The 461373-nt window shown below is 71.0% G+C and carries 322 protein-coding genes, 3 pseudogenes and 1 riboswitch (2 of these 326 only partly in view); of the genes and pseudogenes, 162 read left to right on the forward strand and 163 right to left on the reverse strand.

The window, feature by feature from the left end; translation table 11 throughout:
• The 4 genes from WMF46_RS03715 to WMF46_RS03730 form a co-directional block, all read left to right on the forward strand.
• Positions 1 to 568, forward strand: the 3' end of a protein-coding gene (locus tag WMF46_RS03715) for a dipeptidase (RefSeq protein ID WP_437984327.1). Its footprint begins 992 nt before the window's first position; the window shows 568 of its 1560 coding nt (coding positions 993-1560); its start codon lies off the left edge, out of view; its stop codon occupies positions 566 to 568.
• Between the two features lie 281 nt (positions 569 to 849).
• The gene (locus WMF46_RS03720; RefSeq protein WP_437984328.1) at positions 850 to 1908 is read left to right on the forward strand and encodes a 3-keto-5-aminohexanoate cleavage protein; all 1059 of its coding nucleotides are present in this window, start codon (positions 850 to 852) and stop codon (positions 1906 to 1908) included.
• Between the two features lie 27 nt (positions 1909 to 1935).
• A complete protein-coding gene (locus tag WMF46_RS03725) occupies positions 1936 to 2916 on the forward strand; it encodes a quinone oxidoreductase family protein (RefSeq protein WP_437984329.1) in 981 nt (326 codons plus the stop codon).
• A 56-nt stretch (positions 2917 to 2972) separates the two neighbouring features.
• A complete protein-coding gene (locus WMF46_RS03730) occupies positions 2973 to 3878 on the forward strand; it encodes a TauD/TfdA dioxygenase family protein (protein ID WP_437984330.1) in 906 nt (301 codons plus the stop codon).
• A 97-nt stretch (positions 3879 to 3975) separates the two neighbouring features.
• Here WMF46_RS03730 and WMF46_RS03735 read toward each other — a convergent pair whose 3' ends face one another.
• Complete coding sequence (locus WMF46_RS03735; RefSeq protein WP_437987846.1) at positions 3976 to 5307, reverse strand: MFS transporter; 1332 nt, start codon at positions 5305 to 5307, stop codon at positions 3976 to 3978.
• 255 nt (positions 5308 to 5562) lie between these two features.
• Here WMF46_RS03735 and WMF46_RS03740 point away from each other — a divergent pair, with 255 nt between their 5' ends.
• From WMF46_RS03740 to WMF46_RS03750, 3 genes are all read left to right on the forward strand, one after another.
• Entirely contained in the window at positions 5563 to 7830 is a 2268-nt protein-coding gene (locus WMF46_RS03740; protein WP_437984331.1) for a hypothetical protein, read from the forward strand.
• Positions 7831 to 8157: 327 nt separating this feature from the next.
• Positions 8158 to 8997: an inositol oxygenase family protein gene (locus WMF46_RS03745; protein WP_437984332.1), complete on the forward strand. Its 840-nt coding sequence runs from the start codon at positions 8158 to 8160 to the stop codon at positions 8995 to 8997.
• 403 nt (positions 8998 to 9400) lie between these two features.
• Positions 9401 to 10033 carry a MarC family protein gene (locus WMF46_RS03750; RefSeq protein ID WP_437987847.1) on the forward strand — a complete coding sequence of 211 codons (633 nt, stop codon included), beginning with the start codon at positions 9401 to 9403 and terminating at the stop codon, positions 10031 to 10033.
• 36 nt (positions 10034 to 10069) lie between these two features.
• Here WMF46_RS03750 and WMF46_RS03755 read toward each other — a convergent pair whose 3' ends face one another.
• The 4 genes from WMF46_RS03755 to WMF46_RS03770 all read right to left on the reverse strand — a co-directional run bounded on the left by WMF46_RS03755 (position 10070) and on the right by WMF46_RS03770 (position 12509).
• Positions 10070 to 10762, reverse strand: a complete 693-nt coding sequence (locus WMF46_RS03755; RefSeq protein WP_437984333.1) for an STAS domain-containing protein — start codon at positions 10760 to 10762, stop codon at positions 10070 to 10072.
• A complete protein-coding gene (locus WMF46_RS03760) occupies positions 10716 to 10892 on the reverse strand; it encodes a hypothetical protein (RefSeq protein ID WP_437984334.1) in 177 nt (58 codons plus the stop codon). The genes WMF46_RS03755 and WMF46_RS03760 overlap by 47 nt, the downstream gene beginning before the upstream one ends.
• A gap of 256 nt (positions 10893 to 11148) precedes the next feature.
• Positions 11149 to 12057: an NmrA family NAD(P)-binding protein gene (locus WMF46_RS03765; protein ID WP_437984335.1), complete on the reverse strand. Its 909-nt coding sequence runs from the start codon at positions 12055 to 12057 to the stop codon at positions 11149 to 11151.
• Entirely contained in the window at positions 12054 to 12509 is a 456-nt protein-coding gene (locus tag WMF46_RS03770) for a nuclear transport factor 2 family protein (protein WP_437984336.1), read from the reverse strand. Before WMF46_RS03770 ends, WMF46_RS03765 begins: the two co-directional genes overlap by 4 nt.
• Before the next feature lie 170 nt (positions 12510 to 12679).
• On the opposite strand from WMF46_RS03770, the gene WMF46_RS03775 reads away from it, so the two are divergent.
• From WMF46_RS03775 to WMF46_RS03810, 8 genes are all read left to right on the forward strand, one after another.
• Positions 12680 to 13621: a helix-turn-helix domain-containing protein gene (locus WMF46_RS03775; protein WP_437984337.1), complete on the forward strand. Its 942-nt coding sequence runs from the start codon at positions 12680 to 12682 to the stop codon at positions 13619 to 13621.
• Positions 13622 to 13752: 131 nt separating this feature from the next.
• A complete protein-coding gene (locus WMF46_RS03780; RefSeq protein WP_437984338.1) occupies positions 13753 to 15423 on the forward strand; it encodes a right-handed parallel beta-helix repeat-containing protein in 1671 nt (556 codons plus the stop codon).
• 94 nt (positions 15424 to 15517) lie between these two features.
• A complete protein-coding gene (locus WMF46_RS03785; RefSeq protein ID WP_437984339.1) occupies positions 15518 to 16120 on the forward strand; it encodes a glutathione S-transferase N-terminal domain-containing protein in 603 nt (200 codons plus the stop codon).
• Between the two features lie 216 nt (positions 16121 to 16336).
• Positions 16337 to 17377 carry a metalloregulator ArsR/SmtB family transcription factor gene (locus WMF46_RS03790; RefSeq protein WP_437984340.1) on the forward strand — a complete coding sequence of 347 codons (1041 nt, stop codon included), beginning with the start codon at positions 16337 to 16339 and terminating at the stop codon, positions 17375 to 17377.
• 152 nt (positions 17378 to 17529) lie between these two features.
• Entirely contained in the window at positions 17530 to 21450 is a 3921-nt protein-coding gene (locus tag WMF46_RS03795; protein WP_437984341.1) for an ATP-binding protein, read from the forward strand.
• Positions 21451 to 21593: 143 nt separating this feature from the next.
• Positions 21594 to 22334 carry a hypothetical protein gene (locus WMF46_RS03800; RefSeq protein ID WP_437984342.1) on the forward strand — a complete coding sequence of 247 codons (741 nt, stop codon included), beginning with the start codon at positions 21594 to 21596 and terminating at the stop codon, positions 22332 to 22334.
• A 220-nt stretch (positions 22335 to 22554) separates the two neighbouring features.
• A complete protein-coding gene (locus WMF46_RS03805) occupies positions 22555 to 23592 on the forward strand; it encodes an NADP(H)-dependent aldo-keto reductase (RefSeq protein ID WP_437984343.1) in 1038 nt (345 codons plus the stop codon).
• A gap of 137 nt (positions 23593 to 23729) precedes the next feature.
• Positions 23730 to 25037 carry an aminotransferase class V-fold PLP-dependent enzyme gene (locus WMF46_RS03810; RefSeq protein ID WP_437984344.1) on the forward strand — a complete coding sequence of 436 codons (1308 nt, stop codon included), beginning with the start codon at positions 23730 to 23732 and terminating at the stop codon, positions 25035 to 25037.
• Between the two features lie 54 nt (positions 25038 to 25091).
• Here WMF46_RS03810 and WMF46_RS03815 read toward each other — a convergent pair whose 3' ends face one another.
• On the reverse strand, positions 25092 to 25568 hold the full coding sequence (locus tag WMF46_RS03815) for a VOC family protein (protein ID WP_437984345.1): 477 nt from the start codon (positions 25566 to 25568) through the stop codon (positions 25092 to 25094).
• Between the two features lie 297 nt (positions 25569 to 25865).
• On the opposite strand from WMF46_RS03815, the gene WMF46_RS03820 reads away from it, so the two are divergent.
• Entirely contained in the window at positions 25866 to 26312 is a 447-nt protein-coding gene (locus WMF46_RS03820) for a hypothetical protein (protein ID WP_437984346.1), read from the forward strand.
• A gap of 125 nt (positions 26313 to 26437) precedes the next feature.
• On the opposite strand, the gene WMF46_RS03825 is transcribed toward WMF46_RS03820, so the two are convergent.
• Entirely contained in the window at positions 26438 to 28018 is a 1581-nt protein-coding gene (locus WMF46_RS03825; protein WP_437984347.1) for a hypothetical protein, read from the reverse strand.
• A 61-nt stretch (positions 28019 to 28079) separates the two neighbouring features.
• On the opposite strand from WMF46_RS03825, the gene WMF46_RS03830 reads away from it, so the two are divergent.
• Positions 28080 to 28361, forward strand: coding sequence for an FG-GAP repeat protein (locus tag WMF46_RS03830; protein WP_437984348.1), 282 nt, complete (start codon positions 28080 to 28082; stop codon positions 28359 to 28361).
• A 425-nt stretch (positions 28362 to 28786) separates the two neighbouring features.
• Positions 28787 to 29923 carry a trypsin-like serine peptidase gene (locus WMF46_RS03835; protein WP_437984349.1) on the forward strand — a complete coding sequence of 379 codons (1137 nt, stop codon included), beginning with the start codon at positions 28787 to 28789 and terminating at the stop codon, positions 29921 to 29923.
• A 314-nt stretch (positions 29924 to 30237) separates the two neighbouring features.
• On the opposite strand, the gene WMF46_RS03840 is transcribed toward WMF46_RS03835, so the two are convergent.
• Together WMF46_RS03840 and WMF46_RS03845 are read right to left on the reverse strand one after the other, a co-directional pair.
• Entirely contained in the window at positions 30238 to 30822 is a 585-nt protein-coding gene (locus WMF46_RS03840; protein WP_437984350.1) for a protoglobin domain-containing protein, read from the reverse strand.
• 250 nt (positions 30823 to 31072) lie between these two features.
• On the reverse strand, positions 31073 to 31732 hold the full coding sequence (locus WMF46_RS03845; RefSeq protein ID WP_437984351.1) for a MarR family winged helix-turn-helix transcriptional regulator: 660 nt from the start codon (positions 31730 to 31732) through the stop codon (positions 31073 to 31075).
• A 283-nt stretch (positions 31733 to 32015) separates the two neighbouring features.
• On the opposite strand from WMF46_RS03845, the gene WMF46_RS03850 reads away from it, so the two are divergent.
• The 7 genes from WMF46_RS03850 (at position 32016) to WMF46_RS03880 (ending at position 41101) form a co-directional block, all read left to right on the forward strand.
• Positions 32016 to 32237 (forward strand): hypothetical protein, encoded by a 222-nt coding sequence (locus WMF46_RS03850; RefSeq protein WP_437984352.1) that lies wholly within the window; start codon positions 32016 to 32018, stop codon positions 32235 to 32237.
• Between the two features lie 34 nt (positions 32238 to 32271).
• A complete protein-coding gene (locus tag WMF46_RS03855; protein WP_437984353.1) occupies positions 32272 to 34044 on the forward strand; it encodes a hypothetical protein in 1773 nt (590 codons plus the stop codon).
• A gap of 248 nt (positions 34045 to 34292) precedes the next feature.
• Positions 34293 to 35339 (forward strand): hypothetical protein, encoded by a 1047-nt coding sequence (locus WMF46_RS03860; protein ID WP_437984354.1) that lies wholly within the window; start codon positions 34293 to 34295, stop codon positions 35337 to 35339.
• Positions 35340 to 35443: 104 nt separating this feature from the next.
• On the forward strand, positions 35444 to 36823 hold the full coding sequence (locus WMF46_RS03865; RefSeq protein ID WP_437984355.1) for a hypothetical protein: 1380 nt from the start codon (positions 35444 to 35446) through the stop codon (positions 36821 to 36823).
• On the forward strand, positions 36820 to 38208 hold the full coding sequence (locus WMF46_RS03870) for a hypothetical protein (protein WP_437984356.1): 1389 nt from the start codon (positions 36820 to 36822) through the stop codon (positions 38206 to 38208). The genes WMF46_RS03865 and WMF46_RS03870 overlap by 4 nt, the downstream gene beginning before the upstream one ends.
• A complete protein-coding gene (locus WMF46_RS03875) occupies positions 38205 to 39929 on the forward strand; it encodes a CHAT domain-containing protein (RefSeq protein WP_437984357.1) in 1725 nt (574 codons plus the stop codon). The genes WMF46_RS03870 and WMF46_RS03875 overlap by 4 nt, the downstream gene beginning before the upstream one ends.
• Before the next feature lie 371 nt (positions 39930 to 40300).
• A complete protein-coding gene (locus tag WMF46_RS03880; RefSeq protein WP_437984358.1) occupies positions 40301 to 41101 on the forward strand; it encodes a matrixin family metalloprotease in 801 nt (266 codons plus the stop codon).
• A 126-nt stretch (positions 41102 to 41227) separates the two neighbouring features.
• Here WMF46_RS03880 and WMF46_RS03885 read toward each other — a convergent pair whose 3' ends face one another.
• From WMF46_RS03885 to WMF46_RS03920, 8 genes and pseudogenes are all read right to left on the reverse strand, one after another.
• Positions 41228 to 47023, reverse strand: a complete 5796-nt coding sequence (locus tag WMF46_RS03885) for an nSTAND1 domain-containing NTPase (protein WP_437984359.1) — start codon at positions 47021 to 47023, stop codon at positions 41228 to 41230.
• Positions 47024 to 47477: 454 nt separating this feature from the next.
• Positions 47478 to 52037 (reverse strand): nSTAND1 domain-containing NTPase, encoded by a 4560-nt coding sequence (locus WMF46_RS03890; protein WP_437987848.1) that lies wholly within the window; start codon positions 52035 to 52037, stop codon positions 47478 to 47480.
• A 468-nt stretch (positions 52038 to 52505) separates the two neighbouring features.
• Positions 52506 to 53267, reverse strand: a pseudogene (locus WMF46_RS03895) (protein kinase domain-containing protein); the annotation flags it as partial.
• Between the two features lie 452 nt (positions 53268 to 53719).
• On the reverse strand, positions 53720 to 59425 hold the full coding sequence (locus tag WMF46_RS03900; protein ID WP_437987849.1) for an nSTAND1 domain-containing NTPase: 5706 nt from the start codon (positions 59423 to 59425) through the stop codon (positions 53720 to 53722).
• 897 nt (positions 59426 to 60322) lie between these two features.
• Positions 60323 to 65920 (reverse strand): nSTAND1 domain-containing NTPase, encoded by a 5598-nt coding sequence (locus WMF46_RS03905; protein WP_437984360.1) that lies wholly within the window; start codon positions 65918 to 65920, stop codon positions 60323 to 60325.
• 140 nt (positions 65921 to 66060) lie between these two features.
• Positions 66061 to 67029 carry a lipase family protein gene (locus WMF46_RS03910; RefSeq protein WP_437984361.1) on the reverse strand — a complete coding sequence of 323 codons (969 nt, stop codon included), beginning with the start codon at positions 67027 to 67029 and terminating at the stop codon, positions 66061 to 66063.
• Positions 67030 to 67511: 482 nt separating this feature from the next.
• Positions 67512 to 67751 carry a ComEA family DNA-binding protein gene (locus WMF46_RS03915; RefSeq protein WP_437984362.1) on the reverse strand — a complete coding sequence of 80 codons (240 nt, stop codon included), beginning with the start codon at positions 67749 to 67751 and terminating at the stop codon, positions 67512 to 67514.
• A gap of 410 nt (positions 67752 to 68161) precedes the next feature.
• The gene (locus WMF46_RS03920; protein ID WP_437984363.1) at positions 68162 to 69370 is read right to left on the reverse strand and encodes an aminoglycoside phosphotransferase family protein; all 1209 of its coding nucleotides are present in this window, start codon (positions 69368 to 69370) and stop codon (positions 68162 to 68164) included.
• A 533-nt stretch (positions 69371 to 69903) separates the two neighbouring features.
• Here WMF46_RS03920 and WMF46_RS03925 point away from each other — a divergent pair.
• Genes WMF46_RS03925 through WMF46_RS03935 form a run of 3 tightly spaced genes read left to right on the forward strand, consistent with a single transcriptional unit; the run spans position 69904 to position 72849 of the window.
• Positions 69904 to 71262 carry an iron-containing redox enzyme family protein gene (locus WMF46_RS03925; RefSeq protein WP_437984364.1) on the forward strand — a complete coding sequence of 453 codons (1359 nt, stop codon included), beginning with the start codon at positions 69904 to 69906 and terminating at the stop codon, positions 71260 to 71262.
• Positions 71250 to 71582, forward strand: a complete 333-nt coding sequence (locus WMF46_RS03930; RefSeq protein WP_437984365.1) for a Rieske (2Fe-2S) protein — start codon at positions 71250 to 71252, stop codon at positions 71580 to 71582. The genes WMF46_RS03925 and WMF46_RS03930 overlap by 13 nt, the downstream gene beginning before the upstream one ends.
• On the forward strand, positions 71569 to 72849 hold the full coding sequence (locus WMF46_RS03935) for an APC family permease (RefSeq protein WP_437984366.1): 1281 nt from the start codon (positions 71569 to 71571) through the stop codon (positions 72847 to 72849). Before WMF46_RS03930 ends, WMF46_RS03935 begins: the two co-directional genes overlap by 14 nt.
• 22 nt (positions 72850 to 72871) lie before the next feature.
• Here WMF46_RS03935 and WMF46_RS03940 read toward each other — a convergent pair whose 3' ends face one another.
• Complete coding sequence (locus WMF46_RS03940; RefSeq protein WP_437984367.1) at positions 72872 to 73795, reverse strand: RNA ligase family protein; 924 nt, start codon at positions 73793 to 73795, stop codon at positions 72872 to 72874.
• A 322-nt stretch (positions 73796 to 74117) separates the two neighbouring features.
• Between WMF46_RS03940 and WMF46_RS03945 the strand changes: the two genes are divergently transcribed.
• Positions 74118 to 76031 (forward strand): response regulator, encoded by a 1914-nt coding sequence (locus tag WMF46_RS03945; protein ID WP_437984368.1) that lies wholly within the window; start codon positions 74118 to 74120, stop codon positions 76029 to 76031.
• Between the two features lie 117 nt (positions 76032 to 76148).
• Here the strand turns inward: WMF46_RS03945 and WMF46_RS03950 are convergent, their stop codons facing one another.
• Entirely contained in the window at positions 76149 to 76517 is a 369-nt protein-coding gene (locus WMF46_RS03950) for a hypothetical protein (RefSeq protein WP_437984369.1), read from the reverse strand.
• 28 nt (positions 76518 to 76545) lie between these two features.
• On the opposite strand from WMF46_RS03950, the gene WMF46_RS03955 reads away from it, so the two are divergent.
• Both WMF46_RS03955 and WMF46_RS03960 read left to right on the forward strand, forming a co-directional pair.
• Entirely contained in the window at positions 76546 to 76893 is a 348-nt protein-coding gene (locus tag WMF46_RS03955; RefSeq protein WP_437984370.1) for a hypothetical protein, read from the forward strand.
• A gap of 244 nt (positions 76894 to 77137) precedes the next feature.
• Positions 77138 to 77644, forward strand: a complete 507-nt coding sequence (locus WMF46_RS03960) for a DUF1993 domain-containing protein (protein WP_437984371.1) — start codon at positions 77138 to 77140, stop codon at positions 77642 to 77644.
• Positions 77645 to 77783: 139 nt separating this feature from the next.
• Here the strand turns inward: WMF46_RS03960 and WMF46_RS03965 are convergent, their stop codons facing one another.
• From WMF46_RS03965 to WMF46_RS03980, 4 genes are all read right to left on the reverse strand, one after another.
• A complete protein-coding gene (locus WMF46_RS03965; protein WP_437984372.1) occupies positions 77784 to 78275 on the reverse strand; it encodes a UPF0262 family protein in 492 nt (163 codons plus the stop codon).
• Positions 78276 to 78562: 287 nt separating this feature from the next.
• Positions 78563 to 78850: a hypothetical protein gene (locus WMF46_RS03970; protein WP_437984373.1), complete on the reverse strand. Its 288-nt coding sequence runs from the start codon at positions 78848 to 78850 to the stop codon at positions 78563 to 78565.
• Positions 78834 to 79148, reverse strand: a complete 315-nt coding sequence (locus WMF46_RS03975; RefSeq protein WP_437984374.1) for a hypothetical protein — start codon at positions 79146 to 79148, stop codon at positions 78834 to 78836. The genes WMF46_RS03970 and WMF46_RS03975 overlap by 17 nt, the downstream gene beginning before the upstream one ends.
• Positions 79149 to 79224: 76 nt before the next feature.
• A complete protein-coding gene (locus WMF46_RS03980; protein ID WP_437984375.1) occupies positions 79225 to 79626 on the reverse strand; it encodes a hypothetical protein in 402 nt (133 codons plus the stop codon).
• Between the two features lie 467 nt (positions 79627 to 80093).
• Between WMF46_RS03980 and WMF46_RS03985 the strand changes: the two genes are divergently transcribed.
• From WMF46_RS03985 to WMF46_RS04015, 7 genes are all read left to right on the forward strand, one after another.
• Positions 80094 to 80900 carry a hypothetical protein gene (locus tag WMF46_RS03985; RefSeq protein WP_437984376.1) on the forward strand — a complete coding sequence of 269 codons (807 nt, stop codon included), beginning with the start codon at positions 80094 to 80096 and terminating at the stop codon, positions 80898 to 80900.
• A 476-nt stretch (positions 80901 to 81376) separates the two neighbouring features.
• Complete coding sequence (locus tag WMF46_RS03990) at positions 81377 to 83047, forward strand: DUF1592 domain-containing protein (RefSeq protein ID WP_437984377.1); 1671 nt, start codon at positions 81377 to 81379, stop codon at positions 83045 to 83047.
• Positions 83048 to 83169: 122 nt separating this feature from the next.
• Complete coding sequence (locus WMF46_RS03995; RefSeq protein WP_437987850.1) at positions 83170 to 84408, forward strand: DUF1552 domain-containing protein; 1239 nt, start codon at positions 83170 to 83172, stop codon at positions 84406 to 84408.
• Positions 84409 to 84526: 118 nt separating this feature from the next.
• Entirely contained in the window at positions 84527 to 85021 is a 495-nt protein-coding gene (locus WMF46_RS04000) for a cupin domain-containing protein (RefSeq protein ID WP_437539753.1), read from the forward strand.
• Positions 85022 to 85235: 214 nt separating this feature from the next.
• The gene (locus WMF46_RS04005) at positions 85236 to 86303 is read left to right on the forward strand and encodes a hypothetical protein (RefSeq protein WP_437984378.1); all 1068 of its coding nucleotides are present in this window, start codon (positions 85236 to 85238) and stop codon (positions 86301 to 86303) included.
• 208 nt (positions 86304 to 86511) lie between these two features.
• Entirely contained in the window at positions 86512 to 87537 is a 1026-nt protein-coding gene (locus tag WMF46_RS04010; protein ID WP_437984379.1) for a hypothetical protein, read from the forward strand.
• A 207-nt stretch (positions 87538 to 87744) separates the two neighbouring features.
• Positions 87745 to 91650, forward strand: coding sequence for a serine/threonine-protein kinase (locus WMF46_RS04015; protein ID WP_437984380.1), 3906 nt, complete (start codon positions 87745 to 87747; stop codon positions 91648 to 91650).
• A 132-nt stretch (positions 91651 to 91782) separates the two neighbouring features.
• On the opposite strand, the gene WMF46_RS04020 is transcribed toward WMF46_RS04015, so the two are convergent.
• Complete coding sequence (locus WMF46_RS04020; RefSeq protein ID WP_437984381.1) at positions 91783 to 92487, reverse strand: hypothetical protein; 705 nt, start codon at positions 92485 to 92487, stop codon at positions 91783 to 91785.
• On the opposite strand from WMF46_RS04020, the gene WMF46_RS04025 reads away from it, so the two are divergent.
• The 3 genes from WMF46_RS04025 (at position 92468) to WMF46_RS04035 (ending at position 96523) form a co-directional block, all read left to right on the forward strand.
• Positions 92468 to 92815, forward strand: coding sequence for a hypothetical protein (locus WMF46_RS04025; protein WP_437984382.1), 348 nt, complete (start codon positions 92468 to 92470; stop codon positions 92813 to 92815). The two genes, WMF46_RS04020 and WMF46_RS04025, sit on opposite strands and share 20 nt — an antisense overlap.
• A gap of 561 nt (positions 92816 to 93376) precedes the next feature.
• A complete protein-coding gene (locus WMF46_RS04030; protein WP_437984383.1) occupies positions 93377 to 94699 on the forward strand; it encodes a hypothetical protein in 1323 nt (440 codons plus the stop codon).
• 138 nt (positions 94700 to 94837) lie between these two features.
• A complete protein-coding gene (locus WMF46_RS04035) occupies positions 94838 to 96523 on the forward strand; it encodes a hypothetical protein (RefSeq protein WP_437984384.1) in 1686 nt (561 codons plus the stop codon).
• Between the two features lie 63 nt (positions 96524 to 96586).
• Here the strand turns inward: WMF46_RS04035 and WMF46_RS04040 are convergent, their stop codons facing one another.
• Positions 96587 to 97801 (reverse strand): hypothetical protein, encoded by a 1215-nt coding sequence (locus WMF46_RS04040; protein ID WP_437984385.1) that lies wholly within the window; start codon positions 97799 to 97801, stop codon positions 96587 to 96589.
• Between the two features lie 1432 nt (positions 97802 to 99233).
• Between WMF46_RS04040 and WMF46_RS04045 the strand changes: the two genes are divergently transcribed.
• Together WMF46_RS04045 and WMF46_RS04050 are read left to right on the forward strand one after the other, a co-directional pair.
• Positions 99234 to 100757 carry an RICIN domain-containing protein gene (locus tag WMF46_RS04045; RefSeq protein WP_437984386.1) on the forward strand — a complete coding sequence of 508 codons (1524 nt, stop codon included), beginning with the start codon at positions 99234 to 99236 and terminating at the stop codon, positions 100755 to 100757.
• Between the two features lie 398 nt (positions 100758 to 101155).
• Positions 101156 to 102610, forward strand: coding sequence for an RICIN domain-containing protein (locus WMF46_RS04050; protein ID WP_437984387.1), 1455 nt, complete (start codon positions 101156 to 101158; stop codon positions 102608 to 102610).
• A 101-nt stretch (positions 102611 to 102711) separates the two neighbouring features.
• Here the strand turns inward: WMF46_RS04050 and WMF46_RS04055 are convergent, their stop codons facing one another.
• Positions 102712 to 103491 (reverse strand): NAD(P)H-dependent oxidoreductase, encoded by a 780-nt coding sequence (locus WMF46_RS04055; protein WP_437984388.1) that lies wholly within the window; start codon positions 103489 to 103491, stop codon positions 102712 to 102714.
• Positions 103492 to 103636: 145 nt separating this feature from the next.
• Here WMF46_RS04055 and WMF46_RS04060 point away from each other — a divergent pair, with 145 nt between their 5' ends.
• A complete protein-coding gene (locus tag WMF46_RS04060; RefSeq protein WP_437984389.1) occupies positions 103637 to 104542 on the forward strand; it encodes a LysR family transcriptional regulator in 906 nt (301 codons plus the stop codon).
• Positions 104543 to 104880: 338 nt separating this feature from the next.
• Positions 104881 to 105789, forward strand: coding sequence for an alpha/beta fold hydrolase (locus WMF46_RS04065; protein WP_437984390.1), 909 nt, complete (start codon positions 104881 to 104883; stop codon positions 105787 to 105789).
• Positions 105790 to 105905: 116 nt separating this feature from the next.
• Here WMF46_RS04065 and WMF46_RS04070 read toward each other — a convergent pair whose 3' ends face one another.
• The gene (locus tag WMF46_RS04070; protein ID WP_437984391.1) at positions 105906 to 106187 is read right to left on the reverse strand and encodes a sensor histidine kinase; all 282 of its coding nucleotides are present in this window, start codon (positions 106185 to 106187) and stop codon (positions 105906 to 105908) included.
• 114 nt (positions 106188 to 106301) lie between these two features.
• Here WMF46_RS04070 and WMF46_RS04075 point away from each other — a divergent pair, with 114 nt between their 5' ends.
• Together WMF46_RS04075 and WMF46_RS04080 are read left to right on the forward strand one after the other, a co-directional pair.
• On the forward strand, positions 106302 to 107009 hold the full coding sequence (locus tag WMF46_RS04075; protein ID WP_437984392.1) for a FadR/GntR family transcriptional regulator: 708 nt from the start codon (positions 106302 to 106304) through the stop codon (positions 107007 to 107009).
• Entirely contained in the window at positions 107006 to 108364 is a 1359-nt protein-coding gene (locus tag WMF46_RS04080; RefSeq protein ID WP_437984393.1) for an FAD-binding oxidoreductase, read from the forward strand. The genes WMF46_RS04075 and WMF46_RS04080 overlap by 4 nt, the downstream gene beginning before the upstream one ends.
• Positions 108365 to 108421: 57 nt before the next feature.
• Here WMF46_RS04080 and WMF46_RS04085 read toward each other — a convergent pair whose 3' ends face one another.
• Positions 108422 to 109015 carry a hypothetical protein gene (locus tag WMF46_RS04085; protein WP_044963911.1) on the reverse strand — a complete coding sequence of 198 codons (594 nt, stop codon included), beginning with the start codon at positions 109013 to 109015 and terminating at the stop codon, positions 108422 to 108424.
• Positions 109016 to 109665: 650 nt separating this feature from the next.
• Here WMF46_RS04085 and WMF46_RS04090 point away from each other — a divergent pair.
• From WMF46_RS04090 to WMF46_RS04100, 3 genes are all read left to right on the forward strand, one after another.
• Positions 109666 to 110598: an ABC transporter ATP-binding protein gene (locus WMF46_RS04090; RefSeq protein WP_437984394.1), complete on the forward strand. Its 933-nt coding sequence runs from the start codon at positions 109666 to 109668 to the stop codon at positions 110596 to 110598.
• Positions 110595 to 111434, forward strand: a complete 840-nt coding sequence (locus WMF46_RS04095) for a hypothetical protein (protein ID WP_437984395.1) — start codon at positions 110595 to 110597, stop codon at positions 111432 to 111434. Before WMF46_RS04090 ends, WMF46_RS04095 begins: the two co-directional genes overlap by 4 nt.
• A gap of 89 nt (positions 111435 to 111523) precedes the next feature.
• Positions 111524 to 112657 (forward strand): hypothetical protein, encoded by a 1134-nt coding sequence (locus tag WMF46_RS04100; RefSeq protein ID WP_437984396.1) that lies wholly within the window; start codon positions 111524 to 111526, stop codon positions 112655 to 112657.
• Here the strand turns inward: WMF46_RS04100 and WMF46_RS04105 are convergent.
• The 3 genes from WMF46_RS04105 to WMF46_RS04115 all read right to left on the reverse strand — a co-directional run bounded on the left by WMF46_RS04105 (position 112617) and on the right by WMF46_RS04115 (position 114948).
• Positions 112617 to 112856, reverse strand: coding sequence for a helix-turn-helix transcriptional regulator (locus WMF46_RS04105; RefSeq protein WP_437984397.1), 240 nt, complete (start codon positions 112854 to 112856; stop codon positions 112617 to 112619). The two genes, WMF46_RS04100 and WMF46_RS04105, sit on opposite strands and share 41 nt — an antisense overlap.
• Positions 112857 to 112889: 33 nt before the next feature.
• Positions 112890 to 114407 (reverse strand): M20/M25/M40 family metallo-hydrolase, encoded by a 1518-nt coding sequence (locus tag WMF46_RS04110; protein WP_437984398.1) that lies wholly within the window; start codon positions 114405 to 114407, stop codon positions 112890 to 112892.
• A gap of 274 nt (positions 114408 to 114681) precedes the next feature.
• Positions 114682 to 114948 carry a hypothetical protein gene (locus WMF46_RS04115; RefSeq protein WP_437984399.1) on the reverse strand — a complete coding sequence of 89 codons (267 nt, stop codon included), beginning with the start codon at positions 114946 to 114948 and terminating at the stop codon, positions 114682 to 114684.
• Positions 114949 to 115339: 391 nt separating this feature from the next.
• Here WMF46_RS04115 and WMF46_RS04120 point away from each other — a divergent pair, with 391 nt between their 5' ends.
• From WMF46_RS04120 to WMF46_RS04135, 4 genes are all read left to right on the forward strand, one after another.
• Positions 115340 to 117592: a prolyl oligopeptidase family serine peptidase gene (locus WMF46_RS04120; protein ID WP_437984400.1), complete on the forward strand. Its 2253-nt coding sequence runs from the start codon at positions 115340 to 115342 to the stop codon at positions 117590 to 117592.
• A 211-nt stretch (positions 117593 to 117803) separates the two neighbouring features.
• Positions 117804 to 119162 (forward strand): ABC transporter substrate-binding protein, encoded by a 1359-nt coding sequence (locus tag WMF46_RS04125; RefSeq protein ID WP_437984401.1) that lies wholly within the window; start codon positions 117804 to 117806, stop codon positions 119160 to 119162.
• Positions 119162 to 120166 (forward strand): carbohydrate ABC transporter permease, encoded by a 1005-nt coding sequence (locus tag WMF46_RS04130; protein WP_437984402.1) that lies wholly within the window; start codon positions 119162 to 119164, stop codon positions 120164 to 120166. The genes WMF46_RS04125 and WMF46_RS04130 overlap by 1 nt, the downstream gene beginning before the upstream one ends.
• A complete protein-coding gene (locus WMF46_RS04135; protein ID WP_437549617.1) occupies positions 120159 to 121001 on the forward strand; it encodes a carbohydrate ABC transporter permease in 843 nt (280 codons plus the stop codon). Before WMF46_RS04130 ends, WMF46_RS04135 begins: the two co-directional genes overlap by 8 nt.
• A 150-nt stretch (positions 121002 to 121151) precedes the next feature.
• On the opposite strand, the gene WMF46_RS04140 is transcribed toward WMF46_RS04135, so the two are convergent.
• From WMF46_RS04140 to WMF46_RS04165, 6 genes are all read right to left on the reverse strand, one after another.
• Positions 121152 to 122237, reverse strand: a complete 1086-nt coding sequence (locus WMF46_RS04140) for an STAS domain-containing protein (RefSeq protein WP_437984403.1) — start codon at positions 122235 to 122237, stop codon at positions 121152 to 121154.
• Between the two features lie 288 nt (positions 122238 to 122525).
• A complete protein-coding gene (arsN2, locus tag WMF46_RS04145; protein ID WP_437984404.1) occupies positions 122526 to 122966 on the reverse strand; it encodes an arsenic resistance N-acetyltransferase ArsN2 in 441 nt (146 codons plus the stop codon).
• Complete coding sequence (locus WMF46_RS04150; RefSeq protein WP_437984405.1) at positions 122963 to 123373, reverse strand: low molecular weight phosphatase family protein; 411 nt, start codon at positions 123371 to 123373, stop codon at positions 122963 to 122965. Before WMF46_RS04150 ends, arsN2 begins: the two co-directional genes overlap by 4 nt.
• Positions 123370 to 124086, reverse strand: coding sequence for an aquaporin (locus WMF46_RS04155; protein WP_437984406.1), 717 nt, complete (start codon positions 124084 to 124086; stop codon positions 123370 to 123372). Before WMF46_RS04155 ends, WMF46_RS04150 begins: the two co-directional genes overlap by 4 nt.
• Entirely contained in the window at positions 124073 to 124549 is a 477-nt protein-coding gene (locus tag WMF46_RS04160) for an ArsI/CadI family heavy metal resistance metalloenzyme (RefSeq protein ID WP_437984407.1), read from the reverse strand. The genes WMF46_RS04155 and WMF46_RS04160 overlap by 14 nt, the downstream gene beginning before the upstream one ends.
• Positions 124550 to 124593: 44 nt before the next feature.
• Positions 124594 to 124899 (reverse strand): ArsR/SmtB family transcription factor, encoded by a 306-nt coding sequence (locus tag WMF46_RS04165; RefSeq protein WP_437297850.1) that lies wholly within the window; start codon positions 124897 to 124899, stop codon positions 124594 to 124596.
• 335 nt (positions 124900 to 125234) lie between these two features.
• On the opposite strand from WMF46_RS04165, the gene WMF46_RS04170 reads away from it, so the two are divergent.
• A complete protein-coding gene (locus WMF46_RS04170) occupies positions 125235 to 126122 on the forward strand; it encodes a transglutaminase-like domain-containing protein (RefSeq protein WP_437984408.1) in 888 nt (295 codons plus the stop codon).
• A 54-nt stretch (positions 126123 to 126176) separates the two neighbouring features.
• Here WMF46_RS04170 and WMF46_RS04175 read toward each other — a convergent pair whose 3' ends face one another.
• A complete protein-coding gene (locus tag WMF46_RS04175; protein ID WP_437984409.1) occupies positions 126177 to 127547 on the reverse strand; it encodes a glycoside hydrolase family 15 protein in 1371 nt (456 codons plus the stop codon).
• 413 nt (positions 127548 to 127960) lie between these two features.
• On the opposite strand from WMF46_RS04175, the gene WMF46_RS04180 reads away from it, so the two are divergent.
• Both WMF46_RS04180 and WMF46_RS04185 read left to right on the forward strand, forming a co-directional pair.
• On the forward strand, positions 127961 to 128863 hold the full coding sequence (locus tag WMF46_RS04180; RefSeq protein WP_437984410.1) for a LysR family transcriptional regulator: 903 nt from the start codon (positions 127961 to 127963) through the stop codon (positions 128861 to 128863).
• A 97-nt stretch (positions 128864 to 128960) separates the two neighbouring features.
• Positions 128961 to 129383 (forward strand): DoxX family protein, encoded by a 423-nt coding sequence (locus WMF46_RS04185; RefSeq protein WP_437984411.1) that lies wholly within the window; start codon positions 128961 to 128963, stop codon positions 129381 to 129383.
• Positions 129384 to 129442: 59 nt separating this feature from the next.
• On the opposite strand, the gene WMF46_RS04190 is transcribed toward WMF46_RS04185, so the two are convergent.
• Positions 129443 to 131188, reverse strand: a complete 1746-nt coding sequence (locus WMF46_RS04190; RefSeq protein ID WP_437984412.1) for a CotH kinase family protein — start codon at positions 131186 to 131188, stop codon at positions 129443 to 129445.
• Positions 131189 to 131756: 568 nt separating this feature from the next.
• Between WMF46_RS04190 and hcp the strand changes: the two genes are divergently transcribed.
• Complete coding sequence (hcp, locus tag WMF46_RS04195) at positions 131757 to 133058, forward strand: hydroxylamine reductase (RefSeq protein WP_437987851.1); 1302 nt, start codon at positions 131757 to 131759, stop codon at positions 133056 to 133058.
• A gap of 76 nt (positions 133059 to 133134) precedes the next feature.
• Positions 133135 to 134829 (forward strand): delta-60 repeat domain-containing protein, encoded by a 1695-nt coding sequence (locus WMF46_RS04200; RefSeq protein ID WP_437984413.1) that lies wholly within the window; start codon positions 133135 to 133137, stop codon positions 134827 to 134829.
• A gap of 45 nt (positions 134830 to 134874) precedes the next feature.
• On the opposite strand, the gene WMF46_RS04205 is transcribed toward WMF46_RS04200, so the two are convergent.
• Both WMF46_RS04205 and WMF46_RS04210 read right to left on the reverse strand, forming a co-directional pair.
• Positions 134875 to 136341 carry a glucose/sorbosone family PQQ-dependent dehydrogenase gene (locus tag WMF46_RS04205; RefSeq protein WP_437984414.1) on the reverse strand — a complete coding sequence of 489 codons (1467 nt, stop codon included), beginning with the start codon at positions 136339 to 136341 and terminating at the stop codon, positions 134875 to 134877.
• Positions 136342 to 136955: 614 nt separating this feature from the next.
• Positions 136956 to 137756, reverse strand: coding sequence for a DUF4339 domain-containing protein (locus tag WMF46_RS04210; protein ID WP_437984415.1), 801 nt, complete (start codon positions 137754 to 137756; stop codon positions 136956 to 136958).
• 203 nt (positions 137757 to 137959) lie between these two features.
• On the opposite strand from WMF46_RS04210, the gene WMF46_RS04215 reads away from it, so the two are divergent.
• A complete protein-coding gene (locus WMF46_RS04215; protein WP_437984416.1) occupies positions 137960 to 138751 on the forward strand; it encodes a hypothetical protein in 792 nt (263 codons plus the stop codon).
• A gap of 30 nt (positions 138752 to 138781) precedes the next feature.
• Here WMF46_RS04215 and WMF46_RS04220 read toward each other — a convergent pair whose 3' ends face one another.
• The 7 genes from WMF46_RS04220 to WMF46_RS04250 form a co-directional block, all read right to left on the reverse strand.
• The gene (locus WMF46_RS04220) at positions 138782 to 140959 is read right to left on the reverse strand and encodes a hybrid sensor histidine kinase/response regulator (protein WP_437984417.1); all 2178 of its coding nucleotides are present in this window, start codon (positions 140957 to 140959) and stop codon (positions 138782 to 138784) included.
• On the reverse strand, positions 140943 to 142508 hold the full coding sequence (locus WMF46_RS04225; RefSeq protein WP_437984418.1) for a methyl-accepting chemotaxis protein: 1566 nt from the start codon (positions 142506 to 142508) through the stop codon (positions 140943 to 140945). The genes WMF46_RS04220 and WMF46_RS04225 overlap by 17 nt, the downstream gene beginning before the upstream one ends.
• Positions 142509 to 142652: 144 nt before the next feature.
• Positions 142653 to 143234 carry a YfiR family protein gene (locus tag WMF46_RS04230; protein ID WP_437984419.1) on the reverse strand — a complete coding sequence of 194 codons (582 nt, stop codon included), beginning with the start codon at positions 143232 to 143234 and terminating at the stop codon, positions 142653 to 142655.
• Between the two features lie 75 nt (positions 143235 to 143309).
• Positions 143310 to 143663 carry a response regulator gene (locus tag WMF46_RS04235; protein WP_437907124.1) on the reverse strand — a complete coding sequence of 118 codons (354 nt, stop codon included), beginning with the start codon at positions 143661 to 143663 and terminating at the stop codon, positions 143310 to 143312.
• A 155-nt stretch (positions 143664 to 143818) separates the two neighbouring features.
• Positions 143819 to 144307: a chemotaxis protein CheW gene (locus WMF46_RS04240; RefSeq protein ID WP_437907125.1), complete on the reverse strand. Its 489-nt coding sequence runs from the start codon at positions 144305 to 144307 to the stop codon at positions 143819 to 143821.
• 163 nt (positions 144308 to 144470) lie between these two features.
• A complete protein-coding gene (locus tag WMF46_RS04245) occupies positions 144471 to 146810 on the reverse strand; it encodes a TonB-dependent receptor (protein ID WP_437984420.1) in 2340 nt (779 codons plus the stop codon).
• Positions 146811 to 147207: 397 nt separating this feature from the next.
• Positions 147208 to 149442 carry a hypothetical protein gene (locus WMF46_RS04250; RefSeq protein WP_437984421.1) on the reverse strand — a complete coding sequence of 745 codons (2235 nt, stop codon included), beginning with the start codon at positions 149440 to 149442 and terminating at the stop codon, positions 147208 to 147210.
• 111 nt (positions 149443 to 149553) lie between these two features.
• Between WMF46_RS04250 and trmB the strand changes: the two genes are divergently transcribed.
• The 6 genes and pseudogenes from trmB (at position 149554) to WMF46_RS04280 (ending at position 160105) form a co-directional block, all read left to right on the forward strand.
• Entirely contained in the window at positions 149554 to 150234 is a 681-nt protein-coding gene (gene trmB / locus WMF46_RS04255) for a tRNA (guanine(46)-N(7))-methyltransferase TrmB (protein ID WP_437976526.1), read from the forward strand.
• A 57-nt stretch (positions 150235 to 150291) separates the two neighbouring features.
• Positions 150292 to 150528, forward strand: coding sequence for a hypothetical protein (locus tag WMF46_RS04260; protein WP_437984422.1), 237 nt, complete (start codon positions 150292 to 150294; stop codon positions 150526 to 150528).
• A 107-nt stretch (positions 150529 to 150635) separates the two neighbouring features.
• A pseudogene (locus WMF46_RS04265) lies at positions 150636 to 150767 on the forward strand (dihydrofolate reductase family protein); the annotation flags it as partial.
• 784 nt (positions 150768 to 151551) lie between these two features.
• Positions 151552 to 152301 (forward strand): SDR family NAD(P)-dependent oxidoreductase, encoded by a 750-nt coding sequence (locus tag WMF46_RS04270; RefSeq protein WP_437984423.1) that lies wholly within the window; start codon positions 151552 to 151554, stop codon positions 152299 to 152301.
• Positions 152302 to 153793: 1492 nt separating this feature from the next.
• The gene (locus WMF46_RS04275; protein WP_437984424.1) at positions 153794 to 156817 is read left to right on the forward strand and encodes a DNRLRE domain-containing protein; all 3024 of its coding nucleotides are present in this window, start codon (positions 153794 to 153796) and stop codon (positions 156815 to 156817) included.
• Positions 156818 to 157123: 306 nt separating this feature from the next.
• Positions 157124 to 160105 carry a penicillin acylase family protein gene (locus WMF46_RS04280; RefSeq protein WP_437984425.1) on the forward strand — a complete coding sequence of 994 codons (2982 nt, stop codon included), beginning with the start codon at positions 157124 to 157126 and terminating at the stop codon, positions 160103 to 160105.
• 687 nt (positions 160106 to 160792) lie between these two features.
• Here WMF46_RS04280 and WMF46_RS04285 read toward each other — a convergent pair.
• Positions 160793 to 162274 carry an aryl-sulfate sulfotransferase gene (locus WMF46_RS04285; protein WP_437984426.1) on the reverse strand — a complete coding sequence of 494 codons (1482 nt, stop codon included), beginning with the start codon at positions 162272 to 162274 and terminating at the stop codon, positions 160793 to 160795.
• A gap of 343 nt (positions 162275 to 162617) precedes the next feature.
• On the opposite strand from WMF46_RS04285, the gene WMF46_RS04290 reads away from it, so the two are divergent.
• The 3 genes from WMF46_RS04290 to WMF46_RS04300 all read left to right on the forward strand — a co-directional run bounded on the left by WMF46_RS04290 (position 162618) and on the right by WMF46_RS04300 (position 165800).
• Entirely contained in the window at positions 162618 to 164294 is a 1677-nt protein-coding gene (locus WMF46_RS04290; protein WP_437984427.1) for a GMC oxidoreductase, read from the forward strand.
• A gap of 52 nt (positions 164295 to 164346) precedes the next feature.
• The gene (locus WMF46_RS04295) at positions 164347 to 164757 is read left to right on the forward strand and encodes a protein kinase domain-containing protein (protein ID WP_437984428.1); all 411 of its coding nucleotides are present in this window, start codon (positions 164347 to 164349) and stop codon (positions 164755 to 164757) included.
• Positions 164758 to 164999: 242 nt separating this feature from the next.
• Positions 165000 to 165800, forward strand: coding sequence for a GNAT family N-acetyltransferase (locus WMF46_RS04300; protein ID WP_437984429.1), 801 nt, complete (start codon positions 165000 to 165002; stop codon positions 165798 to 165800).
• Here WMF46_RS04300 and WMF46_RS04305 read toward each other — a convergent pair.
• On the reverse strand, positions 165772 to 167100 hold the full coding sequence (locus WMF46_RS04305) for a TfuA-like protein (RefSeq protein ID WP_437984430.1): 1329 nt from the start codon (positions 167098 to 167100) through the stop codon (positions 165772 to 165774). The two genes, WMF46_RS04300 and WMF46_RS04305, sit on opposite strands and share 29 nt — an antisense overlap.
• A 74-nt stretch (positions 167101 to 167174) precedes the next feature.
• Positions 167175 to 168728: a YcaO-like family protein gene (locus WMF46_RS04310; protein WP_437984431.1), complete on the reverse strand. Its 1554-nt coding sequence runs from the start codon at positions 168726 to 168728 to the stop codon at positions 167175 to 167177.
• A 91-nt stretch (positions 168729 to 168819) separates the two neighbouring features.
• Between WMF46_RS04310 and WMF46_RS04315 the strand changes: the two genes are divergently transcribed.
• Positions 168820 to 169497, forward strand: coding sequence for an iron-containing redox enzyme family protein (locus WMF46_RS04315; RefSeq protein WP_437549659.1), 678 nt, complete (start codon positions 168820 to 168822; stop codon positions 169495 to 169497).
• 32 nt (positions 169498 to 169529) lie between these two features.
• On the opposite strand, the gene WMF46_RS04320 is transcribed toward WMF46_RS04315, so the two are convergent.
• From WMF46_RS04320 to WMF46_RS04335, 4 genes are all read right to left on the reverse strand, one after another.
• A complete protein-coding gene (locus WMF46_RS04320; protein ID WP_437984432.1) occupies positions 169530 to 171260 on the reverse strand; it encodes an ATP-binding protein in 1731 nt (576 codons plus the stop codon).
• 8 nt (positions 171261 to 171268) lie between these two features.
• Complete coding sequence (locus WMF46_RS04325; RefSeq protein ID WP_437984433.1) at positions 171269 to 173224, reverse strand: protein kinase domain-containing protein; 1956 nt, start codon at positions 173222 to 173224, stop codon at positions 171269 to 171271.
• Between the two features lie 595 nt (positions 173225 to 173819).
• Positions 173820 to 175292: a DUF1552 domain-containing protein gene (locus tag WMF46_RS04330; RefSeq protein WP_437984434.1), complete on the reverse strand. Its 1473-nt coding sequence runs from the start codon at positions 175290 to 175292 to the stop codon at positions 173820 to 173822.
• A 4-nt stretch (positions 175293 to 175296) separates the two neighbouring features.
• Positions 175297 to 177045, reverse strand: a complete 1749-nt coding sequence (locus WMF46_RS04335) for a DUF1592 domain-containing protein (RefSeq protein ID WP_437984435.1) — start codon at positions 177043 to 177045, stop codon at positions 175297 to 175299.
• A gap of 648 nt (positions 177046 to 177693) precedes the next feature.
• Here WMF46_RS04335 and WMF46_RS04340 point away from each other — a divergent pair.
• Both WMF46_RS04340 and WMF46_RS04345 read left to right on the forward strand, forming a co-directional pair.
• Entirely contained in the window at positions 177694 to 179223 is a 1530-nt protein-coding gene (locus tag WMF46_RS04340; protein WP_437984436.1) for a right-handed parallel beta-helix repeat-containing protein, read from the forward strand.
• Between the two features lie 159 nt (positions 179224 to 179382).
• Positions 179383 to 180807: a multicopper oxidase family protein gene (locus WMF46_RS04345; protein WP_437984437.1), complete on the forward strand. Its 1425-nt coding sequence runs from the start codon at positions 179383 to 179385 to the stop codon at positions 180805 to 180807.
• 238 nt (positions 180808 to 181045) lie between these two features.
• Here the strand turns inward: WMF46_RS04345 and WMF46_RS04350 are convergent, their stop codons facing one another.
• A complete protein-coding gene (locus tag WMF46_RS04350; protein WP_437984438.1) occupies positions 181046 to 183214 on the reverse strand; it encodes an alkaline phosphatase D family protein in 2169 nt (722 codons plus the stop codon).
• Positions 183215 to 183710: 496 nt separating this feature from the next.
• On the opposite strand from WMF46_RS04350, the gene WMF46_RS04355 reads away from it, so the two are divergent.
• The gene (locus WMF46_RS04355) at positions 183711 to 184220 is read left to right on the forward strand and encodes a chemotaxis protein CheX (RefSeq protein ID WP_437744293.1); all 510 of its coding nucleotides are present in this window, start codon (positions 183711 to 183713) and stop codon (positions 184218 to 184220) included.
• A gap of 31 nt (positions 184221 to 184251) precedes the next feature.
• On the opposite strand, the gene WMF46_RS04360 is transcribed toward WMF46_RS04355, so the two are convergent.
• The 3 genes from WMF46_RS04360 to WMF46_RS04370 are packed head-to-tail and all read right to left on the reverse strand — an operon-like array spanning position 184252 to position 186640.
• Positions 184252 to 184623, reverse strand: a complete 372-nt coding sequence (locus tag WMF46_RS04360; protein ID WP_437984439.1) for a hypothetical protein — start codon at positions 184621 to 184623, stop codon at positions 184252 to 184254.
• A gap of 23 nt (positions 184624 to 184646) precedes the next feature.
• Positions 184647 to 185102 (reverse strand): hypothetical protein, encoded by a 456-nt coding sequence (locus WMF46_RS04365; protein ID WP_437984440.1) that lies wholly within the window; start codon positions 185100 to 185102, stop codon positions 184647 to 184649.
• 17 nt (positions 185103 to 185119) lie between these two features.
• Entirely contained in the window at positions 185120 to 186640 is a 1521-nt protein-coding gene (locus WMF46_RS04370; protein ID WP_437984441.1) for a hypothetical protein, read from the reverse strand.
• Between the two features lie 488 nt (positions 186641 to 187128).
• On the opposite strand from WMF46_RS04370, the gene WMF46_RS04375 reads away from it, so the two are divergent.
• The 7 genes from WMF46_RS04375 to WMF46_RS04405 all read left to right on the forward strand — a co-directional run bounded on the left by WMF46_RS04375 (position 187129) and on the right by WMF46_RS04405 (position 193522).
• A complete protein-coding gene (locus WMF46_RS04375; protein WP_437984442.1) occupies positions 187129 to 189918 on the forward strand; it encodes a nitrate- and nitrite sensing domain-containing protein in 2790 nt (929 codons plus the stop codon).
• Positions 189919 to 189966: 48 nt separating this feature from the next.
• A complete protein-coding gene (locus tag WMF46_RS04380) occupies positions 189967 to 190503 on the forward strand; it encodes a chemotaxis protein CheX (protein WP_437984443.1) in 537 nt (178 codons plus the stop codon).
• Positions 190504 to 190538: 35 nt separating this feature from the next.
• Positions 190539 to 190916, forward strand: coding sequence for a response regulator (locus WMF46_RS04385; RefSeq protein WP_437549671.1), 378 nt, complete (start codon positions 190539 to 190541; stop codon positions 190914 to 190916).
• A gap of 272 nt (positions 190917 to 191188) precedes the next feature.
• Positions 191189 to 191533 (forward strand): hypothetical protein, encoded by a 345-nt coding sequence (locus WMF46_RS04390; RefSeq protein WP_437984444.1) that lies wholly within the window; start codon positions 191189 to 191191, stop codon positions 191531 to 191533.
• Between the two features lie 34 nt (positions 191534 to 191567).
• Positions 191568 to 192008: a hypothetical protein gene (locus WMF46_RS04395; RefSeq protein ID WP_437984445.1), complete on the forward strand. Its 441-nt coding sequence runs from the start codon at positions 191568 to 191570 to the stop codon at positions 192006 to 192008.
• A gap of 283 nt (positions 192009 to 192291) precedes the next feature.
• On the forward strand, positions 192292 to 193122 hold the full coding sequence (locus WMF46_RS04400; RefSeq protein WP_437984446.1) for an SDR family NAD(P)-dependent oxidoreductase: 831 nt from the start codon (positions 192292 to 192294) through the stop codon (positions 193120 to 193122).
• 10 nt (positions 193123 to 193132) lie between these two features.
• The gene (locus WMF46_RS04405) at positions 193133 to 193522 is read left to right on the forward strand and encodes a nuclear transport factor 2 family protein (RefSeq protein WP_437984447.1); all 390 of its coding nucleotides are present in this window, start codon (positions 193133 to 193135) and stop codon (positions 193520 to 193522) included.
• A gap of 174 nt (positions 193523 to 193696) precedes the next feature.
• Here WMF46_RS04405 and WMF46_RS04410 read toward each other — a convergent pair whose 3' ends face one another.
• From WMF46_RS04410 to WMF46_RS04420, 3 genes are all read right to left on the reverse strand, one after another.
• On the reverse strand, positions 193697 to 195190 hold the full coding sequence (locus WMF46_RS04410; RefSeq protein ID WP_437984448.1) for a carotenoid oxygenase family protein: 1494 nt from the start codon (positions 195188 to 195190) through the stop codon (positions 193697 to 193699).
• A 110-nt stretch (positions 195191 to 195300) separates the two neighbouring features.
• A complete protein-coding gene (locus WMF46_RS04415) occupies positions 195301 to 196035 on the reverse strand; it encodes a hypothetical protein (protein WP_437984449.1) in 735 nt (244 codons plus the stop codon).
• A 253-nt stretch (positions 196036 to 196288) separates the two neighbouring features.
• Entirely contained in the window at positions 196289 to 198226 is a 1938-nt protein-coding gene (locus WMF46_RS04420) for a glycosyl hydrolase (RefSeq protein WP_437984450.1), read from the reverse strand.
• A gap of 789 nt (positions 198227 to 199015) precedes the next feature.
• On the opposite strand from WMF46_RS04420, the gene WMF46_RS04425 reads away from it, so the two are divergent.
• Complete coding sequence (locus WMF46_RS04425) at positions 199016 to 199825, forward strand: transglutaminase-like domain-containing protein (protein ID WP_437984451.1); 810 nt, start codon at positions 199016 to 199018, stop codon at positions 199823 to 199825.
• A gap of 293 nt (positions 199826 to 200118) precedes the next feature.
• Positions 200119 to 201468, forward strand: coding sequence for an MBL fold metallo-hydrolase (locus tag WMF46_RS04430; protein ID WP_437984452.1), 1350 nt, complete (start codon positions 200119 to 200121; stop codon positions 201466 to 201468).
• An 83-nt stretch (positions 201469 to 201551) separates the two neighbouring features.
• Here WMF46_RS04430 and WMF46_RS04435 read toward each other — a convergent pair whose 3' ends face one another.
• A complete protein-coding gene (locus tag WMF46_RS04435; protein WP_437984453.1) occupies positions 201552 to 202730 on the reverse strand; it encodes a hypothetical protein in 1179 nt (392 codons plus the stop codon).
• A gap of 347 nt (positions 202731 to 203077) precedes the next feature.
• On the opposite strand from WMF46_RS04435, the gene WMF46_RS04440 reads away from it, so the two are divergent.
• Positions 203078 to 203827 carry a hypothetical protein gene (locus tag WMF46_RS04440; protein WP_437984454.1) on the forward strand — a complete coding sequence of 250 codons (750 nt, stop codon included), beginning with the start codon at positions 203078 to 203080 and terminating at the stop codon, positions 203825 to 203827.
• Positions 203828 to 203868: 41 nt separating this feature from the next.
• Here the strand turns inward: WMF46_RS04440 and WMF46_RS04445 are convergent, their stop codons facing one another.
• A complete protein-coding gene (locus WMF46_RS04445) occupies positions 203869 to 206448 on the reverse strand; it encodes an ATP-binding protein (RefSeq protein WP_437984455.1) in 2580 nt (859 codons plus the stop codon).
• Between the two features lie 303 nt (positions 206449 to 206751).
• Between WMF46_RS04445 and WMF46_RS04450 the strand changes: the two genes are divergently transcribed.
• The 4 genes from WMF46_RS04450 to WMF46_RS04465 all read left to right on the forward strand — a co-directional run bounded on the left by WMF46_RS04450 (position 206752) and on the right by WMF46_RS04465 (position 224947).
• Positions 206752 to 207522, forward strand: coding sequence for an SDR family NAD(P)-dependent oxidoreductase (locus tag WMF46_RS04450; protein WP_437984456.1), 771 nt, complete (start codon positions 206752 to 206754; stop codon positions 207520 to 207522).
• Positions 207523 to 207756: 234 nt separating this feature from the next.
• Positions 207757 to 209406, forward strand: a complete 1650-nt coding sequence (locus WMF46_RS04455; RefSeq protein ID WP_437984457.1) for a PfaD family polyunsaturated fatty acid/polyketide biosynthesis protein — start codon at positions 207757 to 207759, stop codon at positions 209404 to 209406.
• Between the two features lie 26 nt (positions 209407 to 209432).
• Positions 209433 to 217142 carry an SDR family NAD(P)-dependent oxidoreductase gene (locus tag WMF46_RS04460; RefSeq protein ID WP_437984458.1) on the forward strand — a complete coding sequence of 2570 codons (7710 nt, stop codon included), beginning with the start codon at positions 209433 to 209435 and terminating at the stop codon, positions 217140 to 217142.
• Positions 217143 to 217153: 11 nt separating this feature from the next.
• On the forward strand, positions 217154 to 224947 hold the full coding sequence (locus tag WMF46_RS04465; RefSeq protein WP_437984459.1) for a beta-ketoacyl synthase N-terminal-like domain-containing protein: 7794 nt from the start codon (positions 217154 to 217156) through the stop codon (positions 224945 to 224947).
• Positions 224948 to 225046: 99 nt separating this feature from the next.
• Here the strand turns inward: WMF46_RS04465 and WMF46_RS04470 are convergent, their stop codons facing one another.
• The 5 genes and pseudogenes from WMF46_RS04470 to WMF46_RS04490 form a co-directional block, all read right to left on the reverse strand.
• Entirely contained in the window at positions 225047 to 225697 is a 651-nt protein-coding gene (locus WMF46_RS04470) for a hypothetical protein (protein WP_437984460.1), read from the reverse strand.
• The gene (locus tag WMF46_RS04475) at positions 225694 to 226596 is read right to left on the reverse strand and encodes an AAA family ATPase (RefSeq protein ID WP_437987852.1); all 903 of its coding nucleotides are present in this window, start codon (positions 226594 to 226596) and stop codon (positions 225694 to 225696) included. Before WMF46_RS04475 ends, WMF46_RS04470 begins: the two co-directional genes overlap by 4 nt.
• A 135-nt stretch (positions 226597 to 226731) precedes the next feature.
• Positions 226732 to 227064 (reverse strand): annotated as a pseudogene (locus WMF46_RS04480) (AAA family ATPase); the annotation flags it as partial.
• A gap of 132 nt (positions 227065 to 227196) precedes the next feature.
• Positions 227197 to 228222 carry a PEGA domain-containing protein gene (locus WMF46_RS04485; RefSeq protein WP_437984461.1) on the reverse strand — a complete coding sequence of 342 codons (1026 nt, stop codon included), beginning with the start codon at positions 228220 to 228222 and terminating at the stop codon, positions 227197 to 227199.
• 23 nt (positions 228223 to 228245) lie between these two features.
• The gene (locus WMF46_RS04490; RefSeq protein WP_437984462.1) at positions 228246 to 229202 is read right to left on the reverse strand and encodes a hypothetical protein; all 957 of its coding nucleotides are present in this window, start codon (positions 229200 to 229202) and stop codon (positions 228246 to 228248) included.
• A 175-nt stretch (positions 229203 to 229377) separates the two neighbouring features.
• Between WMF46_RS04490 and WMF46_RS04495 the strand changes: the two genes are divergently transcribed.
• From WMF46_RS04495 to WMF46_RS04515, 5 genes are all read left to right on the forward strand, one after another.
• Positions 229378 to 230844 (forward strand): formylglycine-generating enzyme family protein, encoded by a 1467-nt coding sequence (locus WMF46_RS04495; protein ID WP_437984463.1) that lies wholly within the window; start codon positions 229378 to 229380, stop codon positions 230842 to 230844.
• Positions 230841 to 232235, forward strand: a complete 1395-nt coding sequence (locus WMF46_RS04500; RefSeq protein WP_437984464.1) for a formylglycine-generating enzyme family protein — start codon at positions 230841 to 230843, stop codon at positions 232233 to 232235. Before WMF46_RS04495 ends, WMF46_RS04500 begins: the two co-directional genes overlap by 4 nt.
• Before the next feature lie 84 nt (positions 232236 to 232319).
• Positions 232320 to 233696: a serine/threonine protein kinase gene (locus WMF46_RS04505; protein ID WP_437984465.1), complete on the forward strand. Its 1377-nt coding sequence runs from the start codon at positions 232320 to 232322 to the stop codon at positions 233694 to 233696.
• A gap of 36 nt (positions 233697 to 233732) precedes the next feature.
• Positions 233733 to 234908 (forward strand): serine/threonine-protein kinase, encoded by a 1176-nt coding sequence (locus WMF46_RS04510; protein ID WP_437984466.1) that lies wholly within the window; start codon positions 233733 to 233735, stop codon positions 234906 to 234908.
• Between the two features lie 128 nt (positions 234909 to 235036).
• Positions 235037 to 235546 (forward strand): hypothetical protein, encoded by a 510-nt coding sequence (locus tag WMF46_RS04515; RefSeq protein WP_437984467.1) that lies wholly within the window; start codon positions 235037 to 235039, stop codon positions 235544 to 235546.
• A 267-nt stretch (positions 235547 to 235813) separates the two neighbouring features.
• On the opposite strand, the gene WMF46_RS04520 is transcribed toward WMF46_RS04515, so the two are convergent.
• Positions 235814 to 236035, reverse strand: a complete 222-nt coding sequence (locus WMF46_RS04520) for a DUF465 domain-containing protein (protein WP_437549698.1) — start codon at positions 236033 to 236035, stop codon at positions 235814 to 235816.
• A gap of 339 nt (positions 236036 to 236374) precedes the next feature.
• Here WMF46_RS04520 and WMF46_RS04525 point away from each other — a divergent pair, with 339 nt between their 5' ends.
• Positions 236375 to 237547 carry a tetratricopeptide repeat protein gene (locus tag WMF46_RS04525; RefSeq protein WP_437984468.1) on the forward strand — a complete coding sequence of 391 codons (1173 nt, stop codon included), beginning with the start codon at positions 236375 to 236377 and terminating at the stop codon, positions 237545 to 237547.
• 36 nt (positions 237548 to 237583) lie between these two features.
• Here WMF46_RS04525 and WMF46_RS04530 read toward each other — a convergent pair whose 3' ends face one another.
• Positions 237584 to 238720, reverse strand: coding sequence for a vWA domain-containing protein (locus tag WMF46_RS04530; protein ID WP_437984469.1), 1137 nt, complete (start codon positions 238718 to 238720; stop codon positions 237584 to 237586).
• A gap of 633 nt (positions 238721 to 239353) precedes the next feature.
• Here WMF46_RS04530 and WMF46_RS04535 point away from each other — a divergent pair.
• Positions 239354 to 240706, forward strand: coding sequence for a hypothetical protein (locus WMF46_RS04535; RefSeq protein WP_437984470.1), 1353 nt, complete (start codon positions 239354 to 239356; stop codon positions 240704 to 240706).
• A gap of 82 nt (positions 240707 to 240788) precedes the next feature.
• On the opposite strand, the gene tmk is transcribed toward WMF46_RS04535, so the two are convergent.
• On the reverse strand, positions 240789 to 241487 hold the full coding sequence (gene tmk, locus WMF46_RS04540; protein WP_437549702.1) for a dTMP kinase: 699 nt from the start codon (positions 241485 to 241487) through the stop codon (positions 240789 to 240791).
• Entirely contained in the window at positions 241488 to 242378 is an 891-nt protein-coding gene (gene panC / locus WMF46_RS04545; protein WP_437984471.1) for a pantoate--beta-alanine ligase, read from the reverse strand. It lies immediately after the preceding gene.
• Positions 242379 to 242571: 193 nt separating this feature from the next.
• Between panC and ppk1 the strand changes: the two genes are divergently transcribed.
• Positions 242572 to 244785 carry a polyphosphate kinase 1 gene (ppk1, locus tag WMF46_RS04550; protein ID WP_437914890.1) on the forward strand — a complete coding sequence of 738 codons (2214 nt, stop codon included), beginning with the start codon at positions 242572 to 242574 and terminating at the stop codon, positions 244783 to 244785.
• A 78-nt stretch (positions 244786 to 244863) separates the two neighbouring features.
• On the opposite strand, the gene WMF46_RS04555 is transcribed toward ppk1, so the two are convergent.
• Positions 244864 to 245646, reverse strand: a complete 783-nt coding sequence (locus WMF46_RS04555) for a hypothetical protein (protein WP_437984472.1) — start codon at positions 245644 to 245646, stop codon at positions 244864 to 244866.
• A 1401-nt stretch (positions 245647 to 247047) separates the two neighbouring features.
• Here WMF46_RS04555 and rpsL point away from each other — a divergent pair.
• From rpsL to rpsS, 9 genes are all read left to right on the forward strand, one after another.
• Positions 247048 to 247446, forward strand: a complete 399-nt coding sequence (gene rpsL, locus WMF46_RS04560) for a 30S ribosomal protein S12 (protein WP_012233473.1) — start codon at positions 247048 to 247050, stop codon at positions 247444 to 247446.
• 36 nt (positions 247447 to 247482) lie between these two features.
• The gene (gene rpsG, locus WMF46_RS04565) at positions 247483 to 247953 is read left to right on the forward strand and encodes a 30S ribosomal protein S7 (protein WP_012233474.1); all 471 of its coding nucleotides are present in this window, start codon (positions 247483 to 247485) and stop codon (positions 247951 to 247953) included.
• A 304-nt stretch (positions 247954 to 248257) separates the two neighbouring features.
• Positions 248258 to 250372, forward strand: a complete 2115-nt coding sequence (gene fusA / locus WMF46_RS04570) for an elongation factor G (protein ID WP_437984473.1) — start codon at positions 248258 to 248260, stop codon at positions 250370 to 250372.
• 9 nt (positions 250373 to 250381) lie between these two features.
• On the forward strand, positions 250382 to 251572 hold the full coding sequence (gene tuf / locus WMF46_RS04575) for an elongation factor Tu (protein WP_437984474.1): 1191 nt from the start codon (positions 250382 to 250384) through the stop codon (positions 251570 to 251572).
• 10 nt (positions 251573 to 251582) lie between these two features.
• Positions 251583 to 251894, forward strand: coding sequence for a 30S ribosomal protein S10 (gene rpsJ, locus WMF46_RS04580; RefSeq protein WP_272100105.1), 312 nt, complete (start codon positions 251583 to 251585; stop codon positions 251892 to 251894).
• 13 nt (positions 251895 to 251907) lie between these two features.
• Positions 251908 to 252531 (forward strand): 50S ribosomal protein L4, encoded by a 624-nt coding sequence (rplD, locus tag WMF46_RS04585; RefSeq protein WP_012233477.1) that lies wholly within the window; start codon positions 251908 to 251910, stop codon positions 252529 to 252531.
• A 15-nt stretch (positions 252532 to 252546) separates the two neighbouring features.
• Positions 252547 to 252843 (forward strand): 50S ribosomal protein L23, encoded by a 297-nt coding sequence (locus tag WMF46_RS04590; RefSeq protein WP_012233478.1) that lies wholly within the window; start codon positions 252547 to 252549, stop codon positions 252841 to 252843.
• Positions 252844 to 252845: 2 nt separating this feature from the next.
• Positions 252846 to 253676: a 50S ribosomal protein L2 gene (rplB, locus tag WMF46_RS04595; RefSeq protein WP_437279857.1), complete on the forward strand. Its 831-nt coding sequence runs from the start codon at positions 252846 to 252848 to the stop codon at positions 253674 to 253676.
• Positions 253677 to 253678: 2 nt separating this feature from the next.
• Positions 253679 to 253975, forward strand: coding sequence for a 30S ribosomal protein S19 (rpsS, locus tag WMF46_RS04600; protein ID WP_437744334.1), 297 nt, complete (start codon positions 253679 to 253681; stop codon positions 253973 to 253975).
• Between the two features lie 129 nt (positions 253976 to 254104).
• On the opposite strand, the gene WMF46_RS04605 is transcribed toward rpsS, so the two are convergent.
• From WMF46_RS04605 to WMF46_RS04630, 6 genes are all read right to left on the reverse strand, one after another.
• Positions 254105 to 255151, reverse strand: a complete 1047-nt coding sequence (locus tag WMF46_RS04605) for a tetratricopeptide repeat protein (RefSeq protein WP_437984475.1) — start codon at positions 255149 to 255151, stop codon at positions 254105 to 254107.
• Positions 255152 to 255156: 5 nt separating this feature from the next.
• The gene (locus WMF46_RS04610; protein ID WP_437984476.1) at positions 255157 to 259383 is read right to left on the reverse strand and encodes a protein kinase domain-containing protein; all 4227 of its coding nucleotides are present in this window, start codon (positions 259381 to 259383) and stop codon (positions 255157 to 255159) included.
• 372 nt (positions 259384 to 259755) lie between these two features.
• Entirely contained in the window at positions 259756 to 260403 is a 648-nt protein-coding gene (locus WMF46_RS04615) for a tetratricopeptide repeat protein (protein WP_437984477.1), read from the reverse strand.
• Positions 260403 to 261833 carry a serine/threonine-protein kinase gene (locus WMF46_RS04620; protein WP_437984478.1) on the reverse strand — a complete coding sequence of 477 codons (1431 nt, stop codon included), beginning with the start codon at positions 261831 to 261833 and terminating at the stop codon, positions 260403 to 260405. The genes WMF46_RS04615 and WMF46_RS04620 overlap by 1 nt, the downstream gene beginning before the upstream one ends.
• Positions 261834 to 261965: 132 nt before the next feature.
• Positions 261966 to 263390 carry a GDSL-type esterase/lipase family protein gene (locus tag WMF46_RS04625; protein WP_437984479.1) on the reverse strand — a complete coding sequence of 475 codons (1425 nt, stop codon included), beginning with the start codon at positions 263388 to 263390 and terminating at the stop codon, positions 261966 to 261968.
• Positions 263387 to 264529: an SDR family oxidoreductase gene (locus WMF46_RS04630; protein WP_437984480.1), complete on the reverse strand. Its 1143-nt coding sequence runs from the start codon at positions 264527 to 264529 to the stop codon at positions 263387 to 263389. Before WMF46_RS04630 ends, WMF46_RS04625 begins: the two co-directional genes overlap by 4 nt.
• A gap of 155 nt (positions 264530 to 264684) precedes the next feature.
• Between WMF46_RS04630 and WMF46_RS04635 the strand changes: the two genes are divergently transcribed.
• From WMF46_RS04635 to WMF46_RS04645, 3 genes are all read left to right on the forward strand, one after another.
• Positions 264685 to 266472 (forward strand): hypothetical protein, encoded by a 1788-nt coding sequence (locus WMF46_RS04635; RefSeq protein WP_437984481.1) that lies wholly within the window; start codon positions 264685 to 264687, stop codon positions 266470 to 266472.
• A complete protein-coding gene (locus WMF46_RS04640; protein WP_437984482.1) occupies positions 266469 to 267407 on the forward strand; it encodes a 3D domain-containing protein in 939 nt (312 codons plus the stop codon). The genes WMF46_RS04635 and WMF46_RS04640 overlap by 4 nt, the downstream gene beginning before the upstream one ends.
• 371 nt (positions 267408 to 267778) lie before the next feature.
• The gene (locus WMF46_RS04645; protein ID WP_437984483.1) at positions 267779 to 268786 is read left to right on the forward strand and encodes a double zinc ribbon domain-containing protein; all 1008 of its coding nucleotides are present in this window, start codon (positions 267779 to 267781) and stop codon (positions 268784 to 268786) included.
• A 20-nt stretch (positions 268787 to 268806) separates the two neighbouring features.
• On the opposite strand, the gene WMF46_RS04650 is transcribed toward WMF46_RS04645, so the two are convergent.
• The 6 genes from WMF46_RS04650 to WMF46_RS04675 all read right to left on the reverse strand — a co-directional run bounded on the left by WMF46_RS04650 (position 268807) and on the right by WMF46_RS04675 (position 277350).
• Positions 268807 to 269202, reverse strand: coding sequence for a DUF4150 domain-containing protein (locus WMF46_RS04650; protein WP_437555306.1), 396 nt, complete (start codon positions 269200 to 269202; stop codon positions 268807 to 268809).
• 29 nt (positions 269203 to 269231) lie between these two features.
• Entirely contained in the window at positions 269232 to 269939 is a 708-nt protein-coding gene (locus WMF46_RS04655) for a DUF3540 domain-containing protein (protein ID WP_437984484.1), read from the reverse strand.
• Between the two features lie 14 nt (positions 269940 to 269953).
• A complete protein-coding gene (locus tag WMF46_RS04660; RefSeq protein WP_437984485.1) occupies positions 269954 to 271015 on the reverse strand; it encodes a pentapeptide repeat-containing protein in 1062 nt (353 codons plus the stop codon).
• On the reverse strand, positions 271012 to 273651 hold the full coding sequence (locus tag WMF46_RS04665) for a DUF2169 family type VI secretion system accessory protein (protein WP_437984486.1): 2640 nt from the start codon (positions 273649 to 273651) through the stop codon (positions 271012 to 271014). Before WMF46_RS04665 ends, WMF46_RS04660 begins: the two co-directional genes overlap by 4 nt.
• A 7-nt stretch (positions 273652 to 273658) precedes the next feature.
• Positions 273659 to 276097, reverse strand: a complete 2439-nt coding sequence (locus WMF46_RS04670; RefSeq protein ID WP_437984487.1) for a type VI secretion system Vgr family protein — start codon at positions 276095 to 276097, stop codon at positions 273659 to 273661.
• Between the two features lie 122 nt (positions 276098 to 276219).
• The gene (locus WMF46_RS04675) at positions 276220 to 277350 is read right to left on the reverse strand and encodes a hypothetical protein (RefSeq protein ID WP_437984488.1); all 1131 of its coding nucleotides are present in this window, start codon (positions 277348 to 277350) and stop codon (positions 276220 to 276222) included.
• A gap of 209 nt (positions 277351 to 277559) precedes the next feature.
• On the opposite strand from WMF46_RS04675, the gene WMF46_RS04680 reads away from it, so the two are divergent.
• The 3 genes from WMF46_RS04680 (at position 277560) to WMF46_RS04690 (ending at position 285689) form a co-directional block, all read left to right on the forward strand.
• Positions 277560 to 278375, forward strand: coding sequence for an N-formylglutamate amidohydrolase (locus WMF46_RS04680; RefSeq protein ID WP_437984489.1), 816 nt, complete (start codon positions 277560 to 277562; stop codon positions 278373 to 278375).
• Positions 278376 to 278658: 283 nt separating this feature from the next.
• The gene (locus WMF46_RS04685) at positions 278659 to 281487 is read left to right on the forward strand and encodes a protein kinase domain-containing protein (protein WP_437984490.1); all 2829 of its coding nucleotides are present in this window, start codon (positions 278659 to 278661) and stop codon (positions 281485 to 281487) included.
• A complete protein-coding gene (locus WMF46_RS04690; RefSeq protein ID WP_437984491.1) occupies positions 281487 to 285689 on the forward strand; it encodes a DnaJ domain-containing protein in 4203 nt (1400 codons plus the stop codon). Before WMF46_RS04685 ends, WMF46_RS04690 begins: the two co-directional genes overlap by 1 nt.
• Before the next feature lie 6 nt (positions 285690 to 285695).
• On the opposite strand, the gene WMF46_RS04695 is transcribed toward WMF46_RS04690, so the two are convergent.
• Positions 285696 to 287579: a S41 family peptidase gene (locus tag WMF46_RS04695; RefSeq protein ID WP_437984492.1), complete on the reverse strand. Its 1884-nt coding sequence runs from the start codon at positions 287577 to 287579 to the stop codon at positions 285696 to 285698.
• Positions 287580 to 287959: 380 nt separating this feature from the next.
• Between WMF46_RS04695 and WMF46_RS04700 the strand changes: the two genes are divergently transcribed.
• The gene (locus WMF46_RS04700) at positions 287960 to 288787 is read left to right on the forward strand and encodes a sigma-70 family RNA polymerase sigma factor (RefSeq protein ID WP_437984493.1); all 828 of its coding nucleotides are present in this window, start codon (positions 287960 to 287962) and stop codon (positions 288785 to 288787) included.
• A gap of 89 nt (positions 288788 to 288876) precedes the next feature.
• Here WMF46_RS04700 and WMF46_RS04705 read toward each other — a convergent pair whose 3' ends face one another.
• Positions 288877 to 289698: an MBL fold metallo-hydrolase gene (locus WMF46_RS04705; protein ID WP_236644465.1), complete on the reverse strand. Its 822-nt coding sequence runs from the start codon at positions 289696 to 289698 to the stop codon at positions 288877 to 288879.
• A 420-nt stretch (positions 289699 to 290118) separates the two neighbouring features.
• On the opposite strand from WMF46_RS04705, the gene WMF46_RS04710 reads away from it, so the two are divergent.
• The 3 genes from WMF46_RS04710 (at position 290119) to WMF46_RS04720 (ending at position 294440) form a co-directional block, all read left to right on the forward strand.
• On the forward strand, positions 290119 to 290664 hold the full coding sequence (locus WMF46_RS04710) for a YdcF family protein (protein WP_437984494.1): 546 nt from the start codon (positions 290119 to 290121) through the stop codon (positions 290662 to 290664).
• Between the two features lie 2 nt (positions 290665 to 290666).
• Entirely contained in the window at positions 290667 to 293036 is a 2370-nt protein-coding gene (locus tag WMF46_RS04715; RefSeq protein WP_437984495.1) for a peptidylprolyl isomerase, read from the forward strand.
• Positions 293037 to 293315: 279 nt separating this feature from the next.
• Complete coding sequence (locus WMF46_RS04720; RefSeq protein WP_437984496.1) at positions 293316 to 294440, forward strand: glycosyltransferase family 2 protein; 1125 nt, start codon at positions 293316 to 293318, stop codon at positions 294438 to 294440.
• A 17-nt stretch (positions 294441 to 294457) separates the two neighbouring features.
• Here WMF46_RS04720 and WMF46_RS04725 read toward each other — a convergent pair whose 3' ends face one another.
• The 3 genes from WMF46_RS04725 to WMF46_RS04735 form a co-directional block, all read right to left on the reverse strand.
• Positions 294458 to 295219, reverse strand: coding sequence for a YdcF family protein (locus tag WMF46_RS04725; protein WP_437976589.1), 762 nt, complete (start codon positions 295217 to 295219; stop codon positions 294458 to 294460).
• A gap of 168 nt (positions 295220 to 295387) precedes the next feature.
• Entirely contained in the window at positions 295388 to 296584 is a 1197-nt protein-coding gene (locus WMF46_RS04730) for an MYXO-CTERM sorting domain-containing protein (RefSeq protein WP_437987853.1), read from the reverse strand.
• Between the two features lie 773 nt (positions 296585 to 297357).
• A complete protein-coding gene (locus tag WMF46_RS04735; protein ID WP_437984497.1) occupies positions 297358 to 298815 on the reverse strand; it encodes a PQQ-dependent sugar dehydrogenase in 1458 nt (485 codons plus the stop codon).
• Positions 298816 to 298919: 104 nt separating this feature from the next.
• Between WMF46_RS04735 and WMF46_RS04740 the strand changes: the two genes are divergently transcribed.
• Genes WMF46_RS04740 through WMF46_RS04750 form a run of 3 tightly spaced genes read left to right on the forward strand, consistent with a single transcriptional unit; the run spans position 298920 to position 301972 of the window.
• Positions 298920 to 299678: an EboA domain-containing protein gene (locus tag WMF46_RS04740; RefSeq protein ID WP_437984498.1), complete on the forward strand. Its 759-nt coding sequence runs from the start codon at positions 298920 to 298922 to the stop codon at positions 299676 to 299678.
• A gap of 50 nt (positions 299679 to 299728) precedes the next feature.
• Positions 299729 to 300586 carry a TatD family hydrolase gene (locus tag WMF46_RS04745; RefSeq protein ID WP_437987854.1) on the forward strand — a complete coding sequence of 286 codons (858 nt, stop codon included), beginning with the start codon at positions 299729 to 299731 and terminating at the stop codon, positions 300584 to 300586.
• A 12-nt stretch (positions 300587 to 300598) separates the two neighbouring features.
• A complete protein-coding gene (locus WMF46_RS04750; protein ID WP_437984499.1) occupies positions 300599 to 301972 on the forward strand; it encodes an alkaline phosphatase family protein in 1374 nt (457 codons plus the stop codon).
• A gap of 59 nt (positions 301973 to 302031) precedes the next feature.
• On the opposite strand, the gene WMF46_RS04755 is transcribed toward WMF46_RS04750, so the two are convergent.
• From WMF46_RS04755 to WMF46_RS04770, 4 genes are all read right to left on the reverse strand, one after another.
• Positions 302032 to 303411 (reverse strand): hypothetical protein, encoded by a 1380-nt coding sequence (locus tag WMF46_RS04755; RefSeq protein WP_437984500.1) that lies wholly within the window; start codon positions 303409 to 303411, stop codon positions 302032 to 302034.
• A gap of 374 nt (positions 303412 to 303785) precedes the next feature.
• Entirely contained in the window at positions 303786 to 304667 is an 882-nt protein-coding gene (locus WMF46_RS04760) for a UbiA family prenyltransferase (protein ID WP_437984501.1), read from the reverse strand.
• The gene (gene eboE, locus WMF46_RS04765) at positions 304664 to 306181 is read right to left on the reverse strand and encodes a metabolite traffic protein EboE (RefSeq protein WP_437984502.1); all 1518 of its coding nucleotides are present in this window, start codon (positions 306179 to 306181) and stop codon (positions 304664 to 304666) included. Before eboE ends, WMF46_RS04760 begins: the two co-directional genes overlap by 4 nt.
• The gene (locus tag WMF46_RS04770) at positions 306178 to 307512 is read right to left on the reverse strand and encodes a 3-dehydroquinate synthase (protein WP_437984503.1); all 1335 of its coding nucleotides are present in this window, start codon (positions 307510 to 307512) and stop codon (positions 306178 to 306180) included. Before WMF46_RS04770 ends, eboE begins: the two co-directional genes overlap by 4 nt.
• A gap of 283 nt (positions 307513 to 307795) precedes the next feature.
• Here WMF46_RS04770 and WMF46_RS04775 point away from each other — a divergent pair, with 283 nt between their 5' ends.
• From WMF46_RS04775 to WMF46_RS04790, 4 genes are all read left to right on the forward strand, one after another.
• Positions 307796 to 308407, forward strand: coding sequence for a polysaccharide biosynthesis/export family protein (locus WMF46_RS04775; RefSeq protein WP_012233507.1), 612 nt, complete (start codon positions 307796 to 307798; stop codon positions 308405 to 308407).
• Between the two features lie 2 nt (positions 308408 to 308409).
• Complete coding sequence (locus tag WMF46_RS04780) at positions 308410 to 309891, forward strand: oligosaccharide flippase family protein (RefSeq protein WP_437984504.1); 1482 nt, start codon at positions 308410 to 308412, stop codon at positions 309889 to 309891.
• A gap of 277 nt (positions 309892 to 310168) precedes the next feature.
• Positions 310169 to 311503 carry a nucleotide sugar dehydrogenase gene (locus WMF46_RS04785; RefSeq protein ID WP_437984505.1) on the forward strand — a complete coding sequence of 445 codons (1335 nt, stop codon included), beginning with the start codon at positions 310169 to 310171 and terminating at the stop codon, positions 311501 to 311503.
• Positions 311504 to 311971: 468 nt separating this feature from the next.
• Positions 311972 to 313666: a SpoIIE family protein phosphatase gene (locus WMF46_RS04790; RefSeq protein ID WP_437984506.1), complete on the forward strand. Its 1695-nt coding sequence runs from the start codon at positions 311972 to 311974 to the stop codon at positions 313664 to 313666.
• A 121-nt stretch (positions 313667 to 313787) separates the two neighbouring features.
• On the opposite strand, the gene WMF46_RS04795 is transcribed toward WMF46_RS04790, so the two are convergent.
• From WMF46_RS04795 to WMF46_RS04815, 5 genes are all read right to left on the reverse strand, one after another.
• Complete coding sequence (locus WMF46_RS04795) at positions 313788 to 315227, reverse strand: hypothetical protein (RefSeq protein WP_437984507.1); 1440 nt, start codon at positions 315225 to 315227, stop codon at positions 313788 to 313790.
• 88 nt (positions 315228 to 315315) lie between these two features.
• On the reverse strand, positions 315316 to 317178 hold the full coding sequence (locus tag WMF46_RS04800; RefSeq protein ID WP_437984508.1) for a hypothetical protein: 1863 nt from the start codon (positions 317176 to 317178) through the stop codon (positions 315316 to 315318).
• Positions 317171 to 318727, reverse strand: coding sequence for a GumC family protein (locus WMF46_RS04805; protein ID WP_437984509.1), 1557 nt, complete (start codon positions 318725 to 318727; stop codon positions 317171 to 317173). The genes WMF46_RS04800 and WMF46_RS04805 overlap by 8 nt, the downstream gene beginning before the upstream one ends.
• Positions 318728 to 319070: 343 nt before the next feature.
• Entirely contained in the window at positions 319071 to 319370 is a 300-nt protein-coding gene (locus WMF46_RS04810; protein WP_012233514.1) for an STAS domain-containing protein, read from the reverse strand.
• A complete protein-coding gene (locus WMF46_RS04815) occupies positions 319367 to 319954 on the reverse strand; it encodes an ATP-binding protein (protein ID WP_437327675.1) in 588 nt (195 codons plus the stop codon). The genes WMF46_RS04810 and WMF46_RS04815 overlap by 4 nt, the downstream gene beginning before the upstream one ends.
• A 65-nt stretch (positions 319955 to 320019) precedes the next feature.
• On the opposite strand from WMF46_RS04815, the gene WMF46_RS04820 reads away from it, so the two are divergent.
• Positions 320020 to 320751, forward strand: coding sequence for a sugar transferase (locus WMF46_RS04820; protein WP_437984510.1), 732 nt, complete (start codon positions 320020 to 320022; stop codon positions 320749 to 320751).
• A gap of 214 nt (positions 320752 to 320965) precedes the next feature.
• On the opposite strand, the gene WMF46_RS04825 is transcribed toward WMF46_RS04820, so the two are convergent.
• The 5 genes from WMF46_RS04825 to WMF46_RS04845 form a co-directional block, all read right to left on the reverse strand.
• Positions 320966 to 322348, reverse strand: a complete 1383-nt coding sequence (locus WMF46_RS04825; protein WP_437984511.1) for an O-antigen ligase family protein — start codon at positions 322346 to 322348, stop codon at positions 320966 to 320968.
• A 116-nt stretch (positions 322349 to 322464) separates the two neighbouring features.
• Positions 322465 to 323430 (reverse strand): hypothetical protein, encoded by a 966-nt coding sequence (locus WMF46_RS04830; RefSeq protein WP_437984512.1) that lies wholly within the window; start codon positions 323428 to 323430, stop codon positions 322465 to 322467.
• 147 nt (positions 323431 to 323577) lie between these two features.
• Positions 323578 to 326043 (reverse strand): hypothetical protein, encoded by a 2466-nt coding sequence (locus tag WMF46_RS04835; RefSeq protein ID WP_437984513.1) that lies wholly within the window; start codon positions 326041 to 326043, stop codon positions 323578 to 323580.
• On the reverse strand, positions 326040 to 327050 hold the full coding sequence (locus WMF46_RS04840; protein WP_437984514.1) for an NAD-dependent epimerase/dehydratase family protein: 1011 nt from the start codon (positions 327048 to 327050) through the stop codon (positions 326040 to 326042). Before WMF46_RS04840 ends, WMF46_RS04835 begins: the two co-directional genes overlap by 4 nt.
• The gene (locus WMF46_RS04845) at positions 327047 to 328135 is read right to left on the reverse strand and encodes a Gfo/Idh/MocA family protein (RefSeq protein WP_437984515.1); all 1089 of its coding nucleotides are present in this window, start codon (positions 328133 to 328135) and stop codon (positions 327047 to 327049) included. The genes WMF46_RS04840 and WMF46_RS04845 overlap by 4 nt, the downstream gene beginning before the upstream one ends.
• A gap of 179 nt (positions 328136 to 328314) precedes the next feature.
• On the opposite strand from WMF46_RS04845, the gene WMF46_RS04850 reads away from it, so the two are divergent.
• A complete protein-coding gene (locus tag WMF46_RS04850) occupies positions 328315 to 329556 on the forward strand; it encodes a glycosyltransferase (RefSeq protein ID WP_437984516.1) in 1242 nt (413 codons plus the stop codon).
• Positions 329557 to 329709: 153 nt separating this feature from the next.
• The gene (locus tag WMF46_RS04855; RefSeq protein ID WP_437984517.1) at positions 329710 to 330087 is read left to right on the forward strand and encodes an STAS/SEC14 domain-containing protein; all 378 of its coding nucleotides are present in this window, start codon (positions 329710 to 329712) and stop codon (positions 330085 to 330087) included.
• A 159-nt stretch (positions 330088 to 330246) separates the two neighbouring features.
• Here the strand turns inward: WMF46_RS04855 and WMF46_RS04860 are convergent, their stop codons facing one another.
• On the reverse strand, positions 330247 to 331437 hold the full coding sequence (locus WMF46_RS04860; protein ID WP_437984518.1) for a P1 family peptidase: 1191 nt from the start codon (positions 331435 to 331437) through the stop codon (positions 330247 to 330249).
• A gap of 8 nt (positions 331438 to 331445) precedes the next feature.
• Positions 331446 to 333740: a D-alanine--D-alanine ligase family protein gene (locus WMF46_RS04865; RefSeq protein WP_437984519.1), complete on the reverse strand. Its 2295-nt coding sequence runs from the start codon at positions 333738 to 333740 to the stop codon at positions 331446 to 331448.
• 180 nt (positions 333741 to 333920) lie between these two features.
• Here WMF46_RS04865 and WMF46_RS04870 point away from each other — a divergent pair, with 180 nt between their 5' ends.
• On the forward strand, positions 333921 to 336371 hold the full coding sequence (locus WMF46_RS04870; protein WP_437984520.1) for an ATP-dependent helicase: 2451 nt from the start codon (positions 333921 to 333923) through the stop codon (positions 336369 to 336371).
• Between the two features lie 180 nt (positions 336372 to 336551).
• Here WMF46_RS04870 and WMF46_RS04875 read toward each other — a convergent pair whose 3' ends face one another.
• Entirely contained in the window at positions 336552 to 337412 is an 861-nt protein-coding gene (locus tag WMF46_RS04875; protein WP_437984521.1) for an MBL fold metallo-hydrolase, read from the reverse strand.
• 137 nt (positions 337413 to 337549) lie between these two features.
• Here WMF46_RS04875 and WMF46_RS04880 point away from each other — a divergent pair, with 137 nt between their 5' ends.
• The 3 genes from WMF46_RS04880 to WMF46_RS04890 all read left to right on the forward strand — a co-directional run bounded on the left by WMF46_RS04880 (position 337550) and on the right by WMF46_RS04890 (position 341759).
• A complete protein-coding gene (locus tag WMF46_RS04880; protein WP_437984522.1) occupies positions 337550 to 338806 on the forward strand; it encodes an MFS transporter in 1257 nt (418 codons plus the stop codon).
• A 616-nt stretch (positions 338807 to 339422) separates the two neighbouring features.
• Positions 339423 to 340673 (forward strand): DNRLRE domain-containing protein, encoded by a 1251-nt coding sequence (locus WMF46_RS04885; RefSeq protein WP_437984523.1) that lies wholly within the window; start codon positions 339423 to 339425, stop codon positions 340671 to 340673.
• Between the two features lie 162 nt (positions 340674 to 340835).
• Positions 340836 to 341759 (forward strand): N-acetylmuramoyl-L-alanine amidase family protein, encoded by a 924-nt coding sequence (locus tag WMF46_RS04890; protein ID WP_437984524.1) that lies wholly within the window; start codon positions 340836 to 340838, stop codon positions 341757 to 341759.
• Between the two features lie 6 nt (positions 341760 to 341765).
• Here the strand turns inward: WMF46_RS04890 and lon are convergent, their stop codons facing one another.
• Positions 341766 to 344177, reverse strand: coding sequence for an endopeptidase La (lon, locus tag WMF46_RS04895; RefSeq protein ID WP_437984525.1), 2412 nt, complete (start codon positions 344175 to 344177; stop codon positions 341766 to 341768).
• Positions 344178 to 344294: 117 nt separating this feature from the next.
• Here lon and WMF46_RS04900 point away from each other — a divergent pair, with 117 nt between their 5' ends.
• Positions 344295 to 345278: a lysophospholipase gene (locus WMF46_RS04900; RefSeq protein WP_437984526.1), complete on the forward strand. Its 984-nt coding sequence runs from the start codon at positions 344295 to 344297 to the stop codon at positions 345276 to 345278.
• A gap of 14 nt (positions 345279 to 345292) precedes the next feature.
• On the forward strand, positions 345293 to 345679 hold the full coding sequence (locus tag WMF46_RS04905; protein ID WP_437984527.1) for an NFACT RNA binding domain-containing protein: 387 nt from the start codon (positions 345293 to 345295) through the stop codon (positions 345677 to 345679).
• 91 nt (positions 345680 to 345770) lie between these two features.
• Here WMF46_RS04905 and WMF46_RS04910 read toward each other — a convergent pair whose 3' ends face one another.
• The 4 genes from WMF46_RS04910 to WMF46_RS04925 form a co-directional block, all read right to left on the reverse strand.
• Positions 345771 to 346229 (reverse strand): hypothetical protein, encoded by a 459-nt coding sequence (locus WMF46_RS04910; RefSeq protein ID WP_437984528.1) that lies wholly within the window; start codon positions 346227 to 346229, stop codon positions 345771 to 345773.
• Positions 346230 to 346527: 298 nt separating this feature from the next.
• Positions 346528 to 348261, reverse strand: a complete 1734-nt coding sequence (locus WMF46_RS04915; RefSeq protein ID WP_437984529.1) for a S8 family serine peptidase — start codon at positions 348259 to 348261, stop codon at positions 346528 to 346530.
• 43 nt (positions 348262 to 348304) lie between these two features.
• A complete protein-coding gene (locus WMF46_RS04920) occupies positions 348305 to 349123 on the reverse strand; it encodes a hypothetical protein (protein ID WP_437984530.1) in 819 nt (272 codons plus the stop codon).
• A gap of 83 nt (positions 349124 to 349206) precedes the next feature.
• Complete coding sequence (locus tag WMF46_RS04925) at positions 349207 to 350046, reverse strand: RNA polymerase sigma factor (RefSeq protein ID WP_437984531.1); 840 nt, start codon at positions 350044 to 350046, stop codon at positions 349207 to 349209.
• Between the two features lie 503 nt (positions 350047 to 350549).
• On the opposite strand from WMF46_RS04925, the gene WMF46_RS04930 reads away from it, so the two are divergent.
• Both WMF46_RS04930 and WMF46_RS04935 read left to right on the forward strand, forming a co-directional pair.
• Entirely contained in the window at positions 350550 to 351854 is a 1305-nt protein-coding gene (locus WMF46_RS04930; RefSeq protein ID WP_437984532.1) for a glycoside hydrolase family 5 protein, read from the forward strand.
• A gap of 165 nt (positions 351855 to 352019) precedes the next feature.
• Positions 352020 to 353876, forward strand: coding sequence for a hypothetical protein (locus tag WMF46_RS04935; RefSeq protein ID WP_437984533.1), 1857 nt, complete (start codon positions 352020 to 352022; stop codon positions 353874 to 353876).
• 72 nt (positions 353877 to 353948) lie between these two features.
• Here WMF46_RS04935 and WMF46_RS04940 read toward each other — a convergent pair whose 3' ends face one another.
• Entirely contained in the window at positions 353949 to 355748 is a 1800-nt protein-coding gene (locus WMF46_RS04940; protein ID WP_437984534.1) for a sigma 54-interacting transcriptional regulator, read from the reverse strand.
• Positions 355749 to 355893: 145 nt separating this feature from the next.
• Here WMF46_RS04940 and WMF46_RS04945 point away from each other — a divergent pair, with 145 nt between their 5' ends.
• Positions 355894 to 359751 carry a serine/threonine-protein kinase gene (locus WMF46_RS04945; RefSeq protein WP_437984535.1) on the forward strand — a complete coding sequence of 1286 codons (3858 nt, stop codon included), beginning with the start codon at positions 355894 to 355896 and terminating at the stop codon, positions 359749 to 359751.
• Here the strand turns inward: WMF46_RS04945 and WMF46_RS04950 are convergent.
• Positions 359702 to 361435: a protein kinase domain-containing protein gene (locus WMF46_RS04950; protein WP_437984536.1), complete on the reverse strand. Its 1734-nt coding sequence runs from the start codon at positions 361433 to 361435 to the stop codon at positions 359702 to 359704. The genes WMF46_RS04945 and WMF46_RS04950 overlap by 50 nt on opposite strands.
• 248 nt (positions 361436 to 361683) lie before the next feature.
• On the opposite strand from WMF46_RS04950, the gene WMF46_RS04955 reads away from it, so the two are divergent.
• The gene (locus tag WMF46_RS04955; RefSeq protein WP_437984537.1) at positions 361684 to 363480 is read left to right on the forward strand and encodes an AMP-dependent synthetase/ligase; all 1797 of its coding nucleotides are present in this window, start codon (positions 361684 to 361686) and stop codon (positions 363478 to 363480) included.
• Positions 363481 to 363665: 185 nt separating this feature from the next.
• Positions 363666 to 365156, forward strand: coding sequence for a hypothetical protein (locus tag WMF46_RS04960; protein WP_437984538.1), 1491 nt, complete (start codon positions 363666 to 363668; stop codon positions 365154 to 365156).
• 39 nt (positions 365157 to 365195) lie between these two features.
• On the opposite strand, the gene WMF46_RS04965 is transcribed toward WMF46_RS04960, so the two are convergent.
• From WMF46_RS04965 to WMF46_RS05005, 9 genes are all read right to left on the reverse strand, one after another.
• Complete coding sequence (locus tag WMF46_RS04965; RefSeq protein WP_437984539.1) at positions 365196 to 365918, reverse strand: glutathione peroxidase; 723 nt, start codon at positions 365916 to 365918, stop codon at positions 365196 to 365198.
• A 305-nt stretch (positions 365919 to 366223) separates the two neighbouring features.
• Positions 366224 to 367411 (reverse strand): methylated-DNA--[protein]-cysteine S-methyltransferase, encoded by a 1188-nt coding sequence (locus WMF46_RS04970; RefSeq protein WP_437984540.1) that lies wholly within the window; start codon positions 367409 to 367411, stop codon positions 366224 to 366226.
• Between the two features lie 44 nt (positions 367412 to 367455).
• The gene (locus WMF46_RS04975; RefSeq protein ID WP_437984541.1) at positions 367456 to 368298 is read right to left on the reverse strand and encodes a helix-turn-helix transcriptional regulator; all 843 of its coding nucleotides are present in this window, start codon (positions 368296 to 368298) and stop codon (positions 367456 to 367458) included.
• 98 nt (positions 368299 to 368396) lie between these two features.
• The gene (locus tag WMF46_RS04980; RefSeq protein ID WP_437984542.1) at positions 368397 to 369446 is read right to left on the reverse strand and encodes a DUF2169 family type VI secretion system accessory protein; all 1050 of its coding nucleotides are present in this window, start codon (positions 369444 to 369446) and stop codon (positions 368397 to 368399) included.
• A 279-nt stretch (positions 369447 to 369725) separates the two neighbouring features.
• Positions 369726 to 370571: a nucleotide-binding enzyme gene (locus WMF46_RS04985; RefSeq protein WP_437984543.1), complete on the reverse strand. Its 846-nt coding sequence runs from the start codon at positions 370569 to 370571 to the stop codon at positions 369726 to 369728.
• Positions 370568 to 370981 carry an RNA polymerase sigma factor gene (locus WMF46_RS04990; RefSeq protein ID WP_437984544.1) on the reverse strand — a complete coding sequence of 138 codons (414 nt, stop codon included), beginning with the start codon at positions 370979 to 370981 and terminating at the stop codon, positions 370568 to 370570. The genes WMF46_RS04985 and WMF46_RS04990 overlap by 4 nt, the downstream gene beginning before the upstream one ends.
• Positions 370953 to 371450 carry an HD domain-containing protein gene (locus tag WMF46_RS04995; RefSeq protein ID WP_437761427.1) on the reverse strand — a complete coding sequence of 166 codons (498 nt, stop codon included), beginning with the start codon at positions 371448 to 371450 and terminating at the stop codon, positions 370953 to 370955. Before WMF46_RS04995 ends, WMF46_RS04990 begins: the two co-directional genes overlap by 29 nt.
• 137 nt (positions 371451 to 371587) lie before the next feature.
• Positions 371588 to 372778: a caspase, EACC1-associated type gene (locus WMF46_RS05000; RefSeq protein ID WP_437984545.1), complete on the reverse strand. Its 1191-nt coding sequence runs from the start codon at positions 372776 to 372778 to the stop codon at positions 371588 to 371590.
• Positions 372775 to 373134: a hypothetical protein gene (locus tag WMF46_RS05005; protein WP_437549783.1), complete on the reverse strand. Its 360-nt coding sequence runs from the start codon at positions 373132 to 373134 to the stop codon at positions 372775 to 372777. The genes WMF46_RS05000 and WMF46_RS05005 overlap by 4 nt, the downstream gene beginning before the upstream one ends.
• Positions 373135 to 373430: 296 nt before the next feature.
• On the opposite strand from WMF46_RS05005, the gene WMF46_RS05010 reads away from it, so the two are divergent.
• The gene (locus tag WMF46_RS05010) at positions 373431 to 374030 is read left to right on the forward strand and encodes a DUF1990 family protein (RefSeq protein ID WP_437984546.1); all 600 of its coding nucleotides are present in this window, start codon (positions 373431 to 373433) and stop codon (positions 374028 to 374030) included.
• Between the two features lie 55 nt (positions 374031 to 374085).
• Here the strand turns inward: WMF46_RS05010 and WMF46_RS05015 are convergent, their stop codons facing one another.
• Complete coding sequence (locus tag WMF46_RS05015) at positions 374086 to 374895, reverse strand: haloacid dehalogenase type II (RefSeq protein WP_437984547.1); 810 nt, start codon at positions 374893 to 374895, stop codon at positions 374086 to 374088.
• Positions 374896 to 375111: 216 nt separating this feature from the next.
• Between WMF46_RS05015 and WMF46_RS05020 the strand changes: the two genes are divergently transcribed.
• On the forward strand, positions 375112 to 376050 hold the full coding sequence (locus tag WMF46_RS05020; RefSeq protein ID WP_437984548.1) for a LysR family transcriptional regulator: 939 nt from the start codon (positions 375112 to 375114) through the stop codon (positions 376048 to 376050).
• Here WMF46_RS05020 and WMF46_RS05025 read toward each other — a convergent pair.
• Together WMF46_RS05025 and typA are read right to left on the reverse strand one after the other, a co-directional pair.
• Positions 376038 to 376532 carry a hypothetical protein gene (locus WMF46_RS05025; RefSeq protein WP_437984549.1) on the reverse strand — a complete coding sequence of 165 codons (495 nt, stop codon included), beginning with the start codon at positions 376530 to 376532 and terminating at the stop codon, positions 376038 to 376040. The genes WMF46_RS05020 and WMF46_RS05025 overlap by 13 nt on opposite strands.
• A gap of 87 nt (positions 376533 to 376619) precedes the next feature.
• Complete coding sequence (gene typA / locus WMF46_RS05030; protein ID WP_437984550.1) at positions 376620 to 378506, reverse strand: translational GTPase TypA; 1887 nt, start codon at positions 378504 to 378506, stop codon at positions 376620 to 376622.
• A 91-nt stretch (positions 378507 to 378597) separates the two neighbouring features.
• A riboswitch (cobalamin riboswitch) is annotated at positions 378598 to 378805 on the forward strand.
• A gap of 240 nt (positions 378806 to 379045) precedes the next feature.
• Here typA and WMF46_RS05035 point away from each other — a divergent pair.
• Positions 379046 to 381247, forward strand: coding sequence for a TonB-dependent receptor (locus WMF46_RS05035; protein WP_437984551.1), 2202 nt, complete (start codon positions 379046 to 379048; stop codon positions 381245 to 381247).
• Between the two features lie 13 nt (positions 381248 to 381260).
• Here the strand turns inward: WMF46_RS05035 and WMF46_RS05040 are convergent, their stop codons facing one another.
• Positions 381261 to 381755, reverse strand: coding sequence for a hypothetical protein (locus WMF46_RS05040; RefSeq protein ID WP_437984552.1), 495 nt, complete (start codon positions 381753 to 381755; stop codon positions 381261 to 381263).
• 235 nt (positions 381756 to 381990) lie between these two features.
• Between WMF46_RS05040 and WMF46_RS05045 the strand changes: the two genes are divergently transcribed.
• The 9 genes from WMF46_RS05045 to WMF46_RS05085 all read left to right on the forward strand — a co-directional run bounded on the left by WMF46_RS05045 (position 381991) and on the right by WMF46_RS05085 (position 398078).
• Entirely contained in the window at positions 381991 to 383895 is a 1905-nt protein-coding gene (locus WMF46_RS05045; RefSeq protein ID WP_437987855.1) for a hybrid sensor histidine kinase/response regulator, read from the forward strand.
• A 169-nt stretch (positions 383896 to 384064) separates the two neighbouring features.
• On the forward strand, positions 384065 to 384760 hold the full coding sequence (locus WMF46_RS05050; protein ID WP_437984553.1) for a DNA-directed RNA polymerase: 696 nt from the start codon (positions 384065 to 384067) through the stop codon (positions 384758 to 384760).
• 62 nt (positions 384761 to 384822) lie between these two features.
• Positions 384823 to 387465, forward strand: a complete 2643-nt coding sequence (locus WMF46_RS05055; RefSeq protein ID WP_437984554.1) for an ATP-binding protein — start codon at positions 384823 to 384825, stop codon at positions 387463 to 387465.
• Between the two features lie 118 nt (positions 387466 to 387583).
• Positions 387584 to 389335, forward strand: coding sequence for a protein kinase domain-containing protein (locus WMF46_RS05060; protein ID WP_437907274.1), 1752 nt, complete (start codon positions 387584 to 387586; stop codon positions 389333 to 389335).
• 472 nt (positions 389336 to 389807) lie between these two features.
• Positions 389808 to 392258: a sodium-translocating pyrophosphatase gene (locus WMF46_RS05065; protein ID WP_437984555.1), complete on the forward strand. Its 2451-nt coding sequence runs from the start codon at positions 389808 to 389810 to the stop codon at positions 392256 to 392258.
• Between the two features lie 153 nt (positions 392259 to 392411).
• Entirely contained in the window at positions 392412 to 392615 is a 204-nt protein-coding gene (locus tag WMF46_RS05070; protein WP_437984556.1) for a hypothetical protein, read from the forward strand.
• A gap of 240 nt (positions 392616 to 392855) precedes the next feature.
• On the forward strand, positions 392856 to 395288 hold the full coding sequence (locus WMF46_RS05075) for an alkaline phosphatase PhoX (RefSeq protein WP_437984557.1): 2433 nt from the start codon (positions 392856 to 392858) through the stop codon (positions 395286 to 395288).
• Positions 395289 to 395296: 8 nt separating this feature from the next.
• Positions 395297 to 396949, forward strand: coding sequence for a hypothetical protein (locus tag WMF46_RS05080; protein WP_437984558.1), 1653 nt, complete (start codon positions 395297 to 395299; stop codon positions 396947 to 396949).
• 382 nt (positions 396950 to 397331) lie between these two features.
• Entirely contained in the window at positions 397332 to 398078 is a 747-nt protein-coding gene (locus tag WMF46_RS05085; protein WP_437984559.1) for an MATE family efflux transporter, read from the forward strand.
• 7 nt (positions 398079 to 398085) lie between these two features.
• Here WMF46_RS05085 and WMF46_RS05090 read toward each other — a convergent pair whose 3' ends face one another.
• The gene (locus WMF46_RS05090; protein WP_437979672.1) at positions 398086 to 399570 is read right to left on the reverse strand and encodes an IS4 family transposase; all 1485 of its coding nucleotides are present in this window, start codon (positions 399568 to 399570) and stop codon (positions 398086 to 398088) included.
• A gap of 59 nt (positions 399571 to 399629) precedes the next feature.
• Here WMF46_RS05090 and WMF46_RS05095 point away from each other — a divergent pair, with 59 nt between their 5' ends.
• On the forward strand, positions 399630 to 400280 hold the full coding sequence (locus WMF46_RS05095; RefSeq protein WP_437984560.1) for an MATE family efflux transporter: 651 nt from the start codon (positions 399630 to 399632) through the stop codon (positions 400278 to 400280).
• Between the two features lie 71 nt (positions 400281 to 400351).
• Here the strand turns inward: WMF46_RS05095 and panD are convergent, their stop codons facing one another.
• From panD to WMF46_RS05155, 12 genes are all read right to left on the reverse strand, one after another.
• A complete protein-coding gene (gene panD / locus WMF46_RS05100) occupies positions 400352 to 400741 on the reverse strand; it encodes an aspartate 1-decarboxylase (protein ID WP_437297999.1) in 390 nt (129 codons plus the stop codon).
• Between the two features lie 133 nt (positions 400742 to 400874).
• Positions 400875 to 402020, reverse strand: a complete 1146-nt coding sequence (locus tag WMF46_RS05105) for a hypothetical protein (protein WP_437984561.1) — start codon at positions 402018 to 402020, stop codon at positions 400875 to 400877.
• Entirely contained in the window at positions 402020 to 402196 is a 177-nt protein-coding gene (locus WMF46_RS05110) for a hypothetical protein (RefSeq protein ID WP_437984562.1), read from the reverse strand. Before WMF46_RS05110 ends, WMF46_RS05105 begins: the two co-directional genes overlap by 1 nt.
• Positions 402197 to 402404: 208 nt before the next feature.
• Positions 402405 to 403502 carry a metallophosphoesterase gene (locus WMF46_RS05115; RefSeq protein WP_437984563.1) on the reverse strand — a complete coding sequence of 366 codons (1098 nt, stop codon included), beginning with the start codon at positions 403500 to 403502 and terminating at the stop codon, positions 402405 to 402407.
• A gap of 82 nt (positions 403503 to 403584) precedes the next feature.
• Positions 403585 to 404130, reverse strand: a complete 546-nt coding sequence (locus WMF46_RS05120; protein WP_437715874.1) for a DUF1232 domain-containing protein — start codon at positions 404128 to 404130, stop codon at positions 403585 to 403587.
• Between the two features lie 453 nt (positions 404131 to 404583).
• The gene (locus tag WMF46_RS05125) at positions 404584 to 405663 is read right to left on the reverse strand and encodes a dipeptidase (RefSeq protein ID WP_437984564.1); all 1080 of its coding nucleotides are present in this window, start codon (positions 405661 to 405663) and stop codon (positions 404584 to 404586) included.
• Between the two features lie 4 nt (positions 405664 to 405667).
• Positions 405668 to 407005: a protein kinase domain-containing protein gene (locus WMF46_RS05130; RefSeq protein WP_437984565.1), complete on the reverse strand. Its 1338-nt coding sequence runs from the start codon at positions 407003 to 407005 to the stop codon at positions 405668 to 405670.
• Positions 407006 to 407111: 106 nt separating this feature from the next.
• Complete coding sequence (locus WMF46_RS05135) at positions 407112 to 409748, reverse strand: transglycosylase SLT domain-containing protein (RefSeq protein WP_437984566.1); 2637 nt, start codon at positions 409746 to 409748, stop codon at positions 407112 to 407114.
• A 137-nt stretch (positions 409749 to 409885) separates the two neighbouring features.
• Positions 409886 to 410287 (reverse strand): c-type cytochrome, encoded by a 402-nt coding sequence (locus tag WMF46_RS05140; protein WP_437984567.1) that lies wholly within the window; start codon positions 410285 to 410287, stop codon positions 409886 to 409888.
• A gap of 453 nt (positions 410288 to 410740) precedes the next feature.
• Positions 410741 to 412147, reverse strand: coding sequence for a sensor histidine kinase (locus WMF46_RS05145; RefSeq protein WP_437984568.1), 1407 nt, complete (start codon positions 412145 to 412147; stop codon positions 410741 to 410743).
• Positions 412148 to 412591: 444 nt separating this feature from the next.
• A complete protein-coding gene (locus WMF46_RS05150; protein ID WP_437907293.1) occupies positions 412592 to 413056 on the reverse strand; it encodes an SRPBCC family protein in 465 nt (154 codons plus the stop codon).
• Between the two features lie 182 nt (positions 413057 to 413238).
• Positions 413239 to 414522 (reverse strand): SprT-like domain-containing protein, encoded by a 1284-nt coding sequence (locus tag WMF46_RS05155; RefSeq protein WP_437984569.1) that lies wholly within the window; start codon positions 414520 to 414522, stop codon positions 413239 to 413241.
• Positions 414523 to 414676: 154 nt separating this feature from the next.
• On the opposite strand from WMF46_RS05155, the gene WMF46_RS05160 reads away from it, so the two are divergent.
• The 4 genes from WMF46_RS05160 to WMF46_RS05175 all read left to right on the forward strand — a co-directional run bounded on the left by WMF46_RS05160 (position 414677) and on the right by WMF46_RS05175 (position 421429).
• The gene (locus tag WMF46_RS05160; RefSeq protein ID WP_437984570.1) at positions 414677 to 416725 is read left to right on the forward strand and encodes a sulfatase-like hydrolase/transferase; all 2049 of its coding nucleotides are present in this window, start codon (positions 414677 to 414679) and stop codon (positions 416723 to 416725) included.
• 5 nt (positions 416726 to 416730) lie between these two features.
• A complete protein-coding gene (locus WMF46_RS05165) occupies positions 416731 to 418749 on the forward strand; it encodes a sulfatase-like hydrolase/transferase (protein ID WP_437984571.1) in 2019 nt (672 codons plus the stop codon).
• Between the two features lie 370 nt (positions 418750 to 419119).
• Positions 419120 to 421018 carry an FG-GAP repeat protein gene (locus WMF46_RS05170; RefSeq protein ID WP_437984572.1) on the forward strand — a complete coding sequence of 633 codons (1899 nt, stop codon included), beginning with the start codon at positions 419120 to 419122 and terminating at the stop codon, positions 421016 to 421018.
• 276 nt (positions 421019 to 421294) lie between these two features.
• Positions 421295 to 421429 (forward strand): hypothetical protein, encoded by a 135-nt coding sequence (locus tag WMF46_RS05175; RefSeq protein ID WP_437984573.1) that lies wholly within the window; start codon positions 421295 to 421297, stop codon positions 421427 to 421429.
• A 40-nt stretch (positions 421430 to 421469) separates the two neighbouring features.
• On the opposite strand, the gene WMF46_RS05180 is transcribed toward WMF46_RS05175, so the two are convergent.
• Together WMF46_RS05180 and WMF46_RS05185 are read right to left on the reverse strand one after the other, a co-directional pair.
• A complete protein-coding gene (locus tag WMF46_RS05180; protein ID WP_437984574.1) occupies positions 421470 to 421982 on the reverse strand; it encodes a DUF1993 domain-containing protein in 513 nt (170 codons plus the stop codon).
• Positions 421983 to 422209: 227 nt separating this feature from the next.
• Positions 422210 to 425293, reverse strand: coding sequence for a PEP/pyruvate-binding domain-containing protein (locus WMF46_RS05185; RefSeq protein ID WP_437984575.1), 3084 nt, complete (start codon positions 425291 to 425293; stop codon positions 422210 to 422212).
• Between the two features lie 158 nt (positions 425294 to 425451).
• Between WMF46_RS05185 and WMF46_RS05190 the strand changes: the two genes are divergently transcribed.
• The 4 genes from WMF46_RS05190 to WMF46_RS05205 all read left to right on the forward strand — a co-directional run bounded on the left by WMF46_RS05190 (position 425452) and on the right by WMF46_RS05205 (position 430859).
• The gene (locus tag WMF46_RS05190; RefSeq protein ID WP_437987856.1) at positions 425452 to 426474 is read left to right on the forward strand and encodes a YegS/Rv2252/BmrU family lipid kinase; all 1023 of its coding nucleotides are present in this window, start codon (positions 425452 to 425454) and stop codon (positions 426472 to 426474) included.
• Positions 426475 to 426786: 312 nt separating this feature from the next.
• On the forward strand, positions 426787 to 427425 hold the full coding sequence (locus WMF46_RS05195) for a hypothetical protein (protein ID WP_437984576.1): 639 nt from the start codon (positions 426787 to 426789) through the stop codon (positions 427423 to 427425).
• Between the two features lie 168 nt (positions 427426 to 427593).
• Positions 427594 to 428757 (forward strand): formimidoylglutamate deiminase, encoded by a 1164-nt coding sequence (locus WMF46_RS05200; RefSeq protein WP_437984577.1) that lies wholly within the window; start codon positions 427594 to 427596, stop codon positions 428755 to 428757.
• A 143-nt stretch (positions 428758 to 428900) separates the two neighbouring features.
• Positions 428901 to 430859: a sensor histidine kinase gene (locus WMF46_RS05205; protein ID WP_437984578.1), complete on the forward strand. Its 1959-nt coding sequence runs from the start codon at positions 428901 to 428903 to the stop codon at positions 430857 to 430859.
• A 24-nt stretch (positions 430860 to 430883) separates the two neighbouring features.
• Here the strand turns inward: WMF46_RS05205 and WMF46_RS05210 are convergent, their stop codons facing one another.
• The 4 genes from WMF46_RS05210 to WMF46_RS05225 form a co-directional block, all read right to left on the reverse strand.
• A complete protein-coding gene (locus tag WMF46_RS05210; protein WP_437984579.1) occupies positions 430884 to 431714 on the reverse strand; it encodes a hypothetical protein in 831 nt (276 codons plus the stop codon).
• The gene (locus tag WMF46_RS05215) at positions 431711 to 433264 is read right to left on the reverse strand and encodes a DUF5924 family protein (protein ID WP_437984580.1); all 1554 of its coding nucleotides are present in this window, start codon (positions 433262 to 433264) and stop codon (positions 431711 to 431713) included. Before WMF46_RS05215 ends, WMF46_RS05210 begins: the two co-directional genes overlap by 4 nt.
• Positions 433236 to 433412 (reverse strand): hypothetical protein, encoded by a 177-nt coding sequence (locus tag WMF46_RS05220; RefSeq protein WP_437984581.1) that lies wholly within the window; start codon positions 433410 to 433412, stop codon positions 433236 to 433238. The genes WMF46_RS05215 and WMF46_RS05220 overlap by 29 nt, the downstream gene beginning before the upstream one ends.
• Positions 433413 to 433592: 180 nt before the next feature.
• The gene (locus WMF46_RS05225; RefSeq protein WP_437984582.1) at positions 433593 to 434465 is read right to left on the reverse strand and encodes a glycoside hydrolase family 11 protein; all 873 of its coding nucleotides are present in this window, start codon (positions 434463 to 434465) and stop codon (positions 433593 to 433595) included.
• An 891-nt stretch (positions 434466 to 435356) separates the two neighbouring features.
• Between WMF46_RS05225 and WMF46_RS05230 the strand changes: the two genes are divergently transcribed.
• Positions 435357 to 436703, forward strand: a complete 1347-nt coding sequence (locus tag WMF46_RS05230) for a glycoside hydrolase family 30 protein (RefSeq protein WP_437984583.1) — start codon at positions 435357 to 435359, stop codon at positions 436701 to 436703.
• A gap of 116 nt (positions 436704 to 436819) precedes the next feature.
• Here WMF46_RS05230 and WMF46_RS05235 read toward each other — a convergent pair whose 3' ends face one another.
• Both WMF46_RS05235 and WMF46_RS05240 read right to left on the reverse strand, forming a co-directional pair.
• On the reverse strand, positions 436820 to 438028 hold the full coding sequence (locus WMF46_RS05235; protein WP_437984584.1) for an alpha/beta hydrolase: 1209 nt from the start codon (positions 438026 to 438028) through the stop codon (positions 436820 to 436822).
• A gap of 155 nt (positions 438029 to 438183) precedes the next feature.
• Positions 438184 to 439437 (reverse strand): aldose epimerase family protein, encoded by a 1254-nt coding sequence (locus WMF46_RS05240; protein ID WP_437984585.1) that lies wholly within the window; start codon positions 439435 to 439437, stop codon positions 438184 to 438186.
• A 782-nt stretch (positions 439438 to 440219) separates the two neighbouring features.
• On the opposite strand from WMF46_RS05240, the gene WMF46_RS05245 reads away from it, so the two are divergent.
• Complete coding sequence (locus WMF46_RS05245; protein ID WP_437984586.1) at positions 440220 to 441689, forward strand: right-handed parallel beta-helix repeat-containing protein; 1470 nt, start codon at positions 440220 to 440222, stop codon at positions 441687 to 441689.
• Here the strand turns inward: WMF46_RS05245 and WMF46_RS05250 are convergent.
• The 9 genes from WMF46_RS05250 to WMF46_RS05290 all read right to left on the reverse strand — a co-directional run bounded on the left by WMF46_RS05250 (position 441670) and on the right by WMF46_RS05290 (position 450708).
• Positions 441670 to 443373, reverse strand: a complete 1704-nt coding sequence (locus tag WMF46_RS05250) for a DNRLRE domain-containing protein (protein ID WP_437984587.1) — start codon at positions 443371 to 443373, stop codon at positions 441670 to 441672. The two genes, WMF46_RS05245 and WMF46_RS05250, sit on opposite strands and share 20 nt — an antisense overlap.
• Before the next feature lie 74 nt (positions 443374 to 443447).
• A complete protein-coding gene (locus WMF46_RS05255) occupies positions 443448 to 444080 on the reverse strand; it encodes a hypothetical protein (protein WP_437984588.1) in 633 nt (210 codons plus the stop codon).
• Positions 444081 to 444260: 180 nt separating this feature from the next.
• Positions 444261 to 444428 (reverse strand): hypothetical protein, encoded by a 168-nt coding sequence (locus WMF46_RS05260; protein ID WP_437984589.1) that lies wholly within the window; start codon positions 444426 to 444428, stop codon positions 444261 to 444263.
• Entirely contained in the window at positions 444428 to 445183 is a 756-nt protein-coding gene (locus WMF46_RS05265) for a sterol desaturase family protein (RefSeq protein ID WP_437984590.1), read from the reverse strand. Before WMF46_RS05265 ends, WMF46_RS05260 begins: the two co-directional genes overlap by 1 nt.
• A complete protein-coding gene (locus tag WMF46_RS05270; RefSeq protein WP_437984591.1) occupies positions 445180 to 445746 on the reverse strand; it encodes a sterol desaturase family protein in 567 nt (188 codons plus the stop codon). The genes WMF46_RS05265 and WMF46_RS05270 overlap by 4 nt, the downstream gene beginning before the upstream one ends.
• 12 nt (positions 445747 to 445758) lie before the next feature.
• Positions 445759 to 446355: a hypothetical protein gene (locus WMF46_RS05275; protein WP_437984592.1), complete on the reverse strand. Its 597-nt coding sequence runs from the start codon at positions 446353 to 446355 to the stop codon at positions 445759 to 445761.
• A gap of 159 nt (positions 446356 to 446514) precedes the next feature.
• Positions 446515 to 448044, reverse strand: coding sequence for a hypothetical protein (locus WMF46_RS05280; RefSeq protein WP_437984593.1), 1530 nt, complete (start codon positions 448042 to 448044; stop codon positions 446515 to 446517).
• A gap of 37 nt (positions 448045 to 448081) precedes the next feature.
• On the reverse strand, positions 448082 to 449701 hold the full coding sequence (locus WMF46_RS05285) for a hypothetical protein (protein ID WP_437984594.1): 1620 nt from the start codon (positions 449699 to 449701) through the stop codon (positions 448082 to 448084).
• Positions 449702 to 449715: 14 nt separating this feature from the next.
• A complete protein-coding gene (locus WMF46_RS05290; RefSeq protein WP_437984595.1) occupies positions 449716 to 450708 on the reverse strand; it encodes a PEGA domain-containing protein in 993 nt (330 codons plus the stop codon).
• 347 nt (positions 450709 to 451055) lie between these two features.
• On the opposite strand from WMF46_RS05290, the gene WMF46_RS05295 reads away from it, so the two are divergent.
• The 3 genes from WMF46_RS05295 to WMF46_RS05305 all read left to right on the forward strand — a co-directional run bounded on the left by WMF46_RS05295 (position 451056) and on the right by WMF46_RS05305 (position 453794).
• Complete coding sequence (locus tag WMF46_RS05295; protein WP_437984596.1) at positions 451056 to 452144, forward strand: RNA polymerase sigma factor; 1089 nt, start codon at positions 451056 to 451058, stop codon at positions 452142 to 452144.
• Positions 452145 to 452272: 128 nt separating this feature from the next.
• Positions 452273 to 453169 (forward strand): helix-turn-helix transcriptional regulator, encoded by an 897-nt coding sequence (locus WMF46_RS05300; RefSeq protein WP_437987857.1) that lies wholly within the window; start codon positions 452273 to 452275, stop codon positions 453167 to 453169.
• The gene (locus WMF46_RS05305; protein ID WP_437984597.1) at positions 453162 to 453794 is read left to right on the forward strand and encodes an RNA polymerase sigma factor; all 633 of its coding nucleotides are present in this window, start codon (positions 453162 to 453164) and stop codon (positions 453792 to 453794) included. Before WMF46_RS05300 ends, WMF46_RS05305 begins: the two co-directional genes overlap by 8 nt.
• A gap of 36 nt (positions 453795 to 453830) precedes the next feature.
• Here WMF46_RS05305 and WMF46_RS05310 read toward each other — a convergent pair whose 3' ends face one another.
• Both WMF46_RS05310 and WMF46_RS05315 read right to left on the reverse strand, forming a co-directional pair.
• Entirely contained in the window at positions 453831 to 454745 is a 915-nt protein-coding gene (locus WMF46_RS05310; protein ID WP_437984598.1) for a hypothetical protein, read from the reverse strand.
• Positions 454718 to 455692, reverse strand: coding sequence for a ferritin-like domain-containing protein (locus WMF46_RS05315; RefSeq protein ID WP_437984599.1), 975 nt, complete (start codon positions 455690 to 455692; stop codon positions 454718 to 454720). The genes WMF46_RS05310 and WMF46_RS05315 overlap by 28 nt, the downstream gene beginning before the upstream one ends.
• Positions 455693 to 456203: 511 nt before the next feature.
• On the opposite strand from WMF46_RS05315, the gene WMF46_RS05320 reads away from it, so the two are divergent.
• The gene (locus WMF46_RS05320) at positions 456204 to 456563 is read left to right on the forward strand and encodes a DUF2325 domain-containing protein (RefSeq protein ID WP_437715914.1); all 360 of its coding nucleotides are present in this window, start codon (positions 456204 to 456206) and stop codon (positions 456561 to 456563) included.
• A gap of 62 nt (positions 456564 to 456625) precedes the next feature.
• Here WMF46_RS05320 and WMF46_RS05325 read toward each other — a convergent pair whose 3' ends face one another.
• From WMF46_RS05325 to WMF46_RS05335, 3 genes are all read right to left on the reverse strand, one after another.
• Positions 456626 to 458794, reverse strand: a complete 2169-nt coding sequence (locus tag WMF46_RS05325) for a caspase family protein (protein ID WP_437984600.1) — start codon at positions 458792 to 458794, stop codon at positions 456626 to 456628.
• A 59-nt stretch (positions 458795 to 458853) separates the two neighbouring features.
• Complete coding sequence (locus tag WMF46_RS05330) at positions 458854 to 459636, reverse strand: M12 family metallopeptidase (protein WP_437984601.1); 783 nt, start codon at positions 459634 to 459636, stop codon at positions 458854 to 458856.
• 178 nt (positions 459637 to 459814) lie between these two features.
• A protein-coding gene (locus WMF46_RS05335; protein ID WP_437984602.1) for a caspase family protein crosses the window boundary here: on the reverse strand, positions 459815 to 461373 show its 3' end. Its footprint extends 1957 nt past the window's final position; only the last 1559 of its 3516 coding nucleotides appear in the window; its start codon lies off the right edge, out of view — the gene reads right to left on this strand; its stop codon occupies positions 459815 to 459817.

Raw genomic sequence — 461373 nt, forward strand, 5'->3', positions numbered from 1 at the left:
GCTCGGCGAGAGGCTCCCGGGCGACACGAAGGCGCTCCGCGAGGAGATCGAGAAGCTCAGGACCCAGGAGGGGCAGAAGACGCCGCCGCTGTGGCGGATCATCGACCATATCGATCACGTGGTGAAGGTCGCGGGGATCGAGCATGTCGCCCTCGGCTCCGTCTTCGAGGGGAGCGAGGCGCTCAAGGAGGGGCTCGCAGGCAGCGCCGGGGCCCCGAACCTCACGCTGGAGCTCATCCGTCGCGGCTACTCGGATGCGGACATCCTCCGCCTGCTGGGCGGGAACTTCGTGCGGGTCCTCGAGCAAGCCGAGGCCTATGCGGCCGCGACGGAGACAACGCTGTCCGGGGATGGCAGCACGCAGCAGCTCAGCGCGGCCGAGCTGGGCGATCTGCCGGGGCAGCCCCTGCTGCCGGCGCCCCCGCCGCCGGCGCCCCCATCGTCGCGGGGGCCGATGTCGTGGGGGGTTGTCCCGCCGTCCTCGCCGTCGCCGCAGCGACCGGTCGCGCAGCCCTCGAAGGCCGGAGCGCCGGAGTCTCCGTCCTCGGAGCTCCTGATGGCGCGGTAGCCTCTCTCGGCCTGGTCCGGAGGGCGGCTCCCGGTTCGCGGTCGAGCTACGGGCGTCCTCGTCGAAGAAGCAAGGAGCAGCGCTCTGCGGCCCTGGCTCGCCCGCGCCGAGACGACCGCGCCGAGAGGACGAGCCGGCGCGGTCGGGTGGCCCCACCACGCCGTACCCTTGCGTTCGGCGCGGCCGGGGACCACGGAGGATGGCGCTGGCGTGCTCCAGCGCGCCGACGTGCAGGACCTCCACTCCGCCTGGTCGACGGTGACCTGAAGCAGAGAATCCACATGAATTTTCTGGATGACTCCCTGTTCCCAGAGAATCAAGAGAAGCTCGTCATCACGGTCGCGCCGTACGGGCCGGAATGGGAGCCGGCCGATTTTCCGGAGGACATCGCGGTGACGATGGCCGAACAGGTCCAGAAGGCCGTGGATTGCTGCAACGCGGGCGCCACGGTGCTGCACGTGCACGCGCGCGAGGCGGACGGCAAGGGCTCCAAGCGGCTGTCCGTGTTCAACGAGCTCCTGGCGCGCCTGCGCGACGCGGTGCCGGACATGATCCTGCAGGTCGGCGGCTCGATCTCCTTCGCCCCGGAGGACGCAGGGGCGCAGGCCAAATGGCTGAGCGATGACACGCGCCACAGGCTGGCCGAGCTCTCGCCGAAGCCCGACCAGGTCACGATCGCGATCAACACCACCCAGATGAACGTCGTCGAGCTGATGTCCGAGGACGACTATGCCGGCAGCTCGTTTGCGCGGCCGGACGTCCACGAGGCCTACCGCGAGATGACCGTGCCGGCCGGCCCGGCCTGGGTCGAGGAGCACCTGAGGCGGCTCTCGGCGGCGGGCATCCAGGCACACTTCCAGCTCGCCAACATCCCCCAGCTCGAGACCGTGGAGCGCCTGATCCGCCGCGGCGTCTACACCGGGCCGCTCAACGTCACCTGGGTGGCCATCGGCGGCGGGTTCGACGGACCGAACCCCTACAACATGATGGAGTTCATCCGCCGCGTGCCCGACGGCGCCTGTCTGACGCTGGAGACCCTCATGCGCAACGTGTTGCCGATCAATACGATGGCGATCGCGATGGGGCTGCACGCCCGCTGCGGTATCGAGGACTCGTTGTGGGGACGCAAGGGGCAGCACATGACCTCCGTGCAGCAGATCGAGCAGACCGTCCGCATCGCGCGCGAGCTCGGCCGCGAGCTCGCGGACGGCAAGGAGGCCCGCCGCATCTACAAGATCGGCGAGAACTACCGGAGCGCCGACGAGACGCTGGCGAAGCTCGGCTATGCGCCCAACCGCAAGGTGGGCGAGCGCGGGGTGCCGCTGCGCGCGGCGGCCTAGCGCGGGGACGGGATCCGGAGGAGTTCGATGGAACATGCAGTCCGTTTTCACCAGACCGGCGGGCCGGAGGTCCTGCGCTGGGAGGACGCCGCCGTCGGCATCCCGGGTCCCGGCCAGGTCCGGGTCCGGCACGTCGCCGTCGGGCTCAACTTCGCCGACGTCTACTTTCGCAGCGGGCTCTATTCCGTACCGCTCCCCAGCGGCATCGGGGTGGAGGCCGCCGGTGTGGTGAAGGCGGTCGGCGAAGGCATCACGAACGTCGCGCCGGGCGACCGGGTGACATACACCGGCTTCCTCGACACGCTCGGGGCGTACTGCACCGAGCGGATCCTCCCTGCGGCGCCGCTGATCCGGCTGCCGGACGGCATCAGCTGCGAGACAGCCGCGGCGATGACCATGCGGGGCCTCACGTCGGCCTACCTGATGCGCCGCATCTGGCCCCTCAAGGCCGGCGACGTCATCCTGCTGCATGCGGCAGCGGGCGGCGTGGGCCTGATCGTCTCGCAATGGGCGAAGCTCCTCGACCTCGTGGTGATCGGCACGGTGTCGACCGACGCCAAGGGGGAAATCGCGCGCGCCCACGGCTGCGACCACATCATCCATTCCGGCCGCGAGGACGTGGCGAGGCGCGCGCGCGAGCTGACGGGCGGGGCCGGAGTATCGGTCGTCTACGATGGCATCGGCAAGGACACGTTCGCCGGCTCGCTCGCCTCGCTGAGGCGGCGCGGTCTGCTCGTGTGTCTGGGCATGGCCTCGGGCCCGGTTCCACCGCTCGACGTGGCGCAGCTCGCGGCCAAGGGATCCGTGTTCGTCACGCGCCCGGCGCTCGCCGACTACATCGCTGATCCCGAGGAGAAGGGCGAGCTCGCGGGCGAGCTGTTCGGCCACGTCGCCGCGGGGCGGATCCGGATAGAGATCAACCAGCGCTACAGGCTGGAGGACGCGGCGCGCGCGCACCGTGATCTCGAGTCGCGGAGGACGACCGGGGCTTCGATCTTGGTCGTTTAGCGCGTGAGATCGGCCGTCGATCGCCGCGCCCACGCCAGGGAACGAGGAGGACCAGAATGACCATCTCAGCATCCGCCGGATCGGCCGCCGCCCGCGCGCCGGCGCGCGGATCCATCCAGGTCGCGCCGCTCACCTGCGCCATCGGCGCCGAGCTCGGCGGCGTGAGCCTGGCCGACGCCGCGCGCGACGACGCGCTGTTTGCAGAGATCAGGGCGCTTCTGTTGAAGCACCGGGTCCTGTTCCTGCGCGACCAGGAGATCACACGCGCCGACCACGTCGCGTTCGCGAGGCGCTTCGGCGATCTCGAAGACCACCCGGTGGCCGGCAGCGATCCCGATCATCCGGGTCTGGTCCGCATCTACAAGGACCGGAACAGCCCGCCGGAGCACTACGAGAACGCATACCACTGCGACGGGACCTGGCGCGAAGCGCCGCCGATGGGGTGCGTCCTGCGCTGCATCGAGACGCCGGAGGTCGGCGGTGACACCATCTGGGTCAACATGGTCGAGGCGCACCGCCTCCTGCCCGAGCACGTCAAGCAGCGGATCGCCGGGCTGCGCGCCATGCACAGCATCGAGGCCACGTTCGGCGCCGTCATGCCGGTGTCGAAGCGCCGCGCGCTCAAGGCCAGCTATCCCGACGCGGAGCACCCGGTGGTGCGCACCCACCCGGAGACCTGCGAGAAGGTCCTGTTCGTCGACGGTTTCACCACGCATTTCGTCAATTTCCACACGCCGGACAACGTGCGCGTCGGCCAGGACTTCGCGCCCGGGGCGAGCCAGCTGCTGAGCTACCTGATCAGCCAGGCGGCGATCCCCGAGGTTCAGGTCCGCTTTCGCTGGAGGAAGAACAGCGTCGCGATCTGGGACAACCGCTGCACCCAGCACTACGCCGTCCAGGATTACTGGCCAGCAGCGCGCAAGATGGAGCGCACCGGGATCGTCGGCGATCGGCCTTGCTGACCGCGGCTCGCACGCTCCTCCCGGCTCCCGACCAGCGGGGGAGGTCTTGCCGAGCCGCCCTCCCCGGGGGCCTGTCGTTACAGGATGTTCATTGCGCTCAGGCATCGGTCCGTCGCTGCTCCGCGCGAGCGCGAGGAGCACCCTGCCCAGGGGCCCGCGTGGAGTGCCGCTCGCCCAGGGCAAAGACCAGCGCGGCCGCGAGCGCGACGAACGGGATGACCTGCAGGGCGCCGAGGAGGCCGATGCGGTCAGCGAGGACGCCGAGCACCACTGGCCCGGGGGCCAGGCCGAGCAGGTTGTTGGCCAGCGCCAGCGTCGCGAACGCCGTCGCATGAATCGACGCCGGGATCAGGCCGGCGACCATGGCGCCGGCCGGGCCGGCCGTGCCCCCCATGAACAACGCGCCGGCCCCCATGAGCACCATTTGCAGGCGGCCCGCTGGAAGCCGGAGAGCCACACCCAGCAACGCACAACACGTCAGGCTGTACGCGATCGCCATCCGCCACGTGCAGGCCGGTCGATGGCGGCTCAGCCGATCGGTCAACACACCGCAGACCGTCATGCCGACGCCGCCGATCAGGACGAAGACGGCCGCGGTGACTCCCGCCGAAACGATCGCCATGCCGTAGTAACGGTTCAGGTAGCTGGGCATCCAGGCCACCACGGCGCCCATGATGAACAGCTGCAGACCGCTGCCGACACAGACACAGACGAACGAGGGCGTGGAAAACAGTGCCTTCAGAACGAAGCGGAACGTCAGCGTCCGGCGCGCAGGGGGCTGCGCGACAGCGGCGCGCTGGACATCCTGCGCTGGTCGCAGCCGTCGTTCGGTCACGGTAGTGCGGTAAATCACGACCAGGATGAGGCCGAACAGGGCTATCGCGCCGAACGACCAGCGCCAGCCCACCCTTGCGGCGATGTAGCCGCCCAGCGCCATGCCCAGCACGGCGCCGAAGGCGCCGCCGGCCATCAAGGCGCCGCTCAGGCTGGCCCGCTGATGGCGCGGAAACAGCGCCAGTACCACGGCGGTGCCGACGCTGCCATACGCGGCCTCCCCGACGCCGACCACGAGACGAGCGGCGAACATCTCACCGAAGTTGGCCGACAGCGCACAACCCAGCGTCGCCACGCTCCACACCGTCGCCATGAGGGTCATGCTCCGGACGCGACCCCAGCGATCGGCCAGCAGCGACAACGGGATGGTCAGCAGACCGACCATCAGCGCCACGATGCCGCTCAGGGCCCCCATCTGCGTATCGGACAGGCCCCACTCCATCTTCAGCGACGGGAAGACCGCGCTCAGGACCTGCCGCGACATGTGGTCGGACAGCAGCAGGCCAAAGCTCAAGGCAAAGACCAGCCAGGCGTAGGCGCGCGACACCGCGGGCGTTTCGGGGAGCCTATCCGCCTCGGCCTCGGGGGAATGCATCGCCAAGATGGTCTCCTTGCCTGTCGAGGAAATCTCCGCCCCGCGCCGCTGCTCGCGCCTCTCCCACCCATCCCCGCGTGGCGAACGAGCCGCGGCGATCGGGCAGCAGCTTCATGCGGCACGCAGCGGCACGTCGCAATCGCCCCGCCGGCGGTTCGGCGCCATGCCGAGCTCGGCCGGCACCTCGCTGGCGCCGGGCAATCGCTACCTCGTCGACAGGTGGCCGAGCCGGGTTTACCGTGACGATCCTCCGGGATGCGAACGGCGGCGCGAACCCTGACCCGGCCACGAACATCCACGCTTCCGGCGGCGCTCGCCGCCTGCGTGCTCGGCGGCGCATGCTCGGAGGCGCCGCCGGGCGGCCACGGCGGCGGCGGCCAGAGCGCGGGCGCGCACCCGGTAACGACGACCACGTACGTGAGCGTGGCCACGGGCTTTGGAGGCGCCCTGGAGGAGCTGCCGCGCGTGTTCACGGTGACCGGCGTCGTCACCGACGGCGCGGCGCCGCTCGAGGGCGCCATCGTGATGCAGGCCGGCGGGGAGCCCGCCCTCGTGACCGGCCCGGACGGCGCGTTCTCCATCGAGATCACGCGGGACATCCCGGGCCAGCCGACGGTGGTTGCGGCGAAGATCGGATACAGGACGGACGGTATCGAATTCGAGGTCGTCCCCGACGGGCCGGTGGAGATCGCACTTCGCCGCGCGTCGCCGCCGGACAACGCGCTCGGCTACACCTACGGCGATCCGGGCGACGGCGACCCGCACAACTCGACGCGGTTCTGCGATCACTGCCACACGACGCTCGTGGCCCAGTTCCTCGAGTCGGGGCACGCGCGGTCGGCCAGGAATCCGCTCCTCCAGGCCATCTACGCCGGGGTCTCGATGGCTCACACGGACGAGGCCTCGTGCGGCGCCGCGGGCGGGCGCTGGAAGGCCGGACGCGTCCCGGGGAGCGAGGGCGGCGCCGCGATGCGGTGTTATCTAGGGAGCGGCGTGCTGCCGGATCTCAACCCGTCCTGCGGCGGGGGAGCGCAGCCCTCGTGCGACGATCCTGCGCTGCCCGAGGCCGTGCGCCCGGCGGCGTTCGGCGCGTGCGCCGACTGCCACGCTGCGGGGATCGACGGCCCCGCGGGCGGGCGAGACCTCCTCGAGGCCACAGGCATCGCGTTCGAGAAGGGCGACCACTGCGACGCTTGCCACAAGATCCGCGACGTCGATCTGAGCAAGCCGCCCGGGGTCGCCGGCGCCCTGATCGTCCAGCGCCCGCAGGAGAGGAGCTCCCCCGATCCCTCGTCGAGGCTCCTGGAGGTGATGTTCGGCCCGCGGCCCGACGTGCCGAACAGGTTCATGGGCGGCAGCTACCAGCCGAAGTTCTCGGCCTCGGAGTTCTGCGGCGGCTGCCACGAGCAGAAGCAGGCGGCGCTCCTGCCGGGCGCGGCGCTCGATCCGGTCCGCTGGCCAGACGGGCTCCCGATCCATCAGACGTTCTCTGAGTGGGCCGCGAGCTCCTGGAACCGCCCGGCCACGCAATGCCAGGCCTGCCACATGCCAGGGGTCCTCTCGCTGAAGAGCAGCCTCGACGTGACGAACGAGGCGAACGCGAGCGTCTCGCTCGGCTTCGTCCGCCCGGCGGGGACGGTCCGCTCCCATATTTTCCGAGGCCCGCTGGAAGGGTCCCCTCGGCTCATCCGGGGCGCGGTCGAGGTCCGCATCGACGCATCAACGGCGCCGGGCGAGCTCGCGGTCACGGTTTCCCTGGCCGGAGGCGCGGCGGGCCACGCCGTTCCGACCGGGGAGCCGATGCGCGCGCTCGTGCTGCTCGTCGCGGTGGAGGCATGCGGCGCGCCCCTTTCGCCGTCGAGCGGCATGACGGTGAACGACACCGGCGGCGCGCTCGCGGAGGCGCGCGTGGGCCAGGGCGCGGCCCTGACGGGCGCCCAGCTCGCCTGGGACGAGGGCGCGGCGCGCGCGAGAGCGGGCGACGTGGTGCGGATCGTCCGCCCGACCGGAGTCTACGACGATTACACCGGCATCGGCCGCTTCGCGGACCCGTCGCTCGACGCCGCGGACAAGGGCCTCGAGGTCCGCGCGCCGGTCGGCGAGGCGCGGGTGGTCGCGGCGGGCGGCGGCGCGATCACCCTGAGCGGCGCGATCGCCGCGCAGGACGGGGATCTCGTCTACCTCGGCGCGCCCCTCGCCGCGGGGCACGCGGACGGCCAGCCCGCGGCCGCGTTCGCCGGCGCCGCGGGGTATACCTTCGCCAAGGTGCTCGTCGATCCGGCGGGCGTGCGGCACGCGCCGCAGCACCGCGCCGTCGATATCGCCAGCGACAACCGCATCGCGCCGGGGAGCGTCGCGGTGACGTCGCACGGCTTCGCGATCCCCGCGGGCTGCTCGGCGACCGCGAACGTCACCGCCATGCTGCTCTACCGGCCTGTCCCGCTCGCCCTCGCGAAGGAGCGTGGGGTCGACGCACGCGATTACCTGGTCGCCTCGGCCTCCTCGCCGGTGCCGCTCGACTGAGCGATCCAGGCCAGCGCGCCATTGCCCCAACCCGTCCCGCCGCATTCTCCTACATTCGAACGTTTACGTTTACGTGGTCGTAGTCGTTTACGTGGTCGTAGTCGTTTACGTGGTCGTGGTCGTTCACGGCCTATCGTTGACGACCACGTAAACGACCACGACCACGTAAACGACTACGACCACGACCACGACCACGTAAACGACCACGTAAACGTTGGTGACCCGCAGCACCGCGAGCCGAGCGCGCGGATCGTACTTGCCGTTCCGATATCGTCCTGGTCTCAGGCGCTGGCGCTGGACAGGGGGGGTACGCTATGGGCCTGAGCGATGAACGAGAAGCGTGTGCAGACGTCGGGTGTGGAGGGGAGCGCCGCGCGCGCAGCCGCGGAAAACAGGGAGATTTCCTCATTTCGCGATTACCGCGAGGACGCGCGGCCGAGCGTGAAGGAGCTCTACCGCCTGAACCACGAGGGGCAGACGCTCGCCTTCGTGCAGGAGAAAGAGCGGCAGTACCTCGGCCTCGACCGGCGCCGGATGGGCATGTGGGAGGCGCTCGAGCTGCTCGATCGGGTGGTCGACGACAGCGATCCAGACACGGAGCTGTCGCAGATCGCACATGCGCTCCAGTCCGCGGAGGCGGCGCGGCGGGACGGGCAGCCGCGGTGGTTCGTGCTGACTGCGCTGATCCACGACGCCGGGAAGATCCTGTGCACGTGGGGCGAGCCGCAGTGGTCCGTGGTGGGCGACACCTTCCCGGTGGGCTGTGCAACCTCGGACCGGATCGTCTTCGCCGAGCTCTTCGCGTGTAACCCGGACATGGCGAACCCGGAGTACCAGACGCCATGCGGGATTTACGAGGAGGGCGCGGGGCTCTCCCGGATACACATGTCGTGGGGGCACGACGAGTACCTCTATCATGTGGTGAAGGACCACCTGCCGCTCGAGGCGCTCGCCATGATCCGATATCACTCGTTCTACGCGGCGCACCGCGAGGGCGCGTACGGGCACCTGATGAACGAGCAAGATCGGCGGATGATGGAATGGGTGCGGCGCTTCAACCCGTACGATCTGTACTCGAAGGCCGATGACCCGCCGGACGTTGAGCGGCTGAAGCCGTTTTACAAGGACCTGATCGCGGAGTTCCTGCCGGACGAGCTCCGCTGGTGAGGGGCTGTGACGGATGAAGCGAGCGGACGGGCATGCGTGAGCCCATGGAGATCCTGCTCGTCCCATCCTGCTCGTCTCCGGGGGCCTACGAGGCACACCGCGGAGCTACCGCGCCTCATCCAGGACGATAGACCAACGCTGGAGGGGGTATCCGGGAATGGGCCCGACCGCCGCCCCAAGCTTGCTCACCCCTCCGGTGCTGTCGCCAGATCGAGCCGCCGCCCGATCGCGTCGTGCCGAGGGGATGCGATCCGTCGTCACGTCCCACCGAAGTCCCGTGGGATCCGACGGATCACGCCGGTTCGCTACCGCACCATCGTCCCTCGCGACGCTGTTCTGGCGTGGCCGCCCGGGATGTGGGAGATGGGCCTGGCCCGCGGGGGCCGCGACGCATCCGATGAGCATGGCCCATTACGTCTCGGTCTTCCTCGTGTCGCTGTCGGCGATCTTCTTCGTCGTGGATCCGCTCGGCATCGTGCCGCTGTTCCTGACGATGACCGCGGGCGATCCGCCGGAGAAGGTGCGGCGCACGGCGCGGCGGGCGTGCGCCGTCGCCGGCGGGCTCATGCTGTTCTTCGCCCTCTTCGGCGGCGTCGTCTTCAAGGTCTTCGGCGTCTCGCTGGCCGCGTTCCGCGTCGCGGGCGGGCTGCTCTTGCTCGTCACAGCGCTCGACATGCTGCGCGCCCGCTCCTCGGCGACGCGCACCACCCCGTCCGAGGAGCAGGAGGGCATCGCGAAGGAGGACGTGGCGCTCGTGCCACTGGCCATGCCGCTCCTCGCCGGGCCGGGCGCCCTCGCCACGGTGATGGTGCTGATGGCGCGCGAGGGCAACGACCCCGTGGCCATGGGGCTGGTGCTCGCCGGCGTGGGCATCACCTTCGTGGCCTCCTACTTCGTGCTGCGCGGCGCGGGGCTCGTGCAGCGGGCGCTCAAGGCGTCCGGCATGGCCGTGCTCGAGCGCGTCATGGGCCTCATCCTGGCCGCCATCGCCGTGCAGTTCATGGCCGACGGGGTGAAGGAGCTCTGGCACGGGTGACGTGCGTCCGGCGTCGCCCGGGCGTCGCCCGGCGCGTCAGTTGAGCTGGCCCGCGCGCCGCGGCGCCTGCTTCATGCAGAGGACGAGCGCGTCGCGGAGCCGCGCGAAGGTGGAGACCCGCGACATGTCCACGCCGTCCACGAGGAGGCCGCGCGCCACGTCGGGCCGGATGCCCACGATGATCCCTTTCGCCCCGAGGAGCTCCACCGCGCCGACCAGCGACAGAAGGGTGTTCCCGAGCGAGGCGTCGATGGCGTCGACGCCTGTCAGATCGATGATCACCACCCTGCAATGGGTGTTCGACACCGCGCCGAGGAGCCCCTGCATCATCTGGTCCGCCCGGTAGAGATCGACCGCTCCGAGCACCGGCATCATCAGCACGCCCTCCCAGACCTGGATGATCGGCGCCGACAGCGCGCGGATCGTCGCCTGCTGTTCCGCGTTGACGGCCCTCGTGCGCGAGAGCTCCTGCGCGAGGTCGTCGAGCCGCCTCAGGTTGCTCGCCGCGACCGCCTGGGCGATCTGCACGAGCTCCTCCCGCTCCCTCAGCGCATCCCCGAGCTCCCCCAGCGCCGCCGCGATCGCGCCGAGATCGTCGCCGGGGTCCGAGCCCTCGGCGAGCGCTGCGTCCGCGTCTCCCTCCTTGAGCTGCTCGATGTAGCGTAGGATCGCCCGCGCCCGCTCACCCGGCACGACGCCCCCGGAGCATCTCGCTCTTGAGCTGCTCATAGACCGTCTCCGAGATAGAGCTCGTGAAGCAGCGCGTGTGGACGAACTGGCCGTCCCGCTTGAAGACGTTGGAGTTGATCAGCACGTGCTCCAGCGAAGCGTTGTCCAGGACGTCATGCCAGTCTTCCACGCGGTCCTTCGTCCCCATCGCCACTCTCCCCGGGTCGTGCTTCGACCTTGACTTGTCCCGCCCGACGAGCGCCTGAGGTGCGGTGTCCGCGAAGGCGCTGCCTGCCCGCAGCTGCTCAGGTTACAGGAGAATGGGGAGCTCGACGAGGGGTGTGGTCGCCGCAGTGGGGTCGGGCACAACTCAGGAGAGCGTGAAGGCGGTTTGTCGTGGAGCTCGCTTGTCGGCTGGGTGCGGCGGGCTCGGCGGTTCGACGTCGCTACGCGGCCGGGCCGCCGCGGCGCGCGCTGGGCTCCCCACGGAAGACGTGCGCGTGGGCGAGCGCGAGGTCGCCGAAGGCGCGGGGCGCGCGGCCTGTCACGCGCTGAACGACGTCGGTGACGCGGTCCTCGGCCCCGTCGCGGATGGCGAGGTCGAGGCTCACAAGGAACGCGGCGTAGGGCGATGGGATACCCGCCCTGACGAGGTACGCGCGAGCGTCCTCCTCGCCGGCGCGGACGTGGCGTATCGCGCGGCCGGCGATGCGGGACACGATGGCCGCCACGTCATCGTAGCTGAGCGCCTCCGGGCCGGTGATGATGTGAGATGTGTTGTGCGGCGCGCCGTCGAGGAGCGCCCGCGCGGCGACCTCCGCGATATCGTCGGCGTCGATGAAGCCGACGCGGCCTCCGCCCGTCGCGGTCGTGAGCTCGCCTCGCCCGGCGATCGCCGCCGCGTGCGGGTGGCGCGGGTCGATGAAGTTCTGCATGAACCACGACGGTCGGAGGACGGTCCACTCTGGAGCGCGCTCTCGGAGCGCGCGGTGGACGAGGCCGAGCCCGGGGCTCCCCTCCGCCACGGGCGACGCGCTGAGCAGGACGAGGCGGCGAGCCCCGCTCGCAAGCGCGCGCTCGACGAAGGGCAGCATGAGCGCCGAGGGATCCTCGACCATCGCGGGCGCCACGAGGTACACGCGATCGGCGCCGCGGAGCGCCTCGTCGTGCGTCGCGGCGTCGGCCCAGTCGAAGCGGGCGTGCTCCACGCCGTCGCGAGCGGCGGGCGCCGTCCGGCTCGCGGTGCGGACGCGCGCGCCGGCGGCCGCGAGCCGCACGGCGACGGCTCGCCCGGTGGTGCCCGTCCCGCCGGTGATCAGGACGAGCGGCCCGTCGCCCCCTGCGCGCGCCCTCATGACGCCCCCTCGCGATGCGCGTCGAGCTCGCCGCCGAAGGCCTCGAGGACGGGCGCTGGGTTCCAGTACTCGCGGTAGCGCACGACTCGGCCGTTCCTCGTCGCGACGATCATCACATAGTCCTGCTCGTAGCGTTTGCGCGCGGGCCCGATGGTCGCCGAGCCGTGCACCTCGGCGAGCGCGACGTCGGGATCGGTCGTCGGATACCGCCGCACGTCGCGGAGCTCGAGCCCGTGGAAGCTCTGGAGGATGCCCTCGAAATGGCGCCGGATGGCCGCCTTGCCCTCGAGGCGCGCCGGCGCGCCGAGCGCCGGGGCATACGGGAACTCGACGGTCGCGTCGTCGGCGAAGAGGTCGAGCCAGCGATCCATGTCACGACCGATGAGATCGAGGAGCGCGTCGAGCGCCTGCGCGGCGTCGAGCGGCCCGGAATGCGGCGGGGGGTGCGTCATGGGATGTCCTTTCCTTTCGTGTCGACGAGGCCAGCGTAGGGGCGCCGCGATTGCCGCGCGTCCAGCTCCCCGATCCGCGCGTCCACGGTCCACGGCCGGCGCCGCCTGCGCGGCGGGTCGCGCGCGCCGGCGTGGCGCGGCCCGCCGCGTGATGTAGAGTCGATCGCGCCATGTCCGCCGCGTTCGACGAGCTGGCCCGGAGCGTCGTGCTCCGCGAGGCCGAGGTGAGGCGCTTCGCGCTCGGCGATCGCTGGGGCAAGCGGCAGCCGGCGCAGCGCGCCGCCGCCCGGGTGTACGCGGCGCTCGGCGGCGGCGGGTGGATCGACGTCGCGCGCCGGCGGCTCGCGCTCGGCGCGGGGGAGCTCGTGTTCCTGCCGCGCGCCGAGGAGCACGCCATCCGCGATCGGCCGACGACCTCGCTCGCGCACCCGGAGGCCCTCTGCCGCGGGATGCGCGCCGTGGCCGACGACGCCCTGGCCACGGAGGCCCCGCCGGAGACGCGCCTCGTGGTCGTCGACCTGCACGTCGACGCGGCGGGCGCCCCGTGGGTCGCCCTGCTGCCGCCGGCGGTGCACGTCGCGGGCGCGACGCCGGGGCTCGCGCGCTGGCTCAACGACACGCTCGCGCTGCTCGCCGGCCCGCAGGCCCTGTCGGCGGCGCTGCGCCGCTCCGTCGGCGAGGCGTGGGCGCACGCGCTCTTCGCGAGCGCGCTGCGCGACCCCGCGGCGTCGCTGCCGCGGCGGGACGCGCTCCGGGACGAGCCGATCGCGGCCGCGCTCGCGCAGGTGCGCGCATCACCCGAGCGCGCGTGGGAGCTCGGGGACCTCGCGCGGACGGCCGGGCTCTCGCGATCCGCGTTCGCGGCGCGCGCCACGGCGCTCCTCGGCGAGCCGCTCGGCCATCACGTGCGCCGGCTGCGCCTCGAGCGCGCCGCGGTCCTGCTCGGCGAGACGACGCTCCCGGTGAAGCTCGTCGCCGCCCGCGTCGGCTACGACAGCGAGCCCGCGTTCGGGCGCGCCTTCGCGCGCGCCCACGGCGTGAGCCCCCTCGGCTACCGGCAGGCGAGGCGGCGAGAGCACGACGGTGCGCACACCGTCGGACGCGTAGGCTGACGAGAGGGAAGCGCTGCTGAGCGGCGCAGCTGGTATCATCTCCACGCGGATCCGAACACCAGCTCCCACGCGCCGGTGCGGTGCGCGGCTTTCGGCGCGGTGTGCCCAGCTGATGGCGTATCCTTCTGCGGATGAGGCAAGGCGCGAGGATAGGTGTCCTGCTCGTCGCGATGGCGGCGTGCGGCGGCGATGGCGATGAGGGGGAGTCCACCGCTGGCGCCGGAGGCGCCACGCCGGGCGCGGGCGCCGCCGGAGGCTCCACGTCTGGCGCGGGGGGCTCCACGCCGGGCGTCCCGGCCTATGGTCGTTTCGGCCAGCCAGCGACCACCTTCACGCTGCCGGAGCCGGCCCCGAGGGAGGGTGAGCTCCCCGAGATCGCCTATCCCGATCTCGCCGGGTCGTTCCCGGAGGTCGACTGGAGCGCGCTCGATCGGCTCTACATTCCGGCTGGCCACTACCGGAGCATCCTGCTCGGCGGCTTGCCCGAGCGGAGCGCGGAGCGCCCGCTCGTGATCACGAACCTCGGCGGACAGGTCGAGGTCGGGGGCGACGCCGCCAACTACGTGTTCGTGATCAAGGGCGGAAAGGGCTGGATCCTGACGGGCCGCCACGACCCTGTCTCGAAGACCGGAGACGAGGGGTTCCGGGGGCACGCCGAGGGCGCGTTCGCCCATGGCCAGGGGACGTACGGCATCTTCATCGACGACGCGTTCAGCAAAGAGGGCCTCTCGGGGCTGGCCATCGGCGGAGGAGCGTCGGATTTCGAGCTGGATACCCTCGAGGTCACGCGCGCCGAGTTCGCCGGCATCGTCGCCAAGACCGACGACGACGGGCAGGCCACGATGCGCAACGTGAAGATCCACGACCTCTACGTGCACGACGTCGGCTCGGAGGGGATCTACTTCGGCAGCACCCAGGCGCAGCCGCAGCACGCGTTCGAGCGCCTCGAGGTGTACGATAACCGGTTCCTGCGCACCGGCACCGAGGCGCTGCAGGTCGGGCAGCTCGGCTCGGACTGCGAGATCCACCACAATGTCATCGGACCGGGCGCGGTCCGGTGGCGGTCGGCGTTCGACCTTTACCAGGATGGCAATGTGCAGTTCGGCCAGCGGTACGGCAGCTCGAGCTTCCACCACAACCTCGTGATCGGGACGGGCGACCTCTTCGTCGAGCTGTTCCCGACGCGCGTGGACGGCGATCCGCGCTCGCCGTCGGACACGGTCTCGTTCACGGACAACTACTTCGCCGACACGTCGCTGAGCGGGGTGTACACGCACGCGGTGGACACCGGCGCCACGATACGCTTCGAGCGCAACGTCTTCCTCGGGTTCCACTTCAACTATGGCGAGGTGTACCCCGACGCGGACGAGCCTGTGCAGGTCTTCGCGGTGGGCAGCAACGCGCCGAACCCGCACATCCTGAAGGGCAACCGGGTGGACGGGCCCTATCCGTTCATCAAGTGGCTCTTCGACAGCGTGCAGGCCGAGGACAATCCGACGGTCGCGGTGGAGCGGGTCCGCTTCCGAGACTTCATGGGAAGCGGCCTCGACGAGGACTATCGGCGCCTGGAGTGGTGGACCGACCGCGCGACGCTCAGCCCGGACGAGCGCGCCGTGACGTACCCCAAGGGCGCGTACGTCCTCCACCAGGGGGCGCTCTACGAGGCGCTCGCGGACAACCAGGGCAAGCAGCCCGATCAGCACACCGACGTGTGGCGCGCGCTGCCGGCCCCTGCGGACGACGTCCGTTTGAGCGCCGACTCGCCCCACCAGGGGCTCGGCGTCCGCTGGCCGCCGCCTTAGAATCCCAACAATCTCCTTGTCTCCCCGTCTCCCTGTTCAATTCCTCTTTGCTGAGATACCAACAAATGAGTGGATTTGTCAGGAGCTGTTCTCCATGAAGCTCTTCTACGCTTCCACATCCCCCTTTGCCCGCAAGGTGCGGGTCGCCGCGCATGAGCTGCAGCTGGGAGACCGGATCGAGCTTGTGCTGGTCAATCCCTGGTCGGACGCGGCGCTGCGGTCGCTGAACCCGCTGGCCAAGGTCCCGACGCTGGTCCTGGGGGACGGGCAGGTGCTCTTCGAGTCGGCGCTCCTCTGCGAGTACCTGGATCACCTCGCGGCCGGCGGGCTGTATCCAGCGCCGGGAGAGGCGCGGTGGAGCGCCTTGCTCTGGCAGGGCATCGCGGACGGTATCAGCGCTGCTGCCGGGCGCCTCTTCGCCGACGAGCATCGCCCATCCGACGAGCGATCGAGCAGCGTCATGCAGCGTCAGGCGGCTGCCATCGAGGCCGGCCTCGACAGGCTGGAGCGCGACGCCGGTACGCTGTCGGGAGCGCTCGCGGACATCGGCGCGATCTCGGTCGCCTGCGCGCTCGGCTACCTCGACTTCCGCTGGCCGGATCGGGCGTGGCGAAGCGGCCGGAGCGGCCTTTCGCGCTGGTTCGACGTCGTCGGCCAGCGCCCGTCCATGACCGCCACGCAGCACCGCTCGCCGTGATCTCCTGACGTGGCGTCCCCAGGCGGCGCTCGCCGCCCCTGCGGGGTCGATGCTCGCCATCTCCCGCCCGCATCCCGCCCGCGCCCGGCTCGCGCCCGAGCCCGGCTGCGCGCTCGACGGTGACGCTTGAACGAGCGGCGGCCGCCCCGCGAGGTTCCGGTTCGATGACCGTCGAAACAGATTGACGGCGCCTCCGCGCCGCCTAGATTCACTTTGATGACCATCGAAGCAGATCCCCCGGCGCGCGAGCTGGGCGTCGAGGCGCGCATCGGCGTGCTCAAGGCGCTCGCCGACGCGTCGCGGCTCCAGGTGGTGAACGCCCTGATCGAGCGGCCGCACTGCGCCGAGGAGCTGGCCGAGCGGCTGGGGCGCGCGCCTTCCACGGTCTCCTTCCACCTCCGGAAGCTCGACGAGGCCGGGCTGGTGACCAAGCGCAAGACCCAGTACTATCTGGTCTATGCGCTGCGCGACGATCTGCTCCGCCTCACGCTGAAGGAGCTCGTCTCGCTGCCCTCCGCCGCCGACGGCGCCGCGCGGCGGCGCGCGGAGCGAGCCCGGAGCCAGGTGATGCGCGCCTTCTTCCGCGGGGGCGTGCTGGTCCAGATGCCGAAGCAATGGCGCAAGCGGCGCATCGTGCTCGAGCAGTTCCTGGGCAAGTTCCAGGCGGGCCGGCGCTACCGCGAGCAGGAGGTGAACGAGATCATCCAGACCCTGTATCCCGACCACTGCACGATCCGGCGCATGCTCGTCGACGAGGGATACATGACGCGCGACGGCCTGCACTACGAGCTGATCGCGGAACAGACCAGGACACCCGAGGCGAAGGACACGACACCCGGGGCGGAGAACACGACGCCCGCGTCAGGGACGAAGAAGACGGGAGCGAGCACGATGGAAACGCGCAAGGAGCTGAAGCGGAAGTACCTCGAGACCCCGAAGCAGGCGGGCATCTTCCAGGTCAAGAACACGGTGAACGGCAAGGTCCTGCTCGGCAGCAGCACGAACCTCCACGGGCCGCTCAACAAGCACCGTTTCGCGCTGTCCATCGGCGCGCACCAGAACCAGGCTCTCCAGCGGGACTGGCAGCAGCACGGCGCCGACGCCTTCACGTTCGAGGTGCTCGAGGTCGTGCAGCAGAAGGACGAGCCGGGGTTCTCCTTGGCGGACGAGCTCACGCTGCTCGAGCAGATCTGGCTGGAGAGGCTCTCGCCCCTCGCGCCGCGCGGCTACAACACGGATACGCGGCTACGCGAGTGAGACGCAGTCGCTGCGCGAGAGGGCGGCGTCCCCGGCGGTCGCCGCGCTCGCCCGTCTCCTGGCCGCCGGGGCGGCTCGAGGCCGGCGGCGCCTGAGCCGTGCGCCCGTGTCCCGGTGGCAAGAGCCGTGGATCTCATCCACGATGGCGCTGCATGCGGCCAGCCGGCATACGGAAGAAGTCTCCAGATGTCGTCGAGCCCTCGCCCGATGGCCGCGCCCTCGACGCGAGCGCCGAGGGCTGCCTCGCCGGGGGCGGCGAGATGGGCGCCCTGCTGCGCTCGATCGACTGGGCGAAGACGAAGCTCGGCCCCGTCGCGACATGGCCGATCAGCCTGAAGACCGTGGTCGGCCTCGTGCTCGGCAATCGGTTTCCCATGATCATGTTGGTCGGGCCGGAGATGCTGCAGATCTACAACGATGCCTATCGGCCTATCCTGGGCATGAAGCACCCTGCGTCGGTGCTCGCCCCGGCGCGCGAGGTCTGGGCCGAGGTCTGGGACGTCGTCGGCCCGATGACGCAGACCGTGCTCGACGGGGGGCCCGCGACGTGGAGCGAGCACCTCCTGCTCCCGCTTCAACGGCGAGGCTTCGTCGAGGAGACGTACTTCACGCTCTCCTTCAGCCCGATACCCGGCAACGACCAGCGGGTCGCCGGCGTCATCATCACGGTGCAGGAGACCACGGAGCAAGTGCTCGACGCGCGCCAGCTCCGCATGCTGCGCGATCTCGCGACGCGCTCCGCCCATGCGAAGTCTGCCGAGGAGGCGTGCTCCACAGCGGCGGAGATCTTCGCGGCGAACGTCGCCGATCTTCCGTTCTCGCTGCTTTACCTCCTGGACGGCGATACGGGCCATGCGCGCCTCGCTGGCGAGAGCGGGCTCGACGGCTACGAGGGGGCGGCGAAGCCGGCGCGCATCTCCCTCCACGACCGAGGCGGCGAGGCCGCGATCTGGCCGCTCGCGGAGGCGGAGCGCGCCTCTGGCGAGCTCCTCGTTTGCGATCTCGCGGCCCGCTTCGGCGCCTTGCCCCTCGGCCGCCGGGGCAGCGCGATCGAGCGGGCGATCGTCCTGCCCCTCTCGCGGCCGGGGCAGCCTCGTCCGTATGGCTTCCTCATCGGCGGCGTGAGCCCGCATCGCCTGCTCGACGAGCCGTATCGCGGGCTGTTCCGGCTGATCACCGATCAGGTGGTGACCGCCATCGGGAACGCGCGCGCTTACGAGGAGGAGCGCAGGCGCGCCGAGGAGCTCGCCGCGATCGACAGCGCGAAGACGCTGTTCTTCAGCAACGTCAGCCACGAGTTCCGGACGCCGCTGACGCTGATGCTCGGCCCCCTGGAGGACGCGCTCGCGTCGCCGGAGCGCGCGCTCTGCGGCGAGCACCTTCTGCTCGTCTACCGCAACGCGCTACGCTTGCTCAAGCTGGTCAACGCGCTGCTCGACTTCTCCCGCCTCGAGATGAACCGTGCGCAGGCGTCCTACGAGCCGACGGACCTCGCGGGCTTCACCGCCGATCTCGCGAGCGCGTTCCGCTCCGCGATAGAGCGAGCAGGGGTCGCGTTCAAGGTGGACTGCCCGGAGCTCCCGGAGCCGGTCTTCGTCGACCGGGACATGTGGGAGAAGATCGTGCTGAACCTGCTGTCCAACGCCCTGAAGTTCACGTTCGAGGGCGAAATCGTCATGTCGCTGCGCCTTTGCGGGGACCACGTCGAGCTCGTGGTGCGCGACACGGGCACCGGTGTACCCGAGCACGAGCTGCCGCACCTCTTCGAGCGCTTCCATCGCGTCCAGGGAGCGCGCACGCGCACGCACGAGGGTTCCGGGATCGGGCTCGCGCTGGTGCACGAGCTGGTGCGCCTGCACGGCGGAAGCGTCCAGGCGGAGAGCCGCGTGGGCGAGGGGACGGCGTTCACGGTCGCGATCCCGCGCGGGTCCGCGCACCTCCCGCCGGAGCGTATCCGCGCCGAGAAGATGCTCTCGTCGACGGCGACCGGCGCCGCGCCCTACGTCGAGGAGGCGCTGCGGTGGCAGCTCGTCGACGAGGCGCCCGCCCTGGCGCTCGCCTCGACCGATCCCGCCGGGCCCGGCCACGTCTCGGCGCCGTTCGACCCGAGCGCGCGCGTTCTCCTCGCCGACGACAACGCCGATATGCGCATGTACGTGCGGCGCATCCTCGAGGAGCGGTGGACCGTCGAGGCCGTGAGCGACGGCGCCGCCGCGCTCGAGATCGCCCGGCGGTCGCCGCCGGATCTCGTCATCGCCGACGTGATGATGCCGGGCCTCGACGGCTTCGGCCTGCTCCGGGCGCTGCGCGCCGATCCGGCGACGCGGGGCGTGCCAGTCATCATGCTCTCGGCGCGCGCGGGCGAGGAGTCTCGCGTCGAGGGGCTGGCGGCTGGCGCCGACGATTACCTCGTGAAGCCGTTCTCGGCGCGCGAGCTCGTCGCGCGCGTCGCGACCCACCTCCAGCTCGCAGCGCACCGGCGCGCCGCGGAGCGGGAGCGCGAGCAGCTGTTCGCGCTGTTCGAGCAGGCGCCCGTCGGGATCGCCGTCTACCGTGGCCCCGAGCACATCATCGAGGTAGCGAACCCCCACTTTGTGGCCATGGTGGGCCGTGACGTGCTCGGACGCTCGTTGCAGGAGGCCTTCCCTGAGGTCGTCGGCTCGTCGTTCCTCGAGGTCTTCTACCGGGCCTATGCGACGGGCGAGCCGTTCGTCACCCACGACTACCGGTTCGACCTCGATCGCGGGCGCGGCGTGCTGGAAGAGTCGTACTGGAGCTTCAACCTGCTCCCCATGCGTGACCCGGGCGCTGCCGTCGCCCGGATCCTGGTCGTCGCGCTCGACGTCACCGAGTACGTGCGGGCGCGAAAGAAGCTCGAGGCGGCGGCGCGGGAGCGCGAGGAGCTGCTGCGCCGCGCGGAGGACGCGCGGCGGGACGCGGAGCGGGCGAACCTCGCGAAGGACGAGTTCCTTGCGATGCTCGGCCACGAGCTGCGGAACCCGCTCGCCCCGATCGTCACGGCGCTCCATCTGATGCGCCTCCGCGCCGGGGGGCACGCCGAGCGCGAGCGGCTCGTCATCGAGCGCCAGATCAGGCACCTGACGGCGCTCGTCGACGACCTTCTCGACGTCTCCCGGATCGCGCGGGGCAAGGTCGAGCTGAAGAAGCAGCGGATCGAGCTCGCGGAGGTCGTGGCCAAGGCGGTCGAGCTGGCGAGCCCGCTGCTCGAGCAGCGCCGGCACCACCTCACGGTCGCGGTCCCCTCGAGCGGCCTCGCCGTGGACGGGGACGTCATGAGGCTCGCCCAGGTGATCTCGAACCTGCTCACGAACGCCGCGAAGTACACCGAGAGCGGCGGCGAGATCGCCGTCCGTGCCGAGCGCACGGAGGGCGAGGTCGTCCTCTCGGTGAGCGACAATGGCATCGGCATCGCCCCCGAGATGCTGGCGAGCGTCTTCGAGCGCTTCGTGCAGGAGCGCCAGGCGCTCGACCGATCCCAGGGCGGGCTGGGCCTGGGCCTCTCGATCGTCCACAACCTGATCGCGATGCATGGCGGCCGCGTGAGCGCGTACAGCGAGGGCCGTGGGCGAGGAAGCGAGTTCACCATCCGGCTGCCGGCCGCGGCGAACGCGCGCTCGCCCGAGACCGCGCCGGCGCGCCCGCCGGCCAGGATGCAGGAGACTCCATCTCCCGCGGACCGGCGCCGCATCTTGCTCGTGGACGACAACCTCGACGCGGTCGAGCTCCTGGCCGAGTCGCTCGGCGCCTCGGGGTACACGACGCGCGTCGCCTCCGACGGCCCATCCGCGCTCCGGATCGCGGAGGAGTTCGCGCCCGACGTCGCGCTGCTCGACATCGGGCTGCCGGTGATGGACGGCTACGAGCTCGCGCGGCGCCTCCGTGAGCAGCCGGCGGGTGAGCGGGTTCGCCTGATCGCGATCACCGGTTACGGACAGGAGTCGGATTTCCGGCGGTCGGAGGGGGCAGGTTTCGAGACGCACCTCGTCAAGCCCATCCAGATCGATCGATTGACGGCGCTCATCGACGAGCCGCCGGCCCGCAGGGCCGAGTGAGCCACGTCAGGCTCGTCCCGCTGGAGTCCGGCGAGGGCTCACGCACGACACGATGGGACCGCGCCCGGAGCGCTGTGGCGACGCGCGCCGCGGCCAGACCGAGGCAGCTTCTGATGGGAGAAGGAACAATGAATACGCAACGCATGCGAATTGCGACGATGGGTGTTCTGGTCGCAGGATTCGCCGCGAGCGCGGGATGCACGCTGGTCTCGGGGGTAGGAACGCTCGAGTTCAACGGTGACGCCGCTGGGGGAGCTGGTGGAAGCGGTGACGCCGGCGGTGGCGGCGCCGACGCGGGCGGCGGCGCCGACGCGGGAGGCGGCGCGGCGGGCGGCGCCGGCGGCGGCGGAGGCGAAGCGGGAGGCGGCGAGGCGGGCGGCGCCGGCGGCGGCACGGGCGGCGGCGCGATGGGCGGCGAGGTGATGGTCCAGGAGTGCGTGCCCGGCAAGGGGGTTACCGTGGGCGCCCGCGTCTGGGGTGACGCGTGGCTCAACGGGTTCGTCCTTCATTGCGCCGACTTTCAGAGCGACGGTCACACGGGGGACGGGTACGACGCCGGCCCCGTGACTGGCAGCATGACGGGCTCGCACGTCTCCAAGTTCTGCGACTACCCCAGGAATGTCGTGGCGTTCAGGTACACGTACGACGCGGAGCATGTGTACCAGGTCCAGCTCGGTTGTTCGACGCCCGAGGTATGGAAATCGTCGACGCCCAGCGTCGAACAATGGCTCGATCCCATCGGCGGGACGACGGCTGGTCCGCAAGCGTACGGAGCGCAATGTGAGGAGGGTTCTGCCTATAGCTACTTCACGCTCAACGTCAGCGAGGATGGTCAATCCATACGAAGCTTCGAAGGGCCTCGCTACTGCCTGGGAATGCCCTGATCCCTCGCAAGGCTGCCTCCGGAGACGCCGCTCCTCGGCGAGAGGATCCTCCTCTCCGAGGCGGCGGCGACCGGGGACCCCCGCCGCCGGAGGCGAGCTCCAGGTCTCCGGGCGCGGTCGAGCGCGGAGAGGTGTTGGTCCGTTATAAAAGAAATTACGTCCGTTATGGTGGACGTCGGCGCTGCCCCGTGGTACTGGGCATCCAACGGACGGGACAGCCATGCACTACCGACAGCTGGGTGACAGCGAGCTCCGGGTCTCGGAGCTCTGCCTTGGGACGATGACGTTCGGCGAGCAGAACACGCTCGAGGACGCCAGAGCGCAGCTCGACTACGCGTTCGACGCGGGCATCAACTTCATCGACGCGGCCGAGATGTATCCGGTGCCGACCCGCGCCGAGACGCAGGGGCGCACGGAGAGCTACGTGGGCGAGTGGCTGAGCCAGCGGCCGCGGGACAAGGTGATCGTCGCGACGAAGATCGCGGGGCCGGGCCGCCCGATCCCGTGGGTCCGCGGCGGCTCCCTCGCGATCAACCGCGCCAACGTCCGGCGCGCGGTCGAGGACAGCCTGCGGCGCCTCAGGACCGATTATATCGATCTCTACCAGATCCACTGGCCCGATCGGTACGTGCCCCAGTTCGGCGCGAGCGCCTACGATCCGGCGAACGAGCGCTCGAGCACGCCGATCGCCGAGCAGCTCGCGGCGCTCGCGGAGGTGATCCGCGACGGCAAGGTCCGGTATTTCGGGCTCAGCAACGAGACCGCCTGGGGGGTGGCGCAGTGGAGCCGCGTCGCGGCGCAGCTCGGGCTCCCCAGGCCGGTGTCGATCCAGAACGCCTACAGCCTCGTCAACCGCACGTTCGACTCCGCGCTCGCGGAGGCCTCGCGCCGGGAGGACGTGCCGCTGCTCGCCTATAGCCCGCTCGCGTTCGGCCTGCTCACGGGCAAGCACCTGGGCGGGCCGCCGCCGGGCTCGCGCTTCGCCCGGTTCGAGACCTTCGGCCAGCGCTACAGGAAGCCCAACGTGGACGAGGCGGTGCAGGCCTACGTCAAGCTCGCGCGCGCCCACGGCCTGAGCCCGGCGTCGCTCGCGCTCGCCTTCGTGCGCAGCCGATGGTTCGTGGCGAGCACCATCCTCGGGGCGACAACGCTCGAGCAGCTCGAGGAGAACGTGAAGAGCGCGAACGTGGTGCTCGCCGCGGAGGTTCTCGGAGAGATCGAGCAGATCCACGCCCGGTACCCGAACCCGGCGCCCTGATCTCGCCGGCCCCGGCGGCGCCGCTCGCCCGGGGCGGCGCGGTCCGACCTCTCTGTTCGCGGGAGCGCGGCGCTCCCCGGCGAGCGATGCTGCGGCGCCGGCGGGCAGCCGCCGCGCCGGCACGGAGGGGGGATCAGATGACGACGAAGCTACCCAGGCGGAGCCTGCTCGCAGGCCTGCTGGTGATGGGCGCCGCGGGCTGCGCGGGCTCGGGGGCGATGACGACCGCGAGCGCTCGCCGGAAGGCGCCGTCCGATCCGTGGCAGGGCGTTCGGGACGAGTTCGATCTGTCGCCGGCGTGGATCCACATGACGGCCTTCCTGCTCGCCTCGCACCCGCGGCCCGTCCGCGAGGCGATCGAGCGGCTGCGGAGGGAGCTCGACGAGGACCCGGTGGCCGCGCTCCACGCGCACGAGGATCCAGCGCCGGTGCGGGAGGCGGCCGCGGCGTACATGGGCGCCGCGGCCGAGGAGATCGCGCTCACGGACAGCACCACGATGGGGCTCGCGTCGCTGTACCTCGGCCTGCCGCTCGAGGCCGGCGACGAGGTGCTCACGACGGAGCACGATCACTATTCCACGCACGAGTCGCTCCGGCTCGCCGCGGAGCGGACCGGCGCGGTGGTGCGGAAGATCGCGCTCTATGGGAGGAGCAGCGCCGCGACGGCGACGGCGACGGCGATGGCGGGGGCGATCGAGAAAGCGCTCACCCCGGCCACGCGGGTCGTGGCGATCACGTGGGTGCACTCGAGCTCGGGCGTGAAGACGCCGGTGCGCGCCATCGCCGAGGTCGTCGCCCGGGCGAACCAGGGCCGGGCGCCGGGGGAGCGCGTCGTCTGCTGTGTGGACGGCGTGCACGGCTTCGGGGTCGAGGACGCCACGATGGCCGATCTCGGCTGCGACTTCTTCGCCGCGGGCTGTCACAAATGGATGTTCGGGCCGCGGGGCACCGGCGTGCTCTGGGGCAGGCGGGAGCTCTGGCCGATGCTGCGCCCGAGCATCCCGTCCTTCGGAAGGGCTGCATACGAAGCCTGGCTCCGGCAGCAGCCGCCGCCGCCCACGACCGCGGACATGATGTCTCCCGGAGGGTTCCACTCCTTCGAGCACCGGTGGGCGCTGCCCGCGGCGTTCGCGTTCCACCGGGGCATCGGCAAGGCCAGGGTCGCGGCGCGGATCCACGCCTTGAACCGGCAGTGCAAGGAAGGGCTCAAGGGGATGGGCCACGTCACCCTGCACACGCCGCTCGACGACGCGCTCTCCGCGGGGATCGTGTGCTTCGAGGTGGCGGGGATGACGCCCGAGGCCGTCGTGGCGAGGCTCCGCGAGAGGAAGATCATCGCGTCGACGTCGCCGTATGCGACCTCGTATGTCCGCGTCGCGCCGAGCCTGCTCAACTCCGAGGCGGACGTCGAGGCGGTGCTGCGCGCGATCCGCGCGCTTTCGTGAGGGGCGCGGTCCGGCGAGCCCTCGCCGGACCTCGGGCGGGCGGGACGAGGGTGCCTATCGGGCGGCCTCCTCGATTCGAGCGATGTCGATCTTCTTCATCTGCATCATCGCCTGCATGACCCGACCCGCCTTGGCCGGATCCGGGTGCTGGATGAGCCGGATCAAGGCGGACGGGACGATCTGCCAGGACACTCCGAACCTGTCCTTGAGCCACCCGCACTGGCTCTCGGCGCCGCCGTCGGCCGTGAGCTTGCTCCAGAGCTCGTCGACCTCCTCCTGCGTCTCGCAGGTGACGACGAGCGAGAACGTCTCGTTGAACTTCTGGTGGGCGCCGTTCAGGACCATGAGCCGCTGGCCGTGCAGTTCGAACTCGGCCATCACGAGCGAGCCCTTGGGCCCCGGACCCGCGTCTCCCGAGCGGAGCTCCGAGAGGATCCGTGAGCCCTTGAAGATGGACAGGTAGTACTTCACCGCCTCCTCGGCGTTGTTGCTGAACCAGAGGCACGTCTTGAGCTTCTGCGGGGTGGTCATGATGGGGGCTCCTGGCCGGGGTCGGGTCCGGCGGTGAGGTGAGGGCGGCGCGGTCACCGCGACCGCGCTTTGCCTTGATGTCGGAGCACGGTGCGCCGGCTCGACATGGGGCCGACGATTTTTTTTCGACCCGCCGGGGCGGCGGGCTCCGGGTCGCCGGGGCGGCCGAGGGGGGCGGGGCGGCAGCCCGCCGGGCGGCCGCCGTGGTCCGCCGGCCGCCGCGCCGGGGCGGCGCCGGGCGAGGATGAGCTCGCGGGCAGGGTGGAACGTCGTGGCGATCCGTGAGAGAGCACGCGCATGAGACACATCCTCGATGGGTCGATGGGGGTCATCCTGGCCGCGGGGCTCTGCGGCGCCGGGTGCAGGGCGTCCGCGCACGATCCTCCCGGCATGAACGAGCCTCCCGGTACGAACGCGCCTCCCGGTACGAACGCGCCTCCCGGCACGAACGAACCTCCCGGCACGAACGAGCCTCCGGCGGAAGAGCCCGCCGCGCCGCCGGCGGCCGCTCCGATGGGCGAGCGGATCGTCGTGGGCAGCGATCCGTGCAAGAGCGACGCGGACTGTGTGCCCGTGTGCGCGTGTCACGCGGCCGCGTGCATCGCGAAGGCCACCGCGCCGATGTGTGATCGAGGCCTGATGTGCACGCAGGAGTGTCGGCCCGGAACGATGGATTGCGGCGGCGGCTGCCTCTGCCAGGGCGGCCGGTGCGCCGCCCGCCTGATCAACGTGCCCCCGCCCTGAGCTCCTCTCCACGTGGGCCGGCCTGCAGATGAGCGCGTGAAAGCTCTTGGAGCCCGGCTGAAGCCCCACCAGGACCGTGGACGCCTGGACTCAGATATTTGTAAAGCGGGCGCCCGGCGCGGTCCTCAGTATTTGTAAACATCGGCGAAGATCGAGCGACGCAGGACCTCGTTCGTCGTCGCCTCGCGCACCCACGCGGCGATTCCGGTCCCGTTCGGGCCGAAGCCCACCGTCGGCTCCCAGTGTTCGGCGGCGTTGTCGTCCTCCAGCGCGTGGGCCTCCGTCCATCCCTGCGCGGGCGAGAGCTCGCTGGCAAAGATCGACCGGAGGGCCGCGGCTTTCTGGGTCCACACCGCGAGCCCTCGCCCGGCCCCATCCACGGCGATCTCGGGACCGCTCACGCTATCTTCGTCGGCCGAGAGCTTGTCGGCCGGCTGGAACGTCGTCCCCGAGAAGCGCCGCGCCCAGATCGCGCACCCGGCACCGCACTGACGGAACACCACGCCCCCGTCACCCTCCGCGTTCATCGCGACGGCGTAGTCAGACGCTTTTTGCCCCGCGGTATCCACGCCGGTGGCTCCGGCCCACACGCCCCCTGAATAGGAATTGGCGATCACGTGTGACACCGAGGAGGTCGAGTCGCGCTGGAGGAAGACGACCATCGCGTTCCCGTTGCCGTCCATCACGACGCGCGGGCTCAAGTGGTCGAGCGTGTCGTCCGCTTCCAGCGGCTTCGGGCCCGCCGCGCTGCCCTTGTGCGTCGTCAGATCGTAGGTAACCACGTTGCCCAGCACGTTGAGACGCCCGCCGTCCGACTGGTACCACGCGGTCACCGCGCGCAGCGTCGTGCCCACGGTCGAGACGCCGACAGCCGTGCCGTTGCAGCTTGTCGTGCTCCCCGACACCTTCACCGGTGTTTGCCAGCCCTGCCCGCCCTCGTAAATGGCCAGGTATCCCTCACGCGCCGAGGTGTCGGAGGTGTTCACGTCGATCCCCACGGCGATGTGGCCGGCGGGGGTCATCGCGACCGTCGTCGAATGTTTCGAGACCCCCGAGGTGCCCTCGGCGATCGTCTCGACCGTGCCCCACCCGGCGGGCCATCCGAGCGATGCCGTGAACCGCTTGCCGAACACGGCGCCGCCCACCGAGGACGAATACCAGACGACCACCCCGTTGCCCTCGGCGTCGATGGCGACCCTGGCGTTCACGCCTCTCGTGGCCGCGTCGTTGACCTGCAGCAGCGGGTCCCAGCTGTCGCTCTTCTTGACATAGCGGCGCGCCCATACGGTGGACTGATCATAGAACACGAGCAGCGCGTCGCCGTTGGCCGAGACCGCGACCTGCGGAAGGAAATTCGAGATCTGATTGGCGAGATCGTCATGACCGACGCGCTCGAACGTATCCCAGTGAGGCGGGGGGGCTTCGCCCCCGGTCCCGTCGCCCCCGGTCCCGTCGCCTCCGGTCCCGTCGCCTCCGGTCCCGTCGCCTCTGGTCCCGTCACCGCCTGCTCCGTCACCGCCTGTCGCGCCGCTGCCGCCGCTGCCCGCACGACCGCCGCCGCCGCTGACCACGTCGCTGGAGCTCGACGACGACTCGAATGTTCGCACCTTCTGTCCGCAGGCCGCGACGAGGAGGAGCCCCAGAATGAGACCCAGCTCGCGCCTGGCGCCCGACCGTCCGCCGTGCCCGAATTTTTCGCGCATCATGCGAAGATGAGATCCGAACGCCTCAGAGATGTCAATCCCCAACTGCGCGACCTGTCCTGGCTTGAAAGAACACATTCACACTCTCCACCACCGCGGCAGGAGAGGGTGGCAGCGCGCCCCGTCGGCCGCGGCCGCAAACCTGAACGGCGACGGTCATGCCGACCTCGCCGTCACGAGCTGGTTCACAGGCGTGGGCGTGCGGCTCAGCGCCTGCTTGCCCTCATCTCGACTTATCCGCCACCCTGAGCCGCTCAGCCTGCTGCGCCACGTGGCTGGCCCGGACCGGCGCGACCCGATCGAGGCGCGCGACATGTTGCGGATGCTCGCAGAGCTCCGCCTGTGATTCGCTTCGGCGCCGGAGCTCCAAAGAGCCTTCTTCAACAGGCTCGTTGAAAGAAAAATGTGCTCATTCTGTGATGGTTTCATTCGAGCGGTGTCTTTCCTGGCTCAGCGCCGCTGATTGCGCTCGGCAGTCGCACGTGAGCGCGCGAAAGCCTTACGTTCGTGAGAGGGAATGGTGTAGCGTCGCCATCGATTTGCCGCTTCCGCTTGGGAGGACTGGCTAGGAGGACGGGTAAGATGCAGAGGCCAGAGGCTCGCGCACGAACGGTGCATTCGAGGGTTTCATTTGCGGTATTGACGGCGGCGACGCTGGCTGCTTGCTCCGAAGGAGCACAGCCGCCGGGACCGGAGGAGTCACAGCCTTGGCCGTCCTCGCAGGGCGCGGCGTATGACTCACCGCTCGACACCGGCAGAAGGCAGGTCTTCTTGCGAAAGATCCCGACGGCGCCGGCGTCGGTTCCACTGGAGCCACCGCAGGGCAAGGCCGCCATGGCGCCCGAGTACCCGTATGACCACTCTGGAGATGCAGACAAGGTAGCAGCGCACGAAGCCCACAAACGGCTCCTCCAGCCGGTCAAGGACGATGAGTTCTCCGTCATCGTTGGCAACGGGGAAACAGGCGAAGAATATCAGGTCATCCAGACCCTCGAAGGCCTCAAGGTGGCTGCCGAGTATGCGAGAAAGCTCGGGCACGACGGCCGCGCGGAGAGGCCTACGGGCGATATCGCGCCGGTCGCGGCCGAAGAAGAGCTGAGGCCGCCCAGGTTGGGGACGCAGTCGATCGTCGGTCCGGGAGACAATCGACTCGATTTCAGGATCAGCGCCTTTTATCAGGCGACCGCCTGGCCTCAAACCACGATGGTGCGTGTGACGAACAACCATGGCGCTGGCTCCGGGACGATGATCGGGGCCAGGATCGCCATCACCAACGCGCACGGGACCGTCGATTCGGCTGGAGGTATCGACTGGCCTCGCATTGTCCCAAGGCAAGACACGACGAGCCCTGCTCCGCCATACGGCGTGGTCGGAGCTCAAACCTACGCCTACCCGACGGCGTGGGTGACCCGGAACTGTCCGGTCAATCCCACGTGGGAATGCAATGCGCATGATTGGGTCATTCTGATACTTTGGCCCTCGCCCTTCGGCGGAAGTCATCCCGGCTACCTCGGCTACGCAGCGCACTCGAACGACGCGGTCGTCCAGTCCTGGGCTCATCATCTCTGGGGGTTTCCCGGCTGTGGAATGGCGCAGAGCCCGCCGGGCTGCACGGACGGCGTGCTCTTCGGGGGCGCCGGAGAGGGCCAGAACCCGGGCCCAATCGTCTCCGAGCCGCTCGCCGACTGGCCGTTTCTCAATGCGAAATCTCGGCTCAGCCACAGGGTCGACAATTCGGAGGGCGTGAGCGGCGCCGGCGTCTTCAGCTACGCTCCGGCTGCCGGCGGCCCCTACGTGATCTCCACGTCGATATCGAACGGTGTGATCGCCAACACGGGCGGGCTGGGCCCGCGTATCACGGACACGCTCGTCAGTTACTTCAACTCGGTCCGCGCGCAGTTCCCGTAGTGCCCTGCTCCTTGATGTCCCAGGCGACATCGAGGGACACGGGGCCTCGGAACATGGTGAGAAGCGCGCCATGAGATCTGCCCGACCTCCGCCTCGAACGAGGCCACCAGCTCGTTCGCCAGCGTGGAGATGGCGCCCTCCAGGGAGGCGATTCCCTGAGCGAGGAGATCCAGCCCCTGTCTACCACACAAGCGAGCGGGCGATGGGGTGCTGGTCCACAGACCCCATCCGTACGGCGCCCGACGCGCAGAGGGGTTCCGGGCGCCTCGAGGTGCGGCGCAGAGCACGCGCAGCGGCGCAGGGCGGTCAGCGCGTCAGAAGTCGCCCTCCTTCACGTAGGGGTAGCTCCACAGCGTCACCTGCAGCAGGCAGGATTTGACCCACGCCGCGTGCATCCCCTCGACCTCCTCGGCGGAGTGGCCCTTCTTTGCGAGGAACGGCTTCAGGGTGAGCGTCACCGGGAAGATGAGCGCGAAGAGGTTGCGAAACGGCACCAGGTCGGTCGACGGCGCCCCGTCCGTCTTGTTCTTCTTGACGCGGTGGTGGCGGAGGCCGATCTCGTGCTGGTAGTCGAGCCACTTCTGGTCGTACTCCGCGCGCGCCGTGTCGAGGATCCACTGGCCGAAGCGCTTGCGGACCCCACCGAGGTAGTCGCCGAGCGGCTTGCCGTCGGCCTTGCCGGTGAAGGACGCGAGGAGGTGCGGGTTCGCGCCGACGAAGCCGTACCAGACATCGAGGATCTGCTCGACCTGATCCTTCACGACGTCGTGCGAGAGGCGCAGGTACTTCACGTCTTCTTCCCCGAAGAGGGCGCTCTTCTTCATGTCCTCGAAGTCGGCCGGCAGGACCGGGGACTTCGCGACGGCGCCTGTACCATACGTGTATCCATGGATGGTCATGATCGTCCACTCTTTCTGCGGGCAATACCCCGCGCTCACCTCGAGCGACGTGCTCGGGGCATCGAACCGGTCGTCGCGACGGCGACTGGCCGGTAGGTTGTTCCTCCGAAGCTCGGCCTCGATTCCTCACGACAGCGCCGGCGCGCGTGCCGGCCGCGCTCCGAGGTCGCGGGAGCGCAGCCCCGGAGCGAGGAGCCAGTGACAGGCCTCGGGAGAGCTATCCCCTCATCTCGCGGGGATGAGCAACGCTCTAGTCAGGCTGGACGAAGCGCCGCCACGCGTCTTCGCGCTGCTGCTCTTCAGCCTGCTCGTGTTCGCCGCAATCGATCCTCAGGTGTCGGCCCGCCATCGGCGCGTCGACGAAAGCACAGTGGTGGGGCATCGCCCCTTCATGCGCGTTCGGCCGGAAGTACTTGCACGTGACGCACATGCGGCTCACCGGGATATGCCCGCTGAGCTGCAAGGACCGGATGATCTTCACGACCCCGGCCAGGAACGCCTCTTGCTCCAGCGCCGAGAGCGCGCCCACCGCGGACACGATGGCGTCGGGCAACGTCGTTACTTTCTGCGCGAGCGCGCGCCCGTGCGGCGTGAGCTCGATCAGGCTCGCCCGCGGGTGGCGCGGGTCCGGGCGCTTGACGACAGCTCCCTTGTCCACGAGCGTTCGGACCGAATCGCTGATGGTCGCCAGCGTGACGCCCAGGCGATGCGAGAGCTCGCTCCCGCTGAGCGGCCCCTCGAGCGAGAGGGTCGCGAGGATCTGCCCCTGCGTGGGCGACAGGCCCTCGTGGTTCGCCTGCTCCCACGCCTGCAGCTTCATCGCGAGCCCCAGCTTTCGAAGCCCGACCGCGATGCGCCGATCGATCGGCTCGGAGTTCTCCTCGAAGAAGAGCGGGAGCGAGCGACCCATGACCATCATTTAACTTAGGAGTCCTAAGTTGTCAAGGGAGGCCTGCGGCGTTCCGCGCCGGTGGCCGGGGAAGCGGCGAACGCTCGTCCAGCAGGAGTCGAAGGCCGCGGCCGTCAAGCTGGACCCGTATCTATTTCGCTTCTGGTGCCTCCTATGGGTCCAGATCGGCGCTATCTCCACGGCACCGCAAGTGGTATCCGGGGAATCCGTGTGCCGGTCGTGGAGGTGCACCCTGGCGACACGTTTGCCGGGTCGATCCGCGCCCGGGTGAAAGGACATTCTCTTGAGCTCGAGAGCACTGACGAACATCCGCCGCGCCCTGCCCGCCGTGCTGGCGCTTCTCTGCGGCGCTTGCAGCAGGGAGCTGGGCGACGGGCCCTGGGCGGGCGCGGCGGGCGGTCCGACCCACCCCACGGGCTCGACGCGCGCCGGCGCGGCCCTCCAACCTCGTTCCGCGGAGCCGGCCGCGGTGCAGCGGGTTCAGCAGCTCTCGCGCTTGCAGTAGCGAGCTCAGACGCGTCGCGCCGGCCTCCATTCGGATGAACACCACCCTCCAGGAACGTGCCAGGGCAGCCGGGCCCGCCCCGAGCCGCCGCCATTTCATCGCCTGGTGCCTCGCGGTCCTCGCCGGCGCCGCGGTGCTCTTCTCCCTGATCCATCGGTACGCCGCCGACTACCCCCTCGCCCTCGACATCACGAAGGGCGCGATCGCGTCCTCCGCCGTGCTGGGCCTCCTCTACGAGGCGCGCCGCGGACGGCAGGGCCGGCCGATCGCCGAGCGGTGGAAGAAGCGCGCCGCCTTCGGGGTCTCGGCCCTGGCGGTCGTCGCCTACTTCGAAGGCTTTCACTTCGCCTACCCCTCCTTCTACCACCGCTGGGAGCACTATCATTACTACGTCGGGGCCAAGTACTTCCCCGAGATGGCCTACGACGACCTCTACAAGTGCACGGTCATCGCGCAGGACGAGCTCGGGGTCGTCACGTATGCGGACGAGCGCACCGGTCTTCCCGTCACGATCGACATGAGCGCGGAGGTGCGCGAGCCGGACAAGAAGATCCGGAACCTCGGCGTGGACAACCTGTTGATCCCCGTGGGCGGGCTCCTGGAGCACCCCGAGGCCTGCAAGGAGCGCTTCTCTTCGGAGCGCTGGGGGGCCTTCAAGGCGGACGTGCGGTTCTTCCGGACAGCCTCGGAAAAGGGCTACTGGGAGGACATGGCGAAGGACCACGGCTACAACCCGCCGCCGGTCTGGACGATCATGGGGCGCGTCCTGGCCGAGCTTCATCCGGCCACGACAGGTTATCTCCAGCTCCTCGCCAGCTTCGATATCGCCTACCTGCTCGGAGTGTTCGCCGCCCTCTACTGGGCCTTCGGGTGGCGCGTCTGCGCCGTGGCGGTGATCTTCTGGGGGTGTCAGTCGCCGGCGCCGTTCTTCTGGACGGGCGGCGGCTTCCTCCGGAATGACTGGCTCTTCTTCCTCGTCCTCTCGGCCTGCCTGGTGCGCAAGAGGTGCTTCAAGCTCGCCGGCGCGAGCATGGTCTACGCAGGCCTGCTCCGCGTCTTCCCGGGCATCGCCGTCCTCGGGTGGCTCGTCGTCGCAGGGAGCTACCTCTTCCGGCACAAGCGCATGGCGCCGTCCCACGTGCAGGTGTTGATCGGCGGCGTCCTGGCCGCGGCCGTGCTGATCCCGGTGAGCCTCACGGTCGCTGGCAAGGACTCGTATCAGCAGTTTTACGAGCACACGCTCAAGGTGCACGACCAGACCCCGGTGACGAACCACATGGGCCTGCGGGTCCTCGTGGCCCACAGGTTCGGATCAGGGGTCGAGTCCGGCAGGATGAAGTACACGAAGGACGTCACCCTCACCGATCCCTTCGAGGTGTGGAAGCGAATGCGCAGCGAGCGTTATGCGAGGTACCGAGGCGTCGCCTACGCCATCGTCGTCGCGAGCTTCGCGATCTTCGTTCACGTGGCTCGGCGGGTGCGCTCGCTCTGGGTGGGGGGGTGTCTGGCGCAGATCTTCATCATCCTGCTGTCGCAGATCACCTGTTATTACTATGTGTTCATGATCTTGAGCGCCCCGCTCACCCGGTTGAGGCGGCATCTCGAGGTCCCCCTCCTCGGCCTGGCGGCGCTCAGCCAAGGCATCTGGAGGTGGAGCTCATGGAACGATGACAGGTACACGGTGCTCACCGTGGCGATGCTCGCGTTCTGCTATTTCCTGCTGTACACGCTCGCGAGGGAGGCGCGCCGCGGGGAGGGCGCGCGTCATCGACCGTCCGGGAGCTCGGTGGCAGCGGTGCTCAACTAGCTAGTGCCGCACGTCAGAAATTGGGCTATGGCTGGCGGGGTCCCGTCGGGGGGATGCATGCTCGATCCCACGCCGCGGGCGAACCGCTCGCACCCCGGGTCTCCCCTGTGGACCCGATCGACCGCTGGAAGCGAGCATGGAGGAGCGGTGCGCTCCTGCTGCAGCCTGGCGAGGTCATCCAGCGTGATCGTCGGAGATCGGAGGCGGGGCGCGGCACGCCGCCCGACGTGCGCTCATCCAACGAGCTCATGGCGGGACCGGAGCCAGCGAAGCCGTTCAGGGGAGCCATCCGGACCTCGGTGTCGACATCGACGGACGGGCTGGTTGCAGGACAGGAGTTCTCCCTCTTCGTCACGGTGCAGAACCCGTTCGAGGCGCCGCTCTCGCTGTGCCGCGTGAGCACGAGCCTGCCCGCCGAGCTCATCGATGTCGACCGGCAGTGGACAGAGCAGCGGATCGAGAGGCTCGAGGACCGACTCGCCGGGATCGAGGGCGCCGCGCGGGCGCTCGCGCCGGGCGGCGACTCCCTCGGCTCGCGGCTGCGCCGCTCCGTCCGGCGGCTGCTGCGGCGCCGCCCGCCCGGGCGCGGCGCGGCGCCGAGAGCGCCCGCGATCGCGCGTGATCTCCGCGGAGCAGGCGGCGAGGCCGGGCTCGCGGCGCTCCACCCGCCGCTCCGGCACAGCACGGGCCTCCGGGGCCGGGGACCCACGGCGGGCGCCTGGAACGAGGACGGCGAGGAGGGGGGCACCGCGCCCGAGGGGCTCCTCGGCGACGACGCAGGCGCGGTCCGGGGCGCCATCCTGTCGTCGTGGGCCCCGGATCCTCCGACGGTGCTCCAGGCCGGGAACTCGACGGCGCGGAGCTTCACCGTGCGATCGCGGCGCACGCTGTGGTTCCGCACCGCGTCGTACCGGCTGCTCATCGAGGTCGAGTACGAGATCGACGGCGCGAGCAACGTCGACACCATCGAGCACGTCCTCGAGGTGAGCTCGTCGCTGGCGAGCATGATCTGCGGCGCCGTGCTCGGGGGCGTCGGGGGCTGGTTCGCCGCGCGGGGCGGCGCCGCGCCGTTCGACGTGGAGGCCGGCTTGAGCCTCGCCGTGTCGCTCGTCCTGGTCACGATGGCGGTCGTCCTGCTCGCGCGCAAGAGGGACGTGCAGCCCATCCTCGCGATCGAGGATTTCTGGGGCGGTGTCGCCGTCGGGTTCTTGATCGCCTATTCAGGACCGAGGCTCTTCGCAGGGCTCTTCGGTCTGCCCGCGCCGGCGCCGCCCGCGTCGAGCGCCCTCATCTGACAGCGATGCTGCCGAGCTCGTGCAACGTCGGGAGAGTTGGGAGAACGGAAGCGCAGCTTTACATCCTGCCCTGCGCCGTTAAGCAGACCGGGAGAGGAGGAGCCGTGTCCACTCTGCGTGCCAGGGCGACCGCCGAGCTCCAGCGCCGGATCGACGTGCTCCCGCGCGACGTCGCGCGGTTCGAGTCGTCCGCCGCGGCGAACACGCGAGGTTTCGGGATCCACACGAGCCAGGTGCTGGCGCTGAAGATCCTCATGAACGAGCTGATCCAGCGCCAGAGAGGCATCCTGGAGCGGCTCGGAGCGGACCTGTCCGACGCCGACTTCGCGGATGGCTTCGGCAAGCTCCTCGTCGAGATCGCGGGCGCGCACGGGGTGTGGAACATCTTTTCTCAGACGCTCGCGCAGCGGGAGCAGCCGGCGCTCGCCCCCCCGCTCGACGCGGCCGACCTCGTGGCCGCCGAGTGTTACCAGGTGTGCATGAACAAGGCGCGCAACTGGGGCCTCGTCCCCCGCGAGGGGATGCGCGAGCCGCCGCTGGTCTGCCTGGAGGCGCACTACGGGCCGGTCGCCGTGAGCCGCCAGAACCCGCTCCGCGCCCTCCGCAGCTCGCTCCGGAGCTACCGCGACCTCCGGCTGCCGATACCGATCGTGCTCCTGCCGGCCGATCAGACCGAGTGCGCCTGGCTCCTGGTCATGCTCTGCCACGAGGTCGGCCACAACGTCGATCAGGATCTGGCGCTCTCGAGCGAGCTGACCAGGGCGCTGCTCCTCGGCACCGACGGGGAGATCCCGTCCGACCGGCAGGAGATCTGGTTCGGCTGGACCCGGGAGATCCTCGCCGACGCGATCGGTGTCCTCCTCGGCAACGCCGGCTTCGCGCTGGCGCTCGCGTCGCTGCAACTCGTGCTCGCGCCCGGCAGCCAGCAAGGCGAGCTTGACCGGCACGATCCTCACCCGCACCCGATGATCCGCGTCCCGCTGCTCGGCACGCTGCTGCGGCGGCTCGGGGTCGCGGCGCTCGCCGGCGCGGCCGACCAGATGGAGCAGGACTGGCGGGCGCTGCCCGCGCCGGCCTGGGTCGCGCCGTTCCTCGGCGACCTCGGCGCGATCACGGGCACGTTCCTGGAGAGGAAGCTGGACGCGCTCGGCGGTCGCGCGCTCAGGGAGCTCCACCCGGACGTCGCGGCCGACGTGAAGCGGGCAGACGCGCTCGCGCGCTTTCTCAGGAGCGGTGAGCTCCGCCCGGCGCCGGACAAACCCTCGCATTTCCCCTACCGCCTCGTGCCGGTCGCGGCGCAGCTCGTGGTCGCCTCGGCGCCGTCGCCGGTCGAGCTCGGCGCCGTCCAGCGGCGATCGATGGAGTTCTTCGCGGCGATCCCGCGGCCGCCGATGCTGGCGGGCGCGGCGTCACTGTCCCCGCAGCGCGCCGCGTCCTATGCGCGGATCGCGCGGTCGGTCGACTTCGCTGGAGATGGCGGATGACCACGAGACCGAGCGCGCAGATCTCTCGATATCCAGAGATCCTCGTCCGCATCGCCCCGCTCTGCCTCGCGGAGCCGGTCACGCCGCGCACGACCGGCCGCCGCGTGTGCCGGCGCTACCACGCGTGGATCTACACGAAGCTCGATATCTCCTCCCTGCTGCTCGGGGACCCCGGCGCGGTCGAGCCGGGCGGCGCGCCGCCGCCGCCCGAGATGGAGGGGCTGCCGCTCATCGGCCATGAAGAGATCTGCGTCACCTGGCTCAGCTACGCCGAGTATCTGAGCATCTTTTACGGGGGCGAGGAGGCCCTGCTCGAGCTGCGGCGCCGCCTCGTCGGGTCGATCTCCCGCGGGCTCGGGGCGATCCTGCGGCTCCGGCCGCGCGCGCCCCGGCGGCTGCGCATCTGGTGGTCGACCGAATCGCCCGAGCTCGAGGAGCTTCCCTGGGAGATCCTCTTCCTCGGCGTGCACCGCCCGCCGTGCCTCTCGATCGTGCGGGGGATCCCGGGGCGGGTCGTGCCGCCGCTCTCCCTGCGGGAGGGACAGCCGCTGCGCGTCGCCGTGGTCGACCCGACCGGCGGCGCGCCCGCCTCGCTCTCCGAGGCGCTGGAGGGCCTGGGCTCCAGCATCGAGGTCGCCTGGATCGAGGAGGACGATGCGCGCAACGCGCTCTCCGCGGCGATCCAAGCGGGATTCGAGGTGATCCACGTGGTGGCCGACGGCATGGTGCCGCTCGGCCTGGAGGGCCTCCTCGAGTTCTCGGGGGACGAGGACGACACGCTCTCGCCCCTGGAGCTCACCTCCATGCTGCGCGGGTCGAGCGCCACGATCCTCTCGCTCACCCCGCCGGAGGTTCCCCGCGTGGGCCACGGCGGCATGCCCACCGTGTACCACGCGTTCGCGCACTTCGGCCACCAAAGCGGCGATGGCCCCACGATCGCCGCCCAGCTCGGTCCCATGCATCCCCGCGTGTACCGCGAGTTCTGGCGCGCGTTCTACGAGCGGCTCGCGGTGTCGCTCGACGTGGAGGACGCGATGATGGCGGCGTCGCAGCGCCCCCTCCTGACGCCCGTCGTCCTGTTCCTCCGGCACCGCTTCGGCCGGCAGTTCACCCGGCAGGGCGACGAGGCGCGGCGCTCTCCCACGTGGCCGACGTTCGGCGCGGGGCAGACCCCGGAGGGCGACGTGCCGCTCACGCCGGCGCAGGTGACCGCCGATCTCTCGTGCTCCCGCGACCTGCTCGACGCGGCGAAGATGCTGGAGGCCCGCTACGCGTCGCTCGGGCTCGAGTTCCCGGGCAAGGGCCTCATCGAGCGCGAGGGCCAGCGGCAGGCCGCCCTCGATGAGGCGCTCGAGCAATCCCTGTCCGAGGACACGGAGCCATGAGAGCCCCCGAGTTCGTTGTCGACATCGAGCCTGGCGGGGGCTCGCGCCTGCGGCTGTGCGTCCACGCCAGCCACCTCGCGGCCATCGATGACGAGCTCGAACGGCCCTTTCCGAGCCTCCCGCCCGCGGAGCTCGACGAGCTGCGGAGCGGCTACGGGTCGGAGCAGATGACCGAGATCCTGGCCGAGCAGGTCACCGGCTGGCTGCTCCAGAGCGATCTCCGCGGCCACCTGGGCACCGCAGTGAACGCGGCGACTCAGCCGTTCCGGATCGTCTTCCGGCCGCACCCGGCGGTGCTTCCGTACCTGCACGACGTCCCCTTCGAGCTGCTCAAGCTCGACGCCGACCGGCTCGCGCTGCACCCCTTGGTACGGGGGATCGTCCACTCGTACAAGCGCCACCGCGGGGTGGCCGCGCCGCCGGCGCTGCGCTGGAGCTGGCCTTTCCGCGTGCTCTTCGTCCGCACGAACCCGAAGGACCTCGGCGGGGACGTGCCGCCCGTGCTGCCCATCCGCGATCGCGTCGTCGCGATCGCGCGCGGGTGCGGGCTCGCCGACGTCGTGGAGGTCGCGGTGCTGAGCAGCGAGGCGGGCGCAGGCGGGCCCGTCACCTACGACGCCTTCCGCGCCGAGCTGCGCAACGTGCGCTACGATCTCCTCGTTTACCTGGGGCACGGCGACCTCCAGGAGGTCGGGTTCGATGGGTTCCCCCCGATCGGCGTCCTCCTGTTCGAGCTCGACGGCAGCGACTTCGCCAACCCGATCCGCGCCGATCAGCTCCGGAGCGAGCTCCTGAACCGGCCCGTGCCGGTCGTGGTGCTCGCGGGCTGCATGACCGCGGCGGGCGAGGTGCTGCGTGAGCGGCTGCCGCAGTGGATGCGCGGCAACCAGAACGTGGCGCACTCGCTGATCCACGGCGAGTCCGGCGTCCAGTGCGCGATCGGGATGCGTCACCGGCTGGAGGCGGCGGACGCCGAGCGCTTCCTCCAGGCGTTCGTCCTCAGCCTGCTCAAGGAGAGCCCGGGCGACGTCGAACGGGCCGTGCGGGCGGGACGCGAGGAGATGTTCGCGCAGAAGCCGTACCCGCCCAGCTGGTCGGCGCCCGTCCTCTTCCGCGCGGCGAACGTGGAGCCGCTGTTCGACTTCCTGTGCACCGCGCCGACCGCGTTCGACCCGCTCGACGAGCACGACCAGGCGCTGCGAGAGAAGGCCTGGAAGAAGCGGAGCGAGCTGCCTGCCACGCTGCCCCCGGAGACTCGACATTTCTCGAGCTTCCTGCTCGATACGGTGGAATTGGCGTTCCTCGACCGCAGGCAGCAGGGGGGGGCCACCCTGGTGTGGCCCGCGCGGAACGAGGCGAGGCCCGGCGATACCGTGAAGGTGTCTGTCCAGCTCATGGAGTCGGTCTCCGTGTCGCGCCTGGAAGGACGGCTGTCCTTCGCCGAGGCGATTACGGTGCGGGCAGCCCGGCCGGCGTCGGCGCTCAAGGCCGCGGGGCTGCGCGCGTTCTTCGCCCTGGATCAACCGGGCGAGGTGCGGTTCGTCGCGTCCAGCCCTTCCGGAGAGCCGGTGACGCTCGGCGCTGGTCCGCTGTTCGAGGTCGACCTGACGCTGCCCGGCGTGTTCCCCGCCGTGTACGAGTTGCGGGTTGACGCGCTCGCATCCGAACCGAGGTTGTTCCTGTGCGGCTGGAACAATGCGATCGTGGTGCCGCTGCCATGAGGCCGCGCCGGGGTCGATATGAAAACGATCACGCCGGAGGAGCCGCCGCAACCCTCGTTGCTGGAGGCTCACCCCGAGCTGCGGGCGCTCCTCGACCGGTCCGAGCGCTTCCGCCGTACCGAGGAGCGCTATCGCATCGAGATCGAAGGTCAAACGCTCTACCTCGTGCGGGGGGACACGCTCGGCTCGCGCGAGGAGCTGCTCATCGACGCGCTCGTCCGCGGCTCCGCGCCCGAGAGCGCCGACCCGCTCAGCCGCGCGCTCTTCCTTGAGTTGCCCGGACACCTTCAGGAGGTGATCCGCGGTCTCACGCGATCGGAACCAGAACCATCACCCAAGAGCCCGGGTGCTCCGGGCCAAGGAGAATCGCCATGGCCATCACCGATCCGGCCATCTCGCAGAAGGTAGGGGAGCTCAAGACGAGGCTCCCCACGTTCGAGCTCGATGGGAAGCTGATGTATGTCGCGGAGGGCGACCTCCTGCTGGAAGAGGAGCAGCTCGCCGACTACGTGCCTCACGCCGCCAACGTGGAGCCGCCGAACCTGGACGCCGGCCCCGGAGGGGAGGGGCTGGTCGGCATCCTGCAGAACGGCAGGCCGGTGCGCTGGCGTCCGGGGTTCGTGATCACGTACTGCGTGCTCAGGGCGACCTTCCGGGACGAGAGCCAGTACGCGACGGTGCGCGCCAACATGCTGACGGCCACGCGCGACTGGGAGGAGACCTGCGGCGTGTCGTTCCGCCACGTAGCCGAGCTCGACGGGAGCACGAGCCGCCCCGCAGAGGTCGTGTTCCCGGTGCGGCTCAACCTCTCCGGCGGGGATTTCATCGCCGCGGCCTTCTTCCCGAACGACCCGGTCGGGAGAAGGCAGATCCTGATCAATCCATCCTACTTCTCGCCCTCGCTCGGGTTCAACCCCGTCGGCGTGCTCCGGCACGAGCTGGGTCACGTCCTCGGCTTCCGGCACGAGCACATCCGGAGCGGCGCTCCGCCCGAATGCTACCGGGAGGATACGTCGCAGACCATCAACCTCACGGCCTACGATCCCAGGTCGGTGATGCACTATTTCTGCGGCGGCGTGGGGAACCCCGAGCTCGAGATCACCGAAGTCGACGTGCAGGGGTCGCAGCGGGTGTACGGCATGCCGCTCTCCAGGTTCCGCCTGGTGGCCTGAAGGCCGGGGCGCGCACCGGCGTGGCGCCGACATCGCTTCTGAGCGCCTGAGCGGCGCCATCGCGCGGGGCGACCCGACCCAGGCTGGGCATCACCGGTCGGCTGAGTCGCTCGGACGGACAGCCGGTTATGGTCGGGTCTCCGGGGTAGCGGCGCGGGCCTCCTCGACACGACGCAGGCAGGCGTCTCGGTTCTCTCGGGCCATGGGCTCGGGCACGCGAAGGAGCTCTATCCTCCGCTCGACGGGCATGCAGTAGGTGGTCGCGGTCCACAGCTTCGGGTCGTCGACGCCGCGGAGCGGCTCGAGGTCGGTCCACACCCGCACGAGCTTGTCGTCGCATCCGGCGACGATGCGCTTGCCATCCGGGCTGAAGGCCACGCTGTTGGCCGGGGAATCGAAAACGCGAAGGACCAGCGGCTCGCCCGTCCCGTCGGCACGCCACACGCGCACGGTTTTGTCCTGCGACCCAGTGACGATGCGCCCTCCGTCGGGGCTGAACGCCGCCCCCAGGACCCAATGCTCGTGGCCGCGCAGGACCAGGGGCTCGCCCGTGCCGTCGGCATTCCATACCCGTGCGGTCTTGTCATAGGACGCGGAGACAATGCGCATGCCGTCAGGGCTGAACGCCGCGGAGTAGACCCCATCCTCGTGGCCGCGAAGGACCAAGGGCTCGCCCGTGCCATCGGCGTTCCACACCCGCACTGTCTTGTCCCAGGACGCGGTGACGATGCGCTTGCCGTCGGGGCTGAACGCCGCGGAGTAGACCCCATCCTCGTGGCCGCGCAGGACCAGGGGTTCGCCCGTGCCATCGGCGTTCCACACGCGCACGGTCTTGTCCCTCGACGCCGTGACGATGCGCTTGCCATCGGGGCTGAACGCCGCCGTCATGCCCCGGTCCTGGTGACCGCGCAGGACCAGGGGCTCGCCCGTCCCATCGGCGTTCCACACCCGCGCGGTCTTGTCATACGAGGCGGAGACAATGCGCCTGCCGTCCGGGCTGAATGCCGCCGACATGCCCCGGTCCTGGTGACCGCGCAGGACCAGGGGCTCGCCCGTCCCATCGGCGTTCCACACCCGCGCGGTCTTGTCATACGAGGCGGAGACAATGCGCCTGCCGTCCGGGCTGAATGCCGCCCCCATCACTCCACTCTCGTGGCCACGGAGGCGCAGGGGCTCGCTCGTGACGTCGGCGTTCCACGCCCGCGCGGTCTTGTCATAGGACGCGGTGACGATGCGCTTGCCGTCGGGGCTGAACGCCGCCGACACGACCGCTTCTTCGTGACCACGAAGGAGCAGCGGCTCGCCCGTCCCATGGGCGTTCCATACCCGCGCGGTCTTGTCATAGGACGCGGTGACAATGCGCTTGCCATCGGGGCTGAACGCCGCCCAGTAAACTGCAAGCTCGTGGCCGCGAAGGACGAGGGGCTCGCCCGTGCCGTCGGCGTTCCATACCCGCGCGGTCTTGTCATAGGACGCGGTGACGATGCGCTTGCCGTCGGGGCTGAACGCCGCCGACGCGACCGCTTCTTCGTGACCACGAAGGACGAGGGGCTCGCCCGTGCCGTCGGCGTTCCACACCCGCACGGTCTTGTCCCATGACGCGGTGACAATGCGCTTGCCATCGGGGCTGAACGCCGCGGAGTAGACCCCACCCTCGTGGCCGCGGAGGACGAGGGGCTCGCCTGTACCGTCAGCGTTCCACACCCGCGCGGTCCTGTCCAATGCCGCAGTGACGATGCGCTTGCCGTCAGGGCTGAACGCCGCCGAGGAGGCTCGACCTTCGTGCCCGCGAAGGACGAGGGGCTCGCCCGTGCCGTCGACGTTCCACACCCGCACGGTCCTGTCCCATGATGCGGTGACGATGTGCCTGCCGTCGGTGCTGAACGCGGCCGAATTTACCACATCGTCGTGACCACGAAGGACGAGGGGCTCGCCCGTGCCATCGGCGTTCCACACCCGCACGGTCTTGTCCCATGACGCGGTGACGATGCGCTTGCTGTCGGAGCTATAGCGCGCATGCATGACCGCCTCTGGATGGCTGAGCACCGCGCGAGCGAGCCCGCTGTGCAGCGCCCCGTGCGCGAGATCGGCCCACCCTCGCGGCACAACGGGCGGCTCGACCTCGCGCAGGATCGCGAGCACGGTCGTGGGATCGGCTTGCAGCTCGCGGGCCGTGGCCATGCGGGTCGCGTTGCGCGCCTCCCGGGCTTCGACCTGCGCGCGAGCCGCCTCCTGGTCAGCGCGCATGGCCTGCTGATTGGCGCGCGTGGCCTGCTGACTGGCACGGATCGCCAGGAACGACACGATGACCGCGATCGCGCTCAGCGAGACGGCCGTGCCGACGGCGAGCCGCCGGCGCAGACGCCGCGCGTGCTCGACCAGGCCCACGACGGCCAGCAGGTATCGCTCCTCGCGCTTGCCGAGCCCGACGTGCCAATCGGCTCCCCGGTCGGCGCGACGGCGCTCGTGCCACGCCCTCGCGTCCTCCGCCGCGCGGTCGCGCCAGAGCAGCCCCTCGGCCTCACCGCTCGCCTTCCACTGCTGGGCCGCGGCGCGCAGCCGGGCCAGGAACTGCGCGTCTTGCTCGCTCTCGGCGAGCCACTGGCCGAGCTTCGGCCACCTGTCGATCAAGGATTCGTGGACCAGCTCCACCGTCGTGCGGTCGCGCGCTCCTCCGGCCTCGTCGCTACCAGCCTCGATGTGCAGGAGCCGCGCGCCCGCCAGGCGCTGGACCACCTGCGCGACCGCGTCGTCGGCGGCGCCCTCGCCGTCCTGCGCTGCCTCGCGGAGCTCGTCCAGGCTCACCACCGCGCGCGTGCGCTCGGGCGTGACCAGGCGCAGGAGCACCGCCCGGGCCAGCCGCTGCTCGCGCGACGGCAGCGACGAGAGCACCGCGTCCGCGTGGGCGGACAGCGCGCCGGCGACGCCGCCGAGGCGTTCATAGCTGTCCCGCGTGAGCAGCCGGCGCTCGCGATCTCGCGTCTCCCACAGCTTCGCGGCCGTGAACTGCAAGAGCGGGAGCGGGCTCCGCGTGCTCTCGAGCGTGCCCAGCATGTGCTCGATCATCTCGGCGGTCTCGAAGCGAACCCCGGCCGCCTCGAGCGGCCGCGTCAGGGCCTCGCGCAGGCCATCGCGCCCCATGGGCCGCAGGAACCAGAGCCCGTGGGTCACGTCGGTCATGAAATTGCGGTCCTCGGCCACGCGCTCGAGGAAGTCCGAGCGGACGGCGAGCAGGACGCGCAGGGGCGACGACGCGTCGTCGGCCGCGCCCTCCAGACAGGCGACGAACGCCGCCCGCTCCTCGGAGGGGGCGCCGAGCGTATAGAGCTCCTCGAGCTGGTCGACGAAGAGCACGATACGGCGCCTCCTCCCTTCATGCCGACAGCGCGCGCGCAGCCGGGCGCCCAGGACACCTGGCTGGGTGCGCAAGGTGGCGACCAGCGCGTCATGATCGGGCAGCTCGGGAGCGCCCGTCGCTGCCCCGCTCCCCGCCGTCGCCAAAGGCGTGGACTCCGCCTCGGCGACCTGCACGAGCACATCGGCGAGCGCGGACAGCGGACGGCGCCCCGGCCGCAGGATGAACGCCTCCCAGTGGCCTTCGGCTCCCTTCAAGGCGGGGATCACGCCCGCGCGCACGAACGACGACTTGCCCGCCCCGGAGGGTCCGGCGATGACGACGAGCTGCTGGCTCCGCACCCGCTTCGTCATGGCGGCGATGTCCCGATCGCGGCCGAAGAAGCGCGCGGCGTCCGCCTCCTGGAAGGCGGACAGGCCGGCGAACGGGCTCTCGTCCTCGCCCAGCTGGAGCGCCCTCCGGCCGGGCAGGAGCGCCTCGAGCTCGGCGAGGAGCTCCCTGGCCGAGCCGATGCGCTCGGCCTGGCGCTTCTTCAGGCAGCGGTCGACGAGGGCGCCGAGCGCGCCCACGTCCGGGCGCCTCTCGCTCAGGCTGGGCATGGGGACATCGACGTCGACGATGGCCGAGAGCCGCGCGTACGAGAACGGGTGCAGCGGGTGCTCCCCCGTGAGCAGCTCGTAGAGCAGGATGCCCACGGCCCAGAGGTCGGTGCGACAATCCACGTCGCTGCCCAGCAATTGCTCGGGCGACATGTACCCCGGCGTGCCGACGATCGCGCTCTTCCGGTGCCGGCCGGCGTCTCCTGCGAGCGCCGCCCGCGCGCTCCTGACCGAGGCGACCACGCTCGCGTCGATCCGCTTGGCGAGGCCGAAGTCGAGCACCTTGATGCACCCGGCGTCGTCCATGCGGATGTTCTCCGGCTTGAGATCGCGGTGCACGATCCCGAGGTCGTGCGCGCAGACCAGCGCGCGAACGACAGGCACCATGACGTCGATCACGGTGCTGGCCGCCCTCGGGCCAGGCGGCAACTGGGCGGCCGGCGACCCGGGCGCGCTGGGTTGCTCGCGCTGGGCCATCCATTCGCGCAGCGTGCGCCCCTTGATGTACTCGAGCACGAGGTAGGGACATCCAAGGATCTCGTCGACCTCGTGGATGACGACGATGTTCTCGTGCCTGCAGCGCGCCGTGGCCCGCGCCTCGTCCAGGAAGCGCTCGACCCTCTGCCCGGTGTAACGGAGGAGGAGCTTGATCGCGACCAGGCGGCCGAGCGTCGTGTCGCGGGCCAGGTACACGACCCCCATGCCGCCCCGGCCCAGCTTGCGAATGATCTCGTAGTGCTTGAGGACGTCGCCGGCCTTCAGGTGCATGCGGCCGGCGATGGGCTCCGCCGGCGCCCCCGCATCAGCGGTCCGGAGAGGCACGGCGTCGCGCGCTTGCCCGCTGGATGTCGGGCTGGCCGGGACCTCGGCGAGCGTGCACGCGGGCTCCTCGCCGGAGGTCCCGGGCGCGCCCAGGTCGTCAGGGTGGATCGCCGCCTCCCGTCCCGAGGCGGTCAGGGCGCGACCGGCGGCCTCCTCTCGCCTCGCCCCGGCGCCGCTCGGCGCGGCGTCCAGGATCAGGTCCTCCCGGCGGAGCCCGGCCACCTCGCAGGCGTCGAGCTCGCACAGCAGACCGTCCGCCGTGCCGGCCCGCGCCGCGACATCCTCGATCGTCGCCCGTCGCAAGATGGCCCCGAGCGGGTGATCGAGGAGCGCGCGCGGGATCCGGCCGGGCTCGCCGCTTTCCGGCGTGAGAGCGTCTCCGTCCGGAGACATTCCGCAGGCTGCCCGCCTGCCCGTGAGGCACTCGAGGAACACGAGCCCCCACGCGTACAGGTCCGAGCGCGCTATCGGCGCGAACCCCCGGCGCTGCTCGGGCGCCGCGTAGGCCTGCGCGCCGACGAGCTCGGTGCCGGAGGCGTGCGCTCCGTCCGCTCCGCCGCGCGCTCCGGCGGCGACCGCGGCGAAGCCGAAGCCGAACAGCAGCGCGCTCCGCTCTGCCCCCGAGGGCACGACCATCACGTGGGCCGGCCTGACGTCCCCGTGGACCATGCCCTGCCGGTGCGCGCAGGCCAGCGCGTCGAGGACCTGCCTCATCAGGCGTCGCGCCTCCTGCGGCTCGAGCGCGCCGTGGACCGACAGCAGCTCGGCCAGGCTCTGCCCTGGCGCGCGCTCGAACACGGTATAGAGCTGCCCCTCGTCCGTCTGTCCCGCGTCGATGAGCTGGACGATGTTGGGATGGTGGAGCCGCGCGCAGCGGCCCATCTCCCGCAGGAAGCGCGCGCGGCGGCGTCGCGCGATGCCCCCGGAGACCCCCTCCGGGAGGACGCGTACGACCTCGAGGACGACGGGCTGCCCACCCGCGATCTGCCGCCCGTGGTAGATCGCGGCGTGGGGGGTCTCCCAGGGCGAGGAGAGGATCTCGTAGCGGCCCTGGAACAACGTCCTTGGAGCGAGGGTCACCTGGTTCATCATGGTCCCTCCCGTCGCGGCCGCCTCGCGTGGCAGCTGCGGGCGAAACGCCCTCATCCGGATCGATGTCGCCGACACAGCGAGCCCGGCGGTCGAGCTTGCCCCGCGCCCGCGGAGAGAGCTCGATGAGGTGGCCGGCCCGACTCTGGGGCAGCCAGCCTCGATGCCCCCCATCGCATCTTTCTATAAAGCGATCCCCTCTCCTCGTCCGGCGTCGGCGCACCTCAGCGCGCCGCGTGGAGCGCTGTGCCGGACGAGCATGGCGGCAGGGCCAGCCTGACGAGCGCGTGGGGGCAGAGGGCGCCTCGGACAGAGCCGAGCGCGCATGGCGAAGCGGGGCTCCGGCCTGGTCTTGTGGCGTCGTCGGACTCGGTGGATGGGGGCGTCCGGCGCGCGGGGCCACATGACCCGGCGTCATCCATCTCCATGTCCATGCGCTCGCCAAGGATGATGCGAAGCCCCTTGCTCCCCGCCGGAAGACCCCTCCTCTGGACCTCTCCTGTCCTTCAGCTCACCGCTGCTCCCTGGCAGCCGCGCGGGCCTCCTCCACGCGGCGCAGGCAGGCTTCCCGGTCGGCTCGGGCCATGGCTTCGGGCACGCGAAGGAGCTCTATCCTCCGCTCGACGGGCATGCAGTAGGTGGTCGCGGTCCACAGCCTCGGATCATCGACGCCGCGGAGCGAATCGAGGTCGGTCCATACCCGCGCGATCTTGTCGTCGGACGCCGTGACGATGCGCTTGCCATCGGGGCTGAACGCCGCGTTGTTGACCGCGGCGTCGGAGGCACGGAGGACCACGGGCTTGCCCGTGCCGTCGGCGTTCCACACCCGCGTCGTCTTGTCCTGTGATGCGGTGACGATGCGCTCGCCGTCAGGGCTGAACATCGCCGATTGCACCCAGTGCTCGTGACCGCGAAGGACCAGGGGCTCACCCGTGCCGTCGGCGTTCCACACCCGCGCGGTCCTGTCATAGGACGCGGTGACGATGCGCTTGCCGTCGGGGCTGAACACCGCCGAACGGCCCCGATCCTCGTGACCGCGAAGGACCAGGGGCTTGCCCGTGCCATCGGCGTTCCAGACCCGCGCGGTCTTGTCATAGGACGCGGTGACGATGCGCTTGCCGTCCGGACTGAACGCCGCCGAACGGACCCGATCCTCGTGACCGCGAAGGACCAGGGGCTTGCCCGTGCCATCGGCGTTCCAGACCCGCGCGGTCTTGTCATAGGACGCGGTGACGATGCGCTTGCCGTCGGGGCTGAACGCCGCGGAAAAGACTCTCTCCTTGTGACCGCGAAGGACCAGGGGCTCGCCCGTGCCGTCGGCGTTCCAGACCCGCGCGGTCTTGTCCCACGACGCGGTGACGATGCGCTTGCCGTCGGGGCTGAATACCGCCGAACGGACCCGATCCTCGTGACCGCGAAGGACCATGGGCCCGCCTGTACCGTCGATGTTCCAGACCCGCGCGGTCTTGTCATAGGACGCGGTGACGATGCGCTTGCCGTCGGGGCTGAATGCCGCCGAATAGACCCGATCCTCATGACCGCGAAGGATTCTGGGCTCGTTCGTGCGATCGACGTTCCAGACCTGCGCGGTCCTGTCAAAGGACGCGGTGACGATGCGCTTGCCATCGGGGCTGAACGCCGCCCAGCGGACCCCATCTTCGTGGCCACCAAGGACCATGGGCTCGCCCGTGCCGTCGGTGTTCCAGACCCGCACGGTCCTGTCATAGGACGCGGTGGCAATATGCTTGCCATCGGGGCTGAACGCCGCCGAATAGAGCACCCCCTCGTGACCACGGAGGACCACGGGCTCGCCGGTGCCATCGGCGTTCCAGACCCGCGCGGTCTTGTCATAGGACGCGGTGACGATGCGCTTGCCGTCAGGGCTGAAGGCTGCTGTAGAGACTAGAGCCCCGTGACCGCGAAGGGCCATGGGCTCGCCCGTGCCGTCCGCGTTCCAGACCCGCACGGTCCTGTCATCGGATGCGGTGACGATGCGCTTGCCGTCAGGGCTGAACGCCGCTGAATAGCTCACAACCGCATACCCGCCAAGGACCATGGGCTCGCCCGTGCCGTCGGCGTTCCAGACCCGCACGGTCCTGTCATAGGACGCGGTGACGATGCGCTTGCCGTCAGGGCTGAACGCCGCCGAAGTGACCCCATCCGTGTGACCACGAAGCACCACCGGCTCGCCCGTGCCGTCGGCGTTCCAGATCCGCACGGTCGTGTCATCGGACGCGGTGGCAATACGCTTGCCGTCAGGGCTGAAGGCCGCTCTGGTGACTCGAGCCCCGTGACCGCGAAGGACTATGGGCTCGCCCGTGCCGTCGGCGTTCCAGACCCGCACGGTCCTGTCCGAGCAGGCGGTGACGATGCGCCTGCCGTCAGGGCTATAGCCCGCATACACGACGAGATCTGGATGGCTGAGCACCGCGCGAGCGACCCGGCTGTGCAGCGCCCATCGCGCGAGGACGGCCCACCCTCGCGGCACGTCGGGCCGCTCGATCTCGCGCAAGATCGCCAGCACGGTCGTGGGGGCGGCCTGGAGCTCACGCGCCGTGGCCATGCGGGTCGCGTTGCGCGCCTCCCGGGCTTCGGCCTGCGCACGAGCCGCTTCCTGATCGGCGCGCGCAGCTTGCTGGCTGGCGTCTATCGCCAGGCGCGACACGACGAGCGCGACCGCGCCGAGCGTGACGAGCACGCCCATCAGGAACCGCTGGCGCCGGCGCAGGCGCCGCGCGCGCTCGGACAGGGCCACGACGGCGAGCAGATAGCGCTCCTCGCGCTTGCTGAGCCCGACGCGAAAGGCGTCTCCCTGCTCGGCGCGACGGCGCTCGTACCAGGCCCTGGCGTCCTCTGCCGCGCGGTCTCGCCAGAGCAGCCCCTCGGCCTCACCGCTCGCCTTCCACTGCTGGGCTGCGACGCGCAGCCGGGCCAGGAGCTGCGCGTCTTGCTCGCTCTCGGCGAGCCACTGACCGAGCTTCGGCCACCTGTCGATCAAGGACTCGTGGACCAGCTCCACGGTCGTGCCCTCGCCATCTCCGCCGGTCTCTCCACCCACCCCGATGAGCAAGAGCCGCGCGCCGGCCAGGTGCTGGACCACCTGCGCGATCGCCTCGGCGCCGTCCCCCGCGCCCCCCAGCGCGAGCTCCTGGAGCTCGTCCATGCCGACGACCGCGCGCGTGCGTTCAGGGGTGACCAGGCGGAGCAGCACCGCCCGGACCAGGCGCTGCTCGCGCAGCGGCAGCGCCGCGAGCACCGCGTCCGCATGGGCGGACAGGGCGCCGGCGACACCGCCGAGCCGTTCGTAGCTGTCCCGTGTGAGGAGCCGGCGCTCGCGATCCCGCGTCTCCCACAGCTTGCCGGCCGTGAACTGCAGGAGCGGCAGCGGGCTCCGCGTGCTCTCCAGCGTGCCCAGCATGTGCTCGACCATCTCCGCGGTCTCGAAGCGAACCCCGGCCGCCTCGAGCGGCCGCGTCAAGGCCTCGCGCAGGCCGTCGCGCCCGAGGGGCGGCAGGAACGACAGCCCGCGGGTCACGCCGGCCATGAAGTCGCGCTGATCGGCCAGGCGATCGAGGAAATCCGAGCGGATGGCGAGCAGGACGCGCAGGGGCGACGAGGCGTCGTCGGCGACGCCCTCCAGACACGCGACGAACACCGCCCGCTCCTCGGGGGTGGCGCCGAGCGTGTAGAGCTCCTCGAACTGATCGACGAAGAGCAGGACGCGGTGCCTGGGTCCGTCACGGCGACAGCGCGCGCGCAGCCGAGCGCCCAGATAGCCCGGCTGGGCGCGCAACGTGGCGACGAGCCCGTCGTGATCGGGCAGCTCGGGCGAGCTCGCCGTTGCGCCCGTCCCGGACGCCAGCTCGGCGATCTGTACGAGCACATCGGCGAGCGCGGACAGCGGGCGGCGCCCCGGGCGCAGGATGAACGCCTCCCAGCGAGCCTCGGAGCGCTTCAAGGCCGGGATGACCCCCGCGCGAACGAACGACGATTTGCCCGCCCCGGCGGGCCCGGCGACGGCCAGGAGCTGCTGAGTGCGCAGCCTCGCCGCCATGGCGGCGGTATCGTGATCGCGGCCGAAGAAGCGCGCGGCGTCCGCCTCCTGGAAGGTGAACAGGCCGGCGAACGGGTTCTCGCCCTCGCTCAGGTCGAGCGCCTTCCGACATGGCAGGACCGCCTCGAGCTCGGCGAGGAGCTCCCTGGCCGAGCCGATGCGCTCGGCCCTGTGCTTCTTCAGGCAGCGGTCGACGAGGGCGCCGAGCGCGCCCATGTCGGGGCGCCTCTCGCTCACGCTTGGCATCGGGACATCGAAATCCACGATGTCCGAGAGCCGTGCGCGCGAGAACGGGTGCAGCGGGTGCGCCCCCGTGAGCAGCTCGTACAGGATGATGCCCATGGCCCAGAGGTCGGTGCGACAATCCACGTCGCTGCCCAGCAATTGCTCGGGCGACATGTAGTGAGGCGTGCCGACGACCGCGCTCTTCCGGTGCTGGACGGCGTCTCCGGTGAGCGCCGCCCGCGCGCCCGTGATCGTCGGGGCCGCGCCCGCGTCGATCTGCTTGGCGATGCCGAAATCGAGCACCTTGATGCACCCGGCGTCGTCCAGGCAGATGTTCTCCGGCTTGAGATCGCGGTGCACGATCCCGTGCTCGTGCGCGCAGAGCAGCGCGCGAACCACCGGGACCACGAGCTCGACCACCTGGCGGGGCGACATCGACCCGGGCGGCGCGGAGGCGGGGGGCGACCCGGGCGTGCTGGGGCGCTCGCGCTGGGCCATCCATTCGCGCAGCGAGCGGCCCTTGATGTACTCGAACACGAGGTAGGGACATCCAAGGATCTCGTCGACCTCGTGGATGACGACGATGTTCTCGTGCCTGCAGCGCGCCGTGGCCCGCGCCTCGTCCAGGAAGCGCTCGACCGTCTGCCCGGTGTAACGGAGGAGGAGCTTGATCGCGACCAGGCGGCCGAGCGTCGTGTCGCGGGCCAGGTACACGACCCCCATGCCGCCCTGGCCCAGCTTGCGAATGATCTCGTAGTGCTGCTTGAGGACGTCGCCGGCCTTCAGGTGCATGCGGCCGGCGATGGGCTCCGCCGGCGCCCCCGCATCAGCGGTCCGGAGAGGCACGGCGTCGCGCGCTTGCCCGCTGGATGTCGGGCTGGCCGGGGCCTCGGCGAGCGTGCACGCGGGCTCCTCGCCGGAGGTCCCGGGCGCGCCCAGGTCGTCAGGGTGGATCGCCGCCTCCCGTCCCGAGGCGGTCAGGGCGCAGCCGGCGGCCTCCTCTCGCCTCGCCCCGGCGCCGCTCGGCGCGGCGTCCAGGGTCAGGTCCTCCCGGCGGAGCCCGGCCACCTCGCAGGCGTCGAGCTCGCACAGCAGACCGTCCGCCGTGCCGGCCCGCGCCGCGACATCCTCGATCGTCGCCCGTCGCAAGATGGCCCCGAGCGGGTGATCGAGGAGCGCGCGCGGGATCCGGCCGGGCTCGCCGCCTTCCGGCGTGAGAGGGTCTCCGTCCGGAGACATTCCGCAGGCTGCCCGCCTGCCCGTGAGGCACTCGAGGAACACGAGCCCCCACGCGTACAGGTCCGAGCGCGCTATCGGCGCGAACCCCCGGCGCTGCTCGGGCGCCGCGTAGGCCTGCGCGCCGACGAGCTCGGTGCTGGAGGCGTGCGCTCCGTCCGCTCCGCCGCGCGCTCCGTCCGCTCCGTCCGCTCCGCCGCGCGCTCCGGCGGCGACCGCGGCGAAGCCGAAGCCGAACAGCAGCGCGCTCCGCTCTGCCCCCGAGGGCACGACCATCACGTGGGCCGGCCTGACGTCCCCGTGGACCATGCCCTGCCGGTGCGCGCAGGCCAGCGCGTCGAGGACCTGCCTCATCAGGCGTCGCGCCTCCTGCGGCTCGAGCGCGCCGTGGACCGACAGCAGCTCGGCCAGGCTCTGCCCTGGCGCGCGCTCGAACACGGTATAGAGCTGCCCCTCGTCCGTCTGTCCCGCGTCGATGAGCTGGACGATGTTGGGATGGCGGAGCCGCGCGCAGCGGCCCATCTCCCGCAGGAAGCGCGCGCGGCGGCGTCGCGCGATGCCCCCGGAGACCCCCTCCGGGAGGATGCGTACGACCTCGAGGACGACGGGCTGCCCACCCGCGATCTGCCGCCCGTGGTAGATCGCGGCGTGGGGGGTCTCCCAGGGCGAGGAGAGGATCTCGTAGCGGCCCTGGAACAACGTCCTTGGAGCGAGGGTCACCTGGTTCATCATGGTCCCTCCGGTCGCGGCCGCCTCGCGTGGCAGCTGCGGGCGAAACGTCCTCATCCGGATCGATGTCGCCGACACAGCGAGCCCGGCGGTCGAGCTTGCCCCGCGCCTGCCGGGAGAGCTCGATGAGGTGGCCGGCCCGACTCTGGGGCAGCCAGCCTCGATGCCCTATCGCTTCTTCTTCGGGCAGCCAACCTCGCTGCCCATCGCTGTTTCTATAGAGTCGTCTCCGCCCCTCGTCCGGCACAAGCGTGTAGCCAGCGCACCTCACGGCGCCCGCCCTGTACGAGCGGCCGTGCGTCGCCGAGCCCCGGGCAGGCTCGGGGAAAGATCGCTGGGGGCGAACCCGGACGTGCTGGGATCCGCGGGAGACGACGGAGAGGCGCGGAAAGATCGCGACGTGCCTCAGCATCAGCTACCGGGACGCACCCGCTCGCCTTGGCCGAGGACGATGCGGAGCTCCTTGCCCCCTGAACTACCCATCCTCCCGTCCTCTCTCTTCTTTCTGCTCAAGGCTGCTCCCGGGCCGCCCCGCGGGCCTCTTCGACGCGGCGCAGGCAGGCTTCCCGGTCGGCCCGGGCCATGGCTTCGGGTACGCGAAAAAGCCCTGTCCTCCGATCGACGGGCATGCAGTAAGCGGTCGCGGTCCACAGCCGCGGATCACCGATGCCGCGGAGCGGCTCCAGATCGGTCCACACCCGCACGACCTTGTCGTCGGATGCGGTGACGATGCGCTTGCCATCGGGGCTGAAGCTCGCGTCATTGATCGCGGCCTCAGAGCCACGAAGGACCAGGGGTTCGCCTGTGCCGTCGGCGTTCCACACCCGCGCTGTCGTGTCCTGTGATGCGGTGACGATGCGCTCGCCGTCAGGGCTGAACATCGCCGATTGCACCCAGTGCTCGTGATCGCGAAAGACGATGGGCGCGCCGGTGCCGTCGGCGTTCCACACGCGAGCGGTCTTGTCGAAGGATGCGGTGACGATGCGCTTGCCGTCGGGGCTGAACGCCGCCCGACGGACGCGATCTCCGTGACCCCGAAGGACGATGGCCGCGCCGGTGCCGTCGGCGTTCCACACGCGCGCCGTCGTGTCCCAGGACCCGGTGACGATGCGCTTGCCGTCAGGGCTGAACGCCGCCGAAGCGACCTGCTCCTCGTGACCCCGAAGAACGATGGGCTCGCCCCTGCCGTCAGCGTTCCACACGCGCGCGGTCCCGTCCCAGGACGCGGTGACGATGCGCGCGCCGTCAGGGCTGAACGCCGCGGAAGAGACCACATCCTGGTGGCCGCGCAGGACCACGGGCTTGCCGGAGCCGTCGGTGTTCCACACTCGGGCGGTCTTGTCGTAGGACGCGGTGACGACGCGCCTGCCGTCGGGGCTGAACGCCGCGGAGCAGAGCCGACTCTCGTGGCCGCGCAGGACCACGGGCTTGCCGGAGCCGTCAGCGCTCCACACGCGCGCGGTCCTGTCCCAGGAAGCGGTGACGATGCGCTCGCCGTCAGGGCTGAACGCCGATGTATAGACCTGATCCTCGTGGCCACGAAGGGGGATGGGCTCGTTCGCGTCCTCGGCGCTCCACACGCGAGCGGTCTTGTCTATGGACGCGGTGACGATGCGCTCGCCACCGGGGCTGAACGCCGCGGAATAGACTCCATCGTCGTGACCACGGAGGGCCACGGACTGGCCCTTGCCGTCAGCGTTCCACACGCGAGCGGTCTTGTCGTGGGACGCGGTGACGATGCGCTTGCCGTCAGGGCTGAACGCCGCCGAAAAGACCCGTTCCTCATGGCCGCGAAGGACCACGGGCTCGCCGGACCCGTCGGCGTTCCACACCCGGGCGGTCCTGTCCCAGGAGCCGGTGGCGATGCGCTTGCCGTCAGGGCTGAAGGTGGCCGAGACGACCCGATCCTGGTGGCCGCGCAGGAGTATGGGCTTGCCGGAGCCGTCGGCGTTCCACACCCGAGCGATCCCATCCCAGGAGCCGGTGGCGATGCGCTTGCCGTCGGGGCTGAACGTCGCAGAATCGATCCGATCCTCATGACCGCGAAGGACCACGGGCTCGCTGGAGCCGTCGGCGCTCCACACCCGGGCGGTCCTGTCCCAGGAGCCGGTGACGATGCGCTTGCCGTCGGGACTGAACGTGGCTGAAGTTACCGCACCCTGGTGACCGCGCAGGACCATGGGCGCGCCGGAGCCGTCGGCGTTCCACACGCGAGCGGTCTTGTCGTAGGACGCGGTGACGATGCGCTTGCCGTCGGGGCTGAACGCCGCCGAAGAGACCCGATCCTTGTGGCCTCGAAGGACCACGAGCGTGCCTGTGCCGTCGGCGTTCCACACCCGCACGGTCCCGTCGGCGCAGGCTGTGACGATGCGCTCGGCGTCGCGGCGATAGGCTGCGTGCATGACCGAGTCCGGGTGGCTGAGCACCGCGCGCGCGAGCCGTCTGTGCAGCGCCCAGCGCGCGAGGACGGCCCACCCTCGCGGTACGTCGGGCGGCTCGATCTCGCGCAAGATCGCCAGCACGGTCGTGGGATCGGCCTGCAGCTCACGCGCCGTCGCCATGCGGGTCGCGTTGCGCGCTTCCCGCGCTTCGGCCTGCCGGCGGGCCGCCTCCTGGTCGGCGCGCGCGGCTTCCTGGTGAGCGTCTATCGCCAGGCACGACACGATGAACGCGACCATGACGAGCGTGGCGATCACGCCCATGACGAGCCACCGGCGCAGGCGCCGCGCGCGCTCGAGGAGGGCCACGACGGCCAGCAGGTAGCGCTCCTCGCGCTCGCTGAGCGCCACGCGAAGGTCGGCTCCCTGGGCGGCGCGACGGCGCTCGTACCACGCCCTGGCGTCCTCCGCCGCGCGATCTCGCCACAGCAGCCCCTCGGCTTCACCGCTTGCCTCCCACTGCTGGGCCGCGGCGTGCAGCTGGGCCAGGAGCCGCGCGTCTTGCTCGCTCTCGGCGAGCCACAGCGCGAGCTTTGGCCACCTTTCAATCAAGGACTCGTGGACCAGCTCCACGGTCGTGCCCCCGCTATCTCCGCCTGCCTCTGCGCCCGCCGCGATGAGCAAAAGCCGCGCGCCGGCCAGGTGCTGGATCACCTGCGCGACGGACCCGGCGCCGTCTCCGGCGCCGCCCCGCGCGAGCTCGTGAAGCTCGTCCATTCCCACCACCGCGCGCGTGCGCTCCGGCGTGACCAGGCGCAATAGCACCGCGCGAGCCAGCCGCTGCTCGCGCAGCGGCAGCGCCGAGAGCACCGCGTCGGCGTGGGCCGACAGGGCGCCGGCGACGCCGCCGAGCCGCTCATAGCTGGCCTGCGTGAGGAGCCGGCGCCCGCGATCCCGCGCCTCCCAGAGCTTGTCGGCCGTGAACTGCAGGAGCGGCAAGGGGCTCCGCGTGCCCTCCAGCGTGCCCAGCATGTGCTCGACGATCTCCGCGGTCTCGAAGCGATACCCGGCCGCCTCGAGCGGCCGCGTCAAGGCCTCGCGCAGGCCGTCGCGCCCGAGGGACGGCAGGAACGAGAGCCCGCGGGTCACGTCGAGCATGAAGTCGCGGTGCTCGGCCAGGCTGTCGAGGAAATCCGAGCGGATGGCGAGCAGGACGCGCAGGGGCGACGAGGCGTCGTCGGCCACGCCCTCCAGACACGCGACGAACGCCGCCCGCTCCTCGGGGGCGGCGCCGAGCGTGTAGAGCTCCTCGAACTGATCGATGAAGAGCAGGACGCGGTGCCCGGGCCCGTCACGGCGGCAGCGCGCGCGCAGCCGGGCGCCCAGAGAACCCGGCTCGTCGCGCAGGAGGGCGACGAGCCCGTCGTGGTTGGGGAGATCGAGCTCGGGCGAGCCCGCCGTCGCGCTCGTCCTGCGCTCCGCCTCGGCGACCTGCACGAGCACATCGGCGAGCGCGTACAGCGGTCGGCGCCCCGGGCGGAGGATGAACGACTCGCCGCGGATCCCGGCCGCCTTCAGGGCCGGGATCACGCCCGCGCGCACGAACGACGACTTGCCCGCCCCGGAGGGCCCGGCGACGGCCAGGAGCTGCTGGGTGCGCAGCCTCGCCGCCATGGCGGCGATCTCGTGGTCGCGGCCGAAGAAGCGCGCGGCGTCGGCCTCCTGGAACGCGGACAGGCCGGCGAACGGGCTCTCGCCCTCGCCCAGGTCGAGCGACTTTCGACCTGGCAGGAGCGCCGCGAGCTCGGCGAGGAGCTCCATGGCCGAGCCGATGCGCTCGGCCCTGTGCTTCTTCAGGCAGCGGTCGATGAGGGCGCCGAGCGCGCCCATCTCCGGGTGCCGCTCGCTCAGGCTGGGCATCGGGACGTCGAGATCCGCGATGGCCGGGAGCCGCGCGAACGAGAACGGGTGCAGCGGATGCTTGCCCGTGAGCAGCTCGTAGAGGATGACGCCCACCGCCCAGAGGTCGGCGCGACCATCGATGTCCATGCCCAGCAATTGCTCGGGCGCCATGTAGCCAGGTGTGCCGACGATCGCGCTCTGCTGGTGCTGGCCAGCACCTCCGGCGAGCGCCCTCGGCGCGCTCGCGAGCGAGGGGACCACGCTCGCGTCGATCCGCTTGGCGAGGCCGAAATCGAGCACCTTGATGCAGCCCGCGTCGTCAACGCGGATGTTCTCCGGCTTGAGATCGCGGTGCACGATCCCGAGCTCGTGCGCGCAGACCAGCGCGCGAATCACCGGAATCATGAGCTCGACCACTTGGCCGGGCGATATCGGGCCGGGCGGCGTAGGAGCGAAGGGCGATCCCCGCGTGGCGGGGCGTTCGCGCTGGGCCATCCATTCGCGCAGCGAGCGACCCTTGATGTACTCGAGCACGAGGTAGGGGTATCCGCGGATCTCGTCGACCTCGTGGATGACCACGATGTTCTCGTGCCTGCAGCGCGCCGTGGCCCGCGCCTCGTCGAGGAAGAGCTCGATTCCCTGCCCGGTGTATCTGAGGAGGAGCTTGACCGCGACGAGGCGGCCGAGCTTCGTGTCGCGGGCCAGGTAAACGATCGCCATGCCGCCCCGGCCCAGCCTGCGGATGATCTCGTAGTGCTTGAGGACGTCGCCGGCCTTCAGGTACACGCGGTCCGCGACGGGCTCCACCGGCGTCCCCGCATCACTGGTCCGGGGGGGCGCGGTGCCGCGCGCGCGCTCGCTGGATATCGGGCTGGCCGGGGCTTCGGCGAGCGTGTGTGTGCGCGCGGGCTCCGCGCCGGAGGTCCAGGGCGTGCCCAGGCCGTCATGCTGAGTCGCGCCGTCTCGTTCCGACGCGGTCAGGGCGCGGCCGGCAGCCTCCTCCCTCTTCAGCTCCTCGCCGCTCGGCGTGTCGTCCAAAGTTAGGTCCTCCCTGCGGAGCCCGGCCACCTCGCAGGCGTCGAGCTCGGACAGGAGGCCGTCGGCCGTGGCGGCCCGCGCGGCGACGTCCTCGATCGTCGCGCATCGCAAGAGGGACCCGAGCGGGTGATCGAGGAGGGCGCGAGGGATCCGGCCGGGCTCACCGCGCTCTGGCCGGGGAGCGTCCCCGTCCGGCGACAGGCTGCGACCCAGCCGCCTGCCCGTGAGGCACTCGAGGAACACGAGCCCCCACGCGTACAGGTCCGAGCGCGCGATCGGCGGGAATCCTCGGCGCTGCTCGGGCGCCGCGTAGGCCTGCGAGCCGACGAGCTCGGTGCCCGAGGCGTGCCCTCCGTCCTCCTCGTCCCGTGTACCGGCGGCGAGCGCGCCGAAGCCGAAGCCGAACAGCAGCGCGCGCCGCTCTGCCCCGGAGGATGCGATCATCACGTGGGCCGGCCTGACGTCCCCGTGGACCATCCCCTGCCAGTGCGCGCAGGCCAGCGCGTCGAGGACCTGCCTCATCAGGCGCCGCGCCTCCTCTGGATCGAGGGCGCCGCGGGCTGACAGCAGCTCGGCCAGGCTCTGCCCGGGTGCGCGCTCGAAGACGGCATAGAGCTGCCCCTCGTCTGTCTGCCCCGCGTCGATGGGCCGGGCGATGTTGGGATGGTGGAGCCGCGCGCAGCGGCGCATCTCCAGCAGAAAGCGCGCGCGGCGGCGGCGCGCGACGTCGTCGGAGGCCCCCTCCGGGAGGAGGCGTATGACCTCGATGACGACCGGCTGCCCATTCGCGATCTGCCGCCCGTAGTAGATCGCGGCGTGGGGGGTCTCCCAGGGCGAGGAGAGGATCTCGTAGCGGTCCTGGAACAACGTCCTTGGAGCGAGGGTCACCTGGTTCATCATGGTCCCTCCGGTCGCGGCCGCCTCGCGTGGCAGCTGCGGGCGAAACGCCCTCATCCGGATCGATGTCGCCGACGCAGCGAGCCCGGCGGTCGAGCTTGCCCCGCGCCCGCGGAGAGAGCTCGATGAGGTGGCCGGCCCGACGCTCGGCAGCCAGCCTCGCTGCTCTGTCGCTTCTTCTTCGGGCAGCGAACCTCGCTGCCCATCGCTGTTTCTATAGAGTCGTCTCCGCCCCTCGTCCGGCACAAGCGTGTACCCAGCGCACCTCACGGCGCGTGCCGCCAGCCGCCCTGCCGGACGAGCATGGCATCAAGCCAGCTGGCGAGGGGAGCGGATGCAGAGGGCGCTTTGGAGCAGAGGGCGCCGGGACAGAATGCGCGCGGCGCAGCGCAGCGGGCGCTCCGGCCTGGCCTTGTGGCGTCAGCCGCCGCAGGACCAGGCCGCTCGGCGTGCCCTGCCCGGTCCCGCTTCGCTCTCGCCTCGTGCGCTGCCGGCCTCGCCTCGCCGCCGCGCGTGCGACGGCGGGGCTCTTCTTCGTCGCCGGCCTGACCCTCGGCGCGCAGGGCCGCGCCGAGGCCCCGAGGCTCGAGCGAGGCGGTCGCCGGCGCCGGAGGGCAGGGGGCGAACCCGGACGTGCTGGGCTCCTGCGGAGACGACGGGGAGGAAGGGGAGTCGCTGAGGTTTCCGCCGTGAGGGCGTAGGGCGGCGCGAGAGGGGAGGCGGAACGGGGAGGTCGCGATGGGGTGGGGCGGCCTCGCGAGGGGGCCGGGTTAGGCCGGGACCGAAACGGGAGGCCTCGGAGGGGGCGCGAGGAGGTCGCGACGTGGCAGCGTGCCATGGCGAGGGGGGCGGCGGATCCGAGACCGGAATGGATGGCCACCGAAGGGCGGAAACAGCTCACCGCTGCTCCCGGGCCGCCGCGCGAGCCTCCTCGACGCGGCGCAGGCAGGCGTCTCGGTTCGCTCGGGCCATGGGCTCGGGCACGCGAAGGAGCTCTATCCTCCGCTCGACGGGCATGCAGTAGGTGGTCGCGGTCCACAGCTTCGGGTCGTCGACGCCGCGGAGCGGCTCGAGGTCGGTCCACACCCGCACGAGCCTGTCGTCGGACGCGGTGACGATTCGCTTGCCATCCGGGCTGAAGGCCGCGGCGTTGACCGGAGAGTCGGAGCCGCGGAGGACCAGGGGCTCGCCCGTCCCATCGGCGTTCCACACCCGCGTCGTCTTGTCCTGGGAAGTAGTGACGATGCGCTTGCCATCGGGGCTGAACACCGCCGAATGCACCGTGTGCACGTGACCCCGGAGGACCAAGGGCTCGCCGGAGCCGTCGGCGTTCCACACCCGCGCTGTCCTGTCCTGGGACGCGGTGACGATTCGCTTGCCGTCGGGGCTGAACGCCGCGGAGCACACCGTGTGCCCGTGACCCCGGAGGACCAGGGGCTCGCCGGAGCCATCGGCGTTCCAGACCCGCGTCGTCTGGTCCAAGGACGCGGTGACGATACGCTTGCCGTCGGGGCTGAACACCGCCGATTCGATGCCATCCTCGTGACCGCGAAGCACCAGGGGCTCGCCCGTGCCATCCGCGTTCCACACCCGTGCGGTGTTATCTTCCGACCCGGTGACGACGCGTTTGCCATCGGGGCTGAACGCCGCCGAATAGACCGGATCCTCGTGACCGCGAAGGACCAAGGGCTCGCCCGTGCCATCCGCGTTCCACACCCGTACGGTCTTGTCAAACGACGCGGTGACGATGCGCTTGCCATCGGGGCTGAACGCCGCCGTACTGACCACCTTCTCGTGACCGCGAAGGACCAGGGGCTCACCCGTACCATCCGCGTTCCACACCCGTGCAGTCTTGTCCTCGGACGCAGAAACAATGCGCCTCGCGTCGGGACTGAACTCCGCCGACCAGACCTCGTCCTCGTGACCGCGAAGAACCAAGGACTCGCCCGTGCCATCCACGTTCCACACCCGTGCGGTCTTGTCAGTCGACGCCGTGACGATGCGCTTGCCGGCAGGGCTGAACGCTGCACGAATCTCATCGTCGTGACCGTGAAGAACCAGAGGCTCGCCCCTGCCGTCAGCGTTCCACACCCGTGCGGTCTTGTCGAGCGACCCGGTGACGATGCGCTCGCCATCGGGGCTGAACGTCGCCGAATAGACTTCCTCCGCGTGACCACGAAGGACCAGGGGCTTGCCCGTGCCGTCGGCGTTCCACACCCGCGCGGTACTATCGAACGACGCCGTGACGATGCGCTTGCCATCGGGGCTGAACTCCGCCGATCCGATTCCATCTTCGTGACCGCGAAGAACCAGGGGCTCGCCCGTGCCGTCGGCGTTCCACACCCGTGCGGTCTTATCGTACGACCCGGTGACAATGCGCTTGCCGTCAGGACTGAACGTCGCCGAACAAATCCCATCCTTGTGACCGCGAAGAACCAGGGGCTCGCCCGTGCCGTCGGCGTTCCACACCCGTGCGGTCTTGTCGAGCGACCCGGTGACGACGCGCTCGCCATCGGGGCTGAACGCCGCCGAATGGACTCCATCCTCGTGACCGCGAAGGACCAGGGGCTCGCCCGTGCCGTCGGCGTTCCACACCCGTGCGGTGTTATCTTCCGACCCGGTGACGACGCGTTTGCCATCGGGGCTGAACGCCGCCGAATAGACCCGATCCTCGTGACCGCGAAGGACCAGGGGCTCGCCCGTGCCGTCGGCGTTCCACACCCGTGCGATCTTATCGTACGACCCGGTGACAATGCGCAGGCCGTCGGGGCTATAGCCCGCGAACAGGACCGCATCCGGATGGCTGAGGACCGTGTGAGCGACCTGGCTGTGCAGCGCCCATCGTGCGAGGGCCGCCCACCCTCGCGGCACGTCGGGCGGCTCGATTTCGCGCAAGATCGCGAGCACGCTCGTGGGATCGGCCTGCTGCTCATGCGCCGTGACCATGCGGGTAGCGTTGCGCGCCTGCAGGGCCTCGACCTGCGCATGAACCGCTTCCTCATCGGCGCGAACCGCCAGGTACGACACCATGACTGCGATCGCCGCAAGCGCGACGATCGCGCCGGTGGCGAGCCGCCAGCGCAAGCGGCGCGCGCGCTCGGTGTGGTCCACGACGGCCAAAAGATAGCGCTCTTCGCGCCTGCTGAGCCCGACGCGCCCATCGGCTCCGCGGGCAGCGCGATGGCGCTCGTGCCACGCCCTGGCGTCCTGCGCCGTGCGATCGCGCCAGAGCAGCCCCTCGGCCTGGTCGCTCGCCTCCCACTGCTGAGCGGCGGAGCGCAGCCGCGCCAGGAACTGCGCATCTTGCTCGCTCTCGGCGAGCCACTGCCTGAGCTTCGGCCACCTCTCGATCAAGGACTCGTGGACCAGCTCCACCGTCGCGCGATCGCGCGCGCCGCCGGTCTCCTCGCCAGTTTCGATGAGCAGGAGCCGCGCGCCGGCGAGGCGCTGGACCACCTGCACGACCGCGTCGCCGGCATCGCCTTCGCCGTCCTGGGCCAGCTCGCGGAGCTCATCCAGGCTGACCACCGCGCGCGTGCGCTCGGGCGTGACCAGGCGCAAGAGCACCGCCCGGGCCAGCCGCTGCTCGCGAGATGGGAGCGCCGAGAGCACCGCGTCCGCGTGGGTGGACAGGGCGCCGGCGACGCCGCCGAGCTGGTCATAGCTGTCCCGCGTCAAGACCCGGCGCGCGCGATCCCGCGCCTCCCAGAGCTGAGCGGCCGTGAACTGCAAGAGCGGCAAGGGGCCCCGCGTGCTCTCGAGCGTGCTCAGCATGTGCTCGACCATCTCCGCCGTCTCGAAGCGATGAGCGGCCGCCTCGATCGGCCTCGTCAAGGCTTCGCGCAGGCCGTCGCGCCCCATCGGCGGAAGGAACCAGAGCCCGCGGGTCACGTCGTTCATGAAATGATGATCCTCGGCCATCCGATCGAGGAAGTCCGAGCGGACGGCGAGCAGGACGCGCAGGGGCGACGAGGCGTCGTCGGCCGCAGCTTCCAGGCAGGCGACGAACGCCGCCCGCTCCTCGGGCGCGGCGCCGAGCGTGTAGAGCTCTTCAAACTGATCGACGAAGACCAGGATACGGTGCACGGATCCCGCACGGCGACAGCGCGCGCGCAGCCGAACACCCAGATAGCCCGGCTGGGAGCGCAGGGTGGCGAGCAGCTCGTCGTGATCGGGGAGCTCGGGCGGACCCGTCGCTGCGCTGCTCGTGGACTCCGCCCCGGCGACCTGCGCGAGCACATCGATGAGCGAGGACAGGGGACGGCGCCCTGGGCGCAGAACAAACGCTTCCCAGCGCTCCTCGGATCCCTTCAAGGCCGGGATCACCCCCGCGCGCACGAACGACGACTTGCCTGCCCCGGAGGGCCCGGCGACGGCCAGGAGCGGCTGGTTGCGCAGCCGCGCCGTCGTGGCGGCGATCTCACGATCGCGGCCGAAGAACCGCGCCGCGTCCGCCTCCTGGAAGGCGGACAGGCCGGCAAACGGGCTCTCCTCCTCGCCGAGGTCGAGCGCCTTGCGACCGGGCAAGAGCGCCTCGAGCTCGGCAAGGAGCTCCAAGGCCGAGCCGACGCGCTCGGCCTTGCTCTTCTTCAAGCAACGGTCGACCAGGGCGCCAAGCGCACCCACATCCGGGCGCTTCTCGCCGAGGCGGGGCATCGGAACATCGAAGCTCGCGATGTCCGAGAGCCGCGCGCGCGAGAACGGCTCCAGCGGGTGCTCCCCCGTGAGCAGCTCGTACAGCATGATGCCCACGGCCCACAGGTCAGCGCGATGATCGACGTCCCCGCCCAGCAGTTGCTCGGGGGACATGTACCGTGGCGTGCCGACAGCCGCGCTTCTCCGGCGCTGGCCAGCGTCTCCGGCGAGCGCCGCCCGGGCGCTCGTCATCGTCGAGACCACCTTGGCCTCGATCTGCTTGGCGATACCGAAATCGACCACCTTGATGCATCCGGCGTCATCCAGGAGGATGTTCTCCGGCTTGAGATCGCGGTGCACGATCCCGTGCTCGTGCGCGCACACCAGCGCGCGAACCACCGGAGTCATGAGCTCGATCACGACGTTGGGCGCCCTCGGGCCGGGCGGCGTGTGGGCCCCGGGCGACCCGGAAGCGCCGGGGTGCTCTCGCTGGGCCATCCACTCGCGCAGCGTGCGACCCTTGATGTATTCGAGCACGAGGTAGGGATATTTACGAATCTCATCGACCTCGTAGATGACCACGATGTTGTCGTGCCTGCAGCGCGCCGTGGCCCGCGCCTCGGCCAGGAAGCGCTCGATCCTGTGCCCGCTGTACCTGAGCAGGAGCTTGAGCGCGACAAGTCGGCCGAGCTTCATGTCGCGGGCCAGGTACACGACGCTCATGCCGCCCTGGCCCAGCTTGCGGATGATCTCGTAATGCTTGATGCGGTCGCCGGCCTCCAGACGCATGACGCCCCTTGCGGGCCCAGCGGACGGTGGCGCAGCCGCCTCCTCCTGGGAGGGCTCAGCGTTGCCTGTTCGCTCCTCCGGCATCCGCGCCGCTGCCAATGCCGATGGAAGCGCGGCGCTGCTCGCTCGCTCCTCTGTCCTTCTCGCTGCTCCGATCGCCAGCTCGTCGTGCTTCACCAGGTCTTCCCGGCGGAGCCCGCCCACATCGCAGGCGTCGACCTCGCGCAGCAGGCCGTCGGCCGTGACGTTCCGCGCCGCGATCTCCTCGACCGTCGCCCGTCGCAAGAGGGTGCCGAGCGGGTGCTCGAGGAGCGCTCGAGGCATCCTCACTGGCTCACGGCCATCTCGCTGGAGAGCCGCTCCTTCCGGCGGCCCGCCGCGGCCTGCACGCCTGCCCGTGAGGCACTCGAGGAATACGAGCCCCCAGGCATACAGGTCCGAGCGCGCCGTCGGCGGGAACCCCCGGCGCTGCTCGGGCGCCAGGTAAGCCTGCGAGCCCACGAGCTCGCGGCCGGACACGGGCGCTTCCTCCTGGTCCGCTCGCGCGACAGCGGCGACCGCGCTGAAGCCAAAGCCGAGCACCAGGGCGCTCCGCTGTGCTTCCGAGGGCACGACCATCACGTGGGCCGGCCTGAGATCCCCGTGGACGACGCCCTGCCGGTGCGCGCAGCCCAGCGCGTCGAGGACCTGCCTCATCAGGTGCCGCGCCTCCGGGGGATCGAGCGGGCCTTGGGCCGACAGCAGCTCGGCCAGGCTCTGGCCGGGCACGCGCTCGAAGACAGCATAGAGCTGACCCTCGTCGGCCTGCCCCGCGTCGATGGGCCGGACGATGCCGGGATGGTGGAGCCGCGCGCAGCGGCTCATCTCCCGCAGAAATCGCGAGCGGCGACGGCGCGCCAGATCCGCGGGGCCGTGGTCCCGGGGGAGGCGCATGATCTTGAGGACGACCGGCTGCCCGCTCGCTATCTGCCGCCCCTCGTAGACGACGGCGAGCCTGCTCTCCCGGAGCAGGGAGAGGATCTCGTAGCAGCCCTGGAACACCGTCCTTGGAGCGAGGGTCTCCTGGTTCATCACAGCCCCTCCGGTCGCTGCCGCCTCGCGCGGTAGCCTCGGGCGAGCGGTCACGCACCGTCAGATCGACGCGTCACGTGGCGCGCGGAGCCGGACGCCCACGGCGGCCCGGCGCCGAGGGGCGGGGGCGCGGTGCCCGCCTACTCAAGCCTGAATCGGAAGATGGCTGGCTGGGCCGTGCCTAGCTGCGACGCCTCCACGTAGTTGGCCGGCGAGTGATCGCCCCACGAGAACGGCACCGGCACCCATCGGATGATGGGCAGCTGCTCCTTCACCCAGGCGAAGATGCCGACCGCCGCGCTCACGAGGAACGTGCGCGTCTGGCCCGCGATCTTGCCCTCGTACGTCCACCCCTGCCCCCTCGAGCGGTGCGCCCTCCCGAAGTGCACGAAGTACCCCGTCGAGAGCGGCGGCAGGCGCGGCACGATGTCGTTGTCATAAACGAATCGAAACAGCCTGTCCCCGAAGAGCTCTCCGGCCCTGGCAGCGAAGCCCGCGTCGCCGATCATGGGCTGCCCGAAGGTGTAGACCCCGCGGAGCCGCTGCCGGATCTCCCCGTACTTGCTGTCCGTGAACAGGCGCGCGGCGATGAGGGCCGCCATCGCTCCACCCAGGCTGTGACCGGTGATGAAAAGCGCCTCCAGCTTGCCCTGCGCCTCGGGCGCATGCCCGGCGGCAGGCGTCGACGCGACGTCGGGGCGCGGGGATATCTCGGTGCCCGGGAGGACATCACGGATGTGCTCGCCGCGCAGCGCTGCGGCGAGATGCTTGTCGATGATCGACCACATCACATCGACGTTGCGGGCGAAGCCGCCGTGGACGTGCCCGAGCGAACAGAATCGCTGCGACGCGACGCTCGCGTCCGTGAGCCAGTTGAAGAGGTTCCCCGGCTCGGTGCCCTTGACGCACAGGATGAGAAGCCGCCTGCACCTGCTCTGGATGAAGCACACGTCGCTCGCCACGAAGAGCGCATCGTTCCGCACGCTGATCCTCGCGAGGTCCCAGTCGCCGTAGACCGACATCGCCTTCTCCAGCGTGTCCAGATCCGAGTACATCCACGCCGATGCCAGGGACAGGATGAGCGTCGCCTCGGCGTCGGGCTCGCGCATCGCCGGATCCACCCGCAACATCCGCTGGATCGTGCCTTGTTCGGCGGATGGTTCGGCCGCGGCATCCGATCCGGGGACCGCTGACAGCCCCGTTATCTCCAGACACGGCGTTGCAACGATGGAATCGGTCATGAGCCCTCCCGTCATCAAGCTGCCTGGCTTCCCAGGACGCCGCTTCGTGCGAGTCGGACAGGCAAGCACCTTGCCACGGATCCTGTGTGCGCGCTCGACGAGCCTACCGCTGGCAGGTCCTCGATGCCAACCTGTGCGCCTGCGCCTGCGCGCGTCAAGCGACCAGGGCGAACGGGGCGGCATGGACGAAGCCGCTTCGCGACCATGTCGAACGGAGCCGCTCCGCGGCGGCGAACAACAGCCCTGCCGCGCTCTCTCCCCGGCGGGGCCGACCCATGCCGCTCAAGGCCTCGTAGGGTGTCTCGACGCGCCCAGCCTCAAGAGCAGCCTCAGGCTGTTCGTTCGCTGCCTCACCGAGGCTGTGTACGGCGCGCCGACGTGCTCGCGTGCGTCACGTAAAAGCCCGCGTCCTTCAGGCTCTCTACCATCATCGTGCTGATGCCGGTCTCCTGTTGCATTTGCTCCCAGCTGCTGAACCCCCCGAGCTGCTCGCGCTTCTGAACGATGATCTGCGCGCCTTGCTCGCTCACCTGGCTCACCCGTTGAAACTCATCCGCGCTCGCCTTGTTGATGTCGGTCGTGTCAGCCATTCGCGCCCCCGGGCAAGTTCTATGACTGCGGTCGTTTGGCCCTTACCCACCCCGAGCATGGTGCACCATGCTCGGGGTGGGGAGGGGCCCGCGGCGTCGAACAGCAAGATTGGACCGAGCAGCCGCTCGGCGCGGGGGCTGCAAGGCGCCGGCGGCGACTCCAGGCGAGCGGCGCGTCGCCCCTTGGTCCGAGCTTGCTCGCACGTTCGACGCTGGCGACAGGCCGAGCGGTCGACCGAACGCCTCGTGAACGCCACGAAGTTCACGGTCCCGCGCCGAAGGTATTCGAATTCCTGGTGCTCGACGTCGCCGGGGCGCATCGGGCGCAGTGGTACCCGTGCAGGTCTTGGCGGTAGAGCGAGTGAGTTCGCGTCTTGACCGTGTTGACCTTCACTGTGCCCACGTCGAGACTAGGAGGATCGAGAGCGCACCACCGCGGCTGTCCTCGCGAGCCACTCCACGGGATCTCTCGCGTGGTAGGGGTGCTCCGACGGCTCGATGTTGTCGAGGAACTTGCGGTAGATGGTCGCCTGGCGGGCCGCTGCGACGGGCGCGAGCAGCTCGGCGGCGCGCTCGGGGTCGGAGCCCGGGATCGCGGCGCGCCACGCGCGGCTCCAGGAGCTCCGGAGCGGCTCGACCGCGCCGGGCGGGGCCCCGTCGAGGAACGCTGGCTGATCGAGCAGCGGATGCCCGACGCCGCTGTCGCCCCAGTCCAGCAGGACGGCCGACGTCGCGCCGCCGCGGGCATTGCCGACGTGGAAGTCGCCGTGAACCAGCGTGTCGGGCAGCCCGGCCTCGGCCAGGCGAGCGAAGCGCTCGGGCAGGCCATCGACGAACCTGTCGAGGGTCGTCCGATCGCCGGCGGACAGCTCGGGCGTCCCCTCCACCACGTCCGCGATGAGCCGGGTCAGGGCCGGCGCGCGCCAGTCCGGCAGCCCCAGCGAAAGCAGGTCGTCGACCTGCCGGCTCGCGTCGCGCTGCAGCCCGACAAGCAGCGAGACCAACCGCTCCCGGACCGGCAGATCGGCCTCGTAGAGATCCTCGCCCGGGATCTCGGGCATCAGGATCCGCCGGCCGTCGTGGCCGAGGAGGGCCGGCACGGGCCCGCCCGCGAGCCGCGCGAGCACGGCCCCCTCGTGCCCGAAGAACGGAGGGACGTGCTTCAGCCAGAGCGTCTGGTCGCCGGCCCGGAGCCGCCACAGGCTCGACAGGTTCCACGACCGCATCTGCTCGGCGGGCGCCGTCCGCGAGAGGCCCCGATCGCGCAGGACGGCGTCCGCCCAGGCGAGGTCGTCCGCAGGCCCGCCCGGCCGAGCCCACGGCTGCCGGAGCGGGTGGTCGTCGAGCGCCCCGCGCCAGGGCTCGACGTCAGGCGGCGGCGCGTCGATCGCGGCCTCCGCGAGGTAGGTGACCGCTCCGCCGTGTGGAACCGGGAGCTCGGCGGCGAGCATCCGGAGGACCGTCACCTGGAGGCCGAAGCGCTCGAGGGCACCCCGGACGACCGATCGGACGTCCTGCCACCACGGCGTCGCGACAGGGTAGGGCGGCAGCGCGCCCACGAGCTCGCCCGTCGCGGTGAGGAGGACGAGTCGAACGAGGCGCGGCGGGTGGGTCGGCACCGGGCGATGATAGCGAATGGCCGGCGTCGCTCCAGTTCCGCCCGCCACAACGCGAGCGGCCGAGTTATACGCTCGGCGCAGGTTTCGGCGCTGGGGGACATTTGCGGTAAGGAGATTTCTTTGCTCTCGACTCGGGACATCCCCTTACACGATGCGACCGAGCGGCACCTGCCGCGCTCCGAGCTTCGGCTCCGTGGTGTCGTGTTGCTCAATCACGCAACGCCACGGAGGACTCAACCCTGGTAGCCGCCTCACCTTGCGCCCCTTGCGTCCCGGCTGGTGGAGCGAGCCATGGTACGACGATTGCTCCTCACTCCGCGCAGAGGAACACGGCGACTTCAGCGGCGCGCGCGGCGCGCGGGGCCGACGGAAGACGCGGAATCCAACGGAGCAAAATCATGGAATTGTCTCACTTGGCCCCTGTCCTTCGGCTCGACGGCTCGCGGCGCGCTCTCGAGCCGACGGAGGGAGGTGCAGGTCCCCAGCGGGAACCTGTCGCTGTCCGGCAATCCGCAGAAGACAGCCGCGAGCAGTTGCGCGCTTATGCATGTGCTCCGCTCTTCGGTCAGCCCAGCGGCTTTCGCATCGACGGCAACCCCTACCGGCGCCCCGTGCGCCCGCAGGACGTTGACCAGCTCGACCTCTCGCGAACGCTCACCCAGGATGGGCTCTCCTCGCAGGGCGCCCTGCTCGCGCAGCGGCTTCTGATGAACGTCTATGAACAGGAGCTTCTGTTCCTGCCCGAGGGCGGCTTCTCGCGCGTGGCGTCGGATTTCCAGGCGTTCTACTCGGATGAGCACAAGGTGGCGGGCGAGCGGGTGCGCCACCTCCTCGAGCGGCACCTCTTCGGCTTCCTCGACGAGGAGATCGACGTGTCCGGCCGCTGGAACGAAGGCGCGATGTGCGCGTACCTGTCGACGCGCATCACGGCCATCACCAGCGCCGAGGAGAGCGCGGTGACGACGGCCATCGAGCGCGCGCGTGACGCGCGGCCGGCGGCGGACCTCTTCCTGGTCCAGGCTGCGTCGGACTTCCTCTCGGAGGCCTCGGCCATGGCGCGCAACGTGATGGGCAATTACGGCGCTCCGCTGTCGGAGCTGTTCAAGGTGCTGGTCGACGAGTACGGCTATGGCGTGCACCAGGAGAAGCACAGCAGCCTGTTCGAGGCGACCCTCGACAGCCGGGGCCTGTCGCGAGACGTGCACGCGTACTGGCAGTATTACCTGCCCTCGTCGATCTCGCTGGTCAACTACTTCCACATGGTCTCCCGCGGGCACGCCCACTTCTTCAGATATCTCGGCGCCTTGCTCTACACGGAGGCGACGCTCGCCTGGGCGAACGGCCTGCAATCGCGCACGCTGCGCCGCCTCTTCCCGGAAGCCATCGACACACGCTACTTCGACGAGCACGTACACATCGACGTCCATCACGGCCGCATGGCGCTGGAGAAGATCATCCTGCCCGTGGTGCGGCGGTGCGGAGAGCAGATCATCCCGCAGATCGTGCGCGGCTTCGAGGAGTTCGCGCTGCTCCAGGACCTGGCGGACGCCGACATCATCGCGCAGATCGAGTTCTCCGATCGCGCGGAAGAGCATCGCGCGCGGGCGTGCGCCTTGCTCGCCGACCCGGATCGCGCCGTCGATCGGGCTCTCCAGCGTTTCGACGAGCCCAGGGGCACGCTGAGCGTGCCCCACGTCCACGATGAAGACGAGCTCTTCTTCGTCGACGACGGAGGGCTCGACTTCGTGACATCGCCCGGGCAGCGCCTCCACCTCGGGGCGGGACAGGGCATCCTCATCCCCAGGGGGCGACTGCACGGCTCGCTCGTCACGTCCGAGAGGTGCCGCTATTCGACGCTCACGCTCGAGAGGGGAGCGCCATGCGCGTCGTGAAATTCAAGGCCGACGAGCGCATGCTCTTCTATGTCGGCGAAGAGCCCTACTTCCTGCTCAGGATCGGGCGTGGCCGCCATCTCCTGTGCCCCAGCAGGTGCCCGCACCGCGGCGGACCGCTCCACCTGGGCCGGCGCGCCGGCACGAACGGCGCCCTCACCTGCCCCTGGCACGACGCTTCGTTCTCCCCCTCGACCCTCGCGCGCCGCGCCGTACCGGCGGTGCGGCGCGGAGACGAGATCGCCGCGGTCTTCCCGCTCGGCGACGAGGCGCCTGTCCGTGTCCGGCACTGCAGGGTCCTCGCCAATGAATCCCAATAGCCTCCGCAAGACGATCGGCATCTATGGAGCCGTCACGCTCGCCGTCGGCGTCGTGGTCGGCGCCGGGATGCTCTCGCTCCCTGGCCTCGTGTACCGCGAGGCGGGCGGCTGGGCGCCGCTCTCCTGGCTGCTCGATGCCCTGCTGGTGATCCCGCTGCTCATCGCCATGACCCACCTCGCGCGCCGCTTCCCCTCGGCGGGCGGCGTGGCCGGCTTCGTGGGAGAGGCGTTCCCGTCCCTGCGGCTCGGGTGCAGCTACCTCCTGGTCGGCACCTTCTCGCTCGGCCTGCCGGCGATCGCGATCACGGGCGGCAACTACCTGGCATCGGCGCTCGGCCCCGGCGACACCGATGCGCTGCGGCTCGCCGGCGCCGGGCTCGGGGCGCTCTTCCTCCTCGCCGTCCTCGCGTTCGCGTGGCTTGGGGCGCGCACGGCGTCGGCGCTGCAGAACGTGGTCGTGACCGCGCTGGTCCTGGTCCTCTGCCTGCTCGGCGTGCTCGCGGCGCTGAACTGGCATCGCATCGACTTCTCGGCCGGCGCGCCGTCGCCGCGCGGCGTGTGGAACGGCATGGCCCTCGCGTTCTTCGCCTTCACCGGCTGGGAGATGCTGGCCTTCACCACCGAGGAGTTCAAGAACCCCCGCCGCGACTTCCCCCTGGCCGTGGCCATCAGCTTCGTGATCGTGCTGTTGCTCTACCTCGGCGCCGCGTTCGCCGTGCAGGCGCTCGTCGATCTGGACGATCCGCTGCTCGCCTACGCGCCGCTGCTCGTCGCGATCGAGCGCGGCACAGGCGCGGAGACATCGCTCCTCGGAGCCATCGTGGTGTCGGCCATCGTCCTCGTGAACCTGAACGGCGCCTGCTGGGCCGCGTCGAGGCTCATCTACGACATCGGGCGCCAGGGCTGGGCGCCGAGGCGCCTCGGCTTGACCAGGCTCTCCGGGGCGCACGCCACGCCGCGCCCGGCGGTGCTGGCGCTCGCCGCGCTCTTCGCCGGCGTCATCGGAGTGGCCGCCACCGGGCTGCTGAGCCTGGATGACCTCCTGCGGCTCTCGGGGCAGAACTTCTTCCTTCTCTACACGCTCGCGGTCGTCGCCTATCTACGACTCGCCACGTCGCGCGGCGCCCGGGTGTTCGGCGTCGTGGCCCTGCTGGCCTGTCTGATCTTCATGCGCGTCTTCGGCTGGGGGCTGCTCTATGCCGCGGGGCTCTTCGCGCTGCCCTACGCGGTGCGCGCCGCCTCGGCGCGCTGGCTCGCTGCGCGCTGATCGAGCGCTCGGCGCCGCGGGCTCAGAGCAGCTGCCCCGCGACGGCGGCCCGGACGGCGCGCTCGAGCGCCTCGCCGTCCTCGGGCGAGAGGGCGCGCATCGCGCCGGGGAACGCCGCCTCGAGGTCCACGAGCACGTCGAGGGCCGCCTCCTCGTCGACGGCCGCCCGATCGTGGCGCCCCACCTTCGAGGCGGCGGACGCGAGGCGCGGGCCGTTCACGAGCCGCTCCCCCCAGCGGATCAGCGTGGTGAGGTCGACCGGGCGTTCCGGGTCCCACGGCGCGCTCTCGTCGAAGCGGTCCTCGCGCATCTCGGCGATCTTGCGCTTCAAGGCCATGTAGGCCCCGGCCGGCATGCGGACGTCGGGCTTGGCCACCAGCCCCTCCGCGAGGTTCTCCGGGCCGAGGGGCGGCAGCCCCAGGGCGGACGCGACGCGCGACGGGAAGCGCTCGGGCACGGCGGCGATCTCCACCTTGCGCCCCCGGGCGAGCAGCGGGGGCATCATGAGCCCCGCCGCGGCGGCGATCGGGGCCGCCTCGCTCCAGGCCAGGAAGGCGTCCTCGCCGGCATCGACCGCGCGCAGCTCGAAGGGCGCCCACCGCAGGTCGGGCGCGTACCAGACCCCGGTCTGCACCGGGCTCACGCCGCCCGAGGGCACGTCCGGATGCGGGTAGCCGCCGCCGAAGAGCTCGCCGTAGAGGACGAGCCGCGCCGCGCCGACCGCCGCGTGCGCCGCGCGGGCGGCGTCCCGGAGCGACGCGCGCAGCAGCTGCCAGCCGAAGAAGGGGTCCTCGTCCCGGAGCCACTCCTTGCGCTTGCCGAAATGGACGCCGGCCGCGTCCACGCCGATCACGAGCTGCGCGCCGTGGATCTTCTCGAGCGCGACCCAGGTCGGAGCGTCGCTCGCGCCCAGGCACGGCATCTTCGGGAAGAGGAGGAACTCCATTTCCGGCGACGATAGCGCCGATGGCGCGGTCCGCGGACGCCGGCGTGCTGGTCGAATCTGGACAGGGAGCGGGGAGGCAGGGAGAAAAAACTTAATAAATCTCCCTGTCTCCCCGTCTCCCTGTGATCTTTCTCGGGCAAAGTTGACCACCACCGACGCCGGAATGGTGCGTTGAATGGTGCGTTGCGTCGTCCGCGGCGGAGGAGCGCGGCAATCCCGGCTCCGCCCGCGCTGCGAGCCGCCGGCGCGGCGAGGGCGGCGAGGGCGCGAGGCGCTTGATTCCCGGAAAGCGTTGGCGTTCCTTAGCCATCAGGGGGTCACCATGTCCGCTGAACCCAGCCGGGCGCCGCCTGCGCCTTGCTTTCGCCTCCTGCTGATCGAGGACAGCGCCATCGCGGCCTCCGTCGTGCAAAGCCACCTCGACGCCGTGCCGTGGCAGCGCGCCGAGCTCGCGCACGAGGAGACGCTCGCCGCCGGGCTCGCGCGCGTGAACGAGGGGTGGGATGTCGTCCTCCTCGACCTCTCCTTGCCCGATGGCGAGGGCCTCGAGGTGGTCGAGCGGGTGCGGGCGGTGGACCCCCATGTGCCCATCGTGGTGCTGACGGGCCACGACGACGTCCGCCTCGCGGAGCGCGCGCTCGGCGCGTCGGTTCAGGATTACCTCGTGAAGCGGGGCCTCGACGCGGACACGCTGTGGCGAGCCATCCGCTATGCGGTCAGCCGCCAGCAGCTCCTGACGCAGCTCGCGCGGGCGATGGCCGAGGCCCGCGAGAACGAGGCCAACCTGCACCAGCTCATCGCCCGGAGCGCCGACGGGGTGATCGTGCTGGATCCCTCCGGGACGGTGCTCTTCGCGAACCCCGCCGCGGAGTCGCTGCTGGGCGACGGGCGCCCCGTCGCCGGGCGGAGCTGCCCCGCGGCGCTCTGCGCCGGCGAGACGAGCCTGCAGATCGGAGGGCAGCAGGTCGTCCTCGACGTTCGCTGGGTCGACGTGGACTGGCAGGGGCGCCCCTCGCGCATGGCGCTCCTGCGCGACGTGACCGGGCGGCGCCGCGCCGAGGAGCTGAGGTCACGGCTCGAGCGCAGCGAGCGGCTGGCCGCGGTCGGCCAGCTCGCGGCGGGCGTGGCCCACGAGATCAACAATCCTCTCGCGTACGTGGTGGCCAACCTCGAGCTGCTCGCCCGCGAGGTGCGGCGGCTGGCCGGCAAGGGCGTCGCCACCGAGCACCTCGCCCAGCCGCTCGCGGACGCCCGCCAGGGCGCCGCGCGGGTGGTGGACATCGTCGGGGATCTCGGGGTGTTCGCGCGCGCGGAGGCGAACGAGGCGATCGGGCCGACCGACGTCAACGCGGTGATCGAGAGCGCGCTCAACATCGTGCATTCCCAGATGAAGCACCGCGCGCGGGTCGTGCGCGAGCTCGCCTCGGTCGCGCCCGTGAGCGGCGCGGAGGGGCGCCTGACGCAGGTGTTCGTCAACCTGCTCATCAACGCGGCGCAGTCGATCCGGGAGGGGCGGGTCGCCGACAACGTCGTCGAGGTGCGGACCCGCGATCAGGGCCGGGAGGTCGTCGCGGAGATCGTGGACTCCGGCTGCGGCGTGCCCGAGGAGCACATGCACAGGCTGTTCGAGCCGTTCTTCACCACGAAGCGCGCGGGGGAGGGGACGGGGCTCGGACTCGCGATCTGCCGCAACATCGTGGAGTCGTGCGGCGGAACCATCGGCGTCAGCAGCGAGGCCGGCGTCGGCACCTGCGTCCGCGTCCGGCTGCCCGCCTGGGCGAGCGCCGAGCTGGCCCCTCGCCGCGCGTCGCCCGCGCCCGCGCGGGATGATGAGGAGCCGGCGCGGCGCGCCCGGATCCTGATCGTGGACGACGAGCCCCTCCTCCTGCGCGCGCTGCGCGGGCTCCTCGAGGCGTCGCACGAGGTCGTTTGCGCGCGCTCGGGCAGAGAGGCCCAGAGGACGCTCCGGCTGGACGCAAACTTCGATGTCGTGCTCTGTGATATCGTGATGCAGGAGGGCACGGGGATAGAGCTTTACGAGTGGCTCGAGGCGGAGCTGCCGGCGCTCGTCGACCGGGTGCTGTTCATGACCGGAGGGGGCACGAGCGAGGTGAGCAGGCGGTTCCTCTCGGCCCACGGGGGACGCGTGCTGCCAAAGCCGATCAATCCGGCGGAGCTGCTCCGGCGGATCGATGCGCTGCTGGAGGCGAGAGCGGCAGAGCCCGAGAGGATGTAGCGGCGGGCCGGGGTGGGGAAGTGGGGAATCGGCGCCGGTCAGGAAGTGGGGAATCGGCGCCGGCCTCCTGCGCGTAATTGGCCGCGCGCCGCGCGCCGCGCGATGCGCGGCGCGGGCTCACGTCCCGCCGCAGGCCTCGTACTCCGCCTTGCACGAGTCCGCGCCCGCCTGCTGCACGCACGCCCTGCAGTCCGCCGCGATGCCCTGGCCGGCGCACTCCCTCTCGCACTCGTCGGCGCACACGCCCGTCGCGCAGACGCAGGCGATGAGCGCGTCCGTCTCGGGATCTTGCAGGGGATCGGTGTTCGGATCGCAGCCTTGCACGCACGCACAGCAGATGCCGTCGCCAGGGCAGCAGCCGTCGCTGCGCCCGAGCGGACAGCGGCAGGCGCCGCCGCCTTGCTCCATGCACGGCCCGTAGCCGCTGCCGTCGGCGAGGCACGTCGCGACGCCCGGCGCGCCGACGGCGTGACAGGTGCAGGACATGGTCTCGCCAGGAGCGCAGCTTGCGCCCGTGGCCGAGCTGGAGGTCGTCGAACTGGCGCTCGCCGAGCTGGAGGTCGTCGAACTGGCGCTCGCCGAGCTTTCGCTCGTCGAGCTGGCGGCCGACCCGCCGCTCCCGGTCGGCTCCGGATCGGTCGTCGAGGAGCCGCATGCGGTCGCCAGCGCAGCCGTGAACAAGCCGAGGAAAAGGATGTGTCGCATCGGCGCCCCCTATAGCCTGCCGCCCCCGCGGCCGTCGAGGGCCATCACGGCGCGCTCCGTCGCGCTCCCTCCCCGGCACCGAGCCGCTCGCCGCGGCACCCCGTCATCCAATCACATTCGTCAATGCTCTTTACATTACTTCACGAGCGCGTCATGACGCGGAGCGCCCCGCGGGCGTGTCCTCAGCGCCGGAGTCCATGGATCAGCGTGAACGAGGGCCGTGCTCGGGCGCTCGGGGGTCGCGGGCGGCCCCTGCGTGAGAGGGCGTGCTTGCCTGGCGGGCAGGATGCCCTATGTTCGCGCCTGCTCGCGTCCCCGCCGGGGGGTGCGCCGGCGCCGCGCCGCGTGCGCCGTGCGGGGAACGCGCTGCCTGAACCGTGCGATAGCAAGGAGATGAGAAGATGACGATCTCGATGTATCAGGCCTCGGTCCCGGTGCTCGTCAGGATGCTCGGCAACCTCTCGGTGATCCTCACCAAGGCCGCCGCGTACGCCGAGGCGAAGAAGATCGAGCCTCGCGTCCTGCTCGACGCGCGCCTCGCCCCGGACATGCTCTCGCTCACGCGCCAGGTGCAGATCGCCTCCGACTCGGCCAAGGGCTGTGGAGCGCGGCTGGCGGCCGTGGACCTGCCGAAGTACGAGGACAACGAGGCCAGCTTCGACGACCTACAGGCCCGCATCGCCAAGACCGTCGCGTTCCTGAACAGCCTCCGGCCCGAGCAGATCGACGGCTCCGAGGACCGCGATGTCACCATCCCGACGCGCGATCAGCCGCTGCAGTTCAAGGGCCTGGTTTACCTGCTGAACTTCGTGCTGCCCAACTTCTATTTCCACGTGACGACCGCCTACGCGATCTTGCGCCACAACGGGCTCGAGGTCGGCAAGCTAGACTTCCTAGGCGCCCGCTGATCGAGCAGCGGTAACCCGCTGCGGATACGGGCCCACCTCGACGTTTTCGGTGCTCAGCGCACGGGAGTGCGCTTCCGCGCCGAAAACGCCGATCTGGGCCCGTCTCCTGTGCGGGTGACCGCCGCTCGTCGTCGTTTCGCTACCGCGCGCGCCTCGGATCGTGGTGATGTGCTGGGAGCGGGCCGAGCCGCGTGGTGTCGACGAGGAGCGAGACGACGAGCGAGAAGAAGCGGCGGCGCGTCTCGAAGCTCGGGCTCAGGTCGGGGAGGAGGGCGCCTATCCGCCTTGCGCCGGCGTCGTGGAGGACGCGCTTGGCCATGTCGATGGGCTCGATGTGGGCGGGGTAGAGGTCGCCCCCGGAGAGCTTTTGGATGAGGCCCACGTACTCGCCCACGAGCGGCGCGACCTCCGCCCGGGCGAGGGCGAGGGTGTCTGCCGAGGGGGAGCTCCCGGTGAAGACGAAGTGGAGGTCTCTGTCGTCGCAACCGGCGACGAGGGTGCAGGGCTCGCGCGAGGGCCAGGGCGGCTCGCCGGAGACGATATCGATCGTGAGCGTGCGCCACTCCTGCCTGCGGAGCGGCGAGGAAATCGACCAGAGGCGCTCTTCGATTCGGATGGCATGGACGGGCATATGGGCTGAGCTCAGTGTAGCGCTCACTCCTCACGGTTGTAACCGCTCACCGTCGGCCACCGAGGAAATCGACAGAACTCCATAAACTACATATTGTCCGTATTTGGCCCGGTGCACGATCGTCGCCGGGACCCTCGAACGCCCAGGATAGAATTTCGCCGCAACCTCTGCCTCGTCACGCCGAGCGACCGCCGGAATACGCGCAGCGCTTGGCGCGCGAGGGCGAACCGCGGCATCGCCATGGGGCTCCTCGTGTGTGGCACAAGGCCCGTATCGCGACGGCAGCGCTAGAAATCCCTCACCAGGATCCAGAGATACCTTGGGGATGGGAAGCGCTGCGCGATGACGTCGATCTCCGCTGGATCCGCGCCATGGGCGTAGCTCGCGCTGGAGATCTGCCGGAGCTCATCGGGCGATACGCCGCTCCAGGCTTCCAGGCCTGGCATCCGCGTAGCAGGCTCCCGCCCGAGGACCTGTCGAGCGCGCTCGAGCGTCAAGTTGCCGCCGAGGGAGCGGCTACAAACAACGGCAGCGTTGTCTGGGTCCACGATGAGCAGGTCAAGGTCGGTAGGCATGGTTCGAGTCGGCGTAGTAGAGGCTCACGCGGGTCGAGGCGCCTGCCGCGAAGAGCTCTCGCACGAGATCAAGGGTCTCCGATCGATGCTCGGGATCGGCGTCGTGGGCGACGAGGTCTTCTGCCTCCTCCGGGGTCAGCGCGCCCCACGAGACGACCGATCCACCTTCGAAATCAGGTGGGCGTGAGAAGCACGAGCGTGTCGTCTCCAGCGGAATGACCAGCTCGAACCGGTCAACGAGGCGGCCCTGGGCGTCGAGCGACACGAGCATGGCGAAATCTCTGAAGTCTATGGCCATGGGAGTGACCCAGATCTGCCCGACGTGCCGCTATCGAGCCGCGGCGTTTGCTTCAGCAGCTTGTCGGGCGGCGACGTCACGCCAGGATGCTCCTTGTGCACGAGTGGAGCGCTTCGGGGAACGACGACATCGTCTGCTTGAGTGAATGACCCCGGGCGATGCACTCGAACGTCTCGTCGTGGAAGGCAAGCAAGTAGTGTCGATACTGCTTCCACCAATCTGGATCGTACTCGCTGTGAACCGAGTTGATCTTCATCAGCTCGGCGATCCATCGAGACCTCTCGACGATGTGCGCAGCATACGCCACCAGCCCGCGGCCGTGCAGGGGATGTCCGTGGAGCACCTCGTCATTCGGTGAACCGAACTTGTGGGCGAGGCATCGCTCGAATTCGACGATGGCGATCAGGCGCAGGTCGGCGCTGGTGGGATCGACCACGGTCGCATACGAGCCGTCCCACGCGGGGTCAGGTTCGCGCATGTTGTAGACGACGAGAGTTCTGGAGCTCGACGAGAGAACATGCGGGAGTGGGGCGCCGACATCCCAAGGATGCTGCCAGGGGATCTCGACGGCACACTCCTCCCCGGTCGCGCGGGCGAGATCTCGCTCGAGCGAGATGCACTTGTCGTGCGCGGTTCGGTAACGTGCCCATCCCCCGTCTCCGCGTTTTCCGGAGAGCGCAGCGGCTGCAGCCGACAGCTCCTCGCGGGCAGCGTCCAGGCTGCGCCTTACATCTTCGACGACCAGGTCTGTCGATTCAGGCGCTCTGGGTGAACTCACGCACAGAAGGTCTCACGGATCGGCGCTGCGCCGCAAGTCCCGGGTGTCCCCCCGCGCCGTAGGGGAGATCCGTCCAACGCCGGCGGCCGTTGCAGCCTTTTCGGGGTGCCAAGGCTGCGGCGGGGGCCGCGGTGGACCGCGCCCGCGGGGTGGTGGTAGGAGAAGATATGGCGAAGAGGCGTGCAGCATGGATGTGCGCGGCGTGGACGCTCACAGCCGGTGGATGCACCACGCTCGTGGGGCTGGACGACGGCTACCACCTGGTGGAAGGAGCGGGCGGCGAGGCGGGCGCGGGTGGTGAGGCCGGCGCGGGCGCGGGCGGGGGCGAGGTGGTCGTCCCCGCCGACGTCGAGCTGATCGACGACATGGAAGACGGCGACAGCGCCATCGATGAGGCGGGTGGCAGGGTCGGCTACTGGTACAGCTTCAATGATGGGACGGGCACGCAGACTCCCCCGGTCTACACGGAAGAGAATCCCGTCGGGTTCATCCCGGAGGCGCTCGCGGAGCCGCGCGGCGAGAGCACGATGGCGATGCACTCGTTCGGATCCGGCTTCACCGAGTGGGGCGCCGGGTTCGGCTTCGCCCTGAACGGCCCCGACGGGGGTCTGCTCGCCTACGACGCGTCGGCGTACAGCGGTATCGTGTTCTGGGCCAAGCTCGGCAAAGCGAGCGCGGCGACGACCATGAAGGTCAACATCACGGACAAGACCTCCGACCCCGCGGGCGGCATCTGCGATGAATCGGGAGAGGACGTGGCCAATCCGTGCTTCGACGACTGGTCCTTCAACGCGCGCCTCGGCACGGCGTGGGCCCAGGTCGTGATCCCCTTCGAGCAGTTCGCGCGCGGCGGCGAGGGCGCCGAACCCACGGCCGATGCCATCGACCTCACAGGGCTCTTCGCGATCGAGTTCGGGTTCGTGCAAGGCGAGGAGTTCGACGTCTACATCGACGATGTCGGCTTCTACAGGTGATCGCGTGAGGGGAGGCCCCTCGGCGGCGCGGCGCTGGGATCGCGCGCGCTCAGCGAGACGCGCCGAGGTGATCCTGGACCACGCCGTCGTCCAGGCGTCAAAATCGTTGATAGTTGAACTATCTGCTCTCGGCAGTGCTGTGCGGCGAGGCGCCGCGCGCAGCTACCGTCGAGGTTCAAAAACGCGACGGCAGTAGATAAAATGGGTGGGTTGGTGGGTCGTTGGGGCACAAAAGTGTTCGCAATCGACCTCTGCCGTGAGCCGGACGGGACAGGTTCTGGTACATAATATCAAATCGGCGCTGTTGAGTCGCAGCGTCGGGAACCCGTGCAGGTGCCGATCCATGTGGTCGGCGCTCGCACCAACTCGTGCCTTCCTTCGGGCGCGGCGTGGAGAACACGGTGAACCCCGAGCAAAACACGCATCGCTGGCCTCTCGAGCTTTTCGGCTCACAACTCAGGTACGCTGCGCCGCTCTTGCTCGCGTTCGTCGCGGCTTGCAACGGCCAGATCGGCGGGCCCGGCCAGTCCACGGGGCCTGGCACGGGCCCCGGCGGGGACGAGCCCGGGATCGTGGAGCCCCCGGAAGACGTGCTGGATTCGGCGTTCTGCCAGACGCCGAGGCCCGGTACGGCGCCGCTCCGCCGTCTCAGCAATTACGAGTACGCCAACACGGTGAAGGATCTCTTCTCCGGCGTCCCGGGCGTGGCCTCCGCCGTCGACAAGGTGGTCGCCACATTTCCGAACGAGTCCGAGTCGCTCGGCTTCCGCAACAACGCGAGCTTCTTGAACGTCGGCTCGCTCGTCGCGCAGAAGTTCCTCGACGCCGCGGAGGAGGTCGCCGCTGTCGCGGCCCACGCTTCGGGCCTCGTCTCCTGCGATCCGGAGGAGATCGGCGAGATCGAGTGCGCGCGCGACTTCATCCGCACCTTCGGCGCCAGGGCGTACCGCCGGCCGCTCACGGAAGCCGAGGTCCAGAGTTACGAGGAGCGCTTCACCGCAGGATCGGACGGGTACACCTTCGACGACGGCATCGAGTGGGTTGTCTTCAGCATGCTGCAGTCGCCGAACGTGCTCTATCGCGTCGAGCTCGGCCAGGCGAGCACGGGGGACGTCACCGAGCCCACGCCGCACGAGATGGCCTCGCGGCTCTCGTACCTGGTCTGGCAGTCGCAGCCGGACGAGGAGCTCACGCGGGCGGCGGAGGCGGACGAGCTCGGCACGCCGGAGCAGCTCGAAGCCCAGGTGCGGCGCATGCTGGCCGATCCCAGGGCCGAGCGCTTGCTCGAGTACTTCGACCAGTGGCTCGACACCGACATGCTGAGCAGCATGAACCGCGATCCGGAGGTGTATCCGGACCTCTCGCGCGACCTGCCCGCCTTGCTGCGAGAGGAGACGCGCGCGTTCGTGCAGGACCTGCTCGCGAGCCCGAGCGGCTCGCTCGACGACCTCTTCGCCGCCGACTACAGCTTCGTGAACGGCGCGCTCGCGCAGCACTACGGCGTGAGCGGGGTGAGCGGCGACGATTTCATCAAGGTCGACATGCCTGGCCGCTCGGGCGTGCTGACCCAGGGCATGATGCTCACGCGCGACAAGGCGACGCGCACCTCGATCGTCCGCCGCGGCCTCAAGGTGCGCACCGATCTCCTGTGCCAGATCGTGCCCGCGCCGCCCAACGACGTGAAGCTCGATCTCGAGGGCCTGGGAGAGGGGCTCTCGCAGCGCGAGCGCCTCGAGCTCCACCGCACCGAGCCGAGCTGCGCGGGGTGCCACGCGCTGATGGATCCCATCGGCGTTGTGTTCGAGTCGTTCGACGCCGTGGGCCGCCCCCGCGCCACGGACGAGGCCGGCAGGCCGATCGACACCTCGAGCGCCATCTCGAGCACGCGCGACGTCAACGGCCCTGTGGCGAACGCCGCCGAGCTGGGCCAGCGCCTCGCGCAGAGCGAGGAGGCGCGCGCCTGCTACGTGCTGCAAAATTTCCGCTTCTTCTACGGTCGCGACAAGACAGACGCCGATCGCTGCTCGATGGCGTCGCTCTCGCTCGCGTTCAAGGACAGCGGTTACAGCCTGTCCGAGCTCCTGGTCGCGCTCACGCAGACCGACGCCTTCCGCTACCGCCCCGTCATCGTCCCGGAGAAACAATGAAACCTCTGAGCCGCCGTACCTTCCTGCGTGGCGCATCCGGAGTTGCGCTCGCGCTCCCGTTCCTCGATGCGATGCGTTCGAGCCGCGCGCGAGCCCAGACGACGCCGTCCCCGCGCCGTATCATGTTCGTGTTCCAGGCGAACGGCGATGAGACGGAGAGGCGCTTCGACGCCCGCGGCGAGACGAGCTTTCAGCTCGGCGAGTTCCTCGCCCCGCTCGAGCCGTACCGCGAGGATCTCCTCTTTCTCAACAACCTGCACAAGCGCTTCTACGATCTGCCGGAGTCCGAGCGGGCCGACAACCACCAGCAGGGCGGCAGCTCGCTCGCTCCGTGGAAGTCCGGCACCGGGTCGTTCCCCATCGGCGGCACCGAGACCACCATCGGTTACGTGGAGGGGCCGAGCGCCGACTATGCGATCGGCGGTCGCGTGCTGGAAGCCAACGAGAGCGTCGCGCACCGGCACCTCGTGTACCGCGTCGGGGACAAGTGGAACGACATCTGGAACACGCACTCCCACGCGGGGCCCGCGGGCGATCAGAACCCGATCCCGCCGGAGACCGACCCGTACGAGGCCTACGCCCGGATCTTCGCCGCCATGCCCGGCGACGGGGGCGCGCAGCAAGAGGTGCTGAGGCGCCTGGCGAAGAAGCAGTCGGCCATCGATCTGGTGCGCGAAGAGGGCAACTCCCTCCTCACCCGGGTCGGCGCCGAGGACCGCGCCAAGATCCAGCAGCACCTCGACGCGATGCGCGACGTCGAGCGCGCGCTCCAGGCCGGCAACGGCGCGGCCGCCTGCGTGCAGACCCCGCTCGGCGAGAGGATCAACCCCTACGCCGACGAGAACCACGCGATCATGGGCGAGCTGTTCTTCAAGATCAGCGCCCTCGCGTTCGCCTGCGATCTGACGCGCGTGGTGCATTTCAACTGGAGCGGCAACACCAGCAACCGCGTCTACTCGAACCTGGGCCTCAGCGATGGGCACCACGACATCTCGCACAACAGCGACGACGACTCGTTCGCCAAGGTGCGCAAGATCCACAGGCACCTCTGGGAGCAGAACACGAAGCTCTACGAGATCTTGAAGAACACGAGCGACGGCGACGGCACGCTCTGGGATCATACGCTCGTCGTGCACTGGAACGAGCTCGGGCAGGGCGACAGCCACAGCATCGAGGACAGCCTGGTCGTCTTCGCGGGCAAGGCCCACGACCACTTCCGGCGCGGTCGGCTGATGGATTTCCGCGGCGATCGCTCCTTCGCCGACATGCTCGTGAGCTGCTTCCACTACATGGGCTTCGAGGACGTCAAGAGCTTCGGCGAGGGCGTCCTGAACACCGGGGGCGCCCTGCCGCTCACCTGAGCAGGCGCCGCCTCCCGTCGGCGGCGCGGAACGCAGCGCATGGGGCGCCCCGGCTGCGGGCGCGCTCCGTACGCTTTTCCAGGTGAGCGCTCGGCCCACGGGTGCTTCACTGGGCGGCATGTCGATCATCCAGCCTTGTTTCGATCGGTCGGTCGTCGTCCGTGGCGCTGACGCTGAGATCGTCGGCTCTCCCGCCGCGCGGATCCAGCTCCTCGCGGACAGCAGCGCGACGGGCGGAGCCCTCTCCACCGTGCGTGTGACGCTCGCGAAGGACGCGGACGGCGCGCGGCCCCATCGTCACGACGCCTCGGCCGAGATGTTCTATGTGCTCGACGGCGCCGTGCAGGTCCTCTCGGGGAGCGACATCGTGACGGCCGAGAAGGGCGATCTCCTCGTGGTCCCTCCGCGGGTCGCCCACGCGTTCGCCGCCGCGCGCGGCAAGGGCGCAGAGCTCCTTGTCGTCATCACGCCAGGGGTCGAGCGCTTCGACTACTTTCGCAAGTTGACGCGTATCGCGTACGGCGAGGAGCCGCCCGAGACCTTGCGCGACGTGCAGGAGCTCTACGATACGTACTTCCTGAGCAGCCCAGAATGGGAGACGGCGCGCCGATGAGCGGGCTTTCGGCCGAATCGATGTCTCCCGGGGGGTAGACCGCATCGGCCGCTGGGGCGCTCGGCGACGCCGGCTTCGTAGGGTATTTCAAGCCAAGGTCCGGGTAGCTGCTGTCTCGGTGCCTTGTGACAGCGATGTTCTGCGGCGCTCGCTCTCGCGGACGCGATGCGTCCGGCGCTTGACGGCGTCGGCGATCGCCTGGATAAGCTGCCGCATGAGATCCGCGGCGCTTGCGCTCCTCGTCGGGGCCGCGCTGGGCAGCTTCGATCGTCCCGCAGGTGCGGCCCCGCGCGCCTCGTCGCTCGCGTGGGTGAGGATGCCAGGGGCCGAGGCGTGCATCGACGCGCGGACGCTCGCGCAGGCCGTGGAGCGGCGGCTCGGGCGCGGGGCGTTCGTGCCGCCCACCCGCGGAGAGATGGCCATCGAGGGGCGGATCGAGCGCTCGCAGGAGGCCGGCGTGTGGCGGGCGACGATCCGGGTGTTCGGCGAGGGAGGGGCGGCGATCGGGTCGCGGGAGATCGAGGCCGGGCAGGTCGATTGCCGGGCGATCGACGAGCAGCTCGAGCTCGTGATCGCATTGCTCGTCGACCCGGACGCCGCGCTCGTGCCCCCCGGCGGCGCGGTCGGCGCGGCCGCGGCCACCGCCGGGGGCGCGCCGGGCGCGGGCGCAGCGGCGCAGCCTGCCCCGCGGCCCTCCATCGCGACGAAAGCTGCCCTGCCTCCGGCGTGTCCGCCGGCTCCAGCGGCGCCGAGCGCTCCCTGGCGGGTGGGAGGCGCTGTGGAGGCGATGGGCGGGCTCGGGCTCACGCCTGGGCCCGCGAACGTCGGGGTCGGGGTCCGCGCGCACGCGACGCCGCCGCGCGGGCCGGGGTTCGCGCTGGGCGGCGCGCTGTGGAAGAGTTCGGTCGCGGGCGAGGTGCCCGGATCGCCCGCGTTTTCGCTCGCGTACGGGAGGCTGTCCGTGTGCCCCGTCGAGATCGCGCGCGGCGGGACGGCGCTCTCGGGCTGCGCCGGCGCGATGGTCGGATCGCTGCGCGTCGAGGGACCGGCGGTGCAGAGCAGGTTCCGCCACGAGCGGCTCGTGTTCGATCTGAGCCTCGACACGCGCGTGCGGCGGCGCTTCGTGGGCCCGCTGTTCGGGGCCGTCGGGCTCGGGATCGCGGTGCCGCTCGCGCGCGATGGGTACTTTTACACGGACGAGGCGGGGGAGCGGCGCGACGTCTTCCGTGCGTCACCGGTGTCGGCGATCCTCGACCTCGGCCTCGGCCTCGAGCTGCCGTGACCGGACCGCGTCAGATCATCGACGCAGTGGCGGGCTGAGCAGCTCTCCACGTCGCCACAAGCGCATCGACCTACCCCGCGAACGGCCCCGCGCGCTCAGCGCCCACCCCTGAATCACGTCGTTCGGCTTAACACGTCTTAACGGTGGGCGGCCAGGGACTGCGCTATTCACCGCCGCGGGGGAAAACCTCGCTCTCAGGAGAATCCTTATGATCGAGAAGAGCAATCTGTCGAAGCAACCCTGTTCTCTCCGTCCGTCACGCGCTGCCCTGCCGCGAATCGGCGCGGCGCTGCTGCTCCTCGGAGCCCTCGGCGCCGCCGCATGCACAGCCGGTGCCGGCGCGGACGAAGAGGAGAGCCTCGGGGTGGCGAGCCAGCGCGGAACTTACGATCTGACGAGCAGCTACACGGGCAACGTCGGAGACACCCGCGGCTGGCTCGTCGAGTGGCAGGTACCCCAGCTCCTGAACGCGTCCACGGCCTGGACCGCGGTGGGGCAGTGGTACTACAATCTGGAGTCCGGCATTTACCACAGCCCCGATGGATGGTTCGTCTACTACTTCGGAGATGACAACGGTGTTACGGGGAATCATCCGAGCTGCAACACCCAGTGGGGCTCGGGGGGCACCTGCGGCGGCTCGCTCGGCGGCCTGCAGCCTGGGCAGCAGGTCGTCTTCAAGTACGAGTGGTGCACGCCCGAGCGCGTCGCGAGCGTGACCGGCGCCCAGCTCTGCCTCTATGTCGACATGAAGAACGGCGCCGGCTGGCAGTTCCTCGCCCAGGACGCGCGCAGCACCGTCGAGATGTACGCGCACGACATCGAGCATTTCGCCGACGTGGGCCCGCAGTACCCCGAGCCGCAGGTCTCCTGCGAGGCGCCCATCAAGATGCTTCGCCAGCAGGTGAAGACGACCTCGGGCGCCTGGCAGAACATGTCGGGCGCGAGCACCTGGTCGTTCCACGACGCCGCGCCCTACGTCTACCAGAACAAGAACCTCAGCGCGTCGCCGTCGACCTGGGAAGCCTGCACGTCATCGACCGTGCCCCCGAACGACTGCAGCAACGCGCCCGCGTGGTCGTCGGGGCAGGTGTATACGCCCTCCACGCTGGTCACCAACGGCGGCCATCTCTGGTCGGCGACCCAGCAGATCTGGTGGTCGCACCCGGAGTGCCCGCCCAGCAACCCGACGTTCTGGTGCCCGGCCGAGTGGGCCGACCTCGGGCCGTGTAACTGATCGCGGAGCCTGCTCCACGGGGACGCCAGCGGACGGCGTCTCCCCCTCTCTCCTTGATTCAGCCCGCCCGTCCGGAGCGCTGAGCCGACAGCGCACGCCGCGTCGGCTGCCTTCATCGCCGCGGGCGCGGGCGCTCTGGCGCGCGGCGGGCGCGCTGTTTAGGATGGCGCGTCGCGGAGGCAGGGACGGGTCAGATGGACAGCTCAGATGGACAGCGTCGCTGACGGTCCGGCCGCCGAGGGGTTCTGCGGCACGGACCGCTTCGAGATCCGCGCCCGCCTCGGTGCGGGCGGCATGGGGGTCGTTTACCATGCTCACGATCGGCTTCGCTGCGCCGATGTGGCGCTCAAGACGCTGCTCCGGATGGAGGCCGCCGACATCCTCCGTCTCAAGAGCGAGTTCCGCGCGATCGCGGACATCGCCCATCCGAACCTGGTGACGCTTTACGAGCTCATCTCCGCGCAGGGGCGCTGGTTCTTCACGATGGAGCTCGTCTCCGGCGTGAGCTTCACCAGGTACGTCCGCGGGGGCGAGCTCGCCGCCCCGGCGCATGTCCCGGAGCGGACTTCCCCCGCGGCGGCCACGACCTGTCAGGCGGACCTCGACGGCCGCGCGCCCTCGCCCCGCGCCGACGGCGCGGCGCCGACGGCCTCCGGCGGCGAGCCCGCGTCACAGTCCAAGGTCGACGTCGCGCGCCTCTGCCAGGCGCTCGAGCAGCTGGTGCACGCCGTCGAGGCGCTGCACGGCGCGGGCAAGCTGCACCTGGATCTCAAGCCGTCGAACGTGCTCGTGGACCAGAGCGGACGGGTGGTCGTGCTGGACTTCGGCATCGCACGCGACACCGGCGCTCACAGGACGGCGCTCGCGACCGCCGAGACAGACGCCCCGGTCGCCGGGACGCCCATCTACATGGCGCCGGAGCACATGCGTGGAGAGCCGTCCGCCGCCGCGGACTGGTACGCGGTCGGCGTGATCCTCTACGAATCGCTCACCGGCCGCGCGCCCTTCAGCGGCAGTCTCTTCGACATCGTCGAGGCCAAGGCGTTCGGCGAGCCGCCGCCGCCTCACCTCATCGCGCCGGACGCACCTCGGCCGCTGAGCGATCTGTGCCTGCAGCTCCTCCAGCGCGACCCGCGCGCGCGGGCCACGGGCGCGGACGCGCTGCGCGTCCTCCGCGAGGCGGCGGTCGCCCTCGCGGCTGCGCCGGGCGCCGCTCCCCGGCCCGGCGCTCCGCCGCCAGGCGGCGAGGCGCCGACGCCGCTCCCTCGCGCGCTGTTCATGGGACGCGGCGAGCAGCTGCGAGCGCTCCAGGAAGCGTTCGACGAGGCGCGAGCTGGCCGCCCGGTGGCGGTCTACGTCCATGGTCGCTCCGGCATGGGCAAGTCGGCGCTGGTCGAGCATTTCCTCGACGATTTGCGCGGCCGCCGGGCCGCGGTGGTCCTGGCGGGCCGGTGTTATGAGCGCGAGTCCGTCCCGTTCAAGGCCTTTGACAGCGCGCTGGACGCCCTCAGCCGCCATCTCAAGCGGCTGCCGCGGTCCGAGGCCGCGGGCCTCCTGCCGCGCGGGATCCACGAGCTCGTGCGCGTGTTCCCGGCCCTGCGCGTCGTCGCGGCCATCGAGGACGTCCCGCGCCGCGCCTTCGAGATCCACGACGCCCAGGAGCTCCGGTTCCGCGCGTTTCGAGCGCTCAAGGAGCTCCTGTCGGCGCTCGCCGACAAGGGGCCGCTCGTCGTGTCCATCGACGATCTGCAGTGGGGCGACCGCGACAGCGCGCTGCTCCTCGCCGACCTCCTCGGCCCGCCCGACCCGCCCTCGATGCTGATGCTCGGCGTGTATCGGTCCGAGGACGAGGCATCGAGTCCATTCCTGCGGGAGCTCTTCGGCGCTCCGGCGCCCGGGTGGACGGGGGCCACCGAGCACCGGAAGCTCTGCCTCGGCCCGCTCGTTCGTGAAGAAGCGGAGTCGCTGGCTCGCTCGCTCCTGGGCGGCCACGGCCCCTCGCACAAGGCGTCGGAGATCGCCCGCGAGTCCGAGGGCAGCCCCTTCTTCCTGGCGGAGCTCGCGCTCCACCTGGGCCGCGCAGCGCCGGTTCACCCGGGGCACGAGGACGCCTGTTCCCCGGCGCCGCCGGTGTCGCTGGAGGCGCTGCTCCTGGCGAGGTTCGCGGATCTGCCGGCGGACGCCCGGCGGCTCCTCGAGGTGATCGCCGTCGCGGGGCTCCCCATCGAGCAGCGCGTCGCGCTCAGGGCCGCCGGATTGCAGGGGGACACCGCGCCGGCGCTGCACGCCTTGCGGACATGGCACCTGGTCCGCACCGGCGGGCTCGAGGAGGCCGATCCTGTCGAGGCGTACCACGATCGGGTGCGCGAGGCGGCGTCCGGCCAGATCGAGCCGTCCCGGCTCAAGGACCATCACCGCCGCCTCGGCGAGGAGCTCGCGGCCCTGGGGCGCGCCGATCCCGAGCAGATCGCGCGTCACTTCCATGGCGCGGGCGATCTCGACAGGGCGGGCGCGTACGCCGCGGAGGCGGCGGACAGGGCCGCCGCTGCGCTCGCCTTCGAGAACGCGGCGCGGCTCTACCAGCTCTCGCTCGACTGCGCGCCGGCGGGCAGCGAGCGCCGGCACGGGCTCCTCGTGCAGCTCGGCCATGCGCTCGCGAACGCGGGCCGCGGCGCCGACGCCGCCCGCGCCTACCTCGGCGCGGCGGACGCCGCGCGAGGCGCCGCGGCGCGCTCGGTCGTCCTCGACTGCAAGCGCCTCGCGGCCGAGCAGCTCCTGACGAGCGGTCACACGGAAGAGGGCGTCGCGGTGCTCCGGGAGGTGCTCTCCGAGACGGGCCTGCGTTACCCCGAGACGAAGCGCCGCGCCCTCGCCGCGGCGCTCGTTCACCGGACGCGGCTCGCCCTGCGCGGCTTCGGGTTCAAGGAGCGCGACGCGAGCCAGATCGATCCCGACGAGCTTCGCCGCGTCGACGTCTGCTTCTCTGCGTTTCTCGGGTTCTGCGCGGTCGATCCGGTGCGCGCGGTGGGCTTTCACGCGCAGCACATCCTCCTCGCGCTGGCCGCGAGGGAGCCGGGGCGCGTCGCGCTCGGGCTCGCGTTCATGGCGCTGTTCGCGTCGATCATCGGCAAGCCGGCGGGCAGCTCCGTGGAGCGCGCCCTCGCCGCGGTGACGCCGCTCCTCCAGCGCTCCGCCGACGCGCGCGTCGAGGGCGTCCTCCGGATCCAGCGGGCGATCGCCGCTCACGAGACGTCATTTCGAGAGACGGTGATGCACGCCGAGGAGGCAGAGCGCATCTTCCGCGAGCGGTGCACCGGGGTGGCCTGGGAGATCGGCACGGCGCAGACCATCTGCATGATCGGGCTCGGCAAGCTCGGCGATCTGAGGGGGCTCGCCCAGCGCCTCCCCACGTGGATCAAGGAAGCGGAGGCGCGCGGCGACAGGTATGCCGTCACGTCGCTGCGCACGGTCACGGGGGGCCACAGCCTCGTCGCGCTCGCGGCGGACGATCCGGCGCGGGCGCGCGCGGATCTCGCGGAGGCGCTCGCGGCGTGGCGGCAGCAGGGGTTCCAGCTGCAGCACTTCTTCGGGCTCTTTGCGGACGTGCTCATCGATCTGTACTGCGAGGACCCAGGCGCCGCGTGGCGCCGGCTGACGGCCGCGTGGCCGGCGGTCGAGGCCTCCACGTACCTGCGCATGAGCCCGATGCGGATCGGCGCGATCGAGCTGCGCGGGCGGGCGGCGCTCGACGCGGTCGTAAGCGCGGCGGATCCGGCCCCGCTGCTGCGCATCGCCGAGCGCGTGGCCGGCGCGCTCCTGCGGGAGCGGGTGGGCTGGGCGAGCGCCCAGGCGTGGCTCACGCTGGCCGCCGTCGCCTGGACGCGCGGCGACGCGGCGCTCGCGCGCACGCACCTGGAGGCGGCGATCGCCGGGTTCGACGCGTGCGAGGTCGCGCTGAGCGCCGCGGCGGCGCGCAGGCGGCTAGGGGAGGTGCTTGGCGGCGATGAGGGCCGCGCGCTCGTCCGGACGGCCGACGACGCGATGGTCCGCCTCGGCGCCAGCCGCCCGGATCGGATGACGGCCCTGTTCGCTCCCGGCTTCGGCGGTCGCTGACGCCGGGAGGAGGGGTGCCCGATCCAGCGCGACGGCCTCGCGGTGAGCTCGACGAGCTCGTCGTTCGGCCGGCAGCTCGGGTCGGCTCATGGCGTTGTCGGCCGGGAGGCGGCGCGCGCCGGGTTGCCTGCGTCAGGGCGTCAGGGCGAAGCAGTAGATCCCGCCGTAGCCGCCGCCGCCGCCGACGGTGTTCGAGCCCGGCGCGGGGCCTCCCGCGTCCACGAGATTGACCCCCGGCGCGCACCCCGGTGCATTGTGGACCGTTATCCAGTGGGCCCAGCCCCCGCCCCCGCCGGGTCCGCCGCCGGTTCCCCTTGGCCACGAGTGTCCAACCTGCGGTGTCCCCTCGGCCCTGTCTCCCGTCTTGGCCGTCCAGTCCTTGCACGTCGCGTTGGCGCCCTGGAGCTGCCCCTGGGGGTTGGAGCCCGTCAGGGTGTCGTGGTTGTCGACCTCGGGTTGGGCCGGGTCGGGCTGGTGGTTGGGGACGCCGTCCTCGTTCGGCAGATCGTTCATGATCGCCGCGTCGGCCCCGCTGGGGCGCGTGTTGAGCAGCTCCGCCTTCTCGTTCGCGACCAGCCGGCCGAGCCGGTCGTACCAGGGCCCCTCGCCGATCCGGTCGATCGCGTTGACCTGCTTCCCGTCCTCGCCTGCCGTGGCGCTCAGGAACGCGCGCCACATCTTGCTTCCCGCGCCCGGGAGGCTCTTCTCGGCGATCGTCGCGCAGATCTTGTCCGCGCCGCGGAGACCGGCGCCCGGCCCTGTCTCCCCGAAGCGGAGGTCGCCCCCGAAGCCGTCCTGGGAGCCCGACAGCTCCCGCATGGCGGCGAGGCTGGTCACGAAGAAGCTGAATTTCTCGGTCGTCCCGCCGCCTGAGGTGGACGAGGTGGTGTCGCCGGTCGAGGTGGATGAGGTGGTGTCGCCGGTCGAGGTGGATGAGGTGGTGTCGCCGGTCGAGGTGGACGAGGTGGTGTCGCCGGTCGAGGTGGATGAGGTGGCGCCGCCGCCCGAGGTGGACGAGGTGGTGCTGCCGCCGGAGGTGGATGAGGTGGTGCTGCCGCCGGAGGTGGTCGAGCCGTCGCTCGAGGTGCCCGCATCCGAGTCTGAACCGCAGCCGACCACGTGGGAGAAGAGCGCGAGGGTCAGAGGCAGCAGCAAGTGGCGATAAGTGCGTGTCATGGTCTCCGTTTCCTTTCTCGTGTTAAGCAGGAGGGCAGCCGCGCCGCGGTGCGGCGAGGCTCACTGGCATGGGAGGGCGCCGATCGCCGTGGAGCCCACCGCCTTGCGCCTCCCGAGCCCGACGTATCGTTGCTGCCAGCCGCACCCCCAAGGTCGAGCAGGCGAGAGACAGGGGGCCCACAACCCAGCTGAGGGTGCTGGTGTCCCATCCGCCTGGCGAGGGGAATTTCTCAATTCGGCAAATTTTTTGCAACACCCAGATGGATATGTGGCGACGCCGCGGGATGGAGGGTCAATCTTTTTCGCGGGCTCCTGGATGTGATGTTCCGCTCGGAAGGTCGCGCTCTGTTGCGCGTGACACCTTCCGCCACGAGCTCGCTCGCCGTCGGTCGCACGGCGACATGGAGCTCCGAACGGACCGCGCGCGGCGCGTGCTCCCGCCCTCCAGAGCCGCTTTCCGTCATCCAACGCGGTCGTGCCGGTTCGCGCCCTCTGGTAAATTTGGAGCCGAGTTTGATTCTTGGTCCCCCTTTTGGCTTACGGAGGTTCCATGTCCTCTCGTTCCCGCGCGCTCCCGCCCACGCTCGCCGCCCTCGGTGTCGCCGCCCTCGTCTCGCTGCCCGGCCAGGCGCGCGCCGAGGACGATGCTTTTGCCATGTCGGTCGGGCTCTCCGTGTCGGTCTCCTTCGGCCAGAAGCTCGCCTTCGGTCTTGGCGCCGACCTCCGTGCGACGTTCCTCATGGAGGGCAGCTTCGCCGGAGTCTTCGACTCGGGTCACATGGGATTCGGTCCGTTCGCGCAGGCGACATGGCTCGATTTTTCTGCCGGCCGCTTCGCGATCGGCAGCCACGGCGGCGGCGATACCTCGGGCAACTCCGACCAGGTCGTCGCCTGCAGCATCGCCGGTGAGCTCGGCTGGACGTACCGCACCCGCATCAGCGACGAGTTCCCGGCGCAGCACGGCCTCCACGTCGGCGCGATGGCCAGCCTGTTCGAGCCGGTGGTCGTCGATTTTTCGGCGCGCGCGGTCATTCCGGTGTCGGGCGAGCTGTACGTCCCCGAGGGGATGTTTGGCATGGGTGTCCGCGCCAACCGGCCTTTCGGAGAGCGGTTCCATGGCGTCGACGGCCGGCCGCTGCGCACGGCCGATGGCGTCGTGCTCCCGCCGGTGCTCGGGCTGGGCCCCGCTGCGTCGCGCCCGGCGCGGCTCGATCGCGCGACCCGGGCGGCGCTCGCGGGGGCGTGGCTGGACAGCGCGCGGGCCGAGTGCGGCTCGATCCCGGCGTTCCTCGCCCTCACGCGGGACCTCGCGGCGGTCGGCGCGCCCGCGTCGCTCGTGGCGCGGGCGCTCGGCGCGCTCGGCGACGAGGTGCGCCACACGGCGCGGTGCAGCGAGATCGCGAGCGAACTCGCGGGGTGGCGCCTCAGGCCGGCGCTTCTCCCGCCTCCGGCGGCGCGCGACGCGGACCGGCAGGCGGCGCTCGTGCGGATGGCGCTCGAGGCGTGGCACGACGGCTGTCTCGGCGAGGGAGCGGCGGCGGCCCGGGCGCGCCGGTCGCTCGCGGGGGCGAGGGACGAGGGCGTGCGCGTGGCGCTCGGCGAGATCGCCCGCGACGAGGCGCTGCACGCCGAGCTCGGGTGGCGCGTGCTCGCCTACTGCCTGGCCGAGGGCGGGCGCGAGGTGCGCGAGGCGGTCGGTGACGCGATGACCGGGCCGGCGCCGGCGCCGCCGGCGGACGACGTGGAGGTGGAGGGCGAGCGAAAGGAGGTGCAGGCCTTCGGCCGGCTCCGGCGCGCCGAGGCCGACGCCGCCTGGGACGAGACGTGGGCGGCGGCGCGGCGCGACGGCGAACGGATGCTCGTCGCCGCGTGAGCGGCCGCGGCGAGCGCGCCTGGCCGCGAGCGCGCCTCCGAGAGAAACGCGTCGGGCGGAATTTTTCACTTGCGCTGCTTCCGCACGCTTTCGTCTACTGGGACGATGCGCACGTGGACTCTTCACTCTTCAGTGCTGGTGATAGCGATCCTTGCGGCCCTGCCGGGATGTGGAGATGACGGAGAGCCGTTCGAGGGCGTGGTCCTCGGCCTGACCGATCGGTACGTCACCGAGGGCGGCGACATCACCGTGAGCCGGGACATGTCGGAGTACGAGTCCGTCGAGGCCCAGGTGATCGCCGCGGACGGCGCGGTGCGGACGTTCCCGGGCGCGCTGTCGGCCGACGGCTCGCGCTGGGAGATCCCGGCGGTGCCCGAGGGCGAGTACTGGATCGTGACGACCACCGCGCCGGACGAGCGCGCGACGAACGCGCCGAAGGGCCGCGCGATGCTGCAGGCGACGGCGCGCACCATCGATTTCGGTCGCGCGTACTCCGGGCGGCCCGACAACAGCAATGCGACGCAGGACACCGAGGCTGCGCTCACCGCGGACGGGCTCGGGCCCTGGCACCAGCTCAGCTTCGACGCGGAGGGCGCGGTGGTCCAGCCGCTCCAGGACAGGCTCGAGCTCTACAGCTTCAATGTCGACGCGATGGCCTCGCTCGTCCCGGAGGAGGGGACGAAAGGCGCGCCCGCCGACGGGGACACGGCCTGCTCGGGCTGGGCGTTCAACTGGAAGGCGAAGGTCTTCCCGGCGTCGCACGACGGCGAGCGGCCGCTGGTCGACGGTTCCCGGGGCGATGTGCTGCACGTCACCCAGCTCGTCCAGCACCAGGTCGGCTCGCCGCCGGAGCAGGCGGACCCGCACGATCCCTGGTCCTCGTTCACCTACGAGGCGGCGGAAGCGTCGTTCTCGACGCGGGAGGTGAACATGCAAGACGGGCAGGCGATCGCCATCGGCGGCTCGTTCGCGCCGCTCGAGCTGTCGAGCTTCGCGGCCGACCTCAGGAGTTCGCGGTTCATCGCGCAGGTGACGGCGAACGCGCCGGCCGTCCTCTCGAGCACGGTCACCTCGATGGCGATGTACCAGGAGCCCGGCAGCGGCGTGCCCCTCTATGGAAGCACACCCACGTTGCTCCAGGCGCAGGTCACGAGCGGCCAGGAGCCGGTCGACCCGATCTGCTTCTCGACGGACGACACGTGTGATCCCGAGCTCTGCCCGGATGGGTGCAACGCTGCCTTGACGACGTTCCACCCCGGCGACCACGCGGCGACGTACCAGTACGGCAACCCGTACGCCGAGAGAGGCATGGAGCTGCTCGACGTGAGGGTGACGTTCCGCACGCGGGTGAAGCATCCCGTCGATGAGGTCCAGGAGAGCCTGCGCGGCTTCGTTTCTGTCGCCAGGAGCGCCGAGGACGCGAACGGCGCGGCGGTGGAGCCGCTGCTCGGCCTGCCGCGGGACCCGCGGATCGACGGCGTGAGCCTGCCAGTGGACACGGTGACCGAGGGCGCCGGCGCGACACCGACCATCACCTTCGAACCGCCGGACCTGGGCGAGCCGGACGGCTATCACGTCGTCGTCTTCCTTTATGATGACGTCAAGGACGCGGAGGGTAAGGTGCTGAGCCAGCGCACAAGCGTGCTCAGCGTCGACACCACGGCGACCACGGTCGAGGTCCCGGAGGGCGTGCTCGAGAGCGGGCGGTACTACAGCGTGCAGATCACCGCGTACCTGGGCACGCACACGCGACAGGCGCCCTTCAAGTACCGAGGAGCGACGCTGGCCCAGGCACAGACGTACACGGGCATGTTCACGCCCTGAGGGCGGGAGCTCGCCGGGCACAGGTGACAGGAGCCCCGGCCCACCCGGAGCTCGGCGCGCAGCTCAGCGCTTGCCCTTGGCGCCGCCTGCCTTGGCCGCGCCGCCGCTGCTCCCATGCGCGTTCGCCTTGCCGCCGCCGCCATGGTCCTTGTCGTGGATCATGACCTTGGTGCCGCCGCCGCCATGGTCCTTGTCGTGGATCATGACCTTGGTGTTCCTGCCGCCATGGTCCTTGTCGTGGATCATGACCTTGGTGCCGCCGCCGCCATGGTCCTTGTCGTGGATCATGACTTTGACCTTGTCTCCGCTGCCATGGTCCTTGTCATGGATCATGACCTTGACCTTGTCTCCGCCGCGATCATGGTCGTGAACCTTCACATCCACGCCGGCGCGCGCGCCGGCGTGCACGTCGACGTCAGGCCCATCGACGAAGCCCTTCACGAGGATGTTGACCCGCGGCGCTCGCGCGGCCGTCGCGATCACGCGCACGCCCGGCCGGTAGCCCCAGAGCGCCACGCGCGTCGTGCCGCGGAATCCGAGCGCGACCGTCAGTCGGAACGGGTTCACCACCGCCGCGAGCTTGCCCACGAAGTAGAATCCAGCAGATGCCGGCGCGAGGACGAGCACCTCGGGTCGCTCGGCCACGAGACCCAGCTTGAGTGTTCGCCCCTCGATGGCGACCGGCTTGAGGTGAGCATCGAGCACATAGACGCGCACCTCTCCCGTGGCCTCGTTCGCGACCATCTCGAGCCGGTCGTCGCCGACCACCTGGACGGAGCCGCCGTGGGGGCCCACCGTGACCTCGGACACCTTGCTCTCCGCGCTCACCCTGGCGCTCGCCACGAGCTCCGCCGTGCCGCCCGCGGGCACGTGCAGCACGCCGCTCCACGGCTTGCCCGAGATCGTGAGCGTGTAGCTGATCTCCGTCAGGTCCGCCTCGAGCTTCGGCCCCGCCGCGACAAGGAGCCCCGTCCTCGCGTCGATCGCGAGCGGGATCGTCCGCGCCTCTCCGGACGGCAGCTTCCAGACGAGCGTGCCGCCGACGTCCTCCTTGACGCGCACACCGGAGCTGGCGGTGATCGCGGCCTTCACCTGGCCGTCGCCGTCGATGCGCCAGGCGACATTCCCCTCGTCGTGCTCCTCGACCAGCGCCGCGGCGCCGAGCTCTTCGCTCAGGGCCATCTCCGCGCTGGCCGTCGCCGTGGCCTCGCCGCAGGCGGGCAAAAGCAGGAGCGCGAGGGGGAGATACACCAGCGCGGTATGAGTCCTACGGATCATCGGTTCCTCCGTTGCCATCCTGTGCCGCGCCGGCCTGCGCCGGCTCGGTCGTGGCATCCTCTCGACTTCCTGCAGCAGTGCGCCCGAGGGGGCGCCGCGGCTCATCAATCTCGTGGTGGGGAGGTGCGGGACACACCTCCGGGGTATGTGGATCGGCGTCTCAAGGAGGCGTTCCTGAGCTGGTGGTGAACCGTCGCGAGCCGTCGCATTTGCCCCGCGGCTTCGAGGTGCCGGTGATCGCCGTGCTGGGCGGCGCCCGAGGTCGTCCCTTGTCGCGTGGGGGTCGTGCCGAGTGGCCCGGGCCCACGCTGAGCGCGGGAGCAGGGACGAGCTGGATGGTGTGCCGCGGCTCAGCACGCGAGCGCGCTGGCTGGGTGAAATTGTGAATCTTCACAGCAGCGCGCACCTCGCTAGCCGAGCGGCAGGCTGGTCGATCAAAGTTGACATTGGACATGTGAACGCTCACACTGTCGGCCGGTCGTCTTGCTTTTGCTTCGCTCCGGATGGGCCCTCATGCGCATCCAGGAGACGGTCATGAAGTAGCGCTCGGTCATCTCGCTCGTGGCCGGGATCGCGATCCTGGCCAGTGGGGACCGTGGCTGCAGCAACGATCCCAGCGGAGGTAACCCCGGAAGCGACCCGGCATATCCCGCCCAGCAGCAGGAATCTCCGGGGGCTGCACCAGGAACATTCTGGATGTGTTGTACGGCAACGCCGGCTACTCGATGATGAGGTCGCTACTGCTCGTGCGCTTCATTGTTCTGTCGGAGCCAGCAGGCTGTGGCGTGAAGGGGGCCCGTTCGATGCATGGATAAGTTTGATACAGCATCACTTTTCCAGGAGTGAGGCGGATCGAATAAGGTTCGATATGCCGATCGACGTGCAGCATGGCTGTACGACGGGACGGTCGCAGCGAGGGGCTTTATTTCCACGTCTGGATCTCCTGGCCCCCGGCATCTCATCCATTCTCACTCCAGCTTTTCGAGCTCGCTCGCATGCCGAGCGCGGCCGGCGAAGCCCGCTGGTCGCAGGCGATTTTCGACGAGATTCGCGCGAAATTCGCGCGTCTGGCGCGCCGGGCGATCGCGCCCGCAAAGGACTCGACCCCATGTCGGCGTCAAGTCACCACCGTGACTCAGCATCTGAGCTTATCGCACCTTCATGAGGATCCGGCCCGCTCGCGATGCACAATCGGCTTGACGGGCCTGCGAGCCCGGAGCAATAGATTCCCTCTTCGTGTTGCCTGGCGCGCGAGAAATAAACTTATCCACTCTGCGCGCATCTTGACAATCGTCCGCAGCGGCAAAGGCCGGCGCGGCGGCCCGCTCGAGAGTCTCGAGGGCGCGGCGAGCGACCCCGACGCTGCGCAAGGGCGGCGTTGAGCCGTGAGAAGACTCCAGTTTTACTTACTTAAGTTGACGAGGAGAACAAGATGAGACTCGGAACCAAGCAGAGCTTGCTTGCGGCGGCGACGGGCATCCTCGCCGTGTCGTGCGTCATCGGCCCCGACGAGGCGTACGACGCCGAGATCGAGGAGGCGGGCTCGCTCGATGGCGCCATCACGATCGATACGAGCGCGGTCTACACGATCGTCGGTGTCCAGAGTGGAAAATGCGTGCAGGTGGCTGGAGGCAGCACCGCTGATGCAGCGGCCATGCAGATCGCCAGCTGCAACGGCTCGACGCGGCAACAGTTCCGCATGGAATCGGCAGGCGGCGGCTACTATCGCATCCGCAACGTCAACAGCAACCGTTGCATGGACGTCACGGGCGCCTCCACCAGCGACGGCGCCGCGATCCAGCAATACTCCTGCTGGACCGGGACAAACCAGCAGTGGTCGTTCACGGACGTCGCCAGCGGCGTCGTGCGCCTCACCGCGCGCCACAGCGGCAAGTCCCTGGACGTCTACGGCCGCGGCACCGCGGACGGCACCGCCGTGATTCAATGGGCGTCGAACGGCGGCACCAATCAGCAATTCCGACTCACGCCCGTGGGCTCGGGAACCGGCGGCACGGGCGGCAGCGGCGGCACGGGCGGCACAGGCGGCTCCGGCGGCACAGGCGGCTCCGGCGGCACAGGCGGCTCCGGCGGCACAGGCGGCACCGGGGGCACCGGCGGCTCCGGCGGCGGCACCGGCGGCACGTGCACCGCGTCACAACCGACTGGTCGAAACGTGTCGGGGAGCGGCCCTCATCGGGTGGTCGTCGAGACGAATTCGGACCCGGGCATCAACCAGGGCACCATCTTTCGTCCCGCGGATCTCGGTGGAGGCGCCAAGTATCCGATCTTTGTCTGGGGGGAGGGCGCATGCTCGCGAGACGGGCTCGCGAATCAGGCGGCCATGGCCGAAATCGCCTCGCATGGCTACTTCGTGGTGGCGGACGGGACACCGGTCAACAGCCAGCCCAACCGCGACCTCGGGAGCGGAGGCGACGTGCTGCGCGCCTACGTCGACTGGGTGATCGCCCAGAATGAGAAGCCTTGCAGCGCTTACTACCAGAAGATCGACACCACGAAGGTCGCCGCGAACGGCTTCTCCTGCGGCGGCTTGATGGCGGCGGGGACTGCTGCAGATCCCAGAATGACGACCTGGGGACACACGAGCAGCGGCTCTTTCTCGGCGAATCAGTCATTCTACAACTCGATTCACACACCCGTGTTGATCGTCACCGGCACCGCGGATAGCCTGGGTGCGAACGCGAACGGCGCGAGAGACTTCGCGAACATCGCCGCCTTGGGTGATATTCCGGTCATGATGTTCGCCAAGGTCGGCGCGGATCACGGGGGCGATCTGTGGGCCAGGAACGGCGGCGAGTTCACTCAGGTCAACCTGGCGTGGCTCAACTGGTGGCTCAAGGGCGACCAATCGGCCACCGGCAAGGGCGCGCTCGTCGGCCCGAGCTGCCGCTTCTGCACCGACAGAACCTGGCAGGTCTCTTCTGCCAATCTGCCCTAGAGCGACAAACGGGTTGAAACCCCGAGAAAAAACAGGAATTTCACAGGGAGGCGGGGAGTCAGAGACGGCAAGAGAAAGAAATTCATTCTTTCTTCCTCCCCGCCTCCCCGCCTCCCTGTGAAAATTCTCCGGGTTTCAACGTGAACGGTGTTTTAGGGGGGCTCGCTCTCGAACCTCCTTGCTCCGAGGAGCAGGGCGGTTTGACCGAACCTGGCGCACGCAGAGCGAACCTATCCACCCGGCGCGCGTCTCTACATTCATCCGCGGCGGCAATGGCCGGCGCGGCGGCCCGCTGGGGAGCCTCGAGCGCGCGGCGAGCGACCCCGACCTGCGCAAGGGCAGCGTTGAGCCGTGAGAAGATGGCAGTTTCACTTACTTGACAGGATGAGGAGGACAAGATGAGATTCGGAACCAAGCAGAGCTTGCTTGCGGCGGCGACGGGCATCCTCGCCGTGTCGTGCGTCATCGGCCCCGACGAGGCGTACGACGCCGAGATCGAGGAGGCGGGCTCGCTCGATGGCGCCATCACGATCGATACGAGCGCGGTCTACACGATCGTCGGCGTCCAGAGTGGAAAGTGCGTGCAGGTGGCTGGAGGCAGCACCGCTGATGCAGCGGCCATGCAGATCGCCAGCTGCAATGGCTCGACGCGGCAACAGTTCCGCATGGAATCGGCAGGCGGCGGCTACTATCGCATCCGTAACGTGAACAGCAACCGTTGCATGGATGTCACGGGCGCCTCCACCAGCGACGGCGCCGCCATCCAGCAATACTCCTGCTGGACCGGGACAAACCAGCAGTGGTCGTTCACGGACGTCGCCAGCGGCGTCGTGCGCCTCACCGCGCGCCACAGCGGCAAGTCCCTGGACGTCTACGGCCGCGGCACCGCGGACGGCACCGCCGTGATTCAATGGGCGTCGAACGGCGGCACCAATCAGCAATTCCGACTCACGCCCGTGGGCTCGGGAACCGGCGGCACCGGTAGCACCAGCGGCACCGGCGGCAGCGGTGGCTCCGGTAGCACCAGCGGCACCGGCGGCACGGGCGGCACCGGCGGCACGGGCGGCACCGGCGGTACGGGCGGCACCGGCGGCACCGGCGGCTCCGGCGGCGGCGGCTCCGCCGGCACGCGCAGCGCCGGCTGCGGCATTCCCACCTCCTTCACCAGCGGTAACCGCACCATCAACGTCAACGGCACCACGCGCCAGTACGTGCTCGACGTTCCGGCGAACTACGACCCGAACAAGGCGTATCGGCTGGTGTTCGGCTGGCACTGGCGCGGCGGATCGGCCAACGACGTCGTGAACAACGGGTACTATGGGCTCAAGGCGCTGGCGAACAACAGCGCCATCTTCGTCTCGCCGAACGGCATCGACAACGGATGGGCCAACACGGGCGGGCGCGACATCGCCTTCGCCCGCGCCATGGTCGACTCCCTCAAAGCCAACCTGTGCGTCGACACGAGCCGTGTCTTCTCGACCGGGTGGAGCTTCGGGGGGATGATGTCGAACGCGCTCGGCTGTGATATGCCCGACGTCTTCCGAGCCATCGCGCCGATGTCCGGCGCCCTCTACAGCGGCTGCAACCAGTCCAACACCCAGCCCGTCGCCGTCTGGATGTCGCACGGCCTGTCCGACAGCGTCGTCCCCATCTCGGCCGGAAGGGCGGCGCTCGACGTCTTCGTGCGCAAGAACGGCTGCAGCACCGAGACGAGCCCCGTAGGTTCCAACTCGTGCGTCGCCTATCAAGGGTGCCGGGACGGATACCCGGTGCATCGCTGCGAGTTCCCCGGTGACCACCAGACGCCGAGCTTCGCGAGCTCGTCCATCTGGAACTTCTTCACGCAATTCTGACCTCGCGCCCCGCCGACGCGGCGGCTCGGGCAGCGGCAGACGCGCCCGCCCGAGCCGCCGCGTCGCCCGTCCCTCTTCACGCCACAGCCTGCGGGCGAGAACTATGACCGGTGCAGCCTCAAGCCCTGCTGCCCAGCGTCGCCGAGCCCCTCCCTCAGCTTCATCGACGGGATCTCGTAATCGCCGTAGTTCTGCGGTCGGTAGGCGATCGGCCTGTCGACGAACAGCCGCTCGAGGCGCCGATCGAGGTCGATCGCGATCGCCCGGAAACGCTCCTCGTTCATCCGCTCGGCGCGGTAGACGACGAAGGGATCCAGCACCGAGAAGCCGGGATAGAAGAGGATGCCATGCTGGATCGGAAACAGCAGGTCGTCCATCGGCCCGTTGATGCCGCGCTCCGAGTAGTGGTCGGCCCAGCCGCCGGCGGTGAGCGCGAGCATGGCGCGCTTGCCGGCGAACACGCCCTCTCCGTAACGATCGCCCCAGCGCCGGTCCGAGTGCTCGCCGACGCCGTAGGCGAAGCCATGCGCGAAGACGCGCTCGACCCAGCCCTTCAGGATCGCCGGCATGGAAAACCACCAGAGCGGGAACTGGAGGATGACGGCGTCGGCCCAGAGGAGGCGCCGCTGCTCCTCGGCCACGTCCGGCGTCTGCGTGCCATGCTCGAACGCGCGGTGGGAGGCCTCGATGACGCGCAGGGGGGCGCCCGCCGGCTCGGCCGGGAAGTCGACGCTGTCGAGCGCTGCCTTCCAGCCCTGCGCGTAGAGGTCGGAGACGAGCACCTCGTGCCCGGCGGCGGTGAGCGTCGCGACCATCCGGTCGCGGAGCGCGCCGTTCAACGAGCGCGGCTCGGGATGCGCGTAGACGATGAGGACCTTCATGGCATGTCCTTTCCGAGGAGCGTGTTCGTCTCCTCCTGCAGTGAATCAGCGGATAGGCTCGCGTGCGGCCGAGTGGATGCGCAGAAAACTAGGTCTCTCCCCGGCATCGTTGAAGTCACGGTTCTTCTGTGCTGCTATCGACCCGGTGGATAGCAGCCGCCTCGATCTGAACCTGCTCGTAGCGCTCGACGCGCTGCTCGCCGAGCGCAACGTGACGAGGGCCGCAAAGCGCCTGAACCTCAGCCAGCCGGCGCTGTCTGCGCAGCTCCAGCGGCTGCGCGAGCTCCTCGGCGACCCGCTGCTCGTCCCCGCGCAGCGCGGCATGACGCCCACGAGGCGCGCGCTGGAGCTGCAGGCGCCGCTGCACGAGGCGCTGGAGGGCGTGCGCGCCGTGGTCGCCGCCGGCGCGGGCTTCGATCCCGCGACGTCCGAGCTGACGGTCGCGATCGCCGCGTCCGACTACGTGCAATATGCGCTGTTGATGCCGCTCGCCTTCCAGCTCCGGCGCGAGGCGCCGGGCGTGCGGCTGGCGTGGCGAGCCCTCGACGTCGCCCAGCTCGCGGGCCAGGTGGAGCGCGGGGAGGTGGACCTCGCCGTGCTGACGCCCGAGCTCGCGCCCGAGCACCTGCGGAGCAGGAAGGTGCTCGACGAGCGCTTCGTCGTCATCGTCCGGCGCAATCACCCGCTGGTGTCGCGCACCATCAGCCTCGACCAGCTCTGCGCGCTCGACCACGTGGTGGTGAGCCCGCGCGGCGGCGGCTTCACCGGCGCGACCGACGCCGCGCTCGCGGCGCTCGGGCGCGAGCGGCGGGTGGTCCTGTCCGTGCCCTCGTTCCTCATGGTGCCAGAGCTCGTGGCGCGCTCGGACATGGCAGCGCTCGTCCCCGAGCGCCTGGCGCGCGACCGCGCCGACCGGCTGGAGCTCCTTCCGCCCCCCGTCCCCGTGCCGGGCTTCGCCATCGTCATGGCGTGGCACCACAGGACAGCCAAGCACCCGGCGCTCACCTGGCTCCGGGACCGGGTGCGATCGCTCGCGGGGGATGTTCGATGATGGCGCCGCTCGCCGCGGCGAGGCCGGCGAGGCGGGTCGCGGGCTGTCACCCGTTCTCGCGACCGGACCACTCCCTGCTTAACTGGCGCGCCGACGTCGTCGCGGTGCGCGGGCTTCCCGGGGCGCCCACACGCCTGAACGCGCCAGCGAGGCTCGCCGCGCCGCTGAGCGATAGCGACCGGAACGTACGGCTCACGGCGGGCACCATGGCGCTCGAGGCTGCGCTGCACGGCAGACCGACCACGGCGACACGGACCTGGGACGCCAGGCGGCAGGTGGAACGCTCACCTCGTCGATCGCTGGTCGCGAGGTCGCGCATGCTACCGTCCGTTCCGATCATGGAAGGTTCGATCCTTCGGCACATCGTTGCGAACGATGGGACGCGCATCGCGTGGCACACGCACCAGCGCCCGGGCGACGAGGTGCAGCTGCGAGATCGAGCGCCCGTCGTCCTCACGAACGGCCTCAGCACGACGGAGAACTTCTGGAAGCACCTCGTCAGCGCGCTCGCTACGACGACCCACCTGGTCCACTGGAGCTACCGGGGTCATGGGCAGAGCGAGACGGCGCGCTCGGGCGACTACGCCATTCCGACCCATGCAGACGACCTTCTCCGGGTGACGGAGGCGGTCCGTGCTCGCAGCACGTTCGCCGGCGCGCCGGTGCACATCGCCTTTTCCATGGGCGTCACGGTGCTGCTCGAGCTCTATCGCTGCCGCCCTGATCTCGTGCGCGCGATGGTGCTCATCGCCGGCGGCGCCGATCACCCCTACGCGTCGAGCGCCGCCTTCCGGATCCCCGGCGCGCGCGCGGCCCTCCGTGCGGCGCTGCGGACGGCGGCCCCCATCGTTCCTCGCATGGCGCCGGTCGTGCGCCGCGTCACGGCGTCCAGCGCCCTCTTCCCCCTGGGCCAGGCCGCGGGCGTCTTCGGGCCCGAGGCGCCGCGGGAGGAGCTGGAGCATTTCCTCCGCGCCGTCGGGACCATGGACCTCCGCGCTTACTGGGAGTCTCTGCGGTCGTTGATGGCGGCACGCGCGTCGGACGTCCTCCCCCACGTGCGGGTGCCGGTCCTGGTGATCGCGCCCGAGCGCGACGTGATGGCCCTGCGGGCCGATCTCGACATGCTGCGCCGCCTCATCCCGGGTGCCGAGTGGATGATCGTGCCCCGCACAGGCCACGCGATGCTCCTCGAGGCAGGGGGCGCGGTATCGGCCCGCATCCAGGAGTTCTTGCTCGGCCTGCAGTAGCCAAGAGCCCGCGGGGCAAGCTCCCGCCACCTGCACAGCCGCCTCGCCTGTCGCCGTTCCCTCCTCGCGCGGCATCGCAGCTGCGTGAAGCGAGGCGTCCGGATGAGGGCGGGCGACTACACCGACCCGAGGTCGCTGGGAGAGGCGTTCGCCGGCGGAGACGAGCTGCCGGTGGTGTCCGGGATCGTGAAATACAACGTGCTGCCCTCGCCGAGCCTGCTCTCCACCCAGATCCTGCCGCCGTGAGCCTCGACGATGCTCCTGCAGATGTAGAGGCCGAGGCCCAGGCCTCTCCTGTCCTTCCCACCGGCCTGCCAGAATCGCTCGAAGACGAGCTCCAGGAGGTCGTCGGGTATTCCAGGGCCGGTGTCGCTCACCGACAAGCGAAGCTCGCGCATGCAAGCCGGGCCAGCGGGCTTCCGATCGCCTCGTAAACCTGACCGGCATGGATTCCCGATTCTGTCTTGACGGCGAGGATTGTCGCCGGTACGTTGGTCTGACCAACTGACAGCATGACCAATTCGCCCCGCTTCCGGACGGTGTCCCGTTCGGCGATCTACGTCGACGTCGCCGATCAGATCCGCGACGCGATCCTCAATCGCTCGCTGTCGTCAGGCGAGCGCCTCCCGCCCGAGCGCGAGCTCGCGCAGCAGTTCGGGGTCAGCCGCGCGACCATCCGCGAGGCGCTCCGCCACCTCCAGGCGCAGGGGCTGCTCGCGTCGCGCGGCCGGACCTCGCCGATGCAGGCCGCGAGCCCTGACGCGGCGGTCGACCGCTTCTGCGAGGCGCTCACCCACGTGGTCCAGCTCCGGAATGTGTCGCTCCCGGACCTCATCGAGCTGCGCGTCGCGATCGAGACCGCCGCGATGACCCGCTCGGCGGCGGCGCCTGTCGCAGTTCACCTCGACGAGGCGCGCGCCGCGCTCGAGGCGATGGAGCGGGAGCAGATCTCGCCCACCGAGTTCCACGACGTCGATATCGCATTCCACGTCGCGCTGGTCGCGGCCTCTGGCAACCAGGCGCTCGCCCTCGTGATGGTCGCGGTCAAGGACAGCATCCGGCTCCACCTCGAAGAGGCGCTGAGGCCGCGCTCGTTCGCGGCGATCCGCCCGCGGGTGGTCGAGGAGCACCGGGCGCTCCTGCGCGCGATCGAGCGCGGTAACGCGAAGTCGGCAGCGACGCTCCTCAGGGCGCACCTCTCGGAGTTCTACGGCACATGAACCCGCTCGACGAACTTGCACTTATCCTGGGCGACGGCCTGGTGACGGATCGGGACATCCTGGAGGGCTATCGCCGCGATCAGGCCCTCTGGGCGCCTGGCGGCTGGCCGGTCGCGGTGGCGCGGCCTGCCTCGACCTCCCAGGTGCAGGCGCTGGCGCAGTGGGCGACCCGGCACCGCACCGCGCTGGTGCCGCGCGGCGCCGGGACCGGGGTGGCCGGCGGGGCGACCGCCAGCGACGGCTGCGTGGTGCTGAGCTTCGAGCGCATGAACCGGATCCTCGCGATCGACGAGGCGGCGATGCTCGCCGTCGTCCAGCCGGGGGTGCTCAACGGCGAGCTCAAGGCCGCCGCGCACGAACGGGGGCTGTGGTATCCGCCCGACCCGTCGAGCTACGCCGTCTCGACCCTCGGCGGCAATGTCGCCACCAATGCCGGCGGCCTGTGCTGCGTGAAGTACGGTGTCACATCCGATTACGTGCTCGCCCTCGAGGCGGTCCTCGCCGACGGGACGGCGCTCCGCACGGGCGGCCGGAGCCGCAAGGACGTCGCGGGCTACGATCTGACGCGGCTCCTTGTCGGCTCCGAGGGCACCCTCGCGCTGATCACCGAGATCACGCTGCGCCTGCGGCGGCGGCCCCCGCCGGCGACCACGCTCGTCGCGACGTTCACCTCGCTCGAGGCCTCGGGCCGGGCGGTCGCGGCGATCGTCCGGTCGGTCGACGCGTCGATGCTCGAGATCATGGACCGCACGACCCTCCGCGCCGTCGAGCGCTACCGCCCGCTCGGCCTCGACACCGAGGCTGCCGCGATGCTGATCGCGCAGAGCGACGCGCCCGGGGCCGCCGAGCTCTCCTGCATGCAGGAGGCCTGCGAGGCCGCCGGCGGGACGGTGGTCGCCACCACCGACGACGAGAGCGAAGGGCAGATGATGCTCACCGCGCGCCGCCTCGCGCTCACGGCGCTCGCGGAGCTCGGCACGGTGCTCGTCGACGACGTCGCCGTGCCGCTGCCGCAGCTGCCGGAGATGTTCCGTCGAATCGAGGCGATCGCCGCCGCGACGCAGACCACCATCGCGACGGTGGCGCACGCGGGCGACGGCAACCTTCACCCTCTTGTCGTGTTCGATGGAAGCGACGCCGCGGCCGAGGCGCGCGCGGTCGCGGCCTTCAACGATGTGATGGCTCAGGCGCTCGAGCTCGGCGGCACGATCACCGGCGAGCACGGCGTCGGCACGCTCAAGCGCGGCTTCCTTGCCCGCCAGCTCGGCGCGGCGTCGCTCGAGCTGCACCGCCGCATCAAACACGCCTTCGACCCGGGCGGCATCCTCAACCCCGGAAAGGTGATCGACGGCTGACGTGGCGTGATGTCCGCGCAGCGCGGCGGCGCCTCGCGCTGCGCGGCGCCGCCGCGATCAGAGCCCGGTGTAGATGGTGGCGAAGGAGGCCGCCTCGCCGCGGAGCAGCAGGCTGAGACGCGGGTTCGGCACCTTGAAGGTGTGAATCTTGGCGTTCCGCACGTCGAGCACCGCGAAGGCGCCGCCCGGCGTGCTCTCCGCGAGCCCGTTCATCAGCAGGTTCAGCACGACCGAGACGCGCTTGGACGACAGCGGCTCCCCGCGGAAATACATCTTGATGACGTGGGGCGTCCCGTCGATGACGAGCCCGAGCTCCGGATTGACGTTGATCTCGAGATCGCCCAGGCGGTACGTCGACGCCGGCGGCTCGAACCACGTCATCTTCGCCGAGGCGAGGAACTTGCGATATCCATTCACCACCGACGGGTAGATGCGGCGGCGCCGCTCGTCGTGCTGCGCGGCCAGGAAGCCGTCGAGCACGCTGGTGGGCTTTCCGCTCCTGTGCATGTCGACGATCGCCTCTCGCACCTGCCTGTAAAAGTCCGTGTAGAGCTCGTCCTTCCGTTCCTTGAACTCCCTGACGCCGGTCAGCTTGGGCGTCCCGGCCTTGAGGACGAAGTCGACAAAGTACGTGAGCGAGATCTTTTCCATGAAGTCTCCTGCAAAACGAAGCATTCGGGCGCGCCACTGACACGCGTCGTACGAGAGACACGCCGTCGCGCCGCGTCCTTGGTGTCTACCATGGATAGTCATCTTCGACCCGTCAGGAAAGGGATCGGTCGGACGGACATTGTCCCAACCTGTCGAGGGCGGACGGACGCGCCGCTTGTCGAAAAATGTTTGTAATTACGAGTATTTACGCGTGTGGTCGGGCGCGGTTCCCCCGGCGGCGCGGGGCCCCTCCTTGCCGCGCGAGTGGCCATGACGAGAGGAGGCGCGCGCGGCAAAGGTAATCGACAGAATCCAGCTGTTCTCCAGGGGATCTCCTGTGGAGAACCCCTGTGGAGAACTGGAGAGGTCGGGGTGTGATCGAGGCGTGGACCCGGTCGGACATGGTCTGTCATAACCACGTGCTCCTTGGCGCTTGACGCTGCCCGCGGGCGGAGGATGGGGCCGGAACGCCTCCGGAGCGTCTGGACTTCCCGCTCCCTCACGATGGGTTTTGCTCTGGACCTGTGTTTTCGAGGTCGACTCGGCGCGCGCCTGGTCGCGCCGTCGCGATGGAAAGATTCCCGCCCCGCTCTCCCTCGCCCCGGGCATTCCGCTTGCGTGCGGCGGTCGGCCGGCCAGACTACGCCGCCGTGCTGGCCATCGAAGCGTCCGCCGTGAGGAAGGTCTACCGCGGCTTCTTCCGCCGGAGCGGCGGACAGACGGCGCTCGCGGGCCTCGACATCGCCATCCAGCGCGGCGCCGCGTTCGGGCTCATCGGCCTCAACGGCGCGGGCAAGACGACGTTCATCAAGACGCTGCTCGGCGTGGTGCGCCCCACGAGCGGCGCCGTGCGCGTGCTCGGCGGCGAGCCGGAGGACCCGGGTGTGCGCGCCAGGATCGGGTACCTGCCGGAGCGGCTCTTCTTGCCCAGCGCGTTCACGCCGCGGCAGTTCCTCGCGAGCGTGGCCCGCATGAAGGGCCTCTCGCCGGGCGAGGGCGCGCTGCGCGCGCTGGTCGAGAGGGTAGGGCTCGGGGTCGACTCGGACCGCAAGATCGGCGGGTTCTCGAAGGGGATGCGGCAGCGCCTCGGGCTCGCCGCGGCCTTGCTCGGTCAGCCCGAGCTGCTCGTGCTCGACGAGCCCACCGACGGCGTAGACCCGCTCGGTCGGGCCGAGATCCGCAGGATCCTGGGCGAAGAGCGCGCGCGGGGGGCGACCTTGTTCCTGAACTCGCACCTCCTGTCGGAGACCGAGCGCATCTGCGACCGCATCGGCATCCTCGCGGGCGGGCGGCTCGTGCGCGAGGGGGCGCTCGTCGAGCTGTGCGGCAGCGAGACGGCGTACCGCGTGCGGTTCGCGGACGGCGCCGACGCGGCGAGGCTCGCCGCGCTCGGGTTCCGCGCGATCGACGGGGAGGGCGGGTGGCGCCTGGAGGCCGAGAGCCCCGCGGCGCTCAACGAGGCGCTCGACGAGGCGCGGCGCGCCGGCGCCCTGCTCGTCGAGCTGTCGCGGGACCTGCGCGACCTGGAGGACGTGCTGGCGGAGGCGCTGGGCGCTGGCGGCGCCCGCGGAGGTGCGGCGTGAGGGCGGCGCTGAGCGTCGCCGGCGACCTCCTGCGCGAGGCCTCGTCGCGGCGGTGGTTCCTCGCCCTCGGGCTCGGCGTCACGATGGCGCTCGTGGTGATCGGGAGCGCGCTGCAGCTCGAGGTGGTGGACGGCGCGCTCGCGGCGACGCGGCTCTTCGGCAAGGAGCTCGGCCGCGGCGAGATCCGCTCGGTCGACGTCGCGCTCCGCTACGTCGGCCGCGCGCTGGCGTACGTGCTGTTTTACGGGGGGCTCGCGTTCGGGATCGTCTCCTGCGCCGATTTCGGCCCGAGCCTGCTGGCGCCGGGGCGCATCGAGCACCTGCTCTCGCTGCCCGTGCGGCGGTTCGAGCTCCTGCTCGGCACGTTCCTCGGCGTGCTCGCGCTCTCGCTCGTCAGCACGCTGTACGGCGCCCTCGGGATCACGGTCATCTTCGGGCTGAGGGCGGGCGTGTGGATGGCGAGCCCGATCGTGGCGGCGCTCCTCGCGAGCGTGACGTTCGCCGGCATCTACGGGGCGATGCTCACGACCGCGGTGATGGTGCGGAGCGCCGCCCTGTCCGCGGCGGTGGGGATCGCGCTGTTCATCCTCGGCATCGTCGCGGGGTACCGCGAGCAGCTCGACTCGTTCTTCGAGCCTGGCCTGGCCCGCGGGGCCTTCCGCGCGGCGACGCTTGTGCTGCCGCGGGTGTCGGCGCTCGCCGACGCGTCGGCGGATATCGCGGTGGCGACGGCGATCAAGGGGGATGTGCTCGCCAGCCAGGTGGCGGGGCTGCTCCTCTTCGGCCTGGCCGCGCTCGCGGTGGGCGTCCACGTGTTCGAAGAGAAGGATTTCTAGGGTGGAGAGGCGATGCTGGACGAGGCGGTGAGCGATCGACATCGGCAGCTCCGCGGCGCCTGGGTGGGGGTGACGACCCGATGAGACCGATGAAGAAGCGGGGCGTGTGGCTCGCGGCGGCGATGGTCCTGCTCGCGCTCGCCGCGTGGCTGATGTCGCGCGGTGACAAGGAGAAGCCGACGGTCCGGCCCCGGAAGATCGAGTTTCCGCGCTATCCGAAGCCGGCAGAGGTGGAGCGCGCCAGCCGTCGGCGCACGCTGCCGCCGCTGTCTGCCCCGCCGCCCGGCGTCGAAGCGCCGCAATGGAAGCGCGACCCGGTGCTCGCCGCCCTGCCCACCGATCCGAAGCGCTCGGCCATGGTGTTCGAGATCGAGGCGCTCAAAGAGTCGCCGATCATGCAGATCTGGCTCGATTGCATGCTGTCGCGCGGCGACGAGCGCGCCGGCTTCGCGCGCTTGAAGGACCGATATGGGATCGACGTGCTGGAGGACGTGGAGCGCATCGCCGCGTCGAGCACGGGGCTCATCGTGCTCCAGGGATCGTTCGAGGGCGCGAGGTTCGAGCGCGAGCGATGGTCCACGCGGACGTACGGGGAGAGAGGCATCCTCTACGAGGAAAAGGACTCGGGCAGGGGCATCGCGACGTGGGGGCCTGACGTCCTGATCTTGAACCCGCGCGCCGAGCCCGATCTCGTCGAGGACGCGATCGATCGGCTCGAATCGACCGATCCCGCGCAGGGATCCATCCTTCAGGAATACCAGGCCTACAGCGACGTCTATGGAGTGCTCTCGCCCGACGATCTCTCGAAGATGCTGCCGTCGGAGCAGGGCCAGCTCGCCGAGCGGATCCGGGAGACCGTCCAGCGGGTGGAGATCCACGTCGACGCCTCGGAGGATGTCGCCGTCGTCGCCGAGGTCGCCGGCCCCGCCGGCCAGGAGATGCAGGACCTGTCGAAGCTGTTCGGCGCCGCGCTCTCCATGGGGCGGCTCAACGCGATGCGCGAAGACAATGACGAGCTCGCCGAGCTGCTCGATCACGCGCGGGTGGAGACGCAGGCGCGGCGCCCTCCCTGGGCGAGCAAGCCGGAGGAGGGGCGCTTCTCGGTCGACGTGGCGCTGCCCGTCGAGCTGCTGAAGAACCTCGGCCCGTGCCGTCGAGACCGGCGCGATCCGGAGCGCGACATCAAGGCCGAGCCCGAGCCCGAGCCAGCGCCGCCGCGGTGACGCGCGCAATGCCTCGCGAGCCGCTCGTCCCTGGGCGACACGACGGCACGCCGATCCGCTGCGCGAACAGCGCGCTGAAGCTGCCGAGGCTGGAGAACCCGACCTCCATGCACACGTCGGTCACCGAGTGATGCCCAGCCGCCAGGAGCTGCTTGGCCAGATCAAGGCGCCGCCGGATGCGGTACTGGTGCGGGGTCACCGACGAGTAGCGCTATCAGGAGCTCGGAGGGCTTCAGAGAGCGAACAGAAAATCGACGAAGGAGCGAGTCGCGCCGTCGAGGCCGAGGTACTTCTTGCCGGCGGCGGGCTCGATGACGAAGTATTCGTCCTTGGCGTGGGCGCCGGAGCCGTGGCCGAGGCCGACGTGGCCGGCGGGGAGCTCGAGCGGCTTTCCCGTGAAGAGGTAGCCGGGCCAGGAGCCGGCGAGGCGCGGCCAGATCACCGGGGCCAGGCCCGCGGCCTTGTAGACGGCGAGCTGGGTCTGGATGGGCGGCGCCTCGAGCGCGGTGTCCGTCGGGTCGTAGCTGCCCATGTTCTTGATCACGATGTCCTTGTAGCCGCGCCTGTCGAGGTGCTTTCGCAGCTTGGCGAGCACGTCCGTTGCGGTCATGTCCGGCACCAGCCGGATATCCATCTTGGCGAAGGCGCGGTGCGGCAGGATGGTCTTGGAGCCCTCGCCGATGTAGCCGGCGTAGAGGCCGTCGATGTTCACCGACGGGCGCGAGACGTAGCGCTCGAGCATGGCGCGCTCGTCGAGGTCGTTCACCCACCTGTCGACCCCGAAGACCTTCTTCCAGTCGGCGTCGTCCCAGCGCGCCGACAGGTCGTCGAGCAGCTTCTTCTGCTGGCTCGAGACCGGGCGCACGGCGTCGGTGAGGCCGTCGATCATCGGCTCGTTGCCGTCCGCCGAGACCAGCGTGCCGAGCGCCTGCACCAGCCGCCAGGCCGGGCTGTCGACGACCACCTTCATGCTGGAGTGGATCTCCCCGTCGCGCGGGCCGCGCCCCCACGCGTCGCCGCTCGCCTCCAGCTCGACGTAGACGATGCCCTTCGCGCCCAGGACGACGTTGACCGTGCCCGACAGCGATTGGTCCGCCGCCGGCATCATCACGCCCTGGCATCTCGCGAGCGCCTTCATCACGTCATCGTTCCGCACCACCTGCGAGAAATGCGGCGAGCCGAGCTCCTCTTCCCCTTCGGCGACCACAACCAGGTTGACCGGCAGCTTCAAGCCGGCGGCCCGCACCGCGTGCAGCGCGGCCAGGAACGCCCCCTGCGGTCCCTTCTGGTTGACCGCGCCGCGCCCCACGATGACCTTGCCGACGTCCGCCTTGTCGACAAGCCTGGCCGCGAAGGGCGGGGAGGACCACTCCTTCTCCTCCACCGGCTGGACGTCGTACATGAAGTAGAAGCCCATGGTCTGCTTCGCGCCGGCGTCGAGCGTCGCGAAGATGCCCGGATGCCCGTCGGTCTTCATCTTCTTGACCGTTCCGAAGCCGGCGTCGCGCAGGAGCTCCATCGTCAGGTCGCAGCACTCGGCGATGCCTACGTCCTGCGCCGAGATCGACGGCTGCTGGATCCAGCGCTGGATGCGCTCGATCGACTGACTCCGGTGCTCGGTGATCTTGTCGTATACCGGCGAGAGGTCGACGGCCTTGTCGCGCGCGCCCCTGGCGAGGCGGGGAAACGAGGCGAGCAGTCCGGAGGCCGCGGCGCCGGTGATGAACGTGCGGCGATCGATGTCCAGCATGGCGCGCAGCTTAAAGCGCGCCGGCCGGGAACGGTCCTCCCTCCGCCTCGTGGCATCTCACGGGGGAGGAGCTCCGGTGACGCGGAATCCGCTCCGCGGGTCGGAGATCCTGCCAGGGCTCTGCCTCGCGAGAGGAGAGAGATTTAACGCAAAGGCGCAAAGACGCAAAGACGCAAAAAGGCATGATATTTGTTCATTATTGCGCCTTTGCGCCTTTGCGCCTTTGCGTTGAAATCTCTCCCCCGGATCCCTGGCTGGACTCCCGTGGGTGGAACTAGCCTCTGACCTCTTCGTCCTCGCCTTCTGGAGGCGGAGGGCGCTCGCCCGCGGCGACCTGGAGCTCGCGGACGATCGAGAGGAGCGCTGGACAGCAGAAGCGCTCGACCACGGAGCCGTCGGGCGCGAGCTCGAAGCTCGGCGGCTCGCCGTGCACCGGGCAAGCCACGTCGGCGTACTTCGACTCGAGATCCCTCAGGACGCTCTCGTCCACCTCGCTGACCTCGCCATTCGCAGCCGTCCCTTCGTTTCCGTCAGTCGCCATGCGGCGCACGGTAGCAGGAACGGCGCCGCGCCTCTCGCGGTGCCCGGGGGCCCAGGGGGCCTGGGCGACCTCTGCCATCGATGCAGGGACGCCGGCGCCCACCGGGCTCAACCATCGAGGCGCCGCGACCAGAGCGGCTGCTCGAAATCAAGAGGACAAAATAGCAGCGCCGCCGGGCGCCTCGGGGGATTAGGCGGAGGCCGCCGGCGGAGCTGGTCCCAGACTAAGCATTCTCCGTACCAGGTACACCCTTCGGAAAATCCCCTACTTATGTCTCGGGCGCCGATCGGCTGGGTTTCGATTGTGCGAGGAGCCGGCTTGCACGGTTGCAGGATCGCGACGGCGCTCGCCCTCTTCCGTGACTGCCCTGTCGCCGGCTAGCGTCGGGTACATGAACCGCCTGCGTACGACCTCCGCCCTCACCCTGGCGCTGCCGCTGCTCGCGGCGTGCAGCGCCCCCGCGTCGAGGCCGCTGGACAAGCCGGCCGCGTCCCCGGCCGCCGCGACCCCGCCGCCGCACGCCGCGCCGGCAGCGCCCTCCGGACCGGGGCGGCTTCCTTATCCGGCGACCGCGAAGCGGCCCGTGGCGAGCGAGTACCATGGCACCCGGGTCGTCGACGACTACCAGTGGCTGGAGGACGGGAGCTCCCCCGAGGTGGAGCGCTGGGTCGCCGAGCAGAACCAGCTCTCGCGCGGCACCCTCGACGCCGTGCCGGCGCGCGGCGCCATCCGGGCGCGCGTGCAGGAGATCCTGTCGGCGACCTCCGCGAACCACTACGCGCTCGACGAGGCCGGCGGGCAGATCTTCGCGCTCAAGGACCAGCCGCCGAAGCAGCAGCCTTTCCTCGTCGTCCTGAGGTCCGTGAACGACCCCGCCTCCGCGCGGACCCTCGTCGATCCAGAGGTCATCGACCCGAAAGGGCACACGGCCATCGACTGGTTCGTCCCGTCGCGCGACGGCAAGAAGGTGGCTGTCTCCCTGTCCGAAGGCGGCACCGAGAGCGGGACCGTGCGCGTCTACGACGTGGCGACGGGCAAGGAGACAGGCGACACCGTCCCTTACGCGAACAGCGGCACCGCGGGCGGCAGCCTGGCGTGGACCGGCGATGGCAAGGGGTTCTACTACACAAGGCACCCTCGGCCCGGGGAGCGCCCGCGAGAGGACATGGGCTTCTTTCAGCAGATCTACTTCCACAAGCTCGGCACGCCGGACAAGGACGACAGGTACGCGCTCGGCAAGGAATTCCCCCGCATCGCCGAGGTGGAGCTCACGACGAGCGAGAACGGCAAGCTCGTGCTCGCCAGCGTGCAGAACGGCGATGGAGGCGAGTACTGGCACTATCTCCTCGACGCCTCGGGCAAGTGGACGCGCTTCGCCGACCTGCGCGACAAGGTCATCCGTGTCGTGTTCGGCGCCGACGACCGGCTCTACCTCCTGTCGCGCAAGGACGCGCCGCGCGGCAAGGTGCTGCGCCTCTCGCCGGGCAAGCTGGATCTCGCCAGGGCGGAGCTCGTCGTGCCCGAGAGCGAGGCGGTGATCCAGGACTTCTTGCCCACGACAGGGCGGCTCTACGTCCGCGATCTGCTCGGCGGCCCGTCGCAGGTCCGCGTCTTCGATCTGAAGGGCAAGGCGCTCGGGACGGTGCCGATCCCGCAGGTCTCCTCGGTGCGGCAGCTCGTGCGCACGCAGGGCGACGACATGCTCTTTCGCGGCGTGAGCTACACCGAGCCGGCGGCCTGGTTCGCGTACTCGGCCAGGGACGGCAAGGTGACGAAGACGGCGCTCGCGATGACGGCCCCTGTCTCCTATGCCGACGTGGAGGTCGCCAGGGAGGCGTGCACCTCGAAGGATGGGACCAAGGTCCCCATCAACATCCTGCGCCGGAAGGGCGCGCCCCTCGACGGGACCGCGCCGGCGCTGCTCACGGGATACGGCGGCTACGGGATCAGCATGGCTCCCGGGTTCAACCCGCTCTGGCGGCTGTGGTTCGACCAGGGAGGGGTGGTCGCGATCGCCAACCTGCGCGGCGGCGGCGAGTTCGGGGAGGCGTGGCACCGCGGCGGCAACCTGACGAAGAAGCAGAACGTCTTCGACGACTTCGCGGCGTGCGCGCAGCACCTCATCGACGGGCGCGTCACGAGCCCGGCGCGGCTCGCCATCCGCGGCGGCTCGAACGGCGGTCTGCTGATGGGAGCGCTGCTCACGCAGCACCCGGAGATGGTCAAGGCGGTCGTGTCGCACGTCGGTATCTACGACATGCTCCGGGTGGAGCTCACGCCGAACGGGGCGTTCAACGTGACCGAGTTCGGCACGGTGAAGGACCCGGAGCAGTTCAAGGCCCTTCACGCCTACTCGCCGTATCACAACGTCAAGGACGGGGCCGCCTATCCGGCGACCCTGTTCCTGACCGGCGCCAACGACCCGCGGGTGGATCCATGGCACTCGCGGAAGATGGCGGCGCGGATGCAAGCGGCCTCGTCGGGCCCGGCGCCCATCCTGCTCCGGGCGAGCGGCTCGACGGGCCACGGGGCCGGGACACCGCTCTCCGAGGAGATCGAGGAGCAAGCCGACGTGTTCGCGTTCCTCTTCAAGGAGCTCGGGCTCGGCGCCCCGCCCGCCAAGGACGACGCGGCGCCCCGGTGATGGAACGGCCGCGGCCGCCCCCGCCCGGGGCGCGCCGCACGCTCACGGCCGTTGACTCTGAACCGATTAAGTGCTTTGCTCGCGCGCGCTTCTTGCAGGTCGTGGGGCACGTCCTGCGCCCGGCGCTGGAGGTGGTTTGCGCCGGTAGCCTGCCTGGGCTCGCGCGGCCCGAGCGACGGGGTGTGAATCTTCAGTGGGAGGAGGGGTCACCGTGACGTCACGCACGATCGAGGCCGTAGCCGCATTCGCCCTGTTCGCCGTCGGAGCCGCCGCGTGCGGCAAGAGCGGGGGAGACGCGCCGTCTCCCTCGCCGTCAGGGTCGGCCGCGTCGGCTTCGCCGGCGTCCGAGCCGGTGACGCTGTCGTACTGGGCGAGCAATCAGGCGCCCAGCGTGGAAGAAGACAACAAGGTCCTGCTGCCCGAGCTCGCCAAGTTCGAGAAGCAGACCGGGATCAAGGTCAAGCTCGAGGTCATCCCCTGGTCGGATCTGCTCAACCGGATCCTGGGCGCCACGTCGAGCGGCAAGGGCCCCGACGTCCTCAACATCGGCAACTCGTGGTCTGCGTCGCTGCAAGCCACCGGAGCGTTCCTGCCGTTCGACGACGCCGCGCTCGCCAGGATCGGCGGCAAGGACCGGTTCATCCCGGCGAGCATGTCGGCCACCGGCGCGCCGGGCCAGCCCCCCATGTCGGTGCCGCTCTACGGGCTCGCTTACGGGCTCTTCTACAACAAGAAGATGTTCGCCGACGCCGGGATCGACAAGCCGCCGGCGACGTGGGCGGAGCTCGTCGCGGTCGCGACCAAGCTCACGGACCCGAAGAGCGGCCGTTACGGCCTCGCCATCATGGGCGCGAGCTACACCGAGAACGCGCACTTCGCGTTCATGTTCGGCCGGCAGCACGGCGCCAGGATCTTCGACGGCAAGCAGCCTCGGTTCGACGACCCGGAGATGGTCGCCGGCGTCAAGCAGTACGTGGACCTGCTCGGCGTCCACAAGGTCGTGAACCCGAGCGACGCCGAGTACGCCAACGACCCGCAGATCCTGAGGGCGTTCACCTCCGGCAAGGCGGCGATGCTCATGATCCAGAGTTATGCCCAGGCGCCGATCGAGCAGAACGGCATGGCCCGAGACGCCTACGGCGTTGCGCCGATCCCGCTGCCCGATCCGCTGCCCGGGAGCGGCAAGCGCGTGAACAGCCACGTGGCCGGCATCAACATCGCCGTCTTCGAGGACACCAGGAACAGGGACGCTGCGCTGAAGTTCGTCCAGTTCATGACGAGCCCCGAGGAGCAGAGGATCCTGAACGGCGTGTTCGGCAGCCTGCCTGTCGTGACGGAGGCCTACGCCGACGAGCGCTTCAGGAGCGCCAACACCCAGGTCTTCCAGAGGGTGCTGGCCGAGACGGCGGAGTCGATGCCGATGATCGAGGAGACAGCGCAGTTCGAGGCGCTGGTGGGCACCGCGATGAGGGATCTGTTCGCCGAGGCCGCCTCGGGCAAGGCGGTCGACGAGGCGGCGATCCGCGCCAGGCTGACCAAGGCCAACCAGCAGATGGCGAGCGGCAAGTAATGGGCGAGGGCGGCGCGGGAGGCGCAGGCGGGGAGGCGCCGCGCCTCGCCGGGGCGGCCCCGCCGGCGACCGGCGCCGCGGGGCGGCGCGCGGCCTCGCCGGCGCGCTGGCCACGGGTGTTCCCGTACGTCCTCTTGCTGCCCGCGCTCGTCGCCGAGCTCGCCGTTCACATCGTCCCGATGCTGGTCGGCGCGTGGATGAGCTTCCTCCAGCTCACGCAGCGGTTCATCCGCAACTGGCTGAGGGCGCCGCCGGCGGGGCTCTCCAACTACCGCACGGCGTTCGACTTCGGCTCTCCGATAGGCGGTGAGCTCCTTCGCTCCTTCTTCATCACGGTCGCCGTCAGCGTCCTCGTGGTCTCGGGCTCGTGGCTCCTCGGGACGGCCGCCGCGGTCGCGTTGCAGAAGCCGTTCCGCGGCCGCGCCGCGCTGAGGACGCTGTTCCTTGTGCCGTTCGCCATGCCGATCTTCACAGGCGTCATCACCTGGAGCTTCATGCTGCAGCGCGACACGGGCATCGTGAACACGGTCCTCGTCGATCAGCTCCGCCTCCTGGACGAGCGGCCGTTCTGGCTGCTCGGCGAAAACAGCTTCCTGAGCCTCGTGGTCGTGGCGATCTGGCGGACGTGGCCGTTCGCGTTCTTGACGGTGACGGCGGGCCTCCAGGCGATCCCGGCGGATCTCTACGAGGCGGCGAGCGTCGATGGGGCCGGCCCGTGGACGCGGTTCCGGTCGATCACGCTCCCGATGCTCCGGCCGGTGAACCAGGTGCTGCTGCTCGTCCTCTTCCTGTGGAGCTTCAACGATTTCACGACGCCCTACACGCTCTTCGGGCGGGCGGCGCCGCCGGAGGCCGACGTGATCGCGATCCACGTCTATCAGGCGTCCTTCATCACCTGGAACTTCGGGCTGGGATCGGCGATGTCGATGCTCCTCGTGGCCTTCTTGCTCGTCGTCACGACAGGCTACCTGCTCGTCACCGGCAGGGGGGCGCGCCATGCGTGAGGCCGCGTGGGTCGCGTGGCTGCGGCGCGGCGTGCTCGCGGGGCTCGCGGCCTTCACCGTCGCGCCGCTGTACGTGATGCTGATCTCGGCGCTCAAGCCGCTCCGGGACGTCCAGGGGCCCTTCACCTGGGTGCCGACGGAGGTCACGCTCCAGCCGTTCATCGACATGTGGCGGACCGTGCCGCTCGCGCGGTACTTCGTGAACAGCGCCGTGGTCGCGGCCGCCTCGACGGTGTTCTCGGTGGCGCTGGCGATCCTCGCCGGCTATGCGGTGAGCCGTTACCGCTTCTGGGGCCGGCGCGCGTTCCTCACGACCGTGCTGTCGACGCAGATGTTCCCCGGGATCCTGTTCCTGCTCCCGCTCTTTCTGCTCTTCGTCTCGATCGAGAGGGCCACCGGCCTCGCGCTGCACGGCACCCGTCTCGGCCTGATCCTCACGTACCTGACGTTCTCGCTGCCGTTCTCGATCTGGCTGATCGCCGGGTATTTCGACACCATCCCGCGCGAGCTGGACGAGGCCGCGCTCGTGGACGGCGCCGGGCCGCTCACCGCGCTCCTCCGCGTGGTGCTCCCGGCGGCGAAGCCGGGCGTGGTCGCGGTCGCGATCTACGCCTTCATGACCGCGTGGGGAGAGGTGCTGTTCGCCTCGGTGCTCACGGGCGACGAGGGGCGGACGCTCGCCGTGGGGCTTCAGGGGTACGCGACCCAGTCGAACATCTACTGGAACCAGGTGATGGCCGCCTCGGTGGTCGTCAGCGTGCCTGTGGTGGCCGGGTTCCTGCTGCTCCAGCGCTACCTCGTCCAGGGCCTCACCGCGGGCGCGGTGAAGACCTGACCGGTCGGGAGGAGGGTGTCGCCTCCGGCCGGCCTGGAGGGGCTCGCCGGGGCGCAGGCGACGGCGCCGCTGCGAGCGCTCGACGGCTTGGTGGTGGACAGCAGGGCATGGGTCCGCCCGCCGCGCTGCTCGCTGTGGCCGGGCGAGCGCTCACCGCTTGCGAAACGGAGCATCTCCACGGGGCAGCGCCGCCGGCCGATGCGCCTCTCCACGGGGCAGCGCCGCCGGCCGATGCGCCTCTCCACGGAGCAGCGCCGCCGGCCGATGCGCCTCTCCCCATTCGCCTCGCTCGGGCGTGTGCGCCGCGACCTTCGTGCTCCGCTGCGCCGCGAACGCCGCGCTCCGCTGCGCCGCCCCGCGGCGCGCGGCGAGGGCCCGGGTCAGCCCCTCGGCCAGCGTCGCCGCGGTGTCGAGGCCGCCGAGGTCGACGCCGAGCTCGACAAGCGTCTGCGCCAGCGCGGGCGAGACGCCCACCAGCGTGCAGGACGCGCCGAGCAGCCGCGATGCGGACGCCGCCCCGACGAGCTGCGCGGCGGCCCGGGCGTCGAGCGCCGGCACGCCGGTGATGTCGAGCAGCACCTGAGCCGCCTGCTGCGCGGCGATCGCCTCGAGCAGGCGCTCCAGGAGCGCGCTGGCCCGCGCGTCGTCGATCATGCCCACGATGGGGAGGCAGAGCACGCCGTCCGCGACGCGGATCACCGGGACGCTCATCGCCTGGATCGCGTCCCGCTGCGCCGCGATCACCCGCACCGTCTCTTCGAGCTCCCGGTTCCGCGCCTCCAGCGACGCCTGGAGCGCCCGCTGCTCCTCGATCAGGGCCTCGTATTTGTGCTGGATCTCGGCCGCCTCCGGGACGGCGAACTGGAACAGCACGCCCTCGAAGCCGTCCCCGGCGTCGCGCACCGGCACGCCGAAGGAGCAGACCCACACCGCGCCGCCCTTCTTGCCCGTGAGCTCCTCGACAAGGTCGGTGTCGTAGCTGATCGGCGGGATCGCGACCTCCTCGCCGCGAAAGAACCGCTCGACGTGCGGCATGATCCCGTTCTCGGTGAGCTGCCGGTCCTCCAGCATGTTGTAGTTCAGTTGCAAGAACTCCTCGGCTGAGGCCCGCCAGAGCGCTTCCCAGCCGGCGTTGACGGCGTGGGTCCTGCCGACGGGCTGGTGGATCGACACGCTGAGGCAGCGCGCCGCCATCAGCGCGCGCCATCTGCCTGCGTCCGCCCGCAGCGATTCCATCTCCTGCTCCATCGCCTCCAGGCGGCGAGCCAGCTGAGCGCTATCGTCGTCCCCCTCGTGTCCCATATGCCCGAGTGTTCCCCGAGCGGCGCCGGGCTGTCCAGCGCCGCACGCTGCAAGGGCTCGTTGAAGGAAGGTGGCGTGTTTCTCTCGACCCAGGTCGCGCTGTCGATCCTTCTTCAGAGCGCGCAAGAGGGGGGCGTCGCCATCACGGCGGCGTCCGAGGACCGAGCCTGACTCCGCCCGGAGGAGCGGACCCAGGAGCTAAAGCTGCGCGGCTTCCTGGCCTCACAAGCGGAGCAGCAGGCAGGCTGCCGAGGCCGGGCAGGCGCCGGCGAACTCCGGGGAGGCGGCGAGGTCGGCTGGAACCGCCTCGCGCGGCGTCGAGGCGAAGCCGAGCGCCCGGAAATAGTCCGCAGCGGTCGTGGTCAGCAGGTAGACGGCCTCGAGCGACTCCACCCGCGCCGCATCGATGCGGTTGGCGACGAGAGCCCGCCCGAACCCTTGCCCGTGAAGCGTCCGCACCACGGCCACGGAGCGCAGCAGGCCAACTCGCCCGTACGTCTCGAGCCCAGCTACGCCGACGAGCTCCAGGCTGCGCCGCATGACCACGTACGCGGCGGGGAACTGGTCGAGCAGGCCGGCCGTCGGTAGCTCCGCGCGGAGAAGGAGCCCCCGAACCACGTCGAGATCGCCCGACGCAGCCGGCTCGATCTTCCCGTCGTTCAACTCCACCCCTCAGCCGCGATGAGCGCCTCGACGCGCGCCTTCACCTCGTCGCGAATGGCACGGACGCGCTCCAGCGGCTTTCCCTTCGGATCCTCCAGCGGCCAGTCGTCGCGGCGCAGGCCTGGGACGGCCGGACAAGCTTCGCCGCAGCCCATCGTGATCAGCAGGTGCGCGTCCGCTGCGAGCGCGTGCGTGAGCTTCTGCGGCGTCGACCCGGACAGGTCGATCCCGACCTGGTGCATCACCTCGCGCACCTCGGGGTGAACGCGCGAGCCGGGCTCGGTGCCGGCGGAGATGGCGCGCGCCTTCGAGGGGTTGACCAGGGCGTTGAACCATGCTGCGGCCATTTGCGATCGGCCCGCATTGTGGATGCAGGCAAAGAGGATCAGCTTTGGTGTGGTTGTCATGACGTGCGGGCCTCCTCCCGTGGAACGACGACATCGGATGCGCGCTGGGGCAGGTTTGGCACCAGCCAGCGGAAGAACACTGTCGCGGCAGCGGCGCCGGCGACCTGGGCGACGATGAAGCCCGGGGTGTCGACAGGACGGATGCCGGCGAACGTGTCGGTCGCGGCGCGGGCGACGGTGACCGCAGGGTTCGCGAACGAAGTCGATGCAGTGAACCAGTATGCGGCGGTGATATACGCACCCACGGCGAGCGGCACCGCCTCGGAGCGCCGACGCGAGCATCCCCAGATCACCGCAAGCAGACCGAACGTCGCGACAAACTCGCTGAACCACTGCGACAGCCCTGTACGGACGTGCCTCGACACGAAGAAGACCGGCAAATTGAACATCGTGTCTGCTGCGGCGACCCCAGCGAACGCGCCGGCGACCTGGGCGAGCACGTACGGTGGCACCTCGCGCCAAGGAAGGCCGCCCTGCGAAGCGTCGGCCACGGTCACCACGGGGTTGAAGTGCGCGCCGGAGATGGGCCCCAGGGTCAGGATGAGAGCGACCAGCGCAGCGCCCGTGGCGATCGCGTTCGCGAGCAGCGCCATGGCTGCGTTGCCACCGGCCAAGCCCTCCGCCATGATCCCCGACCCGACCACCGTCGCGAGGAGGAGGGCCGTCCCGAGCGCTTCGGCGACGGCCCTTCGGGTGAGATCAGCGCGCTGCATCGCCGAGCTTCGCGGGGGCGCAGCAGGCAGGCGCGCAGCACGCCGCCTCGCTCTTCGCAGGCTCGCTCTTCGCAGGCTGGCTGCCCATCACGTCCGCGTCGCCCTTCACCACGAACACCTCCCACGAGTTGCCGTCGGGGTCCTCGATCCAGACCTTGTCCTGCACCGCATAGCAACACGCGGTGTTCTCCTCCGTGAAGGTCTTGAGCTCGGCCGACTCAAAGGCGCGCTTGGCCTCGAGCACGTCGTCGGTGCTCGCGACCTGGATGCCGAAATGGCTCGCGTTCACGCCCGTGCGCGGCGCCTCTTGCATCGTCAGGTTGAGGGCAGGCGACGCAAGGTCGAACTTGGCGTAGCCAGGTCGACGCTTCGCGGCGCGCACACCGAATGCCTTCTCGTAGAACGCGACCGAGGCATCGATGTTGGAGATGTTCAGCGAAACGTGAGGCTTGAGGACGTTCATCTCGGGTACTCCTTCCAAATTTTTAGAAATAGTGGAGAAAAAAATTAACAGCAACTCTTCCCGCGCTTGCAGCAGTCCTCCCAGATGTAGTCCGTGAGTCCGCGAAGCGCCGCGTAGTCGGCGCTGTAGTAGTGGAACGTTCCTTCTCCGCGCGTCCTTAGAACGCCGGCGTCGACGAGCCGCTTCAGGTGATGGCTCAGCGTGGATGCAGGCATGTGCATGTGCGCCTGGATCTCGCCTGCGGATGCGCCGTCGGCGCCGGCTTGCACCACGAAGCGCAGAACCGCGAGGCGGACGGGGTGACCGAGCGCGGCCAGTTGTTCAGCGTGACGCTCCAGTGTCGAGGGCACGCACTACTTCTACGGATCTAGAAGTACTGGCGCAAGGGGTTTCTTCCAAAAAAATAGAAGTGGTCGAAGCGGCCGCTCGGACCGCGCCCTGCGCGGTGTTCGTCCGGATCGAGGGAACCCCAGCGCGCGATGACAAGGCCTTTTCGGTGGCCATGGGCTCGGCTGGGCAGTCGAGCCGCCCGAGCTCTCCGCGCCGCGCCCACGTCCCTGGACGGCGCAGCGGGCCGTCTGTCGAGGGCGAACCCGAGGACTTCCCGCCAACCAGCCTTCAAGTGAAATTCCTCAGCGCGAGTGATATCACCACCCCGGACGGCCGACCTCGTGGAGAGAGAACGATGACGATCACCCGAGAGATCCTCGATTTCTACACGCGCCCCGCGCCAATGACGTCCGGCGGCGCGCACGCACCCCGGTTCGACGAGCTGCCGGGCGACGTGGCCTCGCTCGTGCGCGTCGTGCAAGGCCTCTTGCTGCACGTGCACTGGGCGCAGGCCTATGGCGTGGAGCTCTCGGACGAGCGCCGCGCCGAGTCCCACCTCCGCCCGACGGACCGGAGGCTGGATCGCCTCTTCGCCCACGACGATCGGCCGCTCTCCGCCGCCCGGCCGCTCGACACGCGCCTCGTCGGCTCCTGCCGTGACTTCACGGTGCTCCTGGTGGCCTTTCTGCGCGCCAAGGGGATCCCTGCCCGCGCCCGCTGCGGCTTCGGCGGCTATTTCCACGCCGGCGACTTCGTGGACCACTGGGTCTGCGAGCACTGGAACGCTGCCGAGGAGCGCTGGGTCCTCGTCGACGCGCAGATCGACGACGTTCAGCGGGCGGCGCTGAAGCCCGACTTCGATGTGCTCGACGTGCCGCGCCGCCGCTTCGTGGTGGCGGGCGACGCCTGGGCGCAGTGCCGCGCCGGGGAGGCCGATCCGTCGAAGTTCGGGATGTTCGACATGCGCGGGCTCTGGTTCATCAGCGGCAACGTCCTGCGCGATCTCGCGGCGCTCAACAACATGGAGATGCTGCCGTGGGACGACTGGGGTCCGATGATCGGACCCGACGAGCCGCTGCGGGACGACCAGCTCGCGCTGTTCGACCGGCTGGCGGCGATCACCCGCTCACCCGACGCGCGCTTCGCCGAGCTGCGCCAGCTCTACGAGGGCGACGAGCGCCTGCGGGTGCCGGCGGTCGTCTTCAACGCCGTGCTCAACCGTCAGGACAACGCGCTGACCTGACCTGCGTCGAGCCTCGCCGCCGGGCCCCTCTCGCACGAGCGCGCCGCGCTCCGGCTACCCGTGGCGGCTCGGAAAATCCCCCACGGCCGCCTCGCGCGCCCTGACCGCGCTCCGGAAGGTCGCGTAACTCCAGCTCAGATCGCTCACGCTGCATTCGTACCCGTTGTCGCGATCGAACTGCTCGCTCAGCTGGAGGCGATCGGAGTGGTAGATCACCGCCTCGAGCATCCTGTCGCCCGCGTCGATCAGCTTCGCCGCGATGTCCGGATCGGCGGGATCGCTCACGCCCACCTGCGCGAAGAACTTCTGCGTCGTGGCGTTCACGAGCGCGGCGCCGGGGGAGCTCTTGATCTTCGCCGCGAGCATGAAGTAGAGCTCCGCGAAGTTGCACGTCGTGAGCGCCCACGGGTGACCGGCGTCCGGACCCTGATCGGACAGGTTGCCGTCGTACGTGTCCTCGGGGTACCGCCCGATCATCGGCCCCCTGCTCCGAGGCAGCGCCGCATCGGCGTCGTTGATGCGGTACCGCCGGTCGCCCTGGGTGAACGCCTCGCGCACCAGCGCGGCCGTCGAGAGCAGCACCGGGTCCGCGCAGTTCGTGGAGCCGTAGATGGCCGACATGACGACATCCACGTTGAGCGTCGCTCCCCTGCCTTCGGCGGGCCTGCCGTTCGGCCCCGTGATGGACGCGTAGTACGGCTGTCCGTCGTACGTGCCCTGGTGTGTCGCCATCTGGCTGCCCAGCCACTCTGCGGCCGCCCACATGTCGTTGATGTACGGAGAGAGCCCGTGCTCGTCGGCGCGGCTGATCAGCGAGAGGAACGCCTTTCGCTGCACGGAGCGGGCATAGAAGCTGAACCCGGCCGTCTCCTCCCAGAGGTTGTGCGTCTGCTCCTTGTAGGCCGAGAGGAGGTACCGGGTGTCCTTCTCGATGATGGACCTGGCCGTGGCGAGCGCCTGCAGCGAGAGCCGATCCTCGATGGCGAGGAGGGACAGGATGCGGTGCGCCGGGCCGTCCGTCTGCGAGGTCCAGTTGTCGCGCACGGTGCCGTCGATGTGGAAGCACGCCAGCGCGAACCTGCTCGCTCGCTCGGCGTTCTCCTGGCACAGCGCCGAGAACATCGTGTAATCCTCGCAGATTGTCCGCGCCGTGAAGACCGGGTTGTCGAGCGCCTCCGGAATGCAGATGGCCGCGTCCCGGATCCAGTGGTGCACATAGTCCTGGTCGGTCTGACCCCTGTCGTCCGGCAGGGACGGGGACGCGAGCACACACCCCTTGACGGACTGCATCGCGCCCTTGCTGAAGACCCAGGTCCCCGTCGCGATGTTCCGCAGGAGGAGCACTTGCATGTACTTGCTGATCGCGTCGAACGATACGGACGAGACGTCGACGCTGGTGCTCAGGTAACCGAATGAACTGGCCATGGGACCCCCTCTCTCTCGTGGTTGGTCCTTTATAGCGGGGCGCCGATCCGTGCGCTACGCGCGATCGCGGCGACGTGGTGTGGGAGGCCCTGCTCGAACGCCGTCGTGTTGCTATCCCTTCGCATGCCGGGGCACAGGGCTTGCCCCTGTCGTGCCGGGATCCCGCGCGCGGAGCGACGCCACGACCGGCGGCGCCGGCGCGTCGAGAGCAGGCGTACGGCGGTCGCGCGCCGCGTCACGCGGCCAGCGGAGCGTCGCGGCGTCGTCGCCTGGTCTCCTCTGAACGTCGCGCTCCGCGAGGAGGCCCCGGCCGCCCGCCGCGCGGCGCCGCGTTGGCCGGGCCGTGGCGGGCGGCGCCGATCCCGGGATGTTCGCTGTTGCGAACAATCCGCCCCGCCGCGCACAGTGGGCGCATGGTCGACCCGCTCTTCGACGATCTGCCCGCCCTGCTGTGCTTCGCGCGCGTCGTGGAGCGCCGCTCGTTCACGGCGGCCGCGGCGGAGCTCGGGGTGTCGAAGTCGATGGTGAGCACCCGGGTCGCGCGCCTGGAGGAACGCCTCGGCGAGCGCCTGCTCGTCCGCACCACGCGAAAGCTCACCGTCACGGACGCCGGCATGAACCTCTATGCGCGCTGCGCGCGTGTGCTCGAGGAGGCCGCCGCCGCGGTGCGGGGCGCGTCCGACGCCGATCGGGGCCGCATCCGGCTCAACGCGCCGGTCAGCTTCGCGCAGATGTACCTGGCGGAGCCGCTCGCGCGGTTCCTCCGGGCGAGCCCGGGCGCGCACGTCGAGCTCATGCTGAACGACCGGCTCGTCGACCTGGTGGAGGAGCGCGTCGACCTGGCCATCCGGATCACGAAGCTCAAGGACTCGAGCCTCGTCGCGCGCCAGCTCGCCACGACGGCGCTGCACGTGGTCGGCGCGCCTGCGTACCTCGAGCGGCGGGGGCGGCCCGAGCAGCCGGGGGATCTCCTGCACCACGACTGCCTGCGCTACCTCCACCTGCGCGTCGAGGACGAGTGGCGCTTCTACGGGACCGGCGGGCGCATCTCCGTCCCCGTCTCCGGCCCGCTGACGGCGAGCAACGGGACGGCGCTCCGCGAGGCGGCCGTGTCCGGGATCGGCCTCGCGGTGCTGCCGCGCTTCATGGTCGACGAGGATCTCGCGGCCGGGCGCCTTGTCACGCTGCTCGACGCGTTCGCGCCCCGGCCCATGGGCATCTACGCGGTGCACGCGGCCGGCCGGCGCCCGCCCGCGCGGGTGCGGCGGCTCATCGAGCACCTGGCGGCCGCGTTCCGCGGGATCTCGTGGGCGTAGCGGCAGATCGTTCTCCCCGGAGAACAATTCGTTCCCGGGCGCGCTCTACCGTGGCGCGGCGCCGGGGCTTACTCCTCGGGGCATGGAGGCATCACCCATGAACCGTGTCGAAACGATCCTCTCCGTTCCCCGCTCGGCCGAGCTGGCCGCGCTGATGTTGCGCCTCGGGCTGGGCGCCGTGTTCCTGGCGCACGCGCTCGCCAAGCCGCTCGTGTTCACGTTGCCGGGCACCGTCGCGTTCTTCGCGGCCAGCGGCTTCCCGGGCTGGACGGCGTATCCCGTGTTTCTCGCCGAGCTGCTCGGCGGCGCGGCGCTCCTCGCCGGGCTCAGGACGCGCCTTGTCTCGCTCCTGCTCCTGCCGGTGATGATAGGCGCGCTGCTCGTGCACCTGCCGAACGGCTGGATGTTCGCCGGCCAGGGGGGCGGCTGGGAGTACGTCGCTTTCCTGATGATCGCGCTCGGCGCGCAGGCCCTCCTCGGCGACGGCGCGTTCTCCGTGAGCCGGCTGCAGCGCGGCTAGCGCCTCGCCGCGCACGGTCGAGGAGGGCCGCGCGATCTGCGCCGGCGGCCCGCGCCGCGTCACGGCAAGTTGGCGTCCATCCAGGCGAGCCGGGCCCGCAGGAAGTCGCGCATGCTCTGCAGCTGCCCCTCCCACGTCGGCGCGGTGGGGCCGCCGAGGAAACCCTCGCTCGACTCGATGATGCTCGACACCGGCCACTTGGCGAAGTCGCGGACCACGGCCTGCGAGAGCGGCGCGCTCAGCTGGTTCATGCGCTCCTCGATCGCGGCCTCGGACAGGTGCGTCTGGCGAAGCGCCGTGTAGCGCGCCTTCACCTGCGCCATGAAGCTCGGATCCGCGGTGAGCTTCTGGTACCAGTTGTTGACGTTCCTCGTGCCGCTGAAGCGCCAGCCGGTGTCGCTCTCCGATTGCGGCGTCGCGCTCTGGGCGCCCACCCCGCCGAGCGCGAAGTTGTAATCCCACAGCGGCCCGGCCTTGAGCTTCTGATCGCGATCCTTGAAGTAATACGCGCTCCGCACGTACGCGTCCACGTTGAGCGTCAGCTCGCTGATGATCAGGTAATCGATGAACGACGGCACGTCGATGTACGACGCGTAATCGCCGATCGGCGTCTGGTGGATGCTGTCGTGGAACTGCTGGATGTACTGCGTCAGCCAGGTCGCCTGCTCGTCGTTCAGGGGGTCGGGATCCACGACCTCGAGATCGATCCAGCACGTGCCGCCCTCGTCGGGACGGGGACCGCCGCCGCCGCCGAAGCTGAACGATGGGAGGGGATCCGACCCGGTGCAGGTGAGCTTCGGCTCCTCGGCGGCCGCCTGGTCGAACTTGAAGATGTAGCCGCCGCTGATGTCCGGCAGTCCCCGGTCCGTCTCCTTGAGCCCCTTGAGATCGGTGCGGACCTTGTTGTTCTTGATGGTCTCCGAGATCCAGTAGATGCCCTGGTAATCCGCCTCGCCGACGACGCGCGCGTCGTAGTTCAGATAGACCTCGGCTAACTCGACGCGTGGCGCCTGGAGGCCCATGTCGCGGCCGAGGCTGTAGGTGAACGGATTGCGGATCAACGTGCGGTCGTAGTAGGGAGGGATCAGCGCCCAGTCCGAGTCGGCGGGCATGCCCAGCACCGGGTAGTCGAGGTCCTTGTCGTCGTTGCCCCACAGCTCGAGCTTGTACGGTGTTTGCGGGAAGTTCCGCGACGACTGACCGCGCACGTGGTACCCGCCGCGCATCGCCAGCGTGGGCAGCGACGCGATCGACGCGACGCCGTTGACCGGCTCCCAGACCATCACCGCCGCGTCGAAGTAGACCTCCTTGTCCATCGGCTTGCCCATGCCGTAACCGTCCATGATCACGATGGGAAGATCGGAGGTCGCGTCGAAGGTGCGCGCGATGTAGAGGCCTGTGCTCACCGCGCCGCTCGCGGCGCCTCCCACGAACGCCTGCGCGCGGACCTGCGTTGTGACGGTGAGGGTCACGGGCTCGCCCGTGTACAACGTGGAGGATGCGGTCGGAAGCAGCCCGTCCAGCGTGTAGCGGATCTCGGCCCCCTCGATGGGGGTGGACATCCCCACCTGGATCTGATCCCTGAACGTCTGGCTGGGCGTGGAGAACGACACCTCCCCGTTCAGGGAGGGGGGAGGCGCCGCGGTGCCGTCGCCGTCGCCGTTGCCCCCGCCGTTGCCGTTGCCGTTGCCGCCACCGTTGCCGTGGCCGTCGCCAGCCGGTGCCTGGCCGCAGGCAACGCTCAGCGAGATCAGGGCGAGCGAGATGGAACGGTGAAACCGGGCAAAGCGCCCTCGTTTGACCATGGCATGATTTTCCACTGCGACCTCATTCAGAGTTCAAGGATCCTCCATTCTACTGGCACACAGGGCTGCAGCGCTATCCGTTTCGGGCGCGGCGACTCGAGCGGCCTCGTGTCGCTCGGCGAGGAGCAGCTCACATCTTGTAAAACGTCGCATGTGAACGTGGATCACGGGGTAAGGGCAGCGCCAGCTGGGATTGGAATGGCGGCATGGTCGCGTGGGCAGGGCGACCTCGCCGCCGAGACGCTTCGTCTCCCTGAGCTGAACAGGATCAGCGCACGTCAGGCGCGTCCCTGGCGAACGGCGCAATCTCTCTTCGAGCCGCTCTCGCGCACCGTTTGCACCCCTACGCCATGATTGCGCCTCGGCCGGCGCGGGGCAGCGCCGGAGAGCCCGGCCTTGTCCACTTCTGGCCTCTCGGGATCCGGGGCGAGCCGCCGGCACGAACGTTGATTGGCCCCGTGGCCGCCGAGGACGGGCCCTGCGCGGCTGCGCTGCGGCCCACGCGCGCTCTCCGGCCGGCGCCCGCGCAGCGCGCGTGGGCCCACAACCCTCGAGGTCCGTCATGACCATGTTCTGCAACCAGTGCGAGCAAGCATCCCACGGGACCGGGTGCACCACGGCCGGCGTCTGCGGCAAGGACGAGGACGTGCAGTCGCTCCAGGAGCTCTTGATCTACGGCCTGAAGGGCGTCGCCGCCTACGCGCACCACGCGCGAAAGCTCGGCATGCGCGACGAGCGGGTGAACGGCTTCCTCGAGGAGGCGCTCTTCTCCACGCTGACCAACGTGAGCTTCGACCCGGAGGCGCTCCTCGAGCTCTGCCTGGAGTGCGGCCAGGTGAACCTCCTCGTGATGAGGATGCTCGACGAGGGCCACCGCATGCGCTTCGGCGAGCCGCAGCCGGCGATGGTCCGGGAAGGCACCGTGGCGGGGCCGGGGATCCTCGTCTCGGGGCACGATCTCTCGGACCTCGCCGAGCTGCTCCGGCAGTGCGAGGGGACGGGCGTGAGGGTGTACACCCACGGCGAGATGCTGCCGGCGCACGCGTATCCGGAGCTCGCGGGCCACCCGAACCTCGTCGGCCACTACGGCTCCGCGTGGCAGCACCAGAAGGCCGAGTTCCTGGCGTTCTCTGGGCCGATCCTGATGACCTCGAACTGCGTGCTCATCCCGAAGGAGGCCTACCGCGATCGCCTGTTCACCGCCGGCGTCACCGCGGTGCCCGGCGGCCGGCGCGTGCGCGGCGGCGACTTCTCCGAGGTCATCCGGGCGGCCCTCGCGAGCCCGCCGCTGCCCGACCACTTCGTCCGCGAGACCGAGGTCGGCTACCACCACGAGGCGATCCTCGCGCACGCGGGCGCCATCGTGGAGGCGGTGAAGGCCGGGAAGATCAGCCGGTTCTTCCTGATCGGCGGCTGCGACGGCCCCGAGGCGGCGCGCAGCTACTTCACGGACTACGCCGCGCAGACGCCCCGGGACTCGTTCATTCTCACGCTCGGTTGCGGCAAGTACCGTATTCGCAACCAGGACCACGGCACCCACCTCGGCCTGCCGCGGCTGCTCGACATGGGGCAGTGCAACGACGCCTATGGCGCCCTCCGCGTGGCGGGCGCGCTCGCCCAGGCGCTCGGCTGCGGGGTGAACCAGCTGCCGCTCACGCTGGTGATCTCGTGGCTCGAGCAGAAGGCCGTGGCGGTGCTCCTCACCCTGCTCAGGCTGGGTGTGAAGGGCATCGTGCTCGGGCCGCGCCTGCCGGCGTTCCTCACGCCGAACGTGCTGCGGCTGCTGCAGCAGCGCTACGATCTCCGGCTGACCGGCAGGGCGCCGTCGATGGACCTGCTGCAGCTCCACCGGGCGCCCGCCAGCGCCTGAGCGCCTGTGCGCGGGCTGGCCCGCGATGCGGCCGCCGCCTCGACGTCGTCCCGCGGGTGACCTAGCCTGGCGGGCCGTGAACAGCACAACCCATCGAAGAACCGCCGCCCTGGCCCGCGTGGCGGCCCGCGCGGCCCTCCTGGGGGGCGCCGCGGCGCTCCTCGGCTGCGAGGCGCTCCTCGGCATCGAGGACGTGTCGCTCGACGCGGGCGCCGGCGGCGGCGCCTCGTCGTCCTCGTCCCCCTCGGGTTCCGGCGGGGGGACGGCCGACGGAGGCGGCGGGCAGGGGGGCCAGGCCGAGGGCGACTTCACGTTCGCGATCCTGGCGGACCTGGTCGATGTCCCTTACAACGGCGTCAACCACGTCCACGTCGCGATCACCCGCATCGGCGGCTTCGACGAACCGGTCGTGGTCGACGTGCAGGCGGCGCCCGCCGGCCTCGTCGCGGATCCGATCACCATCCCGTCCGGCAGCAGCGCGGGCAGGCTGGAGGTCGGCGCCTCCGGCGCGCTCACGCTGGGCACGGCGTTCGACCTCGACCTGATCGCCACCTCCGGCCGGACGACGCGCACCGACAGCGCGCGCGCCGTGGTCACGGGCAAGCCCGGCACGCTCGACGAGAGCTTCGGCGCGGCGGGCATCACCTCGTGGAACCTCGCCTCGGACGGCGGAGGGCTCTACGACATCCGGCAGGGGGCGTCGGGGCAGATCCTGACCGCCGGCAACAGCGTCAGCGGCGTAGGCGCGTCGAAGCTCGAGGGCTTCCGCCTGCTCCGCGACGGCGCGCTCGACCCCGCGTTCGCGGGCGGCCGCGTGACGAGCAGCTTCTGTAACTGCACGAAATACCAGGAGCTCCGCGGCATCACGCGCCTCATCAACGGCACCGTCTTCCTCGCCGGCTACGCCAGCGGGGAGGCCACGGACGACATCGCCTTCCTGCGCTACCGGGACAACGGGACGCCGGACAACATCGACTCGGCCAACACGGGCAAGGGCCTGATCGATCTCGGCGGCGACGAGCACGTGGCGGCCATGGATCTGTCGGCCTCCGAGCAGCTCTTCGTGACCGGCGAGCGCGATGGGCAGCTGTTCGTCGCGGCGATCAACCCGACGTACGGCTACCTCGACAACAAGTTCGCCACGGTGGGGTGGCTCGCGCCGCTTGGCGTCGGCCCGAGCGCGGGCACGGCGCTGGCGGCACGTCCGGACGGCTCGGTGCTGGTGGCCGGCTGGGCAGAGCAGGGCGGCGACCGGGACATCGTGCTGGTGTCGCTCGCCGCGAACGGCGCGGTCAGCGGGCTGGGGCAGCTGACGGTCACGAGGCCCGGTCAGCAGGAGCCGGTGGCCGTGGTCGTCCAGCCCAATGGCAGCGTCCTCGTGGGCGCCCGGAGCACCGAGACGGGGTCGAGCGACTTCCTCGCGGTGAGCATCGATGCCGACGGCCGGCTCGACCCGACCTTCGGGGAGGACGGCTTCGCGCTGGCCGGCCTCGCGGGCGGCGAAGCGGTCGACATGGCGCTCCAGCCCGACGGCCGCATCGTGGTCGCCGGCAACGTGGGGCCGCGCGAGGCCAACCAGCCCACCCTCGCGCGCTTCCTGCCGGACGGCGCGCTCGATCCGACGTTCGGCGACAAGGGCGTTCAGGCGCTCTTCCTCGGAGAAGAGGACTTCGTGCAGTCGATGACGCTCTCGACCGACGGCAAGCTGCTCGTGTCCGGCATCCGGCAGACGTTTCCCACCCACGGCCTCGTCGCGCGGCTCTGGAACTGACGGGCCTGCGCCGGTACGACGCAGGCCCGCGACTCCGGTGCTGGCTCAGTGCGATGTCGTGTACTTGAACTCGAGGATCGCCCCCGGGTTCTCCAGGACCGTCGTGACGCCGCCGGTCGGTCCGCTCGTGTTCCCCGCGGTGTCCGTGATGATGTAGAACGTCTTGCGGTCCGGGCTCATCGCGAGATCGCGGTACCGGTTCGTGGTCTGGAAGAGGACGGTGGGCTCGCCCTCCACGGTCTTCCCGTTCGGGCTCAGCTTCACCTTGTACACGGCGCCCTTCTTGAGGGAGGTCATCAGGAGAGAGTGATCCCACCCGTGGACGCCGTGCCCGGCAGGGTAGTAGTGGAGCGAGGAGGGCGCGATCGTCGGCCAGCAGATGTACTGGCTGAACCCGCACGCCCAGTCGAAGAAGACGTAGTCGTTGGGGACCGTGTAGAAGGTGAGGAGCGGCTCCTTGAAGTCCGGGTGGCTGAAGGCGCTCTCCAGCTGCCGCGGCACGGACGGGGGAGGAGCGAAGTCGCTCCAGGAGAGCTCGTTGCACGGCGTCGGGCTCGAGGCCGACCAGTTGTCGTACGTGTACGCCTGGTCGTCCTGGTAGCCGGCGACGTACGGCCAGCCATAGTTGTTGCCGGCCTGGATGAGGTTCAGCTCGTCGTCGCTCTTCGGCCCGTGCTCGTTCGCGTAGAGCTTGCCGCCCCGGCCGAACGTGAGGCCCTGCGCGTTGCGATGGCCGTACGAGTAGATATGGCTGCGGACCCCGTCGATCTTCGGGTTGTCCTTCGGGATCGAGCCATCGACGTTCAAGCGCAGGATCTTGCCGACGTATTTCTGCCAGTCGTGCGCCGCGACCTCGGCCGCCGTCGGCAGCTCCTGCGCGCGGATGGGGTTGCACATCCTGGCGAACTGGTTGTTCCCCTGATCCCCTATGGTGTAATAGAGCTTCCCATCGGGCCCGAACAGGAGCCGCGCGGAGTTGTGATCGTCGCTCCCCGGCAGGCCCGTGATGACGTCGACAGGGTTTCCGAGGGTCTCGGTCACCCGGTTGTACGTGTAGCGGCGGATCTTCGTCCTGCGGTCCACCGCCGGATCTGCCGCGACGTTGTAGGTGAAGGAGACGTACACGTAGTCCTTCCCTTTGTGCTTGAGCAGATCCGGGTGCAGCGCCAGGGCCAGCAGCCCGTCCTGACCTCCCGACTGGAACGCCTCCGGGATGGTGATCGCGGTCTTCTGAAGGCCGTCCTCCGGCCTCACGCGCACGACCCGCTTCCCCGTGCGCTCGGTGAGCCACAGGTAGCCATCCGGTCCCCAGACGATCCGCATCGGAAACGAGAGATCCCGCACGATCTCGCGCGAGGTGAAGGTCGGCTCCTCGCCGGAGCACGCCTCGTCGCCATCGCCGGGATCCTCGGCCTCCTCGGCGACGATGGCCTGAGCATCGGATTCGAGCGGCTCGTCCGGGGGAGCCGCCTGGCCACATCCGGTGAGGCTCCACGAAGCCGTGGTGAGCAAACCAACTTGAGCCAGAACAACAGCCAGGTTGCGTGAGATAAAGGGCGACATAGGACTACCTCCCTGTCTCGTTCACGGGACGTTCACGTGTCGGTGCTAACCAGATCCCACCGCGCCATGGCGTCGCGGACGCGCTGGGAAAATCTCGGCATACAACCGGGGATTGCGAGACATCCGGTAGGGCCCTCCCCGATTAGAGTAAGGTCTTTACTATAGCAAATGTGGAGCTCGCTCGCACTGACAACGTTGATTTGCGATGTTGGCGATGTCGGCGGATGACATTGTGCGTGAACGAGCCACTGTGTCGTTCCTGGCGCGGACATGGCTGCTCCGGTCGGCTCGAAGCCCAGCGCGAGGCGCCACCGCGCGTTGCGGCGAGCGTCGGAGCGATCCACCGCTGACAGCGCGTGGCGCGGCGGAGGTGCTCTTACGAGACGAAGGCGAGCCGCCGGGACGCCGAGGAGCGCGCCCTCCTCGCGCTCGTGGCGTCGCTTGCGCCTCGGCGGCCTTCGTGTCCGGATCGCTGTGCCAGGACGGCCGAGCGTGGCTGCGCGGCCGATCTCGCGATGTCTCGTGTCGCGCGGCGCTCGAAGGAGCGCTGGATCTCGGTGGGGTTACTTCGCCGGCGCCGGCTCTGCGGACACGTCGAGCTTCTCGATCGAGCGCGGGGTCCCGAAGCCGGGCCCGCCGAGCGCGGTCTCGACCTTCAGATACACGCCCTGATGCCCGGAGGAGCGCGCGGCGTCGAGGAGGACGTCATTGCGGTAGAGCGTCACGACCAGCCCCGCGACGACCGACAGCGCGAGCGTCAGGCGCTGCGCCCGGCCCGTGTCGCGCGCGCGGGGCGCCGCGTAGGTCGCCTCGTTCAGCAACACCTGCTCCCGCACCTCCGGCATCCACGGCGGCGAGGTGGGCCGAGACGCCGCGAGCATCGCCGCGGGCGGCGCCTGCACCTCGGTCCGCGTCACGAGGTGAGGCGAGCTGTCGTCCAGCGCTCGGAGCGGCATCGTGTCGCCGAGCGACATCGGGGCGCCGAGCGGCATCGTGGAGGACATGTTCGACGCCACCGGCGTCGGATGGTCGGAGTCCATGTTCCGCCGCCCGGGGGCGCGCGGGGGCGGCGGAGGCGGGCCCCGGCGCGCCATGCTCGGCGGAGGACCCTGGACATGCGCCGGCTCGGGGGGCGTCGGCTCGATTCCCGCCACGACGCCGAGCGGCTGCCAGGCGGCCATCCCGGGGCGCCATATCTTCGTCGTCTCGTCGATGACATCGAGACGGAACAGATCGTCGAGCTTGTCCAACGTGAGCACCTTGATGTCGTCAGGCGCGATCGCGACGTGCCAGAGACTCTCGCGATCATCGGTTGCCGGAACGGGCGGCGCCGGGCGCCTGGCCGGAAGGGGCGGCGGTTTCATACAAAGTCCTCCCTTGCGTCCCCGAGGATGCCACGGCGCGAGCGCACCGTACACACCGACATGAGCCTCGGCGTGCTTTCGAGACGGTGCGGATTTTTGCAATGAGTGAGGTGTGAGCCGTAACGCTGTGACCCGTGGCGCTGGCGGGATCCTCGCCATGCCGGTATTCTCGCCCGCGATGGCGGCGGAGCATGGAGGCAGTCATGAACATCGCGGATGAGGCGATCGCGGCCGGCAACAGCGCTGGATCGTCCAGCTTCCGACGCTGGATGCGCGTGATGCCGGCGCTCCTCCTCGTCGCGGCCGCCGCGTTCGTGGCGGCATATTACGTCCCGCTTCACCGCGCTCACGTGCTCTTGCTGGAGGAGCAGCGGAAGTCGAACCAGAGGGCCAAAGAGCTCGAACAGACGCTGAGCCAGGTGCGCGGGGAGCTCGAGGCGAAGAAGGCGCAGATCGAGAAGGGCGAGGCGGAGCGGCAGCAGACCGAGGCCGCGAAGAAGTCGGGCGTCGAGCGGGTCGGGCAGCTCAAGGCGGAGCTCGCGGGGAAGCTCGACAAGCACGTCAAGAAAGGGGTCGCGGCGGTCGCGGTCGCGGAGGGACAGGCGTTCGTCGCGCTCTCGGAGAGCGCGGTGTTCCTCCCCAACACGGTCGACGTGAGCCCGCAGGGGCAAGCCCTCCTGTGCCAGGTCTCGGGCGCGCTGTCCTCGACCGGCGGCGGCCAGGCGCCGCTGCGCGTCGGCGCGGTCAGCGGTCCTCCGGCCTCGGTGCCGGCCCCCTTGCAGGCCGCCTATCCGACGCCGTGGGAGCTCTCCGCGGTCCGGGCGGCGACCGTCACGCAGACGCTCCAGGACAAGTGCGCGGTGGCAGGGGCCCGGCTGTCGGCGGTGGGGCACGCCGAGCACGACCCCGCGGCCGCCGCGCTCGGGGAGACCAAGCTGCCTCCGGGGCGCGTCGAGATCTCCGTCGCGCTGCCGGCGGCCTCCGCCGACAAGTGACGGCCGCGAGGGCGCTCGACGTGCCCGCCGTCACGCGCCCCCCAGGCTGGCCGCGATGATCCGGCGCAGCTCCTCCTCGACGAACCGCTGCTTCGACAGCACCGCCCGCACGCCGAGCCCGCGCAGCGCGGCCTCGCTCTGCTCCTGCGCCGCCGTCGTCAGCACCACGACCGGCACCCGGGCGAGCCCGGGCGAGCGCCTGAGCTCCGCCACCATCTCCAGGCCGCTCAGGTAGGGCATCTCCAGGTCGGTCAGCACCACGTCGGGCGGCGCCGCCCGCGCCCGCGCGAGCCCCTCCCGCCCGTCGCTCGCCTCCTCCACGCGCAGCCCCATCGACCGCAGGATGCCGCAGAGCAGCTCCCGCGCGACGGGCGCGTCCTCCACGACCAGCGCGAGCGGCTCCCGCTTCTGGTCGGCGGCGGCGGTGAAGGGCGCGCTCCCCGGCGCCTGCCGGGCGTACGCGAACAGCCGCTCCACGTCGAGGAGCAGCATCGCCTCGCCGTCCGCCGTCGGCGCCACCCCGCGCACGAGCGGCGAGGTGAGGGGCATCTCCTCCGAGCGCACGAGCGCGACAAGCCGGGGGTTCTCGTAGCCGTCCACGCTCACAGCGAACAGGCCCGCGGCGTGGTGCAGCACGAGCGCCGCGTCCCCGGGCGCGGGCTGGCCTCCGTCGCCGAGCAGCGCCCCGAGCGCGTACAGCGGCGCGAGCTCCGCGCAGGCGCCGCTGGTCAGGCGCACGCGCGGCCCGTCGGGGGCGCGCAGGAGCTCCTCGTCCTCCAGCAGCACGACCGAGTGCACGGCGTGCGTCGGCACCGCGCACCGGAAGCGCCCGCTGGAGACGGGGACCACCTCCTCGCCGTGCAGGTTCTTCGGCACCACGAGCACGATCGTCGTGCCGAGCCCGGGCTTCGAGTCGACCCGTACCTGCCCGCCCAGCGCGCCGATCTCGCGCGCCACGATGTCGAGCCCGACGCCCCGGCCCGAGATCGCGCCGACGCTGCGGCTCGTCGTGAGCCCGTGCGCGAACAGGTACGGGATGAGCTCGGCGTCGTCGAGGGTCGAGGCGCCCGGGACCGACGGCGCGAGCACCTCGCGCAGGCGGGCGAAGTCGACCCCGCCGCCGTCGTCCTTCACCTCGACCCGCACGGCGGCGTCGGTCTGGACCACGGTCACCGCCACCGTCCCGCGCGCGGGCTTGCCGCGGCGGGCCCGGACGTCCGCCGGCTCGATCCCGTGGTCGATGGCGTTGCGCACGAGGTGCAGCAGCGCCGGCTCGAGGCGGCGCTCCACGGCCGCGTCGAGCAGCCCCGTCCCCTCGACCCGCGCCTCGACGTCCTTGCCCAGCATGCGCGCCGCGCTCCGGGCGGCGAGCGACACCTGGTTCAGCAGGCGCTCGGTGCGCACGACCGACGCCCTCCGGACCACCTCGTCGAGCTCGTCGAGCGCGCGCCCCGCCGCGAACTCGTTGCTGGACCAGTCCGCCCGGACGGCGCTCAGGAGGCGCTCGATCTCCGCGCCGTAGCCGAGCGTCTTCGCGATGCGCTCCGCGAATCGATCCACGTCCGCGCCGCGGGGGTCGATCTCGACGAGCAGCGCGCGGAGCATGCGCTGGGACTCGCGGAGTCGCCGCTGGATGACCTCCCGCTCGCCGTGGAGCCGCTGGAGCTCCTGCAAGAGCGCCCCGACGGCCTCGGCGTCGAGGGCCGCGCGGGCGGTCGGCTGGGCGGGGTCGGGCGGCGCGTCGGGCGGGTCCAGCCGCGGCGGCAGGACGCTCTCGTGCACGGAATCAGACGGCGGTACGAGCGCCGGCGCGAGCTCGCCGGCGGGCGGGCCGCCGCCGAGCTCCGCGCGCGCAGCGCGGAGGGTCTCCTTCACGATCTCGAGCTCGGGCGCGGCCTCGGCGTCGGGGCTCGCCGACAGGAGCCCTAGCCCCTCCAGCGCGCCGAGGAGGCTGTCGCCGGTGAGCTGCGTGGGGCGCGCGCCGCCCCGCACCGCGTCGATGACGTCCTCCGCCAGCTCGGCCAGGTCGCCGCACGCGGCGAGCTCCAGCATGTGCGCCTCGCCCTTCAGCGTGTGCAGGAGCCGGCGCAGCACCTGCAGGTTGCCGCTCTGCCCCTGCTCGTAGCCGAGCCACAGGTCCGTCGCCTGGGCCACGCGGTCCGGCATGGTCCGGCGGAAGGCGGCGACGAGATCAGCCCGGCTCCTCATCCGCGTCCGCCTCCGCGCCCTCGGGCTTGCCGGCCCTCGCCCCCGGCGGCTTGACCCGGAAGGCCTTCGCCGTCGTCTTGAGCACGTGCGACAGCTGGAGCAGCGACTCGGCCGAGCGCGTCGCGGCCACGCTGCTCGTCAGCGTGTCGTTCACCGCCCCGACGATGTTGACGATCGCCGTCTTGACCCGCGCCGTCCCCTCGCGCTGGTGGTCCACCGCGTCCGAGATCTGCGCGGCGGCCGCGGCCGTGTCGCGGGCCAGCTTGATCCCGTCCTCGGTCGCGAGCACGGACGCGTGGGAGGCCGCGTGCATGTTCGCCACGAGCTTCCGGATGTCGCGCACCGAGTCCATGACGTGCTCGGACAGGCGGCGCATCTCGGCGGCCACGAGCGAGAACCCGCGCCCCACCTCGCCGGCCTTCGTGCCCTCGAGCGCGGCGTTGAGCGCGAGCAGGTCCGACTTGTCGGCGATGCTCTGGATCAAGGACAGGATCTCGCCGATGCGGTCCGAGTGGGAGCTGACGAGGCGCGTCTGCTCCGCCGTGTGCTGGACGCTGACGAGGCTCCGCTGCGCCGTCTCGTGCACGGTGGCCGCGTCCTTCGCGATGTGATCCGCGCTCGCGGTCAGGGCCTCGACGGTCCGCCGGATCTCCTCGAGCGCCGCGTTCTGCTGGCTCGCGCTCGTCTCCTGCTCGCGCACCGACGAGAACATGCCGGCGGCGGCCGACGCGACCTCCGCCGAGGTGTTGCCGATCCGCGAGGCGAGCTCCTGGAGGCTCGTCACCATGGAGCGGAACGCGGCGAACAGCTCCCCGTCGCCGGTGATCTTGCAGGTGAAATCGCCGCCCGCGACCCGCGCGGCCGTCTCCTGGAGCTCGCGCAGCTGGGTGTTCATCCGCTCGAACGCGCTGGCCATGTCCCCGAGCTCGTCGTCCGAGATCCTGAGGGACAGCCGGGCCGAGACGTCGCCCCGGGCGATCCGGTCCGCCGCCTCCTTGATGTGCGCCATCGAGCGCGTCATGCGCGCCGAGATGACCCAGGCGAGGCCCAGGCCGAGCAGCGCGATCCCCGCCGATTGCAGGGCGATCGTCCTGCGCGCGTCGGCGCGGCGCTCGGCGATCCGGTCGCTGCGCAGCCCGACGGCCAGCGTCCCGAGCTGGCGATCGCCGTTCCGCGACCGGATCGGGGCCTCGCTGACGACGACGCCCGCGTCGCCCCGGCCCCGCGCGCCCTCGGGCGCCTGCACCGCGCCGATCGCGGCGATGCGCTGCCCCCTCGCGTCGTAGACCGACACCCAGCTCACCAGGGGATCGGTCATCGCGGTGCGCAGGGTGTCCGGGAAGGTCTCCGGCGGCTGCTCGAGGTCCATGGCCACGCCGATGGGCTCCTTCAGCATGGTCGCGAGGATCCCGGCGCGCTCGCGCAGCTCGGCCTCGCTCGCACGCGCGGCGTGCTCGGGGATCAGCCACAGATCGAGCGCCGACAGCACGATGGCCACCGACGCGACGAGGGCGGCGATCTTCCAGCGGATAGAGCGAAAGTTGAGCATGGCGGGTGAGGGGCGGCGATGGCGGACGCTGAACGAGGGGCCCTGGATGGGCGATGGGCGATGGGAGATCGCGAGTCGTGAACCGTGAGCCGTGAACCTGCGAGCGGCGATGCGCGGTGTCCGGTGACGGACGCCGCGAGGGCCTCAGTCGACGATGCGGGCGAGCCGGAGGAGCTGCGGGTCGAAGCGGAGGCCGACGGCGTTGGCGTGCTTCACGTTCAGCAGGAGCTCGGGCTTGGCGCCCGAGAGCCCCACGGCGACGGCGCAGCCGCGCTTCGTGTCGTCGCCGTCGCCGCACACGACGATGCGGACGACGGCTCCCTCGCGCGACGGGATGTCCGGGATGGCCGCGGCGAGCCCGCGCGCCACATAGACCACCTCGGCGCCGGCGGCGCGCAGCGCCTCCTGCAGCTGGGCCCTTCCGCTGTACGTCACGCGCAGGACGGACGCCGGCCGCTTGGCCACGGTCGTCTTCGCGGCCAGCCTGGAGAGCACGGCCGCCATCGCGCTCGCGTCCTCCGCGCTCGCGCCCGACTCCGCCCCGACGACCGCGAGCACGGCCGTGCCCGCGCGGCTCGCGAACCCGCTCTCGTAGCCGATCGAGCGCAGGAGGATGGCGCCCCGCAGCTCGTAGGGGACGGAGGCGGCAGAGCGGCTCTCGGTGCTCACGGTCGTGAGGAGGGCCGCGGCCATCAGCATTCGAATCGACGAGATCGGAGACTCCATGTTCCGCTGGCGAGCTCTGTACGATCGCGGACGGATCCTCGACGGGCGTGGCATCAGTCGACCGCGGTCCCCACGTCAGCGTTCCTTGCCGGCGAGCCGCTGGACCAGGGCCGGCAGACGATCGAGGTGGCGCTTCGAGAGGACCGCGTCCGCCTGGACCTCCAGCTTCAGCTGCTCGAGCTCCCGCTCGGAGTGTCCGGACATCAGGATGACGCTGAGCTGCCCGAGCCGCTGGTTCTTCCGGAACAGGGTGAGCAGCCGGTCCCCACGGATGGTGGGCATGAAGACGTCGAGGACGACGATGCGCACCTGGTGCCGCACGATGGCCTGCGTCGCCCCGATGGGGGAGGGGAGCGCGAGCACCTGAAAACCGGCAGAGCGCAGCACGCGAGACACCTCTTCTCGGGCGATCTCGCTGTCGTCGATCACGAGCACAGGCGCGTTTGTCGGCGCGGTTGTCGGCGTGCTCGCGGGCGCGCTCGCCGGCGACCGCGACAGCGGGGCCGCGCTCGCCGGGGACGCCTCATCGGCCGAATCGAGCGGCTGTCTGGCCCTGGGCGCAGGGGATCGGGAGCTCGGAACGCTCATGGATTCGACCAGATGCCCTGAGCTTCGCGCGTCGCCACGAAGGGCCGAGGCGCAACGCCGGGAGCGTCGACCAGGTGGGTCACGTCGAGGAAGGTCACTGCTCCCTCGCTGGTGTCGACGACAGCGTTCGGCACGGGCTCCCCGAACACCTCGACCGCGGCGACACACCGCGTCTTGCCGGCGGGCAATCCCAGGTAGCCGCGCGCAGCACGGCAGACGACGATGCGGAGCGGGGTAGCCGCCGGCTCCGCGAGGACGGGCGACAGGATCACGATGATCCTCCCCCGGTCCTGGAGGATGCCCATCACCCGGGGGTCGGTGCGCGGCAGCGGCAAGGGGGCGCGCCACGCGATCACCTCTTCCACCTGCTGCGCCCTCACCGCGAACGTCACCGCGCCCATGTCGAAGAGCAGGAAATCGACAACGGCCCTCTCGCGCAGGCCCTTGTCCGGGGTGTCGTCGAGCAGATCGTGAACCTGGCTCATTGTTTCGGACAAGGTGTCCTCGATTTATCACAAGGGCAGACGCCGGGGAGGTGCATTCGTATCGGGCTGCGCGGCGTCAGGAGATTTCTGATGTCGGTTCTGCTGTCGCTGTCGTGCGCGTGGCCTTCCCGCGCGGGCCGCCTTCCCGCGCAGGCCGGCGGCGTCAGTAAGACGCCTCGACCGAGGCGCCCACGTAGGGGCGACCGGTGGTGATGATCAGCCGGTGCGAGGCGTAGGACGGTGGAGGGACCTTGTTGAAGGTGAGGTTCTTGCCGAACACGGAGACCCAGACGCGCTCGATCGGCGAGAAGGACACGGCGGCGTCGAGGTTGAACGCCGATCGCGCCGCCAGCCGATCTCTCGGCGGCAGCTCGTCCGTGTCGTGGGCGGGCGCGTCCCTGGAGCCGTGGCTGTTCATGCCAGTCCGGAAGGTCGCGGCGAGCCCGGCGGTGAACCGGCTGGCGCTGTAGCTCAGGTGGCCTTTGACGAGGTGGATGGGGTAGTTGGCCCAGGTCTCGCCGTCCCAGTTGGTCAGGATGTTGAGGTCGCTCTCGGCGCCGAACGGCTTCGACACGCTGTACCAGAGGTCCCCCGCGAACCCGCCGCCGAGGTCGGCGATCGCGCCGATCTCGCCGCCGAGGGCGTCGACGTCCGCGGTGCTGTTCGCGAAGCTGCCCCACCAGCCGCCCACGGCCGGGTGCCTGGGGTTGTGGGCCACGTGGTCCTCGAAGTCCTCGGGCCGCACCCGATCCCACAACACCCAGCCGAGGGTGTTCATGTAGTGCTCATAGAAGACCGCGACGTCGAGGGCGAGGCGCTCGTCGAGCAGGCCCACGACATAGTCGAGCTCCACGAGGTGGGAGGACTCCGGAACGAGCGAGGGCAGCGGCGCGATGGGCTCGTCCTCGAAGGCGGCGTTGAATCGCTCGAGCCAGTTGAAGTAAGCCGCGTCCGGGAAGCGGAAGCCCTTCTGGTAGGACAGCTTGACGTTCTGCGTGTCGCTGATCGCGTAGGCGGCCGCGACGCGGTAGGAGGGGCTGCTCACCGGCTCGGGCTCGCGCGAGAGGCCCCCGCGGAGGTTCAGCTCTCCAAACTCGGTGTGATCGAAGCGCAGGCCCGCGGAGACGGTGAGATCGTGGAAGGTGGCCGTGCTCTCGCCGAAGGCGGCGAGCTCGGTCCACGAGAAGCTCTCCGGGGACTCGAAGGCGGTCCCGTAGAGCCGTCCCCAGCGGGATCTCTGGCCGTTGAAGCGCTTGTGGCTCGCCGACGCGCCGATCGCGAGCTGGCTGTTCGGCAGCGCCGTCGTCTTGTAGACCGCCTTGATGTCCCGGTGCTCCTCGCCGAGGCCCCCGACCGGCAGGAGCCCTGCGCCCGGGACCGGATTGGACGCCTTCGCCATCTCGTCTGCGACCCAGTCGGCCGGGACGATGGCCGTCTCGAAGGCCGAGAAGGTCGGGACCAGCTCGACCTTGTGCTGCCTGGACAGGTGGACGTGGATCTCCGGCGTGACGGCGAACGTCCTCTGCCGCACATGGCCGGTGTTGCTGTCGGACCACTGGCCCGCGAGCTGCTCGCGGGTCATGCCCCTGTTCGGGGCGTTGCCCATCATCGACGTCTGCGCGTAGTCGAGCCGCAGATCGACGCTGACGGGGCTGCGCTCGGAGCCGTAGCGGAATCGGCCGAAGCCCTTGTAGCTCGGCTCGCCGAGGGCGTTGACGCGCGTGTGGTGCAGGAAGGGAGACGCCGTGACGCCCGCGTAGTCCTTCCCGTACAGCTCTGCCGTGTTCGGCCGGGGCGCCTGGGGCAGCTCTCCTTCGTTGTCGGCGTGGCCGAAGTAGAGGAAGAAATCGGCGTTGTGCTTCTCGCTGAGCAGGCCGCCGTAGCTGGCCTCCAGGGTGCGCGTGTCGCCGGAGGCATACGACGCCTTGCCCCAGAGCCCGGGGCGGGTGATCCCCGTGGGCCTGAGGACGTTGACGAAGCCGCTGATCGCGCCCGAGCCGTGGACGATGGCGCCTGGGCCGAGGATCACCTCGACCCGCTCGATGTCTCCGGTGAGGGGCACGGCCAGCGTGCTCCCGATGGCGCCGAAATGGGCGCGCATGTTCGTGTTCACGCCGTCGACCATGACGAGCGTCTTGGCGTTGTTGTCGATGAGCACGCCGCGCACGCCGATGAGGCGCGAGGTGCGCTCGTGCTCGCCGATCAGGACGCCGGGCTGGTGGGCTTGCAAGAGGTCGTCGAGCGAGCGGACGGCGTAGAGCTTCAGCGTCCGCGCATCATAGAGGCGCGCCTGACCGGTCGACGTCTTGCTCTCGGTCTCGAAGAAGCCAGTCGACGAGACCTTCACGTTGAGGAGCTCTTCGAGGTCGAGCGAGAGGAACTGCCCCTGCCCGCCGTCATCGCCGCTGGCCAGCGCCTCGCCCCCCGGGGTCTGCGCCCAGGAGGAGCCCGCCGCCCCGAGAGGGCATAGCAGCGAGCAGAGGAGCAAAGCCGACTTGCGCATCGATTCCCCACCTTCGAGCGCCGGGAAGGGCGCACGGGATCGGGGCGAGCCGGCGAGCCGGCGGCCCCGAGGTCCTGGAGCACACCTGGACCGCCGGCCATGGCGGTGCGCGGCGGCGCCAGCGGGCGCGCGCTGCCCGGTCCCCCACGAATCTGCAACGGATCTGTTCGCTGACTTGCTGTATTGCGCGAACATCCCGATGTTACACGAATACCAGGATGCGTCAACGGCTGTCCTGAACGCTCGACGACGTGGAGCGCCGCGAGCCCACCGGCGCGCTCTCGACTCTCGAGAGCGCATCTTGGGGGCGGGAGCTGCACCCGGGGCGCGACTCGATGGGAGTCGATGTGAGAAGGTGTGGTGTTCCCCTGTGAGCGGGCCGCGCCAGGGGCCGGCGTCAGCGCCCGGTGATCCAGTAATGGAAGGCGTGGAATCCAGCCCCGCGGCGCAGGGTGATCGCGATGGGGGCCGGCGTGGAGAGGCGCGCGGCGGGGAGGGGCAGCGCCCGCTCCACCCACGGTCCACGCGGCACGTCGATGGCGCCGATTTCCTCGCCCGCCACGGAGACGGCGAGCTCGGCGCCGTCGTCCGAGGCCACCCGGAGCACGAGGCGCGCCTCGGCGGGGAGCGCAGCGAGGTGGGCGACGAAGCGATCGGCGGTCCGGTGGTAGCGGCCGCCGTCCGCGAGCTCCGTGCGCGTGAGGTCGAGCTCCCCTGGCGCGCTGCTCTCGGGCGCGGCGAGCGCGATCGCCATGTTGCGCTGGTCCGCGAGCGGATCGAGCGCATAGGCGTGCGCTGCCTCGGACTCGAGGTCCGAGACGTCGAGCTCGTCGAGGATGCGCTCGCCGGGCACGGACCGCACCGGCAGCGCCCCTGAGCCGAGGAGGTCCCAGCGCGCCTCGTAGGCGATCATCGTGGTGCCGCCGAGGATGGCCTGGTCCTCGACGGTGGCGTCGACCAGCGCGCGGCCCAGCACCGGCGCGCACGCCATCCAGTGCGGGTAGACGATGAAGTGCGTCGGCCGGCGCTCCGGGGGCAGCTTCTCGTAGTGCTCGAACCTGGAGCCGGCGCCCGCCACCCAGTAGCGCGCCTCGCCCTCGGTGGTCAGGCCCACGACGTCGAAGGTCCTGCGGCCGCTGAAGTAGGCGAGCGCGCCCGTGTCGTTGACGCCGATCCTGGCGTCCTCCGGCAGGTGCTGCGCGGCCCAGCGGCCGAGCCAGACCTGCTGCCGATCGATGGCGCGGGCGGAGTTGGCGAGGTCGCCGATGGCCCACGGCAGCCGCGCGGCGAGGGCGCCGGCGAACGCGCCGGCGAGGAGGGGCGTCACGTAGTGGAGCGAGGGCCGGAGCCGCTGGGCGGCGTCGCCGAGCTCGCGCGCGAGGCAGGCGGCCATGACGATCCACGCCGGCGCGAAGGGCCAGACGTACCGCACGCGGTTCCAGAGGAAGCTGAGGTACGTGCAGGGCAGCAGCGCGCCGAGCGCCAGGGCGCCCACGATCGCGGCGTGCGCTGGGCGGCCCCTCCGGTGCGCTGCCACGGCGAGCGCGACGGCGCCGAGGGCGATGACGGCGGCGGAGCCCTCGGGGAGGAAGACGGCGGTCCACTGGCCGCCGTCGATCACGTCGGTCACGAGCAGCCGGACGTTGTCGAGGAGCGCGGCCCTGAGCGTCGGTCCGTCGTAGTTGGGGTTGCCGATCAGCCACTTGACGGAGGTCGTCGATGAGGTCGGGTGGCCCGCGAGCAGCAGGTTCAAGGCCGGGACGACGAGCGGACCGAGCAGCGGCGCGAGGGCGAGCAGGCGCCCGGCGGAGCGCGCGGAGTGCCAGAGAGCGCCGCTGCGGGAGGGGGATGGAGCGGAGAGGGGCGGCGCCGGGAGGGGCGCTGGAGGCACAGCGCGTGACGCCGAGAGGGCGAGCGCGATCGCGGCGAGCAGGGAGGCGAGCGCGCCCTCCGGGCGGAGCAGGGGCGCGACGAAGCCGCAGAGCGCGAGGGAGCGGGCGATGGAGGCGGTGGGCGGCTGCGCGGGCGCGCCGGGCGGCTGCGCGGGCGCGCCAGGTGGCTCCGCGGGGGCCGCGCTGTCCGTGGCGGGCTCTGGCGGTGCCGGCTCGCAGAGCGCCGCTGCCAGACGGGCGGTGCGGGTGAGGATCCAGGCGAAGGCGACCGTCTCCATCCCGCTCCAGGCGAACCACGCGAACGCGGCGAACCCGGCGCACATCGCGCCCGCGCCGGCGGCGGCCGCGGGGCCGGCGAGGGGGCGCGCGAGGCGCGCGGTCTCGACGGCGAGCGCCGCGTGGAACACGAGCCCGAGCGCCCAGACCGCATAGACGAGCGAGAGATCGCGCAGGCCGAGCGCGTGGAAGGGGGCGAGCAGCACGGGCCAGAGCAGGCTGGTGGCGCCGCTCGAGTAGCCGTCGCCTGCGACGAAGCTGAAGAAACCGCCCTCGGCGAGCCGCCGGGCGTACTGCATGTGGATGAACGCGTCGTCGAGCGGCAAGGCCGGGCGCCCGGCCTGCGCAAGGATCGCCCGGATGCAGAGCGCGCCGAGCGCGCCGCTCGCGGCGAGGGCGGGCGCATAGGGGAGGGCGCGCGCGGCGAGGGCGCGCAGCCGGGAGGGGGCCGGAGGTGCCGCCATGGGGCCCGACGCATACCACCGTGCCGCCGGGGGACAGCGATTTCCCGCGCCGGGTGGCCGGCGGATTTCCCGCGCGGGGGCGGCCGGCATTTGGTAGAGCGCCGGGGATCCATGGTCTTCCAGCCGCGCCCGAACCACCCCTACGCCGACGCGCCTCGCTTCCCTGACGGCGACGACGTCTCCATCGACGCCTTGATCCCGGGCGCCGGCCCCGTCGAGATCGAGATCGGCCCTGGCCGCGGCGGCTTCCTGTTCGAGCGCGCGGCGGCGAGCCCCGAGGCGCGGCTGCTCGGGCTGGAGATCCGCCTGAAGTGGTCGGCGATCGTCGACGGGCGCCTGAGGAAGGGCGGCCTCGGCGGCCGTGTGCGGGCGCTCAACGCCGACGCGCGCGAGGCGCTCGCGCGGCTCCGCCCCGACGCGTCGATCGCGCGGTTTTTCCTGCACTTCCCGGATCCGTGGTGGAAGAAGCGCCACACGAAGCGCCTCGTGATGGGCCCGGCGCTGCTCGACAGCCTCGCGCGCCTGCTCATGGACGGCGGCGAGCTCTTCGTGCAGACCGACGTCGAGGAGCGCGGCGCGCTCTACGCCGAGCAGATCGGCGCGCACCCCGCGTTCGAGCCGGCGGGCGACGCGCCCGGCTCGCCGCACCTCGCCGAGAACCCCTACGGCGCGAGGAGCCCCCGCGAGCACCACGCGATCGCCGACGGGCTGCCGGTGAGCCGGCTGCGTTACCGGAGGCGGCCGCGCGCGGCCGGCGGCGCGCCGCTGGATCCCGGCCAAGACGCCGGCTGAGCCCGCTGGACGCGCCGGCCGGGGCGCGTGAGGCGGATGGCGGCTACGCTGCACGTCATGCGGTCGATCCGCACGTGGACGACAGTCGCCGCGGCGATCCTCGCTCAGGCGTTCATCACGGTGCGCCTGTGGCGGAGCGAGCTGTACTCGCGCGACCAGGAGCTCCTGCAAAGCGCGCTGAGTTGGCTATTTCCGGTCGCGGGATGCTTCATTGTGTACTCGGGGTTGCGGCAGGAAGACGATGTCTCCCGGCCGACGCCGAACACCGAGATGGAGAGTGACGACGAGGAGTAGATGGAGAATGGCTGAGGAGCAGCTCTGCGCGCTGCTCAGCAGGCCATGCTCCAGCTCTGGGGATCCCCTCCCGGGCACGCACGGCAGCCGCTACGCTGCTGCCGAACCGCGGCGACGAGGAGGCGCCGCCGGCGATGCGCGCGTGGGCGGTCAAGCTGGAGGCCAAGCCGAAGTACGTGGTGTCGTCGACGCGAAAGGACTTCCCGTGGACCAACAGCCACCCCATCGCCGGCGACCTCCCTCGCCGCGGCATGGTGCGCACCGGCGCGCGTCGCTGCGTGCAAGGTGAAGCCATCGAGCGCAGCGCACAGCGGCTTGTCGTACGCGAGCGCGCCCGGAGAAGACGGCGAGAGCCCGCGGAGCCATTGCGGGGCGACGACGTGTGGCGCGGCTCTCGTCCCGAGACGGTGGAGGCACAGAGCGCGGCCTCCGGCTCGTCGTCATAAGCCCCGTCGAGGAAGACCACGTGCGAGGCGCTCTCCGCTGGGCGTTTCCGACACGAAGTTAGCCAGTTTCCCTTCTGGCGCAGACAGCGCAAATCGCTCCGTCCACCGTTGCGGCGGAAGGCTCGCGAGTGCTTCCGGCGGAAACATCGCCCTCACGAGGTTGATCCCCGCGCTCTTGCCGTTCCCGCCCTCGCCAAATAGAATCGGGCAGCGCTGAAATCTGATGGCGTCGCCAGTGTAATGTAGACAATATTACATATCCGAGTGAACTCGTTGGATCTGTTGGTATTTATACGCGGATCAGTGGATCGTACTTCTTGTACGTTATGCCAATTGCCGGTCATTGGCGGAAAATTCTTGACAGGTCGGAATGGCTTCGCGCGGGCTATCCTCGGTGGCACGCCAGCGCGAACGCTTGGACGGCCTCGAGCTCGTCAAGGCGAGCCCGCGGCGCCGCGAACGTCGCGACGACCACCGGCGGCCCCTCGGGCCGCTCCTCTTCGCCGTCGTCCCGTCAGCTGGAGACGGCCAGTCTCTCGATCCATTCCAATCCTTATTCCACGGAGTTTAGATTGCCATGCTCAGCAATAAAGTCGTTTTGATCACCGGGGCCACATCGGGAATCGGGGCCGCGACAGCGATCGCGGCGGCGCGGGCCGGCGCCAAGGTGGTGCTGGCCGCGCGACGCCAGGAGATGGGCGACGCGCTCGCGGCCCGCATCAAGGTGGAGGGTGGAAACGCGCTGTTCGTCCGCACCGACGTCACCGTCGAGGCGGACATCCAGGCTCTGATCGAGCGCACCGTGGAGGCCCATGGGCGGCTGGACTGCGTCTTCAACAACGCCGGTATCGCCACCGCGCTCGGGCCGCTCGCGGACGTGCCGGTCGCCGATTACCTCGCTCTCATGCAGGTCAACCTGCACAGCATCTATCTGTGCATGAGGTATCAAGTGCCCGTCATGAAGAAGGGCGGCGGCGGCTCGATCGTCAACTGCGGCTCGATCGCCTCCACGGTCTCTGCGCCCGGGTTCGGCGTCTATGCCGCGACCAAGCACGCGATCCTCGGCCTCACCAAGTCTGCGGCCATCGACTACGCGGCGGACAAGATTCGCGTCAACGCCATCCTGCCCGGCCCGGTGGAGACCGAGATCTGGGATCATATGCAAAGCGGCGAGCAGGTGCTCGACGCCTTCGGCGCGGCCACGCTGATGAAGCGGTACGCGCACGCAGACGAGATCGCTCGACCGGCGGTCTTCCTGCTGTCCGACTGGTCGTCGTACATGACCGGCACGCAGCTGACCGTGGACGGCGGCTACACTGCAGTGTGACCCGGGGCAGCGCGCCTCGGAGGTCTTCGCGCTCCTGGCCCGGGCAGGCTTCATCGCGCCTCGCCTGATCTTCTGCGAGCTGCAAATCAAGACCTGGGTGACGCGCTACGAGCCATCCACGCTCGGCGCGTGACGCGGCGAGCACGAGCGGTCCGACCTGCGGCACCATGGTCGTCGTTCCTTTTACGGATTGCGGATCGCCCAGCGCACCCGTGGTGCCCTGGCCTCGACGATGACATTATGGTTGTCGCCAGTGAATGACGATTGGCAACAAAAGCAGATCGGCGTGATGTTCATCAACGAGACGAACCTGGGCGATCGACGTCGTCGCCCCAGGCGCGCACGATCACGAGGGTGCGGGAGCAGTCCAGCGGGACTTCGTCAGAATCCAGCGGTACCAGGAGATCAGCGACACTTGCTCACCCCTCCGCTGCCACCGGCAGCCCGAGCGGCCGACCGAGCGCCTCGTGAACGAGCCGGGCCGCCACCTCAATCCCCGAGGGCGACGGCGCGGCTCAGGGTGCCGGCGAGCGAGGCGACCACGGCCGCCCGAGGCGACGGATCGGTCACGGCGAGCTCCCCAGGCCCCGGGCTTGACGCTTGGGCCCGGGTTGGGCCCACGCCTTCGACCGCGCGGACGAAGGTCGCGGCGAGCGGCGCTCCAGCGGCCCTGGCGAGCCGCGATCCGGGTAGCTAACCCTCGGCACAGCGCTCGATCAGGACTGGGAGCGGCTTCTTGCTTGCGGAGTCGCGGTGTCGCCAGCGAAGCGCGCGACCTCCATCGCGTCGCGGGGGCCGCCGCCGAGCCAGCCAGCGCGGGGGCAGGTAAGTAAAGGTCGTGGGCTGGCCTGGATAACCCAGTCGCGCTGGGTGTTCACCAACACTTCTGTGGATTTCGTCTGCGTTCATACACTCAAGCGGGCGAACGATCGCTTCTCTATACCTTACTTCACACCGGCGGGCGGCCTGAGCACTTCAGTTCTGCATCGAAAATTTATAGCCTTGATGTGAATAACGACCGAAGTGTGCGACCTAATTGGCGGTCGTTTGATCTTGGAAAGTATTTCGTCTTGACCGGACGAGTCGATCCGGGAATAGAGTTGTTTCACGAGAGCGCCGGTATCCGCACCCTCTGGTGCTGGATGGTCTGCTCCGATGGTTCGCGGCGCGAATGCACGCAGCGGGAGGCTCCTCTTCTGCCCCCTGGTGCCTTCGCCCGTCACGGTCCTGTCCATCACAGCGGTTCGACGACGCCGGGGGAGAAGAAGCCATGCATTCGATTTCTCGATGCTTTGGGTCGCCGTCGTTTGCCGCCGGGAAGCTCATCGCCTCGCTCGTGGCGATGTCGATCGTTGAGCGCCGCTCGATGAGGACGTGACCGCGGAGGGGCCGCCCAGGCCCCGATTCGAAGTCAGTCGCCGAACGGGTAACCCCCACAGACGAAGCAAGTCTGCGACGGGGCACGTGTGTGCCTTCCGTCAAAGGAGACTCAATGCGTAGAATCAGTCACCTCCTTCCCTTGACCTTCTTGGCCGGGATCTCCGGCCTGCTCGGCTGCTTGGGCGTCCCCGATTCGGACGAGCTGGCTGAGCTGGCCGAAGAAGACGTGGGCGCGAGCGAGGAGATGCTGGTAGCGCGCCCCGCCGCGCGGCTCATCTTGACCGACTCCGTCATCGCGCGGCTGAAGGCGCGCGCCGCGGCTGGCGACGCCGCTTGGACGGCGTTGAAGAAGCGCTGCGACGATTACACGACCGGCACGATGCACCCGCCGAACGGCAGCACCTACCCGGGCTACCCGAACGTCGGGCAAGGCTATCAAGGTGACGAGTATCCGCCGGTCGTGCGCGCGCTGGGCATCTGCTATCGCGTGACGACCGACACGGCCGCGCAGGCTCGCTACGGCGAGGCCGGCGTTCGCCTGCTGGAGGCCATGAGCACCCCGGTCGCGTCCGGGGGGCAGAAGCCGTCGACGGACCTGGGTTACGGCATCCGAAACTACGTGGTCGGTATGGCGTTCGGCTACGACTGGCTCTACCCGGCGCTGCCGGCTGCGACCAAGACGCGCCTGGTCGCTTCGATGAACTCGTGGATCGACTGGTACGACGAGAGCGGGTTGATCAAGAACGACCCGATCGGTAACTACTTCGCCGGCTACTACCTGGCCAAGACCGCGGCGGCGCTGGCGACCGAGGGCGAGAACGCCAAGGCCAGCGTGTACTGGAACGACGTCGTGACGCGCATGTGGGGACAGCTCGTGAAGCCGAAGTTCACGAGCATGATGGCTGGCGGAGGCTGGCCGGAGGGCTGGGGCTACGGCGGCAGGGCCGTCTTGTACATGGTCGAGGCGCTGTGGGCGACCAAGACGGCGACCGGCCTCGACTGGTGGAAGGAGCTGCCGCTGGCCCGCGAGCAGGCGACCTATGCTCGGTACTTCACGTGGCCTTCACTCAAGCACATGGACGACCAGGGCACGATTCGTGCGGGCATCAACATGCGTCCTTCTGCGGCGATGTTCCTCGGTCTGGCGACCATGCTCGAGCAGCAGGGTGACACCTCGGCCGCCGTCGCGCGCGGCTTCGCCGCCGACGTGATCGCGGCAGCAGGCGACGACTCGGCGCCGTGGTCCAAGTTCTTGTATGGCGACACGGCCGCCGCCAGGAGCGGGTACCAGTCGAGCGGCTTGTCGCACTTCGCGGCCGGCCCTGGCCACGTCGGCATGCGCTCGTCCTGGGACAAGACGGCCGTGTGGGGGGCGCTGTCTGGCGGCGCGTACATCAACGCCGCCTACTCCGGGGAGCAGATGTTCAACGCCGGCGGTCTGAGCGTGGTGGTCGGCGATCAGCCGGTACTGATGAACGCCACCGGCTGGCTGCCCCAGAACTGCGGCAACACCTGCGAGAACCTGGTGAACGACGACAGCTACGGCACGAGCCAGCGCCGGCTGCACAATACCTTCTTCGTCGACGACGCCACGAACCGGTACAACCCAGGACAGAATTCGCTCTCACCGGTCGATTCGAACGCCCATGTAGAGCGGTACGAGGACCGCGGCGCGTTCGTGCGCGCGCGCGCCACGGGCCTCGGAGACCAGTACGGCAGCCCCACGGTCAAGCCGGTCTCGCAGTTCACGCGCGACGTGGTGTTCTTCCGTCCAGGCAGCTTCGTGCTGTTCGACCGCACGACGGTGGCGAAGGCCAGCGCGGACCAGTGGATGAGCTTTCACACACCCGTGGCGCCGCGTCAGGTGACCACCGCCGACGCGACACAGAAGCGCTTCGACGTCGTGGTGGGTAGCACGCTGGTTGGAAGCGTGCGCGCGCTGCTGCCGAAGAGCGCGAGCACGACGACGACGACGCTGCCGGCTTCGACGGCGCGGCTCGAGGTGCACGCTCCGGTGCGTGCGGCGGCGCAGCAGTGGCTGACCGTCGTCTCGGCGGGCGCGACGCTCGGCGAGCAAACGCGACTGTCGTCTGCGGACGGCAACGTCATCGCCGGCAACGTGGTGGGCGTCGAGCTTTCGGCGCCGCAGAATCAGGTCGTGCTGTTCTCGGCCGATCAGGCCGCGACCGGCACCGTGTCGAGCGCGGAGTACCTGGTCTCGCAAGCGGCAGCCGAGCATGTGCTGGTCGACGTTGCGCCCTCGAGCTCCGGATATGCGGTCACGGCCGTCGACTCCGGCGGAAAATGGCGGATCCGCGTGAGCGCGGGCGGCGCGCTGCAGGTGTCGGGCGCCAGCAAGACCTTGAGCTTCAAGGTCAGCGCCACCGGCGCGGTCACGGCGGGCTCCTCGACGCCTCCGACGTCGACGCCGACCTCACCGTCGCCGCCCACCGAGCCGACGCCGACCGAGCCGACGCCGCCGACGACGCCGACCGAACCGACGCCGACGACGCCGACCGAGCCGACGCCGCCGAGGCCCGGCGGTACAGCGCAGACGCTGACCTTCACTCAGGGCGTCAATGGCTACACCGGTGTGCAAGATCTGAGCATCTCCAGCCTGAATTACTCGTCCAGCAACCCTGTCGGCACGGTCTACAAGACCAACGACGTGCTCCTCGCCGACACGCGCCGCTACACCACCAAGGCGCTCATTCGTTTCGACATATCGCAGATCCCCACCACCGCCACGGTGACGGCCGCCACGCTCGCCGTGACGTTCGAGAGCTGGGTCGGGCCGCAAGCCATGAACGGCAACTTCATGAAGACGCCGTGGAGCTACGGCTCCGCGACGCTGGGCTTTTCGAGCGGGGGCGCGGGCAGCAACTGGACCGCGCCGGGCATCGGCTCGGGCGACGTGCAGGGACCGACCTTTCAGTTCCTGAACATCGACGACAGCGGATATCAGCGCAAATCGATCGCGCTCGACCCCGGCAGCGTGCAGAGGTGGGTCCGGAGCAGCGCCGCCAATCAAGGCCTCGTGCTCGCCAACACCGCGACCGGCAAGGATCTGCGCATCTGCTCGAGCGAGGTGGCCAATGTCGCGAGGCGTCCGACGCTCTCGGTGACCTTCCAGTAGCGCCGCGCAGTCGAGCAAGGTCCTCCCGGACCGCAGTCGCTGGCCTCCTCGGCGACCCGGGGTACCAAGGTAAGATTCAGACGGCTTGGCGCGGGGGCGGTCCGGCACGGGCCGCCACGGCGTCTGCGTGTCATGCTGGCCCAGACACCGCGCCAAGGCACGCTCCCTCTTGCCGGCCGTGCCCTGGCCCATGTTGCCGCGAAAGGAGCTCCGAACCTACCTCGCTTGACGACGCGCTGTTCCAGCCACCGCGTCGCGGGACGACGCCGCCGCGGTGGCTCGCTTCCATCCTACCAAGGAGCGTTCGTGCGACTGTCATTCTCTTCGGCACATTGCGTCCTCGCCTTGGTCACCGGGCTCACGGGCATGCTCGGGTGCTCGGACGACCCTGGTCCCGGCAGCCGCGCGCCCGACGCGGGCGCGCCCGGCGATCCCGACGCGGGCGCGCCCGACGGCAGCCCGCCCTCCTCCGCGACGTTCGGTCCCCTCGGCGATCGTCCGGATCTGCCCGTGGACGGGCGGCTCACCATCGGCGGCCTGCTCGCTGCCGTCGATGTCGTCCAGGACAGGGACGGTAGGCCCCATATCTATGCCGAGAACCTCGTGGACGCGATGCGCGTCGAAGGGTATCTGACGGCGCGCGACCGCGCGCTTCAGCTCGAGATCTTGCGGCGCACCGCCGAGGGGAGGCTCGCAGAGCTCTTCGGCGACCTCGATCCCACCACCATCGATCAGGACATCGCTCTCCGCCATGTCGGGCTCGGTCGGATCGCCAGGGCCCAGTACGACGCGCTCCCCGAGGGGGAGCTCCGCCAGATGCTCGACGCGTACGCGGACGGGGTGACCCAGGTGTTCAGGAAGATCCGCTCCGCGGACATCCTCCTCCCCGAAGGCGCGACGGGGATACCCGCCAAGGCGTTCACCGACTGGAGCGGCGTCGACTCGCTCGCGATCAGCCGCTTCCAGAGCTACCTCCTGTCGTTCGACGCCGAGCTGGACATCACCATGCAGCAGCTGTTCGACGCCGCCCGGACGACGTTCGCGTCGAGCAGCGCCGATCCGCTCGCGCAGAAGCGCGCCGGCTTCGAGCGGGACTTCCTGAGGTTCGCCCCCTCCGAGCCCGCGGTGACCAGCAGCGGCTATCCCGCCTCCCCGGCGCGGGAGAAGGCGCAGAAGGCGGAGGACAAGGCGGCGAAGAGGGCGCTTCGCGCGCTACGACCGGGCCGCGCCGCGCCGGGCCGCGCGAAGCTCATTTCGTCGCTGACCGGCTACCTGAGCGCGGTCCAGCGCGCCAGGAGCAAGGTCGCCCCGGAGGGCTTCGGCTCGAACAACTGGGCCATCCACGCGAGCCGGAGCGCGACGGGGCACGCGCTCGTGGCCAGCGATCCCCACCTGTCGCTGAGCGCGCCGGCCGTCTGGTATGCCGTCTCGATCCATGTCACCGCGCCCGAGGGCAAGGACGCGAGCCGCGATGTTCACGTCGGGGGCGTCACCTTCCCCGGGATTCCGGGGATCATCCTGGGCCACAACGAGCACGTCGGGTGGGGAGCGACGGTCGCGATGTACGACGTCACCGATGTCTATGCCGAGAAGCTCACGCCCGACGGCAAGGCCGTGCTCTTCAAGGGCAATCCAGTGCCCCTCCAGACGGTCGAGGAGGTCATCGCGATCGCTGGCAGGGAGCCCTATACCTACCGTGTCCCGATCGTGCCCCATCACGGCCCGCTCCTGCCGACCATCGTCGACCACGCGGTGGTGGATCCGGACCCGGCCGTGGGGGCGCTCAGCGTCCGCTGGACGGGGCTTGCGCCGACGAAGGAGCTGGAGGCCATCTTCGGCCTGCTGCGCGCCCGCTCGGTCGATGATGCGCAGGAGTCGCTCTCGAATTTCAGCGTTGGGGCGCAGAACTGGGTGATGGGCGACACCGCGGGCGACATCCTCTGGACGACGCACGCGGCGATCCCGACGCGGTCTCCTGAGGCGTTCGCCTGGGACGCGGCCACCTATACGGGCGTCCTCCCCTGCATGGTGCTCCCCGGCGACGGGACCGCGGAGTGGACAGGGACGCTCCCCGAGCACCTCATCCCCCGGGCGAAGAACCCGCCGGCGGGATACCTCGCCACGGCGAACAACGACCCCATCGGGGACTCCCTGGACAACGATCCATCGAACGGCACGCTCCCCGACGGCACCCCGATGTACCTGGGTTGCAGCTTCGACATCGGGTTTCGCGAGGGCCGCATCCAGGAGCGGATCGATGCCCACGAGGGACCTCTGTCGCCGGAGGATTGCGCGGCGATCCAGGGCGACATCAAGTCGGCGCTCGGCGCGAGGCTCGTGCCTCACCTCCTCCGCGCCGTGGACCGCGCCGAGGCGGAGCGCAAGACGCCCGGTACTCACCCCGATCTGACCGCGATCGTCGCGGACGCCGCATACGACCCGCAGCGCATCGCCGCCCTGCGGGCGCTCCTCGACGGCTGGGGCAAGGAGGCGGACTACAAGGCGGCCGCCGGCATCGATCTCGACACCGCCATGCCGCTCGCGGACGAGGGCGATGGCCCCGGCGCGATCGACGCCCGCGCCTCGGAGGCGACGTTGGTCTTCAACCTCTGGCTCGTCCGGGTGGTGCGCCGGGTGCTGGGCGACGAGCTCGACCAGATGGGCTTCCCGTCGTTCTCCTGGGACCTGTCGGCGAAGGCGCTCCTCCACCTGTTCTCTGCCGATCGGGAGCAGCTCGCCACCTTCGATCCGGCCGTGCAGGACAGCACGCTGTGGGACGACATGGGCACGCCAGCGGTCGAGTCCAGGGACGAGCGCGTGCTGCGCGCCCTGCTCGACGCCCTCGCCTGGCTCGAGCAACAGGGGGGCTCCGGGGCTGCGGCGCCCCGCTGGGGCGCCTTTCACACGGTCACCTTCCACGCGCTCGTCCCCCTCTCCAGCAGCCTCAGCATCCCTCCGCCGAGCGATCCGCTCTGGAGCGGCGGCTTTCCGCGCGGCGGCGACGAGTTCGCGGTGGACTCCTCGGATTACCGCCTCTCGTGGGCGCTCGACGAGTCACCGGATTTCCGGTACGTCCACGGCCCGTCGCAACGGCTCGTCGTGGAGCTCGACCCGGCGGGGCCGAAGGCGTGGAACGCCATTCCCGGAGGCAATGTCTGGGACGCCGAGAGCCCGCATTTCCGCGATCAGGCGGAGCTCTGGCGAAAGAACCAGACGCACCTGGTGCCGTTCCTGCTCCCCGACGTGATCCGGGCGAAGGCGTCGCGCACGGTGGTCGAGGCGCCATAGCCGGCGCGGCCACCGCGAGCGTCGCGCGCGCGAACGTCGGCGTCGTGGCCGCCACAAAGGAAGAGCTCCTGACAAGAAACTTCCGCCGGTGGCGCCGTGGCTTTTTCGTTGAGCCGAACGAGAACGCTCGGGGTACGTACAGGTATGAGGCGGGAATCCTTATTTCTTGCGAGGGTTGCTGCGGTCGCTGCGGCAGCTCCGGCGGCGTGCTCGGGTTCGGGGGAATTTCCGAGAGGAGGGGCGGGCCGTCGAGGATCGGCTGGGGCATCCGAGGTCGTGCTCGCCTTTGGCCTTCACTTCCGGATAGCTTCGATTCTCCTCCTTCCCCATCCTGCGGGGGAGCGGGACCGCACAGCCCGCGATCAGACCCAGCGCTCCGCGTTCAATCGTCTCTTCGAGGCGGTCGCGCACCAGCTGGCGAATGCGCGGATCGAGGCCTGGGACGACCGGTCGGGGGACGCCGCGCCTCCGGATGGCGCGCAGCCGCTGGAGGGCTCGGCGCCGGGCGCTCACCCCTCCCGGCGCGCCGCTGTCGCGTCGCGGCGCTCCGGCTCCGCGCCGCCGCCGCGGGCGACCGCGCGCTCGTCGTTCCGCACAGCGACCGACGAGCCCAGCTCGCCGCGCCGCGAGCCGCCCGGGAGCGCGCCGAGCAAGTGGGCGCCCGCGCGCCGGTCCGCCTGACGTCGATCATCTCTGCGCCTCGCTCCCCTCCGTGGGCGCGACGCAGAAATCCGCCTCGGCGCCGTAGCCCTGGGCGCCGCGGAGCTCCACAACCCGGTCCCGGCCGAGGGGCGCCGCGCCCGGGACGCGGAACGTTCTGACGTCGAGCCGCGGCACCGGCGCCTGCCGCGGCGCCGGGAGCTGGGGCACCCAGGCGTACGGCGCCCGGTAGGCCCGGTACACGAGGTTGAGGCTGAGCGGCGGTTTGCGCCAGTAAGGGCTGATGTACTCCCAGACGATCTCGTGCCCCGCGGTGACCTCGAAGATGCGGCCGTCGGAGCCCTCGGTGATGAGCGTGTTGCCGTTGGGCAGCCGCTGAGCGCTGCTGATGAACGGGCTGTAGAAGCGCGCCGCGTCGAGCGGCATCACGAAGCCCGCCTCCCTGGGCGTGTATTGCCACCGGATCTCCAGCGTGGTGGGGTCGATCTCCAGCACCCGCGAGTGGTCGCGCAGGGCCGTCTTGAGGCCCCTCGGCGCGCCGGGGTTGGGGGCGCCGTAGCCGGCCCAGCCCCCGTTGTCGAAGACGAGGAGATTGCCCTCGCCCGGCAGCCCGCGCGGGATGAGGTGGGCGTGGTGCTGGCCGATGATCCAGCCGAGCCGGCGCTCCGCCTCGCTGCCGTCGTACCGCGGGCCGAGCTTCCACACGATCCGCCCCGTCTTCCTGTCGACGATCGCGATGATGTTCGCCTCGCGCGCGTCCCAGATCAGGTTGTCGGGGTGAAAGCGCTTGTCCCCGGCGTCGTACCACCGGTTCGGCCCGAGCAGGGACAGCGAGTTGATGTGCAGCCAGTCGCCGATCCCCCCGTCCGCGGCGCTCGCGCCGAGGACGCTGCCGCCCGGCGCGCGCAGGCTGGGATCGCGGCGCAGGGCGGCGCGCGCGGCGTCATCGAAGCCCAGCTCCTCGACGTGCTCGTGGGCGCGCCACTCCCATACGATGTTCCCCTTCCAGTCCACCTCGATGATCTTGTCATCGAGCAGCGGATGCTCGGAGATGGCGAAATTCTGCACGTTCTCGTGCACGAGCAGGAACGTGCTCCCCCGGTCGACCAGCGGGTCCTGGCCGGGCGCGTAATAGCCGACCGGATTTCCCTGCCGCTGGAAGTCGTGGTGCTGGCGCGAAAGCCAGCGCGGCGCCTCGCCGGGATCGTGGATGTGCTCGAGGCGGTCGAAGCGCCACACCACGTTGCCTTCCCAGTCGACCTGGACGAGGTCGATCTGGTCTTGCGCCCCGTGCCGCGGGTCGCGCTCCCCGGTGCTGCCGAACACCTGTCCACCGGGCAACAGCTTGTTGGGAAACCCGTGCAGCCCACGCCAGAGCTGCACCTCACGGCCGTTCATGTCGATGAGCAGCGCGCCCAGCCCTGCAGCCTGGAAGATCGTATAGCCGTTCCAGCTCCGGTCCGGGTCATAGAGGGTGACCCCGGTGGGGTAGATGGTCGGATGGCCCATGGTTCGCGTCTCCTCGTCCGCGGTGGCGCTACGCACGGGGCGTACCAGCGGTGAATGCCGTGGGTGGAGGTGTTGCGCCGGGCGCCGCCGCGCGACGCTGCTGCGCAGCGAGCAGCCGACCAGCACCATGCGCTGGCCTGGGTGCACCGCGGACGTCGAGAGCGTCCTCCGGCCGCCGAGATCCCCGCCGAGGTGTGCGCCTCTCCAGAACGGCGCGCCCCGCTCTCGGCGACGCGGGAGGGCGTGCGCGCGGTCAACGAGGCGCGAGGCGCGACGCCGAGCCGCGTCCGCCGGTGGGCTCTGGAGACCGGCTGGGCCATACTCCCCCCGAGAAGCGGGTGGCATGGATTTCGACGTCGACTTCGCCATCGTGGGTTCGGGTTTCGGCGGCAGCGTCTCCGCGCTGCGCCTCACCGAGAAGGGCTACAGCGTCACCGTGCTCGAGTGCGGCAAGCGCTGGCGCAAGGAGGAGTTCCCGAAGACCAACTGGAATGTACGGAAGTTCCTCTGGGCGCCCAGGCTGCTCTGTCACGGCATCCAGCGGCTGACGCTGCTCAGCGACACGCTCATCCTCTCGGGCGCGGGCGTGGGCGGCGGCTCGCTGGTCTATGCCAACACCTTGCTGGTGCCTCCGCCCGAGGCCTTCGCCAGCCCCGGCTGGCCGGCCGGCACCAGCTGGCGCGACGAGCTGATGCCCTTCTATGAGCTCGCGAAGCGCATGCTCGGCGTGACCCCGAACCCGAAGCTCTGGCCGGCGGACCGGCAGCTCCGGCAGATCGCCGACGAGATGGGCCGGGGGGACACGTTCCACGTCGCCAGCGTGGGTGTCCTCTTCGCGAGGGAGGGCGAGCAGGAAGGGCAGCGCGTGCCAGACCCGTTCTTCGCCGGCGAGGGCCCTGAGCGCGCCACGTGCGTCCACTGCGGCGGATGCATGGTGGGGTGCCGCTTCGGCGCCAAGAACACGCTCGATCTCAACTACCTTTATCTGGCCGAGAAGAAGGGCTGCACCATCCAGCCCGAGACGATGGTCACCGCGATCGAAGCGCTCCCGGGCGGCGGCTACGAGCTCACCCTGGAGCGTTCGACCGCGCTGCTCAGGAAGCGGCGCCGCACGCTCCGGGCGCGCGGGGTGGTGCTCAGCGCCGGCGTGCTGGGCACGGTGAAGCTCCTGCTGAAGGCGAGGGCCGAGCGCCGGTTACCCCACCTCTCCACGCAGCTCGGCAACTACGTGCGTACCAACAGCGAAGTCATCCTCGGGGTGACGGCCAGGGACGACCGGGTCGACTACTCCCGTGGCATCGCGATCGCGAGCGGCATCTACCCGGACGCGCGCACGCACATCGAGCCGGTGCGTTACCCGGCCGGCTCCGACGTGATGGGCGCGCTGGGCACGGTGCTCACCGACGACGCGCCGGGCCTGCCGCGCTGGCTGCGCTGGCTGGGCCGGCGGCTGCTCCGCCCCATCGACCTGATCACCGGGCTCCTGCCGTTCAGGTTCGCGAGGCGCTCCACGATCCTCCTCGTGATGCAGACGGTGGACAATTACATGCAGCTCGCCTGGAAGCGCGGCGCGATGACCACCCACAGACCGCCCGGCCAGCCGAAGCCACCGGCGTACATCCCCGTCGCCAACGAGGTTGGCAAGCGGCTCGCCGTGCTGATGGACGGCACCCCGCGTAACGCCATCAACGAGGCCGTGCTGAACGTCCCGACCACCGCGCACATCCTTGGCGGCTGCGCCATCGCCGACAGCCCGGAGCGCGGGGTGATCGACCAGCGCAACCAGGTGTTCGGCCACGACGGCCTTTACGTGGTCGATGGCTCGATGGTGCCCGCGAACCTGGGCGTGAACCCGTCGCTCACCATCACCGCCATGGCCGAGCGGGCGATGAGCAAGATGCCACCGAGGCGGGACAACCCCGCCTTCACCGGGGCGTCCAGAATGCTCGAGGCGGCGGCGCCCTCGAAAGGCCAGGCTACGATAAAAAAGCGGTTGCGAGGCGAACAAGATTCCTTGTAGGTAGAGAATGTAGTGTGCGTGGTAGTGCGCGCCACGCAAAGGCAGGGGCAGCTTGGACGCTCGACAGAAGATCGGCGCGGTGCTCGGGGACCGTTATGAGATTCTCGCCGAGCTGGGCGAGGGCGGCTTCAGCACCGTCTACAAGGCGCGGCAGCTCGCGACGGGCCAGTGCGTCGCTATCAAGGTGCTGCAGCTCGGGTCGAGCGGCGCGGCGCAGGCGCGCGAGAAGCGCGTCGCGCGCTTCTCGCGCGAGATGCAGCTCTGCGGGCAGCTCCACCATCCGAACATCGTCAGCCTTATCGACTCGGGGCAGGCGGACGAGGACGTCGTCTATTCGGTCTTCCAGTTCGCGCCTGGCAAGGACCTCGCCCGGGTCCTCGCCGAGGAGGGCCCGCTGGATCCTCGCGAGGCGCGGGGACATCCTCCGACGCGCGACCGCGAAGGACGCGGCGGCACATGCTGACGGAGACGGTGGAGCTCGCCAGGCAGCTGGTCGCCGGTGGGCGCTCCAAGCAGCTGGTGGAGGGCTAGCGGCGCCAGATCACGGCCGTTTGCTGCACCCTGACGGCGTCGAGCACGGCGCAGGGGCAGGGGGACACGGAGGAGCTCGATCAGTGTGAGCGTGGACTGCGCAGCCCGGCGCAGGCCCGGCAGGGGTGAATCAACCTCCCTCCTTGGAGACCGCGAGAGCGATCAGACGACGCCATGATTGACAGCCGAGTGCTCGAATCGAATCAGCTCTTTATCGACGCGTGGTCCTTCTGGGCAGAGCGTTCGCCCGACGGCAGCGTCAGCAGGCCGGCCCCCGGCGTCGTGGCCAGGTGGATGAACCACGCGTGGCCGATCTGTAACCTGATGTTCTTCGACACCCCGGTCGACGACGAGGTCGATCTCGTCGCCCGTCTCCGTGCGACGTTCGCCTGCGCCAGCGGGCTGAAGCATGGCTGGCTCTTGTTTGTGAGCCCAGACATGCTGCCTCCGGAGCTCCGCGAGCGCGCTCCGGAGATATTCGCGCAGCAAGGCTTGCCGCACGCAGAGCCGATGACCGGCATGGTCGCGGACTCGTTCGCGGTACCGCAGCATGAGCTGCCGAACGTGGAATATGCGCGAGTCCGCGACGAGCACGCGCGGCGGTCGGTGGGGACCGTCAACGCCGAGGCCTATGGCATCCCGAACGAGTGGGGGATCGAGGCGGTGAGCTACCCATCGATGTGGCCCGACGCCGCGTTCGGCTATCTCGCCATCGTGGACGGGAGAGCTGTCTCGACCGCAACCGTCGTGTCTTTCGAATCGTGCCACTATGTCGGCCTGGTCGCGACCTTACCGGCCTACCAGCAGCGTGGCTACGGAGAGGCCGTGATGCGGCACGCCCTCGAGCAGGCGGCGCTCGCGAAGGGCCCGAAGCGCATGGCGCTACATGCGACCGAGGCTGGGAAGTCCCTTTATGCGACGATGGGCTTTCGCGAGGTCGCACCGTTCATCGGTCACTATGCGAGCGAGGGTTGAACATCCGCTCGCGCGATCGGAGCGAAAGGGCGATACGGTCGCGGTGCTCGACGAAAGGGCCAAAGCCGTAGGCCGTCTTCTCCGCCGCCTGCCGCAGGTCGAGCCAACCAGCAAAGCCGTGGGCGGCGAGCATCGCTGTCGAGGCGAGCTGGCGATCGCGCGGCCGGATCGTGAGCCCGCGTCGTCGCGCATCGAGCTCCGCTTCGCGAAAGGCGCGCCACCGGAAGAGCTCGGCGTCGAGCCCACCGGAGATCGTGAGCTCGTCCCACAGGGCTTCTGCGAACTCTCCCTCGGCGGCGATGAACGCCATCCAGATCTCCATCATGGCAATGCGGAGCGCGGTCGGCGCGACGAGCGCGCCGCTGCCGGGATCCGCCTGAGCGCCAGACGGCGCGGCGCCCAGGCGCAGCGCGCCAAGGAGGAGCGCCGCGCGCGGCGCTGCCATCTCGATACGGCGGCACAGCTCTTCCCCGCGCCGCGCGACCACGATGGGGAGCAGGTGGTCGACGTAGCGGCCGCCGAGGAGCTGCCAGCGAGCCAACGCTCGTTTCATGAGCCGTGGCTCGGCACCGCCGAGGGCGTCGTGCGCTCGCTCGCGGTGGATTTCGGTTCGCGCGAAGGATGCGGGACCGAGGCGCCGTCGCGCGAGGACGCCGGGGTCCGCCGCGATCCGCCGGGCGGTGCCGCGCAGCGCCCTCAGGGCGTCGTCGCGCTTCAGATCGTGGGTTGCGAGGAACGCTTCGATGTGTCCGTGAGGATCCGAGACGCGCGCGCGCCCGAGGATGGCGCTCCATGTTCGATCCGCGTAGTACAGGTCGACCGCGGCTCGGGTGATCCTGTCCGCGGTCGCGCGGTCGACGCGTCCGGCGCGGACGGCCATCGAGACCGCGTGGCGAACGTTGATGAGCGCTACGGTCAGCGCGCGGTGGCCGTCGTCGGGATCCATGAGCACCGCCACCTCATCATCGGACCCAAGCGCGCTGCGGCGGAAGAGGCGATAGATCGCCCCCATCCCTCGCATCCCGAGCGGCCAGCACTCGGCCGCTCGCAAGGCCCCCATGCTCGAGGCGCCGATGACCACCGCCCCATCCCGGAGGACGTCGACGATCTCGCGGGGCGACACCGCTTCTTGCTGGGAAAAGACCCCGTCGATGATAACGAAGACGGAGCTCCCGTGCTGCCGGGCGGCATAGAGGTCCCCGCGCGCCACCGGCGGGCGAAAATCGCCCCCAGCGAGCGCCGACTCCGCGTCCCGATGCGAGATCGTGGGGCCGATGTACACGACGGGTGCATCCGGCATGGTGGGCATAGGGTGTCCTTGGCTCGTCGCCGCGGCGGCGCGTCATAACACAGGGAGGGACGATAAGGAACGAGCTACGGCCACAGCAGATGGCGTAGGCAGCGTTCGCCCACCCGCCGCCGGTTGACGAGGAACGGCGAGAGGCCGGGCACGCGGACGCGCACGACCGGGATGCCGATGTCGGGCCGCGTGAGGTCGACGGCAATGACGCGCTCGATGCCCGCGTCCGCGAGGCGGGAGAGCAGGAACGCGAGATCGTCGCGGAGATCCGTGGAGGCGAAGGACGGCACGGCCGAGAACGGCTTCCATTTCATCGGCAGCAGCTGCCGCAGGCGGATGGTGCGACTCTCGGCGCGCCGGCCTGCGGGCAGAAAATTCCATGCGTCGCGCGCGCCGTGGATGACGCCGACGCGTGACTGCACTGCCTCGGTGATTGCGCGCAGCAGCGCGACCTCGGCCCTTGGAGCGGTCCCCGCGCCGCTGAACGTCCGGGTGGCGACACCATCGGCGGTCGGAAAGCGCGAGTCGGTGAGGACGGCCCAAAACGTTGCGACCCCGATATCACTGGTGATGTCGTGGACGACCATGTGGAGGTCATGCGCGGCCAGAGCATCGAGCCAGCCCCGAGCGCTGTCGGGCAAGGTCGTCGGATCGAGATGCGCGAGCGGCGGGGGCGGAGCCTCGGGAGCGCCGAAGAGCGCGAAGAACTCGACCTGGGCCTGCGCGTCGCGCTCGATCACCTCGCACAGGGCGTGGATGACGGCCTCGATGACGGTGCTGCCGGAGGCGAGCCCATTGGTATCCACGTCCCGCAGGAGGCCGTCTGTCGGAGGGCTCACGGCCAGGTCGGCCGCCAGGAGGACACCGGTCTCCGAGCGAAGCTCGCGCCCGGCGACCCAGGTGATCGCGCGCTCGGCGGAGTACAAGGTATCGTCGGGGAGGTCAAAGAGGGCGGGGTCGAGGGCGGGTGGCGAGAGGCTTCCCTCGAGGTCACGGAAGCTCGCGCGCAGCGTCAAAGATTCCGGGATGGATTCCGCGGAGACGCGCTCGACAGCCTCCATCAGCGCGCTGACGCGGGCCGACGTCGCGTCGCGACCCTTGCCGAGGTGTGTCGTCAGATCGCGCGCGAGCGGCGTGACGGCGGCGAAGACCGGGAGGCGGAGCCTGTCGAGCGGCGAGAGATCAGACACTCGGGTGATCGGGACACGGGTGGCGATGGCGCTCACGCGGCGCTCGGCGTCATCCGCGGTCGTCACGCGATCGACGAGAGGGTCGATCTTGGGGCTCGGGGGGAAGCGCCAGGGGTCTCTTGTCTGCAAGGCGGTCCTTCCTCCGTGATCGGTAGAGGAGTGGCGGCGACAGGGGGGCGGTTTACCGTTGATGATACATCCGACGGACACCGCGACTCTCGGTTTTTGGGGGTTGACAGCTTGAAGCGTTCCCAGGTAAGATCGCTGACAGAGCGGTAATTTTGAATCGGGGCCCCTGATGAGCAACTTCGATACTCTATATAACGCGGGCATGTTTCCTGACGCCGTTACAAAGGACGTTGATCTCGATCCCACGATGCGGGACACGATCGCCAAACTATCCAGCGATGAGATCAACGCGCTGATCTCGGCGTACAAGAAGCTCGATAGCACCGCTCAGAGCAAGAATCAGACGTTTATGCAGGTGTGTGGCTTCTAAGCGGCGTCGCTGGCACGGAGCGTTCGAGCCATGCAGCGCATCAGCGAGCAACTGGAAGCCCGGCGGCAGCTCTACAGTGCTCGGCTCGCGGAGGCGACCGCCAGGTTCTGGGAGCACCCACAGCTCGTGGAGCTCTACCCCGTCATGCTGTTCCGGATGCACTGCATGGCGCGCGCGACGGTGCCGCTGATGGAGGCGGCGGTCAGCCGGCTGAGCTCGATGGACACTGCCGATCCGGTGGTCGCTGGTCTCCAGGAGTACTTCACGGATCATATCCCGAGAGAGCGGCGCCATGATGAGTGGATCCTGGAGGACCTCGCGGCGCTAGGGCTCGACGTGCGCGAGGTGCTCGATCGGCTCCCTCCGCCGACGATCGCGTCGATGGTGGGTTCTCAGTACTACTGGATCTATCACCACCATCCGATCGCGCTTCTCGGCTATATCGCGGTTGTGGAAGCGGAGCCTCCGACCCCCGAGAGGGTGGACTCGATCGTCGCGAAGACTGGCCTGCCCAGGACGGCGTTCCGGACCTACCTCCGGCACGCGGCGCTCGAGCCTGAGCACAATGCGATCTACAAGGAGCTTGTGGACAGACTGCCGCTCGAGCCGCGGCATATCGCCGCGATCGGGCTGAGCACGCTCCACAGCGCTTACGAGGTCGGAAGGTCGATGGAGCAGATCCTCGGAGCCGGCGCGCAGCAGGGGTGAGCTGCCCGGCGGCATCGGTCGAGCGATGCGCCTCACGCCTGTGAAAGCGGAGCGCCGCGGCTCTCCTTCGGCAGCGTGATCACGAACTCCGTGTACTCCCCTTCCTCGCTCTCCACCCGCATCGTCCCCTGGTGCCCCTGCACCACGATCTCTCGGCTCAAGGACAACCCCAGCCCGGTTCCCTCGCCAGGCGGCTTCGTCGTGAAGAACGGCTCGAACATGCGCACGGCGATCGTTTTCGGGATCCCCATCCCGTTGTCGCGGATGCGCACCTCGACCTGATCCGCCCGGTCCGCAGTGCGGACGCTCAGCTCGGGCGTGTAGCTGGCCCCGCGCTCGCGCTTCTTCTGCCGCATCGCGTACAGCGCGTTGTCGACCACGTTGAGGAACACCCGCCCCATGTCGAGCGCCGCCATCTCCACCGGGCCGATCGCCGGATCGTACGCCGTGACGATGTGCGCGTCGGCCTCGCCGCCCTGGGCCCCGGCGCGCGCGTGCCGCACGCTCTCGTCCACCACTGCGTTCAGGTCGGCCGGCGCCCGCTCGCCCGCCGGGCGCCGGGCGTGCTGGAGCATCCCCTTGATGATCGCGTCTGCGCGACGGCCGTGCTCGGTGATCCGGGCCATGCTGTCGCGCAGGTGGCCCAGGTTCTCCTCGATCTGCGCGAGCGCGCCAGGGTCGAGCCGCTCCCCTTGCGCGCGCAGCTCCTCGCTCAGATCCTCGGCCAAGCCGGCGGCGATATCAGCGAAGTTGTTCATGAAATTCAGCGGATTGCGGATCTCGTGAGCGATGCCTGCCACGACGCCGCTGAGCGACGCGAGCTTCGCGTCCAGCACGAGCTGCATGCGCTCCACCGTCTCGCGCTCGAGGCGCCGGTACAGCGACGCGTTCTTCACGGCGACGGCCGCCTGGCTGGCGAACGCGACGAGGAACTCCAAATCCGCATCGGTGAAGACATGTGTCGCTCTGCGGTTGTCCACATAGAGCACCCCGATGACGTCGTCCTTGGGCTTGAGCGGAACGCACATCGATGCGCGGATCGACTGGGCGACGACGGAGCGCGCCGCGTCGAGGCGAGGGTCGAGAACGGCGTCGGCGAAGAGCGCCGCCACGCTCTTGCGGAGCGCATAATCGACGATGTTTTGGCTGAAGATCGGCTCATCGTCAGGCAAAGGCAGCGACGTCTTCACGGCGCGCCGCTCGAGCTTCCCCGTCGTTTCGTTGACGAGCAGGATGGCGCCGCGGTCCACGTCGAGGATCTGAAAGATCAGATCGAGGATCTTGTGGAGCAGGGTGTTGATGTCATCGGAGACCGGGAGTAGCTTCGCGACCTCGATCAGGATCTGCAGCCGAGCCTCCGCCCGCGGCCCGGAGCCGGGACCGCCGCGCTCGCCCTCCTGCATGAGCTTGCTGATGACGGTGTGTGTCAGCGGGCGGATCGCCTGCGGTCGCAGCGACGGCTCCGACGAAGGAGCGCCATCTGTCGTGAAGAGCAGATCGAGATCGCCGAGCGTGATCGTGTCGCCGCTCCGGATCTCTTTGCGCTGGACCCGCGCGCCGTTCACGAACGTGCCGTTCTTGCTCTGCAGGTCGACGATGAAGAACCTGCCCTCGGACGGCTCGATCCGCGCCTGGCTGCGGGACAGGCTCCTGTGCGGGATGCAGATCGCCTGATCCTCCGCGCGGCCGATGGTGATGGCAATGTCTCCAATGGAGAAGGCCTGCTCCTCAGGGCCGCCGGGATTGTAGATGAGCGTCGGCAAGGCTCGACCTATCGCATGGTGGTCGTCGTGGCAACACTGACGGTCGGCGTGCCCTCTGCGAGGGAGGCGGCCGGACCGCGGCGAACCACGTTGAAGGCGTTCACGGGCGGACCTCCCGGCAAGAGGCTCCTCGCGTCCACCGGCTCGAAGTCGAACAGCCCCTGCGCGGCGTCGCGGGCCGCTGCATCGATGAGGATCTCCCCGGGAAGCGCCGTCCTGGCGAGGTGCGCGGCGGCGTTGACCGCCTCGCCGAGCACCGTGTAGTCGAGCCGCCCGTAGGCCTGAGAGCCGACGCTGCCGGAGAGCACCTGCCCCGTGGAGAGGCCGATGCAGATCCGCCGCATGTAGGACGAGCACTTGCCGGCGCGGTGCGCCACCGCCGCCACCTGCGTGCGGACGGCCACGCACGCGCTGAGCGCCCTCGACAGATGATCCGGCCCCTGGAACACCGTCATCACCGTGTCGCCGAGAAACTTGTCCACGACGCCCCCCTTCGCCAGGAGCTCCGGGACGATCATCTCGAAGTTGGCCCTGAGCAGCCTCATGGCCTCACCGGGCGGCATCGCCTTGGCGGCGGGGATGAACTGGAAGATGTGGACGAACGCCACCGTGGCCATGAGGGTCTCGCTCTCGAGCGCGATTGTGGGCCCTATGGCCCGGAGCCGCTCGACCAACGCCGCGCTCGTGTACTGGCGGAGGACCTTGTTCTCCTCGTCCGAGCGCGCGTTCCTCCGCAGCTCCGCGACCTGTTTCTTGGTCTTGTCGATGGTCGCCTCGAGATCGGCGCGCTGGAGCGGCTTGAGCAGGAAATCAAATGCGCCTTGGTTCATCGCGGACCGGATGTTCCCCATGTCGCCGTAGGCGGACATCATCACCGTCTTTGCGAACGGGTTCACCTCCGGGACGTGCCCGAGGAACGTGAGTCCATCCATCACGGGCATCTTGATGTCGGTCAAGATGACGTCGATATCGGGGTGGCGCCGGAGCTCGCGGAGGGCGGACTCCCCGTTGTCCGCGAAGAGGAACTGGTAGACGCCGTCGCGGATTTTCTGCCGGAAGTGCAGCTTCATCATGAGCGCCACGTCGGGCTCATCGTCGGCGACAAGGATCTTGGTGGGACCGCTGCTGGCCTCGCTCACCGCCGCGAACGCCGCGACGAACTCGAGCGCGGACTGGAACCGCTGCGCCGGATCCTTCGCCAGCGCGCGCTCGAAGAAGCCGTCGAAGTCGAGCCGCAGGCTGGGGACGACGCTCGACGGCGGCGGGGATAGATCCGTGCAGATGCTGATCAACAGCTCCCCGATCCCGTTCGTCGTGAAGGGGAGCCGGCCTGTGAGAGCCCTGTAGGCGATGACGCCGAGCGACCAGAGATCGCTGAGATGGTTCGGCACGACGGCGCGCACCTGCTCGGGGCTCATGTACGCCGGCGTTCCGATCGTCCTGCCAGCCACCGCCTGCTGGTCTTCGTCCGACCCCTCGAAGACCGTCCACACCACGCCGAAATCGAGGAGCTTCACGCATTCGCCGGGCTCCTTCCGGGCCATGAAGACGTTTGCCGGCTTGAGATCGCGGTGGACGATCCCCGCGGAGCTCGCCGCCTCCAGGCCGATGGCGATCTGCCGGAGCAGGGCGAGCGTGGTCGACGGCGAGAACTGGTGCTCCCGGGCGAGCCTGCTCTCGAGGTCCTCTCCTTCGAGGAGCTCCATCACGATGTAAGGGCAATCCTCGTCGATGCCGTAATCATATATCTGCACAATGTGCTCGTTCCGGAGCCGGGCGATCGCCATCGCCTCCCGCTCGAAGCGGCGTCGCGCGGTGTCGGAGGTGAGGTGCTCGGGCGTCATCACCTTGACGGCGACCGGACGCCGGAGCACCTGATCGAACGCCTCCCAGATGACGCCCATCCCTCCGCGTCCGATCTCACGTTCCAGCGTGTACTTCCGTGCGATCGTACGATTCGACATGATCATGTGGGCGTCCGGCTCGCGCGCGAAGCACGCGAGCTCGTCCGCGGTGTCTTGGCCCTGGTACTCGGCAGTTCGTACGTTGGTAAGAAGCGCGCCGCCTCACGTCCACGACCTTCATGCGGCACGGGAGCGTGCGCGCCGGCATCCCAAGCCACCGCGCTGCCGCCCTGAACCGGTTCGCTTGGACGCATGCGCTGCTCCTCGGTGGTATCTATATCAGGCTGGTTCGAGCCGTCCAAGAGGCATCGCCGGACCGCGCCCTTGCAGCGGCTCGGCCGCGCTCGGCGGTCGCCGTATCGCCCGCTAGTTTCCAGCAGCGAGACCGGGTGGGAATCGTCCGGCCGAGCGTTCAAGGTGGCCGGGGCGGAAGCGGTTTGGTGCAGACGACGCTTCTTCGCTGCGACATGGGGGCCGTGTCGAGACGAGGAGCACGCCTGGGCAGATCGCGCGGCAGATCGCGCCGTGGTCCGCTTCGTTATGGTTCAGGATCGTTCCGCGCTTGCCGGATGAATGTTGTGGTGCGAACAGAAATTGGCGCCTTGTTGCGACATTTCCCAGCCGCGGGGCGCGCTGAAGGCGCCTCGTACGTCTCTCACGGCAGCTCCGCGAGCGGGCCCTTCCTGTACGCCGTGTCGTTTCCGAAGTGCTCGTCTTCGTAGCCGAAGGCGCGCAGGATCGATGTGTAGACGTTGTGCATCGAGACGTCGGTCTCGTAGTCGGACTGGGTGGGATCCGCGCTCGCGCGCTTGTTGTAGTTGACGTGACGGCCGCCCGGCCACCTGCCGCCTGCCTTGCCGGCGAGCAGGACGGGGATATCGCGGGGCGAGTGCCCGCCGCCGCACCCGAACTCGCTCGTGAAGAGCACGACGCTGTTGTCGAGCATCGTGCCGTCGCCCTCGGGGGTGCTCTTCAGCCCGTCGAGCAGGCGTGCGAAGAGCTCCATACGCCAGTTGCGGTTCGCCAGGATCGTCGCGCGCCAGTCCTCGAGCCTGTCGGGCTCCGCGCCGCTCGGGCCGACGTCGAGGGCGGCGTGGCCGAGGCTGTGGCCGAGGTCGGTGCTGTACGGTTGGGGCAGCCAGCTCGTCAGGACGTCGGCCACCTGGAAGGTCGCCACCTGCGTGAGACCGCACCGGAACGCATGCAGGAGGACGTCGACCAGCAAGGGAGCGGCCTCCTTGATTCCCCCTCCCGTGTAGGACCCATATCCCTGGTACACGGGCGCTCCGCCGACATCCGGCTTCGTGCAGGCCGCCAGGTTGGAGATGCCCTCGAGCTTCTTCTCCAGGCTCCGGATGTGCTCGGCGTGCGCGTCGAGCAGGTGCCTGTCGGCCGCGCTCACGCGCCCCTTCAGGGCAGCGAGGTGCTCGCTCACGCCGTCGAGGACGCTCTTCCGGTGGGCGCGGAGCCGGAGCTGTTCGGGCGTCGGACCCGACCCGGTCTCCGTGACGTCCTGGAAGAGCCGGTCGAAGGCGCTCGTCGGGTCCTTCTCGCTGGACACCTGCTCGCCCGCCGCGTTGTACAGCGGCTCTCCGTAGTTGTGTCCGTCGACCATGAGATCGATCGACGAGAACGGCGCCGGGCTCTCGCCGGCGAGCCGCTGCGCGATGAGCTGATCGATCGATGGGCCGAGCGCCCTGGCGTCGTCGCCTCCCGAGGTCGTATCGGCGCAGGTGAGCACGGTCGCGTTGGAGCAGCCGTGGTGCCCGCCGTAGTCTCCCTGGAGCATCCCGGCGGCGTCGTCGACGCCGCGGAGCAGGGTGAGGTCGCCCTTGTGAGCCTCGAGCGGAGCCATCTCTTCGCCGAGGACCTCGAGCGCCGACCCCTCGCCGCCGGGCGCCCACAGGTCGAGCATGCTCCAGGCGCCCGGCTTCCAGGGATCCCCCTTCTCCCCGGAGGAGTGGCGAGACGTGATCGTGCCGCCGTGGCTGAAGAACACGATGAACCGCCTGGCCCTGCCGTCCGCGGCCCAGACGTCCCCATGGGTTGCCTCGAGCAGCGGCAGGGCGATGCACAGACCGGTCGCGGTGCGGAGGAAATTCCTTCGGCTGAAAGCGGCGCGGCTCATGGGTTCACTCCTCGATCTGGCGCAGGTGCAAGAAGGCGTTGCTGGTCGTGAGGGAGACGATGAGATCACGCACGCTGCCGCCGCTCTCGGGCGTCGGCGTGGCCGCCTCGATCGACGCGAGATCCTGGTCGATCGGGACGCGCCGGAGCGCCGTCTGGAAGAAGCGCTTCGTGAGGCAGGCGCGCGCCGCGGGGCTCGCCGCGAGGGCCGCCGACATCCCGACGCCGCCGTCGACCTCCACGCCCTCTTCGTCCGGAGGGAGCGCAGGGAGGCTGCCGTGTGCGTCGATGTCGAGCAGGTAGGGCGCCTGCGCGTCCTCGCCCGCCTCCTGCGACTGCCATCTCCCGAGGGCGTCGTAATGCTCGAACGCGAAGCCGATCGGGTTGATGGTCCTGTGGCAGCTCGCGCAGGCGCCGCTCGACGTCTTGGCCTCGACGTCCTGGCGGATCGTCCTGTGCACCACCTCGCCGTTCTCCTCGACGGCTCCGCCCTTGACGGGCACGTCGCTCGCGTTGGGGGGCGGCGGGCCGAGGGGGCGGCAGAGCACCTGCTCCAGGATGTACGCGCCGCGGCGGATCGGCGATTTGACCTCGAGGCTGCCGAACACGCTCAGGAAGGCCGCCCGCGTGAAGATCCCCGCGCGCTGATCGAGGGGGAGGGAGACCCACGAGAACGTGCGCTCGTCGGCGGGGCCCTCCACCCCGTAGAGCGCGGCGAGGGGCCCGTTCACGTAGGCGTCCGTCGTCGTGAGCAACGTCTCGAACCTGCCGTCCCCCTCGAAGAGCACGCGCTCCGCGAGGGCCTCGAGCTCGGTGCGCATGGCGGCGCGCAGCGCGGGTGAATCCTCGGGGTAGATCTCGGGGCTCTTCGGCGCGCTCTCGAGCGAAGCGTGTTTGTTCGTGCCGTCGAGCTCCAGCCAATCGGCGAAGAAGCGCCTCGCCGTGGCGCGGGCGCGGTCGTTCGAGAGGAGCCGCTCCGCCTGCGCGCGCACGCCCTCCGCCGTGTCGAGCGCGCCGGACTCCGCGGCGTCGAGCAGCGCGTCGTCCGGCGTCGTGTTCCAGAGGAAATACGACAGGCGCGACGCCCGCTCCCAGCCCGTGAGCGGACGGACGCCGGAGGCGAGCGGCTCGCTCCCGTCCCCGTCGTGGCCGAGCTCGACGAAGTAATAGACGTTGGGCGACTGGATCATGGTCTCGAGCACGACGAGGAGGGCGTCCTCGAACGACTGCTCCTCCCGCGCCCTGGCGTACTGGCCCTTGAGCATCGCGATCTCGGCCTCGTCGAGCGTGCGCCGGAAGGCGCGGCGCCCGAACGTCCGCACGAAGCCGTCCACGCACGCCTCGTCGTCCGCGCCGCTCGTGTCGCACGGGAACACCGGTGTCCCCCACGAGGCGCGCCGCGCGACGATCGCCTCCGCCGCGGCGTTGAGCTTGTCGACGGCGAGGAGCGAGGCGACCTCTCCCGTGTCCGGGTCGAGATCGAGCTCGAGCCCCGGATCGCCGAACAGGTCGCGCATCGAGCTCGTGAACTGCGCCGGTGTCATCCGGCGCATCCCCGCTGGAGCGACGTCGACCAGCCCGCTCGCGCTCGGCGACCCGCCGCGGTCGCCTCCGAGGTCGCCGACGCAGCCCGAGAGCAGGTGGGACACCGTGAGGACAATCGCGCCGGCGAGCGCCGTCGTGCGCCGCCCTGGCGCGGTGAATCGATCGAGAACGTCGAGGGGTTTCACGCCGCTAGGCTTCGTTCGCTTCATGGCTTCAGTCCTCGCGCGGTCGCTGAACACAGGGGGCCGGATCGCAGGGGCCTCGACGCGATCTTCCCGGGAATTTTTCCCGGGAATTATCGAGCCACGCTGTGATGCGTGTTCGCCGTCCGCCAGGGATTGGCATCGAGCGATCGCCGAGCCGGGGCCTCCATCCATCGTGGATAATCGACTAACTCATCGGTGGGATCCAGCTCACAGGCCGCATGGAGCTCATGCACCTTGTGCATATCCTACGTCATCGTCTCGAATGACGCGAGGGCCGTTGATTGAAGAGAGCCGACAGGACCCCAGGAACCCTCAGGGCGCGAGAAAAATCCCTTCTTGGCGTCCTTGGCGGCTCAACTTCTTCTCACAGGAGCGCCGTTATCATCGATGGTTCGATGTAAGGAAGATGGTTCGATGCAAGGGACGCCCCGTCGACGAGCCTTTCGCGAAAGCGGCATCCAGCGCGAATCTGGATTACATCCTGCTACCTCGGGGGCGGAAGATGCGACAACAGCAATGTCCGGTCGCATGACAAAGTGCATCGACGTGTCATCTTGCCGCACTGAGGCGAGAAGGCCTCGCAATCTGTAAAATTACAGTGGAGCTTTTATGGCCCATATCGTGGAGAATTCTGTGAGGGTTCGAGCTTGCGTGACCGGCTTGCTCCTCGCCGCCGGTTGCACCGGCGAGCTTGGCGGAACGACGGGAACGACGGCTGGCGGCGGTCCGGTGCCGCTTCCTCCGCCCGTCGTGAACATTCCGCCGATTCACGTCGATTGCAGCCACGTCGGAAGCGGCAAGGATTACCAGGTCGGTCCTGGCAAGGAATTCGAGGCGATCGGCGACGTCCCGCTTGAATCGCTCGTCGCCGGCGACACGGTGCGCATCTTCTGGCGTGCCGAGGGGTACCACGAGAAGATCATGCTCGGGGGCCAGGGGACGGCCGAGCAACCCATCCGGCTCTGTGGCGTCCCGGGGCCGAACGGCGAGCTGCCGGTGATCGACGGTGAAAACGCGACCACCCGGCCCGAGCTCGATTTCCCCTTCGATGGCCACCAGGTGCGGGGGCTCATCATCGTCGGGCACAAGCACGACGACCCGTGGGAGCTCGGGCCCACCCACATCACGATCGAGGGGCTCGAGATCAAGAACGCGTCGCGCCCCCACCGCTTCACCGACAAGGCGGGCTCGGAAGCGGCCTACTCGGACCCCGCGGCCGGCATCTTCGTGGAGCGCGGCGATCACGTGACCATCCGCGCCTGCGAGGTGCACGAGAACGCCAATGGCCTCTTCATCGGCACGGCCGGCGGGGATATCCTGACCACGAACGTGCTCATCGAGTCGAACTACATCCACGACAACGGGAGCCTCGAGGATTACAACGAGCACAACGTCTACAACGAGGCCTCGAACGTCATCTACCAGTTCAACCGCTTCGGCCCCACGCGCGGCGGCAACGGCAACAACATCAAGGAGCGCTCGGCCGGCGTGGTGATCCGGTACAACTGGATCGAGGACGGCGCCCACCTGATCGACCTCGTCGACGCGCAGGAGGCGACCGACTCGGTCGCGCTGCCGTCGTTCCACGAGACGTTCATTTACGGCAACGTGCTCCTGCGCAACGGCTACGGCGCGTCCATGATCCACTATGGCGGGGACAGCGGGGAGACCGAGTACTACAGGAAGGGCACGCTCCACTTCTTCTCCAACACCGTCTTCGTCAGGAACGACAACTACGAGGACTACGATCGCTCAGCGATGTTCGAGGCCTCGACCAACGACGAGCGGATCGACGCCCGCAACAACGTGTTCGCCAGCAGCCTGGAGCCGACCGAGCTCCGCGCGGTCACCTTCCTCGGGGACCGCGACGGCGTGGCCGCCGGGGCCCTCACCCTGTCCGGGAACTGGGTGACGAACGGGTGGCTGCCGTTCGATCCTGTCCGCGAGGTGGTGAAGGTGGTCGGGCAGGTGGACGGCCTGGACGACTCGATCTTCGGCGTCGATCCGGCGTTCGCGTCGGCGGCAAACCACGACTTCATGCCGGCCGCGAGCGCGCCGCTCATCGGCGCTGGCGCCTCGCTCGACGGCCTCCCGCCGGTCGAGCACCAGTACGCGCCGCACCAGCAGGCCAGGGCGCGCAACGACGGCGCGACCCTCACGATCGGCGCGTTCGGGCGGTAGCCCCCGCGCCGTGCAGTCCCGCGGCGAGGCTCACTCCACGGCCCGCGGGGTCACCCCACACAACCCAGGTCGGCTCGCCCGTGACGGATCGCGCCTTGCAAAGGGCGGCGCATGCGCTGGATCGGATGCGCCTTGCCCCGCGCAAGGCGCAAAGGATGCGTGTCCTCGGCACGCTTTGCCGGAGAGATCGCTGTCATCCTGTCGCTCGTGAGCCCGCTCGCGGGGTGCGGCGCTGAAGAGGCGCCGCCGGATCTCCGGCAGCCGGCGGGCTGGGACGACGCGCTGCGGTTGCCGGATGCCGAGGATCACGACCCCGCGCCCGACGTTGTCGAGGTGCACCTCGAGGCCAGGGTGGCCGCGATCGAGGTGGTCCCAGGGCTCACGACCGAGGTCTGGACCTACAACGGGATGCTCCCCGGTCCGACGATCCGCGCGAAGAAGGGCGATCGCGTGGTGGTGAAGTTCCAGAACCACCTTCCCGAGGCGACGACGATCCACTGGCATGGTCTGCGCGTGCCGGCGGCCATGGATGGGACGCTGCACGTGCAGAAGCCCATCGAGCCGGGCGAGGGCTTCGAGTACTCCTTCACCGTGCCGGACGCCGGCACGTTCTGGTACCACCCCCACCTTCGCTCGAGCGCCCAGGTCGGTGCGGGCCTCTACGGCGCGTTCGTTGTCGAGGATGCCGCGGAGGATGCGCCGCTCGGCGACGAGCTGCTGCTCGTGATGAGCGACATCGGCGTCGAGGAAGACGGCTCGCTCACCCCCGCCGACGAGAGCGGATGGTTCGGCGATTACTTCGGGCGCGAGGGCGGGACGGTCCTTGTCAACGGGAAGATCCTGCCGACGGTCGCGGCGCGGGAGGGGGTTCCGCAGCGCTGGCGGGTGGTCAACGCCGCGCGCAGCCGCTACTTCCGCTTCGCCGTGCCGGGCCAGCCGCTCGTGCTCATCGGCGGAGACGGGGGCCTCTCGGAGAGTCCGCTCCCCGTGGACGAGGTGACGCTCGCCCCGGGGGAGCGCGCGGAGCTCTACATGCTGCCCGTCGAGGGAGAGCCTGTGGTGATCCCGCTCCTCGACGCGAATCGATTCCACCTGCCGAACGAGGCGGATCCCAAGGACCTCATGCGTCTCGAGCTGGCCGACGAGCCTCCGGGGAGCGGCGCACCGACGCTTCCCGAGCGCCTAACCGAGATCGCCTCGATCGACACCACGGGCGCGCAACGACAGGCGGTGGAGTTCATGGAGCAGGGCGATGCCGACGGAGCGGTGCTCGGGATCAACGGCCAGACGGACGGCTCTCTCATGTTCTCCGCGAAGACGAACACGGTCGAGATCTGGACGCTGAAGAACACCACCAACTACGATCACCCGTTCCACCTGCACGGGTTCTTCTTTCAGGTGCTCGACATCGACGGCGCCGAGCCGCCGGTGCGCGCATGGAGCGATACCGTCAACCTCGTGCCTGAAAAGGCCGTGCGGATCGCCATCCCGTTCGATGACCGCGCCGGCATGTGGATGTTCCACTGTCACATCCTCGACCACGCGGATCTGGGGATGATGGCGATGCTCCACCTGATGCCGTGAACGGTGCCTTCGCGTTGCTCGATGCCGTCCGTGTCCCCGGTCACCTGAAGCATCCCCTCAAGATCTTCGGATATTCACAGGGAGTCGGGGAGACGGGGAGGGAAATCTTCAAAATACTCCCTGTCTCCCCGCCTCCCTGTTCAATTTCCCCGCTGAAAAGGGCTGCAAATACGGGGATTCATTGAGGGCACCGGAACACGCTCGTCCTCGGGCGACGAAGCCCGAGGGCTGACGGGCGTCAGACCCACGCCTGTGTGGTGGGATCCCAGCGCTTCCAGGCGCCGCCGTCGTCCGCGTAGAGCTCGCTCTCCCCGGGGAGGGTGCGGAAGCGCTTGCTGCTGATCTTCAGGTCGCCGATCCTCCCCGAGTAGTCGGTCTGCGCCTCGGTGGCCTTGATGCTCCGCATGTCGGCGACGAGCTCTTGCCCGCTCGCCTCGACCACCACATAGCCGTGGGCGTTGCTGTTGGCGTGGGCGAGGTGCGGGTTGATCTTCGTCTCGGGCGACGTGAGCAGCGTGTCGATGCTGAGGGCCAGCGCCGCGGCGCCCGGGAGCCCGCGCAGCGTTGGATCGCTCGAGACCTGGCTCGTCAGGATCTCGCGGAAGGACGCCGAGGAGACGGCGCCGCCCACGAGCTCGACGATCTTCTTCGTGGGATCGCCGCTCGGTCCGGGCGTGCCAGCGTAGAAGGCGTGGACGTCGCCGGTGATCGCCACGACGCCCCCCAGCCCGACGAGCCTCTCGAGCAGCTCGTCCCGCTTGTTGCGGAAGCCGTCCCAGGCGTCGGTGGTCGTGTAGAAGCTGCGCTTGAACTGGGCGGGGAGGGAATAGGGGCTGAGATCGACGGCGAGCTGGACGAGGCAGAACTCGTTGCCCCAGACCTTCCAGGTCGCCTTCGAGCCTTCCATGGTGTCGAGGAACCAGGCCTCCTGCTCGGCGCCCATCATGGCCTCGCTCGCGCCCTGCGTCTCCTTGTAGCGGATGGCAGCGTAGATATCGAAGGTGTCCTTGGCCGTGAAGTAGCGGCTGCCGATCATGCCGTACGCGTTGATCTTGCCGAAATCCACGTAGGCGATGCCCCGCTCCAGGCCCGCTTCCGCGGCGTCGATGAGCGGGATCTGCGTGTCCTCCGGCAGGCCCTCGTTGGCGGCGGCGACGATCTCGTTGATGAAGGCGACGCTGATGTTCCCCGTCACCTCGGCGGGGTCGTAGCCCACGGTCTCCGCGGCCCCGGTGAGGACCGGCGCATAGATGCCGTCGCCGTAGGTCTCCACGTCCACGTAGGGCAGGGCGACCGCAGGGACCTCCCCGAGCTCGGCCACGAGCTTCGGCTGATCGAGCGCGACCCTGCCGGGGAAAGCGTCCTCGGGGATGAGGTGATCCGGCCGGTAGCTGCGCAGATCGGTCATCACCAGGTGGACGTGCCGGCCGAACACGAAGTCGCGGTAGATGTGGAATTCGTCCGGGAGCGCGGCGTCCGGGTCGAGCTCGACGTCGCCGTAATCGACGGGCTGGTACTCGAACCAGGCCTGGTTCGCGGCCTTGCGCCGGTCCGCGTCGGTCTCGTCCTGCCGGCCGTCGAAATAGGTGGCCGTGGCGCCGAAGCAGTCGTTCGAGAACTCGTGGTCGTCCCACGTGGCGATCATCGGGAAGCTCTCGTGGACCTTCTGGAGGTTCGCGTCGGAGCGGTACGTCCTGTAGAGCTCCCGGTAGTTATCGAGCGATCTCGCCGCGTGGTAGGCGCCGTCGCCGTCACCGAGGGAGATGCTGCCGGCCAGGTCGGTGAAGACGACGCGGCGCCCGGTCGTGCTCTGGAAGCTGGGATCGCCGTCCGTCTCGTAGATGTAATCGCCGAGGTGGACGAAGAAATCGAGCTCCTCCTGGGCGAGCGCCAGGTAGGTGTTGTAGTACCGGCCCACGTAATCCTGGCACGACACGTAGGCGAAGCGGACCTTGACGTCCGCCTCCTCGGCCGGGGCGGTCTTGGTGCGCCCCACGCGGGACACGTAGCTCGTCCCGCCCTTCACGTAGATGAAGCGGTAGTAGTAGACCGTGCCCGCCGCGAGGCCGCGGACCTTCACCTTCACGCAGTGATCGTGCCTCGCGAGCGCCTTCACCTTCGCCTGTCCGGCGTCGAGCGCCACCCGCTGCGCGAACCCGGCGTCGGTCGCGACCTCGACCTCGAGATCGAGATCCGCTGCGCCGTCCTGCACGCGGGTCCAGAGGACGACGCTGCCGGGGCGTGGATCGCCGGAGGCGACCGACTGGGGGAAGTACTCGGAGCCGTCCGCGAGCTCGCGCTCGTCGTCGAGCGGGTTGATCGTCTCGGGGCCATCACCGCAGGCCGGGACGACCAGCGCGCCGGCGGTGACGAGCGTGGCTCGAAGGAAATCTCTGCGCTTCAGCATCGGGCGATCAGGGAATCCTGGAACTTTCGCTGATGTCAATCTCCTCGTGGACCCCGCCGCATCGCGCGCTGCCGGCCACGCCTGTAAAGCGCAAAGCGCGGCGTCCGGTGAGTGGGGTAAGTATGTGTGCCAACACACCTGACCGAGCGTTGACGTGCGCGGTCAAGCGTGGCCAGGCGTCGCTAGACGTGGTCAGGCGTGGTCAGGCGTGATCAGGCGTGATAGACAAGCCGTCACGAGCTCGTGCGTCCTGTCCGAGGACCGCATTGGTCCTCGAGGGATAGATGAGCTAAGTTGAGCGTTTATCATGCGGCGGCGGAGCACGACACCGGAGGGTGAGTCCGACATGAGGTCGGGGCACAGCACCCCTGACCGCCCCGGCGCCGAGCGTCGCGACTCGTTCCCCCCGCCTCGAATCGGGCAGCCGTCCGGGCCTGGGCGCTCCGGCCCGTCCAGCGAGCCGTCGCCTGCTCCAAGGTCTGCTTCGTCGCGCAAGGTGCGGACCATCGACGTCCTCGTTCAGGGCGCGACCGTGGAGCTCTTCCACTTTTACGGCGTCGCCATAGCGCCTGCGGACATCGGGGAGAGCCGCGACGAGGCGCTCGTTCACAGCGATCCCGCGAGCACGGTCGAGTTCTCCGCGCCCGGCTTCTCCGGCCTGCTGGCCCTGTCGGCGCACCCTGGCGTGTTTCGCGCGATGACGGGGCTGCCGCCCGGGCTCGACAGCGTCGACGACTGGATGCGCGAGGTCGTCAATCAGCTCATGGGAAAGGTGAAGAGCCGCCTCGCGCGGTTCCAGATAGCGCTTCACGCCGAGCTGCCGCAGCTGCGCCGCGCGAGCGACGTGGCGCGGCGGTACCGGGGCAGCAAACAGCAGTTCTGCTATGCCTTCCGGACGTTGAAGGGCGAGGTGGTCGTCACGCTGGGCGGCGACTTCGACGAGAGCTCGCTGGTGTTCTCGAACTCGTCCCCGCTTCCGCTCGATGGCAAGGTGATCCTGTTCTGAGCCCTCTTGCGCGGCGCCCGCGCCGCGCAGTCTAGGGGCTGCCGCCGCCGCTACCGCCGCTGCCCGTGGCGCCGCCGCTGCCGCCAGCGCCACCGCCGCCGCTACCGTCGGCGCCGCCGTTGGCGCCGCCGTTGCCGCCGCTGCCGGCGGCGTCGCTACCGCCGCTGCCCGTGGCGCCGCTGCTTGTGGCGTCGCCGCCGCCGCTGCCGACGGCGCTGCCGCTGCTCGTGACGCCGGGCGGCGGGAACGGTGCGAAGCACGCGTTTCCGATGACCTGCTGGCCCGGGTCGCAGGGGTCGGAATCCCAGCATCCCACGAGCATCGCCGCGGAGATCGCGCCGAGGGCGACGATCAGGGCGCCGCGACGGGTGGGCGGCATGATGCGAGACGGGTGAATGACCATCGTTCGTTCCTCTCTCCACGGACTCACGGCGGCAAGACCTGGCCGTCGCGGATGCGCGCGATCACCTTGACAGTGGGGTTCACGTCGCTGGCAGGGAGGTAGCCGATACCGCCCGCGTCCTCGCCCACGGCCCGGAGCACGGCGCCAGGACTCGCCACCTTGCGCGGCGGCCGCTCGCCGCCGCGGATCTTCCTGTCGATCCAGTAGCGGGCGACGCCCTCGGGATCGAGGCCCAGCACCGCCATGTCGAAGCGCTTCCGCAGCGCGGAGTCCTCGGGGAGGTTCACCGGCATCATCGACCTGCCGGACCACTCGGTGCGCGTGGTCTGGAAGATCGGGCGGAGTGTGTCGCGGCTCGCCGCCCGCGCGGGGTTGGTCTGGTTGACTACGATGACGATCTCGTCCTCCACCGCGAAGGACGAGGCCGACGGGGTCATGCCGAGCAGGGCCAGGAGGAGCAGCAGGGAGTAACGCTTCATAGTGCGTCGAACCTCTCTCAGAAGGCCAGGATCAGACGCGCGAGCGCGCTCGTGGTGTGGAAGTCCTCGAGCTCCGGCACCCCCGGGGGCTGATCGCGCAGGACGGTCATGATCGTGCGCAGCACCTGGGTCCGGAGTGTGACGTCCGGGGTGATGTAGAAGTTCAAGCCGCCGCCCAGCTGGAACATGGTGTCGTGCCCGTAGAACGGCGCGTGCAGGGCGGCGCCGATGACGAACGGCTCCATGTTCAGGAAATCGAGCCGGTGCGCCGCCACGGCGTACGTGGAGGTCTTCCAGGCGTCCGGCGCGTAGACCCCGAAGCCCCCCTGGCGCTTCCCTTCGTCGTAGACCACGCGGACGACCGCCGCCTCCGCGCGCAGGCGGGTGGTCCCGATGTCGAGCGAGACGTCGCCGGCCCCTGTGTACTCCTGGAACGACCACGTCGCATGGATGTCGGGGTTGAACTCTCCGACCTTGTAATCGGCGACCCAGTCGCGGGAGCTGCTCGCGATGAACGACGCCCCGAGCTTCAACGCCATCTTGCCAGGGTCCTCATAGCTGGCGTGCAGGCGGCCGCCGAACCCGCGGTTGTCGTCGAAGGCGAACGGCGCGTCCTCGTTGCGCCCGTTGCTCACGTACGCGTTGTACCCGAGCTCCCACGGGCCCGCGAACGTGCTGCCATAGATCATGATCCCGGTCTGCCGCGTGGGGAACAGGCGCGATGTGATGAAATAGGGTATGGCGGCGGTGATGAGCACCGGGCTCCCGTGGTCGACGTTGTAGATGCCGATCGGGGTGAAGAACTGCCCGACGCGCACCTTGAAGAGGTTGAAGCGCGTCCAGTCGATGTGGGCGCGCTCGATCGAAACGAGCCCCCCATAGGTGGTCGGCGAGCCCATCGCGATCGCCGTCGAGTCGAAGGTCCCGTACGGCTGCGTGGTGGTCCTGCCCACCACGCCGGGCGGCAGCGTCGCCGCGTCCGCGGGGACCGGGGAGCCGCCGGGAGCGGTCGTGAACCGCAGCTCCCCGAGGAAGCGAAAGTGATCGGTCGGCTGCGCGTCGAGGTAGAGGTTCAAGTTCCCCACGACGAAGTTCGTGGCGTTCGCCTGCGGGAGGACGGCCGCGAGGCCCGAGTTCTCCGGGACCCATGTGCGCTGGACGCCGACGTCGACGAACCCGTAGATCCGGAAGAGATCCTTGTTGTCGTCCTGCTCCGGCGAGGCCTGCGCCTCCTCGAGCGCCTCGAGGCGCTTCTCGAGCTCTGCCGAGCGCTTCTCTGCAGCGGCGAGCCGCGCGGCGATCGCATCTTCTCCGGCGGCGGGCTCGGCGGCGGCCGCTCCGGTGGCGGCAGGGGTCGCCGCGGCCGCTCCAGTCGCGGCGGGCGCGGCGGGCGCGGCGGGCGCGGCGGCCGCTCCGGTCGCGGCAGGCGCGGCGGCGGGCGCCCCGGTCGTGGCGGGCGCGGCGGGGGGCGCTGCGGGCGCCGGGGCGACGCCGGCGCCAGGGCTCTGCGCATGTGCGAGAGATGCCGTGAAGAGCACTGCTCCGATGGCTGCGCTCGAAGCGCGCGCGAGGCGACCTGTCCGCGCTCGCCGCAGTGAACTCCGACCCATCATCATTGATTTCTCCCCGTTCGCAGAGCCTTCGTTGCGGCTCCAGCCGACGTCGAACGCGCTCTTGCGGACTCGCGAACTTCACGCGTAGCATACACGGCCACGAGGGCGGCCGTGAACTCGGCGCGCTCCGTGACGCTCCGGTGCACCACGGCTGGGTGAGACATCACAACAGGAAAGAACGTGAATCAGGGGAGCGTACATGGTGCGCGGGCGAACGTTGATGATGACTCCACGTGTGCACGTGTTGATTGTCATTTGCGTCAGCCGCGCCGCGCGCGGGGGGCAGCTCGCCCGGTGCTCGTGCTGAGTGCGCCGCGCGGGGGGACAGGCGTTCGCGCGAGACCCCTCGTCAGGAAGCACACGAGATGCGCGCGGGCGCCGCGCCGCGGGGGCCACGCCGGGGGGACGGGGGCATGCCGACATTGCGTAGCGCTTCGATTCGACTGAAGCTGTGGTCGCTCGCCGGCGTCCCCGTCGCGGGGGCCCTGCTGCTGGCGGCGATGATCGTCGGCGACGCGCGGCAGCAGGCGGCGAGGGCGGCGGGGATAGGCTCGATCGAGGACCTCGCGCAGCTCTCCTCGATCATGGCGCAGCCGCTGCACGCCCTCCAGAAGGAGCGGGCGTGGACCGCGCTGGTCGAGGGGCTGGAGGCCCGCCCTCCGGAGACGACCGACGTCGAGGGCGAGCGGCACGCCACGCCGCCGCTCAATCGCGCAGCGGAGCTCCTGCGCGCCGGCGGCCAGCTCCGGGACGCGCGGGCGGCGACCGACGAGAGCCTCGCCCAGCTCGACGCCTTCCTGGCCGCGCGCGACCTCTCCGGGCTGCCGCGCCGGCTCGCCCGCGATCTCGCGGAGGGGCGCGCCAAGGTCGGCGAGCTCGGCGCGTTCCGGGCCCAGGCCGACGCGAAGACGGTGTCGCTCGACAGCGTGCTGAGGGTCTTCGGCGGCATCAACGTGAGCCTCATCCGGGCCAACGCCGGCCTCTCCGAGCTGAGCGACGAAGGCGAGCTCCTGCGCAGCATCCAGTCGATCGTCGCCGTCCACGAGTTCGCCGAGCGCGCCAGCCGCCAGCACGCGCTGCTCGCGCACGCCTTCGCGTCCACGCAGTTCGAGCCGGGGGCCTTCAAGACGCTCGTGACGCTGATGACGGAGGAGCAGCTCTATCACGAGGAGTTCATCGCCAACGCGTCGGAGCCGGCGCGGGCGCTCTACGACGCCGCCCGCTCCAACCCGCGCGTGCGGCGCGCCGACGAGCTGCGCGCCGCCGCGATCGCGTCGACCGATGAGGCGCTGGCGATCGATCACGACGCGTGGTTCGAGGCGCAGCAGGGGCGCGTCGACGGGCTCGCCGCGATCGAGGAGGAGGCGATCTCCGGGATGAGGCGCGCCGCGGCGGCCAGGGTCGCGGACACGCAGAGGACGGTGCGCGATGGCGTCGCGGTCTCGGCGTTCGTGCTCCTCGTGTCGGTCGCGCTCGCGCTGGTCCTCGTGCGGGGGATCTCCCGGTCGCTCGAGGTCCTCGGCGAGGCCGCGGCCCACGTCCGGCGGACGCGCGACTACACGACGCGCGCCCGCAAGACCGCCGACGACGAGTTCGGGGCGCTCACGGACGCCTTCAACGAGATGCTGGCGGGCATCCAGGCGCGCGACGAGGTCCTCGAGGGCCACCGGCAGAACCTCGAGGCCACGGTCGCCGAGCGGACCTCGGAGCTCGAGAAGCGCAACCGGGAGATGCGCCTCGTCCTCGACAACGTCGATCAGGCCCTCGTGACCATCCACCGGGACGGCACGATGGAGCCCGTGCACTCCGCCGCCTTCGAGCGCCTCTTCGGCGTGCCGGCGCGCGACGAGCACTTCGCCGATCGCATCGCCGGCCACGATCCGCGGGCCAGCGCGTTCCTCAGGATGGGGTGGGAGGCGGCCTGCGACGACTTCCTCCCGCTCGAGGTCGTCCTCGACCAGCTCCCGAAGACCTTGCACCGCGAGGGCCGCTACCTCGCGCTCGGCTTCAAGCCGATCCTGTCGGGAGAGGGCCAGTTCAACGGGGCGCTGATGGTGATCACGGACGTCACGTCCACGATCGCCTCCGTGCGCGAGGCCGAGCAGCAGCACGAGTACATCCAGGTGTTCGAGCGGGCCGTGAAGGACCGGCTCGGCCTCGTCGGCTTCGTCAACGACACGACGAAGCTCGTCGACGCGGTGAGCGCGCGGTCCAGCGGCGAGGTCGACGAGGTGATGCGCCTCGTGCACACGATCAAGGGGAACGCCGGGCTCTGGGACGTGACGAGCGTGGCGAGGGTGGCGCACGAGATCGAGAGCTTCGTCGTCGAGGAGCGCGCGCTGCCGTCCGACGAGCAGATCGACGCGCTGAGGGACGTGTGGCTCGCGTTCGTGGGGCGCGTGAGCGTCCTGCTCGCGTCGACGGCGCAGTCTTCCCGCGCGGACGTCGGCCATGAAGAGGTCGATGCCTTGCTCGCCATGGTGCGCCAGCGCCGCGACCCCGCCGAGATCGAGCGGGCCATCGCGGCCCTCCGCGACGAGCGGACCGAGGTGCGGTTCTGCCGGATGAAGGACCAGGCCGAGACGCTGGCCCGGAAGCTCGGCAAGCCGAAGCCCGAGGTGCGCATCGACGCCGGGGGCGTCCGGCTGCCCGCGCCGCGGTTCGCCGGGATGTGGCAGGCGCTGGGCCACGTCGTGCGCAACGTGATGGACCACGGGATCGAGCGGCCGGAGGCGCGCCAGGCGGCGGGCAAGCCGTCGAACGGCACGCTCACGCTCCGCTCGCGGATCACGGCGGACGAGGTCGTCATCGAGATTGGCGACGACGGCGCGGGCATCGACTGGGAGCGCGTGCGCGAGAAGGCCCTGGCCGTCGGGTGGCCCGGCGCGACGCGGCGCGATCTCGAGGCCGCGCTGTTCGCGCCCGGCTTCAGCACGGCCGAGCAGGTCACGGACGTCTCCGGCCGCGGCGTCGGTCTCGGCGTGGCGCTCCACGAGTGCCGGCGGCTCGCGGGCCGGATAGAGCTCGACACCGAGCGCGGCCAGGGCACGACCTTCCGCTTCCGGTTCCCCCGGGATTCGAGCGACACCACGGGGGTGTCGCTCACGACTGCCTCGCTGCCGCCTCCGAGCGGGCGGGCCTCGCTGGTACCTCCCCCTTCGCGGGGCGGATCGAGCCCGGGCATGGCGTCGGGGAGCGCGTGACACGGTGAGCACATCGACAATGCAGAGCGAGAGATCGAGGAGAGGGGAATGAACTCGGAGAGCTGGGACCGCATCCACGAGGAGCTCGCTTCGTCGTGCGTCCACCTGTTTCGTGACAACGGCGTCGAGCTCGGGCGGCTGGACGACGCGGCGTCGGAGGCGACGCCGGGCAACGCGGTGGTCTCCTTCATCGGCTTCACGGGCGACCACCTTCGCGGGAGCCTGACCATCGTCGCCCCCGTGGCGCTCATCACGCGCAGCCACCCGCTGCGAGAGCAGCGCGAGATCGACGAAGACATGGTGTGCGACTGGGCGAGCGAGCTCGCCAACCAGCTGCTCGGGCGGGTGAAGAACCGCCTGCGCCACCTCGGGCTGGTCATCGTGCTCTCGACGCCGAGCGCCGCGATCGGCGAGCACCTGCGCGCCAGGGAGGAGCAGAGCGATGGCTTCCGGCGGCTCCTGTTCGCCGCGGGGCCCGACCGGCTCGTCGTGCTCTTCGACGCGCTGGCCCCCGACGACGCGCTGGAGCTCGAGGAAGTGAACATGCCCGATCCGCAGCCCGAGGGCGAAGTGCTGCTGTTCTGAGCGGATGGCCGTACACGCAAGAGGAGACACGTCACATGGCCAAGAAAATTCTTCTCGTCGAGGATTCGAGTACGGTCCGCCAGCAGGTCGGCATTCTCCTGTCGGGGGCGGGCTATGGCACGCTGGAAGCGGACAACGGCCGAGATGCGGTCGCCACGGTCGCCGCCCACAAGGATGATCTGGCGATGATCATCGCGGACGTGAACATGCCCGTGATGAACGGGATCGAGATGATCCAGAGTTTGCGGGACAAGGGGCTCGCGTCGGGCGTTCCGATCCTGATGCTCACCACCGAGGGGCAGCCGGAGCTCATCGAGAAGGCCCGGAAGGCCGGCGCGAAGGGCTGGATCATCAAGCCGTTCAAGCCGGATCTGTTGCTCGCGGCGGTGAAGAAGCTCGCCGGCGAGCCCTGAGGCTGCGGCCGCGCGAGCGGCGGGTATCCCCGCGACGTCGGCTCGACCGAGGGGCGTCGCTCCCTGGTACTGCGGAAAATCGGCGACTGCCTCCGGTGCTCCACGGATCTGCCTTGCGGCGCTGGACAGCGCTCGGTGGTTGCGGCCCAGCGTTGATCCGTGTGATCCTCTGTGCGGGAGGTCACCGAAGGCGGCCGAATAGACAGACCAGGTCCACCGGCGTCGGTTGGCCAGTCGACTACTCGTTCGGCCTCTCGAGCAGGAGTGGGTCGATGCCTTACTACAGCGTGATTCTCGAAGGAAAAGGTATAAAGGTCGAGGTGGCAGACGGGGAACCACCGATCATCGGCTTCTTCGCGACGCGCGCGGTTCGAGCCCACTCGGTGAAGCAAGCGGAAGAAATAGCCAAGGCAATGGTTCTCGCGGACTGGACCACGGGGGAGTATGCACCCTTGAATCAGGGTGGGGCACCGGTGCTGAAGGTGGAAGGCGTCGACGCCTTAAGTTGGTGGAGATTTTTGCGGTTCAAGAACACGGGGCACGTTTTCTTTAGCATGGACGAGGACGATGCCGAACAAGCCGTTTCAGCCGAGCGCCCGGAGGCGGGGGCCGGCTGAACGGATTCGCTGAGGCGCCCGCCAGGATGACCCGATGAGTACGCGCCTTGCTCTCGACCCACGGTGGCCAGCGCCGACCTGCTCGATCTGTGGCACGCTGTCGGAGGAGCCGGCGCACTGGCGAAACGACCTTGGACGGCTGTGCCCGTCCTGCTGCGGCGCGCTACGCGACCTTCTTCGGGCGGGGCCTCCCGAGCGAATTGCGGGGATCTGGGGACTAGAAGCCGCTGAGCTGAACCTGCCTGCCAACGCGGTCGCAGATCTCGTTGACATTGCAGACGAGGCGACGCATGCCGACCTTGCGACCGCATACCGCGAAATGGGCCTGTTCGGTGATGCCATCAGAGAAACGCTGTTCGTCGCACGCGGCAATGGAGAGCGCCCGTGGCATCAGGCGCTCGTCATCTTGTTGGCTGCCGAGATCGCCCCGGACGAACTCTTCGATAGGTTGAACGCAGCTCTATGTAGGCGATAGCAACCGGCGAGAGCCGAGCCCGGCTAACGGCTGCTGGTGCCGACGGTGCACCAAGCCTCGCTCCGCTGGGCGCAGCGCCCTGAAGCCTCCGCAGGGCGTCAGGCGGGAGCGGCGCCACGAAGGGCGGCACGCTGGTACAGGCGTGTCGTCACAGGCCACGTGACCGAGCGTCCGCGCATCGACCGACGAAATCGCGAAGAGCGCGTTCGCGTGCGTCCGGCGCGTCGAACGCAAGCTTGACACGAGCGAGGTTGTCGTATTGCCTATCCTGCTCGGAGAGCCCATGAAGAAAGCGTGGAAAGATGCAGTCACCTTCATCACGGGCGGCGGCTCGGGGATCGGTCGAGCGCTCAGCCTGGAGCTCGCGCGGCGCGGCGCGCGCGTGACGGTGACGGACGTGAACGGCGACGCCGCTGCGAAGGTGGCAGCCGAGGCCGGAAACGGTGCTTCGTCGCGCGCGCTCGACGTGCGGGACGAAGCGGGCATGCGCGGGGCCATCGAGGACACGGCAGCCCGCGGCGGGCGCCTCGACTTGCTCATCAACAATGCGGGGATCGGCGTCGCCGGCGAGGCGCACGAGATCCCGCTCCCGCACTGGGACCGCGTCCTCGACGTCAACGTGCGCGGCGTGCTGCACGGCATCGTGGCGGGCTACCCGATCATGGTGCGCCAGAAGAGCGGCCATATCCTCAACGTGGCCTCGCTCGCCGGCCTGGGCCCAGCGCCGCTCTTCACGCCGTACGCGATGACCAAGCACGCCGTCGTCGGCCTCAGCACGAGCCTGCGAATCGAGGCGGCGGCCTACGGCGTCCACGTCAGCGTGCTCTGCCCGGCGGCGGTCGAGACCCCGATCCTGGACTCCGAGAACCCCCCCGATCTGCCGGCGGTCCCGTGGGTTCCGAACGCGCGACGCCTGCTCGAGGCTCTTGCCGGCCCGCCTTACCCGGCCGACGCGCTCGCGCGCGAGGCGCTCGATGCGGCCGGCGCCGACGTGCCCGTCATCGTGCTCCCCTCGCGCGCACGCTTGCTCTGGCGCCTCGGCAGGATGTTCCCGGCGCTCGTCGAGAAGGGCGGCCGAGACGAGATCGCCAAAGAGCGAGCGGCGCGAGGGTGAGCGTTCGAGCGTGGGGGATGGGGCTCCGCTCCTCGGCGCAGACGCTGAGCTCGCCATTACCGCGCACGTGCTGAGCTTCATCGACGCCGTGCTCATCGGAGGGGCGCACGCGCGAGCGTCGGAGTTCCTCGGCGCGAGCTACGTCGAGCACCGCGACACCGACGCGAGCGGCCCCGCCGCGCTCGTCGAGTACGTGAAGGACGAGGGCATCAGCTACGTCAACGTGCACCACGTCATCGCCGACGGGAACTTCGTCTTCACCCTGTCGGAAGGAAAGCGCAACAACGCCGCTTATGGCTTCTACGATCTGTTCCGCGTCGAGGGCGGCGACATCGTCGAGCACTGGGACTCGCGGCGCTCCGTGCCCAGCTCGACCATGAGCGGGCTCCCGATCTTCTAGAACACCGATTACGTTGAAACCCGGAGAATTTTCACAGGGAGGCGAGGAGGCGGGGAGGAAGAAGAAATGAATTTTTCCCTCTTCCTGTCTCTCGCTCCCCGCCTCCCCGCCTCCCTGTGAAATTCCTGTTTTTTTTCTCGTGGTTTCCGCCAGCCGGGGCGGAAGCAGCGGCTTTCAATCCGCGCGGGGCAGGAACGCCCCATGGAAGGTCTGGGGCGAGGCGTGGAGCAGGTGGACCCGCGCCGCTGGCCCATCGTCCAGGTGCGCAGCGTCCCAGACGTGGATGGCGCTCTTCCCGGCCTTCGCGTCGGTGACCAGGGCGAGCACGTGGCCGTCGCCCTCGGGAGCGCCGGGCGCGCGCGGCACGAAGACCGGCTCCGACGGGCGCTCGTGGTGCGCGACGGGCGCCAGGGTGATCGCGCCCGTGTCGACGTCGACGCGCGCAATGGCGTTTCCGTGCGGGTCGTCGGCCCGCCCCTTCGTGGCGAGGAAGACGACGCCGTGCCGATCCCCCTCGACCCGGGGGTCGACGCGCGGGAACTCGCCGACGACGCCGCCGAGGTCCTCCACGAGGAGCTGCTCGCGGCCCGCGCGCACGCGGTGGCGCACGAGGACGCCGCCGTCGACGGAGGCGAGCTCGGGCCGATCCGGGTCCTTGCCGATCGAGCCGAGCGTGGCGAGCGTGCGGTGGCGGACGAGGTCGACGACGAGGTCCTCGCCGTCGTCGTAGGCGTTCGCGAAATGCCACTGGAAGAACGCGTCGACGCCGAAGCGGCGCACGCGGGAGACGTCGTCGATGTCGACGACGATCACCTCCGTGCCCCGGCGGGGCTCGAAGCGCACCCAGGACTCGAAGCCTCCCCACTGGAGCATCGCGCGCCCCACCCGGATGATCGCGGGCGAGACGAAGAACACGAGGTGCCGGCGGGTGGCGCAGAAGTCATGGAGCATCACCGGCGCCGGGAGCGGCACCGCGCCGAGCGAGCGCGCGCGCCCGTCGTCGTCGACCGCGTAGAGGTCGATCTGGGTCCTGCGCCCGTAGCGGACGCCGAAGTTGTAGCTCGTCTTCCTGGCAGCGACCCGGTGCGGGTGGGCCGAGAAGGTGGGGCCCACCGCGCCGCCGAGATCGCTCTCGCCGAGCGTGTCGAGCGTCGCGGGATCGAGCTCCGTCGGCCTGCCAGACTCCACGAGCGCGAACAGCCGGCCGCCGGCGAGGAAGGGGCTCGTGTTCGCGACGTTCTTGCCCCGGCGCTTGCCCTGCAGCGCGTGGAGCACGCGCTTCGGCCAGGACAGGGTCGAGCCGTAGAGGCGCCGCCCGGCCGCGAGCTCCTCCACCAGGCCGCGGCTGCGCACGAGGCGGTGCGCGCCCTCCGCCCGGCCGCCCGACAGCCGCACCGCGAGCACCCCTCCGTCGGCCTCGAAGGAGTGCGGCACGCGGACGCCGAAGAGGGTCGCGCGGGCCGGGCCCACCCGAAACAGCGTGCCCTCGAGGCCTTCGGGCAGCGTCCCCTCGACGGCGAGCGGCGTGAAGCCATACTCGGCCTCGAGGTCGAGCGGGTGATCGAAGGCGCGCGCTCCGCGAGCGGCGTCCGTGGAGGCGCCCCCCGCGCCGGCGAAGGCGGCGTCGAGGGCGGCGTCGAAGTCGGGGGCGGACAGGGCGATGGACATGGGACCTCCGGGCGGCCGATGTGATCGACGATCACATCGGCCGCTGGTGATGTCATCATCGATCACAGTGGCGGGCGTCGAGGCGGCCGGCGCACCGGCGCCGGCGCTCGTCAGTGCAGCCTGTCCTTGGCCTCGGCGAGCTCCTCGTTGATCCGGTCCACGAACGCGTCGAGGGTCATCGGGCCGTTGCTCGCGGCGGCGGCGGCCTCGATGGCCTGCGAGGCGAGGGAGGTGAGGCGCTCGACGTAGGCGAGCTGGCCCTCGAGCTTCTCGTAGTCCCCGTCGACGAAGTACCCGCTGTCGTCCTTGACGTCGAGCTCGGGCGCATAGCGCTGCTTCACGTACCGCAGGATGGCGCACACGGCGACGTGCACCTTGGGGCCGGCGAACTGCGTCTTCGTCCAGTTGTAGCGGCTCCCCTCCTTGAAGAACTCGACGCCCGGCGCCTCTGGCAGGCTGGGGACGCTGACGCTGACGCGCGGCCCTCCGCCGCGCTCCGCCTTCTCCTGCGCTGCGCGGGTGAGGTTGCGCGTGATGGCCGCGGACTCCGCCAGCGCCTGACGCATCATGTCCGCCATCTTCGAGTCGCTGAGCAGCGCGTGGTACGTGTGGTTGATGAAGGTGCCTTCACCGTCGAAGTGAAAATGGAGAGGCTCGCATTCGCGGTGGGGATAGAGCGTGATGCCCTCGAGACCCGAGCAGGTCACGCGCCGATCGGCGATGAGCTCCTTCATGGTCTTGCTGGGCCAGCCGGCGGCCGCGGCCTTGGCGGCGAGATCCGCGACGAGCTCGGGGACGACGATCGGGTCGCGGAGCTTGCCCGAGTACGCGATGGAGATGCCCATGGTGCCTCCTGAACGATCTCCCCTTACTCCAGCGCCGTCGTCGAGGCCAGAGCGCGCCGGGGAGGGAGCCCTCGGCCGCGGCGACAAGCACAGTGAAAGAGCCGCCGGAGCTCCCTCGCTCCGGCGGCTCTGGGCCGCCTGGGACCGCCTGGGACCGCCTGAACCTCGACACCTGACCGCGAGGCCCGGGGCTCGGCGGTTCCTTCACGTCTAGAGCGGATGTCCGCGTTCCGCTCCTCGCCTCCTCGCCGGGCTACTGGCAGGCTGTCGCGCCGAAGCAGACCGCCGGATCGTCCGCGAAGCGACGGAAGTTGTCCGCCTCCGGGTGGCCCGGGAAGGGAACATAGTAATAGACGGCCTTGTTGTCGAAATCGCTGCCGTCGTAGTAGGTCTGCCACGTCAGCGCGTAAGCGACGCCGGCGCTCTTGGCGAGATCGAGGAGGTGGGTGTTGTACCAGTCCTCGGTGAGCGCGCCCTGCCCCGCGTCCGGAAACAGGCTCGTCACCTCGGCGGAAGAGAGCGTGACGGCGCCCGCCGAGCTGAGGCCGTAGTTGGCCAGGAAGTCCGTCCGCAGGCTCTCATCGAACAGGGTGTCGTGCCACTTGCTCACGTGGTCTGCCGCGTAGAGCGCGAGCGAGGCGCCCGCGGCGAGCTTGCTGACCCGGTGGAGGAGGTGCAGCCGGTAGGTGCCCGTCTCGGTGAGGGCGTGAGGCTTGCCCTTGGCCGCGCCGATCGCCGCGACGGCGCTCGCCATCGCCTTCATGTCCTCGAGATCTGCCGGGGACGCCGCGCGCTCGTACGGGTAATAGAGATCGATGCCGAGGATGTCGATGAGGTCGTCGCCAGGGTACGCCTCGAGGTAGTACTCCTCCAGCAGCGCGGACGGCGGCTGGCCGTCGTTCTCGAGCGCCGCGATCGCCTCCTGGGGCGGGCTCTCGTACGCCGCGCCCAGCCCGGTGAGCTCCTCGACGAGGCGGGCCCGGAGCATGTCGCGAGAGAGGCTCTCTGGATCCCTGACCTTCGCCTCGGCGGGCGTCACCGAGCTGTCGCTCAGCTTTCGCACCTTGTCCGTCGAGTACGCGAAGATCACGTTCTCCATCCCCGGCTCGCTCCGGACGGCCTCGGCGAACGTGCGGTACGCGGCGCTGTAGGCGGCGGGGCCGGTGACGGCCTGATCGTCGTCTAGCAGAGCCTGGCAGTTCCAGTAGGGCTGACCCCACCAGAACCATCCGCCGGTGTGCTCGTGGAACGGACGGAGGACGATCGGCTTGCCGTCGAGCCCGTGCTCGCGGAAGAACTGGGCCACGTACTTCGCGTGGGCCACGAGCCAGTCGCGCGCCGAGATCCCGGCGTGGGTCCCCCGCTCGATCGGCACGTCGTTGGCGATCTTGCAGATGCACTTCAGGTTCTCCGGGATGTCCGCGCTGGAGCCGAGGGAGCGCGAATAGTACGTCTCGGCGTAGAACGGGGTGCCTCCGCCCTGGGCGTGAATCGGGACGCTCTGTCCGTCGACCGTGATGGTGGCGAGCGGCGTCTCGATGGCGTCCGCGAAGTCCGAGGTGCTGACGTCGTAGTTGCACGGGGGCGTGTGCCAGTCGAAGGCCACCATCCCGCCCGGCTGCTCCAGCATGTACGCCGCGGCGTCCGCGGTGACGTCGCGGCGATTCCAGGGGACCGGATCGAAGACCATCGCGTCGAGGGAGACGCCGAGCAACCCGGGGTTCTCTCCCACGGTGGCGCCGGCGTCCGACGACCAGCCCCGCTCGCCGCGGCTGGCGGCGCCCGCCATGCTCGAGAACCAGTCGTTGGTCGACACGAGCTGCTTGGTGCCCGGATCGTAGAGCCCCCACGTGATGGCGTTCTCGTAACCGAACCGGAACTTGCCGGATCGAGACGACGTCCAGAGGTCCTCGAGGAGGTCGCCCCTCGGCGTGTCCGGAAACTCCGGCGTGTCTCCCGGCGCGCCTCCCGTGCCTGACGACGTGCTCGACGACGTGCCTCCCGAGGTGCCCGACGACGCGCCTCCCGAGGTGCCCGACGACGCGCCTCCCGAGGTGCCCGACGACGCGCCTCCCGAGGTGCCCGACGAGGTACCTCCCGACGGCGTGTCCTCGTCCGACGACCCGCAGGCGGCCGTCAAGCACAGGAGGAATGCGGCATAAACGCGTGGACTGAGCGGGACAAGATTCATGGGTTCTCCCCTGCGAACGGTGCCAGTGACGAAGCGACAATAAAGCGTGTTAATCGGTTCAGTGTCAACGGCCATCTCACCAGGGGAGAGGTGCGCCGCCCCGGGCTTCGCGCCGATTTCACCCGAGCGCCCCTCGATGCGATGCTGCGGTGCGTCATGGCGCAGCTGGCTTGCCGCGAGCGCATCGCCGGCAGGTTCGGCCGGCTGCCGCCGGCGCGCCCTGTCCTGGAGCCCTGCCGGGACAGGTTCTTAACCGGTTCTTCGTTTATGGGGTTGCATCCAGCGAGCGCGCTTGAGCGCATGGCCTCGGCGGCCGAGGTGGCGACCCATCCATGCGTCGCGGCGGAAGCGGTCCCTACCGCCCGGCACCAGCTGGCCCGTGACGAGCACCATGCCGTGCTGCCAGGCGCCGCGTCGCTCCTGCGGGTAAAGCGCATCACGGCATCACGCAAGCGACGTCGCACGCCGCCTTATCACGACGAGCCGAACGTTGACCGTCAGCGGCGGTGGATCGTTCTTGACATACATGGGCGCTGCGTACAGACTGTTTCAGTAGGCCATTCGAGCGTGTGCCGAAGAATTCGTCGCGCTCGGGGTCCAGGGGCTCGCAGCGGCGTCGCGCGGTGCGGGCTCATCGAGCTTGACGTGGGATAGCTCGTCCGAGCGCTCCGTCGCGGCGGGGAGCTGGCGCGGCCGGCCGTCGCGCGGCGGTTCGTGCGCCGCAAGAACAGGGGGCCTCGCTGCGTCCTGCTCGTGACTGGAGCCGCGCGATCACATCGAGGTGCACCCATGCAGATCCGCGTAGGATACGAGCTGCTCTACGAATTCCCACGACCTACGCCGGTGATCCTGACGCTGAGCGTCCACTACTCGCGTGCATCGGATCTGGTGCGGCCCGATCACATGCTCACCAGCCCGTCGATCCCGGTCCGAGCTTACCGGGATGCCTTCGGCAACTGGTGTAGCCGTATCGTCGCGCCGGCGGGTCAGCTGAAGATCTCCGCCGACGCGGTGGTGAACGACACGGGCGCGCCGGACCGCGTCGTGACATCGGCCGAGCAACACCCCGTCGATGCGCTGCCAGAGGAGACGCTGGTGTTCTTGCTGGGCAGCCGGTACTGCGAGACGGATCGCCTGTCAGAGGCGGCGTGGGACCTGTTCGGCCACTCGCCCACCGGCTGGGGTCGCGTGCAGGCCGTCTGTGACTTCGTTCATCGGCACATCGCCTTCGGATACGAGTTTGCGAGCCCTACCAAGACGGCGGAGGAGGTGTTCAACGATCGGAGAGGCGTCTGCAGAGATTATGCGCACCTCGCGATCGCGCTCTGCCGTTGCCTGAACATTCCGGCTCGTTACTGCACCGGCTACCTGGGCGACATCGGCGTACCTCCTCCCCACGGGACGATGGACTTCTCCGGCTGGTTCGAGGCCTATCTCGGTGGCGAGTGGCATACGTTCGATGCGCGCAACAACGTGCCTCGCATCGGGCGCGTGCTGATCGCCCGCGGGCGCGACGCCGCCGACGTGGCGATCACCACGACCTTCGGCGAGAACACGTTGCGGAGCTTCCGCGTCTGGACGGATGAGGTTGTGGGCTAGCTCCGCCCGGGGCAGCCTCGCGCGGTGGCCGCGCTCATCGGGGCGGTGAGGGTGCTCGTCGTGAGCTCGCTCGAAGGCGCCGCAGCGCTGCCTTCTTCGACCGCCGCCGGAGCGATGTGACGGCGCTGCACCGCCGCGAATGTCGTCGATGCAGGGGACGGTGGTGTGCAACTTGGACGATCGGGTGGTGTGGTGATGGCGTCATGGCATTGGGGCCGCCTCGCTGCGTCCGGCCGCTTGAGGCGAGTCGGCGCACATGCCTGCTCTCGGTCAGCGTGGTAGTCTGCGCGCCTATGGACAACGCGCATGGAGACGGTATCGATGAAGGAGACTGGGGACGACTTCACGTCACGCGCGCCTGCTGTGGTGCAGGCGTTTGCAGGAACTTCGCTCCAGAGCTCCTGGGCGAGGTCGCGCCCGCGCACTGGAAAGCCATGGACGGCGACGTCCGGCGCCGCGGCCCCGCGGTGCTCGTGGGCACCTATGATGAAGGGGCCTTCACCGGCATCCTGCGCCAGCCCCGGAGCCGGGCCGACCTCGAGGCGGCGCGCTCGGCGGTCGCCGCCTGTCCGGTCAACGCCTTGCGCCTCCGATCGTCGTCGCCATCCCGAGCGCGGCCCGGCGCGCTCGGCGCCCCGTTCCGCGCCTGGCCGCGCCGCATCGAAGAGGACGTCTGGGCCCTTGGCCACCCCGCGCGCGAAAACGCGGGCGCGACGGCCTACTTCATCGAGCGCCCCGGCGGCGGCGTGCTCGTCGACCTGCCGAGCCCGACCGAGGCCGTCTTCCGTTTCCTCGAAGAGCGCGGCGGCGTGCGGTGGATCTTCCTCACCCACCGTGACCACACCGCGCACCACGCCGAGTTCGCGGCCCGCTTCCCTGGGTGTCGCCGCGTCCTCGGCGCCGCGGACGTGAACCCGCGCGGCGCCGGGCGCAATCCGGCCACCTCCGAGGTGGAGATCCAGCTCAGCGACCGCCTCGATCCGATGACCCTCGACGGCTCGCCGCTCGCCGACGGCGACCTCGCCGGCGCCGAGCTCGCCGTGCTCTCGCAGCCCGGCCACACCGCGGGCTCGATGTGCCTGCTGTACCGGGGCCGCTTCCTGTTCACCGGCGACCACCTGGCCTACTCGCGCCGCGTCGGCCAGATCGTGGCGTTCCGGCTCCAGTGCTGGAACGACTGGGGGCGTCAGATCCGCTCCGTGCGCCGCCTTGTCGCGCTGGCGGGCGCCGGCCACCTCCGCTTCGCGTGGCTCCTGCCTGGCCATGGCGAATGGCACCGACTCGAAGGCGACGGCGGCGCTCCCGCGGCGGCCGCCGAGCTCAAGTGCGCGCTCGCCTGGATGGAGCGGCAGCCGCCTGGCCACGTCCCTTTCTTCCGGTTCATCCCCTGGTTGCAGAGCCGCTCGTACCCCGGCACCCGCCTCGCGCGCGCGGTGCACGCGATCGGCGGCGATGGCCCCGGGAGCGAGGCCTGGGTGCTGCCGCGCGCCGCCCGCCCGTACCTGCCCGATTACCGGCCAGAGAAGGCCGCCGCCGCGTGGCTGCGGGTCTCCCTGGTCGCGGCGACGGCGCTCGGGGCCGCGGCGGCCGCCGCCCGGCTCGCCGCGCGCGCGGCGGGGGCGGTCGCAAAGAAGAGGGCGTGAAGCGGCCTTGAGGGGCGGCCGGCGCTCCGATCTTCGCAGGGCCGGGGCAGGGGCCCGAGGCGCCGCCGCGCCGGCCTGCGCGCTCAGCCGGCCGCGCTGCCTCGGTCGTCCGGTCGCAGCAGATACGCTGTCTCGGGGTTCTCCCGGCGCCAGATCACGTTGTCCATGAAATAGTGGTGGATGTTCACGAACACGAAGACGGCCGCGAAGTACGGTGTCGGGCCCAGGTCGGACATCGCTTCGCCGTCGCTCGAGCTCAGCACCAGCGCGCCGTGCGCGCCGTCGAAGAGCGCGGGCGCGCCGCGGAACACGACCCACCCGAGGCCGACGGCGGTCGCCGCCAGGAGCCCGAGGCGCAGGCCGGTAGGGCGCCCGAACAGCGGCGGGCCCTCGGCGTCGCGCGCCTCGTTCCGCTTCATGAGCCAGACGAAATACAGATACTGAACGGAGTGGAGCGCCGGGATCACGTACACCATGAGCCGGTCGAGGCTCGAGTAGACCGTCCAGAGCCAGATCGTGATGAGGAAACCGGCCAGCGGCGCGAGCGGCGGCAGGCGCCGCTCCATGCGCCACCTGCGCGCGAGCACCCAGAGCAGCGCGAGCGCGCTGAGCCCGAACGCGAGCCCGGTGACGGGCTCGAGCGCCGGCGGGTGCGCGAGCGACGTGTAGACCACGCCTTTCTCCTCGACCTCCCTGCCTGGATCCGCCGGGCTCGCCCACGCGTACGCCCAGGCCGCGAAGCAGTGCGCGAGGATCACCCTGCGCTCCAGGGGGTCGAACCGGAACCCACGCCGCGCCGAGAGCACCGTCAGGACGCCGAAGCCCTGCTTCACGTAGTGCCAGCCCACCAGGAGGAACATGAGCTGGATCATGAAGCCCATGGACAGCGCGGAGCCGGTCGAGAGCGCCCCGATCGCCCACGCGAGCAGCGCGACCGGGACCAGGAGGCCGGCCAGGATGTAGCGGGCTCGCTGCGCCGGGGCGAACGCGCCGCCGAACGCGCGGTGCCTCGCGTCCTTGTAGAACAGCAGGTACGTCACCGCGAAGTGAGGGTCGTTGATCACGGACGCGGCGTGGAACGTCAGGAAGCCGATCGCGAGCTCCGCCGCGTCGAGCCCGACGGCCCTGCGGGCGAGCCACGCGAGCGGGAAGAGCACGAGCGTCGCGCCCCCGACGAGCAGGAACTCGGTGAGATGGGCGCGCAACGCGGCTCGACGCGGCGTCGCGACCGGGACTGGCAGCGTCGCGCCCGCGCTGGTCATGCGCCGAAGCTACCACACAGGGACGCCCGTACGACGGGCGCGCCGCGCGCTCGGCCGCCGACGGATCTGCCAAAATCCGTTGACGTCGCGCCGCTGGCTCCGAGCGAGCTTGGCGCGGTGCGCTGCCGGCTCGAGGGGGTCGCGGGGCGCCGTGGCCTCCCTCCCGCTTCGTCATCAATAAATGACGAGATCTCTCGTCACAAATAAATGACAGATCGCTCGCCGCAAATAAATGACAGATCCGATGTCGCGCCGCCGCCGGCGGCAGCGAGGGCGTTCGGCGCGAAGCGGGCGCCGCTCCTCGTCCAGGTCCAGCTGTGCTATTCCGCGATCATGCGGAGTCGATCATGAGCCTGGGCGATCTGGTCGACGAGGTCCCCGAGGACCCGCTCCTCACCGGCGCGGTCCAGCGCGCGCTCGTCGCCTATGCGGCGGTCCTCCCCGAAGATGTCCTCCGTGACGTCGAGATGCTCGCCACGAGGACGCTGTTCGTGCACCCGCTCGGGATCTCGTTCGTCGCCCGGCTCGCCCCCGGGATCCGCGTCGAGGTGGACATGGGCGACGATCTCGCCGAGCAGGCGCAGCAGGGGTTCGCCGTCGGCGAGATCATGATCTCGATGATGCGCGTGCTCCGCAGGCGGTCGCGCGAGCGGGGCGAGCGTCGCTTCCTGATGCCCGAGACGCCGATGCTCATGCTGCAAGCGTTCCTGGGCTACTTCAACCCGGACCCGGCGCTCTGGACGATGGGCGACGACGCCGTGCGCGGCGCGCTGGATCGCCTCTGCGAGGCCGTCGTCGGCCTGTTCTTCACGGGCCTCGTCGTCGATGTGCTGGAGAGCCCATCGTCGCTCGACGACTGGGGGGAGACCGGCCTCGCGCTCTCCGCGGGGCTGCCGGCCATGACCGCAGCGCTCCGCGGCGCGAGGGCCCGGCTGTCCAGGCGCGACCGGCACGCGCTGGAGACCTACGATGCCTGCGGCTGGGATCCGGCGCGGCTCGAGCGCCGGCTCGGCGGCGGCCCGGAGCCCGCCCGTCCGGCCTTCTTCGCCCTGGGCGCGGCGCTCGCCGCGGAGCTCCGCGCCTCACCGGCGAGCTGACCCGCGTGGCCGGCGTGGTCGTGAGCGCGCGCTCCCTCGCCTCACTCCGCCCCTTCCGTTTGCCGCGCGGGCAGCCACATGCGCACCGTCGTGCCCTCGCCCAGCGCGCTCTCGATACGGATGCTGCCCTGGTGCTCCTCGATGAACCGGTGCGTCAGCGACAGCCCGAGCCCGGTCCCTTGCCCGGGCGGCTTCGTCGTGAAGAACGGCTCGAAGATGCGGCTCAGGTCCTCGGCGCGGATGCCGCAGCCGTGGTCGTGCACGTCGATCTCCACGCCGTGGATGTCCCCGCGCGGCAGCGGGCGAGCCTCGACCACCACGGCGCTGCCGTGCGGGCTGGCGTCGAGCGCATTGCCTATCACGTTGAGCAAGGCCGACTCGAGCTGCGATGCGTTGACGAGCACCTCGGGCAGCGCCGATGAGGCGCCGTCCGTCTCGAGGTGGACCCTGCGCTCGCGCGCCCGCGGCGCGGACAGGTCGACAGCGCGGCGGAGCGCCGCGCGCACGTCGCACGGCTCCCGGCCGATCGGCTTGCCGCGCGCGTACTCGAGCAGCGCCGTCACGAGATCCGAGCACCGGATCGCCTGCCGCTCGATGGTGCTGAGCGCCTTCAGCAGCGAGGCCTCGTCGGGCAGGCCGTGCCCCTTCCGGTGCCGCCTGAGCAGCAGCTGGGCGTTCATCAGGATGGCCGACACCGGGTTGTTCATCTCGTGCGACAGGCCCGCCACCAGCGTCCCTATCGCCGCCATCTTGCCCGCCTGGAGCAGCTCCTGCTGCGTCTCCGAGAGCCGCTCCAGCGCCGCCGCGAGCTCGCCGTTCTTCGCCGCGAGCTCCAGATAGGCGCGGTGCAGCCGCTCGGCGGCGCGGACTCGCGCCCTGAGCTCCAGGGGGTCGAACGGCTTGCTCATGTATTCGTCGGCGCCGACGTCGAGCCCCCCCACGGCCTCCGCGCCGCTCGCCCTGGCCGTCAAGAGGAGGACAGGGATGTCCCGGAGCGCGGGATCCCCCTTGAGCCGCCGGACCAGCTCGAATCCGTCCATCTCCGGCATCATCACGTCCGAGACGATGACATCCGGCCGCTTCGCCGCGATCGACTCGAGCGCTTCCCGGCCGTTCGTCGCCAGGACGATCTCGTGTCCGGCCGACAGGATGTCCGCCAGGTACGATCTCATGTCGGGGTTGTCTTCCACGACGAGTACGCGCGGCCCCTCCGCGCCGCCGCCGGCGCGGGGCGCGCCTGCGGCGGGCGGCGGAGGCACCTCGAAGCCGCGGAGGTTGACCGACGACGGGGGAGGCTCGTAGGTGCCCGCGCCGTTGAGCGATCGCGGCGGCTCGGGCGCGGCGGTCGCCCGCCGCGCTGCCAGGAAATCCGCGGCGCGCGGGAGCCGCACGAAGAAGCGAGAGCCGACCCCGGGCTCGCTCTCCACGCCGACCGTGCCGCCCATGAGCTCCGTGAGCTCCTTGGCCAGCGACAGCCCGATCCCCGTCCCCTCGTGCTTTCGCGTCGCCGAGGCGTCGATCTGCTGAAACCGTTGAAAGAGCAGGTGTCTCCTGTCCGCCGGGATGCCAGGGCCGGTGTCCTCGACCGAGAGCTCGAACAGACCGTCGAGCGCCCGGAGGTCGACGGTGACGCGCCCGCCAGGCGGGGTGAACTTCAGCGCGTTGCCCAGCAGGTTGAGCGCGATCTTCTCGAGCTTGCGCCGATCGGCGGGGACCCTCCGCAGCTCGGGATCCACGTGAATCGAGAGATCCAGCCCGCCGCGCGCCGCCGCCGGGCGAGCCTCCTCCACCATGTCCGAGACGAGCTCTCCGACGTCGACGGCCTCCCAGTCGATCTGCATCTTGCCGGCCTCGATCTTCTGGTGATCGAGGACATCGTCGACCAGCCGGCGGAGCCGCCGCCCGCTGCGCTGGATGAGCTCGAGGTCCGCCCGCACCCGCGGCGAGAGCGGTTCGTCCCGGCTCGACAGGAGCGACTCGAGCGGTCCGAGGATGAGGGAGAGCGGCGTCCGGAGCTCGTGGCTCATCACCGTGAGGAACTCTCCCTTGGCGCAGGCCGCGGCGTCCGCCGCCTCCTTGGCCTTCTGGAGCTCGATCTCCATCCGTTTGCGCTCGGTGATGTCCGCGTAGATCCCGAGGATCCCCGTCACATCGCCCCGTTCGTCGCGGATGGGTACCTTGCTGGTGAGCAGGAACCGCTGCTCGCCGTCCGGGCGGAGCAGCGGCTCCTCGACGTCGAGCATCGAGATGCCGCCCTCCATGACCTCCCGGTCGATGCGCACGAAGCACTCCGCGTTCTTGCTGCCCCACACGTCGAAATCGGTCTTGCCGACGAGGTTCTCCAGCACCTTCGTGTTGGTGTCGTTGAGGAAGTTCTGATTTCCCCCGAGAAACCGTCCATGACGGTCTTTCCAGAAGATGGCGTGAGGGACGTTGGCGATGACGTACTTGAGCACCGCCTGCTGCTGCTCGACGGGCGCCGGCGTCCATTCCTGGGCGGCGGTGCCAGTCGGGGCCTCGTCCGGAGGCGCCACACGGGGCGTCTGCGCGCGTGCTTCGCGCGTCCGACGGGCCGTGAGGAGCCTGCTGATCTTGGCAGAGAGGCGGTAGAGACGTCTCATCGTCGTATCGTCACAGGAGCATAAGGCGAGCGCGGGCGACATCAAACCTGCTCAGCACCGGGACGCCGCGGTCGAGCGCGTGCGGTCGTGTAAAATGACGCCCGAGCAGCCTGGCGCATCGGATCCGCCGCTCACCTCGCCGCTGGGCGCTGTGGTAGCGCCTGGTGTCGGTCCCGTCGAGCTCTCCCGGCGGCGCTGGCCTGCGCGTCGCTGGCCTCGTCCCACTGGCCCTGAACCCCACCAGCGCTGCACCGGCGCCTGCGCGCGGCGGCTCCGCCGTGCTACAGGAGAGGAGGTACGCCCATGGTGGAGGGAGTCGCGCTCATCACCGGAGCGGCGTCGGGTATCGGCGCTGCGACCGCGCGCAAGCTGTCGCAGACCGCATCCGGCCTGGTCCTGATCGATCGGCGCCGCGACGCGCTCGACGCCCTCGCGGGCGAGCTCCGCGGGCCGGAGCTCCTGCTGCGCGAGGCCGACGTGGGGGACGAGGCCGCGTGGGTCGAGATCGAGGCGGCTGTCGAGGGGCGCTTCGGGAGGCTCGACCACGTCGTCGCGAACGCCGGTATCGCCCACGGCGCGCCGATCGAGGAGACGTCGTTTGACGACTGGCGGCGGGTCCTCTCCGTGAACCTCGATGGGGTCTTTCTGACGCTCCGGACGGGCCTTCGTCTCCTCAGGAAGACCGGTCGCGGCGGGACGGTTGTCGTCGTCTCCTCGGTCGCGGCGGTCAAGGCCGAGCCGGGGATCGGTGCCTATGCGGCATCCAAGGCGGGCGCGGCGCAGCTGGTCCGCGTCGCGGCGAAGGAGGGGGCGCGCGACAAGATCCGGGTGAACGGCGTCCTGCCTGGCGGCGTCGAGACGCCGATCTGGGCCCAGGCGCCCTTCTTCCAGGCGCTCGTCACGACGGCCGGCAGCGAGCGCGCCGCGTTCGATCAGATGGCGGCGATGTCGACGCCCCTGGGCCGCTACGCGAGCGCCGACGAGATCGCCGGGCTCATCGCGTTCCTGCTCTCCGACGCCTCTGCCACCATGACTGGCGCGCTCCTCGTCAGCGATGGTGGGTATTCCCTATAGAGCGACGGGCCCGTCGTCGGTGCGGTGAGCGCCGCGCTGCGGCGCGTGTGACAGACCCGAAACAAAGGCGCGGTGCGTCACGGGGCGCGTCAGGCCCGCAGGAGCCGAGGGAAAGCGCTTTCATCGCCTGGTGAAGGGGTCCGTCCCGCCGTTGCGCCGTGACCGAACCATTACCGCGGGCCGCTCACGACGGGTGTTATAGAGGCCGTGCTTGTCATTAGGAGGCAGCTCAGCATGATTGAGGATCCGCAGGTCATCCGCAGCGCCGGCCTCCAGCCGATCGGCATCTGGCGCAGCGGGCCCTGGCTCCCCGCGTTCACATCGACAGATCTGCGGGAGGCCGTCTCCTGCGTGCGAGAGCCGGTGCACGTGGTGCGTGAGACGCCGGATGGGCGCGTCGGCGTGTCCCGCGGCGGCGCTGTCCTCCGCGAGGATCAGGTCAACGGGGTCCCGACGTTCCCGCTCCTCGGAACGCTGCCCGCCCTGTACCCGGAGTGGCTCGGAGACCGCTCCTTCGTCGAGGTCCACGGCTTGCGCTTCCCGTACGTGGCCGGCGCGATGGCGAACGGCATCCACACCACGCGGCTCACGATCGCGATGGCCAACGCAGGTATGATGGGGTTCTTCGGCGCCGCAGGCCTCGGGCTGCACCGGATCGAGCAGGCGATCGACGAGATCTCGGCGGCGCTCGGGACGGACGGCCCCACCTGGGGCTGCAACCTCATCCACGCTCCGAACCAGCCCAGGCTGGAGAGCGACACGGTGGAGCTCTACCTGAAGAGGGGAGTCCGGCGGGCCGAGGCGGCCGCCTACATGGGCCTGAACCCGATGGTCGTGCGGTTCGCCTACAGCGGCGTCAAGCGCTTGCCCGACGGCCGCGTCGACCGGAAGAACCACCTGTTCGCCAAGATCTCGCGCCCGGAGGTCGCCGCGCGCTTCCTGTCGCCAGCGCCGGCCGAGATCCTTGATACCTGCGTTCGCAACGGGTGGCTCACCCGCGACGAGGCGGAGCTCGCGCGGAGCCTCCCGGTCGCCGAGGACATCACCGTGGAAGCGGACTCCGGCGGTCACACCGACAACCAGCCCCTCGTCGCGCTGTTCCCGGTGATCCTCGGCGTCCGCGACGAGCTCGCGGCGAAGTACGGGTATCACCGGCCGATCCGCGTCGGCGCCGCCGGCGGCCTCTCCACGCCGGAGTCGATCGCCGCCGCGTTCGCGCTCGGGGCGGCGTACGTGCTCACGGGCTCGGTCAACCAGTCGTGCATCGAGTCGGGCCTGTCCGACGAGGGCAAGAAGATGCTGGCCCAGGCCGATCTCCCGGACGTGGTGATGACGCCGGCCGCCGACATGTTCGAGCTCGGCGTGCAGGTCCAGGTGCTCAAGCGCGGCACGATGTTCGGTGTCCGCGCGCAGCGGCTCTACGACCTCTACGTCGCCCACGATTCCATCGAGTCGCTGCCCAGCGACGTGCGCGCGCGCATCGAGAGGGAGCTGTTCCAGATGTCGTGCGACGAGGTGTGGGCGGGCTGCGAGCGGTTCTTCGCCGAGCGCGACCCGGCCGAGCTCGAGCGCGCCGCGCGCGAGCCGAAGCACAAGATGGCGCTGATCTTCCGCTGGTATCTCGGCATGTCCAGCAAGTGGGCGATCGCCGGGGACCCGAAGCGCCGCGCCGATTACCAGATCTGGTGCGGCCCGGCCATGGGCGCGTTCAACCGCTGGGTCAAGGGGTCGTTCCTCGAGGACCCGGCGCGCCGCACCGCGGTCCAGGTCGCGCGCAACCTGCTCGAGGGCGCGGCCGTCGTCACGCGCGCGCAGCAGCTCCGGACGTACGGCGTCCCCGTGCCGAGCGCCGCATTCCACTTCACTCCTCGCCCGCTCGCCTGAGCGCCTGACCACCTGCCGAGGTCCTCATGCACCCTTCGTCTTCGCGTATCCCGCACATCGCCGTCGTCGGCGTGAGCGCCATCTTCCCCGGCTCGGTCGACGCGCACGGCTTCTGGCGCGATATCCTGTCCGGGACAGACCTTATCACGGATGTCCCGAGCACCCACTGGCTGGTCGAGGACTACTACGATCCCGACCCGTCCGCCCCGGACAAGACGTATGCGAAGCGCGGCGCCTTTCTCAAGAATGTGCCGTTCGATCCGCTCGAGTGGGGCGTCCCGCCCTCGATCGTCCCGGCGACGGACACGACGCAGCTGCTCGCGCTGATCGTGGCGAAGCGGGTCCTGGAGGACGCGGCGCAGGGGCAGTTCGAGTCGATGAGCCGCGAGCGGATGAGCGTGATCCTCGGCGTCACCTCCGCGCAGGAGCTGCTCGCCTCGATGGTGAGCCGGATCCAGCGGCCGGTGTGGGCGAAGGCGCTCCGGGATCTCGGGTATCCGGAGGACGAGGTGAAGCGCGCCTGCGACAAGATCGCTGGCAACTACGTGCCATGGCAGGAGTCGAGCTTTCCGGGCCTGCTCGGGAACGTGGTGGCCGGGCGCATCGCGAACCGGCTCGACCTCGGCGGGACGAACTGCGTGACCGACGCGGCGTGCGCGTCGTCGCTGTCGGCGATGTCGATGGCCATCAACGAGCTGGCGCTCGGCCAGTCCGATCTCGTGATCGCGGGCGGCTGCGACACGATGAACGACGCCTTCATGTACATGTGCTTCAGCAAGACGCCCGCGCTGTCGAAGTCGGGCGATTGCCGGCCGTTCTCCGACAAGGCCGACGGCACGCTGCTCGGCGAGGGCATCGCGATGGTGGCGCTCAAGCGGCTCGACGACGCCGAGCGCGACGGAGACCGGGTCTACGCTGTGATCCGCGGGATCGGCTCGTCGTCGGATGGGCGGAGCAAGAGCGTGTACGCGCCGGTGCCGGAAGGGCAGGCGAAGGCGCTCCGCCGGACGTACGCCGCCGCCGGGTACGGCCCCGAGACCGTGGAGCTGATGGAGGCGCACGGCACCGGGACGAAGGCCGGCGACGCGGCCGAGTTCGAGGGCCTGCGGGTGATGTTCGACGAGTCGGGGCGCGAAGACCGCCAGTGGTGCGCGCTCGGCAGCGTGAAGTCGCAGATCGGCCACACCAAGGCGGCGGCGGGCGCGGCCGGCCTGTTCAAGGCGATCATGGCGCTGCACCACAAGGTGCTGCCGCCGACCATCAAGGTCGACAAGCCGAACCCCAAGCTCGAGATAGAAAAGACCGCTTTCTATCTGAACACCCAGGCGCGGCCGTGGATCCGGCCGGGGGACCACCCGCGGCGGGCGTCGGTGAGCTCGTTCGGCTTCGGCGGCTCGAACTTCCACGTGGCGCTGGAGGAGTACACGGGCCCGGCGCCGAAGGCGTGGCGGGTGCGGGCCTTGCCGGCGGAGCTCTTCCTCCTGTCGGCGGACACGCCGGCGGCGCTCGCGGATCGCGCGCGGGCGCTGGCGAAGGAGGCGGAGGTGCCCGAGATCCTGCGCTTCCTGGCGCGCGAGTCGGTGCTCTCGTTCGACGCGTCGAGGCCGGCGCGGCTCGGGCTGTGCGCGACGGACGAGGCGGATCTCAGGAAGAAGCTCGAGCAGGTCGCGGCGCACCTCGAGGCGAGGCCGGAGCAGGCGCTCTCGGCGCCGCTCGTGCACTGCGCGAGCGGGGAGGCGCCGGGGCGGGTGGCGTTCCTGTTCCCGGGGCAGGGGAGCCAGTACGTCGGGATGGGCGCGGACGCGCTCATGACGTTCGACCCGGCCCGCGCGGCCTGGGACGCGGCGGCGGGCGTCGCGATCGCGGACGCGCCGCTGCACGAGGTGGTGTTCCCGCGGCCTGTGTTCTCGGACGAGGACCGGGCGGCGCAGGAGGCGCGGCTCCGCGAGACGCGGTGGGCGCAGCCGGCGATCGGCGCGACGAGCCTCGCGCACCTCGCGCTGCTCGCGGCGCTCGGGGTGAGGGCCGAGGCGTTCGCGGGCCACAGCTTCGGCGAGATCACGGCGCTGCACGCGGCCGGCGCGCTGTCCGCGGCGGACCTGCTGCGCGTGGCGCGGCGGCGCGGCGAGCTGATGGGCGCGGCGTCGTCGGAGCGGGGCGCGATGATCGCGGTCCCGCGGGGGATCGACGAGGTGCGGGCGCTCGGCCTCGCCGGCGTGGTGATCGCGAACCACAACGGCCCGAAGCAGGTGGTGCTGTCGGGCTCGGTCGCGGCGATCGAGGCCGCGGAGGAGCGGCTGAAGGGCGCCGGGATCCAGGCGCGGCGCCTCGACGTGGCCGCGGCGTTCCACTCGCCGCTCGTGGCGGAGGCGAGCGCGCCGCTCCGCGAGTTCCTTGCGGGCATCGCGGTCGAGGCGCCGGCGGCGCCCGTGTACAGCAACGCGGAGATCGAGCCGTACGCGGGCGGCGGCGACGCGGCGCGCGACCGGCTGGCGCGGCAGCTCGCGGAGCCGGTGCGGTTCGTGGAGGAGATCGAGCGGATGTACGCGGACGGCGTGCGCACGTTCGTCGAGGTCGGGCCGGGCTCGGTGCTGACGAACCTGGTCGGCGACATCCTGAGCGGCCGGCCGCACCGGGCGGTGGCGCTCGACCGCAAGGGCAAGCACGGCGTGACGAGCCTGCTCGAGGCGGTGGCGCGGCTCGCCGTGGCCGGGGTGCCGCTGGACGCGCGGGTCCTGTGGGAAGGCTTCGCGGCGCCGAGCGATCCGCGGGCGCTGCCGAAGCCGAAGCTGGCGCTGCAGATCAACGGCAGCAACTACGGGAAGCCGTACCCGCCGCAGGGGGGCGCGAAGGCGCTGCCGGCGGCGAGCCCGCCGCGGGCGGCGCAGAAGCCGGCGCCGGAGGCGGTGCAGCCGGTGGCGAGCGCGCCGCGGCCGATGGTGAGCGCGTCGCAGCCGGCAGTGAGCGCGGCGCGGCCTGTGGTGAGCGCGTCGGCGCCGGCAGTGAGCGCGGCGCGGCCGGCAGTGAGCGCATCGGCGCCTGTGGTGAGCGCGGCGCGGCCGGCAGTGAGCGCGTCGGCGCCTGTGGTGAGCGCGTCGGCGCCTGTGGTGAGCGCGCCGCGGCCGCTCGTGAGTGCGTCGCAGCCGGCGGTGAGCGCGTCTGTGGTGGCGAGCGTGTCGGCGCCTGTGGTGAGCGCGCCGCGACCGACAGTGAGCGCGTCGACGGCTGTGGTGAGCGCGTCGCGGCCGGCGGCGAGCGCGTCGTGGCTGGCCGCGTACCAGGAGGCGCAGCGCGCCACGGCGGACGCCCACAGCGTGTACCAGCGCACGATGGCCGAGAGCCACATCGCCTTTCTTCAGGCCGCCGAGGCGTCCTTCGCAGGGCTCGCCGCGCTGGCGACCGGCGCTTCGTACCCGGTCGCTCCGACGACGGTGTCCGAGGTACGGCCTGCGCCGGTTCTCCTCGCTCCGGTGCATGTGGGGCCTGTCTCGGAGGCGTCCGTACGGCCTGCAGCGGCGCCGACCGCGCGCTCCAGCGAGGGCAGGAGCAGCGTGGCCCTGGACGGCCTGAACGGCGCAGGCGGGGAGCTCCATACGGCTGTCACGCTGCCGGCGCAGGCGGCGCCTGCCGTGACGGCGAAGGTGGCAGTCGCAGCGCCCGCCGTGACAGCGAAGGCGGCCACAGCGGCGCCTGCTGCGGCTGTGAAGGCCGCAGCCGCGGCGCCGGCGGTGGCAGTGTCCAAGGCCGTCGCCGCGCCCGCGGCCGCCGCGGCAACGCAGGCGGCGGTCGCCGCTGCGCCGCGTGTCGATATCGAGCGGTTGGTCCTCGAGGTGGTCGCGGACAAGACGGGATACCCCGTCTCCATGCTCGGGCTGCAGATGGAGCTGGAGAGCGATCTCGGCATCGACAGCATCAAGCGGGTGGAGATCCTGTCCTCGGTCCGTGACAGGACGCCGGGGCTGTCGGAGGTCGACGCGTCGGCGCTGGCGCAGCTGCGCACGCTGGGGCAGGTCGTCGACCACCTCCGCGCCTCGCTGCCTGCCGCCAGCGGCAGCCCGGCTGTCGCTACGCCTGCTGCCGGCGCGCCCGCCGCGAAGGCGTCTGCCGTCGCGGCGCCTGCAGTCGCATCCGGCGCGGCGCCTGGCGCGGTCGAGGTGGAGCGGGTGGTGATGGCGGTCGTCGCGGAGACGACGGGCTACCCGGCGGAGATGCTCGGGCTGCAGATGGAGCTGGAGAGCGACCTCGGCATCGACAGCATCAAGCGGGTGGAGATCCTGTCGGCGGTCCGCGACCGGACGCCGGGGCTGTCGGAAGTCGATGCCTCGGCGCTGGCGCAGCTGCGCACGCTGGGGCAGGTCGTCGACCACCTCCGCGCCTCGCTGCCTGCCGCCAGCGGCAGCCCGGCTGTCGCTACGCCTGCTGCCACCGCGCCCGCCGTCGCGTCCGGCGCAGCGCCTGGAGCGGCCGAGGTGGAGCGTGTGGTGATGGCGGTCGTCGCGGAGACGACGGGCTACCCGGCGGAGATGCTGGGGCTGCAGATGGAGCTGGAGAGCGATCTCGGCATCGACAGCATCAAGCGGGTGGAGATCCTGTCGGCGGTCCGCGACCGGACGCCGGGGCTGTCGGAGGTCGACGCGTCGGCGCTGGCGCAGCTGCGCACGCTGGGGCAGGTCGTCGACCACCTTCGCGCCTCGCTCCCGGCCGCCAGCGCCAGTCCGGCTGGCGCCGCGTCCGTCGCGAAGGCCTCTGCCGCTGCGGTGCCTGCCGTCGCGTCCGGCGCGGCGCCTGGCGCGGCCGAGGTGGAGCGAGTGGTGATGGCGGTCGTCGCGGAGACGACGGGCTACCCGGCGGAGATGCTGGGGCTGCAGATGGAGCTGGAGAGCGATCTCGGCATCGACAGCATCAAGCGGGTGGAGATCCTCTCGGCTGTCCGCGATCGGACGCCGGGGCTCGCGGAGGTCGACGCGTCGGCGCTGGCGCAGCTACGCACGCTGGGGCAGGTCGTCGATCACCTCCGTGCCTCGCTGCCGGCCGCCGGGCCGGCCGCCAGCGCCGGTCCGGCTACCGCCGCGCCCGCGACGAAGGCGTCTGCCGTCGCGGCGCCTGCCGTCGCTCCTGGCGCGGCCCCTGGCGCGGCCGAGGTGGAGCGTGTGGTGATGGCGGTCGTCGCGGAGACGACGGGCTACCCGGCGGAGATGCTGGGGCTGCAGATGGAGCTGGAGAGCGATCTCGGCATCGACAGCATCAAGCGGGTGGAGATCCTGTCGGCGGTCCGCGATCGCACGCCGGGGCTGGCGGAGGTCGACGCGTCGGCGCTGGCGCAGCTGCGCACGCTGGGGCAGGTCGTCGACCACCTCCGCGCGAGCCTCGGTCCCGCCGCTGCCACCGCCGGCGCTGCCCCGGCGGAGCCCGCCGAGGAGCCGGCCTCCGCGCCCCTCGGCCGGTGGACGCTCGTCGAGGAGCCTGCGCCCGCAGCCGGCCTCGCGATGCCCGGCCTCTTCGACGCAGGCACCCTCGTGGTCACCGGCCACGACGCGATCGGCCCCGCGCTCGTCGCGGCCCTCGCGGCGCGCGGGATCGCCGCCGAGTACGCCCCCGCCGTGCCCCGCGGCGCGCGCGGCGCCGTGTTCCTCGGCGGCCTGCGCGAGCTGGCCACGGCCGACGAGGCGCTCGCCGTCCACCGCGAGGCGTTCTTCGCCGCCCAGGCGATCGCGGCGAAGCCGGCCCTCTTCGTCACGGTCCAGGACACCGGCGGCGACTTCGGCCTCGCGGGCTCGGACCGAGCCTGGGTCGGCGGGCTGCCGGGCCTCGTGAAGACCGCGGCGCTGGAGTGGCCCGAGGCGTCCTGCCGCGCGATCGACCTCGAGCGCGCCGTCCGCTCCGACGGCGAGCTCGCGGAGGCCATCACCTCGGAGCTCCTGTCCGGCGGCGTCGAGCTCGAGATCGGCCTGCGCGCGGACGGCCGGCGCACCACCCCGCGCAGCGTCCGGCAGGACGCGCAGCCCGGGCCGCTCCCCCTCGGGCCGTCCGACGTCGTCGTGGCGAGCGGCGGCGCCCGCGGCGTCACCGCGGCGACGCTGATCGCGCTCGCCAAGGCCAGCCACGCGCGGTTCGCGCTGCTCGGCCGCACCGCGCTCGAGGACGAGCCGGCCGCCTGCCGCGGCGCCGACGGCGAGGCCGCGCTCAAGGCGGCGCTCATCAAGGCGACGACCTCCGCGGGCCAGCGGATGACCCCGGCGGAGATCGGCCGGAGCGTCGCGAAGATCCTCGCGAACCGCGAGGTCCGCACGACGCTCGACGCGATCCGCGCCGCCGGCGGCGAGGCCCTCTACGTCCCTGTCGACGTGAACGACGCGCGGGCGGTGGCCACGGCGCTCGACGGCGTGCGCGGCACCCTCGGCCCCGTCACGGCGATCGTCCACGGCGCCGGCGTGCTCGCCGACAAGCTCGTCGCCGAGAAGACGGTCGAGCAGTTCGATCGCGTGTTCAGCACGAAGGTCGACGGCCTCCGGGCCCTGCTCGGCGCGACCGCGGGCGACCCGCTCAAGGCGATCGTCCTCTTCAGCTCGATCGCCGCGCGCGGCGGCAACAAGGGGCAGTGCGACTACGCGATGGCGAACGAGGTCCTGAACAAGGTCGCGGCCGCCGAGGCAGCCCGCCGCCCGGGCTGCCGGGTGAAGTCGCTCGGCTGGGGCCCCTGGCAGGGCGGCATGGTGAACGCGGCGCTCGAGGCCCACTTCGCGCAGCTCGGCGTGCCCCTCATCCCGCTCGCCGCGGGCGCGAAGATGCTCCTCGACGAGCTGTGCGACGCTTCGGGTGATCGCGGCGATCGCGGCGCGCGCGGGCAAGGCGGCGCTCCGCCCGGCGCGGTCGAGCTCGTGCTCGGCGCGGACCCGAAGGCGCTCGCGGCCCAGGGCCACGGCGGCCGGGTCGCGCTGGCCGTCCGCGCCGACCGCGCGACGCACCCCTACCTCGGCGATCACGCCATCAACGGCGTGCCCGTGGTGCCGGTGGTGATCGCGCTCGAGTGGTTCGCCCGCGCCGCGCGCGCGTGCCGGCCGGATCTCGTCGTGACGGAGCTCCGCGACGTGCGGGTCCTGCGCGGGATCAAGCTCGCGGCGTACGAGTCCGGCGGCGAGGTGTTCCGCGTCGACTGCCGCGAGGTGAGCAACGGCCACGGCGCGGTGCTCGCGGCGGAGCTGCGCGGGCCGCAGGGGGCGCTGCACTACGCGGCGACCATCCAGATGCAGCGTCCCGAAGGGCGCGTGGCCCCGAAGGGCCCGGCCGCGCCGGAGCTCGGCCCGTGGCCCGCCGGCGGCGAGCTGTACGACGGCCGCACGCTCTTCCACGGCCGCGACTTCCAGGTGATCCGGCAGCTCGACGGCGTGAGCCGCGACGGGATCGCGGGGACGGTCGTGGGCCTCCGCGAGGCCGGCTGGGTGGCCCAGCCGTGGAAGACCGATCCGGCGGCGCTCGACGGCGGGCTGCAGCTCGCGACGCTGTGGACGCAGCACGTGCTCGGCGGCGCGGCGCTCCCGATGTCCGTGGGCGCGCTGCACACCTTCGCCGAGGGGCCGTCCGACGGCCCGCTGCGCGCGGTGGTGCGCGGGCAGATCGTGGCCCGCGATCGCACGAAGGCCGACATCGCGTTCGTCGACGACCGCGGCTCGCTCGTCGCGGAGCTGCGCGACGTGCAGTACGTCCTGCGCCCCGACACGGCGCGCGGCCAGGCGTGATCGAGGCCAGCGTGTTCGAGCCCATCGCGATCGTCGGCCGCGGGTGCGTCCTCCCGGGCGCGCTCCACCCCGCGGCCCTCTGGGACAACGTGCTCGCCGGCCGGGACCTCCTGTCCGCCGCGCCCGACGGCCGCTGGCGCCTCTCGCGCGAGCGCGCGCTCGCAGGGCCTTCCGTGCGCGACGCGCGCGACGTGCGCGACGCGAAGGACCGCGCGTGGAGCGACCGCGGCGGCTACGTCACCGGGTTCGACGAGCACTTCCGCCGCGTGCTCGCCAGCGACCCGTTCCCGCGGCGGGGCGGGCCGCCCGAGTCCCTGCTCGCGCTCGACCCGCTCTTCCAGTGGGTGCTCCACGCGGGCCGCGAGGCGCTGCGCGAGGCGGGGCACGAGGGCCGGTCCGACCGCGCGGGCGCGGTGCTCGGGAACCTCTCGTTCCCGTCGTCGGCGATGTCGGCGTGGGTCGAGTCGGCGTGGCTCGGCGATCTCGCCGGCGTCCCGCGGCCCGATCCGCGCAACCGGTTCATGTCGGGGCTGCCCGCCCACCTGCTGGCCGACGTGCTCGGCCTCGGGGCCGGGGCGTTCGCGCTCGACGCCGCGTGCGCGTCGTCGCTGTACGCGATCACGCTCGCCTGCGAGCGGCTGCAGGACCGCGAGGTCGACCGGATGCTCGCAGGCGCGGTGTGCCGCTCGGACGACCTCTTCATGCACATCGGGTTCTGCGCGCTGTCGGCCATGAGCCGCACCGGGCAGAGCCGCCCGTTCTCGTCGGAGGCCGACGGCCTGGTCCCGGCGGAGGGCGCGGCGTTCGTGGTCCTGGAGCGCCTGTCCGACGCGGAGGCCGCGGGCAGGCCGATCCTCGGCGTGATCCGCGGGATCGGCCTGTCGAACGACGGCCGCGGCCGCGGCCTCCTGGCGCCCTCCGTCGAGGGCCAGCTGCGCGCGATGCGGGCCGCGTACGCCATGGCGGGCCTCGATCCCCGCGAGGTGTCGCTGCTCGAGTGCCACGCGACGGGCACGCCCCTCGGCGACGCGACCGAGATCGCGACCCTCAAGGAGGTGTTCGGCTCCCGCGACGTCCCGCTCGGCTCGCTCAAGTCGAACCTCGGTCACCTCGTCACGACGGCCGGCGCGGCCGGGCTCCTCAAGCTGCTCGGCGCCATGGCGGCCGGCGTCCGCCCGCCGACGCTGCACGCCGATCCGCTGAGCGAGGCGGTCGCCTCGAGCCCCTTCCGGGTGCTGCAGCGCGCCGAGCCGTGGGAGGGGCGGCGGCTCGCGGGCCTGTCGGCGTTCGGGTTCGGCGGGAACAACGCCCACCTCCTCGTGGAGGCGTACGAGCCGTCCTCGCCGAGGGGCCGCGCGGCCCACGCCGCGCCGCAGGCCGCCGCGGCGGCCTCGCGCCCTGTCGACGCCGGGCGCCCCGCGCCGGCGGGCCCCCTGGCCGTGGTGGCCATGGGCCTGTGCGTCGGTGAGCTCAGCGGCGTCCGGGCCTTCGCGGAGCCGCTCCTCTCGGGCCGCGGCGCGGCTCCCCGCCGGGCGGCGGTCGCGCTACCCGCGGATCGGCTCCGGTTCCCGCCGCGCGATCTGCAGCAGGCGCTCGGCCAGCAGACGCTGCTGCTCGAGGCGGCGATCGAGGCCACCGAGGGGCTCGCGCTGCCGCGCGATCGCACCGCCGTGCTGATCGGCATGGGCGCCGACACCGAGGTGTGCCGGTACATGACGCGATGGCGGCTCGCCGAGACGGCGCCGGCGCGGCTCGGTCCGTCGGTCGACGTCGGCGCGCTCCAGGACGCGATCATCCCTGCGCTGCAGGCGGCGGGCGTCGTCGGGAACATGCCCAACATCCCGGCGAACCGGCTGAACAGCCAGCTCGACGTCGGTGGGCCGTCGTTCACGATCGCGGCCGAGGAGCTGTCCGGCCCCTGGGCGCTGCGCGTCGCGTCCCGCGCCCTGCGCGCCGGCGCGGTGGACGCGGCGATCGTCGGCGCGGTCGATCTCTCGTGCGAGGCCGCCCACGCGGCCGCGCTCGAGGCGCTCGGCGTCCGCCTGCCCCCCGGCGACGCCGCCGTGGTGCTCGTGCTCGAGCGCCTCGACGACGCCGTCCGGCAGCGGCACCCGGTCCTGGCCGTGGTCGTGGACGAGCCGGCCGACCCTGGCCTCGTGCTGTCGTCCACGGATCTCGCGCCGCGGTTCGGCCACGCGCACGCCGCCTCGGGCCTGCTGCACGTGGCCGCCGCGGTGCTCGCCTGCCGTCACGGCCGCAAGCCCGACGGGGCGCCGTGGTCCGACGAGATCCGGGTCGCCGAGGTCCGCTGCGCCGGCCTCGGCGGCGGCTCGCTGTCGGTCCGCATCGGGGCTGGCGGCCCCGCCGCGCCGCTCCCGCCGCCGCGATCGGCGGAGGGGCCGACGCTGACGCTCCCCGCCCACCCGCCGGCGATCGTCGTGCCCGGCGCGGCCTCCTGTTCATCCCCCGGAGACTCCATGGAACCTGCGCCGCCTCTGCCGTCCGCTCTCGACGACCTGCCGCCGCTGTACCCCGGGCCCACGGGGTTCTCTGCCGCCGACGCGGATCGCGCGCCGTCCTGGGACGAGCCGCCGCCGGTCGGGCCGGCGGTCGTCACGGCCGTCGCCGCGAGCCTCGCAGAGGAGCCGCCGCCGGTCGGACCGGCCGTCGTCGCGGTCGCTGCCGTGGACATCCCGGGCGACGTGATCGCCGGCGCCGCGGCGTTCACCGTGCAGCTTGCGCAGATCCACAAGGAGTGGGCGGAGCAGCAGGCCCAGGTCCACCGCCGGTTCCTTCAGATGCGGCAGCGCGCGCTGGACTCGCTCGTGCAGGCGTCGTCGGGCGCGGCCGCGGTGGTGGTCGAGACCCCCTTGGCGCAGGTGCCTCACGCCGCGCCGGTCCGTATCGAGGCGCCGCGCCCGGTCGAGGCGCCGCGCCCCGCCGCTGCGCCGCAGCTTGTTCGCGCCGAGTCGCCGCAGCTTGTTCGCGCCGAGTCGCCGCGTCCGTTCGAGCCGCCGCGTGTCGTTGAACCGCCGCGCGTCGTCGAGGCCCCGCGCCCCGCCGCCGCGCCGCCGCCTGCGCCGCGTCCCTCCGCCCAGCCGGCGCTCGCCGCGGCGCCTTCCGCTGCGCCCCGCGGCCCCCGGTTCAGCCGCGAGCAGCTCGAGCACCTCGCCTCGGGCCGGATCTCCGACGTGTTCGGCCCGCTCTTCGCCCGGCAGGACGCCTATCGCCGCCAGGTGCGCATGCCCATGCCGCCGCTCCTGCTCGCCGATCGGGTCACCGGGATCGACGCCGAGCCCGGCTCGATGAAGCTCGGCACGATGTGGACCGAGACCGACGTGCGGTGGGATTCCTGGTACCTGCACGACGGCGCCATGCCGGCCGGCGTCATGATCGAGAGCGGCCAGGCCGACCTGCTGCTCATCAGCTGGCTCGGCGCGGACTTCGAGAACAAGGGCGAGCGCGTCTATCGCCTGCTCGGCTGCGAGCTCACCTTCTACGGCGGCCTGCCGCGCCCGGGCGACACGCTCGTCTACGACATCCACGTCGACGGGCACGCGAAGCACGGCGACGTCCGCCTGTTCTTCTTCCACTACGACTGCCGGATCGGCGGCGAGCTGCGCCTGAAGACGCGCAAGGGCCAGGCCGGCTTCTTCACCGACGAGGAGCTCGCGAGCTCCGGCGGCGTCCTCTGGGACGCGGACACCGCCGAGCACGCGACGACCGCCCGCCTCGATCCGCCCCGGATCGCGTGCCGGAAGTCCGCGTTCGACCGGGCCGACCTCCTCGCGTTCGCGGCCGGCGACGGCGCGGCGGCGTTCGGCCCGGGGTTCGATCGTCTGAGCACCCACGTCAGGACGCCGCGGATCAGCGCCCCGCCCATGCTGTTCTTCGATCGCGTCGACCTGTTCGACCCGGCGGGCGGCCCGTGGAAGCGCGGCTATCTCCGGGCCACGCTGCCGATCACGAAGGACGGCTGGTACTTCGAGGGCCACTTCAAGGACGACCCCTGCATGCCGGGGACGCTCATGTTCGAGGGCTGCCTGCAGGCGCTCGCGTTCTACATGGCGGCCATGGGCTTCACGGCGGACGCGGACGGCTTCCGCTTCGAGCCCGTGCCGGAGGTCCCGTACCTGCTCCGCTGCCGCGGCCAGGTGGTCCCGACGAGCCGCGTGCTCACGTACGAGGTGTTCGTCGAGGAGGTCCACGACGGCCCGTGTCCGACGGTGTTCGCCGACTTCCTGTGCACGGTCGACGGCCTCAAGGCGTTCCACGCCCGCCGCGTGGGCCTGCGCCTCAGCCCCGACTGGCCGATGACGAGCGCCCCCGAGCTGCTCGACGGCCACGTCGAGCCGGTGCCGGTCGCGCGCGTCCCCTGGTCCGAGACGGGCGCGCCGCCGCCGGACGGCGCCGTCTCGGCGGGACACGCGGACGCCGGCGGCTTCCCGTTCGATTACCGGAGCCTGCTCTCGTGCGCCTGGGGCAGGCCGTCGGACGCGTTCGGCCCGCTCTACCGCAGGTTCGACGGGGGCCAGCACGTCGCCCGGCTCCCGGGGCCGCCGTACCACTTCATGAGCCGGGTCCTGTCGGTCTCGCGCCCCATGGCGTCGATGAAGGCCGGCGCCGAGGTCGAGGTCGAGTACGACGTCCCGGAGGACGCGTGGTACTTCGACGAGAACGCGGGCCTCACGATGCCGTTCGCGGTGGTGCTCGAGGCCGCGCTCCAGACGTGCGGCTGGCTCGCGAGCTACGCAGGCTGCGCGCTCTCGACCGAAGGCGCGCTGTACTTCCGCAACCTCGACGGCAAGGGCACGCTGCACGCCGAGGTCCTGCCGGCGCCGGCCGGCGGCGCGCTGCGCACCAAATCGCGGCTCACGAACATGTCCCGTTCGGGCGGCATGATCATCCTCTCGTTCCGGGTCGAGTGCAGCCTCGGCGGCGCGCGGGTGTACGACCTCGACACGGTGTTCGGCTTCTTCCCGAAGGCCGCGCTCGCGACGCAGATCGGCATCCCGCCGAGGCCCGAGGAGGTCGCCGCGCTCGATGAGCCGTCCGATTTCGAGGTCGATCTCCGCGAGCGCCCCGCGCGGTACTGCGGGGGCAAGCTCGGGCTCGCGCGGCCGTCGCTGCTGATGATCGACCGGATCGACGGCCTGTGGCAGGCCGGCGGCCGGAAGGGGCTCGGCCGGCTCCGCGCGCGGCGGGACGTGCACGCGTCGGAGTGGTTCTTCAAAGCTCATTTTCTGGGCGATCCCGTGCAGCCAGGCTCGCTCGGCATCGAGGCGATGCTGCAGACGATCCAGTTCTGGATGCTGCACCAGGACCTCCACGCGGGCCTCCGCGACCCGCGGTTCGAGCCCGTGATGACGGGGCACGAGCACAGCTGGCGGTACCGGGGCCAGGTGCTGCCGGCCAGCCGGCGGGTGACTGTCGACACCGACATCCTCGAGGTCGGCCGTGACGACCGCGGGCCCTACGTCATCGCCGAGTCCTACCTCTGGGTGGACGGCCTGCGCATCTACGGCGCGACGCTCGGCGTGCGGATCGTCGACGGCGCCTCGCCCCGGGCGCGGCGCGACGTCGGCTTCGACCCGCGCGCGAGCGCGCGCAGCCTCGCCTCGCTCCCGGGCGCCGTGGGCGGGAGCCCGCGCCTGCGCCCGCAGGAGCAGCCCGCGGCGATGGCCGCGCCGGCGCCGGCGCTCGACGACGTCGAGGAGGTGCTGGACCCGGATGGGTGGGTCGCGGACCACCGCCCCACGTGGACGGTCCCGGCGCTCCCCGGGATGAGCATGGTGGACCGGCTGGCCGGCGCCGCATTGCGGGCGCGCCCGGGGAGCGTGGTCGTGGCCGTGGAGGACGTGGTGGTGCAGCGCTGGCTGCCCGTGCCGGGGCCGGTGCGCGTCAAGGCCGAGGCGACCGGATCGGGCGACGTCCTCGATGTCCGGCTGCTCGCGTGGCGCGAGGCATCGAACCCGGCGCTCTCGCGGTTCGAGCCCGTGTGCACCGGCCGCGTGCGGGTGGCCCGTGGCTACCCGCCCGCCCCGGCGCCGGAGCCGGCGCTCGACGCGCCGGAGGCGGACGATCCGTACGCCGCGGGGACGCTGTTCCACGGCCCTGCGTTCCAGTACCTGACCGCGCTCCGCCTCGGCGCGCGCGGGTCATCGGCGGTGCTGGACCCCCGGAGGGGCTCGGTGCCCCCCGGCACGCTGCACCAGGGCATGCTCGACGCGCTGACCCACACCATCCCGCACGACCGGCTGTCGCTGTGGGATCCGGGGTGCCCGCCCGCCCAGATCGCGTTCCCGTCGCGCATCCCGTCGCTCCGCCTGTACGGGCCGGCGCCCGAGTCGCCGGTGCGCGTGGAGGTGCGTTACGAGGGCCGTGACGATCGCTTCGTCTCGTTCCGGGTGCAGGCCATCGCAGAGGCAGGGGCCGCGGCGGGAGAGCGCGTCTGGCTGGAGCTCCGGCTGGTCGAGGTGCTGCTCCCGCAGGGGCCGATCGGCGGCGCGCCTCCCGGGATCCGCCGGGCGTTCCTGCGCGATCGCGCGCCGGTCGACCTCGGCGTCTCGCGCGTCGATGCGGCGTCGGGCGAGGCGCGCTGCAGCCCCGCCGACGTGCGCACGATGGACTGGATGCCCGGCACCGTGGCGCAGCTCTACGCCGCGTCGGGCGACCTCGTCGAGGCGGCGGCGGTGAAGGATCACGTCGCGCGGCGCGCTGGCGTGCACCCGTCGACCGTGTCCCTCGTCGGCGTCTCCTCGGCGCAGCCGCTGACGCGCTGGCCGTTCACCGTGGCGCGCGAGGGATCCGAGGTCGTTGTCCGCGACGCGGGTCCGCCCGTGATCGACATCGAGCCTGTCCGCCGCTACTGGGGCGCGGCCATGGGCATCGGCCGGTGGCCGGCGGAGGACCTGTACTTCGGCCTCATCGAGCGGTTCATCCGCCGGGTGCACGTCGTCGATCCCGAGGCGTTCCGCGCCGTGAAGGGCCGGAGCCTGCTCTACCTCGGCAACCACCAGGTCGGGGTGGAGTCGCTGCTGTTCGGCATCGCCGTGTCCGGCCTGACGGAGGTCTCGACGGTCACGCTGGCCAAGGCCGAGCACCGGACGACGTGGCTCGGCACGATGCTCGCGCACTGCTTCGCGTACCCAGGCGCGCGTGATCCGAAGGTGATCACGTACTTCGATCGCGAGGACAAGGCGTCGCTCGGGACCATCATCGCGGAGCTCGGGGCCGAGATGCAGGGGGCCGGCAAGGGCGTGATGGTGCACGTCGAGGGCACGCGGTCGCTCGAGTGCCGCACGCCGGTGCGCAAGATGAGCGGCTCGTTCATCGACATGGCGCTCGCGGTGGGCGTCCCGGTGGTGCCGGTGCGCTTCTCCGGCGCGCTGCCGGCGGAGCCGATCGAGCGGCGGCTCGAGTTCCCGCTCGGCATGGGCGTGCAGGACATCTGGATCGGCCGCCCGCTGCTGCCCGAGGAGCTCGCGGGGCTGACCTACAAGGATCGCAAGGACCTCGTGATCAGCGGCATCAACGGGCTCGGACCGAGCAACGCGGAGGAGCAGCCGTTCCCCGGGGATCCTGCGTTCGCGGCGTCGGTGGACGCCTGGGTGGAGGAGGCGGGCGTCGCGCACGAGGACGCGACGGTCTTCCGGGTGCTGCAGGCGTGCGCCGACCCGACGCCGGAGACGGCGGCGATCCTGGAGGCCGCGCGCACGGGGCGGCTCGTCGCGCCCGACGCGCGGCGGGCGGACTGGCTGCGGAAGCTCGCCGCGCGGCTCCTCGGGAGGCGGCTCGGGGGGTGAGCAGAGCCGTCTCTGCCCGTACCCACACCTGCATTTCGTCGAATGCCGCTCTGCGCTCGGGAGAGTGAGATCTGACGGGTTCCTGTCCCTGGGATCGGGTCAGCCCGACCACCCCTGTGAGCGCGCCACGGCGTGGATCGCTCCTGCGAGCTCCGCTTCGAAGAGCTGGAACGCTGGCAGCCTTCGCAGCGCCTCCAGGCTGACTTCTTCGCCGAACAAGCGGTGGAGGTGCTCGGGCCTTCGTCTCATTCCACCCTCTTTCAAGACGCGCCCCAATGTCAGCTTGGGATCGGCCTCGCGCTCTGGCTCGGCGGGGAGGGCTGGCTGCGCTCCGCTGCCGAGCAACGTCCGGAAGACCTCACCGTCGACCAGCATCCATGCCTCGATCTCGCGAACTGGAACGCACGGGACTGTCACGACGTCCGGGCACGCGCGTCGGGCCGCTTCGATGCCGGGGTCAATCGAGCTCCGCCGCCTCGATGCCGGATCGCCGTCGCCGTCAGCGTGGATCACGAACAGCGTGCACTCCGTCCAGCGGTCGGCGATGGCAGCTGCGATCCGCTCGGCGCGCTCGCCCTGCGCCGGGGGCGGCGCATCGATCGGGAGGCTCGCCTCGACCTCGTTCGTCCCGGGGAACAGCGGCGACGCCAGCGCTGGCAGCAAGCGATCCAGGAGCGGCAAGAGGAAGTCGTAGTCGCTCCGGCCTTCTGCATAGAGTCCTGCGCGGAGATAGAGCCGCTTTCTGCTCATTCGGCAGCCTCGCTGGCTGCCGCCTGGAGGAGCGCGTTGATCTCACGCAGCGACACGATGTGCGCGCCGTCGCCCGGCGCGTTCAGCTGCCCCACCGCGCGCGCGCGCGTTACGAGCTGGCCGTCGCGTCGCACGAGGTCCATGAAGCGCAGATGCTCGGGTCTGTCCCGGAACGCAGCTAGGACGACCGGCGAGTGGCTGGTGAGGAGGAGCTGCGTCGCGGGTTGAGCTGAGTCCGGAGAGGCTTCGTCTCCTGGAGTCGTTATCTCGCGTAGCAGCGAGAGCAGCGTGCGCAGGCGGCCTGGGTAAATGCCGTTCTCAGGCTCCTCTACACCAACGATGGATGGACGAGGCTCGACCCGGAGCGCTGTGAGCAAGGCTAGGCCGCGCAGCGTGCCATCAGAGGCGAGGCGAGCCGGGAGGCGCTCGCCGCCGGAGAGTTTGAACTCGATGCGCAGGTTGTCGTCGTCGGGCACGATATTGAAGCCGGCGAGCCCCGGGATGAGTGAGACCAGATCCGCGCGGATCTCTCCGAGCGTCGGTGCCGGCAGATCGGCAAGGATGGTGGGAAGGTTCGATGCATCGGGAGCGAGCGCGATCGAGTCGGTGCGCTCGCTCGAGTCGCGCAGGCGCGCGGGGTCGAGCTGGATGAGGCTGAAACGGGAGAGCTCGTCGGTGATGATGTTGATGACCGCCCTCCATCCCCTCTCCGAGCTTGTGTTCCGGAAGTCGGCGTACTCCTTGAGGAGGGCAGCGCGCTCAGCGGTCAATTCCTTCGGGAAGTCGAGGTTGATATGGTAGGTTCCAGATCCTGTCTTGAGCGCCGCGAGCGCGGCGTGTGTTCGAGGACAGCGATAGTTCAGTCCCGCCCAGCTCTCGTATTCGGGCGCGATGAGCACGCGCCGCTCGCGTCCGTCTTCGTCCTCGTGGCGCAGGATGATCTCTCGTCGAGGCGGTCCGTCCTTGTCGGCGAGCGCGCGAAGGCATTCTCCGGAGACCACGAGCTCCTCGACGCCTGACGGACGCGCTCGGCGCTCGATGACGAGCTCGTACCGATAACGGACCGGCAGCGGTGGCCCACCATCTTGAAGCGGCGCTGGCGTGCTTCGCAGCGACACCTCGATCGCGAACCGGATCGTCCTCCCCGCCTCTCCCCCCGAGCGGCTGAACTGATCGACGACCCGCCCCCGTCCGAGCTTGAACGCCTCCTCGAGCGACATGAATGAGAGCCGCCCCAGCAGTCCGATCGCCTCCAGCAGGTTCGACTTTCCCGCTCCGTTCGGCCCGACGAACACCGTCAGCGGCTCCAGATCGACCGCGAAATCCCGCAGCGATTTGAAGCCGTCGATCTCGAACCGCGTGATCATGCCTCGACCCTACCATGTCCGCGCTGCCGTGCGGTTTGCCGGCCCGCCCCGATGCACCGTCACGCGCAGCCCGGACGCTCGTCGGCACGGCGGCCCTCTTGGCCCCGCCGCGCGGCGCGCGCCGATGGCCCCTCACCACCTGATCGACGCCGGCTCCGCGACCCAGTTCAGGCTCCCCCCGTTGTAGTCCGGCTCCGGCCGCGTAAGCGCGTACGTCAGCACCACGCCTCCCGTCACCACCGCCGCCGCGCCCGTCCAGAACCACCACGTCTTCAGCACCGACGGCCGCACCGGGATCAGCTTGGCCGTCAGATCCGCCCGCTGCCCCGCGTGCAGATCGAGCGTCGCCGCGTACGTCTCGAACCCGTCCCGCACCACCTCGATCCTGTACTTCCCCGGCGGCCGCTCGAGGTCGATGGGCGTGAGCCCGGCCTCGCGGCCGTCCACACGCACGAGCGCCTGCGCCGGCTCCGCGCGCACGGCCACGCGCGCAGGGAGGATGTCGAGGTGCAGATCGAGCATGGCCTTCTCCCCCGGCCGGTAGGTCTTCTGGACGAAGGCATCCTGGCGCCCTGGCCGCGCCGCGCGGAAGAGGTGGACCCCGGGATCGAGCTCCACGGTGAAGCTCTTCTCCACCGGCGCCGCCGCGCGCTCTTCAGACCCGGGGAGCGTCACGAAGACCCGGGTCCCGTCGTCGGTGGCCAGCCGGAGCGCGCGCCCGTCGACGGTCAGCGGGGTGCCCGGGGGATCCAGCGTGACCGCCACCCGGACCACGAGCTGATCCAGCTCGGCGACGAACGCCCTCGCGTCGTCGATCTGCGCGGCCGCCAGGCCCTCGGTGCTCGCGAGCACGCGGCGGAAGGTGCGGCGCGCGGCGACGTAGCGGCCCAGCGCGCGCTCGCAGAAGCCGATGTTGTACTGGACGATGGGCGCGTCCCGCGCCGCCGCCGCCTCCTCGAAGGCGGCGAGCGCCTCGCCCCACTGCGCGTCCTTCGATCGCTGCACGCCGAGCAGGAACGCCGCCCTGCCGCGCGCGGTGCGCTCATCGACCGCCGGCGCCTCCGCCGGGGCCGGCGCCTCGGCGCGCGCGCGCCCGGCCGTCGAGAGATCGACCGCCGCCACGATCAGGCCACCCAGGATCCATCGTGTTCGCATCATACCCCTCGTCCCTGGCCGCCCCCTCACTCCGTCCCGCCGCAAGCGATCTCGCAGTGGGCGAGCGCGCAGTCGAGCCCGGCCTTGTGCGTCGCCACCGCGTCCGGGAACATGGCGTCACACTCCATGAGACAGGCCTGGTCCGCGACGTCGCATGGGACCTTGCAGTTGTCCAGCAACGCACACTCGATCTCGTGCTGGCAAGCCGCCATCTCATCGGCGCAGTGCAGGTTCTGGCACTTGACGCAGGGGTCCAGCGGCTCGTTGCCGCAAGCGTCGTCGTCGAAGCAGAAGTACTGCATACACGCCATCCGGTGGCTGTAGGCGACGTAGCCGGCGGCGTGCGCCTGGTAACAGGCGCTCTCGCAGGGCGAGAAGGCCGCATCATCCGGGTCCTCGGCGCACGCCTTGACGCACGTGACCAGGTCCTGGCAATCCTGGTCGTCGCTGCAAGCCTGGTAGGTCTCGCAGCAGCGCTCGTCCTCGCACTTGTAGCAGGTGTTCGGATCCGTCGACGGCGAGCACGTCTGGTTGAAATCCGGGTCTGTCGGGGCGGGGATCTGACCGCAGCCGGCGCACTCCGCGCCGGGGCCGGCGAGGCGGCAGTCGATGAAGGCCTGCTTCGCGCTCTGGCCCAGAGAGCCGGTGACGGGCGGGCAGGCCTGCTCGCACGCGATGTCCGCGTCCCCACCTGGGCCCAGCGGACAAGCGTCGAGGCAATCGAGGTAGGCGGCGCAGCCCGGGTCGGCCGCGCAGGCGTTCACCTGGGACAAGCACGCTGTCTGCTCCACGCACGTTCCGCACGCGCTCGCGCCGTACGTGGCCTCACCGCCGCCACCCCCGTTGCCGCCGCCGGCGCCCGATCCCGTGCTCGCCGCCGCTCCCGGATCTCCGGATGGGGAATCGCCGTCGCACGCGGGGGAGAGCGCCGCCGCGATGGCTACGGAGAGCGCGGCGAGCACTGGCCGGGTGACCCACGACATACAACCTCCTCGCGAGCGGCAGAGCGATGTTCGGGTGATTCGGGGGAATCGCGTGAATCGCGTGAATCGCGTGGAGAAGCGAAAGAACCCTCTTGGCCTCGCCCCTCCTCGATGATAGCGAGGAGACTACCCCTGGGTCCTGTCGGGCGGCAACGAGAAAGGCGAAAGGCGGCAGGTGGTCGAACCGACACGCGCGCTCTCGATCCTCGTCGGTCTCGCTGCGGCGGGGCTCTCCGGCGCCTGCGGCGAGCGAGAGCGACCGCAGCTCCTCGTCGTCGTGGACACCGACGCGCCGGTCGCCGCGCAGCTCCTGGCAGACCCCTCCATCTCGCCGGAGGCGGTCATCGATACGGTGCGCATCGACGGGTTCGACGGCGCGTGGCGCCCCGGCTGCATCGATGACGTCGACTGCACGGCGAACTTCGTCTTGCCGGACCCTTCGTCCTGGCCGTTCTCCTTCGGGGTGGCCGCGCCGGAGGAGGGGAGCGCCGTGCTCCGCCTGCGCATCCGGGCGTTCCGCGGCGCCGTCGCGACGCGGGGGAAGGACTCCATCGAGGGGAGGGGGTTCTCGACCATCGATCCTCCGCCAGAGGCCGCCATCGACCGGCTGATCGAGGTCGCGCTCCCGACGTCTGGCGTGGAGACGGCGCAACTCACGCTCTCGGCCGACTGCCTGGGCGTGCCCGCGTCGCTGCGCAAGCCGCCGCACACATGCATCGATGCCTCCAGGCGGACGGCGGCCCCATCGGAGGGTGTCCTCGTCGGATCAGGGGCAGAGATGGGCGCGACGCGCGCCGGCACGTGGTCGCGCGCGCGGGAGGTCCCCTGCGGCGCCGCGCCCGAGGGCGCCGATGCCGTCTGCATCCCCGGCGGATTCAGCGTCATCGGCCAGGCCGAGCTCGCCGGGGTCGACGAGCAGAGCTATGTCTCGGTCGTGCCGCCGCGGCCGGTGCATGTGGGCCCGTTCTTCATGGACAGGACGGAGTTCACGGTCGGCCGTCTCCGTGCGCTGCTGAACGAGGGGCTCCTCCACGCCGAGGGCGATGACCTCGCCGGGCCTGATCCGAGCAGGGCAGGGCTCGCAGACTGCCGCTGGCTTGGCGCCGCCGACGGAGCGAACGACGGATATCCCCTCAACTGCATCTCGTGGCGCCTTGCCCGGGAGGCGTGCAGCGCGAGCGGCGGTGATCTGCCGACGGAGGCGCAGTGGGAGCACGCCGCGCGGGGTCGAGGGCAGGGGCGAATCTATCCCTGGGGTGACGCGTCTCCCGCGTGCTGTACGGCGAGCGCCGGGCGGGGGACGCTGTGCCCTGGCGATCCGGGGCCGGAGGAGGTCGGCTCGCATCGGCCCTCGGCGACGTGCGGTGGCCTGGGCGACAGCTCCAGGGATGGCGTCCTGGATCTCGGCGGGAGCCTGAGCGAGCTGTGCGCCGACAAGCTGGTTCCGTACGGAGAGGGCTGCTGGAGCGCGCCCGGGATCTTCGTCGAGCCCCGCTGCGACGATGACGGCATCAACGCGCACGCCGCCCGCGGGGGAGACTGGGCCAGCGGCCCCGCGAACACGAGGCCCGCGTTCCGGAGAGGGGATGTCCTGGACTCGCTTCACGGCTTCCGGTGCGTCTACGCGGGAGGTGCGCCGTGACGGCTCGTGGCCTGTCGACGGCGCTCGCGGCCGCCGGGTTTCTGCTCTCGGCGCTCTCGGCGTGCGAGCCCGAGCCTCGCCAGTGGCTCGTCAGCGTCTCCACGGACGCCCCGGCGCCCCGGTTCGGTGATCACCTGCTGCTCGAGGTGATGGGCGAGGGCGCGATCTGCACCGGGTGCATGCGCCTCATCGGCGTGGATGGGCCGGACAGCCTGCCCGTCAGCTTCGGCGTGGTCCCGCGGGAGGAAGGCTCCGCCGTGCGGGTCCGCGCGCGGCTCTACCGGGCCGAGCAGGCGGGCCCCGACGGCCTTCCTCACGGTCCGGCGCTGATCGACGCCGTGGCCAGGCTCCCGCCGCTCGATGGCGAGACGCGCGTGGCCCTCGATCTGTCCATGCGCTGCTTCGGCGTCCCGAGCCTCCCCGAGCAGCGCGCGACCTGCGACCCGGAGGCGGGCGCGCTCGGGCCGGAGCCGGTGCTCCCGCTGCTCTCCGAGGTCGGCGCCCGGCCCGAGCCCGGCTCCTGGCCGAGCGCGGCCCCGGTACCCTGCCAGGGGCCGGCGCCGGCGGGGATGGTGTGTGTGCCCGGAGGGGTCTTCCTTCTCGGGACGCCGCGACCCGGATACACCGTCGATCTCGACGAGCTGAGCCAGCCCGAGCGCCTCGTGCAGCTCGGCGCGTTCGCCCTCGACGCGGACGAGGTGACCGTGGGCGCGGTCCGGGAGCTCGTGGCGACAGGGCAGATCCGATCCGCGCCCGTTGCCAGGGACATCGACGCGCCGGGGTCGGACCTGGGCGCTTGCACGTACCTCGGCGCGTCCGACGGCGCGAACGACGCGCTGCCCATCAACTGCGTCACTCACGCGCTGGCGGAGGAGGCCTGTTCCGCGCGGGGTTTGCGGCTCCCCACCGAGGCGGAATGGGAGTACGCGGCCGGCAACCTCGATGACGAGACCGCCTATCCCTGGGGCAACGGCGGGGATCTCTGCGCGATGGCGCTCCTCGGCCGGGGCCGGGGCAGCGGGGAGGTCGACCAGGACGTGTTCGAGAACTCCGGCTGTCGCCCGCTCGACGCGCCGGTGCCCTGGGGGCCTGTCGCCGGAGGCGCCCCGAGCGACGTGACCGCCCTTGGCATCCGGAACCTCGCCGGGAGCATGTCCGAGTGGGTGGCCGACACCTTCGCTCCCTACGCCGCGCCTTGCTGGCAGTCGGGCGGGCCGCTCCTCGTCGATCCGGTGTGTCGCGAGCCGGCCCCCGGCGCGGCGCCGGGCTTCTCTTATCGCGGGAGCTCCTGGTCGGGTTACAAGCTGGGGGCCCGGGCCACGGCGCGCAGCCATGAGAGGGCGTCGGCGTTCAACCCGGCCACCGGCTTCCGCTGCGCGCAGCCGATGTGACCGCGCTGCCGCGGATGCGGATCGGGGCCGGCCGGCGACCGCGAACCGCTGCGTCCGGCTGGGAACCACGGTACGCTGCCGCTCGTGTCGGACGATCTCCAGGGCTCCCTCCCGGCCGGCAAGATCATCGCCGGGCGCTTCCGGATCGAGCGCCTCATCGGCCGCGGCGGGATGGGCGAGGTGTACGCGGCCAGGAACGTCGGCACCGGGCGCGACGTCGCGCTCAAGATGATCCGCGGCGTCGTCGACGCCGCGCAGACCCGGCGCTTCCTCCGCGAGGCCAAGGCGGCGACCGCGATCCAGCACCCGAACGTGATCGAGGTGCTCGACGTCTTCGAGGAGGACCACGCGCCCGTGATGGTCATGGAGCTGCTCCGCGGCGAGCCGCTCTCCGGGCTGCGCAAGCGCAGGGGCGCCCTGCAGCTGTTCGAGGCGGCGCGCCTCCTCGTGCCGGTCGCCTCCGCGCTCCGCGCCGCGCACGAGAAGGGGATCGTGCACCGCGACCTCAAGCCGGACAACATCTTCCTCTCGGAGCCGCAGGCCGGCGGGTGCGTGCCCAAGGTGCTGGACTTCGGGATCGCCAAGGTGCTCGACCCGACCTCCATCAGCTCGGAGACGCAGGGAGGCAACACCAGCACCGGCTCGATCCTCGGGACGCCTCATTACATGTCGTTCGAGCAGGCGATGAGCGAGAAGGACATCGATCATCGCGCGGACATCTGGGCGATGGGCGTCATCCTCTTCGAGGCGCTCACCGGCCGGAGGCCGCTCGAGTTCGAGAACCTCGGCGAGATGTACACGGCGTTCCTGCAGCGCGAGGTGCCGTCGATCCGCTCGGCCGTGCCCGACCTGCCCGCGGACGTCGCCGGGGTGCTCGACCGCTGCCTGCAAAAGCGGCGTGAGGATCGGCTCGACGATCTGGGGCCGCTCGTCGAGGTACTCGGCCGCTACACCGATCCCACGTCGGCGGGCGCGCTCGCGGGAGGCAAGGTCGTCGGCGCGCTCGCGCCGCTCGCCGCGTCTCCGAGCTCGGGAGCCGTCGCGGCGCCTCCGGCCCTCGCGGCCCCCGGCGGGCGCGCGAGATCGCTGAAGAGGGCGTTCGCGTTCGCGGCGCTCCTCGCGGTGGCCTTCGTGGCGGCGCTCGCTGCGCTCCGCCCCCCGCCGCTGGGCGGGCCTGCCGCTCCGGTCCCCGTCTCGGCGGAAGCGGTGGTGGAGCCGCCGCCCGCGGCGGTCGCGGTGCCTCCAGCATCCATGCCGAGCTCGCCCGCTCCGCCCCCTCCCGCTCGGGACGCGCCTGCGGTCGCGGGCGTCGCGCCCTCCGCTGCGTCGTCGTCCAGGCGGCCCTCACCGAGCGCGCTCTCTGGCACGCTGAAGGCGCCGGCGACACCGGCGACACCGCCGCCGGAGCCGTCGGCGCCGACGACGCAAGCGCGGGGGATCGTCGATCAACTCCCGTACTGACGGCGAGCGCGCCCCGCGTTACCCTGCTCCCGCGCCATGGAAGGTCAACGCATCGCCGGGAAGTACCGCCTTGCCCGGCTCCTCGGCAGGGGCGGAATGGGCTCGGTGTGGCTGGCAGAGCACCTGTCGCTGCGCACGCCGGTGGCCATCAAGCTCATCGACGTCGAGACCGCGAAGAACGCGACCGCCCGGGCGCGCTTCGACCGTGAGGCGCAGATCGCGGCGCGGATCCGCAGCGCCCATGTGGTCAAGGTGCTCGACCATGGCCTCACCGACGATGGATTACCGTACATCGCGATGGAGTGTCTGGCGGGCGAGAGCCTGCGCGATCGCCTCTCCGCGCGCCGGCGCCTGACGCCGGCGGAGACGGCGACGATCGTCTCTCACGTCTGCCGCGCCCTCTCGCGCGCCCACGAGGTCGGGCTCGTCCATCGCGACATCAAGCCGGAGAACCTCTTTATCGCGCGCGAGGATGATGGGGAGATCGTCAAGATCCTCGACTTCGGCGTGGCGAAGGTGACAGACGCGCTCGCCATCACCGGCATGGATCCCACGCGCACGGGGGCGCTCCTCGGGACGCCCTACTACATGAGCCCGGAGCAGGCGAAAGGCCTGAAGAGCGTCGATCACCGGTCCGATCTCTGGTCCCTGGGCGTCGTGGTCTACGAGTGTCTCACGGGGGAACGTCCTTTCACCGCCCCGGCGCTCGGGCCGCTCATCGCCAAGATCCTGGGCACGCCCCCGCCCGCGCTGACCGCGGCGGCGCCGGGCGCTGGCATCCCGGTGGAGGTCGAGGCCTGGATGCGGAAGGCGCTCGCCGTCGAGCCGGACGCGCGCTTCGCCTCGGCCCGGGAGCTCTCCGAGGCGTTCATGGTGGCGTCGGGCGTCGCCGACTCGATGGATCGCGGCTCCTCCGCGGGCCTCCCGGACGGCAAGCCGCCCTCGGCCGTGCGCCCCCCTGTCGGGATGTGGGAGACAGGCGACACGGTGGCCTTGCCCTCGAGCGACGGGCAGGCGCCGGTCGCCGCTGCGCCGCAGCCCCCGGCTGCGCCGCAGCCCCCGGTCGCCCCCCTGTCGTCGGCGACGGGGCCGGGCGCGGTCGCGGCCGCGCGCCCTGTTGCGCCCGCGCGCGGCCTCGTCTGGGCGGTCGTCCTGCTGGCGATCGCGCTGCTCGCGGTGAGCGGCGTGCTCGCCGCGACGCTCCTGCGCTGACGGCGATCCGCTGGATGCCGAGCGCCGCGCGGCGGCGAGGCCTGCGTCAGCGGCCAGCGCGGCGCGTGGTGTGTGGCGCGCTGCCTTCGTGCTTGATCGCCCGGCGACACGGGGGATACCCTGCGCGCATGCGCCGCCTGGTCCCGTGCGTCCTCCTTCTCTCGTCCTTCGCCCTTGCGTCGGGTTGCGCGACCTACACGCAGGATCTCGATCGCGCCCGCAGCCACTACGAGGCGAACCGGTTCGAGCAGGCGCTGGCGCTGTTCCGGGTGCTCGAGCACGATCAGGACTCGTTCTCGGTCCCGGAGCGGGCGCAGTACGCCTACCTCCGGGGCATGACGGACTACCGGCTGGCCGAGCTCGCGCCGCAGGGCACCGGCGTCGCCGATCCGCGCAAGGGCTACCGCGACAACGCGCGCCACTGGCTCGGGCTCGCCGCGGCGACCGAGAAGCTGGCCCCCGGCGGCATCACCAGCGAGCAGAAGAACCGCCTGACCGAGACGCTCGCGGACCTCAACCGCGACGTGTACGGCGGCGCCGAGGCGCTGCCCGAGGGGGGCGCCGCGCCGTCGTCCGACGCTCCCGCGTCGCCCGAGGAGCCGCCGTCGGAGTCGGAGCCGTCGGCGCCCACGCTCTGACCGCCGCGCGCTGACGTCCCCGCTCGTCGCGCCTCGCGGGCATCGAACCGGGGGCGAGCATCGCATTGCGTGCGCGCGTCCCCGCCGGCACGTCCGCCGTGGCGATCGGGCGCGCGCGCGTCCCAGCAGCGCGCGCAGATCCGTGCGACGCGCGCAGCGTGCGAGCGGCCCATTGCGTGGGCGCGCGGGGTGTCTGGAATGGAACGGAAAGGGGCGGGGGGTGCGCCGTGTGTGGCGCAGGATCGAGGGTCGGCGAGGGGTCGCTCGCTACGACAACCGCCGGCGCAGGGATTCGATCTCGTCCTTCGCGGCGAGCTTACGTTTCTTGAGCTGGGCAGCTTCCATTCTCTCCCCCGGTGTCAGGAACGCCCGTCGACCCAGCTGCCTGAGGCGTGAGTCGAGCTCGCGATGACGCGCTTCCGCCATGCTCAGCCGCTGCTCCGTGCCGATTCCAGTCACCGCGCGAGGAGAGATGATCTGATGCTTCATGTGCCCACCTCCAAGGCCCCACAACGGGGCCGTGATGCCTTCGAGGGCCCACAACAGAAGCCCTCGTTCTGATCGTCGCTGGAGAGGAGAACGCCGCCGACCGAGCTACACGCCGAGACAGCGGCCTGATGAACGAATGCGAGATTACCGCAACATGGCGGATCCATGCAGGCTTTTTGTCGGGCGAGGCCATTCTGCAATTTCACAGAGCAGCCGTTTGTAGTCAGGGATTGCCCTACGGCGTACAGCAATCCACCGGTGTCCCGGACGGCCGGGCCGGACTCTCCGTCCATGCACGTTGCGGAACAACCTCGAGCGTGGGGCTATTCTTCCCCGGCAATGTCGACTTCCTGCGCCACCACGGTCGCCCTTCTGGCCCTTGCGGTCGTCCTGGGCGGATGCACTTCGGAGGCCAACGTGCCGGCGCCGGCGCGATCGCCGCAGCCGGCCTCGGCGCGCGCGCCGGTCGAGCTCGCGCCGGTCGTCGTGTCGCCTTACTCGGACGCCGAGCTCGCGGCGGAGTTCGAGCGGGCGCGCGCGCTGCTCCTGGCCGACAAGGCGCGTGAGGCGGCGCCCCTGTTCGAGCGGCTCGCCCGCCTCTCGCCGGGCGGCGAGGTCGCGCCCCCGAGCCTGTTCAACGCCGGGCTCGCGCACGAGGCGCTCGGCGACCGCGCGCTCGCGGCCGAGCGCTACCGCGAGGTCACGCAGCGCTTCCCGGACCACGCGGTCGCGCGCGGCGCGCTCTTCCGGCTCGCGCGCGCGGCGGCCGCCCTCGAGCGGTGGCCCGAGCTCGTCGAGGTGTCGCGCCGCCTGCTCCGCCTCGGCGATCTGAGCGTGCTGGAGGCGATCGAGGCGCGCGGCGCGCTCGCGCTCGGCCTGGTCGAGCAGGATCTCGTGGAGGAGGCGGCGCGTCAGGTCGCGCTCGCGCGCGATCTCATCGAGGAGCACCGGCTGGGCGAGTCCGGCAAGCCGCCGATCGAGCTCGCGCAGGTGAGCTTCGCGCTCGGCGAGGTGCGGCGGCGCCGGAGCGAGGCGATCTCCTTCGTGCCTGTGCCGGCGAGCTTCGCCGAGGCGCTCGAGCGCCGCTGCCAGGGGCTGCTCGACGCGCAGAGCGCCTACACCGAGGCCATGCGCAGCCTCGACGCCCACTGGTCGGCGATGGCGGGTTACCGCATCGGGCAGCTCTACAAGGAGCTCCACCGCGACGTGATGCAGGTCCCGCCGCCGCGGAGCGCCGACACCCCGAGGGAGAGGCAGCTGTTCGAGGGGGCGATGCGCCTGCGCTACCGCGTGCTCCTGGAGAAGGGGCAGAAGATGCTCGCCGGCACCGTGCGCCTCGGCGACCGCACCGGGGAGTCGTCGGCGTGGGTCCTCCGCGCCCGCGACGCGCAGCGCGAGATAGAGCTCGCGCTCGCCGACGAGCAGGCGGCCCTGGCGAGGCTCCCGTTCACCGAGGCCGAGCTCCTCGCCGCGCTCGACGCCCTGAAGGCGGCGGCGCCGAAGCGGCCGTGAGCCCCGCGCGGGCGGCGGGTGTGGGGCCCGCGCGGCTCAGTTCAGCGTCGGCGCGCACCCGAAGAGCACGTCGAGCTCCGCGCGCACCTCGTGTTGCACCGTCGTGCAGGACGCGGGGCAGAGGATGATCTTCTTCGGGAGCACCTCGTTGTCGTAATACCACCCCGGCCCCGTGCCGCAGTCCGCTGCATCGTCCGCCTTCGGGACCTCCAGCGGGCTCGCGCTCTCGGGCGCGAACCTGACCGCGACCCGGCTCGTGTCGAGGACGGCGCCCGCGGGCGGCGCGGGGATGAGGAGCTCGCACGGGAGCGCCGACGCGCGGATCTCGGCCATCTTCGCCGAGAACGCCGTGATGTCCGCCGTGACGTCGAACGCGCGGGTCGTCCCGCCGGCGGCGGCGATCTGGTCCAGGTTGGTGAGCGTCGAGCCTTGCACCGCGACGACGTAGGTCTGGACGCCGTTGTAGCGGAGGGCCCTCTGCGCCATCTCCGCGGTGCTCGCGACGGTGTTTCCGGAGCAGCCCGAGGGATCGCCGTCGGTCGCGAGCACCACGATCACCTTGTGGGAAGGGTTCGCGTCCTTGTAGGCGGTCGCGTTCATGAGCACCCCCTGGAGCGCCGGGCGCATGGGCGTCCCGCCGCCCGGCGAGGTGCTCTGGATGGAGGCGGTGAGCTCCGGCGTGTTCACCGGCAGCTCGCCGATGGCGACCGCGAGCTCGTCGTAGCTCGTGTGGTTGCAGTCGCTCTGCCCATTGCTGCTCCGCGGGAAGTAGGTCAGCCCCACGTTCATCCCGGCCGAGGCGGCGTCGGTCACGAACGCCGAGAGCGCGTTCGTGACGCCGACCCATTTCGAGCCGAGCATGCTGCCGGATCGGTCGAGCAGGATGAGCATATCGAGCGGCAGGAGCGTGGCCTCCGCGCTCGCCTGGGCGCAGGAGGACCCCTCCCCGAGGCCGCCCTCGCCGGCGCCGCCGAGCCCACCCCCCTCGCCGAGCGACGTGTCTCCGCTCGCGCTGCTCACGCCGAACGAGCCGCCGCCTCCGCTCGCGGCGTCATCCGGCCGGGGGATCCTCGCCGGCTTCTCGTCCTCGGTGGCCGCGCAGCCGCTCGACTGCGCCGCGATCCCGGCGGCGACGAGGAAAGGGGCAAACACGAAATGACGTCGGAAGGACATCTCTGCGCTCCTCTGAAAATGGGCGCGACGTGGCTCGCTGCCGCGGGGCTCACGCGCGAAGTGGTCTGTCTATCGAGGGGTGGCCGAGCTCCGAGACGATCTCGTCAGTGTATGCAGCTCTCGATCGAGGCGCGATAGGGGCTCTCCGGTTTGTAAGCCCGGCTCGTGTCGTGCTGTCGTTGCTCTCTCTTCTTTCGTCGCTTGTCGCGGCTCTCGTCGCTTGTCGCAGCTCTCGTTGCTTGTCGCAGCTCTCGTCGCACTCATGGTCTCGTGCGCGCGCCGGCGCGGCGGGGCCCGACGTCTTTGCTCGTCGCTGATCGCGCCGACCGTTCCGGGTGCTCGCGCGCCGGAACATCATGTTTCCTTGCGCAGCCGCGAAGGACGCGTAATTCCCACGAGGTGCGTCACGCTTGCTGGAAAGAGGCGAACATGACTAGGTGGATTCCATGGGTAGTTTCCGCTGTCGCCCTGACGGATCTCGGCTGTTCGACTGCGACATCCGCGGGCAGCTCGGGCCCGGCGGGGGCCGGCGGCGCCGCTGGGGCGGCTGTCTCGAGCGGAGGGGGCGGCGCAGGCGGCGACGGCGCGCCGTGCCGGATCGACTGCTCGCTCGTTCCGACCTCGCAATGTGTCATGGCCGTCTGCAACGAGGCGACGCGTGATTGCGAGCTCGTCCCCAGCGCGGGCGGGGAGCCCTGTGACGACAGGGACGCCTGCACGGTCGGCGAGGTGTGCGAGGAGGGGGTCTGTCAGGGCGGGGCCCAGGAGGACTGCGGCCTCGCGCCGGACGCCTGTCACGTGGTCACGTGCGTCGACGCGGGCGGCGCGCCTCGCTGCGGGGTGGAGCCGAGGGCGAACGGGGTCCCGTGCGCGACGGAAGACCGCTGTCTCCTCGACGCGGCGTGCCTGGACGGCGCCTGCGTCGGGACGCCGCGGGACTGCTTCTTCTTCCACATACCGGACTCCTGTCATGTTGGTGCGTGCGACCCGGCCACCGGTGCGTGCGAGGCGGTTCCGGGGAACGAGGGGGCGCCGTGCGCGGACTCCGGCGATCTCTGCATGGTCGGCAAGACCTGCCAGAGCGGCCGTTGCGAGGGGGGCGTCCCGAAGGACTGCAGCGCGCTGAGCGTCGGGTGCAACGATGGCGCCTGTGATCCGGGCTCTGGCAATTGCTATGCTGAGCCGATCGGACAGGGCGGCGCCTGCCTCTCTGGGACCGACGAGTGCAATCGTGGCGTCTGTGACGAGAGCGGCGCCTGTATTTCCATCCCCACCCCGGGGGAGTCGTGCCTCTCGCAGGCGGTCGGTTGCACGCGCGGCGTCTGCAGCGAGGCCGGGGTGTGCACGGCGCGCCCGGTTCCCGACGGCGGGGTCTGCATCGACAGCGACTCGTGCACCGTGGGGGAGTCCTGCCTGGCTGGCGTCTGTCAGGGCGGCGCCGCCGCGGCGGCGCCGGTGGTCTATTTCCGGGATACGTTCGAGAGCGACGGGGCCGGATGGGAGCTCGGTCCGACCTGGCAGATCGGCGCGGCGAAGGCGTCAACCGGGCAGACCTACGGGCACGCCGATCCGGCGCTCGATCACACGGCGACGTCCGACAACGGGGTGGCCGGCGTGGTCATCGGAGGGAACGCGCCTCTCGGGGTCCACCCGTACTTCTACCTGACGAGCCCGGTCGTCAACGCCGATGTCGCGGGCGGCGTGTACCTGACGTTCTGGCGTCTCCTGAACAGCGATGAGGCGCCTCACATGACGAACCGCGTCGAGGTCTATGACGGCGTCCGCTGGAAGGTGCTCTTCGAGTCGGGGGCGTACCCGGGTGTCCGCGACTCGGCCTGGACGAAGGTCGTCCATGACCTGACGCCCTACAAGAACGCCGGCCTGCGCGTCCGCTTCGGCTACGAGATCGGGCGGGAAGCCTTCGTCGATACCGTGTCGAGCTGGAACGTCGACGATGTGGAGATCGCGAACGCGGCTTGCCCGTAGAGCCCGCGACGGGGGCGCGGGGAGGCTCAGGGACCTTGCGCCCTCGGCAGCTCGACTCCGATGTTCGAGCGGAGGCTCTGGCTCACCGCTCCACGACGGCCGAGAGCGCCGCCGTGATCGCCCGGGCGACCTCGTCGACCGCGCCATCCCCGTCGATATGGATGACCCTGTCCCCCGGGACGAGCTCCTCCGCCCGGCGGTATGCCTCCGCGAGCCGCGCCTGCAGCTCGGTCTTCTCGAACAGCTCCTCCGCCCCCCCGCGGCCGCGGCGGCGCTTCTCGGCGATCTCGGGCGCCACGTCGATCACCACCGTGACGTCGGGCCTCAGGGCGTGGCGGTTGAGCTCACGGATCCATTCGACGATCGCCCCGGAGCCCGCCCCGTCCTCGCCCGCCGTCGTGGACTGGTAGGCCAGGCTCGACAGGTCGTAGCGATCCGAGATCACGACGTACCCGTCGCGGAGGAGCGGCTCGACCTCGGCGCCGAGGTGATCGAGGCGATCGGCCGAGAAGAGGAGCGCCATGATCTCCGCCTGTCGGGCGCCGGGGAGCGAGATCCGGTGGGTCAGGACCTGCCGGAGCAGCGCGCCCACCGGCCCGGCGCTCGGCTCTCGGGTGACGTGCACCATGCGCCGCGCCGCCCTGAGGTGCGCCGCGTAGCGCTCGGCCTGCGTGCTCGTGCCGGCGCCGTCGATGCCCTCGAACACCACGAAGACGCCACGGCCGGCCTCCCCCGCCGGGCGCGACGCGGGGCTCTCTTGCCCACCTCTCGTCTTCGGCATCTAGCTCGCCTCCTCGCTCGACTCCGCGACGGGCGGCGCGTCCTCCCCGAGCACGACGTTGTCGATGAGCCGCGTCGTCCCGACGCGGACGGCGACCGCCAGCAGCGCCCGATCGCCGATCGCCGCGGAGTCGCTCCAGATCGCCAGGGACTCGGGATCGGCGAGGTCCACGTAATCGACGCTCGTCGCGGCGGCCGCGAGGCGCGCGCGCGCGGGCTCGAGGAGCGCCGCGGCGCGCCGCTCGCCGCGGGCGAAGGCGCGGCACGCGCCGGCGAGGGCGAGCGGGATGGCGCGCGCCGCGCGCCGCTGCTCGGGAGAGAGGTAGGCGTTCCGCGACGACATCGCGAGGCCGTCCGGCTCGCGCACCGTCGTGGCACCGACGATCTCGACGGGGAGGAACAGGTCGGCGACGAGCCGCCGGATGACCTGGAGCTGCTGGTAGTCCTTCCGGCCGAAGACGGCGACGCACGGGCCAGCGAGCGAGAGCAGCTTCGTCACCACGGTGGCGACGCCCTCGAAGTGCACGGGCCGATGGACGCCGCAGAGCGGGCCCGCGGTCGCGCCGACGCGCACGCGCGTCTCCTCGCCGGGCGGGTACATCGCCGCGACGTCCGGCGCGAACACGCCGTCGGCGCCGGCCTCCGCGCAGGCGGCGAGGTCTCGCTCGAGCGTCCGCGGGTAGCGCGCCAGGTCTTCCCCCGCGCCGAACTGGGTCGGGTTGACGAAGATGGTCACGGCCACGAAGTCCGTCCTCCGCCGCGCCTCCGTGATCAAGGCGAGGTGGCCTGCGTGGAGCGCGCCCATCGTCGGGACGAGGCCGACGCGGCTCCCTCCCGCACGAGCCCGGTCGCACGCCACCCTGAGGTCGCCAGGATGTCGCCAAAACTCCATAGTTGAACCCTATCAGACGTACGGCAAAATCGGAGCTTCGATCATGGTTGACCCGCCGTCCACCCCAGATAACGCCCTCGCTCCCGACTCAGAAGACGACGTCGATTCAGCTCGGGTCGCCGGGCCTGCACCGCGCCCGAGCGGCCCCTCCAGCGCGCGGTCCGGGGGGAGCTCCGCTCCGTCCAGCGGCCCGGTGTCGATATCGGCCGCCCCGGGGGCGATCCCGATCGAGGGGGACCCGACGCACTACCTGAACCGCGAGCTCTCGTGGCTCGAGTTCAACGCGCGGGTGCTGGCGGAGGCCAGGTCGCACGAGGTGCCGCTGTTCGAGCGCCTCAAGTTCCTGAGCATCTTCTTCTCCAACCTCGACGAGTTCTTCATGGTGCGCGTCGCCGGCCTCCAGGCGCAGACGCAGCGCACGATCGCCGAGGTCCCGCCGGACGGGCTCACGCCCCACGAGCAGCTCGTGGCGATCAGCGCTCGGGTCCACGCGCTCGTCGATGACGCCTACCAGCTGTGGCACTCGGATCTGATCCCGGCGCTCCAGCGCGCCGGCATCGTGATCGTCCGGCCCGATGAGCTCGACGCGACCGAGCTCGGCGCGCTCGACGAGCGGTTCCGCACGGACATCTTCCCGATCCTCACGCCGATCGCGATCGACCCGGGGCACCCGTTCCCGCACCTGCGCAACAAGATGATCAACCTCGGGATCATGTTCTCCCGGGAGCATGAAGCGCAGGAGCCCGGCTTCGCGGTCATCCAGGTGCCGCCGGGGCTGAGCCGGCTGATGCGGGTCCGCGTGGAGGGCGCGACGCGCGCGTTCGTCCTGCTCGAGGACGTGATCGCCCGGCACGTGAAGGATTTCTTCCCCTCGGGCAGGCTGCGCGGCACGTACCCCTTCCGCGTCACCCGGAACTGGGACCTCGAGATCGACGAGGAGGAAGGCGAGGACCTGCTCGAGACGATCCAGGCCGAGCTCCGCCGGCGCGATCGCGGCAACGCCGTGCGCCTGGAGATCGGCTTCGGCGAGGGCGCCGGCACCTCGGTCCAGCGGCTCTGCCGTGCGCTCAAGGTCGACGCGTCGCACGCCGTCTACCGGGTGCCTGGGCCGCTCCACATCGCCGACCTCATGGGCATCGTCGCGGACGACGAGCGCCGCGAGTACCGGGACGAGCCGTTCGCGCCGCAGGTCCCGCCGCTCTTCCGGGACGTCGAGGACATCTTCGCCGTCATCCGGGAGCAGGACGTGCTCCTGCACCACCCCTACGAGTCGTTCGATCCGATCGCGGAGTTCGTCTCCCGCGCCGCCGACGACCCGAACGTGCTCGCGATCAAGCAGACGCTCTACAGGACCGGCGGCGACTCGCCGATCCTGAAGGCGCTCGCGCGCGCGGCCGAGAGCGGCAAGCAGGTGACGGCCATCGTCGAGCTGAAGGCGCGGTTCGACGAGGCGAGCAACATCCAGTGGGCGAGGACGCTCGAGCAGAGCGGCGTGCAGGTGATCTACGGCCTGCTCGGGCTGAAGACGCACGCGAAGGCGCTGCTCGTGGTCCGGCGCGAGAAGGACAAGCTGCGCCGCTACGTGCACCTGTCGACGGGCAACTACAACCCGCAGACCGCGCGGCTCTACACCGACATCGGCCTGTTCACGGCGAACCGGGAGATCGGCGAGGACATGACGTCGCTCTTCAACCTGCTGACCGGCTACAGCGCGCCGCCCAAGTGGAACCGCCTCCTCGTGGCGCCGCTCGGCCTGCACGAGGCGGTGCTGGGCCTCATCGCGCGCGAGGAGGCCCACGCGCGGGCCGGGCGCAAGGCGGAGATCGTGGCGCAGATGAACGCGCTCGTGGACGTCGACGTCATCGACGCGCTGTACTCGGCGTCGCAGGCCGGGGTCGACATCAAGCTCGCCGTGCGCGGCATCTGCTGCCTCCGGCCGGGGATCCCGGGCCTGTCGGAGCGGATCCAGGTGCGCGCGATCATCGATCGATTCCTCGAGCACAAGCGCCTGTTCCGGTTCGCGAACGGCGGCAGCGAGGAGATCTACATGTCGAGCGCCGACTGGATGCCGCGCAACTTCCATCGCCGCGTCGAGCTGATGATCCCGATCATCGAGCCCGCCACCCGCGCGCGCGTGGAGGACATGCTGAACACCGTGATGTCCGACACGGCGAAGACCTGGGAGCTCGCGAGCGACGGCAGCTACCACAAGCTCCAGCAGCCCGCCGGCGCCCCCCAGCTGCGGTCGCAGCACCGCTTCATCGAGCTCGCGCGCGAGCGGGTGAAGCTCAGTGATCCGCTGGCGCGCGGCGGCGGGCGCTTCCACATCCTCCGCATGCCCGCGGGCACGGACGACGGCGGGCCGCGCCACCGCAAGGGCGCCAAGAAGAAGAAGGGTCTGCCCTGAGCGACGACGCGCAGGAGCGGTAGAGGCCTCCCCGCGACCCCGCGCGCGGGGAGGGGAGGATCGGGCGAGGGGAGCCCTTCAGAACTGCGTCTGCAGCGCGGCGGAGCCGGGGCCGAGCGAGAGCGTTGTCTGGGCCGACGCCTTGGGCGTCGCGTCGCTGACCGGCACCTTCTTCCCGCCGATGACCCAGAGCGGGATGCCCACGGCGATCATGATGCCGCCCGCCACGGAGACGAGCGCGCCGGCGAGCTGGCGGCGCCCGTCGGAGCGCGTCTCGCAGATGCCCGTGAAGCCACCGAAATCGCAGTAGATCTCGTATCGGTTGCTCGCCGACGCGAGCAGGCCCGTCCCGGTGAAGAACGCGATCGTGCCGCCGGCGGTGAGCGCGATGCCGCCCAGCATGAGGCCCGGGCTTTTCCGGCGCAGGGGAACCGGGGGCGGAGCAGGCGGGATCTCCGCCGGGGCCACCGGGTAGCCCGGCGGGAGCGGAGGGTAGGCGCCGCCGTACGGAGCGTAGCCGCCCGGGGGACCAGGCGGCGGATAGCCCGGCGAGGCCCCTGGCGGAGCCCGCGGGGCCTCCTGCGGCGGCGCCGGGTAGGGGACCGTCGGGTACGGCGGCGCGGAGGCAGCGGGCGGCGCGGAGGCAGCGGGCGGCGCGGAGGCAGCGGGCGGCGCAGAGGCAGCGGGCAGCGCGGAGGCAGCCGGCGGAGCGGGTTGCGGCGCCGGCTGCGCGCCCGCCGTCGCCGCGGCGAGGAGGCCAGACAGCGCGACGCCGAGCGGCAGGGCGAGCGCCCGCGCGCGGGCGCTCGGCGAGCGGCCCGGCGTTCGAGCGGCGTCGGGCGAAGCATTCAAGCGAAGCATCTCGGGCGTCCTTTCATCACGGCGGTTGCGATCACTCGTGTGGAAGCTCGGCAGGCTTTTGCGTGGGCTCCGGCGGAGGCGTCGCCTCCGCTGCCGGTGTCGCTCTCGCTGCCGGTGTCGCCCCCGCTGCCGGCGTCGCCCCCGCTGTCGGTGTCGCCACGGACGGGGCGGCGGCCGGCTTCGGTGCGCTGGTGCGCTTCTTCGGCGGGGCGGCTGCGGCTGCTCCTGCGGCTGCTCCTGATGGAGAAGCGCTGGCAGCTGTCCCCTTTGGCGAGGCGCCGGCTGCAGCACCCTGCGGGGTTGCAGCGCGCGCCGTCTCCGCTGCGGGCGGTTCGGCGGTGACGATCGTCGGCGGCGACGAGTCGACCGGAGGTGGAGCCGGCAGCTCGTCGGTCGCCGTCGGCGCGGCGGGGGACGCGGTGGACGGCTCCGCGGCGTGGGTCTTTGCCGGAGCGGCTCTCGCGGGCTCCGGCGCGGCGCGCTCTGGGGCGCGGGGGGATTGCGCGGCGAACACGATCACCGCGGCGAGCGCCACGAGGCCCAGGAACACCAGGAGCGCGCGATCTCGCTTTGGCTTCGTCTGTGCGCTTCCGCCGCGCGCTCGCGCGGCCTGCGCCTCGACTCCGCCTCTCCGATGGGATCGATCGCCCGCGTCGCGCGCCCGCGCGGGCTCCGCGCTGCTCGGCGCAGCGGCGCCGCGTGTGCGCGCGCCGCGCGGGTCATCGCCGCTTCGGCTCGCCGTCGGATCGACGCGCGCTACCGAGGGGCCTCGCGCTGTCGCGCTGTCGCCCTGATCGCCGCGCGACGAGGGCCCCGTGTCCACCTCGGACGCAGGCCTCGACGCAGGGCTGCTCTGCGGCGCCTTGCGCCGGCTTTCTTTACGCTGGGCGCGTGAAAGCTTCTTCGCCACGCAGCGACCGTACCGAACAGCAGGCGGGCCGCCAAGGGCCCGCGGCGCATGCCGGCGTCCGACTCGTGCGGCGCGCGCAGGCTCCCGCGCGTCCCGGGAGCCGCAGTCGCACGCCGAGCGCCCCGTCGAACGAGACGCGCACGGACGGCCCCCGCCGCGCGCCGCGCCCACGACGCCCACGAGCCCTTCGCGCGGGGCCGGGACGCGCAGAACACGGCCTCCGCAGGCGCGGCGGGACCGACGCGCCCGACACGAACGATGCCGCGGCTCGGCCAGCGCAACGGACGAGACCGACGCGACCGACGCCAGCGACGTGAACATCGCCGGCGACGTGAACGGCGCGACCGACGCGGCGGGCGCGACGCACGGGATCGACGCGAACGAACGGCACGCTGGCGTATCCAACACGAACGGGTCTCGTCCCGCTTGACATGGGTCGCCTCCTGGGTATCCTGCGCGTCCCCATCCCTCAGGTGGAAATCCGCGTCACTATGCCGACCATCAGCCAGCTCATCCGCCAAGGCCGCGAGGCCGCTCGTTACAAGACGGCCTCACCTGCGCTCAAGTCCTGCCCGCAGCGGCGAGGCGTGTGCGTACGTGTTTACACCACGACGCCGAAGAAGCCCAACTCGGCGCTCCGCAAAGTCTGCCGCGTCAGGCTGAGCAACCAGATGGAAGTGACGAGCTACATCCCGGGCGAAGGCCACAACCTGCAGGAGCACTCGGTCGTCCTCATCCGCGGCGGCCGTGTCAAGGACCTGCCGGGCGTGCGCTACCACGTCGTCCGCGGCACGCTCGACGCGTCCGGCGCTGCCGGGCCCAGCTCCACCAACAAAGCGACCCGCAACCGCAAGCGCTCGAAGTACGGCGTGAAGCGCCCGAAGGCGTGACGGCCTGACCGCGCGAAAGCCAGCAGAGGAACGAAGATGCCCCGTCGTCGCGAAGTCCCGAAGCGGAAGATCATTCCGGACCCGAAGTACAAGGACAAGCTCGTCGCCAAGTTCACGAACTCCCTGATGCAGTCGGGCAAGAAGGCGACTGCCGAGGGGATCCTCTACGGCGCGTTCGACATCGTGCGCGACCGGTTCAAGGAGGAGCCGATCGACGTCTTCCGCAAGGCGCTCGACAACGTGAAGCCGAAGCTCGAGGTGAAGAGCCGGCGCGTCGGCGGCGCGACCTACCAGGTCCCCGTCGAGGTCCGCCCCGAGCGTCGCGTCGCGCTGGCGATGCGTTGGCTCGTGACCTACTCGCGCGGCCGCGGCGAGAAGACGATGCGCGAGCGGCTCGCCGCCGAGCTCGTCGACGCGGCGCAGAACCGTGGCAACGCGGTCAAGAAGCGCGACGACACGCACAAGATGGCGGAGGCCAACAAGGCGTTCGCCCACTATCGCTGGTAGGTCAGCGAGGCCAGCGCAGATCCCGGATCTGCGCTGGTTCGTCATTTCAGGTCCCATCCCCAGGCGAGGAGACGCGTAGAGCGAGATGGCACGGCTGACATAAGGATCGGGTTACAGAGCCGGTCTTCTCGAGGGAGCGCGACAGCGCTCGCCCTCGCGGGACCTAGAAAAGCTGCTGCTGTACCCCGACACCCTCTCCAGGTTCAAGTGCCCGCCACAACAGCGGCGGGCCGGGCTGGAGAGGGTGTTTTGCATCCTGAGTCCGGAAACCTCACCCCACGCATCACACGACGGAGAAGGAAAAGTGGCACGCGAGTACAGCCTGGAACGGACGCGCAACATCGGGATCATGGCCCACATCGATGCGGGCAAGACCACGGTCACCGAGCGCATCCTTTATTACTCGGGTGTCAACTACAAGATCGGCGAGGTCCACGAGGGCGCAGCCACGATGGACTGGATGGTCCAGGAGCAGGAGCGCGGCATCACCATCACGTCCGCCGCGACGAACTGCTTCTGGGCGCCGGAGCAGGGCCCCGAGACGGGCGTCTCTCACCGGATCAACATCATCGACACGCCCGGTCACGTCGACTTCACCATCGAGGTCGAGCGTAGCCTCCGCGTGCTCGACGGCGCGGTGGCGGTGTTCGACGGCGGCAACGGCGTCGAGCCGCAGAGCGAGACGGTGTGGCGGCAGGCGGACAAGTACGGCGTCCCGCGCATCGCGTTCATCAACAAGATGGACAAGGTCGGCGCCGACTTCGACATGTGCGTCGACTCCATCCGCGAGCGCCTCGGCGCGAACCCGGTGGCGATCCACTACCCGCTCGGCGCGGAGGACTCGTTCCGCGGCGTGATCGACCTCGTGACCCTCCGGGCCGCCGTGTTCGACGAGGAGACGAAGGGCCAGCGCTACGACTGGCAGGAGATCCCGGCCGACCTCCTGCCGCGTTGCAAGGAGCTCCGGGAGAGGCTCATCGAGGCGTGCGCCGACTCGAGCGACAAGGTGATGGAGAAGTTCATCGCCGGTGAGATCGACCAGATCACCGAGCAGGAGATCCACGCGGCCATCCGCGCGGGCACCCTCGGCTTCAAGATCGTCCCGGTCCTGTGCGGCTCGGCGTTCAAGAACAAGGGGGTCCAGCTCCTGCTCGACAGCGTTGTGAACTACCTGCCGTCGCCGGTCGAGATCCCGGCCGTCGAGGGGACGCTGCCCGACAAGAAGGAGAAGGTCGTCTCGCGCAAGGCGAGCGACGAAGAGCCGTTCGCGGCGCTGGCGTTCAAGGTCATGAACGACCAGTTCGGCAACCTCACCTTCTTCCGTGTCTACTCGGGCACGACGAAGAGCGGCGTCAGCGTGCTCAACTCGACGCGCGGCAAGCGGGAGCGCTTCGGGCGCATCCTCCGCATGCACGCGAACAAGCGCGAGGAGATCGACGTCTGCTACGCGGGCAACATCTACGCTGCCGTGGGGCTGCGCGACACCCGCACCGGGGACACTCTCTGCGAGGAGAAGAACCCGATCGTGCTGGAGCGGATGGAGTTCCCCGACCCCGTGATCTCGATCGCCATCGAGCCGAAGACCAAGGCCGATCTCGACAAGCTCGGGCTCAGCCTGCAGAAGCTCGCCTACGAGGACCCCTCGTTCCGCACCTTCACGAACGAGGACACGGGCCAGACGATCATCGCCGGGATGGGCGAGCTCCACCTCGAGATCATCGTCGACCGCCTGAAGCGCGAGTTCAAGGTCGACGCCAACGTCGGCAAGCCCGAGGTCGCCTACAAGGAGACCATCTCGAAGAAGGCGACCGACGTGGAGGGGCGCTTCGTCCGGCAGTCGGGCGGGCACGGCCAGTTCGGTCACGTGAGGATCGACATCGAGCCGGCCGAGCGCGGCGCAGGCTTCGTGTTCGAGAACGACATCGTCGGCGGCATCATCCCGAAGGAGTTCATCCCCTCGATCGAGAAGGGCATCCGGGACGCGATGGGCCGCGGCGTGCTCGCCGGCTACCCCGTCGTCGACATCAAGGTGCGGCTCCACTTCGGCAGCTACCACGAGGTCGACTCCTCCGGGCCCGCGTTCGAGGTCGCCGCGTCGATGGCCTTCCAGGACGGCGCCAAGAGGGCGGGGCTCGTGCTCCTCGAGCCGATGATGGCCGTCGAGGTCGTGTCGCCCGAGAACTACCTCGGGGACGTCATCGGAGATCTCAACTCGCGGCGCGGCCGCATCCTCGATATGGGGCAGCGCGCGAACACCCGGGTGATCCGCGCGGAGGTCCCGCTCGCCACCATGTTCGGTTACGCGACCGACGTCCGTTCCAAGACGCAAGGCCGCGCGACCCATTCGATGCAGTTTTCTCATTACGCACCGGTTCCAGCAGCGATCCAGGAAGAGATCGTCGCCAAGCAGCGAGGTTAAAGAGACGCCATGGCCAAGGAGAAATTCACTCGTACGAAGCCGCACGTGAACGTGGGCACCATCGGTCACATCGACCACGGCAAGACCACGCTGACGGCGGCGCTCGTCAAGGTGCAGTCGAAGCGCAACCTGGCGAAGGCGATCTCGTACGCCGACATCGCGAAGGGCGGGACGGTCCGTGACGAGACCAAGACGGTGACCATCGCGGCGGCGCACGTCGAGTACGAGTCGGCGAACCGCCACTACGCGCACGTCGACTGCCCCGGGCACGCCGACTACATCAAGAACATGATCACCGGCGCGGCGCAGATGGACGGGGCGATCCTCGTCGTGTCGTCGCTCGACAGCGTGATGCCGCAGACGCGCGAGCACGTGCTGCTCGCCCGTCAGGTCGGCCTGAACCACATCGTCGTGTTCCTCAACAAGTGCGACGCGGTGGACGACCCGGAGATGCTCGACCTTGTCGAGATGGAGGTCCGCGAGCTCCTGTCGAAGTACAAGTTCGACGGGGACAACGCACCGGTGGTCCGCGGCGCGTCGCTGCCCGCGCTCCAGGGCGACCCGAAGTGGGAGGAGACGATCCAGCAGCTCCTCGGCGCGCTCGACAGCTACATCCCCGAGCCGGTGCGCGACATCGACAAGCCGTTCCTGATGGCGATCGAGGACGTGTTCTCGATCAAGGGCCGCGGCACGGTGGCCACGGGCCGCATCGAGCGCGGCGTGATCAAGGTCGGCGACGAGGTGCAGATCATCGGCTTCAAGGACACGAAGAAGTCGATCGTGACCGGCGTCGAGATGTTCCGCAAGCTGCTCGATCAGGGGCAGGCGGGCGACAACGTCGGGTGTCTGCTCCGCGGCGTGGAGAAGGAAGAGATCGAGCGCGGCCAGGTGCTGGCGAAGCCCGGGTCGATCACGCCGCACACGAAGTTCACCGGTGAGGTGTACGTCCTCAAGAAGGAGGAGGGCGGGCGCCACACGCCGTTCTTCACCAACTACCGGCCGCAGTTCTACATCCGGACGACGGACGTGACCGGCACGGTGAACCTCCCCGAGGGGGTGAAGATGGTGATGCCGGGCGACAACATCACGATGACGATCGAGCTCATCGCCCCGGTCGCGCTGGAGGAGCAGATGCGCTTCGCCATCCGCGAGGGCGGCAAGACGGTGGGCGCCGGCGTCGTCACCAAGATCCTCGCGTAGGAAGAGCACCATGCCTGATACAACCAAGATCCGGATTCGCCTCAAGGCCTTCGACCACCAGCTGCTCGACAAGTCGACGAGCGATATCGTCGAGACGGCGAAGCGGACCGGGGCGCACGTCGCGGGGCCGATCCCGCTGCCCACCGAGATCCGCCGTTACACGGTCCTGCGGGGGCCCCACGTCGACAAGAAGTCGCGCGAGCAGTTCGAGATCCGGACGCACAAGCGGCTTCTCGACATCATCGAGCCGACGCAGCAAACCCTCGACGCGCTGATGAAGCTCGACCTTTCGGCCGGCGTCGACGTCGAGATCAAGAGCTAGGAGTCCAGGTACCATGAAGGTTACCGTTTACAACCTCAAGCGGGAGCAGGTCGGCGAACTCGACCTCTCGGACGAGGTCTTCGGGACCGAGGTGAAGGAGCACCTCTTCTACGAGGTCGTGAAGGCGCAGCTCGCGTCCCGCCGCTCGGGCACCAAGGCCACCAAGGAGCGGAGCGCGGTCGCCGGCTCCACGAAGAAGCTCTATCGCCAGAAGGGCACCGGCCGCGCTCGCCAGGGCTCGATCCGCGCGCCGCACCACGCGGGCGGCGGCATGGCGCACGCCCTGGAGCCGAAGGACTGGTCCTACCGTCCGCCGCGCAAGGTGCGGATCGGCGCCCTGAAGAGCGCGCTCTCGCTCTTCGCGAAGGAGGGCCGGCTCATCGTGCTCGACAGCCTCGAGGTCTCCGAGATCAAGACCAAGGCGATCGCTGCTACGCTGACGACGCTGCAGGCGGATCGGAAGTCGCTCGTCGTCGACACGGCCGGCAACGACAAGCTGGTGAAGAGCCTCCGCAACCTGGAGAACCACCAGTACCTGCCGCCGGAAGGGGTCAACGTCTACGACCTCCTCAGGCACGACCACCTCATCGTCTCGAGGGACGCCGCCAAGGCGCTCGAGGCGCGTTGCCTTCGCTAGTCAGGGGAGTCCGACATGCAGCCCGAGCAGATCATCCGCCGGCCAATCATCCTCACGGAGAAGTCGAGCCGGCTCCGCGACCAAGGCAACAAGGTCATCTTTGAGGTCCGCCGCGAGGCGAACAAGATCCAGATCAAGGACGCCATCCAGACGCTCTTCAAGGTGGGCGTCGTGGACGTCAATACGCTGATCATGCGCGGCAAGGACAAGCGCATGGGGCGCGGCTACGCGAAGCTGCGCAATTGGAAGAAGGCGATCGTCACCCTCAAGGAGGGTGACGAGATCCAGTTCTTCGACGAGAAGGCGGAATAGCGATGGGAATCAGATCCTTCAAGCCGACCTCGCCGGCGCGGCGTTACTACTCGGTCAGCGACTTCAAGGAGATCACGAAGGTCGAGCCCGAGCGGTCGCTGCTGGAGCAGCAGACGTCCACCGGCGGCCGGAACAACAACGGCCGGATCACGTCGCGGTTCCGCGGCGGTGGTCACAAGCAGCGCTACCGGATCATCGATTTCCGGCGCGACAAGATCGGCGTCCCGGCGAAGGTCGCCGCGATCGAGTACGACCCGAACCGGACGGCGCGCATCGCGCTCCTGCACTACGTGGACGGCGAGAAGCGCTACATCCTGGCGCCCGACGGCCTCGCGGTGGGGGCGACGCTGCTCGCGAGCCGGAACGCGGACATCAAGCCTGGCAACAGCCTGACGCTCCGCTTCATCCCGCCCGGCACCTCGATCCACAACGTCGAGGTCAAGAAGGGCAAGGGCGGTCAGCTCGTGCGCTCGGCCGGCGTGGCTGCGCAGCTCATGGCGAAGGACGGCGACTATGCGCAGGTCCGCCTCCCGAGCGGTGAGATCCGAAAGGTGCACCTCGATTGCCGCGCCACGATCGGGCAGGTGTCGAACTCCGAGCACGCGAACATCAGCCTCGGCAAGGCGGGGCGTTCGCGCTGGCTCGGGCGCCGGCCGCACAACCGCGGTGTCACGATGAACCCCGTCGATCATCCGATGGGCGGTGGTGAGGGCCGGACGAGCGGCGGGCGCCATCCGTGCTCGCCGTGGGGTCAGCTCTCCAAGGGCCTCAAGACGCGGAACAACAAGCGCACCGACGGGATGATCGTTCGGCGGCGCGGGACCAAGGGTTAGTCATGCCGAGGAGCATCAAGAAAGGGCCCTTCATTGACGGTCACCTGCTGGAGAAGATCCAGGCGGCCCAGGCGACCAATGCCAAGAAGGTGATCAAGACGTGGTCGCGCCGCTCGACGATCCTGCCCGAGTCGGTCGGCCTGACCTTCGCCGTGCACAATGGGAGGAAGTTCGTTCCCGTGTTCGTGACGGAGAACATGGTCGGCCACAAGCTGGGTGAGTTCGCCCCGACGCGCACGTTCCACGGCCACTCCGGGGACAAGAAGTCGAAGGTCTCCAAGGGCCCGGGCGGTCGCTGATCGCTCCGCGTCAACCGCGAGCGCATCCGACATGAAGCGGGCAGGGTCGCAGCAGCGACCCTGCCCGTTCCTTTTTGTGCAGCTACGGCCCGAGCGCCGCCAGCACGGGCGCCTCCGTCGCCGCGCGCGTTAGAATTGGCCGCGTAGACCGGCGAAACCGGGGCCGACGAGCAGCTGCGTCGAGGCCGTGGCGCTCTGCGAGCCGCCAGCGCCGCCTCCGGTGAAGCTCAGGATGAGCAGGGTCGTGCCCGTGACGAGCCCGAGCGCGCCGACCACGACGCCGATGTTCGCGACCGTCTTCTGGGTCTTGCCGGCGTCGACGTCGTCCTGGCGATCGGCGGGGCAGGGGCCCCTGCAGGTCTCGGTGAGATCGCTGTAGGTGCTGTTCGCCATCAGCCCGGCGACGGTGAACATCGCGAGCCCCGCGACACCCACGCCGCCAGCGGCGTAGGCATAAGGCCGCAGGTACGCTCGCGGCGAGGGCGCTTCCGAGAAGGGCGGGCTCGGGCCCTCGTCGAGGAGCGCCGGAGAGCCGGAGCCGGCCTCGGTCGGGCCGCTCGGCTCGGCGTCGAGCGCGACGGTCTTCGCTTCGCCCGCCGAGAGATCGACGGTCTGCGGCGTCGAGGTGAGCTTGGTGCGCAGGACGATCTCCGCCTTGCCGGGCTTGACCGGGAACGGCTTGCCCCACCGCTCGCGCGGGACGTCCTTGCCGGCCACCGCGAGCGAGGTCGCCGCGTCCGGGTGCGCGACCGTGACCGTGACGAGGGCGATCTTGCGCGCGAGGTCGTCGCGCTCCAGCTGCGCGGTCTGCTCCGTCTGGGCATAGCGCGGCTCGTCCTTCGCCCGGGACGCGGCCTCCGCCGCGACCTGATCGAACTCGAGGTACGCCTCGACGTGATCGCCCAGATCCGCGAGGCAGCGCGCGATGTAGAGGCGGGAGTTCGGGCTCGGCACGGTGGCGTACGAGGCCCGGAACTGCTCCAGCGCAAGCGCGTAGCGCTTGCCCTCGTAGAGGGCGGCGCCCTTCTTGAAGTGGTTCTGCGCCTTCTCCACCGCGTCAGGCGCGGGCGTCGCCGCGGCGCCGTCCGCGCCGGCTGCGGGCCCGGGGAGCGTGCACAAGCACAGGCAAGATGCCGCACCGAAGAGCAGCGCACGGAGCCAGGGTCGAGATCGCACGATGTTCAGATACCCGATGGGTTGTACTTCTTCTTGGGGGTGGGTTTGCCGGTCGTTGCCGGCTTGGGCGCAGGCTTCGCCGGCGTGGACGTCGTCCGGGGGCGCGTGGTCGACGGTGGGGGCGACGCCTGCGGCGCGGCGACGGGCTGCGCCGTCGCTGCCGCGGGCGCCTTGGCCGTCTGGGAAGGCGCCGGCTCCGCCGCGGGAGGCGTCGGTGAGGGCGCCGTGGCCGCCTCGGGAGGCGTCGCCGACGCCTCGGGAGCGGGCGGCGACGCCGGCTCCGCCGCCTGAGGCTCCGCCGGCGAAACGGGCGCAGCCGGGACGGCCTCCGCCGCAGCCGCGGTGGTGTCGGCCGCCGCGGCCGCGGGCAACGCATCGACGCGCGCCTTGCCGATCTCCGGACGCGAGCGCTCGTCGCCGCCGCGCACGACCAGCGCGACGGCCCCGAGCGCCACGCAGAACATCGCCGCGCCAGCCACGATCAGCTGGAGCCGCTTGCGCCGCTCCCCGGTCTCGAACGATCGGTCGACCGCCGTGACCTCGCCGACGTCGTTGGCGAGGCTCCGCGAGCCGCCCCTCGCGAGGCGTTCGCTGAGCGCCGCGGCCCGGGACGCGGGCGGATCCGCCGGCGCGAGCACCTTCGTGGCGGGCACGCCGGCCGCCGGGAGGATCCGCTTGGCGGACGGGCCGAGCGGCTTGCCCTCGCGGGCGGCGGGCCGCGGGCTCACCGGCTCGGCCGGCTCGCCGGGCGCGACGTCGGCCTGCAGGGCGGGCGCGATGATGAGCCGCGGCGGCACCCCGGCAGGCTGCGCCGGCACGGCGATCTCTTCGAACGAGATCGGCTCCAGGCTGACCGGCGGCTCCTCGTCCTTCTCCGCGGTCGGTGACGCGGCCCCTCCGCTGGACGCCGGGACGGCGCGGGCCGGCGCCGCTGCCGCAGGGGGAGACCCCGCCGCGGCGGCGGGAGCGCCCTCGCGTGAGCCCGCGCCGACGTCGGCCAGCGCAGCGTGGCCCTCCAGCGAGGCGCCGGGCCGGCGCTCCGAGTTCACGGCCGAGCCTGCGTCGACGGCCGCGATCGCGTCGCGGAGCTCCTGCGCGCGCTTCGACTGGATCTCGCCGATCGCCTGCCGCACGAAGGCCGCCACGTCCTCGTCGGTCGTGGGCTCGCCGAGCGTCGACGCGACCTGATCGATGGCCCGCTGCATCTCCGCGCACGTCGAGAAGCGGCTCTCGGGGTCCTTCTCGAGCGCCTTGAGGATGATCCTGTCGAGCTCGGGGTGGATCGCTCCGTTCAGCTCGCGCGGGGGGAGCGGGTTCTTGATGGTGATGTTCTCGATGGTCGCGAGCTCGGTCTCGGCGCGGAAGGGGTGCAGCCCCGTCGTGAGCACGTACAGCAGCGCGCCGAGCGAGAAGATGTCGCTCCGGCGATCGATGGGGAGCCCGCCGAGCTGCTCCGGCGAGAGGTACGGCGTCTTCCCCTTGACGATGCCGCCAGCGCGCGTGACGTGCAGGCGCCCCTTCGACTTCGCCACGCCGAAGTCGACGATCTTCACGAACCCGGCGGTCGAGATGAGCACGTTCGCCGGCGAGATGTCCCGGTGGACGAGGTCGAGCAGCACGCCGCTGTCGTCGCGGAGCTCGTGCGCGTTGTGGAGCCCCGCGCAGATCTGCGAGGCGATGCGGAGCACGATCCGCTGCGGGATGCCCCCGAGCCGCTTCGCGGCCTTCTGCAGCGTGCCGGCCGTCTCGCCGTCGACCCACTCCATCACGATGTAGAGGACGTCGTCCTCCTCGCCGAGGTCGAGGATCTCGACCACGTTGGGGTGCCGGATCCGCGCCGCGACCCGCGCCTCGTCGAGGAACATCGACTCGAAGTCGGGGTCGTCGGAGACGTCGGGAAGCATCGTCTTGATGGCGACGATCTTCCTGAAGCCGCGGGTGCCCTGGAGGCGCGCGGCCCAGACGGCCGCCATGCCGCCCTTGGCGACCGGCATGAGGATCTCGTAGCGGCCGAGGGTGCTCCCCGGGCCCAGCTGGTCCACGGCCGACGCCGCGCGACCCCAGAGCTTGTTCGGGCCCTGCATCCCGGTCGGCGTGGCGACCGTCCTGCTGGAGGTCGATGCCGGACCGTTGCCGCGCGCGCCCTCCTGCGTCGCAGCCACCGCAGGCGCCCCGCCCGGAGGCGCGGCCGCCGCCGGCGGGGGCGGCGGGGTCTTCGCTGCGACAGGGATGACAGGCGCGGTGGCCGACGCGGGCGCGACGGGGGGCAGCGGCTGAGAGGGCGCAGCCGACGCGGCCGGCGCGGGCGCAGCGGGCGGGAGGGGCGCCGACGGTGTCACCGGCGCGCGGCTCGTGGCCGTCGCCAGCGGCGGCGCGGGCGTGGCGGCCGCGCGTGGCGCTGGCGTCACGGCGGGCACCACGGGCGTGCGGCGCGTCGCAGCGGCCGGCGGCGGCACAGGTACCCGAGGCGTCGGAGGGCTCGGCGCGAACGCCGGCACGACGGCGGCAGGCGCTGCAGAGGCGACCTTGCCGTGCGTCTCGGGCTGCGCCGGCGACGCCGCGCGAGCCGGCGGCGGCGGGCGAGGTGGCCTCGGGGACGGCCCTCCCAGGGCCGGCGTCGGCGGCTTCGGCGCCGTCCCTTCGGCCGGCGTCGGCGTCGCCCGCGCCGCCCCGACGGGGTCGCCCAGATCGCCCGGGCGCGGCGCGGCCGGCCGCGCGGGCGGCTGCTCCTTCGCCGTGGCCGCCCCCGTCGCTGCGGCGCGCTCGGTGCTCGCCCCGGCGGCGGCGCGGTCCTCCGTCCCCTGGCCCGACACCTCGATCCGCGGAAGGGTCTGTGCGGGACGCCGCGGCCCGGGCAGGTCGCGGGCGGGGACCTCGTCCACCGAGCCCCACCCGGTGTCGACGCTGGCGTGTGCCGCATCGGCGCCCGCAGGTCCTGCGCCGTTCGACGCGCCTGCGCCGGCCGCTGGCTTGGCCGCCAGGCCGTTCTTCGGCGCGGCGGCGTCCTTCGTCGCCGTCGCGCCGCTTGTCGGGCGCACCTGGCTCGCGGCGCTCGCGCCGCCCGCGGCCACCGGCGGCGCGCCAGGCGTCGCGCCGCGCGCGCGCGGCGACGGCGCGGTGATCGCCTGACGCGGGCTGTCGACGCGGGGGGAGAGCGCGCCGTCGGCCGCGGGCATCGCCACGCCCACAAGCGTCATCCCCCGCGCGCGCGGCGGCGGCCGCGGCTCGTCCGCGCCAGCGGGGCTCGCCATGGCCGCCGCGATCATCGTCCTGCGCGGCTCGATCGTCTTGCCGGCCAGCCTGCTCACCGCCGCGGCCACGTCCACCTCCCCGGCGATCCGCCCTGCTCCCGCGGCCTCCAGCGCCGCGAGCATCGCCGAGGCGCTCTCGAAGCGGCGCGCCGGATCGCGCTCGAGCGCCGTCTGGACGACATCGACGACCTCGGCCGGGACGGCGCCCCCGGCGAGCCCAGCGAGCTGCGGGATCGGCGCCGACTGCACCTTCTGGATGACCGCGGCCTCGAGCTTCGACGAGAACAGCCGCTGCCGCGCGAGCAGCTCCCAGAGGACCACGCCGACCGAGAAGAGATCCGCGCGCGGATCGAGCGGGGCTTCCGCGTGCGCTGCCATCGCCTTGACCCGCTCGGGCGCGGCATAGGCCAGCCGATCGGGGTTCCTCGTCCCCATGGGCGCGAGCCCGGCGATGGCCCGCGCGACGCCGAGCCCGCCGACCCGGGTAACGCCGTCGATGCCGACGGAGACGTGGGTCGGGTTCAGCTCGCCGTGAACGAGCGGCGCCGGCTGCGCCGTGTGCGCGGACGCGAGCGCGCGCAGCACGTCGATCGCGATCCGGAGGGACACCGGCGGCGGCAGCCCCTCGGCGCCGGCCAAAGGCACCAGGGCGCCCAGCGGCTCGCCCTCCACGTACTCCGAGACGATGAAGACCTCGCCGTCGGCGATGCGGGCGTCGAGCACCGAGAGCACGTTGGAGAAGCGGACCTGCTGCGCCATCCCGGCTTCGCGGAGGATGCTGTCGGCGGTCTCGGCCTTCTTCGTGAGGTGCCGGTAGATGCGCAGGATGGTGACGGGCGGCGCGCTCTTCGCCTCGCCCTCGTCGGAGGACGCTCGCGCCAGCCACGTGGAGCCGATGCCACCGCCGGAGAGCTCTCTCAGCAGCTCATAGTTGCCGAGTCGCGAAGCAGAGCCCGCACCGGGCGGCCTGTCGAGCGCCATGGGATTCGCATGCTATCAGGACGTCAGAAGCTGGATCCAGCGTTCACGGCCGACGACTCGGCGAGTTTGGGCGTGTCCGGAGCGCCCTGTCAGGCGGGCCTCGCGTGGGATCCAAGCGGGCGCTGGACGGTCGGGCCAGCGCCGCGCGTGCGGCGAAATGCCACGTGCTCGCGAGATCTCGCCCGCGTGTGGGCGCTGCGCGCGCGGCCGGGCACACGTCCGCGACGAGCCGCAGGCCGCGCGGCGAGGGCGCTCCGCGAAGGCGCGCCACCGCTGCGCGATCATGTCCGGAGCGAGGGGCGCGGGCCCCCTCAGCTCGCACACAGGTGCTGGGGTGTGGGGAGCTCGGTGTGGGGCGCCGGCTCGGCGAGCTCAGGGGCGCGACACGCTGGACACGCGGAGCGCACCGGGGTGAACGGTCAGCGTCACGAACCTGGTTCGGCGCTCGTGGCTCGAGAAGGCGCTCGCGGCGACGGGGATCCCGTGCCGGAGCGCCACGGCGACGTGGGGGCCCGGATCGACCCGGATTGCCCGCGACGGCTTCGTCACCTCGCCGTCGAGCAGCAGGGTCACGCCGTCGGTCGCGCCGGCGAGGTTCAGCACGATCCTCGGCATCCGTCCCTCGAGGTCCTCGAGGCGCGCGTCGATCTCGGCGAGCACCCCCGGCGACGCCTTCCGCGCGTCCGCGTCCGCGTCCGCGATCGCGCGCGCGTTGAGGTACGTCCGCTCGGCCGTGCGCAGCCGGCCGAGCCGCTCGTGACAGAGGCCGATGTGGTACGTCACGTTCGCCGTCGGCCGCCGGCGGGCGATCGCCTCGAACCTGTCCAGCGCGTCGGCCCAGCGCCCCGCGATCTCGAGCGTCAGCCCCTGCGCGAACTGGAGCCTCAGCGCGCGCGTCGCGCTGTCGTCCTGCGCGTGCAGCCAGGAGGGCGAGAGCAGCGCCCAGCAGACGAGCCCGAGCGCAGCGGCGCGCCGCCAGCGGCGTCGGCGAGGAGCGGTGATCGGTGCGGCGCTGGTCATCAGAACCCGGGGCTCGTGATGCGGGGTCGAGATGGCCCGCGCGGCGCTTGCCAGCGCGGGGGCTTGTCCTCGTAGGCCGACGAGACGTCGTCGCTGCCCGGGTCCCTCGAGGCGCGCTCGGGCGAGCCCGGCGCGCCGCCGCGGCTCGCCGCGTTCCGTGGCGGTGCGTCGCCGCTCGTCGCCTCGGGCGCGCTGGCGCCGCGCCGCCAGGCGGCGCCGCTGCCGGCGAAGGCCGTGGCCAGCACGGGGCGGAGGCTCTCGCGCGCCGCGCTCTCGGGCCCCGCGTCCGCCTGCTCCCGCAGCGCGGCCGAGCTGAGCGCCGCCGCGAGCGCCGCGGCGCCCGCGAGCCGGATCGCCAGGATCGTCCTCGCGCGGCGCGCCGCGCCCTGCGGGGCGGCGGCCCCCTGCGTGCGCCCGATCGTCGTCGCCTCCCGCCATCGAGGCGCCCGTGGCGCCCGGGTCCAGAGCCGCTCGAGGGCGCGAACGGCGAGCCTCGGGGGCGCGGCGAGCGCGCCGCGGGCTCGCGTCACCTCCCCGGGCCGCGAGCCAGAGGCCGGCGGCGAGAGGATCACGATCGGCGCGGGCGCGCTCGCGCCGAGATCGTCGAGCGCGGCCTGGAGATCCGCGCGCAGCGAGGCCGCGTCCGGGTAGCGCCGCGCCGGGTCCTTCTCGAGACACCGGCCGGTGATCTTCCGGAGGCGCGGCGGGATCGAGCTCGGCAGCGGCGCGGGCTCGGTCTCGAGGATGCGCCGGAGGACCGCGTGGTGGTTGCCTCCCGTGAACGGCTGCGCGCCGCTGAGCGCCTCGTAGAGCATGACGCCGACCGCCCAGAGATCGGCGCGCGCGTCGATGGTGCGCTTGCCGAGCGCCTGCTCCGGGCTCATGTACGAGGGCGTTCCGAGCAGCTGTCCGTCGATGGTGATGGCGTCGCCCGCGCCCGTGAGCTGGCTGATGCCGAAGTCGACGATCTTCGGCACGATCCCCTCGCCGGGGACCGTCGCCATCATGATGTTCTCCGGCTTGATGTCGCGGTGCACGACGCCCTCGGCGTGGGCGGCCGAGAGCCCGCAGCACACCTCGATGAGGACGGGCACCACCTCCTCGGGCGGCAGCGGCCGGTTCGGCTGGAGGCGGTCAGCGAACGGCGAGCCCCGCAGGAGCTCCAGGGCCAGGAACAGGTAGCCCTCGTCCTGGAGCTCGCCGGCGTCGACGACGCCGACGATGTTCCGGTGCTGGAACTTGCCGATGATCTTCGCCTCCCGGATGAAGCGCCCGACGACCTGCTCGTCCCGGAGCGCCGGGGACAGCTTGAGCGCCACGTCCCGGCCGATGAGCTCATGGCGCGCCCACCACACGCTCGACATCCCACCCGCGCCGATCTGCCGGATCAGCCGGAAGCGACCTCCTGCAACGTCCCCGGCATGAAGCATGTGCCCCCTTCGCCCATCGCGCGTGAGAAGCCTTCACGCCGATCGAGCAACGACAGCGGAAAGCACGAGCAAGGCCACCGGGCCGGCCGCCAGCCGTCGGCGTCGAACCGACCCCAAAGCCGGCGACGCTCGTCAGGGGCGATAGCGCTCCAGGATGTCGTTCGAGAGCTTCACGCCGAGCTCCTGGTAGCCGCGGAAGGTCAGGTGGACGCCGTCGCGCGACGCGCGCGGCGGGCGCTCGCGGTACCAGGCCTCGATCGAGCCCCTCCCGCCCATCGCCTGGTACGTGTCCCAGAACGCGCAGCCGCCCTCCCGCGCCGCGTCGCGCAGGACGTCTCGGACGACGGGCGTGCGCTCCGGCGTGTCCCTCCGGTCCGTCGGCGCGAGCACCAGGCAGTCGACGTCGGGCTCGACCCTGCGGGCGCGGGCGAGCAGCTCGGCGAGCTGCTTCGCGTAGAGGGACGGATCCGTGGTGACGTCGCCCGCCTCGTTCGTGCCGTACCCGAACACGACGAGCTCCGGCGAGCGCCGCGCGAGCTCGGCGGCCCAGGCGAGCTCGCTCCACCGGAGCGGCGTCCCCAGGCGGGCGCCGTTGATGCCGAGCGTATCGAGCACCACCCCGGCCCCGGCCTCGGGATCGCGCTCGACGACCAGCCCGCAGAGCTCGGCCCCGCCCGAGGGCGTGACGCCGAGCTTCACCGCGCCCACGCTCGCCAGCCGCGTGTGCTGCAGCGCCCCGGGCGCCTCGCCCGCGGCCGCGCGGAGCACCTCGCTCGGGCCGCCCTCGATCGTCACCGCGACCTCGTCGGTCGGCGCGCTCGGGCGGAAGCACACGTCCCAGAGCAGCCGCGCAGAAGGCGCCGCCGAGGTGAGCGAGATCTCCGCGCGCACCGGGGCCGTCTGCGCGCCGAAGAGGATGCCCCCGAGCCCGAAGACGCCGTCGTCGGCCGGCGTGGAGCCGCCCGGAGATTTCGGGCGGGTCCGCCACTTGCCGTCGGCCGTGAGCCGCGCGCCGTTGTGGCGGTAGGCGGCATAGCCGAGGTGCACGAAGCCGAGCCCGCCGTCGCCGAAGCGCCGCTGCAGCGCGGCGCGGACCGCGCCGCTCCAGAAGTCCGCCGCGGCGTGCGAGTCGCCGAGCCAGGCGATGCGCACGTGATCCCGGCGGCGACCCTGCTCGAGCGCGCGGAGCGCCGCGAAGAAGTGGGCGTAAGCCCCGTCCTCGGGGCGCAGCAGATCCAGCTCTGGCGGGCGCGCCGGCGCGGCCTCCGCGGGGCTCGGCGCGGCTGTCTCCGGGGCGGGGGTCTCTGCGGGGCGCGGCGGGGGCGAAGGCGCGGGCGGCGCGGATCCCACCTCGGGCGCGGGCGGCGCGACGTGCTCGCGCGTCGCGCTGCAGCCGAGCGCCTCGGCCACGAGCAGCGCCGCGAGCAGCGCCGCGAGGGCGCGCCGCGACGCGGCGGAGAGGGGCCGCGCCGGCGCTCGCCGCCGCGGGGCGCTGCAGGACGCCGTGCGGCGCTCCGGGATCTCCGCGCGGGCTGCGGGGCGGGCTGCGCCCCTCACGACAGCGGATCCTCGATGTCGGGCTCGGCGTCCGCGCTGACCTCGATCTCCTGGCGCTCGCGCCGCTCGCGGACGCGCTCCTGGACGGCGCCGACGAGCACGTCGACGTACGACTCGAAGGGCGGGCACGCGATCCCCGCGGCCGTGAGCACGAGATCTGCGTTCCGGGCGTCGTAGCGGACCGGGGTCATCAGCTGCTCGACGAACGCGCGCGGGCTGCGGACGAAGCGCTCGATCCCGGGCGTACGGAGCAGCGCCTTGGCGAGGTTCGACGGGATGTGACCGCGCGCGGCGCGGCGGCCGCTCGCCCGCGCGATGAGATCGAAGACCCGCCGCGCCGACAGCGGGTGCGGATCGGTGACGTGGAGCGTGCGACCCGGCGCGAGGCGGTTCAGGCCGATCGCGTGCGTCGCGCGGACGACGTGATCGATCGGGACGATGTTGAGCGGCACGTCGCCGCGGCCGGGCATCGGGATCGCCATGTCGGCCGGCGCTGCCATGATGAGCAGCACCAGGAGGTACAGGCCGTCGAGCCGGTCGATCTCCCCGGTCGTCGCGTCGCCCACCACCGTGGTCGGCCGGACGACCGCCGCCGGCACGTGGCGCATCGCCCGCCGCACGAGCACCTCCGCGCGCATCCGCGTCTCCTCCACGGGGTTGCGGAACGCCTGGCCGGCCTCGAGATCGTCCTCGTACACCATCCCCGTCCGGTCCCCCGCGACGAACGCGGTCGATTGATGGACGAGGCACCGGAGCGAGGTGCAGGCGCGGGCGAGCTCGATCACCTCGGCCGTCCCGACGACGTTCACGGCGTGGGCGGTGCTCCGGTCGGCCCCGGCGTGGCCCACGTGCGCGAGGTGATGGATCCGGTCGACCTCGCGGGCCAGCTGCCGGAACTCGGCGCCCGACAGCCCGAGATCCATCGCCGCGACGTCCCCCTCGAGCAGCACGAGGCGCTCGCGGTCCGCCGCCGGGAGCGCGTCCCGCTCCGCGCTGGCCTGCGCCGACGACTTCGCGATCACGACGGCAACCACGAGCGTGCGCGGCTCCGACGCGAGGATGTGCTGCAGCATCTTCCGCGCGATGAACTTGGGGAAGCCGGTGATGAGCACCACGCTGTCGTAGCCGGGGCGAGGCATCGACTGGAGCTTACCGCAGCGGTGCGCCTGCTCCGCAGCTTTCCGCTGAGGCCGCCTGGGACCAGCGCAGAAGTGATGGAGCAGCTGCCGCGCTGCGCGCGGCGATTTTGCAGGTTCGTGGTCGATCGCGGCGGGAAGGCGCTACCGTTCGGGTCGTGATCGCGCGATCGACCTCTGCCGTGCGCCGCGGCGCTGCGGCGCTCCTGGCCATCGTCCTCGGCCTGAGCGCGGGCGCGCTGGGCTGCAAATCGCCTGGCGCGCCGTCCGACGCCGGCGCCGCGGCCCTGAGCCCCGTGCCCGCGCCGGCGGGGCTCATCGCCGAGGCGTTCCTCCCGACGCCGGACGCCACGTGGGCCAAGGCGCGCGCCCTCATCGGCGGCTCGGCGGCGCTCCTCCCGAGCAGCGCCGGCGCCCTCGCGGCGTCGCTGCTCGGCTTGCCCATCACCGTCGCGTCCGAGATCGACGGCGGGGTGCCGGTGCTCGGCGCGGCCGTGGAGGCCGCGGACGGGGCGCGCCCGCGGGCCGCGCTCGGCATCCACGTGAAGGACGGGGGACGCTTCATCGACCAGCTCACGCGAGGCGAGGGGGCGCGCTTCCGCGCGAAGCCCGACGCGGCGACCGCGATCGCGCTGCTCGAGCCGCTCCAGCTCCAGGGCGCGAGCCCGGTGGCCCTCGGCGTCCTCGGCAACTACCTGCTCGTCGCGGAGACGCCGGGCGACCTGATCTCCCTGGGCCCCTACGTCGCGCGGACGATGCCGCAAGCGCAGGTGCCGAAGGAGGATCTCGCGGTCGAGCTCCCGAGGGCCGCGCTCGAGGGCCCGGTGCTCAAGGCGGCTCGGAGCGCCTGGGACAAGGCGCGCGGGCCCGACGGCGCGCCGCGCGCCACCGCGGTGCCGCTCGGTCCGATGATCGAGGGCGCGCTCGCGATGCTCGGCGATCTCGAGCGAGCGCGCCTCACGCTGGTGCTGGACGAGAACGCGCACCTGCGCGTCTCCGGAACGCCGAAGGCAGGGGGCGGCCCGGCGTCGAAGGCGTCGGCCGATCTCGCCGTCGGCGACGTGAAGCCGCTGCTCGATCTGCCCGCCGACGCGCTCGTCGGGATCCTCGTCCGCGATCGGGCCGCGACGCGCGCCGAGAACGTGCCCAGGCTCGTCGACGCCCTCGCTGGGCTCGTCGAGGGCGACCTCCCGGCCGCGGAGCGGGAGCGGGTCGCCGCCGCGATCCGCGCGGCGTCGGACGCGCGCGGCGACTGGTTCGCCGGCGGGCTCCGCTTCGACGGCGCGGGTCCCACGGCGTTCGTGCGCGCCGCCGTGGGCGACCGGGCCAAGCTCGAGGCCTCCATCCAGGATCTCCTCGGGACCGCGGAGCTCCCGCCGTTCAAGGCTGCGCTGCAGCGCGAGGGGCTCCGGGTCTCCGCGGGCAAGGCGGCGCTTCCGCTGCTCGACGGCGACGTCCGGCGGGTGCGGTTCGAGCGGACCGCCGGGGCGAGCGCGCCCGCTGGCGCGGGAGGGGCGCCGGCGCGGAAGGGGCCGCAGGGCGGAAAGGGCGGGCCCGCCGCGCAGGGAGCGTCGCTTCCGCCGTCGTCGATCGAGCTGCTCTACCTGGTCCGCGACGACGGCCTCTTCGCGTCCGTCGGCAACGATCCGGGCGCGGGGCTCCGCAGCGTGGTCGGCGCGCTCCAGGGAGAGCGCCTCGGCGAGGTCCCGTCCATGAAGACCGCGCTGGCGCCGCTCGGCTCGGACATCGCGTTCGCGCTGGTGGTCGAGCCGCTGCGGCTCGTCGCGAGCCGCCTTGGCCAGCCGGGCGCGGGCGACTCCGCGCCCGTGGTGATCGCGGCCGGCGCTGCGCCCGAGAGCGCCGGCTCACCCGCCGCGTTCTGGGCGCGCGCCGACGTCGCCGCCGCGGCGATCCGGGAGCTCGCCCGGCTCGGAGGCGCCTTTTGACGAGCGCGGCACGCGCGCGAGCGCTCGTCCTCGGCGGGATCCATGCGCTCCTGCTCGCGCTCCCCGCGGGGTGCGCGACCAAGGGGGGCGCGGACTGGGTCCACGACGGCTCGAGCGAGCCGCAGATCGCGCGCGGAGGCGGCGGCTGGCTCCACGAGCCCTCCCCGGACGACGGCGATCGCGACCGGCGCGCCAGCGCCGCTGTCGACGGCGCGCCGGGCGAGGCGCGCGGCGCGGCGCAGGCCGATCTGGGCGGCGCCGCGGGCGCGGCCCCGGCGCAGGGCGACCCCGTGATCCTCGTGCGCGAGCACGGCCGGCCCGCGCGCGCGGCGCCAAAGGCGGCGCCGGGGCTCGCGCCCGGGATGTTCCGGAACACCTACTACGACTTCCCGAGCGAGGGCGGAGGGCCGAAGGATGCGGTCCTCTACGACGCCGCCTGCGCGCCGCTCTCGAGCGTCCCGCGCGCGTTCCACGACCAGGTCTGCGTCCAGGGCAGCGGCCGGCTCGCTTCGGGTGACACGGTGAGCTTCGCGCGACGCGGCTGCGCGTGCGCCGATGTCTGCCCGCGCACTGGCCAGCAGGTCTGCTTCGAGCGGCTCGATCCGCGGCGGTTCCCGTATGGCCGCGGCGCGACCGGGCGCCCGATCACGCCGCTGCGCACGGTCGCTGTCGACTCGAGCGTCATTCCGCTCGGCACGTCCCTCTTCGTGCCCGAGCTCGTCGGGCTGCCGCTCCCCGGTGGGGGCCGACACGACGGGTGCTTCGTCGCCGAGGATCGCGGTATCAAGGTCGTCGGACGGCAGATCGACGTCTTCACGGGCGATCCAGCGGTCACAGCGCGCCTCAACGCGCTCTTTCCGTCGAACCGCGGCGTGCGCCCCGTGCTCGACGACGCGCGCTGCCGCGCGCTCGTGGGCCCTGCCGGGCCGTCCTAGAACACCGAGCACGTTGAAACCCGGAGAATTTTCACAGGGAGGCGAGGAGGCGGGGAGGAAGAAAGAATGAATTTCTTTCTCTTGCCGTCTCTCGCTCCCCGCCTCCCCGTCTCCCTGTGAAATTCCTGCTTTTTCTCGTGGTTTCAACCCGTTTGTCGCTCTAGCTCCGCGTACCAGCGGTCCCGCCAGCGATCTCCGGGAGCGGATTCGAGCACGCCGTGGACCTCGCGCAGCGTGCGCACCTTCGCCAGCGCCTCTGCGTACGGATCGTGTCCGTGTTCGTCCCGCACTTCAGGGCGGCGACCGTGTCCGGCCGGACGCGCGCTCGCGGCGTCGCGGCCCACGCAGAACCGTTCGTGTACACTCGCCGCATGGCCACGTGCCCGTTTTGCAAGACCCGATACAGCGGGGGGGCGCTGCTGTGCCGCAACTGCGGCCGGCCGGTCCCGCCAGCGGATATCGCGGAGGAGGCGGGGATCGCGGAGGCGGCCATCGCGGAGCTGGCGCTCGGGCCCGGCGATCCGACGCCGAACGTCGCCGCGAATGCGCTGCGCATCTGCCCCCGGTGCGGGCGCGTCGTGCCGACGCGCCACAAGGCGTGCAGCGTGTGCCGTGACGACCCGTCCGCACCTGTCGAGGTGGTGCGGCGCATCGACGATGCGTACTGGGGCCATGTCGCCTTCGCGTGGGCGTGCGCGGGCTGCTCCAGCCGCGTGCCGCTCGCCTCGCTCGCGGACGACGGCCGCGCGGTGTGCCCGACGTGTGGCCACACGCAGGAGCTCCCCGCCCTGCTCTGGCGCACCGCGCTCCGGCACGCGCATGCGGTCGCCGACATGGCTGGCCCCGACCCCGAGGGCGGCGCGGTCGGCCGGCCGCCGATCGCCCCCCTCAACCCCTTCAAAGAGGTCGGCATCGAGCGCGCCGACGCCCCCGGCGAGCGGCTCCGGCCCGACGACGACACGCCCGCCAACCTCGTCGCCGGCCCCGGCCACCCGATCTGCGCGTGCGGCGCTCTCGTCGAACCCCGGTGGCGCGGCGGCGGCTACACGTGCACGTGCGGCGTGAGCCATTCGGGCGAGATGCCCGCGCTCGTCCGGCGCGCGATGCCGCGCGGCGTGGTCGCGCTCATCGTTGACCGGGACCGGCCACGCGCGTCCCGTGGCGCCGCCGTGATCGCGCTCGAGTGCCCCCGCTGCCATGCGCCGCTCGACGCGCCCGAAGGGGTGCGCCGTGTGACGTGCAAGTACTGCGGCGGGTCGGCCGCGATCGTCGACCCCGCGGTGCCCCCGCCCTCGCCGTCCCCTGTGCCGCGGCTATGGGTCCTGTTCCGGGGCCCGTCCGGCGCGCGCACCGACCTCGAGGCGAGGGCCGGGAGATGAGGCGCGGCGCCGCGCCCACGTCACGGCGACAGCACGATGGTGTTCGTCACGCTGGGCACGATCTTGGCGCCGAACGCGTCCGTGCTGTTCTGCATCGATAGGCTCGTGAGCCGGGTGACCGGCGCGCAGCCGACGATGACGGTGAAGGCCCCGGTCAGGTTCCGCTGCGGCGCCATCACCGTTCCCGAGGCCACGCCCAACGCGACGCCGGCGTTGTCACCGTTGGTCATCGGCGCGATCGTCGTCATGTTGTGAGCGGGCGCGCAGGTGATGAGCACGTTCGGCACGAAGGCGATGTTCGTCGGCTCGAGCGCGATGTTGGGATAGGGGATGGGCACCGGTCCCGCTGGGGTCGGGGTCAAACACACGTCGGGAAACGCGAAATTCATCCCACCCGCCTGCGTCTTTGCCAGCATCGCGTCCTCCATTCATCCCATCGGACCGTTCAACCAATCTTGACCTGCTCGCCATCGAGCTTCGCGAGCACCCGCGCGGAGACGATGGTGTTCTCACCGCGCATCGCGGCGAGGTTCTCGGCGCGCAGGTCGTAGTTGCCCACGCGCGCCTGCTCGATGTCGGTCACGAAGCGGAACGCCTGCTTCGCCCGCTGGAGCACGCGCGAGGCGCGCGACTCGACGCGCTCGGCGAACAACGTCGCCTTCTCCGCGAAGCTCGCCTCGACGGAGCGGCCGAGGATCTTCAGCTCCTCGATCATGACGCTCGCGGACCTCGCGCGCATGAGGAGCGAGGCGCCGCTGATGGCGATCTCCCCACCGGCTTGCAGCTCGAGGGAGCCGTCCGCGACCACGCGGGTCGGCCCGGCGCCGGCGCTCTCGAGCACGGCCAGCACGTACACGGCGTCGGCGGAGACCGAGCACAGGACCCGGTCGCCCGGCGTGACGGAGACGAGGCAGCTCTTGGCCCGCCGCGCGGGACGGGGACCGCCGTCGAGCTGGACGGCGAGCTCGCCGCCGTCCAGCGCGGTGCCGTAGGCGAGCGCCGGCGGGTCGGCGCTGAAGCCGGCTCTGCCGGCGTCACCTCGGGGCTCGGGCGTCGGGCGCGCGTCGAGGTCGACGAGCTGCTCGAGCGAGGGGCGCTCCTCGTATGGGGCGATCTCGTGCAGTTCCTGGCTCTTGACGTTCGTCGCGTGCATGCGTTACCTCGGGATCAGCGGGCCGTCCGATCGGCCCCGGGGCGCGCCTTCCAGTCCTCCAGCGCGGCGACCTCGGCGTCGTCGCCGAGCCAGTCGCCGCCCGGGATGACGGCGCCGTCGCGCGCCGCGCGGTGCAGCTTCGTGCGAAACATCGAAGCCCTGCTGAAGTCGGCGCCGTTCAACTGGCAATGGGAGAAGTCAGCGTAGCTGAGCGTCGCGCCGACGAAGCGCGCGCCCGGAAACGCCCCCTTCGCCAGGTAAGCCTCCGTCAGGTCGACGTCCGCGAAGTCCGCGCCGGGCAGGTTCGCGCGCTCGAAGATGGCGTTCTGGAGCTTCGCGCGCGTGAACTTGACCTTGGCGCCGCGCGCCTGGCCGAACAGCGCCTGGGTCAGCATGGCCGCCGAGAAGTCGCAGCCCCCGACGTCGACGGCCGTGAAGTTGCACTGGGTCGCGTCGCACCCGGCGAAGCTCGATCCGGCCACGCTGCCGCGCATGAACTGCGTTCGGAAGAGCTTCGTGCCCGCGAAGGAGCGGGCTCCGAGGCTCGACTCGACGAACGTGGTGAGCGTGAGATTGGCGCCGTCGAGCAGCGCCGTCGCGAGGTCCAGCTTGTAGTACGTCCCGCGGTCGAGGTTGGCACGCCGGAAGTCCGTGCGGTCGAGGCCGCACTCGAGCACGTTGGCGCGGTCGAGGTTGGCTCCTTCGAACGAGCTGCCCGAGAGCACGCAGTTCGTCCAGGTGGCGAGCGGCGCCTCGCACCCCGCGAAGCTCGCCCGAGGCGCCGGCGACTCGACGAAGGTCGCGCAGATCAGCTTCGCGCTCGAGAAGCTGACGGCGTCGAGCTTGCTGCGGAAGACCGTCGCCATGTGCAGGTCGCTGCCCGAGAGGTCGCACGCGGACAGGTCGCACTCGTTGAGGCTCGCCTCCTTGAGCTGCGCGCCGGCCATCCGCGCGGGGAAGCGCACGCGGTCGAAGACGCCGCCGGAGATGTCGGCGCCCGAGAGGTCGAGGCCCGAGATGTCCCCCTGGACCACCGTGCCGTGGCGGATGGCGTCGATGAGCTGGTCACGGTTCACGGCGCGGGCCTCGTTGCCCCTTGATCGAAGCGAGTGAACTTCACGACGGCGTCGGTGAAGCGCGTGTCGCGGTCGCCGATGGCGCGGCTGAAGTCCGCGCGTGTGAGCTGGGCGCCGGTGAAATCAGCGCCGGCCAGCCTGGACTTCGACAGGATCGCCTCGGTCAGGTTCACGCCGCGCAGCGACGCGCCGTCGAGCCGCGCCCGGATCAACAGCGCGCTGCTCAGGATCGCCCGATCGAAGGTGGCCGCGCTGGCGTCGCACTCCGACAGATCGGCCATCACCATCCTGGCGGCGACGAACTTCGCGCCGGGCAGCGCGGTCGTCCGCAGGCAGCACTTCTCCATCACGGCGTCGGTGAAGTCGGCGCGCGGGAGCTCGCTCTTGTGACCGATCACCGCCTCGCTCATGCGGGCACGAACGAAGCGGGCGTCCTCCCCCTTGCAGGTGACGAAGCAGGCGCGCTGGAGATCGGCGCCCGAGAAGTCCACACGATCGAGCTGGCACTCGATGAACGTCGTCTGCACGAGGTGCGCGGCCGTGACGTTCGATCCCGTGAAATCGGCCCGGAGGAAGGTGCACTGGTCGAGCCGTGCTCCCGCGAGGTCCACGCCGATCCACCTCGTCTCGAGCACGTCGGCGCCCGTGAGCGTGGCGCGGGCGAAGCTCGCGCCCTCCACGCGCGCGCCCATCAGGACGGCCTGCGACAGATCGGCGCCCTCGAAGGAGGCCCTCTCGAGGTTCGCGGCGCCGAGGTTGGCGCCGACGAGCCGCGTGCCTTTGAGGCTGGCGCCGCGCAGGTCGGCCCGGGTGAGCACGGCGCCTTCGAAGCTGGCGCCCGAGAGGTCGGCGTCGCGCAGATCGGCGCCCTCGAGGAACGCCCGCGAGAAGTCCATGCCGGTGAGGTCCATCCCGCGGAAATCGGCGCCGGTGAGGTCGCGGTCCGCGAGGGGCTCGCCTGCGTCCCGCGCCACCTGGATCAACGCGCGCGCGATCTCCACCGCCTCCTCCGTCATCGGCGGAGCCGCGGGCGCGAGGTGGGCTGTTTGCTGGTACCCGGTGCGCGTCAGCCCCTCGAGCCGGAGGAGCTCCTCGTGAAACGCGGGGCTCGCGAGCTTCGCCTCGAGCTCGAGGTCCGGCTCGCCGGCCGCCCGCGCGACCCTCGCGAGCTCGGCTTGCTGTCGAAGGTGCGCCTTCGCGCGGAAGGTCGGTGGACCGCCGGTGAGCTCGCCTTGCTCCGCGGCCGGGTCGAACCCGGCGGCGCCCATCGCTGCCCGGTGCTCCGCCTTCAGGTCCTCCGCGGCCTTCTTCGCCTTCTCCTCCTCCTCGGCCACTTGCGCTTCGATCGTGAGGAGGTACTGCGCCATGGCGTCGAGGTCGTCCGTCGGCGGGAGCGCGATGGTCGGGAGCGGCTCGGCGAGGCCGTACAGCGCAGGATCGATCCCCTGCGCCGCGCACTCGGCCACGCGCTCCTGGCGCCGGCGCTCGGCGCCGCGCCGCTCGTTCTGCATCGCGATCAGGTCCGGCTTCAGCCACTGGCCTATCGGCCCGAGGTCCATGTTGGCGACCACGCCGGACGCGCGCGTGGGCATGAGGTCGCTGTCGCTCAGATCGTTCAGCGACCCCTTGTCCTTGTCGAGCCTGCGCACGAGGGCCTGCTGGTAGTGCTCGATCGGCCGGGGCGCGGCGGGCTCCTCACATGCGACGACGAGGTGGACGATGTCGCGCGCGTCGTCGGCGGCGACGAGCATCCAGCCGTGCAGGATCAGGGCGCCGATCCTGGCCGTGGGGAAGAGCCAGACCGTGTCGCAGCGAAGGCCGATCTCGACGAAGCGCTCGCCGTCCGCCGCTCGATGGGTCACGAACGCCCGCGCCACGAGGCCCGGCAGCTCTCCCTCGATCCGGGGGCTCGACGGGTTCATGTTCTCCACCAGGAAGCGCTCGTCGCCCCGCCAGAAACCGGGGATCCACTGGTCCTCGGGCGCGGCGTTGTACACGGTGGGGTCGTGGTCGGGGGGCAGGCCCGGCGCGTACTTTTCGACGTAGTCGCGCCCGAACGTCCCTGCCCGCGCGCGCCGCGGCGCGAAGCTCATGTCCATCGGCGCGAAGGACTCGGGCTGGTCGCTGTTCGAGCCGAGGAGGCCGCCGAACGGCTCGATGTTGGGCAGCGGTCGCACGCGCTTGCCGTCGCGTTCGATGTCCTCCGCGCCGATGCCGTAGGGGTTCCGCGGGTAGTCCTTGCCGCCGTAGGCGTGCGCCCAGTCGACGGGCATCTCCGCGAAGGGCTTCGGCTCCGTGGCGAAGCCGAACTGGCGGTGGCGATCGCCCATCACCATGAGCTTCTTGTCGATCGCGCCCACCTTTGCCCGGACGTACGACGCGGTCAGGGGCCGGCCGCCGGGGGTGCAGCAGCGTCCGGCGACGAGCAGCTCCCCGCGAGCCTTGGAGATCCCCTCGTCGAGCACGGCGATCCCGAGATCAGGGGTGACCGCCGGCCAGAACGCGAGCTCGTCGAGGAGCGCCCGCGGGCGGTCCAGGGGGAAGCCGATGATCGCGGCGACGTGGAACTGGGGTCTCCGCAGGTGCTCGATTACGCGCGTCAGGATCGGGATCTTGAGTGGCTTGCAGACCTTCACCGGCCAGTCACTCCTTCTTGAACGCGCCGTTCCAGATACCGATGGCGTAGTCCGCGATGCCGAACAGGGCAGTCTTCTTCGACATGGCGTACGCGCGCAGGAACATCCCGCCCGTGATCTTCTTGCAGAACTCGTTCTCGACCTTGACCCCGACGGTGTCGATCTTCAGGCCATAGGCGGACTGATAGATCGCCGCTTCGTCCAGCTTGAGGACGCCCGCGGCGCCCTTGTGGGTATACCAGTCGAACCACTTGGTGCTCTTCACCTGCACGTCGACGCCGTTGACCGTCACCTTGGGCGCCGTGAGCTCGATGCTGTCCGAGCCCTGGAGGTTGCAGTGGCCCCCGAGGCCCTTCACGTCGACGTTCCCGGCGGGGGCCTTGATCTCGATGCTCGCGCCCGTGCTGGTGACCGAGATGGCCTGACCGACGGTCGCGGTCCAGCTGTTGTCGATGTTGGACACCCACGTCCCATAGTGGTCGGTGTTCGTCGCCGTCACGTTGTGCTCCCAGCCGCCCGTGACCGTCGACTTCCCTCCAGGCTCGATCGTCTGGGTCAGCCCGCCGTGGATATCCTGCACCATGCCGCCAGCTAAGACCTTGTCGGTCCGGCCGGAGGTGATCTCCGTATTTCGACGGGCATGGTACTTCTCGTTCGAGTCGGCGCCGATGTCGAGCGTGAACGTCGACAGGTAACCGTGGGATACGGCGCCGTACACGAACCAGTTCTGCGTTCCCCAGACGTTGACCCAGGAGTCTCCGCCGACGAAGAGGCCCGAGTTGCCGTCGGTGGTCTGCCAGAGGCTCACGCCGACGTCGGATCCTGCGTTCGTGTCGCCGGTCGCCGCGGCGCCGGGGTTCGTGAAGTACCAGCTCGTCGGCTGGTCGCCGTCCCCGGTGAAGATCCTCGATTGATCGCCGGAGGGATGGCCGAGGTAGATGCCCGTCCTCTTGTTGGGGGACTGGATGAAGATGAACTCCTTGCCCTGCTCGTCCTCCATCACGATCTGGTTGTTGCTGCCCGTGCGAATCACGTTCTGCGTGCGGTTGCGCTCCTTGACGACGCTCGGCTTGTGCGCGTTGGGCACGACGCCCGCGATGAACGGCCGGTCCGGGTCGCCGCCGAGGAAGCCGACCATCACCTCGGTGCCCTTGCGGAGGGGAAAGTGGAAACCCTCGTTCTCTCCGCCGTGCGGCTGGAGCATCCGGACGCGCGTCGACACCTGCGCGTCGGGGAGATCGCTCGTGTCGAACTCGAAGCGGACGAGGTACCGGCCATCGGCGTCGATCTGGGCATAAGGGCTGTCGGCCGGGCCGCTGACGGCCCCGTTCTCGAAGCCGTAGATCCGCGGCCACGGGGTGGACTGCGGCGCTCGGTACTGTGCGCTCGCGGGCACGGCGAAGAGCTTCATCTTGTACGTGTCGGTGCCCTTGATGCCCGTCATGCGGACCACCTCGGGCGTCACGCCCGCGTGGGAGCCCTCGTGCTCCACCTCCACGGCGAGCCAGCTGTCTGGGAGGTCGTCCGGTCCGTCGTCGATGGTGAAGCGGTAGCCTGACCGCGGCCCGAGAGCGCTGCCCGCCGCGCGGAGCGTGCGCTCGCGGCAGCCGATGGATTCGGCCCGCACCGTCGCGATGCGCTTGGCGTCGCTCTCGCCGAACACGCGAGCGCCATACTCCCGGATCGTCCCGACGCCGCGCTCGGTCACGTCGCTGTCGCTCTTCACGGAAGCCGACGGGTTCGCGTAGTTGTAGTCGGCGATGGTGACCGTCTTCGGGAGCCACCGCACGTCGGCCTCCATCGAATGCAGCCCGGGCGGCGCCGTGACGTCGTCGCCCAGGATCGGCGCGTACCTCACGTGGCCGCCGCCCGGGAAGTCGTCGTGGAGCTCGCGGTTGTCCGCGATGACGAGGACCTCGCTCGGCTTGTCGTCGCTCTGCTCGAAATAATAGTAGAGGCCCTCGCGCTCGCACCACCGGTGGAAGAAGTCGAGGAGGGTCTCGCGGTACTGCGCGACGAACTCCTCCTTCGGGTACGTGCCGATGACGGAGAACCGGAATTCACTCGTGCTCAGGCCGCCGGCCTTCAGCGTGTCGGCCAGGAACTCGTCCACCTGCTTGTCGGTGAAGATGAAGCTCCGCCAGAAGTGACGAAGCATCCAGAGCTTGGGGACGAGCAGCGCCCGGTACAGGGCGCGCTCGGCCGTCTGGTGGAGCAGCCGCGTCCCCGCGATCACGCCGTGGAACACGACCGGGACCGCGTCTTCGCCGCGGCTGATCGTGAGCTTGGCCCGCTCGCCGACCGCATCCTGGACAGCCGTGCCGACAGGGACGGTGAAGAACAGCTCGATCTCGTACGGCCGAGATATCTCCTCCTTGCCGCGGAACCCGACGAAGGAGATGTTTTCGAGCTTCGAGCACGCGAGGGAGTAGAGCGCGGTGGGCATGTCTTGCCTCTTGCGACGCGGGGAGTGTGAACGGAGAGTCTCGGCCGGGCCTCGATTCGTGTCAACCGCTCACGCCGCGCCCGTAACCCGGCGGCGCGCCATCGAGGCCGTGGGGCCGGCGGTCAGGTGCCTTGGCGGAAGTACCTCCGCGCGTTCTCCCGCATGCGCTCCCATTGCTCGGCGAGCGCCGGATCGGCCGAGAGCCGCGCCTGCCAGAAGCGGTCGAGCGCCGCCCGCTCGTCCGGGGTCCTCACCCCATATCGGCTCTGGGTGTTCTGGGCATGGAGAGGATAGAGCTCGCAGGCCACCACCATCCCCGCATACTGCTCCAGCGTGAGCGGGGCGATGCTGGTGGCAGCGCCCACGCCCGAAGACGGCGCTGCGCGGTTGGCCTGGGGCGGCGCGCGCCAGGACGTGAGCTCGGGACCCATCGAGGCGCGCTCCTCGCGCGGAGCTGCGGCCGGCGCCGCCGGCGGCGGCGCCGAGGCGGAGCCCTGCGCCGCCGAGGAGGGGGGAGGGCGGAACGGCAGCACCGAATCGTACCGGGGCGCCGAGGACGACGGCGTGGGACGGTCCCACCCCGCCCTGGCCGCGAACGGGAGCGGGCTCGTCGTGGACGCGAAAGGCAGCGCGCCTGCGACCGGCATCGGCGTGGGCGGCAGCGTGGCATCCGTCAGCGGGGGTGCCGGCACCGCTGCGGCGGCGGGCGTGAACGGCAGCGGCCCCACGGCGACCGGCGTCGGCGCGGAGAACGGGACGGGAACGGCGGGCGCCGGGGCGACAGCGGACGAAGGGCTCACGGCGGGCGCAGGCGGCGAGAGCGGCCCTGCCAGCGGCGCCGCCGTCCCTTGAGGCCATGTCAACGCGACGTGCGGCGGCGGGCCCGCGGCCGCTTCTGCCGCCTCGGCCTTGCGCGTCAGCGCCGCCCCCTTCGCCTCGGCCAGGCGGCGCTCCAGGATCCCTTTCACCTCGGCGAGCGCCGCCCATGCGTCGGGCCCGCCCTCCTCCATCTCCGCGATGCCGCCGATCGCCAGCAAGAGGTCCCGGGCCGCGCGGAGCCCGGACTCCTCGACGGTGCGCCCGGGCATGTGACGTTTCGAGAACGCCGGCAGGTCCTCGTCCTCGCAGCGCGCGAGCTGAGCGAGGCGCTGGGCGACCCGGCGCCTCGCTGGGTCGGCGCTGCCGCCGAGGCTCGGGCGCATGGCCTCGTCGAGCTTCGCGAGGGCCTGGGCGATGGACGTGTTGTCGCTCACGGGGAATCACACCTGGACACGAGGAACGCCGACCTAGGAGTGTCGCTAGCCCTCCCGCACGACGTCAAGGGGGGCGGGGTTGCCGGTCGCTTTCCACGGCGGAGGAGCGCTCGCCGGACCGGTGTATCCTCCTGCCGCATGCGCCACGCGCATCACGCGCTCGCCCCTCGCGACGACACGTCCTTCGGCACACTCCGGCACCTGGCAGGATGACCGCTCCGCACTTCGAGATCCTGGGCCCCGATGCGCCCGGCCCCGTCGTTGTCGAGGTCCCCCACGCGGGCCTCGGGCTCGAGCCGCTCACCGCGCGGGGCCTCGGCCTCCCCTCGATCGCGCTCGACGCGGGCGCGCCCTGGGCCGACTCCGACGTGGGCGCCGCAGCCGTGTGCGAGGGGCTCGAGGCCAGGGGCGTGCGGCGCGTCGTCGCCACGGCGAGCCGTTACGTCGTCGATCTCAACTCGGAGCCGCGCGTGCCGACGCCCTATGAAGACAAGCTCCCGCCGGGGCTCGGCGACGTGCGCCGCTTCTCGTGCGCCGGCGTCATGTGGTGGGAGCGCCGGCGATCGCGCGCCGAGGTCGAGGCGCTCCTCGCAGAGGTCTTCGCGCCGTACCACGACGCCGTCGCCGCCGAGCTCGCGGCGTCGTGCGCGCGCCACGGCCGCGCCGCCCTCCTCGCGGTCCACACGTACCCCGACGGAGGCCGGAAGGACGCGCCGGACGTCGTGCTCGGGACCCGAGACGGCCGATGCGCGCGCCCGGCGGTGCGCGACGCCCTGGCGCGCGCGGCGCGGGACCATGGGCTGTCCGTCGGCGTCGAGGCGCCGTTTCCGGGCGGCTACTCCGTGCTCCGCCACGCCGCGCCCGGCGTCGACGCGATCCAGATCGAGCTGGCCCGGGCGCTCGTGTGCTCGCCCGGCGATCGGCGCCGCCCGGCGCTCGACCCGGACCGCGTGGCGCGGATGACGGCGGTGCTGCGCTCGCTGGTGGACGCGCTGGCCATCGAGCTTTCGCTCGGCGCCTCGTGACGTGCGTCCGTGGAGGCTGGACAGGGCAACGGCAAGCCGGCGGCGGCGCCCGCGACCCCCCCGACGTCGGCCGGCGGTCCGCCCTCGTGATCCCGGCCGGCTCGCCGCCCGTGCGGCATCGCACCCCTGGCCGGACGCCTGGCGGGTGGAGAGAGCTACCGTGCCAGCGATCGCCCTGCGCCTGCCTGGCGCCAGGAACGGTAAGGCTCACCGCCCGTCCGCCGAAATCCGGAACCAGGCGCGGGCGGGGAGGTGATACGATTTCTCGCCTTCCGGTGGCCGAATGACCTCACGTGGCGTCCTCCCCGAGTCCGTCATCCCTCCGCCCTCGGAAGTCACGGACGCGCCGGATGAGAAGCAGCGGGCGCGCGCCCGCCTCGGGATGACCGTCAAGAACAAGTGGCGGATCGACTCGCTCCTCGGCGTGGGCGGCATGGCCTCCGTGTACGCCGCCACCCACCACCGGAACGGCTCGCGCGCCGCGCTGAAGATCCTTCACGCCGAGTTCGCGCGCGACGTCGGCATCCGCGAGCGGTTCCTGCGCGAGGGCTACGTCGCCAACAAGATCGATCACCCCGGCCGGGTCGCGATCCTCGACGACGACATCACCGAGCAGGACGAGCCGTTCCTCGTGATGGAGCTGCTCGACGGGGAGACCGTCCAGCAGCTCTGGAAGCGCAAGAGCCGGAAGCTCCCCGTCGCCGAGGCGCTCTGGATCGCGGGCGAGGTGCTCCTCACGCTCGAGAGCTTCCACGCGGAGGGCATCGTCCACCGCGACCTGAAGCCCGCGAACATCTTCATCACGAAGGACAACGTGGTGAAGCTGCTCGACTTCGGCGTGGCGAGGATGCGCGGCGCGCCCGGCGACAAGACCAAGGCGGGCACGGCGCTCGGGACCCCCTCGTTCATGGCGCCCGAGCAGGCGATGGGGCTGACCGAGGGGGTCGACGGGCGGGCGGATCTCTTCTCGATCGGCGCGACCCTGTACGCCGTGCTCAGCGGGCAGCGCCTCCACCAGGGGCGCTCGGACAACGAGGCGTTCATCCTCGCGGCGACGACGCCGGCGCCGTCGCTCGCGCGGATCGCGCCCGAGCTGCCCGCCTCGGTCATCGGCCTCGTCGACAAGGCGCTCGCCTGGGACAAGCGCAACCGCTTCGAGTCGGCCGCGCAGATGCGGCAAGAGGTGCTGCGCGTCCTCGAGGAGGTCGGCGCGTCCGTGCCCCGCCGCTCCTCGCCGCAGAGCACGAAGCGCCCCCCGCCGGACGACTCGCCCACGGCCGTCGGGATGCGGGCGGCGGAGGAGCCCGTGCCCCACGACGAGCCGGGCGAGGCGGAGCCGGACGATCCCGCGGTCACGCGGCTCACCGAGGTGTTCCGCCGCATGGAGCGGCTGCTCCCGGCGGTGCGTCACTACGGCTGGACCCACCCGGACGCGGACAACAAGCTCCGCGCGACCTTCCAGGCGATCGTGGAGGCGCTGCGCGCGGACGGGAGCCTCGTCCACTGGACGCTGACGCCGTACGCCTTCGAGCATCGCCGGCGGACGGTGTGGGAGCCGTCGCACCCGCTCGACCTCGTCCCGTACAACCTCTTCGCGGCCGGCGTGCGGCGCGTCCAGCTGCTCGCTGGCATCACGGAGGACGAGCTGCGCGCCCTCTGCGAGGTGCTGCTGCTCGATCCGCTGCGCGACCTCGCCCCCGAGGACGACGTCGCGGCCGCCCTGTGGGAGCGCCGCCTCGAGCACGTGCGCTACGACGTGGTGAGCGTCTTCGTCGAGGGGGACGCGGCCGATCGCGAGCAGTTCTGGCACGAGGCCGACGACCTCGAGGGCATGGCCCGGCGCGCCGCCGAGGAGAAGGCGAACCGCGCCGAGGCGGCGGCGATGGTCATCGACACCGACGCCGCCGCGCTGCGCGCCGCGCGCCGCGCCGCGAGCGCGCTCGCGCTCGACCCGGTCGCGCAGCGCGCGCTCGGCACGCAGCTCGTCATGAGCCCGGATCGCTGGAGCGAGCGCTTCGTCGAGGTCGTGGCCGACGCCTTCCTGAACGCCAGGCGGTACAAGGACGTCGAGCTCGTGACCGAGCCGATGGCCGCCTCGGCGCGCGATCTCATCCTCGCGCGCCGCTTCGAGGTGCTCTTCGGGATGCACGACGCCATCGCGAAGGCCCTCGACGCGCTCGCGCCCAGGCAGCAGGGTGGCGCGCTCGCGACGGAGCTCGCCCGGGGGATGTTCCCGCCCGACACGGTGCGGCTGCTCCTCCGCGAGGCGACGCGCGTCGTCATGACGGCCGCCCCCGGCGGCGCGGCGCAGCCCGCCCCCGTGGACCTCGATCTGGTCGCGCAGCGGCTCGCGCCCATCCTGAACAAGCTCGGCAGCGAGACCCTGCCCGTCGCGATGGAGGTCGTGGGGCACACCGGCCACGAGGCGCTGCGCCGCGCGCTGCTCGGCCACGTCGAGCGGACGCTGCCCGGGCACGAGGAGGGGGTCGTCGACGCGCTCATGACGCTGGATCTCGACGTGGCCCGCCCGATCCTCAAGATGTTCGCCGCGTCGCGGACGCAGGGCGCCCTGGGCGCGCTGAAGCGGCTCTCCGGGTGCGCGAACGCGGCGCTCCGCTGCGAGGCGATCGCGCACCTCGCGACGAGCCCCGAGCAGATCCGGGACGAGCTGCTCTCGCTCGCCGAGTCGGCGCCGCCCGACGTGCGCGTCGCGGCGCTCCGCACGCTGGCGCACCACCAGGTCCGCGCGGCCGGCCCGCTGCTCGTCCGTCGCGTGCAGGACAGCTCGTTCCACCAGCTCACGCTCGACGAGCGGCGCGAGTTCCTCGGCGCGCTCTACACGCTCAACCCGGCGCGCGGCGAGTCGGTCGCCGTCGAGCTGCTCCAGCGGCACGGCCTCCTCGCGGACGACGCGGCGGAGCAGACCCGCTGCCTCTCGGCGGAGCTGCTCGGCCGCGAGGCGCGCTCGCAGGAGGCGCTCGACGCCGCGCTCGCGGCCACGAAGCGGCGGCCCTGGAACAGCCAGGCGCTGCGCGACGCCGCGGGCGCCGCCGCCGAGGCCATCGCCGCGCGCCTCGGCAAGCGGATCTCGACCGCCGGGGAGGTCCCGTGATGGCGCCCCAGGTCGACGTCATCAGCCAGAACGTGTCGGAGAACATCCGCCGCGAGCAGGCGCGCGATCTCGCCGCCAGCGTGGTGCAGGCCCTCTTCCGGCTGGTGAAGCTCTCGACGCTGCACGCGATCGACAACCAGGCCATGGTGCGGCAGGTCGAGGAGACGGTCTCGCTCGTCCAGGACTTCGGCCAGCGCTCCGGTCACAACGTCTCGATCCTGTTCACCCGCGGCTCGGTGTTCGTCTCCGGGCAGCTCCTCAAGGCGAACCGCACCGTCTACGAGGGCGCGCTCGAGCTCGGCGACGTCCTGAGCCGCTGCGGCTACTCCGAGATCGGCGTCGCCAAGGACGTCCGCGCGAGCGATCTCTACGCCCTCGCCTCCGCGCTCGCCGAGGCCCTCCGCAGCAGCAAGCCGGCGCTCGCCGACCGCCCGTCGCCGCGCGTCCGCCTGCGCGCCGTGGACGAGGCCGTGCTCCGCCGCGAGGTGGCGATCGATCGCGAGGGCGACGAGACCTCCGCGATCGTGCGCACCTACGCGACGGCGATCGTGATCATCCGCCGGTTCTACGACGACCTGCGGCGCGGCCGGTACACGCTGCGGCAGGGCGTCAAGCGCATCACGCAGCGCCTCGTCGACCTCTCCGCGAACGAGACGCCGGCCTTCCTGGGCGTCACCGCGCTGCGCAACCAGAACCACGACGACGCCGGGCGCGCCGTGAACACCGCGATCCTGAGCCTCGCGATGGCGCGGCAGATCACGAGCGACGTCGTCCTGCTCCAGCGGCTCTCGATGGCGGCGCTGCTCTTCGACATCGCCCGGCCGCGCCTCACGGGCGCCGCGACGAGCGGCTCTGGCGGGCTCGTCCCGCAGCTCAGCGAGCAGCAGGAGGCGGACGTCCCGGCGGGCACGGCGGTCGTGCTGACCGCGCTCGGCCTCGTCAACGAGCCGAGCGTGATGCGCACCGTCGTGGCCTACGAGGCGCACTGGGTGCGCCGCCAGCCGGCGCTCGGCCCGGCCTACCGCGGCCTCCGCCAGCCGACGCTCCAGGCGCGGATCCTCGCGACCGCCCGCGCCTTCAACGACCTCCTGACGCCGGCCCCGGGCGAGGCGCCGCTCTCCGCCGACGAGGCCATCGCCAAGCTCGAGCGGGAGGCGGCCGATCCGGCCGACCGCGCGGTGCTGCGGCTGCTCGTGGGCGCGCTCGGCATCTTTCCGACCGGCACGCTCGTGGAGCTCTCGACAGGGGAGGTCGCGCTCGTCGTGCAGACGCCGGCGCACCCGGCCCGGTACTCGCAGCCGCGCGTCCGGCTGGTCCTCGACGCCGCCGGCGGTCCCATCCCGCGCGCGCTCGAGGTCGATCTCGCCGAGCGGCCTCGCCAGGGCGAGCCGCCGCGGCACATCCGCCGGATCGTCGCGACGAGCGACGACCCCGCCGCCGCGTCGATGCGCGCCCACGCGGCGATCCAGGAGGCGCCGCAGGTGTCGCTCCGCTCGCCGGTGCTCGCGGCGGAGTCGCCGCCGATCCGCAGCGCGCCGGCGTCGCCGCTCGGCAACCTGCGCATGCCGCCGCAGCAGCAGATCACGCGGCCCTCGTCGCCCACGCTGCCGATGACCAACGCGCCGGCGAGCCGGAGGACGCAGCCGCGGGCCGGCGACGCCGCCCGCGGGCCCGCCTCGCCGCCCGAGGCCACGTTCGGTGGGCTGCCGGACGACGGCGCGGAGGCCAGGATGCTCGCGGATCTGCCGCCTGCGCCGTCCGGCAGGCTGTCTCCGCCCTTGCGGTCAGGGCGCACGACGGCGCGCTGGCCCGATCCACCGCATCTGGAGCCCGCCGCGGTGGCGGACCCAACCTCGCCCGCCCCGGGCGCTCATGGAGAGGAGTCGTGGTCGGTGCAGACAGACAGCGATCCGGACGAGGTCCCCGAGGAGAGCGCGCGCCCGCCGTCGGTGCGCACCCGCGGCTGGGGAGATCCGCCGCAGCGGCGCGAGCGCAACCCCGTGTCTGATCTGCCTCCGTCGGCGATGGCCGGTCCGATCGCCGTGCTGTCGTTGCCGGGCGACCCGCCGACCGCGGAGGGCACGCTCGCGCGCACGCCGCTCGTCCACCTGCTCGTGTACATGCTCGACCGGCGCCTCACCGGCACGACGTGCTTCATCGACCCCGACGGCGTCCGCCACGGCATCTTCTTCAGCGAAGGCGTGCCCGCCAAGATCTGGACCGGGACGATCATCGCCCCGCTCGATCGGGTGATCCTCGATCTCGGCCTCCTGGACGAGGCGACGCTGCGGGAGACGCTCCGGGACATCACCAAGCGACGGGTGCTGCATGGCCGGCTGCTCGTCTCCCGGGGCCTGCTCGACAGGGAGACGGTGTCCGGCGTGCTGCGCGAGCAGCTCGTGCGCAAGCTGGTCGCGCTCTACGATCTCCCGTCCGCGACGCGTTACGCCTACTACGACGCCCAGAACCTGCTGTCGTCCTACGGCGGTCCGGAGCTCATCGGGTGCGAGCCCCTCGCGGTGATCATGGCGGGCGTCCGGCTCCACGCCGACGATCCGCTGATCGACACGACCCTGGACCGGATCCAGAACCGGCAGCTCGGGCTCCACGTCGAGGCCGAGCTGAAGCGGTTCCAGCTCCATCGCGACGAGGCGGCCATCGTGGATCTCCTGCGGATGCGGCGCATGACGCTGGCCGAGCTGCTCGCCGCCGGCGTCGCGCAGGAGCGCGTCGTGCGGCTGATGATCTATGCGCTCGCGATCACGCGGCACCTCGATCTCGGCGCGCCGGGCCGGCGCCCTGTCGGGGTCGGCGGTCCCGCCGGGCCCGGCCGGGAGCGGGCCGCTGGCGCGCCCCCGGCCGAGGCGGGGCCAGCGCCCCAGCGCGAGCCCTCCGGCGCGGCGGCGCGCTCGCCGCGCCCCACCGTGGGCTCGACGATGCCCGGTCCACGCCCGGCGCGGGGCGAGGCCGAAGGCCGCGCACCGCAGCGGCAGCCCGACGACGTCGCGGTGCCGTCCAGCAGGCGCGCTGGGGTCCCGGTCGCCCCGCGCCGCTCCACGGCGCCACCCCCGGCCGCGGCGCCGGAGGCGGCGTCGTGGACCGGCGCGCCGACCCCGAGCCCGGCGGCGCCCTTCGACGCGCGCGCGTACGGCGGTGATCCGGGCGGCGGTTACCGCGGCGTGGATCCCAAGGCGCTGAGGCCGCCTCCTGCGCCGACCTTCGCCGGCGCCCGCGTTGCGCCGCCGCCCCCGCAGGCGCCCACCGTCAAGATGGCGGCGGTCGGCCCGGAGGGCAGGGCCGCGCGAGGGGCGGGGCGCGCCGAGGCGCCGTCGCCTGTGCCGCCGGCGCGCGCCGCCGAGCCGGCGAAGCCGCAGGGACCGGCGGCGCTCGCGCCCGATCTCCCGCCGCTGCCGCGCGCCGCGCCGAACCCCGAGCTCGCCGCGCGCCGCGCGGAGATCGAGGCGCGCGCCGCGTCGATCGACGGCGAGGGCTTCTTCGAGATGCTCGGCGTCGCGGAGGACGCCCCTCCGGAGCGCGTGCAGAGCGCCTATTTCGCGCTCGCCAAGCGGTGGCACCCCGACCGGACGCCGGCGGAGCTCCAGGACGTCAAGCCGCTCGTCGCGCGCGTGTTCGCCCGCATCAGCGAGGCCTACCAGACGCTGAGCGATCCGAAGCGGCGCGCCGAGTACCAGAGCGCGCCGAAGGAGGCCCCGCCCCCCGCCGAGGACGAGCAGCGGATCGCCCGCGCCGTCGACGCCGCGCTCGAGTTCCAGAAGGCCGAGATCCTGCTCAAGAAGAACGACCTCGCGGGCGCCGAGGCCCGCGCGCGGCGCGCGCTCAACGCCGACCCGGAGCAGCCCGAGTACATGACGTTGCTCGTCTGGATCCAGGCGCAGCGGCGCGGCGATCCGCCCGTGCTCGCGGAGGGGGCCACGAGCGCGCACTACGACGATCTGATCCAGACGCTGGATGCCGTCCTGGAGAAGGAGCCTCGCTACGAGCGGGCGCTCTTCTACCGCGGCATGCTGCTCAAGCGCTCGGGGAGGATCGACAAGGCGATCGGCGATTTCCGCCTGGCGGCAGAGCTCAACCCGAAGAACCTCGACGCCATCCGCGAGGTCCGCCTGCAGGAGATGCGGAGCCGTACGACGAGCGATCCGACGCCTGCGGGGGGCCTCCTCGGCAAGTTCTGGAAGCGCTGACGCGCGTCAGCGCGCTGCCGCGGGCACCGCGCCGAGCGACCGCAGCGCGCGGCAGACCGTCTCGTCGCGGCAGGGCCCTATCCGCCCTGCGTGCGCCGGCCAGGGCACGTCGCGCACGCGGTGCAGAGCGCGCACGTCGGGGCCTCGCCACGGGCCGAGCGCCCGGTCCACGCGCGCCTCTCGCTCGTTCGTCGCCGGCAGCGACAGCTGCACCTGCGGCACGATGCCCACCTTCTGCACCGGCGCGCCGTCGGGGAGCGCGTAGAGGAGCGTCGTGAGCCGCAGCACGCCGACGTGGGCGTCGTCGTCGAGGTATTCCTGAGCGCACCCCTTGCCGTACGTCCGATCGCCGATGATCACCCCGCGCCGGTAGCTGGCGATCGCGCCGGCGATCATCTCCGCCGCGCTCGCGGAGTCGCCGTCGACGAGCACCGCGAGCGGCCCGCTCCACCCGCGCTCCTCCGGGACCTCGGGCGAGCGCTCCACCTCGACGCCGCCGTCGCGGCGCCGCATCGGGAACAGCGGTACGCCCGGCAGGAACAGCCCGAGCGCGGCGATCGCGCCATCGGTCGAGCCGCCGCCGTTCGCGCGCACGTCCAGCATCACGCCCCGCGTGTCGCCCTGCGCGCGCGCGCGGAGGAGCGCCGCCGCGACCCGATCCCCGAGGTCGTCGGGCACGTCGGGGATGGCGATCACCGCGACCTTGCCGTCCCCGTAGCGCACCAGATCGAGCGGCAGCTCCGAGGGCGCCGCCTCGGCCGGCTGCGGTCCGACCGGGTGCGGCGCCACGGTCAGCTCGAGGGGCGCCGCGACCCCGCGCCGCAGCAGCGCCACGCGAGCGGTCGTCCCGGGGTGCACGTCGGACAGCACGGCGAGCTGCTCGGCCTGCTCGACGCTCATGCCGGAGATCGGCAGATCCTGGATCCGGAGCACCACGTCCCCGTCCTCGAGCGGCGCGAGCGCGCCGCGGTCGATGCGCACCCCGATCGCGGTGCGCGTCATCTCTTGCCAGAGCCGGGCCGGCGGGTGCGCCTCGAGGTCGAGATCGTAGATGGAGACCTCCTCCTCGAGCGGCGCCCAGGCGCCGTGCGCGTCCAGCTGGGGCACGTAGGCCCGCACCGCGGCGGCGATCACCGTGCGCGCCCAGCCGTCCTCGCTCATCGAGGGCGCCGCCCGCTCGCGCACGGCGTCTACGTACCGGGCGAGCGGCTCCCCGACATGCGCGCGCAGCCCGCCGACCTCCCGGCCGAGCTTGCGCGCGAGGTCCCGGGCGCTGCGCGTCACCTCGCCGTCCTCGAACGGCGCCGACGACACCAGCTCCCACGCTGCGGCGTGGGTCGCGGGCGGGCTGGCCAGGCCGCGCCGGTAGCCGTCATCGAAGAGCGTCTCGAGCTCGCGCGACCACCGGGCGAGCTCCTGCCCGACGCGCAGCGCCGCCGCGCACGGTCCGCTGCCCACGGGCGCCTGCAGCTCGTCCAGGAGCGCGGCGGCTTCCCGCTGCAGCGAGGCGCCCACGGGCGTGTCGGGGGCGACCGACCACAGCCCGTGCGGATCCAGCCAGTCGGAGGTCGCTTCGGCAAACTTTGCGGGATCGACGCGGAGCGGCGGGGCGGCCAGCGTGGTGCGGGCCTGGGCCACGATGGCGCGGGCCTGCTCGCAGCCGAGCGACGTCGGCGCCCCGGTCGGCACCGCGATGCCGCGGTCGAGGGCGTTCGGGTCGCAGCCGACGCCGTCGATCTCCTCGTCGTCCGGCGCGACGGTGTGGAGCAAGGGCCGCGCGATCCCGCGCCGCGCCCTCGCGAGGGGGATCTCCGCCTCGCGCGAGAGCAAGGCGAGCGTCGCCAGGCTTGCGGCGATGCACGCGACGGAGCCCGCGACGCGCGTCCTCACTGCTCCCCGGATATCACGATGCGGCGCGCGGGGGCAGGGGCGACCGCGGCGGCGTCCGCGCGGAGAGCGAGCGTGCGCGCCGCGCGGGCGGCGCCGTCGCCCGCGGCCAGGGGCCTCGGCGCGCACCTCGTCCGCCTCGTTCGCCGCTCGTGCGCTGTGGATCTGGGCTCAGCGCTGCGCATTCGTGCTCCTCCGCTTTCCCGCAAAGCTTTCGCTTCCGTCGAGGGATCCGAACACGTTGCGCATTCCAGCGCAAAAAAAGGCGATTTCCTAGGGTCAATCCCGGCATCACGCCTGCATCTGCCCCGGTGCCGCCCGCCGGCCCGCAGGGCTCGCAAGCCCTCCTTGATCCGCGCGCGGTGGAGAAGAGCGGAGAGATCATGAGCGCCACCTGGGATCGTGCGGCATTCTCGGCTTATCGTACAGAGCTCGCGAACTACGCCACCCTGAGCCCGGAGGCCGAGCGAGAGCTCGCGTTCCGCTGGCGAGCTGGTGACCGGGACGCTGGCCGGCGCCTCATCGAGGCGTGCCTGCCGTTCGTGATGACGATCGCTCTCGAGTACCGCCGCTGGGGCCTGCCGATGGAGGACATCGTGCAGGAGGGGAACATCGGCCTCCTGAAGGCCGCGGAGCGCTTCGATCCGGACCGCGGCTGCCGCCTGGCGACCTACGCGGCCTACTGGATCCGGGCGGAGATCCGCGAGCACGTGGCGCGGGGGTACCGGATCGTGCGCCTCGGGTCGTCGAAGAGCGAGCGGCGCGCGCTGCGCATCTACCGCAAGACGCACGAGAAGGACCCGGCGGTGCTCGCGGAGCTGAGCGGCCTGTCGGAGGAGCGGGCGGCCGAGCTGCTGCCGCTGCTCATGGCGCGCGACGTCAGCCTGGAGCGCTCTCCGACCGAGGACGGCGTAGCTCCGGTGGAGCGGCTCGCGTCGAGCGCGCACACGCCGGAGGACGAGACCTGCGACGCCGACGAGCGCGCGCAGCTCTCGCGCGCGCTGCTCCAGGTCGTGAACGAGCTGTCGCCCCGCGAGCGCTCCATCATGCACCAGCGCTGGCTGACGGACAGCCCCGTGACGCTCGAGCAGCTCGGCGCCGACTTCGGCGTCAGCAAGGAGCGCGTGCGGCAGATCGAGGAGCGCGCCAAGAAGCGGATGCGCGCGCGCATCGAGGAGATCACCCGCGAGCCCATGGCCAAGAGCGCATAAGGCGCCTGTGGCAGCGAGGCGCGGCGCGCTCCAGCGCCGCGTCTCGCGCGCGCTGCTCCTCGCCGCCTCGAGCCTGGCGAGGCGTCGCGCTAGATCTCGATGACCGTGCCTTCGCGCGCGGCGATGGTGTTCGGGAAGAGCTCGCGGGCGCGCATCTCCTTCTCGCGCACCATCGCGTCGGTCTGGTTGGGATCGTGGTGGTGCAGGACGAGCTGCTTGGCGCCCGCCGCCTTCGCGAGCTCGCAGCCCGCGACGAACGTGGCGTGACCCCAGCCCGTCTTCGGGCCGCCGCCGACCTCGCCCGCGTACTCTTCGGGCGTGTACATGGCGTCGAAGATCAGCACGTCGGCGCCCATCGCGAGCTTCTTCAGCTTCGGATCCACGATCGCGTAGTGCTCGGAGTCGGTGATGTACACGACGACCTTGCCCTCGTGCTCGACGCGGTACGCGTACACGCCGTTCGGGTGGTTGCCGCGCGCGTTGGTCACGCGCACATCGTCGTTCGGGCCGATCGTGACCACCTCGCCCTCGTAGAGGTCGCGGAAGGTCATCGCCGCGCCCATCTCCGTGAGGTGCACCGGGAAGCTCGGGTAGTCCATCTGCCCGGCCAGCGTCTCCTCGAGCGTCCGGGAGACGTTGAGGCCACCGTAGAGATGGATCTTGTTCCCGCGCACGAACGCGGGCGTGAAGAACGGGAAGCCCTGGATGTGATCCCAGTGCACATGACTGAAGAACATCCAGGCTTCGAAGGGCATCTCCTTGACCAGCTCCTGGCCGAGGAGACGGAGCCCCGTCCCGCCATCGAGGATGACCAGCGTTTCGCCGGCACGAATCTCATAGCAGCTCGTGTTGCCGCCTACTTCGACCGTGCCTGCACCGGGCGTGGGGATGCTTCCGCGAACCCCCCACATCTTGATCCGCATCCTGCCTCGCTCGCTGAACCCCGCCCGTTTCAAGGTAGAGCTATTAGATTCCGAGCGCGGGCAGCGTCAAGCCGCCTGGTGCACCGGGAGCAAGGAAGGTCGCAGACGTGGAGACCTGGCCGGGGGAGCAGGGCCAAGGCGCCAATGTAGTCAGGGGATAGGTTGCGGGCCCAGCGGCCGGCGCGGCCTGCCGCTGGGGGGCGGGAGCGCGCGGCGGCGGGGCGGGGGCGCGGGCGGCGGGGGCAGAGGCGCGGGCGGTGGGGCGGGCGGCGCAGATGGCGGCCACCGGTCGGCCTGCGGGCGGCGCAGGCATCGGAGCGGCGCGGCCCGCGGGCGGCGGCGGGAGGGCAGGACGATCGCGCGCAGCGGGCACGCGAAGGCCGCGGCCGATGGGCTATGGTCGGTCGCATGCCGCTCCACGCGGACGCCATCGTCGTCCTCGGCTGCAGGGTGTTTCCCTCCGGGCGCCCGGCGGCCCCCGGTGCGCGCCGCGCGGCGCGCGCCGCGGAGGCCTACCGCGACGGGGTCGCGCCGTGGGTGATCGCCAGCGGCGGGCGCCGCTGGGGCGCGCAGGTCGAGGCGCGCGTGCTCGCCGCCGAGCTGCGGCGCGCCGGCGTGCCGGCGCACGCGATCCTGCAGGATCTCTGGTCGTTGACGACGCACGAGAACGCGATCTTCAGCGCGGCCCTCCTGCGCCGCGTGGGCGCGCGGCGCGCGGCGATCGTCACCTGCTCCTGGCACATGGCCAGGGCTCTCCAGAACTTCCACGACGTCGGGATCGACGCTTGCGGGCTGCCGGCGTCGCGCGTGGGCGACCCGGTGGTTGCGCGCGCATGGCAGCGCGGTCACGAGGTGGTCTCGATGTGGCTCGACGCGCGCGCGATGCGCCGCCGGCGGATCCTCAGCGAGAGCGCCGCCTGGCTGCTCGACACCGCTCGTCAGGGTGAACCGTGATCATGCCGAGAAGGCGCTCCTCTCCGCTCCTCGTCCTCGCGCTGCTCTTCTCCCTCTCCGCCTGCACCGGGCAGCCGGCGCCGGGCCCCGCGCCCGACGCCGGGAGCTCCGCGGCGGCGCCGGCCGCCAGCGCCGGGGCGGCGGGGCGGATCGACGCCCTCCTCGCGGCCGAGCAGCGCCGCGCCGCCCTGGAGGTGAGCCCCGCGGACCAGCAGAGCCGCGACGTCGGCGTGCGGCGCGCCGCCGCGCGGGCCCTCGCGCGCATCGGCGGAGACGCGGCGTGGCCTGGGCTCGCGCGGGCGCTCGCCGACGAGGACGACGAGGTGGTCGCGTGGGCCGCCTACGGCCTCGGGTTCTCGTGCAAGGAGCGCGAGGCCGAGGCGGTCTCGGCGCTCGTCGCGCGCGCCCTCGCCCGCGACGCCCGCCCGAGCCCCGCGGGCGCGGCGACCGCCGCTGCGTCCGCTGCGTCCGCTGCGTCCGCGGCGGCGCCGAGCGGCGGCGCCGCTGCGGGTGCGCCGCCGCTCGACGCGGGCGGCGCGCTCGCTCGCGCCATCGGGCGGTGCGGCGCGGAGGCGTCGGAGCCGACGCTGGTCGCGTGGCTCGACGGCCCGCGCGAGCGCGCGATCCACGCGGCGTACGCGCTCGGCGATCTTGCCGCGATCAAGCTCAAGCTGCGCGAGGAGACGCTCGTCGCGCTGCTCAACCTCGCCTCGGGGAGCGCGGCGAGCCCGCCGGTCCCCGAGGCGCTCTACCCGATCGGGCGCCTCGAGCACGTCCCGCTCACGGTCATCCCCCGCATCCGCGACGTCGCGACCGCGCGGCTCGCGGAGGCCTCCGACGCGCGGCTCTTCGCGGTGCGCGCGCTCGGCCGGGCAGGGGAGGCGGCCGCCTCCGAGCTCGCGCGCGTGCTCTCCGCGAAGGGGGTGTTCACCGCGAGCGAGCGCGCCGAGGCCGCGCGCGCGCTCAAGCGGCTCGGCCCGCCCGGCCAGCGCGCCCTCGCCGACGCGGTCGCCGCGCTCGCCCCGAGCGCGGACCCGATCGCGCTCACGGGCCTCGTGAGCGAGGACTTCGGCGTGCTGCTCACCGCGCTCGACGCGCTCGGATCTGCGGGCGCCGCGCGCAAGGCGCTCCGCGATCTCGCCGCCCTGCCCCCGCCGCCGAGCGCGCCCGCGGCGATCCTCCGCCGCGTCGCGTGGCTCCGCTGCGGCGCGGCCCGGCTCCTCGCGGGCGGGGACTACCGCGATCCGCTGCTGCTCGGCTGTGACGTCACGGCGCCGGCGGAGCCGGGGAGCAAGCCGGACGCAGGCGCGCCGGTGCGCGGCTCGATCGGCGCCCGGGCGGTCGTCGAGGTGATCGGCCGCGACGCCATCACGGGCGCGCGGCTCGCCGCGTTCCGCGCGTACGCCGCGTCGGGCGATCTGCGCGCGCGGGAGGCCGCGATCGAGCTCATCGCCGCGCACGAGGAGATCGCCGGCGCGCCCGACCTGCTCGCGAAGGCGCTCGCCGCGGAGGAGCCGGGCCTCGTCGCCGCCGCGGCGGAGGTCATCGCGCGGCAGCCCCAGCGCGCGTCGGAGGCGCCGGGGAAGCGGAAGCGCAGGAAGCGGAGCGACGAGAAGGACGCCCCCGCGGCGGTCACGTCGCCGGCGATCGAGGCCGCGCTGCTCGCGATCCTCGACCGCCCAGGCGCGCGCGACGATCCGGAGCTGATCGGCGCGGTCGTCGACGCGGTGGGGGCGCTGGCGCTGAAGCCGGCGGAGGCTCGCCTGGAGCAGCTCTGCCGGTCGAGCCACCCCACGACGCGGGCGCGCGCCGGGACGGCGCTCGGCGTGCTCAGGGGCCGCAAGATCGCGTGCGACGCCGGCCTGCCCGGGGACGCGGGCGCGGCGGGGCGGCCGGCCGTCGCGCCGCCGGTCGGCGAGGTGCCGGCCGAGGCCTCCGCGCTCGTGCGCGCGCCGGCGGTGCTGATCTTCGACACGGACGCCGGCGAGCTCACGATGACGCTCGACCCTGCGCTCGCGCCGGTCGCGGTGACCCGCTTCGTCGATCTCGCGCGCTCCGGCTATTACGACGGCAAGATCGTCCATCGCGTGGTGCCCGGCTTCGTCACCCAGTTCGGCGCGCCGTTCGGCGACGGCGCCGGAGGTCCGCCCGGCAGGCCGGCGCTGCGCTGCGAGACGTCGCCGGTCGCGTTCGAGCCGCTGCGGGTCGGCGTCGCGCTCGCCGGCCGCGACACCGGATCGAGCCAGCTCTTCGTGATGCACGCGCGCGCGCCGCACCTCGACGGCCAGTACGCGGCCGTCGGCGTCGCCGCCGGGCCGTGGGCTGCGCTCGCGGATGGGGACATCATCCGCAGCGTGAAGGTGCGGAACTGATCGCGGGCGGCGCGCGGCGTGCGCGTCCCGTGACGACCTGGGCGCGCGGTGTGCGCGTCCCGTGACGACCTGGGCGCGCGGCGCCTGTGTCGCGTGCGCGCGCGGCGCACGACGCGCCTCACGCGGCGGCTTCACGGCGTGTGCGACATGCGCCACGCATCGTTCGTGTGCGGCGTGTGACGCGCGTGCGTGTGCGCGCGCAACGTGAACGGCCGTGTCGCGGCGTGGCCCATCCATGTCGGTTGACAACCGCCCCCGACCGGCGCTCTACAGTTTAGCGTGGTCATTGCCTCCTTTCTGGCCGTCGCGGTGCTCGTGTACACCTACTTCGGGTACCCGATCGTTATCGGCATCCTGGCGCGCCTCTGGCCTGCGCAGCGGAAGGAGGATCCGGACTACGTCCCCACGGTGACGGCGTGCATTCCCGTCTTCAACGCGGTGTCGTATCTCCCGGCGAAGGTCGAGAGCCTGCTCGCGCTCGACTATCCGAAGGACAAGCTGGAGGTCCTGCTCTTCTCGGACGGCTCGACGGACGACACCGTGCTCGTGGCGCGGCAGCTGGCCGAGCGCGATCCTCGAGTGAAGGTGATCGTCAGCGAGGCGCGTCGTGGCAAGCCGATCGGCGTGAACACGATGCTCGGGGCCGCGACGGGCGAGGTGCTGTTGATGACGGACATCCGCCAGCCGCTCGTGCCCGGGGCGTTGCGCGCGCTCGTGCGGCTCCTGGCCGATCCGAACGCGGGCTGTGTCTCTGGCAACCTGGTGCTGAAGGGATCGGCGGGGTCGGGGGCTTACTGGCGTTACGAGAACTGGATCCGCCTCCAGGAAGGGCGGTTCAGGAGCATGGTGGGCGTGACCGGTCCCATCTATGCGATCCGCCGCGCCGACATGAGCCATCTCCCGGAGGGCGTCATCCTCGACGACATGTGGGTGCCGATGCGGCTCCGCCTCGAGGGGCGTTCGATCCTGTTTGCTCCCGACGCGATCGCGTACGATGACGCGTTCGGCGACGAGCGCGAGTTCGGCCGCAAGGTGCGCACGCTGGCGGGCAATTATCAGCTCTTTTCGCTGCTCCCGGCGCTCCTCGTCCCGTTCAGGAACCCGTCCTGGTTCGAGATCTTCTCGCACAAGCTGCTCCGCCTCGTGTGCCCCTGGGCGCTCGTCGCGCTGCTGATCACGTCGACGGTCGGGTGGATGGGCGCCGAGATGAGCGGCGACGCCTCGTGGACGCTCTACGCGGCGCGCGCGCTGTTCGGCGGGCAGGTGGCCTTCTATCTGCTCGCGGCGCTCGGGGGCGCTGCGGGCAAGCTCGGCGCGCTCGCGCGGACGTTCGTGGTCCTGAACGCGGCGGCGGTGGTCGGCCTCTGGCGATACCTCCGAGGCTCGCAGAAGGTCACCTGGTAGCGCGGGGCGCGCCGGGGCTACGGCTCCAGGAGACCCACGAGCTCGTGAACGGCGCGCTGCGACCGTCTGAGGGAGAGCGACTCCGGCAGCAGCCGCTCTAGCCCCTCGGGTGGCAGCGACTGGAACCTGACCGGCGCAGGGAGGACATCGAGCCCTGCGCGCTCGAACATGCGGAGGGAGCGCGGCATGTGGAGCGCGCTGGTCACGACCACGACGGCGTCGGCCGACAGGCCGCGGGCGATCCGTGTCGAGTGGAGGGCGTTTTCTCGGGTATCGCGCGACTCGGTCTCCAGGATGATCTTCTTCCTGGGAACGCCGAGCTCCACGAGGAGATCGGCCATCGCGCTGGCGAGCTGGGTGGGCGCGCCTCGGACGTCCTTCCCCGAGACGATGACGTGGCCGAAGCCGTACTCGCGGTAGACCCGCACGGCGGCGAGGCCGCGCTCGAGGCCTGCCGCCGACTGCCGTTCCATGGCTGGCTCGCCGAACTCGTCGGCGTCGATGCCGGCGGTGAGGATGACGAGGACCCGCCGCTCGGGTGAGCTTCCGGCGAGCTCCGCGTGCAGGTCCCTCGGCACCGTGCTGATCCGGCGTGCGAGCGCGCTCGAGAGCCAGGGCGTGGAGAGGAGCCACAGCGCGAGCCAAGCGCTCCACGCGAGCGCCCGCCCGATCTTCGCCCCGCGTGTTCGGAAGCTCCAGTCGCCGCCGGAGAGCGCGAGGCCGACGCCCGCGGCGACGAGGAGCACGAGCAGGGGATCGACGAGGCGGGAGATGGGCAAGGCGAGGCTCGCCGTGAGGCGCTGGGTGGGCTCACTCTATGAAGGCGCCGGGGGGGCGATGCGAGCGAAAAAGGGGCCGTCTCCAGATGAAACGGCGGGACGGAGCCGATCGGGGATCGTCCGCCCCGCAGCGACGCGCGCTTGCGGCGGTTCGTGGTGGAGCGACGCTCAATGCCGCCGGTGGGTGCGCCGGCGCCTGGCTGCGGCGGCGAGGGCGAGCCCCGCGAGGCCCGCGGGGAGCCACCCGTCGGGGGCGTTGCCGGGCATCCGGCAGCCGCACCCGCCGTCGTCGCTGGAGCCGCTCGAGGTGCCGCCGGTCGGGCTGTCGCCGCCGGTGCCGCTGCCGCCGGTGCCGCCGCCGCCGGCGCCGTTGCTGCTGCTGGCGTTGGCGGGCGGCTCTCCGAGATCGAGCGGCGCTTCCGTGTCATCGGCCGCGACGAGGATGGGCGGCGCCTCGCCGGTCTCCTCGTAGATGGCCCGGAGGTCGTCTCCTGTGCTGTCCGTGCGGTTCTCGGACTGCAGGAACTCGATGTACTCCTTCGTCATCGACTGGTAGTACACGCGCGCCGAGAGCGTCTGCCTGCCGAAGGCGTTGGCCGGGACGGTGAGCGTGAAGCGCGCCTCGTCGTAGTTGCGGTATCCGCCGTTCCCATCGGCGAAGTCGATCTCCTGGGTCGGCTGGGTGGTCCGCGACGGGACGAAGCCCTTCGGCGGGATGCGCGTATCGGAGATGATCATGTCGTGGAGCGCGAGGTGCTCCTCCTTCTCACCCACGCCCGCCTCGCCGTCCCATCGCCCGTGCACGGCCCGGTACTCGTGGGTGGGCGGCTCGTGCTGGATCTCGCCGGTGTCGGCGTCGTAGCCGCCGAGCAGCGGCCGTTCGACGCCGTTCTCATCGACGAGGAACACGGCGATCCAGGCGCGCCGGCTCTCCGCATAGCCTGTCGGGAACTTGTGACCGGTGAGGTTCTCGACCCGGACGGTGACGGCGATCTCCTCTCCTGGCGCGGCCTCCTGCGGGGCGTCGACGAGCGTGACCGAGGCGGCCGAGGCGAGGCTCTCGAGGGTGCCTTTGAGCGCGCGCTCGAAGGAATCAGCGCGCTCCGCCGCGAGCGTCGGGTCGGCCGCCATGACGGCTTGGATGCCCCAGTGGTTGCCGCCGACGATGAGGTGGTCGCGCGGGTCGGTGCGGGGAGGCCCGAATTTGGCGACGGACCACTCCCCGAGCTTCTTGCGCATATGGCAGTCAACGCAGCTCTGTGCGTTCGTCCCGCCGTCGCGGAAGTCGCTGGATGCCCACTCTTCGAAGGTCGTATCGAGCGGAAATTCGATGTCCGTCGGAGTTCCGTTCGCGTCTCGGAGCATCACTTCCGGATTCGTAACCTGGTGGCATTGACCACAAAAGCGGGAGGTCGAGAGGCTGGGAGCCTCCTGTCCGCCGTGGTGCTCAGAGATCACGTTCTCGTAAGGGCCGTATTTGACCAGCTTTTGCTCCTCCGGGTCAATCTCGTAGCCAAATACGAGCTGCGCGTTGCCCAAAATGTATGGATCGTTGGGGGCGGGTGATGTCGTCGCTCGATGACACACATCGCACCCGACCCCCTGGCCGTCGACGATACCGTCCAGGCTCGTATCGGGGTCGAACGCCGACCCGTCCGGAGGCGTCGCGCGCCCGCGTACGAAGCCGATAGGGGAGTGGCAGCGTATGCAAAACGTGCCAACTCCGGGCGCGTCCTGGTTGGCGATGGTGAGGGCAGCGATGAAGACGGGATCGCGCCACGCATTGGCCATCATGGTGCCTGCCCATGTATCGGACGGCATGTAGTCCTTAGACTGTGGTGGATCTGTATTAGGTAAGGCCCGGTGGCAGCCGGTGCATGCCTCGGCGGAGAAGAAATCTCCGTTGTTCGGCAGATCTCCGGGCTTGGTCCCCTGGAGATCGTCGATCCCACCGGCAGCGTCTCGGCTCAGCAGCCCGAGCGCGAGGAGCAGCCCCCAAGCAGTGGTGTTCCCCCGTGTGCTCAGCATCGATCCCGTCCTCTTTCTCACCTGGTTTCTCTGCTCGATGTGCTCTGTCCGAAATGCCTCAGCTACCACCCTCTCCGCGCTGGCGGAGTGACTCTGGCGCTACACCCCGATCATTCAGGATCGATGCGGAACAGCCGTCCGCTACCGTCGACTCCATAATCAACCACGTAGAGCTCCCCGGCGGCGTCCTCTCCGAAGGACGCGAGCGCTTGCAGCGTATCCGCGCTCTCGAGATCAGTCGTGAGAGGCCTCTCTCCCAGCTTGCTGCCGTTCTTCCAGACGAAGCTATGAATGCGGTTGGAGGAGAAATCGCCATAGATGTAAGTGCCACGCAGCGCGGGGATCCTGCTGCCGCGGTACACATACCCTCCAGTGATTGACCCGTCGCCGGTGCCGTGCCCATGCACCGCGACAGGCGGTGTGTGATTTGCGAGTTGGCAGTTCGTCTGGCTCGGCGGGTAGCAGCCGCTCCCCTCGAAGATGCTCCATCCGTAGTTCTTGTGCCCTTGGCCGCGTGGCTCGACGTTGATCTCTTCGACCGATTTCGCCCCCACGTCGCCGATGTAGAGGTCACCATTGCAGCTATCAAAGCTGAACCGCCATGGATTGCGGAGGCCGTAGTCCCAGATGTCCGGATCTCCACCGGCGAGGTTTCCGGCGGGGGGAGTCGGATATGTGTCGACGTTGATCCGTAGGATCTTGCCGTACTTCACGTCGATATTCTGACCGTTCTTGTCCGGGTCCTGCGTGTCGCCTTCGCTGCCACCATCGCCGACGCCGACGTAGAGCATGCCGTCGGGCCCGAAGGCGACCATGCCGCCGTTATGGTTCTTTCGCAGCACCCGTATCGAGAGAAGCTCGTTTTGCGCCTGCGGGGCGGCTCGGTCCGGGTTGCTCTCTGAACGCCTGTACTCTCGAAGAACCAGCAAGTTGTTCGTCGTGTTGAAGTAGAGGAAGAACCGGCCGTTGGTCGCATAGTCAGGGTGAAACGCAAACCCCAGGAGTCCACGCTCGTCGGCTTGCCACTCGACCTGCTGGACGTCGTCGGTGATATCAAGGAATGGAGTGCTCTGCAGTACGCCGCCGGTGACGAGGCGGATCGTTCCACCTTGCTCCAGCACATACAGCCGGCTGGCGTCCTTCGGCTCGCTCGTCACGAAGAGGGGCTGATGCAGACCACGTACGACTTCCGTCAGCTTAAGCGGCGGCACGGTCCCGCCCGGCTCGTCGCACTCGATCGTCCCGCTCCCGCCGGCACCGGAGCCGGAGCTGGTTGCAGGGCCGGCCCCGGCTCCGTTGCTCGTCGTCGTGCCCGGGCCGCTGGTGCTGCCGCTGGTGCTGCCGCTGGTGCTGCCGCTGGTGCTGGTGTCCGAGCCGGTTCCGCTGCTCGTGGGGGCGCCGGTCGAGGTGCCGCCGCCGGAGCCCGTTGTACCGGGACCGGATCCTCCCCCGCCTCCTCCGCCTGCGCCGCTCTCGCTACCGCCGCAGCCATTCAGGGTGAAGCCGAGCCCGAACAGGGCGGCTGCGATGGGCATAAAAGGAAAAAGGAAACGCTTCTGGTCCATCATGCAGTAGGACACTATCCGAACAGCGCGCCCCTTGGTATAACTTTCCACCGCTCGGCGACGTCGGCATCTTGCGGCAGGCGCCCGGACCGGCGGGCACGACTACAATGCAAGACGCTTCCCTACTGCTGTTTGGAATTCTATCGCGCCGGATTCCGTCGGCGGCGCGCTCCTGGCTGGAGCGCGTCGAACGGGTGACCGGGACCGGTGCGGGTCTCGGCGGCACGCCCGACGCGCGGGAGAGCGAGTCGTCGACGTGGTTCGATCTCGACCGCTTCCTCGCGACGTTCACTGCGGCGGTACGCGTGCTCGGTAGGGGGCAGCTCGGGCTTCACCCCGACGAGCGGGATGCCCTGGAGGCTGCCGGTGTCGCCGGGGTGGTCGATGGCCGGGCGCTGGATGAGCTCGGCCGTGTAACGATGCTGGCGCAGGTTTCGAGGCGCCTGCCCGCACCGGAGCTCGAGTCGCTGCTCCGTGTTTGTTATGAGCAGGGAGATGGTCGGGAGCGGCAGGCGCTCTTGCGGGCACTGCCGTTCTTGACCGAGGCAGAGCGCTTCGTTCCGCTCGCGGTCGAGGCGTGCCGAACGAATGAGCTGCCCATCTTCGAAGCGATCGCCTGCGAGAACCCCTACCCGGCTGCCTATTTTCCCGATCTCAACTTCAACCAGTTGGTCCTCAAGGCCATGTTCATGGGCGTGGCGCTCGCCCGCATCATCGGGCTCGGCCGACGGCGATCGGGCGAGCTCGCCAGGATGGCGGAGGACTTCGCGAGCGAACGGAGGGCGGCTGGCCGGAGCGTACCGGCCGACATAGGCTTGCTCTCTCTGGACCACGAGCGTGAGCGCGCCACGCGGATTCCCGAGTGAAGCGGCGCGCTGCGGAGGGACTCTTGAAGCTATTCGATCCCCATATCCATATGACATCGCGGACGACGGACGACTACCAGGTGATGGCCGCGGCCGGCATCGTGGCCGTCCTCGAGCCGGCGTTCTGGCTCGGTCAGCCGAGGACGCACGTCGGCTCGTTCGAGGACTACTTCGCGTCCCTGCTCGGCTGGGAGCGCTTTCGGGCCAGCCAGTTCGGCATCCGTCACTTGTGTACTCTGGCGCTCAATCCGAAGGAGGCCAATAACCCTCGCGTGGCGCAAGATGTCATCGATCTACTGCCGCGTTACCTCGACAAGGAGGGCGTGGTCGCAGTCGGCGAGATCGGGTTTGACGACATGACGCCCGAGGAAGAGAAGTACTTCGCCCTTCAGGTCGAGCTCGCGAGGGAGCACGAACTTCCCATCCTCGTACACACGCCGCACCGTGACAAGAAGCGGGGAACCGAGCGGACGCTCGCCGCGGTGCGAGAGCTTCGGTTCCCCGAGGAGCGCGTGCTCATCGATCACAATAACGAGGAGACGCTGCCGCTCGTGCTCGCGTCCGGCTGCTGGGCGGGTCACTCCATCTACCCGAACACCAAGATGGACGAAGACCGGATGGTCGCGCTGGTCAAGAAATACGGTGCGGAGCGGATGCTGATCAACAGCGCCGCGGACTGGGGCGTGAGCGATCCCCTGAAAGTGCCGAAGACGGCGGCCCGGATGCGTGAGAATGGGATTGCGGATGAGGTGATCGAGCGCATTGTCTGGAAGAATCCGCTCGCATTCTTTGCCCAGAGCGGCCGGCTCGACCTCGCGGAGTTCGGCGAGGCGCCCGCGGTGGACCAGCGCACCCTGTTCGAGGGCAATTCAGTCTTGCGTGGGCAGGCCCCTGTCGTGCAGCGCTGATCGGGCACACGCATGCACCGCACCGTCGTTCTCAACGTCGTCGGGCTCACCGGGGAGCTCCTCGGTGAGGCCACGCCGAATCTGAAGCGCCTCGCTCAGGAGGGCGCCATGCGCCCTCTGCAGACCGTGCTACCAGCGGTCACGTGCACGGTCCAGTCGACCTTCACGACAGGGCTCCTCCCCAGCGGTCACGGCGCTGTGGCGAACGGCTGGTATTTTCGCGACATCGCCGAGGTGAACTTGTGGCGCCAGGCGAACCAGCTCGTGACGGGTGACAAGATCTGGGAGGCTGCGCGCCGGCGCGACCCGGCGTTCACCTGTGCCAAGCTGTTCTGGTGGTACAATATGTACAGCTCGGCGGATTATGCAGTGACGCCGAGGCCGATCTACTGGGCGGACGGGCTCAAGTTGCCCGATATCTGCACTGAGCCCTCCTCATTACGCGATGAGCTCGTGCACCGGTTGGGCGAGTTCCCTCTCTTCCATTTCTGGGGGCCGAACGCGGACATCCGGTCGACAGAGTGGATCGCGCGGTGCGCGCGCCATGTGTACGACACGCGTCGTCCCACGTTGACGTTGGTCTATCTGCCGCACCTCGACTACAACCTGCAACGCCTCGGCCCGGGCGACCCAGCCATCGAGAAGGATCTCAGAGCGGTGGATGCCGTTTGCGGGGAGCTCATCGAGCACGTGCGCAAGGACGGGGCGCGGGTGCTGGTGCTCTCCGAGTATGGCATTACGGCTGTGACCGGCGCTGTGCACATCAACCGGGCACTGCGGGAGCAAGGGCTCATTCGCGTGCGCGTCGAGCGTGGCCTGGAGAAGCTGGATCCGGGAGCCTCCGAGGCGTTCGCGGTGGCTGACCACCAAATTGCGCACGTCTACGTTCGACGCCCGGAGCGGATCGACGAGGTAAAGAGCCTGCTCGTGAAGCTGCCTGGCGTGGACTTCGTCCTCGACGGCGAGGACAAGCGCGCCGCCGGGCTGGATCACCCGAGATCAGGTGAGCTCGTCGCCGTCTCCAAGAAGGACCGATGGTTCACGTACTATTATTGGACGGATGACAGCAAGGCCCCCGAGTTCGCGAGGACGGTCGATATCCACAGGAAACCAGGCTATGACCCCGTGGAGCTCTTCGTCGACGCGGGCCTGCGTCTCCCGCCGGTCCACGTCGCGTGGAGGCTACTCAAGAAGAAGCTCGGTTTCCGCTATCTGATGGATGTCATCCCGCTGGACGCTTCGCTCGTGAAGGGCTCTCACGGTCGCTTGACCGAGAGCGCCACAGAGGGGCCGCTCGTGGCGTCGACCGATGCGTCCCTGTTGCCGAACAGGAGCGTTCATGCAGCGGACATCAGGGAAATCGTCCTGAGCCACATCTTTGACTGATCGCTGACGAACTGTCGGGGTGCGGCCTACCGGTCGGCTCGTGCGGCAACGCGAGGCGCTCACTTGCCGAGCTTCGCGATGAAGAGAGATTTGTCTACTATGGGTTGCGGGCCGGTCCCAAAATCGATGGTCGTGCTTTGGTCCGTGGTGTTGACCCCTCGTCCTGCGATGGCGGTTCCGCCTCCGGGGTGTGTTTCGGCGGCCCCTGCCTGTCCCGCGCCGAGAGGCTTGAGAGGGAACCACCTTTTCCAGACCGTTCTTCCCTCGGGGTCGAGCTTGATGACTATGGGCGAGGGCATCTCTTCCACATACAGTATCTCGCCGTCGTCGATTCTAACTTCATACGCCACAGTGCCGAGCACGATGACATTGTTGTTCGCGTCGGTGCTGATGCTCGCCGTCGTGATGTCCCCTCTGAAGCCGCGACTCCATCTGTGGTTTCCGGTGATGTTGAACTGCGCTGTGAACGCCATTTGGCTCCACTCTGGAAGACTGCCGCCCCCGAAATCGGTGGGATGTTCGTAGGCGCCTGTTACAGAGATGTTGCCGAGCGTGTCGACGCTCAACGCGGTCGGCTCAGCATTGGCGAAGCCGCGGGCCCAGGCAGGGCTTCCGTCCCTGTTCAGATTGACGAGGAACATTCCGTTGTCGAGCGCCGGTGAGAGAGAGCCGAACTCGATTCTCTGAGCGAAATTTCCGGTGATGATGATGTTGCTGCTCGAGTGAACGGCGAGCCCGGTCAAGGTGTCGTCCCCTTGACTCTTGAATCGCTGGACCCATCCGCCGTCCGCTGCGCTGCTGGCCCCGGTCTCTCCGTCGAGCCTCGCCACGTAGATGTCGTACGCCTCCGCGGGATAGGTGGTGAACTGGTCATCGCCGAACTGGAGGGTGCCAGCGAAGTGTCCAGCGAGGATCACGTCGCCGTCGGGCATGATATTGACCTTTGGATGACCTGCCACGAAGCCGGAATCGCCCGCCGGAGATCCGCCGATGCCCTTGCTCCACAGGTGGTTCCCGTCGCTGTCGAACTTCGCGACGAAGATGCCCGGGCCCACGTCGTCATCGCCGAGGTTCAAGCTGCCGGTGTTGATCCCTGTGACGATGACGTTGCCCGCGTTGTCGACGCCCACGGACGTCGCTTCCTGGGCCAGCGGGGCGCCGATCTGGCGGCTCCAGCGATGGTTTCCGGCGCTATCGAAGGAGACGATGAAAGCATCTAGGCCAGAGTCGTCGTCGTCGGAGCCGACCAGCGGCTCGGGTCCGAACTGTATCGAGCGCGCGAACGAGCCCGCCGCGATGATGTTTTCTTCACTGTCGAAGGCTATCGAGTGGATGCTTGCAGCGCTGCTAGGTGTATCGAACGTCTTAGCCCACAGCGCACAGTCAAACCCATCACAGTTCTCGTCCTCGGTGGAGGCGCAGCTCTCCTGTTGGGGCACCACCTCGTCCTGGCAGGCGCTCCAGGCCTCGCCTTGGCTGTCGCACGTCCGGGTTCCGGGGCGGCATAGCCCACTCTTCGCGGTGCTAGGCGGGCCACTGTAGCATTGCTCCGATGTGTCAGGGGGGCACGCATTTGAGCCGCCATTCCCGCCAGAGCTCTGGCTTCCTGAAGTGGAAGCGTCCTCGAAGTCGTCAAGCCCGAGGAGGAGCCCGCACCCGGACCCGACGAGGACGAACGCCAGAAAACCGGCCTGTTTCATTCGGGGGCGATATGTGGACATGTGCGCGTCTCTCCTGTGACTCACGTATTCTTCCGAAACTCGGGCTGATGCTCCGTCGGGAAGGTAGGGCGTGGCCCCTTCTTACCTCTTCCTCACGTCCCCCTGACCACCCGCTGCAGCGCCAGTGTCAGCGGAAATCCCAGCATCGCCAGCGCCGCCGCGCCGCCGGCGCCCGGCGCGCCGCTCCTCGCGATGAGCACGGCATCCAGCAGCGATATCCCTGCGATGAGCGTCACCACGGCGCGCGGGATCCGGTCCTTTCGCGTCCCCCGCAGTAACCTCACCGCGTGGATCACGCAGCCAGCGAGCGCCCCGTACGCGATCGTCCCCATTATCCCCGTGAGCGGCGCGCCGAGCGTCGCCAGGAACGGGACCGCCATGAAGCCGAGCGCCCAGAGGCTGCGCACCGCCAGCAGGTTCTCCTGCTTCGCGATCGCGGTCAGCCCGATCAGATAGAACAGAAGCGCCACCCCCCCGGCGAACACCGCGCTCCCGAGTTGGCCCCCTGCCGCGAACGCCGCCGTCACATAGACCAGCACGCGGCACGCCCCCATCAGCACCGGGCTCAGCGGGTTCCCCTTGTGCCAGGCATCGTAAAGCACGATCGCCCCGGCGAGCAGCGCGCTCGCCAGGGCGGGCGCCATCCCCCGGCTCGCCATATAGGCATGGCCGCCGACGATCAACACCCCCGCCCCGAGCAGGCCGTAGCCGACCGCGAACACCTCCCGGGCGCTCACAAGCCCGGATGGGATCGGCCGCTCGGGCCGCTCGCGCGCGTCGATCTCCCGGTCGAACGCGTCGTTCAGGAACATGCCGCCCACGTACATCAGCGACACCGCGAACCCTACAAGGGCCACCTCGGGCGCCCGCGGCGCAGACCCCGACAGGGCCATGCCACAGAGCACGTTCGTCCACACCGTGGGCAGGTTCGAGACGCGGCCGAGCCGCAGGTACACCCGTGCGCGCGAGCTCATCGCCCTGCCCCCGGTCGGCTATCCGCTCGGCCACCGGAGCCCGCGCCGACTTCGCTGTCCGCTCGCCCAGCGGAGCTCGCGCCGACTTCGCGGCCACCCCCGACCTCGCGGCCACCCCCGACTCCACGGCTTGCGCCGAGGCCTTTGCCCTCGCCGACGCCTCTGCCCTCGTCGGCGCCCACGCTTCCGTTACCCACCATCCGCTCTTCCACCCAGCAGAGCTCCCTTGCCACCGCCTCGACCAGTCCGCCTCGGCGCTGGTCCTCCGGCAGTACATCCCAGGTGTAAGTCTCCACCTCGAGGTGCTGCGTCGCTGGCGAGTCTCGCAGGTGCGACAGCAGCGCCGCCAGCTCCGGCTGCGTCGTCGCGAGCGCGCCCTCGAGCTCCCGGAAGATCGGTACGTGGAAGTGGACTCGCCACTCCTCCGGCCGCGCCCCGGGCGGCGCTGCGGTCCCGCCGTCGAGCGCCGCCAGCGCCTCGGGCAGATCCAGGTAGCGGACGAGCTCGCCACCGCCTGGGCCCCCACGCCGCTCGACCACCTGGTGCAGGTAGACGACGTCCGCCGCATACGCGCGGAGCCTCGCCATCGTCGCCGGCTCGCGCTCCGCCACGCGGGCGCGCAGCCCGGCGCTGAGCTGCACCTTGTGCACGCCGATGCCCGCCGCGCGGAGCGCCGCGAGCGACGCGGGGGCGTCCTCGAACTCCACCGCCATGTGGCACGCGTCGAAGCAGAGGCCGAGGTGGCTCCGGAGCGCCTCCTCGGCGTCCGGCAGGCTCATCCCGGCCAGCGCCGACAGCTCGCGCGCGCGCTCCGGCGCGAACACGTGATCGGTGAAGAAGCCGATCGCCTCGGGCGTCGTCTCGAGGAAGCAGCACGGCTCCGGCTCGAGGGCCAGCGCGATGTGCTTGCCCGTGCGGCGGCGGATCTCGACGAGGTGCGCCGCGTGCTCGACGAGCCGCCGCGCCATCGCCTCCGCGTCGCCCGGCGTGCGCACCCGCGGCCTGAACGCGCCGGGCACCGTGCTGACGCTGCCCATCAGGCCCTCGTCCGCCGGCAGCAGCTCGGCGAGGAGCGTCGCCAGGAGATCGCTGTACGCGAGCCGCTCCTGGTCGAGCCAGTCGGGCAGGTACACGCGCTCCTTCACCGGCGCGCCGTGGAACCGGCCGTAGGGGAAGCCGTTCAGCGTGAACACGTAGAGGCCGTTCCGCTCGAGAAAATCGCGGAACGCGTCGAGCTCCGCCGGCTCGGCGAGCTCCGCCGCCGCCCTCGCCGAGAGCCGCAGCCCCACCCCGCACCGGCGGCGCGCGCTCGGCCCGAGGCCCTCCGCCCCGCTGCCGCCTCCGCCGCTTCCGGCGCCTCCTCCGTGCAGCGCCCCTTGCTCCCCGCCGGCCGCGCGCGACCAGATCGCGAGCAGGTGCGTCTCGAGGCTCTGCTTCACCTCCGACCACGTCTCGCCCGCGTGGATGTTCGTGCAGTACGTGAGGTGCGGCGCGCCCGCGCACGCGAGCCTCATGATTGCGCCGCTCCCGTGACCGCGCCCGCCGCTCCCGTGACCGCGCCCGCCGCTCCCGTGGCCACGCCCGTCGCTCCCGTGGCCACGCCCGTCGCTCCCGTGGCCGCGCCCGCCGCTCCCGTCGCGCCGATCGCCGCGAGCGCGCCCCGCCTCCCGGCGCGCTCGCGCAGCCGCGCGATCGCCGCGACGATGTGCCGCTCCTCCATCGCGTGCACCTCGCGGGCGCGCCCCACGTCCTCGAGCAACGTCACCGTGAGCTCCCCGCCGAGGTGCTCGCGGAACTCGTCCAGCCCATCGAGCACGCAGAGCCGCTCGCCCCGCTCCCCCCGCTCGCACGTGCGCGTCAGCGCGAGCGCGTCGTCCCACAGCGTGAAGCCGAGCGCCTCGAGCGCCGCCACCACCGCGGCCGCCGTCGCCTGGCTGCACAGGCCGGCCAGCTCGGCGTACAGCGTGTCGATCGCGATCCCGATCGCGACCGCCTCGCCGTGGCGGAGCCTGTGCTTCGTGAGCGACTCCAGCTTGTGCGCAGCCCAGTGCCCGAAGTCGAGGGGCCGCGCGCTCCCGAGCTCGAACGGGTCGCCCGCGCTCGCGATGTGGTGGAGGTGGATCTCCGCCGAGCGGCGCACCAGCTGCGCGAGCGGCGCGAGCGACCCCGACGCGAGCGCGGGCGCGTGCTCGGACAGCCACGAGAACAGCCGCGCGTCCCGGATCAGCGCGACCTTCACCGCCTCCGCCATCCCCGCCACCTTGTCGCGCAAGGGCAGCGTCTCCAGGAAGCGCGGATCGATGAGCACCGCGAACGGCGGGGCGAACGTGCCGAGCAGGTTCTTCTTCCCGAACGCGTTGACGCCGTTCTTCACGCCGACCCCGGAATCGGCCTGCGCGAGCACCGTGGTCGGGATCCGCACGACCCGGACGCCTCGGTGCACCGTCGCCGCCGCGTAGCCGACCATGTCGAGCACCGCGCCGCCTCCGACGATCATCACGAACGACTGCCGATCCATCCCCAGCGCGTCGAGCCTCGCCTGCAGCGCCGCCGTCGCCGCGCCGTCGTTCTTCGCCGCCTCGCCGCCGGGCACCACGATCGGCTCGGCCGCGAGCGTGAGCAGGTCCGGCCGCGCGCCCACGTACCGCGCGATGTCGTCCGCCAGAGACGGCCACGCCGCCGCGACGCCGCCGTCGATCACCGGCAGCACGCGGTGACGCCGGCGCGGCTCCTTCGCGGCGATGGCGGCCGCCAGGTCGGCGTTGCTCGGCGAAAAGACGCCCTCCGTGAAGTAGACGGGGTACTCGAAGGGGACCGCGATCCGTTGCAGATGAAGCAGCATCAAAGCCGACTTTCGAGAGAGGTCATCGGCCCGTCAAGTTGGTTCCTCGCGAGGATCCCGCGTCTTGCGGCGGTACGAAAACTTCCCCTTGGCGGCGGACGGCCTTCCTGCAATGCTGGCGCCGCTCGGTGAATCGCGCCGCCGTACGGCCGAGTTCACCTCGTTCCCTGTGAACGCCCCGTGATCGCCCCTTGATCGCCGCGTGATCGCAACCCCGTACCGCCTGACATCCTCCTCAATGCAGACGCCCATGGAAGGCACAACCCGTCCCACGAAACGGTCCTTCATGCGAGGAGTGCTTCTGACGGCAGCGGCAGGGCTCGCCCTCGCCGCGTTCTCCGCCGGGTGCGCGCCGACGTACGTCTACAACCCCGCGAACTACGCGAAGGAGTACGACCCGCGTAAGCACGAATACACGATCGGGGTAGGGGACCAGATCCGGATCAACGTCTGGCGCATGGCCGACCTGTCGAGCGAGGCGCTCGTCCGGGCCGATGGCGTCATCACGATGCCGCTCATCGGCGACGTCTACGTGGCCGGAAGGACCCCGACCCAGGTGCGCGAGGAGCTGAAGAAGCGGCTCTCCGAGTTCGTGAAGGACGAGACGGCCGTGATCACCGTCGCCGTGACCGGGATCAACAGCTACCGGTTCGTGGTCAGCGGCAACGTCGCGCGCGCCGGCATCTTCGCCTCCAACTACTTCGTCTCCGTCTCCGAGGCGCTCGCGCTCGCCGGCGGTCCCAACCAGTTCGCCTCGACGGATCAGATCCTGCTCATCCGCATGGATAGCCCGGGCAAATTCCGGCACATCCCCATCAACTACGACGAAATCGCCTCGCGCAAGCGGCCCGAGCAGGACCTCGTGCTCAAGGCCGGCGATACCGTCTTCGTGCCCTGATCGTGGCCGGCTCCTCCGCGCTTGCCCGAAAGGCGGTCCTCGGCGCGGTCTGGACGATCGCGACCGGCCTCGGCTCGCGCGTGCTCGGCCTGATAGGCACCCTCGTGCTCACCCGGTTCATCGCGCCGGATGTGTACGGCGAGGTCTCGGCAGCGTCCGTCGTGATCATGACGGCGCACTTCATGTCGAGCCTCGGGACCGGCCAGTTCATCGCGTCGAGGCCCAACCTCGACCGCCAGATGGTCTTCAACGCGACCGTCTATTTCCACGTGGCGGGCCTCATCGCCATCGCCGCCGTGTACCTCCTCCGGGAGCCGATCGCGGTGCACCTCGTCGGCGCGCCCGGGATGCTCGAGTTCATGCCGGGGCTCATCCTCGCGATGTTCATCGATCGGCTCTGGTACGTCCCCGATCGCCTGCTCATCCGCGAGATGCGCTTTCGCAGCGTCAGCCTCCGGAACGCCGCCGGCGAGCTCACCTACACCGCGGCGTCCGTCTCCCTCGCCGTGCTCGGCTGGGGGGGGAACGCCATCGTGGTCGCGACGCTCCTGCGCGCCGTCGTGCGCGTGGTGACCACGGTCCCGGCGGTGAAGCTCGCCGAGTGGCTGACGCCGAGCCCGCTGTCGCGCGAGAAGGCGCGCGAGCTGTTCGCCTTCGGCATCCCGCTCAACTTCGGGTCGCTGGCGAACTTCGGGGCTTCCAAGTGGGACAACCTCGTCATGATCCGCCTGTTCGGGGAGCAAGTCGGCGGGCTCTACAACCTCGCGTGGAACCTCGCCGACATCCCGGCCTCCCAGGTCGGCGAGCGCATCGGCGACGTGCTCGTCCCGTCGTTCGCGAAGCTCGAGCCGGAGCAGCGCAAGGCGGCGCTCGTCCGCGCGCTCACGCTGCTCGCGCTCCTCATCTTCCCGCTCGCCGTGGGCCTCGGCGCGGTCGCCCCGACCATCCTGAACGACACGTTCTTCAACGAGGCATGGGAGCCGGCCGGCCCGCTCCTCGCCGTGCTGTCCGCGCTCGGCGTCACGCGCCCGATCGGCTGGGTCCTGTCCTCGTACATGCAGGTCTACGGCCGGACGCGGACGATCATGGTCCTGGAGTGGCTCAAGGTGGCCGCGATCGTCGGCGGCATCGCGCTGCTCGGAACGATCGGCGGCGTCCTCTGGGCCTGCGCCGGCGTCGGCGTCGCGTTCGGGGTGCACGCCCTGGCGAGCCTCTGGGTGGTCAAGCGCGCCGATGGCGTCCCGTACCTGCGGCTCCTGCGCCCGCTGGTCCGCCCGCTCGTCGCGTGCCTGCCCATGGTCGCCGCGGTGCTCGCCGTTCGCTACGGCATGCGGTCGCTCCACGACCTGCCCCGCGGGTGCCGCCTTGGCGCCGAGGTGGTGGTCGGCGGGCTCGCCTTCGTCGCCTCCGCGCTGGTCATCGCGCGGAAGGCATCGCGGGACTTCCTCCAGCTCGCACGCGAAGCGGTCCACCGCCGTCGTTAAGGCGTTTCCTGAATGTCACCGATCGGCGTGACGAGCGAAGCGCGCGCAGCGAGCGAGATGAGTGCGGTGAGAGCAACACGCGTAACGAGCGTGGCCAGCGTAACGAGCGTAACGAGCGTGCGGACCGCAACGAGGAGCACCTTTCCCCTCCGAACGTTGGGGCCCCACGCGACACTCGAGCGAAATTGAAGGGCCTGTGGTAGCGTCGGGCCCCTCTCTTCGAAACTGGGTCGGGATCCGCATGGCGGCTCCCGTCCACCACTGGAGATAAAAGGAAATGGCAGAGACGCATCCCCCTGCGGTCGAGAGCTTCCTGGCCAAGATCAACTCCCGCGAAGCCCAGGTGGGCATCATCGGCATGGGTTATGTCGGCCTGCCGCTGGCGCTCACGTTCATCGAGAAGGGCTTCCGCGTGCTGGGCTTCGACGTGGACCCGGCGAAGGTCACCGCGCTCAGCGAGGGGAAGGGCTACATCAAGCACCTCGATCCCGCGCGCATCGCGGCGGCAGCCAAGACGGGCCGATTGGAGGCGACGGCGGACTTCTCGCGGCTCGGCGAGCCCGACGCCATCCTGATCTGCGTCCCGACCCCGCTGACGGCCCAGCGCGAGCCAGACATGAGCTACGTCGTCGGCTCCGCCCAGAAGATCAAGGAGCGGCTGCGGAAGGGGCAGCTCATCGTCCTCGAGTCCACCACGTATCCCGGCACGACCGATGAGCTCGTCAAGGGCATCCTCGAGCAATCGGGCCTGCGCATGGGGCAGGATTTCTACCTCGCCTTCTCGCCCGAGCGCGAGGATCCGGGCAACCGCGATCACAGCACCGCGACCATCCCGAAGGTCGTCGGCGGCGTCGATCGCGCGTCGCTGGCCCTCTCGGTGGCGCTCTACTCGCAGGCGATCGCGCGCGTCGTGGCCGTCTCCTCGGCGCGCGCGGCCGAGGCGGCGAAGCTGACCGAGAACATCTTCCGGGCCATCAACATCGCCCTCGTGAACGAGCTCAAGGTCGTCTACGACGCCATGGGCATCGACGTCTGGGAGGTGCTCGACGCCGCGTCGACCAAGCCGTTCGGCTTCATGCGGTTCAACCCCGGCCCGGGCTGGGGCGGCCACTGCATCCCGCTCGACCCGTTCTACCTCGCGTGGAAGGCGCGCGAGTACGGCGTGTCCACCAAGTTCATCGAGCTCGCCGGCGAGGTGAACGTCGAGATGCCGCACTACGTCGTCAACAAGCTCCAGCTCGCGCTGAACGAGCGCGGCAAGGCGCTGAAGGGCACGAAGGTCCTGCTGCTCGGCGTCGCCTACAAGAAGGACATCGACGACCCGCGCGAGAGCCCCGCGTTCGAGATCATCGAGCTCCTGCGCAAGCTCGGGGCCGTGCTGAGCTTCCATGACCCGCACGTGCCCAAGCTGCCGCGCATGCGCACCTGGCCGCATCTGCCGGAGCTCTCGTCCGTCCCCCTCAACGAGGACACGCTCAAGAGCCACGACGCGGTCATGATCGTCACCGACCACTCCGTTGTCGATTACGATCTGGTGCTGAACCACGCCGCCTTGATCGTCGACGCCCGTGGCGTCTACCGCGCGGCGAACCCCAAGGTGGTCAAGGCCTGACAGAGGGCGAGGGCGCCCCGAGCGGTGCGGGCAGGCGTCGCACGCCAGCGCGGCGGTCCTGGTGACCAGGCATCCAGCGGCGGCGTCCTTGCCGCGTCGCCGCTGGCCCCGTGGCGTGTCGCTCAATTCCCGCGCTGTGGGCGGCGCGCCGTGGGCATCGCCGTGGCGCCCACGCCACGGCGCGGGCGCCACGGCGGAGCTCCTGGGTGACTCCTCGGCAACCGCGAGGGGCTCCGCGTGTCCTCGCGACCTCGTAGCCGCGTCACCTTGTATCCGCGTATCCTCGTCACCACGTATCCTCGTGACCCGTAGCGCCGTAACCCGGTAACCCCGTAACCCCGTAACCGATGCAGCTCTTGCCGAGCTCGCGAAATCGCGAGCATCCCCTTGATGTCAGGGCGCCGGTTCGGTACCCATCAAAGACGGTCCATGTCCACGCCGCCGCCCATGGTCGGGCCAGGTCGAACGATGTCGCCTGCAGATGACAGCCTGGGCCCTGCGCCGTCGAGCTCGGATTGGAAGGGCCACCTGGAGATCCGGCTCGGCGATCTCCCGGGGACGCGACGGCCGCTGACGGAGTCCCACATCGTCATCGGCAGGGCGCCGGGCGTTCAGCTCACGCTCGACCACTACACGGTCTCCCGGCGCCATGCGGAGCTCTTCTGCGATCCGTTCGGCCGGTGGTGGATCCGCGACCTCGGCAGCACCAACGGAACGCTCGTCAACGACGAGCGGATCAACGAGAAGGTGCTGAAGCCGGGCGATCGCATCGGGATCGGCGACTACATCCTCGAGTTCCAGCTCACGGCGCGGGCCCCCCGCGTGCCGATCGACCCGGGCGGCCTCCATTTCGAGGAGGACAAACCGACCGCGATCCGCAAGCTCGGTGAGCTGGACCCGCCGCGGATCGCGGCGAAGCACCTGTTCACCCTGATGGACCTGTCGCGGCGGCTCCTCAGCATCGAGGACGCGACGGATCGGTTCGACGCGCTCTGCCAGCTGATGGTCCGCGAGGACTTCCACGGCAGCATGGCGCTCGCGCTGCGGCTCCGGCAGAACGGCGCGCTGACGATCCTGTCCGGGCCGCACCGCCCGTTCCAGTCGCTCCGGCGCGAGGACTCCGTCGCCCCGCCGTACATCTCGCGCCGCGTGCTCGCGGCGGTGCAGGACACGCGCGAGCCGGTGCTGGCCGGCAACCTGGTGAGCGACAGCGCCACGGTCGAGCTCACGATGTCGCGCGACGTCATGGCCCTCTGGGTCGTGGCCTGTCCGCTGCGCGTCGAGGAGCAGCTGATGAACCTGCTCTACGTGACCCTGCCGCCCGACTTCGGCAGCGTCGAGTGGCTCGGGCTCATCGCGCTCGCGGCGGAGGTCTATCAGCAGGCCGAGTCGGCCTGGGAGGCGCGGCGCCACGCGCAGGCGCACGCGGCGATCGAGCGCGAACTCGAGATGGCGCACCAGATCCAGCGGACCTTCGTCCCGAAGCGGCTGGAGTTCAAGGCGCTGGACGTGGCGCTCGGCTTCGAGCCGTGCCGGTGGGTCGGGGGCGACTACGTGGACATCGTCCCGATGCCGGACGGCCGCATCATGCTCGCCGTGGCGGACGTCTGCGGCAAGGGGCTCCAGGCCGCGCTCATCGGCTCGAGCGTCCACACGATGGTGCGCGCGACGGTCGACGCCGGCCGCGGGATCACGGGCATGATGGACCGGCTGAACGCCTACCTCTGCGAGTACCTGCCGGAGCACTCGTTCGTCACGATGGTGGCCGTCGCCCTCGACCCCGCGACCGGCCGCATGGAGTGCGTCAACGCAGGGCACCCGCCGGCGCTGGTGGCGACCGCGGAGGGCGGACTGCGGCACCTCCAGGCGGCCGTCAACCCGGCGCTCGGGGTCGGCCTGGTGCCGATGGAGGCGCACCAGAGCGTGCTCGCGCCGGGCGAGGTGCTCGCGATGTACACCGACGGGCTCACCGAGCTGCGCAACTCGTCGAAGCAGATGCTCGGCCTGCACGCGCTCGGCACGGGCTTCGCCAAGCTCTGCGCCACCAGCGCTGGCCGCCCGGTCGCGTCGATCGCCGACAAGCTCACGCACATGCTCGAGGAGTTCCGCGGCGACCAGCTGCCCGAGGACGACAGGGCCTTCCTCCTCGCCCGGCGCACCTGAGCGCGCCGCTGGCGACGGTCCGGCGAGACCCCCGAGCGCGCTGCTGACGGCAGCCCGGCGAAACCTCTGAGCGCGCCAAGGGCGGGATTCCGGCTCCGCTGGGGAGCGCGCCCCGTCGCGCTCAGCGAGCGGCGTCGCTCGTGCCGGAAGACGTGGGCGCCTCACCCTCCAGCGGCTCGCTCGGCGTCTCCTGGCGGCGCGTCGCACCGGAAGGGCCTGCAGAGCCGAAGGGCTGGGTCATCAAGATGCGCGAGCCCGGCACCGCCTGCTGCGGGAACGCGCCCGACACGGTCAGGAGGAGCGTGTTCCGGACGACGCGTGTGTCGGGGAGCTTCTCCGTCCTCCCCTCGATCTCCACCGTCCTCCCCTCGGTGCGCTGGTTCCCGTGCTGGTACCGGAGCGCGAGCGCGAAGTCCGGGATGACGATGACGGGGCTCCAGAGCAGCGCGACGTCGGTGAGCACCGCGATCGTGGTCGGCCCCGTGTCGAGGTCTCCCTCCGCGTTCGGCTCGAGGGGCTGAGCGAGCTGCGCGCCGGCCGAGCCCTCGACCGACAGGTGCCAGGCGGGGCGGACGGGCACGGCGGCGCGGAGCGTCAGCATATGGGAGAGCTGGATCTGCTGCAGGAAGACGTTCGGCGTGGCCGAATAGGCGTACGCCAGCTCGGCCGCCTCGCCCCGCTCGTGCGTGTAGCGCAGCGCCGCGAGCCCGGCGGGACGCGCGAGCGACCCAGCGCCGTCCTTCAGGTCCGTCGCGACGACCCCGCCGACGTCGAGCTGGCTCGAGAAGCGGCGCCCGAGGTCGTGCTGCCAGCTTGCCACGAGCGTGCTGACGAGCTGGTCGCGCGACGCATACGTGACCGCGGTCGTGGGATCGGTGTCGACGTTGTCGAAATGGGTGTAGCCGACCGAGAGCGAGAGGGACGCGGCGTCGTGGCGGAAGGCGCGCTGCGCCGTCAGCGTGTTCGCCGCGCTGTACGTGCGCTGCGGGCGATCCCGGAGCGGGTTGTAGACGGCGAACGTCGCGGCCTGCCCGAGCGACCAGACCGGCGAGGGCTGGAACGAGAACCCCTCGTTGAACGACCCCTGCACGAAGTTCGTCGTCCCGCCCTCGGTGCCCTGGAGCGTCGTGGTCCCCGGCGTCTGCTCGAGCTGGAACGTGTTGAGCTGGCCTTGCGACCCGGACGCCCCGAGCGTCAGCGAGGTCCTCGGCGACGTGACGAAGCGGCCGGTCCACGCGGCCACGTTCGAGTACGAGCTCGCCTCCGAGCGCCGGAAGAAGAGGCTCGTCGAGAACGTGTAGGACAGCGTCTGCGCGGTCCGCGGCGTCGTGTAGGTGAAGATCAGGCCGGGGCTCACGGTCGCGAGGCCGTCGGCCTGGGGACCGGCCGGGGGCTCGGCCGCGGGCTCGGCCTCGGGCTCGGCCGCGGAGGTCACGTTGTCGGTGACGCCGATCGACCCGGTGAAGACGCCGTGGAGGGTTGCGTCCTGCGCCCGGGCGCCGTGGTGGGTGAGGATCGCGCAGCCGAAGGCCGCGACCGCAATACCTCGTCCGGAGCGCATGAGGGCTGCAAGGTAACAATGGAGCCGGCGCTCGGCTACGCCTCCCCGACCTTTCGGCGCAAGGAGGTGAGCGCCGCGCGCCGGCCGTTCAGGCGTCGAGGAGGACGACACCGAGGATGGGCGCCGGCCGGAGCTGCTCGATGGCCTGGCGGATCGCCTTGCGGGTCGACTTCTTGACCAGCGAGGTCAGGACCACGCCGTCCACCGAGTCGCCGATGACGTTCAGGTCCATGCTGCCGAGCACCGGCGGCGTGTCGATGATGATGTACGAGTAGCCCGCGCGCTTGAGGCTCTCGATCGCGGTCGAGAACGCCACCCCGTCGAAGATCGGCGGCCGCTCCGTGCGCGGATCGACGGCCAGGATGTGGACGGGCGTCTGGAGGGCGAGCCTCGCGTCGGGCGACCTGCCGCCCATCGGCGCGGCGTTCCTGTCCGACGACGTCTCGCCGCCGTCGTCGCCCGGCGTCACGGCGGGCGCCGCCTGATCGACGACGACCCAGGGCGCGAACCGGTCGTTGACGTGGCGCTGGAGCTGCTCCGTGAAGCAGCTCGGGGGCTCGAACCGCAGCGCCTTCGCGATGCCGGGCTTGCGGATGTTCGCCTCGACGAGGAGGATCTTCCCGCGGACGGTCTCGCGGAGCGCGAGCGCGAGGTTGATGGCGCACGACGTCTTGCCCTCGCCGGGCCCCGCGCTCGTCACCGCGATGGTGATCCCCGAGCCCGTCGGCAGCTTGCGCCGGAGCGTCCGGTACGCGTCGGCCTGGGGCGAGTACGGCGCGCGGAGCATCACGATGTTCGGATCCACGGCGTCCGGCATCGGCACGGGGCGCACGGTGATCTCGCCCGGGCCGCGCAGCGACTCCTCCGGGAGCAACCCGGCGTTCTCCGGCGTGGTGGGCAGGGAGCGCAGCTGCTCGATGTGCAGCGACGGCGGCTCCTCGAACGTCGGATCCAGCGACTGCAGCTTCGCGTCCACGGCCTGGTGCGCCGGGGTCGACACCACGCGGTTGAAGATCAGGGAGGGCGGCGAGCTGAACGTGCTGGTGAGCGAGCGATCGATCGGCCGCTCGGGCGGCGGCTGCTGCTGCGGCGGCGGCGGCTGATGCGGCTGCGGCACCTCGCGCACCGTCACCTCGCGCGTCGCGGGCGGCACCACGCGATCGAAGACGAGCGAAGGCGGCGAGGGGAACGCGCCGCTGAACGATCGCTCGAGGGACGGCGCTCCCCCCGGGGGCGCCGACGCGTCCCGGACCCCCACGTCGCGCGATGGCGAGGCGATGACCCGCTCGATCGGCACCGGCAGCGCCGGCGAGCTGCCCGGCCTCCCGCCGCTCGACACGAGCCCAGGGCTGCTCAGCGTCGCGCTCAGATCGACGACACGCGCGATCGCGGGGGACGAGCCTTGCCGCTCGGGGCCGGGCGGCAGCGCCGGCGCGGGCATGCCGAGCACCGTCGCGGTACCCGGATGCGCGCGGTGCTCGCCGTGGGCCGCCGCGGGGCCCCCGAGGAAGAGCGCCGTCGCTGGCGACGGCCCCCTGAGCGGCTGCTGCGCGCCGGGGTGAGCGCCCGGCGCCTGCGCGGCGCCGAGGCGCAGCCCCATCGCCTGCGGGTGCTGCGGCGGCGGGGGCAGATCTTGCCGGATGGTCGGCGAGTCGAACGCGGCGCTCGGGTCGTCCTGGCTGGAGCTCGGGCGCTCCGCCGAGACCACGTCCTCCGCGTCGTTCGCGAGGCGCAGGACGCGGGCGATCATCTCCTCGCGCACGTCCGGATCCGGCGCGATCGAGCGCCAGTTGCCGACCACGTTGCGGAGCCGGCGCGCCTCGATGACGAGGGCGCGGACCCGCGCGGTCTGCTCCGCGCGACTCAGGAAATCGCAGACCTGATCGAGCGCCCGCTCGAGGGAAGCGACCGGCGGGGGCTTTCCCGGCTCAGCTCCGCCTGCCTCAGCCACGGCGCCCTCGGGGCGCGCGCGCGGCGGGCGGTACGACGACGAGCACCGGAGCGAGCGCCATTCGATCGATATCTTCCATGTCGTAAACCCGATCGTCGAACACGATGCCACGCGCCGCGGCGGCCGCGATGCCGGCCGCGACGGAGAAGAACAGCCCGCCGATGGCGATGATCAACCGCGACGGGCTCGACGGTGCGCTCGGCCGGTACGCCGGGTCGAGCACCTCGATCTGCGCCGAGTAGCCGCCCTGCTCCGAGCTCGCGGCGATCTCCGCGCGGAACGACTTGCCCTCGAGGTCCGAGAGGCGCTGCTGCGCGCGCACCTTCTCGCGGCTGAGCCGCGACCAGTCGGTCTCGGTGTTGATGATCTGCTTCGCCGCCTCGCTCGCGTCGGCCGCGTTGCCCTTCTTCGCGCCCCTGCGCGCCGCGATCTCCCGCTCGAGAGCGGCGAGCTGGGACTTGATCTTCGCCTTCTCGGCCTCGTCGGTCGCGGGGACCTCCACCACCGGCTCCGGCGGCAGGACGAGCGCCTGCTCGGCGCGCCGCAGCGCCGCCTCGGCGTTGGTCACGCGGGCCGCCGCCGCCCGGACGTCGGGGTGCTGCTCGGTGAAGCGGGACTGCTTGTCGGCCAGATCCCGCCGCGCGGTGGCGAGCTCCTGCTCGGCCTGATCCCGCTGCCGGGTGAGCGCGGGGGAGGGCACCCCGGCGGCGCTCACCGCCGGCTGCTCCGGCTTGCCGGTGAGCCGGCTGCGCAGGCGGGGCACCTGCCGCTCGAGCGCCTCGAGCGTCGGGTCGGTCCCGGTGGCGCGCCGCTCTCGCTCGCGGATGGCGGCGCCGCCCTGCGCGCCGCCGGGCGAGTTCTGCTCGGTGGCGAACTCGGGGTGCTCGGCCAGGAACGCCGCGAGCTCGGTCTCGGCCTTCTCGACGTCCTGCTCGGCGCGCTTCAGCTCGGCGTCGAGGAACTCGTTCGTCAGCTTCGCCTGCGACCTGCGCATGCGGGTCGTCTCCTCGACGAGGATGTCCGCGAGCCGCTGCGTCACCTCCTGCGCCTGCTCGCGCGTCTCTCCTTCGGCCGAGATCGCGAAGGTGTCCTGCGAGCGGGCCTTGAAGGTGATCTTGGCGCGGAGCCGATCGACCGCGTCGACCATGCCCCGCTTCTCGAGGACGTCGGGGAAGAGGTTGAACTCCGTCACGACCTTCTCGAGGTTGGAGCGCGCGAGCAGCGTCTCCTTGAGCCGCGCGGAGAGGGTGCGGAGCGGGTCGGGCCCGTCGGGCCCGAGGTACGTCGCCTTGACGCCCTCGCGGTAGAAGATCACGGTCTCGGAGCGGTACGCGGGCTTCCTCGACTGCACGACGAGCACCGTGAACCCGAGCCCCGCGATCGCGACCAGCACCGCCACGTACCAGTGCGCCAGCGTCCGGTTGATCATCGCGCTGACGCTGGGCGGCTGCGGACCTGCAGGCCGCGCCGCTGCGTCGGCGGGGATCGCCCCGAGCGCCTCCTGGGGCGGGGTAGGCCCGGGGAGCTGCTGGTTCATCTTCTTGTCCATGGTCCCCGCTCCTCGAAGGTTGCTTTGCTCCGCCCGATCCGGAGGACGCGCACCCCGGTCTGGCAGGCTGGTTGGCTATGGTAGACGTGCGACGCGCGAGCGCCAGCTTGTTGCACTCGGCCGTGTCCGCGGCGTGCCCGCCGCGCGCAACCCCACGCCTAACACGCCCCCAGTGCGCGCAGCACGCGGAACCAGCGCCGCGGCGACGGGGGGGCACCGTCCGGGCGACTCCAGCCGCTCAGCACCGTCCGCGCGACACTCGCCGCGCGGCGCTGCCGCCGCAGCCGTTGTCGACGGGTGGGCCGGGGGGCCGGGGTGGCGGCGCGCGCGCCGCCACCGAGCGTCACGTGGGGAACACCCGATCGAGGCGCAGCAGGCGGAAGATCGCGCGCGGCTGATCCCTCAGCCCGACGATGCGCACCTGGCCGCCGTTGGCCCGTACCCGCTTGAACAGCGAGACGATGACGCCGACGCCCGAGCTGTCGATCAGCCGGAGGGACGAGAGCTCGAGCGTGATGTTCTGCCGGTTCTCGGCCACCAGCTCGTCCACCAATGTCCTGAACTCCGGTGCGGTCACTGCGTCGAGGGTCCCCTCGAACTGCACGACCGTCTCACTGCCGTTATCGGTCCGCGTATAACTCATTGGATTTTGATTCCCCCTGCGGCGCGGGTCGCGCCTGAACGGGAGACGCTCCGCATTCGAAAACTGCTCGTCCGATGCCCTGTCGCCCCGGCGAAATCGGCGTCGGAATGCTCTTGTTCGCTGCTGCCTTCACCCCCGTCGCCGGCAATACACGAGCTGCCCTCCCTCCGTTTCACAAGACGGAGGACATTCGGACTGCCGGGACAGTAGTCGACCTCATCCATGAACGACTTGATGATGAAGAGCCCCATCCCGGACTCGGGGAGGTCGTCGATGGGAGGGTTGTCGATGGCCGCGGGATCGAAGCTGCATCCCGTGTCCATCAAACGGATGATAATGCCGTCCGCGTCGGATTCGATCTCGATGTCGACGTCGCCCGGCGGGCCAGCGCGGTATCCGTGAATCGCGATGTTGTTGAACGCCTCGCCGAACGCCGAGACGGTCTGGTCCTCGAAATCCTCCTGGGTGAGGCCGGGCGACCCGCCCTCGACCCTCCCAGGCGCGGCCATCTTGCATGCGGCCGCCACCACGCGGAGGGCGAGGTGGCGATAGGTCAACGAACCTGGTACTCGGAGTCGGATCACGCCCAAACCTCCATCCGAGCTTGTACCCTACCACGTTCTCGACTATGGGAGCCACAAGGTAAACAGTGACACCTGGCGTTCGTGTAGCGAAACGTGCGATCGACATCGCGGGCTCGCTCGTGGGTCTCACGCTGACCCTCCCGCTCTACCCTCTCATCGGCGCGGCCATCTACCTCGAGTCGCCCGGGCCGATCTTCTACATGCAGCGCCGTGCCGGGATGCTCATCGGTACGGAAGTACGGGATGGCGTGGCCTACCCGCGGTTCGTCGAATTCCATATGCGCAAGTTTCGTTCCATGCGCGTGGATGCCGAGAAATTGACGGGGGCCGTGCTCGCCCAGCAGGACGATCCGCGCATCACCCGGGTCGGCCGCTTCCTGCGCAAGACGCGCCTCGATGAGATCCCGCAGTTCTGGAGCGTGCTCATGGGCGACATGAGCATCGTGGGGCCGCGCCCCGAGCGCCCCGAGCTGCTCGTCAACCTCGCGCTCGCCATTCCCTTCTTCGAGGAGCGGATGCGCGACATCAAGCCGGGCATCACGGGGCTCGCGCAGGTGTCGCTCGGGTATACCGGACGCGCCCCGGCGGAGAGCGAGGTCGCCGCGTTCGAGGCGACGCTGACGAACCCGTTCGGCCTCGAGGAGGCGGAGGGGGCCGAGGCCGACGACATGCGGATGAAGCTGCTCTTCGACCTTGCGTACGCCGCGTCGCTCGAGAAGCTCTCGACATTCCTGCGGATGGAGCTCTCGATCATCGTGAAGACGCCTCTCGTGATGGTCCTCGGCCTCGGGCGCTGAGCCCGGGCGCCCCGCGCGCCGGCGCCAGACGTCCTGCGCCGTCCGCTCTCGCGTCCCAGACGGCCGGCGCGGCGCGCAGCCTTGCGCCCCGGACGCTGGCGCCCGCCCCAGCGCCCTGGACGCTTCAGCGCGGCGCCCTCCCTCGCCCCCGACGCCGGCGCGCCGATCGCCAGACGGCTCGTCCACACGCATCCCGCGCGGAGGCGCGAGGGCCTCAGTGGCCCTTTGACTTCGTGTACAGGGTCAGCGCGATCACCAGGCCGACGTTGGCCAGGATGAGCCGGTACACATCGCGCTTCTCGAGCTTGATCGAGAAAGAGGGATCGACGCTCTTGACGGCGCAGTAAAACGCGCCCGCGAGGCCGAAGTAGATCCAGAGCACGTAGTGGTAGGTGAACGAGAGGAAGAAGATCCCCACCATCATCCCGCAGAACCCGGCGAGCATCCCCATGGCCCAGGCCCGGATCGGCGCGAACTGCGCGCCGTGCTCGTAGCGGTTGAGCGCGACCAGCGAGATCTTGAGCGTGAGGTAGATCATCGCCGTCCACGCGAACATCCCGAGCGGGCCGAGCTCCGCGAGCGCGAGCAGGTACGCGTTGTGCGCCGTGAGCCAGTGGTGCTCCGTGAACTGGCGGTAGCCCGCGCCCAGCAGCGGGAACATGCGGTAAATCTTCAGGCCCTCGGACAGGATCTCCGTGCGCTCGCCCGCCGACTCGTCCGCCTCGTCGCCGCCGCGGCCGCCGAGCATCATGAGCGGCGCCGCGCAGATCGCGCCGAAGATCGCGCCGCGGACGCCGTACTTCTTGACGAAGTAGACGCCCAGCACCGTCGCGAAGACGAGCTGGCCGCCCCGGGACTGCGTGAGGATGATCGCGGTCGCGATCAGGAAGAGCGACCCGAAGACGACGAGCGCGCGCAGGAAGGAGCGCTTCTGCTCGAACATCGCGAAGCTGAACGGCAGCACGATGCCCGACGTGAGCGCGAGCTCGTTCGGATCCTGGAGCACGCCGCGCCAGCGCACGCGGCCGTTGATGGTCGTCGTCTTGAAGAGGCCGACGCGCTCGCACAGGTACTCGACCTCGGGATCGGCGCCCGGCCCCTCGCGGCAGTCCACGCGGAGCTCGCAGGACCGGCCGTCGGGGATGCCCGACTCGCCGCGCGAGCCTCCGATGGTCTGGGCGATCGCCAGGCACTGATACGAGGAGAACCCCTGGTGCACAGCGACGCCCGCCACGAAGAGGCCCATGACGAGCACGGCGGAGGCGAGCTTCTGGAAGCCCTTGAAGCCGTCGGTGCTGTGCCCGATCAGGAAGAAGAGCACGAACGTCACGCTGATCGAGACGAAGCCCTCGGAGAACTCGCCAGGGTTCCGGAAGCCCAGCGTGAGCACGCACCAGAAGTAGACGACGATGGCCCACCGGAGCTGCGGGGTCGCCTTCAGCCTGACCTTGCCCATGGCGAGATCGAGGCCCATGCCCATGAAGGCGAGGCCGAGCCAGAGGTACAGGAATGGCAGGCTCTCGAAGCGCTCGTCCCACTCCTGAGGCCTGCCGTAGATGAAGACGATGAGAAGGATGACCCCGGGGAGCGCGAGCATGTCGAGGGTCCTCGGCGGAGACGCCGTTCGGGTGGTGGGGGACGTTCCGGAGGATCGCGGCTCGCGTCAAGCGACTTGCGCTCGCTCCCTCCGGCGTGGTTGCCGGGCCGTCGAGGCTACGTGCTGAGGCCCACGCGGCGCACGGCCTGGTTCAGGAACGGGACGAACTCATCCGCGGCCCTCGCGTTGCCCGCGCTCGAGGGGTGGTGGTCGGTGTTCCCCTCCGAGCCGTGCAGGGAGAAGTTGGACTCGCCCTTGTTCGTGAGCACGTCGTAGTAGTCGAAGACGACGACGTTCTTCTCCGGATAGCCGCTGAGCCAGCCGTCGGGCGACTTGACCCAGTTGTTGAACGAGCGGGCGAGATCCGCCTGGCGCTGCGCGATCTCGGCGTCGGACGGCTTCCCGAGGAGCCGCTTCGCGGTCCACTTCCAGGCGGGGTCCTTCGAGCGTTTGAGGATGTTGGCGGGGGCGGTGACGTAGACGAACAGCGTGTCCTTCCGCTTCGCGAGGTCGGGCAGGATGGACGCCAGCGTGGCCTTCGCGTTCCAGACGGTGAGCTCCGGGCCGGCCGGGTTGCCGGGGGCGGAGCCCTCGCCGACGAAGCGGTTGTTGGGATAACAGGATTTGAAGACGACGATCCGGTTCACCACGCCGTCCGGGTGCATCTGGTCGTTCAGCGCGACCCGGAGCACCTTGTCCATCTTGTCGCGGAACTTGGGCGCCCAGTCGAAGAGGTCGGTCTTCTCGCCGATCTCGCTGCCGTAGGAGGCCTCGTGGACGCGGTAGCCCTGCTCCGTCAGCTTCTTCTTGAGCCCGCCTCCGTTCGGGTGCGCCTCGTAGACGCACGACGCCTTCTCCTTCTCGGCGCCCGTCTCCGTGAGGAGCTGGCCGCCGCACGAGTGATGGATGAACAGGAGATCCAGCGGGGCATCGGGCCGGGCGCTCGCGAAGCCGGACAGGTCGAGCGAGCCGGCCTTCGCGATGGGGCCGGTCGCGGCCGGCGCCGTGCCCTCGATGGGGATGAACAGGGTGCCCAGCGCGACGAGGAATGCGCCGGCAGAGACGAGTCGCTTCTTGCTCATGGCATCTCCGTACAGGACGTGGGCAAAGAGAATGGATTATCGCAGCGCGCCACGCCGAGGACAAGCGGGCGCGGACGGCGTCATCGTCGCATTTGTCGGTTGCCGCGGTTGCCGCGGTTGCCGCGGTTGCCGTTTGCGACACGGCGCTCAGAAGGTGAGGACGCCGCCCTCGTCGGCCTTGGCGGCGGAGCCGGCGCGGATCGTGATCTCGTCGCCGCCGCCCGCGGGCTTCCTGATCACGTCGTAGGACGCGCCGGGGGAGAGCCCCGTGACGACGTGCTTCGCCACGCCAGGGAGCGAGGTGAACTGCACCTCGGACACTGCGCCCAGATCGACCGGGAACAGGACCAGCGTGCCCTTCACCGCCGCGCCAGCGAACGGCGTCCCGCGCTTCGTGCGCACGAGCGTCACCGGATCTGCCGTCGCGTTGCCGGCCGCGCCCTGGAGCACGTGCAGGAAGCGCGTGTCCTTCGGCATCGGGGCCGGCGGCTCGACCCGCAGGGTCGCGAGCATCTGCTCGTTCTCGGCCGGCTTGGTCTCCCAGGTGCCCGTCGGCTTGTACGGCTCGGCCACCATGACGGCGCTCTCCGGCAGGAGCGTGGTCACGAAGAGCTTCTGCCCCTTCGCCGTCGTGGCCGTCGCGAGCTTCCCCGCGACCTGCGCCGCGCTCGGCGTCTGCACGAAGAAGCGCTTGAAGCGCCCGTCCTTGCCCGTGGCGGCGCGGTCGTAGAGCACGAGGTGGTCCGGCTTGAGCCACACGAGCGCGCGGCTGACGTGCGTGACGTCGCGGATGTTCTCGTACTCGGAGTTGTAGAGCGGGGTCGCGTCGCCGAGGACGTAGACGTAGTCCTGCGCGAAGCTCTTCGCGAGCACCCTGGGATCGCCCGTGTGCACGAGCGGCCACTGGGACCCGCGCCGCCAGAGCTCGCCGCGGTTCGGGTCGTCGTGGCGGCGGTTCTTGTCGTTCTCGACCGTGAGGGTGTTGTGCTGATCGGAGCTCCCCATGAAGGCGCCGTACCCGACGCGCTCCTTCGTGAGCCACTCGCCGCCGCGGTAAAAGCCGAAGCTGAGGCCGTCGCCGTGCTGGTGGTCGATGTGCTCCCAGCCGAGCTGGAAGTGGAGCCACGTGGCCTCGGGCCCCCAGCTCGTCCTCGCGAAGACCTGGCCGAGGCCGGGGCCGTAGTGCGTGAGCGGGATGGAGGGGCGCGGGTCGGTCGGGGTGACCGCCGGGTCGAGCAGGAGGAAGTACATGATCGAGTGGCGCTTGTGGACCTGGCCGAGCTGCGAGCGGGCGCGCCGCGCGAGGGCCGCGGCGCCGCCCGGGCCGGCGTGGATGGCCATCCAGCGGAGCGCGTTCAGGCGCTCGGCGTTGCCGCTGTTCTCGGCGTGGAGGCCGAGCGCCGCGAACGGGTCGATGTGATCCGTGTACTCGTAGCGCTCCCCGTCGCCCGTCCACGCGGCCTCGTGGGTCGGCCCGATCCGGCCCGCCGGCGTGGCGGGGCTCAGGCCGTGGAGGTGGGCCGGGATGAACTCGTGCCAGAACGGGTTGCCGTCGAGGTGCACCTGCGGGCCCCACTTCGCCGGATCGGCCTCGCCTGCCGTCTGGATGGCGAGCAGCGTCTCGCTCACGTAGGCCAGCGTCGCGGGGCCGTACTGGAAGCCCTCCGGCGGCGCGCCGCCGCGCGCGTCGCTCCGCAGGACGCTGTCGGTCATGTAGAGCCACGCCCCGGCGACGTTGGCGAAGTAGTCCCTGAGCCGCGGGTAGGTGCCGCTCGGCTTCGGATCCGGCGGATCGTCGGCCTCGTCGAACGCGAGCGACAGGAGCGTCAGGTTGCGCATGTGCGACGTGAAGTAGTTGTTCAGGGCGTACCTGCGCTTCTTCGGCTCCTTCAGCATCGCCGGGTCGTTCAGCTTGCCCACGGGCTCGGGGTGATCGTGGCTCGTCGTCGACGACTTCAGCTGATCCTCCGCCCAGCGGAGGAAGACGGGCCGTATCGCCGCCTTGTCCTGGGCCGAGAGGTACCCGTAGATCCAGTCGACCGTGAGGCCGAACGACTCGCCGGCCCAGCGGGCGCGGTCGCCGGTCGAGAACCTGCGGACGAAGGGATCCTGCGGATCCCCCTTGTTCACGCGATCGACGATGTAGAGCAGGATCTTGCGCGCGCGGGCGGCGTGGTCGTTGCGGGCCGCCTCGTCGCTCGAGACGAGCGACATGAAGGCGAACAGCTCCGCGTGCGCCTCGCAGTAGGTGCGGGCGTGGGTGCAGTCGCCCTCCGAGGGGATGTTGCCCTTGTCCATCGCCGCCGCGGCCTCGGCCGTCACGGCGGCGAGCTCCTTGAACAGGGGGTTCGCCTGCGTGGCGCGCGCCCGGAGCTTCGGCAGATCGGCCGCGCGCACCCAGAGCCGGGGGTGCCCCTTGGCCGGCGTGGCCGGCGGCGCGGCCGGCGCGTCGAAGCGCGGCGCCTCGACCGCGAGGGCGGCGGTGGCGGACTGGGTGCCCGCGCCGCTGTGGACCGCCGGGGGCCCCGGGGTCTGCCGCCGGTCGCAGCCGGCGAGGAGACCCGCGAGGCCGAACGCGAGCCCGATCGACGCGAGCGACCGCGAGCCCGTCATGTCGCGCGTTCCTTGAGGTACGTGAACGTCCGCTGGAGGCCCTCCTCCGTGGAGACCAGCTGCTTCCACCCGAGCGCCTTCAGCTTCGTGTTGTCGAACCGGTTCCCCTTCCACGAGGTCGCGCTCTTGTAGGGCGTGAAGATGGCCGGCAGCTGCCCCTTCGAGTAGGCGTGGTAGCGCTCGACGAGCTTCGATATCCCGGTGAGGGCGAAGTAGGGCACCGTGAGCGAGCGGATCGGCTTCACCTCGCGCTTGTAGCGGGCGAGGTAGACGTCGGCCGTGGGCAGGTCGTCGTCGTGGACGTTGTAGACCTGCCCCCGCGCGACGTCGCTCCGGCCGGCGACGGCGATCGCCTCCGCGCAGTTGTCGACGAACGAGAGCGGGAGGATGTTGCGGCCGCCGAGGTGCAGGAACACGCCGAAGAGGCTCATCCCGACGCGGCTGGAGAAGGCGTTGCCGCCGGGGCCGTAGATGACGCCGGGGCGGAGCACCGTCAGCGGGAAGCCGTAGCGCCCCTGGTACTCCCAGAAGAGCTTCTCCTGCCGGAGCTTCGCCTGCGAGTAGAGATCGCGCTGCGCGGGCCGCGTCTCCAGGGGCGTGTTCTCGTCGACGATGTACCCCCGCGGGAGGTCGGCGACGCCGTAGACGCCGAAGGAGCTGACCAGGACGACGCGCGGCGATCGGCCGGTGTGGACGAGCGCCTCGAGCAGGTTCTTCGAGGCGACGACGGTGCTCAGGAACATGTCCGCGGGCGCGCCGCCCATGGCCGCGGCCACGTGGTAGACGACGTCCACGCCCTCGACCGCGCGCTCTGCGGCCTCCTTCGTGGCGAGGGAGCCCACCGCGATGTCGAGGGGGACGCCCCGCCGCTTCTCGATCTCTTCGAGCCGCGTGCGGTTGCTCGCGGGGCGGACGAGGCAGCGGAGGTCGGTCTCGCCGTGGGCGAGCAGCCGGTCGACGAGGGCCGACCCAAGGAAGCCGTTCGAGCCGGTGACAAGGACTTTCATGTGCGCGCCTTCTCCTGCGGGACCTGCCGGAAGATCTCATCCATCATCCACGCGACCCGGATCATGTCCCGGTACGGGATGGGCAGCTCCGCGCCCCGCGTGATGCTGTCGTAGAAGAGCCCGAACAGGCGGTTCATCCCCGAGAAGAAGTGGAAGTCGCTGTGGGCGAACCGCACGACGTTCTTGCCCCCCTCGCGGAGGTACGAGAGGGCCTGATCGAAGGCCGGGACGACGCGCCCGATGGCGCTCGGGAGCTTCGGCGACGCGTCGAGGGTGACCGTGCGGCTCGTGAAGTCGACGTGGAGCGTGTTCTTCGTGCCGTAGATGCGGAGGAAGTGCCCGGGCGGCCGCGCGTGCGACGAGAACGTCCCGTAGGCGCTGACGCGCGCGCCCTGCACCGTGACGCGGAGCTCGTCGAGCATGTCGTCGCGCGAGTCGCCGAACCGCTTCTCCCGGAGCGCGTAGGCCGTCGCGGTGACCTTCGGCTGCTCGTCGTCCACGAACTCGACGATCTTGTTCAGCAGGTGATCGACGTTGTTGTGGAACAGCTTGCCCGGGAGGCGATGGACCCAGTGCGAGCCGTCGCCGAGGAGCGCCGCGCCGAAGGGGCCGGCGAGGTTGTAGCCGAAGCAGCTCTCCACGTGGACGGGATCGCCGATCACGCCGTCGCCGACGAGCCTGCGCATCTCGACGGCCGGGGGATCGAACTGGTACTCCCAGCCGACGGTCATCTTCTTCCCGGCGGCGGTGCAGAGCTCGATGAGGCGCCGCACGTCCGCGAGGTTCAGCGCAGTCGGCTTCTCCACGTAGACGTGGGCGCCCGCCTCGATGGCGCGCCGGGCGAGGAACAGGTGCGACTGCGGAGGGGTGGTGATGTGGACGACGTCGGGCTTCTCGACGTCGAGCAATCGGTCGAACGAGTCGTAGTGGCTCGGGATGCCGTAGCGCACCGCGATCTGCTCGGCCATCAGGAGCTCCAGGTCGCATACGGCGACGACCCGAGCCCGCTCCGGCATCTTCTGGATCTCTTCTATGTGGCCGTCGGCGATCTTGCCGCAGCCGACGATCGCGATTTTGAGGGTCATGCGGCGGCGGAGCGTACCGCAACGTGGCAGCCGAGAGCTAGGCTCTCGGCCGGCCCGCGGTCAGCGTGGACGCGTCCAAGCTCCTCCGCGCGCGCGTGGACGGGCGAGGAGGAGCTTGATGACGGTCGCGGCGGCCTCGGGTAGGCTGCGCGGCGCAGCATAAAGAAGGGTGGTGATTCGTGCGCGTGCTCCATGTTCTTCATACGTCGCTGCCTGTCATTGCGGGATACACGATCCGCAGCGACTACATCATCAAGCACCAGGCCGAGCACGGGATGCGGCCGGCGGTGGTGACGTCGGCGCAGCAGGGGTCCGGGGATGCGCTGAAGGACGAGATCGGCGGCATCTCGTACTGGCGGACGCGCGAGCCAACCGGCAAGAAGCTGCCGCTGGTCAGGGAGCTCCAGCTCGTGCGGGCGCTGGAGGCGCGCGTCGAGGACGCGATCCGGGAGTTTCAGCCCGATCTCGTGCACGCGCACTCGCCGATGCTCGTCGGGCTGCCGGCGCTCGCGGCGGCGCGCCGCTTCGGGCTGCCGCTCGTCTACGAGGTGCGCGACCTCTGGGAGAACGCCTCCGTCGACCGGGGCAAATTCAAAGAGGACTCGGCGCCTTACAAGGTCGCCGCCGGCCTCGAGACGATCGTCTACAAGTACGCTGACGCGACGGTGACGATCTGCGAGGCGCTGAAGGGCGCTGTCGCGCCGCGGGTGCGCAGCACGGACGCGCTCCACGTCGTGGGCAACGGCGTCGACTCGGACAAGTTCGCGCCGCGGGAGGCCCCGCCCGGCGCCTGGGAGCGCTTCGGGCTCGCGGGGAAGAAGCTCATCGGCTACGTCGGCACCTTCCAGCCGTACGAGGGGCTCCAGACGCTCATCGCGGCGATCGGCGACATCGCGCGGGAGATCCCGGACGCGCACGTCGTGATCACCGGGGCCGGCGGCCAGGAGATGGAGCTCAAGGCGTTCGCCCGCGAGCGAGGGGTGGAGTCCAAGGTGACCTTCACCGGGCGGGTGCCGCACGACGAGGTGTTCAACATCTACGCGATGGCGAGCCTGCTCGTGTATCCCCGCATCCGGACCCGGACGACCGAGCTCACGACGCCGCTGAAGCCGCTCGAGGCGATGGCCATGGCCCGGCCCGTGATGGTGAGCGACGTCGCGGCCATGGGGGAGCTCGTCCGTTATGGCGAGACCGGGTTCGTCTTCAAGGCGGGCGACAGCGCCGACCTCACGAGGCGGTGTGTCGAGGCGCTCAAGGACCCGGCGCGCCTCGAGCAGGTCGGCAAGAACGCGCGGGCGTGGATCCTCAAGGAGCGCCAGTGGCCCACGCTGCTCTCGCGGTACGAGACCATCTACGAGCAGGCGATCGCCGTGCGGCGCGGACAGGGCAAGTCGCGCGTCGGCGAGCCGCGCGCGGCGTGAAGGGCGGCGACGCCGGCCCGGGCTTCCCACGGCCGACGGCCAGCGTCGCTGCCGCGTGAGCGTCGCGATCCCTAGGCGCGTCCTCGCGCGATCCGGGGTATGATCACGCGGCCCCATCCCGCCCCTTCGGGAACTGGCAGGAGGTCTCTCAACGTGTTCGAGATCAAAGTCGACCGGAACATCGCCATGGTGGATTTCGTCCTCGAGGGGCGTGTCCGCCTCGAGGAGATGGAGAACTTCGTCAGCGAGCTGAGGAAGGCGTGCGAGAGCCTCCAGGGCCGGGAGATCAAGATCAAGGCCGATGTCCGCGGGTTCAGGCCGATGTCCCCCGATGTGGCGGAGAAGATCCGCGCCGTCCAGGAGTTCGGCCTGGAGCTCGGGGTGATGCGCGTCGCCGAGATCATCGAGAGCGACATCGTCGCGCTCCAGCTGAACCGCGTGGCGCGCGAGAGCGGCACGGACAAGGTCCTCCGGCGCTTCTGGGACGAGGACGCAGCCCACGAGTGGCTCCTCCACGGTGATCCGGAATGAGCGGCGGGCACCCGCTTCGGATACGGGCCCATCGCGACCTTTTCGGTGCTCAGCGCACCTGAGTGCGCTTCCGCGCCGAAAACGCCGATCTGGGCCCGTCTCCTGTGCGGGTGACCGCCGCTCGGCGGGGCTTTTGCCAGAGAGAAGGGGGCGGGGGCGCTAGAAGAGGGGGGGCGGGTCGGAGGGGTGCGGGGGGCGGTACTGCTTCAGGATCTCGGCGACGGCGTCCAGCGGCAGGGCCGGGGCGTGGTGTCCGCTGTGGCCGGTCATGTCGACGCCGCCGAACATCGCGTTGAGGATCGCCTCCTCCACCACGTCGACGGTGGCCTCGTAGAGCGCGTCGACCTCGGTGTCGAGGACGAGCTCGGCCATGTGCCGGCCCGGCGCGAGGGGGTGCACGCTGAGCGAGCGGCTCGACCGGGGGGCGCTCCACTGCTCGGTGGCGACGCGAGGCACCCGGTTCGCGGTGCTCCAGGCGAGGACGATCTCGCCCGAGTTGTTGGCCGCATACCCGCCGGTCCGGCCGATCGCGAGCGCGGCGCGCCGCGCGAGGCGGGCGAGCTGGCGATGGATGAGCGGGGCGTCGGTGGCGACGAGCACGATGATCGAGCCGGCGGGGCCCCGCCGCGGGACGTGGTTGAAGCGGTCGCTGATGAGCCGCCCGACCGGGACCCCATCGACGCGGAGCAGCTCGCGATCGCCGAAGTTCGACAGCACGAGCGCCCCCACGAGGGCGTCGACCCCACCGACAGGGACCGACCGGCTCGAGGTGCCGATCCCGCCCGCGAAGTGGAACGTCTGCATGCCCGTGCCGGCGCCGACGCACCCCTCGGCCACGGGGCCACCCCGGGCGTTGTCGATCGCCTCGTCGACGTCGGCCTGCGCCACGTGGCGCCCCACGGCGTCGTTGAGGAAGCTGTCGTCGCACTCGGCGACGACCGGGATCACGACGTCGTAGTCCTTGCCGATCTTGGGGTGCTTGCGCGAGAGCCACGCGACGGTCGCGTCGAGGACGCGGCCGACGCAGAGCGTGCTGCAGAGCAGGATCGGCGTCTCGCAGAGGCCCCACTCGTTGATCTGCGAGAGGCCGGTGACCTCGCCCGCGCCGTTGAGCACGTAGCTCGCGGTGAACACCCGATCGAGGAAGACGTCGCCGTCGGCCGGGATGACCGCGGTCACGCCCGTGCGCACCGGACCGAGGCCGGGGACGAGCTCGCCTTCGCCCTCGATCTTGGTCACGTGGTGGACCCGCACCCCAGGGATGTCCGTGATCGCGTTCTCCGAACCGGTCGGAAACCGGCCGATCGCGACGCCGAGATCGCGCAGCCGAGGGCGCCTGAGCGCGGCCATGGGCGCGCTCATGGGCCGGCGACCTCGCCGTGCGCGACGGAGACCGTGTCGGAGAGGGGCGCGGCCTCCGCCGGCAGCGGCGCGGGCCCGGCGAGCGCCGGGCCGGGCGCGGCCAGCAGGCCCGGGTCGGTGGCCGGCGAGGCGACCGCCGCGCTCGCGGAGGGCGCGGCCGCGCCCGCCGCAGGCGCCGCCGCGGTGAACGCGGCCCGCGGCGCCGCGGCCCGGGCGTCGCGGTAGCGCTTGAGGCAGCCGGCCAGGATCTCGCCGATCAGCATCCGGTAATCCATCCCCGCGACCTTCGCGATCACGCAGAGATCGCTGAAGTCGGGCGTCAGGCCGGGCAGCGGGTTGATCTCGATGACGTACACCCTGCCGTCCTTCGCCATGCGCAGATCGACCCTGGCCACGTCGCGGCACCCGAGGGCCGCGAACGTGTCGCGCACGACCTTCTCGACGCGGCGGAGCTCCGACGGCGTGAGCTGCGCGGGGCACTCGAAGCGCACGCGCGGCGTGTCCGATTGCTTCTCGTCGTAGCCGTAGACGGGGTAGGTGGGCGGGTCGACGAAGACGACCTCCATCGGCGGCAGCACCTTCGGCCGCCGCTCCCCGAGCAGGCCGACGGTGAACTCGCGGCCCGTGATGTACTCCTCGATGAGGGCCGGCTGGTGGTAGCGATCGACCAGCTGCTTCGCCGCGGCGCGCGCGGCGGCCTCGTCCTTGACGACGGACGCGGAGGTGATCCCCTTCGAGGTCCCCTCGGCGTTGGGCTTCACGATCACCGGGTAGCGGAACGGCTTCAGCTTCTCGCGCCCGGTCGTGACCACCTGCCACTCGGCCGTCTCGATGCCGGCCGCCCGCAGGATCTGCTTCGTGAGGCCCTTGTCGAGGGCGAGCGAGAGCGTTGTCGCGTCCGAGCCGCTGTAGGGGATGCCGAGCAGCTCGCAGAGCGCCGGCACCTGCGCCTCGCGGCCGCGGCCGCGGAGCCCCTCGGCGATGTTGAAGACGACGTCGACCCCGGAAGCCGCGAGCGCGCGCGGCAGGTCCGGGGTCGCCTCGAGCGGGACCACGGTGTGGCCGTAGCTCTCGATGGCGCTGGCGATCGCCTGGATCGTGCGCGGCGAGTCGAACTCGGCCTCCAGGTCGTGCATCGTGCCGGGGCCCGCCTTGTCGGCCGCGGCCGTGTCGCTCCGCTTCATGTTGTAGGTGAAGCCGACGCGGAGCGCGGTCCGCTTCGCCCGCCGCGGCTGGTTGCTCTCCAGGAGCGGCAGGAGCCCCCGCCGCTTGCAGGCGCTCCTCACGATGGCGCGGATCACGCCGTCGAAGTCGACGCCGCGCTGCGCCGCTGCGACGAAGACGCTGGCGCCCGGCTGGAGGGTGGGCAGCCCGTCGACCTCGAGGAAGTGGACGTCGTGGCCCTGGCTGCGCGAGGGGGACGGCGTGACCCGGAACTCGCAGCGGGCGTGATCCTTGAGGTCCAGGGCGCGCACGACGCGCGCCGTGATGGCCCGGATGCGCTCGATCGTGGCCGCGGGCAGCTGCGCGGGCCGGCGCGTGACCTGCTCGGGCTTCGCGTGCTTCAGGTTGAAGTCGTACACGTTGTAGCTGCCCGGCACCTGGGGATCGATCACGAACTCGATCGGGGTGAGGACGCCCTCGGGGATGCCGGTGCCGCTCGATCGCGCGCCGTTCGCCTCCTTGAGGCCATCGACGAAGGCGCACGCGACGTCGATGCCGGCGATGTAGTGCTCGACCAGCAGGCCCGCCTCGAACCGCGCGAGCTGCCGCTCGACGACCTCGGCGAGGTGGTGCGCGTCCTCGCAGACGCTCCACTCCCGGAAGATGCCCTTGGAGGAGCCCTCGAAATTCGGCTTCACGATGACGGGGAAGCTCATGTCGTCGAGCGCGCCGCTGTCCAGGGTGGTCCGGTTGACGAGGCGGGCGCGCGGGGTGGCGACGCCGTAGCTCGCGAGGACGCGCTTCGTGAGCGACTTGTCGAGCGCGACGTTCAGCGTGTAGGCGTCGGAGCCGGTGTACGGGATGCCGAGCTCGTCGAAGAGCGACGGATAGAACGCCTCGCGCGTCTTGCCCTTGTGGCCCTCGGCGGTGTTGAAGATGAGGTCCGGCTGGAGCGCCTCGAGCCGGGCGAGGACCCGGGAGGCCGGGCCGCTGACCTCGATCCGCTCGACCTCGTGCCCGGCCCGCTCGAGCGCGCCGGCGATGGCGGCGATCGTCTCCGGGCTGTCGAACTCGGCTTCCTCGGCGGAGCCCGTGATCTTCAGGTTGTGCGTGAGCGCGATGCGCATGGTCTCTCCTGTGCCGGTCGTCCGGGCCGCGGCTCCCCCGGTGCTCTGCCGGAGGCGCACGGACGTGCGAGATTACGGCCAGCAGGCGTGATTTGCCGGGGAAAAAGCAGGAGAGCGCCGCGGGGGGCTCCGGGGCTCGGCGGGCTCCCGCTCGCGCGGAGGTCGTGCTAGCGACCCCGTGTGGATCGTTTCGCTGCACACGACGCCGACCGCTCTCCGCCGCCCGAGCCTGGCCTCCCTCACGAGGAGCTGAACGAGCCGCAGGCGCGCGCGGCCAGCCACGCGGCGGGGCCGCTCCTCATCTTCGCCGGCGCGGGGAGCGGCAAGACCCGCGTCATCGTGTACCGGATCGCGAACCTCATCGTCACGCACCGTGTCCCGCCCTACCGGATCCTGGCGGTGACGTTCACGAACAAGGCGGCGACCGAGATGAAGCGCCGGCTGGAGGGGCTCATCGGGGCCGACATCGTGAAGGACCTCTGGGTGGGCACGTTCCACGCGGTGTGCGCGCGCCTGTTGCGCCGGCACCACGAGGCGGCCGGGCTCGACAAGAACTTCGTCATTTACGACGACGACGATCAGCGGGCGGTCATGAACCGCGTGCTCAAGGAGCTCAACCTCGACGATCGGCGCTATCCGCCCCGCCAGGTGCTCTCGCGCATCCACGCGGAGAAGCAGGAGGGGCGGGGGCCCGCCGAGTTCGAGCGGAAGGGCTACTTCGACGACGCGATCGCGCGGTGCTTCGAGGCGTACGAGCGGCACCTCAAGGCGGCGAGCGCGGTGGACTTCGACGACCTGCTGCTCGCCGTGCTGCGCATCGCGGAGGACCCGACGAGCTACGCCGGCGAGGATCTCCGGGGGCGCTTCCGGCACGTGCTCGTGGACGAGTTCCAGGACGTGAACCAGGTGCAGTACCGGCTCGTCCGGGCGTTCTGCAAGAGCCACGACAACCTCTGCGTTGTCGGCGACGACGACCAGAGCATCTACCGCTGGCGCGGCGCCGACGTCCGGATCGTCCGCGGCTTCCGGCGCGATTTTCCGCACGCGACGGTGGTGAAGCTCGAGCAGAATTACCGCTCGATCGGGCACGTCGTGCGGGGCGCGCTCGGCGTGATCCGCCACGCGTCGGATCGCGAGCCGAAGGAGCTCTGGACGGCGAACCAGGACGGCACGCCGATCGACGTGGTGGCGGCGGACAGCGAGCACGACGAGGCGGCGTGGGTGGTCGAGTGCGTCCGCGAGCTCATCGCGAAGGGCGTCTCGCCGAACGAGATCGCGGTGTTCTACCGGATCCACGCGCAGTCGCGCGTGCTCGAGGAGGTGCTGCGCGAGGCGCGCATCCCGTACCAGATCATCGGGGGCACGCGCTTCTTCGAGCGGGCGGAGGTGAAGAACCTGCTCTCGTACCTCCGCGTGATCGCGAACCCCAAGAGCGACGTGGATCTCAACCGCATCATCAACGTGCCCGCCCGCAAGATCGGCCAGAGCACGGTCGACAAGCTCATCCAGGCGGCGGACCTGCTGGGCGTATCGCTGTTCGATGCGATCGATCCGCTCCTGGAGGGGAGGGTGCCGCCGTCGGCGATGCCGGGGGGCCAGCTGCCGCCGCTCGCGTCGGCGGCGAAGCGCAGCCTGCTCGGCTTCCGCGATCTGATCCACGGGCTCATGACCGAGGCGAAGAGCGCGTCGCCGAGCGCGCTGGCGGAGGAGGTGCTCGCGCGGTCGGGCTATGCCAAGGCGCTCGAGCAGGAGGACAGCGTCGAGTCGGAGGCGCGGCTCCAGAACTTGCGCGAGCTCGTGCAGTCGCTCGTCGACTACGAGCAGGAGGCGACCGCCGCGGGCGACGAGGCGACGCTCGCGGGCTACCTCGAGCGGGTGAGCCTTGTGTCGGACGTCGACGCGCTCGCGGACGTGCCCAAGGTGGCGATGATGACGATCCACGCCGCGAAGGGGCTGGAGTTCCACGCGGTGTTCCTGACCGGCATGGAGGAGGACCTGTTCCCGTTCCGGAGCCAGGATCCGAACCGCAAGGGCGACATCGAGGAGGAGCGCCGGCTGGCCTACGTCGCGATCACGCGGGCGCGCGAGCGGCTCTGGATCACGCACGCGGCGCGGCGGGCGATCTTCGGCCAGACGCGTTACGGCTTGCCGAGCCGCTTCCTCGCGGATCTGCCGCCGGCCTCGGTGCGCGGGATCGCGACGCCTGCCAGCACGATGGCGCAGCGCCGGGTCGAGGGCGGGTTCGGCGGGGGCGGCGGGTACGCCGCGCCCGGGCTCCGGTTCGGCGGCCAGGAGCGCTCGTGGGAGGGCCGCGAGCGGAGGCCTGGGGCGCAAGCTGACGAGCGGTTCGCAGGGGCGCGGTTCTCGCGGGAGGGCGAGCCGGCGAGGGCGCGCGTAGACGTCCCCGACCGGGCGCCGGGCGAGCGGTATGTCGAGCGGGAGGCGGTCGACGCGGGCGCCGAGGGCGGCGAGGGGCTCGCGCTGCGGCGCGGGATGCGGGTGTACCACGAGCGGTTCGGGCCGGGCGTGGTCGAGAGCGTGGATCCTGGGGCGGATCCGATCGCGACCGTGAAGTTCTCCGGGTGGGGGAAGAAGCGGATCAAGGTGGCGTTCCTGCGCGCCGGGCCGTGAGAGGGGCGGGGCGCTTGTAGCGCGTCGGCCAGGGACGATTCCGGCTACCCGAGGCGCGTAACGGAGGTCGGGTGAGCGCCGGAACATCGCCTCGACCATCGAATGAACGGTTGCCCGGACAGCTCCCATCCACGCTGGTACAGAGTCTCCGCGGACGCCGAGGAAATAGCGAGTCTCGACCTAGATCCACACCTCGCCTAGCAGCGGCAGCACTCCCAATCTCATGTCGCGCGATGCCCGGCCGAGGCGCTCTGCCAGGCGCTCTCCCTGCATCGCGGGGAGCGCGACGGCCGGGCGATCGAGGGGCAGAAAGAAATTGTCCCAGTGAGAGAAGAGCACCGCGCGCGGCGACAGGGCGCGCGCGACGCGCTCGGGGAAAGCGCTCGAGGCGGTCCAGCCGGCCACGCAGAGCAGGAGCAGGTCGGGCTCCCTGCAATCGAGGCCCGCCTCGACGAGCTCCGCGCTGCCCAGGTGGACGATGCGCCGGTCCGCGACCCGGATCTCCACCGCAAAGACGGCGCCGCACCGGTAACGCTCGGCCCGGAGCGGCACCTGGTCGCAATCGGAGATGTCGCCGGGGAAGGGGACCCGGCCGAGCAGCAGGCGGGAGTGAGCGCTCGGGAAGAAGCGCAGCTGGAACGGGCCGACCTCGGCGACGACGGGCTCGCCGCCCGGCGCGCGCTCGACGTCGCGCACGCGCGCCGCGGGGACGCCGGCTGTGCGGCAGAGCGCCGCCGCGGAGCGCGAGCCGAAGACCGTGGCCCCGGTGCGGAGCGCGATCTCCGGGATGTCGAGCGCGTGATCGAAATGGGTGTGGCCCGCGATGACGGCGTCGGCGCGCGGCGCGTGGCGCGTGATGGCGGTCACGTCGGGGACGAGCCGGCCGACCACGCAACGGAGGAGCGAAGCGCGCGTGAGATAGGGATCGATGAGCACCACCGCGCCGGCGTGCTCGATCGCGAACCCCGCCGTGCCCAGCCACCGCACCCGGACCGCGCCCGCCGGCGCGAGCGACCGCGGAGAGAAGGTGTCGGCGATCATCGGCGCGCGCTCGTCCGGCCGGCAGAAGGGGTGAGTCGGTGCGGCGTGCTCATCGAGATCGGATCGAGATCGAAACGTACGCAAGTGTCCGTGTTTCCGGCGACCGAAGCTCGTCCGCTCGGTTACGATTGTCGGTCGTGGCAGACCGAACGCGCGCCGGCACGATCGCCGCCCTCGCCGCGCTGTACTTCGCACAGGGCATCCCGTTCGGCTTCCAGGCGACGGCGCTCCCCGTCTTCCTGCGGGCGAGCGGCGTCTCGCTCTCCGGCGTGGGCTTCGCCGGCGCGCTCGCGCTCCCGTGGGCGGCGAAGGCGCTCTGGGCGCCGCTCGTCGACCGCTACGGCTGGGAGCGGATCGGCAGGCGCCGTTCGTGGATCCTGCCGCTCGGGGTGCTGCTCTCGCTCACGTGCGCGGCCGCCGCGTTCGTCCCGCCGTCGCGCCACCTCGGCGCCCTGCTCGCGCTGGTCTTCCTGATGAACCTGCTCGCGGCCACCCAGGACATCGCGGTCGACGGGCTCGCGATCGATCTGCTCGGGCGCGGCGAGCTCGGCCTGGCGAACGCCGCGCAGGTGGTCGGCTACAAGGTCGGCATGCTCGTCGCGGGCGGGCTGCTCGTCTGGGCGAGCGCCTGGATCGGCTGGGGCGGTCAGTTCGGGGTGATGGCCGCGCTCGTCTTCCTATCGGCGCTGGCCTCGCTCGCGCTGCGCGAGCCTCCCGCGAGCGAGGTCGAGGCGCACGCGCGCCGGTCGCTCCGCGAGGTGCTCGCGGCGGTCTTCGCCGCCCTGCGGGCGCCTGGCGCGCTCTGGGTCGTCGCCTTCCTCGGGACCTACAAGCTCGGCGAGGCGATGGTCGACATGATGTTCAAGCCGTTCCTCGTCGACGCCGGCTTCCCGCCGCACCGGATCGGCCTCTGGGTGGGCACGTACGGCCTGGTCGCGTCGATCGCCGGCTCGCTCGCGGGAGGCCTCCTGTCGCACCGGATCCCGCTGCTCGCCGCCGTCGGGGTGACCTCGGCGCTGCGCACCGTCGCGATGGCGGGCGAGTGGTACCTCGCCGCGGCGGGGGCGCCCACAGCGAATGCCGTCGTCGCGGTCACCGTGGCCGAGCACCTCTTCGGCGGCGCCCTCACGACGGCGGTGTTCGCTTTCATGATGTCGCGTGTCCGGCGGTCGGTCGGCGCGACGCACTACACGCTGCTCGCCAGCGTGGAGGTGCTCGGCAAGTCGCCCGCTGTGTGGCTCTCGGGCGCCGTCGCCCAGCGGCTCGGCTATGCAGGCCTGTTCGCCCTGGGGACCGTGATCTCGGTCGTCTTCCTCGGGCTGCTCTTGCCGCTGCGGGATGCGGAGAGCGGGAGAGGGGTGAGCGGGCCCGGTCGCCCCATTTTGCCCCAGTGACCAATTTTGCCCCAGTTTCGTGACCTGGCGAAATTGAATCGTAGAGGCAAGGCAGACGCCGAAACGCGGGGGAACGCAGGGGAACGCAGAGGAAAGAGGAGAGATGAAGAATTTTTGCTCTCTCCTCTTCCCACGGCGCCCACGGCGCCCACCATGGCTCCTTTTCTCACGAGATCAGGGGGACAGCCTTTTTCGTCGCGGCGCTGGCTGGTGCGAAAGACGATGATCCGCGCGCCCATTTCATGATATAACCAGACAGCGCTACGGCTGACTGCTGCAAGAATCGCTCGTGACCGCGCTCGCCCGACTTCATCCATCGATCGCCAGGCCGGCGACGACCCTCATCCCCCAAGGGGGGTGAGATCCTCCTGGGGGCCAGGGAGGTCGAGGTCGGCCACGATCCGGGAGGCGAGCGCCTGGGAACGGCCGTCCCATTGTGCCGTCGTGCCGCACGCGCTGGTTGACGAATGACTCCTTGAGCGCTCCGCCTTCGGGCAATGGAGCACCGTATCCGCATCGCTCAGTTTGTAAGAAGTATTTTCTAAGTCCACAGCGTGCGGCAGCTCGCCGCACAGCGCGGCGCCGCCATGCCGGCGCCGCAACGAGGAGCTCTCCCATGAGAACCGCCTATCTGTCGATCTCTGCCTCTGCGCTCGCGCTCGCCTCGATGATCTCCGGCTGCATGGCTACAGCCGAGCCGCACGACGATACCGAAGATGCCATCGGCGAGGGCGCGGCGGCGCTCGTCTCCTGCTCGGTGCTCCCCTCCGGCAACATCGTTACGAACGGCAGCTTCGAATCGCCGAACGTGTCGTCCGGCACGTCGTCGATCTACAACGGCTCGATCACCGGCTGGCAGGCCGCCTATGGTCAGATCCAGATCCATGACCACTCGAACGGCATGAGCCCCGCGCACGGCAGCCAGCACGTCGAGCTGGACGCCACGAACTCGAGCGGCATCTATCAGGACCTCACGACCGTCCCGGGAGCGACCTACCAGCTCCGGTTCGCCTTCGCCGCGCGCCCCGGCACGACCGCGAGCCAGAACGTGCTGGGCGTCGTCTGGGGTGGCCAGCAGGTCGCCACGCTCACGACCGCCAGCACCGCATGGGTCAATTACACCTATACCCTCGTGGCCTCCGGCGCGACGACGCGCCTCCAGTTCAACGACCTGGGCATCTCGAACGGCCAGGGGACGCTCCTCGATAACGTCACCGTGGTCGCCGCCGATACGGATCAGGACGGGGTGTTCGACTCGTGCGACAACTGCCCGGCGCAGGCCAACCCCTCCCAGGCCGACGCCGACGCCGACGGTATCGGCGACGCCTGCGAGCCCCCCCCGCCCGCCGAGCCCGTGTGCGTGGTCGTGCAGCGCGGCACCTACGGGAGCGTGCAGGATGCGCATATCCAGCCCGGCGTCTCGTGGCCGTACGGCGATTACCCGTACATCGTCATGAATACGTTCCCGGAGGGCGTGCAGCTGGGCGTGCTGGCCTTCGATCTGTCGTTCATCCCGGCGGGCTCCGACGTCGAATCCGCGACCCTCTCGCTGGCTCACACGTGGAAGGCGAGCGCCAGCACCATCGAGCTGCACCGCGTGATCGGCCCCTGGCAGGAGTCGACCGTGCACGCCGGCAACTTCCCCGGATACAACCCGGCCGTCGAGGCCTCGATCGCCACCGTCGCCCAGGCGAGCGCCGTCGTGACCGCCAACGTGGCGGCCCTCGTCCAGTCCTGGGTGGATGGCTCCCCGAACCACGGCGTCGCGCTCCACGACGTGAACGGTCGGACCGATATCCGATCGAGCGAGCAAACGAACATCGCCCCCCGGCCGAAGCTCGAGGTTTGCTACACGCCGGCCCAGTAGCGGGGGTCCGGCCGAGGTGCGGGGCACGCCGGGTCACGAGCTCTCGGACGCCCCGGGCGATCTCGGGATGTCGCCACGTCGCGCCCCCTTCGTCACCTCGGCCACGCTCGCTTGCCGAGAACCTGACGCCGCGCTCCGCCTTTGATAGCAAGCGGAGCCGCGGTGATCTCGCGCAGGAAGCTCGTCCTCGGTCTCGCCGGCGCCGCCGGCGCCGCCGCCCTCTCACGGGCGCTCGCCCCGGGCTCCCCGCGCGAGATCGCGGCGCGGCGCGCCCTCAAGCTCCCGATCGCGCCGAGCGGGTGGCCGTTTCCAGGGGCCCGCGTCGTCGCCCCCTCCGCCGTCTTTCCGCCCGATTTCGGGGTCCGCCGCATCTACCTCGACGCCGGACATGGCGCCCCGGGCAACACCGGCAACCTCTCCTGCTTCTGCGTCGACGAGCAGGACTTCACCCTGGCCGCGGCGCGCGCCCTCGCCGAGCGGCTCAATGCCACCGGGCGCTTCGAGGCGCGCGTGGGCAGGGCCGGCGACCGCCCATTGCCGTACGCGGAGCGCGTCGAGGACGCCGCCCGGTGGGGCGCCGACGCCTTCGTCAGCCTGCACTCGGACGTGCGCGGCAGGACCGAGACGTGGTCGCCCGGCCAGGGCCGCCAGTGCCCGCTCAGCCTCGCCGCGCCGGGGTTCGCCGTCCTGTGGTCCGACGAAGGTGATCCCGCCCTCTGCGCCCTCCGGCTCGCGCTCGCGCGCGGCTTCGCGAGGCGCATGGAAGAAGCAGGCCTGTTGCCCTACGACGGCGCCGCGTACAGCGGCCTGTACGAGCCGGATACCGCCCAGCCCGGCGTCTTCCTCGACCGGCGCCCCCCGGGACAGCGCATCTTCGTGCTGCGCCGCCCCTCCATGCCCTCCATCCTCGTCGAGACCCACCACGCGCTCGACGCCCGCGAGGCGACCCGCTGGACCGAGCCCGCCACGCTCGACGCCTTCGCCGCAGCCGCGGCCGCCGCGCTGGCCGATGCGCTCGGCGGCGCCGGCGCGCCGGCCGACACGCTTGGCGGCGCCGGCGCGTCGGTCTCCCCGCCGCCCACCTGAGGCGCGTCAGGACGCCCGCGCGTGCGGCATCTCCTCGGGCGCCTCGAGGCGGATCGAGCGGAGCCGCAGGCAGAGCGCGAGCGCCTCGTCGAGCGTGTTCACCAGGTAGAACTCGAGCGAGCTCCTCACCTCGGCCGGCAGATCGTCGAGATCCGCCTCGTTGTCCGCCGGCAGCAGGATCTCGAAGATCCCCGCGCGGTGCGCCCCCAGCACCTTCTCCTTGATCCCCCCGATCGGCAGCACCGTCCCGCGAAGCGTGATCTCCCCCGTCATCGCGATGTCGCTCCTGACCGGCCTGCCCGACAGGGCGCTCACAAGCGCCACCGCCATCGTCACACCCGCGCTCGGCCCGTCCTTCGGTACCGCCCCCGCCGGAACATGGATGTGGACGTCCCGCCGCTGCAGCCGATCGGACGGCACGCCGAGCTCCGCCGCGTGCGCTCGCGCATAACTCAGCGCCGCGCGGCCGCTCTCCTTCATGACGTCGCCCAGCTGCCCCGTGAGGACGAAATCGCCCTTGCCGGGCATCACGCTCGCCTCGACGTGCATGATGTCGCCACCCATCTGCGTGTAATACATGCCGGTGGCGACCCCGGGCTGATCGTACTGGAGCCTCCGCTCAAGGCGCATCCTCGCGCGGCCGAGCAATTCCTTCACGTCGTCGTCGGCGCCCACCACAGCCCGCTCGATCTCGCCGGCCGCGATCCGGCGCGCGGCCTTCCGCGCCAGCGAGCCGATCGTCCGTTCCAGCTGCCGCACGCCCGCCTCGCGCGTGTATCCGCTGATGATCCCGCCGAGCGCCGTGCCCGTCACGCGCAGCTGCTCCTCGCGAAGCCCGCACTCCTTCCGCTGCCGGGGGAGCAGGTACTTCCGGGCGATCTCGTGCTTCTCCTGCTCCGTGTACCCGGCGAACAGCGCCGGCTCCATCCGGTCGAACAGGGGAGGGGGGATCGTCTCGCGGAAGTTCGCCGTGCAGATGAACAGCACCTCGGACAGGTCGAACGGCAGTCCGAGGTAGTGGTCGACGAAGCCGTCGTTCTGCGCCGGATCCAGCACCTCGAGCAGCGCCGCGCCAGGATCGCCCTGGTAAGAGGCGCCGAGCTTGTCGACCTCGTCGAGGACGATCACCGGGTTCTTCGAGCCGATCCGCTTGATCCCCTGGAGGATGCGGCCAGGCATCGCGCCCACGTACGTGCGCCGGTGGCCGCGGATGTCCGCCTCGTCGCGCGCCCCGCCCAGCGAGACGCGGACGTACTTGCGCCCGAGCGCCCGCGCGATCGACTCCGCGATGGACGTCTTGCCGGTCCCGGGCGGACCGAGGAAGAGCAGGATCGGCCCGCGGGAGATCGCGCGGCTCCGCTCGCCCTCGCTCCTCGCCTGCTCCAGGCGCAGCTTGCGGACGGCCAGGAACTCGAGCACCCGGTCCTTCACGTCGCCCAGGCCGTAGTGATCCTCGTCGAGGATCGCCCGCGCGCGATCGAGATCGACGTGGTCGTCGGTCCGCTGGTTCCAGGGCAGATCCGCCACCCATTCGAGCCACGTCATGAGGACCTGCGCCTCCGGCGACGTCTCCCGCCCCATGCGCCGCAAGCGCGCGAGATCGCGCCGGGCCTCCTGCAGGATCTCCGCCGGCAGGTTGGCCCGCTGCAGCTTGTGCTCAAGACGTGCGGCGGCGTTCTCGTCGTCCTCCTCGCCGAGCTCCTTCTGGATCGCGCGCAGCTGCTCGCGCAGGTAGATCTCCCGCTGACGCTCGCCGAGCTCCTCCTCGACGGTCGTCCTGATCTTCTCCTGGGTCTCCACGATGCCGATCTGCCGGTAGAGGTGCAGCGCGAGGCTGCGCATCCGCTCTTCCGTCGAGAGGATCTCGAGCAGCGCCTGCTTCTCGGGGGTCGGGAGGTCCAGGTAGAAGGCGATGTGGTTCACGAGCTCGGCCGGGCCGTACATGCTGCCGACGAACTGCTTGAGCACGTCCTCGGGCGCGCCGCGGTGGCGGCCGTACTCGACGGCCCGCTCGCGCACCTCGCGGGAGAGCGCCTCCAGGGCGCCGTCCTCCTCTGGACGGAGGGGCAGATCGGCGAGCTCGATGACGGGGGCGCGGATCACGCCGTCGACCTCGGTGTAGCGGGGCGCGGCCGCTCGCCGCTCGCAGTAGAGCACGAGCTGAAGGCCCGACCCGAACCGCTGCACCTGGGTGATGCGGGCGATCACGCCGATCGAGAAGAGGCCGCCCGCGGTGGGCTCCTCGGCGGCGTCGCGCTGGGCGACCGCGAAGATGCGCTTGTCTTCTCCCTCGACCCGGAGAGCGGCCTCCACCGCGCGCAGCGTCTTCAGCCGTCCGACCGTGATGGGCGTCGCTATCCCAGGGAAGAGGACGGTGTCGCGCAACGAGAGCACGGGCAACGATCGGCGCTCGGGCATGGCCGGCCTTTGTGCGAACCTCATGCCATGGAGGACCGTACCGAAAACTCCTTTCGGCGCGGAAGCGTCGAGAATCGTGGTCAGACGCGCGCGGAGCGGTGGTAGGGTCGGCGCGCGATGCCCGCGGACACCTTCACGTTTCAGGCGGACGATGGCCGAGAGCTCTTCGTGTACCGCTGGCTCCCGGACGGCGGGGCGCGCGGCGTCGTTCACGTCGCGCACGGCATGTCGGAGCACGCGGGCCGCTACGCGCGCCTCGCGCAGGCGCTCTGCGCCGCCGGGTGGGCCGTCTACGCGAACGACCACCGCGGCCACGGCGCGACGGCGCGCGGGAGCGACGAGCTCGGCTTCTTCGCGAGCCAGGGCGGCTTCCAGCGGGTCGTCCGCGATCTCGCGCAGCTCCTCGCGCGCGCGCGCGGCGAGCACCCCGGCCTGCCGGTCGTCCTCTTCGGCCACAGCATGGGCGCCGCCCTCGCGCAGGAGATCCTGATCGAGCACGGCGGCTCGATCGACGGCGCGGTGCTCTCCGGCGCCGCGGGCAAGGCGAACGCGCTCGTGGACGCGGGCCGGCTCGTGGCCCGCGCCGAGCGGCGGCGGCTGGGCGAGCGCGGCACGAGCCAGCTCCTCCAGACGATGAGCTTCGACAGCTTCAACAAGGTGTTCGCGCCGACGCGCACGCCCTTCGACTGGCTCTCTCGCGATCGCGCCGAGGTCGACGTGTACATCGCCGATCCCCGCTGCGGCTTCCCGGCGACGACCTCGCTCTGGGTCGACCTGCTCGACGCGATGGCGGCGCTCGCGCGCCCCGAGCGGCTCTCGCGCATCCCGAAGGACCTGCCCCTCTACGTCCTCTCCGGCTCTCGCGACCCGGTCGGCGGGCTGCTCAAGGGCGTCACCCAGATGATCGAGGCGTACCGCGCCGCCGGTCTCCGCAGGGTGGCGCAGCGGTTCTACCCCGGCGGGCGCCACGAGATGCTGAACGAGATCAACCGCGAGGAGGTCGTGCGGGACCTGCTCGCGTGGCTCGACGCCGAGGTGGCGGGCGAGGCGAGGGCGCCGGCGAGGCCCGCGCAGCCGGGCGCCGGCGCCGCGCCCGGCTGACGGCGGGGGCCGGCATGGGCAGCAAGGGGCGGCCGTACCGCACGCTCACGATCGATGGCTTCGAGGTGCTCGTCGGCCGCGGCGACGAGGACAACGACGCGCTCACCTTCGAGATCGCCGAGCCGCACGATCTCTGGCTGCACGTGGCCGGCGGCACGCCGGGCAGCCACGTGATCGTGCGCAACCCCGAGCGCGTGGAGGTCCCGCGCGAGGTGGTCGAGCGCGCCGCGGCGGTCGCCGCGTGGTACTCGAAGGCGCGGAGCGCCGCCAAGGTGGAGGTCCACGTCTGCAGGGCCGGGGACGTGAGCAAGCCGCGGGGCGCGCCCGCCGGGCTCGTTCAGCTCGCGCGGTGGAAGAGCGTGCGCGTGCGGCCGGAGATCCCCGGGCGCGATCCGGGGTGACCGCCGCTCTAGCGCCGGGGCGTGGTGCGAGGTCGACAGCGAGCCGCGCAAGGGCGAGCGACGGCCCGGTATGCCGTCGTGGGGGCGCCGCTCAGAGCGCGTTCGAGATCACGCACGCTCCGGCCTGGCAGGAAGCGGTGAGGCCGGCACACGGCGCGACCAGACACGCCACCTCGTCTCCCGGGCACTTGGGCGCGGCCGTGCCCGTGGGGACAGCGTCGCAGTTGCAGCCTCCACAGTAATTGTCGACGAGGCTGCAGTCGGCGTCGGTCACGCACGGGCGCTTCGGGGCGGGCACGCACGCGGCCCTCCCCTTCCGTTCCTCGCAGACAAACCCGTCCATACAGCGGACGACAGCGCAGGTGAGTCGGCCGCCCGCGGGCCCCGCGAGTGCATCCGCCTGCTCGGAGGGGGTCTCCTCCTCGACGCCATCGAGATCACCCACGGGCGGGGCGCCGCACGCGGAGAGGAGCGTCGTGAGCGCCGCGGTCGTCGCGAGCAGCGCGCAAAGGTGCATCTTCATCGAGCGCAGGTTCGTGTCATGAAACATGATGTCTTCTCCCATCGTTCTGGTGAGGGGCGAGCCGCCGCTTTCACCCGGGGGGGGCGGGCGCCTCGCCGTCGTCGATAGAGGAGTATGCGCGACGCTCGCCACATCTGACATCACGTATCGTTTTCTTTATCGCCGCATTTCACCATGGCGGCAATCTGACAGCGGCCCTTGGATGCTGCCGGCTGGGAAGAGCGGATCAACGCCTGGGCCAGCGGTCGAGTCATCCGAGCCCGAGGGCTGGGGCGGTGATCTGCGAGGCCAATGCGCACACGCGCAGAGGCGCCGGCCTCGCAGATCACGTCGCGGCGCCTGGGGCATTGCGCGCGGCTGCCACGCGCCGGAGGAGCGCGGCGAACGCCGCGAGCCCGAGGAGCGCGCCGGCCGGAACGCCCGGCGCGCTCCTCGGGCTCGCGGCGGCGAGCGCGCAGGTCCACGACGGCTCCCGAGGGCCGGCCGCCACGGCGACCGCGCGCGCCACGTCGACGCGGCCGATGCCGTACGCTGGATTGGCGGGGTCGTCGCCCGCCACGGGCGCCGCGGTGCGCTCGAGGATCTCGCGCACCTCCGCCGCCGGGCGCTCTGGATCCAGGCTGAACAGGAGCCCCGCGGCGCCGGCCACGACGGGCGCCGCGCCGCTCGTGCCGCCGAAGCTCCGCGCATAGGGGCCGGCCGCGAAGCCGCCGATCGTCCGGTCCGTGGTCCGCATCCCGCCCGCCGGCGCCGCGAGATCGACCGATCGCCCGCGGTTGCTCGAGGCGAGCGGCGCGTCGTCCGGGCCCGTCGCCGCCACCGCGACCACCTCGGGGAGCGCGGAGATGTCGAAGGCCTCGTCGATGTCGGCGCCCTCGTTGCCGGCCGCGAAGATCACGAGCGCGCCGCGCCCGCCGCGGGCGTCGTGCGACGCGGCGCGCAGGGCCTCGACGACGCCGGTCGACGGAAAGGTGTACCCCCACGAGCAGTTGATCACGTGCGCTCCGGCCTCCGCGGCGCGGGCGATGGCCTTCATGTCGTCGGCGTCGGTGGCGCCGCGCCGGAGCGGGAGGAAGCCGCACCGCGGGCAGAGGCCGGCGATCCCGCGGCCGTTGTCGGCCACGGCGAGGGCGATGCCGGCGACCGGCGTGCCGTGATCGTCGAGCGAGCCCGCCGAGGGATCGGCGTCGAGATCCGCGAAATCCCAGGCGTCGGGGGAGACGCGCGGACGGCCGCCGAGGTCCTCGTGATCGAGGTCGAAGCCGTCGTCGAGGACGGCGAGCAGCACGCGCTCGCTGCCCGCGGTCGTATCGAGGGCGTCTGGGAGCCCGGCGCGCGCCGCGTACCACTGCTCGGGGAAGAGCGGATCCGAGGGGGCGCGGCGGCGGCCCGCGGCGCGGAGGAAGTCGGGGTGCGCGTCGAGGACGCCCGGCGCGGCGCGCAGCCGCTCGGCGAGGGCGAGGACGGCGCCGGCGTTCGGGGCGCGGGCCGCGCTGACCAGCAGCGCGCGCGCGAACGGCAGCGCCTCGTCGACGCGGCCGCCGAGCGCGCGCACGAGCGGCGCGAGCGAGCCCGGATCGACGCCGGGCGACATCACGACGACGGCGCGCGCGGTGAGCCCGAGCGGCTGGCCGTCGGGCGTGTGGACCGCGGGCGTGGCGGCCGCGATCCCGCCGCCGTCCGGGAGCGCCAGGGCCGCCGCCGCGAGCGCCGGCTCGTCCGGCGCCTCGCGGTCGAGGCGCACGAGGAGCTCGCCGCCTTGCCGGGCCGAGGCGACGATCTGATGGGCTCCGAGCCCGGGCGCCCCGGCGATCCGCCGTCGTGCGGCGTCGAGCGAGGCGCCGGGCGCGAGCTCCACCGTGAGCCAGCGGCGGCTGGGGCGGAGCTCGACCCGGCGCCCCATCGAGACGAAGGAGGCGCGCGCCGTGGCGAGAGGGGGAGCGGTGGCGGCTGCCGGGGCGGGAGGGGGCGCACGGCCCGCCGCCGCGTGCGACGGCGGCGTCGAGAGCCAGAGGGCGACGAGCAGGCCGAGCGACGCGACGAGCGATGTGCGATCCACGGTGCCTCCGCGCGAGGTGCGAGCCTCCGCCCCGCGATCCCGCTCAGTCCTGGGCGACGCTGCAGGACCCGCTCGCGGACCAGCCGCCCTTCGAGGCGCTGCACCTCGCGAAGCTGGCAAGCGTGAGCGTCGGGGTCGACGGGAAGTAAAGGAGGGTATCCGAATCGAAGGTGCCGCCTGTGCCCCTGCGGCAGTCCAGGCCCGAGTTGGGGTTCCTGTCCACGACCGTCCCATCGTCGCGCAGCTCGCCGCGGTTGCACGCCTGGATCGAGGCGCCGCCCTCGTCGAACCAGATGCCGAAGAGCCCCTTCACCTGATAGCTGCACGAAGCGTGCGTGTTCCAGTTGCCGAGGAGCGGCTTGTGCGCGTAGGCCGTCACCTTGAGGCGCTCCTCGTTGGCTCCGCCGCTGAAGAAGCAGCTCCTGTCGACGCGCTCGTCCTCGCCGCGCTCGTCCTCTCGCGCCTCCCACGCGCGGGTCGCCTCGTCGAGCGCACCGCTCAGATAGGCGTCGATCTCGTCGATCGATGCGCCCTCGAGCCCCATGCGATACGACATCTCCGTGATCGTGTAGGCCGCCTCTTCGCCGGCGTCCTGGCACATCGTGCCATAACGGCCACAGTCGAACGGGGCGACGTTCGCGTCGAGCCAGGCCTCGAGATCGTAGCGATCTTTGACGAGCGGGTGCAGCTGCGCGAGCTCGGCGCGGCTCAGGCCATACAGGTACTCGGCCTCGGCGCTCTGCGCGGTGACCGCGCCCTCGCCGGGGTCGTCCGCTGGCGCGCCGGCGCACGCGGGAGCGAGCATCGAGATCGCGATCAGGGCCATCGTCGTCGAGCGCAGCACCGTCTTCATAAGAAGCATGGCATCTTCTCCCTTCCTGTCGTGAGAGGCGCTCTGCCGCTCCCGCCCCGCGGGCGCCGGCGCCTCTCGTTGTCGATGAAGGTTTAGGAGCGACGCTCTCCACGGCTGACATCCCATGTCGTCTTTTCCCCGGTACGGTCCTCCGGCGCGACTCGGCCGTCGGGGCGAGGCGCCCCGGCGGATCGAGCGGATACGAAAGATGCGCTGTCGTCCTCGGTCGCGGCCGCTCTGCTCCGTCCTCCGGGCCCGCTCCGCGCGTGATCGCCGCCCCGGGCGGCCAGCGCCGCGAACCGCCGCCTGAGGCGGCTGCTCCAGGCTTGCACCGCGCAGGCGCTCATGCCGGTCCGCGCGCAGACCGAGGCGATCGGCTCCTCCTCGATGAGGAGCGCCTCGAGGAGCGAGAGCCCGAGGGGGCTGAGCTCCGCCCGGAGCAGGCCGAGGGGGCGCTCCAGCGCGTCGCGGGCGAGCACCCTGGCCTCCGGATCGTCGTCGGACCGGGCGCCCTCCTCCGGGGCGTCGTCGAGCGGCAGCGCCGCGGCGTCGAGCTGCCGCTTCCGGCAGCGGAAGGCCGCCGCCACCCTCTGGTCGGCGATGAGGCCGACCCAGTTGGCGAGGCTCAATCCGCGGGCCGGATCCCAGGCGCGGAGCGCCCGGCTGTCGTCGCGGAACAGCTCGACGAACACGTCCTGCACGAGGTCGTCCATGCGGTCGTCCGCGCCGCCCGCGAACCGCGCGCGGCGCCGGTGGAGCGCCCGGCCGACCCGCGCGTGAATCACCGGCGTGAGCGCGGCGATCACGGATCGGAGGCACCGAATCTCTCCGCCGAGCGCGGAGTTGAGGGCGGATGTCGTCATGTTGGCGTCGGGCAAGCGGATCTCCTCGGGCTGCGAGCAGGGGGCGTCCTCGCTCGTCTCGCCATGCATCGGCCGTCCTCGCCCGCGTCCACGGGGGTGCGCGCACGGAAGACAGGAGGCGGCAGAAGAAAGATGCGAGGCGGAGGCGGCGGACGTGACCCGCTCCGCGCCCCGCTCCGTCATCGGGTGTTCGAGAACCCTGCGAGGCGCACGGGCCTTGTCGTCCTAGCAGCCTGTGTGCCCGCGCCGGCGCCGCGGGCGCAGCGCGCTCCTGCGAGCGTGACGCGTCCCCCTGGCGAGCTCGTGCAACTCTTGCACGACCGGGCTAGGTAACTCTTGCCTGATCCCGGTAACTCCTGCACCCGGCGGGCGTCCCGCCCGCGCGCGGCGGCAGGGCGACGGCGCGCCGCCCCCTGGTGGCGAGCCGCCCCCTTGTCGCGAAGGCCGAGCTCGGGCTCCCTGGATCCGGCGTGGATCGCGGTCCGGGAGCGTCCGTGCGATTTGTGACGGCTGGCAGGGGCGCAGCGCAACCGGAGGGAGACGAGCTCCTTTCCATCACCCGCAGAGGACCCATGACCCACGCGTATCGACTTGCTTTCTTCTCGATTCTCGGCTTGCTGGTCGCTTGCAGCTCGACGGATCCCGATGTCACGTCGGGCGCAGGCGCGGCCTCTGAAGGGGCCACCGGAGGCAGCGGCGGAGGTACGGCCACGGGCGACGCCGGCACGGGCGGTGCCGGTGCGGGCAACGCCGCCACGGGCGGTGCCGGTGCGGGCGACGCCGGTACGGGTGGTGCCGGTACGGGCGGTGCCGGCACGGGGGGAGTCGGGGGCTCCGGCGGGACCGGCGGATCAGCGGCGCCGGCGGACGCCGCGGCCATGGTCCCCGACATGGGCATCGGGGCCAACATCGGCAACACGCTGGAGAACACCACCGAGTGGGAGACGGGCTGGGGCCAGCCGCCGATCACGCAGACGTTCATCAACGGCATGGCCAACCACGGCATCAAGACGGTGCGCGTGCCCGTGGCCTGGGACACCTACGCCGTCAATGGCACGATCGACGCCGCCAAGATGGCCCGGGTCAAGGAGGTGGTGGGCTGGATCGAGGCCGCAGGAATGTACTCGATCGTGAACATCCACTGGGACGGGGGCTGGATCTACAACGAGGACAACGCCGACAAGTACAAGCTCACCGGCGACGTCAAAACCAGGTTCGCGTCCTACTGGACCCAGATCGCCACGGCCTTCAGCGACGTCGGTCACAAGCTGATCCTCGAGGGGATGAACGAGGAGGGGAACTACTGGGTCAACGGCGTTCACGACGGCGGGACGCCGGACTACGCCGCTCTGAACGAGATGAACCAGCTCTTCGTCACCACCGTGCGCGAGCAGGGCGGCTACAACGCGAGCCGCGCCCTGCTCATCTCCGGCTTCGTGACGGACATCGACAGGACGTGTGTGGGCGATTTCAAGGTGCCGACCGATCCGGCCGGCACGAAGAGCCTCTTCCTCTCGATCCATTACTACACGCCCTATACCTTCTGCGGCCTCGACACGGTGGAGAGCTGGGGCTCTCCCAAGACGACGTGGGGCACGGAGCCCGAGAAGGCGGAGCTGAAGAGCAAGTTCGACACCCTCGGCGCGTTCAGCGCGCAGCGGAGCCTGCCGATCATCCTCGGCGAGTTCGGCGTGACGCTGGGCACGAACTACCCCCGTGAGCCGGCGTCGCGGACGCTGTGGATGCGGTCGGTGGTGGAGGCGGCGCGGTCTCGCGGCGTCGTTCCCGTGCTGTGGGACACGGGGACGGACATCAAGCGCACGGACGGCTCGTTCTCGACGGAGTGGCAGGCCGTCGTGAGCGCCGCCAACCGGTAGTCGGCGCCGCTGGCGCTCCGGCGCAGGGGGCGCGGCGCGCCCCCGGCCGTCGCTTCGTCCGGCCATCGCGAAACTGGACGGTCGCGCGAAACCACCAAACCTGGCCCCCGTACCTGGGGTGGCTGGACGACATGGAGCGGTCCAGACCACACCAAGGAGAGGGGCATGTCATCGACAACCAACGTCGGGATGGCGAGGGTTTCTGCGTCCGCCGTGCTGTTCTTCGCCGCGGGGGCGTTCGCCGCGTGCGCCGTCCCCGAGGGCGCTGAGCCCTCGGGCGATCATGAGGGCTCGGAGCCCTCCGACGATCCAGGTGAGCCGCAGGCCGAGGCTGAATCGACGGCCGAGGCGGACAGCGAGCTCAAGGTGAACGACTGCGTGAACCCGCACCCGTTCGCCGGCTGCAACGACGCGACCGTCCAGAGCTGCGTTTGCGCGGCGGACCCGTTCTGCTGTACCACCCAGTGGGACTCGATCTGCGCCGCGGAGGTGACGAGCCTCCATTGCGTACCGCCGTCCGCGGCCGTCATCGGGCGCCTGCAGTGCGCCGCGCCGGACGGCGCGGGGACGATCACGAGCGCGATCGCGTTCGCGCCGCTCAGCATTCCCGGCCTCGGGAGCGGCGTGACGGACGCGAACGGCGATTTCAGGATCCCCATCTCGTCGACCGCGAGCGCGAGCGTGCACCTCGACGTGACGTACGACGGCGTCGTGAGCTCGAGCGCCGTGACGACGCCGCTCACGATCATGGACGACCTGCACGCCCCGCGCGGCCAGGGGGTCGACGTCGCCGGCAGCCCGCGATCGAGCGGCGATCTCGACGTCGACGTGGTCACGCTGAGCGGCGTCGACTGCGAGCTCTGGCGGCTCGGCGTCGATACGCTGCGCGACTTCCACGCTGCCCGCGGGGCCCAGCCGCCGGCGCACGCGCTGCGCATGCTGCGCTGGAGCGGGGTCTACCTGGGCACGCCCTTCACGTTCTACGACTACATCAACATTCGCACGGACTTCCTCACGAGCACCTGGGGGAGCACGGCCGCGGAGCGCCGGCGGGTCATCACCCACGAGTTCGGGCACAGCGTGCGGCACGTCGCCGACGGGGATCTGAACCACTGGAATGGTGACGACGTGGCCTATGTCTATGGGCGCTCTCACGACGGCTCCGAGATCGCCAACCAGGGGTACGCCTTCAACGAGGGCTTCGCGGACTACTGGGAGCAAGCCCGGGCCGGCGCGCGCGGCCGCCTCTGCGGCGCCGGGGCCGCGTGCCCGCCGAGCCAGTACCGGGACTGGAACGAGAAGCGCATCGCCAACGCGCTGCTCGATCTCTCCGATATCGTGGGCGACGGCGCGATGATCCATGTGCTGGAGGCGAACCCCGGCGCGATCCACAGCCTGTATGAGTTCCATGCGCGTCTCCACGTGCAGAACCCCGCCGTCCCGGCCCCGGCCGCGGTGCCGGCCTGCCCGCCCGGCTTCAGCGATGACGGCGCGACGTGCTCCTCCACCGTGGCAAAACCGAGCTACGGGCGCGGCGTCGGCGCGGCGCCGACGCTCTGCGGCGCGGGCCGGCAGTACGACGCGGGTCTCTGCTATCCGGCCTGCGCGTCGGGCTACTACGGGGTCGGCCCGGTGTGCTGGCAGAGCTGCCCGGCCGGGTACTCGGACGACGGCCTCACGTGCCGGCGCGACGCGCAGATCATCAACGCCAACAACTCCGCGTGCCCCTGGTATGACGCCTGCGGCCTGACCTTCGCCAAGGGCTGCTCCACCTGCCCGCCGGGGTATAGCAACGACGGCTGCACGTGCCGTATCGACGCGCACATCTTCGGAAAAAGCTCTTACGGGCGCGGCGCCGGCTCGGTGCCGACGAGCTGCGGCGCGGGCCAGCAATACGACGCGGGTCTCTGCTATCCGGCCTGCGCCTCCGGCTACAGCGGCGCGGGCCCCGTGTGCTGGGGGAGCTGCCCGGTCGGCTACGTCGACTTCGGCGCGACGTGCACGAAGGTCATCTCGAAGTGAAGGTCGCCAGGTAACCCGATCGGGGCGCGCCGCGAGAGGTCTCTCGGCTCGGAGCCGCGCCCGGCGGCGGCGTCACCGCCTGCGCTTCGCCAGGCCGTAACGGTTCATCTTCAGCACGAAGGTCCGCAGCGGCATGTGGAGCGCCTCCGCCGCCCTCGTTTGCACCCCGCCCGCAGCGGCGAGCGCCTCGGCGATGCGCGTGCGCTCGAGCTCTTTCACCTCCTCGGCGAGCGGCCGGAACGTCCGGCCACCACCCCGCGCGGAGGGCGCCGCGCGGGAGGCAGGCGCCACGGAGGGCGGGATGCCCTCGGGGCGCGGCGGCCCCGCCGCGAGCGCGGAGGGCAGGTGCCCGCGCTCGACGATGCGCGCGGTGACCGTCGCCGCGATGTAATCGATGACGTTCTTCAGCTCACGCACGTTGCCCGGCCACACATAGGCCGTGAAGAGCTCCGTCGCCTCCGTCGACAGGACCATCTCCTCGCGCCCCGCGCGCGCGCACGCGTCGGCCAGGAACGCCCGCGAGAGCGCGAGGATCTCCCGGGGGCGCTCCCGGAGAGGGGGCAAGATCACCGTGGCCGCGCCGAGGCGATAATAGAGATCTTGCCGGAAGCGGCCCGCCTTGACCTCCCCCTGAAGATCCTTGTGCGTGGCGGCGACGACGCGGATGTCGACCTCGCGCTCGCGCACGTCGCCGAGCCGGAGGATCCGCCGGGTCTCGATCGCGCGAAGGATCTTCGCCTGGGCGCTCGCCGAGAGATCGCCTATCTCGTCGAGGAAGACGGTCCCCCCGCTCCCGTGCTCCAGGAGGCCCGGCTTCGGGCCCGTCGCGCCGGAGAACGCGCCTCGCTCGTAGCCGAAGAGCTCGCTCTCCACCAGGCTCTCGGGCATCGCGGCGCAGTTGAGCGTGACGAGCGGCCGCTTTGCGCGCGGAGACCACTCGTGGAGCGCGCGCGCCGCGCTCTCCTTTCCGGAGCCCGTCTCGCCGGTGACCAGCACCGGCAGGTCCGTCGCCGCGAGGCGCCGGATCAGATCGAACACGCGGACCATGGCCGCGTCGGCGAGCACCGTGCGCTGCCCGCCGATCTCCAGCGTGGTCACCGCCTCCGCGGCGGTCGCCGGCTGCCCGGGGAGCGCGACCTCCGCGGCCGCCCGGGCCGACGCGACGAGCGTGTCCGCGTCGCAGCCGTCCGCCGGCGCCGTCGCCACGCCGACCTTCGGCGCCGTGGCGACGGCGCGCACGGCGTCGACGAGCCGCTGCACGGCGTGGCCCGCAGCGGCCGCGTCCGCCTCGGGCAAGAGCACGAGGAGGCGGTCGTCGGCCTCGAAGCCCGCGAAATCGGTCACCGCGAGCTCCAGCTCCAGCGCGCCGGCGACGACCTCGCGGGCCGAGGCCGCCCCGAGCTGGACGGCGATCACCGTCGCCGGCCGATCGTGGCGCAGCGCCCTGTCGATCTCCCCCTCGATCCTCCGCCGCAGCTCCGCGATCTCGAGGACCTGCCGGCTCTTCGGGGGGCGCGGGCACCGCATCACCACGACGGCCTCGCCGATCGACACCACGTCGCCCGAGCCGAGCGGCCTCGCGCCGTCGACGCGGACGCCGTTCAGCAAGGTGCCGTTCCGGCTGCCGAGATCGACGAGCTGCGCGCGCCCGTCGAGCAGCACGATCTTCGCGTGCTCCCGCGACGCCGAGGTGTTGCGGAGGCGCACGTCGGCCCGGGGCCCGCGGCCCAGGAGCACCACGCCGCTCCGCGGCAGGCGGAGCACCGACGAGGAGCTCCCCTGGACCACGAGCAGGTACGAGCCGCCCTCGTCGGCCCCGCGCGGCGCCTCGTCTGTTCGGGTCGGGCCGCCGGACGCCGTTGCCTCGCTCATTCTCCCGCGGCCGACTCTCTCATTGCGGCGCCAGGGCGCGCAAGGCTCCAGGTCGGCGCGGAATCCGGCGCGGAATCCGGCGCAAAATCGCGCGCGCCGCGTGGTAGGCTCGCCGCCCGCAGGCCGGGCACTGCAGAGCGATTCGATGCAGCGGACGCCCCCCAGCAATGCGCGATTCTCGATCGGCCGCCGCCTCGGCGAGGGCGCGTTCGGCGCCGTCTACGAGGCGCAGGATCGCGAGCGCGGTGCGCGCGTCGCGTTGAAGTCGCTCCACCGCCTCGACCCGCTCGCGCTCTACCGGTTCAAGCGCGAGTTCCGCGCCCTGTCCGAGGTCGTCCACCCGAACCTGGTCGCGCTCCACGAGCTGTTCTCCGAGGACGAACAGTGGTTTTTCACGATGGACCTCATCGAGGGCATCGATTTCCTCTCGTCCGTGCGTGGCTCATCGGCCCGCGGCGCCCGAGGCGCCTCGGCGCCCAGCCCGACCGCGCCCAGCCTCGCCCAGGACGACCCGGACGCGACGGAACCGGACCTGTCGGCGGCGTGGCCCCATCCGGGCGCCGGCGACGCCGGGCGCGACCCGGCCGCCGCTCCGCCGCCGCGCTGGGGGCCGCTGAGGAGCGCGCTCCTCCAGCTCGCCCAGGGCCTCGCCGCGCTCCACGCGGCCGGCAAGCTCCATCGCGACCTGAAGCCGTCGAACGTGCTCGTGACCCGCGAGGGGCGCGTCGTCATCCTCGATTTCGGCCTCGTGGCGGAGCTCTCGGGCGCTTCCGTCGACCAGAGCGGCAGCCACATCGCGGGGACGCCGGCGTACATGGCGCCGGAGCAGGCCAAGGCCGGCTCCCTGACGCCCGCGTGCGACTGGTACGCGGTGGGCGTCATGCTCCACGAGGCGCTCACCGGGCGCCGGCCCTTCGAGGGAGGGGCGCTCGACGTCATCCTGCGAAAGCAGGTGGAAGAGCCGCCTCCTCCGAGCGCCCTCGCGCCGGGCATCCCGGAGGACCTCGACGCCCTCTGCGCGGAGCTCTTGCGCCGCGCCCCCGGCGAGCGGCCCACGGCGCCCGAGGTGCTCCGGCGGCTGCTGCCGCCGAGCGGCGACGCCCGCGGCAGCGCTGGCGCGCCGCCGCTCGCCGAGGCGCGCCCGGGGCCGCCGGCCGGGAGCGTCGCGCCGTTCGTCGGGCGGCAGCGGCACATCGACGCGCTGCGCGGGGCGTTCGAGCGGGCGAGGGGAGGGCGGGCGACCACCCTGCACATCCACGGCGCGTCGGGCACGGGCAAGACCGCGCTCGTCCGGCGCTTCCTCGACGACCGCGCGCGGGCGGATGACGCGGTGATCCTCGAGGGCCGGTGTTACGAGCGGGAATCCGTCCCCTACAAGGCCGTCGACAGCCTGATCGACGCGCTCAGCCGCCACCTCTCGCGCCTCCCCAGGCTGGAGGCCGCCGAGCTCATGCCGCGCGACGTCCACGCGGTCGTGCGCCTCTTCCCCGTGCTCGGGCAGGTCGACGCGATCGCCCGGGCGCCGCGGCGCGAGATCGAGCCCCCGGACGCCCGGGAGCTCCGCCGGCGCGGGTTCGCCGCGCTCCGCGAGATCCTCGCGCGGATCGCGGATCGACGGCCGCTCGTCCTGTTCATCGACGACCTCCAGTGGGGGGACGCCGACAGCGCCGCGCTGCTCACCGACGTCCTCCGCGAGCCCGACGCGCCCGCGCTCCTGCTGCTCCTCTGCTACCGGAGCGAGGACGCCGAGCGGAGCGAGCTCATCAAGCGCCTGCTCCCGCCAGCCTCGAGCGACGCGGACGGGGACGAGGGCGACGTGCGCTCCCTGGCCGTCGGCGCGCTCACGCCCGAGGAGGGGCGCGCCCTCGCGCTGGCCTTCCTCGGCGGCGGCGCTCGGGCCGTCGCGCAGGCCGACGCGATCGCGGCGGAGGCGGCCGGGAGCCCGTTCTTCGTGATCGAGCTCTCGCGCGACGTGCAGGGCCAGGCCGCGCCGGAGTCGGCGCGCGGCGCGGACGACGGCGGCGTCCGGCTGGGATCGGTCCTCGCGAACCGCCTCCTGCGCCTGCCCGCCGAGGCGAGGCGCCTGCTCGAGGTCATCGCCGTGTCGGGCAAGCCGCTCGACCTCCGCGACGCCCGGCAGGCCGCGGCGCTCACCCCCGAGCAGGAGCGGGCCGCGCTCGCGGCGCTCCGGGCCGGCAACGTCGTGCGCGCGCGGGGGCAGCACGGCGAGCAGGAGCTCGAGGCGTTCCACGACCGCATCCGCGAGGCGGCCCTCGCGCAGCTCGGCGCGGCGGAGCTCGCCGAGGTCCACCTGCGGCTCGCCGCCGTCCTGGAGGCCTCGGGGCGGGCCGACGCGGACGTGCTCGCCGTGCACTTCCGGCGCGCCGGGCGCCCCGCCGAGGCGGCCCGCTACGCGGTCCAGGCGGGCGACCGCGCGGCCGAGGCGCTCGCCTTCGATCGCGCCGCGGAGCACTTCGCCGCCGCGCTCGAGGCGGCGCCGGCCGGCGCGGGGGAGGCGCGCGCGCTGCGGGTCAAGCTCGCGCACGCCCTGCGCAACGCCGGCCGCGGCGCGGAGGCGGCCCGGGCGTACGCCGCCGCGGCCGAGGGCGCGCCGCCGCGGGAGAGCCTCGATCTGCGGCGGTGCGCCGCCGAGCAGCTGCTCGTGAGCGGGCACATCGAGGAGGGCAAGCGCGCGCTCCGGGGCGTCCTTGCGGCCGTGGGGATGCGGCTCGCCGAGCGCCGGTGGGCGGTGCTGCTCTCGCTCCTGTTCTTCCGCCTGCTCCTGTGCGTGCGTGGCTTCCGCTTCCGGGAGCGCGACGCCCGCGAGCTGCCGGCCGAGACGCTGACCCGCATCGACATCTGCTGGTCGGCCTCCATCGGGCTCGCCATGGCCGATGTCCTCCAGGGCGCGGAGTTCCAGGCGAGGCACCTCCTCCTCGCGCTCCGCGCGGGCGAGCCCTACCGCCTCGCCCGCGCCATCGCGACCGAGATCGCGCACCTCGGCACGGACCACGTCGTGGGGCGCCGCCAGGCGCACCGGCTCTACGGCACGGGGGCGGCGCTCGCGGAGAAGGTCGGCGACCCGTACCTCATCGCCTTCAACAAGGGCATGCTCGGCGTCGTCGAGAGCCTCTCCGGGCGCTGGGCCGAGGGCCTCGAGCTCTGCCGCGAGGCCGAGGACCTCCTCCGCGCGCGGTGCGCGGGCGTCGCGTGGGAGCTGGGCACCACCAGCCGGTTCATGATGGTGGCCCACTACCACCGCGGCGAGCTCGACGCGCTGGCCCGCCTCGCGGCGCCGCGCTGCGCGGACGCGGACGCGCGCGGCGACCTCTACGCGGCCAGCTTCTTCCGGGTGGGGCTCACGTACATCGTGCCGCTCGCCGCGGACCGGCCGGACGCGGCGCGCGACGAGGTGCTGGGCGCCATGGCGCGCTGGCCGCGCCGCGCGTTCGACCACCTCGACTGCCTGGAGACCGTGGCGCTCGGGCGCATCGACCTCTACGCCGGCGCGCCGCTCGCGGCGCTGCGGAGGATCGAGGACCGCTGGCGCAAGATCGCCTGGTCGTTCCTGCCGAGGTTCCAGTACTACCGCGTCTTGATCCATCACCTGCGCGCGTCCGCGGCGCTGGAGGCCGCCGCGCGCGACGGCGCCGGCGACGCGCGGCTCGGCCGGGCCCTCCTCCGCGGCGCGGCGCGCGACGCCCGGAGGCTGTCGCGCGAGGGCGCGCCGTGGGTCGCTCCGATGGCGATGTCCCTGCGCGCCGCCATCGCGGCGCAGCGGGGCCAGGCCGCCTCGGCGCTGTCGCTCCTCGCGGCGGCCGCGGCCGCGTTCGACGAGCGCGGGATGGCCCTCTTCGCCGCCTGCGCGCGCCGCCGCCGCGGCCAGCTCCTCGGCGGGGACGAGGGCCGCTCCCTGATCCAGGCCGCGGACGCCTGGATGGCGGGCCAGGGCGTCAGGAACCCCGCGCGCCTGGCGGCGATCTTCGCGCCGGGGTTCCCGTGAGGTCGATCTCCACGGTGTGCACCGCGGCCATCGCCGGGGAGGTCCGGAGCGCCGAGAGCAGCGGGCTCGCTCCGGCGTCCTCGGGGCGGTAGGCGACGATCAGCAGGAGCGCGGCCGGGTCCGGCGAGGCCATGATCTCCGCGAGCAGCGACGCGCTCTCCGCGTCGCCCCCGTGGGCGTCGTCGATGAACACGACGACGGCGCGCCGGTCGGAGATCCGCCCGAGCAGATCGCGCAGCGCGGCCGAGGCGCGCGCCCGGAGCCGCTCCTCGCCCTCTTCCGCTCCGCTCCGCGGCGCCGGGAGCGGCGGCGACGCGCGCACGGCCGGGACGCGCGCGAGCACGGGAAAGACGCGGGCCAGCGCGGCGGCGCCGCGGGGCATGAGCGCGGCGGCCTCCCCCGGCGGAGTCCGCACGAGGTGGCGGCTGAGCGCGTCGATCACGCCGTCGAGCGCCCTGAACGGCACCTGCTCGCGCTCGTGGCACCTGCCCTCGAGAACGAGGGCGTCCCCGGCCTCGCCGTCGAGGAACGCGCGCACGAGCGCGCCCCCGTCCGCCGCGGCGGCGCCCTGGACGAGGACCAGCCCCGGCTGCCCCTCCCGCACCCGCGCGAGCGCGCCGGCGAGCGCCTCGAGCTCCCGCGGCCGGGTCGCCGGCGCCTCCACCGCCGCGCGCGACGGGCCGCGGCCGCCGCGACCGACCGGCGCCGCCGGGTCGGGGGGCGCCGCCGCGAGATCACCCGCCGCGCCGAGCCGCCGCACCACCTCCGCGCCGGAGGGGCGCCGCTCCGGCGCCGCGCACAGCAGATCGGCGACAAGGTCGGCCAGGTCGTCCGGCGCCCACGGCGCGACGTCGCGGAGCCGGGGCGGCGCGGATCGCTGCTTCTCGGCGAGGACCTCGATCGACGTGCCCGTGAAGGGCGGCCTCCCTGCCAGCGCCTCGAAGAGCATCACGCCGAGCGCGTACCAGTCGGCGCTCGGCGCCGCGGCGCTCGCGCCCACCTGCTCCGGCGCCATGTAGCGCGGCGTCCCGACGAGCTGCTCGGCGTCGGTCGCGCTCTGCCCGCTGCCGCTTGTCGAGAGGCGCGAGGCGATGCCGAAATCGAGCACGATGGCGCGCCCCTCGGCCGTGACGAGCACGTTGGAGGGCTTCACATCCCGGTGGACGAGCCGCGCCGCGTGGACCGCCTGGAGCGCCCGCGCGACCTGGACGAGCGAGGACCGCACCCGCTTTAGGTCGGCGTCGGCGCGCGCCTCCGCGCAGGCGGCACCGGCAGGAGAGGGCGCGGGCGGGCGCTCGACCGGCTCCTCCAGCGTGGCGTCGAGATCGATCCCCTCGTCCGGGGGCGCGGTGCTTGTTAGGCTGGACCACGAGGCGGCGCCGCCCGCGGCTCCCTGCCCGCGCACGTGGGTGAGCCAGTCGACCCCGCGCACGAGCTCCATGGTGAAGAACCACTCGTCCCCGCTGCCGATGAGCTCGTGGAGCCGGACGAGGTTGTCGTGGGTGACGTCCGCGAGCGCCCGGAACTCCCGCTTGAAGCGGTACAGCGCCGAGGCGCCCACGCGCGCGAGCGCCTTCAGGGCGACCCGCTCCCCGCGCTCGCGATCGATCGCCTCGTACACGATCCCGAAGCCGCCTGCCCCGAGCCGCCGGACGATCTGAAAGCGCTCGGGGACATGCCGCATGGACGGGCCACGTGAGGTGAGGTTCCTTATCGGATCGTATCAGGCCGCGGCGCCGGGCGGCCACGCCGAACCGTGACCCGCGACGAGCGGGCCGGGCGGTACGCGGAACGCGGAACGAGACAACCGGCGGCTCGTCCTGTGCCGCCCAGCGCTTCGAGGGGCTCCTCGACGCTGATTGACAATGCCCCGGCGGCTCCCGCATCCTGGCCACCCCGCGACCCTCGAGGCCTTGAGCCGCAGGAGATGCAATGAGCACCGTCCTCCACCGTCTGGAACAGTGGGCTAACGAATCTCCTGACGCGCCGGCCCAGCGCTTCAAATCTCAAGGCGAGTGGAAGACGCTGACCGCGCGCGACTACCGTGACCGGGTTCACCACCTCGCGCTGTTCCTGGAGTCCAGGGGCTTCGACGCGAGCCAGGTCGGCGCGATCCTCTCGTACAACTGCCCGCAGTGGGTCCACGTCGACCTGGCGGCGCTGCTCGTCGGGGGCAAGTCGGCGGGCCTCTACCCGAACTCCACCGCGAAAGACATCCAGTACATCCTGAACCACACCGAGGCGACGCTGCTCTCGGTGCAAAACAAGGAGTACTTTCAGAAGATCTCCGGGGAGAAGGGCGAGTCTTCCGTCCCTGACAGCGTGAGTTGGATCCTCGTCTTCGATGGTGACACATCGATCTCTCCCAAGGCGATCTCGTACGAGCAGGCGCTGGCCGAGGGCCGCGCGCTCGCGGGGCAGCCGGGCGCGAAGACGTTCGCCGACTACCTGGCGAAGATCGACCCCAGGGCCGGCGCGTTCCTGATCTACACCTCGGGCACGACGGGCAACCCCAAGGGGGCCATGCTCTCGCACGACAACCTGGCTTACACGGCCGACATGGCCGTGAAGTACTGGAACCTGCCGTTCGCGCGCGGCACGATGTTCTCGTTCCTCCCGCTCTGTCACATCGCCGAGAAGCTGCAGTGCGTCGGGGCGGGCCTTACCCAGCGCTACACCGTCAACTTCTGCTCGAAGTTCGAGAACGTCTCGATCGAGCTCCCCGAGGTGCAGCCCACGCTGCTGCTCTGCGTGCCACGGCTCTGGGAGAAGATGATGGAAGGCGTGATGGCGAAGGTGCGCGGCGGCAAGGGCGCCAAGAAGAAGCTGGCCGAGTGGGCGCTCGCCGTGGGCGCCCGCGTGGCCCAGGCGAAGTACGCGCAGCGCGCGCCGAGCGCGCTCGACGCCTTGCAGCTCAAGCTCGCCGACAAGCTCGTGCTGGGCAAGGTGCGCGCGGCGCTCGGCCTGGGCAAGGCCGAGGTGCTCGCCTCGGGCGCGGCGGCGCTCGCGCCGCACATCTCGACGTGGTTCCGCGCGCTGAACCTCGAGATCCTCGAGGACTTCGGCCAGACCGAGTCGACAGGCGTCATCTGCATGACCGAGCCGGGCATCGAGAGCGCGGGCACCGTGGGCAAGCCCGTGCCGGGCGTCGAGTTCAAGCTGGCCGAGGACGGCGAGATCCTGACCCGCGGCCGGCACGTGTTCGTGGGTTATTACAAGGACAAGGCGGCGACGGAGGCCGCGCTCGAGGACGGCTGGCTGCACACGGGCGATCTCGGCGAGTGGAACGACCGCGGACAGCTCAAGATCCGGGGCCGCAAGAAGGAGATCCTCAAGACCTCGGGCGGCAAGATGATCGCGCCGCTCCCGATCGAGGAGAGGCTCAAGGCGGCGGAGATCATCAGCCAGGTGTGCATGGTGGGCGACGGCCGCAAGTACCTCTCGGCGCTGATCACGCTGACCGAGGGCAAGCTCGCCGAGCTGAAGGAGCGGGGCGCCCTGGGCAGCGACGCCGCGATCACGAGCGTCGAGGTGGTAAGCCAGGTGAAGGTGCACGTCGACGCCCTGAACGCGGAGCTCGCCAGCTTCGAGCAGATCAAGCGGTTCACGGTCCTCGGCCGCGAGTTCTCGGTGCAGGACGGCGAGATGACGCCGACGCTCAAGATGAAGCGCAACGTGATCGAGCAGCGCTTCCGCGGGACCATCGACGAGATGTATCCCGCCGAGTGAGCGGGGGCCGCGGGCCCCGCCGGCTGGCGGCCGGTCGACGAACGCGCCGCGGCGCTCGCCCGGCCCTGGGAGAGGCGCCCCCGCGGCGCGTTCGTCGACCGCCCGCTCGATCAGAGAACGTCGGGCTGTCGCTCATCGCCGGAAGAAGTGATGCGCGCGGCCGTTTCATGTGGGAGGGAAAAGCCATGAGTTCACCGAGAAGCCACCTCGTGCTCGTGCCGGGCTTTGCGGGCTTCGATATCCTGGGTTCGATCGTCTATTACAGCGGTGTCACGGAGATCCTCCGAAACACCGATACCGGGCCGTATCAAGGCCCGCTCTCCGTGCATTGCTTCCCGAACCTGCCCACGGCGAGCGTGGACACCCGCGCGCACGCGCTCCTCCGCTGGCTCGCGGATCGGTTCAGGCAGGGGGTGTTCTACGGGGGCGCGGGCCGCGGCCAGCGGGACTGCGTCCACCTCGTGGGCCACTCGACAGGCGGGCGGGACATCAAGACGCTGATGCTCCTGCTCCTGGCCGAGACCGAGCAGAAAGGGTCTGTCTACGGCGTCCCGGTGGAGCGCATCCTCGAGAGCATCTGCTCGATCCAGTTCCTCTCGACGCCGCACCGCGGGACGAACCTCGCCCACGTCCTCCACCGGAGGCAGCCCCTCCTCACAGGCCTGGCCGGGGCCCTCCACTGGTGGCTCCGCCTGGCTGGCCCGAAGGACGCGAGCTCCGCGGCCCGCCGCGCGAAGACGCTCCTGCAGGTGTTTGGCCAATCGGACGGCATCGTCCGCGCCGCTCTCGACACGATCGAGCGCTTCCACGCGCTGCCGTGCGACGACCTCGCCAGGGCCGAGGCGCGCGGCGAGTACTTCAACGTGCTCCGCTGGCTGCTGCACGTCGCCGAGGACACCGAGGCCTTCGAGGATCTCGATCCCCTGCCGCTGTCAGGCCGGCCGCCGCGCGAGGAGCGCTGGTCCAAGCATGGCCTGTCCGCGCGCGGTATCGGCGCCTGGCCTCGCGAGCTCGCGGCCTCCATCAAGAGCGCGAAGCGGACAAGGAAAGCCAGCCTCCTCGGGGCGGAGCTCGAGGAGGAGCTGAGCAAGTACTACGACGAGCGGGGCATCGCGCTCCGGTCGATCGTCACCCGGGCAAAGCGTGACCCCGGCGGCCCGTTCCTGGGCGCTTTTGGCATCTTTCACGGCATCACGGCCAACATCAAGGAGCCGAAGGTGGTCGAGGCCCTCGGGCCGCCCTGCTCCGTGCCACGGTTCGAGAACCCGACCCAGACCGAGCCGCTCACGCCGGAGATGAACGACGGGATCGTCAACTGCGTATCGATGGTCTATCCGGACACGAAGCGCAGCTTCCTTGTCGACGCCGACCACGCCGACGTGATGGGCCATTATCGGTTCATCGCCCCGGAGGACGGCGACGGAGCGGACCCGAAATACGGCGGATACGACCTGTTCCAGTCCCGGTCGACCTTCGATCAGTCCGAGTTCGACAGGTTATGGAGCAGCATCGGGCAGTTCGCCATGAACAGCGACAGGTGCGCCGCCGCGGCGCGCCGCAGCTCGGCCGTCGCCCCCGTGGAGGTGCCGGCCTCGGCGCCCGCGGTGTCGCCGGCCTCGGCGCCCGCGGTGACCCATTTCCGCGCCGAGCCGTCGGACCCGGAGGGCGGCGCGTAGGCGCCCCGTCGTCGGGGGCGCCCGGGCCGCCTTCGTGAATCAGGCCTTCGCGAGGTAGGCTTCGAGCTCGTCGGCGCCGCCGATGTGCTTGCCGTCGATGAAGACTTGCGGGGTCGTGCCCTTGCCGCTCACCGCGCGCAGGCGGCGCGGCGAGGACGCCACCTCCTCATAAGGGATCTTCCGCGCGTCGAGGAGCCGCTTCGCCTTGGTGCAGTAGCCACAGCCCGGCTTCGTGAACAGCAGCACGTCGTGCGGCGACTTCGACGACGGATCCAGGTACTTCAGCATCGTGTCCGCGTCCGACACATCGAAGGGATCCCCCTCCACCTCGGGCTCGATGAACATCTTCTTGATCACGCCGTCGTCGACAAGCATCGAATAGCGCCACGAGCGCTTGCCGAAGCCGAGGTTCGCCTTGTCGACGAGCATGCCCATCTTCTCGGAGAACTCCCCGTTCCCGTCGGGCAGGAACTGGACCTTGTCCGCCTCCTGCGCCTTGCACCACTCATCCATCACGAACGCGTCGTTCACGGACACACACGCGATCGCGTCCACCCCGCGCCGCTTGAACTCCTCCGCGAGCTCGTTGTAGCGCGGCACGTGGCTGCTCGAGCAGGTCGGCGTGAAGGCGCCCGGCAGCGCGAACACCACCACCTTCTTGCCGGCGAACACCTCCTTGGTGGTCACGTCCTTCCACTGACCGTCGACACGCGTACGAAACGTGACATCCGGAACGCGCTGCCCTTCGAGGTTCTTCAGCATGACTGTCGTGCTCCTCCCGTGCTCTTCTCGTTGCCATCCGCGACGGCAACCTTGTCCAGCGTCGTGCGGCGCTCCACGCGGCGCTCTCGGGCCGGCGAGAACTTAGCCCCGGGCCTCGACGCCGGCCAGCGCGACGGCGAGCCCGACCGATGGCCGCGCCGCGACGGCGAGCCCGACCGATGGCCGCACCGCGATGGCGAGCCCGACCGATGGCCGCGCCGCGAAGGCTGCTCGCCCGGGCGACGGCGACAGCGCCGGAGGAGGCGCCCCGCTGGGCAACCGCAGCGCCGCCGCGGGGCGAGGCGTCAGCCGCCCCGCGCCAGATCCACCGCGCGCCAGAGGTACCAGCTCGCCACCGTGCGGTACGGCTTCCACCGCGCGCCGCGCTTCTCGAGATCCGCGCGCGCAGGCGGCTCGGGCCGCTTGAACGCGAGCGTGAAGCCCTTGCGGATGCCGTAGTCGTCCACGGGCAGCACGTCCGGGCGGCCGAGGCGGAACATGAGGAGCATCTCCACCGTCCACCGGCCGATGCCGCGCACCCGCGTGAGGCGCTCGATGATCGCCTCGTCCGCCATGCCGTGGACCTCGGCGAGCGTGGGGAGCTCGCCGTCCTCCGTCTTCCGCGCGAGGTCGCGCAGCGCGAGGAGCTTCGCCTGCGAGAGGCCGGCGCCGCGGAGCTTCTCGTCGGAGGCGCGCAGGAGCTGCGCGGGCGTGGGGCCCTCGTGCGCTCGCGGGAAGAGCGCGCGCACGCGCGCGAAGATGGTCGCGGCGGCCTTGCCGGTGAGCTGCTGGTAGACGATCGACTCCGCGAGCGCGAGGAAGAGGCTCGACGTCCTGTCGATCCGCATGGCGAACGGACCGACCGCGTCGATGACGCGCGCGAGCGCCGCGTCGGACGCGCGCAGGTGCTCGACGGCGGCGCCCGGATCGAAGCCGAAGTCGCCGCCGGGCGCGGCCTTCGGAGCGCCGCGCGCCTGGCCGCCCTCGATCGCGAGGAGGCGGAGCTTCGTCGTGACACCGCCATTCGCGGAGAAGCCGCCGGCCTTGCCGCCGGCCGCGAGCACGCGGTGGCACGGGACGATGATCGCGAACGGGTTCCGCCCGAGCGCCTGCCCCACGGCGCGCGCCGAGCCGACCGCCCCGAGGCGCGCCGCGACCTCGCCGTAGGTCAGCGTCGCGCCCGGCGGGATGGTGCGCGCGACCTCGTAGACGCGGCGGTGGAACGGCGGCACCCGGTCCATGTCGAGCGCGACGGCGGACAGGTCGCTCGCCTCGCCGCGCAGGAGCGCGACGATCGCCTCGACAGCGCGCTGCACCTCGGGTGGCGGCGCCGCCGCCTGGGCGCCCGGCAGGCGCTGGAGCAGGCGCGACCGCGTCTCGGGCTCGCGCGCCTCGGGCAGCTGCAACGCGGCGACGCCGCGCTCGCCCCACGCGATGCCGCAGCGGCCGATCGCCGTGTCGAACAGGAGGAAGCCGTGTGCCGTTGCTGTCATGGGGTCCTGGCGGGCAGGCGGGGCGCCCGCGTCCGGCGGCCATCCTAGGAGCGCGCGGCGAGGCGATCTTGGAAGATCTTGCGATCCCCCCTCGCCGCCTTCCGGAAGCCGCGGGGCGAGACGCCGGCCGCGCGGTGGAAGGTGCGGACGAAGTTGGAGAGGTCGCCGAACCCGACGTCGAGCGCGATGTCGGTGATCGACCGGGCGCTGTCGGCGAGGAGGCGCGCCGCGCGGCGCAGGCGGGCGCGGACCAGGTACTGGTGCGGGGTCACGCCGACGACCTTCCCGAAGACCCGCAGGAAGTGGAACGGGCTGAGCCCGACCTCCCGCGCCGCGCCCTCGAGGTCGATCGGCTCGTGCGCGTGCTCGTCCAGCCAGAGCGCCGCCTCGACGGCGCGGCGGCGGTCGCGCGCCCCGGTGTCCGGCGGCCTTCGCTTCCGGCCGGAGGCGACCTCGACGAAGCGGGCGGAGAGGAGCACCCCCACCTCGTCGACGCCGATGTCGCTCCTGCCCTCGGCGGCCGCCTGCGCGAGCTCGCCGAGCACCATCAGCTCGGGCACGGGCGGCAGGCCGCCGGCCCGGAACGCGCCGGCGCCGTCGCCGAGGGCCTCGACGAGCGCCGGCGCGAGCTCGAACGACAGGCACTCGTCGCCGACGACGTGCTCGTGCGAGCACGTGTACTCGTCGCCGGGGTGGCCGACCAGGAGCGACCCGGCCACGAGCTCGAACGCCTCCCCCCGGACGCGGTAACCGAAGCTGCCCTTGCGCACGTAGGAGACGGAGAAGCCGCGGTGGAGCTCGGCGAACGGCGCGTCCCCAGGTCCGGAGCGGCACCGGTAGTCGACAACCGAGATGGCGTCGCCCCGCACCAGCGTCGTGACGTCCATGGGTCACCGAATGTACTTGCGGCGGTGAGGCCGAGCAACGCGCGCCGCGCCCCTGCTGCGCCGCCGCGCCTCCGGAATGGGTTGCGCGACGGCTTCGCTCACGTACTGACGGCGTTTTGATCGGACACGTTGAGCGTCACCCCTGTCGGATCGGACGTCGCGACGGCGCTCTGGGCCGCTATCGCGATCTCGGCAGGAGCCAGCCACGCGGGCGGGGCGCCCGGCACCTCGACGCCGACGACGACACGCACCGCCGCGAGCGCTGCTTCGTCCGCGAGCGGGAAGCTGCGCCGCCAGACCAGCGAGCACGATTGCCGGTCGCCGTCGACGTGCAGCGTGTCCAGCACGAGATCGAGCGGCTGCCCCTCCGTGACGCCGAACGCGGAGAGGCCATGGACGCGCGCGAGGGCGCGCGCCCCGGGGAGCCGCGTCCGCAGCGCCGCGAGCGTCGGGTGGAGCCCCGCGAGCACGAGCCACTCGTCGCCGACCAGGGCTTCGACGCGCTGATCGGGGGGGGCCGCCTGGAAGTAGCTCCAGTCGAAATCGTCGGGGATCTCGAGGATGGGCCCCTCGAGCGCCTTGTGGGGCGTACGCCCGAGCAGCCGCCTTCGCGACGGCCACACGCTCCCGAGCGGCGCGAAGCCCGCCGGGTGGTCGCGCCGCGAGGGATCCAGGACGGCCGGGCGATCGGTGCCGAACGGGTTGTCGGCCATGCCGATCCCCCCGAATGCGCGCTCGTAGGCGAGCGGGATCGCCTTCTCCGCGCCGCCGGGCTCGATCGAGAGCGCCTTGTCGAGGATCGGGCGCTCGCCGGCGAAGAGCGCGAGGCGCACGGAGAAGGGCGCCGCAGGCGGGCCCGGCGGCGCGTGCGCGTGGCCCGTGAAGAACACGTCGATGCGCGCGAGGTAGGGCGCGAGATCGCTCGTCAACCGGACGCTGCGGCCCGGGTGGTTGTGATGGTGGATGTCAGCATCGATGATTTTTTGCGGCTCGACGGGAATCATCGGTGCGCCGTCGACAAAGGCGAAGGTCGCCTTGGCGATCACGGTGAGGTGGAGCCGCCCCCGCGCGCGCCACATCACCGCCGCCGCCGCCGTTCCGGAAGGCGCCGCCATCGCGCTGGGAACGGGCGGGTCCTCGGGCTTCACCGCGCCATGAGAGCACCCGGGCGTCGCGAGGGTCAAGCCTCGCCACGCGGCGACACCGATGCGTCGTCCGACGCTCGCCCCTCCGCCCGCCGAGGAGGTTCATCGGCCTCGCAGCGCGGGTGAAAGCGGTGGAGTCCGGCGACGACGGCAGGATCCGAGTCCGGCGAGTCGTCCTATCCATCCATCGGTGTCGAGCCTCGCGCTCGGCGAGCGCCGGTATCCCTTCGTGCCGTCGCGGGAGCGCAGGAGCGCCGGACCCTCCTCGCCTGCGGGCGGGCCTTAGGCCGTGTCCTCGAAGCCGGGGAGCGGCTCGTAGTCCTGAGTTGCGTCGTCCTCCTCGCCAGGCTCGGCGCAGGCCGGCTCGTCGCCGTCCTCTTCGGCGCCGCCGGTATCGTGGAGCAGCCCATCGAACGGCCCGGGGAGCGGCTCGTCCTCGTCCGCCTCGAGCAGCGCGTCCATGCCGTCCACCTCGCCGGTCTCCAGGTAACGCTCCCACGCGACGGGGTGATCCCGGGCGCAGAGCGCCGAGAGCGCGGCGACGCCGAGGCGCACGATCGGCTTCCCATCGGTGCTGCTGCGGGGCCGCGCCCTCAGGTCGCGCGGGGCGTACACCGTGAGCTCGAGGGGCGCCACGTCCGCCACGTGGTAGTGGACGTACTCCCGGAGCTCTCCGCCCTTCTGGATCGTCACGCGCTCCCGGTCGAACGTCCAGCCGAGCGCCCGCACGTGCCGCTCCAGCGCCTCCTCGTCGGCGGGGAACACGTGCAGATCGACGTCGCTGCCGCGGCGGATATGGCCGGTGGAGACCGAGCCGATGAGCCGCGGCGAGAACGGCGCGAGCGCGCGCATGGCCTCCAGCGCCACGATGCGCAGCGCGAAGAGCCGGCGCGTCCGCTGGCTCCCCTCGGCGCGCTGGGCGAAGAGGAGCAGCGCCTCGCGGATCTCGCCGTTCGAGGGCAGGTCCGCGGGCCGGTAGCGCGCTCGCCGCCCCTCCACCTGGCCGAGGATCCGCTTCGCGGCCATCCGCTTGGCGGTGAAGTACTGGTCCACGCCTTCCTCGTACATGAGGCGCGCGGCCTCCGCGGCGATGCGGGCCCGCAGCCCGCCGAAGCGCTCGGCGCTCATCGGGCCCCCCGCGCCGCGCGCGCTGCCGGCGCCTCCGCCGCCCGCGCCGGCGCCGCGGCGACCGCCGGCTCGAGGGCTTGCCGCAGCCGGAGCATCGCGCCGCCGACCACCCGGCCGCCCCGAGGCGCCCCGAACAGGCGCTTCTGCACCACCTGCTGCGCCACGCCGAGGCGGCGCGCGATCTCGCCCTGCGAGAGGCCGTCGAAGAAATACGCCTCGACGACCTCCCGCTGCTTCGCCGTCAGCGCGGTCTCGACCGCGTCCCGCACCGCGGCGCAGAGCCGCGCTCGCCCGGGCGGCTCGGCCTCGGCGCCCCAGAGCCGGCGATCGTCGGCCCAGCGGTCGACGTCGTCGCAGAGGACCTCCCGGCGGACCTTGCGCTCAGGCGAGCGGCTCCTTTCGCAGGTCATCGGAGGGGGCGGGCTCGCCGCCGATCGAGAGGAGGGTCCAGTCTGCGCCGTCGAGCAGGAGCTCCACGGCGGCCTCGGGGCGGAGCACGGTCGCCTCGGGCGAGCGGCCACCGACGTCCCAGCGGCGGAGCCGCGCGAGGTCCGCGAGCGCCTTCGTGCGCCGCAGGCGCCGCCGGGTCGCGCCGGGCGCGCGCAGCAGGTGGAGGTGGTGCCGCACGAGCCAGACGATCCGCGGGCACACGAGCTCCGCGAGCACGTCGGCCCCCTCCTCGGCGTGGTCGGCGCAGGCGAACGCCTTGCCGACGTCGTGGAGCAGGGCCGCGGCCCAGAGCGAGCGATCCGCGGTCTCGCGGCGGGCCAGGTCGAAGACCTGCAGGGAATGGAAGAGCGCGTCGCCCTCGGGGTGCCAGCGCGGATCCTGCGGCACGCGGTCGAGGGCGAGGAGGAGATCGAGGAGGTCCTTGTGCATCGACGGGAGGGCGGTCAGGCCGCCCGCGGGCTGCGGGCGAGCGGTGCCCCTTCACCCTGGGGCGCGGTCACACCCACCGGGAGGCCCCGCGCGCCGGGCGAGCCGAAGCATAGCGCGGGCGTCCCCTGCGCCAGGGCTCAGGGAGTGAACAGGGTGGCCGATCGCTTCCTCGGCCCGGTTGGCGGGTGCGCGACCGTCTCCGCGGTCTGACGGGTGCCCGCGGCCTCCAGGCGGACCAGCCTGAGCACGGTGCCCCCGACGACGATCTGGCCGTTTTGCGGGAGCAAGGCGCTCGTGATGCGCTGATCGTCGATCTTGGTCCCGTGGGTGCTTCCCTGGTCGAACACGCGCACCTCATCCGCTCCGACGACGATCGTCGCGTGTTTTCGCGATACCTTCGGATCATCCAGGCGGATGAAGCAGTCGGGCTCTCGCCCTACCGTGAACTCTCCAGGGTGGAGCACGAACCGCCGACCCGCGAGGGGCCCGTTGCACACGAAGAGCTCGTAGGTGATCGCGGCGTTCCCGCCCGACGCCGGGATCGTGGCCCGGAGCGGGGCCTTCGCGATGCGCAGCCGCCCCTCGTACTTCTGCGTCCACATCTGCGGGGTTTGCCGGCCTCCCTCGGCCTTGATGCTCGCTTGCACGTACTCGCAGAGCTCGTGGACATCGACGTATCCGTCTCGGTCCAGATCGGCTGTGCCGGTCGACAGGCCCTCGACGATGTGGCGCGTGAAGATCGACTGCGGGGTCACCCCCACGGGCTGGTCGGCCTGCCACGCCAGCTGAACCGACGTCGTGGCGGAGATCACGACGCGACCCGAGCCGTCTCCCATGAACGTCCCGGCGATGTCGACGCTGTCCTGCTCGCTCTTGGCGGAGTTCTCGTACGCGCCGCTGTAGCAGCAGTCGAGGATCAGGACGATGCGCTTCGCGGGGCACTGATCGATCTGGCGGCTGATCCACGCCGCGTCGACCGAGGTCGCGCTGAAGAGCTCTTTCTCCGTGTCGTGGGTGGCGAGGTGGAGGTGACCCCAGTCGTCCTTCAGGCCATGACCGGAGTAGTAGAGGACGAGCAGATCCTCCGGATGGCGGCGATGGAAGAGCGCGCCGATGGCCTTCCGGACCTCGAGCTGGCTGCCATCGACGCAGAGCTGGACGCGAAAATCGCCGATGTCCGGGTTTCCCATCGTGTCGGCGAGCTTCGATGCGTCGAGGGCGGGCGCCTGGAGCGAGCGCAACCTGCCGTCCGCATACATTCCGTTCGCGATGATGAGCGCGAGGCGGTCCCGTCCGCCCAGCACAGGATCTCTGTCCAGGGCTGTCATTTGATTGCGCTGATGCGGCGCGCGAGGTCGAGCACTTCCTTCTCCCCGAGCGGCTTGTCCGAGGTGAACTCGACCTCCAGGCCGTTCTTCCCCCGGATGCGAATGCGGCGCCTCGGCGCGCGGACGACCCACTCATTGACGAGCTGAATCACCTGGGGGAGCACCGCGGGGAGCGCGGCGAGCGCGATCGCGCCGACGGTGAAGGCGTCTCCCTTGGCGTTCCTCGGGAGGTGGCCTTCAACGGCGCGGCGCGGGGTCGCGCCTGCGGTGCCGATGTCTCGCATCAGGCTCTCGAGCATCGCGTCCAGCTGATCCGCCTCGACCTCGGCGTCGTGAAAGTTGAACTGCATGTCCATTGGCCATGCACCTCCTCGCTGTTACGAATCGCCGAGGAGCGTATCAGCGCTCGCCGGGAGGTGCCAGCCGCACACGCGGAGTCGCGTCGTGTACGCGCCGCCATCCTCGAGCTGCGAGAGGCGCCTGAAGCCTGCTTTGCGATCGTCCAGCACATCTCATATCCATGCTGATCCATCCGTGCGAGCCCTGGCGGATCCGTGCAGGCCGGTCAGCCGCGAAGGTGCTCCTCGTGCTTCGTCGTGACTGTAAAGCGGTGCGGGAGATCGCGTCTCCGTGATCGGCTATCCTGCCCCTCGTGCTCTCCCGCGCCCGCCCCTCCGATGCCGTGATCCGCGCCTTCCTCGCTCGCCAGGCGGGCCGGCCGCTCTCGTACGCGGAGGTCGGCTGCACCGGCGCCGGCGATGGCCGCCCGCGGCCGCCTGCCGGCTTCAATGTCGACCACCACCGCGCGGTGCTCGGCCAGGGCGCCGCGCTCTTCGACCGCGCTGTCGAGGCGATGCGGCGCTGGGCACAGTTCCGGCTCGGCTGGGTCGAGCTCTGCTATCCCGACGCTCCCCTCCAGGCCGGCGTCACGGTGGTGATCCTCGTCCGCGTGCTCGGGATTCACTGGCTCAACGCGTGCCGGATCGTTTCCACGGTCGATGAGACGAGCGGCCCTGTGCGCCGGTTCGGCTTCGCCTACGGGACGTTGGAGGAGCACGGCGAGCGCGGCGAGGAGCGCTTCCTCGTCGAGCACGACGAGCATTCTGGCGAGGTCGCCTATGACATCTTCGCCGTCTCCCGGCCGAATCACTTCCTCGCCCGGCTCGGCTATCCCTACGCGCGCCGGGTCCAGGGGCGGTTCGCCCGCGACTCCATGCGCGCCATGCGCGGCGCCGTGACCTCGCCGCCGTGAGGCGCGCCGGGAGCCCTGCGACCCGCTGATCGCACAGGCGGCATGGCCCCGCCGGTCACGCCCTCTCCTTCACGAACTCCACGAGATCCGAGAGGCTCGCTCCCGTCGCGTCGGCGCTCACGCCCAGCTCCTCGGCCGGCAGGTCCAGGCGGTTGACCCAGAACGTGGGATAGCCGAACCACCGGGCCCCCGCGGCGTCCCAGCCGGCGAACGCGACGAACGCGATCTCCTCGCGCGTGAGGCCGAACGCGTCGAGCGCCATCCGGTACGCGCGAGGATCGGGCTTGTACGTCCTCGCCCCGTCCGTGCTGAGCACGTGCTCGAACAGGCCCCCCAGACCGGAGCTCTCGATGGCGGCCCCGAGCATCCTCGGCGTGAAGTTCGACAGGAACGAGAGCCGGATCCCCGCGCCCCTCAGCGCCCGGAGCGCCGGCAGCACGTCAGGCCACGCCCGGAGATCGAGGTAGGCGCCGAGGAGCCGCGCCCGCTTCTCCTCCCCGAGATCGAGCGCCAGCGCGCGCTCGGCGAACATCAGCGCATCCGAAGTCACCTGCCAGAAGTCGGCATACTCGTGGGACGCGACCCGGAGCCACGTGTACTCGAATTGCCGGGTGCGCCACGCCTCGCTCAGAGACGCCCCCTTGCCCGGACAGAGCTCCTCCGCGAGCGCCGCGATCGGCCGCGGATCGAAGATCGGAAAGGCGTCGAAGGCGATCGCCTTGATCTTCGATCCCGCCGCCGGCCGCGGCGGCGCCGGCCCATGCTGCGCGGCACAGGAAGCCGTCCCGGCCGGGGCCGAGCCCAGGAAGCCCGCCGCGGCCGTGCCGGTCACGCGGTGGAGAAACTCACGACGATTCGTCAACATGCCAGCCTCCCTCCGATCCTCCGACGTGAAACTCGCGACCTGTGAGTCCGCGAGTCCGCTAGTTCGCGAGTCCGCGAGCGCGCGGGTGCGGGAACGCACGCGGGAGAGCATGCGCGGTCCGCCGTTGCCCGGGGATCCGCCATCGACGTAGACTCGCCATGCACCTTTGCATGGCGCGGAGCGCGCTCCGGCAGCAGCGCCCCGCGCCCCGGAGCCATGCTCGACTGGGACGATCTGCGCTACTTCCTCGCCGTCGCGCGGCACGGCAACCTCTCCGCCGCCGCGCGCGTGCTGAAGGTCACCCAGCCGACCGTGGGGCGGCGCGTCGCCGCGTTCGAGCGGCGCCTCGGGGCGAGGCTCTTCCAGCGCTCGCCGTCGGGGTTCTCGCTCTCGGCCGCGGGCGAGAGCGTGCTCGGCCACGCCGAGCGCATGGAGCAGGACGCGCTCGCGGCCGAGCGCGCCGCCGCCGGACGCGACGCAGGCCTGAGAGGCCACCTCCGTGTCACCGCGTCCGAGTGGCTCGCCACGCGCGTCCTCGGGCCGCTGCTCGTCCCGTTCCTCGCGCGCCACCCCGCCATCTCCGTCGATCTCATCGCGGACGCGCGATGGCTGAGCCTGCCGCGGCGGGAAGCGGACATCGCCCTTCGCCCCGCCGCGTTCGAGCACCACGAGGTATTCCAGCGCGAGGTCGCGCGGATCGGGTTCGGGCTCTATGCATCGGAGGCGTACCTCGCCGAGCACGGCCCGCCGGCCTGGGGCCGGCAGTGCGAGGGCCACACCCTCGTCACCATGAACGACGAGCCTCCGGCGATCGCCGACCTGTCGTGGGTGCGCGCCGTCGCCGCGAAGGCCCGCGTCGCCGCGCGCACCAACGGCCGCGAGCCCCAGGCGACGATGGGGGCCGCCGGCGTCGGGCTCGTCTGCCTGCCCCGCTACCTCGGCGACGCGACCGCCGGCCTTTGCCTGCTCTCGCCGCCCTCGCCGCCGCCAGGGCGCAAGCTGTGGCTCGGGGTGCACCGCGATACGCGCGGCGTGCCGCGCGTGAAGGCGCTCGTCGCGTTCGTCGCCGACGCCCTCGGGCCGCTCCGGAGCGCCCTCGACCCCGGCGCGCGGCCGCGCGCGTCAGGCGACGAGCGCCCCCGCTACCGGCCCTGATCGCGCTGGCACGCCCTGAGCTCCTCGAACTGCGCGTCGCACGTCTGGGGCAGGAAATCGGTCGTGCACTCCCGATTGCGCCCGGTCAGGCATTCGAAGAGCGACGCGATCGACGGCGCGAGGAACTCGCAGGGGATCCGGTCCGCGGAGGCGACGGTCTCGCCCACGCAGTCGAAGAAGGGGGCGGTCAGCGCGTTGCAGGGGCGCTGCTCGGAGAGCAGGTCGGCGCAGCGCGCGCGACACCGGAGCTCCGGACACGTGACGCCGTCGAAGAGCGAGCAGAAGAAATCGCACGAGGCCCTCTGCTCTTCGATCGAGGGCCCGCCGGAGCTCGCCGACTGCGACCCCACGGCCGCGCCTGCGCCCCCGGCGCCGTCCGAGCTCCCGGGGAGCCCGTCGACGACGACGGCCCCGCCGCAAGCGCCCGCCCCCGCGAGCGCGACGAGCGAAGCCAGGAAAGCGAAGAGCAGCGGCGTTCTCATCAGGGCATCCTATCGCGCGGCAGGTACGGGAGGGGCGCGCGTCGGGCGCGTCGGACGCGCGTCGGACGTTCCGCGCGCCCCCGCCGCTCACTCCACCGCCTGCGATTGCTCGATCGCGTCCTCGCGGCGCTCCCGGCGGTTGCACGCGAGCACCTTCTTGCGGACGCGCACCGCGTCGGGCGTGACCTCGACGAGCTCGTCGCCGTCGATCCACTCCATCGCCGTCTCGATCGTGAGCAGCCGCGGGCTGGCCAGGAGGACGTTCTCGTCCTTGCCGTGGTTGCGCACGTTCGACAGCTTCTTCTCCTTGATGACGTTGACGTCGGTGTCGTTCGGCCGGTTGTGCTCGCCGATGATCATCCCCTCGTAGACCTCGACGCCGGGGACGATGAAGAACATGCCGCGCGGCTGCAGGTGGTGCAGCGCGTACGGGGTCGCCACGCCGACGCGATCGGCGACGATGGCGCCGGTCGGGCGGCGCATCATCGGGCCGCCCCAGGGCGCCCAGCCGTCGAACATCGTGTTGAGCAGGCCCGTGCCGCGCGTCGCCGTCAGGAACTCGCCGCGGAAGCCGATGAGCCCGCGCGACGGCACCCGGAACTCGAGGCGGGCGCGGCCGAAGCCGGGGTTCGTCATCTTCACCATCCGGCCGCGCCGGGAGCTGAGGCGCTCGGTCACGATGCCGACGTAGGTGTCCGGCACGTCCACGACCACGAGCTCGAGCGGCTCCATCACCTCGCCGTCGATCTCGCGCGTCACCACCTCGGGGTTCGAGAGCTGCATCTCGTACCCCTCGCGCCGCATCGTCTCGACCAGGATGGCGAGCTGGAGCTCGCCGCGGCCGAGCACCACGAACGTGTCGGGCACCTCGGTCGGCTCCACCCGGATCGCGAGGTTCTTCATCGCCTCGCGCTCGAGCCGCTCCTTCAGGTGACGGCTCGTCAGGAATTTCGACTGCTTGCTCTTGCCGGCGAACGTCGACGTGTTGACGCCGATCTTCATCTTGATCGTCGGCTCCTCGACCACGATGCGCGGCAGCGCCTCGGGGTGCGCCGGATCCGTGATCGTGTCGCCGATCGTGACCGCGTCGAGCCCGGCGATCGCGATCACCTCGCCCGCGACGGCGCTCTCGACCGCGACGCGCTTCAGCCCCTCGTAGGCGTAGAGCATCTTCACGTAGCCGCGCGACTGGCCGCCCTCGCCGAGGAGCGCGACGTCGGCGCCGGACCGGGCGGTGCCGCGGACCACGCGGCCGACCGCGAGCCGGCCCACGTAGTCGTCGTGCGTCGTGTTGCAGACGATGACCTGGAGCGGACCGTCGGGGTCACCGGAGGGGCCGGGGACCCGCTCGAGGATGGTCTCGAAGAGGGGATCGAGGTCCTTCGCCTCGTGCTCGAGCTCGCGCTTCGCCTGCCCGAACTTCGCGACCGCGTAGAGCGTCGAGAAGTCCATCTGCGCGTCGCTCGCCTCGAGGTCGCAGAAGAGGTCGAACACCTCGGAGAGCACCTCGTGGGCGCGCGCGTCGCTCCGGTCGATCTTGTTGATGACGACGATGACCGGGAAGCCGCGCTGGAGGCACTTCGAGAGCACGAAGCGCGTCTGCGGCAGCGGGCCCTCGGCGGCGTCGACGAGGAGGAGCGCCCCGTCGGCCATCATGAGCGTGCGCTCGACCTCGCCGCCGAAGTCGGAGTGGCCGGGCGTGTCGACGATGTTGATCTTGACCCCGCGGTACCGGATGCTCGTGTTCTTCGCGAGGATGGTGATGCCGCGCTCCCGCTCGAGGTCGTTCGAGTCCATGACCCGCTCGGCCACGACCTCGTTCTCTCGGAAGGCGCCCGACTGGCGGAGCATGTGATCGACGAGGGTCGTCTTCCCGTGGTCGACGTGGGCGACGATGGCGATGTTGCGGAGATCGTTACGGGGCATATACGGCGGCGGCCGTGTAGCACGCGACCCACGGAGGAGCGAGCCCATCCTCGCTAGAGCCCGAACGTTCGGCCTGCACGGCAAGCGCGCGGGCGGGCGAGCGGAGCAGTAGCGATTGACAGCCGAAGGCGCACGGCCATAGGGTGCGCGCCGTGCTGGTGCCCGGGCGCTCGCCTGGGCCGAAGAGGGAACCCGGTGAAATTCCGGGGCTGCCCCGCAGCGGTAAGCGAGAACGACCTCCACCCCATGCACTGGCCCGCCGAGGGCTGGGAAGCGGTGGACAGTAGGGAGCCGGTCTGACCGGAGCGCTCGCGAGCCCGAAGACCTGCCAGCGCCCGGCGGCGGGAGACATCCGGCGCCGGTTCGACCTGGGAGCCTCGAGGGAGGCGGTGAGGTCCGAGCCGGTGCAGCTCCACCTCTCTGCGCACGTCCCGGATACCGAACCGCCCCCGCGTCGCCTTCCGGTCGCCCGCGGGGGCGAGAGGTCGGTCCAGCGCACCGTGCGATGGCCAGCCATTTCGTCCTCGCGGAGCTCGACGCGAGCGGCCCGACGCCGCTCCGCGCGATTGCGGCGAAGGAGGACACGAATGCTGCGCGAGACGGTCACGACGAGCCACGGGCACCGCCATCCATTTCATCTGCTCGCCGCGTTATCCATGGTGCTGGCCGCCGCGCGGCCCGCGCGCGCCGAGGGCGACACCCCCGACGCGCCCGCTGCCCCGCCGGAGGCCGCCGCTGCAGCGCCCACCGGCGAGGGCGCGCCCGCGGGCGACGCCGCGATCGAGGTCACGATCCAGGCGGAGAAGCCGGGCAGCGAGGCCGCGTCGCGCATCTCCGTCGGACACCGGGAGCTCGAGCTCAGGCCGAGGCTCCGGCCGGGCGACATCCTCGAGTCGGTCCCCGGGCTCTTCGCCGTGCAGCACGCGGGCGGGGGCAAGGCGAACCAGTACTTCCTCCGCGGATTCGACGCGGATCATGGGACCGACGTCGCCTTCTTCGTCGACGGCGTGCCCGTCAACATGGTCAGCCACGGCCACGGGCACGGCTTCACCGATCTCTACTTCATGATCCCGGAGCTCGTGACAGGGCTCGACGGCTACAAGGGGCCTTATTACGCGAGCATCGGCGACTTCGGTACGGCGGGCGCCGTCAACCTGCGCTTCGCCGAGAAGCTCGAGGAGAGCTACGCGCAGGTCAGCCTGGGGCAGTACGGTATCCAGCGCGGCCTCGTCATCGCCTCGCCGGATCTCGGCGACACGTGGCGCGCGGTGGCCGCGGCGGAGATCTACCGGAACGACGGGCCGTTCCTGAGCTCGGAGCGGCTCAAGCGCTTCAACGTGTACCTGCGGGCCACGCACGATCTGGGCAACACCGGGAAGGTCCAGATGACCTGGATGTCGTATGGATCGACCTGGCACGGCTCCGGCCAGATCCCCGCGCGCGCCGTGTGCGGCGAGGGCGAGCAGGGCGGGTTGAACCCGCCGCCCTCGGCGTTCGGACAGCCGTGCATCGACCATTTCGGCGCCGTGGATCCGACCGAGGGCGGGGCGACCGAGCGGCACATGGCGTCCGTCGCCTACTCCACCGCGTGGCGGGACGCCGATCTGAGCGCGCTGGCCTACCTCGTCCGGTACCGCTTCACGCTGTACTCGAACTTCACGTTCTTCAGCGAGGACCCCGTCCACGGCGACCAGATCGAGCAGAACGACGACCGCACCGTCGGCGGCGCCGATCTCCGGTTCCGCAGGCAATACGAGCTCGGCGGGGCGAGGTTCACGACCTCGCTCGGCGCGCAGATCCGCGCGGACGCGATCGACAAGTCCCTCCACCACGACGAGGCGCGCGAGCGGATCGAGGAGAAGAGCAGGACCCACGTCGATGAGAGCCAGATCGGCGTCTACGTCGAGCAGGACGCCCGGCTCCGGCGCTGGCTCCGCGTCGTGCTCGGGGCGCGCGCGCAGTGGATCGACGTCAACGTGGACGACCCGGGCGAGGACCTCGAGGCGGTGGGGAACAGGTCGAGCGGCGCCCGGGGACAGATGCAGCTGCTCCCGAAGCTCACGGCGATCGTGTCGCCCGTCGAGGGGGTCGATCTATTCGCCCACTTCGGGCGGGGCTTCCACTCGAACGACGCGCAGGGCGCGGTGCTGGGCGAGGGGGCGGCGACGCTGATCACGCCCGCGATTGGCTACGAGGTCGGCCTGCGGGTCGCGCCCTTGCGCGGGCTGTCGCTGAGCGGGGCCGCGTTCCTGCTCGACCTGGACTCGGAGCTGGTCTGGAGCGGCGATGCGGGCGCGACCGAGGCGTCGGGGCAGACGCGGCGCTACGGGATCGAGATCGGCGGGCGCTACCGGCTCCGGAGCTGGCTCTTCGCGGACGTGGACGCGACCTTCACCCGCGCGCGCTTCCGCGAGAACGCCGGCAACGCGAGCGCTGTCGCCCTCGCGCCGACCCGGACGCTGACCGCGGGCGTCGGCGTCCGCCCGACCATCGGCGCGTTCACGCCGTTCGCGGCGCTGCGGGTCAAGGCGATCGGCGCGCGGCCCGCGACCGAGGACGAGTCGCTCACCGCCGAGGGGTTCACGGTCGTCGACGCCAACGCCGGGCTGCGGTGGAAGAACGTCGAGGTGGCCGTGGACATCCAGAACGTCTTCGACACGACGTGGCGCGAGGTCCAGTTCGCGAGCGCGTCGCGGCTGCCGTACGAGCCGGCCCCGGTCACCGGGATCCACTACTCGCCGGGGTGGCCGTTCACCGCGATCGGGCGGGCGACGCTGTACTGGGAGTAGACGCCGCGCCGGCTCATGTCCGGCGGAGGTCCTCGCGCAGCGCGTCGAGCGATGCCCGGAACGCGGCTTCGCTCACGGCGGCGCCCGTCACCGCGGGCAGGAGCTCTGCGAACATCTGCCAGGCTTCCCCGATGTCACATACCCTGTGCGGATAACGCTGGCGGGCAATGAGCGTGAGCCCTGTCACCACGCTGCGAACCATCGCCGCCTGGAACCCCGAGCCCTCGAAGACGACCGCTGAGCACCTGATGGTTGCGCTCGCCTCCGCGAGGAAGCTCGCGATCGCCCTGCGCGCGGGCGCCGGCGGCAACGACGCCCCGCTCTCGACGAGGGTGAGCAGCCCTATGCCGCGCGGGTGCTTCTTCGCGAACTCCGCGCACGCGTCCCTCAGGTGGCGCGCGCCGTCCTCGGTCGTCTCGCGGCGCCAGATGACACAGAAGATCTGGTGCCAGGAAGCCAGGATGTAGTCCGGTTGTCTGGTGACCAGGTGCCAGGGGTCAGGATGCATGATCGTGCTCGTTCTGGAGATGAGTCCGTCTTGATACCCTCGAACCGCTCCAGCGGCTGGCGGTGGTCCTGCGCGGCCGCCGGCGGGCGCTCTCGACGCGGGCTCATGGGGCCGTTGCTGTGCTCGTCACTCGCCGCTGCCGGCCGACACGACGACGGCTCGCGGACGCGGAGAGCAGGACAGGAAGGGAGAGCATGGCGTGGCGAACGTGTACCCATGCTGTAGGCTGTGCCGCATGGATCCGACGGGGCTCGGCGCCGATCTGCAATTCCGCATGCTGGTCGAAGGGGTGAAGGACTACGCCATCTTCATGCTGGACACCGAGGGGCGCGTGACCACGTGGAACGCCGGCGCCGAGCAGATCAAAGGATACTCCGCGCAAGAGGTGATCGGCTCGCACTTCTCGCGCTTCTATCCGGCCGAGGCGATCGAGCGGAAGTGGCCACAGACAGAGCTCGCCGAAGCGCGGCGCGTGGGCCGCTTCGAGGACGAAGGCTGGCGCGTGCGCAAGGACGGCTCGATGTTCTGGGCGAACGTCATCATCACGGCCCTCCACGGCCCCGACGGCGAGCTGCGCGGCTTCTCCAAGATCACGCGCGACCTGAGCGAGCGCAAGCGCCAGGAAGAGTCGCTGCGGCAGAGCGAGGAGCGCTTCCGCGCGCTGGTCGAAGGCGTGAAGGATTACGCCATCTTCATGCTCGACCCCGACGGCAGGGTGGCCACGTGGAACGCCGGCGCCGAGCGGATCAAGGGATACTCCGCGCAAGAGGCGATCGGCACGCACTTCTCGCGCTTCTATCCGGCCGAGGCGATCGAGCGCGGCCGGCCAGAGACGGTGCTCGCCGCCGCGCGGCGCGAAGGCAGCTTCGAGGACGAAGGCTGGCGCGTGCGCAAGGACGGGTCGTCGTTCTGGGCGAGCGTCCTCGTCACGGCCATCTACGGCCCGAGCGGCGAGCTGCGCGGCTTCTCCAAGATCACGCGCGACCTGAGCGAGCGCAAGCGCCTGGAGCAGATGGAGTCCAACGCGCGCCAGATGGAGGAATTCGTGGCGATGCTGGCGCACGAGCTGCGCAATCCGCTGGCGCCGATCGCCAACGCGACCAGCGTCCTCAAGCTCGAAGGGAAGGACAACGCCCAGGTCGTCTGGGCAGCCGGCTTGATGGAACGGCAGCTCGGTCAGCTCGTGCGGCTCGTCGACGACCTGCTCGACGTGAGCCGCATCACGCGCGGCAAGATCGCCCTGGAGTCCAAGCGGATCGATCTCGCCGACGTGGTGACGCGCGCGGCGGAAGCGTCCCGGACCTGGATCGACGCGCGCGAGCAGACCCTGGAGCTGCAGCTGCCCGCCGAGCCGCTCGCCGTCGTTTCGGGCGACCTGGCGCGGCTCACGCAGGTGGCGAGCAACCTGCTGCACAACGCGGCGAAGTTCACGCCGCCGCGCGGCTCGATCCGGGTCACGGTGGAGGCGGACGACGCGCACGCGATCCTCCGTATCCGCGACAGCGGCGTGGGGATATCGTCCGAGCTGCTGCCGCAGGTGTTCGACCTGTTCACGCAGGGGGATCGCGGCCTCGATCGCGTCGAGGGCGGGCTGGGCCTCGGATTGACGATCGTGCGCCGGCTGGTCGAGCTGCACGGCGGGACGGTCCAGGCGCTCAGCGAGGGGCCCGGCCGCGGCAGCGAGTTCATCGTGCGATTGCCGCGGCTGACGCGTCCCCTCGCGCCGCCGACGGTGGGCGCTCCCGCGACGAAAGCCGGGCGCAAGCTGCGCATCCTCGTCGTCGACGACAACCGCGACTCGGCCGAGAGCATGGCGCTGCTGCTCGAGCGCTTGGGCAACGACGTGCACGCCGTGTTCGACGGCCCCTCGGCGCTCGAGCTCGCGGCGCAGCTCTGGCCGGACGTCGTGCTGCTCGATATCGGCATGCCGGGCATGACAGGGGTTGACGTCGCGCGCGCGCTGCGCCGCACTCCGGGCCTCGCGGGCCTATCGCTGTTCGCGATGACCGGTTACGGCCAGGAATCGGACCGCCGCATGACCCGGGAGGCCGGGTTCGACGTGCACCTGGTCAAGCCGATCCGCGCGGAGGTGCTGAAACAGCACCTGGCGGACATCGCCAATCGTCCTGGAGCCGGCTGAGCGCCTCATTCCGTCGGGTGCCCCGGAGGCGGCGGCGATTCCGCCGTGGCGTCGCCAGGCACCCTCGCGGCGAGCGGCTCGTCGGCCCGCTGTAAGCTGCGCCCGGCCGCCCCGTTGCGAAGAGGTGCGCCGCGGCGATCTCGCCGAGGCCTCCTCAACGAGGGCTTTCATGCCGTTCTCCGTCCACACGACCCACGCCGCGGCGCGCTGGCGCCTGTCCACGGCGTCCGCCCCGCTCTTTCTCGCGCTCCTGTCGCTCCTCCTCCTGGGCTGCGGCCCCCGCCTCGTCCCGTTCACGCACGAGCTCCGGGTGCAGCACGACCTGAGCGACAGCGACGTGAAGAACCTGCAATTCTACGTTTCGCACCAGATCGCGCTGCGCCGAGAGCTCACGGCCGAGAGCTCGCAGGTGACGAGCAGCCACAAGCTCCTGCTCGTCTCCGGGAAGGTCATCGAGGAGGTCGTCGTCGAGGAGCGCACGCCCGGCGTCGTGGTCGCAGCTCGCGGCGGCGCCCTGTCGGTGAGCTTCGAGCCCGGCGCGTCGCTCACGTTCTCCGCGGGCCCTGAGCCATTCACATCGGCGCCGCCCGCGCCGTCGTTCCCGGGCTTCGCGGCCCCGCCCGATCCGTTCCCCGGCAATGCGGAGCCGCTCCTGGCCAGCCCGAGCGCGGCCGGGGACGGCAGCGGCCCCGGCGGCAACTACTGGCTCGCGGCCGGGCCCGGCCGCGAGATCCGTTACCAGGGCAAGGTGTTCTCGGCCATCGAGGACAGCCTGCGGGCGCACCTCCTGATCGACGCCGACGCGCTCGACGAGGTCGTCGAGCGGCGCACCGTCCTCCCGGGCGTGCGCCTCCCCGGCCGCTGACGCGCGGAGGCGCGCCCCGCCGCGCGCCGTCGCACGTGCGCACGTGGGGGCGCGCCGTTGCGATGGCGCGCGCCCTGCGCTTCCATGCCGCTCGCCTCGTGACCACGCCGCCGCCGCCCCCGCCCGCCGCGCTCCGCGCCCCGCGCGTCCGCGCAGAGCTCGTCGCGACCGGCTGGGAGCTGTTCTCGGCGCTCCTGTTCCTCTCCGCCGTCGTCCCCGCCGCCCTCACCACGCCGTGGCCGGCGATCCTCCTGCTCTCCTCCCTGGCCGCCTCGGCCGCGCTCTCGGGCTCGCTCACCCGCCGCGGCGACCGCGGCTTCGCCGTCGCGGCGGCGCTCCGCGCCCTCTCGTGGCCGCTCGCTGTCTTGCCGCTCGCGTTCCGAGGCGCCCCGACCGTGCCCCCCTCCTGGCCAGGCCCGCTCGGGATCGGCCGCTCGACGCCGCCCTCGTGGCTCGGCCTCCTGGTGACCGCGGTCGCCTTCGGCGTCATGGCGGGCGGCATGCGCCGCGCGATCTACCGCGCCCTGCTCCGCGAAGGCGCCGTCGAGGGCGGCGCCGGAGACGCCGCCTCGGCGCGCGCCCTCGCCGCGGCGCTCCGGCCGAGGCTCGCGGAGTCGGCGGCGACCGCGGGCATCGTCGGCGGGCACGTCATGCTGCTCTTCTGCGTCGCGTTCCTCCGCACCCAGAGCCAGGTCGTGTTCCAGGCGTGGTTCGAGGTCGTCCCCCTCCTCGCCCTCTCCGGCACCCTCGGCTTCACGCTCGCCGTGCGCCCCGCCACGCGCCCGATCCTGGCCGCCCTCGCGGCCGGCCCTTCCGGCGCCCGCGCCCTGCTCGGCCGCGGCCTCGCCCGCGCCGAGCGGCTCCCCGACGTGCTCGCCTCCCTGAACTTCGCGCTGTGGCTCGGGTGCACCGCGATCGGCATGGCCTACGTGCGCGTCGGGGCCACCTCCAGCGTCGCCGACGCGCTCATGCAGCTCGGCTTCGGCGCCCTCTTCGCCTTCGGCGTCTCGTTCTACCAGCGCGCCTGGCACAAGGACTCCGTCGCCCGCGCGGTGGACCTCCTGCGCGCCTGGACGGGCGCGCCCGAGCACGGCGGCGCGCCCCCGACGCCCCTCCGGCGGCGCATGCTGCGCGACTTCGGGCTGCCCCTCCTGTTCACGGGGCTCCTCTCGCTCTTCTCCTCGATCGGCCTCTACCGTGCGCTCGCCACAGGCTCGTCGTTCGACGAGGACTTCAACGCGATCACCGCGCTCTTCGCCTCGCTGTCCCTCCTCGTCCTCGCCGCCCTCGGCGTCGTCGCGCGGGCGGCGCGCGAGCTCTCCAGGCCGATGGCACAGCTCGCGCGCGCCGCCGACGAGGTCGCGCGCGGCGAGCTCGACGCCGCCGTGCCGCGGCTGTCAGGGCCGAAGGAGGTCGTGGGCCTCGGGGAGAGCGTCGAGCGCATGCGGCAGGCGCTCTCCCGGACGATCGCCGAGCTCGAGGCCGAGCGCGCCGGCCTCGAGGAGAACGTCGCCGCGCGCACCGCGGAGCTCACGCGCGCCCTGTCCGAGCTGAAGCGGACGCAGGCCGCGCTCATCCAGGGCGAGCGGCTCGCCTCCATCGGCGAGCTCGTGGCCGGCGTGGCGCACGAGATCTACAACCCGCTGAACGCCATCGCCGGCGCCGCCCAGCCGATCGAGGAGCGCGCCGCGGAGCTCCGCGCCGTCCTCGACGCGTACCGCGAGGCGGAGCGCGATCTCCCGGGCGAGCGCCGCCGCGCGCTCGAGGCGCTCCGCGAGCGGCTCCAGACCGAGGCGGCGCTCGACGATCTCGCCGGCATCTCGACCCTCGTCCACCGCGCGGTCGAGCGCAGCGTCCGCATCGTCACCAACCTGAAGAGCTTCTCGCGCGTCTCGGGCGAGCCGCTGCCGGTCGATCTGCACGCGGGGATCGAGGAGACGCTGCTCCTGCTCGGCCCCCGGCTCCGGCAGGCGCGCATCGAGGTGATCCGGCGCTACGGCGAGCTGCCGCCCGTCACCTGCCGGGGCGGCGAGATCAACCAGGTGTTCATGAACCTCCTCGTCAACGCCATCCAGGCGCTCGAGGCGCCGCCGGCGCCCGCCGCGCCGGCAGAGGAGGGGACCTCCGGCGGGGGCGCGGCGCCGCGTACGCCCGCCGAGCCGGCGATCTGCATCGAGACCTGGGTCGACGACGACATGGCGGCCGTCGCGATCTCGGACAGCGGGCCGGGCGTCCCGCCGGACCTCGCCCAGCGGATCTTCGATCCGTTCTTCACAACGAAGCCGCGAGGGCAGGGGACCGGCCTCGGGCTGTCGATCTCGACCGAGATCGTCCGGCGGCACGGCGGCACGCTCGCCCTCGCGGCAGCACCGGAACCAGAACGAGAAGGAGAAGACGGCGACGGCGGCCGCGGCGGACACCCGTGCCGCGGAGCGCCGGCCTCGGTCCACGGCGCGCGCTTCGTCTGTCGCCTGCCCCTCGATCCTCGCCCGGCGAGCGCCCGTCCGCAAGGCGATACCCCTCCTCCCGCGCGGCCGCCCGCGGAGGCGAGCCCGCCCGAACGGCCGTCCGGAGGCGAGCCCGCCCGCTCGGCCTATCGCGCGGCTTGGCTCGACGAGACGAGCGCGTCATCGGCGCCGGTCTCCCACCCCACCTCCACACGGAGCTCGCACGATATTCATCGCAACCCGACCGCGGGCCCGTAGACCAGCTGTTTCAAACCGGATACGTTCAGCGAGCGATCCGACTCACCGCACAGCGCAATAGGGCCCTGAGAGACGAGAACGGCTCTTCTGGGGAGCGCTGAGGAGAAACGAAGGCACCATGGAGCGCGCGATTCAGCGACCGGCAGGTCCCAAGGCTTCGAGCACCGATCCGTTGATCGGGAAGGTCGTGGCCGGCAGGTACCGGCTCGAGGCACGGCTCGGCGAAGGCGGCATGGGCGTCGTTTATCGCGCTCGCCACGTGCTGATCGACCGGGTCGTCGCCCTGAAGCTCATCCGGCCCGATCTCCGCGGAGAGACCCACCTCCGCGCGTGGATGCTGCGCGAGGCGCGCGCCGCAAACCGCGTTGATCACGCCCACATCATCGATATCCACGACATCGGCGAGACCGAGGAGGGCGAGCTCTATCTCGTCATGGAGTACCTCGTCGGCACGCCGCTCTCGGCGGAGCTCGCGCGCGGCCCGATGCCGATCGCGCGATCGGTGGACATCCTCGAGCAGATGTGCGCGGCTCTCGCGCGCGCCCACGACCTCGGCGTCGTGCACCGCGATCTGAAGAGCGACAACATCCTGCTCACCCACCGCGGCGGCCGGAAGGATTTCGTCAAGATCCTCGACTTCGGCCTCGCCGCCATCGCGCGCGACCCGCGCCTCGCCCCGAAGGGCGCGGTCTTCGGGACGCCCGAGTACATGTCGCCCGAGCAGGCGCGCGGCGAGGAGGCGACGGCGCAGTCCGACCTCTACGCGCTCGGCGTGCTCTTCTTCGAGATGCTGACCGGGCAGCTCCCCTTCCGCGCGAACGACCGCGACACGCTCCTCGAGATGCAGCGGACCCACGCGCCGCCGCGGCCCCGCTCGATCCGCCCCGACGCGCACGCGCAGGGCGAGGCGATCGTGCTGCGCCTGCTCGAGAAGGACATCCGCAAGCGCTACCGCGACGCCCACCACCTCCAGGAGGAGCTGAAGGCGCTCCAGCGCGGGCTCCCGGCGCACGCGTGGGAGGTCGAGGGGAGCGACGGCGTGCCGGTGCCGCCGCCGCCGCCGCCGCCTCAGAGCGCCGGCGTCATCGAGTGGGCGAGCCGGGCGGCCCTGTTCTCGCGCATGGTCTCCCGCGCCTACCCGTCCGGGCAGGTGCCGCAGGAGGTCCAGAACGGCCTTGCGCAGGCCTGGGACCTCGCCGCGCGCGCCAACAAGCTCGAGGGCGAGGTCGCGAGCCTCACCCGCAAGCTCGAGGCGCTCGAGCGCCGCGGCCGCGCGCTGCGCGCCGAGATCGGCCGCAAGGTCGAGGAGCTCGCGCACGAGGAGTCGCGCGTGATGCGCGAGGCGATGGCCGACGGCGAGGACGTCGAGAAGGTCCGCGTCGAGCTCGCCGCCGCCGAGAAGCTCGCGCTGTCCGCGCGCCAGCTGGCGGACGGGGCGGCCCGCCAGGGCAACCACGATCCGCTCATCTACGAGCGCGCGGGCGCGGCCGGCGCGACCGCGCAGGCGAAGCGCGAGCAGCTCGGGCGTTACGAGCACAAGAAGAACACGCGCGAGGCGAATGCGCGCGACCTGCGCCGCCAGATCGACGAGCTCCGCGCCCAGCTCGCCCGCTACGCCGAGGCCCTGGAGGAGGACCTGGCGCAGGGGCGCGAGCGCGTCGCGGCGCGCACGCGCGAGGGGCTCGCCTACGAGAAGTCGTTCAGCGAGGCCTCCAACCTGCTGCTGAGCCACCTCCGCAACAAGCCGGAGTGTCGGGATCTCGTGGCGGAGCTCCTCACGTCCCACGCCAGCCCTGGCGCGGACTCGGGCTCGGATCAGCGGCTCTCCGGCTCGGATCGGCGGCTGAACACCGCGACCGAGCGCAACTGAACGCCGTCGAGCGCAGCTGAACACGATCGAGCGCGGCTGAAAGCGTCCGAGCGCAGCCGAATGCGACCGGACGCGACAGCGTGTGACGGCGTTCGGTCGTGCGCGCTTCTTTCTTTCACCATCGTACGTAATCTCCCTACGTGATCTCCTGACGTCGCGCCGCTGACAGGCCCTCTCGTCGTGGGCGCGCATCGCGCCCTCTCGACGGCGTCTCGGGTGCATGGTAGCTAGCGCGCGCCTCGGGGGTCCGGTCACGGTGGAGGCATGCCTGGCAGCTCTGGGCACTCCGACACCCTCCGGTCGTCGAGGGACGAGGCTGTGCTGAAGCGTCGGCGTTAGAGCAAGAGCCCATCCGGCAGCGCGCCGGTCCCCTTCCCCTTTACGCAGGCGGCCAACCCCTCGGAACCACGAAGCAGCGAGCGGCGATGGCGCCGTCCTCTGCCTCGGATTTTGCGATGGAGGCACACCGTCCATGAACGTTCTCCGGTCCCAAAAGGCCTGGCTCGCACCGCTGCTGGCCGGGCTCGCTGCGCTTGCCCTGCTGCTCAGCGGCGGGCTCGCCAGCGCCAGTGAATCCGATCTCGTCCTCCCCGACCTAGGCACCCAGTCCTTCGGTGGCATCGACGGCCGCACGCTCCTCATGGGCGGCATCGGCGTCTGCGCGCTCGGGTTCGCGTTCGGGCTCGTCATCTACTCGCAGCTGAACAAGCTGCCGGTCCACCGCGCGATGCGGGAGATCTCGGAGCTCATCTACGAGACCTGCAAGACGTATCTGGTCACGCAGTTCAAGTTCATCCTGGTCCTCGAGATCCTGATCGGCGCGGTCATGGTTCTCTACTTCGGCGTGCTGCGTCACATGGATGCCGCGAAGGTCGTGGTCATCCTGCTGGCCAGCCTCGTCGGCATCGCCGGAAGCTGCGGCGTCGCGTGGTTCGGCATGCGCATCAACACGTTCGCGAACTCGCGTGCCGCGTTCGCGAGCCTCAAGGGCAAGCCGTTCCCGACGTACGCGATCCCGCTCAAGGCCGGGATGAGCATCGGCGCCGTCCTTATCAGCACCGAGCTCATGCTCATGCTGATGATCCTGCTCTTCATCCCCGCCGACTACGCCGGCCCGTCCTTCATCGGCTTCGCCATCGGCGAGTCGCTCGGCGCCTCCGCGCTCCGCATCGCGGGCGGCATCTTCACGAAGATCGCCGACATCGGCTCGGACCTGATGAAGATCGTCTTCAACATCAAGGAAGACGACGCGCGCAACCCGGGCGTCATCGCCGACTGCACCGGCGACAACGCCGGCGACTCGGTCGGCCCGAGCGCCGACGGCTTCGAGACGTACGGCGTCACCGGCGTCGCGCTCATCTCGTTCATCCTCCTCGCCGTCCCCGACGCCGCCGTCCAGGTCCAGCTGCTCGTCTGGATCTTCGTGATGCGCATCGTGATGGTCCTCGCGAGCATCGGCTCGTACCTCCTCAACGAGGCGATCGCGAAGGCGTCCTACGCCGACGCCGACAAGATGAACTTCGAGGCCCCCCTGACGCGCCTCGTCTGGCTGACCTCGATCGTGTCGGTCGCGCTCACCTACGCCGTCTCGGCGTTCATGATCCCGAACATCGGGGGCGACACGACGCTCTGGTGGAAGCTCTCGTCGATCATCACCTGCGGCACCCTGGCGGGCGCCATCATCCCGGAGATGACGAAGATCTTCACCTCGACCGAGTCGGGCCACGTCCGCGAGGTCGTGACCGCGTCGCGCGAGGGCGGCGCCTCGCTGAACGTGCTCTCGGGCCTGACAGCCGGCAATTTCAGCGCGTACTGGATGGGCATCGTCCTCGTCGTGCTGATGGCCATCTCGTACTTCTTCTCCGCCCAGGGTCTCGCGCAGCTCATGATCGCCGAGAGCGTCTTCGCCTTCGGCCTCGTGGCGTTCGGCTTCCTCGGCATGGGCCCGGTGACCATCGCGGTCGACTCCTACGGCCCGGTGACCGACAACGCGCAGTCGGTCTACGAGCTCTCGCTCATCGAGAACGTCCCGAACGTCGAGGCCGAGCTGAAGAAGGATTTCGGCTTCACCCCGAACTTCGACAAGGCGAAGCACTACCTCGAGGAGAACGACGGCGCGGGCAACACCTTCAAGGCGACGGCCAAGCCGGTGCTCATCGGGACGGCGGTCGTCGGATCGACGACGCTCATCTTCTCGATCATCGTCGTGCTCACGAACAAGCTGACGTCGAACGTGGACAAGCTCTCGCTGCTCCACCCGCCGTTCCTGCTCGGCCTCGTGACGGGCGGCGCGATCATCTACTGGTTCACGGGCGCGTCGACCCAGGCGGTCTCGACAGGCGCCTACCGCGCTGTCGAGTTCATCAAGGCGAACATCCGCCTCGAGGGCGTGGAGAAGGCGTCGATCACCGACAGCAAGAAGGTGGTCGAGATCTGCACGCAGTACGCGCAGCGGGGGATGTTCAACATCTTCCTCGGCGTCTTCTTCTCGACGCTCGCCTTCGCCTGCCTCGAGCCGTTCTTCTTCATCGGCTACCTCATCAGCATCGCGCTCTTCGGGCTCTATCAGGCGATCTTCATGGCGAACGCCGGCGGCGCCTGGGACAACGCGAAGAAGCTCGTCGAGGTGGAGCTGAAGGAGAAGGGCACGCCGCTCCACGCGGCGACGGTCGTCGGCGACACCGTGGGCGACCCCTTCAAGGACACCTCGTCCGTCGCGATGAACCCCATCATCAAGTTCACGACCCTGTTCGGCCTGCTCGCGGTCGAGCTGGCGATCGAGATCGACCGCGGGACGAGCCTCGTTCTCGCGGGCATCTTCTTCCTGCTCTCGACGGTGTTCGTGTACCGCTCCTTCTACGGGATGCGGATCAAGTCGGACGAGAAGGCGACCGCCGCTGCCGGCGCCCGCGCCACGGCCTGAGCCAGGCGTCTCCTCTCGCGCTCGGCGCTCCCCGCGCCCTTTCGCTCCCCTCTCGCACGCGCTGACCTCCCCCGCCGCCCGACGCCGCTCCGCGGTCGACGGCGCGCAGGGGAGGGCCTTGCGCCCAGCGCGCCCGCACTATAGGGACCCTTCATGCGAGCGCTCTGCCCCACCTGCGGCCTCCATCACGAGGTAGTCCGGGTCCTCGAAGACGGGCACGGCGAGCAGCGCAAGGACGTCTATCAGGTGGAGCCGCTCCTCGGCTGCGAGCGCACCTGGATCTCGGACAGGGAGCTGCTCGAGGCGCGCGCGCGCTTCGGTCAAGACGTCGTCGTGTCCGACGAGGACGACGAGTAGCGCGGCGACGACGGCCGCGCGGTCATGGCGCCTGCGCGGTCATGGCGAGCAAGGCGGCTCCGCCGGTCCTCTGAGGGATCTTCGCCGTGGCCCCGTTGCGTGGCCGCCGGTCGTGCGGTGCTCATGACACGCCCGATCGAGGGTCAGGGGATCTCTGACAACAACTCGTCGCGTGAGGGGCATTGGGGCGCCACCGTCGCCAGGCATCGTCTGCGGCCATTACCCGGCGGAGACGAGGACATGATGACGAGGCGGACCCTGAGGACGGCGTTGCTTCTGGTGCTCGCAGGCGGTCTTGCCGCGATCGGGAGCGGTTGCGGCGAGGATGGCGCGAAGGGCGCGCCCGGGGCGCCCGGGGCGCCCGGTGAACAGGGCGCGCCAGGCAAGGACGGCGCGAACGGTGAGCAGGGGGAGCCAGGGGCGCCTGGGGAGCCGGGTGAGCCTGGGGCGCCTGGTGAGCCCGGAGCGCCAGGGGAGCCCGGGGCGCCTGGTGAGCCCGGGGCGCCTGGTGAGCCCGGTGCACCCGGGGAGCCAGGGGAGCCCGGGGCGCCAGGGGAGCCCGGGGCGCCCGGCGAGGACGCGCCGGTGTGGAGCAGCGCCGCGAACCTCGCGCACTACGTGAGAGAGCGCGTCGCGCTGTTCGCCACCGGCAACTTGCCCGAGGGCGAGCAGTTCCCGCTCCGCGCGGCTGCGACCGACACCCTCCGGGCGCTCGCCGGCGTGCGCTCCGACATCGTGGTGACCTGGCTCGATCCGCTGACCTTCAGCACCGCGCCGGAAGCGCCCCGCTTCGGCGCCAACAACGATTACACCGCGTTCTTCGGCGAAGGGTGGGCCGCCACCGCGGGCGATGCGCCCCAGTGGAACGGCTCTGCCGCCGCCGGGTGGCTCTGGGTCAACCACGAGTACGTCTCCGGGCGGAGCCCGACGGTCAGCTCCGCGCCGACCGGGCAGCACCTCACGCTGGCCCGGCACCTGCGCAAGCTCGGCGTCCTCACGAATGATGTCGAGTCGAACGTCTGGTCGCAGGCGGACGTCGACACCTATATCCGCTGGGAAAAGAAGGAGGTCGGCGGCTCCTGGCTCCGGACCGTCCAGGACCCGGCGACGGGCGCATGGTCGGTCGACCGGAGCGCGACCGCCGTCCGCTACGACGCGACGAGCAGGACGCTGAGCCGCCTCGCGGGGCACGAGCTCTCGAGTCCAGGCCACGACGACACGACAGGCGCGGCGCTCCCGGGCGGGCTCGTGGCCGGCATCATGGGCGACTGCGCCGGCGGGCAGACGCCGTGGGGCACGGTGATCACCGCCGAGGAGAACGTGCAGGACTACTACGGTGATCTCGAGGCGAGCTGGTCGGGCGATCAGCGGTTCCTCACCGGCCGGGGCTTCGACCCGGGCGCGCCGGTGAGCCCGGTCTTCGAGGCGAGCACCAGCGCGGAGTTCGGGCGCATCTCCGATCCGAACGGCCGGCAGCCGCGCGACCATTACGGCTATCTCACCGAGATGGACCCGGGGCAGCCCGCGGGCGAGTACGACGGCAAGACGCAGCCGGGCACGGGCCACAAGAAGTTCGGCTTCATGGGCCGCGCCCGCTGGGAGGCCGCGACGTTCGCTGTCGACGACGCGTGGAGGCTCGTGCCCGGTCGGCCGATCGTTGTCTATGGGACCGACGATCGCCGCGGCGGCCGCATCTACAAGTACGTGACCAGCGGCAACTACACGGCCGGGATGACGCGCGCGGCGATCCGCGCGCTGCTCGATGAGGGCAAGCTCTACGCGGCGCACATGGCCGGGCTCGACAACACGACAGGCAACACCCTTGTCGCGACCCACGCGGCCCCGACCGAGGCGGCCCCGGGCACGGGGCAGTGGATCGAGCTCTCCGTCGACAGCGCCGCCATCGCGCCGAACGCGGCAGCGCTCGGCGACCCGGCCAGGACGGTCGGCGATGCGCTGCGCGACGTGAGCTGGAACCGGATCGGCGGCTTCCAGACCGATTACGACGTCTGGCGCGCGCTGTTCACGGTGAGCAACAAGGTCGGGATCATGGAGCTGAACCGGCCCGAGGACATCGAGTGGAACCCGCGCGACCCGAGCGGCACGCCGCGCCTCTACGTGGCGTTCACCAACCACACGGGGCAGACGTCGCTCGATCAGGACGGCGCGGTGCACGATCCGGCGACGCACGCGACCCAGTCCCCGAAGCGCGCGGACGCCGTGGGCTCGATCTTCGCCCTGGAGGAGTCCGACCCCGCGAACCCGGGCGCGTCGACCGAGTTCCTGTACTTCGAGGTCTGGCACGGCGCGAAGGGGCAGGGCGACTTCGACGCTTCCTGCCCGGACAACCTGCTCCTCGACCGCGACGGCGGCGTGTGGTTCGGCACCGACGGCAACTTCGGCGTGGCCTCGCACGCAGACGCCTTCTACTACCTCGATCTCGACCCCGCCCACCGCGCGGGCCAGCCGGGCGTGACCCGGCCGAGCTTCGGCAAGGCGTTCCGCGTCGTGGCGTTTCCGAGCGACGCGGAGGCGACGGGCCCGTCGTTCACGCCCGACATGGGCACGATCTTCATGTCGGTGCAGCACCCCGGCGAGAACGCCTACAGCACCTGGCCGAAGGGCGACGGGGCCCTGTCGAGCGTGATCGCGGTCACCTTCCTGCCCGAGTGATCTCCGCCATGCCCGCCCGCCGCGCGCGCCTGCTGTCCGCGCCCCTGGCCATCGCGGCGGTGTCCGCCGTCCTCGCCGCGGGCGCGCGCTGCGGCGGGGGCGGCTACGACCCGCTCGCCACCGCGGCCGAGCGCGCCGGGCGCGCTGGCAACCCCGAGGCCTCGATCCCGCCGATGTGTTACGCGACAACGGCCAGCGGCGCGAACGGCTGCTGGACGTGCCACACGATCGGGATCGGGCCGAACACGCTCGCCGATCACGAGCTCCAGCGCGAGTACAGCTTCTCGGACGCGGCCCGGAAGAACCCCTGGACGAACCTGCTCGGGGACCTCTCGGCCGCCGCCGCCCGGACGAGCGACGCGGAGATCCTCGAGTACATCCGGGAGGACAATTACGCGCCGCTGCGCGAGGCGCTCGCCGCGCGCCGGGATTACCCGGGCTACGTGCCGGATCTCGACCTCGGCGCCGGGCTCGATGAGGAGGGCTTCGCGCGCGACGGGAGCGGCTTCCGCGCGGTCCGCTACAAGCCGTTCCCCGGCAGCTTCTGGCCCACGAACGGCAGCGCCGGCGACGTGTTCCTCCGCCTGCCGGCCGCGTTCCGCGAGGACGCCTCGGGCGCGCCGTCGCGCGCGGTGTACAAGCTGAACCTCGCGCTGCTCGAGGCGGCGATCGCGTCGCCGTCGCCCCTGCCGAGGGAAGGCGCGGCCGGGCCCTCTGGCGCGGCCGCCGGGCGGGAGGTGGAGCCGGTGAGCGAGCTCCTCGCCGGCTTCGATCTCGACGGCGACGGCGCGCTCGAGCCCGCGGTGACGCGCGTCGTCCGCCTGCCCGCGCGGTACGCCGGCGGGGCGGCCGGCGTGCCGGTGCGGGCGTGGCTCTACCCGCGCGGGGCGGAGCTCCTGCACTCGGTGCGGTACCTCGACCCGGATCGCCCGGCGCTGCTCGCCGCGCGGATGAAGGAGCTGCGCTACGCGCGCAAGGTCGACGAGCCGGACGACTGGGCGATCGCGCGCGCGTACGAGCGCGAGGCGGAGGAGAAGGACGAGGGGCAGCCGCCGTTCCACCCGGGCGGGCCCGAGGTCGGCCTGCGCAACGCGTTCGGCTGGCAGATCCAGGCGTTCATCGAGGACGAGCAGGGCCGGCTGCGGCTGCAGACCGCGGAGGAGCACCGGGCGTGCATGGGCTGCCACGGCGCGGTCGGGGTGACGGTGGATCACACCTTCTCGCTGGCGCGCAAGGTGCCCGGCGCCGCCGGATGGCGGCACCAGGACCTGCGCGGCATGCCCGACGTGCCGCAGGCCGGCCACGCGGAGCCGGAGGTGCTGACCTACCTGCGCCGCGCGCGCGGGGCCGACGACTACCGCGGGAACGCGGAGATGCTCGCCCGCTTCTTCCCGGGCGGCGCGCTCGACGAGGCCGAGGTGCGGCGTGGCGCACCCGGCGGCGACCGCGATCTCGCGTACCTCGTCGCGCCGTCGCGCGAGCGGGCCCTCCTGCTGGACAAGGCTTACCGCGCCCTGGTCCGGATGCAGCGGTTCGAGGCGGGGCGGGATGTGGCGCTCGGGCCCGCGACGGGGATCCTGCGCGTCGTGGAGGGCGAGTCGACGGGCCTCGGCGAGGCGCAGCGCGTGTACCTCGACGGGCGGGCGCACCTCGCCTGGTGAGGCCTGGGGCGCGGGCGCGAAGAGGGTGGGGCGACGCGCGGCGGGAACGGGAAGAAGAAAAAACGCCAAGGCGCCAAGACGCAAAGACGCAAAAAAGAGAAAGGAATGATTGAGCGCTGCTGGGCGCAGGGCGATGGCCGAAGCACGGAAATGTGCTGTCCAAGTCGAGGTCCGGAGCTGGGAGAGGTTCTATCTCTCTCCCTTGCGTCTTTGCGCCTTGGCGCCTTGGCGTTTTTTCTCCTTCTTCTCTCCTCGAGTCGGCTCGTTTGATTTCTTGATAAGCTTACGTAACTGTTGATCTTTTAGATCTTCACCCCACCTCCGGCGAGCGCTCCCACCCCGGCGCGCTATGGTGGCGCCCCTTCATCGAGCCGGTGAACCCTTGAACCTTGCTTCCGCCCCTCTCGCCGCGGACAGCGCGCGGTCCGAGCTGCGCGCCCTGGCGCGCCTCGCGCTGCCGATCGCGGTGGCGCAGGCGGGGCTCGTCGCGATGGCGCTCGTCGATGTCGCGATCGTGGGGCGTGTCTCGGTGAACGAGCTCGCCTCCTGCGCGATGGGGAGGACGATCGTCCACACGAGCAACGCGCTCGGGATGGGCGTCTCGGCCGCGGTCGATCCGCTCGCGTCGCAGGCGATCGGCGCCGGTCGCCCGGGGCTGGCGTGGGCGGCGCTGCGCGCGACCCTGCGCGCGAGCCTGCTCGTCAGCGTCGTCGCGTTCGGGGCCGCGCTCGCGGCGACCTTCGCGCTCGCGCCCATGGGCGTCGATCCGGCGCTCGTCCCCGGCGTGCGCCGGTACATCCTCGGCCACGCGCTGTGGATCTTCCTCTGGCCCGTGTTCCTCGCCGGGAAAAACTTCCTCCAGGCCCACGGCGCGACGCGGCCCGCGCTCGTCGCCGTCGTCGCGGCGAACGCGGTCAACGTCGTGGCCTGCAACCTGATGGTCCGCGGCGACGAGGCGCTGCGCTGGGTGGGCCTGCCGCCGCTCGGCCTGCCGCAGCTCGGCGCGCTCGGCGCGGGGCTCGCCGCGAGCCTCGCCAGCGTGGTGCTGTCGTCGATCGTGCTCTTCGCCGCGGGGCGCCGGCGCGGGGCGCCCCGCGAGCAGGAGGGCGCGGTGCCGGTGGCTGTCTGAGGATTGATCACATTTCCCCCTTAATTTTCGCTGTGTTGGCGAGGGCGGCGTTCCAGCCCGTCTCCAGCATGAGCAAGGTTTGCATTCCGCGTGCGAGCGTCAGCCAGCCGGGGGGACCGTTGCGCTTGAGGTGTCCACCAAGACCGGCAACGGCGTAGAGCGCATCGACTACCGTCGCCCCCTGAGCCGGCAGCTTCTTGGGCTGGTGCTGGTGCAGCAGCTTCAGCTGCGTGGGGTTCAGGGCTCGTTCCGCGGGCGCGTTGGGCTCAAGGCGTGACAGAGAGCGCAGCAGCAGCATCTGCCACGCGATCGGGGCGAACAGCGCCATCGCGTTCGTCAGGCTCCGGAAGCTCTCGAGCTGGCGCGTCTCGAGGGCGCAGCCGGTCTTGAGCGCCTTGAAGAACTCCTCGATGAGCCACCGTGCCCGGTAATGGTCGACGATCGCTGCGATCTGGTCGGGCGTGTCGACGGGCTCGTTGGTCGCCAGCACCCACGCGACCGGCTCTTCGCCCGCTGGCGTGTCGATCTCCTGCACCAACACGACGTTGACCGCGAGCTCTTCGGCCAGCTCGGGCAGGTAGTAGGGACGGCGCAGCGCCACGCGCCGAGCGCCGACGCCCAGCGTGGCGCTCCGCTCCGAGCGCGCGGGGTGCGCGCGCTTGCTCGCAGGTACCGGTCCGGCGCGGCGTTGGGTGAGCACAACCTCGCGACTGAGCCGGATCGGCAGCTCGACCAGCGCCTCGCTCAGCCGCAGCGGAGCGCTGTCGTCGAGCGATTCCTCTTCGTCCTCGGCCAGCTCCGACACGTTCCGATCGCGCGCCATGCGCACGACGAAGCGGTGGCCCTGCTCGACCATGGCGCACAGAAGCGGGTAGGCGTCGGCCTCGCGGTCCATGACGTGCAGCAGCGACGTGCGGTCGCCCACGGCCTGCTCGGCCGCCTCTACCTGCCGCAGCCAGCGCGTCGACTCCTTGTCGGTCACGCGCGCATAGTCGCTGCCCGTCCTGTTCTTCTTGCGTGGGCTCTTGGAGAGGGCGGAGGCTTTGCGGGCCCAGCAGGCAAGGCCCAGCAATCCGAGCGGCTGGTTGATCGCGTCGGTGGCCACGGCGAGCGTCGCGTGCGCCAAAAAGCCCTGCGTGTCCTTGCCGTTGAGCGGACCGAGCCCTTTGCGTGCTCCGTCGCCGTCGAAGGCGACCGCGGTGGTGTCATGCACCGCGCGAACCGTGTCGTGACCGGCCATGCGCTCGAGGGTCTGCTCGCTGTGGGCTTGCACCAGCGCACCATACGACACGCGCTTGTTGCCAAGGAGCCGGTAGAAGCCCTCCAGCTCTGCCTCTGTCTTCAGCGAGTCCGGGAAGCTCTCGCCCGGCGCGACGCTCAGCCGCGCCACCACAGCCCGGACCCGCTGATGCAGGCGCGCATCGCCCAGCTGCACCGTCTCGAACTCGCGAACGATCGAAGGCGTCGTTTCCGGCACATCGGGATTTCCCATGACATTTCAGACGCTTGGCGCGTCCGAAACGGATCAAAAAATGTGCGGGATCCTCAGCGGTGGCTGTGGTCTACCGGCTCGGCGTGCCGATAGGGCTGCAGCTCCTCGCCGAGGTCGGCGTGTTCGGGATGACGGCGCTGCTCGCCGGGCGGCTCGGCGCGACCGTGGTCTCGGCGCACCAGATCGCCATCGGGCTCGCCTCCTTCACGTTCATGGGCGCCATCGGCGTCGGCGGCGCCACCGCCGTCCGCGTGGGGCGCGCGGTCGGCGCGGGCCGGTCGCCGATGCGCCCCGGCGTGCTCGGCCTCCTGCTCGGCGCCGGCCTCATGTGCGTGAGCGCCTCGATGTACGCCGCGTTCCCTCGCGCCCTCATCGGCGCCTTCACCCCGGACGCCGACGTCCTCGCCATCGGCGTCCCGCTGCTCCGCATCGCCGCGCTCTTCCAGCTGTTCGACGGCGTCCAGGCGGTCGCCGCCGGCGCGCTGCGCGGGGCGGGCGACGTGCGGTTCCCCTTCTGGGCCAACCTCGGGGCCCACTGGGCCTTCGGCCTGCCGCTGTCGATCGGGCTCGCCTTCGGGCTCGATCTGGGCGTCCGCGGGCTCTGGTTCGGGCTCACCGCGGGGCTCATCGCCGTCGCGGGGGGGCTCTCGGCGCGCTTCGTCCGGCTGGCCCGCGCGCCGCTCGCGCGGGCGCTGCCGCACGCCGGGTGACACGCGCGCTCCGCCGGTCCGCCGGGCGCGCGGCGCGTCTCGGGCGAGGCGCCCGGCTGGCCCGCGCGCGCTCAGTTGGGCGCGAGCGGGCCCGGCGTCTCGGGCGGCTGGTCGGCGAGCGGCCGGTTGCGCCCGTCGACGCGGAGCACGCGCGGCGTGTGCCGCCGCGCCTCGGCGTCGTCCATGTCCGCGAACGTCGCGATGATCACGAGGTCGCCGGGCTGATTGAGGTGCGCCGCCGCGCCGTTGATGCACACGACGCCCGAGCCGCGCGCCCCCGCGAGCGCATACGTGGTCAGCCGGGAGCCGCGCGTCACGTTCCAGATGTCGACCGCCTCGTACGGCAGGATGTCAGCGGCCTCGAGCAGGTCGGCGTCGATCGTGACGCTGCCCTCGTAGTGCAGATCCGCGTGGGTCACGGTCGCGCGGTGGATCTTGCTCTTGAACATCCGTCGGTTCATGCGTGATGCCCTCTGCCCTTCCCGGCCAGGGACGGCGGCGCGCGCGCCGGGTCGAGCGCGCCCCGCAGGCCCGCGGGCGAGGCGGCTCCCTCGCCAGGGGAAGGACGGGCTACCTCATGCGCGCAGGCGACGGTCAGTCAAGGAACAATCGCTGCCGCAGGAGCCGGCCGCTCGCCAGGTGGATGGCGTCCTCGTCGGGCAGCGAGTCGTCCGGGCCTGGCAGCGCGTCGGGGTGCCCGACCACCAGGACGACCTCGCAGGGACCCACCGCGACGTCCCGGAACAGCTCCTCGCGCGTGCCCGAGATGGTCGCGCCGCCGGCGCCATCCAGCGCCAGCTCCACGGGCCACGGGCGCGCGATCCCACCCTGCACCAGAAAGGCCCTTACCGCGACCGGCGCTGGCACGCGTGTGCCGGGCGAGAGCGCGATCGTGAGCCTTTGGCCCCTGCCGACGTGGCGCGGGGCGCCCGGCCCGCGAGCTCCCTGCTGCGGGCCGTCGCCGAGGGTCGTCGTCGCGAGCGTGTAGTCGGGGAGCGGGGCGGCGCCCGGCGCGAACGGCGCGGGCCGCAGCGCGAGCAGCGACACGAGCGCCGCCGACACGACCCAGCCGACAACGCCCACGGCCGCCCGGGCCCGCGCCGCCGGCGTCGTCCGCCGCGCGCTCCGCCGCTCGACGACAAGCTCGGGGTGCGGCAGGCCCTTGCGCGGCGGCCTGGCGAGGGCGTCCGCGCCGTCCTGCGCGCGCTGGGCAGGCTGCCCGGGCGCCGTGCTCGAGCACGCATCGCGCGGCGGCTCCGATGTCCCGGGCGGCACCGATTCGCCGTCGATCGCGCGACAGACCGGCGCGTCCGTGGTGGAGGGCGCGCTCGTGCCGCTGAGCGAGTCGGCGTCCGCGCCCAGCGGCGCGGCGTCGGCGACGTCGCTCGCCTCCTCCGCGTCGCAGTCCCACTCCTCGGGGCACCGGAAGCGGATGCCCGACTTCCGATCGACCGCTGGACGCGCCAGCGAAGACGGCGCGGGCGCACCGCCGCGCGGCTCCCGGAGCTGGGCAAGGAGCTGGTCGGCGAGCCGGGCGCGGGTCTCGTCGTCGAGGGGCGGCCGGACTTCGCGCTCCTCCCGCCCGGCGCTCGAGCGGGCCGCGGTGTTCGCGGCGTCTCCCGGAGCGTCTTGCGCGTCCTCCGGGCGCGTCTCTTCGGCGAGCCTGCGCCAGCGCGGATCGGTCGTCGGATCCCGCTGTGCGATGCGCGTCAGGGCGCGCAGCAGCTCGTCGTCGTCCATCAGCCGCTCCCCGCGTCGAGCCACGCGGTACAACGCTCGCCCCGCCGGCACTGGCTCAGGAGCGCGGGCGCGGTACGGGGGACCGGAAGGGGGAGGCGCCGCTCGCCGAGCGTCAGGGTAGGCACCCCGTCGCTCAGATTCGCCTCGTGGATCAGCGCGAGCGGTCGCTCGGGCATCTGATTCCCTTCCCCTGGGGATCGAAGCACCCCAGTTTGCTATTCACGTTATCCGGTCTTCGCGGCGCGCGTCAATGCGCTGGTGGCCGCGCCCGGGGGCTTCTCCCCCTGGCGCGTGTTGGCGTGGGCGTGGCCGTGAACGTAGTCGTGGTCGTTGACGACACGCGATCGCGTTGCGGACGGCGCTGAAGTTTTCTCACAACTACGTCTATTTTTTCGGTTTGGTCGCTTTGGTTGCGTCGGTTGCGCCAGTTGCGCTGGACGCGTCGGCCGCCTCGGTTGCCTTGGTTGCGTCGGCCGTCAAGACGCGCACGGTGTCACCGACAATCTCCAGCGCTGCTGGTTTTCCGCCGTAATGCGACGCCATGCCGACGTCGATCCGCCAGATCTTGTCGCCGCAGGCCGACGTGACGCCGTGCTTCTGGACCGTGTGGCCCACGACCATGCGCTTCGCGGACATCGCCGCGAGGGTCTGGTCCAGCGCCGCGCAGGGGGGCGACCCCGGGGCCGGCGGCGGCTCGCTCGAGTAGAGGCGCGCCCACACCGGGCTGTCCTCGGCCGCGATCACGGCCGGCGTGGAGGGGCTCTTCCCCTCCATCCACGCGCGCACCTCTCGGTTGATCCGCGCGACGCCGTAGCGCGCGTGGGCCGGGAGCACGCCGCCGTGCGCGAAGACGGTGTCGCCGACCGCGATGATCACGTCGCGCGCCGCGAGCTTCCTGGCGTAGAGACCGCCGGGGGCGAACGCGGCGGCGCGGGCTCGCGCGGGGGGCGGCACCGGCGCGAGCCGGGGGCCCGACGCGTCGAGCCCGGGCACGTCCTCGAAGTCCTTGAAGCCGCCCTCGGTGACGTAGCGGAAATCGAGCTGGACGTTCATGACCTCGTGGTTGCCGTTCAGCGCGTACACGGCGCCGCCGGCGGCGCGCGCCTCGACGGCGAGGCGATCGAAGAGGTCGACGATCTCCTGCTCGCCGTCGCCGCGGTCGAGCTCGTCGCCCGTCTGCACGAGCACGAGCTTGCCGCCGATCCAGCGATCCGCGCCGTCGATCGCGCCCGCGATCCGCAGGGCCGCGCGCGTCGCCGCGAGGTCGCCGTGGACGTCGCCGATGGCGACCACGCGATCGGCGGCCGGGTAGGCGTAGGAGCGATCCGCGTCGGGCGGCGGCGCGGCCGGGGCTGCCGTGGAGCGCGAGGGCGGAGATGAGGCGGCGGCCGGGCTGTGCGCCGTCGAGGCGGGTCGGTCGGCGTCACAGCCCGCGGCGAGCAGTGCGGCGAGCAGCGCGGTGAGGCGGGGAGCGGCTGACATCGGACGCGATCCTCCGGGGGATGATCGGGGGTGTACCATGGCGAGCGGTGGACGCGCCGCGGCGGCGCCTCGACGCGCGCGCTCAGGCCGGGAGCTTGGCGGAGAGGAAGGATTTCAGCTTGATCAGGTTCTTCGCGTCACGGCTGAAGCTCGGTGCCGTGTAGCTCGACGCCCAGCCGGTGATCTCGTGCATGAACGAGGTGCGGACCTGCTCGTCGCTCAGGATGTCGTCGACGGTGCGGCCGCGCGCGGCGCCCTTCTCCAGCGAGCGCACGTAGCCCTTGAGCCGGGCGTAGTCGCCGCCGAGCAGCTCGGCGATGAGCTCCGCGTCCCGGGCGAGCCGCGCGAGGGCCGGCGCCTGGTCGCGCAGCTCCGGGCTCTCCGCCGCGGCGAAGGACGCGGCGACGCGCAGCACGAAGGCGTCGTCGAGGAAGCCGAGATCCTCGATGCCGTCCGGGATGAGGTCGAGCGACTTGAAGAGGTAGTTGAGGCCCCCCGCGAGCGAGCGGCGCGTGGCCTCCGGGCTTTCCGGCGAGGCGAGCAGGCCCGCCAGATCCGTGGCGTCCGAGGCGAGGCTGCGCAGCCACTCGGGGAACGTGTCGAGACAGCGGTCGTCGAGATCGGTCATGGGATCCTCCCGGCGGGAGCGCGAGGGTAGTCCGAGGGGCGCGGCGCCGTCCATGCCATCCATGCAGGCGAAGGCGCTCGGCGCCGCTTCGGGCGCCGGGCGCTGCGACCAGGACATCGGTGCCGGCGCGGGCGCGCGTCGCCGGAGCGCGTCGATCGGGGCTCGCAGGCGGCGCGCCGCGCAGCGCGCGCGGGCGCTCTAGCGCGGCAGCCCTCACCTTCGCGTTCGCCCGGGCGTCCGCGGTGAGCTGGGCCCCGAGGACGTCGCCCGGGGCGCGCAGCTCGGGGCAGACGGCCTCGCCGGCGCCCTCGACGTGCGGGAGCTCGGCGCAGCTCCGGCCGGCGATCGACGCGAAGAGCGCGAGGGCGAGAAGACCTCGCGCCGACCCGGCGACTTCCCTGCGCATGCGTGGCCCTTACCACGAGCGCGCGGGCGGAGCGCGGCGGCCTCCGGCTACGGGCGCGCGCCGCCGGTCGCGCTCGCGCTCTTCGCATCCATCGCCGGGCGCCAGCCGAGGATGCGCAGCGCGTTCTGCGCGAAGATCTTCACGACGTCCTCGCGCGACATGCCGCGCTGCCTGAGCCGCGCGGCGAGCGCCGGCAGCGCCGACGCGTCGGCGAGCCCCCTCGGCGGGACGATGCCGCCGTCGAAATCGGAGCCGATCGCGACGTGATCGACGCCGGCCACGCGGACCATGTGATCGACCTGCGCGACCACGTCGTCGACGTCCGCCTCGCTCGTGCCGTTCACGAAGGGGGCGTGGAAGTTGAGCCCCGCGACCCCGCCGCTCCGCGCGATGAGCCGCAGCTGCTCGTCCGTCAGGTTGCGCGGCCGGTTCGCCACCGCGCGCGCGTTCGAGTGCGTCGCGACGATCGGCGCGCCGTGCGCCGCGGCGATCGGGACGAGATCCGCGAACGCGGCGTCCGAGATGTGCGAGACGTCGATCAGGGCGCCCTGGTCGTAGACGCGCTCGCAGAACCGCTTGCCGAGCTCGGTCAGCCCGTACGCCGCCGGCTCGCCGGTCGCGGACGACGAGAGCCGCGTGTTCTTCGCGTGGTTCGGGCTGATGAGCCGCACGCCGCGCGCGATGAAGCGGTCGATCTGCGCGATGTCCGCCGCGAACGCGCCGGCCCCCTCGATCGAGAGGAAGGTGCTGATCTTCCCCGGCTCGGCGCGCGCCGCGCCGAGCGGGAGGAGCACCGGGTTCGCGGCGATGATCGCCTCGATCGTCGCGAGGACCGCGCTGGCGTCCTCGATCTGCGGGCCCTCGGGGCGCGCCTGGTCGGGCAGGTAGATCGGCAGCACGACGCCGAGGTAGTGGCCCGCGACGAGCGTCTCCCTGCGGGCGTGGCCTTCGCCGAGGCGCCTGTCGCGCCCCTTGAAGTGGACCTGCCAGGGCACGTCGACGTGCAGATCGACGACCGGCACGGGGGGCTCCGCGGGCGGGTCGCCGAGCGTGGGCCGCGGCGCGCCCAGGGCGCCGGCGGCGCAGGTGACGGCGAGCAGGGCGCGGACGCGGGCGCTTCCGTTCACGCGCTCACCGGCTCACCAGCACGCCCAGCGCGAAGCCGACGCCGAGGCACACGAGCCCGATGAGCCCGACGAGCCACCAGGCAGCGCCCTCCGAGCCCCCACCCTCGGCGGCCAGGGGGACGTCCACGACCCGCACGTCGTAGTGGCCGCCCGTGAGCGTCGGCACGCCGGAGGGCTGCTGCGCGCTGATGTGGGTTGGCCTGGCCGAGAAGGTCGCCGTGGGCGCCACCGACGGGGACGCCTGGATGGGCGGCGCCGACATGCGCGGCGGGGGCACCGTCGGGAACCTGGACGCGATCGGCGGCACGCTCTGCACCGGCTGCGTGACGTTCTGCGGCGGGGGCGCCATGTTCTGCGGCGGCTGCGTCGCGCTCTGAAGCGGCTGCGGCGGCGGCAGCGAGGGCAGCTGGTGCGTCAGCGCGGGCGACGCCGGCGCCTCGGGCCGCGCGCTGGGCGTCGTGATGCCCGTGCGGTGCGCGATGGCGCCCAGCGTCTGCGCCATCTCCTCGGCCGTCTGGAAGCGCCCTGCCACGTCCTTGCAGAGGGCGCGCTGGAAGAAGAGGCCCCAGGCCGCGAGGTGGGGCGCGACCTGCTCGATCGGGCGCACCTCCTTGGCGAGCACGGCGGTGAGCCGCGCGAACTCGTTCTCGGCGGGGAACGGCTGCGTCGCCGTGAGCATCTCGTAGAAGATCACGCCGACGCTCCAGAGATCGGCGCGCGCGTCGACGCCCTGCGCGTTCTTGATCTGCTCGGGGCTCATGTAGCCGGGCGTCCCGAGGAGCGTGCCGGCGCGGGTCTTCAGGCCCATGCCGCCGGCCGCGTCCATCACCTTCGCGATGCCGAAGTCGAGCACCTTCACGCGGAAGCCCCCGCGCGGATCGCGGATGAGGAACAGGTTCTCCGGCTTCAGATCGCGGTGGATCACCTTGTGGCTGTGCGCCGCCATGAGCGCCTGGAGCACCTCGTGGATGATCGGCACGGCCTGCTGCGGGGGGATCGGGTTGCCCGTGTCGATGTACGCGGCGAGCGGGACGCCTTGCAGGAGCTCCATGACGAGGTACGGCGTGCCGTCCTCGGCGCGGGTCGCCTCGAAGACCGAGGCGATGTTCTGGTGGACGAACCCCCTCGTCGCCTCCGCCTCGGCGAAGAAGCGGTGGAGGACCTGCTCCTCCTGCGTGAACTCGGGGTGGAGCACCTTGATCGCCCGCTTGCCCTCGCCGCGAAGGCCCTCGGCCTCGTAGACCGCGCCCATGCCGCCCTCGCCGAGGAGACGCAGGATCCGGAAGCGCCCGCTGAGCACGGCGCCCACGAGCTGATGGGAAGGGCTCGATGGGTCGATCACACGCGGACTCTACCAAAGCTTGAGCGCGGCCCGCTCGCCGAAACCTCGGCGGTATGCGGCTTCCGCCGGCGCTTCGGCGTTTGGCTTCCGGTTCCGCCGGCGCGGGTCAGGGCGCGGCGTTCGCCACGGCCGAGCGCGCGGCCGGGCTCGCGGGGAGCGGCGTCCGCAGGGCCTCGCCCGGCTGAGCGCCGGCGTAGAGGAGCTCGTAGACGGCGAGGCTCGTCATCACGCGCTTCGTGTAGAGCCGCGTCTCCTCGTACGGGATGCGCTCGACCCACAGATCGAAGCTCTGCGAGGGGCGCTCCGCGATCCATCGCTTCGGCGCGCCGCCGCCCGCGTTGTAGGCGGGGATCGCCAGCAGGGGGTTGTCCGAGAACTGGCCGCGCAGCTGCGAGAGGTAGCGGCAGCCGAGCGCGATGTTCACCTCGGGGCGCTTCAGCGCGTCGGCGCTCCACGGCAGCCCGAGCGGCTTGGCCACCAGCTTCGCGGTCGGCACGATGAGCTGCATCAGCCCGAACGCCTGGGCCGGCGAGGCCACCCTCGGGTCGAAGGCCGACTCCTCGCGCATGATCGCGTAGGCGAGGGCCTCGGGGATCCCGCTCCGCTTGGTCTCCGCGGCGACGAGGCCGGAGAAGGGGCGCGGGTAGGCGAGCTCCCAGGCGCCGCGCCAGCGCCCGACGGGGTAGTGATCGACCCACTCGCCCGCGAGCTCGACGGCCGCCGGCGCCGCCATCGCGGTGCGCAGGATGCTGTACGACTGCGGCAGCGCGCCCGAGCGCGCGAGCAGGAACGCCGAGGCCCACATCACCTCGCGCGGCGCCGTCTTGCCCCCGACGCCGAGCAGGTCGAGCTCGCGCCGCGCGAGCTTCGCTTCCCCCTGGCGCGCGAGCTCGACCGCGCGCGTGAACGCGGGCTGCGCGAAGAGCGGGCTCCTGAGCTCGGTGTACGGCGCGCTCGCGTCGCGCTCCAGGGCCGCGGACAGGGCGCGCTGGGCGGCGGCGGGGTCCACGTCGGCGAGCCGCGCGTGGGAGAGCGCCATGTAGAAAGAGAGCGGGTAGTCGCGGATCACCTGCTCGAGCAGCGCCTTCCCCTTGTCGGGCGAGCCCGTCTCGATGTGGGCGCGCCCGAGGTAATAGGGGAGCCTGCCGGCGGCGTGGTACGCGCGTTCGTGCGGGAACCGCTCGAGCGCGCGCTCGAGCGGCCTGACCGCGCCCGCCCAGTCGCCGCGCTCCATCTCGAAGAGCGCGAGCTCGAACAGGCCGTCGGCGACCATGTCGCCCGACGGGTAGTCGTCGGGCATGGCGGTGAGCAGCTGCACGAACTGCGCCTGGTCCCCGAGCCCGAGCAGCGCGCGCGCGCCGAGGTAGCGCGCGTCGTCCGCGAGCCGGTGATCCGGGTATTCCTTCTCGAGCAGCGCGAAGCGCGCGGCCGCCTCGGCGTGCCGATCGACGCGGAGCGACGCGCGCCCGGCGTTGTAGAGGGTCTCTGGCCGTCGCGGGGCGGGTGTCCCGCCTGCGGCGGGCGCCGCGCTTGCGGCGGCGGGGGCCGCGCCTGCGGTGGCGGGGGCCGCGCTTGTGGTGGCGGGCGCGCTCGCACCTGCCGCGGGCGTCACGCCTGCGGCGGCGGGCGTCACGCCTGCGGCGACGGGCGCGGCCGGCCCGCAGCGCTCGATCGCCGTGCCGAAGAGGTCGGCGGCCTCGGCCCGCCGCCGGAGGCGGCCGAGCGCCTCGCCGCGCGCGGCGAACGCGTCGCAGGCGAAGGCCGAGGGCGCCTGCGCCTCGGGGAGGGCGATCAGCGCGTCGGTGACGGCGAGCGCTTCCTTGTCCTGGCGCGAGGCGAGCAAGGCGCGCGCGCGGGCGAGCAGATCGGCGGGGCCCAGGTCGAGGAACGGCTTGCGCCGCGCGAACGGCAGCGTCGACAGGGCCTGGTCCTGGATCTCCTTCGCCTCCCCGGCGCCGGCGCCGCCCGGCGCCTCGTCGATGACGCGCCGGGTGACGCGGATCGCCTCCTCGGCGTGGTCTTCGCTCGGGTGGCGGAGCAGCGCGCGGGCGAAGCGGAGCGCCTCGGGCACCCACGTCGACGCCGGCCAGCTGCGGGCGAGGTACGCGCGCCAGCGCGCGGCCGCGCCCTCGATGTCGCCCTTGTCGGCGAGCGCGCCGGCGACGATGCGATCGAGCTCGTCGGCGATCGCGACGTCCGACGTGACGGCGCGCGCGCGCTCGAGCGCCGCGTCGGGCTGCCCCGCCCTGGCGAGCAGATCGGCCGCCGCGAACCTCGCGTGATCCGCGAGCGGCCCGCCCGCCGCCGCGGCCGCGTCGTACTCCTTCGCCGCGCCCACGGGATCGCCCGCGAGGGCGCGCAGCCGCCCGAGCTGGTAGCGGAAGGCCGCCGCGTCCGCGGGCGACAGGGGCGCCGAGAGCGCCTGGGCCATCGCCGCGGCCGCGCCTGCGTACGCCTCCTGCTCGACGAGCTTCTGCACCTGCGCGAGCCGCGGGTCGTCCAGCACGAGGGTGAGGCGCTCGGGGTCGAACGCCGGCGCCTCGCCCGGCGTGCCCGGGACGACGGGCCCCGCCGGCGCTGCGCTCGGCGGGGGCGCCGGCTGCGGGCAGAGCGGCGGGCAGGCCGCCGCCCCGCGCTGCGCGGGGGGCGCGCCGGCGCACGAGGCGCCGAGCGACGCGGTCAGCGCGAGCGTGGCGGCCAGCGCGAGCGCGGCGGCCCCGGAGCGGGCATCCAGCCTGAACATGCCTGCACCATACTCCGGATCGCGCGATCGCACAGCGATCGAGGCGAGCGGCGCGCCGGCGCGCCGGCGCGCCTTCTCGTGAGCTGGCGCGCCGGCGTTCGGACTTGGTGTGAAGCGTGCGGGGAAGAGACGCGGCGTTACTGTGCCGCGTCGCAGGCCAGGAAGACCCGGATGGCCTCGATCGTGTCGTCGGAGAGCTTCGAGCCGATGGGCATCCCGTCCCCGCCATTCGCCCCGCCGATCCGGATCTCCGAGAGGATCTCCTCCGCCTCGGCGCTGACGCTGGCGGGGTCGTCGACGTTGACATCCTCCGGAGCGCCGATGCGCGACGCGCCCTCCGAGGTCGACAAATGACACGGCACGCACTGGTCCTGGAGCGCCTGGTGGCCCGCCTCCGCCTGCGCGGTCGAGTTGGGCGGACATTCACCGAGCGCCGATCCCCCGGAGGTCTCGCCGCCGCCGTCATCGCCGCCGCAACCTTGGAGAGCGCCAATGACAAAGGGCGCGAAGCAGAGCAAGAGCATCGTACGAACGGGCATCAAAGCACCTCAACAGCTTGTTAGGGAAGGGGAGCGAGCCGGAGTCGAGCCTCCGGCCATGCAGGCCGGCCGGCCGGGCGCTGCGCGCCGATGGTGCCTGGCGCCGCGCACCGGGTCAACAAAGACGGATCGGTGTGTACTGAAGGAAACCGGGATCGTCCGAGGGGGCAACCTTGTACAAGTTCGAGGCGCCGTGGGTCGTCCGAGGGGGCAACCTTGTACAAGTTCGAGGCGCCGTGGGTCGCCCGGGCGACAGCCTCGTGCAAGTTCGAGGCGCCGTGGGTCTCCTCGGCGGCAGCATCGTGCGAGCGGAGGCGCCGCCGGCCCCGTTTGGGTAGGGTGGCTACTGCGTCAACTCCGGGACCGGCGTGTCGAGCTCGATCTCGGCGCCTATCTTTCGCAAACGCATCCTCATGTCGCTCGCGGAGCGACCGGGGCGCAGCCTCCCGGATGTCATGCGTTGGTGCTCGAGCCGATGTCGAACGCGTGCGCCGACTCGGCGCTCGCTCTGGGCAGCTCGAACCAAAAGAGGCTCCCCTTGCCCACGACCGTGCGGAGCCCCACGCGGCCGCCGTGCGCCTCGGTCAAGCGTTTGACGGTGGCGAGCCCCAGGCCCAGACCCGGCACTCGAGCGCCTTGCGCTCGGACATGAGGCTCGAACACCATCTGCTCGAGGGCCGGCGCGACGCCGGGCCCCGTGTCCTCCACCTCGATCCGCACAGCCTCTCTCGCGTCGAGCACCCGGATCACGACGTGACAGACCGCCGCGTCGCCGAGGTACTTGAGCGCGTTGCGGGTCAGGTTGGCGAGGATGCTTGTCAGCACGCCGGGGCTCGCGGCCACCGCGCACGGGGCGAAGGGCTCGACGCGGAGCTCCGCGCCGAGCTCCACCGCGACAGGAACGAGCTCGACCATGAGATCGTCGATGATGGGGTGCACCTCGGCGCGCGCGCCTGGCTCCGGCCTGGCGCCCGCGCGAGCAAACTCCAGCAGCCCGTCGGTCATGCGCTTGACGCGCAGGATGGCCTGCCGGCCCCGTTCGAGCCCCTTTCGTGCCGGATCTCCCTCGCCGCACCGCCGCAGGGCGAGGTCGAGCGCGAGCGCGACCGCGCCGAGGGGGCTGAGCACGTCGTGCGCGACCCGGCCGGCGAACTGCTCGAGCTCATCCGCGCGACGCTCCAGGACCACGCCTTGCTGCCAGAGCAGCCTCACGTGGCGCCGGACCTGCACGGCGGCCGCCGCGCAGGCCAGCAGCGCGAACGTCACGCTCGTCGTGTTGAGCACGAGCGCGGTCCGACGGGAGCGAACGCGGTTGGCTGCGATCTCGATCGCCAGGCGGCGTGCCTGCCGGGCGTTGAGCTCGATGCTGGCCATCACGGCGTCGTTCGTCGAGTTGAAGTCCGCTCGCAGCGCGCCGTCCACAAGCTTGTTGGCCTCGTCCGGATGGCCGTTCGCCACCAGCGAGAGGGCCCGATCGGTGTCCAGATCGAGCTTGCCGAGCGCCTGCGCGACGCTCTGCCACTGCTTGAGCTCTCCCGGATAGACCGGCATGCCGAGGTAGACGTCGATGCTGCGGGATAGGTTGTCGCGCGCCTCGTCGAGCTCGTGGCGGTCGCGCGGGCGCCCCAGCGCGGCGTCGTTGACGAGGTCGCTCAGGAGCGCCTGGGTATGCCTCAGCTCGGCGCGCGCGGCCGCCAGGTGCATGATGCTCGGCGCGGCGTTCTCCGCCAAGCTCATGGCCGCCGCGTCGATCTCGGCGGCTCGGTGTTCCGCGTAGCCGGCGGAGATCACGAAGCTCGCGATAGCGACGAAGAACGCCGCAAACAGCGACAGCAGGATAGACGGCAGCCGCTCGAGCATAAGAGAAGGCTTCGCTCTCCCCGGGTCCTTTCGCCGTCGCATCGCCATGCCGGGATGCTGTTCCGCCGTCCCCCCGAGCGCAACGCGGGAAGTACGCCGTGGCGGATCACCCTCGCTGCATCAGCCCATGTCCCCCAGGCTCGTGTCGAGGGATGATAAAATTAACCACGATGACGCTCGTGCGCCCCGGGTTGCCCTGAGCCCGATCGAACGGGCTTGATGAACACCGATGAGGCCCCCGGAGAGGGTGTCCGTGGGGCGGCGTGGGGGACGGACCGCTGTCTGAGCCTGATCGACGTGCTCTCTCCGGCGTGCGCAGCGCGCCGGAGAGAGCACGTCGATCAGGCGAGTTCGGTGGGGCCCCCGCGCCGCCCCACGGACACCCTCTCCGGGGGCCGGGCCCCCGCGACCAGCGCCCTCTCCGGGGCCGGTAGGCGCAGAGCGCTAGCTCGCCCGCCGCCGCTCCAGGTGTGTCTTCATCGCCTTGAGATCCGCGTGCACCGCCTTCTTGAAGCTGCCGATGAACAGCCGCCCCAGCGTCTCCATGAACCAGCCCATCCCGGCGATCTCGCCCTCCATCTTGAGCAGCGTACCGGCGCCCTGGGGCTCGAACACATACCGGAAGCGGTAAGCCCCCCGCCCCGTGGTGCCCTTCTGCCCGTCGACGAAGAGGTCCAGACGCCTGCCGGGCTCCGCCGCCGTGACCTCGAACAGCTCGGTCGATTCCTTGCCGAACATCTTGCGGGTCTCACGCCACATCGCGCCCTTGCCGACGACGGCGCCCGTGAGCCTCTCTACCCGCACGAAATTGGGCATCCAGTCGCCGAACGCGTCGATGTCGGTCGCGAGCCGGAAGACGTCCTCGGGCGATGCATCGAAGCGCTCTTCAATGGTGAACAGGAGCGGCATCTCGTTCTTCTCCTAGGCTTTCCCGCGCGCCGTGCCATCGTGCCGGAACCGCTCCTTCTCCGTCAACGAGCCCGTCGAGCGCGCGCCGCGGCCGAGACGCCGGCGCTGCGCCATCTCGCATCTCTCGCATCGTCCGGCTTCCGTCCGAGCTCCTCGCGCGGCCCGGATCCGGCGTCGTGAGCTCAGCCCTTCTTGCCCGGCGGCAGCAGCATGCCCCGATTGCCGGTCGCCCCCTGCATCGGCCGGTGCAGGACGATCTTTCGCCCCGCCTCGCGCCCGTGCGCGTGCGCCGCCGTCCGCTGGTTGCCCGTGTGGCGCAGGTGCTGCACGTGCGGGTGGCGCGTTCGATAGTAGCCGTCCAGATCGGCGTCCCTCACCCAGACGAGCCCCTGCTCGACGGACACCTTCCGCTCCGCGTTCAGCTTCTCGAGGAACCCGAGCATCACCCCGGCCTGGTAGGTCCGCCGGTCCTTGTTGCCCTTCACCCCTTGGGTCCGCTTGTGCTCGTTCCACAGCTGCTCGGCCGTGTGGTGCAGGAACGCGTGCACGTAGGCGGCCATCTCCAGGTTCGCCGGCGTCCCGCAGATCTCGAGGACGCTGCCCCGCTTGCCCTCGAGCGGCACGTAGACGGGCACCCAGATCGCCTCGACGAAGAAGTGCTTCCCGAGGATGCCGCCGACGATCCGCTCGGTCTCGCCCACGCGCCCGCTCGGCGCGCCGAGGTGGCGGAAGCCGTACTGGCGCGCGGCGCGCGCCTTCGCGACGTCGAGGTTGTACTTCAGCATCAGCCGCTGCGCGGCGCTCATCGCCGCCTGCGCCTCGTTCGCGTTCGGGCTGTCGGCGAGCGCGAGCAGCCGCGCGATGCGATCGAGGATCCGGGCGTCCACGCTCGCCTCCGACGCGCCCGCGTCGCCGCCGCGCGCGACCCCGCCAGGATCCGCCGGCGAGCGCCCCGCCGCCGGCATCCCGGCCGCCGTCCCGTCGATGCCGAGGCGCGTGCACACCTCGCGGAACGCCGGCCCGTGCGCCGCCTCGTCCGTGACGCCCAGCACCTCGTGCACGTACTGGTGCGCCATCTCGTGCTTCAGCACCTCGATCACGACGCCCCACGGCTGCGTCAGGACGAGCGGCCGCGAGATCTCGATCGCGCGCGCCTCCGAGATCCACCGCCCGAGCCGGCTCGCGGCGTCGGACAGCTCGATGGACGCAGAGCGCAGCTTCCGCCGGAAATGCGTGTAGTTCAGGCTCTGGTAGGCCGCCATGAGCTCGCGCACGAGCGCGGCCTCCAGCTCGGCGCTGAGCCTGGCCGCCGTCTCGAGCGGCGGCTCGGGCGCCGGCGCGACCGGCGACGGCCGCTCCTCGGGCTGCGCGGCGGCCTCGGTCGACGCGGGTTCGGCCGGCGGCGCCGCGGCCCCGGAGGCCTGCTGCGCGCCGCGCATCCCGTTCAGGAAGAGCTGCTCAGCCATGCGAACGCCTCCATGGCACGCCTCGCGCGGCGGTCGAAGGGTTTTCTCCTCCCCCCGGGCGGGCAATCCCGGCCGGCGCCGTCACCTCGATGCCACCGAGCCGCCTCAGAAACGTTCCCGATACGCCACGTCCTCGGTAAACTCGCGCGCCTCCGTGCTCCGCTCCAAGGCGCTCAACGATCCTCGGCCGGTCGAGGCCGACGCAGCAAGCCGCTCGTCCCGCGGCTTCGCCCGCGATCTGGGCGCCGATCGCGCCGCGGCGCGCGCGCGGCTGCGCGCCGTCGCCCGCGTCCGCCGCCGCTACGGCCGCCTGTTCCTCGCGCTCCCGCTGCTCCTCATCGTGGTGGCGGACGTCCTCCTCCGCGGCGATCGCCTGCTCGATCTGGGCGGGAAGCACATCGCGAGCTACCTCGGCGCGATGGTCGAGAGCGCCGCGCTCTGGGGGCTCCTGCTCTTCGCCTCCTCGTCGCGGCGGGGCGCGTCGCGGTGGCTCGCGGCGCTGCTCTTCGTGGCGCTTGCGACGCTGTCGCTCGGCGGCCAGCTCTACTTCCACCGCCAGTACGCGACGTACCTCAACCTCGACGCGACGCTCTTCGGGACCTCGCTCTCGGCCAGCCTCTTCGGCCAGCTCCGGGCCGACGGCGAGAACTTCTTCCGCTCGGTCCTCCCGCCGCTCCTGCTCGCGATCGCGCTCGTGTGGCTTGGCCGGCGGATCGTGCGGCCAGGCCGCACGGCGTGGGCCCGCGCCGCCCGCCTCGCCGCGCCCGCGGTCGTCGTGGCCGCGTTCGTCCTGCCGTGCTCCTACCGCACGGTGCAGGCCTCCACGCCGGACGTCATCTACTTCCACGCGATCGGCGGCCTGCTCAAGGAGCTCGCCGGCGTCCAGACCACGGCGCAGGTGCGCCCCGGGCTCCGCACGCCGCCCTCGCTGCCGCCGGTCACCCCGCGGCCGGGCCCGCGGCGCAACGTCCTCTTCATCCTGACCGAGAGCGTGCGCGCCGACGCGACGTGCTCGGCGCGCATGCCCGTGGCCGCCGGCGAGGCGCCCGCCGCGTGCCCCGGCACGCCGCGCATCGACGCGGCGGTCCCCGACCGGCTGCCGCTCACGCAGATGCGCTCGAACGCCTCGACGACGGCGATCGGGCTCGCGGTGCTCTGGTCCGGCCTCCAGCCGGTCGCGACCCGCGAGGCGCTCCACTCGGCGCCGCTCGTCTTCGACTACGCGCACGCCGCCGGCTTCGACAGCGCCTACTGGACGAGCCACCACATGATGTTCGCCAACTCGCGCCTCTACGTGCAGGACCTGCCGGTCTCGCACCAGTGCGGCGCGACCGAGCTCGATCCGCTGGCCGACATCGATCTCGGGGCCGACGACCGGCTGCTGTCGGCGCACGTCCGGTCCGAGGTGCTCTCGCTGCGCGAGCCGTTCCTCGCGGTCGCTCACTTCGGGAACACCCACGTCCCCTACCTTGTCGACCCGGAGGACGCGCCGTTCCAGCCCGCCCTCGAGAGCAAGGCGCCGGACGACAACGAGGCGTACCGCAACTTCTACAGGAACGCGGTCTACCGTCAGGACGCGGCCATCGCGGACCTCATCCGCTTCGTCCGCAGCTCTCCGGTCGGCGAGCGCACGGTCATCGTCTTCACGTCGGATCACGGCGAGGCGTTCCGGGAGCACGGCCAGCTCGGCCACACGGGCTCGATCCTCGACGAGGAGATCCGGGTGCCCGGATGGGTCGACGCTCCGCCGGGCACCCTGACGGCCGCGGAGGAGGGCGCGCTGCGCACCGCCCGGGACGAGCCCGTCTTCCACACCGACGTGGCGCCGACCCTGCTCGACCTGATGGGCCTCTGGGAGGAGCCTGCGCTCGCGGGGTACCGGGCGGCGATGGTCGGGCACAGCCTGCTCCGGCCGTCGCCGGGGCCGGCGGCGCTGGCGCTCACGAACTGCACAGGGATCTGGGGCTGCGCGTTCAAGAACTGGGGGATGATGCGCGGCAACATGAAGCTCGAATCCCGCGCCTGGGACACCGCCTGGCACTGCTACGACGTGCTCGCCGACCCCCGCGAGCAGCGCGACCTCGGGCCCGCCGCCTGCGGCGACCTGCCCCGGCTCGCGGACGCCCTCTACGGCGGTCCTGCGGGCAGCGTCGACGTCCCCGCCCACCTCCGCGACCTCGCGGCGGGGCCTCGCCACGACTGATCCGGATGACCCAGGACATCGACCGACAGGGCGGCGCGCTCGCCGAGCCGCCCGCGTCCCCCGCCATCAGCCTGCCCGCGCACGGGGACGATCGCGCCGCCCGTGACCGCGTCCGCCCGCGCGCCGCGCGGAGGGCCGCGCTCCGCCGCGGCCGCCTGATCAGCGCTGCCCTCCTGGCCTCGCCGGCGCTCTGGATCCTCGTCGCCGACGTGCTGCGCCGGGCCCGCCACATGACAACGTTCGATCGGCCGCACGCCGCGGGGTACGCCGCGACCGTGGCGGCGTCGCTGGGGTTCTGGGGCCTCTTGCTCTACGTCGCCTCGGGCCGCCGCGGCGCGGCGCGCGGCGTCGTGGGCGCGCTGTTCGTCGCGCTCTTCACGCTCGCGTGCGGCGTCCAGGGGGGCTTCCACGCCCTCTACAACATCTACTGTTCGGTCGATTCCCAGATCCACTCCCAGTCGATCCCCTGGTCGATCGTGGGCACGCTCCCGCTCGGGCACCCGCGGGTGATCGCCCACTTCGCGGTCGCGCTCGGGCTCGCCCTTGGGGCGCTCCGGCTCTCCCGCCGGCTCGTGCGCCCCCGGCGGCTCCGGCGGCGCCTCGCCGCCGCGCTCGTGCCGCTCGCGCTGGCCGGCGTGGCGATGATCCCGGTGAGCTACCGGGTGATCCAGTCGTCGTCGGCCGACATGATCTACTTCCACGGCATCGCCGCCGTGGTGAAGGAGCACCTCGGCGTCACGAACGACTCGCCGGATCTGCGGGTGCAGCGCCGCGACCCGGAGCGCGTGCCGCGGCTCTCGGCGCGGCCTGCGCGGCCGCGGAACGTCGTGCTCATCCTGCAGGAGAGCCAGCGGGCGGACGTGACGTGCGTCGCGTACGACCCGGCCTGCGACAAGGCGACGCCGTTCTCCAACGCCGCCGCGCCCCGCCGCATGCCGCTCCTGCAGATGCGGGCCCACGACTCGACGACGGCCATCTCCATCTCGAACATCTGGTCCGGCGTCCCTCCGACGGAGCGCCTCGCGGTGCTCGGCGCCGCGCCGCTGCTCTGGGACTACGCCCACGCGGCCGGGTGGGACACCGCGTACTGGACGAGCCAGAACCTCATGTTCGGGAACGCCCGGCTCTACGTGCAAGACATCCCGGTCTCGCATCGGGCTGTAGCGACCCAGCTCGATCCGGGCGCCGACCTCGATTACGGCGCTTATGATCGGCAGCTCACGGATCGGGTGATCGAGGAGTGGGACGAGCTCGTCGAGCCGTTCTTCGCGGTCGTCCATTACTCGAACGTCCATTTCCCGTACGTGAGCGATCCGCTCCACTCGCCGTTTCAACCGAGCGAGCTGACGAAGGCGCCCGAGAAGAACGAGCACTTCAAGAACTACTACAAGAACGTCGTTTACCTGTCGGACATGGCCGTTGGCCGGCTCATCGAGCACATCCGCGGGACGCCGAGCGGCGAGCGCACGGTCCTCGTGTACACGTCGGATCATGGCGAGTCGTTCCGGGAGCACTGGCAGCTCGGCCACACGAGCTCGCTCTGGGACGAGGAGATCCTCGTCCCGACGTGGGTCGACGCGCCGGAGGGGACGCTCGCGCCGGAGGAGCGGGCGAGCATCGAGGGCGCGAAGGACACGTTCGTGTGGCACCTCGACCTGGCGCCGACGTTCCTCGATCTGATGGGCCTCTGGGACGAGCCGGGGCTCGATCCGTTCCGCAGGCGGATGATCGGGCACCCGTTGACGCGGCCGGAGCGCACGGTCGCGCCGATGCCGCTCACGAACTGCACGTGGGTGTGGGGCTGCGCGTTCCGCAACTGGGGGATGATGCAGGGGCCGATGAAGATCGAGGCGCGCGAGTGGGACGGCGAGTACCACTGCTTCAACGTGCTCGAGGACCCGCTGGAGCTGACCAACCTGGGAGAGCAGGCGTGCGCGCCGCTTCCCGACCTCGCGCGGGGGCTCTTCCACGAGATGCCGAACGTCACGCCGCCGGGGAGGCCCAAGGTCGACTGGGGCGGGTGAGCCTTCCGGTGAGCGCTGGCCGCGCCCGGGGCGTGCGCATCTCGGCGGCTGTCGAACGCCCTCGCGGACGAAATCGCGCTTGCTCTGCGGGATGTCACGCAAGGTTCACGGAAAGCTCACCTCGTCTCCCGAATGGGAATGGGGAGATCGCGTGAGGGATCCGCACGTGGGGATCCTGCCGTACCCTTCTGAAAGCACCGACATCACCGTGCAGAGAGCCTGAACCCCATCGCCGCCGCCGGAATCGTTCTGTCCTGTTGACTGTAAGCTGAAAAACCAATACCCGGATTCCTCTCTTTTGCAAAGCGAGGAAAACATGGTGCGGAGAAATCTGCTGGGTGGGTTGTTCGGGCTGACATGCATTGTGGTGGTGGGTAGCGCCTCGTGCGCCGTCGACGCCGAGGTGGGGGACGCGCCTCTTGGTACGGAGGTCGTCGAGGCCACGGCTCCGCGGTCGAGCCAGCGCGCGATGATGCCGCCGGGGCTGCGGGCCGCCTACATCGCGGCCGTGCAGGCAGGGGCCTCGGAGGCATACCGCGCGGAGCAAGAGGGGGCGGCGGTCCGGGTGCAGAACCCGGCGCAGCGGTTTGGCGCGGAGCTCACCGCGTCGGGGGTGACGATCGCGCCGAGCGAGGGGCAGGGCGACTGGCGCTGGTCGGTCGCCACCGTGGGATATGGCTGCGACCGTGCGCTCGATCCCGTGCAGGCCGCGGCGCCCACGACCGCCGAGGGGCGCGTCGAGTACCGGCGCGGGGACCTCGTGGAGTGGTACGTCAACGGGCCGCTGGGACTGGAGCAGGGCTTCACGCTGGCCTCGGCGCCCGCGTGCAGGGCGGCGGGCGGTGGCCCGGTGACCGTCGCACTGGAGGCCCAGAGCTCGCTGGAGGCGGCTCTCGCCGAGGGCGGGGACGCCGTCGAATGGCGGGACGCCGAGGGGCAGGCGGTGGTGCGCTACACGGACCTGCACGTGGTCGATGCGATGGGGAAGGTCCTGCCCGCCAAGCTGGCCGTGAACGCGGGCCAGGTGTCGCTCCAGGTCGACGACACCGGGGCGGTGTATCCGGTAGTCGTCGACCCGCTCGTCTGGACGGAGGAAGAGAAGCTGCTGCCCGGGGACGGGACAGCCAGCAGCCTCTTCGGCAGATCGGTCGCGATCAGCGGCGATACGGCCGTCGTGGGTGCTCCCTACACGGCGACGACGGTCGGTGGGGTCCTGAGAGCCAACGGCGGAGTCTATGTCTTCACCCGCTCTGGCTCCACCTGGACCCAGCAGGCCAAGCTCACGTGCGGTGATCCTGGCATCAACGAGGGCTGCGGGTGGCTTGGCCACTCCGTCGCGATCAGCGGGGATACCATCGCCGCATCGGCGCCCGCCAAGCGCGGCACGGGCGGCGCCTCCTCCGTCGGCGCGGTCTACGTCTTCGTCGGCTCGGGTTCCAGCTGGACCCTGGAGCAGAAGCTCTACGCCAGCCACGCTGTTGCAGGCGACGCCTTTGGCTGGTCGGTCGCTCTGGACGGAGACACCCTCGTTGCCAGCAGTGACTCCCATGACCATTCGGCCGTCAACGACGGCGCAGCCTGGGTATTCACCCGCTCCGGGTCCACCTGGACCGAGCAGCAAGAGCTCATCCCCGACGATGCCGCCCAGTCCGACGGTTTCGGCCGGTCGGTCTCGATCAGCGGGGATAGCATCGTCGTCGGCTCGCCCCAGGATGACGCCCCGTCCTCCAACCAGGGTTCTGCCTACGTCTTCGTTCGTTCTGGCTCCAGCTGGACGCAGCAGGCAAAGCTTGTGAGTTTTGGGACGGGCTCGGGGACGTATTTCGGAGAGAGCGTGGCGATCAACGGAGACACCGTGCTCGTGGGGGCCTATAATTACTGGAATCCGTTGAACACCTCGGGCGCTGCTTACGTTTTCGTTCGTTCTGGCTCCAGCTGGACCGGGCAGCAGGTGCTCGCTCCCACGGGGGCGGCTGCCTGGGACTCCTTCGGGATCTCCGTTGCGATCCAGGGCGACAGGGCCGTCATCGGCGCCACGGGGGGCGACGCTGCCAGTGTCTCCAACACGGGGGCGGCGTACGTCTTCGAGCGCTCCGGGTCCACCTGGACGCAGCAGCAAGAGCTCTTTGCCTCCGACGGAGCGAGCTACGACAACTTCGGCAATTCGGTCGCGCTCGACGGGGATACGGTCGTGGTGGGCGCGTCAAGTGACGACGATTTCGGGAGCGACTCGGGCTCGGCATACGTCTTCGTGCTTGAGGACATCTGACCCTCTCCGGCCGTCCGGTCGAGCCGCGCGCGGGCCGGTGAGCCCGCGCGCGGCGTTGGCAGACCCCGGCGTCCTCGGCGCTGGTCGCGCGGGAGACGCTCGCGGCGCTCGCCATACAGGAGCCGAGGGAGAGCGCGCGCTGAGCGGGCGCAGCGCTGGACCGAGGCCCGGCGCCGATCGGGCGAGAGAGCGCGTGGCGGTCCCACGTCGCGGAGGCAGGCGGAGCGAGCTGGTAAGGCCGAGCGAAGCGCCGCGACACGGGAGGAGACGCTGATCGTGCACCGGTGGACCCCGGAGGGGTACCTCGTGGCGCTCCGCGCGGAGCGGGGCGAGCGCATCAGGGCCGAGCCGTTCGATGCGCTCGAGCTTCAGGTCGGCGTGCTCTTCGGGGACGAGCGCGAGGACGACTGACGGCCCTCCCGCCGCCTCCCGCGGGGGAGGGCCGCCGCGGTCACAGGTCGCGGAGGTCGAGCGACCCGATGAAGTCGGACTTGCCGACGTCGAGCCCGTTGTGCCGCAGGATCGAGTACGCCGTGGTCGCGTGGAAGTAGAAGTTGGGGAGCGCGAACCCGAACACGAACGCCGGGGCCTTCATGCCCTTGCCCGGCAGGAAGAAGAGCGGAATCGTGCGGTCTTCCGCGCCCTTCAGCTGCTCCGGCTTCACCGCGTTCACCTGCTCGATCGCCTTGCCGACGCGCGCGCGCAGCTCCGCGATCGTCTCGTCGCCCGTCTCGAGCTGCGGCAGCTCCGCGCCGGTGAGCAGCGCGCTCAGCCTCAGGGGCCAGGCGATGACGTTCTGGATCTGACGCCTGAGGTTCCACTGATCGGGCGCGAGGCGCGCCGTGAGGAGCACCTCCGGATCGAACTTCTTCTGCTGCGCGTAGGCCTCCGCCTTGTCGAGCCAGACCAGCACCTGGCCGAGCATGCGAGTCATCTGGGGGAACGAGCTATCGTAAAGGCTCATGATCTTCTCCTCGTCAGCAGGAACAGCCGGCGCCTCTGGTCCACCCGCGGCCTCCGCGCGTCAACTCCGCGCGCGCGCACCGGCCATGGTCCACGTCGCGAGGTCGGCGCGGTCGACTGGAGCGGCGGTCGAGCCCGGTGGTGCGCTTCGAGGAGAAGTGACGAGCCCGGCGGAGCCTCAGGCGACGGCGGGGCTCGCCGGGGCTCCGCAGGCCTCTCGGGGGACGTTCAGTCGACCTGGTGGAACACGCCCGCTGCATCGAGGGTCCAGAGCTTCGGGCCTTGCTCGCCGCCGTCCGGCGTCCGGACGTGGATCAGCCGGATGCCCTTCTCCTCCAGCTCGGCGAGGATCGCGGGATCCAGGCCGGGCTCGAGGCGGGGCTCGAAGATGAAGTCCTCCGAGAAATTGTGGTGCTGAGGGCGGTACGTCTGCGCGTAGTAGCCCTTGAGCACGATCGGGGCGCTCGTCAGCCCCTCGATGCGCGTCCCCACCCACTTGTGGAGCGGCGCCGTGTACCCCGCCGTGGGGCCCGTGGGGGCCGGCGGCCAGTAAAACGCGGTCTCCACGGTGACGCCGGACGTCCATGAGAGCGAGCGCTCCTGGAGCAGCGCGCCCGCCACCGGGGGGCCGTCCGCGGGACAAGCGTCGAGCTGCACCACCTCCGAGGACACAGCGAGCGGCGTCCCGTCCCACTCGAGCGCCGGCACGGGCGTGGCGTAGGCGGCGCTCAGCATCATTCCGACGTCGCGCAGCGCGACCAGCGGGCCCAGCGACGGCGGCAAGAGCTCGGGCACGGGAGAGGCGGCGAGCGCATAGGTGATCTCCGAGGCCCCGGCGCCGTCCGCGAAGGAGTCCGTGGCCGTCTCGCTGGCATACGCGTGGGACGCGGCCGGCCACGCCGCGGGGCTGCCCGAGAGCGTCTTCACCGATCCACCGGAGAGGTAGTCGAGCCCCGCGTCCTCGTTGAAGAGCGTGCTGGCGAGCGCCGCCGGCGTGAGGAACCCGCTCTTCGCCGAGAGCCTCGCGCGCACCTTGAGCCGGTGGTTCGCGAACACGTCGCCGAACTCGCCCTGGAAGGTGCAGACCTCCCGGGGCTCGTCGAGCAGGAACGGCGTGAGGCTCGGCGTCGTGTCCGGGAGCGCGACCTCGCGCACCTGCTTCACGACGAGATCTCCGGGCTTCATCTTCTTGAACTCGTAATCGAGCAGGAACGACTTCCTGCCGGGGTTCACCTCGCTGAACCGCGCCTCGACGCGGCCGAGCAGCCCGGCGAGCGCGAGGTAATCGTCCTCCCATTGCATCACGTGGCCGCCGAGCGGGACGAGCGTCGAGCCGGACAGGAGGTAAACCGAGGTCTCCTGGTCGAAGAGGCTCGCGGTCACGACCTCCGGCTGCGCTCCGCCTTCCGGGTTGGTGACGGACGTCGCCCCGAGCTGCGTCACGATCTTGATCTGGTCGTTGACCAGCTCGCGCCGCTCGAGCGTCGCGACGCCGTTCGCCATCTCGTCCTCGTCAGGATAGGAGTGATGGACGAGGACGCCCATGCCGACCTCGGCCTCGTCGACGCCATGGAGGAGCCGGGCGAGGAAGGCGTTGTCGTTGTAGAAGCTCGCGTACACCTTGCGGATCGCGCGGAACACGCCGCGCTCGCCGGCCTCGCCGGGGTCGCACAGGCTCGGCCCCGCCTGGTCGGCGTCCCGATCGTCGGCCAGGCAGCCGCTGTAGCTGTCGTAGAGGCCCGCGCCCGTGAAGACGGCGCTGTCCTCCACGTTGGTCGAGCTCCGGAACCGGATCTTCTTCGTGGGCGTGAAGCCCTCGAGCGCCGCCTCGATCGCCTGCCGCTGCCCCGCCGAGAAGGCGGTCTCCCCGGTGATCCGCGCGCGGATCGCCGCGAGATCGGCCTTGAGCGCCGGCATGTCGGGCGGGTAGCTATGGCCCGCGAGGCGCTCCGCGATCTCGGCGCGCAGCGTGCGGCCGCCGGGCATGACCTGATCTAGGAAATCGTCCCAGAGATCGAGCGACAGCGCGACCGCGACATCGGAGTTCTCCGGGATGGCGTCCCGCAGCAGGCCATAGTTCGCGGCCTTGCCCCCGAAATGCACGATATCCGCGGGGCCGAGATCCTCGGTGGACCCGGCGTAGGCGCCGAGGGGCTCCTTGGGGCGGATCCCGAGCTCGCCGGGCCGCTTCAGCGTGAGCAGCTGCTCCCTGTCCGCCGGCGCGATCCCTCCGGCCTCGAAGAGCACGGCGCGGCAGATGGTCCCGTATTGCAGCGAGGCCCGCAGCGCGACCTCCTCGCCGTCGAGCGCCTTTGCGGCGTCGGCGGCGGCCGGATCGCCGAGGTAGACGAACGGGATGCCGAACGAGGTCGCGAGGAGGGCGGTGTGCGCGTTCGGCGTCGCGGGCGACAGCGAGACGATGCCCGCCACATAAGGCACCTCCGCAGGGATGGAGTCGGTGAGCAGGATGTCCTCGGCCCGGAGCTCGCCGCTCGCGTAGGCGGCGTCGATCGCGTCCGGCGGGACATAGCGGAGCCGGCCCACGGCCCAGCCCGTCGCATAACAGGCGTCGCCGTCCAGCCACCGCTCGACCGAGCTCACCGGGAACCCGCTCGCCTCGAAGAACGCGCTGTTCTCCGCGGCCGACGCCGACTGCTCGTACGTCGGGAAATAGAAGGGCCGCGTCCCCCCGGGCGCGACGACGCTGTTCTTCACGAGCTCCAGGACGACGCGCGCCACCTCGGGATCGTAAGCGTCCTGGCGGACGAGCTGGATGCCGTACTCCGGCACGCTCTCCGGGGTCGGCGGGAAGATCACGGCGCCGAGGATGGCCTTCTGCCCCTCCTCGTGCAGCGAGACCTGGTCGAACTCGTCCCGCGACATCTCGAAGAACGGGTCGAGCCGCGCCGTGGCGAACTCGCCGTGGAACGGGAACTTGTTGCTGTCCTGGTAGTAGACCTTGGTGGGATCGTGCATCAGCACGGTGAACTTGACCCAGCCCGGCGTCTCGAAGGTCGGGGGCCAGGCGGCGAAGGGCTCGAAGGGGAAGCTGATCTGGTTCTTCCAGTCCTCCGATGGAGTGATGTCGATCGGGTAGGTGTCGACGGGCCATGACGCGCCGCCTCCGGCGCTCCCGCCGTCCCCCCCGCCTTCGCCGCCCGCGCCGCCCTCGCCGCCGGTGGCGCCCCCGCTGCTCGTGGCGCCGCTGCCACCCGTGCCCGGTGACGAGTCCTCTCCGCACGCGGCGAGCGTCCCCGCGCCGAGGAGCGCGAGCGCAAGACAAGCCGGTCGACCGATTCGCTGAAGTCTCATGAACAACATCGCGGTACAACTGCCGTGCCATCGTGCGGCCAGCGGCGTCTCTTGGCTGCGCGGCGGGGCGCTGCTGTCGCGCGGGTGGCGCACGCAGGCACAGCCGTACGGGCGCGGCGATAGCCGCTCGCGCGGGTCCGCTGGCGGCCACCCTGCCGATTTTTCTTGGGGTTTCAACCGGTTCGGCGTTCTACGATGCCGCCATGACCGAGCGGAGAGCGGCGCTGATCGTCAACCCTGCTGCCGGCCACGCGGGCGATTCGGTCGAGTCGCTGCCTGCCCGGCTCCAGCGCGAGTTTGCGCTGAGCGTCTACGAGACGAGCGCGGAGCGCTCTGCCGCCGCCTGCGCCGACGCAGCGCGCCGCGAAGGCGCCTCCCTGGTGATCGCGGCGGGGGGCGACGGGACGATCTCCAGCGTGGCGTCGGCGCTCCTCGGGACCGATGCGTGCCTGGGGGTCCTGCCGCTGGGAACGGCGAACTCGATCGCGCACTCCCTGGGGATCCCGGCCGACCTGGAGGGGGCGATCGACGTGCTCGTCCACGGCGAGCCGACGCGCATCGACGCCGCCCGCGCCAACGGGAGGACCATGATCCTGCTCTCGGCGGTCGGGCTGCACGCCGACACGGTCGGCGAGACCCCGCAGGACGAGAAGCAGCGCTGGGGTGTGCTCGCGTACATCCGCACCGGGCTGAAGAAGCTGATGAGCCTGGAGCCGTTCGTTGTCGAGATCGAGACCGAGGACCAGCGGATCCACTGCCGTGCGGTCGCGGTGACCGTCGCGAACATGGCGCCTCCGCGCACGGTGCTGGCGCAGGGGCCGCCCGTCCTGTCCCCCGACGACGGGCGGCTCGACCTGACCATCGTGTCGGCCACGACGCTGGTGGAGGCGGTCGCGACCGGGCTGCACCTCCTGAGGACCGCGATCGACGGCGAGCCGGCCGAGCGCGACAACGTCGGTTTCCTCGCCGCCCGGCGGGTCTGCATCACCACCGATCCGCCCCAGAACGTGCTCATCGACGGCGAGGAGGCCGGGACGACGCCGCTCGTGGTGGAGTGCCTCCCGCGCGCCCTGACGGTCATGGCGCCCCGCCGCGAGGAGGCCCGTGAAGCGCCGCCCGCCGCGGAGGTCGAGGTGAAGCTCGCGGGCTTGCCCGAGCTCGAGGTCGAGCCGAAGCAGTGAGGCGCGCTCGGGCCGCGAAGGCCCGAGAAAATCCAGACGACCGGGGCCGGATCGTGCGTCGTGGTCGTGGTCGTTTACGTGGTCGTGGTCGTTCACGGCCTATCGTTGACGACCACGACCACGACCACGTAAACGACCACGACCACGTAAACGACCACGACCACGTAAACGACCACGATCCGGCTTCGCGGCGCGCGGCGAGCAGCATCGTGATGGCCTCGCGAGGGAGGAACCACACCCGCCCGGCGTAAGGAAACGTGGTTCTGCCGCGGCAGGGCTCGATTCTTGACCTTTCATCGGGAGTGCAGAGGAATGCGAACGACGTTCTGGGCTGGGGTGGTGGGGGTGTGCTTGGCTTGCGGCCTCTCGGGGCTGGGCTGCGGGGGCGACGACGACGGGGCGACGCCCGCTGACTCGACGGGTTCGGCGGGGGGCGGGGGCTCCGGGGCCGCGTCCTGCTCCGGACTCGACACTTCGGCGCTCGTCAGCGAGCTCTCGCCAGCGGAGGTCGAGCAGGCGTGCAAGGGGTATCGCCGCTGCAGCGCCGAGCAGGTGACCGTCGAGTACGTCTGCCTCATGCAGGGCGTGCTCGGCGCGGCGTACGGGGACGACGCCGGGACCAGCGACGCCGAGCTGCAGGCGAAGTGCTCCGAGCTGGTCGAGGGGTGCATGGCCGACCCGAGCCAGGCAGAGCAGCTCTTGGAGCAGGCCCTCATGGAGGTCGACGCAAAGCCCTGCGACCAGCCGACGGAGTGCACGGCCACGATCGCGGAGATCGACGCTTGCGCCGCCGAGATGCGAGCGTATGCGCGCGAGGTGTTCCCCGAGTGCAGCGCGCTCACCATGGCTTTCTACGAGCAAACCGACAGGGGCGACGCCCTGCTCGACGGGGCTTGCGGCAAGCTCGGCGCCGGCTGCTTCCCTCTCTTCACGACGCCAGGCGCAGAGTGAGCAGACCGCGCCGGACGCGGCGCGCCGCGGGCCGTGCGCTCCCTGCTCCAGCGCGGAGGGCCGCTCCGGCGCGCGGCGCAGCGCTGGCAGCGCGGCCGGCCGCGCCTTTCCCCGGCCATCCCGGCGCGATGGGCGTGATAGACGTGATGGACGTGATAGACGTGCGCCATGAGGCTGACCGAGCGAGCCATCGAGCTGCCGGCGCTCGCGAGCGCCCACTCCCATGCTTTCCAGCGCGGGATGCGCGGTGAGGCGCAGCGGCCGGGGCCGTCGGGGGCGGACGACTTCTGGTCGTGGCGCAGCGCCATGTACGCGCTCGCCGAGTCGCTCACGCCGGAGTCCATTCATGCGATCTCGAAGGTGGCCTATCGCGAGCTCCGCGCCGCGGGCGTGCGCACGGTGGGCGAGTTTCATTACGTGCACCACCAGCCGGGCGGCGCGCCCTACGCGGATCGCACGGTCCTCGCGGACGCGGTGATCGAGGCCGCGCGCGAGGAGGGCCTCCGGATCGCGCTCCTCCGGGTCGTCTACGCGCGCGCCGGCGCGGGCAGGGCGCCCGAGGGGGCGCAGCGGCGGTTCTCGGACGCCTCGCTCGACGCGGCGCTCGCGGACGTCGAGGCGCTCCGGGCGCGCTACGCGGGCTGCGAGGACGTGCGCGTCGGCGTGGCGCCCCACAGCGTGCGCGCCGTGCCCCCGGCGTGGCTCGGCGAGATCGCGCGGTACGCCGCGGAGCGCGGGCTCATGGTGCACATGCACGTGGCCGAGCAGCCGGCCGAGATCGAGGCGTGCCTCGCCGAGACGGGCCGGCGGCCGGTGGAGCTCCTGGCCGAGCGCGGGGTCCTCGGCGAGCGCTTCGTGGCGGTGCACGCGACGCACCTCGCGCCGCACGAGCCGGCGCTGCTCGGCGCGGCGAGGGCGTTCGCGTGCCTGTGCCCGACGACCGAGCGCGACCTCGGCGACGGACTGCCCGACGTGAGCGCCCTGCGCGCGGCGGGCGCGCGGCTGTGCGTCGGGATCGACAGCCACGTGATCACCGATCCGTTCGAAGACATGCGCGGCGTCGAGCTCGGCGAGCGGCTGCGGACGGGCCGCCGCGTGACGCTGCGGGGCGAGGGCGAGGCGACGCCCGCCGAGGCGCTCTGGGAGATCGGCTCTCGGCAAGGGGCGGAGGCGTGCGGGTTCGCGGATCCCGGCGGCTGCATCTCGGTGCGCCGGGACGCGCCGGCGCTCGCGATGGTGCGGGAGGAGCGGCTGCTCGACGCGGTGGTGTACAGCGGGAGCCCTTCGATCGTGGAGGGGAGCCCCGCGCCCTCGGGCCCGCCTGCGCATTGATTGATCGACGCGACGCGCCGGCGCGCCGTGGCGCGGGGGGAGCGCGGCAGGCCCGGGCCGAGCGGGCGAGCGTGAAGCGCGCTCACACGGGGTGGTGGCGTGGTTTGTGAGGTGCTGTCCCCCGCGTCTCGCCTGCGTCATGCATGGGTAACGAACGGCCAAGGAAAGAATGGCTCGACTGGATGCCCCTGGCGGCGCTGCTGCCGATCGGCGTCGTCTTGCTCCTGAGCCTCCACGAGATCCAGGACGTCCATCGCAGGAACATCGCGGCGACGCTGCAGGCGGTGCTCTCGACGACCCGCGAAGGGCTCTTGACCTGGGCGCGGCAGGCGAAGGGCGCCGCGGGGTTCTGGGCGAACGAGCCGAGGATACGGCGCGCGGTCGCCGCCCAGGTCGAGGTGCGCCGCAGCGACGGCTCGCTCCGCGATAGCCCGTACCTCCAGGAGCTGCGGCTGGAGCTGGAGGGCGTCGTCGAGCGGGAACAGTTCCTCGGCTTCGACGTCATCGCGCGGGATGGCACCCACATCGCCTCGGATCGCGATGAGCTCCTCGCCACCAGGACGCTGAGCGCCCACGACCCGGACACCGTCGCCGCGGCCCTGCGCGGCTCGACCGTCATGGGTACTCCTTTCGTCATGCCGTCTCCCGTCCTCGGCAGGGTCACCCCCGTCCTCGTCGTCGCGGCGCCGGTGCGCTCCGTCGCCGGGGAAGGGGAGATCATCGCGGCGCTCGCCTTCCGCATCGATCCCGGGAGGGAGCTGACGCAGATCGCCCATCGCGGCCAGGTCGGCGCGGCAGGGGAGACCTACGCGTTCGACAGGCACGGTCGCGTCGTCACGGAGCTCAGGTTCGCCCAGAACCTCCGCGACATGGGCCTCCTGGCGGCCGGCGAGCGCACGAGCCTCAACGTGGAGATCCGCGATCCCGGGGGCGAGGTGCCGGACGGCTCCGCGCGCCCCTTGCCCCGCATGGAGCAGCCGCTCACGCGCATGGCGACCAGCGCCGTCGCGGGGATCGCCGGGGTCGATGTCGAGGGATACCGCGATTATCGCGGCGTCGAGGTCGTCGGCTCGTGGCTGTGGGATCAGGAGCTCGACCTCGGCCTGGCGACCGAGATCGACAAATCCAGCGCGTATGGCGTGTATGTCGTGACGCGCCGTGTGGTCCTCACCGCCTGCGGCGTGATGCTGCTCGCCACGGTCGTCCTGACGATCCTGCTGCAGCGGCGCGCGAAGGACCTGGCCACCGGCGTGCAGCGCGAGCAGGAGCTGCGCAGGGAGCTCGAGGATCGTGTCCGTCGCCTGGAGTGCGCGGAGACCGAGCTGAAAGACGCCATCCGCGTCCGCGAGGAGTTCCTGCGGTTCGCCTCGCACGAGCTGCGCACGCCGCTGACGAGCCTGCGGCTCCTGTACGAGCACATGCTGCGATCGCGATCGCAGCCCCTCATGGTGACGCTGGGCTCGAAGGACATCAGCCGCTTCTTGAAGGTGTCGTCGCGGGAGCTCGCCCGGATCACCCAGGTCATCAACAACATGTTCGTCGTCGCGAGCTTCGCGGCCGGCCCGCCGGCGCTGAACCTGGAGAGGACGGAGCTCAACGAGGTCGTGCGCAGGACCGCCCGGCAGGTGACAGAGCAGCTCGAGGCCGACGGCTGTTCCCTGGAGCTCCAGCTCGATCGATCCGTGTTTGGCTACTGGGACGACGCGCGCGTCGAGCAGGTGATCACGAACCTCCTGTCGAACGCGTCGCGGCACGGCGCTGGACAGCCGATCACGCTGTCGGTCGTCCGGCAGGCCGGCTTCGCGGTGATCTCCGTGCGCGATCGCGGCGTCGGCATCACGCCGGAGCAGCGGGACAGGCTCTTCGAGCCGTTCCGGTGGACCCCGGAGGCGCACAGCGGGCTCGGCGTCGGGCTCTACGTCTGCAGGCTGATCGTGTGGGCGCACGGCGGAGAGATCGTTGTCGAGAGCGAGCCAGGCCAGGGCACGACGTTCCGCGTCCGGCTGCCGCTGCCTCCGGAGATCGAGGGAGGCGACGCCGCCCTGGCGCCCGAGAGCGAGCGGAAGGCGGCGGAGGAGCGGAGCAACGGAGGGACGGAGTAGCGGGAGCAGGGGAGCGGCGGCCGCTCATCCCATCGCGCCCGCGATGAGCTGCGCCGCCCTCAGGAGGACCGCCACGACCGCCCCGACGTTCCACGCGCGCGCGAGCCACCACTGCACCTCGGCGCCGTTGATCCACGGCGGCACCCACGCCGGCGGCGCCAGCAGATCGGCGACGGTGAGGACCCGCTCGCGCTCCTGCGCCGCGCGGTAGCCGCCCTCGCCGCCGCGGACGTGCTCCTCCGCCCGCACGAGGGCGAGGAGCCGCGCGCCGCGCCCCTCCGGGAGCAGCGCCGCGCCCGCGCGCAGCGCCTCCGGGGTCGCGGGCAGCTCGACGGCCCGGCCGCGCTGCGTGAGGCGGAGCGCGCCGTCCCCCGCGCGCTCGACCCGCGCGCGGACCCAGCCCTCGGAGCGCTCGCCGCGGAGCACCGACGAGAGCGAGGCGAGCTCGGGATCGGGGCCCAGCCGGGGCGCGCGCTCCCCCGGGAGGACGCGCGCGGCGAAGAGCCAGAGGGCGATCGGGAGCACCGACAGGAACGGATTCAGCGCGAGCAGGCTGGTCACGCCCGCCACCCCGTCGAGCACCGGCAGGGCGAGCACGCCCGCGCCGGCGAAGGCGCCCACGGCGATCGTCGCGCCGAACCCTCCGACGACGCCGACGGCGACGTTGCCGATCGCGACGACGCCGACGGCGACGTTGCCGATCGCGATGAAGCCGCGCGCGACGTTGCCGATCGCGATGAAGCCCGTGACGACGTTGCCGAACACGAGGAACCCGTTCGCGATGTTGCCCGCGTCGACCCAGCGCGCGCGCTCTGCCGCGCTCGACTGCCCTGCGCCCCGGAGCGGCCAGCTCATTCCGTCACCTCGAACGCGGTGCGGCCGACGAGCTGGCCGTCCTCGGTCTCGACATCCACCGTCCAGCGCCCGGCCAGGCGGCGCGGCAGGCTCCCGCCCACGAGCTGCGACTTGAGCCGCACCGCCCCCTCCGGCCCGGGCACCCGCAGCGTCTCCTCCGGCGCGCGGAGGACCTCGCGCCCCTCGCGCCGCCAGACGTGGAGCAGCCGATCGCCGTCGCCGCCCGGCACCACCACGTCGGTCACCGCGCGGAGCTCGCGAATCACAGAAAAATCAAGCGATTTCACGGACATGGCGAGACGTCCGTCCGGGAGCACCGAGGGGCCCACGGCCGCGGAGGACAGGTGCATCGGGACGGGCGGGATGAGCTCGCGCGTCCCGTAGGCGAGCCCGACCCCGGCGGCCATCGCGACGACGAGGAACACGGCGCCCATCCGGCTCCAGAGGGCCCCGAACGGCAGGTGCAGCGTGCAGAAGCCGAGCACGGACACGAGGGCGGCGGAGAGCAGCGTGTACAGCGTGCGGGTGTCGGGGAGGAGCGCGGGGATGACGAGGTTCAGGCACGCGAACAGCGTCACCCCGTAGAACACCGAGGCGAGGGTCTTCCAGCGCATGAGCACGCGGTCGAAGACGAGATCGAGCGTCGAGAGCACCGCGCAGGCGGCGAGGAGGAGGACGAACCACCGGTTCGGCGCGTCCAGGCTGGCGCTCTTCCAGTAGAACGGGAGGAGGAAGAAGAGCATGCCCTGATAGAGGTTCTTCAGGACATAGGTCATCACGAGGAAGCGCAGCCGGGCGCCGCGCCACGCCGTCGCGAAGTCCTGTCGGGCGCCGGTGCCGAAGAGCCGGAAGAAGAGGAGCACGAGCAGCCAGGCGACGCTGACCGTGACCGCGAGGAAGCGCGCGTGCTGGAACCCCTTCTGCGCGAAGGTCACCACGAAGGCGCCGAGGCTGAGCGCATACGCGGTGTGCAGCCACCAGAGCTTCTTGTGGTGGCGCTTGAGGAAGGCGCGGGCGGACGATCGGAGGTCCCCGGGCTTGCCCTCGTCCTCGGCGTTCAGGTCGACGTAGGACGCCTTGGGCTCGGCCTTGACGGTCGGCGCGTTGTCCTCGTCCGCTGCCCCGCCGCGCGCTTGCCGGTCGGGCATCTTGAGCGTGCGGTCGTCGTGCTCCCCGCCCGGGGTGCTGGCCCTGGGCGGCATGTGCAGGGTGGCCTCGTCCCCGGTCTGGGCGCCGGCCCTGGAGGGCATGCGCAGGGTGGCCTCGTCCCCGGCCTGGGCGCCGGCCCTGGTCGGCATGCGCAGGGTGGCCTCGTCGGTCGGCGGAGTTCGGGCCTGACCGGCCGCGTGGGGCGGGGCGTGGCCCGGCGAGCGATCGGGCTCGTCGCCCGGCATGTACATGATCGTGGGCGCCTCTCCGAAGGCCTCCGGGACGCGCGTCTTGTGGACCTGCGTCGTGGCGCTGGAAGGCGGCGTCGACGGCAGAGAGGGCGCGTTCGCGTGGGCCCCGGGGGCCGGGGCGTCAGGGGAGCGCGGCGCGTGCTGTTTCATGTCCGGCCCGCAGCGTACCCGACGGGCGGTCCACCTTCGAGCGCCGCACGAGCGGGCCGGCGCGGCCGGCGCTCGGGGCGCGCAGGGCGGCGAGCGCCTCGGCGGGGCGCGTGTCGTCGTCCTGAACAACCCCCTCATGGGTCGGCATCGGTCGGCATCTTGCCGGGAAACTGAACAGGGAGACGGTGAGATCGTCGGGATGTCACTCCCCATCTCCCCGCCTCCCTGTGAATTCTCCCCCCGAAAGATTCGAGGGGATGCTTCAGCTGCCCGTCGTCGCTCCGTTCAGGAACGGCTGTTGGCCGAAACGATGCTCAGGGCTCGGCGCTCACTCGATCGAGAGCTTCACATCGGCGCTGCCGCTGCTTTGATAGCCTTCCACGACCAGCGAGACCTCATAGAAGGTCCCCAGGGTCAGCCCCTGCTTCCCCCACGCGTCGAAGTGGTTGCCGACGGTGATGGTTCCGCTCGTGCGCTTTTGCTGCCGGACGCTCCAGAACTGATAGAAAGTCGCATTGCCGTCGATGGAGGGCTGGTTGACTCGCTGGGTCTTGTAGATGTCGTAGGTGCCTCCGTCGCTGCTGACGGTGCCCACGAACCCTTCTCCGCCCGGCGGACGCCAGTTGCCCCAGCTATCGACGATGTAATACTCGATGAGCGGGTTCCTCGTCCACCCATAGACAGACAGGTAGGAGTTGCCGTTCGGCCGGTAGTCGGCCTCGTAGGTGACGATATTGTTCTTCCCGCCCGGCCTCAAGCCTTTACGGCCCAGCAGGTTGTTGATGTTGCTCCACTCTACGCTGAAGCCATCCGCCGTGTTGACGAGGCACCCGTTTCCTCGGTCCTTCCAGTACTCGAAGGTGAGCCCGCAGTGCATGCCTGTCCTGTCGCTGCAGACCTCCAGGTCGGCTTCCGTGCACCGGGTGGGTGTGCCGGTCCCGGTCGTGGACGTGGTGCTGCTCGCGGTCGTGGTGCTCGTTGTCGAGCTGCTCGTTGTCGAGCTGCTCGTTGTCGAGCTGCTCGTTGTCGTGGTGCTTCCGCCCCCGGACCCGTCGAAGCCCCCGGCCCCGCTCGTCGTCGACCCGCTCGTGGTGGTGCTGCCCGTGGTCCCGCTCGTTGTCGACCCGCCCGGGCCCGTCGTGGTGCCGGTGGTGCCGGTGGTGCCTGTGGTGCCTGTGGTGCCGGTGCTGCCCGCGGTCACGCCGCCCGTCCCAGACGAGCTGCCCCCCGCCCCGGTCTCAGCAGATGAATCGTCCGGCCCCGCGCACCCCACGGCGACGAACCCTAAAGAGATAGTAAAAAGTTTTAACAAAGTTAAACGCACAGCGCCTCCTTGGCTAGATGACTCAATTCCCCGCAGCCGCTCTCGTGATCATGGCTAGCACCAGGACTCGGTGGCGACAACGACCCGTAGAGCCCTTCCAGCCGCTGGTCCAAGTCCCGCCCTCGGCTCGATCCGGTTAAGCTGCGGACGAGGTCGCACAACCGCCCCGGTACGGTGGGGTCTGCGAACAGCTGCCGAGGCACGCGCTTCCCCCCGCCACCCTGGATCCCTGACGCGCTGGAGCCTTGACGCGCTGAGTCGCGTGAAACAGCGCAAGAGAACTACATGAGGGCGGGAATATGGGATCGGCTCGGGTCCCATCTTCCACGCTCCGGGCCGCCATGCTCTAATGTTGCGGTTCTCGGGAAGACGCTGCCTGTTCGGCGCCTTGCCCGGCCGGACAGGTCATCGGCCACCTGAGAGAGCTGTTGAGACCTCTCACCGTGGAGCGACCGGTCGCCGGCGCTCGGGGACGACCCCATGATGACCAGGACGTCGAGAACCTCGTCCCTCCTTGCGATCACCCTGGTCCTCGTATCGGGCTGCGGTCGTGATTCGGCAGCTCCCTCGGACGAGGCCGGGTCGAACGGTGGAAGCGGCGGCGCGCCCTCGACCGGAGCAGGAGGAGCCGCGGGCTCCGGCGGGGCGCCGGCGGGCTCCGGCGGGGCGCCGGCGGGCTCCGGCGGGGCAGGGGCGGCGAGCGCGGCTTCGGCCAGCGGCGGCTCGTCGGGCGCGAGCGGGGGCTCACCGAGCGAGCCTCGCCCCACGGTGACCGCCGCTCCGGGCACGGAGCTCGTCCGGGTCGACACGGACGTGATGCACCAGTCCTTCGAGGGCTGGGGCACCAGCCTGTGCTGGTGGGCCGATCACGTGGGCGGATGGCAGGAAGCCAGGCGCAACGCCGTGGTCGAAGCGGTCGTCGATCCGGTGAATGGCCTCGGATACAACGTCTTCCGCTACAACATCGGCGGCGGGGAGAACCCGTCCCACGAGCACATGAAGGAGCACCGCGAGATGCCTGGATTCCAGAGCGCCGACGGGGCCTTCACGTGGGCGAACGACGAAAGGCAGCGCGCCATCCTCCTGCGCATCGCGGAGCGCGGAGCGGATCTGATCTTCGAGGCGTTCTCCAACTCTCCCCCCTACTGGATGACGAACAGCGGTTGCGCCTCGGGCAGCAGCAACGGCAAGGACAACCTCAAGGCGGACCATTACGACGACTTCGCCCACTACCTCACGGAGGTCGTCCGTCACTACAGGGACGAGCACGGGATCACCTTTCGCACGCTCGAGCCGCTGAACGAGCCTTTCGCCGACTGGTGGAAATCGAACGGCTCCCAGGAAGGATGCCACTTCGACCGGGCGAGTCAGGAGAAGATCCTCCAGGAGGTGGCCAAGCAGCTGACCAGCAAGGGCCTCGGCGAGACGGCGGTCAGCGCGTCGGACGAGAACAGCATGGATGACGCCGTCCGGAACATCGGCGCCTTCGGCGAGGGGACGCTCGCCGCTTTCCAGCAGCTCAACGTCCACTCCTACGCCGGCAGCCAGCGCGGCGAGCTCCGGCGGCTGGCGACCAGGCTCGGCAAGCGGCTGTGGCAATCGGAGTCGGGGCCGCTCGGGCAGAACATCAGCGACGACACGGACGCGGCGCTGTTCATGGCGGAGCGCATCATCGACGATCTGCGCGAGCTGAAGCCGGAGGCCTGGGTGGACTGGCAGTCGGGCGATCCGTCGCGCAGCTGGGCGAGCTTCACGCTGAACGACCGCGAGCAGTCCTTCGCTCCCATCAAGCGCTTCTACATGCATGCCGGCTTCAGCCGCTACATCCGGCCCGGCGCGCGCTTCGTCGACGTCGACAGCGAGGACATGGTGGCCGCGGTCAGCGCTGACGGGGGCTCTCTCTCGCTCGTGGTCCGCAACGGCGATCGCAGCGCGAGCCGCGGCTACACGCTCGATCTCACCCGGCTCCCCGCGGTCGGCCCCGCCGCGGAGGTGCACCGCACCTCGCGCACGGAGGACCTCGATCGGCTCCCCGACATGGCGATCGAAGGCTATCGCCTGGTGGTCACGGTCCCGGCCTTTTCCGTCACCACCTTCGTCATCCCGATGCCCTGATTTCCCCTGGAGCGACATCCATGATCGAGCGTCGGACCGTCCGCTTCACGACGCTGTGCGTCGGCGCGTCGTGCGGGGCGCTCGCGGGCTGCCCCCAAGGCCACCGGCCCGTGTCGTCAATCGACCGGATAGCCCCGCCACATCCAGCGCAGCGTGTCGGGGAGCGTCTGCTTGATCACCCTCCCGTCGCAGTGGCCGGCGCCCTTCGCGTAGACGAAGCGGTAATGATACCCCTTCTCCTTGAGGACCGCCGCCACGCGCTGGTTCGCCATCACCCAGTTGTGGTGGCTGGCTTCATCCCGGGTGCTGCCGAGGTCGTTCTCGCCGACCTGCAGGAAGACGCGCAACGGCTTGGGCGGGCTGTCCCGGATGAGCCCCTCCGTGTACTCCCAGGCGCCGTCGGGATACTCGGCCTCGGTGGGCGCGACGGGGTTCTGCTGGTCGACGAACGTGCCGGCGTAGGTGACGATCTTGCGGTAGGTGTCGTGGCCGAACCAGCCCATGGTCAGCGCCGCCGCCCCGCCCGAGCTGCACCCGTACGAGGCGCGGCCGTCCGGGTTGCTCGTGAACTTCAGGTTGGGGTACGCGGCGCGGACGGCCTGGTCGTTCTTGACCGCCTCCAGGAGCTCCGTATCGACGAACCTCTGATAAGCGTCCGACATGGTATCGTATTCGAGCCCCCGCTCGCTGCCGTACGAGTCGCCCCCTCCGCTCGCGGCGAAGATGGTGATGACGCTCGGGAAGGGGTTGTCCCGATCCGCGACGAAGTTGTTGATCGTGTTGATGATCTCGTTCCTGTCCCGCGCGTCCTGGACGACCATGAACGGCGCCTCCGCGCCGTCGACGTAGGTCGCCGGGATCGCGACCTCCACGCGGCGGTTGAAATCCCCCTTGGCGTTGGCGTTCAACGTGGGATCGTGGCCGGTGAAGATCTCGCTCTCCCGGGACGAGAGGGAGAACGTGAACGTCCGCCCCTGGGGAACGCCGTCGATCCTCTTGATCTCCGGGGCGTCCCGGTAGTCAGGCCCGATCTCGAAATCGCCGTCGCCTTCGGTGCCGACCGGATCGACCGTCCCGCCCTGTCCTCCCCCGCCGCTCGGGTTCGGGTCGTCCGTGCCGCCCGCGCCCGAGGTGCTGCCGGTGCTGCTCGAAGAGCTGCTGCTGCTGCTCGAAGGACTGCTGCTGCTGCTGCTGCTCGAAGAGCTGCTGCTGCTTCCTTTTCCTCCGCTGCCGCCCGAGCCGTCGGCGGCGTCGTTGTCGGACCCGCAAGCAGCGATTGAAAGCGCGACAAGGAGCGAGATACTGCACGGGATCGAGCGGGTCATGGAGCCTCCTGGGATGAAGTTGCCGCCCGCCATTGGCGTGCGCGGCGCCGACGTCGGGCCGTGGCGCTCGTGCGCCGGCGGCGGACGTAAAGCCGATTGTGACGTTCGCGTGAGCGCGCAGGCGCCGCGAGGCAGCGCGGGTGACCGCCGACGAGCTACTCGGTGGTGAACCGGAAGACGGCCGTCTGCGCGTAGCGCTGGCCGGGCTTGAGGATGACCTCGTTCTTCCAGGCCGGGACGTTGATCGAGTTCGGGAACTTCTGCGGCTCGAGGCACAATCCGCTGTACTGGTTGTACACCGCGCCGCCCTTGCCCTTGATCGACCCGTCGAGGTAGTTGCCGGTATAGAACTGGATCCCCGGCTGATCGGCCTCGATCGTCAGCACCCGGCCGGTCTTCGGATCCTTGACCCGAGCCGCCTCGCGGAGCTTGTGCGGGTCGCCGCTGACGACGAGGTTGTGGTCGAATCCGACCGGCTTGCCGCCCATCGCCTCCAGGTCCTTGCCGATCGGCTTGGCGGCGGTGAAATCGAGCGGCGTCCCCTTCACGGGCTTGATCTGGCCCGAGGGGACGCCGGTGGCGTCCGGCGGGGTGTAGCTGTCGGCGTGCAGCGTCAGCTCCTGGTCGGCGACGGAGCCCGAGCCGTGCCCTCCCAGGTTAAAGTAGCCGTGGTGGGCCATGTTGACGATCGTTGTCTTGTCGGTCGTGGCCGACATCTCGACCCTGAGCTCGTTCTTGTTGGTGAGCGTGTAGGTCGTGGTCGCGTTGACCGTGCCGGGGTATCCTTCTTCCCCGTCCTTCGATACGTACGTGAGCTTGATGGACGGGCCGTCCGGCGTCTCGGTCGCTTCTGCGTCCCAGACCACCTTGTCCCAGCCCTTCTTGCCGCCGTGCAGCGTGTGGGCGCCGTTGTTCGCGGAGAGCTTGTAGGTCTTGCCATCGAGCTGGAACTGCGCGTTCTTGATGCGATTGGCCACGCGGCCGACCGTCGCCCCGAAGTACGGGCTGCTCTTCAGGTACCCGTCAAGGTTGTCGTGGCCGAGGACGATGTCGCCCATCTTCCCTGTCCTGTCGGGGACGTGGAGCTCGGTCACCGTCGCGCCGTAGGTCATCACCTTCGCGACCAGGCCGTTCGCGTTCGTGAGCGTGTAGAGGATCACCTCTTTGCCATCGGCGTTGCCGAAGGGCGCCTTGGAGACGGAAGCGGGCTTTGCGTTCACGGCTTCACCACCAGGTGGCTCGGATCTGGCGGCCGGGGCCGCTGGAGCGGCGTCCGCCGCGGGGGCCGCCGCCGGCGCAGGCGCAGGCGGCGCTGCCGCAGGGGGCGTGTCGACGGCCTGCGCGCCGCCGCACGCGCCGGCGAGGCACGCCGTCATCGTCAATCCGAACCACGATCTCGTCCTACCCATCGCCATGCTGTTCCCTCCGCCACGATTGTCTCACCTGGATCGGCTCCACCTGAGCGAGCCCAGCGCAGGCGAGCCCCCGCGATCTCGTCACGGCTTGCGTTCACGACACCCGAGCGGAGCCGGCGCAGAGATCGATCCCGGTACAAAGGACCAAGAGTCCGGTGCGCACGACGGCTACCCGGGACAAAGCGAAACGATACCCTGAGACAAAATTGTGAACGTTCACATTGCCCATGTCAACTCAAATGAACCGGCGCGAGGCGAGCGTCGATCCCGAAATTGGAATCCACATCGAACAATACCGTGGCCCTGCGCCCGCCTTCTTGACGCGCCGCTCCGGAGGAGACTTGCCAGCCACCCCATGTCGAGCTTGGCCGACCACCGCGCCGCCACCCGAGCATCACTCAAGCGAGCGGGCACGCGAGCGGTGTCACGGTGTCAGCGGGGTATCGTTGGGTGCTCTGCGCCTGCGTAGTGCCCAGTTGACGTATCACCCATCACGAGCGCCCGTACGTGCAACTGTCCCAGGCGCTCCGTGGACACGCTTCCATGGGACCCGTCCGGGATGAATCGAACAATCTGAAAGAAGTTGGATCCTCGGGGCTCGTTGCCAGTTTTCGCCTCCAGGCGTGGCGGTCCGCTGACGTGGTGAAGCACCATGGTTTGCTGGCAAGCGGAAGGCATGGTATATCGTGACATGCAGAAAATCCGCGCTCAGCTGTCGTAGACGCAGCGCGGGCAACTGCATGCCGCGGATCGTCGGGATCGCAGAGGGGAGTTCCATGAACTGCAATCGCGCCGTGCTGGTCGTGCTGTGTGCGGTATCGGGGGGAGCTTCTGCATGCCTCGCCTCTGCGCGGGCCCACGCCTCTGACGCGACGCTGGCGGAGTGGACCGCGCCGTATGGAACGATGTTCGGGTCCGGTGAGAACGCCGGCTGCCAGCGCTGTCATGCACCACCGCCGGCGGAGGAGAGGTTGCTCCCGGCCGGCCGGGACGAGCGCCAGACCATCGTCGTCCGGCCCGGCCAGTCGATCCAGGAAGCGATCGACCAGGCGAACGACGGGGCCAGGATCCTCGTCCTGGCAGGCGTGTACCGGGAGACCGCCAGTGCGACCAACGGCCTGATCATCAACAAGAGCGGCCTCTCGCTCATCGGGCAGAACACCCCGACGAAGCGCGTCGTCCTCGAGAACGCCGGCGGCCAGCGCAACGGGATCGTCGTCGTGCCCAGCGAGCGCAACGACTGCATGGGTTGCCACGAGAGCATGGCGCCGCCGTTCGAGCTCAAGCCTGGCATCCACAGCGCCGCGACGAGCGGCGAGCCTGTCCTCTACGACGTCGAGATCCGCGGCATCACCATCCGCAATTTCGTCAACAACGGCCTGTTCACGGAGCGCGTCGACGGCTTCCGGATCGTGGACGTCCACTCGGACAACAACAAGAGCTACGGGATCTTCCCCACCCGATCGCGCAACGGGCTCATCGCGCTGAGCAAGGCCACGGGCGCCAATGACAGCGGCATCTGGGTCGAGACCTCCGAGGACGTCCGGGTCACGCACAACCTGGTCGAAGACAACACCAACGGCTTCGAGGTGTCGAACAGCGATGATGTCGATCTCCGCTACAACGTGGCCAGGAACAACGCCCTGGGGTTCTCGGTCGTGTTGCTGCCGGGCATCTTTGACGTCCGGGCGGGCGCCAGGCGAATCGACGTTCGCAACAACGACGTGGTCGACAACAACAGGCCGAACACGGCGCGGCCAGGGAGCATCCTGGCGGCCATCCCGCCCGGAATCGGGGTTCTCTATGTCGGCGTGGACGAGTCGGAGATCTCGGGCAACCGTGTCTTCGGCAACAAGCTCTCGGGTATCGCCATCGCGGACTACTGTGCGGTGGCCAGCGGCGTGCCGAACCTCGACTGCCGGACGGATCCGTCCATCACCGCTCCGTACCTGCTGGACCAGGACGCCCGCGACAACCACGTGGCGGGCAACACGGTGGCGGGCAACGGCCTGGACCCAGGATCGCCCGCCGAGAACCCCTTCTACTTTGCCGCGAGCGACCTGACGCTGCTCACCGTGCCGGACACGCACGACAGCTGCTTCGAGGACAACACGTTCGGCACGTTCTTCTCGCTGATCGGGCTGTCTGCCCCGCCCGGCTGCGAGGTGCGGGCTTTTTCCCGGCGGAATCCACGGATCCCGCAGGTTCGCCGGGGGCCGCCCGGGTTTACTGGACCTGGATCGTGAACTCGTCCGCGAGGCGGCCGTTCACGTCCTTGAAGTACGCCGTCGCGCGCTTCGGATCCCCGCCGACGTGGAAGCGGATGAACAGGGCGCCATAGGCGGCGGTGCCCGACATGACCACGTTGTTCTTCTTCCACTTGTCGCCGGCGTAGTAGGAGGCCCACCACGTGTCGTCGTCGTGGCTGGCCGCGTCGTAGTCGCGGATGCCGACGCCGGCGAGGCCGGAGACGAACACGAAGTTGCGGCTCGGGCCGAGCTCCACGAGGTCGTAGGCGCCTGTCTTGCCGTGGCCGGTCGCGGCGTTGCCGACGTCGGTCAGGGTCAGCGTGCGCGAGTAGGAGTGCTCGTGGCCGGTCGAGACGATGGCGCCGGCGTTCATGCACTCCTGGTACGCGCTCCAGCCGACCTCGTTGCCCTTGGTGCCGACCTGCATGTCGTTCTGGTTCTTGTGCCAGTTGCAGATGGACCAGATCGAGCTGTCGGCGGCGAGCGAGTCGCGGATGAAGTCCACCTGGTCGGCCGCGTTGGCGGCGCAGGTCGACCGGAGCTCGCTCGTCCCGACGCAGGACTGGATGATGTGCAGCCCGCGGAAGTTGCACGTCGACTTGACGCCGAGCTCGCCTGTGCAGTTCATTGACGGCACGGCCGCGTGGCGAGCCTGGATCTTGCTGGCGTAGCCGCTCGCGCCGCCCCAGGCCGCGGCGTCGTGGTTGCCGATGATCGCGAAGTAAGGATAGCTCGCGCCGAGGATGCTGTTGATCCGGTTGTCCCACGCGGTCGGGTTGTTCGCGTAGTCGAAGTCACCGTTGTGGATGGTGGCCGCGGCGCCCTCGTCCTTGATCAGGTTGAGCACCGCGTCCGAGTTGCCGTTCGCGCCCTGGTCGCCGATGAAGGCGATCAGGAGATCGGGATCGGTCGGCGTGCCCGCGCCGCCGCCGGGCGCGCCATACGTGATCGTGAGCTTGGGCCGCTGCGCCACGGTGGCGTGCTCCGAGGACGCGAAGTCGATGCCATCGGTGTTCGACGTGCTCGCGATGAGAATGCCGTCGTTGGAGGTCCCGTCGACCCACGCCTGGACGAGCGCCACGCCGGCCGCGTTCAGCGTGATCGTCCTGGCGCCGGCGCTGCCGGTGACGCTGCCCACGAGGCTTCCGCGATCGGTCGAGCCCATCGCGCCCGCGGTGGCCCACGCCGTCGTGGACGTCGCGTTGTTCCAGGTGACCTGTGACTCGTTCCACGAGCGCTTCACCTCGTAGACGCTGTACGTGTTCGCGGAGCCGTCCGTGACCTGGAGGGTGATCGACGCCGACTGGACGATGCTCCCCGCGGGGATGCCGGAGAGGGCCCATTTCAGCAGGCAAGATTTGTCCACGCCCGAGCCGTCGTCGCCGTCGGCCTCGCACGTGGTGGCTCCGCCGTAGTTCGTGCTGGCGGCGGCCTGCCGGAGGGTCGCGTCGGTCGAGTCGGCGTACGACGAGCTCGGGAGCGACCCCTGCTGGAAGGAGATCGTGGTCAGCGTCTGCCGCGTCTCCAGGACCTCCTCGATGTACCCGTCACTGGCGCCGCAGGCATGGATGACCACGAGCGCCGGCAGGGCGGAGCTGAGGGCGCCCTTCGAACGTCTCGACCAGCTCGTCTCTCGGTGTTCGTGTGTGCCTGCGTCCTCTCGCGTGCGCGAATTCTGCATGAGCCTGTCTACCCTTTCTCCTGATCTCGAACGTAGGTGTGAGCGAGGCAGATCCCGCCGCTCGCGATGGCAGCTCAGTAGAGATCGCCGGCGCACCGGAGGGCGAAATTGCCGGATGCGTCCTGCGTGCAGGTCGGCGCGGTGGTGCACTCCCTTTTGTCGCTGCTGCCAGCCGGCTTGACCACGTCGATCAGGCAGGCGCAGGAGGGCTCCGACGCGCAGGCGACGGCGACCGCTTTGCAGGAGCTCTGCGGCGGCAGCCGGAACAGCTCGTCGTGTTGATCCTCGATGGTCTGGCAGTACTCGCTGTCCGATCGGCAGAAGTAGCTTCCGCAGGCGAACGTCCCCGGTGGCGCTGCGCCCGCGCACTCCTCGCCGTTGCCGACGCTCACGCCGGCCCGGGCGGCCTCACAGGCGTTGGCGTAGGAGCGCCCGTCGCAGGCGCAGACCTCGCGCGGCGTGGCGGTGTCGCACGACGCGGGCCGCTCCTGGCAGACGCCGTAATTCCCCGGGACGACGCCGCCCTCTCCGCAGTCGCCTGGCGGGTAGTTGCAGTACTGATCCGCGGCGCAGAACACGCCGCCGCAGGGCCCTCGGGCCGCGGCCGTTCCGTCGTCGCCGCCGTCCCCGCACGCCGCGAAGAGCGCCACGAGCGCGCCGAACGCCCCGAGCCCGACGCTCGTCGTCGCGCTGGTGCCTGGTTGCACCGCGCCATGCCTCACCGCACGTCGCACCGCCATGCACGTTGGAAGATCCATGCCGCTCCCTCCTCTCACGTGGCCGTCGGACGATCCTGGACGGCCCGTGTCGTTCGGCGGGCGGAACGTAAAGGAGCTGGACGGGCCAGTGTGCAACAAGTCTGTGTCGGCGAGGGCGCGGCGCTGCGATCAGAGCTCCGGGATGCTGAGCCGATCGGCAGCCTTGCCCCTACCGCGGACCAGGAAGGCCTCCACGGCGTCATCGCTCTCTCTCGGAACGAGCGAGAAGAGCTGGCCGAACGGGAAGTTGAGCTGCGCGACCGCCGGATCCGCCCGGCGGTTCCCGGGCGCTGACATCACCGTTCGAGGCGCTCGAGCGCTGCTCTGGAGCGCTCATCCCGGGTCGTCGCCTCCGTGGCGTCGCCGCGGTAGTACGTCCCGCGTACCAGATCCCAGAGGGGGAAGGTGACGTTGAAGTTCCACTGCCGCATCAACGACGGCCGGTGGTGCGCGCCGTGGTGGCGCCGGAGCCGTGCCACGACGCGGCTGCGGCCTATCCTGCCGTCGGGCGGGAGGTGGTACGAGAGGTGGAGACACTCGTACAGCACCATGTACGCCATGCACGTCGCCACGAAGAGCGACGCGAGGTTGCCTTGACCGGCCGCGCTGAGGGCGAGCGCGAGCGGGAGCGTCAGCGCGAAGACACCCGCGATGCCGTACGACGGGATCAGCACGAAGCCGAGCTCACGCGGTGTGCGGATCGCCATGTCGTGCTCGACGAACACGCGGTGGTGAACCGGCGTGTGCCGGTCGTAGAACGCCTCGAGGAAGCGCCGCCTCCGGTGGAGCAGACCCCGATGCGCCCGCCACTCGACGGCATTGCAAAAGACGAAGAAAAGCGGAATCGCGGCGAGCTCCCAGGTCCGCAGGCCATGCAACCGCGTCAGCGAGAGCGCCGCGAGCCCACACCCGAGGCCGACCGTGCTCGCGAGGTGGAGCCAGGGAGAGTACCACCGTGGCATCGACATGACCCGGCGCCGCCGCAGCTCGGCCCGACCCGGATCGTCGAGCGGGGCGGGGTCGGGCGAGCCATTCTGGTCAGACGCGCTCACTGGTCTGCCTCGCGCCCGGTGTCGAACGCTCGGTCCCAGAGCGCGGAGCTCACCCCGAAGCGCGCGCGCGGCGCGGCGTGGTGCCGGAGGTGATGGCGGCGCTGCGCCGGAAGAGGGTGATCCGCGTCGCTGAGCAGGTGCGCCGCGAGATGGGAGAGCTCATAGAGAAGATAGCCGGCGACCAGCCCGGCCCAGAGCGGCGCGGCGCGAGAGGCCCCCGCGGCCACCGCGGTCGCGCAGAAGCCGGCGGAGAAGGCTCCGAGCGTGGCAGCGGGGGGTTTGACGATCGGCGTCTGGTCAGGGAGCTCGTGGTGCGCCAGGTGGATACGGGCGCCGAGGAACGCGAGCGGGTGCTCCGCCGGCAGGTGGAAGAGGAAGCGGTGGAGCAGGTACTCAATCAATGTCCATCCCGCGAGGCCAGCCGCCCAGAAGAGCGCTCCGGCGAGGGCGCCGCCTCCGCTCCACACGCCGATCCCGAGGAGGAGCACCTCGGCTGCCGCGACGACGGCGAGCCGCCGCGCGTCGGCGGGGTCCCGGAACATGGCGCCACGCAGGGTCGACATGCGGTTTACCCCTCACATGAAGATGCCGTCGACGAGGGTCCAGGGCTCGCGCGTCAGGACGCGCCGGGCGAAGTCGAGGAGGACCGCGTTGAAGTCGCCCCGCGGATAACGCGCGAAGCCGTCGCGCACCGAGGCGGCGTCGAGGTCGTAGCGGCGCACACCGAGGGAGTGGTCCATCCACACCGACTGCCGGAATGCCGTCGATTCAGGGCACAACGCCGGCGTCGGGCGGAGGCGATGGTTGTAGAGGAGGCACTCGTCGGCCACGCGCAGGTCGTGCGGGGAGAGCTCGAACGACTTCGCGGCGAAGGCGCGGTGGAACAGCGAGCGGGTGCGCTGCATGTAGTCTCCGCCCTGCTCGTCCGGGCACAGCAGCCCGAGATCATGAATCATCGCCAGCGCGTGGAGCAGGTCGGGATCGGCCTTCTGGCGGCGGCGCTCGAGGAGCAGCATCGTGAAGTGGAACACGCGAAGACAGTGGTTGCGCAGCCCGTCGCCGCGGTAGGGGGAGAGCTCCTCGAAGAGCTCCTGCGCGCGTGCCCCGAGCGCCGGACGCGCTCCGAGGCGATGCGACAGCGCGGCGTCCGGCGTCGGCATGAGCTCGGCCATGATGAGATCCTACCACGGAGCGCGCCGGAGCTGGCGCGCCGATCGTCGCCCGTGTCAGAGACTCCAGCTTCGTGGCGAGTTGGCCCGTGGACTCGGAGCCCGAAGCTTCTTCGCAGCCGTCGTGGAGGTCCGTGCCGTTCTCCCAGGAGGTGCCTTTGGCTATTCGGGGAAGCGAAGCGTCGGGTGGGCCTCACCGCTCGGGCCCATCGTCGTCGTGCCATCGTGATTCCAGCTGATGCCGCCTATGCCTGGCTGTCCGGTCTCGATGGTGACGTTCTCGAGCGTGAGCTGGTCCTCGTCGAGGTAGGCGACGCCGATCGAGTCGCCGCCGCGCCCCGGGCCGCCGTAGCCGCCGGGCCCCCCTTCGCCGCCAGGGCCGCCGAGACAGGAGTAGAATCCATTCCCCAGCGCTCCGCCCCGTACGCCTCTGCCGCCTCTGCCGCCTTCCTCGGGGGGCCCGCCGTCGCCGCCGTTGCCGGCATAGTCCGCCGTGATCTTGGTGTCGCGCACGGTCACCCGGGCGTGAAGCGCGAGGACGCCGATGGACGGCACTCCGTTCGCTCCGCCGCGGCCTCCTCGGCCTCCGCAACCGCCGGCCCCGCCCGAGCCTCCTCCTGGGCCTCCCTTGGAGGCCACGCCGCACAGGGCGAGCCCGCCCCGAGCACCGCCGCCGCCACCGCCGCCCTGGCCCGGCGTGCCCCAGGTCCCCTGGCCCCCCGCCTCGCCCTCCCATCCTGTCTCCGTGAGGTGCCCGATGCCCTTGCCGGGCACGCCCTGGGTCCCCGGAGCCCCCGGGCCGCCGGTGAATCCGAGCTCGCAACTGCGGTTGTCCTGCTCCCCGGTACCACCTCTTACGGGCGACGCAGGGTCGGCGGGTTCACCATCGCCTCCATCCTCCGCGCTGTCGGGCCGCCCGTCCCCTCCCTTGCCGCCAACGCTCGTGAGCCCGTTCTCGCACCGGTTCACGACCGCAGCGCCGCCGGCGACGACGGTCGCCGAGCACGCGTCCTTACCGAAGTTGCCATCCGGTGCGGCCGGTTGCTTGGTCGGCCACGTTTCGCCATCAACGCCTCCCCATCCTCCGCTGGCGGAGATCTCGCTCCGCAGGATCTCCACTGCCGTGCTCGACTGGACGAGCACGCCGATCGGTCCCCAGCTCGGGAGGTAGAGATCGGCGAGCGTCGACACCCCGTCCGCGGCCCCCCTGTCGTCTGGGGCGGCGGGCTCGACGATCACCAAGGGACCGCGGATCCCCTTGTGAGTAAACTGGCTCCACGGGAGCAGGGGGTCGCGCACCCATTTCCGGCAGTGGAAGCCCCCGCGGAGATCCACGCCGGAGGGCACCCTGATCTGATCGACCACGAATCCCTCGTTGCAGACGAACACTCGCCCTCGTCCAGCGCGCGCGAGCTCGACGGCGCGCGCGACGGTGTACACCGGCTTCGCCTTCGTGCCAGGGTTCCTGTCGTCGCCGCCACCGTAGTTTCCGGCGAGGAACACGCCGCAGCCGTCGTCGAGGACGTCAGCGGCGACGTGCTCGATGCACACCGATTCCGGGGGCGATTCGTCCTCGCACGAGGTGCCTTCACAAGGTGTCACGCCAGGATCGTTCACGTCGGGCACAGTTCCGCAGCCGGTCGGCCACGGGGACAGCAGAAGGACCAAGGTCGCCGCGGTGCTTTTTTTCATGTGCGTCTCCTGACGTGCGCCGCCAGCACAGGGCGGTTCATCGAGGCGGTTCCGGGGTTGGCGCATCGAATCGGTACCAGAACGTTGTGATCCCGCCTTCCCCTTGGCCGGCGTCTACTTCCCCGACTGAATTGGCGCCGCTCCCTCCCTTGCCGGCTTGTCCGGGCAAAACCGTCGCCTTCTCCGAGAGGGCCACGGAGGCGCCCACGGAGCCGATGCCGAGCGAGTGCCCCCCGAGACCGCCGCCCGCATCGCCTCCGCGACCGCCATTGCCGCCGCCGCCACCGCGGCATGCGGGCGCCGTCTCGGTCAGACGAGCGTTTCCGCCAAGGCCTCCGGCGAAGCCGAAGCCTCCCCACTGGCCCGTTCCGCCGACCCCGCCATCGCCGCCCTTGCCCCCGAGGACCTTGCTGCCGGCCTCGACCGTGATGGCGCTCCCTTGCAACGCCACGATCGCGATGCTCGCGCCGCCGTAGTCGCCGCCCTTGCCCCCTTTGCCCCCGCAGCCGCCGCCCCCCCCCGATCCGCCGGCCGCACCGCCCTGTGGCCGACCGGGCGGACACGCGGTCATGTCGTCGCGCCCTTTGCCGCCGCCACCCCCGCCGCCGCCCTGACCGACGCCGCCCTTCTTTCCGTCCTCCCCGCGGACGCCGACCCATCCGTCGACGTCCAGGAGACCAGCGCCAGCCGCGCCAGCCGCGCGCTCTGCATCGGTGCCTTTTGCTCCCTTCTCCCCCGGCGTGCACGCCATGCTGGACGCGCCGGAGCCGCCCAGGCCACGCTCGGGCGGATTGCCGACCGGCTCAGGCAGCCCTGAAACACCATCGCCGCCCGTATCGAGGCCGCCGTCGCCCCCGTAGCCACCCCTCGACTCGATGCCATCGTCGCACACGGTCACGACCGGAAGGGCGCCCGGCGCCGCGTCCGCGGTGCAGGCGTCCACGCCGTTGTTCCCCACCACGCCGGAGCTCGCGCGAAAGCTCGGCGCGTCCTCGCCCGGCTCTCCGTTCTTGCCGTCGCCCGCGAGGATGTCGCTCTCCCGCACGATCGCCCTGGCCCCGGCGCTCAGGATCATCGCGATGGACGACTTGCCATCGTCCGCGGACGCATCCGCTGCCTTGACGCGCACGCCAAAGACCATCGACGTCGTGTCGCCTTCTTCTCCCGTGATCACCCGCAGCGGGATCCCCGCTGGCGGAGCGATGATCGTCGGGTGATCCGGCCCGCCGAACGACCCCTCGTACGACCAATCGTCGCCGTCATCGCAGAGACGCCCGCCCCAGAGGTCGACCCCCGAGGGCAGCGCGACCTTCTCCTCGAACAACCCGCCGCACGCGTACACGCGCCGGGTCGGCGGCTCGCCGGGGCCTCGCCCGTGCGCGGCGAGGCCGATCGCATGTTGCAAGGTCTTCACCGGCGCGCCCTTCGTACCGGCGCTGTCGTCGTCGCCCTGCTCGCTGACGAACACCCCGCATTCGTCGAGCGCCATCGCCGCGGCTGGATCGCCGTCACAGAGCGACTTCGGTGGCGTGAGGCAGAGGCGTTCGTCGTAGCAGCTATCGTCGTAAGTGCACCCGGAGAGGGCGCCCGCGCCGACCATGGAGAGGGTGCCTGCGGTGAGAAGCAGCCGCATTCGTTGCGGTTCGAGAAGAGGCATGTCCTTGGTCCTGATCACCACGCGCCGTACGCCACGAGACCGGCCTGTGCCGGCGTGACTGTCGGCACCAGCGCGAGTCGAGCTCTGGTCGGTTCAGCCTGTAGAAAAGAGAAGTCCGTAAAGAACGAAGCCAGGGTCGCAGCGCCCACGACACCGCTCGTCACCACCATCGCCGTGCCGAGCCCGGCGAAGAGATCCCGCTCTTGTCGGAGACCCTTCAGCTCGGAGCACGCGGAGGGTCTCGTCGCTTCCCGACACACCCCTTGAGAAACGCCGGCGGCGTCGAGCTTCGCGTTCCGCTCGTCCAGATCTCCGTCGGCGGTCATCGCGCGAACCATGAAGACCGCACCGAGCGAGCCTGTCGCCACGGTCAAACCGATCCCGGTGATGCGCAGGGGGCCAGGCCAGGATAGAGAGGGGCTGTGCGGGCGGCTCCGCACAGCGGGCGAAGAGCTCAGGGCCTGCGGTGCTTCCTTCGGTGATCCTGGCGCGGTCTCCCTGGCGCTGCTCGCCGCCGTGCGGGGCAGCTGCATCGTGATCTCGTGCTCCGCGCCTGCCACGGCGAGGAACGAATGGAGCGCGTCCTCACGGCCCGGTGCGCGGGCCCGCACCATGTGTTTGCCCGGCTCGAAGAAGCGCGTGTAGGTCCGTGCAATCTCGCCGATGCGCTCGCCGTCGATGAACACCTCGGCGTCGGGCGGATCGACCCCGAGCACGAGCGTCGCGATGTGCTTCGCTGCCTCGCGCTGTCCTGCCTCGAATCGCCTTCGGAGCGCGTCCGGCAGCGTTTCCCGCTGTTGCAGGCTCCTGGAGAGGTGCTCGGCCGCGTCGCGATACCTGCGCAGCGCGACCTCGCAAAGGCCGAGCTCACCGGCGAGCTCCGCGCGCTCTCGCTCGGTGCTGGTCGCGGGGTCCGAGGCCTCGAAAGCAGCCTTGTAGGCGGCGTGCGCCTCGACCCACAGCCCGGCATTGCGCGCTCTCTGACCGCGGCGAACATGGTCCTTCACCGAGGAACTGCCGCTCGGTTTCGCCTTCGCTTGAATGTCTTCCGCGCTCGCCGAGCGCGTGAGGCCTGTCGTGATCCCGAGCGCAAGAAAGATCGAGAGCGAATGCGCGATCCAACGCATCCAGTCACGGTAGTGATGCCGTCCGCTTGGCGTCAACCGACAGAAATCGCCAGATTTTGGTCCGTTTTTGTGAGAATTTTCGGTCGGTTGATTGAATGCATCCAGCCGACCGCCAGGTCTGACTGAATGTGGTTAACTATACTACTTTGGTCTACGTTGTCTGACCAATGTTGCTCGTCGGATCATTTTTTTGAAGCCTTTCGACCCGCTCAAGTGTGCTGCATACCGTGGACAAGCCAGCGACCGTCTCCCCCGGCTTCGAGCTCTTCCGGCGCCTCGCGCGGCGCCACGGGGTGCCGGCGCGAAACGCCGAGGATGTCGCCCAGGAAGCGCTGCTGCGGGGGCTGGAGGCTGACAAGCGGCTCGACCCGGGGGGAGACCCGGCCCCGTACCGCGTCACGATCGCCGTCAACCAGGCGCGCAACCACGTCCGTGACGCCCGCTGCCGCGGCGAGGTGCTGACGTCGTTCGATGAGTGCGAGATCCGAGACGAGTGCCCCACCCCGGAAGAGCTGCTCCGGAGACGGCAGCAGGAAGAGTTCACGCGGCAGCTGATAGACCAGCTCGATCCGAAGTACCGGGAGCTCGTGATCAAGCACGATCTCCAGGAGGTCCCGCTCGCCGAGATCGCCGCCGAGCAGGGACTCCCGCTCGCAACGGTGAAGACGCGACACTGGCGGGCGCACAAGGAGCTCCGGGTGCAGCGGGAGCGGTGGCAGGCGCAGGAGCACTCGCAGGGAAGGGACGATCGCGCCTTCCTGTCGCTCGCGCTGGGGTTCCGCCGCAACGCGTCGTGGGTGGCCTCGCTGCGCCATCTGGGCGTGAGGATCTTCGTTCAGTGCGCGCTCGTCCTGCTGACCGGCGCGATCGTCTCCGCTGTGCCGCCCTTGGCCGACCTGGAATCGTGGCTCGAGGCGGCGGCGGTGCGCGTCCCTGTCACCCCGCCCGCCGCGCAGGACGCCGCGGCGTCCCCCGTGCGAGGCGGCGCGCACGGCGCCGCGGCGCCCGCCGCGCCGATCGCGGACGAGATCTCATCGCCGAAGGATCAAGGAAGCGCACGCGCGCAGGCGGCGGCGAGCAGCTCGCCCGCTCCCTCAACCAGGACCAAAGTCCGGCCCGCGCCTCCGGCGAGGGCCGTTCGACCGACCGTCAGCGAGCACGAGAGGAGCCTGATTGACCAGGCCCGGAGAGCTGTCGAGGCCGGCAACGCCATGGCCGACGTCGAGGCGCTCCAGCTGCTGAACGCCCACGCGCGGGAGTTCCCCGATGGGCTGCTCGCCGCCGAGCGCGAGGCGCTTCTCCGACAGCTGCGCTGAGCCCTCGGCTGTCCTCTGACAGCAAGCAGGCGGTGACGCTCGTGATGTCTTCGGACAGCACAGGGCTTCGATCTGCCTTGTTCCCGACAAGAACGGTCACGTCCAGGAAACGAGACGCGATGACGACGATGGAGGATGTGCTCAGTGCGATGTGGCTCATTTCGCCGCTCGGGCTCGCGATGATAGCCTGCGTCGCGATCGGCTTCGCGGTCACCGCGCGTGAAGCGCTGGGACGCGAGCGCGGGCTCCGTGAGGCGCGCGAGCACGCGCATGATGACGAGCAGGCAGCCCTCACCGATGCGAGGGATCAGGCTGCCGGGGAGCGGGACCGATACCGGCGCCTGCTGGACTGTCACGTCGATGCGGCGCTCGCAGAGCTGACAAACGTCCGCGCGCGCCCCATTCCCGGGCCAGGCAGGGTCCTCGAGTCGTTCTGCGCGACGAACCCTTCGTGGAGGAGAAAGCTGGCCGAGAGCACGGGGCTATCGCCGAGGGAAGTGGAGCAGTTGCTGAGGAACGACCTTCCCATGACCCCCGGCCTTGCCCGGCAGCTGGAGGACTTCACAGGCACGCCCGCTCGGTACTGGGAGCGCCTGTGGCGGCTGCACGACGACTACCGGACGGACGCAGAGGAGACCGCGGTGATCCAGGTCGGCGAGCCCGTCACCAGGCGCGAGAGCTCGGCGCGTCCCGCGTCGTCACCGGCGCTGAGCTCGGTGCCGCCGCCTTCGCCCACGATACCTCCTCGCGCGCTCGACGTTCCTCCGTCCGTGGTGCCGTCTCCCGAGCTCGCGGCCAGGAGCCCGCGGGCGAAGCTCCCGCCGCCACCGCTGCCGCGGCTTCGGTCGCCGCTCCCTGTCCGCTCCGCCACGGGGGAAGAGGTCGCCCGTCGAGCTGGGACGTTGGCGAGCTTCCCGCTGCAGCGTGACGAAGGCGGGGCGAGCTCCGCCGACGCGTCGGATTGGGAGGAAGCAGAGCGCTCTCCGCTGAACACGACACTTCCCGGAGTAGGGAGCCATGGGTGAGCGCCACCGTGCCTCGGATGCGGTGGACGTGGCCATGCGCCCCGAGGCACGCGTTACATTCGACGTCATCGTGCAGCAAAGTTCCATGATCAGGGACAGGCTGCGCCGGCTCCAGGTCCCAGAGTGCGATCGCGACGATGTGATGCAGGATATCCTGCTCTCCGTATGGAGGACAGTTGAGGCAGGACGCCTCCCTGCGCGCGAGCACCTGTCGATGAAGCAGGTGACAATACGCTGGCTGGATGTGGTCGTGTGGCACCATACGACGCACTACAGGGAATTCCAGAATCGGTGGGAGAAGGGCCGCGATTCGTATGCGCATTCGGCGATCGATGACCCTATGCCGTCGCCGTCCGGGCGCGTGGAGGCGCGGCTCAGCCTCCGCAACCTGGAACGGATCGATCCCGCGCTGCGCGACGTCGTGGTGGACTTCGCTCTGGGACTCACCACGGAGGAGATTGCGGCCGGGCTGGGTCAGAACCCGAGCACGATCCAGGAGCATCTGGCGCGCGGAAGAGAGCAACTCCGGAGGGCGCTGCGCTTGAACGAGGCCCCGACGCTGCCCGCCATCAGGAGCATATTGGCGAGCATGCCGCCGCTTCGAGAGCCGAGCAGTGAGGGCTGACGTCTTGCTTTGGTAGCGGACGCCTTAGGGCCTCGGTCACTCCAGATCAGGCCGCGCGCTGCCCATGCCGATGGCCCACGCCATCGTGTAGCGCGCGTTGATCTCGCACCGGGGGTTCCAGCGCAGCGCGCCGTGCTCGTCCTCCCAGCGGAAGGCGTCGATCCCGAACGGCCCGAAATAGCCCGCGCCGGCGAGCGCCTCTCCCGCCTCGAGCGCGGCCTCGACGAGCCCCCGGCGGTCGCCGTCGCCGAGGTCGCCCTCGCCGGCCAGGGCGGCCCCGAGGTACGCCCCGTTCGCGTCGCAGCGCTGGACACACGCGTCGCCGAGGCGCACCGCGCCGCCGCGGGCGACGTGCCCGTGCAGCGAGAAGTCGCCGCGGCGCTCGACCCAGGGCTCGACCTGCAGGCCGCTGTCCGGCGACGCGGGGTCGAGCGACGCGACGACCCAGGGCCGCGCATCCGGCGGCAGCGCCCCGCGGGCGACCCGGCGCCGGCCGCGCCCGGCGAACCCGAACGGCCGCTTGAGCAGCCAGTGGCCCGTCGGCGTGGGCTCCGCGATCGCGGCCTCGAGCTCGGCCAGCGAGGCGACGTAGCGCGCGCCGGGCAGCGTCTGGCCGAGGTCCGCGCAGAACCTCCGGTGGTTGACGCGCCGGAGCACCTCGAGCGGCGGCGCCTCCGCGAGGGCGACGCCGGCGCGGCCGAGGAGGCGAAGGGCGCGGGGCGTGGGGCACCACGCGCGGCCGATGAGCGGCGTTCCAGGCGGCGCCGGCGGCACGAGGGGCGAGGGGAGCTCGGGGCTCAGCACGACGTCGCCGGGGCGCAGCAGGGCCGAGACGCGGCCGGCGAGCTCGGGAGCCCGGCCGGCGACCGCGGCGCGCGGGGTGTACCCCGCGGGGCGCGCCAGCTCCTCGTCGGCGTCGAAGTTCAGGACCCAGGCGCTCGCTCGGTCCATGAGGCCAGCGCGTCGAGGAAGGGCTCGGAGAGGCCGGTGCGGCTGCGGTCGCGGCGGTTCATCGGCTCGCCCCGCATGAGCAGCGGCGAGAGGGGCGGCGGGATGTGGCGGACCCAGGCCTCGAAATCGCTCGGCCCGCGCTGCGCGACGTCATCCGGCCCGCGCGGCGCCGCTTCACCCGCGGCGGCCGGATTGCCTGCGGCAGACGTGGAAGGCGCCGCCTGGCCAGCGCTCCCGCTCGCCTGCGTGAAGCGGCGGAACCAGCGGACCCCGAAGCGCACGTGCGGGATCTCCTCCGCGCAGACCCGCTCCGTGAGCGCGGCGCCCTCGACGTCGCCGATGGCGCGGAAGCGCTCGGCGAAGCGCGCCGTGTGGTCGAGGTTGCCCCCCTCGAGGCCCATGCCCATCACGGCCACGAACTGCGCGGGCGACGCGGCGGCGGGGACCCGCGTCCAGAACCAGTCGCGCACCGGGAAGTCGCCGAAGCGGTGGCCGATCGCGGCGAGGTACGCGGCGTAGAGCCGCATGTGGCGCGCCTCGTCGAGGGCGATCCGGACGAGGCCGCCGCGGAAGGCGCGCGGCGTCTCGGGGAACGCGAGCAGCGCCCAGGCCATGAGCTCCGCCGCCTGGAGCTCGTGGTGCAGGAACGCGTGGAAGAGCTGCGCGCGGCGCGCCGGGTTGCGCAGCGCCTCGGGCCCCGGGCTCTTCTGCGCGCGCTCCGAGATGCGCAGCGCGGCGGGCCGCCCAGGTCGCTCGAGGCGCCGCGGCGGGGCCGGCGCGGCGCCCGACGCCGACAGCGTGGCATCCGACTCCCAGAGGGAGGGCACGGGCGGCGGAGACAGCTTGTGCTCGAGGTCGGTCGAGAGGACGTAATCCCAGGCCCAGCGCTCGACGGTGCCGGGCGGCGGCGGAGGCGGGTCGCTGGGCGGCGTGGCGGGAGACATCATGGCACGGCGGGGCAGGGGGGACGCCGCTCCCTACCACAGCTCGACGTCGCCGGCGGAACGCCGTGGCATCCGCCCGGAGAGCGCCCCCAAGGGAGGCGTTAAATCTGGACTATCGTTGAATTTTATTCCGGCCTTCCCGCCTTCGTGGCCGCCTCCGGCACGCCCTCATCGGGCGCACCCCGGCCGCGGGCGGCGGGGACGGCATGTCGGGCTATCTCGGTGCCGGTGGGTTTGCCGTCCGCACCGAGGGGTCGTGGTCGCGGCGCTCTCGTGGCTTTGGCGGGACGCTCGCGACAGCGCCTGCGATCCAACTCCTCGCCAGGGCCGCGCGCGCCGGCAGGAACTGCCGCGAGGGGGAGAATATTCCCCGATCCTCGCGGCTACCGCCGCGCAGCGTCGAGTCCTCGCGCTCGCGATGTCACGATGACAGAGGCCTCGGTGACTCGACGACATTTTGCCGGGGAATAGGCCGGAGCCGCGACATTTGCGCGGAAATGGCCGCTGGAGCAGCGTGGCTTACGCCTTGCTCCAGGGAGATCGCATGAAGGCGGAGCGGCGTTCCCAGGCGGTCGACAGGAAGCGCGAGGAGCAGACGGTGCTCGTCATCGGGGGCAGCGGCGGCATGTCGAGCCGCTACCGCGATGTGGTCGAGAAGCACGGCTGGTCGCTGCGCCATTACGAGAACCGCGTGCCGCCGGGCGCCCGCCACGGCGTGGGGAGGATCGCGCTCATCGTGATCATGGTGACGATGGTCTCGCACGCGCTTCGCGATCAGATGCAGAGCCTCGCGGCGGACGGCGCCCCCGTCGTGTACCTGCGCAGCGCCTCCGTCTCGGCGCTTCGGGCCGCGATCGAGCAGCGCGCCGCCTGAGGAGAGGAGCCGCGCGTCGCCGCAGCGCGCCGCGTGGCACGTCGGATAGGCCCCGTCGAGGCTCACGTCCGTCGCGTCTCGACGCGGAACTGCCTTGTGGTCCATCCGTCACCCGGCGCGAATCTGGGGCGCACGTCGCGCTGCGTGTTCTCCTCCGCGTCGAGCGCCTCGCGCAGCCGGAAGAGCGCGTCGTTCGCGGCTGTGTCCCTCGTGGCCAGCGAACGGGTCACGGGGTTGTCGAGCGCCGTGTGCAGGAGCCACCAGAAATCGGTATCACCGAGGGTCGCGAAGATCTTGATGACGTCGAGCGACGAGCCACGTCCCTGGGAAAGGAAGAACTGCAACGCGAAGCGGGCCTCCCTCCTCGCATCCACGGTGGAATACCGCCGCGTGGGGATCATGCGCCCCTCCGGCGGCGGAGGTTCGAGGGCGCGGATCCCCCAGTCATCGCCGAGATCGATGACGGCAATGTTGACCGGGCTGTTGCTCTCGTTCACGACGTGGACGAACACCCAGCTATCGGGCCTGATGACGTATGCATCGCCGTCCGGCCTGATCACGGTCCCACCCTCGGCTGGCGTGCGCTCCGACCACCCCGGCGGCGGGGCGAGAAGCTCGACGCGGAGATCGTCCTTGAGCCCCGAGAGCGGCTCGGCGACCTCCAGGATGGTCTGGCACCGGAGGAGATGGAGCAGCCGATCGACGACGATCGTGGCGGCGCCCGGTGCGCCGATCGCCACCGTCCCCACGTTGGGAATGGGCTTTCCCGACGGGTCCCAGAGCTCGTAGCGACGATCCTTGTTGAGAGCGACCTGGTAGTGCGGTGTCCCGCCGGAGAGGAGCTCGAGGAACCCTCGCCCTCTCGCCTTGATCTCCGCTCCCACGGCGCCGAGCGCCTGATCCTGGTCGATCTCGGGCGGCAGGTCGTCCCGGTGAAAGAGGTTGACCGCGCGCCGCAGCTCGATGGATCCCACGTCCTCGAGAAGCGTGGGGGCGCCCAGCTCGACGGAATCGATCGCGGCGCCCTCCTCCAGCGACGCCCAGCTCTCCACGGCCATCATCCTGTCGACGATGGCCGCGCCCACGCGCAGGTTGGGCTGCGTGAAGTCCGTCGTCCCTGGGGCGAAAATCCCGAACTTCGCGCCCGCGTGGGTCCCCGTCGCCAGACCTGCGCTCAGCTTCACTCTCCGGTTCGGAGCGTCGATCTCGTTGACCATCACGGTGCTCACGACCGGCCGCAGCTCGGCCCCGAAGACCTGGCGCTCCCCTTGACCCAGGAGCTGGGGGGTCTGCGACGAATACTTGCTGTGCACGCTCGCAAGCACGCGCTCGTAGAGCGCCTTCCAGGTCTGGTCTTTGCCGAGCCCTTCCAGCGCATCGAGGAAGGCCGCGGTCATCACGCCAGTCGACCTGCCGCCGTCCAGGCGCACCTCCAACGCGGTTTCCACGTCACGGCATGCCGCGAGAAGCACGTAGTCCCTGGCCTCGGGGAGCCAGGTGGTGGCGGTCGCGGCGCGCCGGCCGGCGCCCGTCGCTTCGAGCCGCTTCCACGCGGCGTACAGCTCATCGTCGGAGGCCACGCCGTCCGCCGGGCGCTCCGCGGTGTCGAGCGTGGGATCGGTGCCTTCGCGGGCGCCTGTCGAGCACCGCGGCGCGATATTGACCCCACGCGTCGCGCCACCGGAGTGGCAGCTGTCGAGCACGACGGTCACGGTCGCCTGCCTGTTCCTCGTGAGCGCGTCGAGGTAATAGGCGATGTCGAGATCGCGCACGTAACGCGAGCCGTCACCGATGTCCGTCGGCACGAGCGTCTCGTCGAACCCATCGGGCTTCAGGCTGGTGAACTTCGTGGGCACGCGGCCGCCATGGCCGGAGTAGTGGAGGTACACGTGGTCGCCCGGCTGGGTACGGGCGAGCAGCCCATCCAGCGCAGCCTTCATGTTCTTGTACGTGGGCCAGACGCTCTCCGGCCCACCGGGCGCCTCGTCCCCGACGTTCGGCGCGAGGAGCGTCGTGATATCGTGCGGCAGGGTGATCCGGGCGCGCAGGGCCTTCTCGATGCGGTCGACGTCGCTCACGCAACCACGGAGCGGCACGTACGTCGCGCCATTCGGGAGCGAGTTCGGGAAATAGAAGTCGATGCCGACGAGCAGCGCCCGGAACGTCGGCATCACCCCCCGCGGTCCGCTGGACCCCGTGTCGTCGGATTCGGAGCTGGGTCGGTCGTTCATGAGGCTCCTCGGATGGGTGGGCCGTCAGGGCCGGGCCCCCGCGCAGGCGTGGCCGCGGGTCAGCTGGGGTAAGCGGCCTTGATGAATTCGATGTCCCGTCTTGATAGCTTGTTGTTCGACTTGGTCCCTACTCCGTTCCGCGTGAGCGCCGCGGGGAAGCCGTAGAGCATGATCGAGTCCGGGTCGAACTGTGTCCCGATCAGGATATCCGCCGAATATTTCGCGATGACGTTGCGGTAGGTCCTCTCCCGGGGCCAGTTGTTCGGCGGGCCGGAGAAGTATCTGTAGACCGCTTCCTCGTTCCACTGGATGCCGCCCTGCGGGTTCTGGTGCTCGTGGATGGCGCCGAGCGCGTGGCCGAACTCGTGGATCGTGACGCGCGAGTACTCCGCGTCGTCGGTGTCGTCGCGCAGCCACCCGAAGTTCATCGTGGGCTGGTGGAGCGGGAAATACTGCTGTACCAGCGCGTCCGTGCCGAGCGCCGACCACGAGCCCGGGTCGGCGTAAAATGAGATCCGGATCTCTGAGTATTCCGAATCGTCGAAGTCGAAGGTGATGTTGGCGTAGCGCGTCCACTCCCGGGCATAGTGAGCGACCTTCTGCCGCATCGTGGCCGATCCGTCGAGGAAGCGGATCCTCAGGCGCTTGCCGGGGCGCCACCGCTTCTGCGCGATGAGCGCGATGCGCTCTGTCGGCGTGAGCTTCGGATCGTTCGGGTCGAGGTTCGGGTCTACCTCGTTCGTCGGATTCTCCTGCACGGCGATCCGCCTCGCCGTCTCCTCCAGCGCGAGCGGGAGCGTCCGATCGAAGCATAGATGGATGGATTCTTCTGTCGTATCCATGGGCGTTCTTCTGTCCTTCTCGGAGGGCGGGCGCGTGGCGGCCGTACGGCGCGATGCCCTCCGGCTCATCACGCCGCACCGCGTACACCATAGTTCGATGGAGCTTCGCTGCAATCTGTTGTCGCCGCCGAACGTCGAACAATGGTCGAGCTTCGACTCGCCAGATCCGGGAATGTTGCTATTGGTTCGCCGTCAAGAAGCTCCATGCCTCGTTCTCATAGCCGGGAGGAGCGCCGGAGTAGAGGTACCTGGTGTAGGCCATCGCCGCCTCCCCCCGGATGTCGCTCTCGGCGCGGGCGCGGAGCGCCCTGCCCAGATAAAGAAACGCAGCGGAGTGCGCGGAATCGCGCTGCGTTACCCAGCGCAGCTCGCTCACGGCGCGGTCCAGGTCACGCCGGCTCTTGAAGAGCACGCGGCCAAGGTGATAGTGCGCCGCTGTCGACTGCTCGCCCTCATTTTCCCGGATGAACGCCTCGAGCGCCTCGATGCTCTCCTTGTGTTTTTCGAGCGCGGCGTACGCGATCCCACGCCATAGCAGGTTGTTGGGGATGTCAGCGCGCTCGAGCACGGCGAGCGCGCGGCGGGCAGGCTCGCGATCGAGGTTCACGAGGCACGCGCGGGCGCTGTCCAAGAGCCTGTCGTCGAACGCGAGCTCGTCCATCCCCTCCCCGGTGACGTGCACGTTCATCGTCGTCGGAATCGCCCCGAACAACCCCCGCCATGTCAGCGCGCCCGGCTGGGCCGTCGTGAGCGCCTTGACGATCTCATTCGTCAATAGACCGCGCACCGCGTCGCCGGAGCCGGGCGACGACAGCGCCATCGCCTCCTCGACCTTCGGCCGCTCCTCGCTGACTCTCGCCATGTTGATGGATCCGTTGAGCGCGGTCAACCTGCCGACCCGAGGAGGGGAGTCGAAGTACCGGCGAGCGCTCTGGGCACGTCCGAGCGGGACCGGAGGCGGATCCGCCTCGACGTACCTCGCCCCTTCCGGGGACGCCCTGCTCGTCCAGCCGGCGTCCACGAGGGTGACGAGGCGTGTCGAGCGCCGACCGGCGAGCTCGTCGAGCTCGCGAAGCGCGATGTCGACCACGCCGTCGCTCCGCCCGTCCGCGCTCACGATCGTGGGATGACCGCTCGCGTTGAAGGAGCCGTTGCCGGCGAAATAGAAGAGCGTGGCCGACTCCTCTGGCTTCGCGGCGAGCTCCTTGAACGCCGCGAGGATCGCGGCGCGGCTCGCGGCGCCGTCGAGGAGCAAGCGCACGTTCTCCGGCAGAAACCCGTACCCATCGATGAGCACCTGAGACAGCGCGCACGCGTCGTTGACCGCGCCCCGCGGACGGGGCACCCCCGGATGGCCGTACGCGTCGACCCCGACGAGGAGAGCGAAGCGATTGCCGCGCTCGATCCGCGCGACCAGCGATGTCACGTCGCCCGCCAGCGGCGCGTGTGCTGGTGGGGTGAAGGCGCTGAGGTACCCATGGAGCGAGCCCGCCGCGGCCTCCCGCTGTCCAGCGCCGATCTGGGCGACGGCGACCGCCATGAACGCCTCCGGCGCGGACGGCGCGCGCGCGCGCGCGGACAAGGCCAGCGCCTCGGCAGCCCGGACGTACGCTCCTTGTTCGAGGAAGGCGCGCCCGGCCGCGTAATGCAGGTCGGGCGGCGTCGCGGGGAACGCGCGGAGGATCGCGTCGTAGCGCGCCTCGAGATCCTGGCGCGTGAACCCGTCGAAGCGCCGCC

The organism is Sorangium sp. So ce117 (genome assembly GCF_051524395.1).
GTDB classification, from domain to species: domain Bacteria; phylum Myxococcota_A; class Polyangia; order Polyangiales; family Polyangiaceae; genus Sorangium; species Sorangium cellulosum_B.

Coding starts and splice junctions, on each gene's coding strand:
- WMF46_RS03720 (WP_437984328.1), top strand. CDS start 850: ATGAATTTTCTGGATGACTCCCTGTTCCCAGAGAATCAAGAGAAGCTC.
- WMF46_RS03725 (WP_437984329.1), top strand. CDS start 1,936: ATGGAACATGCAGTCCGTTTTCACCAGACCGGCGGGCCGGAGGTCCTG.
- WMF46_RS03730 (WP_437984330.1), top strand. CDS start 2,973: ATGACCATCTCAGCATCCGCCGGATCGGCCGCCGCCCGCGCGCCGGCG.
- WMF46_RS03735 (WP_437987846.1), bottom strand. CDS start 5,307: ATGCATTCCCCCGAGGCCGAGGCGGATAGGCTCCCCGAAACGCCCGCG.
- WMF46_RS03740 (WP_437984331.1), top strand. CDS start 5,563: ATGCGAACGGCGGCGCGAACCCTGACCCGGCCACGAACATCCACGCTT.
- WMF46_RS03745 (WP_437984332.1), top strand. CDS start 8,158: ATGAACGAGAAGCGTGTGCAGACGTCGGGTGTGGAGGGGAGCGCCGCG.
- WMF46_RS03750 (WP_437987847.1), top strand. CDS start 9,401: ATGGCCCATTACGTCTCGGTCTTCCTCGTGTCGCTGTCGGCGATCTTC.
- WMF46_RS03755 (WP_437984333.1), bottom strand. CDS start 10,762: ATGAGCAGCTCAAGAGCGAGATGCTCCGGGGGCGTCGTGCCGGGTGAG.
- WMF46_RS03765 (WP_437984335.1), bottom strand. CDS start 12,057: ATGAGGGCGCGCGCAGGGGGCGACGGGCCGCTCGTCCTGATCACCGGC.
- WMF46_RS03770 (WP_437984336.1), bottom strand. CDS start 12,509: ATGACGCACCCCCCGCCGCATTCCGGGCCGCTCGACGCCGCGCAGGCG.
- WMF46_RS03775 (WP_437984337.1), top strand. CDS start 12,680: ATGTCCGCCGCGTTCGACGAGCTGGCCCGGAGCGTCGTGCTCCGCGAG.
- WMF46_RS03780 (WP_437984338.1), top strand. CDS start 13,753: ATGAGGCAAGGCGCGAGGATAGGTGTCCTGCTCGTCGCGATGGCGGCG.
- WMF46_RS03785 (WP_437984339.1), top strand. CDS start 15,518: ATGAAGCTCTTCTACGCTTCCACATCCCCCTTTGCCCGCAAGGTGCGG.
- WMF46_RS03790 (WP_437984340.1), top strand. CDS start 16,337: ATGACCATCGAAGCAGATCCCCCGGCGCGCGAGCTGGGCGTCGAGGCG.
- WMF46_RS03795 (WP_437984341.1), top strand. CDS start 17,530: ATGCGGCCAGCCGGCATACGGAAGAAGTCTCCAGATGTCGTCGAGCCC.
- WMF46_RS03800 (WP_437984342.1), top strand. CDS start 21,594: ATGCGAATTGCGACGATGGGTGTTCTGGTCGCAGGATTCGCCGCGAGC.
- WMF46_RS03805 (WP_437984343.1), top strand. CDS start 22,555: ATGCACTACCGACAGCTGGGTGACAGCGAGCTCCGGGTCTCGGAGCTC.
- WMF46_RS03810 (WP_437984344.1), top strand. CDS start 23,730: ATGACGACGAAGCTACCCAGGCGGAGCCTGCTCGCAGGCCTGCTGGTG.
- WMF46_RS03815 (WP_437984345.1), bottom strand. CDS start 25,568: ATGACCACCCCGCAGAAGCTCAAGACGTGCCTCTGGTTCAGCAACAAC.
- WMF46_RS03820 (WP_437984346.1), top strand. CDS start 25,866: ATGAGACACATCCTCGATGGGTCGATGGGGGTCATCCTGGCCGCGGGG.
- WMF46_RS03825 (WP_437984347.1), bottom strand. CDS start 28,018: ATGATGCGCGAAAAATTCGGGCACGGCGGACGGTCGGGCGCCAGGCGC.
- WMF46_RS03840 (WP_437984350.1), bottom strand. CDS start 30,822: ATGACCATCCATGGATACACGTATGGTACAGGCGCCGTCGCGAAGTCC.
- WMF46_RS03845 (WP_437984351.1), bottom strand. CDS start 31,732: ATGGGTCGCTCGCTCCCGCTCTTCTTCGAGGAGAACTCCGAGCCGATC.
- WMF46_RS03855 (WP_437984353.1), top strand. CDS start 32,272: ATGAACACCACCCTCCAGGAACGTGCCAGGGCAGCCGGGCCCGCCCCG.
- WMF46_RS03860 (WP_437984354.1), top strand. CDS start 34,293: ATGGCGGGACCGGAGCCAGCGAAGCCGTTCAGGGGAGCCATCCGGACC.
- WMF46_RS03870 (WP_437984356.1), top strand. CDS start 36,820: ATGACCACGAGACCGAGCGCGCAGATCTCTCGATATCCAGAGATCCTC.
- WMF46_RS03875 (WP_437984357.1), top strand. CDS start 38,205: ATGAGAGCCCCCGAGTTCGTTGTCGACATCGAGCCTGGCGGGGGCTCG.
- WMF46_RS03880 (WP_437984358.1), top strand. CDS start 40,301: ATGGCCATCACCGATCCGGCCATCTCGCAGAAGGTAGGGGAGCTCAAG.
- WMF46_RS03885 (WP_437984359.1), bottom strand. CDS start 47,023: ATGAGGGCGTTTCGCCCGCAGCTGCCACGCGAGGCGGCCGCGACGGGA.
- WMF46_RS03890 (WP_437987848.1), bottom strand. CDS start 52,037: ATGCACCTGAAGGCCGGCGACGTCCTCAAGCAGCACTACGAGATCATT.
- WMF46_RS03900 (WP_437987849.1), bottom strand. CDS start 59,425: ATGAACCAGGTGACCCTCGCTCCAAGGACGTTGTTCCAGGACCGCTAC.
- WMF46_RS03905 (WP_437984360.1), bottom strand. CDS start 65,920: ATGAACCAGGAGACCCTCGCTCCAAGGACGGTGTTCCAGGGCTGCTAC.
- WMF46_RS03910 (WP_437984361.1), bottom strand. CDS start 67,029: ATGCGCGAGCCCGACGCCGAGGCGACGCTCATCCTGTCCCTGGCATCG.
- WMF46_RS03915 (WP_437984362.1), bottom strand. CDS start 67,751: ATGGCTGACACGACCGACATCAACAAGGCGAGCGCGGATGAGTTTCAA.
- WMF46_RS03930 (WP_437984365.1), top strand. CDS start 71,250: ATGCGCGTCGTGAAATTCAAGGCCGACGAGCGCATGCTCTTCTATGTC.
- WMF46_RS03935 (WP_437984366.1), top strand. CDS start 71,569: ATGAATCCCAATAGCCTCCGCAAGACGATCGGCATCTATGGAGCCGTC.
- WMF46_RS03940 (WP_437984367.1), bottom strand. CDS start 73,795: ATGGAGTTCCTCCTCTTCCCGAAGATGCCGTGCCTGGGCGCGAGCGAC.
- WMF46_RS03945 (WP_437984368.1), top strand. CDS start 74,118: ATGTCCGCTGAACCCAGCCGGGCGCCGCCTGCGCCTTGCTTTCGCCTC.
- WMF46_RS03950 (WP_437984369.1), bottom strand. CDS start 76,517: ATGTCCTGCACCTGTCACGCCGTCGGCGCGCCGGGCGTCGCGACGTGC.
- WMF46_RS03960 (WP_437984371.1), top strand. CDS start 77,138: ATGACGATCTCGATGTATCAGGCCTCGGTCCCGGTGCTCGTCAGGATG.
- WMF46_RS03965 (WP_437984372.1), bottom strand. CDS start 78,275: ATGCCCGTCCATGCCATCCGAATCGAAGAGCGCCTCTGGTCGATTTCC.
- WMF46_RS03970 (WP_437984373.1), bottom strand. CDS start 78,850: ATGCCTACCGACCTTGACCTGCTCATCGTGGACCCAGACAACGCTGCC.
- WMF46_RS03975 (WP_437984374.1), bottom strand. CDS start 79,148: ATGGCCATAGACTTCAGAGATTTCGCCATGCTCGTGTCGCTCGACGCC.
- WMF46_RS03980 (WP_437984375.1), bottom strand. CDS start 79,626: ATGCGCGAACCTGACCCCGCGTGGGACGGCTCGTATGCGACCGTGGTC.
- WMF46_RS03985 (WP_437984376.1), top strand. CDS start 80,094: ATGGCGAAGAGGCGTGCAGCATGGATGTGCGCGGCGTGGACGCTCACA.
- WMF46_RS03995 (WP_437987850.1), top strand. CDS start 83,170: ATGTTCGTGTTCCAGGCGAACGGCGATGAGACGGAGAGGCGCTTCGAC.
- WMF46_RS04000 (WP_437539753.1), top strand. CDS start 84,527: ATGTCGATCATCCAGCCTTGTTTCGATCGGTCGGTCGTCGTCCGTGGC.
- WMF46_RS04005 (WP_437984378.1), top strand. CDS start 85,236: ATGAGATCCGCGGCGCTTGCGCTCCTCGTCGGGGCCGCGCTGGGCAGC.
- WMF46_RS04010 (WP_437984379.1), top strand. CDS start 86,512: ATGATCGAGAAGAGCAATCTGTCGAAGCAACCCTGTTCTCTCCGTCCG.
- WMF46_RS04015 (WP_437984380.1), top strand. CDS start 87,745: ATGGACAGCGTCGCTGACGGTCCGGCCGCCGAGGGGTTCTGCGGCACG.
- WMF46_RS04025 (WP_437984382.1), top strand. CDS start 92,468: ATGGCGGCGAGGCTGGTCACGAAGAAGCTGAATTTCTCGGTCGTCCCG.
- WMF46_RS04030 (WP_437984383.1), top strand. CDS start 93,377: ATGTCCTCTCGTTCCCGCGCGCTCCCGCCCACGCTCGCCGCCCTCGGT.
- WMF46_RS04040 (WP_437984385.1), bottom strand. CDS start 97,801: ATGATCCGTAGGACTCATACCGCGCTGGTGTATCTCCCCCTCGCGCTC.
- WMF46_RS04045 (WP_437984386.1), top strand. CDS start 99,234: ATGAGACTCGGAACCAAGCAGAGCTTGCTTGCGGCGGCGACGGGCATC.
- WMF46_RS04050 (WP_437984387.1), top strand. CDS start 101,156: ATGAGATTCGGAACCAAGCAGAGCTTGCTTGCGGCGGCGACGGGCATC.
- WMF46_RS04055 (WP_437984388.1), bottom strand. CDS start 103,491: ATGAAGGTCCTCATCGTCTACGCGCATCCCGAGCCGCGCTCGTTGAAC.
- WMF46_RS04065 (WP_437984390.1), top strand. CDS start 104,881: ATGGAAGGTTCGATCCTTCGGCACATCGTTGCGAACGATGGGACGCGC.
- WMF46_RS04070 (WP_437984391.1), bottom strand. CDS start 106,187: ATGCGCGAGCTTCGCTTGTCGGTGAGCGACACCGGCCCTGGAATACCC.
- WMF46_RS04075 (WP_437984392.1), top strand. CDS start 106,302: ATGACCAATTCGCCCCGCTTCCGGACGGTGTCCCGTTCGGCGATCTAC.
- WMF46_RS04080 (WP_437984393.1), top strand. CDS start 107,006: ATGAACCCGCTCGACGAACTTGCACTTATCCTGGGCGACGGCCTGGTG.
- WMF46_RS04085 (WP_044963911.1), bottom strand. CDS start 109,015: ATGGAAAAGATCTCGCTCACGTACTTTGTCGACTTCGTCCTCAAGGCC.
- WMF46_RS04100 (WP_437984396.1), top strand. CDS start 111,524: ATGAAGAAGCGGGGCGTGTGGCTCGCGGCGGCGATGGTCCTGCTCGCG.
- WMF46_RS04110 (WP_437984398.1), bottom strand. CDS start 114,407: ATGCTGGACATCGATCGCCGCACGTTCATCACCGGCGCCGCGGCCTCC.
- WMF46_RS04115 (WP_437984399.1), bottom strand. CDS start 114,948: ATGGCGACTGACGGAAACGAAGGGACGGCTGCGAATGGCGAGGTCAGC.
- WMF46_RS04120 (WP_437984400.1), top strand. CDS start 115,340: ATGAACCGCCTGCGTACGACCTCCGCCCTCACCCTGGCGCTGCCGCTG.
- WMF46_RS04130 (WP_437984402.1), top strand. CDS start 119,162: ATGGGCGAGGGCGGCGCGGGAGGCGCAGGCGGGGAGGCGCCGCGCCTC.
- WMF46_RS04135 (WP_437549617.1), top strand. CDS start 120,159: ATGCGTGAGGCCGCGTGGGTCGCGTGGCTGCGGCGCGGCGTGCTCGCG.
- WMF46_RS04140 (WP_437984403.1), bottom strand. CDS start 122,237: ATGGAATCGCTGCGGGCGGACGCAGGCAGATGGCGCGCGCTGATGGCG.
- WMF46_RS04150 (WP_437984405.1), bottom strand. CDS start 123,373: ATGACAACCACACCAAAGCTGATCCTCTTTGCCTGCATCCACAATGCG.
- WMF46_RS04155 (WP_437984406.1), bottom strand. CDS start 124,086: ATGCAGCGCGCTGATCTCACCCGAAGGGCCGTCGCCGAAGCGCTCGGG.
- WMF46_RS04160 (WP_437984407.1), bottom strand. CDS start 124,549: ATGAACGTCCTCAAGCCTCACGTTTCGCTGAACATCTCCAACATCGAT.
- WMF46_RS04170 (WP_437984408.1), top strand. CDS start 125,235: ATGACGATCACCCGAGAGATCCTCGATTTCTACACGCGCCCCGCGCCA.
- WMF46_RS04175 (WP_437984409.1), bottom strand. CDS start 127,547: ATGGCCAGTTCATTCGGTTACCTGAGCACCAGCGTCGACGTCTCGTCC.
- WMF46_RS04180 (WP_437984410.1), top strand. CDS start 127,961: ATGGTCGACCCGCTCTTCGACGATCTGCCCGCCCTGCTGTGCTTCGCG.
- WMF46_RS04185 (WP_437984411.1), top strand. CDS start 128,961: ATGAACCGTGTCGAAACGATCCTCTCCGTTCCCCGCTCGGCCGAGCTG.
- WMF46_RS04190 (WP_437984412.1), bottom strand. CDS start 131,188: ATGGTCAAACGAGGGCGCTTTGCCCGGTTTCACCGTTCCATCTCGCTC.
- hcp (WP_437987851.1), top strand. CDS start 131,757: ATGTTCTGCAACCAGTGCGAGCAAGCATCCCACGGGACCGGGTGCACC.
- WMF46_RS04210 (WP_437984415.1), bottom strand. CDS start 137,756: ATGAAACCGCCGCCCCTTCCGGCCAGGCGCCCGGCGCCGCCCGTTCCG.
- WMF46_RS04215 (WP_437984416.1), top strand. CDS start 137,960: ATGAACATCGCGGATGAGGCGATCGCGGCCGGCAACAGCGCTGGATCG.
- WMF46_RS04220 (WP_437984417.1), bottom strand. CDS start 140,959: ATGAGGAGCCGGGCTGATCTCGTCGCCGCCTTCCGCCGGACCATGCCG.
- WMF46_RS04225 (WP_437984418.1), bottom strand. CDS start 142,508: ATGCTCAACTTTCGCTCTATCCGCTGGAAGATCGCCGCCCTCGTCGCG.
- WMF46_RS04230 (WP_437984419.1), bottom strand. CDS start 143,234: ATGGAGTCTCCGATCTCGTCGATTCGAATGCTGATGGCCGCGGCCCTC.
- WMF46_RS04240 (WP_437907125.1), bottom strand. CDS start 144,307: ATGAGCCAGGTTCACGATCTGCTCGACGACACCCCGGACAAGGGCCTG.
- WMF46_RS04245 (WP_437984420.1), bottom strand. CDS start 146,810: ATGCGCAAGTCGGCTTTGCTCCTCTGCTCGCTGCTATGCCCTCTCGGG.
- WMF46_RS04250 (WP_437984421.1), bottom strand. CDS start 149,442: ATGGCGGCACCTCCGGCCCCCTCCCGGCTGCGCGCCCTCGCCGCGCGC.
- trmB (WP_437976526.1), top strand. CDS start 149,554: ATGGTCTTCCAGCCGCGCCCGAACCACCCCTACGCCGACGCGCCTCGC.
- WMF46_RS04260 (WP_437984422.1), top strand. CDS start 150,292: ATGCGGTCGATCCGCACGTGGACGACAGTCGCCGCGGCGATCCTCGCT.
- WMF46_RS04270 (WP_437984423.1), top strand. CDS start 151,552: ATGCTCAGCAATAAAGTCGTTTTGATCACCGGGGCCACATCGGGAATC.
- WMF46_RS04275 (WP_437984424.1), top strand. CDS start 153,794: ATGCGTAGAATCAGTCACCTCCTTCCCTTGACCTTCTTGGCCGGGATC.
- WMF46_RS04285 (WP_437984426.1), bottom strand. CDS start 162,274: ATGGGCCATCCGACCATCTACCCCACCGGGGTCACCCTCTATGACCCG.
- WMF46_RS04290 (WP_437984427.1), top strand. CDS start 162,618: ATGGATTTCGACGTCGACTTCGCCATCGTGGGTTCGGGTTTCGGCGGC.
- WMF46_RS04300 (WP_437984429.1), top strand. CDS start 165,000: ATGATTGACAGCCGAGTGCTCGAATCGAATCAGCTCTTTATCGACGCG.
- WMF46_RS04305 (WP_437984430.1), bottom strand. CDS start 167,100: ATGCCGGATGCACCCGTCGTGTACATCGGCCCCACGATCTCGCATCGG.
- WMF46_RS04315 (WP_437549659.1), top strand. CDS start 168,820: ATGCAGCGCATCAGCGAGCAACTGGAAGCCCGGCGGCAGCTCTACAGT.
- WMF46_RS04325 (WP_437984433.1), bottom strand. CDS start 173,224: ATGTCGAATCGTACGATCGCACGGAAGTACACGCTGGAACGTGAGATC.
- WMF46_RS04330 (WP_437984434.1), bottom strand. CDS start 175,292: ATGAGCCGCGCCGCTTTCAGCCGAAGGAATTTCCTCCGCACCGCGACC.
- WMF46_RS04335 (WP_437984435.1), bottom strand. CDS start 177,045: ATGAAGCGAACGAAGCCTAGCGGCGTGAAACCCCTCGACGTTCTCGAT.
- WMF46_RS04350 (WP_437984438.1), bottom strand. CDS start 183,214: ATGCTGAAGCGCAGAGATTTCCTTCGAGCCACGCTCGTCACCGCCGGC.
- WMF46_RS04360 (WP_437984439.1), bottom strand. CDS start 184,623: ATGGTCATTCACCCGTCTCGCATCATGCCGCCCACCCGTCGCGGCGCC.
- WMF46_RS04365 (WP_437984440.1), bottom strand. CDS start 185,102: ATGAAGCGTTACTCCCTGCTGCTCCTCCTGGCCCTGCTCGGCATGACC.
- WMF46_RS04375 (WP_437984442.1), top strand. CDS start 187,129: ATGCCGACATTGCGTAGCGCTTCGATTCGACTGAAGCTGTGGTCGCTC.
- WMF46_RS04380 (WP_437984443.1), top strand. CDS start 189,967: ATGAACTCGGAGAGCTGGGACCGCATCCACGAGGAGCTCGCTTCGTCG.
- WMF46_RS04385 (WP_437549671.1), top strand. CDS start 190,539: ATGGCCAAGAAAATTCTTCTCGTCGAGGATTCGAGTACGGTCCGCCAG.
- WMF46_RS04390 (WP_437984444.1), top strand. CDS start 191,189: ATGCCTTACTACAGCGTGATTCTCGAAGGAAAAGGTATAAAGGTCGAG.
- WMF46_RS04395 (WP_437984445.1), top strand. CDS start 191,568: ATGAGTACGCGCCTTGCTCTCGACCCACGGTGGCCAGCGCCGACCTGC.
- WMF46_RS04400 (WP_437984446.1), top strand. CDS start 192,292: ATGAAGAAAGCGTGGAAAGATGCAGTCACCTTCATCACGGGCGGCGGC.
- WMF46_RS04410 (WP_437984448.1), bottom strand. CDS start 195,190: ATGTCCATCGCCCTGTCCGCCCCCGACTTCGACGCCGCCCTCGACGCC.
- WMF46_RS04415 (WP_437984449.1), bottom strand. CDS start 196,035: ATGGGCATCTCCATCGCGTACTCGGGCAAGCTCCGCGACCCGATCGTC.
- WMF46_RS04420 (WP_437984450.1), bottom strand. CDS start 198,226: ATGAATCTTGTCCCGCTCAGTCCACGCGTTTATGCCGCATTCCTCCTG.
- WMF46_RS04425 (WP_437984451.1), top strand. CDS start 199,016: ATGCAGATCCGCGTAGGATACGAGCTGCTCTACGAATTCCCACGACCT.
- WMF46_RS04430 (WP_437984452.1), top strand. CDS start 200,119: ATGGACAACGCGCATGGAGACGGTATCGATGAAGGAGACTGGGGACGA.
- WMF46_RS04435 (WP_437984453.1), bottom strand. CDS start 202,730: ATGACCAGCGCGGGCGCGACGCTGCCAGTCCCGGTCGCGACGCCGCGT.
- WMF46_RS04440 (WP_437984454.1), top strand. CDS start 203,078: ATGAGCCTGGGCGATCTGGTCGACGAGGTCCCCGAGGACCCGCTCCTC.
- WMF46_RS04445 (WP_437984455.1), bottom strand. CDS start 206,448: ATGAGACGTCTCTACCGCCTCTCTGCCAAGATCAGCAGGCTCCTCACG.
- WMF46_RS04450 (WP_437984456.1), top strand. CDS start 206,752: ATGGTGGAGGGAGTCGCGCTCATCACCGGAGCGGCGTCGGGTATCGGC.
- WMF46_RS04455 (WP_437984457.1), top strand. CDS start 207,757: ATGATTGAGGATCCGCAGGTCATCCGCAGCGCCGGCCTCCAGCCGATC.
- WMF46_RS04460 (WP_437984458.1), top strand. CDS start 209,433: ATGCACCCTTCGTCTTCGCGTATCCCGCACATCGCCGTCGTCGGCGTG.
- WMF46_RS04470 (WP_437984460.1), bottom strand. CDS start 225,697: ATGAGCAGAAAGCGGCTCTATCTCCGCGCAGGACTCTATGCAGAAGGC.
- WMF46_RS04485 (WP_437984461.1), bottom strand. CDS start 228,222: ATGATGCGAACACGATGGATCCTGGGTGGCCTGATCGTGGCGGCGGTC.
- WMF46_RS04490 (WP_437984462.1), bottom strand. CDS start 229,202: ATGTCGTGGGTCACCCGGCCAGTGCTCGCCGCGCTCTCCGTAGCCATC.
- WMF46_RS04510 (WP_437984466.1), top strand. CDS start 233,733: ATGGAAGGTCAACGCATCGCCGGGAAGTACCGCCTTGCCCGGCTCCTC.
- WMF46_RS04515 (WP_437984467.1), top strand. CDS start 235,037: ATGCGCCGCCTGGTCCCGTGCGTCCTCCTTCTCTCGTCCTTCGCCCTT.
- WMF46_RS04520 (WP_437549698.1), bottom strand. CDS start 236,035: ATGAAGCATCAGATCATCTCTCCTCGCGCGGTGACTGGAATCGGCACG.
- WMF46_RS04525 (WP_437984468.1), top strand. CDS start 236,375: ATGTCGACTTCCTGCGCCACCACGGTCGCCCTTCTGGCCCTTGCGGTC.
- WMF46_RS04530 (WP_437984469.1), bottom strand. CDS start 238,720: ATGTCCTTCCGACGTCATTTCGTGTTTGCCCCTTTCCTCGTCGCCGCC.
- WMF46_RS04535 (WP_437984470.1), top strand. CDS start 239,354: ATGGCCGTCTGCAACGAGGCGACGCGTGATTGCGAGCTCGTCCCCAGC.
- tmk (WP_437549702.1), bottom strand. CDS start 241,487: ATGCCGAAGACGAGAGGTGGGCAAGAGAGCCCCGCGTCGCGCCCGGCG.
- panC (WP_437984471.1), bottom strand. CDS start 242,378: ATGGAGTTTTGGCGACATCCTGGCGACCTCAGGGTGGCGTGCGACCGG.
- WMF46_RS04555 (WP_437984472.1), bottom strand. CDS start 245,646: ATGCTTCGCTTGAATGCTTCGCCCGACGCCGCTCGAACGCCGGGCCGC.
- rpsL (WP_012233473.1), top strand. CDS start 247,048: ATGCCGACCATCAGCCAGCTCATCCGCCAAGGCCGCGAGGCCGCTCGT.
- rpsG (WP_012233474.1), top strand. CDS start 247,483: ATGCCCCGTCGTCGCGAAGTCCCGAAGCGGAAGATCATTCCGGACCCG.
- tuf (WP_437984474.1), top strand. CDS start 250,382: ATGGCCAAGGAGAAATTCACTCGTACGAAGCCGCACGTGAACGTGGGC.
- rpsJ (WP_272100105.1), top strand. CDS start 251,583: ATGCCTGATACAACCAAGATCCGGATTCGCCTCAAGGCCTTCGACCAC.
- rplD (WP_012233477.1), top strand. CDS start 251,908: ATGAAGGTTACCGTTTACAACCTCAAGCGGGAGCAGGTCGGCGAACTC.
- WMF46_RS04590 (WP_012233478.1), top strand. CDS start 252,547: ATGCAGCCCGAGCAGATCATCCGCCGGCCAATCATCCTCACGGAGAAG.
- rplB (WP_437279857.1), top strand. CDS start 252,846: ATGGGAATCAGATCCTTCAAGCCGACCTCGCCGGCGCGGCGTTACTAC.
- rpsS (WP_437744334.1), top strand. CDS start 253,679: ATGCCGAGGAGCATCAAGAAAGGGCCCTTCATTGACGGTCACCTGCTG.
- WMF46_RS04610 (WP_437984476.1), bottom strand. CDS start 259,383: ATGGCGCTCGACAGGCCGCCCGGTGCGGGCTCTGCTTCGCGACTCGGC.
- WMF46_RS04615 (WP_437984477.1), bottom strand. CDS start 260,403: ATGACCAGCGCCGCACCGATCACCGCTCCTCGCCGACGCCGCTGGCGG.
- WMF46_RS04620 (WP_437984478.1), bottom strand. CDS start 261,833: ATGCTTCATGCCGGGGACGTTGCAGGAGGTCGCTTCCGGCTGATCCGG.
- WMF46_RS04630 (WP_437984480.1), bottom strand. CDS start 264,529: ATGCCTCGCCCCGGCTACGACAGCGTGGTGCTCATCACCGGCTTCCCC.
- WMF46_RS04645 (WP_437984483.1), top strand. CDS start 267,779: ATGGCCACGTGCCCGTTTTGCAAGACCCGATACAGCGGGGGGGCGCTG.
- WMF46_RS04650 (WP_437555306.1), bottom strand. CDS start 269,202: ATGCTGGCAAAGACGCAGGCGGGTGGGATGAATTTCGCGTTTCCCGAC.
- WMF46_RS04655 (WP_437984484.1), bottom strand. CDS start 269,939: ATGCACGCGACGAACGTCAAGAGCCAGGAACTGCACGAGATCGCCCCA.
- WMF46_RS04670 (WP_437984487.1), bottom strand. CDS start 276,097: ATGCCCACCGCGCTCTACTCCCTCGCGTGCTCGAAGCTCGAAAACATC.
- WMF46_RS04680 (WP_437984489.1), top strand. CDS start 277,560: ATGACCGCTCCGCACTTCGAGATCCTGGGCCCCGATGCGCCCGGCCCC.
- WMF46_RS04685 (WP_437984490.1), top strand. CDS start 278,659: ATGACCTCACGTGGCGTCCTCCCCGAGTCCGTCATCCCTCCGCCCTCG.
- WMF46_RS04690 (WP_437984491.1), top strand. CDS start 281,487: ATGGCGCCCCAGGTCGACGTCATCAGCCAGAACGTGTCGGAGAACATC.
- WMF46_RS04700 (WP_437984493.1), top strand. CDS start 287,960: ATGAGCGCCACCTGGGATCGTGCGGCATTCTCGGCTTATCGTACAGAG.
- WMF46_RS04705 (WP_236644465.1), bottom strand. CDS start 289,698: ATGTGGGGGGTTCGCGGAAGCATCCCCACGCCCGGTGCAGGCACGGTC.
- WMF46_RS04710 (WP_437984494.1), top strand. CDS start 290,119: ATGCCGCTCCACGCGGACGCCATCGTCGTCCTCGGCTGCAGGGTGTTT.
- WMF46_RS04715 (WP_437984495.1), top strand. CDS start 290,667: ATGCCGAGAAGGCGCTCCTCTCCGCTCCTCGTCCTCGCGCTGCTCTTC.
- WMF46_RS04730 (WP_437987853.1), bottom strand. CDS start 296,584: ATGCTCCGAGACGCGAACGGAACTCCGACGGACATCGAATTTCCGCTC.
- WMF46_RS04735 (WP_437984497.1), bottom strand. CDS start 298,815: ATGATGGACCAGAAGCGTTTCCTTTTTCCTTTTATGCCCATCGCAGCC.
- WMF46_RS04740 (WP_437984498.1), top strand. CDS start 298,920: ATGCAAGACGCTTCCCTACTGCTGTTTGGAATTCTATCGCGCCGGATT.
- WMF46_RS04745 (WP_437987854.1), top strand. CDS start 299,729: ATGACATCGCGGACGACGGACGACTACCAGGTGATGGCCGCGGCCGGC.
- WMF46_RS04750 (WP_437984499.1), top strand. CDS start 300,599: ATGCACCGCACCGTCGTTCTCAACGTCGTCGGGCTCACCGGGGAGCTC.
- WMF46_RS04760 (WP_437984501.1), bottom strand. CDS start 304,667: ATGAGCTCGCGCGCACGGGTGTACCTGCGGCTCGGCCGCGTCTCGAAC.
- eboE (WP_437984502.1), bottom strand. CDS start 306,181: ATGAGGCTCGCGTGCGCGGGCGCGCCGCACCTCACGTACTGCACGAAC.
- WMF46_RS04775 (WP_012233507.1), top strand. CDS start 307,796: ATGCGAGGAGTGCTTCTGACGGCAGCGGCAGGGCTCGCCCTCGCCGCG.
- WMF46_RS04785 (WP_437984505.1), top strand. CDS start 310,169: ATGGCAGAGACGCATCCCCCTGCGGTCGAGAGCTTCCTGGCCAAGATC.
- WMF46_RS04790 (WP_437984506.1), top strand. CDS start 311,972: ATGTCGCCTGCAGATGACAGCCTGGGCCCTGCGCCGTCGAGCTCGGAT.
- WMF46_RS04795 (WP_437984507.1), bottom strand. CDS start 315,227: ATGCGCTCCGGACGAGGTATTGCGGTCGCGGCCTTCGGCTGCGCGATC.
- WMF46_RS04805 (WP_437984509.1), bottom strand. CDS start 318,727: ATGGACAAGAAGATGAACCAGCAGCTCCCCGGGCCTACCCCGCCCCAG.
- WMF46_RS04810 (WP_012233514.1), bottom strand. CDS start 319,370: ATGAGTTATACGCGGACCGATAACGGCAGTGAGACGGTCGTGCAGTTC.
- WMF46_RS04825 (WP_437984511.1), bottom strand. CDS start 322,348: ATGCTCGCGCTCCCCGGGGTCATCCTTCTCATCGTCTTCATCTACGGC.
- WMF46_RS04830 (WP_437984512.1), bottom strand. CDS start 323,430: ATGAGCAAGAAGCGACTCGTCTCTGCCGGCGCATTCCTCGTCGCGCTG.
- WMF46_RS04835 (WP_437984513.1), bottom strand. CDS start 326,043: ATGACGGGCTCGCGGTCGCTCGCGTCGATCGGGCTCGCGTTCGGCCTC.
- WMF46_RS04840 (WP_437984514.1), bottom strand. CDS start 327,050: ATGAAAGTCCTTGTCACCGGCTCGAACGGCTTCCTTGGGTCGGCCCTC.
- WMF46_RS04845 (WP_437984515.1), bottom strand. CDS start 328,135: ATGACCCTCAAAATCGCGATCGTCGGCTGCGGCAAGATCGCCGACGGC.
- WMF46_RS04860 (WP_437984518.1), bottom strand. CDS start 331,437: ATGGCCGCGCTCAGGCGCCCTCGGCTGCGCGATCTCGGCGTCGCGATC.
- WMF46_RS04865 (WP_437984519.1), bottom strand. CDS start 333,740: ATGCGCATCGCGCTCACGCACAACCTGAAGATCACGGGCTCCGCCGAG.
- WMF46_RS04875 (WP_437984521.1), bottom strand. CDS start 337,412: ATGATCGCCGACACCTTCTCTCCGCGGTCGCTCGCGCCGGCGGGCGCG.
- WMF46_RS04885 (WP_437984523.1), top strand. CDS start 339,423: ATGAGAACCGCCTATCTGTCGATCTCTGCCTCTGCGCTCGCGCTCGCC.
- lon (WP_437984525.1), bottom strand. CDS start 344,177: ATGCCCGAGCGCCGATCGTTGCCCGTGCTCTCGTTGCGCGACACCGTC.
- WMF46_RS04900 (WP_437984526.1), top strand. CDS start 344,295: ATGCCCGCGGACACCTTCACGTTTCAGGCGGACGATGGCCGAGAGCTC.
- WMF46_RS04905 (WP_437984527.1), top strand. CDS start 345,293: ATGGGCAGCAAGGGGCGGCCGTACCGCACGCTCACGATCGATGGCTTC.
- WMF46_RS04910 (WP_437984528.1), bottom strand. CDS start 346,229: ATGTTTCATGACACGAACCTGCGCTCGATGAAGATGCACCTTTGCGCG.
- WMF46_RS04920 (WP_437984530.1), bottom strand. CDS start 349,123: ATGCTTCTTATGAAGACGGTGCTGCGCTCGACGACGATGGCCCTGATC.
- WMF46_RS04925 (WP_437984531.1), bottom strand. CDS start 350,046: ATGCATGGCGAGACGAGCGAGGACGCCCCCTGCTCGCAGCCCGAGGAG.
- WMF46_RS04930 (WP_437984532.1), top strand. CDS start 350,550: ATGACCCACGCGTATCGACTTGCTTTCTTCTCGATTCTCGGCTTGCTG.
- WMF46_RS04935 (WP_437984533.1), top strand. CDS start 352,020: ATGTCATCGACAACCAACGTCGGGATGGCGAGGGTTTCTGCGTCCGCC.
- WMF46_RS04940 (WP_437984534.1), bottom strand. CDS start 355,748: ATGAGCGAGGCAACGGCGTCCGGCGGCCCGACCCGAACAGACGAGGCG.
- WMF46_RS04945 (WP_437984535.1), top strand. CDS start 355,894: ATGCAGCGGACGCCCCCCAGCAATGCGCGATTCTCGATCGGCCGCCGC.
- WMF46_RS04950 (WP_437984536.1), bottom strand. CDS start 361,435: ATGCGGCATGTCCCCGAGCGCTTTCAGATCGTCCGGCGGCTCGGGGCA.
- WMF46_RS04955 (WP_437984537.1), top strand. CDS start 361,684: ATGAGCACCGTCCTCCACCGTCTGGAACAGTGGGCTAACGAATCTCCT.
- WMF46_RS04960 (WP_437984538.1), top strand. CDS start 363,666: ATGAGTTCACCGAGAAGCCACCTCGTGCTCGTGCCGGGCTTTGCGGGC.
- WMF46_RS04965 (WP_437984539.1), bottom strand. CDS start 365,918: ATGCTGAAGAACCTCGAAGGGCAGCGCGTTCCGGATGTCACGTTTCGT.
- WMF46_RS04970 (WP_437984540.1), bottom strand. CDS start 367,411: ATGACAGCAACGGCACACGGCTTCCTCCTGTTCGACACGGCGATCGGC.
- WMF46_RS04975 (WP_437984541.1), bottom strand. CDS start 368,298: ATGGACGTCACGACGCTGGTGCGGGGCGACGCCATCTCGGTTGTCGAC.
- WMF46_RS04985 (WP_437984543.1), bottom strand. CDS start 370,571: ATGAGCGCCGAGCGCTTCGGCGGGCTGCGGGCCCGCATCGCCGCGGAG.
- WMF46_RS04990 (WP_437984544.1), bottom strand. CDS start 370,981: ATGACCTGCGAAAGGAGCCGCTCGCCTGAGCGCAAGGTCCGCCGGGAG.
- WMF46_RS04995 (WP_437761427.1), bottom strand. CDS start 371,450: ATGCACAAGGACCTCCTCGATCTCCTCCTCGCCCTCGACCGCGTGCCG.
- WMF46_RS05000 (WP_437984545.1), bottom strand. CDS start 372,778: ATGACAGCCCTGGACAGAGATCCTGTGCTGGGCGGACGGGACCGCCTC.
- WMF46_RS05005 (WP_437549783.1), bottom strand. CDS start 373,134: ATGGACATGCAGTTCAACTTTCACGACGCCGAGGTCGAGGCGGATCAG.
- WMF46_RS05015 (WP_437984547.1), bottom strand. CDS start 374,895: ATGTTGACGAATCGTCGTGAGTTTCTCCACCGCGTGACCGGCACGGCC.
- WMF46_RS05020 (WP_437984548.1), top strand. CDS start 375,112: ATGCTCGACTGGGACGATCTGCGCTACTTCCTCGCCGTCGCGCGGCAC.
- WMF46_RS05025 (WP_437984549.1), bottom strand. CDS start 376,532: ATGAGAACGCCGCTGCTCTTCGCTTTCCTGGCTTCGCTCGTCGCGCTC.
- typA (WP_437984550.1), bottom strand. CDS start 378,506: ATGGGCTCGCTCCTCCGTGGGTCGCGTGCTACACGGCCGCCGCCGTAT.
- WMF46_RS05035 (WP_437984551.1), top strand. CDS start 379,046: ATGCTGCGCGAGACGGTCACGACGAGCCACGGGCACCGCCATCCATTT.
- WMF46_RS05040 (WP_437984552.1), bottom strand. CDS start 381,755: ATGCATCCTGACCCCTGGCACCTGGTCACCAGACAACCGGACTACATC.
- WMF46_RS05045 (WP_437987855.1), top strand. CDS start 381,991: ATGGATCCGACGGGGCTCGGCGCCGATCTGCAATTCCGCATGCTGGTC.
- WMF46_RS05050 (WP_437984553.1), top strand. CDS start 384,065: ATGCCGTTCTCCGTCCACACGACCCACGCCGCGGCGCGCTGGCGCCTG.
- WMF46_RS05055 (WP_437984554.1), top strand. CDS start 384,823: ATGGCGCGCGCCCTGCGCTTCCATGCCGCTCGCCTCGTGACCACGCCG.
- WMF46_RS05060 (WP_437907274.1), top strand. CDS start 387,584: ATGGAGCGCGCGATTCAGCGACCGGCAGGTCCCAAGGCTTCGAGCACC.
- WMF46_RS05065 (WP_437984555.1), top strand. CDS start 389,808: ATGAACGTTCTCCGGTCCCAAAAGGCCTGGCTCGCACCGCTGCTGGCC.
- WMF46_RS05070 (WP_437984556.1), top strand. CDS start 392,412: ATGCGAGCGCTCTGCCCCACCTGCGGCCTCCATCACGAGGTAGTCCGG.
- WMF46_RS05075 (WP_437984557.1), top strand. CDS start 392,856: ATGATGACGAGGCGGACCCTGAGGACGGCGTTGCTTCTGGTGCTCGCA.
- WMF46_RS05080 (WP_437984558.1), top strand. CDS start 395,297: ATGCCCGCCCGCCGCGCGCGCCTGCTGTCCGCGCCCCTGGCCATCGCG.
- WMF46_RS05090 (WP_437979672.1), bottom strand. CDS start 399,570: ATGGGAAATCCCGATGTGCCGGAAACGACGCCTTCGATCGTTCGCGAG.
- panD (WP_437297999.1), bottom strand. CDS start 400,741: ATGAACCGACGGATGTTCAAGAGCAAGATCCACCGCGCGACCGTGACC.
- WMF46_RS05105 (WP_437984561.1), bottom strand. CDS start 402,020: ATGGACGACGACGAGCTGCTGCGCGCCCTGACGCGCATCGCACAGCGG.
- WMF46_RS05110 (WP_437984562.1), bottom strand. CDS start 402,196: ATGCCCGAGCGACCGCTCGCGCTGATCCACGAGGCGAATCTGAGCGAC.
- WMF46_RS05115 (WP_437984563.1), bottom strand. CDS start 403,502: ATGTCAGCCGCTCCCCGCCTCACCGCGCTGCTCGCCGCACTGCTCGCC.
- WMF46_RS05120 (WP_437715874.1), bottom strand. CDS start 404,130: ATGACCGATCTCGACGACCGCTGTCTCGACACGTTCCCCGAGTGGCTG.
- WMF46_RS05135 (WP_437984566.1), bottom strand. CDS start 409,748: ATGTTCAGGCTGGATGCCCGCTCCGGGGCCGCCGCGCTCGCGCTGGCC.
- WMF46_RS05140 (WP_437984567.1), bottom strand. CDS start 410,287: ATGCCCGTTCGTACGATGCTCTTGCTCTGCTTCGCGCCCTTTGTCATT.
- WMF46_RS05145 (WP_437984568.1), bottom strand. CDS start 412,147: ATGCTCGAGCGGCTGCCGTCTATCCTGCTGTCGCTGTTTGCGGCGTTC.
- WMF46_RS05150 (WP_437907293.1), bottom strand. CDS start 413,056: ATGCCGCTCCTGTTCACCATTGAAGAGCGCTTCGATGCATCGCCCGAG.
- WMF46_RS05155 (WP_437984569.1), bottom strand. CDS start 414,522: ATGGCTGAGCAGCTCTTCCTGAACGGGATGCGCGGCGCGCAGCAGGCC.
- WMF46_RS05165 (WP_437984571.1), top strand. CDS start 416,731: ATGACCCAGGACATCGACCGACAGGGCGGCGCGCTCGCCGAGCCGCCC.
- WMF46_RS05180 (WP_437984574.1), bottom strand. CDS start 421,982: ATGAGCCTTTACGATAGCTCGTTCCCCCAGATGACTCGCATGCTCGGC.
- WMF46_RS05185 (WP_437984575.1), bottom strand. CDS start 425,293: ATGAGACTTCAGCGAATCGGTCGACCGGCTTGTCTTGCGCTCGCGCTC.
- WMF46_RS05195 (WP_437984576.1), top strand. CDS start 426,787: ATGCGAACGACGTTCTGGGCTGGGGTGGTGGGGGTGTGCTTGGCTTGC.
- WMF46_RS05200 (WP_437984577.1), top strand. CDS start 427,594: ATGAGGCTGACCGAGCGAGCCATCGAGCTGCCGGCGCTCGCGAGCGCC.
- WMF46_RS05205 (WP_437984578.1), top strand. CDS start 428,901: ATGGGTAACGAACGGCCAAGGAAAGAATGGCTCGACTGGATGCCCCTG.
- WMF46_RS05210 (WP_437984579.1), bottom strand. CDS start 431,714: ATGAGCTGGCCGCTCCGGGGCGCAGGGCAGTCGAGCGCGGCAGAGCGC.
- WMF46_RS05215 (WP_437984580.1), bottom strand. CDS start 433,264: ATGAAACAGCACGCGCCGCGCTCCCCTGACGCCCCGGCCCCCGGGGCC.
- WMF46_RS05220 (WP_437984581.1), bottom strand. CDS start 433,412: ATGCCGACCCATGAGGGGGTTGTTCAGGACGACGACACGCGCCCCGCC.
- WMF46_RS05235 (WP_437984584.1), bottom strand. CDS start 438,028: ATGACCCGCTCGATCCCGTGCAGTATCTCGCTCCTTGTCGCGCTTTCA.
- WMF46_RS05240 (WP_437984585.1), bottom strand. CDS start 439,437: ATGGGTAGGACGAGATCGTGGTTCGGATTGACGATGACGGCGTGCCTC.
- WMF46_RS05245 (WP_437984586.1), top strand. CDS start 440,220: ATGAACTGCAATCGCGCCGTGCTGGTCGTGCTGTGTGCGGTATCGGGG.
- WMF46_RS05250 (WP_437984587.1), bottom strand. CDS start 443,373: ATGCAGAATTCGCGCACGCGAGAGGACGCAGGCACACACGAACACCGA.
- WMF46_RS05260 (WP_437984589.1), bottom strand. CDS start 444,428: ATGTCAGCGCCCGGGAACCGCCGGGCGGATCCGGCGGTCGCGCAGCTC.
- WMF46_RS05270 (WP_437984591.1), bottom strand. CDS start 445,746: ATGTCGACCCTGCGTGGCGCCATGTTCCGGGACCCCGCCGACGCGCGG.
- WMF46_RS05275 (WP_437984592.1), bottom strand. CDS start 446,355: ATGGCCGAGCTCATGCCGACGCCGGACGCCGCGCTGTCGCATCGCCTC.
- WMF46_RS05280 (WP_437984593.1), bottom strand. CDS start 448,044: ATGAAAAAAAGCACCGCGGCGACCTTGGTCCTTCTGCTGTCCCCGTGG.
- WMF46_RS05285 (WP_437984594.1), bottom strand. CDS start 449,701: ATGCCTCTTCTCGAACCGCAACGAATGCGGCTGCTTCTCACCGCAGGC.
- WMF46_RS05300 (WP_437987857.1), top strand. CDS start 452,273: ATGGAGGATGTGCTCAGTGCGATGTGGCTCATTTCGCCGCTCGGGCTC.
- WMF46_RS05305 (WP_437984597.1), top strand. CDS start 453,162: ATGGGTGAGCGCCACCGTGCCTCGGATGCGGTGGACGTGGCCATGCGC.
- WMF46_RS05310 (WP_437984598.1), bottom strand. CDS start 454,745: ATGGACCGAGCGAGCGCCTGGGTCCTGAACTTCGACGCCGACGAGGAG.
- WMF46_RS05315 (WP_437984599.1), bottom strand. CDS start 455,692: ATGATGTCTCCCGCCACGCCGCCCAGCGACCCGCCTCCGCCGCCGCCC.
- WMF46_RS05325 (WP_437984600.1), bottom strand. CDS start 458,794: ATGAACGACCGACCCAGCTCCGAATCCGACGACACGGGGTCCAGCGGA.
- WMF46_RS05330 (WP_437984601.1), bottom strand. CDS start 459,636: ATGGATACGACAGAAGAATCCATCCATCTATGCTTCGATCGGACGCTC.